This is a genomic window from Rhizobacter terrae (assembly GCF_003852895.1).
Lineage (GTDB): Bacteria > Pseudomonadota > Gammaproteobacteria > Burkholderiales > Burkholderiaceae_C > Albitalea > Albitalea terrae.
This window is the reverse complement of sequence record NZ_QUSW01000005.1, coordinates 169840-573719: the sequence shown is the minus strand read 5'-3', so window position 1 is coordinate 573719 and position 403880 is coordinate 169840. Positions and strand designations below refer to the sequence as shown.

360 protein-coding genes, 5 tRNA genes and 3 pseudogenes (1 of these 368 running past the window's edge) are annotated in these 403880 nt (G+C 66.1%); 188 read left to right on the top strand and 180 right to left on the bottom strand.

Features of this window, described 5'->3' with window-relative positions:
• Positions 1–1174: 1174 nt before the first annotated feature.
• From DZC73_RS20200 to DZC73_RS20180, 5 genes and pseudogenes are all read left to right on the top strand, one after another.
• A complete protein-coding gene (locus DZC73_RS20200; protein WP_124542157.1) occupies positions 1175–2245 on the top strand; it encodes an integron integrase in 1071 nt (356 codons plus the stop codon).
• 170 nt (positions 2246–2415) lie between these two features.
• Positions 2416–2991 (top strand): hypothetical protein, encoded by a 576-nt coding sequence (locus DZC73_RS20195; protein ID WP_124542156.1) that lies wholly within the window; start codon positions 2416–2418, stop codon positions 2989–2991.
• Positions 2992–3155: 164 nt separating this feature from the next.
• A pseudogene (locus tag DZC73_RS20190) lies at positions 3156–3365 on the top strand (1-aminocyclopropane-1-carboxylate deaminase); the annotation flags it as partial.
• 167 nt (positions 3366–3532) lie between these two features.
• Positions 3533–4174, top strand: a complete 642-nt coding sequence (locus DZC73_RS20185) for a prolipoprotein diacylglyceryl transferase family protein (protein WP_161974660.1) — start codon at positions 3533–3535, stop codon at positions 4172–4174.
• The gene (locus tag DZC73_RS20180; RefSeq protein WP_124542154.1) at positions 4171–5712 is read left to right on the top strand and encodes a hypothetical protein; all 1542 of its coding nucleotides are present in this window, start codon (positions 4171–4173) and stop codon (positions 5710–5712) included. Before DZC73_RS20185 ends, DZC73_RS20180 begins: the two co-directional genes overlap by 4 nt.
• Before the next feature lie 6 nt (positions 5713–5718).
• Here the strand turns inward: DZC73_RS20180 and DZC73_RS20175 are convergent, their stop codons facing one another.
• On the bottom strand, positions 5719–6513 hold the full coding sequence (locus tag DZC73_RS20175) for a FadR/GntR family transcriptional regulator (protein WP_235835209.1): 795 nt from the start codon (positions 6511–6513) through the stop codon (positions 5719–5721).
• Positions 6514–6751: 238 nt separating this feature from the next.
• On the opposite strand from DZC73_RS20175, the gene DZC73_RS20170 reads away from it, so the two are divergent.
• From DZC73_RS20170 to DZC73_RS20150, 5 genes are read left to right on the top strand one after another with little or no spacing between them, the layout of a single operon-like run.
• Positions 6752–7495, top strand: coding sequence for an amino acid ABC transporter permease (locus DZC73_RS20170; RefSeq protein WP_124542153.1), 744 nt, complete (start codon positions 6752–6754; stop codon positions 7493–7495).
• On the top strand, positions 7492–8145 hold the full coding sequence (locus tag DZC73_RS20165) for an amino acid ABC transporter permease (protein ID WP_124542152.1): 654 nt from the start codon (positions 7492–7494) through the stop codon (positions 8143–8145). Before DZC73_RS20170 ends, DZC73_RS20165 begins: the two co-directional genes overlap by 4 nt.
• The gene (locus DZC73_RS20160; protein WP_124542151.1) at positions 8129–8947 is read left to right on the top strand and encodes an amino acid ABC transporter ATP-binding protein; all 819 of its coding nucleotides are present in this window, start codon (positions 8129–8131) and stop codon (positions 8945–8947) included. Before DZC73_RS20165 ends, DZC73_RS20160 begins: the two co-directional genes overlap by 17 nt.
• Positions 8948–8994: 47 nt before the next feature.
• The gene (locus DZC73_RS20155; RefSeq protein ID WP_124542150.1) at positions 8995–9786 is read left to right on the top strand and encodes a transporter substrate-binding domain-containing protein; all 792 of its coding nucleotides are present in this window, start codon (positions 8995–8997) and stop codon (positions 9784–9786) included.
• A 58-nt stretch (positions 9787–9844) separates the two neighbouring features.
• The gene (locus DZC73_RS20150) at positions 9845–10279 is read left to right on the top strand and encodes a nuclear transport factor 2 family protein (protein ID WP_124542185.1); all 435 of its coding nucleotides are present in this window, start codon (positions 9845–9847) and stop codon (positions 10277–10279) included.
• A 9-nt stretch (positions 10280–10288) separates the two neighbouring features.
• Here DZC73_RS20150 and DZC73_RS20145 read toward each other — a convergent pair whose 3' ends face one another.
• Together DZC73_RS20145 and DZC73_RS20140 are read right to left on the bottom strand one after the other, a co-directional pair.
• Positions 10289–13015: a CoA-binding protein gene (locus DZC73_RS20145; protein ID WP_124542149.1), complete on the bottom strand. Its 2727-nt coding sequence runs from the start codon at positions 13013–13015 to the stop codon at positions 10289–10291.
• A 9-nt stretch (positions 13016–13024) separates the two neighbouring features.
• Positions 13025–14314 carry an ATP citrate lyase citrate-binding domain-containing protein gene (locus DZC73_RS20140; RefSeq protein ID WP_124542148.1) on the bottom strand — a complete coding sequence of 430 codons (1290 nt, stop codon included), beginning with the start codon at positions 14312–14314 and terminating at the stop codon, positions 13025–13027.
• A gap of 363 nt (positions 14315–14677) precedes the next feature.
• On the opposite strand from DZC73_RS20140, the gene DZC73_RS20135 reads away from it, so the two are divergent.
• From DZC73_RS20135 to DZC73_RS20100, 9 genes and pseudogenes are all read left to right on the top strand, one after another.
• Complete coding sequence (locus tag DZC73_RS20135; protein ID WP_161974659.1) at positions 14678–15295, top strand: winged helix-turn-helix domain-containing protein; 618 nt, start codon at positions 14678–14680, stop codon at positions 15293–15295.
• A 212-nt stretch (positions 15296–15507) separates the two neighbouring features.
• The gene (locus DZC73_RS20130; RefSeq protein ID WP_235835208.1) at positions 15508–18411 is read left to right on the top strand and encodes a di-heme oxidoredictase family protein; all 2904 of its coding nucleotides are present in this window, start codon (positions 15508–15510) and stop codon (positions 18409–18411) included.
• A 380-nt stretch (positions 18412–18791) separates the two neighbouring features.
• Positions 18792–19451: a family 16 glycoside hydrolase gene (locus DZC73_RS20125; protein ID WP_124542145.1), complete on the top strand. Its 660-nt coding sequence runs from the start codon at positions 18792–18794 to the stop codon at positions 19449–19451.
• A 24-nt stretch (positions 19452–19475) separates the two neighbouring features.
• Positions 19476–20348 (top strand): hypothetical protein, encoded by an 873-nt coding sequence (locus DZC73_RS20120; RefSeq protein WP_124542144.1) that lies wholly within the window; start codon positions 19476–19478, stop codon positions 20346–20348.
• A gap of 148 nt (positions 20349–20496) precedes the next feature.
• Positions 20497–20658: pseudogene (locus DZC73_RS30485) on the top strand (PA14 domain-containing protein); the annotation flags it as partial.
• Positions 20644–21129 carry an AbfB domain-containing protein gene (locus DZC73_RS20115; protein WP_268879052.1) on the top strand — a complete coding sequence of 162 codons (486 nt, stop codon included), beginning with the start codon at positions 20644–20646 and terminating at the stop codon, positions 21127–21129. The pseudogene DZC73_RS30485 and the gene DZC73_RS20115, both read left to right, overlap by 15 nt.
• 303 nt (positions 21130–21432) lie before the next feature.
• Complete coding sequence (locus DZC73_RS20110) at positions 21433–23823, top strand: RICIN domain-containing protein (RefSeq protein WP_161974658.1); 2391 nt, start codon at positions 21433–21435, stop codon at positions 23821–23823.
• Positions 23824–23992: 169 nt separating this feature from the next.
• Positions 23993–24904 (top strand): LysR family transcriptional regulator, encoded by a 912-nt coding sequence (locus tag DZC73_RS20105; RefSeq protein WP_124542141.1) that lies wholly within the window; start codon positions 23993–23995, stop codon positions 24902–24904.
• A gap of 13 nt (positions 24905–24917) precedes the next feature.
• Complete coding sequence (locus tag DZC73_RS20100) at positions 24918–26567, top strand: xylosidase/arabinosidase (RefSeq protein ID WP_124542140.1); 1650 nt, start codon at positions 24918–24920, stop codon at positions 26565–26567.
• A 16-nt stretch (positions 26568–26583) separates the two neighbouring features.
• Here the strand turns inward: DZC73_RS20100 and DZC73_RS20095 are convergent, their stop codons facing one another.
• The 7 genes from DZC73_RS20095 to DZC73_RS20065 form a co-directional block, all read right to left on the bottom strand.
• Entirely contained in the window at positions 26584–27132 is a 549-nt protein-coding gene (locus tag DZC73_RS20095; RefSeq protein WP_124542139.1) for a hypothetical protein, read from the bottom strand.
• A 122-nt stretch (positions 27133–27254) separates the two neighbouring features.
• Positions 27255–28364, bottom strand: coding sequence for an MBL fold metallo-hydrolase (locus DZC73_RS20090; protein ID WP_124542138.1), 1110 nt, complete (start codon positions 28362–28364; stop codon positions 27255–27257).
• Positions 28365–28396: 32 nt separating this feature from the next.
• Entirely contained in the window at positions 28397–29542 is a 1146-nt protein-coding gene (locus DZC73_RS20085; protein WP_124542137.1) for a Gfo/Idh/MocA family protein, read from the bottom strand.
• Complete coding sequence (locus tag DZC73_RS20080) at positions 29539–30597, bottom strand: sugar phosphate isomerase/epimerase family protein (protein ID WP_124542136.1); 1059 nt, start codon at positions 30595–30597, stop codon at positions 29539–29541. The genes DZC73_RS20085 and DZC73_RS20080 overlap by 4 nt, the downstream gene beginning before the upstream one ends.
• Before the next feature lie 34 nt (positions 30598–30631).
• Positions 30632–31552 (bottom strand): substrate-binding domain-containing protein, encoded by a 921-nt coding sequence (locus DZC73_RS20075; RefSeq protein WP_235835216.1) that lies wholly within the window; start codon positions 31550–31552, stop codon positions 30632–30634.
• Between the two features lie 102 nt (positions 31553–31654).
• On the bottom strand, positions 31655–32638 hold the full coding sequence (locus DZC73_RS20070; RefSeq protein WP_124542134.1) for an ABC transporter permease: 984 nt from the start codon (positions 32636–32638) through the stop codon (positions 31655–31657).
• The gene (locus tag DZC73_RS20065; protein WP_124542133.1) at positions 32616–34112 is read right to left on the bottom strand and encodes a sugar ABC transporter ATP-binding protein; all 1497 of its coding nucleotides are present in this window, start codon (positions 34110–34112) and stop codon (positions 32616–32618) included. Before DZC73_RS20065 ends, DZC73_RS20070 begins: the two co-directional genes overlap by 23 nt.
• Positions 34113–34227: 115 nt before the next feature.
• Here DZC73_RS20065 and DZC73_RS20060 point away from each other — a divergent pair, with 115 nt between their 5' ends.
• A complete protein-coding gene (locus DZC73_RS20060) occupies positions 34228–35211 on the top strand; it encodes a LacI family DNA-binding transcriptional regulator (protein WP_124542132.1) in 984 nt (327 codons plus the stop codon).
• Positions 35212–35236: 25 nt separating this feature from the next.
• Here the strand turns inward: DZC73_RS20060 and DZC73_RS20055 are convergent, their stop codons facing one another.
• Complete coding sequence (locus DZC73_RS20055; RefSeq protein WP_198414900.1) at positions 35237–35554, bottom strand: hypothetical protein; 318 nt, start codon at positions 35552–35554, stop codon at positions 35237–35239.
• Positions 35551–35949 (bottom strand): hypothetical protein, encoded by a 399-nt coding sequence (locus DZC73_RS20050; protein ID WP_124542131.1) that lies wholly within the window; start codon positions 35947–35949, stop codon positions 35551–35553. Before DZC73_RS20050 ends, DZC73_RS20055 begins: the two co-directional genes overlap by 4 nt.
• 209 nt (positions 35950–36158) lie before the next feature.
• Here DZC73_RS20050 and DZC73_RS20045 point away from each other — a divergent pair, with 209 nt between their 5' ends.
• Positions 36159–37199 (top strand): PAS domain-containing sensor histidine kinase, encoded by a 1041-nt coding sequence (locus DZC73_RS20045; protein WP_124542130.1) that lies wholly within the window; start codon positions 36159–36161, stop codon positions 37197–37199.
• 10 nt (positions 37200–37209) lie between these two features.
• Positions 37210–37842, top strand: coding sequence for a response regulator (locus DZC73_RS20040; RefSeq protein WP_124542129.1), 633 nt, complete (start codon positions 37210–37212; stop codon positions 37840–37842).
• A 58-nt stretch (positions 37843–37900) separates the two neighbouring features.
• Here the strand turns inward: DZC73_RS20040 and DZC73_RS30615 are convergent, their stop codons facing one another.
• Genes DZC73_RS30615 through DZC73_RS20015 form a run of 5 tightly spaced genes read right to left on the bottom strand, consistent with a single transcriptional unit; the run spans position 37901 to position 55104 of the window.
• Positions 37901–49288 (bottom strand): putative Ig domain-containing protein, encoded by an 11388-nt coding sequence (locus DZC73_RS30615; RefSeq protein ID WP_161974657.1) that lies wholly within the window; start codon positions 49286–49288, stop codon positions 37901–37903.
• A gap of 2 nt (positions 49289–49290) precedes the next feature.
• Entirely contained in the window at positions 49291–50238 is a 948-nt protein-coding gene (locus tag DZC73_RS20030; RefSeq protein ID WP_124542127.1) for a hypothetical protein, read from the bottom strand.
• Positions 50235–51500, bottom strand: coding sequence for a glycosyltransferase family 4 protein (locus DZC73_RS20025; protein ID WP_124542126.1), 1266 nt, complete (start codon positions 51498–51500; stop codon positions 50235–50237). The genes DZC73_RS20030 and DZC73_RS20025 overlap by 4 nt, the downstream gene beginning before the upstream one ends.
• Complete coding sequence (locus tag DZC73_RS20020; protein WP_124542125.1) at positions 51500–52903, bottom strand: HlyD family type I secretion periplasmic adaptor subunit; 1404 nt, start codon at positions 52901–52903, stop codon at positions 51500–51502. The genes DZC73_RS20025 and DZC73_RS20020 overlap by 1 nt, the downstream gene beginning before the upstream one ends.
• Positions 52900–55104 (bottom strand): type I secretion system permease/ATPase, encoded by a 2205-nt coding sequence (locus DZC73_RS20015; protein ID WP_407924117.1) that lies wholly within the window; start codon positions 55102–55104, stop codon positions 52900–52902. Before DZC73_RS20015 ends, DZC73_RS20020 begins: the two co-directional genes overlap by 4 nt.
• A 294-nt stretch (positions 55105–55398) precedes the next feature.
• Here DZC73_RS20015 and DZC73_RS20010 point away from each other — a divergent pair, with 294 nt between their 5' ends.
• The 9 genes from DZC73_RS20010 (at position 55399) to DZC73_RS19970 (ending at position 65806) form a co-directional block, all read left to right on the top strand.
• Positions 55399–57087 (top strand): carboxylesterase/lipase family protein, encoded by a 1689-nt coding sequence (locus tag DZC73_RS20010; RefSeq protein WP_124542123.1) that lies wholly within the window; start codon positions 55399–55401, stop codon positions 57085–57087.
• Between the two features lie 25 nt (positions 57088–57112).
• A complete protein-coding gene (locus DZC73_RS20005) occupies positions 57113–57895 on the top strand; it encodes a Crp/Fnr family transcriptional regulator (RefSeq protein WP_161974655.1) in 783 nt (260 codons plus the stop codon).
• 175 nt (positions 57896–58070) lie between these two features.
• Complete coding sequence (locus DZC73_RS20000) at positions 58071–58469, top strand: hypothetical protein (protein WP_124542121.1); 399 nt, start codon at positions 58071–58073, stop codon at positions 58467–58469.
• A 152-nt stretch (positions 58470–58621) separates the two neighbouring features.
• Positions 58622–60289 (top strand): carbohydrate-binding protein, encoded by a 1668-nt coding sequence (locus DZC73_RS30045; protein WP_198414899.1) that lies wholly within the window; start codon positions 58622–58624, stop codon positions 60287–60289.
• A 212-nt stretch (positions 60290–60501) separates the two neighbouring features.
• The gene (locus tag DZC73_RS19990; protein WP_124542120.1) at positions 60502–61230 is read left to right on the top strand and encodes an SDR family oxidoreductase; all 729 of its coding nucleotides are present in this window, start codon (positions 60502–60504) and stop codon (positions 61228–61230) included.
• A 10-nt stretch (positions 61231–61240) separates the two neighbouring features.
• The gene (locus tag DZC73_RS19985; RefSeq protein WP_124542119.1) at positions 61241–62179 is read left to right on the top strand and encodes an AraC family transcriptional regulator; all 939 of its coding nucleotides are present in this window, start codon (positions 61241–61243) and stop codon (positions 62177–62179) included.
• Between the two features lie 84 nt (positions 62180–62263).
• A complete protein-coding gene (locus DZC73_RS19980) occupies positions 62264–63181 on the top strand; it encodes a MurR/RpiR family transcriptional regulator (protein WP_124542118.1) in 918 nt (305 codons plus the stop codon).
• A 207-nt stretch (positions 63182–63388) separates the two neighbouring features.
• Positions 63389–64525: a porin gene (locus DZC73_RS19975; protein WP_124542117.1), complete on the top strand. Its 1137-nt coding sequence runs from the start codon at positions 63389–63391 to the stop codon at positions 64523–64525.
• 42 nt (positions 64526–64567) lie between these two features.
• The gene (locus DZC73_RS19970; RefSeq protein WP_124542116.1) at positions 64568–65806 is read left to right on the top strand and encodes a lactonase family protein; all 1239 of its coding nucleotides are present in this window, start codon (positions 64568–64570) and stop codon (positions 65804–65806) included.
• 47 nt (positions 65807–65853) lie between these two features.
• Here DZC73_RS19970 and DZC73_RS19965 read toward each other — a convergent pair whose 3' ends face one another.
• The 11 genes from DZC73_RS19965 to DZC73_RS19915 all read right to left on the bottom strand — a co-directional run bounded on the left by DZC73_RS19965 (position 65854) and on the right by DZC73_RS19915 (position 78050).
• The gene (locus DZC73_RS19965) at positions 65854–67095 is read right to left on the bottom strand and encodes a DUF5666 domain-containing protein (protein WP_124542115.1); all 1242 of its coding nucleotides are present in this window, start codon (positions 67093–67095) and stop codon (positions 65854–65856) included.
• A gap of 10 nt (positions 67096–67105) precedes the next feature.
• On the bottom strand, positions 67106–67963 hold the full coding sequence (locus DZC73_RS19960) for a DUF6502 family protein (RefSeq protein ID WP_124542114.1): 858 nt from the start codon (positions 67961–67963) through the stop codon (positions 67106–67108).
• Positions 67964–68119: 156 nt separating this feature from the next.
• Positions 68120–69052, bottom strand: a complete 933-nt coding sequence (locus tag DZC73_RS19955) for a sugar kinase (protein ID WP_124542113.1) — start codon at positions 69050–69052, stop codon at positions 68120–68122.
• Complete coding sequence (locus DZC73_RS19950) at positions 69049–70521, bottom strand: N-acyl-D-amino-acid deacylase family protein (RefSeq protein WP_124542112.1); 1473 nt, start codon at positions 70519–70521, stop codon at positions 69049–69051. Before DZC73_RS19950 ends, DZC73_RS19955 begins: the two co-directional genes overlap by 4 nt.
• Positions 70518–71426 carry a MurR/RpiR family transcriptional regulator gene (locus DZC73_RS19945; RefSeq protein ID WP_124542111.1) on the bottom strand — a complete coding sequence of 303 codons (909 nt, stop codon included), beginning with the start codon at positions 71424–71426 and terminating at the stop codon, positions 70518–70520. The genes DZC73_RS19950 and DZC73_RS19945 overlap by 4 nt, the downstream gene beginning before the upstream one ends.
• A 12-nt stretch (positions 71427–71438) precedes the next feature.
• The gene (locus DZC73_RS19940) at positions 71439–72722 is read right to left on the bottom strand and encodes an amino acid deaminase (protein ID WP_124542110.1); all 1284 of its coding nucleotides are present in this window, start codon (positions 72720–72722) and stop codon (positions 71439–71441) included.
• Positions 72719–73720: an ABC transporter ATP-binding protein gene (locus DZC73_RS19935; protein ID WP_124542109.1), complete on the bottom strand. Its 1002-nt coding sequence runs from the start codon at positions 73718–73720 to the stop codon at positions 72719–72721. The genes DZC73_RS19940 and DZC73_RS19935 overlap by 4 nt, the downstream gene beginning before the upstream one ends.
• On the bottom strand, positions 73717–74763 hold the full coding sequence (locus DZC73_RS19930; protein WP_235835207.1) for an ABC transporter ATP-binding protein: 1047 nt from the start codon (positions 74761–74763) through the stop codon (positions 73717–73719). Before DZC73_RS19930 ends, DZC73_RS19935 begins: the two co-directional genes overlap by 4 nt.
• Positions 74764–74766: 3 nt before the next feature.
• The gene (locus DZC73_RS19925; protein WP_124542108.1) at positions 74767–75606 is read right to left on the bottom strand and encodes an ABC transporter permease; all 840 of its coding nucleotides are present in this window, start codon (positions 75604–75606) and stop codon (positions 74767–74769) included.
• An 8-nt stretch (positions 75607–75614) separates the two neighbouring features.
• Complete coding sequence (locus DZC73_RS19920; protein WP_124542107.1) at positions 75615–76556, bottom strand: ABC transporter permease; 942 nt, start codon at positions 76554–76556, stop codon at positions 75615–75617.
• A gap of 3 nt (positions 76557–76559) precedes the next feature.
• Positions 76560–78050, bottom strand: a complete 1491-nt coding sequence (locus DZC73_RS19915) for an ABC transporter substrate-binding protein (protein ID WP_235835206.1) — start codon at positions 78048–78050, stop codon at positions 76560–76562.
• 210 nt (positions 78051–78260) lie between these two features.
• Here DZC73_RS19915 and DZC73_RS19910 point away from each other — a divergent pair, with 210 nt between their 5' ends.
• The 3 genes from DZC73_RS19910 to DZC73_RS19900 are packed head-to-tail and all read left to right on the top strand — an operon-like array spanning position 78261 to position 80294.
• Entirely contained in the window at positions 78261–78662 is a 402-nt protein-coding gene (locus tag DZC73_RS19910) for a RidA family protein (protein ID WP_124542105.1), read from the top strand.
• 38 nt (positions 78663–78700) lie between these two features.
• The gene (locus tag DZC73_RS19905) at positions 78701–79051 is read left to right on the top strand and encodes a helix-turn-helix domain-containing protein (RefSeq protein WP_124542104.1); all 351 of its coding nucleotides are present in this window, start codon (positions 78701–78703) and stop codon (positions 79049–79051) included.
• Entirely contained in the window at positions 79041–80294 is a 1254-nt protein-coding gene (locus DZC73_RS19900; protein WP_124542103.1) for a type II toxin-antitoxin system HipA family toxin, read from the top strand. Before DZC73_RS19905 ends, DZC73_RS19900 begins: the two co-directional genes overlap by 11 nt.
• Here DZC73_RS19900 and DZC73_RS19895 read toward each other — a convergent pair.
• Positions 80289–81119: an AraC family transcriptional regulator gene (locus DZC73_RS19895; protein ID WP_124542102.1), complete on the bottom strand. Its 831-nt coding sequence runs from the start codon at positions 81117–81119 to the stop codon at positions 80289–80291. The genes DZC73_RS19900 and DZC73_RS19895 overlap by 6 nt on opposite strands.
• 130 nt (positions 81120–81249) lie before the next feature.
• On the opposite strand from DZC73_RS19895, the gene DZC73_RS19890 reads away from it, so the two are divergent.
• Complete coding sequence (locus DZC73_RS19890; protein WP_124542101.1) at positions 81250–82194, top strand: alpha/beta fold hydrolase; 945 nt, start codon at positions 81250–81252, stop codon at positions 82192–82194.
• A 41-nt stretch (positions 82195–82235) separates the two neighbouring features.
• On the opposite strand, the gene DZC73_RS19885 is transcribed toward DZC73_RS19890, so the two are convergent.
• From DZC73_RS19885 to DZC73_RS19875, 3 genes are all read right to left on the bottom strand, one after another.
• Positions 82236–82697 (bottom strand): MarR family winged helix-turn-helix transcriptional regulator, encoded by a 462-nt coding sequence (locus DZC73_RS19885; RefSeq protein ID WP_124542100.1) that lies wholly within the window; start codon positions 82695–82697, stop codon positions 82236–82238.
• A gap of 45 nt (positions 82698–82742) precedes the next feature.
• Positions 82743–83978 (bottom strand): type II toxin-antitoxin system HipA family toxin, encoded by a 1236-nt coding sequence (locus DZC73_RS19880; protein ID WP_124542099.1) that lies wholly within the window; start codon positions 83976–83978, stop codon positions 82743–82745.
• Positions 83979–84363: 385 nt separating this feature from the next.
• Positions 84364–85302: a LysR substrate-binding domain-containing protein gene (locus DZC73_RS19875; protein WP_124542098.1), complete on the bottom strand. Its 939-nt coding sequence runs from the start codon at positions 85300–85302 to the stop codon at positions 84364–84366.
• A gap of 126 nt (positions 85303–85428) precedes the next feature.
• On the opposite strand from DZC73_RS19875, the gene DZC73_RS19870 reads away from it, so the two are divergent.
• The 6 genes from DZC73_RS19870 (at position 85429) to DZC73_RS19845 (ending at position 93194) form a co-directional block, all read left to right on the top strand.
• A complete protein-coding gene (locus tag DZC73_RS19870; RefSeq protein WP_124542097.1) occupies positions 85429–86517 on the top strand; it encodes a tartrate dehydrogenase in 1089 nt (362 codons plus the stop codon).
• A 156-nt stretch (positions 86518–86673) separates the two neighbouring features.
• Positions 86674–88026 carry a dicarboxylate/amino acid:cation symporter gene (locus tag DZC73_RS19865; RefSeq protein ID WP_124542096.1) on the top strand — a complete coding sequence of 451 codons (1353 nt, stop codon included), beginning with the start codon at positions 86674–86676 and terminating at the stop codon, positions 88024–88026.
• A 21-nt stretch (positions 88027–88047) separates the two neighbouring features.
• Positions 88048–89331 (top strand): glycerate kinase type-2 family protein, encoded by a 1284-nt coding sequence (locus DZC73_RS19860; RefSeq protein ID WP_124542095.1) that lies wholly within the window; start codon positions 88048–88050, stop codon positions 89329–89331.
• Entirely contained in the window at positions 89331–90749 is a 1419-nt protein-coding gene (gene pyk / locus DZC73_RS19855) for a pyruvate kinase (RefSeq protein WP_124542182.1), read from the top strand. The genes DZC73_RS19860 and pyk overlap by 1 nt, the downstream gene beginning before the upstream one ends.
• Positions 90750–90757: 8 nt before the next feature.
• Positions 90758–92041, top strand: coding sequence for a phosphopyruvate hydratase (eno, locus tag DZC73_RS19850; RefSeq protein WP_124542094.1), 1284 nt, complete (start codon positions 90758–90760; stop codon positions 92039–92041).
• A gap of 166 nt (positions 92042–92207) precedes the next feature.
• On the top strand, positions 92208–93194 hold the full coding sequence (locus tag DZC73_RS19845) for a Bug family tripartite tricarboxylate transporter substrate binding protein (protein ID WP_124542093.1): 987 nt from the start codon (positions 92208–92210) through the stop codon (positions 93192–93194).
• 290 nt (positions 93195–93484) lie between these two features.
• On the opposite strand, the gene DZC73_RS19840 is transcribed toward DZC73_RS19845, so the two are convergent.
• Both DZC73_RS19840 and DZC73_RS19835 read right to left on the bottom strand, forming a co-directional pair.
• The gene (locus tag DZC73_RS19840; RefSeq protein ID WP_124542092.1) at positions 93485–93712 is read right to left on the bottom strand and encodes a hypothetical protein; all 228 of its coding nucleotides are present in this window, start codon (positions 93710–93712) and stop codon (positions 93485–93487) included.
• 425 nt (positions 93713–94137) lie between these two features.
• On the bottom strand, positions 94138–94335 hold the full coding sequence (locus tag DZC73_RS19835) for a helix-turn-helix domain-containing protein (RefSeq protein ID WP_235835214.1): 198 nt from the start codon (positions 94333–94335) through the stop codon (positions 94138–94140).
• A 134-nt stretch (positions 94336–94469) separates the two neighbouring features.
• Between DZC73_RS19835 and DZC73_RS19830 the strand changes: the two genes are divergently transcribed.
• Positions 94470–94931, top strand: a complete 462-nt coding sequence (locus DZC73_RS19830) for a hypothetical protein (RefSeq protein ID WP_124542090.1) — start codon at positions 94470–94472, stop codon at positions 94929–94931.
• 54 nt (positions 94932–94985) lie between these two features.
• Positions 94986–95309 carry a helix-turn-helix transcriptional regulator gene (locus DZC73_RS19825; RefSeq protein ID WP_124542089.1) on the top strand — a complete coding sequence of 108 codons (324 nt, stop codon included), beginning with the start codon at positions 94986–94988 and terminating at the stop codon, positions 95307–95309.
• Here DZC73_RS19825 and DZC73_RS19820 read toward each other — a convergent pair.
• From DZC73_RS19820 to DZC73_RS19805, 4 genes are all read right to left on the bottom strand, one after another.
• Positions 95303–95632, bottom strand: a complete 330-nt coding sequence (locus DZC73_RS19820) for a hypothetical protein (RefSeq protein WP_124542088.1) — start codon at positions 95630–95632, stop codon at positions 95303–95305. The genes DZC73_RS19825 and DZC73_RS19820 overlap by 7 nt on opposite strands.
• A 410-nt stretch (positions 95633–96042) precedes the next feature.
• Complete coding sequence (locus tag DZC73_RS30700; protein WP_124542087.1) at positions 96043–96282, bottom strand: helix-turn-helix transcriptional regulator; 240 nt, start codon at positions 96280–96282, stop codon at positions 96043–96045.
• An 80-nt stretch (positions 96283–96362) separates the two neighbouring features.
• Entirely contained in the window at positions 96363–97076 is a 714-nt protein-coding gene (locus tag DZC73_RS19810; RefSeq protein ID WP_124542086.1) for a hypothetical protein, read from the bottom strand.
• A 113-nt stretch (positions 97077–97189) separates the two neighbouring features.
• Positions 97190–97266 (bottom strand) — tRNA-Ile (locus tag DZC73_RS19805).
• A 107-nt stretch (positions 97267–97373) separates the two neighbouring features.
• Here DZC73_RS19805 and DZC73_RS19800 point away from each other — a divergent pair.
• Positions 97374–98168: a hypothetical protein gene (locus DZC73_RS19800; protein WP_124542085.1), complete on the top strand. Its 795-nt coding sequence runs from the start codon at positions 97374–97376 to the stop codon at positions 98166–98168.
• 13 nt (positions 98169–98181) lie between these two features.
• On the opposite strand, the gene hrcA is transcribed toward DZC73_RS19800, so the two are convergent.
• Positions 98182–99180 (bottom strand): heat-inducible transcriptional repressor HrcA, encoded by a 999-nt coding sequence (gene hrcA, locus DZC73_RS19795; protein ID WP_124542181.1) that lies wholly within the window; start codon positions 99178–99180, stop codon positions 98182–98184.
• A gap of 69 nt (positions 99181–99249) precedes the next feature.
• Between hrcA and DZC73_RS19790 the strand changes: the two genes are divergently transcribed.
• From DZC73_RS19790 to DZC73_RS19765, 6 genes are all read left to right on the top strand, one after another.
• Positions 99250–100125: an NAD kinase gene (locus tag DZC73_RS19790; protein WP_124542084.1), complete on the top strand. Its 876-nt coding sequence runs from the start codon at positions 99250–99252 to the stop codon at positions 100123–100125.
• Complete coding sequence (gene recN, locus DZC73_RS19785) at positions 100125–101801, top strand: DNA repair protein RecN (protein WP_198414898.1); 1677 nt, start codon at positions 100125–100127, stop codon at positions 101799–101801. The genes DZC73_RS19790 and recN overlap by 1 nt, the downstream gene beginning before the upstream one ends.
• A complete protein-coding gene (rapZ, locus tag DZC73_RS19780; RefSeq protein WP_124542083.1) occupies positions 101798–102730 on the top strand; it encodes an RNase adapter RapZ in 933 nt (310 codons plus the stop codon). The genes recN and rapZ overlap by 4 nt, the downstream gene beginning before the upstream one ends.
• Before the next feature lie 47 nt (positions 102731–102777).
• Positions 102778–103398, top strand: a complete 621-nt coding sequence (locus DZC73_RS19775) for an LON peptidase substrate-binding domain-containing protein (RefSeq protein WP_124542082.1) — start codon at positions 102778–102780, stop codon at positions 103396–103398.
• 116 nt (positions 103399–103514) lie between these two features.
• A complete protein-coding gene (locus tag DZC73_RS19770) occupies positions 103515–104189 on the top strand; it encodes a PEP-CTERM sorting domain-containing protein (protein WP_161974653.1) in 675 nt (224 codons plus the stop codon).
• Positions 104190–104278: 89 nt separating this feature from the next.
• A complete protein-coding gene (locus DZC73_RS19765; protein WP_124542080.1) occupies positions 104279–104884 on the top strand; it encodes a phage tail protein in 606 nt (201 codons plus the stop codon).
• Positions 104885–104900: 16 nt separating this feature from the next.
• Here the strand turns inward: DZC73_RS19765 and mutY are convergent, their stop codons facing one another.
• From mutY to mutM, 3 genes are all read right to left on the bottom strand, one after another.
• Positions 104901–105944: an A/G-specific adenine glycosylase gene (mutY, locus tag DZC73_RS19760; RefSeq protein ID WP_124542079.1), complete on the bottom strand. Its 1044-nt coding sequence runs from the start codon at positions 105942–105944 to the stop codon at positions 104901–104903.
• On the bottom strand, positions 105941–107968 hold the full coding sequence (locus DZC73_RS19755) for a dynamin family protein (RefSeq protein ID WP_124542078.1): 2028 nt from the start codon (positions 107966–107968) through the stop codon (positions 105941–105943). The genes mutY and DZC73_RS19755 overlap by 4 nt, the downstream gene beginning before the upstream one ends.
• 146 nt (positions 107969–108114) lie before the next feature.
• Positions 108115–108945: a bifunctional DNA-formamidopyrimidine glycosylase/DNA-(apurinic or apyrimidinic site) lyase gene (gene mutM, locus DZC73_RS19750; protein ID WP_124542077.1), complete on the bottom strand. Its 831-nt coding sequence runs from the start codon at positions 108943–108945 to the stop codon at positions 108115–108117.
• Positions 108946–109045: 100 nt separating this feature from the next.
• Between mutM and DZC73_RS19745 the strand changes: the two genes are divergently transcribed.
• The 8 genes from DZC73_RS19745 (at position 109046) to DZC73_RS19710 (ending at position 115383) form a co-directional block, all read left to right on the top strand.
• A complete protein-coding gene (locus DZC73_RS19745; protein ID WP_124542076.1) occupies positions 109046–110869 on the top strand; it encodes a tetratricopeptide repeat protein in 1824 nt (607 codons plus the stop codon).
• A 26-nt stretch (positions 110870–110895) separates the two neighbouring features.
• Positions 110896–111405 carry an outer membrane lipoprotein LolB gene (locus DZC73_RS19740; protein ID WP_235835204.1) on the top strand — a complete coding sequence of 170 codons (510 nt, stop codon included), beginning with the start codon at positions 110896–110898 and terminating at the stop codon, positions 111403–111405.
• Between the two features lie 64 nt (positions 111406–111469).
• On the top strand, positions 111470–112369 hold the full coding sequence (ispE, locus tag DZC73_RS19735) for a 4-(cytidine 5'-diphospho)-2-C-methyl-D-erythritol kinase (protein ID WP_198414908.1): 900 nt from the start codon (positions 111470–111472) through the stop codon (positions 112367–112369).
• Positions 112370–112405: 36 nt separating this feature from the next.
• Positions 112406–112482: transfer RNA gene (locus tag DZC73_RS19730), tRNA-Gln, on the top strand.
• 99 nt (positions 112483–112581) lie between these two features.
• The gene (locus DZC73_RS19725; RefSeq protein ID WP_235835203.1) at positions 112582–113544 is read left to right on the top strand and encodes a ribose-phosphate pyrophosphokinase; all 963 of its coding nucleotides are present in this window, start codon (positions 112582–112584) and stop codon (positions 113542–113544) included.
• Positions 113545–113625: 81 nt separating this feature from the next.
• Positions 113626–114270 carry a 50S ribosomal protein L25/general stress protein Ctc gene (locus DZC73_RS19720; RefSeq protein WP_124542073.1) on the top strand — a complete coding sequence of 215 codons (645 nt, stop codon included), beginning with the start codon at positions 113626–113628 and terminating at the stop codon, positions 114268–114270.
• Positions 114271–114361: 91 nt separating this feature from the next.
• Positions 114362–114997, top strand: coding sequence for an aminoacyl-tRNA hydrolase (gene pth, locus DZC73_RS19715; RefSeq protein WP_124542072.1), 636 nt, complete (start codon positions 114362–114364; stop codon positions 114995–114997).
• Positions 114994–115383 (top strand): hypothetical protein, encoded by a 390-nt coding sequence (locus DZC73_RS19710; RefSeq protein WP_124542071.1) that lies wholly within the window; start codon positions 114994–114996, stop codon positions 115381–115383. The genes pth and DZC73_RS19710 overlap by 4 nt, the downstream gene beginning before the upstream one ends.
• A 44-nt stretch (positions 115384–115427) precedes the next feature.
• Here DZC73_RS19710 and DZC73_RS19705 read toward each other — a convergent pair whose 3' ends face one another.
• The 4 genes from DZC73_RS19705 to hisF are packed head-to-tail and all read right to left on the bottom strand — an operon-like array spanning position 115428 to position 117671.
• Positions 115428–115721, bottom strand: coding sequence for a YfhL family 4Fe-4S dicluster ferredoxin (locus DZC73_RS19705; RefSeq protein ID WP_124542070.1), 294 nt, complete (start codon positions 115719–115721; stop codon positions 115428–115430).
• A 32-nt stretch (positions 115722–115753) separates the two neighbouring features.
• Complete coding sequence (coaD, locus tag DZC73_RS19700; RefSeq protein ID WP_124542069.1) at positions 115754–116254, bottom strand: pantetheine-phosphate adenylyltransferase; 501 nt, start codon at positions 116252–116254, stop codon at positions 115754–115756.
• Positions 116255–116301: 47 nt separating this feature from the next.
• The gene (gene rsmD, locus DZC73_RS19695) at positions 116302–116895 is read right to left on the bottom strand and encodes a 16S rRNA (guanine(966)-N(2))-methyltransferase RsmD (RefSeq protein ID WP_124542068.1); all 594 of its coding nucleotides are present in this window, start codon (positions 116893–116895) and stop codon (positions 116302–116304) included.
• Positions 116892–117671, bottom strand: coding sequence for an imidazole glycerol phosphate synthase subunit HisF (gene hisF, locus DZC73_RS19690; protein ID WP_124542067.1), 780 nt, complete (start codon positions 117669–117671; stop codon positions 116892–116894). Before hisF ends, rsmD begins: the two co-directional genes overlap by 4 nt.
• A 186-nt stretch (positions 117672–117857) precedes the next feature.
• On the opposite strand from hisF, the gene DZC73_RS19685 reads away from it, so the two are divergent.
• Positions 117858–118448: a CHRD domain-containing protein gene (locus DZC73_RS19685; RefSeq protein WP_124542066.1), complete on the top strand. Its 591-nt coding sequence runs from the start codon at positions 117858–117860 to the stop codon at positions 118446–118448.
• 24 nt (positions 118449–118472) lie between these two features.
• On the opposite strand, the gene hisA is transcribed toward DZC73_RS19685, so the two are convergent.
• The 9 genes from hisA to DZC73_RS19640 form a co-directional block, all read right to left on the bottom strand.
• Positions 118473–119216, bottom strand: coding sequence for a 1-(5-phosphoribosyl)-5-[(5-phosphoribosylamino)methylideneamino]imidazole-4-carboxamide isomerase (gene hisA / locus DZC73_RS19680; RefSeq protein ID WP_124542065.1), 744 nt, complete (start codon positions 119214–119216; stop codon positions 118473–118475).
• A gap of 58 nt (positions 119217–119274) precedes the next feature.
• On the bottom strand, positions 119275–119922 hold the full coding sequence (hisH, locus tag DZC73_RS19675; protein ID WP_124542064.1) for an imidazole glycerol phosphate synthase subunit HisH: 648 nt from the start codon (positions 119920–119922) through the stop codon (positions 119275–119277).
• A 2-nt stretch (positions 119923–119924) separates the two neighbouring features.
• Positions 119925–120521 carry an imidazoleglycerol-phosphate dehydratase HisB gene (gene hisB / locus DZC73_RS19670; RefSeq protein ID WP_124542063.1) on the bottom strand — a complete coding sequence of 199 codons (597 nt, stop codon included), beginning with the start codon at positions 120519–120521 and terminating at the stop codon, positions 119925–119927.
• Entirely contained in the window at positions 120521–121600 is a 1080-nt protein-coding gene (gene hisC, locus DZC73_RS19665) for a histidinol-phosphate transaminase (protein WP_235835202.1), read from the bottom strand. Before hisC ends, hisB begins: the two co-directional genes overlap by 1 nt.
• A complete protein-coding gene (gene hisD, locus DZC73_RS19660) occupies positions 121597–122919 on the bottom strand; it encodes a histidinol dehydrogenase (protein ID WP_124542062.1) in 1323 nt (440 codons plus the stop codon). Before hisD ends, hisC begins: the two co-directional genes overlap by 4 nt.
• Complete coding sequence (gene hisG / locus DZC73_RS19655) at positions 122916–123554, bottom strand: ATP phosphoribosyltransferase (protein ID WP_124542061.1); 639 nt, start codon at positions 123552–123554, stop codon at positions 122916–122918. The genes hisD and hisG overlap by 4 nt, the downstream gene beginning before the upstream one ends.
• A 79-nt stretch (positions 123555–123633) precedes the next feature.
• Positions 123634–124905 (bottom strand): UDP-N-acetylglucosamine 1-carboxyvinyltransferase, encoded by a 1272-nt coding sequence (gene murA, locus DZC73_RS19650; RefSeq protein WP_124542060.1) that lies wholly within the window; start codon positions 124903–124905, stop codon positions 123634–123636.
• Positions 124906–124989: 84 nt separating this feature from the next.
• On the bottom strand, positions 124990–125253 hold the full coding sequence (locus DZC73_RS19645) for a BolA family protein (RefSeq protein ID WP_124542059.1): 264 nt from the start codon (positions 125251–125253) through the stop codon (positions 124990–124992).
• Between the two features lie 35 nt (positions 125254–125288).
• The gene (locus tag DZC73_RS19640) at positions 125289–129200 is read right to left on the bottom strand and encodes a DUF3683 domain-containing protein (protein ID WP_124542058.1); all 3912 of its coding nucleotides are present in this window, start codon (positions 129198–129200) and stop codon (positions 125289–125291) included.
• Positions 129201–129531: 331 nt separating this feature from the next.
• On the opposite strand from DZC73_RS19640, the gene ugpB reads away from it, so the two are divergent.
• From ugpB to DZC73_RS19610, 6 genes are all read left to right on the top strand, one after another.
• Positions 129532–130842 (top strand): sn-glycerol-3-phosphate ABC transporter substrate-binding protein UgpB, encoded by a 1311-nt coding sequence (gene ugpB / locus DZC73_RS19635; RefSeq protein ID WP_124542057.1) that lies wholly within the window; start codon positions 129532–129534, stop codon positions 130840–130842.
• On the top strand, positions 130842–131723 hold the full coding sequence (ugpA, locus tag DZC73_RS19630; protein ID WP_124542056.1) for a sn-glycerol-3-phosphate ABC transporter permease UgpA: 882 nt from the start codon (positions 130842–130844) through the stop codon (positions 131721–131723). Before ugpB ends, ugpA begins: the two co-directional genes overlap by 1 nt.
• Before the next feature lie 29 nt (positions 131724–131752).
• Positions 131753–132607, top strand: coding sequence for a sn-glycerol-3-phosphate ABC transporter permease UgpE (gene ugpE, locus DZC73_RS19625; RefSeq protein ID WP_124542177.1), 855 nt, complete (start codon positions 131753–131755; stop codon positions 132605–132607).
• 12 nt (positions 132608–132619) lie between these two features.
• Positions 132620–133687: a sn-glycerol-3-phosphate import ATP-binding protein UgpC gene (locus tag DZC73_RS19620; protein ID WP_124542055.1), complete on the top strand. Its 1068-nt coding sequence runs from the start codon at positions 132620–132622 to the stop codon at positions 133685–133687.
• Positions 133688–133697: 10 nt separating this feature from the next.
• On the top strand, positions 133698–134450 hold the full coding sequence (gene ugpQ, locus DZC73_RS19615) for a glycerophosphodiester phosphodiesterase (protein WP_124542054.1): 753 nt from the start codon (positions 133698–133700) through the stop codon (positions 134448–134450).
• A gap of 98 nt (positions 134451–134548) precedes the next feature.
• Positions 134549–135145 carry a PEP-CTERM sorting domain-containing protein gene (locus DZC73_RS19610; RefSeq protein WP_124542053.1) on the top strand — a complete coding sequence of 199 codons (597 nt, stop codon included), beginning with the start codon at positions 134549–134551 and terminating at the stop codon, positions 135143–135145.
• Positions 135146–135282: 137 nt separating this feature from the next.
• Here DZC73_RS19610 and DZC73_RS19605 read toward each other — a convergent pair whose 3' ends face one another.
• The 5 genes from DZC73_RS19605 to DZC73_RS19585 all read right to left on the bottom strand — a co-directional run bounded on the left by DZC73_RS19605 (position 135283) and on the right by DZC73_RS19585 (position 143024).
• Positions 135283–135870, bottom strand: a complete 588-nt coding sequence (locus tag DZC73_RS19605; protein WP_124542052.1) for a GNAT family N-acetyltransferase — start codon at positions 135868–135870, stop codon at positions 135283–135285.
• 34 nt (positions 135871–135904) lie between these two features.
• Complete coding sequence (locus DZC73_RS19600; protein ID WP_124542051.1) at positions 135905–137338, bottom strand: MFS transporter; 1434 nt, start codon at positions 137336–137338, stop codon at positions 135905–135907.
• 424 nt (positions 137339–137762) lie between these two features.
• Positions 137763–138992: a bifunctional glutamate N-acetyltransferase/amino-acid acetyltransferase ArgJ gene (gene argJ, locus DZC73_RS19595; RefSeq protein WP_124542050.1), complete on the bottom strand. Its 1230-nt coding sequence runs from the start codon at positions 138990–138992 to the stop codon at positions 137763–137765.
• A gap of 210 nt (positions 138993–139202) precedes the next feature.
• Entirely contained in the window at positions 139203–141938 is a 2736-nt protein-coding gene (gene secA, locus DZC73_RS19590) for a preprotein translocase subunit SecA (RefSeq protein WP_124542049.1), read from the bottom strand.
• Between the two features lie 132 nt (positions 141939–142070).
• The gene (locus DZC73_RS19585; protein WP_124542048.1) at positions 142071–143024 is read right to left on the bottom strand and encodes a M23 family metallopeptidase; all 954 of its coding nucleotides are present in this window, start codon (positions 143022–143024) and stop codon (positions 142071–142073) included.
• Between DZC73_RS19585 and DZC73_RS19580 the strand changes: the two genes are divergently transcribed.
• A complete protein-coding gene (locus tag DZC73_RS19580; RefSeq protein ID WP_124542047.1) occupies positions 143004–143375 on the top strand; it encodes a DciA family protein in 372 nt (123 codons plus the stop codon). The genes DZC73_RS19585 and DZC73_RS19580 overlap by 21 nt on opposite strands.
• Positions 143376–143537: 162 nt before the next feature.
• Here the strand turns inward: DZC73_RS19580 and DZC73_RS19575 are convergent.
• The 6 genes from DZC73_RS19575 to petA form a co-directional block, all read right to left on the bottom strand.
• A tRNA-Thr gene (locus DZC73_RS19575) sits at positions 143538–143613 on the bottom strand.
• 73 nt (positions 143614–143686) lie between these two features.
• The gene (locus DZC73_RS19570; RefSeq protein WP_124542046.1) at positions 143687–144223 is read right to left on the bottom strand and encodes a ClpXP protease specificity-enhancing factor; all 537 of its coding nucleotides are present in this window, start codon (positions 144221–144223) and stop codon (positions 143687–143689) included.
• Positions 144224–144237: 14 nt separating this feature from the next.
• Positions 144238–144849 (bottom strand): glutathione S-transferase N-terminal domain-containing protein, encoded by a 612-nt coding sequence (locus DZC73_RS19565; protein WP_124542045.1) that lies wholly within the window; start codon positions 144847–144849, stop codon positions 144238–144240.
• A 118-nt stretch (positions 144850–144967) separates the two neighbouring features.
• Positions 144968–145735, bottom strand: coding sequence for a cytochrome c1 (locus DZC73_RS19560; protein ID WP_124542044.1), 768 nt, complete (start codon positions 145733–145735; stop codon positions 144968–144970).
• Between the two features lie 22 nt (positions 145736–145757).
• Positions 145758–147158 (bottom strand): cytochrome b, encoded by a 1401-nt coding sequence (locus DZC73_RS19555; RefSeq protein ID WP_124542043.1) that lies wholly within the window; start codon positions 147156–147158, stop codon positions 145758–145760.
• Between the two features lie 36 nt (positions 147159–147194).
• Positions 147195–147794, bottom strand: coding sequence for a ubiquinol-cytochrome c reductase iron-sulfur subunit (gene petA, locus DZC73_RS19550; RefSeq protein ID WP_124542042.1), 600 nt, complete (start codon positions 147792–147794; stop codon positions 147195–147197).
• 269 nt (positions 147795–148063) lie between these two features.
• On the opposite strand from petA, the gene mscL reads away from it, so the two are divergent.
• Positions 148064–148477: a large conductance mechanosensitive channel protein MscL gene (gene mscL, locus DZC73_RS19545; protein WP_124542041.1), complete on the top strand. Its 414-nt coding sequence runs from the start codon at positions 148064–148066 to the stop codon at positions 148475–148477.
• 139 nt (positions 148478–148616) lie between these two features.
• Positions 148617–151280, top strand: coding sequence for a DUF1631 family protein (locus DZC73_RS19540; RefSeq protein WP_124542040.1), 2664 nt, complete (start codon positions 148617–148619; stop codon positions 151278–151280).
• 19 nt (positions 151281–151299) lie between these two features.
• Here DZC73_RS19540 and pdxA read toward each other — a convergent pair whose 3' ends face one another.
• On the bottom strand, positions 151300–152316 hold the full coding sequence (pdxA, locus tag DZC73_RS19535; RefSeq protein ID WP_124542039.1) for a 4-hydroxythreonine-4-phosphate dehydrogenase PdxA: 1017 nt from the start codon (positions 152314–152316) through the stop codon (positions 151300–151302).
• A gap of 166 nt (positions 152317–152482) precedes the next feature.
• Here pdxA and DZC73_RS19530 point away from each other — a divergent pair, with 166 nt between their 5' ends.
• Positions 152483–154288 (top strand): DUF885 domain-containing protein, encoded by a 1806-nt coding sequence (locus tag DZC73_RS19530; RefSeq protein WP_124542038.1) that lies wholly within the window; start codon positions 152483–152485, stop codon positions 154286–154288.
• A gap of 98 nt (positions 154289–154386) precedes the next feature.
• Here the strand turns inward: DZC73_RS19530 and DZC73_RS19525 are convergent, their stop codons facing one another.
• Positions 154387–155151 carry a Nif3-like dinuclear metal center hexameric protein gene (locus DZC73_RS19525; protein ID WP_124542037.1) on the bottom strand — a complete coding sequence of 255 codons (765 nt, stop codon included), beginning with the start codon at positions 155149–155151 and terminating at the stop codon, positions 154387–154389.
• On the opposite strand from DZC73_RS19525, the gene DZC73_RS19520 reads away from it, so the two are divergent.
• Complete coding sequence (locus DZC73_RS19520) at positions 155150–156319, top strand: S1C family serine protease (RefSeq protein ID WP_124542036.1); 1170 nt, start codon at positions 155150–155152, stop codon at positions 156317–156319. The genes DZC73_RS19525 and DZC73_RS19520 overlap by 2 nt on opposite strands.
• A gap of 13 nt (positions 156320–156332) precedes the next feature.
• Here DZC73_RS19520 and tatC read toward each other — a convergent pair whose 3' ends face one another.
• From tatC to argB, 13 genes are all read right to left on the bottom strand, one after another.
• On the bottom strand, positions 156333–157121 hold the full coding sequence (tatC, locus tag DZC73_RS19515; protein ID WP_124542035.1) for a twin-arginine translocase subunit TatC: 789 nt from the start codon (positions 157119–157121) through the stop codon (positions 156333–156335).
• Between the two features lie 3 nt (positions 157122–157124).
• Positions 157125–157607 (bottom strand): Sec-independent protein translocase protein TatB, encoded by a 483-nt coding sequence (gene tatB / locus DZC73_RS19510; protein WP_124542034.1) that lies wholly within the window; start codon positions 157605–157607, stop codon positions 157125–157127.
• 35 nt (positions 157608–157642) lie between these two features.
• Positions 157643–157885 (bottom strand): Sec-independent protein translocase subunit TatA, encoded by a 243-nt coding sequence (gene tatA, locus DZC73_RS19505; RefSeq protein WP_124542033.1) that lies wholly within the window; start codon positions 157883–157885, stop codon positions 157643–157645.
• 49 nt (positions 157886–157934) lie between these two features.
• Positions 157935–158279 carry a histidine triad nucleotide-binding protein gene (locus DZC73_RS19500; protein WP_124542032.1) on the bottom strand — a complete coding sequence of 115 codons (345 nt, stop codon included), beginning with the start codon at positions 158277–158279 and terminating at the stop codon, positions 157935–157937.
• A 7-nt stretch (positions 158280–158286) separates the two neighbouring features.
• Positions 158287–158649 (bottom strand): DUF4870 family protein, encoded by a 363-nt coding sequence (locus DZC73_RS19495; protein WP_124542031.1) that lies wholly within the window; start codon positions 158647–158649, stop codon positions 158287–158289.
• Positions 158646–158978: a phosphoribosyl-ATP diphosphatase gene (locus DZC73_RS19490; RefSeq protein ID WP_124542030.1), complete on the bottom strand. Its 333-nt coding sequence runs from the start codon at positions 158976–158978 to the stop codon at positions 158646–158648. Before DZC73_RS19490 ends, DZC73_RS19495 begins: the two co-directional genes overlap by 4 nt.
• On the bottom strand, positions 158975–159364 hold the full coding sequence (hisI, locus tag DZC73_RS19485) for a phosphoribosyl-AMP cyclohydrolase (RefSeq protein ID WP_124542029.1): 390 nt from the start codon (positions 159362–159364) through the stop codon (positions 158975–158977). Before hisI ends, DZC73_RS19490 begins: the two co-directional genes overlap by 4 nt.
• A 16-nt stretch (positions 159365–159380) precedes the next feature.
• A complete protein-coding gene (locus tag DZC73_RS19480; protein WP_124542028.1) occupies positions 159381–159812 on the bottom strand; it encodes an NUDIX domain-containing protein in 432 nt (143 codons plus the stop codon).
• The gene (locus DZC73_RS19475) at positions 159809–160675 is read right to left on the bottom strand and encodes an ATP-binding protein (RefSeq protein ID WP_124542027.1); all 867 of its coding nucleotides are present in this window, start codon (positions 160673–160675) and stop codon (positions 159809–159811) included. The genes DZC73_RS19480 and DZC73_RS19475 overlap by 4 nt, the downstream gene beginning before the upstream one ends.
• 23 nt (positions 160676–160698) lie before the next feature.
• Positions 160699–161343, bottom strand: coding sequence for a ligase-associated DNA damage response endonuclease PdeM (gene pdeM, locus DZC73_RS19470; RefSeq protein ID WP_124542026.1), 645 nt, complete (start codon positions 161341–161343; stop codon positions 160699–160701).
• A 35-nt stretch (positions 161344–161378) separates the two neighbouring features.
• Positions 161379–162059 (bottom strand): nucleoid occlusion factor SlmA, encoded by a 681-nt coding sequence (slmA, locus tag DZC73_RS19465; RefSeq protein ID WP_124542025.1) that lies wholly within the window; start codon positions 162057–162059, stop codon positions 161379–161381.
• Positions 162043–162759 (bottom strand): pyrimidine 5'-nucleotidase, encoded by a 717-nt coding sequence (locus DZC73_RS19460; RefSeq protein ID WP_124542024.1) that lies wholly within the window; start codon positions 162757–162759, stop codon positions 162043–162045. Before DZC73_RS19460 ends, slmA begins: the two co-directional genes overlap by 17 nt.
• Before the next feature lie 121 nt (positions 162760–162880).
• On the bottom strand, positions 162881–163810 hold the full coding sequence (gene argB / locus DZC73_RS19455) for an acetylglutamate kinase (protein WP_124542023.1): 930 nt from the start codon (positions 163808–163810) through the stop codon (positions 162881–162883).
• Positions 163811–163991: 181 nt separating this feature from the next.
• Here argB and DZC73_RS19450 point away from each other — a divergent pair, with 181 nt between their 5' ends.
• Together DZC73_RS19450 and DZC73_RS19445 are read left to right on the top strand one after the other, a co-directional pair.
• The gene (locus DZC73_RS19450) at positions 163992–164624 is read left to right on the top strand and encodes a PEP-CTERM sorting domain-containing protein (protein WP_161974652.1); all 633 of its coding nucleotides are present in this window, start codon (positions 163992–163994) and stop codon (positions 164622–164624) included.
• A gap of 92 nt (positions 164625–164716) precedes the next feature.
• Positions 164717–165340, top strand: a complete 624-nt coding sequence (locus DZC73_RS19445) for a PEP-CTERM sorting domain-containing protein (RefSeq protein WP_124542021.1) — start codon at positions 164717–164719, stop codon at positions 165338–165340.
• A gap of 6 nt (positions 165341–165346) precedes the next feature.
• Here DZC73_RS19445 and ruvC read toward each other — a convergent pair whose 3' ends face one another.
• From ruvC to dusB, 6 genes are all read right to left on the bottom strand, one after another.
• Positions 165347–165895 carry a crossover junction endodeoxyribonuclease RuvC gene (gene ruvC, locus DZC73_RS19440; protein WP_124542020.1) on the bottom strand — a complete coding sequence of 183 codons (549 nt, stop codon included), beginning with the start codon at positions 165893–165895 and terminating at the stop codon, positions 165347–165349.
• A 39-nt stretch (positions 165896–165934) separates the two neighbouring features.
• Positions 165935–166903, bottom strand: a complete 969-nt coding sequence (locus DZC73_RS19435; protein ID WP_198414897.1) for a phosphatidate cytidylyltransferase — start codon at positions 166901–166903, stop codon at positions 165935–165937.
• On the bottom strand, positions 166903–167520 hold the full coding sequence (locus tag DZC73_RS19430; RefSeq protein WP_124542018.1) for a lysophospholipid acyltransferase family protein: 618 nt from the start codon (positions 167518–167520) through the stop codon (positions 166903–166905). The genes DZC73_RS19435 and DZC73_RS19430 overlap by 1 nt, the downstream gene beginning before the upstream one ends.
• Before the next feature lie 127 nt (positions 167521–167647).
• Positions 167648–169225 carry a bifunctional phosphoribosylaminoimidazolecarboxamide formyltransferase/IMP cyclohydrolase gene (gene purH / locus DZC73_RS19425; protein WP_124542017.1) on the bottom strand — a complete coding sequence of 526 codons (1578 nt, stop codon included), beginning with the start codon at positions 169223–169225 and terminating at the stop codon, positions 167648–167650.
• 4 nt (positions 169226–169229) lie between these two features.
• Positions 169230–169466: a Fis family transcriptional regulator gene (locus DZC73_RS19420; RefSeq protein WP_124542016.1), complete on the bottom strand. Its 237-nt coding sequence runs from the start codon at positions 169464–169466 to the stop codon at positions 169230–169232.
• A complete protein-coding gene (dusB, locus tag DZC73_RS19415) occupies positions 169463–170503 on the bottom strand; it encodes a tRNA dihydrouridine synthase DusB (protein ID WP_124542015.1) in 1041 nt (346 codons plus the stop codon). The genes DZC73_RS19420 and dusB overlap by 4 nt, the downstream gene beginning before the upstream one ends.
• A 97-nt stretch (positions 170504–170600) precedes the next feature.
• Here dusB and DZC73_RS19410 point away from each other — a divergent pair, with 97 nt between their 5' ends.
• Positions 170601–171095 carry a YqaA family protein gene (locus DZC73_RS19410; RefSeq protein ID WP_124542014.1) on the top strand — a complete coding sequence of 165 codons (495 nt, stop codon included), beginning with the start codon at positions 170601–170603 and terminating at the stop codon, positions 171093–171095.
• Positions 171096–171207: 112 nt separating this feature from the next.
• A complete protein-coding gene (locus tag DZC73_RS19405; protein ID WP_124542013.1) occupies positions 171208–171633 on the top strand; it encodes a hypothetical protein in 426 nt (141 codons plus the stop codon).
• Between the two features lie 194 nt (positions 171634–171827).
• On the opposite strand, the gene DZC73_RS19400 is transcribed toward DZC73_RS19405, so the two are convergent.
• From DZC73_RS19400 to DZC73_RS19385, 4 genes are all read right to left on the bottom strand, one after another.
• The gene (locus DZC73_RS19400) at positions 171828–173915 is read right to left on the bottom strand and encodes an NAD(P)-binding protein (RefSeq protein ID WP_124542012.1); all 2088 of its coding nucleotides are present in this window, start codon (positions 173913–173915) and stop codon (positions 171828–171830) included.
• A 64-nt stretch (positions 173916–173979) separates the two neighbouring features.
• Positions 173980–175500 (bottom strand): winged helix-turn-helix domain-containing tetratricopeptide repeat protein, encoded by a 1521-nt coding sequence (locus tag DZC73_RS19395; protein ID WP_235835200.1) that lies wholly within the window; start codon positions 175498–175500, stop codon positions 173980–173982.
• 86 nt (positions 175501–175586) lie between these two features.
• The gene (locus tag DZC73_RS19390; protein ID WP_124542010.1) at positions 175587–176798 is read right to left on the bottom strand and encodes a patatin-like phospholipase family protein; all 1212 of its coding nucleotides are present in this window, start codon (positions 176796–176798) and stop codon (positions 175587–175589) included.
• A gap of 156 nt (positions 176799–176954) precedes the next feature.
• A complete protein-coding gene (locus tag DZC73_RS19385; RefSeq protein ID WP_124542009.1) occupies positions 176955–177497 on the bottom strand; it encodes a phasin family protein in 543 nt (180 codons plus the stop codon).
• 317 nt (positions 177498–177814) lie between these two features.
• Between DZC73_RS19385 and DZC73_RS19380 the strand changes: the two genes are divergently transcribed.
• The gene (locus DZC73_RS19380) at positions 177815–179812 is read left to right on the top strand and encodes an SDR family oxidoreductase (protein ID WP_124542008.1); all 1998 of its coding nucleotides are present in this window, start codon (positions 177815–177817) and stop codon (positions 179810–179812) included.
• Between the two features lie 40 nt (positions 179813–179852).
• Here the strand turns inward: DZC73_RS19380 and cysC are convergent, their stop codons facing one another.
• The gene (gene cysC, locus DZC73_RS19375) at positions 179853–180380 is read right to left on the bottom strand and encodes an adenylyl-sulfate kinase (RefSeq protein ID WP_198414896.1); all 528 of its coding nucleotides are present in this window, start codon (positions 180378–180380) and stop codon (positions 179853–179855) included.
• Between the two features lie 163 nt (positions 180381–180543).
• Between cysC and DZC73_RS19370 the strand changes: the two genes are divergently transcribed.
• The 12 genes from DZC73_RS19370 (at position 180544) to DZC73_RS19315 (ending at position 191631) form a co-directional block, all read left to right on the top strand.
• On the top strand, positions 180544–182586 hold the full coding sequence (locus DZC73_RS19370) for an RNB domain-containing ribonuclease (RefSeq protein WP_124542006.1): 2043 nt from the start codon (positions 180544–180546) through the stop codon (positions 182584–182586).
• A gap of 21 nt (positions 182587–182607) precedes the next feature.
• Positions 182608–183459 (top strand): energy transducer TonB, encoded by an 852-nt coding sequence (locus DZC73_RS19365; RefSeq protein ID WP_124542005.1) that lies wholly within the window; start codon positions 182608–182610, stop codon positions 183457–183459.
• 7 nt (positions 183460–183466) lie between these two features.
• Positions 183467–184303: a shikimate dehydrogenase gene (gene aroE, locus DZC73_RS19360; protein WP_124542004.1), complete on the top strand. Its 837-nt coding sequence runs from the start codon at positions 183467–183469 to the stop codon at positions 184301–184303.
• Between the two features lie 19 nt (positions 184304–184322).
• Positions 184323–185174 carry a transglycosylase domain-containing protein gene (locus DZC73_RS19355; protein ID WP_124542003.1) on the top strand — a complete coding sequence of 284 codons (852 nt, stop codon included), beginning with the start codon at positions 184323–184325 and terminating at the stop codon, positions 185172–185174.
• Positions 185175–185208: 34 nt separating this feature from the next.
• Complete coding sequence (locus DZC73_RS19350; RefSeq protein WP_124542002.1) at positions 185209–185805, top strand: hypothetical protein; 597 nt, start codon at positions 185209–185211, stop codon at positions 185803–185805.
• A complete protein-coding gene (locus DZC73_RS19345; RefSeq protein ID WP_124542001.1) occupies positions 185802–186305 on the top strand; it encodes a TlpA family protein disulfide reductase in 504 nt (167 codons plus the stop codon). The genes DZC73_RS19350 and DZC73_RS19345 overlap by 4 nt, the downstream gene beginning before the upstream one ends.
• A gap of 158 nt (positions 186306–186463) precedes the next feature.
• Positions 186464–186901, top strand: coding sequence for a type II 3-dehydroquinate dehydratase (gene aroQ, locus DZC73_RS19340; protein ID WP_124542000.1), 438 nt, complete (start codon positions 186464–186466; stop codon positions 186899–186901).
• A gap of 75 nt (positions 186902–186976) precedes the next feature.
• Entirely contained in the window at positions 186977–187456 is a 480-nt protein-coding gene (gene accB, locus DZC73_RS19335; protein ID WP_124541999.1) for an acetyl-CoA carboxylase biotin carboxyl carrier protein, read from the top strand.
• 10 nt (positions 187457–187466) lie between these two features.
• Positions 187467–188816, top strand: coding sequence for an acetyl-CoA carboxylase biotin carboxylase subunit (accC, locus tag DZC73_RS19330; RefSeq protein ID WP_124541998.1), 1350 nt, complete (start codon positions 187467–187469; stop codon positions 188814–188816).
• A gap of 11 nt (positions 188817–188827) precedes the next feature.
• Positions 188828–189736: a 50S ribosomal protein L11 methyltransferase gene (prmA, locus tag DZC73_RS19325; RefSeq protein ID WP_124541997.1), complete on the top strand. Its 909-nt coding sequence runs from the start codon at positions 188828–188830 to the stop codon at positions 189734–189736.
• Positions 189733–190695, top strand: coding sequence for a zinc-ribbon and DUF3426 domain-containing protein (locus DZC73_RS30310; protein WP_235835199.1), 963 nt, complete (start codon positions 189733–189735; stop codon positions 190693–190695). The genes prmA and DZC73_RS30310 overlap by 4 nt, the downstream gene beginning before the upstream one ends.
• Positions 190696–190722: 27 nt before the next feature.
• On the top strand, positions 190723–191631 hold the full coding sequence (locus DZC73_RS19315) for a carbohydrate kinase family protein (RefSeq protein ID WP_124541996.1): 909 nt from the start codon (positions 190723–190725) through the stop codon (positions 191629–191631).
• On the opposite strand, the gene DZC73_RS19310 is transcribed toward DZC73_RS19315, so the two are convergent.
• From DZC73_RS19310 to DZC73_RS19270, 9 genes are all read right to left on the bottom strand, one after another.
• Positions 191628–191942, bottom strand: coding sequence for a DUF167 domain-containing protein (locus DZC73_RS19310; protein WP_124541995.1), 315 nt, complete (start codon positions 191940–191942; stop codon positions 191628–191630). The genes DZC73_RS19315 and DZC73_RS19310 overlap by 4 nt on opposite strands.
• A gap of 205 nt (positions 191943–192147) precedes the next feature.
• Positions 192148–192597 carry a histone H1-like DNA-binding protein gene (locus tag DZC73_RS19305; protein ID WP_124542176.1) on the bottom strand — a complete coding sequence of 150 codons (450 nt, stop codon included), beginning with the start codon at positions 192595–192597 and terminating at the stop codon, positions 192148–192150.
• A 228-nt stretch (positions 192598–192825) separates the two neighbouring features.
• A complete protein-coding gene (locus DZC73_RS19300; RefSeq protein ID WP_124541994.1) occupies positions 192826–194022 on the bottom strand; it encodes a ribonucleotide-diphosphate reductase subunit beta in 1197 nt (398 codons plus the stop codon).
• Between the two features lie 199 nt (positions 194023–194221).
• Positions 194222–197155 (bottom strand): ribonucleoside-diphosphate reductase subunit alpha, encoded by a 2934-nt coding sequence (locus DZC73_RS19295; protein ID WP_124541993.1) that lies wholly within the window; start codon positions 197153–197155, stop codon positions 194222–194224.
• A gap of 336 nt (positions 197156–197491) precedes the next feature.
• Positions 197492–198064, bottom strand: coding sequence for a 1,6-anhydro-N-acetylmuramyl-L-alanine amidase AmpD (ampD, locus tag DZC73_RS19290; RefSeq protein WP_124541992.1), 573 nt, complete (start codon positions 198062–198064; stop codon positions 197492–197494).
• A complete protein-coding gene (locus DZC73_RS19285; protein ID WP_124541991.1) occupies positions 198045–199640 on the bottom strand; it encodes a sigma-54-dependent transcriptional regulator in 1596 nt (531 codons plus the stop codon). The genes ampD and DZC73_RS19285 overlap by 20 nt, the downstream gene beginning before the upstream one ends.
• Positions 199641–199669: 29 nt before the next feature.
• Positions 199670–201577, bottom strand: coding sequence for an ATP-binding protein (locus tag DZC73_RS19280; protein ID WP_124541990.1), 1908 nt, complete (start codon positions 201575–201577; stop codon positions 199670–199672).
• The gene (locus tag DZC73_RS19275) at positions 201574–201816 is read right to left on the bottom strand and encodes a PP0621 family protein (protein ID WP_124541989.1); all 243 of its coding nucleotides are present in this window, start codon (positions 201814–201816) and stop codon (positions 201574–201576) included. The genes DZC73_RS19280 and DZC73_RS19275 overlap by 4 nt, the downstream gene beginning before the upstream one ends.
• A gap of 15 nt (positions 201817–201831) precedes the next feature.
• Entirely contained in the window at positions 201832–202659 is an 828-nt protein-coding gene (locus DZC73_RS19270; RefSeq protein ID WP_124541988.1) for a cytochrome C assembly family protein, read from the bottom strand.
• A gap of 72 nt (positions 202660–202731) precedes the next feature.
• On the opposite strand from DZC73_RS19270, the gene ffh reads away from it, so the two are divergent.
• Both ffh and DZC73_RS19260 read left to right on the top strand, forming a co-directional pair.
• A complete protein-coding gene (ffh, locus tag DZC73_RS19265) occupies positions 202732–204093 on the top strand; it encodes a signal recognition particle protein (protein ID WP_124541987.1) in 1362 nt (453 codons plus the stop codon).
• 82 nt (positions 204094–204175) lie between these two features.
• On the top strand, positions 204176–204910 hold the full coding sequence (locus DZC73_RS19260; protein ID WP_124541986.1) for a DUF2726 domain-containing protein: 735 nt from the start codon (positions 204176–204178) through the stop codon (positions 204908–204910).
• Positions 204911–204950: 40 nt separating this feature from the next.
• On the opposite strand, the gene ftsY is transcribed toward DZC73_RS19260, so the two are convergent.
• Complete coding sequence (ftsY, locus tag DZC73_RS19255) at positions 204951–206105, bottom strand: signal recognition particle-docking protein FtsY (protein ID WP_124541985.1); 1155 nt, start codon at positions 206103–206105, stop codon at positions 204951–204953.
• 40 nt (positions 206106–206145) lie between these two features.
• Here ftsY and DZC73_RS19250 point away from each other — a divergent pair.
• From DZC73_RS19250 to miaB, 3 genes are all read left to right on the top strand, one after another.
• Positions 206146–206222: transfer RNA gene (locus DZC73_RS19250), tRNA-Met, on the top strand.
• Positions 206223–206289: 67 nt separating this feature from the next.
• Positions 206290–206670 carry a hypothetical protein gene (locus tag DZC73_RS19245; protein ID WP_124541984.1) on the top strand — a complete coding sequence of 127 codons (381 nt, stop codon included), beginning with the start codon at positions 206290–206292 and terminating at the stop codon, positions 206668–206670.
• Positions 206667–208007, top strand: a complete 1341-nt coding sequence (gene miaB, locus DZC73_RS19240) for a tRNA (N6-isopentenyl adenosine(37)-C2)-methylthiotransferase MiaB (RefSeq protein ID WP_124541983.1) — start codon at positions 206667–206669, stop codon at positions 208005–208007. The genes DZC73_RS19245 and miaB overlap by 4 nt, the downstream gene beginning before the upstream one ends.
• Positions 208008–208028: 21 nt before the next feature.
• Here the strand turns inward: miaB and DZC73_RS19235 are convergent, their stop codons facing one another.
• Positions 208029–209249, bottom strand: coding sequence for a diguanylate cyclase domain-containing protein (locus DZC73_RS19235; protein ID WP_161974650.1), 1221 nt, complete (start codon positions 209247–209249; stop codon positions 208029–208031).
• A 104-nt stretch (positions 209250–209353) separates the two neighbouring features.
• A complete protein-coding gene (locus DZC73_RS30305; RefSeq protein WP_235835198.1) occupies positions 209354–209527 on the bottom strand; it encodes a hypothetical protein in 174 nt (57 codons plus the stop codon).
• A gap of 243 nt (positions 209528–209770) precedes the next feature.
• Here DZC73_RS30305 and hemA point away from each other — a divergent pair, with 243 nt between their 5' ends.
• The 6 genes from hemA (at position 209771) to DZC73_RS19200 (ending at position 214819) form a co-directional block, all read left to right on the top strand.
• Positions 209771–211066 (top strand): glutamyl-tRNA reductase, encoded by a 1296-nt coding sequence (gene hemA, locus DZC73_RS19225; RefSeq protein ID WP_124541980.1) that lies wholly within the window; start codon positions 209771–209773, stop codon positions 211064–211066.
• A gap of 90 nt (positions 211067–211156) precedes the next feature.
• Positions 211157–212242, top strand: a complete 1086-nt coding sequence (prfA, locus tag DZC73_RS19220) for a peptide chain release factor 1 (RefSeq protein WP_124541979.1) — start codon at positions 211157–211159, stop codon at positions 212240–212242.
• A 2-nt stretch (positions 212243–212244) separates the two neighbouring features.
• Positions 212245–213063, top strand: coding sequence for a peptide chain release factor N(5)-glutamine methyltransferase (gene prmC, locus DZC73_RS19215; protein ID WP_124542175.1), 819 nt, complete (start codon positions 212245–212247; stop codon positions 213061–213063).
• A 158-nt stretch (positions 213064–213221) separates the two neighbouring features.
• Entirely contained in the window at positions 213222–213833 is a 612-nt protein-coding gene (locus tag DZC73_RS19210) for a hypothetical protein (RefSeq protein ID WP_124541978.1), read from the top strand.
• Positions 213834–213926: 93 nt separating this feature from the next.
• Positions 213927–214244: a Grx4 family monothiol glutaredoxin gene (gene grxD, locus DZC73_RS19205; RefSeq protein ID WP_124541977.1), complete on the top strand. Its 318-nt coding sequence runs from the start codon at positions 213927–213929 to the stop codon at positions 214242–214244.
• Entirely contained in the window at positions 214244–214819 is a 576-nt protein-coding gene (locus DZC73_RS19200; RefSeq protein WP_124541976.1) for a UbiX family flavin prenyltransferase, read from the top strand. The genes grxD and DZC73_RS19200 overlap by 1 nt, the downstream gene beginning before the upstream one ends.
• Positions 214820–214825: 6 nt before the next feature.
• On the opposite strand, the gene DZC73_RS19195 is transcribed toward DZC73_RS19200, so the two are convergent.
• A complete protein-coding gene (locus tag DZC73_RS19195) occupies positions 214826–215500 on the bottom strand; it encodes a lytic transglycosylase domain-containing protein (RefSeq protein ID WP_124541975.1) in 675 nt (224 codons plus the stop codon).
• A gap of 71 nt (positions 215501–215571) precedes the next feature.
• A complete protein-coding gene (locus DZC73_RS19190) occupies positions 215572–217314 on the bottom strand; it encodes a proline--tRNA ligase (protein ID WP_124541974.1) in 1743 nt (580 codons plus the stop codon).
• 109 nt (positions 217315–217423) lie between these two features.
• Here DZC73_RS19190 and DZC73_RS19185 point away from each other — a divergent pair, with 109 nt between their 5' ends.
• The gene (locus DZC73_RS19185; RefSeq protein WP_235835212.1) at positions 217424–218050 is read left to right on the top strand and encodes an RNA pyrophosphohydrolase; all 627 of its coding nucleotides are present in this window, start codon (positions 217424–217426) and stop codon (positions 218048–218050) included.
• Positions 218051–218073: 23 nt separating this feature from the next.
• Here the strand turns inward: DZC73_RS19185 and proB are convergent, their stop codons facing one another.
• The 5 genes from proB to rplU form a co-directional block, all read right to left on the bottom strand.
• Positions 218074–219192: a glutamate 5-kinase gene (gene proB, locus DZC73_RS19180; protein ID WP_124541973.1), complete on the bottom strand. Its 1119-nt coding sequence runs from the start codon at positions 219190–219192 to the stop codon at positions 218074–218076.
• Positions 219189–220265, bottom strand: coding sequence for an Obg family GTPase CgtA (cgtA, locus tag DZC73_RS19175; RefSeq protein WP_124541972.1), 1077 nt, complete (start codon positions 220263–220265; stop codon positions 219189–219191). Before cgtA ends, proB begins: the two co-directional genes overlap by 4 nt.
• Complete coding sequence (locus DZC73_RS29910) at positions 220262–220450, bottom strand: LiaI-LiaF-like domain-containing protein (RefSeq protein WP_124541971.1); 189 nt, start codon at positions 220448–220450, stop codon at positions 220262–220264. The genes cgtA and DZC73_RS29910 overlap by 4 nt, the downstream gene beginning before the upstream one ends.
• A 103-nt stretch (positions 220451–220553) precedes the next feature.
• Positions 220554–220811 (bottom strand): 50S ribosomal protein L27, encoded by a 258-nt coding sequence (rpmA, locus tag DZC73_RS19165; RefSeq protein WP_124541970.1) that lies wholly within the window; start codon positions 220809–220811, stop codon positions 220554–220556.
• A 25-nt stretch (positions 220812–220836) separates the two neighbouring features.
• Positions 220837–221148 carry a 50S ribosomal protein L21 gene (gene rplU, locus DZC73_RS19160; protein WP_124541969.1) on the bottom strand — a complete coding sequence of 104 codons (312 nt, stop codon included), beginning with the start codon at positions 221146–221148 and terminating at the stop codon, positions 220837–220839.
• Positions 221149–221408: 260 nt separating this feature from the next.
• Here rplU and ispB point away from each other — a divergent pair, with 260 nt between their 5' ends.
• The 8 genes from ispB to DZC73_RS19120 all read left to right on the top strand — a co-directional run bounded on the left by ispB (position 221409) and on the right by DZC73_RS19120 (position 228438).
• A complete protein-coding gene (ispB, locus tag DZC73_RS19155) occupies positions 221409–222350 on the top strand; it encodes an octaprenyl diphosphate synthase (RefSeq protein ID WP_124542174.1) in 942 nt (313 codons plus the stop codon).
• A 54-nt stretch (positions 222351–222404) separates the two neighbouring features.
• A tRNA-Pro gene (locus DZC73_RS19150) sits at positions 222405–222481 on the top strand.
• Positions 222482–222797: 316 nt separating this feature from the next.
• Complete coding sequence (gene pilB, locus DZC73_RS19145) at positions 222798–224522, top strand: type IV-A pilus assembly ATPase PilB (protein WP_124541968.1); 1725 nt, start codon at positions 222798–222800, stop codon at positions 224520–224522.
• Positions 224523–224583: 61 nt separating this feature from the next.
• Positions 224584–225810, top strand: a complete 1227-nt coding sequence (locus DZC73_RS19140; RefSeq protein WP_124541967.1) for a type II secretion system F family protein — start codon at positions 224584–224586, stop codon at positions 225808–225810.
• A gap of 35 nt (positions 225811–225845) precedes the next feature.
• Positions 225846–226736, top strand: a complete 891-nt coding sequence (locus tag DZC73_RS19135; RefSeq protein WP_268879051.1) for a prepilin peptidase — start codon at positions 225846–225848, stop codon at positions 226734–226736.
• Positions 226737–226755: 19 nt separating this feature from the next.
• A complete protein-coding gene (gene coaE / locus DZC73_RS19130) occupies positions 226756–227361 on the top strand; it encodes a dephospho-CoA kinase (protein WP_124541965.1) in 606 nt (201 codons plus the stop codon).
• 109 nt (positions 227362–227470) lie between these two features.
• Positions 227471–228226, top strand: a complete 756-nt coding sequence (zapD, locus tag DZC73_RS19125; RefSeq protein ID WP_124541964.1) for a cell division protein ZapD — start codon at positions 227471–227473, stop codon at positions 228224–228226.
• Positions 228227–228228: 2 nt separating this feature from the next.
• Positions 228229–228438 carry a DNA gyrase inhibitor YacG gene (locus tag DZC73_RS19120; protein ID WP_124541963.1) on the top strand — a complete coding sequence of 70 codons (210 nt, stop codon included), beginning with the start codon at positions 228229–228231 and terminating at the stop codon, positions 228436–228438.
• Between the two features lie 14 nt (positions 228439–228452).
• Here the strand turns inward: DZC73_RS19120 and DZC73_RS19115 are convergent, their stop codons facing one another.
• Positions 228453–229367, bottom strand: a complete 915-nt coding sequence (locus tag DZC73_RS19115; protein ID WP_124541962.1) for a caspase family protein — start codon at positions 229365–229367, stop codon at positions 228453–228455.
• 100 nt (positions 229368–229467) lie between these two features.
• Entirely contained in the window at positions 229468–230238 is a 771-nt protein-coding gene (locus DZC73_RS19110; protein ID WP_124541961.1) for an IclR family transcriptional regulator, read from the bottom strand.
• 118 nt (positions 230239–230356) lie between these two features.
• On the opposite strand from DZC73_RS19110, the gene DZC73_RS19105 reads away from it, so the two are divergent.
• From DZC73_RS19105 to DZC73_RS19045, 13 genes are all read left to right on the top strand, one after another.
• Positions 230357–231310: an MBL fold metallo-hydrolase gene (locus DZC73_RS19105; RefSeq protein WP_124541960.1), complete on the top strand. Its 954-nt coding sequence runs from the start codon at positions 230357–230359 to the stop codon at positions 231308–231310.
• 65 nt (positions 231311–231375) lie between these two features.
• The gene (locus DZC73_RS19100; protein ID WP_124541959.1) at positions 231376–233274 is read left to right on the top strand and encodes an FAD-dependent monooxygenase; all 1899 of its coding nucleotides are present in this window, start codon (positions 231376–231378) and stop codon (positions 233272–233274) included.
• Between the two features lie 22 nt (positions 233275–233296).
• A complete protein-coding gene (locus DZC73_RS19095; protein WP_124541958.1) occupies positions 233297–234265 on the top strand; it encodes a Bug family tripartite tricarboxylate transporter substrate binding protein in 969 nt (322 codons plus the stop codon).
• Positions 234266–234277: 12 nt separating this feature from the next.
• Positions 234278–235573, top strand: a complete 1296-nt coding sequence (gene hmgA / locus DZC73_RS19090) for a homogentisate 1,2-dioxygenase (protein WP_124541957.1) — start codon at positions 234278–234280, stop codon at positions 235571–235573.
• Positions 235570–236883 (top strand): fumarylacetoacetase, encoded by a 1314-nt coding sequence (gene fahA, locus DZC73_RS19085; protein WP_124541956.1) that lies wholly within the window; start codon positions 235570–235572, stop codon positions 236881–236883. Before hmgA ends, fahA begins: the two co-directional genes overlap by 4 nt.
• 153 nt (positions 236884–237036) lie before the next feature.
• Positions 237037–237774, top strand: a complete 738-nt coding sequence (locus DZC73_RS19080) for a GntR family transcriptional regulator (protein WP_124541955.1) — start codon at positions 237037–237039, stop codon at positions 237772–237774.
• A 32-nt stretch (positions 237775–237806) separates the two neighbouring features.
• The gene (locus DZC73_RS19075) at positions 237807–239543 is read left to right on the top strand and encodes a fumarate reductase/succinate dehydrogenase flavoprotein subunit (protein ID WP_124541954.1); all 1737 of its coding nucleotides are present in this window, start codon (positions 237807–237809) and stop codon (positions 239541–239543) included.
• An 11-nt stretch (positions 239544–239554) separates the two neighbouring features.
• Complete coding sequence (locus DZC73_RS19070) at positions 239555–239797, top strand: 4Fe-4S dicluster domain-containing protein (RefSeq protein WP_124541953.1); 243 nt, start codon at positions 239555–239557, stop codon at positions 239795–239797.
• A 20-nt stretch (positions 239798–239817) separates the two neighbouring features.
• Positions 239818–241221 carry an ABC transporter substrate-binding protein gene (locus tag DZC73_RS19065; protein ID WP_124541952.1) on the top strand — a complete coding sequence of 468 codons (1404 nt, stop codon included), beginning with the start codon at positions 239818–239820 and terminating at the stop codon, positions 241219–241221.
• A complete protein-coding gene (locus tag DZC73_RS19060) occupies positions 241221–241994 on the top strand; it encodes an ABC transporter permease (protein ID WP_124541951.1) in 774 nt (257 codons plus the stop codon). The genes DZC73_RS19065 and DZC73_RS19060 overlap by 1 nt, the downstream gene beginning before the upstream one ends.
• Positions 241991–242851, top strand: a complete 861-nt coding sequence (locus tag DZC73_RS19055; protein ID WP_124541950.1) for an ABC transporter ATP-binding protein — start codon at positions 241991–241993, stop codon at positions 242849–242851. Before DZC73_RS19060 ends, DZC73_RS19055 begins: the two co-directional genes overlap by 4 nt.
• Before the next feature lie 4 nt (positions 242852–242855).
• Positions 242856–243836: a HEAT repeat domain-containing protein gene (locus DZC73_RS19050; protein ID WP_124541949.1), complete on the top strand. Its 981-nt coding sequence runs from the start codon at positions 242856–242858 to the stop codon at positions 243834–243836.
• Positions 243833–244105 carry a DUF971 domain-containing protein gene (locus DZC73_RS19045; RefSeq protein ID WP_124541948.1) on the top strand — a complete coding sequence of 91 codons (273 nt, stop codon included), beginning with the start codon at positions 243833–243835 and terminating at the stop codon, positions 244103–244105. The genes DZC73_RS19050 and DZC73_RS19045 overlap by 4 nt, the downstream gene beginning before the upstream one ends.
• On the opposite strand, the gene DZC73_RS19040 is transcribed toward DZC73_RS19045, so the two are convergent.
• Positions 244086–244925 carry a LysR substrate-binding domain-containing protein gene (locus DZC73_RS19040; RefSeq protein WP_124541947.1) on the bottom strand — a complete coding sequence of 280 codons (840 nt, stop codon included), beginning with the start codon at positions 244923–244925 and terminating at the stop codon, positions 244086–244088. The two genes, DZC73_RS19045 and DZC73_RS19040, sit on opposite strands and share 20 nt — an antisense overlap.
• Before the next feature lie 99 nt (positions 244926–245024).
• Between DZC73_RS19040 and DZC73_RS19035 the strand changes: the two genes are divergently transcribed.
• Positions 245025–245420 (top strand): tautomerase family protein, encoded by a 396-nt coding sequence (locus tag DZC73_RS19035; RefSeq protein ID WP_124541946.1) that lies wholly within the window; start codon positions 245025–245027, stop codon positions 245418–245420.
• 31 nt (positions 245421–245451) lie between these two features.
• Here DZC73_RS19035 and DZC73_RS19030 read toward each other — a convergent pair whose 3' ends face one another.
• From DZC73_RS19030 to DZC73_RS19010, 5 genes are all read right to left on the bottom strand, one after another.
• The gene (locus tag DZC73_RS19030; RefSeq protein WP_124541945.1) at positions 245452–246042 is read right to left on the bottom strand and encodes an ATP-dependent Clp protease proteolytic subunit; all 591 of its coding nucleotides are present in this window, start codon (positions 246040–246042) and stop codon (positions 245452–245454) included.
• Positions 246043–246111: 69 nt separating this feature from the next.
• On the bottom strand, positions 246112–247983 hold the full coding sequence (locus tag DZC73_RS19025) for a diguanylate cyclase domain-containing protein (RefSeq protein ID WP_161974649.1): 1872 nt from the start codon (positions 247981–247983) through the stop codon (positions 246112–246114).
• Positions 247984–248121: 138 nt separating this feature from the next.
• The gene (locus tag DZC73_RS19020; protein ID WP_124541943.1) at positions 248122–249417 is read right to left on the bottom strand and encodes a hypothetical protein; all 1296 of its coding nucleotides are present in this window, start codon (positions 249415–249417) and stop codon (positions 248122–248124) included.
• An 18-nt stretch (positions 249418–249435) separates the two neighbouring features.
• A complete protein-coding gene (locus tag DZC73_RS19015) occupies positions 249436–250728 on the bottom strand; it encodes an AGE family epimerase/isomerase (protein ID WP_124541942.1) in 1293 nt (430 codons plus the stop codon).
• Between the two features lie 87 nt (positions 250729–250815).
• Complete coding sequence (locus DZC73_RS19010; protein WP_124541941.1) at positions 250816–251301, bottom strand: Lrp/AsnC family transcriptional regulator; 486 nt, start codon at positions 251299–251301, stop codon at positions 250816–250818.
• A 205-nt stretch (positions 251302–251506) separates the two neighbouring features.
• On the opposite strand from DZC73_RS19010, the gene amaB reads away from it, so the two are divergent.
• The gene (amaB, locus tag DZC73_RS19005) at positions 251507–253021 is read left to right on the top strand and encodes an L-piperidine-6-carboxylate dehydrogenase (protein WP_124541940.1); all 1515 of its coding nucleotides are present in this window, start codon (positions 251507–251509) and stop codon (positions 253019–253021) included.
• Positions 253022–253058: 37 nt separating this feature from the next.
• Here the strand turns inward: amaB and DZC73_RS19000 are convergent, their stop codons facing one another.
• From DZC73_RS19000 to DZC73_RS18960, 9 genes are all read right to left on the bottom strand, one after another.
• Entirely contained in the window at positions 253059–255185 is a 2127-nt protein-coding gene (locus DZC73_RS19000) for an HlyD family efflux transporter periplasmic adaptor subunit (protein WP_235835197.1), read from the bottom strand.
• Complete coding sequence (locus DZC73_RS18995) at positions 255170–256504, bottom strand: efflux RND transporter periplasmic adaptor subunit (RefSeq protein ID WP_124541939.1); 1335 nt, start codon at positions 256502–256504, stop codon at positions 255170–255172. Before DZC73_RS18995 ends, DZC73_RS19000 begins: the two co-directional genes overlap by 16 nt.
• A gap of 33 nt (positions 256505–256537) precedes the next feature.
• Positions 256538–257302: an efflux RND transporter periplasmic adaptor subunit gene (locus DZC73_RS18990; protein WP_124541938.1), complete on the bottom strand. Its 765-nt coding sequence runs from the start codon at positions 257300–257302 to the stop codon at positions 256538–256540.
• Entirely contained in the window at positions 257299–258810 is a 1512-nt protein-coding gene (locus DZC73_RS18985; RefSeq protein WP_124541937.1) for a TolC family protein, read from the bottom strand. The genes DZC73_RS18990 and DZC73_RS18985 overlap by 4 nt, the downstream gene beginning before the upstream one ends.
• 36 nt (positions 258811–258846) lie before the next feature.
• Positions 258847–270141: a DUF4347 domain-containing protein gene (locus DZC73_RS18980; protein ID WP_124541936.1), complete on the bottom strand. Its 11295-nt coding sequence runs from the start codon at positions 270139–270141 to the stop codon at positions 258847–258849.
• Between the two features lie 13 nt (positions 270142–270154).
• A complete protein-coding gene (locus DZC73_RS18975) occupies positions 270155–270991 on the bottom strand; it encodes a sulfotransferase family protein (RefSeq protein ID WP_124541935.1) in 837 nt (278 codons plus the stop codon).
• 61 nt (positions 270992–271052) lie between these two features.
• A complete protein-coding gene (locus DZC73_RS18970; protein ID WP_124541934.1) occupies positions 271053–271598 on the bottom strand; it encodes a phage tail protein in 546 nt (181 codons plus the stop codon).
• Positions 271599–271653: 55 nt separating this feature from the next.
• A complete protein-coding gene (locus DZC73_RS18965; protein WP_124541933.1) occupies positions 271654–271971 on the bottom strand; it encodes a hypothetical protein in 318 nt (105 codons plus the stop codon).
• Positions 271968–272531, bottom strand: coding sequence for a GNAT family N-acetyltransferase (locus DZC73_RS18960; protein WP_235835196.1), 564 nt, complete (start codon positions 272529–272531; stop codon positions 271968–271970). Before DZC73_RS18960 ends, DZC73_RS18965 begins: the two co-directional genes overlap by 4 nt.
• 260 nt (positions 272532–272791) lie before the next feature.
• Between DZC73_RS18960 and DZC73_RS18955 the strand changes: the two genes are divergently transcribed.
• A complete protein-coding gene (locus DZC73_RS18955) occupies positions 272792–274855 on the top strand; it encodes a neutral/alkaline ceramidase (RefSeq protein ID WP_124541932.1) in 2064 nt (687 codons plus the stop codon).
• Positions 274856–274882: 27 nt separating this feature from the next.
• Positions 274883–276775: a cellulase family glycosylhydrolase gene (locus DZC73_RS18950; RefSeq protein ID WP_124541931.1), complete on the top strand. Its 1893-nt coding sequence runs from the start codon at positions 274883–274885 to the stop codon at positions 276773–276775.
• An 81-nt stretch (positions 276776–276856) separates the two neighbouring features.
• On the opposite strand, the gene DZC73_RS18945 is transcribed toward DZC73_RS18950, so the two are convergent.
• Positions 276857–280099 carry a di-heme oxidoredictase family protein gene (locus DZC73_RS18945; RefSeq protein ID WP_124541930.1) on the bottom strand — a complete coding sequence of 1081 codons (3243 nt, stop codon included), beginning with the start codon at positions 280097–280099 and terminating at the stop codon, positions 276857–276859.
• Positions 280100–280432: 333 nt separating this feature from the next.
• On the opposite strand from DZC73_RS18945, the gene DZC73_RS18940 reads away from it, so the two are divergent.
• Positions 280433–280735: a DUF962 domain-containing protein gene (locus tag DZC73_RS18940; protein ID WP_216629189.1), complete on the top strand. Its 303-nt coding sequence runs from the start codon at positions 280433–280435 to the stop codon at positions 280733–280735.
• 3 nt (positions 280736–280738) lie between these two features.
• Positions 280739–281491 carry a sterol desaturase family protein gene (locus DZC73_RS18935; protein ID WP_124541928.1) on the top strand — a complete coding sequence of 251 codons (753 nt, stop codon included), beginning with the start codon at positions 280739–280741 and terminating at the stop codon, positions 281489–281491.
• Between the two features lie 37 nt (positions 281492–281528).
• Here DZC73_RS18935 and DZC73_RS18930 read toward each other — a convergent pair whose 3' ends face one another.
• Positions 281529–282944, bottom strand: coding sequence for a CoA transferase (locus tag DZC73_RS18930; protein ID WP_235835195.1), 1416 nt, complete (start codon positions 282942–282944; stop codon positions 281529–281531).
• Between the two features lie 116 nt (positions 282945–283060).
• On the opposite strand from DZC73_RS18930, the gene DZC73_RS18925 reads away from it, so the two are divergent.
• Positions 283061–284296 (top strand): citrate synthase family protein, encoded by a 1236-nt coding sequence (locus tag DZC73_RS18925; RefSeq protein WP_124541926.1) that lies wholly within the window; start codon positions 283061–283063, stop codon positions 284294–284296.
• A gap of 10 nt (positions 284297–284306) precedes the next feature.
• Here DZC73_RS18925 and DZC73_RS18920 read toward each other — a convergent pair whose 3' ends face one another.
• Complete coding sequence (locus DZC73_RS18920) at positions 284307–285071, bottom strand: alpha/beta fold hydrolase (RefSeq protein WP_124541925.1); 765 nt, start codon at positions 285069–285071, stop codon at positions 284307–284309.
• A 61-nt stretch (positions 285072–285132) separates the two neighbouring features.
• On the opposite strand from DZC73_RS18920, the gene DZC73_RS18915 reads away from it, so the two are divergent.
• The 3 genes from DZC73_RS18915 to DZC73_RS18905 all read left to right on the top strand — a co-directional run bounded on the left by DZC73_RS18915 (position 285133) and on the right by DZC73_RS18905 (position 288248).
• Entirely contained in the window at positions 285133–285597 is a 465-nt protein-coding gene (locus DZC73_RS18915) for a MarR family winged helix-turn-helix transcriptional regulator (protein WP_124541924.1), read from the top strand.
• A 108-nt stretch (positions 285598–285705) separates the two neighbouring features.
• Positions 285706–286437: a hypothetical protein gene (locus tag DZC73_RS18910; RefSeq protein ID WP_124541923.1), complete on the top strand. Its 732-nt coding sequence runs from the start codon at positions 285706–285708 to the stop codon at positions 286435–286437.
• A 215-nt stretch (positions 286438–286652) separates the two neighbouring features.
• Positions 286653–288248 carry a hypothetical protein gene (locus tag DZC73_RS18905; protein ID WP_124541922.1) on the top strand — a complete coding sequence of 532 codons (1596 nt, stop codon included), beginning with the start codon at positions 286653–286655 and terminating at the stop codon, positions 288246–288248.
• A gap of 46 nt (positions 288249–288294) precedes the next feature.
• Here the strand turns inward: DZC73_RS18905 and DZC73_RS18900 are convergent, their stop codons facing one another.
• Positions 288295–289017, bottom strand: coding sequence for an SDR family oxidoreductase (locus DZC73_RS18900; RefSeq protein ID WP_124541921.1), 723 nt, complete (start codon positions 289015–289017; stop codon positions 288295–288297).
• Positions 289018–289105: 88 nt separating this feature from the next.
• Between DZC73_RS18900 and DZC73_RS18895 the strand changes: the two genes are divergently transcribed.
• Positions 289106–290041, top strand: a complete 936-nt coding sequence (locus tag DZC73_RS18895; RefSeq protein WP_124541920.1) for a LysR family transcriptional regulator — start codon at positions 289106–289108, stop codon at positions 290039–290041.
• Between the two features lie 80 nt (positions 290042–290121).
• On the opposite strand, the gene mdeB is transcribed toward DZC73_RS18895, so the two are convergent.
• The gene (mdeB, locus tag DZC73_RS18890; protein ID WP_124541919.1) at positions 290122–292821 is read right to left on the bottom strand and encodes an alpha-ketoglutarate dehydrogenase; all 2700 of its coding nucleotides are present in this window, start codon (positions 292819–292821) and stop codon (positions 290122–290124) included.
• Between the two features lie 120 nt (positions 292822–292941).
• Between mdeB and DZC73_RS18885 the strand changes: the two genes are divergently transcribed.
• Positions 292942–293409 carry an Lrp/AsnC family transcriptional regulator gene (locus tag DZC73_RS18885; protein ID WP_124541918.1) on the top strand — a complete coding sequence of 156 codons (468 nt, stop codon included), beginning with the start codon at positions 292942–292944 and terminating at the stop codon, positions 293407–293409.
• 35 nt (positions 293410–293444) lie between these two features.
• Here the strand turns inward: DZC73_RS18885 and DZC73_RS18880 are convergent, their stop codons facing one another.
• Positions 293445–293861 carry a VOC family protein gene (locus DZC73_RS18880; protein WP_124541917.1) on the bottom strand — a complete coding sequence of 139 codons (417 nt, stop codon included), beginning with the start codon at positions 293859–293861 and terminating at the stop codon, positions 293445–293447.
• Positions 293862–294025: 164 nt separating this feature from the next.
• On the opposite strand from DZC73_RS18880, the gene DZC73_RS18875 reads away from it, so the two are divergent.
• On the top strand, positions 294026–294961 hold the full coding sequence (locus tag DZC73_RS18875; RefSeq protein WP_124541916.1) for a hypothetical protein: 936 nt from the start codon (positions 294026–294028) through the stop codon (positions 294959–294961).
• Positions 294962–295171: 210 nt separating this feature from the next.
• Positions 295172–295273: pseudogene (locus tag DZC73_RS30695) on the top strand (ATP-binding protein); the annotation flags it as partial.
• 102 nt (positions 295274–295375) lie between these two features.
• Here the strand turns inward: DZC73_RS30695 and DZC73_RS18865 are convergent.
• Positions 295376–297010 (bottom strand): hypothetical protein, encoded by a 1635-nt coding sequence (locus tag DZC73_RS18865; protein ID WP_161974648.1) that lies wholly within the window; start codon positions 297008–297010, stop codon positions 295376–295378.
• A gap of 401 nt (positions 297011–297411) precedes the next feature.
• Between DZC73_RS18865 and DZC73_RS18860 the strand changes: the two genes are divergently transcribed.
• The 4 genes from DZC73_RS18860 to DZC73_RS18845 all read left to right on the top strand — a co-directional run bounded on the left by DZC73_RS18860 (position 297412) and on the right by DZC73_RS18845 (position 304673).
• On the top strand, positions 297412–299964 hold the full coding sequence (locus DZC73_RS18860; RefSeq protein ID WP_124541914.1) for an ATP-binding protein: 2553 nt from the start codon (positions 297412–297414) through the stop codon (positions 299962–299964).
• Between the two features lie 474 nt (positions 299965–300438).
• Positions 300439–300729, top strand: coding sequence for a co-chaperone GroES (gene groES, locus DZC73_RS18855; protein WP_009856121.1), 291 nt, complete (start codon positions 300439–300441; stop codon positions 300727–300729).
• 37 nt (positions 300730–300766) lie between these two features.
• The gene (gene groL / locus DZC73_RS18850; RefSeq protein WP_124541913.1) at positions 300767–302413 is read left to right on the top strand and encodes a chaperonin GroEL; all 1647 of its coding nucleotides are present in this window, start codon (positions 300767–300769) and stop codon (positions 302411–302413) included.
• A 142-nt stretch (positions 302414–302555) separates the two neighbouring features.
• Entirely contained in the window at positions 302556–304673 is a 2118-nt protein-coding gene (locus tag DZC73_RS18845; RefSeq protein WP_124541912.1) for a DUF1631 family protein, read from the top strand.
• A gap of 12 nt (positions 304674–304685) precedes the next feature.
• Here DZC73_RS18845 and DZC73_RS18840 read toward each other — a convergent pair whose 3' ends face one another.
• Together DZC73_RS18840 and yihA are read right to left on the bottom strand one after the other, a co-directional pair.
• Positions 304686–305603, bottom strand: coding sequence for an alpha/beta fold hydrolase (locus tag DZC73_RS18840; RefSeq protein WP_124541911.1), 918 nt, complete (start codon positions 305601–305603; stop codon positions 304686–304688).
• A 79-nt stretch (positions 305604–305682) separates the two neighbouring features.
• Entirely contained in the window at positions 305683–306378 is a 696-nt protein-coding gene (gene yihA, locus DZC73_RS18835; protein WP_124541910.1) for a ribosome biogenesis GTP-binding protein YihA/YsxC, read from the bottom strand.
• 78 nt (positions 306379–306456) lie between these two features.
• Here yihA and DZC73_RS18830 point away from each other — a divergent pair, with 78 nt between their 5' ends.
• The 5 genes from DZC73_RS18830 to DZC73_RS18810 all read left to right on the top strand — a co-directional run bounded on the left by DZC73_RS18830 (position 306457) and on the right by DZC73_RS18810 (position 311153).
• Positions 306457–307086, top strand: coding sequence for a c-type cytochrome (locus DZC73_RS18830; protein WP_124541909.1), 630 nt, complete (start codon positions 306457–306459; stop codon positions 307084–307086).
• A gap of 114 nt (positions 307087–307200) precedes the next feature.
• A complete protein-coding gene (locus tag DZC73_RS18825) occupies positions 307201–307539 on the top strand; it encodes a hypothetical protein (protein WP_124541908.1) in 339 nt (112 codons plus the stop codon).
• 142 nt (positions 307540–307681) lie between these two features.
• Positions 307682–308671 (top strand): protein-methionine-sulfoxide reductase catalytic subunit MsrP, encoded by a 990-nt coding sequence (msrP, locus tag DZC73_RS18820; protein WP_124541907.1) that lies wholly within the window; start codon positions 307682–307684, stop codon positions 308669–308671.
• Between the two features lie 2 nt (positions 308672–308673).
• Positions 308674–309318, top strand: a complete 645-nt coding sequence (locus DZC73_RS18815) for a protein-methionine-sulfoxide reductase heme-binding subunit MsrQ (protein WP_124541906.1) — start codon at positions 308674–308676, stop codon at positions 309316–309318.
• A gap of 131 nt (positions 309319–309449) precedes the next feature.
• Entirely contained in the window at positions 309450–311153 is a 1704-nt protein-coding gene (locus tag DZC73_RS18810; RefSeq protein WP_124541905.1) for a GGDEF domain-containing protein, read from the top strand.
• A 12-nt stretch (positions 311154–311165) separates the two neighbouring features.
• Here DZC73_RS18810 and DZC73_RS18805 read toward each other — a convergent pair whose 3' ends face one another.
• The gene (locus tag DZC73_RS18805) at positions 311166–313106 is read right to left on the bottom strand and encodes a S53 family peptidase (protein WP_161974647.1); all 1941 of its coding nucleotides are present in this window, start codon (positions 313104–313106) and stop codon (positions 311166–311168) included.
• A gap of 219 nt (positions 313107–313325) precedes the next feature.
• Positions 313326–314492, bottom strand: coding sequence for an energy transducer TonB family protein (locus DZC73_RS18800; protein WP_124541903.1), 1167 nt, complete (start codon positions 314490–314492; stop codon positions 313326–313328).
• Positions 314493–314708: 216 nt separating this feature from the next.
• On the opposite strand from DZC73_RS18800, the gene DZC73_RS18795 reads away from it, so the two are divergent.
• The 7 genes from DZC73_RS18795 to DZC73_RS18765 all read left to right on the top strand — a co-directional run bounded on the left by DZC73_RS18795 (position 314709) and on the right by DZC73_RS18765 (position 319563).
• Positions 314709–315176 (top strand): SRPBCC family protein, encoded by a 468-nt coding sequence (locus tag DZC73_RS18795; protein ID WP_161974646.1) that lies wholly within the window; start codon positions 314709–314711, stop codon positions 315174–315176.
• A gap of 31 nt (positions 315177–315207) precedes the next feature.
• Positions 315208–315690, top strand: coding sequence for an SRPBCC family protein (locus DZC73_RS18790; RefSeq protein ID WP_235835194.1), 483 nt, complete (start codon positions 315208–315210; stop codon positions 315688–315690).
• Entirely contained in the window at positions 315677–316030 is a 354-nt protein-coding gene (locus DZC73_RS18785; protein ID WP_124541901.1) for an ArsR/SmtB family transcription factor, read from the top strand. The genes DZC73_RS18790 and DZC73_RS18785 overlap by 14 nt, the downstream gene beginning before the upstream one ends.
• A 138-nt stretch (positions 316031–316168) precedes the next feature.
• Entirely contained in the window at positions 316169–317737 is a 1569-nt protein-coding gene (locus DZC73_RS18780) for an AbfB domain-containing protein (RefSeq protein WP_124541900.1), read from the top strand.
• A gap of 97 nt (positions 317738–317834) precedes the next feature.
• Positions 317835–318413, top strand: coding sequence for a GNAT family N-acetyltransferase (locus tag DZC73_RS18775; protein ID WP_124541899.1), 579 nt, complete (start codon positions 317835–317837; stop codon positions 318411–318413).
• 101 nt (positions 318414–318514) lie between these two features.
• Positions 318515–319138 (top strand): histidine phosphatase family protein, encoded by a 624-nt coding sequence (locus DZC73_RS18770; RefSeq protein WP_124541898.1) that lies wholly within the window; start codon positions 318515–318517, stop codon positions 319136–319138.
• Positions 319135–319563 (top strand): hypothetical protein, encoded by a 429-nt coding sequence (locus DZC73_RS18765; RefSeq protein WP_124541897.1) that lies wholly within the window; start codon positions 319135–319137, stop codon positions 319561–319563. Before DZC73_RS18770 ends, DZC73_RS18765 begins: the two co-directional genes overlap by 4 nt.
• 52 nt (positions 319564–319615) lie before the next feature.
• On the opposite strand, the gene uvrA is transcribed toward DZC73_RS18765, so the two are convergent.
• A complete protein-coding gene (gene uvrA / locus DZC73_RS18760) occupies positions 319616–325405 on the bottom strand; it encodes an excinuclease ABC subunit UvrA (protein WP_124541896.1) in 5790 nt (1929 codons plus the stop codon).
• A 228-nt stretch (positions 325406–325633) separates the two neighbouring features.
• Between uvrA and DZC73_RS18755 the strand changes: the two genes are divergently transcribed.
• The 4 genes from DZC73_RS18755 to DZC73_RS18740 all read left to right on the top strand — a co-directional run bounded on the left by DZC73_RS18755 (position 325634) and on the right by DZC73_RS18740 (position 329536).
• Positions 325634–326746 (top strand): ABC transporter substrate-binding protein, encoded by a 1113-nt coding sequence (locus tag DZC73_RS18755; RefSeq protein WP_124541895.1) that lies wholly within the window; start codon positions 325634–325636, stop codon positions 326744–326746.
• A gap of 87 nt (positions 326747–326833) precedes the next feature.
• Positions 326834–328915: a PAS domain-containing hybrid sensor histidine kinase/response regulator gene (locus tag DZC73_RS18750; protein ID WP_161974645.1), complete on the top strand. Its 2082-nt coding sequence runs from the start codon at positions 326834–326836 to the stop codon at positions 328913–328915.
• Between the two features lie 91 nt (positions 328916–329006).
• Positions 329007–329264, top strand: a complete 258-nt coding sequence (locus DZC73_RS18745; protein WP_124541893.1) for a GlsB/YeaQ/YmgE family stress response membrane protein — start codon at positions 329007–329009, stop codon at positions 329262–329264.
• 14 nt (positions 329265–329278) lie between these two features.
• Positions 329279–329536, top strand: a complete 258-nt coding sequence (locus tag DZC73_RS18740) for a hypothetical protein (protein WP_124541892.1) — start codon at positions 329279–329281, stop codon at positions 329534–329536.
• Here DZC73_RS18740 and DZC73_RS18735 read toward each other — a convergent pair.
• Positions 329533–330591: an ABC transporter permease subunit gene (locus tag DZC73_RS18735; RefSeq protein WP_124541891.1), complete on the bottom strand. Its 1059-nt coding sequence runs from the start codon at positions 330589–330591 to the stop codon at positions 329533–329535. The genes DZC73_RS18740 and DZC73_RS18735 overlap by 4 nt on opposite strands.
• Before the next feature lie 17 nt (positions 330592–330608).
• Complete coding sequence (locus DZC73_RS18730) at positions 330609–331133, bottom strand: GNAT family N-acetyltransferase (protein ID WP_161974644.1); 525 nt, start codon at positions 331131–331133, stop codon at positions 330609–330611.
• Between the two features lie 109 nt (positions 331134–331242).
• Between DZC73_RS18730 and DZC73_RS18725 the strand changes: the two genes are divergently transcribed.
• The 5 genes from DZC73_RS18725 (at position 331243) to DZC73_RS18705 (ending at position 342736) form a co-directional block, all read left to right on the top strand.
• Positions 331243–332127: a LysR substrate-binding domain-containing protein gene (locus DZC73_RS18725; RefSeq protein WP_124541889.1), complete on the top strand. Its 885-nt coding sequence runs from the start codon at positions 331243–331245 to the stop codon at positions 332125–332127.
• Between the two features lie 64 nt (positions 332128–332191).
• Positions 332192–332638: a DUF2231 domain-containing protein gene (locus tag DZC73_RS18720; RefSeq protein WP_124541888.1), complete on the top strand. Its 447-nt coding sequence runs from the start codon at positions 332192–332194 to the stop codon at positions 332636–332638.
• Between the two features lie 153 nt (positions 332639–332791).
• Positions 332792–334312, top strand: coding sequence for an alkaline phosphatase family protein (locus DZC73_RS18715; RefSeq protein ID WP_161974643.1), 1521 nt, complete (start codon positions 332792–332794; stop codon positions 334310–334312).
• Between the two features lie 43 nt (positions 334313–334355).
• Positions 334356–334829: an MFS transporter gene (locus tag DZC73_RS18710; protein ID WP_124541886.1), complete on the top strand. Its 474-nt coding sequence runs from the start codon at positions 334356–334358 to the stop codon at positions 334827–334829.
• A gap of 242 nt (positions 334830–335071) precedes the next feature.
• Complete coding sequence (locus DZC73_RS18705; protein WP_161974642.1) at positions 335072–342736, top strand: CHC2 zinc finger domain-containing protein; 7665 nt, start codon at positions 335072–335074, stop codon at positions 342734–342736.
• A gap of 179 nt (positions 342737–342915) precedes the next feature.
• On the opposite strand, the gene DZC73_RS18700 is transcribed toward DZC73_RS18705, so the two are convergent.
• From DZC73_RS18700 to DZC73_RS18625, 16 genes are all read right to left on the bottom strand, one after another.
• Entirely contained in the window at positions 342916–343755 is an 840-nt protein-coding gene (locus tag DZC73_RS18700; RefSeq protein WP_124541884.1) for an alpha/beta fold hydrolase, read from the bottom strand.
• Positions 343756–343848: 93 nt separating this feature from the next.
• A complete protein-coding gene (locus DZC73_RS18695) occupies positions 343849–344931 on the bottom strand; it encodes a branched-chain amino acid ABC transporter permease (protein WP_124541883.1) in 1083 nt (360 codons plus the stop codon).
• 13 nt (positions 344932–344944) lie between these two features.
• The gene (locus tag DZC73_RS18690; protein ID WP_124542170.1) at positions 344945–345961 is read right to left on the bottom strand and encodes a branched-chain amino acid ABC transporter permease; all 1017 of its coding nucleotides are present in this window, start codon (positions 345959–345961) and stop codon (positions 344945–344947) included.
• 17 nt (positions 345962–345978) lie between these two features.
• Positions 345979–346731, bottom strand: coding sequence for an ABC transporter ATP-binding protein (locus tag DZC73_RS18685; protein WP_124541882.1), 753 nt, complete (start codon positions 346729–346731; stop codon positions 345979–345981).
• Positions 346728–347483, bottom strand: coding sequence for an ABC transporter ATP-binding protein (locus DZC73_RS18680; RefSeq protein ID WP_124541881.1), 756 nt, complete (start codon positions 347481–347483; stop codon positions 346728–346730). The genes DZC73_RS18685 and DZC73_RS18680 overlap by 4 nt, the downstream gene beginning before the upstream one ends.
• 21 nt (positions 347484–347504) lie before the next feature.
• Positions 347505–348995: an extracellular catalytic domain type 2 short-chain-length polyhydroxyalkanoate depolymerase gene (locus DZC73_RS18675; protein WP_124541880.1), complete on the bottom strand. Its 1491-nt coding sequence runs from the start codon at positions 348993–348995 to the stop codon at positions 347505–347507.
• A gap of 127 nt (positions 348996–349122) precedes the next feature.
• Entirely contained in the window at positions 349123–350325 is a 1203-nt protein-coding gene (locus DZC73_RS18670) for a substrate-binding domain-containing protein (protein ID WP_124541879.1), read from the bottom strand.
• A 223-nt stretch (positions 350326–350548) separates the two neighbouring features.
• Positions 350549–351151: a TetR/AcrR family transcriptional regulator gene (locus DZC73_RS18665; protein ID WP_124541878.1), complete on the bottom strand. Its 603-nt coding sequence runs from the start codon at positions 351149–351151 to the stop codon at positions 350549–350551.
• A 7-nt stretch (positions 351152–351158) separates the two neighbouring features.
• Complete coding sequence (locus tag DZC73_RS18660) at positions 351159–351668, bottom strand: PaaI family thioesterase (RefSeq protein WP_198414895.1); 510 nt, start codon at positions 351666–351668, stop codon at positions 351159–351161.
• Between the two features lie 92 nt (positions 351669–351760).
• Complete coding sequence (locus tag DZC73_RS18655; RefSeq protein WP_124541877.1) at positions 351761–352195, bottom strand: RidA family protein; 435 nt, start codon at positions 352193–352195, stop codon at positions 351761–351763.
• Between the two features lie 66 nt (positions 352196–352261).
• Positions 352262–352525 carry an MAPEG family protein gene (locus tag DZC73_RS18650; RefSeq protein ID WP_124541876.1) on the bottom strand — a complete coding sequence of 88 codons (264 nt, stop codon included), beginning with the start codon at positions 352523–352525 and terminating at the stop codon, positions 352262–352264.
• Positions 352526–352552: 27 nt separating this feature from the next.
• Positions 352553–353176, bottom strand: a complete 624-nt coding sequence (locus DZC73_RS18645) for a hypothetical protein (RefSeq protein WP_124541875.1) — start codon at positions 353174–353176, stop codon at positions 352553–352555.
• 36 nt (positions 353177–353212) lie between these two features.
• The gene (locus DZC73_RS18640; protein ID WP_198414894.1) at positions 353213–353590 is read right to left on the bottom strand and encodes a GFA family protein; all 378 of its coding nucleotides are present in this window, start codon (positions 353588–353590) and stop codon (positions 353213–353215) included.
• Positions 353580–353960, bottom strand: a complete 381-nt coding sequence (locus DZC73_RS18635; protein ID WP_124541874.1) for a VOC family protein — start codon at positions 353958–353960, stop codon at positions 353580–353582. The genes DZC73_RS18640 and DZC73_RS18635 overlap by 11 nt, the downstream gene beginning before the upstream one ends.
• A 33-nt stretch (positions 353961–353993) precedes the next feature.
• Complete coding sequence (locus DZC73_RS18630) at positions 353994–354353, bottom strand: DUF6463 family protein (RefSeq protein WP_124541873.1); 360 nt, start codon at positions 354351–354353, stop codon at positions 353994–353996.
• 70 nt (positions 354354–354423) lie between these two features.
• Complete coding sequence (locus DZC73_RS18625; RefSeq protein ID WP_124541872.1) at positions 354424–354822, bottom strand: YidB family protein; 399 nt, start codon at positions 354820–354822, stop codon at positions 354424–354426.
• 192 nt (positions 354823–355014) lie between these two features.
• Here DZC73_RS18625 and DZC73_RS18620 point away from each other — a divergent pair, with 192 nt between their 5' ends.
• Entirely contained in the window at positions 355015–355599 is a 585-nt protein-coding gene (locus DZC73_RS18620; protein ID WP_124541871.1) for a hypothetical protein, read from the top strand.
• Positions 355600–355610: 11 nt separating this feature from the next.
• The gene (pdxR, locus tag DZC73_RS18615) at positions 355611–357122 is read left to right on the top strand and encodes a MocR-like pyridoxine biosynthesis transcription factor PdxR (RefSeq protein ID WP_124541870.1); all 1512 of its coding nucleotides are present in this window, start codon (positions 355611–355613) and stop codon (positions 357120–357122) included.
• Between the two features lie 31 nt (positions 357123–357153).
• On the opposite strand, the gene DZC73_RS18610 is transcribed toward pdxR, so the two are convergent.
• A complete protein-coding gene (locus DZC73_RS18610; protein WP_124541869.1) occupies positions 357154–357474 on the bottom strand; it encodes a winged helix-turn-helix transcriptional regulator in 321 nt (106 codons plus the stop codon).
• 107 nt (positions 357475–357581) lie between these two features.
• Between DZC73_RS18610 and DZC73_RS18605 the strand changes: the two genes are divergently transcribed.
• Together DZC73_RS18605 and DZC73_RS18600 are read left to right on the top strand one after the other, a co-directional pair.
• The gene (locus DZC73_RS18605; RefSeq protein ID WP_124541868.1) at positions 357582–359498 is read left to right on the top strand and encodes an MBL fold metallo-hydrolase; all 1917 of its coding nucleotides are present in this window, start codon (positions 357582–357584) and stop codon (positions 359496–359498) included.
• A 165-nt stretch (positions 359499–359663) separates the two neighbouring features.
• Entirely contained in the window at positions 359664–360428 is a 765-nt protein-coding gene (locus DZC73_RS18600) for a hypothetical protein (protein ID WP_124541867.1), read from the top strand.
• Positions 360429–360443: 15 nt separating this feature from the next.
• Here the strand turns inward: DZC73_RS18600 and DZC73_RS18595 are convergent, their stop codons facing one another.
• The 3 genes from DZC73_RS18595 to DZC73_RS18585 form a co-directional block, all read right to left on the bottom strand.
• On the bottom strand, positions 360444–361316 hold the full coding sequence (locus DZC73_RS18595) for a prohibitin family protein (RefSeq protein WP_198414893.1): 873 nt from the start codon (positions 361314–361316) through the stop codon (positions 360444–360446).
• Positions 361317–361372: 56 nt separating this feature from the next.
• Positions 361373–361627 carry a GlsB/YeaQ/YmgE family stress response membrane protein gene (locus DZC73_RS18590; protein WP_124541865.1) on the bottom strand — a complete coding sequence of 85 codons (255 nt, stop codon included), beginning with the start codon at positions 361625–361627 and terminating at the stop codon, positions 361373–361375.
• 120 nt (positions 361628–361747) lie between these two features.
• Complete coding sequence (locus DZC73_RS18585) at positions 361748–363262, bottom strand: sigma-54 interaction domain-containing protein (RefSeq protein ID WP_124541864.1); 1515 nt, start codon at positions 363260–363262, stop codon at positions 361748–361750.
• Positions 363263–363414: 152 nt separating this feature from the next.
• Here DZC73_RS18585 and DZC73_RS18580 point away from each other — a divergent pair, with 152 nt between their 5' ends.
• The 5 genes from DZC73_RS18580 to DZC73_RS18560 are packed head-to-tail and all read left to right on the top strand — an operon-like array spanning position 363415 to position 367306.
• Complete coding sequence (locus DZC73_RS18580) at positions 363415–363756, top strand: malonyl-CoA decarboxylase domain-containing protein (RefSeq protein ID WP_407924116.1); 342 nt, start codon at positions 363415–363417, stop codon at positions 363754–363756.
• 20 nt (positions 363757–363776) lie between these two features.
• Complete coding sequence (locus tag DZC73_RS18575) at positions 363777–364766, top strand: Bug family tripartite tricarboxylate transporter substrate binding protein (protein WP_124541862.1); 990 nt, start codon at positions 363777–363779, stop codon at positions 364764–364766.
• Positions 364766–365548, top strand: a complete 783-nt coding sequence (locus DZC73_RS18570; RefSeq protein ID WP_124541861.1) for an enoyl-CoA hydratase/isomerase family protein — start codon at positions 364766–364768, stop codon at positions 365546–365548. Before DZC73_RS18575 ends, DZC73_RS18570 begins: the two co-directional genes overlap by 1 nt.
• A gap of 13 nt (positions 365549–365561) precedes the next feature.
• The gene (locus DZC73_RS18565; RefSeq protein ID WP_124541860.1) at positions 365562–367097 is read left to right on the top strand and encodes a malonate--CoA ligase; all 1536 of its coding nucleotides are present in this window, start codon (positions 365562–365564) and stop codon (positions 367095–367097) included.
• Positions 367094–367306: a cysteine-rich CWC family protein gene (locus tag DZC73_RS18560; protein ID WP_124541859.1), complete on the top strand. Its 213-nt coding sequence runs from the start codon at positions 367094–367096 to the stop codon at positions 367304–367306. The genes DZC73_RS18565 and DZC73_RS18560 overlap by 4 nt, the downstream gene beginning before the upstream one ends.
• A gap of 8 nt (positions 367307–367314) precedes the next feature.
• On the opposite strand, the gene DZC73_RS18555 is transcribed toward DZC73_RS18560, so the two are convergent.
• The 8 genes from DZC73_RS18555 to DZC73_RS18525 all read right to left on the bottom strand — a co-directional run bounded on the left by DZC73_RS18555 (position 367315) and on the right by DZC73_RS18525 (position 373215).
• Positions 367315–367608 (bottom strand): hypothetical protein, encoded by a 294-nt coding sequence (locus DZC73_RS18555; protein ID WP_124541858.1) that lies wholly within the window; start codon positions 367606–367608, stop codon positions 367315–367317.
• A gap of 474 nt (positions 367609–368082) precedes the next feature.
• Positions 368083–368244 carry a hypothetical protein gene (locus DZC73_RS30040; RefSeq protein ID WP_198414892.1) on the bottom strand — a complete coding sequence of 54 codons (162 nt, stop codon included), beginning with the start codon at positions 368242–368244 and terminating at the stop codon, positions 368083–368085.
• Positions 368245–368271: 27 nt separating this feature from the next.
• A complete protein-coding gene (locus DZC73_RS18550; protein ID WP_124541857.1) occupies positions 368272–369966 on the bottom strand; it encodes an MFS transporter in 1695 nt (564 codons plus the stop codon).
• A 164-nt stretch (positions 369967–370130) separates the two neighbouring features.
• Positions 370131–370787: a 2-hydroxychromene-2-carboxylate isomerase gene (locus DZC73_RS18545; RefSeq protein WP_124541856.1), complete on the bottom strand. Its 657-nt coding sequence runs from the start codon at positions 370785–370787 to the stop codon at positions 370131–370133.
• Entirely contained in the window at positions 370784–370993 is a 210-nt protein-coding gene (locus DZC73_RS18540; protein WP_235835193.1) for a DUF1289 domain-containing protein, read from the bottom strand. The genes DZC73_RS18545 and DZC73_RS18540 overlap by 4 nt, the downstream gene beginning before the upstream one ends.
• 49 nt (positions 370994–371042) lie before the next feature.
• Positions 371043–371567, bottom strand: coding sequence for a peroxiredoxin family protein (locus DZC73_RS18535; protein ID WP_124541854.1), 525 nt, complete (start codon positions 371565–371567; stop codon positions 371043–371045).
• Between the two features lie 81 nt (positions 371568–371648).
• Entirely contained in the window at positions 371649–372137 is a 489-nt protein-coding gene (locus tag DZC73_RS18530) for a YbaK/EbsC family protein (RefSeq protein WP_124541853.1), read from the bottom strand.
• A gap of 46 nt (positions 372138–372183) precedes the next feature.
• Positions 372184–373215, bottom strand: coding sequence for a LacI family DNA-binding transcriptional regulator (locus tag DZC73_RS18525; RefSeq protein WP_124541852.1), 1032 nt, complete (start codon positions 373213–373215; stop codon positions 372184–372186).
• Between the two features lie 196 nt (positions 373216–373411).
• Between DZC73_RS18525 and DZC73_RS18520 the strand changes: the two genes are divergently transcribed.
• From DZC73_RS18520 to DZC73_RS18470, 12 genes are all read left to right on the top strand, one after another.
• Positions 373412–374146 (top strand): putative glycoside hydrolase, encoded by a 735-nt coding sequence (locus DZC73_RS18520; RefSeq protein ID WP_124541851.1) that lies wholly within the window; start codon positions 373412–373414, stop codon positions 374144–374146.
• Between the two features lie 195 nt (positions 374147–374341).
• A complete protein-coding gene (locus DZC73_RS18515; protein ID WP_161974641.1) occupies positions 374342–376612 on the top strand; it encodes a glycosyl hydrolase in 2271 nt (756 codons plus the stop codon).
• Positions 376609–377460 (top strand): glycoside hydrolase family 16 protein, encoded by an 852-nt coding sequence (locus DZC73_RS18510; RefSeq protein WP_235835192.1) that lies wholly within the window; start codon positions 376609–376611, stop codon positions 377458–377460. Before DZC73_RS18515 ends, DZC73_RS18510 begins: the two co-directional genes overlap by 4 nt.
• 52 nt (positions 377461–377512) lie before the next feature.
• Positions 377513–378211 carry a TonB family protein gene (locus DZC73_RS18505; RefSeq protein ID WP_124541849.1) on the top strand — a complete coding sequence of 233 codons (699 nt, stop codon included), beginning with the start codon at positions 377513–377515 and terminating at the stop codon, positions 378209–378211.
• 75 nt (positions 378212–378286) lie between these two features.
• Complete coding sequence (locus tag DZC73_RS29760; RefSeq protein ID WP_161974640.1) at positions 378287–378451, top strand: hypothetical protein; 165 nt, start codon at positions 378287–378289, stop codon at positions 378449–378451.
• A 497-nt stretch (positions 378452–378948) separates the two neighbouring features.
• Positions 378949–380193, top strand: coding sequence for a porin (locus DZC73_RS18500; protein ID WP_124541848.1), 1245 nt, complete (start codon positions 378949–378951; stop codon positions 380191–380193).
• 125 nt (positions 380194–380318) lie between these two features.
• Positions 380319–381563, top strand: coding sequence for an ABC transporter substrate-binding protein (locus DZC73_RS18495; RefSeq protein ID WP_124541847.1), 1245 nt, complete (start codon positions 380319–380321; stop codon positions 381561–381563).
• A 33-nt stretch (positions 381564–381596) separates the two neighbouring features.
• Positions 381597–382601 (top strand): carbohydrate ABC transporter permease, encoded by a 1005-nt coding sequence (locus DZC73_RS18490; RefSeq protein WP_124541846.1) that lies wholly within the window; start codon positions 381597–381599, stop codon positions 382599–382601.
• 13 nt (positions 382602–382614) lie between these two features.
• The gene (locus tag DZC73_RS18485; RefSeq protein WP_124541845.1) at positions 382615–383457 is read left to right on the top strand and encodes a carbohydrate ABC transporter permease; all 843 of its coding nucleotides are present in this window, start codon (positions 382615–382617) and stop codon (positions 383455–383457) included.
• Between the two features lie 49 nt (positions 383458–383506).
• On the top strand, positions 383507–384832 hold the full coding sequence (locus DZC73_RS18480) for a GH1 family beta-glucosidase (protein WP_235835191.1): 1326 nt from the start codon (positions 383507–383509) through the stop codon (positions 384830–384832).
• Positions 384833–384862: 30 nt separating this feature from the next.
• Entirely contained in the window at positions 384863–385945 is a 1083-nt protein-coding gene (locus DZC73_RS18475) for an ABC transporter ATP-binding protein (protein ID WP_124541843.1), read from the top strand.
• Positions 385946–385969: 24 nt separating this feature from the next.
• The gene (locus DZC73_RS18470; protein WP_124541842.1) at positions 385970–387028 is read left to right on the top strand and encodes a glucokinase; all 1059 of its coding nucleotides are present in this window, start codon (positions 385970–385972) and stop codon (positions 387026–387028) included.
• Here the strand turns inward: DZC73_RS18470 and DZC73_RS18465 are convergent.
• Both DZC73_RS18465 and DZC73_RS18460 read right to left on the bottom strand, forming a co-directional pair.
• Positions 386993–388258: a DUF4253 domain-containing protein gene (locus tag DZC73_RS18465; RefSeq protein WP_124541841.1), complete on the bottom strand. Its 1266-nt coding sequence runs from the start codon at positions 388256–388258 to the stop codon at positions 386993–386995. The genes DZC73_RS18470 and DZC73_RS18465 overlap by 36 nt on opposite strands.
• A gap of 103 nt (positions 388259–388361) precedes the next feature.
• Positions 388362–389285: a hydroxymethylglutaryl-CoA lyase gene (locus tag DZC73_RS18460; protein ID WP_124541840.1), complete on the bottom strand. Its 924-nt coding sequence runs from the start codon at positions 389283–389285 to the stop codon at positions 388362–388364.
• Between the two features lie 193 nt (positions 389286–389478).
• Between DZC73_RS18460 and DZC73_RS18455 the strand changes: the two genes are divergently transcribed.
• Positions 389479–389775 carry a hypothetical protein gene (locus tag DZC73_RS18455; RefSeq protein WP_124541839.1) on the top strand — a complete coding sequence of 99 codons (297 nt, stop codon included), beginning with the start codon at positions 389479–389481 and terminating at the stop codon, positions 389773–389775.
• A gap of 21 nt (positions 389776–389796) precedes the next feature.
• On the opposite strand, the gene DZC73_RS18450 is transcribed toward DZC73_RS18455, so the two are convergent.
• The 5 genes from DZC73_RS18450 to DZC73_RS18430 are packed head-to-tail and all read right to left on the bottom strand — an operon-like array spanning position 389797 to position 395359.
• Positions 389797–391791 carry an acetyl/propionyl/methylcrotonyl-CoA carboxylase subunit alpha gene (locus tag DZC73_RS18450; protein WP_124541838.1) on the bottom strand — a complete coding sequence of 665 codons (1995 nt, stop codon included), beginning with the start codon at positions 391789–391791 and terminating at the stop codon, positions 389797–389799.
• Positions 391792–391822: 31 nt separating this feature from the next.
• The gene (locus DZC73_RS18445; protein WP_124541837.1) at positions 391823–392443 is read right to left on the bottom strand and encodes a DUF4126 domain-containing protein; all 621 of its coding nucleotides are present in this window, start codon (positions 392441–392443) and stop codon (positions 391823–391825) included.
• Between the two features lie 3 nt (positions 392444–392446).
• On the bottom strand, positions 392447–393244 hold the full coding sequence (locus tag DZC73_RS18440) for an enoyl-CoA hydratase/isomerase family protein (protein ID WP_124541836.1): 798 nt from the start codon (positions 393242–393244) through the stop codon (positions 392447–392449).
• Positions 393241–393744 (bottom strand): DinB family protein, encoded by a 504-nt coding sequence (locus DZC73_RS18435; RefSeq protein ID WP_124541835.1) that lies wholly within the window; start codon positions 393742–393744, stop codon positions 393241–393243. Before DZC73_RS18435 ends, DZC73_RS18440 begins: the two co-directional genes overlap by 4 nt.
• Before the next feature lie 7 nt (positions 393745–393751).
• Positions 393752–395359, bottom strand: coding sequence for a carboxyl transferase domain-containing protein (locus tag DZC73_RS18430; RefSeq protein ID WP_124541834.1), 1608 nt, complete (start codon positions 395357–395359; stop codon positions 393752–393754).
• A gap of 136 nt (positions 395360–395495) precedes the next feature.
• Here DZC73_RS18430 and DZC73_RS18425 point away from each other — a divergent pair, with 136 nt between their 5' ends.
• On the top strand, positions 395496–396524 hold the full coding sequence (locus DZC73_RS18425) for an AraC family transcriptional regulator (protein WP_235835190.1): 1029 nt from the start codon (positions 395496–395498) through the stop codon (positions 396522–396524).
• On the opposite strand, the gene DZC73_RS18420 is transcribed toward DZC73_RS18425, so the two are convergent.
• Entirely contained in the window at positions 396500–397045 is a 546-nt protein-coding gene (locus DZC73_RS18420) for a GNAT family N-acetyltransferase (RefSeq protein ID WP_124541833.1), read from the bottom strand. The genes DZC73_RS18425 and DZC73_RS18420 overlap by 25 nt on opposite strands.
• Positions 397046–397086: 41 nt before the next feature.
• Here DZC73_RS18420 and DZC73_RS18415 point away from each other — a divergent pair, with 41 nt between their 5' ends.
• From DZC73_RS18415 to DZC73_RS18400, 4 genes are all read left to right on the top strand, one after another.
• Positions 397087–397653, top strand: coding sequence for a DUF1003 domain-containing protein (locus tag DZC73_RS18415; protein WP_124541832.1), 567 nt, complete (start codon positions 397087–397089; stop codon positions 397651–397653).
• 46 nt (positions 397654–397699) lie between these two features.
• The gene (locus DZC73_RS18410; protein ID WP_124541831.1) at positions 397700–398380 is read left to right on the top strand and encodes a class I SAM-dependent methyltransferase; all 681 of its coding nucleotides are present in this window, start codon (positions 397700–397702) and stop codon (positions 398378–398380) included.
• Positions 398381–398498: 118 nt separating this feature from the next.
• On the top strand, positions 398499–398855 hold the full coding sequence (locus DZC73_RS18405; RefSeq protein ID WP_124541830.1) for a YciI family protein: 357 nt from the start codon (positions 398499–398501) through the stop codon (positions 398853–398855).
• Positions 398856–398864: 9 nt separating this feature from the next.
• On the top strand, positions 398865–400100 hold the full coding sequence (locus DZC73_RS18400; RefSeq protein WP_124541829.1) for an RNA polymerase sigma factor: 1236 nt from the start codon (positions 398865–398867) through the stop codon (positions 400098–400100).
• Between the two features lie 10 nt (positions 400101–400110).
• On the opposite strand, the gene DZC73_RS18395 is transcribed toward DZC73_RS18400, so the two are convergent.
• A complete protein-coding gene (locus DZC73_RS18395) occupies positions 400111–401067 on the bottom strand; it encodes a polysaccharide deacetylase family protein (RefSeq protein WP_124541828.1) in 957 nt (318 codons plus the stop codon).
• Positions 401068–401197: 130 nt separating this feature from the next.
• Between DZC73_RS18395 and DZC73_RS18390 the strand changes: the two genes are divergently transcribed.
• Positions 401198–401776, top strand: coding sequence for a hypothetical protein (locus DZC73_RS18390; protein WP_124541827.1), 579 nt, complete (start codon positions 401198–401200; stop codon positions 401774–401776).
• A gap of 3 nt (positions 401777–401779) precedes the next feature.
• On the opposite strand, the gene DZC73_RS18385 is transcribed toward DZC73_RS18390, so the two are convergent.
• A complete protein-coding gene (locus tag DZC73_RS18385) occupies positions 401780–402301 on the bottom strand; it encodes a YgjV family protein (protein ID WP_124541826.1) in 522 nt (173 codons plus the stop codon).
• Positions 402302–402525: 224 nt separating this feature from the next.
• On the opposite strand from DZC73_RS18385, the gene DZC73_RS18380 reads away from it, so the two are divergent.
• Positions 402526–403880, top strand: partial view of a TonB-dependent receptor plug domain-containing protein gene (locus DZC73_RS18380; RefSeq protein WP_124541825.1) — the 5' portion only. 637 nt of this gene lie beyond the right edge of the window; the window shows 1355 of its 1992 coding nt (coding positions 1–1355); its start codon is at positions 402526–402528; its stop codon lies beyond the right edge, outside the window.

The following is a 403880-nucleotide window of genomic DNA, read 5'->3' as shown; positions in this document are numbered from 1 at the left end:
CCGCCAGCGGACGGACAGCCCGACGCAACCTCCGCGACCGCGCACTTCGCGATTGGCGACCTGGCTGAAGCGTGACGATGCGACATGTGCCTCCGAGCCGGCCTAACGTTTGACATGAGCGGCCAGGCCCGGCTTGCCGGGATTGGTCCTCTCGATGGAAGGGTTAGACGTCTGTGTCGAGCAGGAACTCACCTTGGTAGCCATCACTTCCATATTTGCCACCAGAGTCGCTTTGATTTTGATTCGGTAGCCTGTGGCGAAGCGAGCGATGGCAGAGACACGCGGCGAGGCGGCGACCAGGGCGGGCACGAGTCGTCCGGTTTGTCTGGCGATGGGAAATAGAAAGCACATTTGAATCGTGCCGCGAGCGCAGCCCCGACTTGGTTTGCGTGCTGCGCCTCTGGCCACGGCGGGACCGCTTGGTTGAACAGGCGGGCATCGGTACCGAACTTGACGACGCCGAGATGATGCTCTTCCAGGGCCTCACCGCGAGCCACTATTGCTGACAGGCAAAGGAACCACCCAGATGTGTCTCCATCCCACAGCGCCTGAACACATTGGATTGGGCCGGGCAGGGACGAGATTTTCTCTGCGAGGGTTTCGTAACTGACGGCTTCGATAGCTGCTTGACGCTCTGCCGCTTGCTCGGCCTCGAGCACTGGTCGAATTCGTTCGCTTTCGGACTCGCAGTATTCCGCTGTCCACGGGATCGAAGCTCCTACGTGGCGTAGGAACGCGACAACTTGAATGTTGAACTCCGTGTCGTGAGCATCTGTCGTCGGTGAGTGCTTCCAGCGCAGGACGAAATACCAAAGCGCTCGTTCGTCGAACGCGTCGGCTAGGACACTGGCGAGTTCAGATTTCGATCGGGCGGAGTTTGGCTCTAGCATTGAGCGAAGAACGCAGCTGGGAAGTTCGCCAGCAACGATTCTTGTCTTTGCTTCGCGACAGAGGTGCTCGTAGTCCATAGACGTCTAACGTGTTGTAGAGCGACAGGTGCTGCGCCCTAACATCGGAGTGTGCCGCATAACATCGGCCCGCCCGCCGGGCGTAAGTGACTGCTGCATTTGCGGTTTCCTCCTCTTGACTGTATATCTATACAGTACTAAATTGCCGCCAAAACCGGCAGCTTGTTACATCTCCTTCTGCGCCTTGCCGGAGCTCAGGAGTTCGCATGCTGCCACGACCGCCCGGCTCTTCGCCACCGCGTCAGACCCTGCGCCCGCCTGCGTCGACGGCCTTGCCGCCGCTGCAGGCCACTCGGCTGCTGGACCAGCTGCGTGAGCGCGTGCGCTACTTGCACTACAGCCCTCGCACCGAACAGGCTTACGTCTTCTGGTGCCGTGCTTTCGTGCGCTGGCATGGGCTGCGCCATCCCGCGCAAATGGGCCAGCCCGAGGTCGAGGCATTCCTGTCTTACCTGGCTGCGGATCGGTGCTTGGCACCCTCCAGCCATCGGCAAGCGCTGTCGGCCTTGCTCTTCCTCTATGGCAAGGTGCTGGGGATGCATCTACCCTGGATGACAGACATCGGTCGGCCGCAGGTTCCCCGACGCTTGCCCGTCGTGCTCTCAGCCCCAGAAGTCGTAGCGATCTTTGTGCATATGCAGGCCGAGCATCTCCTGCTCGCACGCTTGCTCTACGGCACGGGCCTGCGCATCAGCGAGGCGCTGCAGCTCAGGACCAAGGACCTGGACTTTGCCCACCAGGCGCTGATCGTGCGGTCGGGCAAGGGTGGCAAGGACCGAGTGGTCATGCTGCCCACGTCGCTGCTTGCGGACTTGCGTACCCAGCTGCACCATGCTCGGCAGGTGTGGGCAGCCGACGTCCAGGCGGGACAAGCGGGCGTTGAAATGCCATACGCACTGGAGCGCAAGTATCCGCGGGCGGGCTCGTCATGGGCTTGGTTCTGGGTGTTCCCCCAGGAGCACTTGTCCACCGATCCACGCAGCGGTGTGATCCGGCGCCACCATCTGTACGACCAGACGTTCCAGCGCGCTTTCAAACGAGCCGTGGTGCGCGCTGGCATCGACAAGCCCGCCACACCGCACACGCTGCGACATTGCTTTGCCACTCACTTGCTCCAGAGTGGCAGCGACATCCGCACCGTCCAGGAACTGCTGGGGCATGCGGACGTCGCCACGACCATGATCTACACGCACGTTTTGAAGCTCGGCGGCTTGGCCGTGCGCAGTCCGCTGGATACGCTGCTCTCGCCAATCACACCTAAAACCGGACACTGGTGACGGTCCGCTTATGGCCGGGAGTGTGAGTTTGCGGACAAGCCCGGCAGCGGTCTTTCGGCGTGCTCACAGGTTTGCTCTATGACGGCATGCGCCGAGTTCCGCGAACAGGTTCTTCCGGCCAGGAGCGGTCGGTTGCGACAGCCTGGTCTCAGATATATGCACAATGGGCCATGTCAGGAAGATCCACCACCTTCACCTTCGTTTGCAATATCGAGCGGCGCGACCGCATGCTCACGGGTCTGCCGGAAGACGACCTGTCCGCGATCGACGACCTCAAGGAACCGGAAATCCTGTTCGGAGGGTCGCGCAACAACGCGATGGAGTGGTGGCTCAATCGCCTGATTCGCGAGTGCTGCCTGTCCGATCTGACGCACTTGCAGAAGGGATTCGACCCGGTGACCGGTTCGACGCTCGACGGAGGCTGGTGGCAGAGTTGGATAGCGCCTGAAGAGGTGACGCCGGCCATCAACGCGCTGGACGCCCTGCTTGAGCTGGCGCGGACGCATCCGGATCACATCCGAGCCTTGCTGGGTGACGAGGTTTATTGCTGCGAGCCCGAAGAATTGCGCGCCCTCGCGGCGCCATCGTCGCTGGCTGGGGCCGCGGCTGAATACAAAGAGGCGCAAATGGGGAATGATGGCGCAGACGTGTATTCCATCTTGACCTTTGTCAAAGCGCATCGAGCCGTTCTCGAGCTCGCGCGCTCCCGTGACGACGGTGCCATGTACCTGGCGTGCCTCTACTAGCGCGCGGAGCCGACCAAGTACCAAGCCGTCGGGTTCCAGCCGCGTTAGCGTAATTCAGCGACTGCTTGCCGGTTCGGCATAAGAGGCCCGGAATGTCGCAGACGGGTCGAAATCCGTCGACTACGTTGCCGAACTGGTCGTTCACATGGACCGATATCAGCAGCTTGCCCAACGAAGGCACGCTGGAGGCCATCCGCCTGTGCGCACGGCAGGAGGCGATGTTGACCGATCCGGTGTACGAAGGGAAGTCTGCCCACGGAATGATCGACATGGTCCGCAAGGGCGAAATCCCGCCCGGCTCGCGGGTGCTGTACGCCCACCTCGGCGGCATGCCGGCGCTCAATGCCTACAGCTTCATCTTCAGGAATGGGTGATCTTCGGGATCTCGGATGCGACGGCATCCGTCAGGTCTTGACCAGTTCCACTCCTTCGGCGATCTCGGGATAGTCTCCCAGTGCGCGTCAGGCAAGGTGGCGCGGCCGTTGCACTTACTCATCAATTCATGGGATGCGGTGCAGCTCGCGCCAATGTCCACTGCGCCATGGCCGCTCTGATTCCGCATTTCCATGAACCCGTGGTGCACCTGGGCTCGCTCGTGCTGCCGACCCATGGCGTCGCATTGGCCGGAGGTGCCGCGATCACCTATCTGGCTGCGTGGTGGCAGTGCCGGAGGCTTCACCTTCCAATCGGAATCGTAGTCGACACGGCACCTTGGATTTCACTCGCCGCAGTCCTCGGCGGACATGTGCCGGCCTGGGTTGCAAGCAGCCCGTCAGCGGTCATTTCGATCTGGGACGGGCAGAGCCTGACCAGTGCGATTGCGTTTGGCGGATGCTCGGCCTTGATCTCCCTGCGAATTGCACTCGCAAGGACAGCCGGATCAGGCCAAGTCCTGTGGCAATACCTCAATGTTTGGAGTCTGGCTGCCATCGCAGGCGGTGCATGCGCGCGCATTGGTTGCCTTCTCACCCACGAACGGATCGGACCGTCGACCACCAGCTGGCTCGGCATTCAAGGTATTGGCTTGCATGGCGCAGCGGCGCATGACATGGCCCTGTACGACGTTCTTGCATCAGCGTGCTTGTTTTCGCTGCTCGCGATCTGGACGTCGACGCGATCACGAAACGCCCTCGTGCTGCCGTTCGCGCTGAGCTTGCACGCAGGATTGCAACTGATGCATTGAAGGCTCCTAAAAGCCATGGGCTGATCGATGTGGAGACGGAAATGACCGGGAGAATACTGTTCAGACTCATCGGATGGGTGGCACTCGTCGTGACGCTGGCAGGAGGCGCCACGGCATTCATGGGATGCGCCCCATTCCCGACCTCTCCGCCGCAGATGCCCTCCATCCAATGGGCGATTTTCAATGCAAGTGATCTTGTCAGTGTCAGTCAGCCAGTCAAGATCGTGTATTTCTCGCGTGTTGACTGGCAAGAGGTGTCCCCTCGCAGCACCGCCTTTGCCGCAGGTCGGTACCCTGATCTTCTGGTCGGCAATCCGTATGCGTTTCAGATCAAGGTCAACCTGGACCTGAATGCCTTTTCCATCCTGGACAGCAACAGCGTCGACATTGTCGACAGGACTTCTTTGGCGCGCGTCAATGTAGCGCGGGCAGACGGGTCCTATCCTAATCCTGGGGATCCGTCCTGGAAGGCACGTCCTGCCACGCCGGCAGACCGAGCCGTGGCTGGCGTCGAACTGTCCTATTTCTGCAATGGCAGCCCCAGCTATGAGTCGGGGCCTTGCTCCGTGCCTCGCGACCTGGCCTTGCTGGTCACGATCTCCCCCCCACGCAGCGGGATGGTTCACGGGGCGGGCTTCGAATTCACACTCGTCTACAAGAGCAGTTCGGCCGAGCAGCGAACCAGGTTCCGTGCCATCTACGTCGAAAAGGGCAAGTGCAAAGTCCTGTCGATGAACTCTGGCCCTGAGACCATGCTCGCCTTTGAAAGCCGTGCCATCAACTGGTTCATCAACGACTGCTATGCATACAGCGTCGACTTCCTCGTCGGTGGCAAGTCGCAGGGCGAACTGGCCTTGAGACAAGCGGAACCACCCGAGGTCGCCTCGCAACACGATCTCAATGGCTCGACAACACTTGTGGTTCCCGCTGTGTACTCTTTGGACGTGGTGTTGAAGGCCACCGATGCGATGGGGCGCGCTGCGATGCTTCCAGTTGGAAACGGTCAAAGCTACGTGCAGCATCACGAGATTGCACCCTGTTCCATCAACAAGACTGATCCACGCTGCGAGTCCCGTTGCTCCGTTACCAATCCCCCTGCTGACTGCCCTCGCCCGATACCCTCCGAATGTCCAGACACCGCCGACCACCACAAGATCATGTGGAAGTTCGACGTTGTCTGCGGCGGCGGCGGCACACTGTCGACCTACCATGACACAGAGCCGGCCTGCTCGGTAGAGGACGCACAGGCGTCGGTGCAGAAGCGGTTGTTGCTGAACTGTCGAATCGTCAGGATCGTGGGGCCTCTTGCGCCGAATCCGGCCGACCCCACCGGAACCATGTCACCCATGTGCGCCGCGGACGCACCTTTGATGACCAAGGATTTTTGCCTGCGGTGCTCACCTCCAGGTCCTGAAAAGGTCACCGAGTCAGGGACTGGCTGCGGGTTGGGAGACGCAGAACTCAATGCACGTTCCAAGCGGCCGATCGAGCAGCAGTGCTTTGTGCTCAATGAAGGCGAGTGCATGAAGGAAAAGTAGAAGGGGTCATTCGGAGGTCGGGGACCGCCATCCCGAAGCGAACCGCACTTCCGCGTTCTTCATGTGCCTGCGCATCGCTTCACGCGCAGCGTCGGCATCCCTGGAAGCGATGGCATCCATGAGCGCTGAGTGTTCCTCGGACGCCTTCGCCCAGATGTCCTCGCCGGTGAAATGCGATTCGAGCTGCATGTACAGGTCGCCGGTCCGCATGTCCCACAGCTGCTTGATGACGAGCAGCAGCGCCACGTTGTTGCTCGCCTGCGCGATGGCGAAGTGAAACCGCTGGTCCGCGGCCGTGGCCTTCGGGCTGTGGGTGCGCTCGCTGCGCATGTCCATCAAGGCCAGCTTCATCTGCTGCAGGTGCTGCGGCGTCGCGTTGGTCGCGGCCAGGGCAGCGGCCTCGGATTCGATGATCCACCGGGCCCTGATCACATCGAACGGTCCTGGGGACACGTCCTGCCCTGCACGCGGCTTGCCGTTCTGGCCGAGCACCACCACGCCGGAGCCGCCCCGCACTTCCACACGCCCTTCGACCTCAAGGGCAATCAGCGCTTCGCGCACAGACGGCCGGCTGACTCCCAGCGCCTCGGCGAGGTCCCGCTCTGCAGGTAACCGCGTGCCGGGAGGCAACCGCTTGAGCGCAATGAACTGCGCCAGCTGGTCTGCGATCTGGCGGTACAGCCGGCGGGGGTCCGCGGGGTCCACCGTCAAGGTCGTCAGAAGCTCCTCGGGTCGCGTGAGGACATCGCGAACACGTGGGTCGCTGTCGTCTTCGCTGGTGATGGAAGCGGAGTCTTTCATGGGATCCATGGGTCAAGTATGACGGCCTGCCCTGGCGTCGAACGCCTGCAATCTGTCTTGTCATCATACAACAACGAGCATTTTGGTAAGGCCAATTGCGAGGAATCTTGTTGCCTAGGATGAGCCAAACTCTCCTATGGACATTGCGTGATTGGAAGTTGCCAGCATAGGGATTACACCAAATCTGGCCTTACCACTTTTGGAGAACAATCTTGTACGACAACTGATGTCTTGGCGAATGACCTACTCACTCGACTTCTCGGCCCTGGTGCCGTACTGGCCCGTCTTCCTCAGGGGGGCCTGGCTCACCCTCAAGATGACGGCCGTCGCCGTGGTCATCGGAACGCTGCTCGGCATCGCAGTCGCGTTCATCAAGCGCGCCCGCGTGCCGCTGTTCTCGTCGCTGTGCGCGGCCTACATCGAGGTCATCCGCAACACGCCTTTCCTCGTGCAGATCTTCGTCCTGTACTTCGGCCTGGCCAGCCTGGAGATCAGGATGCCGACCTTCGCCGCGGCCGTGCTGGCGATGGTCGTGAACATCGGTGCCTACAGCGCAGAGATCATCCGCGCGGGCCTGGACTCCATTCCCAAGGGCCAGATCGAAGCGGCCCAGTGCCTGGGCCTCTCCAAATGGCGCATCGGGTGGCATGTGATGCTGCAACCGGCGCTGGAGAACGTCTACCCGGCCTTGACGAGCCAGTACCTGCTGATGATGCAGGCCTCGGCCATGGCATCGCAGATCTCGGCCGAGGAGTTGACGGCCATCGCGAACACGGTCCAGTCGGACACCTTCCGTTCGCTGGAGACCTACCTCGTCATCGCCGCGCTGTACGTCACGCTGTCCGTGGCGATCAAGTGGGTGTCCGCGCTGGTGGGCCGTGTGATCGTCAAGCGCACCCGGGTGCTGCGTGCGGCCAGGGCATCGAGTGTGGAGCGCCGTGCCATGCAGGTGGACGTGGCCGTCCATGGCGGTGCCGCATGACTGGCAGTTTCAGCCTCGCGCACCTGGCCTACCTGGGCCAGTCCATCGGCTGGACGATCGCGCTGTCGCTGCTCGCGTTTGGCCTCGGTGGGTTGGGCGGCTTCGCTCTCATGCTCGCGCGCATCTCCGACCGGCGATGGCTTCGCCTGCTGGCCACCCTCTACATCGAACTCGTCCAGGGCATCCCGCTGCTGATCCTCTTGTTCATCATCTATTTCGGCCTGTCGGTCTATGGCCTGTCGCTGCCGGCGATCGTCGCGGCGGGCATCGGGATGCTGTTCTACGTCAGCGCCTATCTCGCCGACATCTGGCGCGGATGCGTGCAGGCCATGCCTCGCCAGCAATGGGAGGCGGCCGAGTGCCTGGCCCTGTCTCGCTGGCAAACGTTGCGCCTGGTCGTCATTCCGCAGGCGGCCAGGCTGTCGCTTCCTCCCACAGTCGGGTTTCTCGTCCAGATCATCAAGATGACCTCGCTGGCCTCGGTGATCGGATTCGTGGAGCTCACACGGGCAGGACAGATCGTCAACAACTCGATCTTCCAACCCTTCCTGGTCTTCGGACTGGTGGGGCTCTTCTACTTCGTTCTCTGCTATCCGCTCTCTCGATGGAGCGCGTCCATGGAAGACAGGCTCAATGTCGCAAGTCGCTAGTTTCATCGGCGCTCACCCTGCCCCGGCCAGCATCCCATCGGACGAGGCGCGCCACCTGCCGTCGACCGCTGCGTTCCAGCCCATCGTGAGGCTGAACAACGTCCACAAGAGTTTTGGAAGCAACCATGTCTTGAAGGGCGTGTCCTTCGAGGTGACCAAGGGCGAGATGATCGCGATCATCGGTGCGAGTGGATCCGGCAAGAGCACGGCCTTGCGGTGCATCAACCACCTGGAAGTGATCGACGACGGAGCGATCGAGGTCTGCGGGATGCAGGTCGGCGACCCGGCCATCGACATCCGGCGCCTGCGGCGTGATGTCGGCATCGTCTTCCAGAGCTACAACCTGTTCCCGCACCTGAGCGTCGAAGAAAACATCACGCTGGCACTTCGGCACGTCAAGCAGCTGGGCAAGCAAGAGGCACGGACGATCGCAAGCGAGGTTCTGGCCAAGGTGGGGCTGTCGGAGAAGGGCCAGGCCTATCCGGAGCAACTCTCGGGCGGACAGCAGCAGCGCGTGGCCATTGCGCGGTCCCTGGCCATGTCGCCGAAGGTCATGCTGTTCGACGAGGTGACCTCGGCGCTCGACCCTCAGCTGACCGGTGAGGTGCTTCGTGTGATGGAGGACCTGGCCGCCGGCGGCATGACGATGCTCCTCGTCACGCACGAGATGGCGTTCGCCAAGCGCGTGGCCGATCGCATCATCTTCATGCACCAGGGCAAGGTGTGGGAGATCGGTGACGGGACCATGCTGGACCACCCGCAAACGCAGGAGCTGCGAGCCTTCCTGGACAACGGACTCTGAGGTGTCGATTCGAGTCCTTTTCAATCACAAGACCTAGGAGAACCCAGATGATGAGTTTCAACGCCACCTTGCGCCTGGCCGCGTGCCTGTCAGGCGCACTGTTCGTGAACGCAGCCTGCGCGGACCAGCTGGACGACATCAAGAAGGCGGGCAAGATTCGAATCGCCGTCGCGATGGGAACTCCGCTGTTCAGCTACCTGGACGAGAAGCTTCAACCAATCGGCTCGGACGTCGAGACGGCCGCGCTGCTCGCCAAGGATCTCGGGGTCCAGTTCGAGATGGTCTCGGTCACCAATGCCGCGCGCATTCCCACCCTCCAGGCCAACAAGGCCGACATCGTCGTGGCGGATCTCTCGATCACGCCTGAACGGGAAAAGGTCATCGACTTTTCGCGTCCCTACGCAGCGCTGACCATCATCGTGGCGGCCCCCAAGGGCACCGTGGTCAAGGACTACGCCGACCTCAACGGCAAGAAGGTGGGCCTCACCCGCGCGACCGTCAACGACACGATGACCACGCAGCTCGCCAAGGGCGCGGAGATCCAGCGCTACGAGGACGATGCCACGCTGATCACCTCGGTGGTGACGGGCCAGGTGGATGCCTTCTCCAGCACGCCCTCGAACCTCGGCGAGGTGATGAAGCGTGCGCCGCAGAAGAACTGGGAGCGCAAGTTCGACCAGAAGGACTTCTTGCTGGGCATCGCGCTGAACAAGGAACAGCCGCGCCTGAAGGCCTGGATCAACACCTGGGTGGAAGCCAAGCTGAAAGACGGCACGCTCGGTGCGATCTACAAGAAGTACCACGGTCGCGATTTGCCGGCGAATGTCGTGCAGCTTTGACAGGCTTTGATAGCCGCCTCTACGGAGCATTGAATTGAAACACCTGATCGCCGCCATCATGACCGTCCTCATCGCCGCATGCGCATCGCCCCAGGGTCCATCAGGGGCCGCCGCGACGGCGCAGGACGAAGCTGCCGTCGCCACTCAGGTCGAACGCATGCGCGTGGCGATGATCGACCCGACCTCCGACGCGCTGGGCGCCGTGGTCGCGGACTCGCTCAGCTACGGACACTCGGGCGGCAAGGTCGACACCAAGGCCAGCTTCATCGCAGACCTGATGAGCGGCGCCTCGGACTTCGTCTCCATCACGCTGACCGACCAGACCATCCGGATGGTGGACCCCAGCCTGGCCATCGTGAGGCACACGCTGACGGCGGACACCAACGATTCCGGAAAACCGGGCAAGGTGGCGCTGAAGGTGCTCGGGGTCTGGCAAAAGCAGGCCGGCCAGTGGCGCCTGGTGGCTCGGCAGGCGATCAGGCTGCCTTCTTGAGGCGCTCTGTCACGCAACAAACCGACACTGTGACGCAGGTGTGCGCGTGTCCATGTTGAACCCTCTGTTGAGGTGGTCGTCGACCTCGGCGGCGCATCCCAGCATCCGCGGATACAAAAAGATGGTGAACGCGGCCGCTTCAAGGTCCCGCTCGTCCATCGCGCCCGCCTGCAAGGGCTTCCACAGCATCTTCAGCAGCAGCGCCGCAATCACTGCATCGACGTTCACGCAATAGACATTGCGCGACACCCCTGCGTCGAAGAGTTGCTGCACCAGCGCCCGGTAGAAGGCGTGGAACACATTGGTCTCGCCACGCTCCGCGGAGAGCTTCGCGATGAACACTTCGCGCGGGTCGTGGTTGATCGGCTTGTCCTTGAATACTGGATGGTTCACACCCGGCAGCTTGGCGATGTCCTGGCTGCCCAGTGCCTTGCGAGCTTTCTTGTACTCGGCATATCGCTCGACGGCGCGGGCGGCGAGGGATTGCACGTCGATGCCATGGTCCTTCGCGCCCGGGTCCTTCAGCCCCGTGTCCCGGAACTGCTCGCACAGGTAGGCGATGCCTTCGTAGCCATTGCCGCCGTGTGCGTAGCCGGTGTGCGAAAGAAATCCGATCAATGCCTTGTTGAGCTGTACGCGCTCGGGCTGCTCTGGCCCATCGGACGACACCGCCCCCTTGGCACCTTGCGATGAGATCGCGCCCGGCCCGTTCGTCAGCAGCAGTCCCACCAGCGTCTGGAAGGCGAAGAGGTCATCAGGCTGCGGCGTACGGCCCAGCAGCGCAGCGAAAGCTATCTCGCCCAGGCTCGCGCTGCACAGCAGATCAGGCTGTGCAATGCCGCAGAAGCTCCCGGGCTCGTGCCGCGAAGCATCGGCCGACGCACCGATCAGCGTGCCGAACAGCTGCAGCCACCAGGGAAAGCTCTCGGCCGTGGTGCGCGAAATGCGCTTGCGCGACAGGGGCCCCCAGGCCAGCGTTGCCGATACGGCGGCGAGCACGGCCGCTTCCGTCGGATGACCAGGCAGGCTCTTGAGCCAGCGCAGGAACACCGAGCGGCCACCGCGCTCCTCCACGCCTGACATGAGCGAGCGCGCGCGTGGATCGGGAACATCGCTGGTGAGGCCTGGCTCTTCACCCGCGTCGACCCGTGAAATGTCGAAGCTGTCGCTCAGGGACGCACCGAACTCCATGCCCAGGCCCGCCGAATGGAACCGCTCGATCATGAACTTCAACGCGGTGCGGGCCGACTCCTGCCGGCGCGGGCCGATGATCGCCGCGGCTGCGGCAAGCACGGCGTTGGGTGCGTTGCCGGCGTCGCGGCAAGCCTGTGCTGCGTCCAGCTCTGGGCGGCCATGCAGGTTCACATGGGCCGCCACCGCGGGTGCGATCAATTTGTGGTCGTTCTCGCCGCCGACGTCGTGCACCAGGGCCAGCGCCACGTGGGCCTCGAAAGGCAGCGTCGCGGCCTGCAGCATGCTGGTGCCATGCAAGCTGCTCACCTGCGTCTTCGCGTCCATCTGCGACGCGCCCGATGCGTCTTTCATTCCCTGGCGCGGCACCACGCCGCCGATCTGGGCGTTGAGCGCCGCAACCTGCTCGTTGTAGGGGGCCACCGCCTCCACCACGGGAATGCGCATCTCCTCGGGCAGATCCAGCCCTTCGTCGGAACCGAACCAGGGCTTGAGCGCCAGGCTTCCCTCGGGCGCGAAGTCCGGGAGCGTGGCATTCGCGCGCATCACCGCGGTCAGCGCCGCGGGAATGTGGGCGATGTTGGTCACCAGCGCACCCTTGGCCGAGCAGACGGGCTTGTCGGGCGTGAACGCCGCATCCACCCCGAACTTCTCCATGAACCAGCGCTCCTTGGCCTGCGCGTCGTCGTCGCCGCCTGCCATCGCGCCCGCATGGCCGACTGCGCGGGTGAGCTTGCTTTTCCAGCGGCCCACCACGCAGGCAACGACCGGCTTGGTGAACTGCGCGTCGAGCTCGTAGTAGCCGCCCGGCTCGCAATACAACACGGCCGCCTTGCTGCGCGCGTCGTTGGCCAGGGCGAACGCGAACTCGGGCGCGGCGTAGTGGATGTAGACGTCCTTGCCGCTGGAGATGACCGTCGTGGTGCCCCACCCCGCCATGCGCAGGTACTGCGCGATGGTGGTCGAGAAGCCACCCGAGTTCGAGAAGATGGCGATCGACCCGCGCCGCAACGAATCGCCCGGTTTGTCGCCACCCAGCGCCCCGCCGATGCGCACCTGGTTCCACGCGTCGGCCACACCCAGTCCGTTCGCACCGAAGATGTCGATGCCGTGTTGCTGGCCCATCGCGCGGATCTCGCGGGCGTCATGGACCGAGATCTTCTCGGTGATGATGAAGATCTTCCGCAGCTCCGGGTTCACGCGAATGAGCTCGGCCACGCCGTCGCGTGCGGCCGAGGGCGGCAGATAGACAACACCGCAATTGAAGCGGTGGCCGGCGGCCAGGCCGTCGCGCACGTTGTCGTAGACGGGCACGGTTCCGATGGCTGTCTCCAGCACCGCACCGGCCTTGCCAGGCGCCGTGCCGAAGACGACGTTGCCGCCCGAGTAGGCGTGGCTCACCGGCGTGACCTCGCTCGATTCGCCGCCCAGGATGTTGAGAACACAGACGCGATCCTCGCGCGTGGCGATTTGCCTCAGCGAGCTCACGCCCACGTGATACTTGAAATCGCCCACGCCGGTCTTGTGCCAGTGGTTGCCTTGCATGTCTGCCTTTCAGGTGGCGGGGTTCGCCGATGTGATGCCCAGTCGCTTCGCCACCTGGTCGCGTCCACCGCCTTTCATCCAGGCATCCGCGCACTTGGCGAACCGGATGACCTCGCTGATGTCGGAATCGAAGCCGAAGAGCCGGTACGGCAAACCCAGGGCATCGCAGGTGTCGCGCAACGCGCCCATGCCCCGAACCAGGTTCGGCCCTCCCCTGCCGAGCACCACGTACAAGGGGGTCGGGCCGTGCTGACTGAAATGCTCGCGCAACGCGTCGGCCATCGCGCGCAGCGTTTCGAAGATGTCGGTGTTGTTGCTTTTGCCGCCGATGATGAACAGCACGTTGGACTGCTTCAGCCAATGCTTGAAGCAGATGCGTGCCACTTCCTTCATCTTCTCGTAGGGCGGGTTGCCGCCGAAGTCGGAGCTGATGATCGCATCGTCGCCCAGCATCTCCGTGACCAGCGAGTTGGCACCACCGCCGAAGGTCGGCGCCAGCACCGTTCCCTGCTCGTTGATCACGTACACGTCGCTCTGGCCCTGGTGCGTGCGCAGCGTGTTGATCTCCTGCTCGAAGGGCGAGTAGTCGGCGGCGAACAGCTGTGCCGGCAGGTTCAGGCGCAGCCAGCGGCTGTCGTCGCGATCGAAGCCGCACTTGAAGTCGCAGGCCACCGGCGTGAGGCGGCCCGCCTTGCCGGGCCGCATGCGGATCGGGTTGAGCTCGAGCGTGGTCATGCCGAAGTTGTGGAACAGCTCCCACAGCTTGGGCAGTTGCTGGACCAGCGGCGAGATGATCTCCCTGGGCGCCCCGATCTCGGCCAGCGCATTGGCCACGACGAAGGCCTTCAGTCCGGTCAGCGGATCGAAGGGCACCATCGCGACCTGGCTCTTGTCGAGCTCCTCGATGTCCATGCCGCCGCGATGCGTGAGCGTCATGGTCGGCGCGCGAAAGTGCGTCGAGTCGGTGATCGAGAAGTACACCTCGTGCTCGGCCGGCACGGCCGCCTCGAAGGTCACGCCATTGGCCTTGGCCTTGACATGGCCCACCTGGTGCTGCGCGAAGTAGAGCCGCTCCTTCTCGGCCAGCGCGGCCTGCAGGTCGCGCGCACGCCCGAGCAGGCCTGCCTTGCCCTTCTTGCCGATGCCGCCCTTGAACACCGGCTTGATGAAGATCTGTCCGTGCCGCTCGATCAGCGACTTGATCGCCTCCTCGCTGGCATCGGGGCCCAGCACCTCGGTGGCCGGGAAGCCCGCGAACTCGAGCAGGCGCGCGCCGTGCAGCATTCCGGTGATTTGCATGAACGCGGGCTCCTGTCCCTGTCTGGGTCTGCGGTGGCTGCAATGATCCGCATCGGTGCTGTCGATCTGCTTTCATCGCAGCAGGCCGCAGGGTTATTGTTTTGACGAGGCTCATGAGCCTGCAATCAGGCCAGGCGGTGGTGCGCCATGTGGGTCCATGACGCAAAGCGTCAGGCACTCTGATTGCGTGGGAGGATGACTCGACCCCAAAAAAATCAGAGGCGGCACCAGAATGAGTCGGATTGTCCATGGCAGGCCGGAGCGCGTCCGGATCCCGAACCCATACGCTGTTGCACAGGCGAGATGAGGTTCGCGACGCTCATACGAGAAAGGACCCTTCGCCGTCGCGTTCGTGATGCCTTGATGTCCACGGGGATCGAGGTGTTGGATTTCGCGACCGTCGACGCGTTGGTCACCGATCTCCAGGTCCAGGAATTCGCCGCGATCCTCGTCGAGGACGACGCGAATCGCGTCGAGTCCTGGCTCGCTGCGCTGCAAGCCGAGACCGACCGGCCCGTGGCGCTCATCGCCATCGGAGCCGGCGGGGCCAGCGGCATGTCGCGCGCGCTGCTGCACGGCGCCGACGACTACTTCGTTGTCGGCGATGCGGCCGAGCAGTTGGTGCATCGGTCGATTGCACGCGTCAGCGCCAAGATCCAGCGTCCTCGCAAGCAGGTCTGGCGACTGGGGCCCTACAAGCTAGACATCTCCAGGAGCTGCCTGATTTCTCCGACGGCTGAAGTCCGCCTGTCGCCCAGGGAGCTGGCGCTCGCGCACCTATTGATCGAGAACGACGGCAAGGTCGTGCCGCTCGACCAGCTGTGTGAACGCCTGTGCGCCAGCACGGGCGATGCGGCCAGGCGAGCCGTGAAGCAGCATGCGCACACATTGCGAAAGAAGTGCCAGCTCGTGGCCGGACCTGCCCTCGAGCAGCTGCGCGTGGAACCGGTTTACGGCAAGGGCTATCGGCTCACGCTTTGATATTTGGGAAACGGTTCCATCGTGTCAATGATGTAACGCCGGTAACACGCCAGCGACGGATTTGGGAACAAGTTCTCCCTCTGGCCCGCCGTATCGACGGCGTTGGCCGCCTGGCACGCACCCTGCGCATCTCCTGGTGCACACGGCGAGCGATGACAGTTGATGACCTTCTGCCTCGCCGCGCACGAAGACACAACAGGAGCGAGAGATCCATGATGGAAGAAATCATTGCGGACGAGTCGGGCCGCAGGAAATCGGTGACGCTGGCGGCCTTGTTCATCGCAGCCGCGGTGGTGACGGCCTGCGGCGGCGGCAAGGGTACGGCCGACACCGACACGGGCGCCCACGCCGCCACGCCGACGCCCGCTCCGGCACCGGCACCGGCTCCAACCGCAGCACCGGCGCCTGATCCGGAGCTTGAATCCACGCCGGCGCCCACGCCGCCGCCGCTGCCCAGCACAACAGCCTCAGCAGTTCCCCTTCCACCGTCTTCGATGCAGTTGCCCGCGGGCACCGACATCAGCAACCCAGGTACGCCGGTGAAGGTTGCCAACGCCACATCATCGGCCACGGAAGGCGCGAACACGGCGCCCAAGGCGGTCGATGCCAGCCTGGACACGCGGTGGTCCAGCGCCCAGGACGACGCGGCATGGATCCAGTTCGATTTCGGTGCCAAGACCAAGCTTGGCTACATGAAGCTGGTCTGGGAGAACGCCTACGGCAAGGAGTACGCGCTGCAGGTCTCCGACGACGGCCAGACCTGGTACCAGCTTCGCTACGTCGTCGGCGGCAAGGGCGGCACCGAAGAGTTCTTCAATCTCAATGCCAACGTCCGCTTCGTACGCCTTCAAGGGGTCGCACGCGCCACGCAGTACGGCTATTCGCTCTTCGAAGTGGAGTTCAAATCTCCGGGCAGCGACAACTCGCTGTCGGTCATGTCGACTTCGGCCGTACCGTTCCCGGCCAGCGGTGCAGGTCTCGCAGCCGCGCCGGCCGCACAAGAGCCGCTCGAGACGCTTCAGTTCTCACTGCCCGACGGCACCCTGGTCACGCGCTTCGGCGTGGTGGGCCGTTCGCGCCATGGGCGCGAACGCGGCGAGGACTGGAACGAGATCGGCTACGGTCCGAACGAGACGGTGGACGCCGCAGGCAATCCGGTGGACAAGGGGCCGGGCAACTTCCTGAACTTCGTCAAGAACTACTTCAAGAACCGCACCTGGGGTTTCGAGATCATCGACAACAGCCGGGTCGCCGGCGTCAAGGACCCGACGCTCAAGGTGAACCAGTACTTCAAGCAATTGCAATTGCCCGGTGGCGTGGCGTGGTTCCGCGCCTTCGACCGGCCGGGTGTGACGGGATACGGCTGGATGGCGCCGGGCCAGCTGGCCGATCAGAGCATCAAGATCTGCCCGCCGGTGCCCTACCCGCCTGCGGCCAAGCTCGCCAGTGACAACCAGCTCAACAACGGCTGCAGCCTGACGGTCAAGGGCTATCCGGGACATGCAGGCATCGGCGCAGACGGCTTCCCCGATGGCAGCAACGTGCCCGGGCGTCCGCTGGTCGTGGGCGACGTCATCGAGGTGTCGCCCTCCTTCTTCTCCACGCCCGAAGGCATGGCGGCCATCGGCGACAGCGGCGGCCTTCGCTACTACGCCGGCGAATGGACCTACGTGGTGGGCGTCGGACTGCGTCCCTCCTATGGCGTGCAGCCTCGGCTGATGAACGCCGTGTTACCCGAGGAGACCCTCTCGGGGGGATTGGGCTCGGTGTCGTACGACTACGCGGACAACTCGCTCTTCATCTTCCAGCAGCCGCACACCAACACCGGCATGCAGAACATGCAGCGCTTCATGGAAGGCCGCCGCTGGATCCACACCAACATGTGGACCGGTGACCACAACGAAGATGGCAACGACCGCAACGAAAAGGCCGTCCACTTGCAGGGGCCGCGCTTCAACCAGTCCTCGTGCTTTGCGTGCCACATCAACAACGGGCGCGGACTGGCTCCGGCGGTGGTCAACCAGCGGCTGGACACCATGGCCGTGCGCACAGCGACGACGGATGCCAATGGCAAGCAGGTGCCTCATCCGACCTACGGCCTGTCGGTGCAGATGAACGCGCGATCACTGACCACCGGCACGCTGCAGGACTGGGGCACCAGCGTGCGCGTGGCCGGCTTCGACGTGAAGACCGTCGCGCTGGCCGACGGCACGACGGTCGAGTTGCGCAAGCCGAAGGTCTCCTTCGATGGCCCGACACCGCCGGTCTACTCCCTGCGCAGTGCGCAGCCAATGATCGGCATGGGCCTGCTCGAAGCAGTCTCCGACGATGAAATCCTGTTGCGCGTTCGTGCCACGCCGGATGCGGATGGCGTGAAGGGCACGGCCAACTATGCCTACGACCCGGAGACCGGTGCCGTGCGGCTGGGGCGCTATGGCTGGAAGGCGGCCAAGGTCAGCCTGCGCCACCAGGCGGCTGCCGCAGCGCTATTGGACATGTCGGTCACGACGCCCGTGTATCCCAACCGTGATTGCCTGGCAGGACCTGCCAACTGCAATTCGGGCAAGGTCGAACCGGGCCTGGCCGAAGATGATCTGAAGCTGATCACGCGCTATCTCAGCCTGCTGGGCGTGCCTGCCCAGCGCAGCCTGGTCAGTGGCTTTCCGAAAGGCGTGGCGCCCCTGCCCTACCTGGATGTGAATCCGGCCAAGGTGGCTGCCGGCGCGAAGCTGTTCGAGAGCAACCGCTGCACGGCATGTCATGCGAGTTCAATGAAGACCGGCGGAAATTCCGAACTGGCCGAAGTGCGCAACCAGGTGATCAAGCCGTACACCGACATGCTGCTGCATGACATGGGGCCTGACCTGGCTGACAACCTCGTCGAGGGCCAGGCCACCGGCAGCATGTGGCGGACGTCGGCGCTGTGGGGCATCGGGTACACCGAACGCGTCGCCGGCGGTGCAGGCAAGGTGGGCTACCTGCACGACAGCCGAGCGCGCACGCTACAAGAAGCCATCCTGTGGCATGGCGGTGAAGCCACGGCCAGCCGGCAACGGTTCGAGGCGCTGTCCAAGGCTGATCGCGAGGCGTTGCTGGCCTTCCTCGGTTCTTTGTGAGTCCGACAGGGTCAGCGGGCCCGGCGCTCTGCTGCTCCTGAATGGAATCAGTTCCATCCAAAGACCGGAAAGTCCCTGCTCGGTGCAGACCTCGCACCGAGCAGGCCGGGCCGGCCATGCATACCGAAATGCGTATGCGACGTGGCCGAATCGTCATTGGTGACACATGACCGCCTACCCCTAGACTGCGGCCGCCCAAACAGCGTTGCGTGGTCACCGGTTCGAGAAGTTGGCGTGGCCCGCGGCATGGCGTCCCAAGGAGACGGCAACCAGCGCCCCCAAGAACTGGCTGAACGGCGAGCGCCCGCGACAAGAACCGGCGCCGCACCAGGAGACAACAAGGCACGACGCGGTGCCGCCCATCAAACCCGGAGGACGAGATGTCTCCACCCAAGCAACTGCTGCGGCACCTGTTTGCCGCAGTGATCGGCTTCGCCTTGCTGCATGCAGCGGTCCCGGCTTTCGCCCAGACCTGGACCGACTACGGCGGAGCCTGGACACACAACGGCGCCAACCACAGCGTCAACAGCGGGCTCGGCTTCAAGTCGGTGATCGCAGGGTCGAACTACCAAAGCTCGACCATGGAGGCCGACATCGCCGTCGGCACCGGCGGCGACGCCGGCTTCATCTTCCGCGCCAGCAACCTCGGCACCGGCACCGACGCCTACTCGGGCTACTACGTCGGCCTGTCCACGCTGAACAACGCGGTGGTCGTCGGGCGTGCCAACAACAACTGGACGCAGCTCATCTCCTACCCCTACACGGTAACGCCGAACACCTTCTACCACCTGAAGCTCGTGTCCTCGGGCAAGAGCATCGAAGTGTGGGTGAACAACGTGCGCGTGGTCAGCGCCGGCGACGATGTCTACCTCTCGGGCGCGGCGGGCCTGCGCGTGATGGGCACGAACGCCACCTTCAACAACGTGGCAATCACCAACAACGGCACCGTGGCCATCCGCAGCTTCGACTTCTCCAGCGTGAAGGGCGCGGTCTACACGCCCACCGATCGCGTGAACTACGTCGACTGGTGGCAGAGCTAGGACCCGGTCATCGTCGAGCGCGAGTTGTCATATGCCCAGGTCTACGGCTTCAACACCGTGGCGGTCTACCCGCACTACCTGCTCTGGGAAAACGATGCCACCGACCTGCTGTCGAAGTTCGAGAACTTCCTGCAGATTGCCGCACGCCATGGCATGAAGGTCTCGCCGATCTTCTTCGACGACTGCTGGGACGCGAACCCGCACCTGGGCGACCAGGGCGCACCGATTCCCGGCCGCCACAACAGCCGCTGGGTGCAGTCGCCGGGCGACAACGTCAAGAACAACTACTTCAACGGCTACAAGCCGCGTGTGCGCCAGTACGTCCAGCAGATCGTCACTGCACTCAAAACCGATGGCCGCATCCTGTTCTGGGAACAGGCCAACGAGCCGGGCTGCAATGCCCTCGGCGCCCAGCGCGAACGCACCATCCACCTGATGAACGATGCCCGCATCGCGATCCAGGACACCGGCACCACCATCCCGATCGGCGCGCCATCAGTGCAGATCTGGGAAGGCTGGTACTTCTCGGACTTCTTCTCCTTCCATCCCTACGGCGGCGACTACCCCGGCCCCTATGGACCGAACGTGCTGAACTCCGAGAGCATGAACCGCGGCAGCCAGAGCGTGCCCGGCATCGTCTCGAACTACGGGGGCCGTTCAACGGGCTACATCATGTGGGAGTTCGGCATCGGCCGAACCAACACGCGCTTCCCCTGGGGCAACCCAGACGGTGCGCCGGAGCCCGCGACGCCTTTCCATGGCGTGGTCTATCCGGACGGCCACCCCTGGGCGGTCAATGACGTGGTCGCGCTCAACGGCAACACGGCCAACCTGCCGCTGTTCAACGTCGAGTACTACAACGACAACTTCGGCGCGCTGAAGAAGACCTCGGTCTAGCCGATGATCGACTTCGACCTGAACACCGAGCGCGGCACGGCCTCGCCCGACGCTTCGGCCGGCGTGAACGAGACGAACTACTCGATCCGCTGGAACGGCACCATCCGTCCGACCGCGACCTGCAGCTTCCTTCTACGCCGATGCAGACAACGTCGCGCGGGTCTGGGTGAACAACGTGCAGGTGGTGAACAGGACCGGTGGCGGCCGCGGCACGCTGCAAGGCGGGATCAACCTCAGCGCAAACACCAACTACCCGGTCCGCGTGGAGTACGTGCACGGCACGGGTCCGTCGTCGATGCACGTCACCTGGTCGGGGCCAAACCTGGCCCGCACGCCGCTGGCCGTGATCGCCCCCGCGTTCACGCCGGCCAACGTGCGCTTCGCGGCGTCCGCCTTCTCGGGCAGCTACATCCGCCACATGGACAGCCGCGGCCGCATCGACCCGAACGTGTCGCCGCTGGCGGATTCGCAATGGCGCATGGTGCCGGGCCTGGCCGATCCGCTGGGGGTGTCCTTCGAGTCAGTGAACTTTCCCGGCCAGTACGTTCGCCATCGCAATGGCGAGGTGTGGAAGGACGCCAATGACGGCACCGACCTCTTCAAGGCAGATGCCACCTGGCGCGTGCGCGTGGGCTTTGCCAACGCGAACCAGATGTCCTTCGAGTCCATCAATTTTCCGGGCAACTTCATGCGGCACGGCAACTCGCTGCTGTACAGCGAACCGATCCGGCCGACCTCATCGACGACGGACAAGGCGGATGCCACGTTCTTCCTGAACTGACCGGCAGCCATTATCTCCTGAAGCGTCCGCGGGACAGACCGCGGCCGCCCGGGCACCCTCCTCGCCCGAATGGCAACAAGCACCCCGCCCTGCAACAAGGCGTGAGCAAAGGCTTGGTGCTTTCCCTCGAACGTTCCTCTGGACGTAAGCAACGCCGATGCGGCGTTAATTGATCGCGATGCCCGCTGCCACTACGGTACGCGCCGGTCTCACATCAAAAACATCGCCGGGCGCATGTCTTCCGGCGCAGAGGGAACAACCATGCCCACTCTCACTCACCTCCCCCGCGGGGCGTACCTCCCCATGCTCGCCATGGCCCTGTGCAGCCTGTGGGCCTGCGGCGGCGGCAAAAGCGCTGACGGCGCGATGGATGCCAGCCATCCGGCGACGCTCGATTCATCGGTCGCGACACGCTCCAAGGCGGCAGCGCCGGTGCTCACGCCGTCGCGGCGGTACATCCTCGTCAATGTCCTGAGCGGCAAATGCGTCGACGTGGCGGGAGCGAGCAAGGCGGACGGCGGCAACATCCAGCAGACCGGCTGCAACAACAACCTCGCGCAGGCGTTCGACCTCACCGAGACCTCCACCCATGTCTTTCGGCTCGTCAACGCCAACAGCGGCAAGGCGATGGACGTGGCATCCGCCTCGACGGCGGACGGCGCCAATGTGCAGCAGTGGGCCGACAACGGCTCCAACGCGCAGCGGTTCGAGCTTCACCGCACGCAGGGCAATCGCTTCAGGCTCGTCAACAGCGGTAGCGGCAAGTGCGTGGACGTGGCGTCGGCCTCGCTGTCGGACGGCGCCAACATCCAGCAGTGGACCTGCAATGGATCTGGTGCGCAGCAGTTCTACCTCGTTCCGTTCGGATCGGCCGGCCGCGGCGCCCTGCCCATCGGCCAGTACACGCTGAGCGTGGAGAACTCCGGCCTGTGCCTGGACATTCCCGGCGCGAGCATGGCCGACGGCACCAAGGCCCAGCAGGCTGCCTGCACCAGCGCGATGTCGCAGCGTTTCGAGGTGACCGCCGATGGCAGCGGTGCCTATGGCCTCGTCGACGTCCTCAGCGGCAAGGCCTTGGACGTCGCCAGCATGTCCACGTCCAACGGTGCGCTGTTTCAGCAATGGGCACCGTCGGCCAACGGCAACCAGCGCTTCGCCCTCCTCTCCGATGGCGACGGCTTCAGGGTCAGGGCCATGCACAGCGGCAAGTGCATGGACGTGGCCAACCGCAGCACCGCGGCTGGAGCAGCCGTCCAGCAATGGGATTGCGACGGCACCAGCAACCAGCGCTGGCGTTTCGCTGCGGCCACCGAGGTCGCATCCGGCCGCTACACGCTCAAGGCAGCCCACAGCGGCAAGTGCCTGGACGTCGCCGGCGCCTCCATCGCCGACGGCGGCAACGTGCAGCAGTGGAGCTGCAACGGTTCGGGCGCACAGGCCTTCGACGTCAGCCGCGACAGCGACGGGTTCTATCGCATTGCCAACGCCAACAGCAAGAAGCTGGTGGAAGTGTGGGGCTCCGACACCAGCGACGGGGCCAACGTGCAGCAGTGGTCGGATGCCGGCGCAGCGAACCAGCGCTTCTCGCTCATGCCCTCTTCCGAAGGCCGCGTCACCCTCGTGGCAAGGCACTCCGGCAAATGCGTCGACGTGGCCGGGCAGTTCACCACGGACGGCGCCAATGTGCAGCAGTGGAGCTGCAACGGGCAGACCAACCAGCAATGGACCCTGGAGGCCAGCACGTGGACACCCGGCGGTGGCGGCACGACGAGCCCCACGGCCGCCACACGCCAGCGCATGCTGGACTGGATCGCCGGCATCTCCGGTAAGAAGGCGATGGTCGGCATCGAGAACAAGAGCGCGAGCACCAATCCCACCGGCGACACCGACAAGATCACCGCCATCACCGGGCGCGTCTCGTCCTTCTGGGGAGCGGACTTCGGCTTCGGTAGCACCGATGTCAACAACCGCGGCACCGTCATCACCGAAGCGAAGCGGCAGTTCGGCAAGGGCGCGATGGTGGCGCTGATGTACCACGCCTGCTCACCGACACGCGACGAATACTGCTCGTGGGACGACATCGGCGGCGCGCACCCGGCCAAGCTGAGCGATGCACAGTTCAAGGAGCTGACCACCAGCGGGACATCATTGAACAACGCCTGGCTGCAGCGCCTTGACAAGCTCGCCGTGCACTTCCAGGACCTGAAGAACTCGGGCGTGGTGGTGATGTTCCGCCCCTTCCACGAGATGAACCAGTGCGCCTTCTGGTGGGCCTGCCACAAGGGTGCGAACGGCACCGCCCGGCTGTACCAGATCACCCACGACTACCTCGCCAAGACCAAGGGCCTGGACAACATCATCTGGGTCTGGAACGTGCAGGACTTCAGCAACCTGAGCACGGAGATCGACGCGTACAACCCGGGCAGCGCCTACTTCGACCTCGCCACGCTGGACATCTACAACACCGGCTGGACGCAGGCGAACTACAACACCATGCAGCGGGTGTCGGGCGGCAAGCCGATCGCTGTGTCGGAGTGCCAGTTCATGCCCACCGCCGCGATGCTGGCGGCACAGAACAAGTGGACCTTCGTGATGCTGTGGCCCGACTTCATCAACGACAACAAGTCCTCGCTGCCGGCGCTGTACCGGGCCGACAACGTGCTCACGCTCGACGAGATGCCGGGCTGGAAGTGACGAGGTACCAATGGGTACCACTGACCGTCTTGCAGCGGCGTCGCTGACGCGACACCTGCGTAGTTTTCCCACCCTGCGTTCAAGGGAGTGGAGTTGCTTCGATGCACCGGGACACACCAGCGTCCCGGCGCCCACCGCTAGCATGTGCCGACCGTTCGAAAGAGGCCGCATGCGCATCGCCATCACGGAAGAGATCACCTTCCGCAAGCTCGAGATCCTCCTGGCCTTCATGGAAACGGGCAACCTCTCGCGCGCGGCGGAGATGCTCGACCTCAGCACGGTGAGCGTGCATCGCGCGCTGCATTCGCTGGAAGAAGCCCTGCGTTGCCCGCTCTTCCGCCACGAGGGCCGCAAGCTGCTTCCGACTGAAGCCGCCCGCGTGCTCGCCGATTCGGCGCGCGCCGCTCTGGAAGTCATGAACGACGGCATCCAGGCCACGCGCGAAATGGGCGGCTATTCGGCCGGCAGCATCCGCATCGGATCGCTGTACTCGCTGAGCGTGAAGACCGTGCCCACCTTGGTCACGCGGATGAAGCAACGCCGCCCCGACCTGCAGACCGAACTGGTCATGGGCTCCAACGCCGAACTGCTGCGCAAGCTGCGCTCAGGCGCCGCCGACGTGGCGCTGATGGCCAACCCCGACGGCGAACCCGACATCGAGTCGGTGACGCTCTTCGACGACCACATCGACTTCGCCGCCCCGGTGGGCTCGAAGTACGCGCACATGGCCGAAGTCGACCTCGCGCAATGCGCGGATGAGCGTTTCGTGGCCCTGTCGGACGGGTTCGCCACGCGCGAAGGATTTGCGCAGGCCTTTCGCATCGCCGGCTTCACACCTCGGATCGTGATCCAGGTGGACGACATCTTCACGCTCATCAACCTGGTCAGCGGCGGCGTGGGCTGCACGCTGCTGCCGGGCCGGGTGCGCGACGTGCTCGCCGGCAAGGTGCAACTCATCCCCTTGCAACCACGCTTCCAGCTGCGCCAGCAGATCGGCCTGAACTTCTTGCGCTCGCGCGAACGCGACCCGAACCTGCTGGCGCTGGCCTCCGAATGCCGCTTGCTGAAGCGAGGCGGCTGACTCCGCACAAGCCATGAACAAGCACTTTCGCCAAACCATCCGCGCCGTCCTCGTCGGTGCCGTGGCCTCTTTCATGGCCGCGTCCGCGTCGGCGCAAGCCACATCCGTCGATGCATCGACACTCGCCGGCAAGGTGGTCGTGGGCTACCAGGGCTGGTTCCGCTGTCCTGGAGACGGCGCGCCCGCCAACTCGTGGTCGCACTGGTCACGGGGTGGTGCGCCGTCGGCCGCCACCCTCACCATCGACGCCTACCCGGACACCAGCGGGCTTGCCGCGGCCTCGCGTTGCATCGTTCCCGGCATGACGGCGCAGGGCCAACCCGCCCAGCTGTTCTCGTCATTCCCCAAGGAGACCGCCCAGACGCATTTCCGGTGGATGCGCAACTACGGCATCGACGGCGCGCTCCTGCAGCGCTTCATCGCCGACCTGCCGTGGCTGCGAAGCGAGAACGACGTGGTCGTGCAGAACCTTCGCCACGCCGCGCAGGACAACGGCCGCAGCTTCGCCATCGAGTACGACTTCTCGATGAGCTACGCCGGCGTCAGCGACGACCAGCTGCTGGCTCGCGTCCAGGCCGACTGGCGCCATCTTGTCGACGAGCTGCAGCTGACCGCCAGTGCTTCCTACCAGCGGCACGGCGGAAAACCCCTCGTGTCGCTGTGGGGCCTGGGCTGGGGCGACGACCACCACATCTCGAACCCGGCACTCGCCCAGCGCCTCATCAACTGGTTCAAGAGCCAGGGCCTGACCGTGATGGGCGGTGTTCCCGCAGGATGGCGCGCCGGGGGCATGTCGAGCTCGGCCGCGCCTGGATGGCCGGCGGTGTATGCGAGCCTGGACATCGTGCAACCGTGGACCGTGGGCTCGTACGTGGACGCAGCCGGCGCCGACCGATGGAAGTCGACGATGCTGGTGGCCGATCTGGCGCAGACGAACGCCAACCACCAGATGTACCTGCCGGTCATCTTCCCCGGCTTCTCCTGGCACAACCTGAACCGCAACTCGCCGCAGAACCAGATCCCCCGGGACGCAGGCCGGTTTCTGTGGCGTCAATCCTTCAACGCAAAGGCCGCCGGAGCGCAGGCCGTCAAGATCGCCATGTTCGACGAGGTCAACGAGTCGACGTCGATCTTCAAGGTGGCCTCCAGCCGGCAGCAAGCGCCCGAGCAGGGCTACTGGCTCACCCTCGACGCCGACGGCGCTTCGCTGCCCAGCGATTGGTACCTGCGCCTGGCCTACGAGATCGGCCGGGTGTACGCCGGGCATGCAGGCAATACCGCAGCGATCCCCGCCAACCCCGGACCCTCGCCCGCACCGGCGGCATGCGGTGTGGTTGGGGCCAACCGTTCATTCACGATCGGCATCCCGGTGAACTCGTGCGACGGCCGTTTCCAGCTGGTCATGCAGGCAGACGGCAACCTGGTGCTGTACCAAGGAGTCAAGGCACTGTGGGCCAGCCGAACTGAGGGACATCCGCTGGCCCGCGGCGCGATGCAAGGGGACGGCAACCTCGTGGTGTATGACAAGAACGGCATTGCGCTGTGGTCCAGCCGCACTGCGGGCAACCCTGGAGCCCGGCTGGCCGTCCAGAACGACGGCAACCTGGTGATCTACTCCGCCGCCAACAGGATGCTCTGGGCGTCAGGCAGTTGCTGCCGGTGATTCGCCACCGCACCGCTCAGAGTTCACCCTTCGCGTACTTCCGCTCGAAGTCGCGCTTGGCCCGGATGTAGTCGTTGGTGCAGGCCATTGTCATGGCGTCATTGCAGGAGGCAGGCTTGCGGTAGAACTTCGCCCACGCCTGCTCCTTGCGCTCGGCTTCGGCCACCTCGGCCCGCCGTGCTGCTTCTTCCTGTTGCTCACGCTCGCGTGCGGCCTGCCGCTTGGCCGCTTCTTGCTGGTCCAGTGCGGCCTGCCTGGCCTGCTGCCGCGCAATCTCTTCGCGCTGCTGCTGCTCGGCCTGAAGCTGCATCTGGTGCGCAGTCTGCGCATTCACCCGCGCCATCTCTTCACGGGCCAGGCGAGCCTTGCGCTCGGTGCAGCCTCGCACGCCCAGCGTCAGCACCGCGACGATGGACAGCGCCACCAGCGTCAGCACCAGGGGATGCCGCCAGCTCAGCGGCTGTGGCTGCGCAGCGGGACGATGGACCTCATGCGTGGGCGCCACACCGGGCTGCCCACTTTGCTGCGTGTCCTGCCAGTCCGATTCGTGATCTTGAACCGCCATGCGCTATTGTTGCGCCGCCTTGGTGGCAGTGGTCAAGCCAGGTGTGACCAATTCCACGTCTCGCCATGGACATGGGCCACCAAACGGTGTCCATGCGCAACCGGGCGCTGACAGTCGCGGCCTCAGCGCGCCGGCTTCAAGTACCAGGCCTGGTTGACGAACGGTGTGCCCAGCTCCAGCTTCTCGCCCGGCCGCGGTGTCACGATCTGCACGCCTTTCACCTGGGCCTCTTTCACCGCGCGCACCACCGGCTCTTCCCATGCGTGATAGGCCAGGTTGAACGTCCCCCAGTGCACCGGCAGCAGGATGTCTGCGCCCAGGTCGCGATGCGCCTGGATGGCCGACTCCGGATTCATGTGGATGTCGAGCCAGGTGTCACCGTAGGCGCCGATCTTGATCATGGCCAGCTGCGGCGCACCGAGACGCTCGCGCACCTCCTTGAAGTGACCCGCGTAGCCCGTGTCGCCACTGAAGTAGGCGGAATGGTCAGGCCCCTTCACCAGCCAGGATGCCCACAGCGTGGAGTTGTCCATGCGCTTGCGGCCGGAGTAGTGGCGTGCAGGGGTGCAATGGATGGCCACGCCACGCAGCTGCGCCGAGTCCCACCAGTCCATCTCATGGATCTGCGCCGCAGGCACCTCCCAGCGCTCCAGGTGCGCGCCGATTCCGAGGCCCACGTAGAAATGCGTGCCGCCACGGGCCAGCGCCTGGATCGTGTCCATGTCGAGATGGTCGAAGTGGTCGTGCGAGATCACGACGGCGTCGACATTCTTCAGGTCGCCGATGGCAAGCGGCGCTGGATGCAGCCGGGCCGGCCCCACGAACTGGAACGGCGAGGCACGCTTGGACAGCACGGGGTCGGTGAGGATGCGCACCCCGTCGATCTCGAGCAGCACGCTCGCATGCCCGAGCCACCATGCCCGCATTCCCGGCGCGACAGGACGGCCCAGTTGCTCGGCCGGCAGCCGGACCACCGGCACCTCGAACTGCGGCTCGCGCACCTCGTCGCCCATGTACGCCTTCATCTCGCGCATGAATGAGAGAAGGCTGACGTAGGGCGGCGTGTTCTCGAAGCGCGTGCCGTGGAACTGCCTGGACTGGCGCAATCTCTCCAGCCGCGCGCCTTCGGACACGCCGCCAAACGATGGCAGTTGGTAAACGAGCCAGACCACGACCACCAGAACAGCAGTCAGCGACAGCAGCCACACGGCCACCTTCTTCAGGATCTTCATGGGAAGCTTCGGGCCAACAGGCTGGGATGGCGCTAATTCTGCAACGCCACCCACGCGCTCGCCAACCGATGGCTGCGCAGCGCAGCGTCGATGAAGGCCAGGCTGCGAACGCCGTCGGCCAGGCCCGGCACGCTCAGCCGGTCGACGTTCTCGCCACGCTGATGGCGGCGGACATCGGCAGCGAAATCGCGATACAGCTGCGCGAAGGCCTCAATGAATCCCTCCGGGTGGCCCGCGGGAATGCGCGTCGCCGCCGCGGCAGCGCCCGGCAGCCACGGCATGCCGCGGGTCAGGCGGCGCGCGGCCTGGCCCAGCTCGCTGAACCACAGCTCGTTGGGCTGCTCCTGCTGCCAGCGCAGTGCGCCACGGCTGCCGTACAGGCGCAGGCGCAGGCCGTTCTCTTCGCCGCAGGCCACCTGGCTGGCCCACAGCATTCCGCGTGCGCCGCTGGCGTAGCGCAACTGCACCTGCACATGGTCGTCGAGGCGGCGGCCCGGCACGAAGGTCGTCAACTCGGCGCTGATCTGGCTGGGTGTCTGCCCGCTGACGAACTCGGCCAGGTGTGCGGCATGGGATCCGATGTCGCCCAGGCAGCCGGCCGGCCCCGCGAGCGCCGGATCGGTTCGCCACGCTGCCTGCCGGTTGTCGCCGTGTTCCAGCGGTTGGGCCAGCCAGTCCTGCGCATACTCGACCTGCACGATCCGCAGGTCGCCGATCGCGCCGGACGCGACCAGCTCGCGTGCCGCGCGCACCAGCGGATAGCCGCTGTAGTTGTGCGTGAGGGCGAAGAGGCAGCGCTTGGCGCTGGCCAGCGCGAGCAGCTTCTCGCCATCGGCCAAATTGGTGGTCAGCGGCTTGTCGCAGATCACGTGGATGCCGGCTTCGAGGAAGGCGCAGGCGACGTCACAGTGCAGGTGATTCGGCACGACGATCGCGACCACCTCGATGCCATCGCCGCGCGCCGCCTCCGCGCGTGCCATCTCCCGGTAGTCGGTATAGACGCGTTCGGGCGCGAGGCGCAGCTCATCGCCGCTGGCCTTCGCCCGCTCGGCGTTCGACGACGGTGCCGCCGCGACCAGCTCGTACTCGTCGTCCATGCGAGCGGCCAGGCGATGCACGGCGCCGATGAACGCGCCCTGCCCGCCGCCCACCATGCCCAGGCGCAGGCGCGGTGTCATTTGTCGGTCCCCAGCATCTGCCGGATCGCGGTCGCATCCACACCGCTCGCGGCGAAGTCATCGAACGCCCGGTCCGCCACGCGGATCAGGTGGTCGCGGATGAACGGCGCCCCTTCCGCGGCGCCCTGCTCCGGATGCTTCAGGCAGCACTCCCATTCGAGCACCGCCCAGCCGCGGTAGCCGTGCTGCGTCAGCTTGCTGAAGATCGCGCCGAAGTCGACCTGCCCGTCGCCGAGCGATCGAAAGCGACCGGCGCGCTCGATCCAGGGGGCGAAGCCGCCATAGACGCCTTGCTTCCCGGTCGGGCGGAACTCGGCATCCTTCACGTGGAAGGCCTTGATGCGCGAGTGGTAGAGATCGATGTACGCCAGGTAATCGAGCTGCTGCAGCACGAAGTGGCTGGGGTCGTACAGCAGGCAGGCCCGCGGATGCTGCTTCACCACGTCCAGGAATCGCTCGTAGCTCGCGCCGTCGCACAGGTCCTCGCCCGGATGGACCTCGTAGCAGACGTCGACGCCGGCCTCGTCGAACGCGTCGAGGATCGGTGTCCAGCGTCGGCCGAGTTCTTCGAACGCAGCCTCGATGAGCCCTGGAGGCCGTTGCGGCCACGGGTAGAGGTATGGCCACGCCAGCGCACCGGAGAAGGTGGCATGCGCAGTCAACCCGAGCCGCTGCGAGGCCTTCGCCGCAAGCTTCAACTGCCCGATCGCCCATTCAGTGCGCGCGGCCGGCCGGCCACGCAACTCAGCCGGCGCGAAGCCGTCCATCGGCAGGTCATACGCCGGATGCACGGCAACAAGCTGGCCCTGCAGGTGCGTCGACAGCTCCGTCACCTGCAGGCCAAACTGCGCGAGCATGCCCTTGACCTCATCGCAGTAGGCATCGCTCGCGGCTGCGCGTTCAAGGTCGAACAGCTGCGGCGCGGTGGTCGGCATCTGCACGCCCACGTAGCCGTGCGACGCGGCCCAGCGCGCAATCCCTTCGAGCGAGTTGAAGGGTGCTTCATCGCCGGCGAACTGCGCGAGGAAGATCGCCGGCCCCTGGATGCTGTTCATGTCGTGGCTCCCTGTGCGTACTGCCCGTGGGCCATCAGAACGGCGAGTCCGGGAAGTAGAAGCTCTGGGCGTTTTCCTTCGTGATCAGCACCGAGGGCACGATCGTCGTGGGCGGCAGCTTGTCGCCCTTCAGCCGCGCCTCGGCGGTCAGCTTGATCGCGTCGTAGATGAACTTCGGCGAGTACGACACGTCGGCCTGGATGCGCGGGTCCTTGCCGTCGATCAGCGTCTTGACCATGCCCTTGGCGCCGGCGCCGCCGAACACGATGCGGATGTCGCTGCGCTTGGCCTGGTCGATGGCCTTCATCACGCCGAAGGCCATGTCGTCGTCGGCCGCCCACACCGCGTCGATCTGCTTGAAGCGCGTCAGGTAGTCCTGCATCACCTTGTACGCATCGTCGCGGTTCCAGTTGCCGTACTTCGCGTCGAGCAGCTTGATGTCCGGGTGGTTCTTCATCACCGCGTTGAAGGCATCCATGCGCTCGTTGTCCAGCGTCGTCGCGATGCCTCGCAGCGCCACGATGTTGCCCTTGCCGCCCAGCGCCTTCGCGAGGTATTCGGCCGGAATCTTCCCGAACGCGGTGTTGTCGCCGGCGACGTAGGCGTCCTGCGCGCTGGTGTCTGTCAGGCCGCGGTCGACAACAGTGACGTACACGCCCTTGCTTTTCACCTGCGCGACCGGCTTGGTCAGCGCGGCGGACTCGAACGGAAAGACGACGAGCGCATTGATCTTGGTCGCGCTCATCAGGTCCTGCAGCTGGTTGGCCTGCTCGCCGGCGTTGGCGGCCGTCTTGATCGTGATCTTCAGGTCCGGGTGGGCCTTCTCGAGCTCCTTCTTCGCCTCGTTCGCCCACCAGACGATGCCGGCCGTGAAGCTGTGCGTCGCGGCGGGAATCGCCACGCCGAGGTTGACCTTGTTCTGCGCCCACACGGCGCTGGGGGCTGCTGCTGCCATCACCGCCGCGGCGATGAGGAGTCGACGGGTTGAACGCAAAGTCATGACGGGTCTCCAGGTGTTGTTGCAGCCGCGCTGCGGGTGTGAACGTGTCGGGTGGGGTCAGCGCCGCCTGCGCTGCAAGAAGGCGACGACGATGATCACGAAGCCCTGCACCGCCGCGTTGAGGTACACGCTGATGATGCTGGTGAGGTTGAGGATGTTGCTGATGACCGAGAGCAGCACCGCGCCGACCACCGTGCCGGTGATGCTGCCGGCGCCGCCCTTGAGCGCGGTGCCGCCGACGATGACCGCGGCGATCGCCTCCAGCTCCCAGAGGATGCCGGTCGTGGGCGATGCCGAGCCGAGGCGCGGCACGTACAGCAGCGTCGCCGTGCCCACGCACACGCCCAGCAGCATGTAGGTCAGCACCTTGATGCGGTCGACATCGACGGCGGCGTAGCGCGCCACCTGCTCGTTCGAGCCGATGGCCTGCACGTAGCGGCCGTAGGCCGTGCGGTTGAGGATCAGCCCGCCGACCAGCGCCACCAGCGCGAACACCCACACCGGCACCGGAATGCCGAGCAGGCTGCCGTAGAACACCGGGCTGTAGGCATCGGCCAGGCTGTTGTCCAGCGTGATCGCGCCGCCGTTGGAGAAGTAGGTGAGGTAGGCGCGGAAGATGCCCAGCGTGCCCAGCGTGACGATGAACGGCTCGATGCGGCCGCGCGTGATGAGCAGCCCATGCGCCAGGCCGAACAGCGCGCCCAGCAGCAGGGCGAAGCCCATGCCTGCGGCGACCACCACGGTGCTGCCCCACCCGGCCTGGCCGAGCGCGTTCATCGCCAGGATCACCGCGCCGGCGATGAGTGCGGCCATCGAGCCCACCGACAGGTCGATGCCGCCCGAGATGATCACGAAGCACATGCCCACGGCGATGATCCCGATGAACGCCGTGCGGGTCAGCACGTTCAACGCGTTGTCCAGCGTGGCGAACTCCGGGTTGAGCAGCGTGCCGGCGATGCACAGCAGCACCAGCCCGGCGATGGGCCCCAGGGCATGCAGCCTGGCCCAGGAGAAGCGGTCAGTGGCGGGTTCCGGTCGCATGGGCAATCAGGTTCTCTTCGGTCAGTTGCGAGGCATCGAGGACGGCCTGGATGCGTCCGGCGCGCATCACGACGACGCGGTGGCACAGGCCGATGAGCTCGACCAGCTCGGAGGAAACGACCAGCACGCCCCGCCCTTCTCGCGCGAGCTGCTGGACCAGCAGGTAGATGTCGCTCTTGGCGCCCACATCGACGCCGCGCGTCGGCTCGTCGAGCACGACCACCTTCGGCTCGGGATGCAACACCTTGGCCAGCGCGAGCTTCTGCTGGTTGCCGCCGGACAGGGACGCGGCACGGATCTCGGTGTTGCCCGTGCGGATGCCGAAGCGCTGCACTGCATCGCGCAGCGCCGCACGTTCGGCGGCCGGTGCGAGCCACGGCCGCGCATAGCGCTGCAAGGCCATCAGCGTCAGGTTCTGACGCATCCCCAGGTCGACGTGCAGGCCCTTGCCCTTGCGGTCCTCGCTGAGGTAGGTGATGCCCTGGTCTGCCGCGTCACGTGGCGAACGGACCTGCGTCGTGCGCCCCTGCAGTGCCAGGCGGCGAACGCGATGCGGCCGCAGGCCGAGCAGGCCCTCGAACAGTTCGGTGCGGCCGGCGCCGACCAGGCCGGCGAAACCAAGGATCTCGCCGGGACGCACCTCGAACGAAATGTCTTCAGCCCAGCCGGGCACGGTCAGCCCTTCGACTTCCAGAAGCGGCACGGCCTCGCTGCCCGGTGGAGAATCCTTCGCCGGGTACAGGTCGGCGATCTCGCGTCCCACCATCAGCTTGGCCATGTCGTGCCGGGTCAGCTGCGCCGTCGGCTTGTGGGCGACGAAGCGGCCATCGCGCATCACGACCACCTCGTCGGTCGTGCGCTCGACCTCGTCGAGCTTGTGCGAGATGTAGATGATGGTGACGCCCTCGGAGCGCAGCTGCGTCATCAGCGCGAACAAGGCTTCGGTCTCGCCGGGCGTCAGCGTCGCGGTCGGCTCGTCCATGATCAGCAGGCGGGCGTGCCGGGCGAGCGCCTTCGCGATCTCGACGAGCTGCTTCTCGGCGACGATGAGTTCGCGCACCAGTGTGTCAGGGCCCCGCTTGAGGCCGACCTGCGCCAGCACCTGCGCCGCGCCTGCGCGCATCGTCGCGTCATCGAGCAGGCCCAGGCGCGTCTTCCTTTCATGGCCGAGGAAGATGTTCTGCGCGATCGTCAGGTCTTCGGCGAGGTTGAACTCCTGGTGGATCAGCACGATGCCCGCCTCTTCTGCCTCACGCGAACCCGCAAACTGCCGGGGCCGGCCGTCGACCTCGACGACACCGCCCGTGGGCTGCTCGTAGCCCGCGAGGATCTTCATCAGCGTCGACTTGCCGGCCCCGTTCTCCCCGAGCAGGCCCACCACGCGACCGGGCGACAAGGCGAAGCTGACGCCGTTCAGCACCGTGACCGGGCCGAATGCCTTCACCACACCGTTGAAACGTATCGCCAGGCTCATGTTGCGTTTCAATGTAATCCATTTCATTTTGAGTCATACTCGTGCAAACCCGCGATGGACATGCCTGGCGAAGCGGCGTGCGATACCATTACATTCCTCGTTACAGGATCGTTTCATGGTTGCAGTTGTCGATGTCGCACGCGTGGCCGGGGTGTCCACCGCGACGGTTTCGCGCGTGCTGAACGGCCACCCGTCGGTTCGTGAAGAGACCCGCCAGCGTGTCGAAGCGGCCATGCAGTCGCTGAACTACCGTGTGACGGTGGCGGCCCGCTCGTTGCGGACTTCGCGCACGCGCATGGTGCTGGCGCTCGTGCCCGACTTCGCCAACCCTTACTACGCCGAGATCGTGCGAGGGCTTGGTGCCTCCGCACGCGAGCACGACTACGAACTGCTGCTGTGCGACACCGGGCTCAGCGAGGCGCGCGAGCGCACGGTGGCGCAGATGCTCAACCGCCACTTCTACGATGGCGTGGTCTGCATGGACCCGTACACCACGCAGCAGATGGTCAGCGAAGAGGTCCGCTCGCTGCCCTGGGTGGCGTGCTCGGAATTCGTGCCCGATGAGCAGATCCCGCACGTCAGCATCGACCACCGGCTGGCCGCGAAGGACGCGGTCCTGTACCTGCTGGCGAAAGGCCACCGCCGCATCGCGCTGATCAACAGCGACGAGCGCTACCTCTACGCGCAGCAGCGCCGCGATGGTTATCGCGATGCATTGCGCGAAGCCGGCCTGCAGGAACGGGCCGACTACATCCAGATCGTGGGCGGCATCGACCACCCGTTGGGCGAGCTGGCCGCGCGTCGGCTGCTCGCGCTCGACCAGCCGCCGACGGCAGTGTTCGCCGTGGCCGACACGCTGGCCATTGGTGCGATCAAGGCGACGATGGCCTCAGGACGGCAGGTGCCCGATGACCTCGCCGTGGTCGGCTTTGACGACGTGCCCCTGGCGAGCATCTTCGAGCCGGCACTGACGACGATTGCGCAGCCGCGGCGCGAACTCGGCGAGCATGCGATGCAGCTGCTGCTGCGGCGCATCGCGGGCGAGATGCCGTCGTCGGTGACGCTGGCCCACACGCTGGTGGTGCGGCGCTCGGCGTAACGTGCGCATGGGCGGCATGCGCCGGTCACGGTTCAACCAGCTGGTGCGAGGCCGTTGCATCCAGATCAAGGTCGTAGACGCGCTTCAGCGTCTGGATGCGTTGCAGGCTTTGCGGACCAAAGGCGCACTTCCCTTCGAAGGCATGCAGCACGATCCCTTCGAGCAAGTCCCCCAGGCTGAGGTCGTGGTATTCGGCCACCGCCTTCAGGACCTTCAGGATCCGCTTCTCGATGCGAAGCCCGGTCTGCACACGCTCGACCGTCAGATCGGGTGGCGTTGGTGCAGGGGCCTCCGCCTTTTTGCGACTGGGTTTGCTCGCCGCGGCGCCGGATGCACGCTTCATGCTTCGACCTCCTTCCGGCAGGCATCACCCATCAAGAAGCTGACCCGTGACAAGGGCGACGCGAGCGTCTCGGATCGGTAGTAGCGCGAGAGCAGGTCCCGTTCGCACAAATCGGAATGCCGTGCAATGAAGGTCTCCCAATCCGCCTGCGGATGACGCTGCATGCGTTCCGACATGAGGCTCATGAAGGCAACCGTGATCGTCTCGTGATACAGGCCCGCCTTGCCGATGCGCGCCGCGAAGCGCTGCAATCCGTCCCTCATCGCCACGCAGGCTTCGAGAAACGGATGGCGCGAGAGATAGCAAAACGCGGCGCGCAGGTGCGCCCGGTGATCGAACTGCTCAGGCGGCAGCCGACCCTCCTCGAAGGACAGGATGAATTCGGCATCGGACACAACTGGCTCCTTGTTACCAAGGTACCAGTGTACTCATTTATTGAACATCAAGCCGCCTCGGAAACTGACGCAGGCATGCGGCTGCACGGCCGACAGATCGAACACCACGGTGGCAGCCCCATCGACGGGAACCATCAGACGATTCCGAGCCTCCGCTAGGGAAACCACGGCTTGGTCGTGGCGCGGGGCCGCTCCCTAGAATCCATGCGATGAGCACGCTGGGCGACGAAGCGCCGGACATCCCCTTCCAGGCGATCATCGAGCAGTCGCTGGCCGGCATCTACATCATGCAGGACGAGCGATTCGTCTACTCCAACGCCACGTGGGCCGCGATGGTGGGCTACACGCCGCAGGAGCTGGAGAACAAGACACTGCGCGACCTGGTGGCGCCCGACATGTACGAGACGGTGCTGCACCGCTACTACCAGCGGCTCAACGGCGAAGTCCCGAGCCTGCGCTTCGTCACCCGCGGGCTGCATCGCGATGGCCACGTCGTGCACATCGAGATCCACGGCAGCCGGATGATGTTCCGGGGTCGCCCAGCGGTCGGCGGCGTGGGCATCGACGTCTCCGAGCGCATGGTGCGCGATGCCGAACTGCAGCGTTCGCGCGAGCAGCTGCAGCAGCTCACCGCCTACACCAACCAGAAGCTGGAGGAGCAGCGGCTGACCTTCGCCCGCGACGTGCACGACATGCTGGGCGGCATGCTCACCGCGCTCAAGATGGACGTGACGCGCATCGCACGCCGGGTGGATACCGGCGAGCTGCGCGAGCTCACCGACGGCGCCCTGGGGCTCACGCAGAACATCATCGAGACCGTGAAGGCGATCTCGGAGTCGCTGCGCCCCAGCGCCCTCGACCATGCCGGACTCGTGGTGGCCATCGCCCGCGACCTGGAGGAATTCACCGCCCGATCCGGCGTGCAGCATGCGTTGACGGGCGAGGAAGCGCCGCTGCGGCTGTCGCCCCGCCGGGCGATCGCGGTCTACCGCATCTTCCACGAAGGGCTCACGAACGTCGCGCGGCATGCGCAGGCGCAGCGGGTCGAGGTGACGCTCTCCGAGCACGACGACTGGTTCGTGATGTCCTTGCGCGACGATGGCCGCGGCTTCCTGCCGTCCACACTGGCGCCGGGTTGCCTGGGGCTGCTGAGCATGGCAGAGCGGGCCCGGGCGACGGGCGGCGAACTCACCATCGACTCCGCGGCAGGACAGGGAACACAGCTGGTGCTGAAGGTGCCGCTGCTGTGAGCAGGCTGCCATGATCCGCGTCCTCGTCGTCGACGACCACACGATCTTCCGGTCGGGCGTGGGCCGGCTCCTGCAGGACGAGCCGGACATGCGCATCGCCGCGGAGGCGCAGAACGGTGCGGAAGCGCTGGAGCAGGTGCGCGGCCATGCCTTCGACGTCGTCCTGCTGGACATCAACATGGAAGGCCGCAGTGGCCTGGAGGTGCTGGCCTCCATGCGCGCGCTTGCGCGCTGCCCGCCGGTGCTGGTCCTGTCCATGTACCCCGAGGAGCAGTACGCCCTGGTGGCGGTGCAAGCCGGCGCCAGTGGCTACCTGGCCAAGGACTCGGAGCCTGCGGAACTCGTGCGGGCCATCCGCACCATCGCCGGCGGCGGGCAGTACTTGAGCGCGCGCATGAGCGGCCGCGTGCAGGACCAGCTGCGCGGCCTGGACGACAGGCCGCCGCACCAGCGCCTGTCGGTGCGCGAGCACCAAATCATGCTGATGACGATCCGCGGCATGTCGGTGACCGACATCGCCGAGGAAATGATGATCAGCGTGAAGACGGTCAGCACGCACCGCGCCAACCTGCTGGCGAAGCTGGGGCTGGGCAGCACCGCCGAGCTGGTGCTGTACGCGGTGCGGCAGGGGCTGGTGCACTAAGGCCAGGCATTGCGCGGCTGCAATGGCGGTCTCATCGTCCGCCATTGCCCCTGCGCTACTACTTCCAGGCCGACGCGACCAGATGAGTTTCTGGTCGATCGTGCGCTCTGCGAGTCAGGTCCGGTGAGACCAGCGCCGTTGCCGTTCCTGCATTGAACTGGGCCATGGCTGCCGCCAGTCCTTGCACGGCAGAGTCCAGCACCACGGTGCCGTCGGTGAACCGGAACTCTTCCACGTGATTGGCGCTGGCCAAGTAGAAGTCCTTGACGATCAGCTTGTCGCCGGTGCCGTTCAGGAGTACTTCCAGGTTGTTGCTCACGTGGCTGAAGGTCACATCGGCTTGCTTGATCGTGCCCAGGAACTGCACCGCATCCTTGACGCCCGCCGTGCTGTCGTTCTCGACGATGGTGTCGACGCCGTAGCCCACGCCGAAGCGGTAGATGTCGGCGCCGGTTCCTCCGACCAGGCTGTCAACGCCGGAGCCACCATCCAACGTGTCATTGCCGGCATTGCCCGTGAGCGTGTTGGCTGCAGCGTTGCCGGTGAGGACGTTGTTGGAGGCAGTGCCCGTGCCGTTGATCGCACCCGTGCCGGTCAGCGTCAAGTCCTCGAAGTTGGTCCCCAACGTCCAAGTCACGGCTGACTTGACCAGATCCGTCCCCTCATTGGCGTTCTCGGTGAGCACATCGCCGGTGACATCGACCACGTAGGTGTCGTTGCCCGTGCCGCCGATCAGGGAGTCATTGCCGGCACCACCGTCCAGCGTGTCGTTGCCAGCCGCACCGGTGAGCGTGTTCGCGGCCGAATTGCCGACCAGCACGTTGTCGACGGCGTTGCCCGTGCCGTTGATGGCGCTGGTGCCGGTGAGCGTCAGGTTCTCCAGGTTCGTACCCAAGGTCCAGGTGATGCTGGACTGGACGGTATCGATGCCCTCGTTGGCGTTCTCGGTGACGGTGTCTCCTGTACCAACCACGTAGGTATCGTTGCCTGCCAGGCCCTTGAGCACGTTGGCCGCGCTGTTGCCCACCAGCACGTTGTCGAGCGTGTTACCCGTGCCATTGATGGCTGTGCTGCCGGTCAGCGTCAGGTTCTCCGTGTTCGCGCCCAAAGTCCAGGCGATGCTCGACTGGACGGTGTCGATGCCCTCGTTGGCGTTCTCGGTGACGGTGTCGCCAGTACCAACGACGTAGGTGTCGTTGCCCGCCAGGCCCTTGAGCACGTTGGCGCCGCTGTTGCCGGTGAGCACGTTGTCCAGCGCATTGCCCGTGCCGTTGATGGCACCGCTGCCGGTCAGGGTGAGGTTCTCCACGTTGTTGCCCAAGGTCCATGTGACCGAACTCTGCACGAGGTCGGTGCCCTCGTTTGCGTTCTCAGTGACCAAGTCGGCGGTGTTGTCGACGACGTAGACATCGTTGCCAGCGCCGCCTGCCATCGTGTCAGCCCCGGTGCTGCCATCCAGCGTGTTGTTGCCGGCATTGCCGGTGAGCATGTTGTTAGCCGTATTGCCGGTGCCGTTGATGGCGCTCGAGCCGGTGAGGATCAGGTTCTCAAGATTCGCGCCCAGAGTCCAGGTGATGTCGGCCTTCACAGTGTCCGTACCTTCACTGGCGTTCTCGGTCACCGTGTCGCCGGTGCTGACCACGTATGTGTCGTTGCCCGCCAGGCCCTTGAGCGTGTTCGCACCGCTGTTGCCGGTGAGCACGTTGTCCAGCGTGTTGCCCGTGCCGCTGATGGCACCGGTGCCGGTCAAGGTCAGGTTTTCGACGTTCGCGGCCAGCGTCAGCGTCACGGTGGATTCCACCGTATCAATGCCCTCGCTGGCGTTCTCGGTGACAACGTCGCTGGTGCTGTCCACCACGTAGACATCGTCGCCAGTGCCGCCCTTCATCGTGTCGTTGCCGGCACCGCCATCGAGGCGATCGTTGCCCGCATTACCGGTCAGGGTGTCGTTTCCTGCCAGGCCGGACAGCGTGTCGTTGCCCGCACCACCAACGAGGTTGTCAACGCCCGTCGTTCCCGTGAGCGTCTGGTTCTGGATGGTGACGGCGATGTCGAAAGTGTCCGAGGCGCTCAGGTTGCCGCTGTCCTTGGCGATCACCTTCACCGAGATCGTGCCAGTGGTGCTCGGCGTGCCCGAGAACGTGCGAGTGCTGGGGTTGAAAGCCAGCCACGCAGGCAGTGCGGTGCCGTCGGCCAGCGTTGCGCTATAGGTCAGCGTGTCTCCGGTGTCCGGGTCGGTGAACGCGGTGGCTGCGACGGTGTAGCTGAACGCCGCACCTGCATTTGCGGCTTGGTCCGGGATGGCATTGGCCAGCACCGGCGCATCGTTGACGTTGGCCACGTTCATGGTGAATGTGGACGAGGCGCTAGCACCTGCAACGTCGGTGGCCGTGACCTTCAGGCTCAGGCCTCCCACGTCGGCATTGGCCGGCGTGCCGGTCAGGGCGCGCGTGGCGGAATTGAACGCCAGCCAGGCGGGCAATGCCGTGCCGTCCGAACGCTTGAGGCTGTAGGTCAGCGTGTCGCCGACGTCCACGTCATTGAACGTGGTGGCCGGGACGACGTAGCTGAACGACTGGCCCTGGGTGGCTGACTGCGTGGGTACGGCAGTCACCAGCGTGGGCGCGTCGTTCGTGTTGGTCACCGTGATGTTGAAGTCGTCGGTGACCGTCAGGTTGCCTGAGTCTTTGGCCGTCACGCGCACGCTGATGGTGCCCACGTTGCTGTTCGTCGGCGTGCCGCTGAAGGTGCGGGTGCTGGCGTTGAAAGTCAGCCAGGCGGGAAGCACCGCCCCGTTGCTGAGCTTGGCCGTGTACGCGAGCGTGTCGCCGGTGTCGACGTCCTTGAAGGTCGTAGAGGGGAAGGCATAGCTGAACAGCGCGTCCTCAGCGGTGGCCTTGTCCGGGATCGGCGTAAACACCGTGGGTGCGTGGTTGTTCGACAGGTTCGAGTAGGTCGCCAGATCCCAGACCGTGCCGTCGGCAAACTTGAACTGCTGAACAGGATTCGCGGGATTGGACGGACTGCTGTCGGTGTAGACACCTTCAATGGTGATCGAGTCGCTGGTGCCCGCGATGCTCACCTGCAGATCTGTGCCATTGACCTTGGTGCGGACGATGTCCGTGGGGGCAACGCCGGACAAGAATTCCAGCGTGTTGGTCTTGCCTGAGGTGGCATCATAGTTCGCCCGGACCATGTCTGCGCCATCGCCTCGCCCGAAGCGGTAGGTGTTGTTGCCGAAACCGCCTGCGAGCACATCGTTGCCGGCACCGCCCCACAGCGTGTCATTGCCGTCTTCGCCTGACAGGAAATCGGCTCCGTCACCGCCGTTCAACTTGTCGTCTCCGCCGCCGCCCAGGAGGCCGTCGTCCCCGGCCGCGCCGTCAAGCTGGTTGGCACCGCTGTTGCCGGTCAAGATGTTCGCGTCGGAGCTGCCCTGGCCATTGATGTTTGCAGTTCCCAGCAGCACCAGGTTTTCCACATTGCTGCTGAGCGTGACGGACACGGCCGCTTGGACGGTATCCGTGCCTTCACCGGCCAGTTCCACGACCACGTCGCTCGCATCAACTAGGTAGGTGTCGTCGCCAAGGCCGCCGGCCAACTGGTTCGAGGCGGTGTTCTGGGAACCGTCGATTACGTTGCCCACCGAATTGCCTGTGCCGCTGATTGCTGCCGACCCGCTGAGGACAAGGTTCTCCAGACCTGATTGCAGGCTGTAGGAAATGGTGGAGACCACCGTGTCCGTGTAGCCGCTGCTGTCGATGATGACATCGCCTGCGTTGTCAACGACGAAGGTGTCTCCACCCACGCCGCCCATCATCGTGTCGGCCCCCATGCCGCCATCCAGAGTAACGCCGTACTGCGAACTTTGTCCGGACAGCCGGTTGTTGAGCGCGTTGCCGAGAAGTGATCCGGTGCCGTAGATGTTGGCATTCGTGATGCCGGCTTCCAGCGCGTAGGTACCACCGGCGACGTCCATACTTCCGTCACTGGCAAGCCGCCTTTCACCCACGACGGGAATCGCCGAATACCAGTTGTCGCCTGCAGCGTGATCAGTGCCGTCACTGAAGACAAAGTGGTTGGGAGCACCGCTCGCTGAGAAGCTGTCGCCACCGGCGTCATACACGTATGTGAGCGAGTTCGGAGCGGCCAGCGTGACCAGCCTGTAGACGGAATCAGGCGTGATCCCCGAGCCGAACACGACCCGGTCGGGTCCGACAGATGCGCCGCCCATCCCGTTGCTGTCGACCAGGTTGTGGACGCTGTTGAAAGTCACGTCATGGCCATCACCGACGTTGAAGTAGTAGATGTCCCAACCATCGCCACCGTAGATGGTGTCATTTCCTTTGCCGCCGAAGAACATGTCGCGGTTGGCCGAGACTCCTCCACTGGCGCCCGAATTGCGGCTGGCCGTGCCGGCCAAGACGTCGTCGCCGTCCGTTCCGACCACCGGAGGAATACCGGATGGTCCCAGCAGTTCAGAGACGGCATGACGCTCACCATTGGCCAGCTGCAACGTGGGCAAAGAAGTCCACACCGGCAGCAGCATGGCCGCCTCGTTGTAGTCGGCGTCATAGCGAGAGCTTCGGACCGACGTCCACCAACTGTTGACCGGGGCTCCCTGGATCACAACCGAATCGGTCGGGCTATAGGAGACGCGGATGCCCCCTCGGTTGTCTGACGTGGAAAGGGCCGAGATGCTGAAGCTGGAGAAGTTGATGCCGGCACCAAATTTGAGCGTGGCGGTGGATGGCGCATCGACCGTGTCGCGCCCATCACCCAGCGAGAACTCAGCGACCGAGCTGTCGCGCATCGCCAGGGAATCGTCGCCAGTCCCCCCGACCATCGTGTCGTTGCCGCCGATACTGCGCAGCGTGTCATTGCCGGCGCCCCCCATGACGAGGTCATCGCCCGTACCGCCATCGATGTAGTCGTTCCCAGCACCACCGTCGACGGTGTCATTGCCGCCAAGCGCGTTCAGGCTGTCGTCTCCGAACGAGCCCACGACGGAGTCAGCCAACTCGGTGAGCGTGAGCATGTGCGCTTCCAGCTCGGAAGCGGTCCACGTCGCACCGCCGTCAAAAACGACGCTGCCAATCTTCGCGGCGGCGAAGCCGGAAAAGTAGTTGCTCAGAATGACCTGTCCCGGCTGGTTCCGGAAACCGATCACCATGTTGTTGTCGACCCGGGTCGCAACGATGTCCCCGGGGGCGATGCCGGACCCGAAGCGCAGGGTGTCGATGCCGAAATTGGTGCCGTAGTCGTCGGTGATGACGGTGGTACCGGCTCCGGGATTGAAGAGGTAGGTGTCCGAGCCAGCGCCGCCGCGGAGCTCGTCCGATCCAGCCGACGCAATCAGGAGGTCGTTGCCATTGCCGCCGAGCAGCGTGTCATCGCCTGCATCGCCTTGCAGCGTGTCATTGCCCGAGCCAGCGTCGAGCCAGTCGTTCCCGGTGCCGCCGAACAACTGGTCGTCGTCGCTGCCGCCGTCCAGCAGGTCGGAACCATCGTCCCCGTAGAGAACGTCAGCACCCCAGCTCCCTCGCACGGTGTCGGAACCCGCGCCGCCGAACAGGGTGTCGTTGTCAGCGTCGCCGCCCAGGGTGTCATTGCCGTCACCGCCTCGCAGCAGATCGTTGCCCGCGTCGCCAGAGATCGAGTCGTTCCCACCAAGGGCATCGAAAGTGTCGCCGTCGGCCGTCAGGACCAGGTTGTCATTGCCTTCGGTCGCGAGCGCCTGGATCGATCCGAAGCCGGTGCTGTTGCGATCGAAGATCGGGCCTCCTTCGAATTCGACGGTTTCGTTGCCAGAGTTCACGAAGAACCCCTGGACGGTCACCGTGTCTGTCGATCCGGTGAAGTCGATGTGCAGATCAGACGCCCATTTGGTCAGACGGGCCTTGGAGAAGTCCAGACCGGCACCCAGGAGGATCCGATCCGTTTCGCCCGCGACCGCCGAGTGGTTGTCGATGACATCCTGACCCGTCCCAGCCTTCAGGACGTAGGTGTCATTGCCTTCACCACCCACCATCGTCTCGTTGCCGGTGCCAGCTTCGAACCGGTCATCTCCGTAGCCACCATCGAGGATGTGCGCAGCGGCGTTGCCTCGGATGATGTCGTTGCTCCAGGTGCCGATGACACCGAGATAAGACGTGGTGGCCGCATCGATCAGCACACCCTGGTCGATGAGCTGCTGCCAGCCTGCATTCGTCCCGTCGGCAAACACCAACTGGTCGAACGGGCGCGACTCTTCGGCGATTTGTTCGTCGCTGGCGGCGAAGTTGATGCCGTCTGCGGCGTCCGTTCCGACGTTCAGCACGTATTGGCCGCCTGATGTCCTTGCGACCCGCAGATCGGACAGCGACACCTCGGCGCCGAGCTGCAGGACGTTCGAGCCGGACCTGGACGTTCCCAATTCCCAGTCGGTGCGGAAGCGGTCGGTCCCGTCACCCTTCGAGTAGAGGACGGTGACGCCAGAGATCGCGTTCGAGGTGAGGATGTCGGTGCCCTTGCCGCCCGACAAGGTGGCACCGCTGACATCGCGGCCGACCGAGAGTTCGTCGTTGACCTTGCCGCCGTAGAGGCGTCCATTGGTTACAGTCACGGTCCGGTTGACGGATTGGTCGTAGGTCTCGCCGATCAAGCGATCCATCGTCACCGTCTTGTCGGTGAACTCGACAGACTCCGTGCTGCCTTCGATTCCACCCTTGACGATGACCACGTGCGTGGCATCGACGACCAGTGCCACGTCGGAGCCCGACCCCGTCGACTGCGCCGTGACCTGGCTGCTCGATGCATCGACCAGCTTGATGGTGTTCTTGCCCTCGTCGTCGGAGATGCTCTCGCCGTTGACGCCGTCGGTGGTGATGTCTGCAATGGTCAGGACGTAGGTGTCGTCACCCTTGCCGCCTTGCATCACGTCGATGCCTGCACCGCCGGTCAGCGTGTCGTTTCCATCGCCGCCCAGCAGCGAATCGTTTCCTGCACCGCCATCGAGAATGTCGTTGCCGGTTCCACCGTTCAGGTAGTCCGAGCCGTCGCCACCGAGCAAGGTGTCTGCTCCAACGCCGCCCAGGAGCGAGTCGTTCCCTGCATCACCGGAAAGGTAGTCGTCGCCTGTCAGCGTGGTGACGTCGTCAGAGCTTGCCTGGTCTTCACCTGCCAGCCAATCGTTGCCGGCGCCGCCGAAGATGGTGTCGTTTCCACCGCAACCGAGAAGAATGTCGTTGCCTTCTTCGCCGTCGATGTAGTCGGCGCCGTGCAGCGCTGCGGCCACTTGATCGACAAGGGCATCGCCCATGATCTGGTCGTCGCCGGTACCACCGTACAACTCGTCCGCACCACCTTCCCCCCAGATCGAATCGTTGCCGGCGCCGCCATCGATGGTGTCATTGCCGGCTGCGGTGACATTGGCAGCGGCAGGCTTGATATCCGCGAAGTGGTTGTCTCCAAACAGCGCATCGTTGCCGTCATCGCCGGAGATGTCATCGTCCTTGGCGCCGCCTTGCACGAGGTCGTCGCCTGCGCCGGCCTCGATGTAGTCATTGCCGCCAAAGGCATCGACGATGAACTTGCCGTCTGGCGAAGACGGGTCGTCGCCGTAGATGCTGTCCTTGCCATCTCCGCCGAAGAGTACGTCATCGCCACCGTCGCCGGCGATCCAGTCGTCGCCCGTGCCACCGTCGATGTAGTCGTTGCCGTGCTCCTGGCCGGCCTGGCTCGGGTCCAACTGCCAGGTCCGGGTGGTCACCCCGAGATCTTGATCCGCGGGCAATACAGCCTGTGAGGAGTAGTCGCCCCACAACCGATCGTTGCCCGAGCCGCCCTCGATCTGGTCGTCGCCCTGGTATCCGGCCACCGCATCGTTGCCGTCTCCCGCATCCACGTAGTCGTCGCCACCGCCGGCATTGACCATGTCGTCGCCCGAGCCGGCGTAGATCACATCGCTGCCGCTGTGGCGGTTGCTGTTGAACATGACGGCGAGATCGGGCTCCTCCGACATGTCGGGAGTGCCTTCGCCGTAGAACCTGCCCCCAGGGAAGGCCGCGAAGCGCGGATCGCCATCCACCAACACGTTGCGAAGACTGGCCAGACCGGTGAAATCGGTGCTGCCCAATGCATCGATCAAGTATTGGAAGTAGTAATTGCTCGACTCGCTGGACTGCGTGCCCGTGTAGATCGTCCCGAGCTTGACAGGCGCGTTGAAATAAAGGGTGTTGTAGTAGACCGGGTCGTTGGTGCCGGCTACGAACCGAATGTCCTCGTCCCGCTTGATAGTGCGCCCGCTGTCGCCATCGCTGAAGATGACATCCCGGCCCGCGCCGCCGACAAGCGTGTCGTTGCCGTCGCCACCAAAAATCGCGTCATCGCCTGCGCTGCCTTGAATCTCATCATTGCCAGAGCCGCCATCGACCATGAGATTCGACTGCCCATTGGCGGGCGTCGTATCAGCCAGAGCAACATCCAACGAACGAAGGCTGCCAGCGAACACATGGTCGTTGCCGCTACCAGCCGAGATGATGATCGGATTCGACGGATTGGACAGTCCGCCTTGGATCGTGTCGTTACCACCCCGCGCGAACAGTTCTCCCACGACGCGAGCTGGGAAGCCCGGCGCGCCGCTGGATGAACCCAATTGGTTCGCGTTGATGAAGTACTCGGGCGTGGTGATGTCCCCACTACCGGCTACTGTGCCTTTCAAACCGGCCACATCGATGGTGGGCGTGCCTCCGGGAGGTGGAGCCGGAGCAGGTGCAGGGACAGGGATGTGCAAGCCGAGATCGCCATCTTGAAAGTCCTTGATGACTACGGTGCTGCCGGAGGCGGTGACCGTCAGTTCACCAGTGCTGGCATTGAACTGATACGAGACCAAGTCTGCGGGAACGCTCTTGTCCAGCCACAAATATTGTCCTGAGACTGCGCCGAACTGAAGTTCACCCCCGCCTGTCAAAGTTCGCGTGCCGATTTGCAGGCTATCGCCCGCATCGCTGGTGAGGATGGTGTCAAGCCCGGACTTCTCACCGATGCTGTAGCTGTCATCGCCCGCGCCGCCGGACAACGTGTCATCTCCGACGCCACCATCCAGCACATCATTGCCCGCACCACCCAACAGGGTATCCCGCCCCTTCCCGCCCAGAATCACGTCATTGCCCGCGTTGCCTTCCAGGTAGTCGTTGCCGTCCTTTCCATCGATGACATCATTCCCGCCACCACCGTAGAGGTGATCGCCAAGGGAAGCGCCAGTCAGCGTGTCAACGTCGCTGGAACCGAACGAGATCTTGCGACGATCACCAAACAACAGCAGCGTGTTGTCAACGTTGAATTCCTTTAGTTTCTCGGTCGCACTCGCATCGGCATTGTTGGAATACGTCGTGCTGAACGGTTGACCGAAATCAATGTTGGCCCTCCCGTCGTTGGTATTTGCTGCGTTTCGGATATTGATCCAGCGAAGCATTGCTTGCCGATCCGCAAGGTACTGATCGGTGTACGTCTCGGCCGCTTTGCCGCTGGCCACCAACGCTCTGTCTGCGGACCAATTGGCCCAGACGGTGGCCCAGCCTGCCTTCAACTTGGTCTCGACGAAGTTGGGGTCGACCCCTTCTTTGGCACGAATGACAAACGGCGAGAGTTCCAGAAGGGCAAGAAATGACGCGAAATCCGTTCGGGATGCATCGAGCGTTTTTGCGCTTGCCGTAACGAGCACATTTCCCTTAAGGGCGAGAAAAGTGGGGTTTGCCAGCAAGTCCTGGAGGTTCTTGTGAAACACTCCGCGGGCAGCCGGATCGGCCCAAGTTCCACCTCGCATGTTGGCCGGTGTGACTGCAGCGCTCGGCCCAACGACCATGCGATTCAGCGCGTTCAGGACGTTTTCCAGCGTATCGCCCTCAGCCCGCCCTTGACTCTTTGGATCGTCCTCCGTCGATACCAGAGTGACCTGCTGCTTGGCGGACGAGGCTTCGCTAAGAATCAGATCGAGCGTGTCTTGATTGATCGTCGGGTCGAGCTTGGTCAACGCCTTCTGAATATTCAGCGAGTCGACGATCAGCGGCAGACTGTGTGTGTCGCCGAAGTCATTGTCGTTGTAGTGATCGACAAGAAGGCGCACATCCTTCGCGGCCCAACTCTCGACTTCAACCGAGCCCACATAGGTGCCGCGAGATAGCGGCTGGTCCTCGATGTAGATGCCCGTCTCGTGGCCATAGTGAACCTGCGAGTTAGAGACGGCGGATGGCTTTGGAGCTCCATAGACGTCGAAGAAGTTTTCGATCAACTGCTGCGCATGAATGCGTCCAATTACAGCAGTAATCGCCCCAGTCACTTTGTCGACGGCCTTCGTCTGCTTACTGACCCGTAACATGGCGACTTGATAGTCCAGACGAAGTCCCGCAATGTTGTTAACACCGCGGATGTCAGCGGGATGGGCAGGAGTCTCGCCAGGCTTCGAATCTCCGGCCGCGAGCAAGTTGACGGTCTCAGACACCGCTGCGATGGAAGCGATATTTTCTAAAGCCTCCTGCAGAACCCCCAGCTCGTTGTTTCTGGTCGTGGGAAAGTAGATAAACGTCCCGGGAACCGGTCCCGGTACGCCGGGCCGCATGTTCTTGATTTCTGTTGCGTCCTGCGTGGCCATGTCTTTGGTGACGACGCTTCCTGGACCATATTTCAGCCTGAGGGCAGCGTACTTCGCCGCAACTTCGCTATCTGTAAAAAGTGAGGCGCTTCCGTTGTCTTTCCATTCCTTGAAATTTGCCATCAGCGCGGTCAATGCTGGACCTGTGGCCGCGACGGTGGTGTCAAATGCGCTAAAGGAATCTGTGACACCGGTCCCCGTGAGAATGACACCAACACCAGCACCATTGAACGTGTACGTTCTTCGAATCTCACTCGGGTAGAGCAGATTGAAGCTTGTGGCAAGGCTTCCACCCAGGCTGTACCCAGTGACGTCGACCTTGTTTTGTGAGGCAGAAAACTCTGTGGGGTAACGTTCCTTCAGTTCTCCGTACCACTTCTGCATGTCCGCGATCTGACCAAACGCCCACCCCTTGCTTGACAGTTCCAGCGTGTTGGTCGCTTGATTGTCTCGAACGGAGTCTTCGATGAACTCGGTCGAGCGGATGCTTAGGACCAACTGTCCTGGCGTCAGATTCAGATTGGGATCCGGCTCGCCAACATACTTGTACAGCGAACCGCTAAACCCTGTGTCGGTATTCGCCTTGTGTTCAACCAATCGCCAGTTTCCCCAGAATTGATCAAACTGCGATTCTGTGAATCTGCTGGTGTGATCGTTTCCTTGAAGCAACATGTCCTTGGCGTCATTTTCTGAAATCGCGCTCCCGTTGACGACTTCACCAGGAACCAACGCCTTATGCTTTACGCCGAACATGGATTCGGCTGCAATCTGAAGGTTTGCGTATTCCAGCAGCGTGGCCGATTGATTGTTGTCCATTGCTAGTCCCCCTTCTTTGGTTTCAGAACTTGATCTACGAAATAGCGGCTGGTGGTGTCGGCCATACCTTTGGAATTCGGGCAAATCAGGGCACTGCTTCCTGCGTGTTGCCATGGAGCACGAGCACCACCGCTGCTGCCCATTCCACCGTCTCTGACGTATCGAGTCATTTCGCCAAGAATGGCACCGGTGCGAATGTCCAGAACTCTTACCTTGGTGCCTGCAATCCACATCTTTCTGTCGCTCGGCTCGACGATGTCCTCATAGTCCACGCCATAGTCGGCGGTCAAGCCTGCGACGGGCTCTCGAACCAGTCTTGAGCGTTCCCAATCTCCAGCGGGAACGGCAGAATTGATAGTTCGCGCGGCCGAAAACTTGTAGATCTTTCCGTCAATAGGATCTGGCGCTATCACAGATCGATAGCGAGGTAGTTTGCTATCAGGCTCAATTCCAATTTGACCGCGTACCGACGCTCTGAGCGCCTGAGCTGCTTCAGGGCTCATTCCCGGCGGAATGTCAAACATGGGCGCGCGCTCTCCTCCCAGAAAGCTTGCGATGTAGGAATAGCCGGATCCCTCGGTCGCCATTGCTGCCCCGGGCAACATGGGATCGAAGTAGTCTTTCCAGTCAAGTTTCGGACGGACCTTGAGCAAGGAGATCGTCTCCACGTTCTCAACCACTTTGAAGATCTTGATATTTTCCGCGCCACAAAGCTCATTGAAGCGTTGCTGGGCAGCGTTTACTTGCACGCGTTCTTGGCCGACGGCCGCCTTCCTTTCGCCGTACTCTCGAAGTACCAAGATGATCGGTATCGACATGACGCCTGCAGCGGCGACTCCGGCCAGTGCTCGCCCTTTCCGTGAGCGGGGCAACCACACGGCTACTCCGATGACAATGGCCGTGAACGACAAGTAGCCGTAGATCAATAGCTGTGAAAATCCGTGGGTCACGAGATGCTCTCCATTGTTGAGCTCACGAGTTGATCATGAAATGAGATTCGGGCCTGTTCATACCCAGCCTTTGGCAGAAGTAGCTGGTCGTAGCTTTGAAGGCCGCGAAAGCGCGTGAAGCCTTGAGCCTTGCGCCTGGAAGTCACACATAGATCGTTGGATGGAGCTTGTGCATCCCACCGCTCGCCAAGCGCTGCGGTGATCGCCTCGACATCGTGAAACCCGGCCAGTCGCCCATCGACTCCGTCACGCAGAACCTCTTCGACCGGCGCAGTCTTAGACCCAATCACCACACACCCACTGGCCATCGCCTCAAGCATCGACCACGACAGCACAAAGGGGTAGGTCAAGTACACATGCGCCGCCGACACCTGCAGCACCTTCCGATACTGGTCATACGGCAGCTTGCCCACGAAGTGCGTGCGTGAGGGATCTACCTTGACCTCGCGCAGCATCTTCTCGCGCCAGTTCTTCGCATCCTTGGGTCTTCGCCCGTAGCTCACATCATCCCCACCCACGATGATGGTGTGGCAGCCCTTGTGCTCCTTCTGGATCTTCTCCAGCGCCCGCATGAAGACGTGGAACCCGCGGTACGGCTCCAGGTTGCGCGCCACGTAGGTGATGATGGGCTCACCCGCCTTGAACTGCCGCCCGTTCAACACGATCTGCGCGTTCGGATCCGGCCCCAGCAGCTCGGTATCTATGCCCTCATGGGCCACCACGATCTTGTCCTGGTACGCCTGGGGATGCCGGCTCTTTTGCCACTGCGTGGGCGACACGCCCACGTCGCAGTTCTCCAGGTTCAGCAAGTGCAGCGCATTCCAGGTGCGGATGCGCGCGTGATCATCGAAGGTGGTTGGGAACTCCGGATCGAAGCCCACGTCCGCGCCTTGCGCGCTGTAAAACCACTCGCAGAAGTGGATGAGCCGAGCGTCGGGGAACACATCCTTGGCGTATAGCGTCTCCCCCCAACCGGGATGGGCCAGGATGGCGTCGGGCGTGAAGCCTTGCTTCTTGAGATCGAGCAGCAGACGCGCGACGGCCTGTCCGTGCAAGACCGCCGATTCCATGCGGCTCAGATAGTGGTGCTGCTGTTGCCGCACGTCGCGGTGCGGCTTGTAGGTGATGCAGCGCATACCATGCAGCCCCGGGCAGCCCTCGCGCCCAATGCCCACGACTTCCCAACCCGGGCGCTCGCTCCAGGCTTTGGCGATGTGCCGGAACTGCCCAGGGAAGTTCTGGTGAATGACCAGGATGCGCATCAGCGTTCCTTCAGGCTCTCGGAAGTGGCCCGTTCGATGGGGCTGAGCAGGTAGTCGATCACCCGCCGCTTGCCCGTCTTGACCTCCGCCGTGACATTCATCCCCGGGCTGATGCGGATGCGCTTGCCGTCCACATCGATGTCGCCCTTGGCCAGCCTGAGCGTGGCCGGGAAGATCGCGCCACGCTTCTCATCGTTCACCGCATCGGCCGTCACGCTATCCACCTTCGCCTCGATGGTCCCGTAGCGCGTGTACGGGAAGGTCTCCAGCTTGACCTGCACGCTCTGGCCGGCGTTGACAAAGCCGATGTCCCTGTTGTCCACGATCACCTCGGCGGTGACCTGCGCGTCCTTGGGCACCACCACCATCAGCACCTGTGCCGGCGTGACCACGCCGCCTTCGGTATGGATGGCCAACTGCTGCACCGTGCCAGTCACCGGCGCAGTGAGCTGCGTGAGCCGGCTGCGCTGCTCGGTCTTGCTGCGCTCCTGGGCGAGCTGCTCGCGTTTGGAGCGCGCCTGCGCCTGACGCTCGTTGAGCTGACGCTGCGTCTCAGCCAGGTAGGACGCCTTGGCGTTCTCGGTCTCCTTGGCCGCTGCCTGCGCTTCGAGCAGCCGGGCCCGTTGGGTGGCAAGGTCGCGCTCCTGCTCGATGCGTTCGCGCGTGCGGTCCTGTCCAGCGTGGCTGGACATGAAGCCCTGCTCCGTCAGCCGCTTGAAGTCCGCCTCGCGTTGCTGGGCAATTGGCAGCGTCGCCTCCAGCTTGGCGATGGTCTCGCGCACGGTGGCAGTCTCCGCGCTCCTGCGGGCCTGTTCCGCCCCGAGCTTCGCCAGCTTGGCGGTGATGTCTTGATATTCGGAACTGAGCTGTGCCTGTGTTGGCGCGTCGGTGCCGGAGAGTCCCGGCGGTCGACCTGTCCTCAGTGACTCCATCAGCGCCGTGGTGCGCCGCTCTTCAGACACTGCGGCCGCCCACTGCTCCTGCACGCTGGCCTTGTCGGCGCTGGCGTTGGTCGCATCCAGCTCGATGAGCACCTGTCCGGCCTGCACCAGGTCGCCATCCTTCACCAGCACGCGCTTGACCACCCCGCTCTCAAGCGGCTGCACCGTCTTGCTGCTGTCGCTGACCACGATGCGCCCGGGCGCCACCGCCACGATGTCGATCTGCCCGAAGATGGCCCAGGTCAGTGCGATCACGAACAGCGCGCAGATGACCCAGGTGGCCCGCCGCGGCGCCGGGTGGCTGGGCGTCTCCTGCAGGCTCAGCGCCGCGGGCAGGAAGGCCACCTCGTCGGCCATGCGCTTTGGGCCGGTCAGTTCATGGCGCATCGCCCAGGCGGCCTTGAACACAGCCTTGTAGCGGCCCATCAGTTCGAGGGCCGGATGTCGCATCGTCTCGCTCATGCTTGCCTTCCGGACTGGATGGCCCACAGGTGGGCGTACACCCCGCCTTGCTTGACCAATTGGTCATGTGGCCCGGACTCCACCACCCGGCCGCGGTCCATCGCGATGATCCGATCGGCCATGCGCACCGCGCTCAGCCGGTGGGCGATGATGATCACCGTGCGCCCCTTGCAGATCGCGCCCATGTTGCGTTGCAGGATCGCCTCGCTCTCGTAGTCCAGCGCGCTGGTGGCTTCGTCCAGGATCAGGATGCGCGGGTTCGTGAACAGCGCCCGCGCTATGGCGATGCGCTGTCGCTGTCCGCCCGACAAGCCCGTGCCCTGCTCGCCCACGATGGTGTCGTAGCCTTCGGGCAGCTCGCTGACGAACTCGTGCGCTCCGGCCAGCCCCGCCGCGTGCATCACCGCCTCGATGGGCGCTGCCGGATCGGTGACGGCGATGTTCTCGCGCACGCTGCGGTTGAACAGCAGGTTCTCCTGCAGCACCACGCCAATCTGCCGGCGCAGCTGCGCCGCATCGATCAGGCTGATGTCCACCCCGTCGACGAGCACGCGCCCCTGCTCGGGCGTGTACAGCCGCTGCACCAGCTTGGTCAGCGTGCTCTTGCCCGAGCCGCTGCGGCCCACGATGCCGATCACCTCGCCGGCCTTCACGTCGATGCTCAGGTCATGCAGCACCGGTGGCGCCTCGGGCCGGTAGCGGAAGTTCACGTGCTCGAACTGAATCTGGCCCTTGAGCGGAGGCAGCTGGGCCGCGTTGCTGGGGGGCACTTCGGTGCGCGTGTTCAGGATGTCACCCAGCCGCGCCATGGAGATGCCCGTCTGCTGGAAGTCCGTCCACAGCTGCGCCATGCGCATGATGGGCTGCGCCACGCGCTGCGCGAACATGTTGAAGGCCACGAACTGGCCCACGCTCAGTTCCTGGTCCATCACCAGCCGTGCGCCATACCACAGGGTGAGCGCACCGACGAGCTTGCCGATGAGGTTGATGCCCTCGTGGCCGTAGTTGGCCAGGGTTTGTGTTTTGAAGCTGGCGCTGACGTAGGCTGCGAGCTGATCGTCCCAGCGCTTGGCAATCGCCGGCTCCAGCGCGCTGGCCTTGACGGTCTGGATGCCCGTGACCGTCTCCACCAGCAGCGCCTGGTTCTCCGCACCGCGGGCGAACTTCTCGTTCAGCCGAGCCCTGAGCACCGGCACCAGCAGCACGCTGATGCCCACGTACAGCGGCAGGCTCACCAGAACGATGAGCGTCAGCGGCACGCTGTAGGCGAACATCATCGCGATGAAGATGATGGAGAACGCCACGTCCAATACCAGCGTGATCGCGTTGCCGGTCAGGAAGCTTCGAATGTTCTCCAGCTCGCGCACCCGCGCCACGGAGTCACCCACGCGACGCGCTTGGAAGTACGCCAGCGGCAAGTTCACCAGGTGGCGGAACAGCCGCGCCCCGAGTTCCACGTCGATGCGACTGGTCGTGTGGCTGAACACGTAGCTGCGCAGCACCGTCAGCACGCTCTCGAACACGACCACCACGATCAGCCCGATCACCAGCACGTCCAGCGTCGTCGTGCCCCGGTGCACCAGCACCTTGTCCATCACCACCTGGAAGAACAGCGGGCTGACCAGCGCGAACAGTTGCAGGAACAGCGACACAACCAGTACTTCGCCGAGGAGCTTGCGGTACTTCACAAGGCTCGGGATGAACCAGCTGAAGTCGAACTTGGCCAATGCCCCGGCCAGCGCGGCGCGACTGGTGATGAGGATGAGTTCGCCGCTCCAGTTCTGCGCGAACAGCTCCACCGATTCGATGACCGGGCGTCCGCCCTGAATGGCGCCGGAGGGGTCCTGGATCAACACGCGCTGGCCATCGCATTGCGCGAGGATCACCACGCGAGGAGCGCCATCATCGCTGCGCATCAAGGCCAGCGCTGGCAGATTGGCCAGATTCAGTCGATCAGCAGTCGTTCGCGTGCGCTTGGCTTTGAGGCTCAAGTGCTTGGCTGCCAGCAGCAGGTCTTCGATGCCCGGTGCGTAACTGGCCGACCAGCCCAGCTGATGCGCCACATGCACCGGATCGGCCGCCACATGATGCAGCCTGGCAATCATGCACAAGGCCAAAAGTGATGCTTTTGGCCTTGGCTCCTCGCCGACGGAATTCGTGGGCGAGCCCACAGCGGCGGCCATCACGGCTGCGCTTGTCATCGATAGCAAGATAACCCCCCGCAATTCCAGCTTTGTCCAACCTTGCTGGATGTCGCAATGTACGTTTTACCGTCTAGAAATTGTCCCCCCTTGATGGGGGGCTCGAACTCACTCTAAGCCCGTGGTTTCCAATGGTTGTGAGCACCATTCACGAAGCATCGCGACTGGCGGTTTGAGTTGACTAGGCTAGGAACCAGGCCGGGGAAACACCGAGGGAGGGTCGGATTTGTCTGATGGCTGCGCCGCGCCGGCGTTCCTAAAGTCGGCGCGCACCAGACACCAGGAGACAAGACCATGACCTCGACCCTTCGCGCCGGCGCTGCGCTCGCCGCTGCCTCGCTGTTGTCGCTGGCCGCCTGCGGCGGCAGCGACGACGCACCGCCGCCCACCCGGCGAGCCACCAGCTTCGGCACCGTCGAAGGCATCGACCACAGCACGACGACCGGCACCTATGCGTGGCTGGGCGTGCCCTACGCCAAGCCGCCGGTGGGCTCGCTGCGCTGGATGCCGCCGGTTGATCCGGCACCATGGTCCGGCGTAAGGGCGACGCAGTCCTTCGGCCACGGTTGCGCGCAGGGCGGCCGCTACTTCAGCCCCGCACCGAACGATGCACCCTACGGCCTGGCCGTGCGCGAAGGTTTCGGCAAACCGGTGGGCGACGAGGACTGTCTCACGCTGAACATCTGGCGTCCGTCGAACGCGCAAGGACCGTTGCCGGTGATCTTCTTCATCCACGGCGGCAGCAACATCTCCGGCTACTCGGCCGACCCGGTGTACGACGGGCAGGCGCTGGCGAAGAAGGCCAACGCGGTGGTCGTCACCATCAACTACCGCGTGGGCATCCTCGGCTGGCTGGACCTGCCGCAGCTCAAGACCGGCGACGCGCTGGCCGACTCCGGCGACTTCGCGCTGCTCGACCAGTTGCAGGCGTTGAAGTTCGTCAAGAACAACATCGCCGCGTTCGGCGGCACGCCTGACAACGTGACCGTGATGGGCCAGTCCGCGGGCGCAGTCAACGTGTGGAACCTGCTGGTGTCGCCGTTGTCGGCCGGCCTCTTCCACAAGGCCATGTCGCTGAGCGGCGGCATCGCGAACTCGTCGCGCACGACGGCGCAGACCTATTCGAAGGCGCTGCTCAACGCGATCGTCATCGCTGACGGCAAGGCCACTGACGCCACCTCGGCACAGGCTTGGCTCGCCACGCAGACCGACGCGCAGGTCGCCGCGTACCTGCGCGGCCTCACCACCAGCCAACTGCTCACGGTGATGCTCGCCAACCCGCAGCTGGGCAATGCACCCGCGCCCATCGAGGACGGCAACGTGGTGCCGGTGAATGCCGCCGCGGCACTTGCGGCCGGCAAGTACCAGAAGGTGCCCGTGCTCGCCGGCAATACGAAGGACGAGGGCACGCTCTTCGCCAACCTGTTCGGCACCGTCACGGGCACCGGCATCAAAGGCTTCAAGCTGACCGACTACGACCGCTTCGGGCTGCAATTCAACTTCGATCCGAACGCGCCCGCCGCACTCACCGAAGGCGACCTGATCGACCCGGCCTACTTGCCGGTCACGGCCACGCCCTACGGATGGAACGCGTTGTCGGCCTATGCATCGAACGCGATCTTCCTCGGCCCCGTGACACCGCAGCTCACGTCGCTGGCCGCGCAGCAGCCCGACAAGGTCTGGTACTACCGCTTCGACTGGCATGAGGAGCCAGTGCCGTTCAACACCGTCTACGGCGCAACGCACGCGCTGGATCTGCCTTTCGTCTTCAGCAACTTCGGCACCAACGTGTTCTCGTTCGCCTACACCAACGCCAACAAGCCGGGGCGCGAGGCGCTGTCGGACGCGATGATCGCGAGCCTCTCGGCATTCGTGAAGACCGGCAACCCGAACACGCCGGCCCTGGGCGTCACCTGGGCCAACTTTCCGGCCAAAGTGGTGATGGATGCATCGCCCACGCAGCTACAGATCAGCGCGCAGTGACGCCGACAACGAGAGGATGAATCCGATGCTGGCCACCCAAGGCACACCCTTCTTTCGTGCAGGAAACTTCCTGCTGGAACGCTCCAACCTGGGCGCCTTGATGGCGGGCGCGTTCGGCCGCCTGCCGCAGTCGCTCAGGTCGCAGGTGCTGGAGGCGGCCACCATGCAGTACGTGCCCGCTCGCTCGCCGGTGTTCGGACGCGATGAGCCGGCGCCGGTGTGCGTGGGTGTCGTGTCGGGTGCGGTGCGCCTGGGGTCGGCGCTGGTCGACGGCCGCAACATGACGCTGGACGTGCTGGGTCCGGGCGACTTCTTTGCAGACCTGGCCTGCGCGCGCGCCACGCATGACCTGGAGACGATCGCGGACTCCAGGCTCGTGGTCCTCAAGGCCGAGGCACTGCGGCGACTCATGCAGCGCGAGCCGGACTTCACGCTGTTCGTGGCGCAGACCTTGTCGTCGCATCTGCAGGTGGCATACCAAGCGGCGGCTCATCTGCTGGAAGCATCGCTGGAGGAAAGGACGCTGATCAAGCTGCTGGACCTGAGCGCGAAGTTCGGCGTCCGCCGCGACGACGAAGTCTGCATCGACCTGCCGATCGTCCAGCAGGACATCGCCGACATGGTGGGCTGCTCCCGCCAACGGCTCAACGTGGCTGTCCGCGAACTGGTCCTGAGCGGCACCGTGCGGCTGAGCCAGCGGCCTCGCCGCATCTTCCTGCGCGGCAGCAACGTGCCGGCACGCGTGCTGCCAGAGCAGGGCCGCTTCGCATCCGATGCCACCGCTTCGTCCGTGCGGCATTGCAGATGACGTTCGCCATCTAAGTTGGAGGAACACACAAGGACGCGCGGAGCCTAACGGCGGGTTCCGGCGTCTCACCCCCACTCCTACCAACCCACGAGGGCGCACGCACCGCGCTACTCGCAAGCGCCGGCGTCCCCCTCATGCATGCCCGTCGGCCCACAGGAAAACCAGGTGGACCACGATGGCCGATCACTACGACTTCCAACCCGGGTACGGACACGACGGCGCCGTGCTGGACGCGGCGCCCGTTCCCGCGGCCGCCCTCAAGGCCCTCACGGCAGCGCTGAACTCGCAGGATGCGCTGCCGGCGCAGCGGCTGCGCTCAGTGGCTTTGCGCTGCTCCGCGGGTGACGTGCCCACGGCCGACGCGATGCTGCTGCGCCTGCAGGCCCTGGCCTTTCTCTGCCATGAGCGTCGCCTCAGTCCCTGGGTCACCTACGACGGGGAGGGTCAATGGGACATCTCCTGGCCGGCCTTCCTGGCGGCGGCCCGCTGCCCCCTGAGGATCGTCGACGGGCGAACGAGCCTGAATCCCGTGGAGTTCGAGACCGCGTGCATTGAACATTTCGCGCTCGGGTGAGTGCTTTTCCTCGACAGCGCAACAGCCTGTTGCAATCGATTCAGCGCGGCAGGGGCTGAATCAGGGAAAGCCATGAAACCGGTTCCAGAAATCGATTTCAGAATTGGCCGTTTTTCGCACAACTGGACATAACCACCTTGAGGGAACACGCCATGAGACTGCCCGTCACGCTCCCGCGCACCGCGCTGCTTGCCACCCTGGCCCTGTGCTTCGCCGGGAGTGCCCTGGCCCAGACCAAGGTCATCGGCTACATCCCCTCGTACAAGGGCCTTCAGGCCGTGGCCGACCGGACCGATCTGAGCAAGCTCACGCACCTGAACATCGCCTTCGCCAACCCGAACTCGGGCGGCAGTTTCCTGAGCGGCGGCAACCCCGCCTGCATGGAAGCCGCGACCGGCGCGGACATCACCTACGTCGTGCAGAAGGCGCATGCGGCCGGCGTGAAGGTGCTGGTCTCGCTGGCCGGCGGCGTGATTCCTTCGTGCTCGGGCAACTGGCAGAGCCTGCTGCAGCCGGGCAGCCGCGCCACGGTGGTGAACAACCTCGCGCAGTTCGTGAACACCTTCGGGCTGGACGGCGTGGACATCGACATCGAGGGCGCATTGCTCACGTCCATCGACAACGCGGGCAACTACACGCCCTTCATCCAGGGTCTGCGCGGCGCCCTCCCCGGCAAGCTGGTCACGGCAGCCACCGCCACCTATGAAGGCGGGATGATTCCCACCTCCTCACTCGCGTCGTTCGACTTCGTCAACATCATGGCCTACGACGCAGTGGGCCCGGGCTGGGGCACGGTGGGCACCGAGCATTCGCCGTACTCCCTTGCGCAAAGCAACATCGCCACCTGGCAGTCGCGCGGCCTCTCGAAGGACAAGCTCGTGCTGGGCGTGCCCTTCTACGGCTACGGCTTCAACGGCTATGCGGCGTCGTACGGCTTCGCCGACATCGTCAACCAGTTCGGCGCCGCCGCCGCGCAAAGCGACTTGATCGGCACGCTGTGCGCGAGCTGCGGGTACATCACCTACAACGGCATCCCGACCATCAAGGCCAAGACCCGCCTGGCGATGCAGCAGGGCTCGGGCGTGATGATCTGGGAGCTTTCGCAGGACGCCACTGGCGCCAACAGCCTGCTGGCGGCCATCCGGTCCGAGATCGGCACCACCCAGCCCACGGGCGTGGCGAGCGTCTACCAGCATTGCAGCTACGGAGGCTACTCGGCCAACCTCAACGAGGGCAGCTACACCCTGGCCCAGCTGCAGGCGCTGGGCGTGCGCAATGACGACCTGTCGTCGCTGAAGGTGAACGCCGGCTACAAGGTCACGCTGTACGAGGGCGACAACTTCACGGGCCGCAGCGTCACCAAGACCGGCAACACCGACTGCCTGGTGAACGATTCGTTCAACGACATCACCTCCTCCATCGTCGTCTCCAAGAGCTCGTCGGCCTGGACGCTGCAGGTCGAGGCGGAGAACTTCACCAACCAGAGCGGCGTGCAGACCGAAGCCTGCACCGAAGGTGGCCTGAACGTCGGCTGGATCGACGCCGGCGACTGGATGGTCTACGGCAACATCAACTTCCCGAGCACCGGCACCTACCGCGTCGAATACCGCGTGGCCAGCCCGAACGGCTCCACGCTGTCGCTGGACCTGAACGGCGGCAGCATCCAGCTCGGGCAAGTGAGCATTCCGGCCACCGGCGGCTGGCAGAACTGGACCACGGTCTCGCACACCGTGACCATCAATGCCGGCACGTACAACGTCGGGGTCTATGCACCGGCGAGTGGGTGGAACCTGAACTGGATCCGGTTCACCAAGCTGTGAGCGGACGAACACCTGGCACGGCCGGCCGCGCCAGGTGTCTGCTGAAACGAGTGTGGGCGTTCAACCGCCCACCCGGTATGGAATTGCGCACCCGCTAGGGATATCGAGCAGCTCCCGCTGCAATCCAGTACTTGTGTCCGGCCGCAGCGTATCCCCTTCGTCGGCGGTGAAGCCTATCGTTGCATCCCGTTGACGCTTGGACAGGGGAACGCATGTCGATGGAGTTGCAAGGCAAGGTGGCTGTCGTCACCGGAGCGGCTTCGGGGATCGGACTGGCCAGCGCCGAGGCGATGCTGGCCGCGGGCGCCCGCGTCGTGCTGGTCGATCGCGATGCTGCCGCCCTCGCCGCGGTGTGCGGCAGGTATGGCGCCGCGGCGATCCCGCTGGTGATTGACCTGCTAGATGCGACAGCCTGCGCGTCGCTGATACCGCAAGCGCTGGAGGCCGCGGGGCAGATCGACATCCTGCACGCCAATGCCGGCATCTACGTCGGCGGCGACCTGGTCGACGCCGACACTTCGATGATCGACCGCATGCTGAACCTGAACGTCAACGTCGTGATGAAGAACGTGCACGACGTGCTGCCGCACATGATCGGGCGCAAGACCGGCGACATCATCGTGACCAGCTCGCTGGCGGCGCATTTCCCGACACCGTGGGAGCCGGTCTATGCCTCGTCGAAGTGGGCCATCCACTGCTTCGTCCAGACGGTGAGGCGACAGGTCTTCAAGCACGGCATCCGCGTGGGGTCCATCTCGCCCGGCCCGGTCAGCAGTGCCTTGATTGCCGATTGGCCACCACAGAAGCTGCAAGAGGCCAAGGCCTCCAACAGCCTGCTGGAGCCTGGGGAAGTCGCCGAGACGATGATGTTCATGCTGACGCGGCGGCGCGGCATGACGATCCGCGACGTGGTCATGATGCCCACGAACTTCGACCTCTGATGGCCATGACATGCAGCCTCGCGACGCCCACTGGCCGCGCCGGCGCCTGCCGGACCTGGAGCGCGACTTCACCCGCTCGCCGACGCTCGGCTTCGAGCCGCCGGACACCGGCACCGTGCGCTGCCTGGCGCACGGCTTTCCGACGCCCCTGGCGCGGTGGCACGTCCACGACGACTACGAACTGCACCTGATCACCGCGACCTCGGGCAAGGCCTTCGTCGGCGACTGGATCGGACCTTTCCAGCCTGGACACCTGGTGCTCGTCGGCCCACGCCTGCCGCACAACTGGATCTCGGACGACGTGCCGCCGCAAGGCGTCGCCGAGCGCGACCTGGTGATCCACTTCCCGCACGAGCCCATCGTGCAGGCGGCGCAGTACCTGCCCGAGCTGGCGGAGCTGCAGCCGCTGCTCGACCGCGCGCGCTACGGCATCGAGTTCTTCGAGTGCTCGCAACGCGCCCAAGCGCATTGGCATGCCATCAAGCGTGGCAGCGGCGTCGAGCGCTTCGCGGCGTTCTGCGCTTTCCTGGCCGAGCTGTCGCGCTGGTCGGACTACCGGCTGCTGTCCAGCGTGCAGATGGAAGGCGGGTGCGACGACAGTGCAAGCGGCCAGATCAACGCGCTGGTCAACCGCATCATGCGCGACTATGCACAGCCGCTGTCCGCCACCGAACTCGCGGCCGAGCTGGGCATGACCGAGAGTCGCTTCTCGCGCTTCTTCAAGCGCGCCACCGGCAACACCTTCCGCGACTTCGTCAACCGCATCCGCGTGAGTCGCGCCGGCCACCTGCTGATGGAGTCGGACCACCAGATCACCCACATCTGCTACGAGGTCGGGTTCAACAACGTGGCCAACTTCAATCGGCGCTTCCTGGAGGTCAAGGGCGTGACGCCCAGCGAGTTCCGGCGGCAGGCGGTTCAGCGCTTTGGCTCAGGCCGTGTGATGTAAGAAAATTACTCCAAAAAGTCCATATCAGCCCCGTTGACGGCCCATTTGGCCGGCTATAGGATGGTCGAAGTGTAAGGAATATACATGTCGACCTACCCTCGCCTCATGGATCACCTGGCCGCCCAGCTGGAAGAACTGCCCGGCGCGCAGCAAAGCGTGGTGCAGGCCATCCTCGACGATCCGCAAGCCGCTGTCGTCGCCACCGTCGAAGAACTCGCGCACAAGGCGGGCGTCTCCATGCCCACCATCGTGCGCACCTGCCGCGTGTTCGGCTACCCGAGCGTGCGTGAGTTCATGGTCGCGCTGGCGCAGGACGTGGCGCTGGGCGGCTCCTACCTGCACCGCAGCGTCACGCAGGACGACGAGCCGGCTCAGGTGGCCAGCAAGATCCTGTCGGGCGCGACCACCTCGCTGGCGCTGCTGCAACACCAGCTCGACATCAATGCCCTGGTAAGAGCCGCCGATCTCATCGTCGGCGCCGAACGCGTGGACTGCTATTCCGCCGGCGCCACCTCGTCCTTCATCAGCAGCGACCTGCAGAACCGCCTGTTCCGCCTGGGCCTGCAGTCGAATTCGTTTTCCGATGCGCACCTGCAGCTCATCTCCGCGAGCACGCTGGGGCCCAAGGGCGTGGCCTTCGCGGTGTCGCATGTGGGCCGCATGCCCTACCTGCTCGAAGCCGCGCGCTTCGCACGCTCGCAGGGCGCGAAGGTCATTGCATTGACGGAACCGCGCACACCGCTGGCCGAAGAGGCCGATGTGCTGCTGGGCGTCTCGGTCCCGCAGGACGCCGTCATGCGCGTGGGCACCGAGGCCTACGTCGCTCACTTGATGACGATCGAAATCGTCACCGTGCTGGTCGCGCAGCGCCTGGGTCCCCGGGCCGCGACGCGATTGCAGCAGTTCAAGCACGTGCTGGAGGAGCACGGCATCGACAGCGCCTCGCACTCGGCCGTGTCATGGTCGTGGTCCAAGGCCGAGCGCGACGGAGAGGGGGCCTGATGCAGCACCACCCGCGACGAAGACCATAGCCCGCAAGGGCGGTTCCCCATGAGCTGATGCAACGCCCCTCGCACGAGGGGCGCGGGGGACTGCTTTTCCAGAAAAACACCGCACCCTGGACGCGATGGACGGCCGTGCAGGGCGTGGACAGGTGCGCCCATTCGGCACCGCACCGAACCAACCACTGCCGTCCAAGGAGAGTCGGAAATGAAGCGTCTGGCCTTGACGGCCTTCGGTTGCCTGTGGGCATCCATCGGCAATGCGCAATCGAGCGTGGTCGTGTATGGCGTGTTTGACACCGCCATGCGCTACACCACCAACGCCGCGGCGAACGGTGCGAGGAAGATCTCCGTGGACGGAGGATTGATCCAGGGTTCGCGCCTGGGTTTTCGCGGAACGGAAGACATCGGCGGCGGACTCAAGGCCGCGTTCATGCTCGAGTCCGGCTTCAGTCCCGATGCCGGCACCCTCGGCCAGCAAGGCCAGATGTGGGGCCGACAGGCCTGGGTCTCGCTGCAGGACAACTGGGGCAGCATCACTGCGGGTCGGCAGTTCGGCATCGGCTTCGACACGCTGGGTTCCTTCGACCCCTATGGCGTGGGCAACCACTCGGCCATCAGCTGGCATGCGGACCTGGTGGGCGTGCGCTTCGACAACACCGTGAAGTACCGCAACAGCTTCGGGCCGGTGAGTGTGTCGGCGGCCTACAGCTTCGGCGAGCAGTCGGGCAACGCGAGCAAGGGCCGCACGGCCGGCATGGCCGCCGGGTTCGCGGGCAGCAACTACACCCTGGTTGCCATGGCGCAGCAAAGCGTGGACATCAACGAACACAAGGCCGTGGCCTGGGCGGCCGGCGGCACCGCGCAACTGGGTGCGACCAAGCTGTTCGGCGGCTACGTGCACAACCATCGCGACCAGGGCTTCGCGGTCTGCGGCAGCAACAACGCGGCATCGATCGGCAGCACGCCCGCGGCCTGCCAGTTGCCGAGCGCGGCCGCCAATCCCAACGGGATCAACGGGCCGCTGTCCAACACGGGCTTGCGCGCAGGCCCGGCCGGGGCGGATGCGAAGACGGGTCTCGTCGTGCTGGGCGCCACCTGGCAATCCGCCGGGCCGCTCACGCTCACGGCCGGCTTCATGGGCGAGAACAACCAGGTGCAAACGCCCGCCGCGCCCGCAGGCCACCGCCGCACCTTCTATGGCGTGGCCGACTACTACTTCTCCAAGCGCACCGACGCGTACGCGTCCCTGGACCATGACCGCCGCAGCGGCGCTTATGCCGGCGCCTACAGCGGGCAGGACACGCAGACCGGCCTGATGCTGGGCCTGCGGCATCGCTTCTAGGCAGTCCGAGTTCAACCCGTTGAAATCCGAAAGGAGTTCGTGATGAGCGATCGTGAATCGAGTGCGTCCGCCGGCAGGCTGTCTCGCCGTGCGCTGCTGAAGGTGGCGGGCATCGGCGCGGGCGGTGCCGCGGCCATCAGCCTGGGCCTGGCGAGGGCGGGCGGTGGCAGCACCATCGCCTTCATCGGCACCTATGGGCCGCATGGGCAGGGCATCTACCGCTGCAGGCTGGATGCTGCGTCGGGCCGGCTCGGCCAGGCCGAGCTGGCGGCCAAGGCGTCCAACCCTTCGTGGCTCACGCTGGACCGCACGCGGCGCGTGCTCTACGCCTGCAACGAAACCTCGGATTTCAACGGCACCAAGACCGGATCGGTGAGCGCCTATGCCGTGCAGGCGGGTGGCAACCTGCAGTTGCTCAACACCGTCAGCTCCGGCGGCGGTGGCCCTGTTCACCTGAGCCTGCACCCGAGCGGGCACTTCGCCTTCGTCGCCAACTACGACGGCGGCAACGTGGCCGTGTTTCCCCTGGCGCCCGACGGCAGCCTGCTCGCAGCGAGCGACGTGCAGGACGACGTTCACGCCTGCAAGCCCGCGGACTGCACGGTCGGGCCGGAGAAGGCCGAGAACGGGCCACCGGGCAGCTTTGCCATCAGCGGGCACGATGCGCCGCATGCACACATGGTGCAAAGCGACCCGAGCGGCCGCTTCGTCATCGCCAATGACCTCGGGCTGGACCGCACCATCGTCTGGTCCTTCGATGCAACGCGAGGCCTGCTCTCGCGGCCACGCACCACGCCCTCGTCGGCCGGCGCCGGGCCGCGCCACTTCGCCTTCCATCCCGGCGGGCGCTGGCTCTACTCGCTCAACGAAGAATCCTCGACCCTGTGCGTGATGAGCTACGACCCGGCCATCGGCAGCCTGAGCGTGGAGCAGGAGGTATCGGCGCTGCCGTCGCGCTTCGCCGGCACGAGCTTCGCATCGGAGGTCATCGTCTCGCCGACGGGCCGGCACCTGTACTGCCTGAACCGGCTGCACGATTCGATCTCCATCTTCGCCATCGATGGGCAGTCTGGCCAGGTTCGTTTCGTGGACGAGGAATGGACCCGCGGCTCCTACCCGCGCAGTTGCAGCTTCGATCCGTCGGGCCAGTTCCTGTATGTGTGCAACCAGCGCAGCGACCACGTCAGCGCATTCCGTGCCGGCGGGGATGGGCGGCTGAACTTCACGGGGCACTACGCTGCAGTCGGAACGCCAGCCGCAATTGCGTTTGCGGCCGGCTAGCGCCTTGAAGCATGAATGGCGAACGGGTCCGGTCTCGTGCCTTGTCGCTATCGCTCGAACTTGATGCGAGTGGCCACCACCCCGGCACCATCGGCAGCCAGACTGCCTCGCACTTCCACGCTGGCTCCAACCACCAGGCCCGCGGCAGTTCCGCCATCGATGCGGGTGGTGTCGTCGAACGACACGGTCTGGCCACGAAGCGTGAAGGTGTGGGCCAAGGCATCGGCACTGTTGATCGTGCCGTGAAGTTCGATCTCGAGGTCATCGCCATCATGCAGCTTGAACTCGATCCGAGTGGCGGTCAGCACACCATTGGCCGTGGTTCCGTGCACCTCCAGCCGCACACCGTTGGCGATGGCCGCAGCGTTGCCGTTGTCAAAGCTCACACCGGCACTGCTGGCGTCGACGCTGATGCCACCGACGTTGAAATTCGACAAGCTCACGAAATCAGTGACGATGCCCTCGACTTCGCTTCGCGCAGAGTCCGGTACCGCGCGCTTTCCGGAGCGCACGCTAGTGGCAATCCAAATGCCTGACTGCTGCGAAGTCTGGAGTTGGACCCGCACCACCACACCATCGGCCAGCGCAGGCAGGTTGACCGCCGCAATCGCACCGTAACCGATGGTGGCGCTGCCAATCTTGAAGGTCTTTGCCGTTGTGTCCAGGGCAGTGATCGTGCCGCGCAGCTTGAACTGTGCAAGACCGGACTTCGCCTCCAGGCGTGTCGCCTTCAGCACCTGAGTGCTCCCATCGACGAGTGCGAAGACTTCCACCTGGGCGCCAACACTCAAGCCGGTCAGCCCGCCAGTGATGCCGTCGAACACGGTGGCGGCATCCACCACCACCGATTGCCCAAGGACCGTGAGCGTTCCCGCCGCGGCGTCGACCGCCTCCACTGGACCCTTCACCTCGCTATGGAACTGAATCGCGCTGGCAGACGCACTGGATGCCCCACTCGTGGAATCAGTGCTCACCGTCCCGCCTTGCACATCAACCGTCATGCCCAGCTTGAGTTCGGTGCGGTCATGTGTGGCGTCATCGTCGTCGCTGACACGGGCCGTGCTGTCATCAAAGCGCACCCCATTGACGATCACCGAACCGAACCCCGATATCCGTCCAGAAGAAAACGACAGTGGTGCGCCGGTGCCTCCGGTGCCCACCGACTCGCCGCCACCACCACAGCCGGCCAGGATCGCCGCCACGCAGGTGACGGCGGCGGCGACCTGCCGCCAATGACGAAGGGACGAAGTCTCGCCGCCGCGCGTGAGTGAAGAATGAGAGGAATGCATGAGGTCTCCTTCAGGGGTTCGCGGCGGACTCAACAGCCGCTGTGGTCGATTCAGAATAGGCGTACAGGCCAATGCGGATGCGGCCGTTCTGCGGGCGGCCCGCCTTGCGGTCCGCCTCGATGAGTTCATTCAGCACCGGCACCAACGCCCGCACCAGGGATTGCCATTGCTGGTCCACCAGAGGCCGCACCGCCCGCAGCGAGTGGGCAGAGAGTTCGTCCGCGAACAACGCCTGCTCCAGATGCTCGCCAGGGCGTCGCAACACGTTTTCCGCTGCCGCACGCAAGTGGTCCCCGACGTTGTCTCCCAGGAATCCGAACATCTGGCGCTCATCGGTCGAGGGGACAAAGGTGTCGCGCAGCAACTCCACCACATCACTGGCCTCGTCAAGGCGCGCGAGACCGAGCCGACAAAGCTCGTCGAGATGCGTGCGTGGCTTGACGTCCTTGCTCACCGACTCGGCGAGCGATTGAAAGCTGGGGTGTTGCCCGGTTCGGGCCAGACGCCGCCGCGGACCGGACTTGTCGCCAAAGCGGGGGTCGGTCAGCCACCGCACGAAGATCTCACTCGCATGAGACTTTCGGGTGGGTGCCGCCTGCACCAAGGACATGAGCCGGCTCACCTCCCGGCGACTAAGACCCGTGGCGGCACTGACATGGCTGACGGACGGCGGCTCGCCCGCCGATTGGCGCTTCACATCGACGGCAGCGTCCGTGAAGGCCGCCTTCACGAGCTCTTCGACTTCGCCGTAGGACACGCCGCGTGCCACTGCCAACATCGCCAGCGGCGAGATCACTTGCCGAAGAGCGTCGAGGACGGCCACGGAATCGACGACGGGTTCGGCGAGGGAAGGCGGAATCGCGGCCATGCACGTTCTCCTGGTGATTCCCAGGCTTACGCACCAGCCCGTGTGCAAATTGCACACGCCCCGTCAAAATTGTGTCAACCAGTAACCTATCTGGCGGCAAACCTCGCCACTCAAAGTTCAACCCCTTGTTCCCGCCGGGCTGGTCGCGGCCCATATTCAGTCGGCAACCGGGGCTTCCAACAGTGGCTCGATCTCCGGCCAGCGAGGCAATGGCGCGATCGCGCCGTAGCCCTGTGTACTCAACGCCGCGGCGATATTGGCGACGCGGACTGCCTGCCGCAGATCGTCGCCAGCACACAGCCGCGCGAGGCAGGCACCTGCAAAGCAGTCCCCTGCACCTGTCGCATCCACCGGCTGCACGCGATGGGGCGGAACCTTCATCACCGAACCACCTTCCGAGACAACGCTCCCCTGGGCTCCGAGCTTGAGCACCACGGTCCTGGCGCCGTGCACGTGCGACCAGTCCACGATGTCGCGGACCTGGGTCAGTCCCGTCAGCAGCGCAACCTCGTCCACGCTCGGAAAGAAGATGTCGCACAGCGGCAGCGTTTCCAGCAGCGCCTGCAGGGCGCGCTCGGCCGTCCACAGGCGCGGACGGAAGTTGAGATCGAAGCTGACGCGCGTGCCGGCGGAGCGCGCCATGCGCATGGCTTCGGACACGGTGGCGCGCGCCGATTCGCTGATGGCTTGCGAAATGCCGGAGCAATGCAGGAACTTCGCCGCCGCGACGCCGCGAAGATCGATCTCGCCGGGGCTCATGCGGCTGGCGGCGCTGCCGCTGCGCCGGTAGGTGAACTGATGGCCTTCGGCGCCATGGGTGACGAAGTACAGGCCGGTATCCGCGCCCTGCACCACCCTCACGCCACTCACATCCACGCCCTCGCGCTGCCACATCTGCATCAGCTGCATGCCAAAGCTGTCGTCGCCGACCTGCGTCATGTAGGCCGTGCGGGCGCCAAGCCGGGCAGCGGCGACGGCGCAGTTGGAGGTGTCGCCGCCGAAGCCGGCACGGTAGGCGGTCGGGTCCGCGCGGTCCTGGTTGAATTCGACCAGGGGCTCACCGAGCGCAACGATGTCGAGCGTCTTCATGTTGTCGATGAGCCTCTTCGCCGGAGCATGTGGCCGGCGCGCTGTTCGATGCGCGCATGGCCTTCCTGGTAGGTGAGCACGCCGTTCACGAACACCTTCTCGATGCCGCGCGCCGGACTCACCGGCTTGTCATAGGTCGCGGTGTCCTGCACGCGCTGCGGGTCGAAGACAACCACGTCGGCGTGGAAGCCTGCTTTCAGCAGCCCTCGCTGCGCCAGCCTGAACTGCCCGGCAGACAGGCCGGTCATCTTGTGCACCGCGGTCTCCAGGCTGAAGTTGCCGCGCTCACGCCAATGGTGGGCCAGCACCCGCGGGAACGCACCCCACAGCCGTGGGTGCGGATGGCTGTCATGCGGCAGGCCATCCGAGCCGACCATGGTCAGCCGATGCGACAGGATGCGTTCGACATCGTCCTCCTGCATCTGGAAATAGCAGGCGCCGCCCGGCTGCAGGCGGCGGCAGGCTTCCTGCAGGTCCACCCGCCATTCCTCGGCGATGTCCGCCAGCATGCGGCCCGACATCTGAGGATGCGGCGTCGACCAGGTGACCAGCACGTCGATGATTCCGTCCACCAGGTCCTCGCGCAGCACGGTGGAGCCCGCGAGGTAGGGGTAGGCATCCAGCGCGATCGGCTGGCGCTGCGACAAGGCATCCACGAAAGCCAGTGTCTGCAGCGAGCGGCCCCAGTTCGCGGGTCCGGCGCACTTGTGATGGGAGATCACCAGCGGCACGCCGGCCTCGAGCGCGGTGTCGGACGCCTCCACCATCGCCTCGAGGATGGCCGCCATCTCGTCGCGCAGGTGGCTGGTGTAGACGCCGCCATGCCGTGCGACGACGCGCGCCAGCGCCAGCACCTCTTCGCTGGGCGCCGCGTTGGCCGGCTCGTAGAACAGGCCCGACGACAGGCCGAAAGCGCCGAAGGACAGCGCCTCGTCCAGCAGCCCTGCCATGCGCTCGACTTCATCGACCGTCGCCGCGCGATCGAGCTGCGGCATGGCCGCGAAGCGCAAGGTCGTGTGGCCCACCAGTGCCGCCACATTGACCGCAGGGCGGATCTGTTCGACGGCGCGGCCGTAGGCTTCGAACGACGGATAGCGGAAGGTGTCCTGTTGCCCCAGAAGGTTGAGCGGCGGTTCGGGCTCGTCGACAACCAGCGGCGCGAGCGAGATGCCGCAGTTGCCGACGACCACCGTCGTCACGCCCTGCGACACCTTGGGCAGGCACTGCGGCTCGCGCAGCACGAAGGCGTCGTCATGGGTGTGCACGTCGATGAAGCCCGGGGCGATCACCTTGTCCGTGCAGTCCAGCCGCTTCACGTCACCCAGCGACACGCCCGCCGGCAGACGCTGAGCCAGGTTCTCGCCGATCAACGCGATGCGGCCATCCAGCAGCAGCACGTCGCCCACCCACGACGGCCCGCCGGAGCCGTCGACGATCAGGCCCGACTCGAGCAGATGCGCCATGCTCATTCGCCCTCGGTGCCTGCTGCGTCCGCATCGCCCCAGCGCAAGGCGGGGTGATGCGGCGTGTCCAGGCCATGGCGGCCGAGCACTTCGCGCACTTCATGCAAGCGGGCGATGGCGCTGTCGCCCAGGCGCTGGGCCACGAGCACGGTCAGGATCTCGATGACGGTGAAATGCGCCAGGTACGCATCGGTACCAACGTGCATCACCGGATCGTCCGGCACGCGCACGCCCAGCAGCACGTCGCATCGCCTGGCCAGCGGCGTGCCGGGCTGCGTGATGGCCACCACCTTGGCGCCCTGCGCACGGGCCACGTCCACCGCTTCCAGCAGCGAGGGCATGCCGCCCACGTGCGAGATGGCGATGCACACGCCACCGTGGCCGAGCGTCGCGGCCGAGACCAGTTGCAGGTGGTAGTCGGCATAGGCGTTGGAGACGCGGCCCATGCGAAACAGCCGCGCCTGCAAATCAGCGGCGACGAAGCCGGAGGTGGCACCCACCGCGTAGCAGTCCACGCGCGTGGCCGCGGCGATGGCGTCTGCCGCTGCATCCAGGCTCGACGCTTGGAGCTGCCCTTGCACGCCGGCCACGACCAGCGCCGCGCTGCGGGAGATCTTCGACACCACCTGATCCGTCGTGTCATGGAGCTGCACGTGGCGATGCAGGGGCGACCCTGCCACCGCCAGCTCCTGCGCCAGCGCCAGCTTGAAATCGCGCAGCCCGCTGAAGCCCAGGTCGCGGCAGGTGCGCATCACCGTGGGCACCGAACTCGCCGAGCGTTCGGCCAGCGATTCGAAGCTCTCCTCCAGCACGCGCTCGGGGTCCTCGATCATCAGGTCGAGGATCAATCGGCGCGAAGGCGTGGCCTGTGCGCGCAGGTCGGCAATGCGTTGAAGCACTCCACCGGTCATCGTCTGCTGCTCCTAGAAATGCGTCACGATGGCATCGCACACGCGGTACTGCGCGTCGACGATGGGCATCCAGCGCCATTTGTCAAAGGTGGTGCACGGGTGCGAAATGCCCAGGCCCACGCGGTCGCCCACCTGGGGACCGTCGGTTGATTCAGGGTCCCAGCGCAGGTAGGCGTGCTGGTCGTTCAGGCCGCTCACGCGCCAGGCCGCGGGGGCCGGTTGCGGCACGGCCTCGCCACGACGGGCAAACCACACCGGCACGGGGAGATCGAGGTCGAAGGACAGGTCACGCTTGCCCGCGGCCAGGATGGCCAGGCCCGGCTCCGGACACGACTGCACCAGCGCCCACACCTCCAGCGCGCTGCGCAGTCCGTCGGTGCAGCCCAGCCGTGCGTTCACGCTGCTCACGTTGCGCTGGTAGAAGCCGTGGTCATGCGCGATGTAGCAGCCCGAGCGCAGCAGGCCGCGCACCGGCCGCAGCAGCGAGGGCTTCAGGCGCCCGGCGACGAGGTCGAAGACGGCCGAACCGCCGGCCGACACGATCACCTCCGCCGTCTCGAAATACTTCATGGCGTCGCAGCGCAACGCCACTTCCTCCACGCGGTTCATGAGCGATGCCGTCCTGGGCGCGTCGTCCTCCGTCCGGCCGGTGACGCCCAGGCCTTCGTAGCACTCGACGCCCACCAGCCTCAGTGCCGGGCTGGCGTTCACCGCCGCAGCCACCTGCATCGCTTCGTCCACCTCGCGGCAGCCCGTGCGCACCCCACGCACGCCGATTTCCAGCAGCACCTCGAAGGGCGCCACCGATGAACGGCTCTTGTGCCAGCGGTCGATGAGCACGACCTGCTCCAGCGTGTCCACAAGGAACATCACCCGCAGGTCGGCATGGCGCTCGCGCAAGGCGGCCAGCGCCGAGAGGTCCGCCGCATCGACGATCTGGTTCGCGATCAGGCAGCGGCGCGCGCCGGCGGCCACGCCCATCACCACCTGTGCCACGGTGGCGAAGGTCAGTCCCCAGGCACCGGCATCGAGCTGGCGATGGAAGAGCTGGGGCGACATCGTCGTCTTCCCGTGTGGAGCGAGATCCACTCCCTGCCCTTGCGCGAAGGACTGCATCCACCGCAGGTTGTGCTCGAGCTCGTCGCGCCGCAGCACGGCCAGCGGCAGCGGCAGGTCGCCCGCCAGCACGTTCCAGCCGCGGTCGGCGATCTCGCTGGCACGCATGCGCTCCAGCGTCTGCGGGAAGCCCTTGTCGCCAGGGCCGATCCAGGGGTCGATCAAATCGTCGTGGTTCATGATGCCAGTGCCCTCGGCTCGGCCAGTTCCTGATTCCGGATGCAGGCGGAAAACTGCCCGGGTCCCACGCTCTCCAGCACGGGAACGTGCTGCGCGCAGGCGTCGATGGCATGCGGGCAGCGGGTGCGGAACACGCAGCCCGAGGGCGGCGCCACCGGACTCGGGATGTCGCCCTTGAGCGGCACGCGCACGATCTTCGCGGTGGGATCCGGCTTGGGCGATGCGGCCAGCAGGGCCCGCGTGTACGGGTGGCGCGGGGTCGCGAACAGCGTCTTCGTATCCGCCACTTCCATCACCCGCCCGAGGTAAAGCACGATCACGCGGTCGCAAAGATACTCGACGACGTCCAGGTCGTGAGAGATGAACAGCATCGTGAGCAGCAGCCGTTCGCGCAGGTCGCACAGCAGGTTCACCACCTGCGCCTGGATGGACACGTCCAGCGCCGACAAGGGCTCGTCGGCCACGATGAACTCGGGCTGCACGGCCAATGCCCGCGCAATGCCGATGCGCTGCCGCTGGCCGCCGGAGAACTCGTGCGGGAAGCGCTCGGCATGCTCGGGCCGCAGGCCCACCAGGTCCAGCAGCTCGGCAATGCGTCGGTCACGCTCGACGCGCGTGGGTGCGAGGCCATGGGTGTGCAAGGCCTCGCCCAGCGCATCGCGGATGCGCATCTTCGGGTTCAGGCTGGCATACGGGTCCTGGAAGATGATCTGCAGCTTGCTGCGCAGCTTGCGCATCTCGCCGGAGGACAGCGCGAACAGGTCCTGCCCGCGGTACAGCACCTGCCCCGAGGTGCGCTCCACCAGACGAAGCATGGTGCGGCCGATGGTGCTCTTGCCCGAACCCGATTCGCCGACCAGCCCCACCGTCTCGCCGGCGCGGATGGTGAAGGACACGTCGTCCACGGCCCGCACCGGCCGCGCGCCGCTGCCGAACCAGGTCTTCAGGTGGCGCACTTCCAGCAAGGGTGCGATGGGTGATGGAGAGACTGGCTTCATGGTGTGGCAATCGACTGGGGCACGCGCAGGCAGCGCGCCTGGCGCGAGACACCGACGGTCAGCAGCGGCGGCATGCGCTGCTCGCAAGCGCCCATGACCACGTCGCAACGCGGCGCGAAGGCGCAACCCGGTGGCGGTGACGAAGGGCTGGACACCTGGCCGCGGATGGCGAAGAGGCGCCGCGTGGGCCGGCCATCGGCCTCGCGCGAATTGCCCGGCAGGCAGCGCAGCAGGCCTCGCGTGTACGGATGCTGAGGCGTCGCGAACAGCGGCTCCACCGGCGCGGCTTCGACGATGCGCCCCGCATACATCACCGCCACGTCGTGAGCGAAGTGGGCCACGGCGCCGAGGTTGTGCGTGATGAACAGGATGCTCATGCCGGTCTCGCGCTGCAGGCGCTGCATGAGGTCCAGGATCTGCGCCTGGATGGTCACGTCCAGCGCGGTCGTGGGCTCGTCGGCGATGAGGACGGTCGGGTCGCAGGCCATGGCCAGCGCGATCATCACGCGTTGCCGCATGCCGCCCGACAGCTCGTGCGGATAGGCGACCAGCCGTTGCGCCGCGGCAGGAATCTCCACCAGCTCGAGCATGCGGCGTGCGTGCTCCAGCGCGGCGCGGTGGTCCAGGCCCTTGTGCAGCCGAACACTCTCCGCGATCTGCTCGCCCACGGTGAACACCGGGTTCAGGCTGGTCATCGGCTCCTGGAAGATCATGGCCAGTTCGTTGCCGCGCAAGGCACGCAAGCGCTTGGGTGGCAGCGTCAACAGGTCGAGCTGCTGCCCGGTTCGATCGCTGAACAGCGCCTGTCCACCGACCTCGGCCTGCGAGGTGCGCGGCAGCAGGCCCATCAACGTGAGGCTGGTCACCGACTTGCCGGAGCCGGACTCGCCCACCAGGGCCAAGGTGCGGCCAGGATGCAGGTCGAAGTTCACCTCGGCGACGGCCGTCACGCGACCGTCTTCGCTGGCGAAGGTGGTGGACAACTGCCGCACGCTCAATCGCGGCGCGGATTCGGGAAGCTTCGTGGACTCCATGACCGTCATGGCTCAGAGCGCCTTCTTCAGGCGGGGGTCGAGAAGGTCGCGCACGCCATCGCCCACCAGTTGCAGCGACAGCGCGGTGACGATGATGGCCAGCCCCGGGAACAGCACGATCCAGAAGGCCTGGTGTGCGTACTGCTGGCTGCCGGCCACCATCGTGCCCCAGGTGGGAACATCCGGAGGCACGCCGACGCCGAGGAACGAGAGTCCGGCCTCGGCCAGGATGGCATAGGCGAAGATGAACGAGAGCTGCACGAGGATGGGCGACATCAGGTTGGGCAGGATGTGGCGCCACAGGATGCGGAAGGTGTGCACGCCCAGGGCCCGCACCGCCTCGACGAACAGCAGCTCGCGGATCACCAGCGTCGAGGCGCGCACCACCCGGGCCACGCGCGGCGTGTAGACCAGCACCAGCGCGAGCACCACGTTCAGCAGCGTGCCGCCGAAGATGGCGACCAGCGCGATCGCCAGCAGGATGTCGGGCAGCGCCATCATCGCGTCGACCACGCGCATCAGTGGCGCGTCGAGCCGGCGAAAGAAACCGGCGGTCAGGCCGATGAGCGAGCCGAAGACGACCGCACCCAGCGAGGTGAGCGCGGCGATGGCCAGCGAGTAGCGCGCGCCGTGGACGATGCGTGCGTACATGTCGCGGCCCAGCTCGTCGGTGCCCATCAGGTGCGCCACGCCAGGTGCCTGCAGGCGCGAGAGCACGGCCGTGTCATTGGGGTCGTAGCTGCTCACCCAGGGTGCAGCCAGGGCCAGCACCGCCACCACGGCCAACAGGGCACCGGCCACCAGCACGACAGGCCGGCGCATCAGGCGTCGCAGGGTCAAGGGAAGTTTCATGCCTCGGCTCAGAGCTTCACGCGCGGGTCGACCAACAGGTACAGCAGGTCCACCAGCAGGTTGATGAGAACGTAGATGGCCGCCACGACCAGCAGCGCGCCCTGGATGACGGGGTAGTCGCGCCGCAGCACCGCATTCACGACCAGGCTGCCCACACCGGGCAGGCCGAACACCGTTTCAGTGACGACGGCGCCGCCGATCATCAGCGCGACCGTCAGGCCGATCACCGTGACGATGGGGACCAGCGCATTGCGCAGCGCATGCTTGAGCACCACGCTTCGCTCCGGCAGGCCTTTGGAGCGTGCGGTGCGCACGTAGTCTTCTTCCAGCACTTCGAGCATCGCCGCGCGGGTGAAGCGGATCACCAGTGCCGAGTTGAGCAAGCCCAGCACGCAGGCCGGCAGCACCAGTGCATGCAGGCGCTCGGCGAGGCCGGCATCGGGCGCGCCATAGCCCGACACCGGGAACCATCCCAGGCCCACCGCGAACACCTGCATGAGCACCAGGCCCATCCAGAAGCTCGGGATGCTCGCGCCCAGCATGGCGATGCCAGTGAAGACATGGTCGGCGAGGCGGCCTCGATACACCGCGGACACCACGCCGCAGGGCACGCCGATCGCCGTGGCGATCAGCACCGCCATCAGCGCGAGCAAGGCGGTGGGCTCGGCACGTTCCATCAGCGCCTGCGTGACCGGCCGCTGCAGGAAGATCGACTGGCCCAGGTTGCCCTGCAGCACCTCGCGCAGCCAGTAGACGAACTGTACCGGCAGCGGCTTGTCCAGCCCGTACTGCACCCGGACGCGGGCGATGTCCTCGGCCGTGGCCTGGTCGCCCAGCAGCACGGCCACCGGGTCGCCCGGCGCAGCGCGCGTGAGCACGAACACGAAGACCGCGACGATGCTCATCACGGCCAGCAGGCCGAGCAGGCGCGAGAGGAAGTGACGGCGCATGCCTCAGGCCTTGACGCGAACGTTCCAGAAGAAGGGCCACACGGTGGGCGAATACCCTTCCACCGCCGGGCTGCGCGCCGACAGGCTGCTGAAGCGGCCGACCACGATGTAGGGCACTTCTTCATACACGAGCTGCTGCACCTTGCCCCACAGCGCGCCGCGCCTGGCGGGGTCGACCTCGTGGTTGAACTCGGCCAGCAGCTTTTCCTTGGCCGGCGTAGCCCACCACCCCGGCGCGCCGTTGCCCAGCTGCGGCGGCGAGAGCATGGGCTCGGGGAACTGCCCCGAGTGCGTGACGTACATGTCCCACAGCTTCGCGTCGTTGCGGCGCTGGACCAGCGTGGCCCAGTCCACCACGTCCAGCTGCGGCTTGAAGCCCGCGCGCTTGAGCTGCTCGGCCATCACCAGGGCCATGTTGTAGTGGAAGTCGTACTGCCGGCTGGTGAGCACGCGGATGGGCTCGCCCTTGTAGCCGGCTTTCTCCGCCAGCTCCTTCGCCTTCGCGGCGTTGCGCAGGTTGTAGCGGTCCCCGCCTGCCATGGAATAGAACGGCGTGCCTTCCGGGAAGTGGTTGGGCAGCACCTGGAAGAAGCGCGTGTCGCCGAAGCCGGCCGCCATCATCTCGCCTTCGCCGATGGCCGTGCTCAGCGCCTGCCGAACGCCCACGTTGGCCATCACGCCCTCCTTCGTGTTGAAAACGAGGTAGGGGAATCCGAAGGACGCGGTACGAATTGGTACCACTTTGCCGCCCGCCTGCTCCAGCCGCGGCAGCGACTCGATGGGCAGCAGGTCGGCGAAGTGATATTGGCCGGCCAGCATGCCTTCGACCCGCGTGTTGGCATTGGGCACGGGCACGAAGCGAAGCTCATCGATGGTCGCTTCGCGGCGGCCGGCGTAGCCGCTGGGTGATTCGCTGCGGGCGCTGTAGCGCTCGAACTTCGACAGCAGGATGTACTGGTCGGGCTTGCGCTCCTTGAAACGGTAAGGCCCGGTTCCGACGTAGTCCTTGAGCGGCGTGGCGATGGATTCCTTCGCCATGATGGCCGCCATGCCCGTGGGCAGCGCCAACTGCGCGAGCAGCGGGGCGTACGGGTTCTTCAGCGCGATGACGACCTTCAGCGGGCCATCGGCCGTGATGCCTTCGACCTCGTTGGCCACGGCCTTGCCGCGCGGCGCCGTTTCCATCCAGCGGCGCAGGCTGGCGATCACGTCATCGGCCGCCAGTTCACGGCCGGAATGGAGCTGGACACCCTTGCGCAGCGGGATCGTGTACTTGCGGCCATCCGCAGCCACGGTGGGCATGGCTTCAGCCAGCATCGGTGCGATGCGCCACTTGCCGTCGAAGGTGTAGAGCGGCTCGTACACGTGCTGCATGATGGTCCCGACCAGGTCGGCCGTCGAGGCCATCGGGTCCAGCGTCTGCGGCTCACCGACCATGGCGAGCGTGAGGTGGCTCTTCGCGCCCTGGGCTTGGGCCACAGGGGCCAGGCCCATCCATCCGACACATGAAGCCGTCGCAAGAAGAAGCTGTCGGCGATCCCAACTGGATGAGGTCATGCTCCACTCCGTTTGAAAAATGATTTCAATATCCGGTGCAAATGGTCGGGTCTTTGCTGGGTGAAATCAAGAAAATACTCCACTAACTTGCAAGGTTAAGTGAAATTGTCTTTCAATTCGATCACTTCAACCATGACGAGAACCCTCATGTCCCTCACCTACTTCGGCGTCCCGCCCGTCACCTCCGATCGCCAGCCCCGCCCTTTCTCGCCCGCCGTCCGCGCCGGAGATTTCGTCTACGTCTCGGGCCAGGTGCCCGCCAACAGCGAGGGAGAGATCGTCTCGGGCGGCATCGAGGTCCAGACCCGGCAGGTGATGGAGAACCTGAAGGCCGTGCTGGCGCTGGCGGGCTGCAGCTTCGAGGATGTGTGCAAGACCACGGTGTGGCTGCAGGATGCACGCGACTTCGGCGCCTTCAACCGGATCTACATGAGCTACCTCGGCCCGCAGGCACCGGCCCGCTCCACCGTGGAGGCTCGGCTGATGGTGGATGCGAAGGTGGAGATCGACATGGTGGCTTACCGCCCGCTGTCGTCCGTGCGACCCTGAATCAAGATTGCTTTATATAAGCATCATAAACGTCCATAATGCGTGTTATGGCACGCACCAATGCCCCAGTTTCCATCGATTCCCCCGCCGTGGCCCAGGCAGCGGCCCTGGGGGCGAGGCTGCGCGTGGCCCGGCAGCGGCGCAGGCTTCGGCTGGAGGACATGGCAGACAAGACCGGCCTGTCGCGCTCGACCATCGAAGCGGTCGAGCGCGGCGCTCTCAGCACATCATTCGGTGCCTACCTGGCTGTGTTGACGGTACTGGGCTTGTCGCGCGAGTTGGACCTTCTCGCCGACCCGGGTCTGGATCGAGATGGGCTGGCCCTGTCGCTGTCGGTCGGCGACAAGCGAGTGCGTGTGAGCCGCAAGGCCGTCGGCAATGACTTCTGAGGCGGCCGTGTATGTCTGGATCTGGCTGCCCGGCTGTCCAGATCCCGTCGTGTGCGGCCGCTTCACCAGGCACAGCCTCGGCAGCGGCGCGCACACCGGCACCTTCGTCTACGGCCAGTCCTACCTCACCCGGCCCCAGGCGCTGGCCATCGATCCCATCGTGCTGCCGCTCAACGAGCAGCCCGTCACGACCACGCATCTGAACGGATGGTTCTCCGTGCTGCAGGACAGCGGGCCCGACGACTGGGGCCGACGCTTGATCGACAGGCTTCACGGACCGCAGGACGACCTGGGCTACCTGCTGCTGTCGCGCGGACAGTCGGTGGGCGCGCTGGGCTTCAGCACCGACCCCGACACACCACCTGCGGGCCATGGCCAGGTTCCGGGCACGTCGAGCCTGAAGCGGCTGATCGACATCCACCGCATCATCGAAGCTGGCGGCGATGTCGACGATGATGATCGCGAGTTGCTGGTGCAAGGCACGTCGGCCGGCGGTGCTCGGCCCAAGACCACCATCGAAGCCGCTGGCAGCTTGTGGCTGGCCAAGTTCCCGAGTGCACGCGACAACGCCGACCTCCCGCCGGTGCCCATCATGGAAGCCACCTTGCTGAGCTTGGCGCAGGAATGCGGAATCCGCGTGCCGGCCCATCGCCTCGTGCGCGTGGGCAAGGCACCCGTTCTGCTCGTAGAGCGCTTCGACCGCGACCAACTGCCCGGGGGTGGCCATGGGCGACGACGCTACGCGAGCGCCAAGACACTGCTGTGGTCACAGCCCGAAGTGCAGATGTATTCGTTCATGGGCTCGTACACCAACCTTGCCAACCGCATGCGCGTCTGGGAACGCACGCCCTCGGCGCACATCCGCGAGCTGTACCAACGCATCGCCTTCAACTGCCTGGTCGGCAACACCGACGACCACGACCGCAACACCGGCTTCGTGGCGAATGAGGACGGGTTCTTCGAGCTGTCACCCGCCTTCGACCTCACGGCGCGACCCGCCACGCGGCGAATGATGCTGGCCATGGCCTTCGGCGCCGAGGGTGCAGCGGTGACCTTGGACAACCTGTTGTCCGAGTCGAACCGGTTCGGTGTCACCGCCGACGAGGCGCAGCACCTGGTTCACGCGCAATGGCAAACCATCAAGGCGTCACTGGTGGACCTGCTCCGCGCCAACGGCTGTGCCGCCAGGACCGCCAAGAGCGCACTGGCCTCGATGCCAGGCCAGGTCTTCTTCAGCTCATAGCGCCTGCGCTTCCTTGCGCCACTCGCGAGGCGACGATCCAGTCTGCGCCCGGAAGGCGCGCGACAGTGCGGCTTCGGTGCCGTACCCCACCTGCGCAGCGATCGTCTTCAACGAATGCCCCTGGCGCAGGAACTTCTGCGCCAGGCCGATGCGCCAGCGCTGCAGGTAGGCGCCGGGCGTCTGCCCCACCGTGTCGCGGAAGGTCGTCGCGAACGACGTGCGAGACATGCCGGCCTGCTCGGCGAGAAGCTCCAGGGACCAGTCCTGTTCCGGCGCCTGGTGCATGGCCACGATGGCACGGCGCAGCTGTTGATGCGCGAGCCCGGCCAGCATGCCGACCCGCACCTGCTGCTGCTCCATCAGCTCGCGCAGCACGTGGATGATGACGACCTCGAACAGGCGGTCCAGCATGGCCTGCCTTCCGCAGTTGGCTGAACCGGCCTCATCGAAGAGTGCCTGCAGCACGGCCTCGCAGGCGGGCACCTGGGCCAGCGGCATGCACACCACGGCAGGCAGTGCAGCCGCGATGGGGTTGGCCGGGCCGCCTTCGAACATCACGTCGGCACAGAGGAAATTCGCGCCCCGCTGCTTGTCCGTGATGAAGCGGTGCGCCATCGGCCGTGGATAGAGCAGCAGGCTCGGCTCGGTGATGCGCCACGCCTTGCGCGAGCCATGCCGCACCTCGACCTTGCCACCGCGGATCAGGTGCAGCTGCCCATACGGTTCGCGCACGCCAAGCGCGTTGCTGCCGCACAAGGTCCCGGTGTGGAAGGTGTGGGCGCTGACCGAGAAGTGGCTCAGCAAGGTGGCCAGGCGATCGACCATGCGATGAACTCCTGATCAATAAACAGGTACGAATTGAGTCTTATCGTACAGGATTCAACGAGACACTCTCTCTGCCGGAAACGGTGAACCCCTTCCCTCCCACGCCCAGACCTGAACAAGGAGAGACCCCATGAACACCATCGCCAAGCTGTTCGTCCTGTCGGCCATGACCGCCGCTGCACTGACCGCCTCCGCCGAGCCGGCCAAAGCCCAGGCCGGCACACGCAGCACCGCCGCGGCCGCGTCCACCTTCATCGCCGCCAAGGACGGCACGCCGCTGTACTACAAGGACTGGGGCCCGAAGAACGGACCCGTCGTGGTGTTCAGCCACGGCTGGCCGCTCGACTCCGACAGCTGGGAGTCGCAGATGCTCTTCTTGGCCGAGCGCGGCTACCGCGTGGTCGCTCACGACCGCCGCGGGCATGGCCGCTCGGGCCAGTCCTGGGAAGGCAACCACATGGACCAGTACGCCGATGACCTGTCGACGGTGATCGAGACGCTGAACCTGAAGAACGCCACGCTCGTGGGCTTCTCCACCGGCGGCGGCGAGGTGGCGCGCTACATCGGCCGCCACGGGACGCAACGGGTCGCCAAGGTCGTGCTGGCGGGCGCGGTGACGCCGATAATGGTCAAGACCGCCGACAACCCCAACGGCGTGCCAATGGAAGTGTTCGACGGGCTGCGCAAGGGGTCTCTGGCGAACCGGTCGCAGCTGTACAAGGACATCGCCAGCGGGCCCTTCTTCGGATTCAACCGGCCCGGCCAGACGGCCTCGCAGGGCCTGATCGATTCGTTCTGGCACCAGGGCATGCTCGCCGGCCACAAGGCGACCTACGATTCCATCAAGGCCTTCTCCGAGACCAACTTCGTCGAGGACCTCAAGCGCATCGACCGGCCCACGCTGGTCATCCACGGGACGGACGACCAGATCGTGCCGATCGAGACGACGGCACGCGCGACCGTCAAGCTGGTCAAGGCTGCCCGCCTCATCGAGTACGCCGGCGGCCCGCACGGCATCACCGATACGCACAAGGATCGACTGAACAACGATCTGCTGGAGTTCATCCGCCGCTGACGAAAACGCCGGCTTTCGGGCCGGCGTTTTTTATGCAGGCATCACTGCGAGTCTTGCGTCGACGAAATCAAGGCATCGCGCAACTGGCTGACCGCCTTCTGCAGGTTTTTGAAGTCCTGCTGCCCGAGCCCGGTGGCCGCCACCAGGTTCCTGCCCCGGGCCTGATCGCGCAGCTGCCGACCCTGCTCGGTCAGGCTGACGACTACCTGCCGCTCGTCATTCGTGCTGCGCTGGCGGCGCAGGTAGCCCATCGCCTCCAGCTTCTTCAGGATGGGCGTGAGCGTGTTGGATTCCAGGAAGAGCTTTGCGCCGAGTTCGCTCACGATCTGGTGGTCCTGCTCCGACAGGCAGATCAGCGTGATGTACTGGGTGTAGGTCAGCCCCAGTTCGTCGAGGATGGGGCGGTAGGCCTTGCCGTAGGCGAGGTTGGCCGAGTAGACGGCGAAGCAGAGGAAGTCGGCCAGCTTCGAGTCAGTGGTTTTGGATGATGCTTTGGTAGCCATTTGCAGACCGGTCCATTCCAAGGATCTGATTATATCGAGCGCGATTCAAGCGTAGGCGTCACGCTGATCCTTGAGGAACGGACGGTCGATCTGCGCGGTCAGCGAGTCGATGTCCCGCTTTGTAACTCCACAGGCAGCGAAATGTTTCTGCCAGTTTGTGACGACATTGGTCACCGTGGCGATTTCGCGGAATGCAGCATCTCGGTCGAGCCCAAACACTTGGTGCATCGACATCGCGTTGTCCAACGTCGAGTCCGTATCGTCCTCGCCTACGCGGATCTGTTGGTACCCGAGGGCCTGGCCTGAGGGCAAAACGTCAAAGGCCGGCGACAAGCTAAACCGGTTCGAGTTACTCGCAATCAGCGCGTGGTTCTTTTCGTGATCGTCGGTGTTATCTATGAGGATATTGAAGACCATGCGGCGGAACAGTTCATGCATCTGGGTCACGGCCACTCCTCCTTCGACGACGCCGCGGCGCAGCAGGAGTTGTGCGAGTTGCGGGTAGCCAATCCCACCGCCAGTTGCCTTCAGAGCCACTTTGGCGCTCTGTACATGGACGCGGTGTGGACCCTGCCTGTCAAATCGCCTCACCGCAACAGCGTGCCCGTCACGCAAACGAACAACGCGCGTGGGCGCAACAACAATGTCAGCTTGCGCCGCCAGAGTCATGGTCGCATGCTCAACCAGAGGAGTATCGACGATATCGCCATCAGAAAATTTCACCAACCACTGCTCACCATCAATATCCACAAGTGCCTTCGGTCGGGCCCCTCCCATCGCAGCGCCCGTTGCAATCAGCCACCTCTGTGACTTGTCGATAGGATCGTCTGAAAGCACCTTTTCAATGAGCATGTAGATCTTTGCGATGTCACCGAGCCTTGGGATGGGGCTCGGTTGGCGCGGCAGATAGGTGGCTGGCGATGTTGATACCCCAAGCGCGCCGAACCGTTCGTCGCCCGCAAAATAGAGGTACTCGAGCAGCGATAGTCGAGACGGCCCATAGACAAGGCGAATGATGCGTTCGCCCCAGTGGTCGGGCCTGGCGTCATCCACTGCACCCGGCGCCGCGTCGCGCTCGTCAGGCAAAAATTCGCTATCGATAAGAGGCAGGTCCTCACTCAATGCGAAGCCATGCAATAGCCAGTGGTGGGTGTAGCGAAGCGACACGCCGCGTTTGGCCCGCTCAGTGTTAAGTTCACCGATGCAAACCGGCGACGATGACTGCCCGAGCCACCACAAATACAACCGGTCAATCAGTGGATAGGATAAAAGCCGGTTCATGGCGTCGCCTCTCCCATAGGCGTTACTTCGTCACGATACTGTGTGCTTCGCCCCCGCGCCATAGGCGCCACCATACCCTCCGCTCAACTAGCGACGTCAGACCATTCGTGGGGGTGGGACGGTCCTACCCCCACCTGCGCTGACTGCCTTCGTCCGAATTGAAGGACTGTGGATCGAACTCACGGTGCCAAGCCCCCTTCTCCCTGGCAAGCCCTATTCGTCGTGCTTTGTATTGGGTGAGACTTCGGGCATATCATGTCCATGACCTGGCGACCTCGCAGTCTCTCAGATCGATGTGAAGAGGCAATCAATAACTTAACTGGCGGCTATCGGCCACGAGCTGACAGCCGATCGAATGCCGCAAAGCAGACCTCCAAGCGACCTGCTACGCCGCTTGCCCTCCGCGCTGATGAAGCGACAAGGCCACGAAGTCCACGAAGGCGCGTACACGTGCCGCCAACTGATGCCGCTGCGGATAGACGGCATGAATGTCGGCGTCCGGCGTGTGGAATTGAGGCAGCAAGTGCACCAGCCTGCCATTCTTCAGATGGCGCTCGATGTCCCACTCCGCGCGCATCAGGATGCCGTGGCCGTCCAGCGCCCAGTTGACTGCGATCTCGCCGTCATTCGTCGTTAGGTTGCCTCGCGTCTTGACTGCTTCAGTTGCTGCGTTCTTGCCCCTGCCGCTTGTCAGTCGCCACACGCCATAGGCTTCTTCGCCCTGCCGGATGCCGATGCAGTTGTGCTTGGTCAAGTCGTTGGGAACCTTTGGTGTACCGTGCTTGGCAAGATAGGCCGGTGACGCACACAGCAGTCGCCTATTCGGTGCAATGTACTTCGCGATGACGCGGGCGTCCGGTGGCATGCCAAAACGGATGCAGACGTCGAAGGAGTCATCAGTCAGCGGTGGTGGATTCACGGATAGCTGCAACTGCACTTCCACCTGCGGGTACTTGCGCACGAAGCGCGAGATCAGTGGCGCCACGTGGCTGCGCCCGAAACCAAGTGTGGCATTCACGCGGAGCAGGCCTTTCGGCGTCGCCTTGGACACGCCCAGCAACTGCTCCAAGTCGTCGATCTCGCCGAGGATGCGACGCGCATGCTCCAGGTAGAGCTCCCCTTCGGGCGTCAGGCTCATGCGTCGCGTCGTCCTGTTCACCAGCAACAGGCCCACCCGTGACTCCATCAAAGCCAGGTGCTTGCTGACGGCGGGCGTGGTGATCCCGAGTTCCCGCGCAGCGGCCCCAAGGCTGCCAGCGCTGGCCAGCACCGAGAAGAACCCCAGGTCCGCGGGCTGAATGCCGCTGTTGGTGCCGCTGGTCATGGAGCTTCCTCTGGTGCAGATTGTTAATTTCAGGTGAACAATGGATTCACTTTAGCCGTGAGCGCAGGGGTCGTCCACTTCTTACAGTCACGTCACCCCCAAAACCCATTCCCACGGAGACAAGTCATGAAGACCTATTCGATCGCCACCATTCCCGGTGACGGCATCGGCAAGGAAGTCGTCCCTGCCGGCCAGCAGGTGCTGGAAGCACTTGCGAAGACCAGCAGCACCTTCCGCTTCGAATTCGAGAACTTCGATTGGGGTGGCGACTACTACCGTCAACACGGTGTGATGATGCCGGCCGACGGCCTGGATGCCATTCGCAACAAGGACGCGATCCTGTTCGGCTCGGCCGGCGACCCACACATTCCGGATCACATCACGCTGTGGGGCCTGCGCCTGAAGATCTGCCAGGGCTTCGACCAGTACGCCAACGTGCGCCCCACGCGCATCCTGTCCGGCATCGACGCGCCACTGAAGCGCTGCAAGCCCGAGGATCTGAACTGGGTCATCGTGCGCGAGAACTCCGAAGGCGAGTATTCCGGCGTCGGCGGCCGCGTGCACCAGGGCCACCCGATCGAGGCGGCCACCGACGTGTCGATGATGACCCGCGCCGGTGTCGAGCGCATCATGCGCTTCGCCTTCAAGCTGGCCCAGTCGCGTCCCCGCAAGCTGCTGACCGTGATCACCAAGAGCAACGCCCAGCGCCACGCGATGGTGATGTGGGACGAGATCGCGCTGCAGATCAGCAAGGAGTTCCCGGACGTCACCTGGGACAAGGAATTGGTCGACGCCTCGACCGCCCGCATGATCAACAAGCCGCAGACGCTGGATACCATCGTCGCGACCAACCTCCATGCCGACATCCTGTCCGACCTGGCCGCCGCGCTCGCCGGCAGCCTGGGCATCGCGCCCACCGGCAACATCGATCCCGAGCACCGCTATCCGTCGATGTTCGAGCCCATCCACGGTTCTGCCTTCGACATCATGGGCAAGGGCTTGGCTAACCCGGTGGGCACCTTTTGGTCAGTGGTGATGCTGCTGGAACACTTGGGCGAGTTCGATGCGGCCAAGCAAGTTATGAGCGCGATCGAGCAGGTCACCGCGAACCCGAAGCTGCACACCGGCGACCTCGGCGGCAAGGCCACCACCGTGCAAGTCACGCAAGCCGTTTGTGAGCTGCTGACGGCAGGCGCGCAGCGCAAGGCCGCCTGACCCTCACCTAGAGGACCTGCGCCCGGCCGGCCAAGGGGGCCCGTCTGGCTCATCGTCCAAGTCCCGTTCCGGCGCGCCACGCGCCAACCCGAAAGCAGCCACCAAGCGCTGCCGGGTGGGCACGCCTACGCACTCACAACTCCCAGGAGACAAGACATGCGTCGCTTCTTCGGCAAGCTCTACGTTCAGGTGCTCATCGGCGTATTCGCCGGTGTGGCGCTGGGCTTCTTCTACCCCAGCCTCGGCGTGGACGTGAAGCCGCTCGGCGACGTGTTCATCAAGCTGATCAAGATGGTGTTTGCACCGATCATCTTCGCGATGGTCGTGCTCGGCATCGCGAAGATGGAGAGCATGAAGGAGCTCGGCCGCGTCGGCGCCCGGGCTTTGATCTATTTCGAGGTGCTCTCCACGTTCGCGCTCGGACTCGGCCTGCTGGCCGTGAACCTCGTCGGTCCCGGCGTCGGCATGAACGTCGATCCGGCGACGCTGGACACCAAAGCAATCGCGACGTACACGGCGGCCTCGGCCAAGCCGGTGGGTTTCGTCGACTTTCTAATCAACATGGTGCCGACCAGCATTGTCGATGCGCTGGCCAAGAACGACATCCTGCAGATCCTCGTCTTCGCCATCCTGTTCGGCGTGGCGCTGTCGCATATCGGGCCAAGGGCCAAGCCGGTCATCGCGGTGCTCGACTCGTTCATCGACGGCATCTTCGCCGTCGTCGGCATGATCATGCGGCTGGCCCCGGTCGCCGCTTTCGGCGCGATGTCGTTCACCGTCGGCAAGTACGGCCTCGGTTCCATCGTGTCACTCGGCAAGCTGATGGGCACGATGTACGTCACCTGCTTCCTGTTCGTAGCGGTGGTGCTGGGCTTCATTTCGTGGCTGTCGGGCTTCAGCCTTTGGAAGTTCCTGAAGTACATCAAGGACGAGATCTTCACCGTGCTCGGCACCAGCTCCTCGGAGTCGGTCGTGCCGCAGTTGATGAAGAAGCTGGAGTTCGCGGGTGTGTCCAAGCCGGTCGTCGGGCTGGTGGTGCCCTCGGGCGTAACCTTCAATCCCGACGGCCAGTGCATCTACTACACGATGGCCGCTATCTTCATCGCGCAGGCCACCAACACGCCACTGAGCTTCATGGACCAGCTGGTGATCCTGGGCGTGCTGACCATCACGTCCAAGGGTTCGGCTGGCGTCACCGGATCGGGCTTCATCACGCTTGCCGCCACGCTAGCTTCGATGGGCAAGATTCCGGTGGCAGGTATGGTGCTGCTGCTGGGCGTGGACCGCTTCATGTCTGAGGCCCGCGCCATCACCAACACGATCGGCAATGCGGTAGGCACCGTGGCCATTGCGCGCTGGGTTGGTTCCGTCGACCGGGTGCGCCTGGCCCAAGTGCTCGACGGCAAGGTGGACCCCGAAGACCTGCACACGCTGTACGAAGTGCCTGCCAACGATACGGTGAACCCGAGCAAGGTGCAGCCGATCACTGCCGCTCGCGTTGCGGTCTGACGCCTCGAGAGGACCATCGTCATGCCACACGATCACCGCCAGTTGCTTCGCGACATGTTCGATGCGGCGGTGGCCGCCGCGCAGCCCAAGCTGTGCGTGCCCCGCCACCTGCCCGGCGCTCCAAAGGGCCGACTGGTGGTGATCGGCGCCGGCAAGGCCTCGGCAGCGATGGCCCGCGCTGTCGAGGACCACTGGCAGGGACCCTTGTCGGGTCTGGTCGTCACTCGGTACGGCTACTCGGTGCCTTGCAAGCGCATCGAGATCGTCGAGGCGGCGCACCCCGTTCCTGATGCAGCCGGCGAAGCCGCTGCCCGGCACCTGCTCCAGTTCGTCAAGGGCCTCTCGGCCGATGACCTGGTGCTGTGCCTGATCTCGGGGGGCGGTTCGTCGCTGCTGCCACTGGCACTGCCTGGGCTCACCTTGGCCGACAAGCAGGCGTTGAACCGCGCTCTACTTGCCAGCGGAGCCAGCATCAGCGAGATGAATTGTGTGCGCCGCCACCTGTCTGCCATCAAGGGCGGTCGACTGGCTGCGGCGTGCGCGCCTGCCCGAGTCGTGAACCTGCTGCTGTCCGACGTGCCAGGCGACGATCCCATCGACATCGCCTCCGGCCCGACGGTCCCCGATCCGACGACCTGCGCCGATGCAATGAACATCCTGCGTCGCTACGAGATCGACGTGCCGCCGCGTGCGCGGGAGCTTCTGGAGAGCGGCGAAGGCGAGACCCTGAAGCCCGGTGACCCACGTCTGCCGTTAGTCGAGACCCGCTTCATCGCCACGCCGCAGATGGCGCTCGAAGCCTCGGCCCAAGTAGTACGGGCAGCCGGCCTGACGCCCTACATCCTGGGCGACGCGATCGAAGGCGAAGCGCGTGACGTCGCGAAGACGATGGCCGGCATCGCGCTGCAGGTGGCGCGGCGAGGCCAGCCCATGGCAGCGCCTTGCGTGCTGCTGAGTGGCGGCGAGACCACGGTCACGGTGCGCGGCCGGGGACGCGGTGGCCGCAACGTCGAGTTCCTGCTGTCGCTGGGTATCTCCCTCAATGGCGAGCCCGGCATCCACGCATTGGCCGGCGACACCGACGGAGTGGATGGCCAGGAGGAAATCGCGGGCGCCGTGTTGACGCCGGACACGCTCTCACGCGCCTGGGCGCTCGGCATCAAGCCTCGCGAGCGCCTCGACGACAACGATGGGCACGGCTTCTTCGAGGCGCTGGGCGACTCGATCGTCACCGGTCCGACGCTGACCAACGTGAACGACTTCAGGGCCATCGTGATCGATGCCCGCCACACCGGAGACCAATGATGCAACGCCCCTGTAACGCCAAGATCGTCGCCACGCTCGGCCCTGCGAGCGCCGACCGCGCCACCATCGAGTCGCTGGTTCGCGCCGGCGCGGACGTGTTCCGCCTGAACTTCAGCCACGGCACCCATACCGACCATCAGCAGCGCCTCGACCTGATCCGCTCGATCGAAGCTGACATCGGCCGGCCGATCGGCGTGCTGCTTGACCTGCAGGGGCCGAAGCTGCGGGTCGGCACGTTTGCGGGCGGCCCCGTGAAGCTGATCGAAGGTTCGGCGTTCCGACTCGACCTGGACCGTGAGAAGCCAGGTGATGCGGCCCGGGCGTCCCTGCCTCACCCGGAGATTTTTGCCGCCCTCAAACCGGGCGCAGAACTGCTGCTTGACGACGGCCGGCTGCGGTTGAAGGTATCGGAATGCGGCGAGGACTTTGCGGAGACCACCGTCGTCAATGGCGGCGTGCTGTCCGACCGCAAGGGCGTGAACGTTCCAGGCGTCGTGTTGCCCCTCTCAGCCATGACGGCGAAGGACCGAGCCGACCTGGACTTCGGCCTCACGCTGGGGATCGACTGGATCGCGCTGTCGTTCGTGCAACGTGCCGCCGACATCGTCGAGGCCCAGGCGATCATCCAGGGGCGCGCCGGCATCATCGCCAAGCTGGAAAAGCCGGCCGCCATCGAGTGCCTGGACGAGATTCTGGCCGTGACCGACGCGGTGATGGTCGCGCGCGGCGATCTTGGCGTCGAGATGCCCGCCGAACAGGTACCCGCGATCCAGAAGCGAATCGTTCGCGCCTGCCGCAAGCTTGGCAAGCCGGTCATCGTGGCCACGCAGATGCTGGAATCGATGGTGAGTGCGCCTGTGCCCACCCGCGCCGAAGCGTCTGACGTGGCCACGGCGATCTATGACGGCGCCGATGCGGTGATGCTGTCGGCCGAGTCGGCCTCGGGCAAGTTCCCGATCGAGGCAGTGGCGATGATGGATCGCATCATCGCCCAGACCGAGGCCGATCCGCACTACCGCGACGCCATCGACGCGTCTCACACCCAGCCCTCGGCCAACACGCCGGACGCCATCGGCTGGGCGGCGCGCTCTGTAGCCGGCTTGCTCGACGTGGCCGCGATGGTGGCCTACACCAGCTCGGGTTCATCGGCACTGCGAATGGCGCGCGAGCGACCCAGGGCGCCCATCATCGGCATGACACCCCGGCGCGAGACCGCGCGTCGGCTTGCGCTGGTCTGGGGCGTCAACCCGGTTGTCTGCAACGACGTCACGGGCGTCGACGACATGACCACGCGCGCTGTCGCGACGTCCAGGCAGCTGAATTTCGCGCAGCCGGGGCAGACCATCGTCATCGCCGCCGGCGTGCCTTTCGGAACCCCCGGTTCCACCAATCTCCTGCACATCGCGCAAATCGACTGAGAACCACCATGGCAACGATCCAACAGGTGCGCGGCTTCGAGATCCTCGATTCGCGCGGTAACCCCACCGTCGCGGCGGAAGTGGTGCTGTCCGATGGCGCCAGCGGCTTTGCTGCCTCGCCGTCCGGTGCATCCACCGGCTCGCGCGAAGCCCTCGAACTGCGCGACGGCGACCCCCGCCGCTACCTCGGTAAAGGCGTCAGCAAGGCCGTCGGCCATGTCAACGGTGAACTGGCCCAGCTACTCATCGGCGGATCGGCCCACGACCAAGCCGCGCTCGACGGGTTGATGATCGGCCTGGATGGGACGCAGACCAAGGCGCGCCTGGGTGCCAACGCCATCCTGGCGGTGTCGCTGGCACTGGCCAAGGCGGCCGCCGCGTCGTCGAGACAGCCCTTGTATCGCCACTTGGCCCTGGGTGCGGAGCCTCGGCTGCCGCTGCCGATGATGAACATCATCAACGGAGGCGCCCACGCCGACAACAACGTCGACATGCAGGAGTTCATGATCCTGCCGGTGGGTGCATCGCGCTTCTCCGAAGCGATGCGCTGGGGTGTGGAGGTGTTCCACGCCTTGAAGGCTTTGCTGAAGAGCCGTCACCTATCAACGGCGGTGGGTGACGAAGGAGGGTTCGCGCCCGACCTGCCGTCCAACGAAGCGGCCATCGAGGTCATCCTCGCTGCCATCGAGAAGGCCGGATTCAAGCCAGGCAGCGACATCGCTCTGGGCCTGGATGTCGCCAGCTCGGAGTTCCACAAGAACGGGCACTACGAACTCGCCTCGGAAGGCAAGCGCTTCGATTCGGCCCAGTTCGTCGATTACCTGAGCCGATGGGTGGAGGCCTACCCGATCGTGACGATCGAGGACGGCATGGCCGAGGGCGACTGGGCTGGCTGGGAACTGCTCACTGCCCGGCTAGGCAGCCGCGTGCAGTTGGTCGGCGACGATCTGTTCGTCACCAATACCGAGATTCTCCAGCACGGCATCTCGCGCCGGGCAGCGAACGGCATCCTGATCAAACCGAACCAGATCGGCACGCTGACCGAGACCCTGGCCGCCATCACGATGGCGGAAGCCGCCGGGTTCGCGTCTGTGGTCTCACATCGGTCCGGCGAGACCGAAGACACGACCATCGCCGACCTCAGCGTCTGCACGGCCGCCACGCAGATCAAGACCGGTTCGCTCTGCCGTTCCGACCGCATGGCCAAGTACAACCGCCTGCTACTGATTGAAGCGGAACTGGGCTCTGCGGCCCGGTTCGCCGGAAGGTCTGCCCTCAGGGCGTTGAGGTAGTTCCATAGCCCGTTCCACCAAAGCATGCAACGGGCCCCGCCTCTCGGAATATTGAATTTCAGTTAATGCCGGATTCACTTTCGCGGTGAATCGAAACCCCTCTCGACTTCTAGAGTTCCTGCACTCGGGCTCACCAAAGCGCACGTAGACCCGACAGGAGACAAGCATGCACATCACCTTCCACCTCACACGGCGTGGCGCGATCCAGGTCCTGGCACTGGCTGCTGGAGTAGCCAACGGCACGGCCATGGCGCAGGCCTGGCCGGCCAAGCCGATCAGCCTGATCGTGCCATTCCCGGCGGGCGGCACTACCGACGTGTTGGCCCGCGCGCTCGCCGAGAAGCTGACCTTGAGCCTCGGCCAGACCGTGATCGTCGAAAGCAAGCCGGGCGCCGGTGCGACTCTCGGCGCGGACTACGTGGCCAAGTCGAAGCCGGACGGCTACACCCTGCTAGTCGGTGCGGTGCACCACACCATCGCCTCCAGCGTCTACAAGAAGCTGGCCTACGACTTCCAGAAGGAACTGGCGCCGATCACAGAGATCGCCCTGGTGCCCAACGTGCTGGTCATCAACGCCAGCAATCCGGCAAAGACCGTGGCGGAACTGGTCACGCAACTCAAGGCCAAGCCCGGTGCCTACACCTTCGGCTCAAATGGCAACGGCACCGCCCAGCATCTGATCGGAACCCAATTCGAGAACCTTACCGGCACCGATTTGGTCCACGTTCCGTACAAAGGTAGTGGCCCGTTGGCGACCGACCTGTTGGGTGGGCAGATCACGATGTCGTTCGATACCGTGACGCCGGTGCTGCAGCACATCAAGGCGGGCAAGCTGCGCGCATTGGCGGTGACCACCGCCAAGCGCTCGTCGGCATTGCCCGACGTGCCAACGCTGGACGAGGCCGGGCTCAAGGGCTTCAACATCGGAACCTGGTTCGGCGTGCTGGCGCCTGCCGCCACGCCCAAGGACATCCTCACCCGCCTAAACACCGAGATAGTAAAAGTCATCCAGTCGGCTGACTTCCGAAAGCGCATGGGCGAGATTGGTGCCGAGCCTATCGGTAACAGCGCCGACCAGATGGCTGCGCAAATTAGGAGCGAGACCGATAAGTTTGCCAAGCTGGTCAAGGACGCCAAGGTCGTCATCGACTGACGCCGAGCAACCGGCCGCTCCCTGGCGCTGTGCACGAAGGATGCATACAAATCATCGAAGACTGGAGTGCTCCTCCCTGTTGCAGCCTGGCGGGCCAATGCTCCGATCAGCGTCAGCTTCCGCACTGAAGCAAAGTCAGCAGTGGGTCGATCGCGCAAGTTCGGGCGAACGACAAGCGGTCATACGAAGAGGGCTTAGGGCGGCGTGCCGGGCCATCCGACCGCAGTGCTTCGCAACGCCGACGTTCGTGCCAATTGCGGGCGGCCCGACCAGTGACTGCTTGATGTCAGTCAGCGTGAGTTCGGCCTTCGCGCCCAACCGACCGAGAACACTGCAGAGCTGTCGCCGAGGGCGAACGGCGGAAAGACCGCAGCGAATCGATATCCGCAGGTCTCGTTGCTGAGCTGACCGTTCACATCGACCGATATCAGCAGCGTTGGCAGGCCGCTCCTGACCGGTGGCCGTCCGTCCATCGCCATGGCCTCAGCGTTCACGACGCCAAAGCGGATCATGGGCATCCGAAGGATTCGGGCCTAGCGAGACGCTACGGCGGGAACCCCGCGGGTCACGCGTGCAAGCGACCTCCTTCTCATCTGCACGACGGCAAAGGGGTGGTAGCAGCGGACATCGCGGCAACCACGATTTAGGACGAATTAGCCAAATCGACTAATTATTCGATCTGACTAAATTCCCCTAAACGCAGCCGACTGCCGGCGCGCCGACTTTGAGCTGCCTGACGCCAGCTGCGTTCCTGAGGGAGATTCAGTCGACCGCCGGCATGGCAAGGACGGGACAATCTCAACCCATTTCCTACGGCAGTGGAGTGAAGTTCAGGAAGTGCTGCCTCCAGTAGAAATCGCTGCAGAGCAATCAATCGCTGCATCGTTCCAACGATCACAGTAGGTTCGTAGCAGCCGCCCATGTCGCAGATCCTGCGACGGCTTCACGAACCTCGCCCGACCATCGGCTGTGGCATCAGCAGTTCGTGAACCTGAACGTCTAATGCAACGGCCAACTTCTCCAGGTTGTCTAGCGCAATGTTTCGCGCCTGGCGCTCAACATGAGCGACGAAGGTTCTGTGGAGTCCCGCCTCAAGCGCCAAGAAATCCTGCGACCAGCCCCTTGCTCGCCGCAAGACCACGACATTCGTCGCCAGAAGCGCTCGCGCGCTGTCTTTTGGCTTATGTCGGGCGGTATTCACCCACCAGAGTGTCAAATGGTGCCGCTTTTAAGTCAGCCGTGTTTGAGTCACAATTTTTCTTTGCAGGAAAACCGATGTTCGTGACACACACACCCTTCAAGCACCGCATGCAGTTGGACGATCGCAGCACCCTGTGGACGTCGATGGAAGTCGCTCTGCACTGGTCCTGGTACCTCGCCACTGTGCAAGATCCGCACGAACCCGTGCAACGGACGTTCGCGCTCGGCACCAATGATGACCTGCTTCTCTTTGCAGAGCAGGAGCCGCTCGGCCCACTGATTGCACTGCAGCTGATGGTCGCCTCACGACCTGGGTCCAATTGGCAATTGATTCCAATAGCAACTGTGGCGCGTCTGACCGAAGCAGACAACTCCCGCCCGCTCGCGGTGGTGACGTCGGACGACGGAACGCACTATGGCGGCGTGCCGGTTGGACGAATCTACCCTAGGACCGAGGAGTTGACACCGTTGATCCGCCTCAATGTGCCCGCACCGTGCGGCGTTCGCTCTCGCGCTTCGCGGCGGGCCGGCCGGTAGACCACATCCAAAGACCACCTCCACGATTCATGGTCACCTGGCAGCGCAGTCCCTATGAACGATGTCGACAGTGCTGCTTTGCGCCGGTTCGATGAACTTCCCGCGTCCGCAAACGTGCGGCTGCCGGTGGTGGCGACACTCTTCTCCATTTCTCGGGCAACAGTTTGGCGCTGGTGTCGGAAAGGGCACTTGCCTCAGCCCACCCACATCCAAGGCGTGACGTTCTGGAACGTCGGCGCGCTGCGCTTGTGTTTGCTGAGCCAAACCAAGGTGACCCTGCCCGTCGCCGGCATGGCCCAGCCGGCACCTCCCGCTGACGATTCATCGCAGGAAGCTTCAGAAGTTCGCAACGGAATCCATGGAACGCAAGGTCAATGACCTGAAGGATGACGGGACACCGCGCCCCACCACCCCGGCCGCTCTTCCCCCTTTGCAATGCGCTGGCAGGTGCCCCTGACACACGCGGCGGCATCCGCTCGCGATAGCGCCTCCCGAGCGCACCGGACCCACAATGTCAGGACGGCACTTGTGGCCGAATCGCAGCCCTCGGCAGCTGCAGCTGCTTGCAACTCATCCAGAAAAGACTCGGCGGCCAGCACCTTGCCGTGCAGCTCCGCCAGATTGAACACTGTCGATAAAACTGGCGCAACCGGAGACTGGCTGGGCGACTTCGGCGGTTGCTCGATGTGGCTGTTGCTCATCTGACCAAACAAGCTCTCGTCCGTCAGTCCGCCATGCTCGGCGCAGGGCGGTTCTGACACTGGTACAGAGGCATCACTGACCGCTGATCTGCCTTTGCGTTCTTCAGGCGCTACACGTACGGGCAGCCGACGCAAGTTGACATGATTCCGAGTAGCTGCCTCTATGGCCGCTTCAACTCTAGCCTCATCGACCTCCCAGTCAAACTCATCGTCCCGGTCCGGCTCAGGTAGCGGGGTACGTGGCCCAGCTTGTCCTGTTTCGACACACCGCCAGTAGCCACGCGGCGGAGTCGGAACCTTCTGTTGGTCGCAAAGCCGATGCAGGCTCGCCGGCGACGTGCCCATGGCTCGCGCGACCTGGCAGATCGGCACCTGCCAGATCCAGGAATACAGTTGGTGGCGCGTGGGCTTCATCGCATGCCTCCTCGACCGTCTGCTGGGTCACGTTGATCGATCCACGCGTAGACATCGGCAGCACGCCATACCGCAATGCGGCCGCACAGCCTGAAGCCAGATGGAAATCGTCCATCACGAAGCCACCGGCGAAAGGTTGCGCGCGAGACGGGGATCAGTTGAAGGACTTGACGCTCGCGCAGCAAAGCGTTTGAGGGCCACTTTGCCTCTTCGTCATGAGTCTTGCTGATGCGCATGGAGACTGCATAGTGATCTTTTTAAGCCGAATCGAATAGATCCGATATTGTCTTGTCAAGCGAAGAATAGCGACTCCGTTTCACTTCGCACGCGGCTTTGGTGGACGGCCCTTCGGAAGGTTCTCAGGCCAAAGGATGGTCACCATTGCCGCAATGAGCTTCTCCGACATGCGGCCTGTTGAGCGGAGGAAGCCAGCAACGTCGGGTGCAGTCGTACGGTCCCCCGGCACGTAGCTTCCCCCTTCTGCGACCGTCGCATACAACGCGCTTGCGGCAACCAAATCCTGCATGTGCGAGGTACGGTGTCTTACCGGCCAGGCCGAAGGGGTGGATGTTTGTCCCACTTGCTGCCCTGCTGGCCTTGGCTGCACCCGGGAGCCTCCTACATAGCGCGCAAACTCCGTCACCGTCGTGACGCTCGAGACGAGATCACGGTCATCAATCTCGACACACCGCAGACGCCCACAACGTATGTGGTCGGCAAGGAAGACAAACTGAACGGTGAAAGTCGCCAAGGGACCATCGGATCCCAAGTCGCCGAATTGTTCCAAGAACCGCGCACGCACCTTGGGATCCAGTCGATTGAGATTCAATGCATCGGGATCAAGATGATGGTGCAACGCCAGTGCCTCATAGGCTCGAAGTTCAGTCACACCCTGCCAGCGGCACCATGTCGATTCATCGGCGTAGAGTCGATTCAATACAACCGACCAATCCACTGAGCGGCTGTCCCAGCGACCGCGCAGCATCTCGATACCGCTGCGAATGGGAGAAACAGAAGAAGGTTGCGACATGACGGCCTCGTCGAGCCGTCATCGGCGGCAGCAACGGCAACGTAGTGGCAACGAGATAAGGCCCATCGCCAAAGTGTGTGCGCAGTTGCTTGCGCCCTAGGCGGCATGTTCATTGGTAGGCCGTGCTGGACTTGAACCAGCGACCAAAGGATTATGAGTCCTCTGCTCTAACCAACTGAGCTAACGGCCCGCGCCGGGCATTGTATGAGCGAGGCCTGGACCAGCCAGGCAGGCCCCAACCCAGGGAGGCGCACCGCTTGGGCAAAATCGCGTCCACATCCGTCACGACCGCGACCCATGGGCACCAACATCGCACAAGGCCTGCTGTGGCTTGCCTTCATCGTTGGCTTTGTATGGCCGGCCACCATCGTGGCCGCTTTCCTCGCCACGAAGAAGGCACCCACCCGCGTCAAGTTCGGCGTGCGCCTGGCCTCGGCCTTCGCTGTTCCCGCGGCTCTTGCAGCAATCTTCCTTGCGGCCTCCTATCACCCGTGGAAGCACGGCGAGCCGGCGACTTTCCTCGCAAATTCTGAAATCGAGGAATACGGGCAAACGTGTGAGCCGCGGCGAATACAGGATCCGCCGCCTGCAGCCTCAGCGAACGACAAAGACGTGGTCGTGGCCGTCACATTCAAGCCCGGATGGCCAGGGCCGACAAAGAACCGGGCCTACTGGGTCACGGATTTCCTTGGCCACTGCATCCTGGAAACCAGCAAGATGGGAGTGTGCCCAGTGCAGAGGATCAGCGCCCTCGAGTACCAGCCCGCCGACACCGCGCCAGGCGTCGCCCACCCGACACCCTGGGCTCGGCTCTCCAAAGACCAACGCAGTGACTATGTGGCGACGACCGAAGCGGCCTACGAAGTGCAGCTATCCGGCCTGACGCCCGCGATGATGAAGGCGCACCCCCGGCTGCCGTACTACCTGGAATGGGGCCTCATCCGCGTCGTTCGCCGCAGCGATCAAACGGTTGTCGCAGAGCGCGAGATCGAGTTCCTCAAGGGCCGGACGGGCGACAGCAGCTGCCCGCAGGATTCCCATGACATCTCTGCGATCTTCGCAAAAATTCTAGGGACCGCAGCGACCCAGTGACCGGGGTTTGCCGCTACTTCTGCGACAGCGCGTTCGACACCAGCCGCGAGGTAATGTCCACGATCTGGATCATGCGGTCGTACGCCATGCGGGTCGGCCCGATCACGCCCAGCGTGCCCACGACCTGTCCGTCCACCTCGTAAGGCGCGGACACGACCGACAGCTCCTCGAAGGGAACGACCATGCTCTCGCCGCCGATGTAGATGCGCACGCCCTCGGCCTGGCTGCTCACGTCCAGCAGGCGCATGAGCTGGGTCTTGTGCTCGAAGAGGTCAAAGAGCTTGCGCAGAGAGCCCATGTCGCTGGAGAAGTCCTGCACCGTCAGCAGGTTGCGCTCGCCGGCGATGACCACCTGCTCCTGGTCGGCGATGGCCTCGGTGCCGGCCTCCACCGCCGCCTGCATCAGCGCGGCGATCTCGCCGCGAAGCTGCTCCACCTCGCTCTTGAGCCGCTCGCGCACTTCCTCCATCGTGAGGCCGGCATAGTGCTGCGTGAGGAAGTTGCTGGCCTCGATGAGCTGCGCCTGGGTGACGTCTTGGGCGGTGAAGATGACGCGGTTCTGCACGTCGCCGTCCGGCGCGACGAGGATGACCAGCACGCGCCGCTCGCCCAGCCGCAGGAATTCGATGTGCCTGAACAGGCTGGGCTTGCGCGGCGTGGTCACCACGCCCACGAAATTGGACAGGCTGGACAGCACCTGCGCCGCGTTGGCGATGACCCGCTGCGGCTGGTCGGCCTGGATCTGCGGCCCGTCCCACTGCCGAGGCTGGGCGGTGAGCATGGTGTCCACGAAGAGGCGATAGCCGCGCGCCGTCGGGATGCGCCCGGCGCTGGTGTGCGGGCTGGCGATGAGGCCCAGCTCTTCCAGGTCGGCCATCACGTTGCGGATGGTGGCGGGCGACAGGTCCAGGCCCGAGGCCTTGGACAAGGTGCGCGAGCCCACGGGCTGGCCGTCCGCGATGTAGCGTTCGACCAGGGTCTTCAGCAGGGTTTTGGCACGCTCGTCCAGCATGGTTTTCATTGTAGGTGAGGCCCATTTTCACGGGCGTTTTTGACGAGGCCCTGTGGTGTAATCCCGCGCATGAGCCGTCGCTTTCGTCACGCCGCACTCGTAGGCAAGTACCACGCACAAGGTATTCGAGGGGTTCTCGACGAGATCGCCCGCTTCCTGATCGCCCAGGGGCTGGAGGTCTCGCTGGAGCGCGAGACCGCGCTGAACACCGGCCTCGCCGATTACGGTTCGATGACACCGGCCGAACTCGGCCAGAACTGCGACATCGCCATCGTGGTGGGCGGCGACGGCACCATGCTGGGCATCGCCCGCCAGCTCGCCCGCTTCAACATCCCGCTGGTCGGTATCAACCAGGGCCGGCTGGGTTTCATCACCGACGTGCCCATCGGCCAGTTCGCCGAAGCGCTGGCGCCCATGATCGCCGGCGACTTCGAGGAAGAACGCCGCAGCATGCTCGAAGGCGGCGTCTGGCGCGACGGCGACATGATCTTCGAGGGCCTGGCAATGAACGACGTGGTGGTCAGCCGCGGCGCCACCGCCAGCATGGTGGAGCTGAAGGTGGACATCGGCGACGAGTTCGTCGCCAACATCCGCGCCGACGGCCTCATCGTGGGCTCGCCCACCGGCTCGACCGCCTACGCACTGTCCGCGGGCGGGCCCATCCTCCATCCGGGCATCGGCGGCTGGGTGCTCGTGCCCATCGCGCCGCACGACCTGTCCAACCGAACCATCGTCCTGCCCGACTCGCGCGAGATCACCATCGAGATCGTGGCGGGCCGCGACGCCAGCGTGAACTTCGACATGCAAGCCTTGGCCAGCCTTCTCCACGGCGACCGCATCACGGTGCGCCGCTCTGCACACCAGGTGCGCTTCCTCCATCCGCTGGGCTGGAGCTACTACGCCACCTTGCGGCGCAAGCTGCACTGGAACGCGGGGGTGGCCTGATGCTTCGCCGACTCGCGCTGCGTGACTTCGTCATCGTGACCTCGATGGAGGTCGAACTCGACGGTGGCTTCTCGGTGCTCACCGGCGAGACCGGCGCGGGCAAGTCCATCCTCATCGACGCGGTGCAGCTCGCGCTGGGCAGCCGAGGCGATGCGGGCGTGGTGCGCGAAGGCGCGGCACGGGCCGAGATCACCGCGGAATTCGACTCACCGGCCACGCTGGCCTCCTGGCTGGAAGAAGCCGGCTTCGAGTCCGCCGACACCCTGCTGCTTCGCCGCACCATCGACGCGCAGGGCAAGTCGCGCGCCTGGGTGAACGGCAGTGCGGCCACCATCGCCCAGCTTCGCGAAGCGGCGGACCACCTCGTGGACATCCACGGCCAGCACGCCTGGCAAAGCCTCACGCGGGGCGTGTCGGTGCGCGGGCTGCTCGATGCCTACGCCGGCATCGACACCGCGCCGCTGGCGGCGTCTTTCTCTGCGTGGAAGGCTGCTTCCGACGCGCTGGACAAGGCCCGCACCCAGCAGGCCGACCTGTCGCGCGAACGCGAGCGCCTGGCCTGGCAGATCGGCGAAGTCGACAAGCTCGCGCCCGGCGATGACGAATGGGACGAGCTCAATGCCGAGCACCAGAAGCTGGCCAACGCCCAGGCGCTGATCGATGCCGCGCGCCATTCGCTGGATGCGGTGAACGATGCCGACGAGAACGCCGAATCGCTGACCGGCCGAGCCATCGATTCGCTGCAGGAGGTGTCGTCCTTCGACCCGCAGCTGGCCGCCGTCGTCGAGGTGTTGCAAGGCGCGCAGGCACAGCTGCAGGACGCGGCGCACACGCTGTCGAGCTACCTGAACCACACCGACGTCGAGCCCGAGCGCCTGCAGGAGGTGGACGAGCGCATGTCCGCGTGGATGAGCCTGGCGCGCCGCTATCGCCGTCCGCCCTCCGACCTGGCCGCGCTGCTGGCCGAATGGAAGCGCGAGCTGTCGGCACTGGATGCCGCGGCCGATCTCGACGCGCTCGAAGCCGCGGTGCGCAACACCCAGGCGGCATTCGATGCACAGGCGAAGAAGGTGTCCGCCGCCCGCAGGCAGGCCGCGCCCAGGCTCGCCGCTTCCGTCACGCAAGCCATGCAGCAGCTGGGCATGGCCGGCGGCCGCTTCGAGGTGGCCTTGCAGGCCCAGGAAGCGCCGCAGTCCTTCGGCCTGGAGTCCGCGGACTTCCTCGTGGCCGGCCACGAAGGCAGCACGCCGCGTCCGCTGGCCAAGGTGGCCTCGGGCGGTGAACTCTCGCGCATCGCGCTGGCCATTGCCGTCACCACCAGCCAGCTCGGCGAGGCCGGCACGCTGATCTTCGACGAGATCGACGCCGGCGTCGGCGGCGCGGTGGCCGAGACCGTGGGCCGCCTGATGAAGCAACTGGGCCGCGACCGCCAGGTCATGGCCGTCACCCACCTGCCGCAAGTGGCCGCCTGCGCGGACCATCATTTTGTGGTCTCCAAGGCCGCCCGAGAAGGCAGCACCCGCAGCGACATCAGCGGCGTGAGCGGCGAAGCCCGCGTGGCCGAGATCGCCCGCATGCTGGGCGGCGAGCGCCTGTCGGGCACCAGCCTGGCCCACGCGCAGGAGATGCTCGCGGTGGGTGCGGAGTCTGCAGGTCGCGGGCGGAAGCGGTCATGAGCCTCTCCGGAGACGACGACGGCCCCATCACCCAACCCGGCGCGGATGGGCTGACCACGCCCTACGAGGTCGTGCTCGTCACCGGCATCTCCGGCTCGGGCAAATCCGTGGCGCTGCATGCGCTGGAAGACGCCGGCTTCTTCTGCGTGGACAACCTGCCACCCGAACTGCTGCGCGAGTTCCTGCGCATCGAAGGCCAGCGTTCCGAGCGCCGCGTGGCCATCGCCGTCGATTCGCGCAGCGCCAGTTCGCTGCCGCAACTGCTGCCGCTGCTGGAGCAGCTTCAAGGCGAAGGCGTGCTCATCCGCTCGGTGTTCCTCGATTCGAGCAGCGACACGCTGGTGCGCCGCTTCTCCGAGACGCGCCGCCTGCATCCGCTGTCGCACGATGGCGGCACCAGCAGCGACCGCCATCGCGCGCTGGTCGATGCCATCGAGCTGGAGCGCGAGCTGCTGGCCGAGCTGCGCGAGGTGTCCACCATCATCGACACCAGCCAGCTGCGTCCCGCGCAGCTGCGCCACTGGATCCACAACCTCGTGAATGCACCGGGCAACCGCTTCACGCTGGTGTTCGAATCCTTCGCCTTCAAGCACGGCGTGCCGCTGGACGCCGACTACGTGTTCGACGTGCGCGTGCTGCCCAATCCGTACTACATCCGGGAGCTGCGCCCGCTGACCGGGCGCGACGGCCCGGTGGCCAGCTACCTGCAGGCCCAGCCCGAAGTGGGCGAGATGCTCACGCAGATCGAGGCCTTCATCTCGCGCTGGCTGCCGGCCTTCGAGGCCGACCAGCGCAGCTACCTCACCGTGGCCATCGGCTGCACCGGCGGGCAGCACCGCTCGGTGTATTTCGTGGAAATGCTGTCGCGCTGGTTCGAGTCGCGCGCAGTCACCCTGGTGCGGCATCGCGAGCTCGATGCCCGAGGCTGACCACGTCGGCCACACAACAACTACGTTGGCGATACCGTCCTCCTGCGATGCCTTCTTCCGACACTTTCGACCTGCCCCTCTTCCCGCTGCAGACCGTGCTGTTCCCGGGCGGCCTGCTGTCGCTGAAGGTCTTCGAGGCGCGCTACCTGGACCTCGTGGGCACCTGCCTGCGCGAGAGCCGGCCCTTCGGCGTGGTGTCCATCAAGCAAGGCAGCGAGGTGCGCCGCAAGGCCGACGACCCCACCGTGTTCGAGACCATCGGCGTGATGGCCGAGCTCATCGACGTGGACAGCAAGCAGCCCAACATCCTGATGGTGCGCTGCAAGGGCACGCAGCGTTTCGAGGCCAAACGCTGTTCGCAGCAAGGCGACGGACTGTGGGTGGCGCAAGCCGAAATTCTCGAGGACGACGACGTGGTGGCGCCGGCAGAGGCCATGCACGAGACGGTGCGCGGCCTGGCCAATGCCATTGCCACGATGAAGAGCAAAGGCTCGGAGCCCTTCTTGCAACCCTACGCCTTCGACAACGCCGGCTGGGTCGCCAACCGCTGGTGCGAGATCCTGCCCATCTCCATCGCCGCGAAGCAAAAGCTGATGGAGCTGGACGATCCGCACATCCGCCTGCAGCTGGTGAACGACTTCCTGCGCAGTAAGGGCGTGGTCAGTTGAGTGACCGATCGGTGAAAACCTCGCCCCCGATTCCGGGGTGTCCCCATCCCTAGAACCGAACTAGACGCAACCGGTAACGACTCCTAACCTGCGCTTCTCACATGGAGGCCAGCGACATGAGGGGTATCCAGGCAATCACCGCCGTGGCAGCGCTTTGCACTGCGTTCAGTGCACAGGCCGCACTCACCGGCTACAACACCAAGGGCGCGTTCGATGTGGCCATCTCCGGCCTCACCGGCGTGCAGACCGTGGACTTCGACAGCGTGGCGTCGGGCACGTCCTTCGCCAGCGGCACAGGCACCGGCGGCCTCACCTTCACCTACGCCATCCCGGGCTACACCGCGCAGGTGTCCAGCACCTTCGGTACCACTTCGGGCACCAACTACCTCGGGCTGGACAACCCCGACACCGCCTTCTACCTGGGCGACAGCATCACCATCGACTTCGGTCGCGTGGTGAATGCCGCGGGGCTGTATCTCGTCACCGGCAACGATGCGCAGGCGGGTGACCTCAAGCTCTCGGTGGCCGGCGGCTCGGTGTTCAACAGCGCCACGCCGGACATCACGCTCAGCGACGGCAAGGCCTTCTACCTGGGCCTGGTCGAGAGCGATCCCGGCCTGGGCTTTTCCAGCGCAACGATCTATGGCGTGCCCTCGGGCGGCGCCTTCCTCGCCTTCAGCGCGGACGACATCACCAGCGCCGCCGTGAGCGCCGTGCCCGAGCCCGAGACTTATGCGCTCATGCTGGCGGGCCTCGGTGCGCTGGCATGGCGGCGCTCGCGCAAGCGCTGAGCATCGCGCATCCACGCCGCGTCTTCGTCTTCATCGAACAGCAGCGCAGGCCGGGTGGCCCGGGCGTTGCGCCAACCAGGAGGAGTTCCATGTCTCACGCCTTGATTCGCACCGCCTGCGCGACACTGGCCGCGCTCTCGCTCACCAGCCTGCCCACCACTGCATCGGCCCAGGCCGAGCCGCTGCTCGGGCAGATCATGTGCGGCGCCTTCAACTTCGCGCCGCGCGGCTGGGCCCGGCTCGATGGACAACTGATGTCCATCGCCACCAACACCGCGCTGTTCTCGCTGCTGGGCACGAACTACGGCGGCGACGGCCGCACGACCTTCGCGCTGCCCGACATGCGCGGCCGCGTGCTGATGCACGATGGCGCCGGCCCTGGCCTGACGCCGCGCACCATCGGTGAAATGGGCGGCACGGAAACCGTGACGCTCAACAACGGCCAGTTGCCGGCCCACACGCACACCGTGACACCGCAAGGCAGCCCGTCGGATGCAACGCTGGTGTCGCCCGCCGGCGGCGTGCCGGCCACCAAGGCCCGCACCACGCTCTACGCGCCGGGTCCGGGCACGGTGCCGATGTCGCCGGTGCTGACCTCGCCGGCCGGCTCGAACGCGCCGGTGCCGATCATGCAGCCGACGCTGACCATCAACTGCTTCATCGCGGTGGAAGGCATCTTCCCCTCGCGGAGCTGAGGGCCGTGCTGCTGGCCTAAGACGTCGCCAGCAGCTTGCGCAAGGGCGCCGGCACACCGGCGGCCAGCGCTTCGTCCAGGGTGAACCAGCGTCCTGCAGGCAGGGCCTGGGTCACCTGTTCGGCCTTGGCCTTCACGGGCAAGGTCCAGCGGATGGGATGCAGCCGCCAGTCGAGGTGGGTGAGCACGTGGGTGAAGCTTTCCAGCGCTTCACCTGCACCCGGCCATTGCCCGGCCAGCGCGTCGAAGGACTCTCCGCTGTCGAACTCCGGCAGGCTCCACAAGCCCGCCCACACGCCGGTGTCGGGCCGCTGCGTAAGCCAGAGCTGGTCGCGCCATTGCAGCCACAACCACACATGCTCGCGCCGGCCGCGCTTGAGCTTGCGGGTCTTGACGGGATAGGCCTCGGGCCGATCCTGCTGGCGCGCCCGGCAATCGGCCTGCACGGGGCACAACAGGCAATGCGGTGAGCGCGTGACGCACACGGTGGCCCCCAGGTCCATCAGGCCTTGCGTGTACGACTCGATGCCCTCGTCCGGCAGCAGCCGCGTGGCGTGGTCCCACAGCTTGCGTTCGCTGGCGCTGGAGGCCAGGTCGTCATCGAACGCGAGGAAGCGCGACAGCACACGCTTGACGTTGCCGTCGAGGATCGCGACTCGTTCGCCGAAGCAGAAGGCCGCCACCGCCGCGGCCGTCGATCGTCCGATCCCCGGCAGCTCCGCCAGTTGGGCTGCACTTCGCGGAAACTGCCCGCCGTGCTCGCCCACCACGGCCTGCGCGCAGCGGTGCAGGTTGCGTGCACGGCTGTAGTAGCCCAGGCCGCTCCACATCGCGAACACGTCGTCGATGCTCGCGGCAGCCAGCGCGGACACGTCGGGGAATCGCTCGAGGAAGCGCTCGTAGTAGCCGAGCACGGTGGAGACCTGCGTCTGCTGCAACATGATCTCCGACAGCCACACGCGGTACGGGTCGCGCGTGCGCTGCCACGGCAGGGTGTGCCGGCCATGGCTGCGCTGCCACTCGACGACGCGCGTCGAGAATGAAGGGTCCGCGGCGCTCACCCTTGGGCGTGGCGAAGCAGCATGGGCGCCGGCTCGTCGCTCGGCGGCAGGTTCAGTCGCAGCAGGCCATCGGCGGTTTCGGTGGGGCCATCGAGCACCACGTCCACCTCGGGCGTGTCGGGGTTGCGAAGCGCGTTGGCCAGCTCGCCCACGCGCTGCAGGAACTGCTGCAGGCGCTGGTCCTGCGTCTCGATCTCGCTGATGCGCTGTTCCAGCTCGCCAGCCGCGTTCTGGATGCGCTCCAGCGCCTCGCGCCTGCGGCGGAAACCACGGCGGCGCTCGCGCAGCTGCGAATCGACCTGCGCCGACGCGCCCTTGCTCCACAGCTCCAGCTCGCCGCTGGCGTTCTCGTACACGACGCGCAGCTTGGACACCAGCATGCGGCGGAACTGCTCCATGAACTTGGGCTGCGACAGGCGCAGCGCCTGCGTGAGGCCCAGGTACTGCACGTAGTTGCGCTCGATGAGCCCCAGCTCGCGCACGTAGCGCTCCAGGTCAGGCCCCTTGGGCAGCGCCAGGCTGAAACCGAACTCGGCATTGAGCTTGGTGAACGAGGCCGACAGCATGTCGCGGATCTCGTTGCCGCGCTTTTGCCCGGCTTCCAGCAGTTCGCGCAACCGGTTGCACAGGCCCATGAAGGCCTTCTTCGCGCCCAGGTTGAGGATGGACGCGGCCATCTGCTCCTGCATCTGCGCGACTTCCTCGCGCAGGCGGTCGCTGGACAGGCCGATGAGCGCATCCTTGAGCATGCGCGTGTGCACCACGCGCAAGGCCTGCAGGCGCGAGGTGCACAGCTCGAATTCCGCGGTTTCCTCTTCCACGCGCTTGAGCATCATGCGCACCTTGGCGCCGCTCTTGCCGCGGATGCCGCGCAGCTCGAGCATCTGCTCGGCGAGCTGGCGGCGTGAATCGCCCAGGCGGCGCGACACATGGGTCTCGACGTCTTCGACCGCGTCGACCAGCGCCTGCTGGATCACTTCGCGGCGCTTGGGCAGCAATTGCGAGGACAACGCCTCTTCAAGCGTGGTGAGCCGGCTGGCTTCCAGGCCCTTGGCATCTCCGGCCAGGCGGGCCGCCAGGGCCTGCCGCGCGGACAGCGGGAAGACGCGCTCCGGCGCGATCTCCAGGGTACGGGCGGTGGACTGGCGCTGCGATTCGATCTGCGCGGAGATCTGCTCGGCCGTGGCCAGCGGATCGATCATCGCGTCGATCTTGTTGAGCACCACGAAGCGTGCGAGGTTGTGCGTGTCCAGGTGGTCGCGCCAGATGGACATGTCGGACTTGGTCACGCCGGTGTCGGCACCCAGGATGAACACCGTGGCATGTGCACTGGGCAGCAGGCTCAGCGTCAGTTCGGGCTCGGCGCCGATGGCGTTCAGGCCCGGCGTGTCCAGCACCACCAGGCCCTGCTTGAGCAGGGGATGCGGGTAGTTGATGAGCGCGTGGCGCCACTCGGGCACTTCCACGCGGCCTTCGTCGTCCAGCGGCGGGTTCTCGGACGGACGGGCGTCGTCCCAGAAGCCCAGCGTGACGGCCTCTTCCTTCGAGACCCAGCGCGTGCGCATCACTTCCTTCAAGGCGCTGGACAGCTCCTCGGAGGACTTCACGTTCAGCTCGATGTGCGTCCAGGCGCGCGGCTGCAGGCGCAGCTCGCCCAGCGACAGGCCTTCGAGCCGGGTGGTGATGGGCAGCAGCGACAGCAGCGGTGGCTCTTCCGGGTCGTAGGCCAGCTCCACCGGGCACATGGTGGTGCGGCCCGGGGTGGCGGGCAGCACGCGGCGGCCGGCATCGGCGAAGAAGATGGCGTTGATCAGCTCGGACTTGCCGCGCGAGAACTCGGCGACGAAAGCCACGACGAGCTTCTCGCCGGCCAGGCGGGATGCCAGCGCGGCCAGCGATTCGGTGGTGGGGCCATCGGCCAGGTCATGCTCGCCGAGGTAGCGCTGCAGATCGCCCAGACGCCGACCAAGCGAGGTGCGCCAACTGGTGAGCGCATCGAAATTGGTGGCGAAAGTGGGCGTCATCGTGGCTGGGAACGCTGGCAAAAAAAGTACCGCTCAGGAGCGGCAGACATGTCCGGGGCATGGTAGCGCAAGGGGTGCCGGCCACGCCCGATGAAACATCTGCATACCAAATCCTTCCAGACTTGGCGTGACGAGTTCAACGCCTTTCAGCGCTTTTGGCAAGTGGGGCAGAAGAAGGTCGAGCGCTGCCCCTGCACCAGCCGCCTGATTGGTGCACCGCACACCCGGCAAGGTTCCTTCTCGCGGCCATAGACGCCGGCCTGCGCCTGGAACTGGCCTTCCATGCCGTGCGCATCGCGAAAGTCGCGCAGCGTGGAGCCCCCCAGCGCCAGCGCCCGGGCCAGGGTGTCGCGCACCGCATGGGCCAGCCTGTCGGCCCGCGGACGGCTGATGCGGTCGCTGCGGGTGCGCGGGTCGATGCCCGCCTGGTACAGCGCCTCGCAGGCGTAGATGTTGCCCGCGCCCACCACGATGTCGCCGGCCAGCAACGCCAGCTTGACGGCCACGCGGCGTTTCTTGAGCTGCTGATGCAGGTGCTCGCCGGTGAAGGCCGGGTCGAAGGGCTCCAGCCCCAGGCCGGCCAGCAGCTTGGCGGCCATGCCTTCGTCGCGGCTGTCGGACCACACCACGGCCCCGAAACGGCGCGGGTCAGTCAGCCGCAAGGTTCCGTTCGTGGTGACGAGGTCGAAGTGGTCGTGGGTGCCCGGCTCGCCCGGCGCCAGCGTGAAGGCCAGCGAGCCGGACATGCCCAGGTGCATCAGCACGCCGCCGAGGTCGTTGCCGTTGTGCGCCAATGGCAACCAGAGGTATTTGCCGCGCCGCGAGGCCTCGCCCACCGTGCGGCCCACGAGTGTGTCGGGCTCTATGCCCAGCGGCCAGCGCAGCGGCTTGCCCAGGCGCACGGCCGTCACCCGCGCGCCCTGGATGCGCTGCGCAAAACTCTGTCGCGTCGTCTCGACTTCGGGCAATTCGGGCATGGAGGGAATTATCACGACCCGGCACGGTCAATGCAGTCACGCGGCTGTTTTCCGGGCTGCGCCGACCACTAGAATCGTTTGAGCTACAGGAGTTGTCTGAATGCCAGCCCGTTTCCCTACTCGCCTTCGTGCGCTGGCCCTGGCCGCGTGCGCCACGCTGGCGAGCCACGCCGCCTTTGCGCAAGACGATCTGCTCGTCCGTTCGCGGCTGGACCGCCAGCTTTTCCTTCAGGTGCTCATCGGCGAGATCGAGCTGCGCGAAGGCGAGGTGGGCACCGCCTACGAGGTGATGCTCGAAGCCGCCAAGCGCTCCAAGGAAGAGCAGATCTTCAAGCGTACCGTGGACATCGCCTTGCAGGCCGGCGCCGGCGAACAGGCTCTTGCCGCCGCCAAGACCTGGCGCGAGGAGATGCCGCAATCGCTGGATGCGCACCGCTACGTCATCCAGATCCTCGTCGCGCTGAATCGGCCGGCGGACACGGCCGACACGCTGTCCTCGCTCATCAAGATCACGCCCGAGGCGGAGCGGCCGTCGATCATCATGAACATGCCGCGCTTCTTCTCGCGCGTGGCCGACCGCAAGGCCACCGTGGCGCTGATGGAGAAGGTGACGCAGCCTTATGCCGAGCAGGCCAGCACGAAGGCCGCGGTGAACGTGGCCATCGGACATGCGTGGTTCATGGCCGAAGACACGGGCAAGGCGCTGGAGTACGCCCGCCGCGCCCATGAGCAGGATCCGGCCTCCGAAGGCGCGGCACTCTTCGCGCTGGAAATGCTGCCGGGCGTCGCACCGGCTGAAGAGCTGGTCGTCGACCACCTGAAGGTCAAGCCCACGAGCGACGGCATCCGGCAGGTGTATGCGCGGATCCTGAGCGCCTCGCAGCGCTTTGCCGACGCGGCCGTGCAGCTGGAACAGGTGACGCAGCATCAGCCGCAGGTCGCCGGGCCGTATCTCACGCTGGGTGCGCTGTACCTGGAGTTGAAGCAGTCCAAGCAGGCCACGGACGCGCTGGTGAAATACCTGGAAGTCGCGCAGGCCGCACCCGTGAAGGCACCGGCCAAGGCCGAAACCAAGCCCGCCACGCCAACCAAGCCGCAGGGCGATGACGACGACGATGACGACGACGCCTCACCGGCTTCGGCCGCAGCCGACCAGGGCGTGACCCAGGCCTGGCTGATGCTGGCCCAGGCGGCGGAACAGCAAGGCGACTTCAAGTCCGCCGAGATCTGGCTCGCCAAGGTCGACAACCCGCAGCGCGCGCTGGAGGTCGTCGCAAGGCGCGCCTCGCTGCTGGCACGCCAGGGCAAGATCAAGGAAGCGCGTGACCTCATCCACCGCTCGCCCGAGCGCAGCCAGGACGATGCCCGCGCCAAGCTGCTGGCCGAGGCGCAGGTGCTGCGCGACGTGAAGCGCTGGTCCGACGCCAACAGCGTGCTGGCCAGCGCCAACAAGAAGTTCCCGAACGACGTGGACCTGCTGTACGAGCAGTCCATGATGGCCGAGAAGCTCAACAAGCTCGACGAGATGGAAAAGCTGTTGCGCAAGGTCATCGAGATCAAGCCCGACCACCACCACGCCTACAACGCGCTGGGCTATTCGCTGGCCGAGCGCAATACCCGCCTGCCCGAGGCGAAGGCGCTGATCCAGAAGGCGCTGGAGATCGCACCGGGCGAGCCCTTCATCACCGACAGCATGGGCTGGGTAGAGTACCGCAGCGGCAACCGGGCGGAGGCGATCCGCCTGCTGCGCGGCGCCTATCGCTCGCGGCCTGATCCCGAGATCGGCGCCCACCTGGGCGAGGTGCTGTGGATCAACGGCGAGCGCGACGAGGCCAAGCGCGTGTGGCGCGAGGCTCGGGCCAAGGATTCCGCCAACGACGTGCTGCGCGAGACGCTGGCGCGCCTGCGGGTCGGCGACCTGTGATCCGGCGTGCGTGGCTGGCGGCGCTCGTGGCCGCCATCGTCCTCGCAGGCTGCGCGACACAGCAGGCCACGGGCCCAAGGCAGTACAGCACGCCGGATTCGCTTGCGGGCCGCATGACGGTGAAGGTCGATGCGACGCCCACCTCGCAGGCCCGCAACGTGACCGCCGTGTTCGACCTGCAAGGCACGCCCGAGCAAGGCAAGCTGGACTTGTCCACGCCGCTGGGCACGGTGCTCGCGCAGGCGCGCTGGGCGCCGGGCAAGGTGGCGCTGGTCACGTCGCAAGGCGAGACGGCCTTCGCGACGCTCGATGAGCTCACCCGCGAGGTGCTGGGCGAAAGCCTGCCGGTGGCTGCCCTCTTCGACTGGTTGCGCGGCCGCCCGTGGCCGGGTGCGCCGAGCACGTCTGATGGCGACAAGGCCTTCAAGCAACTGGGCTGGACGGTCAGCCTGGCGCAGTTCGGCGACGGCCTCATCGCCGCCAGCCGCGCCGAGGCGCCGGCCGTGAGCGTGCGCGCCAAGCTGGACGCGCAATGAGCCGCGCACGGCCGCCCGAAGTGGCTCGCACCGCAGTGCGCAGCACGGAGGTTTTCCAATGAGCCTGCGCAGCCTCTGGGACGTCCCGGCACCCGCCAAGCTCAACCTGTTCCTGCACGTGGTGGGGCGCCGCCCCGACGGCTACCACCTGCTGCAGTCGGTCTTCGTGATGATCGACTGGGCCGATACGCTGCATTTCGAGCGCCGCAGCGACGGCCGGCTGTCGCGTCACGATCTCAGCGCGGCGCTGCCTGCGGACGACCTCTGCCTGCGTGCCGCCCGGCTGCTGCAGGCCGAGAGCGGCGTGTCGCTGGGCGCCGACATTTCCATCGACAAGCAGGTGCCCTGGGGCGCCGGCATGGGTGGCGGCAGTTCGGACGCCGCGTCGACGCTGCTGGCGCTGAACCGCCTGTGGCATCTGGACTGGCCCCTGTCGCGCCTGATGCCCCTGGGGCTCAAGCTCGGGGCGGACGTGCCGTTTTTCCTCGGTGGCCACAATGCGTGGGTCGAAGGCATCGGCGAGCAGCTGACGCCCATGGACATCCCCGCGCAATGGCTGGCTGTCGTGAAACCCGCCGCGAACATCGCCACGCAGGCAATTTTCACAAGCCCATTGCTGGTACGCGACACCAAAGCTGCTATACTCGCAGGCTTTCTTGCAGACGCTGGAATTGAGAAGCTTCTCGCAGGGTATGGCCGCAACGATTTGCAGCCCCCGGCGCAGGCTCACAGTCCCGAGGTGGCCCAGGCCGCCAAGCTGCTTGAAGAACGCTTTGGCAACAGCCGCATGACGGGCTCCGGCAGCGCGGTGTTTGCAAGAGCGGGCAAGGTTGAAGGCAAAGAATTCAGAGGCACAGAGCGCCCGCCCATGGCGACAATACCGGCGGATCTTCCACCGGGTTGGGCAGGCAGAATGTGCCGAAGCCTGGAGCTTCATCCCCTCGCGGGCTGGGCTTCAAGCTGACGGTTGAGGTTGGCCGCGCAAGCGGCGGACCGGTGTAGGGGAGTCGCCAAGTTGGTTAAGGCATCGGATTTTGATTCCGACATGCGAGGGTTCGAGTCCTTCCTCCCCTGCCAAATCTCTTCACTGTGATTCCCGGTACGGCGCAATGCGGTACGCAGGGGCTGAACCTGATGGGTTGAATGAAGAACCCTGCAAGCCTCGACGGAGGGAATGTGCTTTTCAACACCGTGCTCTTCACCGGTAACGCCAACCCCGCGCTGGCGCAGGAAATCGCATCCCATCTCGGCATCGAACTCGGCAAGGCCAAGGTCGGCCGCTTCTCCGACGGCGAGGTCGACTGCGAAATCCAGCAGAACGTGCGTGCCCGCGACATCTTCGTGGTCCAGCCCACCTGCGCGCCGACCAACGAAAACCTGATGGAGCTGTGCATCATGGTCGACGCGCTCAAGCGCGCGTCCGCCCGCCGTGTCACCGCTGTCATCCCCTACTTCGGCTACGCCCGGCAAGACCGCCGGCCGCGCTCCACCCGGGTGCCCATCAGCGCCAAGGTGGTGGCCAACATGCTGGAAGCCGTGGGCGTCGAGCGCCTGCTGACCATGGACCTGCACGCCGACCAGATCCAGGGCTTCTTCAACATCCCCGTCGACAACATCTACGCCTCTCCGGTCCTGCTGGCCGACGTGAAGACCAAGAACTACGAGAACCTCGTGGTGGTCTCGCCCGACGTGGGCGGCGTGGTGCGCGCCCGGGCGCTGGCCAAGCAGCTGGGCTGCGACCTGGCCATCATCGACAAGCGCCGCCCCAAAGCAAACGTGTCCGAAGTCATGCACGTCATCGGCGACATTGACGGCCGCAACTGCGTGATCATGGACGACATGATCGACACTGCCGGCACGCTGGTGAAGGCAGCCGAAGTCCTGAAGGACCGCGGCGCCAAGAGCGTGTACGCCTACTGCACCCACGCCGTGTTCTCCGGCCCGGCGATCGGCCGCATCAAGGGCTCGGCGCTGGACGAAGTCGTCATCACGAACACCATTCCCTTGTCCGAGGAAGGCAAGGCCTGCTCGAAGGTTCGGCAGCTGTCCGTCGCCTTCCTCTTCGCCGAGACCATCCGCCGCATTTCCGACGGTGAATCGGTGACCTCCCTCTTCGCGGAACAGAACAACAACTTCTGAGCCGCGTTTTCGCGGGGCCCGCAAGGGCCTCATCCCATGAGGCAGCCTGGTCGCGGGTGCCTCGAACATTTGGAGTTACTCATGAAATTCGTCGCTTTCGAGCGCACGCTGCAGGGGACCGGAGCGAGCCGCCGCCTGCGCAATGCGCAAAAGGTGCCTGGCATCGTCTACGGTGCAGGCGAGCCGGCCAAGATCGAGCTGGACCACAACGCCCTCTTCTTCGCGCTGAAGAAGGAAGCCTTCCACTCCACCGTGCTGGAGATGGAACTGGCCGGCAAGACCGAGCAGGTCATCCTGCGCGACTACCAGATGCACGCCTTCCGCCCGATCGTGCTGCACGTGGACTTCCAGCGCGTGGACGCCACCACCAAGATCACGAAGAAGGTGCCCCTGCACTTCGCGAACGAGGAAAACTCGCCGGCCGTCAAGACCGACAAGTGCCTGGTGAACCACGTGGTCACCGAGCTGATGATCCAGTGCCTGGCCGCCCAGCTGCCTGAGTTCATCGAGGTCGACCTCGGCAACCTCGCCAAGGGTGGTTCGCTGCACGTGAACGACATCAAGCTGCCCGCCGGCAGCAAGGTCGTGCTGCACGGCAAGAAGAACCCGGTGATCGTGTCGGTCTCCGAGCAAGTGGCTGAAGAAGAAGCCGCGCCCGTCGTTACCGCTCCTGTCGCTGCCGAAAAGGGCAAGGGCAAGAAGGACGAAAAGCAGAACAAGCGCTGATGCGCACCCGGTTGCGGCCTGCGGGCTGCAGCGTCAAGCCCCGCCTCGGCGGGGCTTTTTCATTTCCGCGGCGCCTCGATAATCCAGCCCCATGATCAAGTTGCTTGTCGGCCTGGGCAACCCCGGCCCTGAATACGAAGCCACCCGGCACAATGCCGGCTTCTGGTGGATCGACGAAGTCGCGCGCAAGCTGGGTGCGAACCTGGTGCCCGAGCGAGCCTACTTCGGGCTCGTGGCGCGGGTGAACCGGCCCGATGGGCCGATCTGGCTGCTGGAGCCGATGACCTTCATGAACCTCTCGGGCAAGTCGGTGGCGGCCCTGGCGCGCTTCTTCAAGATCTTGCCGAACGAGGTCCTCGTGGTGCATGACGAGCTCGATCTCGTCCCCGGCCAGATGAAGCTCAAGCTGGGCGGCAGCCATGCCGGCCACAACGGCTTGCGCGACATCCATGCGCAGCTGGGCACAGCCGACTATTGGCGGCTGCGGCTGGGCATCGGACACCCGGGCGTGAAGGCCGAAGTCGTCAACTACGTGCTCAAGAAACCGTCGCCGGAGCACCGCGAAGCGATCGAGAAGGCCATCGACCAGTCGCTCACGGCGCTGGACCTCATCCTGGCAGGCGACATGGAAAAGGCGATGATGAAGGTGCACGCCAAGCCACCGCGCCCCAAGCCGCCCAAGCCCGAACCCAAGCCTGACGCCCCCGCCCCGGAGACCTCGACATGACACGCTTGCTGATGCTCCTCATCCTGGCCGCGGCAGCCGGCGCCGCACAGGCCGGCCAGGCCATCTATCGGTGCGGCCAGACCTACTCGCAAACGCCCTGCCCGGACGGAAAGATCGTCGAATCCACCGACCCTCGCACGGCAGCGCAGCGCGCCGAGGCCAAGCGGGTGGCGGCCAAGGAAAAACAGCTGGCCGCAAAGATGGAGCGCGAGCGCAAGGAGCGTGAGGCCGCCTCTGCGCCGCAAGGTGCCGCCAGCCTGAGTGCACCGGCGCCGGCGGAGCCTGCATCGTCACCAGCGCCAAAGGCCAAGGTTCACAAGAGCAAGCCGAAGAAGAAGACTGCCGCCAACAAGGATTTCACCGCCGTCGTGCCTGGCGGCAAGTAGATCTCCGGAACACAACGCGGGCGCCGATGTGCGCCCGCAGCGGATCAAACGTCCGCCGGAATCAGCTTGATGTTCACCTCAGGCACACCCGCCGCGCGCTGCAGGCCCTGGTATTTCTGCCACAGCGTCAGCTTGGTCTCCACGCGGTTCGGATCGACCGGGATGCAACTCACCGGGCAGACCTGCACGCACTGCGGCTCGTCGAAATGGCCGACGCACTCGGTGCACTTGTCCGGCGCGATCTCATAGAACTCGGCGCCCATGGAGATGGCCTGGTTCGGGCACTCCGGCTCGCACACATCGCAGTTGATGCATTCGTCGGTGATGAGCAGAGCCATGGCCGGGTACTTCCAGGGGATCCAAAAAAGAATCAGTTGCTGGCTTTGACGCGATTCTTGAGCCGGTCGTTCACGGACGCCGACACGAACTTCGACACATCGCCGCCCAGCGTGGCGATTTCACGCACGAAGGTGCCGGAGACGAATTGGTACTGGTCGCTGGGCGTGAGGAACAGGGTTTCGACGTCGGGCATGAGCTGGCGGTTCATGCCGGCCATCTGGAATTCGTACTCGAAGTCGCTCACCGCCCGCAGGCCGCGGACCACCACCTTGCCGCCGTTGGCCACCACGAAGTCTCGCAGCAGGCCGCGGAAGGCGATGACTTCGACATTGGGGTACTTGCTGGCCAGCTCCTGGGCGATCTCCAGGCGCTCATCGATGGTGAACATCGTGCGCTTGTGGTGGCCGGCCGCCACGGCCAGGATCAGCCGCTCGAACAGCCGGCTGGCGCGGCGCATCAGGTCTTCGTGGCCCAGGGTCATCGGGTCGAAGGTGCCCGGATAGACGGCGGTGAGTTTGGTCACGGAGGTCAAGTGGCGCTCCTGCGCGATGGGTTGCGGCCGCAGTGTAGCCCGGTGTTTCAAACGGTGCGCGGCGCCGTGTTGCGTTGCAGCAGATGAAAGTGCACGGCACCGGCACGAGCGTGGCGATGAACCTTCAGGCCGGCACCAGAAACGGTCGCGTCATCGAACGGTCGATCGGCCTCCAGGTACAGGAATCCGCCCTCCACCAGCAAAGGCGATGCCGCCTGGATGGCTGCTTCGAACACGTTGGCATCGAACGGCGGATCGATGAACACCAGCTCAAAGCTGCCCTGGGACGCTCGGCGCATCCAGGCCAGCCCGTCAGCGGCCTCGATCCGGACCATCTCCGCCTTGAGCTTGGCCTTGATGGCATTGAGCCCTTGCGCGAGCGAGCGCTCGCGTTCGAGCATCACCACCTGCGCCGCACCGCGGGATGCCGCCTCGAATCCGAGCGCGCCGCTGCCGGCGAAGGCGTCCAGGCAGCGCCAGCCGTCCAGGTCCTGCCCCAGCCAGTTGAACAAGGTCTCGCGGACGCGGTCGGGCGTGGGTCGCAACCCTGGCAGATCGGCCACCGGCAGCTTGGTGCGCTTCCACTGCCCGCCGATGATCCGCACCTCACGCGGCGGGCCGCGCCTTGCTGCAGCCGTCATTGGCGCACCGGGATGCCGCGGCTGGCCATCAGCGCCTTGGCCTCGCCCACGGTGTGCTGGCCGTAGTGGAAGATGCTCGCCGCCAGCACTGCATCGGCCCCACCCTTCTGGATGCCATCGGCCAAGTGTTCCAGGTTGCCCACGCCACCGGAGGCAATGACCGGCACGCTCACCGCATCGCTCACCGCCCGGGTCAGCTCCAGGTCGAAGCCGATCTTGGTGCCGTCGCGGTCCATGCTGGTCAGCAGGATCTCGCCCGCGCCATGCTCGGCCATCTGGCGTGCCCAGGCCACGGCATCCAGGCCGGTGTTCTTGCGGCCACCGTGGGTGTAGACGTCCCAGCCGTCACCGCGTGCCGCCAGGTCATCGCCCTGCCGCTGCTTGGCGTCGATCGCCACCACGATGCACTGCGCGCCGTACTTGGCTGACGCATCGCGGATGACCTGCGGGTTGGCCACCGCCGCCGAGTTGAAGCTCACCTTGTCGGCGCCGGCATTCAGCAGCCGCCGCACGTCCTCCACCACCCGCACGCCGCCGCCCACGGTGAGCGGAATGAACACCTGCGAGGCCACCGCCTCGATGATGTGCAGGATCAGGTCGCGCCCGTCACTGGTGGCAGTGATGTCCAGGAAGGTCAGTTCGTCCGCACCCTGGTCGTTGTAGCGGGCCGCGATCTCCACCGGGTCGCCGGCATCGCGCAATTCAACGAAGTTGACGCCCTTGACCACACGGCCTCCGGTGACGTCCAGGCAGGGAATGATTCGTTTGGCAAGCATGGGGGCCTCGGCTGGAGAGATTCACTATACCCACGCGGGCGGCGCGGGCCGCCGCGCGGGTGTCACGTCCGCTTGCGAACCTGGGCGCGCGGCGCGGATGAAACCGCCGCCGCTCGTCGTACACCAAGGCTCGCCAGCGGAATGAGCCGCGCGGGCGCAGCCATTCAAGGACAGGAGGACGAACTCATGAGATCGAGTGCATTGATCGCCGCCGCCCTGGGCGCCGCCACGGCAATGCCGGCCGCCGCGGTCACGACCATCTACGTCGCCACGCTCAACGGCGCCAGCGAAGTCATTCCGAATGCGTCGCCCGGCACGGGCACGGCACGCGTCACCGTGGATTCGGTGCTGCACACCATGCGGGTGGAAAGCAGCTTCGCCGGGCTGGCGGGCGGCAACACCGCCGCCCACATCCACTGCTGCACCGCCACGCCAGACACCGGTGCCGCCGGCGTGGCAACCACCACGCCCACCTTCACCGGCTTCCCTTCGGGCACCACGTCGGGCACCTACGACCACACCTTCGACATGGACCTGGCGTCGAGCTGGAACGGCTCGTTCATCACCGCCCACGGCGGCACGACAGCCGGTGCGTTCGCCTTTTTTGCATCCGGGCTGGATGCAGGAACGACCTACTTCAACATCCACACGACCGCCTTTCCGGGCGGGGAGATTCGCGGCTTCTTGCATGCGGTGCCGGAGCCCGAGACCTACGCGCTGATGCTCGTGGGCCTGGGCCTGGTGGGGTGGACGGCGTCTCGCCGCCGCAGGGTCTGAGTTTTCTCGGGGAGGACGACCGGGTCAGGCGCCATTGAGCTCGTCGGCGCGCTTTTGCGCGCCGGCGAAATCGAGGTCGCCGGTGTAGATGGCCCGGCCGCAGATCACGCCTTCGATGCCTTCGTGGGCCACCGCGCACAGCTTCTCGATGTCCGCGATGCCACCCAGCCCGCCCGAGGCGATGACCGGGATGGACAGCGACTGCGCCAGCTTCACCGTCGCGTCGATGTTGATGCCGCTCAACATCCCGTCGCGCCCGATGTCGGTGTAGATCACGCCCTCGACGCCGTAATCCTCGAACTTCTGGGCCAAATCGACCACCTCGTGGCCGGTCAGCTTGCTCCAGCCGTCCGTCGCCACCTTGCCGTCCTTGGCGTCCAGCCCCACGATGATGTGGCCGCCGAAGGCGCTGCAGGCGTCCTTCAGGAAGCCCGGGCTCTTCACCGCGGCGGTGCCGATGATGACGAAACTCAGGCCATCGTCCAGGTAGCGCTCGATGGTGTCCAGGTCGCGGATGCCGCCACCCAGCTGCACGGGGATCTCGTCACCCACTTCGGCCAGGATGGCCTTGATCGCCGGCTCGTTCACCGGCTTGCCGGCGAAGGCGCCATTCAGGTCGACCAGGTGCAACCGGCGTGCGCCGGCATTGACCCATCGTCGTGCGATGGCCGCAGGATCGTCACCGAAGGTGGTGGAGTCGTTCATGTCGCCTTGTTTCAGGCGGACGCACTTGCCGTCTTTCAGGTCGATCGCGGGAATCAGCAGCATGGCCGAGGGGCTGGTGGGTAAGGGAGTGAGTGCCCGAGAAGGCTCAGATGGGTGCTGGTCACGGAGTCCAGTGAAGGAAGTTTCGGTACAAGGCTAGGCCGTGTTCCGCGCTTTTCTCGGGGTGAAACTGGGTGGCGAAAATATTATCCCGGGCCAGCGCGCAGGTAAAGCGCTCGCCGTACTCGGTTTCGCCAGCGCTGTGGCGTGCGTCGGACGGGCGGGCGTAGAAGCTGTGCACGAAATAGAACATGGCGCCATCTGGCACGCCCGCCCAGATCTTGTGCGGCTGCGCCTGGATCACGGCGTTCCAGCCCATCTGCGGCACCTTGTAGCGGCTGCCGTCAGGCTGCAGCCGGCCTTCGAGCCGGAAGCGCTTCACCTCGCCGGGAATGAGGGCCAGCCCGTCGGTGGGCCCTTCCTCGCTGTGCGACAGCAGCATCTGCATGCCCACGCACACACCCATGAGTGGCTTGTTGGCAGCGGCGTGGAGCACGGCGTCCAGCAGGCCGGAATCGCGCAGTTCGCGCATGCAGTCGGGCATGGCTCCCTGCCCGGGCAGCACGATGCGTTCGGCAGCGTAGACCTCCTCGGGCTTGGAGGTGACGATGACGTCCACGTCCGAGCCCTTGGCCACGTGCATCACGGCCTGCGAGACCGAGCGCAGGTTGCCCATGCCGTAGTCGACGACGGCGACGGTCCTGGACATGGCTACAGGCTTCCCTTCGTGGACGGGATGACCCCGGAAGCCCGCGGATCGATTTCCAGCGCCATGCGCAGCGCCCGCGCGAAGGCCTTGAAGATGGTCTCGCACTGGTGGTGCGCGTTCTCGCCGTGCAGGTTGTCGATGTGCAGCGTCACGCCGGCATGGTTCGAGAAGCCCTGGAAGAACTCATAGACGAGCTGGGTGTCGAGCTGGCCGATCATGCCGCTCTTGAAGTTCACCCGCATGTGCAGGCCGGGGCGGCCGGAGAAGTCGATGACCACCCGCGACAGCGCCTCGTCCAGCGGCACGTAGGCATGGCCGTAGCGGCGCAGGCCCTTCTTGTCGCCCACGGCCTTGGCCATCGCCTGGCCGAAGGTGATGCCCACGTCTTCCACCGTGTGGTGGCCGTCGATGTGCAGGTCGCCCTTGCAGTCGATGTCCAGGTCGATGAGCCCGTGGCGCGCGATCTGGTCGAGCATGTGGTCGAAAAAGCCGATGCCCGTCACGAACTTCGCGGCACCCGTGCCGTCCAGGTTCAGGGCAACGCGGATCTGCGTCTCGGCGGTGTTGCGGACGACTTCAGCTTTGCGTTCGGTACTCATCACAGGCTCGCCTTCAGGGCGTCGATCATCTTCAGGTTTTCATCCGGTGTTCCCACCGTGATGCGCAGGCAATTCTTCAGCAAAGGGTGCACGAACGCCACGTTCTTCACAAGCACGCCCCGTGCCTTCATGCCCTCGAAGGTGGCCTTCGAGTCGGGCACGCGGGCGAGGATCATGTTGGCATCGCTAGTGAAAGGCGTGACGTCGGGCAGCTCGCGCAGCCAGCCCTGGATCTTCTCGCGTTCGGCACGGATCGTGGCGGCCTGCTTCGCGTACTCGTCCACGTGCTCCAGCGCGAACAGCGCCGCCTCGCAGTTCAGCACGCTGATGTTGAAGGGCGGACGCAGCTTGTCGACTTCCTTGATGATCGGCTTGCGGCCGATGAGGTAGCCGATGCGCACGCCCGCCAGGCCGAACTTGCTCATGGTGCGCATGAGCAGCACGTGCTCGTGGCGCTTGAGGCGCTCCAGCGAATCACGTGCGGCGAAGGGCTGGTAGGCCTCGTCCATCACCACGAGGCCCGGTGCGGCTTCGATGATGGCGTCCACCGCCGCGTCGTTCCAGAGGTTGGCGGTCGGGTTGTTCGGGTAGGCCAGGTAGACCAGCGAGGGCTGGTGCTCCTTCACCGCGGCGAGCATGGCCGGCAGGTCCAGCTCGAAACGGTCGGTCAGCGGCACGCCCACGAACTTCAGGCCCTGCAGCTCGGCGGACATCTGGTACATGACGAAGCCCGGCAGCGGCGCGATCACCGTCGCGCCCGGCACGTCGCAAGCGAGCGTGAGCAGCGAGATCAGCTCGTCCGAGCCGTTGCCCAGCATGATGTCGCAGCCTTCGGGCATCAGCGCGTGCTTCGCCAACTCGGCGCGCAGCACGTCGCTGCGCTCGGCCGGGTAGCGGTTGAGCGCCAGCTCCGCCAGCCGCTCGCCCAGTTGCTTGCGCAGGTGGGCCGGCAGCAGGAACGGGTTTTCCATGGTGTCGATCTTCACCATGCCCGCCGAGGGCTGCACCGCATAGCCGTGCATGGACTGGATGTCCTGGCGAATGACCTTCTTCATCCGTTGTTCCAGTGCGGCGCTCATTGCGCGGTTCCTTTCAAGCGAAGTTCAGCAGCACGGGCGTGGGCTTGCAAGCCTTCGCCATAGGCCAATTCAGCAGCGATCGGCCCCAGCACCTGGGCACCCGCCTCGCTCACCTCGATCAGGCTCGATCGCTTCTGGAAGTCATACACGCCAAGCGGCGAGGAGAAGCGGCAGGTACCAGAAGTCGGCAGCACGTGGTTGGGCCCGGCACAGTAGTCACCCAGGCTTTCACTGGTGTAGGCGCCCAGGAAGATGGCGCCGGCATGGCGCAGCAGCGGCTCGTAGCGGTGCGGCTCGCGGGCGCTCACCTCCAGGTGCTCGGGCGCGATGCGGTTGCTGATCTCGCAGGCTTCTTCCATGCTGCGGGTGTGGATGAGTGCACCACGCCCTTCCAGCGAGGCGCGGATCACGTCCTTGCGCGGCATGTCGGGCAGGAGGCGGTCGATGGCTTCCTTCACGCGATCGATGTAGCCGCGATCCGGACACAGCAGGATGCTTTGCGCGAGTTCGTCATGCTCGGCCTGGCTGAAGAGGTCCATCGCAACCCAGTCGGGCGGCGTGGAGCCGTCGGCCAGCACGAGGATCTCGCTGGGCCCGGCGATCATGTCGATGCCCACCTTGCCGAACACGCGGCGCTTGGCGCTGGCCACGTAGGCGTTGCCGGGGCCGGTGATCTTGTCGACCGACGGAATGGTCTTCGTGCCGTAGGCGAGCGCAGCAACCGCCTGCGCACCGCCCACCGTGAAGGCGCGATCCACGCCGGCGACCGCCGCGGCAGCCAGCACCAGCGCATTGCGCTCGCCTCGCGGCGTGGGCACGACCATGATGATCTCGCCTACGCCGGCCACCTTGGCCGGCAGGGCATTCATCAGCACGCTGGACGGATAGGCCGCCTTGCCGCCGGGCACGTAGATGCCCACTCGGTCCAGCGGCGTGACTTTCTGGCCCAGCAGCGTGCCGTCCTCGTCGCGGTAGCTCCACGAGCGGCCGCAGGCTTCGAGCTGGCGCTCGTGGTAGCTGCGCACCCGGCGGGCGGCGGCTTCAAGCGCGGCGCGCTGCTTCGCGGGAATGGATGCCAGCGCGGCTTGCAGCTCGGCCTGGCTGATCTCCAGTGCAGACACGCTGGGCGCATCGACGCCATCGAAGCGCTGGGTGTACTCGAGCACGGCTTCGTCGCCGCGTGCCTGCACGTCGGCGAGGATGCTGCCCACGCGCTCCTCGATCGCATGATCCTGCTCCGCACTCCAATGCAGCACATGCTGGAACGACGTGTCGAAGTCGGCAGCAGTGGTGGCGAGGATGCGGAGATTGGTGCTCATGATGCGATGGCTTTGGCGAATGAATCGATGATGTTGCGGATGGGTTCGCGCTTCAACTTCAGCGCGGCCTGGTTCACGACGAGGCGCGAGGAAATCTCCATGATCTTCTCGACCTCGACGAGGTGGTTGGCCTTCAAGGTGGAGCCGGTGGAGACGAGGTCGACGATGGCGTCGGCCAGTCCGGTCAGCGGCGCGAGCTCCATGGACCCGTACAGCTTGATCAGGTCGACGTGGACGCCCTTGTTGGCGAAATGTTCGCTGGCGATGGTGGTGAACTTCGTGGCCACGCGGATGCGCGAGCCTTGCTTCACCGCGGCTTCGTAGTCGAAGTCCGCCCGCACGGCCACGCTCATGCGGCAGCGCGCGATCTTCAGGTCCAGTGGCTGGTACATGCCGGCGCCGCCGTGCTCGTACAGCGTGTCCTTGCCGGTGATGCCGAGGTCGGCGCCGCCGTACTGCACGTAGGTCGGCACGTCGGTGGCGCGCACGAGCACGAGGCGCACTTCGGGGTTGCTGGTGCCGATGATGAGCTTGCGGGACTTCTCGGGGTCTTCGCTGACCTCGATGCCGGCCGCCTTCAGCAGCGGCAGGGTCTCGTCGAAGATGCGTCCTTTGGACAGGGCAAGAGTAATCATCGCGCCTCCTGCCGAGCCGCCTCAAAGGAGGCGCGCGCGCCCTCGGGGGGCAGCGAACGGATGTGAGCTTGGGGGTTGTTCATTTCGTTCGCTCGATGTCCGCGCCGATGCCGCGCAGCTTGGCTTCCATCTGGTCGTAGCCGCGGTCCAGGTGGTAGATGCGGTCCACGATCGTCTCGCCCTCGGCCACGAGGCCGGCGATGACGAGGCTGGCTGAGGCGCGCAGGTCCGTGGCCATCACCGTGGCGCCCGACAGGCCCGGCACGCCGGTGACATAGGCCGTGTGCCCATCCACCTCGATCTTCGCGCCCAGGCGCACGAGCTCGTTCACGTGCATGAAGCGGTTCTCGAAGATGGTCTCGGTGACCTTGGCCGTGCCGTCGGCGATGCAGTTCAGCGCCATGAACTGCGCCTGCATGTCGGTCGGGAAGGCGGGGTACTCGCTGGTCTTGAAGCCCACGGCACGCGGACGCTGGCTGGCCTTCACGCGGATCCAGCCGTCACCCGCTTCGATGGTGGCACCGGCCTCGCGAAGCTTGTCGACCACCGCGCCCAGGTGGCCGGCGTTGGCGCGCTTGAGCAGCACGTCGCCACCGGCGGCCGCCACGGCGCACAGGAAGGTGCCGGTCTCGATGCGGTCAGGAATGATCTCGTGCGCTGCGGCCGGCGCCAGGCCCGTCAGCTTCTCCACGCCCTGGATGCGGATGCGCGCCGTGCCGTGCCCCTCGATCTTCGCGCCCATCTTGATGAGCATCTCGGCCAGGTCGGGAATCTCCGGCTCCTGCGCCGCGTTCTCCAGGATGGTCTCGCCCTCGGCCAGCGCCGCGGCCATCAGGAAATTCTCGGTGCCCGTCACCGTCACCATGTCGGTGGTGATGCGCGCACCCTTGAGCCGCGTGGCCTTGGCGATGATGTAGCCGTGCTCCACCTTCACGTCCGCACCCATGGCCTGCATGCCCTTGATGTGCTGGTCCACCGGCCGCGAGCCGATGGCGCAGCCGCCGGGCAGCGACACCGTCGCCTGGCCGAAGCGCGCCAGCAGCGGCCCCAGCACGAGGATGGAGGCGCGCATCGTCTTCACGAGGTCATACGGCGCCTCGGGCTTGGTGACCTTGCCGGCGTCCAGGGTGACCTGGTCGGGCTGCGATTCGCTGCGCTCGGCCGTCACGCCCATGTTGCGCAGCAGCTTCAGCGTGGTGCTCACGTCCTGCAGGCGCGGGACGTTGTTCAAGGTGACCGGTTCAGCCGACAGCAGTGCGGCGCACAGCTCCGGCAGCGCGGCGTTCTTGGCACCGGAGATCGTGACTTCGCCCTGGAGCTGGCGGCCACCGCGGATGAGAAGTTTGTCCATGAGCGTCTTCTTTGCCCATGCCCATCGCGGCCACCAAACCTGCTGGCGCAGGCTCGCCAGCCGCAGTGAACACTGCGGCGGTTGTCAGTGGTGGTGGGTGGCGGCCGCGGCGGTTGCCCACTCGGCCGGGGTCAGCGTCTTCATCGACAAGGCGTGGATTTGCTCACGCATTCTATCGCCCAGGGCCCGGTAGACCTTCTGGTGGCGCGCCACGCGGCTCGCGCCCTCGAATTCGGACGACACGATGGTCGCGAAGAAGTGGCGACCATCGCCCTCGACTTCGAGGTGCTCGCAGGGCAGCCCTTGCGCGATGTAGCGCTGGACTTCGGCGGGGGTGGGGTCGGCCATGGTGGGTCCGATTGTAATGGTCGATCCCACCGTGATCAGACGAGGACTCGCTCGATGCCGCCCGCGTTGGCGCGCTCGACGTATTCCGGCATCCAGTCCTCCCCGAGGATCTGGTTGGCCATCTCCACGACGATGTAGTCTGCCTCCAGCAGCCCGTTGTTCAGGTCGCCGGTGTAGCGCGACAGGCCCTGCAGGCAGCTCGGGCAGGAGGTCAGGATCTTCACCGGCCCCTTCTCGGGCACGCCGCCGGTGGCGCGCAGGGCGGCTTCATCCTTGCGCAACTCTTCTTCCTTGCGGAAGCGCACCTGCGTGGAGATGTCCGGCCGCGTCACGCCCAGGGTGCCGCTCTCGCCGCAGCAGCGCTCGCTCTTGCGCACGTTGTCGCCCACCAGCGCCTTGACCGTCTTCATCGGCTCCTGCTGCTTCATCGGCGTGTGGCAGGGGTCGTGGTACAGGTAGCCGCCCGCGCCCTGGCCGGGCTGCAGGGTGATGCCCTTTTCCAGCAGGTACTCGTGGATGTCCACGATGCGGCAGCCCGGGAAGATCTTGTCGAACTGGTAGCCCTGGAGCTGGTCGTAGCAGGTGCCGCAGCTCACCACCACGGTCTTGATGTCCAGGTAGTTGAGCGTGTTGGCCACGCGGTGGAACAGCACCCGGTTGTCGGTGATGATCTTCTCGGCCTTGTCGAACTGGCCCGAGCCCTTCTGCGGGTAGCCGCAGCACAGGTAGCCCGGCGGCAGCACGGTCTGCACACCGGCGTGCCAGAGCATCGCCTGCGTGGCCAGGCCCACCTGCGAGAAGAGGCGCTCCGAGCCGCATCCCGGGAAGTAGAAGACGGCTTCGGTGTCGGAGGTCGTCTTCTTCGGGTCGCGGATGATGGGGACGTAGTTCTTGTCCTCGATGTCCAGGAGCGCGCGCGCCGTCTTCTTGGGCAGGCCGCCCGGCAGTTTCTTGTTGATGAAGTGGATCACCTGCTCCTTGATCGGAGCCGTGCCCACCGACGACGGGGGCGCCGCCGTCTGCTTGTTCGCCAAGCCGCGCAGCAGCGTGTTGGCCGCGCGCTGGGCCCGGAAGCCCACGTCCACCATCGCCGTGCGCAGCAGCTTGATGGTCTCGGGGTTGGTGGCGTTGAGCATCATCATCGCCATCTTGTTGCCGGGGCGGAAGCTCTTCTTGCCCATCTTGCGCAAGAGGTTGCGCATGTTCATGGACACATCGCCGAAGTCGATCTTCACCGGGCAGGGCGACAGGCACTTGTGGCACACCGTGCAGTGGTCGGCCACGTCCTCGAACTCTTCCCAGTGCTTGATGGACACGCCGCGGCGCGTCTGCTCTTCGTAGAGGAAGGCTTCCACCAGCAGCGAGGTGGCCAGGATCTTGTTGCGCGGGCTGTACAGCAGGTTGGCGCGCGGCACGTGGGTGGCACACACCGGCTTGCACTTGCCGCAGCGCAGGCAGTCCTTCACCGAGTTGGCGATCTCGCCGATGTCGCTTTGCTGCATGATCAGCGACTCGTGCCCCATCAGCCCGAAGCTGGGCGTGTAGGCGTTGGTGAGGTCGGCCTTGAACAGCGCGCCGTCGAAGGTCGCATCACGCAGCAGCTTGCCCTTGTTGAAGCGGCCCTCGGGGTCCACGCGCTGCTTGTAGGCGGTGAAGTTGGCCAGCTCCTCATCGGTGAGGAATTCGAGCTTGGTGATGCCGATGCCGTGCTCGCCGCTGATCACACCGTCCAGCGAACGCGCCAGCTTCATGATGCGCGCCACGGCCTCGTGCGCCGTCTGCAGCATCTCGTAGTTGTCGCTGTTGACCGGGATGTTGGTGTGCACGTTGCCGTCGCCGGCGTGCATGTGCAGCGCCACCCACACACGGCCGCGCAGCACTTCCTTGTGGATCTTCTGGGCCTCGTCGACGATGGCCGACAGCGCAGCACCCGAGAAGATCTGTTGCAGCACAGCGCGGATCTGCGTCTTCCACGACGCGCGCAGGGTGTGGTCCTGCAGGTCGGTGAAGAACGTGCGGCCGGTGTCGGCCTGCACCACGTCCAGCTGCGTCATCCACTGCTGCCACAGGCCGCGCACTTCGCGCACCACGGCCAGCGCCTGCTGCACGCGGTCTTCCAGCAGTTCGGCCGCGGGAATCTCGCTCGCGTCGTCGCCCTTGCCCAGCGGCAGGTTGCCGCCGAGGAAGAACTCCTCCAGCCGGTCGGCCAGCGCGATCTTGTTGCGCAGGCTCAGCTCGATGTTGATGCGCTCGATGCCCTCGGTGTACTCGCCCATGCGCGGCAGCGGGATCACCACGTCCTCGTTCACCTTGAACGCGTTCGTGTGCTTGCTGATGGCGGCCGTGCGCTTGCGGTCCAGCCAGAACTTCTTGCGCGCCTCGGCGCTCACCGCGACGAAGCCTTCGCCCGAGCGGCTGTTGGCGATGCGGATGACCTCGCTGGTGGCACGCGCCACCACGTCGGCGTCGTTGCCGGCGATGTCGCCCACCAGCACCATCTTGGGCAGCGTGCCGCGCTTGCTCTTGGTGGCATAGCCCACCGCACGCAGGTAGCGGTCGTCCAGGTGCTCCAGGCCCGCGAGGATGGCGCCGCCCGCCTTCGCCTCGGCGAACATGAAGTCCTTGATCTCGACGATCGAGGGCACCGCATCCTTCGCGTTGCCGAAGAACTCCAGGCACACCGTGCGGGTGTGGGCGGGCATCTTGTGCACCACCCAGCGGCAGCTGGTGATCAGTCCGTCGCAGCCTTCCTTCTGGATGCCGGGCAGGCCGGCGAGGAACTTGTCGGTGACGTCCTTGCCCAGGCCTTCCTTGCGGAACACGCGGCCGGGCACTTCCAGCGTCTCGGTGCGCTCCAGGGTCTTGCCGCTGGCGTCGTAGTAGCGCAGCTCGAAGGTCGCCACCTCCACGTCATGGATCTTGCCCATGTTGTGGTTGATGCGGATCACCTCCAGCCACTTGGCCTCGGGCGTCACCATGCGCCAGGAGGCGAGGTTGTCCAGCGCCGTGCCCCAGAGCACGGCCTTCTTGCCACCCGCGTTCATGGCGACGTTGCCGCCCACGCAGGAGGCCTCGGCCGAGGTCGGGTCCACGGCGAAGACGAAGCCGGCACGCTCGGCGGTGTCAGCCACGCGCTGGGTGACGACTCCGGCCTCGGTCCAGATGGTGGCGACCTCGCGGTCCAGGCCAGGCAAGGTCTTCATCTCGACGGCCGTCATGGCCTCGAGCTTCTCGGTGTTGATGACCGCGCTCTTCCAGGTCAGCGGCACCGCGCCGCCGGTGTAGCCCGTGCCGCCCCCACGCGGGATGATGGTCAGGCCCAGCTCGATGCAGGCGGCCACGAGGCCCGCCATCTCGGCCTCGGTGTCGGGCGTGAGCACGACGAAGGGATATTCGACGCGCCAGTCGGTGGCGTCGGTGACGTGCGAGACGCGGCTCAGGCCATCGAACTTGATGTTGTCCTTGGCCGTGTGCTTGCCCAGCACCTTGGTGGCCCGCTTGCGCAGGTCGTAGGTGTCGCGGAACTGCGCGGCGAAGGACTCGACCGCGCCGGAGGCCGCCTTGAGCAGTTCACCGACGTTTCGGTCGCGCTCGGCATCGGCCTGTGGCGTGCGGCGCTTCTCGATCTCGTGCAGCCGGTGGTGCAGCGCCTCGATGAGCAGCGCACGACGACGCGGGTTGTCCAGCATGTCGTCTTGCAGGTACGGGTTGCGCTGGACCACCCAGATGTCGCCCAGCACCTCATAGAGCATGCGGGCCGACCGGCCGGTCTGGCGCTCCTCGCGCAGCTTGTTCAGGACCTCCCAGGAACGGGAGCCCAGCAGCCTGATCACGATCTCGCGATCGGAAAACGAGGTGTAGTTGTACGGAATCTCGCGCAGACGGGGCGCGCCGTGGGCCAGCGCGGCGGCGCCGGCAATCTCGTTCAGGGTGGCGGGTGCGTTCATCGGATGTTCGCGAGAGGGTTCAGGTCGTCCGCCGAACCGCCCGTGGTGCGGGCAGCGCCCCTCGGGGCAGGAGCGAAGCGGCTGGTGGGCTCTCGACTCTCAGCACTTGAGGGTGAATGGTACCCCACACCGTGTTTTCCCTCGGTTGGGTAAGGCCCTCCAAAGCCGGACCTCTGCCAATGCGGCAGGCTGCAGTTTGGTGCGAGGGCAATATTCCCAGCGGGGTATACCCGGTTGCCGCACGTGAAGGCCCCTTGATAAACACGCCTGTCACACGATCGACGCAAAGTCGCGGGCCGGCCACGAACCGTCCCACACACATGGAGTCCTCATGAAGAACAAGTCTCTCGCTCTTGCAGCTCTTGCCCTGGCCGCAGCGTTCAGTTCACCTGCACAGGCCCAGGTCGAAATCCAGTGGTGGCATGCCATGGGCGGCGCCCTGGGCGAATGGGTCAATGACCTTGCCAAGGATTTCAACGCCAGCCAGAAGGAATACAAGATCGTGCCCACCTTCAAGGGCACCTACGACGAATCCATGACCGCGGCCATCGCCGCGTTCCGTGCGGGCAACGCACCGCACATCCTGCAGGTGTTCGAAGTGGGCACCGCCACCATGATGGCCAGCAAGGGCGCCATCGTGCCGGTGGCCCAGGTGATGAAGGACGGCGGCGAGAAGTTCGACCCCAGCGTCTACGTTCCCGCCGTGGCCGGCTACTACACCGCGCCCAACGGCCAGATGCTGAGCTTCCCCTTCAACAGCTCGACGACGGTCTTCTACTACAACAAGGACGCCTTCAAGGCGGCCGGCCTGGAAGACAAGGCGCCCACCACCTGGCCCGAAGTGGCCCTGGCCGCCGCCAAGCTCAAGGCCTCGGGTCACAAGTGCCCCTTCTCCACGAGCTGGATGAGCTGGACGCAGCTGGAGAGCTTCTCCACCTGGCACAACACCCTGTTCGCCACGCAGAACAACGGCTTCAGCGGGACCAATGCCCGACTGGCGATCAACTCGCCGCTGCATCTGCGCCACATCGAGAACCTGGCCAACATGGCCAAGCAGGGCCTGTTCATCTACAAGGGCCGCGCCAATGCACCGGATGCGAACTTCGTGTCGGGTGAATGCGCGATGTACACCGGCTCCTCCGGCCTGTACGGCAACCTCAAGCGCAACGCCAAGTTCAGCTACGGCATCTCTTCGCTGCCCTACTACCCCGACGTGCCCGGCGCACCGCAGAACACCGTGATCGGCGGCGCGAGCCTGTGGGTCATGGCGGGCAAGAAGCCGGCCGAGTACAAGGGCGTGGCGCAGTTCTTCAGCTACCTGTCGCGTCCTGAAGTGGCCGCTGCCAGCCACCAGCGCACCGGCTACCTGCCGGTCACCAAGGCCTCGTACGAGCTGACCGAGAAGGCGGGCTTCTACAAGCAGAACCCGGGCACCGACGTGGCGGTGACGCAGATGATCCGCAAGACGACCGAGAAGTCACGCGGCGTGCGCCTCGGAAACTTCGTGCAGATCCGCACCATCATCGACGAGGAGCTCGAGAACGTCTGGAGCGGCAAGAAGTCGCCCAAGGAAGGCCTGGATACGGCCGTGCAGCGCGGCAATGAGCAACTGGAGCGATTCGAGAAGAGCGCGAAGCTTTGATGGAAAAGCGAGTCCGCTTCAAGTCGGCCTGGCTGCCCTGGGTGCTCATCGCACCCCAGATGGCCATCGTGCTCGTGTTCTTCTTCTGGCCGGCAGGCCAGACGCTGTACCAGAGCCTGATCCAGCAAGATGCCTTCGGCACCTCGACCGAGTTCGTCGGGCTGGAGAATTTTCGCCGGTTGCTGGCTGACCCGAGCTACCTCGCTTCGTTCCAGACCACTGCCTTCTTCGCCTTGATGGTGGCAGTGCTGGGCATCGGCCTGGCACTGCTGCTGGCGGTGTTCGCCGACCGGGTGACGCGCGGCGCACTGCTCTACCGCACCCTGCTGATCTGGCCCTATGCCGTGGCACCGGCCGTGGCGGGCGTGCTGTGGATCTTCATGTTCTCGCCGCCCATGGGCGTGGTGTCGCACGCGCTGCAAAGCCTGGGCTTCACCTGGGACCATCTTCTCAACGCAGACCACGCGATGGCGCTGATCGTCATGGCGGCCATCTGGAAGCAGATCTCCTACAACTTCCTGTTCTTCCTGGCCGGCTTGCAGTCGATCCCACGCTCGCTGATCGAGGCGGCCGCCATCGACGGCGCGCGGCCGTGGCGGCGCTTCTGGACCATCCAGTTCCCGCTGCTGTCGCCCACGGCCTTCTTCCTGCTCGTGATCAACATGGTCTACGCGTTCTTCGACACCTTCGCGGTGGTGGACGCGACCACGCACGGCGGGCCGGGCAAGTCGACAGCCACGCTGGTCTACAAGGTCTACTACGACGGCTTCAAGGCGCTGGACATGGGCGGCTCGGCCGCGCAGTCGGCGGTGCTGATGCTGGTGGTCATCGCCCTGACGGTCGTGCAGTTCCGCTACGTCGAGAAGAAAGTGAACTACTGATCATGGCCTTCGGACAAGACCCCCAAGGCATGGTCGAGCGCCGTCCGACCCTGGGCATCCTCGCCCATGTGGTGTCGATCCTGGGCGTGCTCATCGTCGCCTTTCCGATCTACCTGGCCTTCGTCGCTTCCACGCACACCGCGGCGGAAGTGGCCTCCAGCCGGCCGCTGTCGCTCGTTCCGGGCACGCACCTGGTGGAGACGTATCGCCTCGCCCTGTTCGGCGGTGACTCCAGCTACGGCAGCCGCATCCCGCCCAGCGCGCCGATGATGTGGATCAGCCTGGTGAGCGCGCTGATCATCGCCATCGGCAAGATCGCCATCTCGCTGCTGTCGGCGTTCGCCCTCGTCTACTTCCGTTTTCCCTTCCGCAACCTGGTGTTCTGGACCATCTTCATCACGCTGATGCTGCCGGTGGAAGTGCGCATCGGGCCCACCTACGCCGTGGTGTCGGACCTGCACATGCTCAACAGCTATGCGGGCCTGACCATCCCGCTCATCGCCTCGGCCACGGCCACCTTCCTCTTCCGGCAGTTCTTCCTCACCGTGCCCGACGAACTCGCCGAGGCCGCGCGCATCGACGGCGCCGGGCCGCTGCGCTTCCTGAAGGACGTGCTGCTCCCCTTGAGCAAGACCTCCATCGCGGCGCTGTTCGTCATCCAGTTCATCTACGGCTGGAACCAGTACCTGTGGCCGCTCCTGGTCAGCACCGACGAGTCCATGTACCCGGTGGTGATGGGCATCAAGCGGCTCATCTCCGGCGAGGCCTACACCGAGTGGAACGTGGTGATGGCCACCACCATCCTGGCGATGCTGCCGCCGGCCGTCGTGGTGATGCTGATGCAGAAGTGGTTCGTCAAGGGCCTGGTCGACACCGAGAAATAGAAAGACAACACCATGGGTGCCATTTCGATCCGCAACGTCGTCAAGCGCTATGGCAAGGGCGCGTCGGCCAACCAGGTGATCCACGGCGTGAACGCCGAGATCACCGACGGCGAGTTCATCGTCATCGTCGGGCCCTCGGGCTGCGGCAAGTCCACGCTCTTGCGCATGGTCGCCGGGCTGGAAGAGATTTCAGGCGGCGAGATTTCCATCGCCGGCCGCGTGGTGAACGACGTCGAGCCGTCAGAGCGCGACATCGCCATGGTGTTCCAGAACTACGCGCTCTACCCTCACATGACGGTCTTCGAGAACATGGCCTACGGCCTGAAGATCGCCAAGGTGCCGCCGGCCGAGATCAAGACCCGGGTGGAAAAGGCCGCGAAGATCCTGGAGCTGGGTGCGCTGCTGCTGCGCAAGCCGCGCGAGCTCTCGGGCGGCCAGCGCCAGCGGGTCGCCATGGGCCGCGCCATCGTGAGGCAACCGCAGGTGTTCCTCTTCGACGAGCCGCTGTCCAACCTCGACGCGAAGCTGCGGGCGCAGACGCGGCTGGAAATTCAGAAGCTGCATCGCGAACTGGGCGTGACCTCGCTGTTCGTCACGCACGACCAGGTGGAGGCGATGACGCTGGCCCAGCGCATGATCGTGATGAACGCCGGCCGCATGGAGCAGATCGGCTCGCCGGAAGAGGTGTACCTGCACCCCGCCACCACCTTTGTCGCCGGCTTCATCGGCTCGCCGCCGATGAACCTGCTGCACGGGCAGGCAGCGGGCGGCACCTTCACCAGCGGCGGGCAGATGCTCTCGCTGCCGGGGCGTGCGCCACGCGATGGCGATCTCATCCTCGGCCTGCGGCCCGAGCATGCCGAGGTGCGTCCTGCCGGCGGCGAGGGCTGGCCCTTCAAGGTGGAAATGATCGAAATGCTCGGCGCCGAGCGGCTGATCTACGGGCGCATCGGCGATTCGCTGTTCACCGCGCGCGTCGACGGCACACTGGCCCCGCCTCGGGTGGGCGACATGCTCACGCTGCACTCGGATGCCGGCCACCTGCACTGGTTTGACGCGACCTCGCTGCAACGCGTGTGAGGCTGACGCCATGACCCACTGGCCCTACCCCTTCTGGATCGCCCACCGCGGCGCCGGCAAGCTGGCGCCGGAGAACACCCTGGCCGCCTTCCGCGTCGGTGCCTCGCACGGCTACCGCGCCTTCGAATGCGACGTGAAGCTGAGCGCCGACGGCGTGCCCTTCCTGCTGCACGACGCCACGCTGCAGCGGACCACACCGCAGCGCGGGGTCGCGTCCGACCGGAACTGGGCCGAGCTGTCGCGCATCGACGCCGGCGCCTGGCACGGCCGGCACTGGGCCGGCGAGATGCTGCCCAGCCTGGATGCCATCGCTGCGTACTGCCTGCGCAACGGCTTCGCACTGAACATCGAGATCAAGCCCACACCAGGCGACGAACCCCGCACCGGGCAGGTCACGGCACAGGAAGCCGCGCGCCTGTGGCAAGGCGCCGCGGTGAAGCCGCTGCTGAGTTCGTTCCAGCCCACCGCCCTGGCAGCGGCGCGCGATGCCGAGCCCTCGCTGCCGCGCGCCCTGCTGCTGGACTCGCTGCGCACCGGCTGGCTGGAAGAAGCCCATGGCCTGGGCTGCGTGGCCATCGTGGCCAATTACGGCGTGCTGGACGCCCAGGTCATCGGCCGCATCCACGAGGCCGGCCTGAAGGCGCTTTGCTACACGGTGAACGACCCGGCCACCGCCCGGTGGCTCAAGGACTGTGGCATCGACGGCATCATCACCGACGCCGTCGACCGGTTTTCTGCGCAGGATTTCTCGGTTTTCGACTGAAACATCGCCCAGCCCCCTGAGCAGGGGGAAGGCATGGTGGCGAGGATCGGCGACAGTCGCGCCCGGATACAAAAACTCGCAATTACGGGACCCCCACCATGCGCAAGCTCCTCACCGCCGCCCTGCTCGCCGCCCCTGTGCTCGCCTCGGCGTCCAACCTGGTGACCAACGGCAGCTTCGAAGCCAACGCCCAGGGCGCTGGCAGCTGGAACATCTACCCGAGCCTCACCGGCTGGACGGGCACGCCCAACATCGAGTTGCGCAACAACGTGGCCGGTGCCGCCTTCGATGGCTCGAACTTCGTCGAACTTGACACCTATTCCAACAGCGGCATGTACCAGGACGTGGCCACCACCGCCGGCGCCCACTACACCCTGAGCTTCGCCTACTCCGCCCGCCCCTACACCGGCAACACCAACGACATCAACGTCTACTGGAACGGCTCGCTGGTGGAAGCCGTGGCTGGCTCCAACAGCACCGGCGTCCACAACTGGGCGGTCTACAGCGTGGACGTGGTCGGCGGCGCCGGCAGCACCTCGCGCCTGACCTTCAACGCCGCCGGCGTGAGCGACTCCTACGGTGGCTCGCTGGATGCGGTGTCGGTGACCACGGCCGTGCCGGAGCCCCAGACCTATGCCTTGATGCTGGCCGGTCTTGGTGCCGTCTTCTTCCTGGCCCGCCGTCGTAGGGTCTGAGCCCCCCAGTCGCTGCGCTCCTGCCCCTGGGCCACGAAGTGGCCCCTTTGTGGCCCTTGGGCGCCACCCAGCGGACCGGCGAAGCCGGCTCCGCGGGCGTTGCTTGATCCCTTGCTCCGCTCGACAACTCTGCGGCATCACGCCGGCTCTTCGATCCCTCGCACCCGCGAGTACACCCGCGTGTGCCGCACATCACCTGAGGTCGTGAGCGAGTCGCATCGAAGCAAGCCTTCGAACGTGAACCCCGCGCGCTCGGCCACCCGCCGGCTGGACCGGTTGTTCTCATCCATGCGCACCTCCACCCTTCGCGCCTGCAAGGCCGTGAAGGCCATGCCCGCCAGGCCGCGGATGGACTCGGTGATCACCCCTCGCCCGCCCCGGCCGGTGCGCCGCCAGTAGCCGATCTCGAAGCTGCGCACCTCCCAGTTGATCCGGTGCAGGCCGGTTGCCCCCAGCACCTCGCCTTCCTCGCCGGTGTTCATGCGCTCGAAGATGAACATGGGCAGGTCCTGGCGCAAGGCCCAGGACGAGACCATGCGGCGGCAGTAGGACTCAGACTCGTCCAGTGTCGGCGCCTTCTGCGCCCAGGGCATCCAGACCTTGAGCTCCTCGATGCTGTCGCAAATCGCAGTGTTCAGCTTGGGGCCGTCGCCCTTGCGCGGGCTGCGCAGGATGAAGCGTTCGGTGTGGATTTCCTCCGGCACCTCGATCAACAGCGGGTCCATGGATCACAGTCCTCCTTCGTTCTTCGATCTTCGGTCAGGCCACGCGCGCCGGCGCCTCGGGAATCACCTCGACGGCAGGCACCGCAGGACGAACGGGCACCTCCGGCGGCTCGTCGGCATCCATCGTTGTCATCGGGCGCACCTCGGCCTCGGCACCGATCCATTCATCGGCACTCTCGGGCTTGGGCAGCACTTTCACGCCGCGGATCACCGGGTGATGCCAGGCCACGATGGCCAGCAGCGCCGCCGTGCCGCCAGCAAACCCCAGCGCCGCGCGCAGCCCGATGTGCTCCCCCAGCCAGCCACCCAGCAAGGCACCCGGCCCGGCGGGGATGAGGATGAGCCAGCGCATGGTGCTGGTCATCCGCCCCAGCAGCGGCTCGGGCGTGACCGCCTGGCGCAGCGCCAGGAAGTTGATGAAGATGAGCACCGCACCGGCGCTGAAGCACAGCAGCATCGCTGCGAAGGCCGCCACGCCGTAGGCATTGGCCGGCGCCACGGCCAGCAGCAGCCAGCCTGCGGCGCACACCGCGAAGCCGATCACCAGGCAGGGCCCGGGCCCCAGCTTGCGGCTGATGCGGTTGCCCAGCACGCTCGCCACGATCGTGCCCAGCCCCATGCCCATGTAGCTCAGGCCCACGGCCTGTTCCGACAGTCCGAGCGTGCGCGTGGCGAAGAGGATCTGCACCACGATCGCGGCGTGGTGGCACATCTGCCAGATGCCCACGACCGACGCCAGCGACACCAGCAGGCGCTGCCGCCGCACGAAGTTCACGCCGGCGCGCAGATCGCGCCAGAAATGCGCCTGGGCGGCCACCTTTCGCTCCTCGTGGATCGCGATGCCACGCAGGATGGTGGCCGAGATGATCAGCAACCCTGCATCCACCAGCAGGGCCAGCGGCGCCCCCACGACCTTGATGAGCGCACCCGCCAGGCCCGGTCCGGCCACTTCCGCCCCCGAGGTGGCCAGCGCGTTTTTCGCATGGGCCTCCACCAGCCGTTCGCGCGCCACCACCTGTGTGAGCACGATCTGCGCCGCCGTGCCGGCGGTGGTGTAGACCGTGCCGATGATGAAGCCCACGACGTACATCCAGGGCATGGACAGCCAGCCCATCCACCAGGCGAAGGGCACGCTGGCCACGATGAAGGCCAGCGAGGTCTCGCCCAGCACGTAGACCGGCAGCTTGCGCACGCGGTCCAGCCAGACGCCCGAGGGGAGCGAGAACAGCACGAAGGGAACGATTTCCATCGCCGTGAGCAGGCCCATCTGGGTAGGCGAGGCGTGCAGCAGCACGGCGGCGGTGAGCGGCAGGGCCAGCATGGTGACCTGGCCGCCGAAGGAACTGATGAGGATGGATGTCCACAAGCGCCGGTAGGTGGCGTCGCGCAGCAGGTCATCGGGCGCGAGCCGCAGGCCCCTCGTCGACCGTGTCCAGGCTCTTCGACAGCTTTCGAGCCAGTTGCTCATTCTCGTGCTCCTCTTCGACTTCTCGTTGCGAACGCCGGTGGGCGTCCTTGGCGGGTCGGTGGACCCTCTGGCAGCGGGAGGAAGGACGAATGGACCGACTCTTCCGCTGGACTCTCAGCGGAACTTCGGTAGGAAGCGAAACGCTGGGAGGACTAGATGCGTGCTGCGAACGCTACGTTCGCTGCGGCGCCGACACATGCTCGACGCGGATTGCCTGCACGACCCGAGGATCGGGGGCAAATCGACCACGCCATGCCACGCACGGCGCCGCAGGCAGCGATGGCCTGAGTGCAGCAGTGATGGGCGGTGGAGTTCATCGGGTGGTCGCAGTGGGGAAGAGCAGCCATGCTAGCAGCAGGCCGCGGGCGACGGCAAGGGAAAGGCGACTGCCGTGCCCGCAATTCGTAGGATGGACAGCCGGGGATCAGCTTCTGTAGTCGGCGTTGATCTTGACGTAGTCGTAACTGAGGTCGCAGGTCCAGACCGTCGCGGTCTCCTCGCCGCGGTGCAGGTCCACCCGCACGGTGATCTCGCTTTGCTTCATCACCCGGGCGCCGTCTTCCTCGCGGTAGGTCGGATTGCGGCCGCCGTTCTTCGCCACGTGCACGTCGTCGAGGAAGAGGTCGATCTCGGTCTGGTCCAGGTCCTCGATGCCCGCGTAGCCCACCGCTGCCAGGATGCGGCCGAGGTTGGGGTCGCTGGCGAAGAACGCTGTCTTCACCAGCGGCGAGTGCGCAATGGCATAGGCCACTTGCTTGCACTCGTGCTCGGACTTGCCGCCTTCGATCCGCACGGCGATGAACTTGGTCGCGCCTTCGCCGTCGCGCACGATGGCCTGGGCGAGTTGCTGCGACACCTCGATGAGCGCATCGCGCAGTGCGGCGCCGTCGGCGGAGTCCAGGCGCGTGATCGGGTCGTGACCGGCCTTGCCCGTGGCAATCAGCAAGAAGGAGTCGTTGGTCGAGGTGTCGCCATCGATGGTGATGCGGTTGAAGGACTGGTCGGCCGCCTCATGCACCAGCGGGTTCATCAGCGCCGGCGCGATGACCGCATCGGTGGCGACGAAACCCAGCATCGTCGCCATGTTCGGGCGGATCATGCCCGCGCCCTTGCTGATGCCGGTGATGGTCACCGTCTTGCCGCCGATCTTCACCTGCCGCGACACCGCCTTGGGCAAGGTGTCGGTGGTCATGATCGCCTCGGCCGCGGTCGCCCAGTTGTCTTCCTTCAGGTCGGCCAGCGCCGCCGGCAGGCCGGCCTCGATGCGGTCGTTGGGCAGCTGCTCCATGATCACGCCGGTGGAAAACGGCAGCACCTGCTGCGGCGAGATCTCCAGCTTGCGCGCCAGCGCGATGCAGGTGGACAGCGCGCGCGACAGGCCGTCATCGCCCGTGCCGGCGTTCGCATTGCCGGTGTTGATGAGGATCGCCCGTGAATGCGAGTCCGCCGCCAGATGCTGCCGGCACAGTTGCACCGGCGCTGCGCAGAAGCGGTTGCGCGTGAACACGCCGGCCACTTGCGATCCCTCGTCCATGGTCACCACCGTCAGGTCACGGCGGTTGGCCTTGCGAACCCCCGCCATGGCGATGCCCAGCTTCACGCCGGGAACGGGATGCAGGTCCTTGGGGTCAGGGGCTTTGAGGTTGACGGGCATGGCGAGCTCGATCGGTGAGGAAGGCCGCCATTGTAGGAACCACTGAGTGACTCATGCATGTCTCATGCAGAGCCCTCGACACGAGCAAGCCTCCTCATCAAGCCACGCCCGCGGATCCGGCTTCGCCGGTCCGCAGGGTGGCGCCCAAGGGCCACGAAGGGGCCCCTGCGTGGCCCCTGGGGCAGGAGCGTCAGCGACTGGGGGGCTCCATCAAACCAGCCTGCCGTGGCAGGCCTTGTACTTCTTGCCACTGCCGCAGGGGCAAGGGTCATTGCGGCCGACCTTCGGCACCTGATCCGCCAGCGATGCCTCCTCCGACACGCTGCCATCCTCGTTCGGATGCGTGTAGGTGACATTGCTGATCTCGACCGCCTTCTGCTCCATCGCCTCGGCGGCCTGGGCCACCTCTTCCTGCGACTGGATGCGCACCGTCAGCAGGATGCGCGTGACGTCCATCTTGATGACGTCCAGCAGTTGGCTGAACAGCTCGAAGGCCTCGCGCTTGTATTCCTGCTTGGGGTTCTTCTGCGCATAGCCGCGCAGGTGGATGCCCTGGCGCAGGTAGTCCAGCGCGGCCAGGTGCTCACGCCAGTGCGAGTCGATGGACTGCAGCAGGATCATGCGCATGAAGGGCGTGAACTGCTCCAGGCCCACGCGCTCGATCTTGGAGTCGAACAGCGCGTGCGCGGCCTTCACCACGAGTTCGACGATCTCCTCGTCGGTGATGGACTGGGCCTTCTTCACCGCGCCCTTGAGGTCGACCTCGACGTGCCATTCGTCGCGCAGCGTCTTCTCCAAGCCGTCGAGGTCCCACTGCTCTTCCATGCTGTCGGAAGGCACGTAGGTGCGCACCACATCTTCCATGGTGCTCTCGCGCAGGCTGGCGATCTGCGCCTGCAGGCTGTCGGCCTCCAGGATGTCGTTGCGCTGCTGGTAGATGACCTTGCGCTGGTCGTTCGACACGTCGTCGTATTCGAGCAGCTGCTTGCGGATGTCGAAGTTGCGCGCCTCGACCTTGCGCTGCGCGCTTTCGATGCTGCGCGTGACGATGCCCGCCTCGATGGCCTCGCCGTCGGGCATCTTCAGGCGTTCCATGATGGACCGCACGCGGTCGCCCGCGAAGATGCGCATGAGCGGGTCGTCCAGCGACAGGTAGAAGCGCGAGGAGCCCGGGTCGCCCTGGCGGCCCGAACGGCCGCGCAGCTGGTTGTCGATGCGGCGGGACTCGTGCCGCTCGGTGGCGATGATGCGCAGGCCGCCCTGTGCCTTCACCAGGTCGTGCAGGCCTTGCCATTCCTCGCGCAGTTGCTTGGCGCGGGCCACCTTCTCCGGGTCGCTCAGCGACTCGTCGGCATCGATGATCTGAATCTGCTTCTCGACGTTGCCACCCAGCACGATGTCGGTGCCGCGGCCGGCCATGTTGGTCGCGATGGTGATCACGCCCGGACGGCCGGCCTGCGCCACGATCTCGGCCTCACGCGCGTGCTGCTTGGCATTGAGCACCTGGTGCGGCAACTTGGCCTTGGTCAGCAGGGTGGAGATGATCTCGGAGTTCTCGATCGAGGTCGTGCCCACCAGTACCGGCTGGCCGCGCTCATGGCAGTTGCGGATGTCGGCCGTGACCGCGTCGTACTTCTCGCGAGCCGACTTGTAGACGAGGTCGAGCTCGTCGCGGCGGATGGTCGGCCTGTTCGGCGGGATGACCACGGTCTCCAGACCGTAGATCTCCTGGAATTCATAGGCTTCCGTGTCGGCCGTGCCGGTCATGCCCGACAGCTTGCCGTACATGCGGAAGTAGTTCTGGAAGGTGATGGACGCGAGCGTCTGGTTCTCGCTCTGGATCTGCACGCCTTCCTTGGCTTCCACCGCCTGGTGCAGGCCATCGGACCAGCGGCGGCCGGTCATGAGGCGGCCGGTGAACTCGTCGACGATCACGACCTCGCCGTCCTGCACCACGTAGTGCTGGTCGCGGTGGTACAGGTGGTTGGCGCGCAGCGCGGCGTACACATGGTGCACCAGCGTGATGTTGGAGGCGTCGTACAGGCTCGCCCCCACCGGCAGCAGGCCTGCCTGGGTCAGGATGCGTTCGGCGTTCTCGTGGCCGGCTTCGGTCAGGTGCACCTGGTGCGACTTCTCATCGACCGTGAAATCGCCTGGATCGATCACGCCTTCGCCGGTGCGCAGGTCCAGCTCGCCGATCTGCTTCTTGAGCTGCGGCACCACCGCGTTGATGCGCACGTACAGTTCGGTGTGGTCCTCGGCCTGGCCGCTGATGATCAGCGGCGTGCGGGCTTCGTCGATCAGGATGGAGTCCACCTCGTCGACGATGGCGTAGGCCAGGCCCCGTGCGACACGGTCGGCCGTGTCCTGGACCATGTTGTCGCGCAGGTAGTCGAAGCCGAACTCGTTGTTGGTGCCGTAGGTCACGTCGGCGGCGTAGGCGGCCTGCTTCTCCTCGCGCGGCATCTGCGGCATGTTCACGCCCACCGTCAGTCCAAGGAAGTTGTACAGGCGCCCCATCCACTCCGCGTCGCGCTTGGCGAGGTAGTCGTTCACCGTCACCACGTGCACGCCCTTGCCGGTCAGGGCATTGAGGTACACCGGAAGTGTCGCCATCAGCGTCTTGCCTTCGCCGGTGCGCATTTCGGCGATCTTGCCGTCGTTCAGCGCCATGCCGCCGATGAGCTGCACGTCGAAGTGGCGCATCTTCAGCACGCGCTTGCCACCTTCGCGCACGGTGGCGAAAGCCTCGGGCAGCAGGTCGTGCACCGTCTCGCCCTTGGCGATGCGCTGCTTGAATTCCTCGGTCTTGTCCTTCAGGGCCGCATCGCTGAGCTTCTCGAACTCGGGTTCGAGCGCGTTGACCTGCTGGACGACACGCCGGTATTGCTTGAGCAGACGTTCGTTGCGGCTACCGAAGATTTGAGTAAGTAGACGAGGCAGCATGCGCGTGGGTGGTGTGGTGTTCGGTCGGATATGCGGCCCATATGGTGATGAAGCCGGACGGCACAAGTCCGCCCGGCACGAAGCCGCAAAACCTTTGATTTTACCCGCGCGCCATGGCGCGGCCGGAAGGGCTTATCGGGCCGCCTTCCTGGTCGTGGGGACGGTCTCTCCGTCGGCGAGCGCCAGGAACTTCGCCGGATTCTGGGGAGCGCCGTCCAGCAGCACCTCGAAGTGCAGGTGCGGGCCAGTGGAGCGGCCGGAGGTGCCCACCAGTGCAATGGTCTGGCCGCGCTTCACGATGTCGCCGGCGTGGACCAGGATCTTGGAGCTGTGCGCATAGCGAGTCACCAGGCCGTGGCCGTGATCGATCTCGACAACGTTGCCGTACTGCGGGTGGTATTCGTTGAACAGCACCACGCCACCGGCGGCGGCATGGATGGGCGTGCCGCTGTCCGCCGGGAAATCCAGGCCGGTGTGCAGCGCGGCGCGGCCGGAGAAGGGGTCGGCGCGGAAACCGAAACCCGAGCCGATCGGGCCTTCCACCGGGCGGCTGTTGGGGATCATCAGCGACACCAGCTTCTTCTCCAGCAGCCGGGCCTCCACCATGGTCAGCAGGTCGGAGTTCTGGTCGGCCTGCTCGTCCAGCGAGGCAACCCAGCCATTGAGCTGGTCCATCGACGGACGCGCCACCGGCACGAAGGGGCCGCCCTTGCCGCCCGCAGCGCCCGGCTTGATCTGCTGCATCTCCTCGGGCTTCACGCCCGCCATGCCCGACACGCGCTCGCCCATGGCTTCCAGCTTGATGAGCTTGGCCTGCATCTCGCCGACCTTGGTGGCCATGGCGTCCAGGTTCTCGCGCATGAAGCGGTCGCGCTGGGCGAATTCATCGCGCACCACCAGCTTCACCACCTGGCTCACGACCGGCCAGCCTTCGCGGGCGGCCTTCAGGAAGATGACGTGGTAGACCGTGCCCGACAGCAAGGTCAGCACCGTGATCAGCCCGAACAACGCGCCGGCCAGTTGCCAGCGGTTGAAGTGCAGCACGCGCGTGCGCGCCAGGCTGCCATGGGTGATGAGAATCTGCATCGCTACACTCCTCGGGTGAACGCAAAGCCACCCGGCCAGAAGCCCCAACCGCTTGTTCCCGACGCTCTTGCGCTGGGCGATGCGCTCAAACGCAGCACGCCGCTTGCCCAGTTGCGCCAGCGGCTGTCGGATTCAAACGCCCGATTCGCCGCCATCCAACCTGCCCTGCCTTCCACATTGGCCGCCCACGTGAAGCCGGGGCCGGTCGACGAGGAAGGCTGGACATTGCTTTGCGCCAACGCTCCGGTGGCTGCCAAGCTCCGCCAACTGCAGCCTCGCCTCGAAGAGCTTTTGCGTCAGCGGGGGTGGCAGGTTAGCCCAATCCGCATCAAGGTTCAATCGAGGAACTAGCCGGTTTCGAGTGCCGTTGCGGCGCTTACAGGCCGGTGGCAAGTGTGGCGATATTCGGCAGCCTGGATAGCAGCGCGGGTCGCCCATTCCGGGTTTTCCCACCCCGCGCAGAATCTTCTTGATACGTGCTCGACCCTGGGGCCAACAGCGGTGCAAGGGTCGTGGTGCCGGCTTTCGGAATCGAACCGAAGACCTTCCGCTTACAAGGCGGGTGCTCTACCAACTGAGCTAAGCCGGCACTGCGGCGGCGGAGAAGCCGCGCAGATTCTGGGAGGCGGGCAGTATAAGTCGCGGGCCTTGGCGGCCCGCGTTCACTTGATGCGCTTGAGCGTGGGCCGGCCGCCGGCGGGTGGCTCGGGCGGCGGTTCTGTGGGCTCGGCGTGCGCATCACCACCTTCGGGCTCGATGCCTTCGGAGTCTTCCGACTTGGCCGAATCCGCCAGGGCGAGCTTGGGGCCCTTGGCGCCGGTGGGCTCCGGCGTCGGCGCTGGCGTCATGCCCGCCGGTGCCTCGGTGGGCACCGGGAAGGCCATGCCCTGCCCGTTCTCGCGCGCGTAGATCGCGATGACGTGGTCCACCGGTACCAGGATCTCGCGCGAGGTGCCGCCAAAGCGCGCCTTGAACTCGATCAGCTCGTTGCCCAGCTTCAAGGCCGTGGTGGCCTCGAAGCCGATGTTGAGCACGATCTCGTTGTTCTTCACGTACTCGGTGGGCACCTGCACGCTCGCATCCACGAACACCGCGATGTAGGGCGTGAAGCCGTTGTCGGTGCACCAGTCATGCAGCGCCCGGATGAGGTACGGGCGCGTCGAGCTGCCGGCGTTGGCGGGAGCGGTGGGCAGGGTCATGAGGCTCGCAGCGCTTACTTGCGCATCACCTTCTCGGACGGCGTGAGCGCCTCGATGTAGGCCGGGCGCGAGAAGATGCGCTCGGCGTACTTCAGGAGCGGCACGGCGTTCTTGGACATGTCGATGCCGTAGTAGTCCAGGCGCCACAGCAAAGGAGCGATGGCCACGTCGAGCATCGAGAAGTCGTCGCCCAGCATGTACTTGTTCTTCAGGAAGATGGGCGCGAGCTGCGTGAGTCGGTCACGGATCTGTGCGCGGGCCTTCTCCAGCTGCTTGTCGGTGGGCTTGATGCCACGCGACTCGAGCACGTTCACGTGGGCGAACAGCTCCTTCTCGAAGTTGAGCAGGAACAGGCGCACGCGTGCACGGGCGACCGGGTCGCCGGGCATGAGCTGCGGATGCGGGAAGCGCTCGTCGATGTACTCGTTGATGATGTGCGACTCGTACAGGATGAGGTCGCGCTCGACGAGGATGGGCACCTCGTTGTACGGGTTCATCAGCGCGATGTCTTCGGGCTTGGCGAAGAGGTCGACGTCGCGGATCTCGAAGTCCATGCCCTTTTCGAACAGCACGAAGCGGCAACGGTGCGAGTAGGGGCAAGTGGTTCCGGAATAAAGCACCATCATGGGCGTGGGCTCCTCAAGGTCAGGAGGTCAGAAAAGCAATCACGCAGTGGACGCCCGGTGAGGCGCTCCACTGCGCGGAGGGTCCGAGGCCCGGTCAGGCCGCGGACGGGGTGACGTGTCACTTCACGTCTTTCCAGTAAGCGGCGTTCAGGCGCCAGGCGAACAGGGTGAAGACGGCGAGGAAGATCAGCACCCACACGCCCAGGCGGACGCGCAGGGCCTGGGAGGGCTCGGCCATCCAGTTCAGGTAGGCGACGAGGTCGGCCACGGACTCGTCGTACTGGGTCTGGGTCAGCGTCCCCGGGGTGATCTGCTCGAAGCCGTCGAAGCGGTGCGTGGTCTTGCTCGGGTCGTGCGGGTCCTTCACCTCGATGAACTTGGCGGCGCGCTGGCCTTGCAGCTCCCACAGGGCGTGGGGCATGCCCACGTTGGGGAAGGCGAGGTTGTTCCAGCCCGTGGGCTTGGTCTCGTCGCGGTAGTAGGTGCGCAGGTAGGTGTAGAGGTAGTCTGCACCGGTGCCGTTGGAGCCCGCGCGGGAACGCGCGATCACCGACAGGTCAGGCGGCACGGCGCCGAACCATTCCTTGGCCTGCTTGGGGTCCAGCGAGGTCTTCATGACGTCGCCGACCTTCTCGCTGGCGAACAGCATGTTCTTCTTGATCTGGTCCTCGGTGAGGTCCAGGTCGCGCAGGCGGTTGTAGCGCATGAAGGCTGCGCTGTGGCAGTTCAGGCAGTAGTTGACGAACAGCTTGGCGCCATGCTGCAGCGCGGCCACGTCGGACATCTTCTCCTGCGGGAACTTGTCCCAGGCCATGCCGCCTTCGTTGGCCGAAACGCCGGCCACGAAGCCCAGCGCGAGCAGCAGGGATGCGATGAGTTTCTTCATTGTGTCTGCTCCGGACGGCTCGTCAGTGAGGAACGTAGGTGACGCGTTCGGGCACGGGCTTGAACTCGCCCAGCTGGCTCCACCAGGGCATCAGCAGGAAGAAGCCGAAGTACACCAGCGTGCCCAGCTGCGAGACGTAGTTGCCGGCTTCCGACGGCGGCTGCGCGCCGAGGTAGCCCAGTGCCAGGAAGAACAGCACGAACACGGCGTACACGTACTTGTGCCAGCTCGGGCGGTAGCGGATCGACTTCACCTTGCTGTGATCCAGCCAGGGCAGGAAGAAGAGGATGATCACCGCGCCGCCCATCACGACCACGCCCCAGAACTTCGCGTCGAAGGTCTTGAGCAGGACGATGGCGACGGCTGCGATGACGACCAGCGCCGCCTTGGCTGCGCCGCCGAAGCGACCCTTGACCACTCCGCCCAGCGCCCCCAGTCCGACGATCACGCACAGCACGTTGACCATCAGGTCGGTGGTGGCGCGCAGCATCGAGTAGAACGGCGTGAAGTACCACACCGGGGCGATGTGCGCCGGCGTCTTCAGCGGGTCGGCCGGGATGAAGTTGTTGTACTCCAGGAAGTAGCCGCCGAACTCGGGCAGGAAGAACACCACGGCGCTGAAGGCCATCAGGAACACGCTCGTGCCGAAGATGTCGTGCGTCGTGTAGTACGGATGGAAGGGAATGCCGTCCAGCGGGCGGCCCAGCGCGTCCTTCTTGGACTTGATCTCGACGCCGTCGGGGTTGTTGGAGCCCACTTCGTGCAGCGCGATGATGTGCGCCACCACCAGGCCCAGCAGCACCAGAGGCACCGCGATGACGTGGAAGCTGAAGAAGCGGTTCAGCGTTGCGTCGCTCACCACGTAGTCGCCGCGGATCAAGAGCGCGAGGTCAGGGCCGACCAGGGGCACGGCGGCGAACAGGTTCACGATCACCTGGGCGCCCCAGTAGCTCATCTGGCCCCAGGGCAGCAGGTAGCCCATGAAGGCCTCGGCCATCAGGCACAGGAAGATGGCGCAGCCGAAGATCCAGACCAGCTCGCGCGGCTTGCGGTACGACCCGTACAGCAGCCCGCGGAACATGTGCAGGTACACCACGATGAAGAACGCCGAGGCGCCCGTGGAGTGCATGTAGCGGATCAGCCAGCCCCAGGGCACGTCGCGCATGATGTACTCGACCGATGCGAAGGCCAGGCCTGCATCGGGCTTGTAGTGCATCACGAGGAAGATGCCGGTGACGATCTGGATCACCAGCACCAGCAGCGACAGCGAGCCGAAGATGTACCAGAAGTTGAAGTTCTTCGGCGCGTAGTACTGGCCCACGTGCTCGTTCCAGAGCTTGGTCGCCGGGAACCGGTTGTCAACCCAGTTGAGCAGCTTCTGGCCAGCGGACGCGTTGGCGGGTGCTTCTTTGAATTCAGCCATGTGGTTCTCTTTGAAGATTCAGTGGCTCAGGCCTGGTCAGGCCTTCTTGTCTTCGCCGATCAGCAGACGCGTCTCGGAGAGGTACATGTGCGGCGGCACTTCGAGGTTGTCCGGCGCGGGCTTGTTCTTGTAGACGCGGCCGGCCATGTCGAAGGTGGAGCCGTGGCAGGGGCACAGGAAGCCGCCCACCCAGTCGTCGGGCAGCGAGGGCTGCGGGCCGGGGTTGAACTTGTCGCCGGGCGAGCAGCCCAGGTGCGAGCAGATGCCCACGACGACGAGGATTTCCGGCTTGATCGAGCGGGACTCGTTGCGGGCGTAGGCGGGCGTGAGTTCGTCCTGCTTGCGTTGGGACTTGGGGTCGGCCAGTTGGGCATCGACCTTGGGCAGCGCATCGAGCTGCTCCTTGGTGCGCCTGACGATCCACACGGGCTTGCCGCGCCATTCGACCGTGAGCTTCTCACCGGGCTTCAAGCCGCTGATGTCGGCCTCGACGGGAGCACCCGCGGCGCGGGCGCGCTCGGACGGCTGGAAGGAGGAAACGAAGGGCACGGCGGCCGCAACGCCTCCGGCCACACCCGCACAGCTCGACGCGATGAGCCACGTGCGTTTGCCGGTATCGACTGGCTTGTCACTCATGAGAATCCTCGAAAGAGACGAAATGAACTTTTCGTATTCAGGGGCAACCTGGAATTCTAACGGACGCGTCAAGGGGGTCCCTTCACCGACCCAGGCTTGCCGCCGACTGACCCGCGCGCGCCGGCGTGCCGCTCGGCCCGCCAGGGCGCCCGCCGGGGATTGCTGCGGCGCAGCGCCAATTGACTTGGCCCGCGTCTCGGGAATACTGGCGGCGACCGCCGGCCGGCCCGGGCGACGGCCCCCAACAATGGCAACAAGAGGAGCACGCGATGAGTTTCGGATCCGAGTTCAAGCAGTTCGCGATGAAAGGGAACGTGGTCGATCTCGCCGTCGGCGTGATCATCGGTGCGGCATTCGGAAAGATCGTCGATTCAGTGGTGGCCGACCTCATCATGCCCATCGTCAGCCGCATCTTCGGCGGGCTGGACTTCTCCAGCTACTACATCCCGCTGGCGGGGCAGGCCTCGGGCATGGCGCTGGCCGAGGCCAAGAAGGCCGGCGCGGTGTTCGCGTACGGGAACTTCCTGACGGTGGCCGTCAACTTCGTCATCCTGGCCTTCATCATCTTCATGATGGTGCGCGCCATCAACAAGCTCAAGACCCAGGAACCCCCGCCAGCGCCTGCAGCCACGCCGGAGGACATCCAGTTGCTGCGCGAGATCCGCGATTCGCTGAAGAAGTGAGGGATGATGCCGCTTACCGTGAAATTGGCCCGGGCTTTTTCGGTCCATACTTCAAAGCCCGGTAGAGGAGTCTGCCGGGACCGGACCTTGCGAGTGGACCCTGCGAGGACCTGTGCGAGTAAGCGGCCTTGATTCCCCAATGAACCCCAGCGAGACCCGATTGCCCGCCGCCGTGGAGGCGGCCGCAGCCCACGTGAAGGCCACCACCCAGGCGGTGGCCGAGCGCGTGGCTTCGAGCCTGGGCAATCAGGCGCAGGCGGCCACCCGCATCTTCGAGCGCGACCTGCTGCTGGCCACGCAGATCGACCTGCGCAAGAAGATGAACACCTTCCACCTGTCCTTCGGCAAGCAGCTGATGGACAAGATCCAGGAAGAGATTTCCCCCCGCGCGGTCGACCCGCGGCGCAAGTTCTCCGCCAGCTGGGAGTCGCTCACCCTGGTGGAAGACCACGAGGTCGAGGAGCGCATGTTCGCCGAGCGCATCGGCCAACAGATTTCCCATTCCTGCGAATGGGAGCTGCGCGAGATGGCGGCCTACATGGGCTCGGTGCTGAACCTGGGCCGCGCCGACGAGGAACGCAACCCGCTGCGCGCGGACGTGCTGGGCATGGCGATCTACCGTGCCATCGAGGCCATCACCAACGACCCGGACGGCCGCCGGCTGCTGGCCAAGGAGTTCGCGCAGACCATGTCGCAGGCGATGCCGACGTGCTTCGCCAACATCCTGCGCGATCTGCAGAACCGCAACATCCAGCCGGTCGGCCTCACGGTGAAGACGGTGGCCGGCCCCGGCCAGGGCGCCAACTCCGGCTACACGAGCATCCACGACGAATTCAATTCCACCCGCACGCGCCCGGCCGACATGCGCGGCGGGCCGGGCACCGACTTTTCCTCGACGCAGGGTGCGCCGACCATGCGTGGCGGGGCCCCGACGCGGCAGGTGCCCTACGGCGCCACCACGGGCTACTCGACCGGTCCGAGCACCGGCGGCAGCTTCAGCGGCGGCGGCATGGGAGGTGGCTCAGGCGGTTCCGGCGGCCCGGGAGGCCCCGGCAGCCCGAACACCGGCTCGGCGCGCCGCTCGGCGGCGGGCGTTTCCGCAGAGGCTGACGCTCAGCTGATGACGCTGCTGCGCCGGCTCACCTTCCTGGCCAGCCGGCCGGGCAACGTGGACATTTCCCTGGCCACCGAGCCGGGCGGCTTCGCCCCGCAGACCGGGATCGGACGCATGGGCGGTGGCAGCGGCACCCTGCACGGCGCCATCGGCGCGCTGGCCGCCGACCCGGGCTCCGTGGCCAACGTCGGCTACTCCGACGGCCTGACCGGCCTGATGGCGGTCAACCTCATCAAGGCCCACCGCGAAGAGCTGATGCAGGCATCCAGCGGCAAGCTCGATCACATGGTGATCGACGTCGTGGGCAGCCTGTTCGACCAGATCCTCTCCGACGCCAAGGTACCGCCGCAGATGGCGCGCCAGATCGCCCGGCTGCAGCTGCCGGTGCTGCGCGTGGCGCTGGTGGATTCCGGCTTCTTCTCCTCGCGCCGCCACCCGGTGCGCCGCTTCGTCAACCGCCTGGCCTCGCTGGCTTGCGCGTTCGACGACTTCGACGAAGGCCCCGGCAAGGAGTTCCTGGACCGCGTGAAGAGCCTGGTGCACGAGATCGTCGAGGGCGACTTCGACCAGATCGAGCTGTACTCGCAAAAGCTCACCGACCTGGAGAGCTTCATCTCCGGCCAGGCCGAGGACACCGCCAAGCGCAGCGGCACCGCCACGGTGCTGGAGAGCAAGGAATCCGAGCTGCGCATCCAGCAGCGCTACATGGCGCAGCTGAACTCGGCGCTGGGCGGCATCACCATGCCCGACTACCTGCGCGACTTCGCCTCGCAGGTGTGGAGCCAGGCGCTGGTGTTCGTCAGCCGCAGGAACGGCGTCGATTCCGACATCGCCAAGCGCTTCCGTGCCGCCGGCCGCGACCTGGTGATGAGCGTGCAGCCCAAGGGCTCCCCGGTGATGCGCAAGCGTTTCCTGATGCAGCTGCCCACGCTGATGAAGGACCTCAACGAGGGCTTGAAGCTGATCGGCTGGTCGGAGCTGGCGCAAAAGGAATTCTTCGGCAAGCTGCTGCCCTCGCATGCGGAGTCGCTCAAGGCGCCGCCGATGACGGAGCTGGAGCACAACCTGCTGGCCAAGCAGCTCGAGGGCATCTTCAACAGCCCCATCCCCGGCGCGCACGAGTTCTCGCAGGCCGAGCCGGTCACGCTGGAATCGTCCGAGATCGAACAGCGCTTCACGCCCGATGAAGCTCAGGCCGTGGGCCTGGTGGAAGAAAGCGCGGTGGACTGGTCCGGCGAGGTGGACATCGACCTCGATGCGGTGGTGGCGGCCGAAGCCGGAGACACCGTGCCCGGCGGCGTGGACACCACCGATTCAGCGCCGCTGGACCTGGGCATCGACATCCCGCTGGACCTCGCCGCGCCCGACCCGTCGGTGCCCACGCATGGTGCGAGCCTGATCGACCACATCCGCGTGGGCTTCGCCTACCAGATGCTGCTGAAGGACCAGTGGCAGAAGGTGCGGCTGAACTACGTCAGCCCGGGGCGCAACTTCTTCGTGTTCACCCGCGGGCGCAAGCACCAGGAAACCATCTCGCTCACCGCTCGCATGCTTTCGCGCATGTGCGAGAGCAACCGCCTGCGGGCGGTCGAGCATGCCTACCTGATGGAGCGTGCCACTGCACGTGCCAGGCGGCAGCTGGCGGCGCTGAAGTCATCGTCGAAGGCGGCGCCGACCACCCGGCACTGACCGCCCCGCCGTGTGGTGTCTAGCCGCGCGACAAGTGCCTCGCCATCCGAACTGCCGCCGCCAGGCTCGATTCATCCGCCCTGCCCGTCCCGGCGATGTCGAAGGCCGTGCCGTGGTCCGGGCTGGTGCGCACGAAGGGCAGGCCCAGCGTGACGTTCACGCCATGCTCCACGCCGAGGTACTTCACGGGGATGAGGCCATGATCGTGCGTCATCGCGACCACGATGTCGAACTCGCCCGGGTGGCCCGGCGCGTTGCGGGCGCGCATGAAGACCGTGTCGGGGGCGTAGGGACCGCTGGCATCGATGCCCAGCGCCCGCGCAGCCGCGATGGCCGGCGCGATGATGTCTGCCTCCTCCGAGCCGAACAGCCCGCCCTCCCCAGCATGCGGGTTGAGGCCGGCCACCGCGATGCGCGGCGACGCCATGCCCCAGCGGCGGGCGGCATCGTGCGAGATGCGGATGGTGTCGAGCACGGCGTCGAAGCTCACCGCATCGATGGCGCGTCGCAGCGACATGTGGATGGTGACGAGCACCGTGCGCAGCTCGTCGTTGGCCAGCATCATGCGCACCGGCGGGACGCGGCCATCGACCGCGGCCAGCGATTGCAGCATCTCGGTGTGCCCCGGGAACTTGACCCCGGCGGCCGACAGCGCTTCCTTGTGGATGGGCGCGGTGACCATGCCGGCGATCTCGCCGCGCATGGCCATGGCGGTGGCGTCGGTGATGCATCGGGCTGCCGCGGCACCGGCTCGCGCGTCGACGCGGCCCATCGGCACATCGGCCAGGCCAGGGTCCACGGACGATTCCCACACGGGAATGCATCGCGCAGGAGCAAGTACCACATCGGCGGGTGACTCGATGACGGCCACCGCCAATCCGCCGCCGGACTGCTTCACCGCACGCCGAATCACCGACGCGTCGCCCACGACGAAGCAGCCGGACGAGTCATGGCAACCGAAGAACTTGGCAACGATCTCCGGGCCGATGCCGCAGGGATCGCCTTGGGTGATGGCCAGGGGAAGCGATGGAGTCATGGCAGGGATTGTGGCGTGCGAAAGCGATGCCCCTGAAACCTGGGCTCTCCTCATCGCCGGACTCGCACTCTTGCCCCTGCCACGCCGCCACCGTTAAGCTTCGCCCACCTCAACGCACAGCGCCGGTCGTCGCCTCAAGAGGGTGGCGTCCGGCGAAGCTTTTTTGATGAAGCCCATTCTTCTCGCCGTGGCCGCCGCCATCGCAGCAGGTTCGTTCGCGGAGTCTGCCGTGGCGTCTGGTCCGAAGACCGCGCAGGCCACCAAGGTCAAGACCACCGCATCCGCCCGGCTCAACGCCCTTTTCAACGAGGACTGGGAATGGTCGATGCGCAACAACCCCGAGTTCGCCACCTACTACGGCGACCATCGCTTCGACGACAGGCTGAGCGACGCCTCCCCGCAAGCCGTGGCGCGTGCCGAGGCCCATGAGCGCGAGATGCTGGCGAAGGCGAAAGCCATCCCGCGCGAGAAGTTGCAAGGCGAGGAGCGCGTCTCCTACGACATCTTCGTGCACCGCCTGGCCGACCTGGTCGAGGCCCAGAAATTCCCGGTGCTGCGCACACGCGTCATCAGCGCGATCGATGGCCAGCACCTCGAGCTGGAGCAACTGGTGCAGGCCATGCCCATGCGCACCGAGAACGACGCTCGCAATCTCATTGCCCGCTACAACGCCTTCCCGCTGCGGGTGAAGCAGGACATCCACTGGATGCGCGAGGGCAAGCGGCTGAAGTGGGTCACCCACAAGGCCTCGCTGCAGGAGGTGCCCGGGCAGATCGACCAGCAGCTCGTGGACGACGTGACCAAGAGCCCGCTGTACGAGCCCTTCACCAAGCTGGGCGCCGATGTGCCGTCCGACAAGCGCGCTGCCATCGCCGCTGATGCGCAGCGTGCCCTGCGCGAGCAGGTGATGCCCGCGCTGCGCGAGCTGCGCCGCGTGGTCGCCGACGAACTGCTGCCCGCCAGCCCTGACTCCGGCGCAATGAGCGACTACCCCGGCGGCCGCGAGGTCTACCAGTTCCAGGTGGCCCGCCAGACCACGGTGAAGATGGACATCCAGACCATCCACGACCTGGGCCAGCGCGAGGTGGCGCGGCTGCGGTCCGACATGGAAGCGCTGATCGCCAAGACCGGCTTCCAGGGCGGCTTCGCGAAGTTCGTCGAATACCTCAACACCGACCCGAAGTTCTTCTACACCCGCGGCGAGGACCTGCTCTCGGGCTACCGTGACATCGCCAAGCGCGTGGATCCGGAGCTGCCCAAGCTCTTCGCGGAGATTCCGCGCACGCCCTACGGCATCCGGCCCATTCCCCCTTACCAGGGCGAGAACAAGGCGGAGTTCTACAGCTCCGGCAGCGCCGACGGTTCACGGCCAGGCTGGTTCAACGCCAATGTGGTCGGGCTGAAGATCCGTCCGAAGTGGGAGATGGAGGCGCTGTTCCTGCACGAAGCCGTGCCGGGCCACCACCTGCAGAGCTCGCGCGCGCTGGAGCTGGGCCAGTTGCCCAACTTCCGCCGCAGCTACTGGGTGGTGTCCTACGGCGAAGGCTGGGCGCTGTATGCCGAAGGCCTGGGCGACCAGCTCGGGCTGTACACCGCGCCCGAATCACGCTTCGGGCAGCTGCGCATGGAGATCTGGCGCGCCGCGCGGCTGGTGGTGGACACGGGCATCCATTCGCTGGGCTGGACCCGCCAGCAGGCCATCGACTGGATGACCGAGCGCACCGGCGTCTCGCGCGAGGACGTGACCGGCGAAGTCGACCGCTACTTCGTCTGGCCCGGCCAGGCCCTGGGCTACAAGATCGGGCAGCTCAAGATCATCGAGCTGCGCGACAAGGCGAAGAAGGCGCTGGGCGAGAAGTTCGACATCCGCCGCTTCCACATGGTCGTGCTGGACCATGGCGCCGTGCCGCTGCCGGTGCTGGAAGCCTTGGTTGACGAGTGGATCACGAAGGAGAAAAGCCTTCGCAGATAGCGAAGCGCCCCTCGAGCCACACCCGCGGATCTGGCTCCGCCAGTCCGCAGGGTGGCGCCCCTCGGGGGCAGGAGCGCCAGCGACTGGGGGGCCTCATTTCACGCCGGGTTGTCGATGTCGATGAATCGGTGCGACAGGCCGAAGCGCTGCGCCACGTGCGCGGCCACGGCCGGCGCGCCGTAGCGTTCGCTGGCATGGTGTCCGCAGGCGATGAAGGCGACGCCGGTCTCCCGGGCGTAGTGCGCCTGGGGCTCCGAGATTTCACCGGTGATGAAAGCATCGGCGCCGGCGGCGATGGCGCCCTCGAAGTAGCCCTGGGCGCCGCCGGTGCACCAGGCGATGCGGCGCAGCGGCCGGCCATCGCCCGGCACGGCCACCACGGAGCGACCGAGCGCCGTGCGCACGCGATCGGCAAGCTCATCAAAGCTCACGGATGAATCCGCAGCCCCGATGAATCCCAGGTCCTGCTCGCCGAAGCGCGCATCGGCGCTCAGCGACAGCACCTTGCCCAACTGCGCGTTGTTGCCCAGCTCCGCATGCGCATCCAGCGGCAGGTGGTAGGCGAAGAGGTTGATCTGGTGCGCCAGCAGCCGCTCGATGCGCTGCTTCAGCCAGCCGGTGATGCGGCCGTCCTGCCCGCGCCAGAAGAGGCCGTGGTGCACGAGGATGGCGTCGGCGCCGTCCTCGATGGCGGCATCGATCAGCGCGCGGCTGGCGGTGACGCCGCAGACGAGGCGCCTCACCTCGGGTTTGCCCTCCACCTGCAGACCGTTCGGCCCATAATCCCGGAACCGCCCGACGTCCAGCAGCGTATGAAGGTACGACTCGATTTCGGATCGTGAGGACACTCGAACTCCATTCATGCGCAAGACCTGGCTGATTTTCTCCCAAGCCGTCACCGTGGCGGTGGCGGTGCTGTTCGTCGTGGCCACGCTCAAGCCGGAATGGCTGCAAAAGCGCGGCGCGGCGGGCATCCCCACCGGCGTGTCGATCAATGCCGTGCAGCCGGTGTCTCTGGGGGGCGCGAGCACCAGCCCGAACAGCTACGCCGCCGCGGCCAAACGCGCCACGCCGGCGGTGGTGAGCATCACCGCCAGCAAGGCGCCGCCGCGCAGCCCGCACGCCACCGACCCGTGGTTCCAGTTCTTCTTCGGCGACCGCGCGCGCCAGCAGCAGCAGGAGCCGCAGATCGGCCTCGGCTCGGGCGTGATCGTCAGCACTGACGGCTACCTGCTCACCAACAACCACGTCATCGAAGGCGCCGACGAGATCGAGGTGCAGTTGGCCGATGGCCGCCGCGCCAAGGCCAAGGTGGTGGGTGCGGACCCCGAGAGCGACGTGGCGGTGCTCAAGATCGCGCTGGACAAGCTGCCCGTCATCACCTTCGGCAATGCCGATGCCGTCCAGGTGGGCGACGTGGTGCTGGCCATCGGCAACCCCTTCGGCGTGGGCCAGACGGTCACCAGCGGCATCGTGAGCGCGCTGGGTCGCAACCAGCTGGGCATCAACACCTTCGAGAACTTCATTCAGACGGACGCGGCCATCAACCCGGGCAACTCGGGCGGCGCGCTGGTGGATGCCAGCGGCAACCTGCTGGGCATCAACACGGCCATCTTCTCGCGCACCGGCGGCAGCCTGGGCATAGGCTTCGCGATTCCGGTGAGCACGGCGAGGCAGGTGATGGAGGGCCTGATCCGCGACGGCCAGGTCACCCGCGGCTGGATCGGCGTCGAGCCGCGTGACCTCACGCCCGAGATCGCCGAGACCTTCAACCTGCCGATCAAGGAAGGCGTGCTCATCACCGGCGTGCTGCAAGAGGGGCCCGCGAGCGTGGGCGGCATCCGCCCCGGCGACGTGGTGACCAAGGTGGCCGACACGCCCATCAGCAACACCTCGCAGCTGCTCACCGCGGTGGCAGCGCTCAAGCCGCAGACGCCGGCGGTGATTTCGGTGCAGCGCGGCGACAAGGCGCTGGAGCTGAAGGTGACGGTGGCTCAGCGGCCGAAGAATCCGGTGCGGCGCGAGCGCTGAACCGGGCTGAATCTCAGGAGGAAGAGGACGCTTCCTCTTCCGGCTTCTTCGTGTTCTTCAGGAAGAACTGCGCCGCCAGGATGCCCGCTTCGTAGAGCAGGCACATCGGAATCGCCAGCGCCAGTTGCGACACCACGTCCGGCGGCGTGATGACCGCGGCGACGATGAACGCCACCACGATGAAGTAGCTGCGGAAGCTCTTGAGCTGCTCCAGCGTCACCAGCCCCACGCGCACCAGCAGGATCACCACGATGGGCACCTGGAACGCGAGGCCGAAGGCGATGTACAGCCCGAGGATGGTCTCCACGTAGGAGGCGATGTCGGGCATGGCCGCCACCGTCTCGGGCGTGAACTTCTGGATGAAGGCGAACATGCGCTCCAGCACGAAGAACTGCACGAAGGCGATGCCCGCGTAGGCCAGCAGGCTGCCAAAGATGATCAGCGGCAGCCCGAAGCGCTTCTCATGGCTGTACAGGCCCGGCGCGATGAACGCCCAGGCCTGGTAGATGAGCCAGGGCAGCGCCAGCAGCACCGCTGCCATCAGCAGCACCTTCAACGGAATGAAGAAGGGCGAGAACACGCCCGTGGCGATGAGCTGCTTGGTGCCCGGCGGCATGTGCTGGCGGATGGGAATCGCCAGCCAGTCGATGAGCCGGCTGGGCCCGGGCCAGAAGGCCAGCACCGCCAGCGCCAGGCCCAGGCCATAGATGGACTTGAGCATGCGGTCGCGCAGCTCGATGAGGTGCGTGACGAACGGCTGCTCGGTGCCCTCGAGCTCGTCGGGGCCGGGGTTGGAACTCATGCGTCAGGAACCGGTGCGGGGTGGACGAAAGCGGGCAACGCGCGCAGCGCCCGACTGGGCCTTGCCGCGGATGCCGTGGCGCTGCTTGTACCACTGCGGCATGGCACCGCGCTTCAGGCGCCAGTTCTTCTTCGGATGCTTGTAGACCGGCACCGGCGTCCAGCCCGCGTTGGCGTTCTCGTAGGACGGCGACAGCGGGTCGGCATCGGCCCAGCTCTTTTCCAGCTCGGCCGTGGTCTGGTGGATTTCCTTGGAGACCTGCTGCTCCACGTCGCGGGCCGCGGTCTCGAACTGGCCCTTCATCTTCTTGAGCTCTTCCAGCTCGATGGAGCGGTTGACCTCGGCCTTCACGTCGGCCACGTAGCGCTGCGCCTTGCCCAGCAGATGGCCCACGGTGCGCGCCACGCGCGGCAGCCGCTCAGGGCCGAGCACGATGAGAGCGACCGCGCCGATGAGCGCGATCTTGTCGAAGCCGAAGTCGATCATTGACGGGGCGCGCGGCGCTGCGGGCTATGTGCCGCTCAGGACTTGTTCTTGGCTTCCACGTCCACCGTGTTGGCGTCGGTGGCCTTGGTCGTGCTCGAGTTGTTGGTGACCTGCGCTGGCGGCGCATCAGCCGACGCGGAGCCGTCCTTCATGCCGTCCTTGAAGCCCTTGACTGCACCGCCCAGGTCTTGCCCGATGTTCTTCAGCTTCTTGGTGCCGAAGACCAGCACCACGATCAGCAGCACGATCAGCCAGTGCCAAATGCTCAATCCACCCATGATGTCTCTCCAAACGACGTAACCGTTGATTCTAGGTCAGCCGCCCCGTTCAACCCTTGGCCCACGGACGCGGCCCGCCGAACACGTGCATGTGCAGGTGATACACCTCCTGCCCGCCGTCCGGCCCGGTGTTGATGACGGTGCGGAAACCATTGGTCACACCCAGTTCCTTCATCAGCTTCGGGGCCAGCAAGAGCATCTTGCCCAGCCACTTCTCATGCGTCTCGTCCACTTCGGACAGCATGGCCACGTGCACCTTCGGGATGATGAGCACGTGGACCGGTGCCCAGGGATGGATGTCGTGGAAGGCGAGAAGTTCGCTGTCCTCGTAGACCTTCTTGCAGGGAATCTGGCCGGCGACGATCTTGCAGAAGATGCAGTTGGGGTCTGACATGGTCATCTCAAGTCGGAGGAACGGGCATGGCGCGGCCGTCGGCGAATGCCAGCCAGCCGCGGACGAATCGGTACAGGTACCACAGGCCGATCACGGCATAGGCGAAGGCGCCGGGGATGAAGATGATCCACAGCGGTGCCGCCAGCACGAACCACAGCAGCGTGAACCAGAAGCTGCGCGCCTGCCAGCGGAAGTGGCTGCGGAAGAAGTCGTCGGGCAGGTCGCCGCGCTTCACGTAGTTGATGATGATCGCGATCACCGAGAAGATGCCGGCCGAGAACCATGTCGCCACGTGCAGGGCGTACATCACGTGCGTGATGGTGGTCAGGCTCTGGCGGTCGTGCTGCGGTGCCGGGATCATCGCGTTCATGGCTTGTCCTTGCGTGCGGCGAATTCGGCCAGGCCCGACAGGCCCTCGCGGCGCTCCAGCTCGGCCAGCACGTCCGCCGGCGACAGGTCGAAGGCGCTGAGCGCGATGATGCAGTGGAACCAGAGGTCGGCCACCTCGTAGACGATCTTCTGGCGGTCGCCGTCCTTGGCGGCCATGACCGTCTCGGTGGCTTCCTCGCCGATCTTCTTCAGGATGGCGTCCGTGCCCTTGTGGAAGAGCTTGGCCACGTAGCTCTTGTCCGGGTCGGCCGCCTTGCGCTGCTCGATGACCTGCGCCAGGCGCGCCAGCGTGTCGTTGGATGAGGTCATTTGTAGATGCGCTCCGGGTCCTTGAGGACGGGTTCCACCGTGTGCCAGGCACCGTCCTTGTACAGCTGGAAGAAGCACGAATGGCGCCCGGTGTGGCAGGCGATGCCGGGGGTGTGGCCCAGTTGCTCCACCTTCATCAGCACCACGTCGTTGTCGCAGTCCAGGCGCAGCTCGTGCACCTTCTGGATGTGCCCGGACTCCTCGCCCTTGTGCCAAAGGCGGTTGCGCGAGCGGCTGAAGTACACCGCCTCGCCCAGCTCGGCGGTCTTTGCCAAGGCCTCGCGGTTCATGAAGGCGAACATCAGCACGTCGTTGGTGCCGACCTCCTGCGCGATCACGGGGATGAGGCCTTTCTCATCCCATTTCACTTCGTCCAACCAGTCCATGAAATCAGTGTAGCAATCAGCCTTGGTGGGTCGCGCCCTGGAAACCACGCTCGGAGGCGAACCATTGGAGCACCGGCACGGTACCGGGCAGCACGGGCGTCACCTGCACCGGCAGGGTCTGCCAGGCCATGGTCTGCTGCTCGCGCATCTGGAACTCGCCCTCCCACTCGTAGACCTTGCAGAAATGCAGGCGCACCAGCGCATGGGGGTAGTCCATCATCTCGATCTTCCAGGGGTGGGCATGGCCGATGGTGATGCCCAGCTCCTCGATCAGTTCGCGGCGCAAGGCCTGTTCCACCGTCTCGCCGGCTTCGAGCTTGCCGCCCGGGAACTCCCAGTAGCCGGCATACACCTTGCCCTCAGGGCGGGAGGTGAGCAGGAAGCGGTCGTTGACGTCGATGAGCACGCCGACGGCCACATCGACAGGGGTGCGTTCGGTGCTGCTCATGCGTGATGCCGTCCGGAATAGTCGCGTGCAAACTGGTAGGCCACCCGCCCCGAGCGCGAGCCGCGCTCCAGGGCCCAGACCAGGCTTTCCTGGCGCGCGGCGGCGATGGCTTCCTCGCTCACGCCGAAGCCGCGCAGCCACTCGGCCACGATGCTCAGGTACTCGGCCTGGCTGAAGGGATAGAAGCTGACCCACAGCCCGAAGCGTTCGGACAGCGAGATCTTTTCCTCCACCACCTCGCCGGGATGCACTTCGCCATCCTCGGTGTGCTGGTAGGTGAGGTTCTCCTTCATGTACTCGGGCAGGAGGTGGCGGCGGTTGCTGGTGGCGTAGATCAGCACGTTCTCCGAGGACTGGGACACCGAGCCATCGAGGATGGACTTCAGCGCCTTGTAGCCGGGCTCGCCCTCGTCGAAGCTCAGGTCGTCGCAGAAGACGATGAAGCGCTCGGGGCGGGCGGCGACGAGGTCGACGATGTCGGGCAGGTCCACCAGGTCGGCCTTGTCCACCTCGATGAGCCGAAGCCCCTGCGGCGCGAATTCATTGAGGCAGGCCTTGATGAGCGAGCTCTTGCCCGTACCGCGTGCGCCCGTCAGCAGCACGTTGTTGGCCCCGTGGCCGGCGACGAACTGCTGGGTATTGCGCAGCAGGCGCTCCTTCTGCGGCTCGACTTCGCGCAGGTTGGCCAGGCGGATGGTGGCGACATGGCGCACCGGCTCCAGCCAGCCGGAGCCACCGCGCTTGTGATAGCGAAAGGCGATGGACGCCGACCAGTCGGGCGACGCCAGCGGATGCGGCAGCACCGCTTCCAGGCGCGCCATCAGGGCCTCGGCGCGCGAGATGAGGGAATCGAGATCGGGCATCCCGCGAGTTTATGGGGAGCGGGTCAGACTTCCTGGATGGCATCGTCGGCGATGGCGAAGACGCGGTCGCCCTCGCCCGGGTGGATGCGGTGCATGCCGGTGAAGCTGCCGAAGGCTGGCAGCACGCCGTGGCTGGGTGTGAAGTGGAAGCACGGCAGACGCAGGCTGTCGAAGGCGCGTCCGCCCAGGCGGATGCAGGGGTGGATGTGGCCGGCCAGGGCGTACCGGCCAGGCACGTCCTGCGGGTGATGGCAAAGCGCGAGCCCGCCGAGAGTGAATGGTTCGTCCACCACGCTGAACCGAAGCGACGCGGGCGGGTCGCCGGCACGGTCGTCATGGTTGCCGCGGATCAGGGTGAGGTCGAGATCCGCATGCGCCTGCCGCCAGCGCGCCACGGCGTCCATGGTGGCCGGGGCATAGGAACGTTTCGAGTGCAGGAAGTCGCCGAGGAAGACCACCCTCGCCGCCTGCGTGCGCTCGATCAGCCGGGTGAGTGTCGCGAGGTTGTCGCTGGTGGTGCCGCGCGGGACCGGAATGCCGAACGAGCGGAACGACACCGCCTTGCCGATGTGCGCATCGGCCACCAGCAGGGTGCGGAAGTCGTCGAGGAAGGCCGCCTTCTCGGGCAGCAGCGTCAGCGCATGTCCGCCGACGGTGAGCGTCGCCATGCAGGGATGTTAGGGGCTATGGCGCCCCGGCAAGATCAGCCCAGCATCAGCTGCAAGGCGGCATCCAGGTGTTCGGTGGGGGTGCGCTTGAAGCCGGAGCGGGCGTAGCGCTGCAGGCGGCCGACCGCAAAGGCGGTGAGCACCGAGGCCTGCGCATTCGCATCCACCGTGGGCGTGTTGGAGCCGGCCTCTTCCGCCGCGGCACGCAGGCTCTGGCGAAGCTGCGATTCGATGCGGTCGAAGAACTGGTTCATCCGCGCCAGCAGCCGATCGTTCTCGAACACCAGCGCATCGCCCACCATCACGCGGGTCATGCCGGGGTTCTTCTCGCCGAATTGCAGCAGCACGGTGAGGATCTTCTGCGCCTGCACGGTGCCGGCGGTTTCACGTTCGTTGATCTGGTTGGCCAGGGTGAACACGCTTTGCTCGATGAACTCGATGAGCCCTTCGAACATCTGCGCCTTGCTGGCGAAGTGGCGGTACAGCGCGGCTTCGGAGACGTCCAGCCGGCTGGCCAGGGCCGCGGTGGTGATTCGTTCGGCGCCCGGCTGCTCCAGCATGGACGCCAGCGTCTGCAAGATCTGCACGCGACGTTCGCCCGGCTTGGGACGCTTGCGCACGCCGGGAATGCCGGCCGTGGCGGCTGCTTCACCGTCAGCGCTTGCAGCGCCCCCAACGACGGTGCCTTCCGGTGTGTGCTCAGTGTGAGTTGTCATCGCGAATGCACCAAATCGAGCGCAAAGCTTGTATCTGCTTGATTCTGGCACACACGTATGCGGGCTTGGGGCAGGGGTGAACACTGACTTTCACGCAGCCGCCGGGCGCGTGAATTGCGGCACGAAGGTAGCGTTGCATCCAGGCCGTCCGCATGCCCACTTTCCGTGCGGAACGCTGGTGGGCCAGGGTGTCCTCCACCAGCACGCAGCGGCTGGGCCGCGTCTTCAGCCGCGCGGCCATCGCGCGGAACATCCGGGCGTCCGGCTTAGGGCGGTGGTGGCCGAACATGGTCATGTCCTCGATGCTGAGGATGCCGTCGAACAGCCCCGTGAGGCGCAAGGCGCCCAGCACGCGCAGGGCGTAGGCCCGGGGCGCGTTGGTCAGGATGAACTTGCGTCCTGGCAGGCGGGCCAAGGCCGCCCGGTCGGCCGGGTGCATGCGCACGCGGCTTTCCAGGCCCGGCAACCGGTGGGTCTCTTCCAGGAAGTGAGAAGCCTTCACGCCGTGGTGCTTGATGAGCCCGAGCAGCGTGGCGCCGTAGCGGTTCCAGTAGTGCTGGCGCAGCTGCGTGGCCTGCTGGTCGGTCATCGCGAGGTGATCGACCATGTAGGCCGTCATCGCTGCGCTCGTCTGGCCGAGCGCAGCGTGCGACGCGTCATGCAGCGTGTCGTCGAGGTCAAACAGCCAGGTCGTTCTCAAGGCACCAACCCAAGATGCGCCAGCGAAGCAAGCGCCACGTCAAGCAACGCCCGCGGCACTGGCTCCGCCAGCCCGCAGGGTGGCGCCCCTCGGGGGCAGGAGCGCCAGCGACTGGGGGGCCTCAATGCGATCGAATCATCGTGCCGTAGGCCTGCTCGGTGAGGATCTCCAGCAGCATCGCATGAGGGACGCGGCCATCGATGATGTGCACGGTATTCACACCATTCTTCGCCGCATCCAGCGCCGAGGCGATCTTGGGCATCATGCCGCCGGAAATCGTGCCGTCGGCGAACAGATCGTCGATCTCGCGCGCAGACAGGTTGGTCAGCAGGTTGCCCTGCTTGTCCAGCACGCCGGAGATGTTGGTGAGCATCATCAGCTTCTCGGCCTTGAGCACTTCGGCCAGCTTGCCCGCCACCACGTCGGCATTGATGTTGTAGTTCTCGTTGTTGCCGCCGAAGCCCAGCGGAGAGATGACCGGGATGAACTGGTCGTCCTGCAGCGCCTTGACCACCGACGGGTCGATGGATTCGATCTCGCCGACCTGGCCCACGTCGTGTTCCTTGGTCGGGTCGTTCTTGTCCAGCATCTTGAGCTTGCGTGCGCGGATGAGTCCGCCGTCACGCCCGGTCAGGCCCACGGCCTTGCCACCGGCGGCGTTGATCAGGCCCACGATGTCTTGCTGCACCTGACCGGCCAGCACCCACTCCACCACTTCCATGGTCTCGTCGTCGGTGACGCGCATGCCCTGGATGAAGGTGCCCTTCTTGCCGACCTTGGCCAGCGCCTCGTCGATCTGCGGGCCGCCGCCGTGCACGACCACAGGATTCATGCCCACCAGCTTGAGCAGCACCACGTCTTCGGCGAAGTCCTGCTGCAGCGCCGGGTCGGTCATGGCGTTGCCGCCGTACTTGATGACGATGGTCTTGCCGTGGAAGCGCCGGATGTAGGGCAAGGCCTCCGCCAATATCTCCGCCTTGTCGCGTGGTGCGATGTGGCTCAGGTCCGGTGAATTCGGATGCGGAGGAAAGGCAGGGGGCTCAGCGCTCATGAAAAGAAATCCTTTGAAACAAGCCGGCGAAAGCGGCCATTGGCCGAAATTGTAGAGGCCACGACGACAGTGGTTTGTGAACGCCTGTCAAGGGCGCCACTTCCAGCGAAGGGTAAAGCCGGCCGTCATGGTTTGGTCTATAGACTGGCGGCCCATTCAAAAAACATTCAGGAGGAAATCAATGCGCGCCCTCATCGCAGCCTTGCTGCTGACCTGCTCGGTCGCCCAGGCCGGAACGTACAGCATCAGCGTGACCGATCCCAGCCTGGTCCTGCGAGACCTCGATCCCAGTGACGGCATCACGCCCGCGCTCACGCTCTTTTATGGCACATCCGTCGCGGACTGGAACAAGCCGCTCGTCTGCAGCGGCGAGTTCTGGTCGGACTACACCGACATGAAGTCGTGCCCCGCAGTGTCGCTCTACGGCACCTTGAGCGCACACAGCGCCATCGACTGGAACGGCACCGTGACGATCGACGTGCATCTGCTCCCGGTGACAGCGACCCAGTCTGAAAACGTGGCTCTCTATGGCGGTGGCAGCGGCTACACCAATGCAGCCACCCATTCAGAGTTCGAAATCAACCCATACGTTCGCAGCACCGACTCCCACGAGTCCTTCGCCGCTTCCCTCTTCCTCGCCAACGACACCGACGGCCCGGCAAACTTCGAGATGCACCTCGGATTCGAGGCGTTCCAGCAGTCCTCGGATTACCCGCGGCCCGTGCCTGAACCCTCGACTTACCTGCTGATGCTCGGCGGACTAGCCGCGTTACCGCTGCTGCGCCGCAAGCGGGCACAGGGCCGGGTCCGGTAAGTCCGGTCATCCCCCCCACAAAGAGCGAGAGTCATGCGCACCATCTTGTCCACATACTCCCGCCTCCAACAACACTCAGGAGGATTGTCTCGATGCGCACTCTCGCTGCAGCACTGCTGCTTGCCTGTTCGGCCGCACATGCCGGCTCATTCACCGTGACCATGGCCGACCCGAAGCTGTCCCTGGTCGATCTCGATGCCAGCGACGCTACGTCACCGACGCTCACGCTATCGCCTGGTGAAAGCCTGGCGCCATGGAACACCTCGTTCAGCTTCGGAGGCGAGTTCTGGACGGACTACGACCACATCACGCCGTCCCCGCTCCTTCACCTGAGCGGAACGCTCGACGCACACAGCGGCATCGACTGGAGCGGCGCCATGGTGTACGACACCCAGCTGCTCCTGACCGCCACGGACGACGAACGCCTGCTCATCATGGGCGGCGGCGGTGGAATCACCGGCCATGGCTTCAGTTCCTACTTCGAACTGCCTCCGTACTTCCACGGCGGCACCACCCACGTTGTCGACCCTGTCGGGTTCTTTCTGCGCAACGACAGTGACGAGGCCACCACCTTCAGCCTCGACATGGGCTTCTCGACCCAAACCATCACCGACCTGGCCCGGCCCGTTCCGGAACCCTCCAGCTATCTCATGATGCTCGGCGGACTCGCCCTGCTTCCGCTGGCTCGTCGCAAGCTGAAGGCAGGCAGCCGCTAGTAGCCGCTAGTAGGTCCGGCCGCGTTTGTATTGCGCATGGGCACGGCGTGAAAGCGTCGTGCCCTTTTGCATGGCGGCGAACGACGCCCCCGCATGCGCATGGCAGATCGCCAGGCCCAGCGCATCGGCTGCGTCTTTGCCAGGCAGGCCCGGCAGCTTGAGCAGGCGCATCACCATCTCCTGCACCTGTTCCTTGCGCGCCTGGCCGTGGCCGACGATGGCCTTCTTCATCTGCAAGGCGGTGTACTCCGACACCTCCAGGTCGGTGGAAACCAGCGCGGTCAGTGCCGCTCCACGCGCCTGGCCCAGCAGCAACGTGGACTGCGGGTTGACGTTGACGAACACGATCTCCATCGCCGCGCACGTCGGCTGGTAGCGCGAGGTGACCTCGCGCACGCCGTCGAAGATGATCTTCAGCCGCGCCGGCAGCTGGCCGATGTCCACGGCATCCGTCTTGATGGTGCCGCTGGCCACGTAGTGCAGCTTGGCACCCTCGGTCTCGATCACGCCGAAGCCGGTGGTGCGCAGGCCGGGGTCGATGCCGAGGATGCGCATGGGCGGATTGTCGTGCGGCTCAGCGCGGTGGGTGCGACATCAGATGCCGAAGTACCAGCGCACCGCGTGAAAGAAGACCGGCGCCGAGAAGCACAGCGGCGCCACACGGTCGAGCAGCCCCACGGCGCCCGTCACCGACGCCTTGCCGCCCCAGCTGCGAACGCCTGCATCGCGCTTGAGCGCCTTCATCACGAACTCACCCAGGGTACCGGTGCCGCCGGCGATGAAGCCCATCACCAGCGCGGGAATGGGCTTGAACGGCGTCGCCCAGTACAGCAGCGCCCCCACGAAGGCCGCCACGCCCGCGCCGATCGCCCAGGCCCGCCATGAGAACGATCGGCTGATCGCCCGGGCCACCGGCCGGCGGCGCAGCCAGCGCGAAGCCACTTCCTGCGCGATCTGCGCGGTGGCGACCACCACCACGAGGTAGAACACCATGAACGCGCCGCGGTCGGCGAACTTGGGCAGGTTCAGCAGCAGCAGCGCTGGTGCATGGCTCATGCCGTACATGCAGACCATGATGCCCCACTGGATCTTGGAGGTGCGCTCCAGGAATCGCTGCGGGTCGTTGCCGAAGGCGCTGATGACCGGGATGGCGAAGAAGACGTACACGGGGATGAACACCGTGAACAGGTCCAGCCGCTGGCTGCCCGCGAGCACGAATTGGAAAGGCAGCACGAAGAAGAAGGCGAGCAGCAGGCTGCGGTGGTCCGCCCGGCGCGTCTGCGTGAGCGTGATGAACTCGCGGAAGGCCACGAAGGAGACGAAGCCGAACAGCAGCGTGGCGACGAAGGCGCCCAGCACCCAGGAGATCCAGAACAGCACCGCGCCCCACCACACGGCGCGCAGGTCGCGCTTGAACTGCTCGTGCAGTTCCTGCCGCTCGGGCGTGAGGTCCTTGATCGTGCGCGTCACCTCGACGACGGTGACGAGCGCGAGCACGCCGAACAGCGCGAGGAACAGCAGGCCGATCTGCTGGCTGATGCTCAGGTCACGAAGCGCGCCCATCAGCGGATGCTCCTCAAGGCCACGACGGCTTCACGCGCGCGGGTGAGGAAGGCACGCTTGTCCTCGCCCTCCTGCAGCTGGATGGGTGCGCCGAAGGTCACCGAGCACAGGATGGGCACGGGCACCACTTCGCCCTTGGGCATCACGCGCTGCACGTTGTCGATCCACGCGGGGATGAGCTGCACGTGCGGGAACTGCTCGGCCAGGTGATAGATGCCCGACTTGAAGGCCATCGGGTCGCCCTTGTTGCCGCGCGTGCCTTCGGGAAAGATGACCAGCGAGTCGCCGTTCTTCAGCGCCTCGGCCAAAGGCTCCAGCGGGTCCTGGTCGTCGGTGCGCTGGCGGTTCACATACACCGCGTTGAATATCTCGCGGGTGATCCAGTGCTTGAGCTTGCTGGAGGTCCAGTAGTCCTTGGCGGCGATGGGGCGGGTGACGCTGCGCAGGTCACTGGGCAGCGCGGCCCAGATGAGCACCCAATCGAAGTGGCTCTGATGGTTGGCGAAGTAGATGCGCTGTTCCGCCTTGGGCGGGCATCCATACCAATGGCCTTGTGCGCCGGTGATGAGTCGGGCCAGGAAGGCGAGGAAGAGCCCCGCTGCCTCGGGAAGTTTCATGGGGGCGGATACTAGCTCAGCGGGCCTGCGAAACGGGACCGTGTCACCCGTTTGGGTGGCTAGGGTTCACACGGGCAATACCGCCCGTTCAGGCTTGGCCTGAACGGGGTGGATGACGGGAATGACGTCAGTGCCTGAAGTGCCGCACGCCCGTCAGCACCATCGCGATGCCGCGCTCGTCGGCCGCCGCGATCACTTCGTCATCGCGCACGCTGCCGCCCGGCTGGATCACGCAGGTCGCGCCGGCTTCGCACACCACGTCCAGGCCATCGCGGAACGGGAAGAAGGCATCGCTGGCCACGGCCGAGCCCTTGAGCGACAGGCTCGCGTTCTCCGCCTTGATGCTGGCGATGCGCGCCGAGTCGATGCGGCTCATCTGGCCCGCACCCACGCCCAGCGTCATGCCGCCGCCGCAGAAGACGATGGCATTGCTCTTGACGTACTTCGCGACCTTCCAGGCGAACAGCAGGTCGTTCAGTTGCGACTCGGTGGGCTGCACCTTGGTCACGACCTTCAGCTCGCCGCGCTGCACCTCGCGGTTGTCGGCGGTCTGGATGAGCAGGCCCGAGCCGACGCGCTTGATGTCCTGCGCGTTGCGGCCATGGTCCCACGGTGTCGCGCCGCCCGGCGGCAGCGCGATCTGCAGCAGGCGGGTGTTGGCCTTGGCAGCGAACACCAACAGCGCTTCAGGCGTGAAGCTCGGGGCAATCAGCACTTCGACGAACTGCTTGGCCACGGCCTGCGCCGCGGTCGCATCCAGCTCGCGGTTGAAGGCGATGATGCCGCCGAAGGCCGAGGTCGGGTCGGTCTTGAACGCCTTGGCGTAGGCCTCGGCCGGGCTCGCGCCCATCGCCACCCCGCAAGGGTTGGCGTGCTTGATGATCACGCAGGCCGGCGTGTCGAAGCTCTTCACGCATTCCCAGGCGGCGTCGGCATCAGCGATGTTGTTGTAAGAGAGCTCCTTGCCCTGCAACTGCCTGGCCGTGACGAGCGAACCCGGCGCGGGATGCATGTCGCGGTAGAAGGCCGCCGTCTGGTGCGGGTTCTCGCCGTAGCGCAGGTCCTGCAGCTTGACGAATTGCGAGTTCGATTGCGCGGGGTACTCGTTGCGCGTGCCGTCTTCCTTCAGCGACGACAGATAGTCGCTGATCGCGCCGTCGTAGTTGGAGATGCGGTTGAACGCCGCCACCGACAGCGCGAACTTCGTCTTCTGGCTGATGCCGCCGCCCTTCAGCTCGGCCAGCACGCCGGCGTACTGGGACGCGTCGGTGAGCACCGCCACGTCCTTCCAGTTCTTGGCGGCCGAGCGGACCATGGCCGGACCGCCGATGTCGATGTTCTCGATCGCGTCTTCCAGCGTGCAGCCGGGCTTGGCCACGGTGGCCTCGAACGGATAGAGGTTGACCACCAGCAAGTCGATGGTCGAGATGCCATGTTCCTTGATCGCCGCCACGTGGGCCGGCACGTCGCGGCGCGCCAGCAGGCCGCCGTGGATCTTCGGATGCAGCGTCTTCACGCGGCCGTCGAGCATCTCGGGGAAGCCGGTGTGGTCGGCCACCTCGGTCACCGGCAGGCCGGCATCGGCCAACAGCTTGGCCGTGCCGCCGGTGGACAGCAGCTTCACGCCCAGGCCATGCAGCTCGCGGGCGAATTCGAGCACGCCGGTCTTGTCGGAAACGGAGAGGAGAGCGGTCAGTTGGGTCATGGCATCACTTGATGAGTTTGTGTTCGACGAGCTTGCGGCGCAGCGTGTTGCGGTTGATGCCCAGCCATTCGGCCGCGCGGCTCTGGTTGCCTTCGGCGTGCTTCATCACCACGTCGAGCAAAGGCTTTTCGACGACGTTGAGGATCATGTCGTACATGGCGGTGGGCTCCACGCCGCGCAGGTCCTTGAAGTAGCTCTCCAGGCTGTCCCGGATGCACTCCTCGATGTGTTTTTTGCTCATGCTTGTTGTTCGAGATATGAATCGTTCGCTGCGTCGCTCGTGACGGGCAGCAACTTGTGCGTGACGGCCAAGGCATCGAACCATTCGGACACCGCGCGCACTTGCGAATCGCAGGTCTCCAGCAGGTTCATCTCGGCACGAAACGCTTCTCCTCCAGGCAGCGCCCGCACCGCCCAACCAATGTGCTTGCGCGCGGTGCGCACGCCCGCGTACTCGCCGTACAGCCCGTAGTGGTCTTCCAGATGTTCCAGCAGCCAGCGCTTGGCCTGCAGCACCTCGGGGGCACTCAGGTGTTCGCCGGTTTCAAGGAAGTGCGCGATCTCGCGGAAGATCCACGGCCGCCCCTGTGCGGCACGGCCGACCATCACCGCATCGGCGCCGGTGACGCGCAGCACCTCGCGCGCCTTCTCGGGCGAATCGATGTCGCCGTTGGCCACCACCGGAATGCGCAGCGCGGCCTTGACGGCAGCGATGGTGTCGTACTCCGCGAAGCCCTTGTAGCCTTGCTCGCGGGTGCGGCCATGCACCGTGACCATGGCGACGCCGGCGCTCTCGGCAGCCCGCGCAATGCGCACCGCGTTGCGCTCGGCATCGCACCAGCCGGTGCGCATCTTGAGCGTGACGGGCACGTTGCGCGGCGCACAGGCAGCCACCACCGCCTCCACGATCTCCAGTGCCAGCGGTTCGTCCTGCATCAGTGCCGAACCGGCCCACTTGTTGCAGACCTTCTTGGCGGGGCAGCCCATGTTGATGTCGATGATCTGCGCGCCGCGGTCGATGTTGTAGGCGGCAGCCTCGGCCATCATCGCCGCGTCGGTGCCGGCGATCTGGACCGAGATCGGCTCCACTTCACCGTCATGGTTGGCGCGGCGGCTGGTCTTCAGACTGTTCCACAGGTCGCGACGCGACGTGACCATCTCGCTGACCGCATAGCCCGCGCCCAGCCGCTTGCACAGCTGGCGGAACGGACGATCAGTCACCCCCGCCATCGGCGCGACAAAGAGGCTGTTCGGCAGCTCGATGTGGCCGATCTTCATGGGGGCGTGGGGGTGGGAGTGCTGAAAAAGGAGGCAGAAGTATAGCGGCTAGCCCTCCCCGTTCCTGCCGTGTCGAAGGCTCCGCATAATCCCGCGGATGGAGGATTGGTTTCAGCATCTGCTCACCCAGCTCGCGCTGCCGCAATACGGCTTGAGCACGGTCTTCATCGTCGCGCTCGTGTCGGCCACGCTGCTGCCGCTGGGTTCGGAGCCGGCGGTGTTCGGGCTGGTCAAGCTGAACCCCGAACTCTTCTGGCCGGCCATCCTCGTGGCCACCATCGGCAACACCATCGGCGGCGCGATCACCTGGTGGATGGGCTACGGCGCCGAGCGGGCCTATGAGCGCGTCACGCACGATCCTGGTGCGGCGCACCCGCGAGCCCTGCGATGGCTTGAACGCTTCGGAGCCCGCGCCTGCCTGCTGTCGTGGCTGCCGCTGGTGGGCGACCCACTGTGCGCGGTGGCAGGATGGCTTCGCCTGCCCTTGTGGCCCTGCGTGCTGTACATGGCCATCGGCAAGTTCATCCGCTATCTCATCATGACGGCGGGGTTGCTCTGGTTCTTCCCCGGCAACTGGCAGAACCTCTCCTGACGACCTGAAAGACACGCTTCAGGACGTTTCAGAGCCGCGTCAGGACTTCATAGGCGCGAAGAACGACATTGGATTCATCCAATCAACAAACGTCGTTCGAGGAGTCGCCACCATGATTGCCGCCACGTTCATGAACATGTCCAACACGCCCGCGGCGCACAGGGCGCGCCCTGTGTCGCTGCAGGTGGCGATGCTCGCGCAGCAGGCCGTGCGCGACGAACCCACCGCGACGGACGTGATGGTCTATCGCCAGCCCTTGTCCGACGTGCCGGTGCCCTCGTCCTGGCGTCCGTCCAAGCCCGTGCCGCTGGATTCGGTGGATGTGCCCTGCGAAGGCCCCGAGTCCCTGCGCTACGACGACGAGATGGTCGGCTGGGATTCCGCCGGCGTGAGCCTGGCCCGGCTGCATCACCTGGAGCGCGAGACCGGCCCGCGCCGCATCGCCGACCGCCAGCGCGCCGAGCGCTTCAACACGTCGCTGATCTTCATCTTCGCGGCCGTGACCTGCTCGGTCATCGGCTGGGTCGTGCTGCTGTGAGGTGACGACATGATCCTGCTCTGATCCACCCCCAACAATGAGTCGGCGCGGTAGCCCTGTACAGGGCGCCGCGCCGATTTTTTTGGAGCCGAGCGGAGCGACGCGTTCGATCAAGCAACGCCCGCGGAACCGGCTTCGCCGGTCCGCAGGGTGGTGCCCCTTGGGGGCAGGAGCGAAGCGACTGGGGGGCTCCCTCAGTGCGTCGGGTAGCCGATGATCTGCGTGAGCGCCGGCGCTCCGCTGATCGCGAACGACGCCAGCCGCCCGCCCATCACTGTGCCTTCCACGCTGCCCACGTTCAGCCCGGTGTAGATCCAGTCGCCGGCCAGCACCAGGTTGTCGAAGCCCGAGCCCCAGGCCTTCAGCCGGTACTTGGTGCTGCCCGGGGGCGAGAGCACGTAGCGCTCGGTCGGGTCGATGTTGGCGCGCCAGAACTGCTGGTCGAAACGGCTGATGCCCAGGCCCATCTTCGACTCGTCATACCCCTGCAACAGGCTGAAGTCCAGGCCAATGGGATCCCCCGGCGGGCTCACCTTGTTGCTCGTGGCCAGCGGCAGCAGCGGCCCCATGCTGGCCTGCAGGTACTGGATGCACTGGTACTTCACGCGGTCGTGCTGGCGGCGCGGGTAGTCGGTGTCGGTGAAGGGCGGCGGCGGGTCGTAGTCGGGCATCAGGCCCGAGAAGTACCACAGCGACTTGGGGCTGTTGGACTGCGGCCACGACTCCCACTTCAGCAGGTGGGTGAAGTCCACCTGGCCATCCAGCGGGTCGACGTAGGTGGCGCCGATGCAGGTGTCGTACTCGTTCTTGAACTGGTAGTCCCAGCCCATGTCCTTGGTGGTCCGGTTGAACCACAGCTGCATGGTCTGCGTCATGGCGGTGGTGACGTTGGCCGTCATGTCGCGCCAGGCCTGGCTGCTGTCCAGCAATTCCTTGCACAGGTAAGGCACGGCGCCGATGGAGATGGCGAACACCAGCTTGTCGTAGTGGGTGCCGGCCACCAGGGTGCGCTGTTCCACCGGCTGCCAGCCCGACCAGTACGACTCCAGGTCGATCTGTTGGGCCTTGAGCGCCTCGCCTTCCACCAGTTGGTCGTAGTGCGGGTCGGCCGGCCAGGCGGGCAGGCCCTTCACATCGATGAGCGGCTGGTAGCCGGCAGCCGGGTCCTTCAGCGTGGCCTGCACACCGATGTTCACCGACGCGATGCTCTTGCGGTCGGGGCTCAGGCGCAGGTTCTCGACCTTCTGGAAGAACTCGAACTTCACGCCGCGCTTCTTCAGCACCTCGTACATCGGCGCGATGATGGTCTCGCCGGTGCCCGCCTCGAACGTCCAGGCGAAGGCGCCCATGTACGCGAAGCTGCGCAGCGTCCAGTGCAGGTAGGCACCCGCGGCCATGGTGGCCGTGCGTGTGGTGTCGCCGTTGGGGTACTGGTAGGACAGGTTGGTGGTGTTCAGCGCAAGCGCCGACGACACCGTCATGTTCGACGCACCGTGCTTCTTCAGCCAGTCGGCGAAGTTCATGTCGTCGATGGAGTCGAAGCCCTTGTTGGCGATGTCGTCCTTGATCGTGCCCTTGACGATCGCGAGCAGGAAGTTGCTCACGATGTAGATGCGACGCAGGTCGTCGTTGTCGGTGAAGCGGTCGCCCAGGTGCTCGGACAGCCATTCCCAGGTCTTGTCCAGCAGCTCGATCACGCCGGCACCCAGCTCCAGCGCGCCCTTGATGGCCTGGTCCAGCAGGTACATGGCCACACGGCCGGCCTCCTCGGCCAGCTTGTTGCCCTCGGTGATCTTGTGGATGTTGTCGTCGAAGATCTGGTGCACGAAACGCACCAGCGCCTGCACCCAGTCGGTCACCTTTTGCAGCGACGACGGATCGCCCGGCGACAGGTTGTTGGTCGGCGCAGTGAACGGCCACTGCTTCCAGCATTCGTCGATGAACTCCCACATCAGCACGAAGCTCTCGGGCTTGAAGGCCTCGTCGAAGGTGGCCAGCGGCTGCTCGCCCTTCTTGCGGCCCAGCGCCTCGTAGACCTCGCGCATCATCGGCAGCGCGTTGTAGTAGCAGCCCAGGAAGCCGTGGATGCCGTGCTCCTGGATGCGGTCGTTCGGCCCGCGCCCGGTGGCGCATTTGCCGCCCAGTCGCCAGCCGAGCTGGTACATGGTGATGTCGAACTTGTCCTGCCATCCCGGCTGGCTCGTGAGTTCGAAGGCCGTGCTCAATGCGGCAATGCCGCCTCCAAGAATTGCAACTTTCTGAGGTGTTGCGGGTTGTCCCATTTCTATGCCCCCTTGAAGGTTTGATAACGCCGGAAGAACGCTCCGGCAAGCGTGTGGAACGTGGTCAGCCCTCCCAGCCGGCGATGCGAAGCGCGTTCACGAACTTGTCGAGATGCGCCGGGTCTGCGAACGGGTGGCCGATCTTGAGAGTCAGCATGTTGTAGACCGGCATGGTGCGCCGGCCTTCTTCCATGGCTTCACGGGCCCGTTCGAGGTGGCCTGCCGCGGCCTGGCAGGCGGCGAGCAGGTAATAGTTGAAGAACCAGTCGGGCCGTTTGGCCACGGCCTCCATCGCGTGATTCACCGCCTGCTCGTACTCGCCGCAGACGAAGCAGGCCAAGGCCTGCGAACGCATCCACAGGCTCAGGTGCGGATCGCTCGGGCTGCACTGGATGGCGCGCTGCAGCTCCACCATGGCCTCGTCCGCACGCGCGGAGAAGGCCAGCAGCCGGCCCAGTTCGCCGGCGGCAGCGGCGAAGTTGGGGTACAGGTCGAGTGCGCGCCGCTGCTCGGCCATGGCGGCTTCCAGCTTGTTGATGCACGACAGCGCTGTGCCTAGCGTGAAGTGGGCATAGCTGTCGTGGTCGTCGTTGCGCACCGCCTCCATGGCGTAGTAGTTGGCGTGGCGGATGAGCTTCTCGGGGTCGTCCGAGCGCCCTCGCCAGGCATCGGCCATGTAGGTGAACGACAGCAGCGCCAGGCTGGCCGAATCATTCGGCTTGATCTTCAGCGCCTGCTCCAGCAAGCGGCGCGCTTCCAGGTTGTTGGGCGCGGTGGACCGCCAGAAATTCCAGCGCGCACGCATCAGCAGGTCCCAGTGCTGGATGTCGCGGGCCTCATGGTTGACGGCGCGCGTTTCCTCGCGGCGCAGGAACACCGGCTCGATGGTGCCGGCGATGGTGGAGGAAATCTCGTCCTGCACCGAGAAGAGGTCGGTCAGCGACCGGTCGAAGCGGTCGGCCCAGGCGGTCTCGCCGCGGGCACCGTCCACCAGTTCGGCCGACACGCGGAGTTTGTCGCCCGCACGACGGACGCTGCCGGCCACCAGGTAGCGCACGCCCAGCTCGCGGCAGATGGCGCCGAAGGACAGGTTGCTCTGGCGGTAGGTGAACGACGAGTTGCGCGCGATAACGAACAGCCAGCTCGAACGCGCCAGGCTCGCAATGATGTCCTCGGCCAGGCCGTCGGCGAAGTACTCCTGCTCGCTGTCCCCGCTCAGGTTGGCGAATGGCAGCACCGCGATGGACGGACGTGCGCCGGCGGTGGCTTCGACCGTGGGCGGCGCCTCTTCCTGGATGCGTACCGTGAAGCGGTACCCGCGCCCCGGGATGGTGGCAATGGCCTCGGGGCCGAGCAGCTTGCGCAGTGTGGAAATCTGGACCTGGAGGTTGTTTTCCTCGACGACCACGTCGGGCCAGACGATGTCCATCAGCTCGTTCTTGGCCACCAGTTCGCCGGCACGCTGGGCCAGGGCCAGCAGCACATCGAAGGCCCGGGCGCCGAGCACGGCGGGTTCGCCATGGATCAGCAGACGCCGTTCATGCGGCTGCAATTCACAGTGGCCAAATCGGATCGATGCGGACACGCCGTTTCCCATCACACAACGTTGGCGGCAAATGTATCGCGTGATGCATCTTCCGGGCCATCAATCCCGCGACACTTGCCAATAATTCAACGAGGCAGGGCGTGCTCCAGGTCGTTCAGGACGCCTTCGAGTCGCTGCAAAGCCCAGGCGCTGCGCGTGCGAGGAGCGCGCCGGCTCACGAGGGTGCGTTGACGATCGTCAAGGACATCGTCATTGATGCTCACGCCATGGGGCGCGAGCTGCGCCGACAGCACGCTGCGCCGCGATCGCAGCATCTGCCGAGTCTGCTGGTAGGCATGCTCGGCCAGGGCCCGGCGCTGCGAGTAGCTGAAGGTGTTGGCCAGGAACATTTCCGGGTCGCGCTGGTCGGGCTCGAACAGCACGATGGTGGTGTCCGGGTGGTTGCGCTCGTAGGCCTTCATGCCCAACTCCAGCCGCGAATGGATCATGGTGCGGAAGGTCTGCGACAGCACCACCGGAAGGCCGCCGTCCACCAGCTTGGGGATGCGCTCTTCGCCGCTGGAGAGTACGCGGTGCTGCGGCGCCTGCGTGGAGTTGAAGGGGACCAGCGGGTTCAGGCACAGCAGCAGGTCGACGTCCTCTTCCAGCAGCACGGAGGCGTGCAGCGTCTTCTTCAGCGCGCCGTCGACGTAGTAGCGGCCATCGATCTCCACCGGCGGGAACAGGCCCGGCAGCGCGGCGCTGGCCTGCACCGCCTTGGAGATGGGCACGTGGTCGTAGCCCGGCTGGCCGAAGGGCGCGGGGTCGCCGCTGTCCAGGTCGGTCGCGACCAGCACCAGCTTGCGCTTGAGGTGACGAAAGTCATTGGTGCGGCCAGGCGCGGAGAACTGCCGGCGCAGCTGCGCGTCGATGGCGGCGTTCGAGAAGAAGCCCGCCGGCAGCGCGCGACCCAGGCGCTCGAAGGCCGAGGACAGCGAGCGGCGCGAAAAAAAGTATCGATACGACGCCTGTCCTGCGAGCATCGGCAGCGCGGCCAGGCGCTTGGCGATCTCGCCCCAGGCCGGGCGGATCAGCACCGAGGGCTTGAAGATGTCGTGCGGGGCGCCGACGTTCTCGATGAAAGAGGCGCAGATGTCGCGCGGGCTCAGGCCGTTGGCCAGGCCCGCGGCGATGAAGCCGCCGGCGGAGACGCCGACGTAGGCATCGAGGTCGTTGAGGCTGAGTCCATCCAGGGACTCGTCCAGGGCGCACAGCGCGCCGATTTCATAGATCGCACCCAGGGGGCCGCCGCCGGCCAGGGCCAGGGCGATGCGAGGTTTCTTCGAGGAACGGGGCATGCGGCACAGTCTAGGTGTGCGATGCCGCGAGGCCCTTGGAGCCGCCCTCTAAAACAGGCTGAGGAAAACCCTTTCGCCCCATGGCGGGATATCGCGGTTTCGAATGAACAAAGGGGCGCCGAAGCGCCCCTTTGTTGCATGCATCGCGATGCCGGATCAGGCCGACTTGCGCGCCGCGGCGCGCTTGGCGACGGGCTTGGCCGCGCCGTTGGCCGCCGGCTTGGCGGCAGCCGTCTTGGCAGCACGAGGCGCCTTGGCGGCCGGCGAACCCTTGGACAGCTTGGCCACTTGTGCGCTCAGCTCGTCGATGCGGGCGATCAGCGCCTCCACGTCCTTGGACGAGGGCACGCCCAGCTTGTTCAGCGCCTTGGAGGTGCGCTCCTCGAAGATGGATTCGAGCTTGTCCCACTGCTGGCCGGCCTTGGCGGAGACGTCGCCGGCCATGTTGCTCATGCGGCTGGTGACTTCGCCGATCTTCTCTTCGGCCACCGCCTGCGTCTTGCGCTGCAGCGAGGTGCCTTCCTTCACGAGCGCCTCGAAGACCTTGCCGCCTTCTTCCTGCGCCTTGGAGAAAGCGCCCAGGCCCGCCAGCCAGATCTGCTGGGCCGAGTCCTTGATGGTGCCGGCCAGCGCGCTGTCGAACAGGCTGGCGGGAGACGCGGCCTTCTTGTCCGCCATTTGCTTGAGCTTCTTGACCATGTTGGTTCCTCTGTGAAAGTCGCTGCGGTTGGGTCTGTGTCTGTGGCGCGCCTTGGTTGTTCGTCCCAGGAGTCGGGACCGGCGCGGTGGGGCGACTATAGGCCCGGCCACCCGCCAGGGGCTGCGGTATCTCTAGTGAGCCGTCTCTATGGGGTGCAGCATGCGAGCCACGGCAGTGCCCTTTGGAACCGGTCCTGCGCTAACCTCGCGACCCACGCGCTGCTTGGGGTAAACGACGAAGTCGAAGGCCCGAGGCTTCGCGCAAGAATCGCCAGCATCCCGCACCCCGGCCCGCACGCCACCAAGGAGGAGAACGCATGCAGTATTTCGTCACCGGAGCCACCGGTTTCATCGGCAAACGACTCGTCAAGACCTTGCTGGAGCGCCGCGGCTCGACGGTGTACTTCCTGCTGCGCCCCGAGAGCGAGGGCAAGGTGGCCGACCTGCTGGCCTTCTGGGGTGTGTCCAAGCAGCGCGCCTGCCCGGTGTTCGGCGACCTCACCACCAAGAAGCTGGGCGTGGCGGCGGACGACATCAAGCAGCTCAAGGGACAGATCGACCATGTCTACCACTTGGCCGCGGTGTATGACCTTGCGGCCGACGAAGAGTCGCAGGTGCAGGTGAACATCGAGGGTACGCGCAACGTGGTCGAGTTCGCCAAGGCCATCGACGCCGGCCACCTTCACCACGTCAGCAGCATTGCCGCCGCGGGCCTGTACGAAGGCGTGTTCCGCGAAGACATGTTCGAGGAGGCCGAGGGCCTGGACCACCCGTACTTCATGACCAAGCACGAGAGCGAGAAGATCGTGCGCAAGGAGTCCAAGGTGCCCTGGACGGTATACCGCCCCGCCATGGTCTGCGGCGACTCCAAGACCGGCGAGATGGACAAGATCGACGGTCCGTACTACTTCTTCAAGCTCATCCAGCGCATGCGGCAGATCCTGCCGCCGTGGATGCCCAGCGTGGGCCTGGAAGGCGGGCGCGTGAACATCGTGCCGGTGGATTTCGTGGTGGCGGCGCTGGACCACATCAGCCACCTCAAGACCGACCTGAACAAGAAGTGCTACCACCTGGTGGACCCGCAGGGCTACCGCGTGGGCGACGTGCTGGACATCTTCAGCAAGGCCGCGCATGCGCCGAAGATGAACCTGTTCATCAACGCGGCGCTGCTGGGCTTCGTGCCCAAGAGCGTGAAGAAGGGCCTGATGGCGATCGCGCCGGTGCGCCGCGTGCGCAGCGCCGTGATGAAGGACCTGGGCCTGCCCGAGGACATCTTCACCTTCGTCAATTACCCCACCCGCTTCGACTGCCGCGACACCGAGGCCGCGCTCAAGGGTTCGGGCATCACCTGCCCCAACCTGAAGGACTACGCCTGGGTGATCTGGGACTACTGGGAGCGCCACCTGGACCCGGCGCTCTTCATCGACCGCACCCTGCGCGGCGCGGTGCAGGGCAAGGTGGTGCTGGTGACGGGCGGCTCCTCGGGCATCGGCCTGGCGGCAGCCATCAAGTTCGCTGAAGCCGGCGCCATCACCATCATCTGCGCCCGCGACGAGGCCAAGCTGGAAGAGGCAAAGAAGGAAATCGTCGAGAAGGCGGGCAAGGCGGCCACGGTCGTCACCTACTCGTCCGACATCGCCGATGAGGCCAGTTGCAAGGGCCTGGTGGACTGGCTGACCGAGAACTACGGCGGCGTGGACTTCCTCATCAACAACGCCGGCCGTTCCATCCGCCGCGCCATCGAGTCCAGCTACGACCGCTTCCACGACTACGAACGCACCATGCAGCTGAACTACTTCGGCTGCCTGCGAGTGACCATGGGCCTGCTGCCTGGCATGGTGGAAAAGCGCAAGGGGCACATCGTCAACATCAGCTCCATCGGCGTGCTGACCAACGCGCCGCGCTTCTCGGCCTACGTCGCCTCCAAGGCGGCGCTGGACGCCTGGACGCGCTGCGCCTCCAGCGAGTACGCCGACCAGGGCATCACCTTCACCACCATCAACATGCCGCTGGTGCGCACGCCGATGATCGCGCCCACCAAGATCTACAACAACGTGCCCACGCTGTCGCCGGAGGAAGCGGCCGACATGATCGCCACCGCCTGCGTGGAAAAGCCGGTGCGCATCGCCACCCGCCTGGGCATCTCGGGCGAGCTGCTGCACGCCCTGCTGCCGCGCGTGGCGCAGATCGTGATGAACACCAGCTTCCGCATGTTCCCAGACAGCGCCGCGGCCAAGGGCGACAAGAACGCGAAGCCCACGCTGTCGCCGGAGGCCATCGCCCTGCAGCAGATGATGCGCGGCATCCACTTCTGACGGCATGTCACTCCCCTGTGCGGGGAGTGAAGGAACGCCTTCAGCCCAGCCAGGGTTGAAGGCGTTCGCGCATCTGCATTGCGCATTCCTGCGCGCTGAGCACCGATGTATCGACGCGCAGGTCCGGGCTGGCCGGAACCTCGTAGGCCGACGACACGCCGGTGAAGGCAGTCACCTTGCCCGCATGCGCGCCAGCGTACAGGCCCTTGGGGTCGCGCCGCGCACAGATCTCGATGGGCGTGCTCACGTGGACCTCGATGAAGCGCTGCGTGCCCACGATGCGGCGTGCCAGCCGGCGGCCCTCTTCGAGCGGCGAGATCAGCGCAACGATGGCGATCACGCCCGAGTCGTTCGCCAGGCGCGCCACCTCGGCCACGCGGCGCATGTTTTCCAGCCGGTCCGCATCGGAGAAGCCAAGGCCCCGGCTGAGCCCTTCGCGCACCGCGTCGCCGTCCAGCACGATGCACGGACGGCCTTCGCGCCTCAGCATGCGCGCCAGCACATCGGCGAGCGTGGATTTGCCGGCGCCGCTGAGCCCCGTCATCCAGACGGTGTCTGCTGTCGGCACCCCGGGTTCGTGGTTCTTCTGTCCTGATTGGTGATTGCCTGGCATGCCTTCGACGACCGCTCCTGCGAGGAGCGTCAGGTTGCCCGGGACATGCCGGCAGGTCAAGATCCAGCGATCACCGCCGGTCACAGGGCTGGCGCCGGCATGCGCGACAATCCGCCAGATGTACGCATTGTTTGAAGACGGCGGGAAGTTTCTCGCCGGCCGCGTGATGTCCGAGGCCGAGAGTTCGGTGCAAGTCGAACTCGACTCGGGCAAGCGCGTGAAGGTCAAGTCCGCCAACGTGCTGCTGCGCTTCGAAAAGCCGCAGCCGGCAGAGCTCGTCGCCTCGGCGCAGGCGGTGTCGCAGGAGATCGACCTGGACCTCGCCTGGGAATTCGCGCCCGAGCAGGAATTCGGCTTCGCCGACCTGGCGCGCGACTATTTCGACGCCAACGCGAGCAACATCCAGCAAGCCGCAGCCCTCTTCCGCCTGTTCGAGGCGCCGCACTACTTCCGCCGCCTGGGCAAGGGCAACTTCAAGAAGGCGCCGGAGGAGATCGTCAAGGCCGCGCTGCTGGGCATCGAGCGCAAGAAGCAGATCGCCGCGCAGATCGACGCCTGGGCTGGCGAGCTGGTCAACGGTCAGTGCCCGCAGCCGGTGCGCGAGCAGCTCTACAAGATCCTCTTCAAGCCTGACAAGAACGCGCCGGAATACAAATCGGTGGTGGAGGCATCGAAGCGGTCGCAGAAGGCGCCGCTGGACCTGCTGACGCAAGCAGGCGCCATCGACTCGCCCTACCAGTTCCACTGGAAGCGTTTCCTGTTCGAGAACTTCCCCAAGGGCACGAACTTCCCGGCCCTGTCGGCGCCGCCCATCAAGGAAGCGCTTCCGCTGTCGGCCGCGCAGGCCTTCTCCATCGACGATTCGCAAACCACCGAGATCGACGACGCGCTGTCGGTGCAAGGCCTGGGCTCGGGCACAGTGGTGTTCGGCGTCCACATCGCGGCGCCAGGGCTGGCCATCGCGCCCGAGGGCAGCGTGGACAAGGTGGCGCGCGACCGCCTGTCCACCGTCTACATGCCGGGCTACAAGCTCACCATGCTGCCCGACGACGTGGTGCAGGCCTACACGCTGACCGAAGGGCGCGACTGCCCGGCCGTCTCGCTGTACGTCACGTACGACGAGGGCACGCTGGAGGTGAAGTCCAGCGAGACGAAGCTGGAGCGCGTGAGCATCGTGTCCAACCTGCGGCACGACCAGCTCGACGAGGTCATCACCGAGGAATCGCTGACGGGCAAGGCGTCGGCCAACTACCGGTTCGCACCTGAGCTTGCCTTTGCCTTCCGCCTGGCCAACCACCTGAAGGCGCAACGTGAAGTCGCCCGCGGCAAGCCCGAGACCTTCAACCGGCCCGACTACAACTTCCGGCTCGTCGGCAACGATGGCCACGAGCCCAAGGGCGACGAGACGGTGGTGATCAGCACGCGCCGCCGAGGCGCACCACTGGACCTGATCGTGGCCGAGGCGATGATCCTCGCCAACAGCACTTGGGGCGGCTGGATCGCCGAGTGCGGCGTGCCCGGCATCTACCGCAGCCAGGCCAGCCTGGCCCCGGGGGTGAAGGTGCGCATGGGCGTGAAGCCCGCACCGCATGCCGGCATGGGCGTGGCGCAGTACACCTGGGCGACTTCGCCGCTGCGGCGCTACACCGACCTCGTGAACCAGTGGCAGATCATCGCCTGCGCCCGCCACGGCCGCACCGCCGCGCTGGCTGCGCCCTTCAAGCCCAAGGATGCGGCGCTGTTCTCCATCATCTCCGGCTTCGACGCCGCGTACACCGCCTACAACAGCTACCAGTCGTGCATCGAGCGCTACTGGACGCTGAAGTACCTGGCGCAAAACGGCATCGCCGAACTGGACGCCTCGGTGATGAAGGATGGACTCGTGCGCGCCGACGAGCTGCCGCTGGTGTTCCGCGCGCTGGGCGCCGACGGCATGCCGCGCGGCACCCGTGTGCGCGTGCGTGTCACGGGCACCGACCTCCTCACGCTGGATGTCCACGCCAACGTCGTCGCCCGCCTGGATGACGCGTCCCTCGTCCAGGAAAGCACCGACGAATCGGACGCCGAGGAGGCCGCCGAGAGCGCCGGTCCGCTCACCCTGGCCATCGACGTGAAGGACGGCGACGAAGAGCCGGCGGCGGCTGCCGCCACCGCCGCCTGACCGGAGCACACTCACACCACCATGCTGCGCAAACTCTCGACCCTGCAAATCGCACTGCTCGTGTCGTTGGTGTTCCATGGCTCGCTGCTGATCATCCAGCGCAGCAACCCACAGGCCTTTGAGCGCATCTTCCAGGACTCGCCGCTCGAGGTGATCCTCGTCAATGCACGCTCCAAGGAGACGCCGACGCAGGCCCAGGCCATCGCGCAGGCGAGCCTGGCCGGCGGCGGCAACGTGGACGTGGGCCGTGCGACCTCGCCGCTGCCGCCCTCGCCCACGCTGGAGGTGGGCGACAGCATCGAGATGTCGAACAAGCAGATCGAGGAGCTGCAGGAAGAGCAGCGGCAGTTGCTCGCCCGCCTGCGCCAGCAGCTGGAGGCCCTGCCCGCGCCCGATCCCAAGAAGGAAGCCAAGACCGCCGAGGGCCGCGAGCAGGCCGAGCAGCGCCGGCAGTTGCTGATGCAGACGGCCGAGATCGAGAAGAAGATCAACGAGGAGAACTCGCGGCCCAAGAAGCGCTACATCAGCCCGGCCACGAAGGAAGCGGCCTATGCGATGTACTACGACCGGCTGCGTCGCAAGATCGAGGAGCGTGGCACGCGAAACTTCCCCGAGTCGCAGGGCAAGAAGCTGTATGGCGAGCTCACGCTGGTGCTCACCGTCGACTCGCTGGGCCGCGTTGTGGATGCTGAGGTGGTGGTGCCGTCCAAGTCCAAGCTGCTGGACAAGCGGGCGCTGGCCATCGTCAAGGCGGCCGCACCCTTCGGCGCTTTCACCGGCTCGATGAAACGCGAGGCCGACCAGCTCGAGATCACCTCGCGCTTCACCTTTGCCGGCGAAGGTGGCCTGACCACCACCCTGCTGGGACGCTGATCTTTCGATGGACCGCTACGTCGTGGCCGGCAATCCGGTCGAACATTCGCAATCGCCTTTCATCCATGCCCTGTTCGCCAAGGCGACGGGCGAGCCGGTGGAATACGGCCGGCTGCTCGCGCCGCTGGACGGCTTCGAGGCCACGATCCGCCGCTTCGCCGGGGAAGGCGGACGCGGCTGCAACGTGACCGTGCCCTTCAAGTTCGACGCGTTCAAACTGGCGCCGCACCACACCGACCGCGCCGCCCTCGCACAGGCGGCGAACGTGTTGCGCTTCGATGCGCAGGGCTGGATGGCCGACAACACCGATGGCGCTGGCCTGGTGAGCGACATCGAGCGCAACGCCGGCGTGGCCTTGCGTGGCAAGAAGGTGCTGCTGATCGGCGCAGGCGGCGCGTCCGCCGGCGTGCTGGGGCCGTTGATCCGGGCGGGCTCCGTCGAGGTCGTGGTGGCCAACCGCAGCGTCGACAAGGCGCAGGCGCTGGTCGAGCGGCATCGCGCCGCGGCCACGCTGCAAGGCACCGCGCTGCGTGCAGCATCCCTCGATCAGGCGGGTTCGTCCTACGACGTCGTGGTCAACGGCACCGCCGCCAGCCTGTCGGGGGCAGGCATTCCGGTGGGCGCGCAGGTTCTGCGCGAAGGCACCCTGGCCCTGGACATGATGTACGGCCCGCCCGCCCGCGGCTTCCTCGACTGGGCGGCATCGCATGGTGCCATCGGCCGCGACGGCCTGGGCATGCTGGTGGAACAGGCAGCCGAGGCTTTCCTCTTCTGGCGCGGTGTGCGTCCGGCCACCGCCGCGGTGCTCGCTGCCTTGCGCGAGCGCCTGGCCGCCAAGGCCTGACGGGCGCTGGAGTCGCGGCATGCTCAAGCAGCTCTGGCGCATCGCGGTCCTGGTGGTGTTGTCATTCGTCGCCCTGCAGCTGTACTTCCTGGCCCGCGTGGCGCTGATGATCGTGGTCGATCCGCAGTCCACCACCTTCCAGCGCTCGGAAGTCGTGCGCCTGATGACGGAAAAGCACCAGATCCTGTGGAGCCAGCACTGGGTCGACAACGCGCAGATTTCCGGCAATCTCAAGCGCGCGGTCATTGCCTCCGAAGATGCCAACTTCTTCGACCACAGCGGCGTGGAATGGGATGCGCTGGAAAAGGCCTGGGAGAAGAACCAGGCCGCCGAAGCGCGCGTGGCCAAGATCAATGCCGAGAACGAGAAGCGCGCCGCACAGCTGGCCGCGCGCGAGGCGGCCCGGGAAGCGGCACGGGCCGGAAAGAAGAAAGCCGCAAGCGTGCCTGCTACGCCGCCACCGTCGCCCAAGCCGCCGAAACCCGTGCCGCACGTGCAGGCCAAGATCGTCGGCGGCTCGACCATCACGCAGCAGCTCGCCAAGAACCTGTTCCTCGGCAGCGAGCGCAACATCGCCCGAAAGGGTCAGGAGTTCCTCATCACATTCATGCTGGAAGCACTGCTGGACAAGCAACGAATCCTGGAGATCTACCTGAACAACGTGGAATGGGGCGAGGGCGTGTTCGGCGCCGACGCCGCCTCGCGGCACTACTTCCACGTGGCTGCGGCGCAGCTGGGCCCCTCCCAGGCCGCACGGCTGGCGGTGATGCTGCCTGCCCCCAAGCGCTTCGAGAAGAAGCCCGATTCCGCCTACGTGGTGGGCCGCGCCGGCACGGTCATGGCGCGCATGGGGGCGGTGGAGTTGCCCTGAGCGCGTCCGGAGCCCGGCTCCTAGAATCCAGCGAATGACCTCCACCCTCTGCGCCGAAATCGCCGCCATGGCCGCCAAGCTCGTGGTGGACGAAGGCATGGAATACGGCCCGGCCAAGAAGCGCGCGGCCAAGCTGCTGGGCAAGCACAGCACGCGCGGCGTCGAACTGCCCAGCAATGAGGAAGTGGAGGATGAGGTCCGCACCTACATCGACCTCTTCTGCGCCGACACCCAGCCGGCCGAACTCCAGGCCCTGCGCGAGGCGGCAGTGATGTGGATGCAGCGGCTGGCGGAGTTCCGCCCCCACCTGACGGGCGCCGTGTGGCGCGGCACGGCCACTCGGCTGTCAGCGGTGCACATCCAGCTGTATTGCGACGACTCCAAGTCCGCCGAACTCGCATTGATCGACAAGGGCGCCGACTACGACGTCGGCAGTGCGCCCGGGCCGCGCGGCGAGCTGGTGGACGTGCTGACCGTCGCCTCCCCCAGCCAGGCACTGGGCGAACTGGTCACCGTCCACCTCACCGTGCTGGACCACGACGACCTGCGCGGCGCGCTCAAGCCCGACGCCCGCGGCCGGCCGCTGCGGGGCGACCTGGCCGCCCTTCGCCAGCTGATGCAACAGCCATGAACCGCAGACACCTCCTGGGAGCCGGCATGGGCGTGGCGGCCGTCGCGGCCGGCGCGGGCGTGGCCCTGTACCGCTCGGCACCCGACGCCCCCGGTTTCTGGGACCTCAGCTTCGAACAGCCCGGCGGCGGCAGCCTGGCCATGGCCAGCCTCAGGGGAAAGCCGCTCCTGGTCAACTTCTGGGCGACCTGGTGCCCGCCCTGCATCAAGGAAATGCCGCTGCTCGACCAGTTCCAGGCCGCCCGCAAGGCAGCAGGCTGGCAGGTGCTCGGCCTGGCCGTGGACGGGCCGAGCCCGGTGCGGGAATTCCTGGCCCAGCGGCCGATGGGCTTTCCGATCGGCCTGGCTGGCATGGAAGGCGCCGAACTCAGCCGGACGCTGGGCAACGTCAACGGCGCCTTGCCCTTCACGGTCGTGTTCAACGGATCGGGCAAGATCGTGGCCCGGAAACTGGGATCCATCAGCGACCGCGACCTGGCCGACTTCGCCGCCAAGGCCTGATCCGGGGCATCTGGCCCCGTCCGCGCTTGAACAGCTGGTTGCAGGATGTCAAGCCATTTAATTTCCGGTAAATCGCTGGCAACTGGGCCCAAAGCGCGTAAAGTTCGCCCGGTTTCAGAATCCGCCGGCTCGGAAACCAGCCGGCGCCCACGCGCTTCATGCAGATTCTCGTCATCCACGGTCCCAACCTGAACCTGCTCGGCACTCGCGAGCCGGGTGTCTATGGGTCGGTGACTTTGGACCAGATCAACGCAGAACTGAGTGCGTTGGCCAAAAAAGCCGGCGCCAAGCTGGACAGCTTCCAGAGCAACCACGAAGGCGCCCTGATCGACCGCGTCCAGGCGGCGCAAGGCGATGGCACCACCTTCATCATCATCAACCCGGCCGCCTACACGCACACGAGCGTCGGCCTGCGTGACGCGCTGGCGGGCGTCGCGATCCCGTTCGTCGAGGTGCACCTGTCCAATGTGCACAAGCGCGAACCCTTCCGTCATCACTCGTATTTCTCAGATCTCGCCATCGGCGTGATCTGCGGACTGGGCGCGGCCGGCTACCGGCTGGCGCTCGACTACGCGCTCTCCCGGCCCAGCCCATAAGGCCCGGCCAAGGCGCTGACCCCTTGCGGCCGGCACAGACCGCTGCCGCTCAAGACTTATAAAGTTGGAGCCCCCATGGACCTTCGCAAGCTGAAGACGCTGATCGACCTCGTGTCAGAGTCGAACATCTCCGAACTCGAAATCACCGAAGCCGACGGCAAGGTGCGCATCGTCAAGTCCGATCCTGCCGCCGTGGCAGCGCAGCCGATGCACATCCCGGCGATGACCATGGCTGCCCAGCCCACTCCCGTCCAGACGGCGGCCCAGGCTGCGCAAGCGGCCGCAGCCGCACCTGCCCCCGCTGCAGAGGCTGCACCTGCCGGCCATGCGGTCAAGTCGCCGATGGTGGGCACCTTCTACCGCTCGTCCAGCCCCGGTGCCAAGTCGTTCGTTGAAGTGGGCAGCGAGATCAAGGAAGGCGAGCCGATCTGCATCATCGAAGCGATGAAGATCATGAACGAGATCGAGGCCGACAAGACGGGCAAGGTCACGCGCATCCTGGTCGAGAACGGACAGGCTGTCGAATTCGGACAGCCGCTGTTCATCATCGAGTGAGAGCCGCTCGATGTTCAAGAAGATTCTGATCGCCAATCGAGGCGAAATCGCACTTCGCATCCAGCGCGCCTGCCGCGAGCTGGGCGTGAAGTCGGTGGTGGTGTATTCCGAAGCCGACCGCGACGCCAAGTACGTGAAGCTGGCCGACGAGGCGGTGTGCATCGGCCCGGCACCGTCCGCTCAGAGCTACCTCAACATGCCGGCGATCATCGCCACGGCCGAGGTGACCGACGCGGAAGCCATCCACCCCGGCTACGGCTTCCTGTCGGAGAACGCCGACTTCGCCGAGCGTGTGGAGCGTTCGGGCTTCACCTTCATCGGCCCGACGCCCGATGCCATCCGCACCATGGGCGACAAGGTCGCGGCCAAGCAGGCCATGATCAAGTCCGGCGTGCCCTGCGTGCCGGGCTCCGAAGGCGCGCTGCCGGAAGACCCGAAGGAAATCATCAAGACCGCCCGCGCGGTCGGCTACCCGGTGATCATCAAGGCAGCGGGCGGCGGCGGCGGGCGCGGCATGCGCGTGGTGCACACCGAGGCTGCCCTGATCCACGCGGTTCAGACCACGCGGGCCGAAGCGGGCGCCGCCTTCGGCAACCCGGCCGTGTACATGGAGAAGTTCCTGGAGAACCCCAGGCACATTGAGATCCAGGTGCTGGCCGACACGCACAAGAACGCGGTGTGGTTGGGCGAGCGCGACTGCTCCATGCAGCGGCGCCACCAGAAGATCATCGAGGAAGCGCCGGCGCCGGGCATCTCGCGCCGCATCATCGAGAAGATCGGCGAGCGCTGCTCGGCTGCGTGCAAGCGCATCGGCTACCGGGGCGCGGGCACCTTCGAGTTCCTGTACGAGAACGGCGAGTTCTACTTCATCGAGATGAACACCCGCGTGCAGGTGGAGCATCCGGTGACGGAGCTGGTCACGGGCATCGACATCGTGCAGATGCAGATCCGCGTGGCCGCCGGCGAGAAGCTGCCCTTCGCGCAGCGGCAGATCCAGATGCGCGGCCACGCCATCGAGTGCCGCGTGAACGCCGAAGACCCGTACAAGTTCACGCCCTCGCCCGGCCGCATCACCATGTGGCACCCGCCCGGCGGTCCCGGCGTGCGGGTGGATTCGCATGCCTACACCAACTACTTCGTGCCGCCCAACTACGACTCGATGATCGGCAAGATCATTGTCCATGGCGACACGCGGGAGCAGGCGCTGGCGCGCATGCGCATCGCGCTGTCGGAGACGGTGGTGGAAGGCATCCTCACCAACATCCCGCTGCACCGCGAGCTGATGGTGGACCCGAAATTCGCCGAGGGCGGCACCAGCATTCACTATCTCGAAGGCTGGATGGGCAAGCACAAGCGCTAAGCTTCGGTCCCATGATCGAGTTGCTGCTGCTGGCGCCCGAGGACATCGTGGAAACGGTGTCCGACGCCCTGAGTTTCGAGCTGGATGCGCTGTCGGTGTCGGTGGAAGACGCCGATGCAGACACGTCGTCCGAACGCGCCCTGTTCGGCGAGCCGGGCATGCCCGCGCCTCGGCCGGGCTGGCAGCGTTCGGTGCTGCGCGCGCTGTTCCAGAACGAGGAGGAAGCCACCGAGGCGGCCACCTTGCTGCTGGCGCAGGACTGGGCGAGCGACGTGCACGTGCAGTCCATGAGCCGCGTGGAGGACCAGGACTGGGTACGCCTGACCCAGTCGCAGTTCACGCCGGTGGACATCACATCCACTTTCTGGATCGTGCCGAGCTGGCACGAGACGCCCGCCGAGGCGCAGACGGTGATCCGCCTGGATCCTGGCCTGGCCTTCGGCACGGGCACGCATCCCACGACGCGCATGTGCCTGCGCTGGATCGCTCGCCAAGCCGATGCACTGTCGGCGCAGTGGAGCCGCGTGCTGGACTATGGCTGCGGCTCGGGCATCCTGGCCATCGGCGCGGCGCTGCATGGCGGGAAGAACATCGATGCGGTGGACATCGATCCAGCCGCGGTCGAGTCGTCCATCGCGAATGCAAAAGCCAATGGCGTCGAGCTGCGAGCGGGCCTGCCCGAGGCGGCTTCCGGGGAGTACCCGCTGGTCCTGGCCAACATCCTCGCCACGCCCTTGAAGCTGCTCGCGCCGCTGCTGTGCGGGCATCTGGAAGGCGGCGGACACCTGGTGCTCGCCGGCATCCTCGAGCGCCAGGCTGACGAGCTGAAAGAAGCCTACGCCCCCTGGGTCCAGCTTGAAGTCAGCGACAGCGAGGACGGCTGGATCCTCATGACCGCACGCAAGGCCACCGCGACATGAAGAACATGGCGACCCGCTGCGTCGCGTGCGGCACGATCTTTCGTGTCGTGCAAGACCAGCTCAAGGTCTCCGAAGGCTGGGTGCGCTGCGGGCGCTGCGACGAGGTGTTCAACGCACTGCACGGTCTGTTCGACCTCGACCGCGAACAGCCGCCACCGTGGAAGCCGGGCGATGGCGACAAGGCGCCCAAGCGCGAGAGCGCCTTCGCCAAGACCGCCGCCGACCTCGACGAAGAAGACCGCATTGCCTCGCGCTTCTTCCGCCCGCAGCAGGAAGACGTCAACAAGACGCCGGCAGAGTCGGTGGACGAGCGCTTCCGCACCGACTTCGCAGACGCTGAATTCAACATGGCGCTGCTCAGCGAGGACGAGGGCGGCCACCGGCGGCCCGTCGTTCCGGACGAGCCCAAGCCTGCCAGCCGGACGGCCAAGAAGAAAAAGGTCTCGCCCGGATTCGTCCGCCATGCGGAGCGCGAAGCCCGCTGGCGCACGCCGCTCGCGCGCATCATGCTCAGCTTCTTCGGCATCGCCTTCTCCATCGCGCTGGTGCTGCAGGTGTCCAACCACTTCCACGACACGATGGCGGCGCAGTGGCCGTCGCTGCGTCCCGCACTGGCAACCTGGTGCACCTTTGCGCGCTGCCGCATCGAGGCACCACGCCGCATCGAGGATGTGACGGTGGAGAGCAGCAGCTTCGCGCTCGCCGCGCCGAACACCGACTCCTTCAAGCTCGCCATCGTGCTGCGCAACCGCGGCAACCTGCCGGTGGTCATGCCCTCGATCGACCTCACGCTCACCGACGCGGCCGGCCAGCTCGTGGCGCGCCGCGCGCTGGACCCGGCCGACTTCAACATCGCCAATCCGGTGATGGCACCGGGCAGCGAAGCGCCGCTGCAGATGCTGCTGAGCGCGGGCACCCGGCGCGTCTCCGGCTACACGGTCGAAGCCTTCTACCCCTGATTCAACCCACTTTCATCGGAGTGCCCCATGGCGGCATTGATCTGCGGATCCCTCGCGTTCGACACCATCACCACCTTCCCCGGAAAGTTCTCGCAGCAGATCCTGCCCGAGCAGGTGCACATCCTGAACGTGTCCTTCCTCGTGCCCACGCTGCGGCGCGAGTTCGGCGGCTGCGCGGGCAACATCGCCTACACGCTGCGCCAGCTCGGCGGCGACCCGGTGGTGCTGGCCGCCGTCGGCTCCGATGGGCATGAGTACGTCGAGCGCCTGAAGGCCTGGGGCGCAAGCACCGACCACGTGCTGGTGAAGAACGACACCTACACCGCGCAGGCCATCATCATCACCGACACCGACAACAACCAGATCACCGCCTTCCACCCGGGCGCGATGCAGTCGGCCCACCTCAAGCCCGTGCCGCTGGATGCCGGTGTGAAGATCGGCATCATCGCGCCCGACGGCCGCGACGCGATGATCCAGCACGCGCAGCAATTGGCCGACGCGAAGATCCCCTTCATCTTCGACCCGGGCCAGGGCCTGCCCATGTTCGACGGTGACGACCTCAAGCGCTTCGTCTCGCAGGCCACGTGGGTGGCGGTGAACGACTACGAAGCCAAGATGCTGTGCGACCGCACCGGCCAGTCGCTCGAGTCGCTCTCGCGCTCACACCTCAAGGGCGTGATCGTGACGCTGGGCGCCGAAGGCTGCGAGCTGTGGCAGCAAGGTGTACGCACGCATGTGCCCGGCGTGAAGGCTGCGGCAGTGATCGACCCCACCGGCTGCGGCGACGCCTTCCGGGGCGCCCTGCTCTACGGCCTGGAGCGCGGCTGGCCGCTGGAGCGTTGCGTGGCCATGGGCAACAAGATCGGCGCGCAGAAGATCGCGTGCGCCGGGCCGCAGAACCACAAGCTGGATGCGGCCACACTGATCGCGGGCTAAGTCGCTGCAGGCATCCGACGCGCGAGCCAAGCTTGCGCGTCGGTCAGCGACACATCGACGCGCACCTGCTTTCGGCGCGATGCCATGCCGCGGATCAGCTCGACATCGCGGCGCTGAACACCGAGCTCATCAGCGATCCACGCGATGAGCGCTTCATTGGCCTTGCCATCGACCGGCGGCGCAGCCAGACGGACGCGCAACGCGCCGTCATGCAGACCAATCAGCTCCGTGCGCTTCGCGCCGGGCACGACGCTGATGTCCAGGACGACAGCGCCATCACTGCCTCGCAAACATGGCCAGTCTTGAGTCATGTGCACTGCCCCAGCGAGCCCCCGCATAGGCGAGAAAAAACAGATAGCGAGCACAGCGAAGCACCCATCAAGCAACGCCCGCGGATCCGGCTGCGCCGGTCCGCTGGGTGGCGCCCCTTGGGGGCAGGAGCGAAGCGACTGGGGGGCTCACATCCACCAATAAAAAACCCGGCCGAAGCCGGGTTTCGATTCACGACCGTTCCGATCAGGGCTTGTTGCCCGTCGGGAAAGGCCATGCAGCTTGAGGGCTGAGAGCCGTCTTTGCTGCCGGGGCTGCCGCGGGCTTTGCAGCAGGGGCAGGGGCAGCAGGTGCAGCCGGAGCCTTCTTCGCAGCGGCCTTCTTGCCAGCAGCCTTCTTGGGAGCGGCCTTCTTGGCAGCAGCCTTTTTCGGTGCAGCCTTCTTGGCAGCAGCCTTCTTGGCCGGCGCCTTCTTGGCAGCAACCTTCTTCGGCGCAGCCTTCTTGGCAGCGGCCTTCTTGGCCGGCGCCTTCTTGGCAGCAACCTTCTTCGGCGCAGCCTTCTTGGCAGCGGCCTTCTTCGGCGCAGCCTTCTTGGCCGGAGCCTTCTTCACTGCTGCCTTCTTGGCCGGAGCCTTCTTTGCAGCGGTCTTCTTCGCGGCGGGTTTCTTAGCCGCAGCTTTCTTCGCAGTTGCCATTACATTCTCCTTGATCAAGTTGCAAAAGCACCGGCAGGTTCGGGTCACGCCCTCTTCCACCGGCTATTCACCGTCTGATGATCTGGCCACAGCCGATATGGCTGCAGTCGCCCCAGTACGATGAATCAGGTTGCGGTCCGCGTGCGCTGCTTCTTTGTCAGCACATCACGGCCCGCGAATCTTGATCTCTCACTATCGGTCTTCGAAGCCCGCGGCTTGAGAAGACCATCAATCCCAAGACAGCGCGCCACCCGACTGGTATTCGATGACGCGGGTCTCGAAGAAATTACGCTCCTTCTTCAGGTCGATCATTTCGCTCATCCACGGGAACGGGTTTTCCTCGTTCGGGAAGAGCTCTTCCAAACCAATCTGCGTCGCACGCCGGTTGGCGATGTAGCGCAGGTAGCCCTTGAACATCGAGGCATTCATGCCGAGCACGCCGCGAGGCATGGTGTCCTCGGCGTAGCGGTACTCGAGCTCGACGGCCTTCAGGAACAGCGCCTTGATTTCGGCCTTGAAGTCGGCCGTCCACAGGTGCGGGTTCTCAAGCTTGATCTGGTTGATGAGGTCGATGCCGAAATTGCAGTGCATCGACTCGTCGCGAAGAATGTATTGGTACTGCTCGGCAGCGCCGGTCATCTTGTTCTGGCGGCCCAGCGCCAGAATCTGCGTGAAGCCGACGTAGAAGAACAGGCCTTCCATCAGGCAGGCGAAGACGATCAGGCTCTTCAGGAGCGTGCGATCGTTCTCGGGCGTGCCGGTCTGGAAGTTGGGGTCCATGATCGCGTCGATGAACGGGATCAGGAACTCGTCCTTGTTGCGGATGGCCGAAACCTCGTGGTACGCATTGAAGATCTCGCTCTCGTCGAGACCCAGCGACTCCACGATGTACTGGTAGGCGTGCGTGTGGATCGCCTCTTCGAAGGCCTGGCGCAGCAGGAACTGGCGGCACTCGGGCGCCGTGATGTGGCGGTACGTGCCCAGCACGATGTTGTTGGCTGCCAGCGAATCAGCGGTGACGAAGAAGCCGAGGTTGCGCTTGACGATGCGGCGCTCGTCTTCGGTCAGGCCGTTCGGGTCCTTCCAGGTCGCGATGTCGCGCGACATGTTGATCTCTTGCGGCATCCAGTGGTTGGAGCACGTGGCGAGATACTTTTCCCAGGCCCACTTGTACTTGAAGGGCACCAACTGGTTGACGTCGGTCTGGCCGTTGATGATGCGCTTGTCGGCGGCATTCACGCGGCGGGCACTCGTGGCCTCGACCTTCGCGGATTGCGGTGCGGTCTGAATGGGGAGGGTGGTCTCAGCAGCCATCACAGGAGCGAGCTGCGGGGACGGATGAACCGCACGCGCCGTAGACGGTGTCTGCGCGGGGCTCGAATGATTCGATGTCGAGGGACTGACTTCTTCTTCCCAAACCAACATGGTGGATTTCCTGTGCGTTCGAATTATGAGAGTGTTGCGTCCAAACACCAAGCACTTCTTGACATCGGACGCACTTCGCGGTTGCTCGTTGTTGCTCTATTGCATCGAAGCATCGTGATGAAGAGAGGGTTCACGCGATGCATTCGTGTGTGCAAACAGCGTGCGCGATTGCTCATCACGCACGCTGTTCATCACCTCATCACTGACACGCCTCGCAGGTCGGATCGTCGATCGCGCAGAACTTGATGTCCGTCGCGGGCTCGCTCATCGCCGACGCACTGGCCGATGCGCTGGCCGAGGTTGCTGCGGCAATCTGTGCACGTGCAGCAGCGGCTGCTGCTTCCATCGCGCCGCTGCCCGAACCACTGGACACCGCGTTGAGGTTGCCGGCCTTCACCGTCGACTTCTCGGCGTGCGTGGCGCCGACCGTGCGCAGGTAATAGGTCGTCTTCAGGCCGCGCGTCCACGCGAGCTTGTAGGTCTCGTCCAGCTTCTTGCCCGAGGCGCCGGCCATGTAGATGTTCAACGACTGGGCTTGGTCGATCCACTTCTGGCGGCGCGCCGCGGCTTCCACCAGCCACTCGGTTTCCACCTCGAAGGCGGTCGCGTACAGCTGCTTGAGTTCCTCGGGCACGCGGTCGATGCGGCGCAGCGAACCGTCGAAGTGCTTGAGGTCCATGACCATCACGTCGTCCCAGAGGTTGAGCTTCTTCAGGTCGCGCACGAGGTACTCGTTGATGACCGTGAACTCGCCCGACAGGTTGGACTTGACCGACAGGTTGCCGAAGCTCGGCTCGATGGACGCCGACACGCCGATGATGTTGGAGATGGTCGCCGTCGGCGCGATGGCCACGCAGTTGGAGTTGCGCATGCCGTGCTCCTTGATGCGAGCGCGCAAGGCATCCCAGTCCATGCTGATGCTGCGGTCCACGTCCACGTAGCCGCCGCGGGCTTCGGCCAGCAGGTTCAGCGAGTCGATGGGCAGGATGCCACGATCCCACAGCGAACCGCGGTAGCTGCTGTAGCGACCGCGTTCCTGCGACAGCTCGGTCGACGCCCAGTACGCGTGGTAGCACACGGCTTCCATCGAACGGTCGGCGAACTCCACCGCCTCTTGCGACGCGTAGGGCACGCGCAACTCATGCAACGCATCCTGGAAGCCCATGATGCCCAGGCCGACCGGACGGTGGCGCAGGTTGGAATCGCGTGCCTTCTTGACCGCGTAGTAGTTGATGTCGATGACGTTGTCGAGCATCCGCATCGCGGTGGCGACCGTCTTCTTCAGCTTGGCCTGGTCGATCTGCCCATCCTTGATGTGGTGGACGAGGTTGACCGAGCCCAGATTGCACACCGCGATCTCGCTCTCGTTGGTGTTGAGCGTGATCTCGGTGCACAGGTTGGACGAGTGCACCACGCCCACGTGCTGCTGCGGGCTGCGGATGTTGCAGGCGTCCTTGAAGGTGATCCAGGGGTGGCCGGTCTCGAACAGCATCGAGAGCATCTTGCGCCACAGGTCCTTGGCGGGCATGCGCTTGTACAGCTTGATCTCGCCGCGGTCGACCTTGGCTTCGTACGCCGTGTAGGCCTCCTCGAAGGCACGGCCGAACTTGTCGTGCAGGTCCGGGCAGGTGGACGGCGAGAACAGTGTCCAGTCGCCGCCTTCCATCACGCGCTTCATGAACAGGTCGGGAATCCAGTTCGCCGTGTTCATGTCGTGGGTGCGGCGGCGGTCGTCGCCGGTGTTCTTGCGCAGCTCCAGGAACTCTTCGATGTCCAGGTGCCAGCTTTCCAGGTAGGCGCAGACAGCGCCCTTGCGCTTGCCGCCCTGGTTCACCGCCACGGCCGTGTCGTTCACCACCTTGAGGAACGGCACCACGCCCTGGCTCTTGCCGTTCGTGCCCTTGATGTGCGAGCCCAGCGCGCGCACGTTGGTCCAGTCGTTGCCCAGGCCGCCGGCGAATTTCGACAGCAGCGCGTTTTCCTTCAGCGCCTCATAGATGCCGTCCAGGTCATCGGCCACGGTCGTGAGGTAGCAGCTGGACAGCTGCGAGCGATGCGTGCCGGAGTTGAACAGCGTGGGCGTGCTGGACATGAAGTCGAAGGTCGACAGCACTTCGTAGAACTCGATGGCGCGGGCTTCGCGATCGATCTCGCCCAGCGCCAGGCCCATCGCGACGCGCATGTAGAAGGCCTGCGGCATCTCGATGCGCACGTCGTTCACGTGCAGGAAGTAGCGGTCGTACAGCGTCTGCAGGCCGAGGTAGTCGAACTGCAGGTCGCGGTCGGCCTTGAGCGCGGCACCCAGCTTGGCGAGGTCGTACTGCAGCAGCTTCTCGTCGAGCAGCTCGGCGGCCACGCCTTTCTTGATGAAGGTCGGGAAGTACTCGGCGTAGCGGGTCTGCATGTCCGAGTGCAGCAGCTCCTCGCCGACGATCTCCTTGCGGATGGTGTGCAGCAGCAGGCGTGCGGTGGCGCGGGTGTAGCCGGGGTCCTTCTCGATCAGGGTGCGTGCGGCCAGGATGGCGGCCTTGTGCACTTCGTCGATGGGCACGCCGTCGTACAGGTTGCGCTTGGTCTCGGCCATGATCGGGTCGGGCTTGACGTCGGCGCCCAGGCCTTCGCAAGCGGACTCGATGAGCGTCTGCAGGCGCTTCAGGTCCAGCGGCACGCGCTGGCCGCGGTCGATCACCGAGATGCTGGACTCGGCCGGCGCGACCGGAGCGGCACCCTGGCGCAGGCGCTCCTGCGACCGGCGCTCGCGGTACAGCACGTAGGCGCGGGCCACTTCATGGTGGCCGCCGCGCATCAGGCCCAGCTCGACCTGGTCCTGCACGTCCTCGATGTGGAAGGTGCCGCCGCCCGGGCGCGAGCGCAGCAGCGCGCGCACGACCATCTCGGTGAGACCGTCCACGGTCTCACGCACGCTCGCCGACGCTGCCCCTTGTGTGCCGTGAACCGCCAGGAAGGCCTTCATCAGGGCCACGGCGATTTTGTTCGGCTCGAAAGAGACGACAGCACCGTTGCGGCGGATGATCTGGTAACCCTGGTAGGCCGAGGACGCCGCGGAAGCGGACGTGGCGACAGCCGACACGGGTGCGGTGGGCGACGACGAACGGGCAGTGACAGTTTGCATGGGACTCCTTCTCTTATTGAATGCACTCGGGCGCCTCAGTGGGCACCCAAGCCGGAAACACGGTCGGTGTCGTGGTTGCTGCCCCGGTTCCACCCATCCAGCGACTTCAGCGCAACGCAAAAACGCCGGCCCGTCGCCCCTTTGCGGCGAGCCAGCGGCTGTTGATAAGTCTGTGGATTTGAGGTGGAGTGCACGTGGATGACCAGGTTCGCTCGGACACTACATCTGGGGCACCGGGGCGCATTTCAACACTACCTATAGCGTACCGCATTCGGAGAACCCCCGATGGCGGTTGGTGCGAAGGCTGACTGTGTTAGGGGGTCGAACCGTGCAAAGTCAGGCCGGAAAGCTCACATCAGCGAGGCTTGGCGCGGTGCGCAGCGCCTGCCAGTCGAAGCCCGGACCCGGATCGATCTTGCGGCCTGGCGCCACATGTTCGTGGCCCACGATGTCGCTGATCGGATACTGCCGCCGCAAGGCCACGAGCAGCGTCTTCAGTGCGTCGTACTGCGGCGCGTCGAAGGTCTCGCCCTCCAGCCCTTCCAGCTCGATGCCGACGGAATAGTCGTTGCAGTTCGCACGGCCCTTCCATTCCGACTGGCCGGCATGCCAGGCGCGCTCATCGGCCGACACGAACTGCATCACCTCGCCACTGCGGCGGATGACGAAGTGCGAGGACACAGTGAGCCCGCGAATCTTCTGGAAGTACGGATGCGCGTCCCAGTCGAGGCTGTTGGTGAACAGCCGCTCGATTTCATCGCCGCCGTAGATGCCCGGCGGCAGGCTGATGGAATGGATCAGCGCGAGGGAAACCTCGGTGACCTCGGGACGCGGGCCGAAGTTGGGAGAGTCAACACGCCGCGCGTGGCGCCACCAGCCCGAACTCCACTCAGTTGCCCCGATCGCCATCGAAGCTGTCTCCGCCCACGCTCACGCCCAGCCGCGCCATGCGGTAGCGCATCTGGCGCAGCGACAGGCCCAGGCTCGCACCAGCCGCCGTGCGGTTGAAGCGGTGGCGCTCGAGGGCGCGCAGGAGAATGTCCTTCTCCACCTCGTCGAGGTAGGCCGCCAGGTCGTCCGGCAGCGGCGCGACGGCCGGCGGCGCGGGCGGCGGCTCGGGCGCCAGCACCGACGGATCGATGCGCGTGTTCTCGGTGATGAGGTCCAGCTCCTGCGCGGCGCTGTCGGTGAACACCGTCTCGGGCAGGCCAAGGTCGAAGACGTCGATGTGCTCGTCGCTGGACAGGGCCACCGCGCGGTGCAGCAGGTTCTCCAGCTCGCGAACGTTGCCCGGGAAGGGGTAGCGCGCCAGGTGCACCAGCGCGTCGCGCGTGAGCCTCGGCGCGGGCTGGACGTGGGCATCGCGGGCGATGCGCTCCAGCACCTGCTCGCTGATCACGGCCAGGTCCTCGATGCGTTCGCGCAGCGGCGGCACGCGGATCTGGATGACGTTCAGCCGGTAGTACAAGTCCTGCCGGAAGCGGCCGGCCAGCACCTCGGCGCCCAGGTCCTTGTGCGTCGCGCTCAAGAGGCGCACGTTGACCGACTGCTCGCTCACCGCGCCCACCGGCCGCACCGAGCGTTCCTGGATCGCGCGCAGCAGCTTGGACTGCATGGACAGCGGCAGGTCGCCGATCTCGTCGAGGAACAGCGTGCCGCCGTTGGCGGCCTGGAAGAAGCCTTCGCGGTCTTCGTTCGCGCCGGTGAAGGCGCCCTTGCGGTAGCCGAAGAACTCGGCTTCCAGCAGTTGTTCGGGAATCGCGCTGCAGTTCACCGCGATGAACGGCATGTTGCTGCGCGGACTCACTTCATGAATGGCACGGGCCACCAGTTCCTTGCCGGTGCCCGACTCGCCATTGACCAGTACGGGCGCCATGCTGCGAGCCACCTTCTCCACCAGCGCCCGCACTTCCTGCATGGCGGGCGAGGTGCCGGCCATGCGGGCCAGCGCCGCGCTCACCGGCCCGGTGGGTGCAGGCGCGACAGGACGCGGACGCGCCGGTGCTGGAGCGGCTGACGACGCGCCCGATGCGGACGGCGCAGAGGCACCCGCGGCACGCTCGCTTTCGGACGGCAGGCTGGACGGCACCATCGTCGGCACGGTCAATGGCGCGCGGCCCAGGGCCGAAGCCACCACTGCGCGGAACTGCTTCAAGTCCACCGGCTTGGTGAGGTAGTCGTAGGCACCGGCCTTCAGCGCCTCCACCGCGTTCTCGGCGGAGCCGTAGGCGGTGATGACGATGGCCTTCTCGCGCCGGCCGGTTTCTTCCAGACGTCGCAGCAGGTCCAGGCCTGTGCCGTCGGGCAGCCGCATGTCGGTGATGACCGCGCTGTAGGTGCGGTCCTTCAGGTGCAGCAGCGCTTCTTCCACCGAACCGGCGGTCTCGATGTCGTAGCCCTCGCGCAGCAGTGTCAGTTCGTACAGCGTGCGCAGGTCCGGTTCGTCGTCGACGACCAGCAGGCTGAAGTGGGAAGGCGAGGACATCGTGCGTCTTGTCTCGGTTGTTGGGCCCGTCAACTGGCGGCCGCCGCGGTTTCTTGGGCCGTGGCCGGCTGGCGGCGCATCACCACGTTGAACTCGTTGCGCGTCGCGTCGCCGGGGGTGCGCAAGCGGTAGTCGATGCTCGCGCCATAGCGCTCGCACAGCTCCCGGCAAATATACAGGCCCAGGCCCGTTCCGCGGCTGCGCGTGGAGAAGAAGGGTTCGAACAGGTAGCGTTCCACGTCCGGCGGGATGGGTGGCCCGTCGCTGGCCACGCTCAGGCGGACGGTGCTTTCATCAGGCGCCGCCAGGCGCACCTGCACCGACGCCGAAGCCTTGCTGGAATGCCGGTGGCCGTTGTCCAGCAAATTGATGAGCACGCGCCGCAGGTGGTCGGGGTCGAACACCGCCGCCAGGCCATCCTGCGCGATGTCGATGGACACCGCGCTGCCCGCGCCCAGCGAGACGCCGGCGCCTTGCGCCCAGCCCTGGCAGGCCTCGCGCACCGTCGCCGAGGCATCGATCAGCCGGGCATCGACCACCGACCCCGGGGCCACTTCCATCACGTCGTCCACGATGCGCTTGAGCCGCTCGACGTTGTCGTTGACCATCTGCGTGAGCTGGCGCTGGCTGGGCGTGGTGGCATCTTCAGAGAGCAGCGCATTGGCCTGGGCGATGGCGGCCAGCGGATTGCGGATCTCGTGCGCGATGCCCGCCGACACCCGCCCCATGGCGGCCAGTTTTTCCTGGCGCGTGCGCGCCTGCATGTTGCGCACGTCTTCCATCAGCAGCACGCAGAACTCCTCGCCGGCCTGCGAATCGGTGCGGCGGGTGAAGCGGATGCGCACGCGCAGGGTGCGCAGTTCGCCTGGGGAGAACTCCAGCACGACGTCGCGTCCGGCTTCGGGCCACACCGCTTCGTTGAAGGCCCGCTCCACCGTCTTGACCAGCTCATTCCACGCTTCGACTCCGCGCAGCTGGAAAGGTGCCGGCCGGCACATACCGGTGGGCGCCAGCAACCGGCGTGCCGCCGGATTGGCAGCGCGCACGCGTCCGCGGCGGTCCACCACCAGCACGCCGTCCTGCATTTCCTCGATCACGAGGCGATTGAGCTGGGCCTGCTGACGCGCCAGTTCCAGGCTGCCCTTGGCGGTCAGCTCCTCGCGCGCGAGGCGGCCGGCCAACTCGCCCGCCAGCACGGTGATGACGAACAGGCCGCTGCCCGCGAGGCCCGCCTGCGTCATCAGCGCGGTGGCATCGCCTCCCGACAGCACCGATGCCCAGGCGCTGCCCAGCAACGCGAGGGCCACGAAGGCGGCCGTGGCCAGGGCCTGCAGGCGCGGCGTGAGCACGCCGGCCATGAGCACCGGCAGCACCAGCAAGGCCACGTAGTTGAAGGTGGATCCGCCCGGCGACAGCAGGTGCAGCGAGGTGAAGCACACGATGTCCGCGCCGATGGTGGCCAGCCACTGCGGGCCGCGCAGCCGCGCCAGCTCGTGCGGATGCACCGCGCGGTTGAAGCGCGGCAGCAGCCACATGCTCAGGGCGAGCACGGCGTAGCCCACGCTGACGAGGATCACCGGCAAGGTCGGCCGCGCCCCGAAGAAGAAGGCCACGACCACGGTGAGGATCAAGGCCACGCCGAGTGCAGCACGTGCCCCGAGGAACACGCGGTAGATGCGGTCGAAGGCCGTCTGGCCCGAGCTGATGATGCGCCGCGCCTGGCGCGTCAGGAAGCGCGAGTCTGCGGCGGCGTTGGCACTCGATGCCAGGCCGGCCTCATAGCGCGACTCCGCATCGTCCATGCCGCCGCTGTCGCCCAGCTGGGTGTCGGTCACGCCGATCGCGCCAAACCACGACTCCTCCGGCGGCTCCGGCCGGCGCTTGGCACGCCGCTCGCCGCGCCTTCGCTCGCTCGCCGGCGCCTGCGTAGCACTCATGTTCTGGGATGCGCGCGCTCGTACTCCGCGCGATGCGCCTCACTGCAGAACACGCCGCCGCGGCCGGGCAGCGCATCGCCTTGCGGAAGATGCAGCCCGCATTGCGCGCAGGCCAACATCTGCTGCTGAGGTGGATCAGCCGGGCGCGGCGGCGCGGCTGGGGGAACCACCGGACGCTTGCCGCGCATCACCCACAGCACGGCCAGTACGACAGCGACGAGAACGATGAGCTTGAACATGTCGTGAACAGATGATCAGAGAGTGGGCGTGCGATGCAGCACGACCTCGAAGACGAAACGGGAACCGACGTAGGCCAGCAGCAGCAGCCCCGCCCCGGCATACAGCCAGCGCGTCGCATGCGGCCCGCGCCAGCCGAACACGCGCCGTCCCAGCAGCAGGCCGGCGAACACCAGCCAGCTCAGCACCGACAAGGTGGCCTTGTGGTCCCAATGCCAGGTGGTGGTGAACCACCAGCCGAAGACGATGGCCGCACTCAGCACCACGAAGCCCGCGCCGACGAAGCGAAATGTCAGCCGTTCCAGCCGCAGCAGCGGCAGGCCCAGGGGCGCAGGCCGCGCCGCCGCCAGTTGCGGCAGGTGGCGCATCTGCTTGTCGGCCCGGCTGAGCATGGCCGCATGCAGCACGGCCGCACCGAACAGGCCATACGAGGCGATGCCCATCACCCAGTGCAAAGGCGCCCAGCGCGACACGAGGTGAGGCCGCAGTTCTCCGGGAAACACCAGCGACAGCACCACGGCGATGGCACCCAGTGCCGACAGCGAACGGCGCACGCCCGTCAGCGGCAGCCAGCGGCTTTCAATGAGATAGACCGCAATCACCAGCCACAGCGTGACCGACAGGGCGGGCGCGAACCCGAAGCGCGCACCGATCACGTCGGTGCCCAGGCCCGACGTCTCGATGCCGATGGCCACGGCATGCGCGAGCCACGCCGCGACGAGGCTCGCACGCACGGCGGACTCCTGGCGCTGCGGCAAGACGGCGGCCGTCACGTAGGCCGCGAGCGCCACGAGGCCGGGCCACACGATCCAGGCCTGGCCGGCGGACCCGAAAGATAGAATCATCCGCAGAGTGTACTTTCGCGCCCCTCGGCAAGCGCCCCCTGCTTCATCACCCCGACGGGCTGCACGACAACCATGGCATCCACCCTCACTGACCGGCTGAGCCGACTCGTCAAGACGATGCGCGGCCAGGCCCGCATCACCGAAGACAACGTGCAAGAGATGATGCGCGAGGTGCGCATGGCCTTGCTCGAAGCCGACGTGGCGCTGCCCGTCGTGCGCGACTTCATCGCCCGGGTGAAGGAGAAAGCCCTGGGCGCGGAGGTGGTGGGGTCTTTGTCTCCCGGCCAGGCGCTGGTGGGCATCGTCAACAAAGAGCTTGCCGCCACCATGGGCGAAGGCGTGTCGGACATCAACCTCGCGGCACAGCCGCCGGCGGTGATCCTCATGGCCGGCCTGCAAGGCGCGGGCAAGACCACGACCACCGCCAAGCTCGCCAAGCACCTGATCGAAAAGCGCAAGAAGAAGGTGCTCACCGTCTCGGCGGACGTGTACCGGCCCGCTGCCATCGAGCAGTTGAAGACCGTGACCAGGCAGGCAGGCGCGGAGTGGTTCCCTTCCACCGCCAGCGACAAGCCGGTGGACATCGCCAACGCCGCGCTCGATCACGCCCGGAGGCACTACTTCGACGTGCTGCTGGTCGACACCGCCGGGCGCCTGGCCATCGACGAAGCGCTGATGAAGGAGATCGCCGACCTGCACGCCGCCATCAAGCCGGTGGAGACGCTGTTCGTCGTCGATGCGATGCAGGGCCAGGACGCGATCAACACGGCCCGTGCCTTCAAGGAGGCGCTGCCGCTGACCGGCATCGTGCTCACCAAGATGGACGGCGACTCGCGCGGCGGCGCGGCGCTGTCGGTGCGGCAGGTCACCGGTGCGCCCATCAAGTTCGCGGGCGTGAGCGAGAAGATCGACGGCCTCGAAGTGTTCGATGCCGAGCGCCACGCGGGCCGCATCCTGGGCATGGGCGACATCGTCGCGCTGGTCGAGGAAGTGACCAAGGGCGTGGACATGGCCGCGGCGCAGAAGCTCGCCGAGAAGGTCAAGTCCGGCGACGCCTTTGACCTGAATGACTTCCTGTCACAGATTTCACAAATGAAGAAGATGGGCGGTTTGTCCGGCCTCATGGACAAGCTGCCTACGCAGATGACCGCGAAAGCCGGCCAGGTCGACATGGACAAGGCCGAACGCGACGTGCGTCGCATGGAAGGCATCATCTGCTCGATGACGCCGCTGGAGCGGCGCAAGCCCGACCTCATCAAGGCCACCCGCAAGCGCCGCATCGCCGCGGGTGCGGGCGTGCATGTGCAGGAGGTCAACCGCCTGCTCAATCAGTTCGAGCAGATGCGCGACATGATGAAGAAGATGAAGGGCGGCGGCATGATGAAGATGATGAAGCGCCTGGGGGGAATGAAGGGTTTCCCCGGGCCACGCTAGCGCATCAGCGGCGCCCGGGCGCATTGACCGGCTTTTCAGGGCCGGATATGTTCACCTATTCGAACATTCGAGCAGTACGGCCTTGAATCCCTTAGTCATCGCTCTCATCCTCATCTTGGCAATGCTGCTGGTGTGGTGGGGCGTGCGCAACCGCGCCGCCCATTCGCACGAAGGCCATGGCGCCGAAGGCATGGACACCGTGGCCGCCTGGCCGCCGCAAGCGACCCGCGTGCTGACCACGCAGGAGCGCCAGACCTACGACCTGCTGCGCAATGCACTGCCGGCGCACATGATCCTGGCTCAGGTGCCGCTGCAGCGCTTCATCAAGGTGCCTACTCGCAATTCGTACGCCGAATGGCTGCGCCGCGTGGGCCATCTGAGTGCGGATTTCGTGATCTGCGACCGCCATGCCCAGGTGATGGCCGTGGTGGAACTGCGCAATGACGACACCCTGAGCGGCCGCGCCCGCCGCCGGCAGGACCGCCTGCTCAAGGTGCTGGCCGCAGCCCAGATTCCGGTTCACCAATGGCAGGCCTCGGCGCTGCCCAGTGTGGAGGCCGCACGCGAGGCCATCGCGCCAGCTGCTGAAGTGTCCGAGCAGCCTGGCGGCGTGGGGCGCTCCGCACCCGGACGCCCCTCGGCGACGCGTCCCCGCACGCAAGTGCAAGACACCGTGCCCGAAACCGCCAACGAGGCCTCTGGCGTCCGCGAGCCGCCACCGTCCACCTGGTTCGATGACCTCGACACCGGGCCTGCGCCGCTGGATACCGACCTGCCGCCCAAGGTCGGCGGCCGAAGCGATCGCGCCAGCCGGTGATCGGTATTGAGCGCGGTACCGAACGCGGTACTGAGCGGTATCAGCCCAGCAAGGCGTTCGCGAACTCGCGGGCGTCGAAGGTTTCCAGGTCTTCCAGTTTCTCGCCGACGCCGATGAAGTAGACCGGCACCGGCCGCTCGCGCGCGATGGCCGCGAGCACGCCGCCCTTGGCCGTGCCGTCCAGCTTGGTCACCACAAGGCCGGTGAGCGACAGCGCATCATCGAAGGCCTTCACCTGGGTCAGCGCGTTCTGGCCGGTGTTGCCGTCGACCACCAGCAGCACCTCGTGCGGCGCGCCATCCTGCGCCTTGCCGATGGTGCGCTTGATCTTGCGCAGCTCTTCCATAAGGTGCAGCTGGGTGGGCAGGCGCCCTGCGGTGTCGGCGATGACCACGTCGCAGCGGCGGGCCTTGCCGGCCACCACGGCGTCAAAGGTCACGGCGGACGGGTCGCCACCTTCCTGGCTCACGATCTCCACGTTCGTGCGTCCGGCCCACACGGCCAGCTGTTCGCGGGCAGCAGCGCGGAAGGTGTCGGCTGCGGCGAGCAGCACCTTCTCGCCAGCCTCGGCCAGGTGGCGCGTGAGCTTGCCAATGCTCGTCGTCTTGCCAGCACCGTTCACGCCCACCACCATCATCACCGTGGGCGACGCCTCGCCAATGGTGAGTTGCTTCTCCAGCGGCTTGAGCAGCTCGGTCACCGCGTCGGCGAGCAGGGCCTTCACCGCGGCGGGCTCGGTCGCCTTGGCCTCCTTCACGCGGCGCTTGAGGTCGTTGAGCAGGAACTCGGTGGCCTTCACACCGGCATCGGCCATGAGCAGCGCGGCCTCGAGTTCTTCATAGAGCGCGTCGTCGATCTGCGTGCCGGTGAACACCTGCGCGATGCTGGAGCCGGTCTTGCGCAGGCCATTGCGCAGCTTGGTGAACCAGCTGCTGCGCTCTTCGGACGTGGGCTCCGGCGCACCGCTGGACGCCGCGGCCACCGGCACAGCCTCAGGGGCCGGGACAGGGGGGACCACCATCGCTGGTGGCTGCACTGCAGGCGTGGGAACAGGTGCAGCCGCAGGCGCTCCGAAGCCCAGCTTCTCACGCCAGGTCTTCTCCGCAGCAGGTACCGCTGCAGGCGATGAAGTGGGCGGATCAACCGGTGAGGGATCAGGCTGCGCCGGAGTTTTTTTCTTGAAAAAGCTGAACATGCTGGGGGATGGTTTGCGCCACGCTATAATGTGAGGCTTAGGCGCTTTAGCTCAGTCGGTTAGAGCGACGGAATCATAATCCGCAGGTCCGGGGTTCGAGTCCCTGAAGCGCCACCAAACTACCAAAAGCCTTGTAGATTCGCGTCTGCAAGGCTTTTTTCTCAACAGCCACTGGATCTACACCATGTACCGCTGTGCCATTGCTGCCCTCAGTGCAGCCTGCCTCGTCGCACCCGCCGCTGCGCAATTCCAGCGCAATTTTCCGCAGACCGCACTGCGCGGCGCGCTGCTCATCACCTCCCCGGCCGACGCCACGCTCAACGGCCAGGCCGCACGCCTCGCGCCGGGAGTTCGCATCCGCGGACAGAACAACATGCTCGAACTTTCGGGCGCGCTGATCGGCCAGAAGCTGCTGGTGCATTACACCCTCGACATCGACGGCCTGATCAAGGATGTGTGGATTCTCACGCCTGACGAAGCGGCGAAACGGCCTTGGCCCACCACTGTCGCAGAGTCTCAAGCCTGGTCGTTCGACCCCGCCGCGCAAGTGTGGGTGAAGCCATGAGCAAGAAAGTCTTCATCAAGACCTTCGGCTGCCAGATGAACGAGTACGACTCGGACAAGATGGCCGATGTGCTCAACGCTGCCCAAGGCTACGAGCCCACCACTGACGTCGAACAGGCCGACCTCATCCTCTTCAACACCTGCTCGGTGCGCGAGAAGGCGCAGGAGAAGGTGTTCAGCGACCTCGGCCGCGTGAAGCACCTGAAGGCCAAGGGCGTGATGATCGGCGTCGGCGGCTGCGTGGCAAGCCAGGAAGGCGCGGCCATCATCGAACGCGCGCCCTACGTGGACGTGGTGTTCGGGCCGCAGACCCTGCACCGCCTGCCTGACATGCTGGCCAGGCGCGCCGAGCTGAAGCGCCCGCAGGTGGACATCAGCTTCCCCGAGATCGAGAAGTTCGACCACCTGCCGCCGGCCCGGGTGGAAGGTGCCAGCGCCTTCGTGTCCATCATGGAGGGCTGCTCCAAATACTGCAGCTACTGCGTGGTGCCCTACACCCGAGGCGAAGAGGTGTCGCGCCCCTTCGACGACGTGCTGGTGGAAGTCGCCGGCCTCGCCGACCAGGGCGTGAAGGAAGTGACGCTGCTGGGCCAGAACGTGAATGCCTATCGCGGCGCCATGGGCGACTCCGGCGAGATCGCCGACTTCGCGCTGCTCATCGAGTACGTGGCGGAGATCCCCGGCATCGAGCGCATCCGCTACACCACCAGCCACCCGAACGAGTTCACGCAGCGTCTGATCGACGTGTACGCCAAGGTCCCGAAGCTGGTGAACCACCTGCACCTGCCGGTGCAGCACGGCAGCGACCGCATCCTCATGGCGATGAAGCGCGGCTACACCGCGATGGAATACAAGAGCACCATCCGCAAGCTGCGCGCGGTGCGGCCTGACATCAGCCTGTCGAGCGACTTCATCGTCGGCTTCCCGGGCGAGACGGAAGACGACTTCGCCAAGATGATGAAGCTCATCCACGACGTGGGCTTCGACAGCAGCTTCAGCTTCGTCTTCAGCCCGCGCCCCGGCACGCCAGCCGCGGCGCTGCATGACGACACGCCGCAGGAACTCAAGCTCAAGCGGCTGCAGCACCTGCAAGGCGTGATCGAGGCGAACGCCCAGCGCATCAGCGCGTCACGGGTGGGCAGCGTCCAGCGCATCCTGGTCGAAGGCCCTTCGCGCAAGGACCCGAACGAGCTGATGGGCCGCACCGAGTGCAACCGCATCGTCAATTTCAAGGGCCAGCCACGCCTGGTCGGCCAGATGGTGGATGTGACCATCTCGCAGGCCTTCCCGCATTCGCTGCGCGGCGAGGTGCTGGTGAAGGAAGAAGCGGCTGCCTGAACGCTGCCAGCGCTGCGTCGCTCAGGAGACGATGCAGCGCACCTGGTTGCGGCCGGCGCCCTTGGCCTCGTAGAGCGCACGGTCGGCGCGCTTCATCAGTGTCTCCAGCGTGTCGCCGGGCAGCAACACGGCCACACCGAAGCTCGCCGTCAAGCGGCCAGCTCCACTGAAGGGCGTGGCTTCGAACTGGCGGCGCAGCACCTCGGCGAAGGCCGCGGCGGCATCGATATCCGAATGCGGCAGCAGCATCGCGAATTCCTCACCGCCCGTGCGGTACAGGCCATCGCGACGCTTGGATGCCTGCAGGATGCGCTGCACGAACTCGCACAGCACGGCATCGCCCACGTCGTGGCCGAAGGTGTCGTTCACGCGCTTGAAATGGTCGATGTCCAAGGCCAGGAGCGTAAGATCGGCCCCGCTCTCGCGACAGGCGGCGATCAGCGCCCGGCCTTCCTCGTCGAAGCTGCGGCGGTTGCGTGCACCGGTCACCGCGTCCCGGGTCGCCAGTTCGCGCCACGTGCTGCTGCGGGTCTCGATGGGCGCGATCACCGCCCGGCTGAGCACGCGGTTGAGCACGAGGAACAGCGCTGCAAACACCACCAGCGAGGCGCCCACATGGCGCCACCAGGCCTCACGCGCCGCGTTCAGCGCGTTGGTGGTGGGCACCGACACGATCTGCGCCCCCACCGTCTCGCCGATCTTCCAGCCAAAGCCGCCGGTACGACCGTAGCGCTGGAGCAAGCCGGCCGGCGCCGCCGCTGCCGCTCCGTGGCAAGCGAGGCAATCCGCCGTGGGCCGCACCGGACGCGCCACGTGCAGCATCGCGCCCGACGGGCCTTCGCTCAGGTGCGTCGCCTCGATCTTGTCGGGCTCGTTGCGGAAGGCATTGATGAGATCCACCTGCCAGCCCGCCGCCCGGTTGGACGGATTGGTTGGGTTGATCGCCACCTCGGCATAGCGGTACTGCGGGCGCACCTCCTCCAGCAAGGACATGGTGCGGTTGGCCGCGAAGGCCGGGATGGATTGCGGGTGCAGCACCTCGCCCGGTGGCAGCAGCGGACGCACGTCCTCCATGGTGTAGCGCCGGATGGCCATGGCCATTTCCATCTGCAGCGCGGAGTCGCGCCGCACCTGCTGCATGGCGCCGTCGATGAGCGAGCGGTAGAGCACGGCCGAGCTGATGCAAAAGACGATCACGAACGTGATCGCCAGGTACAGGTTCAGTCGGGCGCGGGTGCTCATCAAGGGGCGTTTCGGCGGGAAAGCCATTTCCACGCCCGTCACTGTGAGGCAATGCCTCTGGCGGCGATCCCTGTTGAAACCGCCGGATTGCCGGCCAGTTCGGCTCAATGCCTGCGGCCGAACCCCGCCCACCACAGGCCGACCGCGCAGCCCAGCACCATCGCGCTGTAGCCCAGGATTTTCCCGTCACGACCGAGCACGATCACCGCCGCCAGCGCTGCCGCCAATGCCAGGCCCGACGACCAGGCCCACAGCCTCAGCACGGACACGCCTGCCATGTCGCGTCGCCACAGCAACCGCGCTGCCAAGGATGCGACAAGGCCGATGAATGCTGGCGGAGCCAGAAAATTGAGCAAGTGCCAGAGGGCGCCGAGAAAGTCCAAGATCGTTCGCCCCAGAAATGAGGGTGAACCGTGCGCAATTTGTCGGAACAACCCGCGCATGATTCGTGCTAAATCCCGCACAAGGACTTTGAGCAGGCCCCAAGTCCTTGAATTGCAACGAATTTTATAATCGCTTCCATGACCGTCCTGGCCCTCGGCTTGAACCACGCCACCGCACCGCTCGATTTGCGCGGTCGATTCGCGTTCTCGCCCGAGCAACTGGCCCCCGCGCTGCGCGGCCTGCGCGAGCGCCTTAGCCGTTCGCCGGAGGTCGCCATCGTCTCCACCTGCAACCGCACCGAGCTGTACGTGGCCGATGCCACGCATGGCCAGAGCGCGCTGGCCAGCCCGGCGGTGGATTGGCTGGCGCAGATGGGCGGCGTGCAAAGCCAGACCCTGCGCGAGCACGCCTATGTGCTCGAAGACAGCGCCGCCGCGCGCCATGCCTTCCGCGTGGCCAGCGGGCTCGATTCCATGGTGCTGGGCGAGCCGCAGATCCTGGGGCAAATGAAGCAGGCGGTGCGCGAAGCCGACACCGCCGGCACGCTGGGCACCACGCTGCACCAAATGTTCCAGCGTTCCTTCGCCGTGGCCAAGGAAGTCCGCACCTCCACCGAGATCGGCGCGCATTCCATCAGCATGGCCGCCGCCTCGGTGCGCCTGGCCTCACAGCTGTTCGAAGAACTGCGTGAACTCAAGGTATTGTTCGTGGGCGCTGGCGAGATGATCGAACTGGTCGCCACGCATTTCGCCGCGCGCAACCCGCGCCTGCTGGCCGTGGCCAACCGTACGCTGGAGCGCGGCGAGAAGCTGGCGGGCCGCTTCGGCGCCGAGGCGATGCGCCTGGCCGACCTGCCGCAACGCCTGGCCGAGTTCGACGTGGTCGTCTCCTGCACGGCGAGTTCTCTGCCCATCATCGGCCTGGGCGCCGTCGAGCGGGCGCTGAAGGTGCGCAGGCACCGGCCGATGTTCATGGTCGACCTGGCGGTGCCGCGCGACATCGAACCCGAAGTGTCGCGGCTCTCGGACGTGTACCTCTACACCGTCGACGACCTGTCGGCCCTCGTGCAGGTGGCCGGCGAGAAGCGCCAGGCCGCGGTGCAGCAGGCCGAAGCCATCATCGAGACCGGCGTGCAGGGCTTCGTGCACTGGCTGGACCAGCGCGGCACGGTGCCTCTCATCCAGGCCCTGAATGCGCAGGCTGACGACTGGCGCGCCACCGAGATCGCACGGGCTCGCAAGGCGCTGGCCAAGGGTGCCGACGTGGAGGCCGTGCTCGAAGCGCTCTCGCGCGGCCTCACACAGAAGATGCTGCACGGCACGCTGGCAGAGCTGCACGCGGCCGATCCAGAGCAGCGCCGCGAACTCGCCGGCACGGTGTCGCGCCTGTTCCTGCGCAACGCTGCGCGCCACCCCGCTGACGATCAACATTAGCGCCGACCGCCAAAGCGGGCGGTGAGCTGTCGCGGCCTCGTGCCGCACGCATGTTCAGAGCCCTCCTCGTCACGGCTCGAAGAACACGCCATGAAAGACTCTCTCCGACAACAGTTCCAGCGTCTGGCCATGCGGCTGGCCGAACTCGACGCCACGCTGGCCGACGGCAGCATCGCCTCCGACATGAAGCGCTTTCGCGAGCTCACGCGCGAGCACGCCGAGGTCTCGGACGTGGTCGGCCGCTTCAACCGTTTCGAGCAGCGCGAGAGCGACCTGAAGGCCGCGCGCGAGATGCTCGACGACCCCGAGATGGCCGAGATGGCGCGTGACGAGATCGCGCAGGCACAAGGCGACGTGGAGCGACTGCACCTGGAACTGCAGACCGCCTTGCTGCCCAAGGACCCGGACGACCACCGCAACGCCTTCCTCGAAATCCGCGCCGGCACGGGTGGCGACGAATCCGCCCTCTTCGCCGCCGACCTCGCCCGCATGTACCTGCGCTACGCCGAGCGCCGCGGCTGGCGCACCGAGCTCATGAGCGAAAGCGTGTCGGACCTGGGCGGCTTCAAGGAAGTGGTGTTCCGCATCGAGGGCGAGAACGTCTATTCGCGGCTGAAGTTCGAGTCGGGCGGCCACCGCGTGCAGCGCGTGCCGGCGACGGAGACGCAGGGCCGCATCCACACCAGCGCCTGCACGGTGGCCGTGCTGCCCGAACCGGACGAGGCGGAAGAGGTCCAGCTCAATCCGGCCGAACTGCGCATCGACACTTTCCGCGCCAGCGGCGCGGGCGGCCAGCACGTGAACAAGACCGACAGCGCGATCCGCATCACCCACCTGCCCACCGGCATCGTGGCCGAATGCCAGGACGACCGCTCGCAGCACCGCAACAAGGCCAAGGCAATGGCGGTGCTGGCGGCGCGGCTGAAGGAAAAGGACCGCGCCGAGCGGGCGGCGAAGGAGGCCGCGACGCGCAAGGGCCTCATCGGCACCGGCGACCGCAGCGACCGCATCCGCACCTACAACTTCCCGCAGGGGCGGCTCACGGACCACCGCATCAACCTCACGCTGTACAAGCTGCAGTTCATCATCGACGGCGACCTCGACGAGGTGATGGATGCACTCGAAGCTGCGCGCGCCGCCGAGCAGCTCGCGGCGCTGGAGAGCGGCGAGTCGTGAGTCTGCACACCATCGCCGACGCCTTCGCGAAGGCCCGCGCCGACGGCGTGGACCGGCTCGATGCGCAGCTCATGCTGAGCGCCTGCATGCAGCAGTCACGCACCTGGCTCATCGCCAATGCGGACGGGCCGTTGCCTGTGGCCGCAAGCAACACCTTCCTGTCTTGGCTGCGCCGCCGGGCGGCGGGCGAGCCCCTGGCCTACATCCTTGGCGAGAAGGAATTCCACGGCCTGCTGCTGAAGGTCGACCAGAACGTGCTCGTGCCGCGGCCGGACACGGAGACGCTGGTGGACTGGGCGCTGGAGGCGATGCAGGGGGTCACCACGCCGCAGGTCGTGGACCTGGGCACCGGCAGCGGCGCAATCGCCCTGGCGGTGAAGCACATGCATCCTGCGGCGCAGGTCACGGCGACGGATGCAAGCGACGGCGCGCTGCGGGTTGCCAGCGGCAACGGCCAGCGGCTCGGGCTTGCCGTCTCATGGCTGCTCGGCGATTGGTGGGCTCCGTTGGCGGGCCGGCGTTTCGACTTTGCCTTGAGCAATCCGCCCTACATCAACGAAGGCGACCACCACCTGGCCGCCCTGCAGCATGAGCCTCGCAGCGCCCTGACCGCCGGCGCGGACGGCCTGCAGGACATCCGGCTCATTGTCTCGGGCGCCCGCGAACACCTCGTGCCCGGCGGATGGCTGATGCTCGAACATGGGCATGACCAAGCCCGTGCCGTCACGTGCCTGCTGGCCGATGCGGGCTTCGTGGACATCGCCTCGCGCCGCGACCTGGCCGGCATCGAGCGCTGCACCGGCGCCCGCGCGCCACATTGATGCGGCGCGGCAAGGTCCGGGCTGTGCCAAAAACGTCACGCTCCTGATCGAACGGCAGGCCGCCGCCTACAAACGGCACACAAAGCGAGGCAGCCGGCGTAGCATGAACGCGAACGAGAAAGCGCAAGCGGGTCCGAGTCCTTGCAAAGGAGCGTGTCATGCGATCAGCGCGTTGGGTGGCCGCCGCGGCTCTGGGATTGAGCGCAGCCGGCGGAGCGTGGGGCGTTGGGGATGGGCTGCAGCCGTCGGCGGACAGCCTGTGGCCGAAATGGCAGGGCCGATTGGCGCTGGGCACCTTGTCGCCCGGCTCGCATCCGGACTGGTTGAATGCCGACGCCGCGGGCCTGAAGGTGGGCGGCGCCAGTCTGCTGGGCGACTACTACTTCAGCCGCGACCTGCGCGGCGTGGGCAGCGCCAGCGGCTTTCGCGCCACCAGCGGTGTCCTCATGGGCTCGCGCTCGTCCAGCCTGCTGCTGGGCAACCCATCCGCCAACCTGGGCGGACGCGCCTTCAACATCGACCGCCGCAGCGTCGGCGTGTGGGGCCTGCAGACAATGACACCCGGCGACAACGCCAGCGACCCCCTGCCCTACGTGGGGGTGGGCTACACCGGCCTGGCCGGGCGTGGGGGATGGGGCTTCAGCGCCGATCTGGGCGTGATGGCCCTGAACCCAAGCTCCGTCAAGCTGGGCCGCCAGGCCCTGGACGATTCCCTGCGCGACCTGCACCTGTCGCCGATGTTCCAGTTGGGCGTGACCTACTCGTTCTGAAGCTGGGAGCCCAACCAAGACCGCACCGCGCAAGGCGGTGCGCGTTTGCCGTATAACCACGGCTGTTTCAGTTTTGCCCCAAGGCTTCAGACCATGAGCGACGTTCAACAGCGCATCGACGACCTCGTCAAGAACCACCGTGTCGTGCTTTTCATGAAGGGAACGGCCCAGTTCCCGATGTGCGGCTTCTCCGGCCGCGCGGTGCAGATCCTCAAGGCCTGCGGCGTGAACGACCTGACCACCTTCAACGTGCTGGAAGACGAAGGTGTGCGCCAGGGCATCAAGGAATACGCCAACTGGCCCACGATTCCGCAGCTGTACATCAATGGCGAGTTCGTCGGCGGCTCGGACATCATGATGGAGATGTACCAGGCCGGCGAACTGCAGCAGGCGCTGGCCCCCAGCGCCTGATGGCAACGGCCAGCGCCGGGCGCATCATCGTCGGCGTGACCGGCGCGACCGGTGCCGTGTATGCAGTCCGGCTGCTGGAGCGGCTGCGTGCGGCCGGGCGCGAGGTGCACCTGGTGGTGACGCCGGCGGGGGTGCTCAACGTGCACCACGAGCTCGGGCTGGACCGCTCGGCGCTGGAGGCATTGGCGGATGTGTCCTACAGCCCGTCCGAGGTGGGCGCGGCGATCGCCAGCGGGTCCTTCGCCACTGACGCGATGGTGGTGGCACCGTGCTCCATGAAGAGTCTCGCGTCCATCGCCCACGGCCTGTCGGACAACCTGCTCACCCGCGCCGCCGACGTGGCGCTCAAGGAGCGGCGCCGGCTGGTGCTGATGGTGCGCGAGACGCCCTTCAACCTCGCACACCTTCGCAACATGACGGCAGTGACGGAGATGGGCGGCATCGTCTTCCCCCCCTTGCCAGCGTTCTATCACCGTCCGCAGACGATCGATGAGCTTGTGAACGACACGGTCGAACGTGTCTTGTCGCTGATCGGCGTCGAGTCGGCCTCGCCCAAGGCGTGGACGGGGCTGTAGCCGCCTTCAAGCCGCTGGCGGCTGGTATTCCCAGTTCTTGCGCGCCCCGAACACCAGGCTCGGATACTCCGGCCGGCCACGGCTGCCGTTGTAGCGGCCCAGCGCCATGAAGAGGTCGCCGCGCTCGATGTCCAGGTAGTGGCGAAGGATCACGCAGCCGAAGCGAAGGTTGGTCTGCATGTGAAACAAGGCCAGCGTGTCGCCGCCGCCGATCAGGCGTGCCCAGAACGGCATCACCTGCATGTAGCCACGTGCGCCCACGCTGCTGATTGCGTATTTGCGAAAGCCGCTTTCCACCTGGATCAATCCGAGCACCAGGCTGGGCTCCAGGCCAGCACGCTTGCTCTCGTACCAGACAGTCTCCAGGAATTCGACCCGCGTGGTGTGGTCGGCCGTGCGCTTCTTCAGCCGCTGGCTCATCTCGCCCAGCCAGCGCAGGTAGGCCAGGCGGGTCTCGGTGGTATCGAAGACCGGCTTGGGTGGAGCGCTGTTGGCGATGGACGCGGCCAGCGCGGTCCGGACGGCGTCCGCGAGGGGTTCTTCCTTCTGGGCGCCGGCCAGGGCAGCGGCAGGCAGCAGGCTCGCGCACAGCGCGGCCGCACCTCCGAGCAGCAGCGCCCTGCGCCCAACTGCCGCACGGGCGTCGACCGTGACGAAGGATTCCGTCCTCTCAGGCTTCAAGCCGCTGCCTCATCAGTTCCAGACAAGCGTCAGTCTCGATCAGGGCGTGGTGGTTCCACGCCGCCGCGCCATCAGGCCAGCTTGGATGTGAGGAATGCCCCGATTTCACCCACACCCACGCTCGTGGCCTGCGCATCGCGCCGCCCCTGGTACTCGACCTTGCCTTCCTTCAGGCCGCGGTCGGAGATGACCACGCGGTGGGGCACGCCGATGAGCTCCCAGTCCGCGAACATCGCGCCCGGCCGCTCGCCGCGGTTGTCGAGCATGACATCCACACCCTGGGCCTGGAGCTGGTCGTGCAATTGGTCAGCCGCGGTTTGCACCTCCGCAGACCGGTCGTAACCGATGGGGCAGATGACCACGCGGAACGGTGCCAGCGCATCCGGCCAGATGATGCCGCGCTCGTCGTGGCCTTGCTCGATGGCCGCGCCCACGATGCGCGTCACGCCGATGCCGTAGCAGCCCATCTGCATGAGCTGCGGCTTGCCGGTCTCATCCAGGTAGGTGGCGTTCATCGCCTTGGAATACTTGGTGCCGAGGAAGAACACATGGCCCACCTCGATGCCGCGCTGGATGGCGAGCGTGCCCTTGCCGTCAGGCGAGGGATCACCCTCCACCACGTTGCGGATGTCGGCCACCACGTCGGGCTCGGGCAGGTCGCGGCCCCAGTTCACGCCGGTGATGTGGAAGTCAATCTCGTTCGCACCGCAGATGAAGTCGCTCATGTTGGCCACCGTGCGGTCGGCCACGATCTTCACCGGCTTCTTCAGGCCAATGGGGCCAAGGTAGCCGGGCTTGCAGCCGAAGTGGTCCTCGATCTCGGCGACGGTCGCGAAGCGGTAGCCGTCCTTGAGGCCCGGCACCTTGCCGGCCTTGACTTCGTTGAGCTGGTGGTCGCCACGCACGAGCAGCAGCCACACCGTGCTCTTGAGCACGTCGCCGGCTTCGTTCTTCTCGTCGGTAGCCAGCACCAGCGACTTCACCGTCGTCTGCAGCGGCACGCCCAGCAAAGCGGCGACGTCCTCGCAGGTGCTCTTGCCCGGCGTGGGCGTCTTGGTCAGGGGCTTGGTGGCTGCACCGCGGGTGGTGATCAAGGGCAGCGCCTCGGCCAGCTCGATGTTGGCCGCGTAGTCGGAGTTCGGGCAGTAGATCAGCGCGTCCTCGCCGGTGTCGGCGATCACCTGGAACTCATGCGAGCGGTCGCCGCCGATGGCCCCGGTGTCGGCGGCCACGGCTCGGTAGGTCAGGCCCAGGCGCTCGAAGATGCGCTGGTAGGCGGCGTACATCTGCTCATAGCTCTTGCCGGCGGACGCCTCGTCGCGGTCGAAGGAGTAGGCATCCTTCATCGTGAACTCGCGGCCGCGCATCAGCCCGAAGCGGGGCCGGCGCTCGTCGCGGAACTTGGTCTGGATGTGATAGAAATTCTTCGGCAGCGACCGGTAGCTGCGCAGCTCCTGGCGAGCGATGTCGGTGATGACTTCCTCGCTGGTGGGCTGGATGATGAAGTCGCGTTCATGCCGGTCCTTCACGCGCAGCAGCTCGGGCCCCATCTTTTCGAAGCGTCCGGTTTCCTGCCAGAGCTCGGCAGGTTGCACCACCGGCATCAGCAACTCGACTGCCCCCGCGCGGTTCATTTCCTCGCGAATGATGTTCTCCACCTTGCGGATCACCCGCAGGCCCATGGGCATGTAGTTGTAGATGCCCGCGCCCAGCCGCTTGATGAGACCGGCTCTCATCATCAACTTGTGGCTCACGACCTCGGCATCGGCGGGCGCTTCCTTGAGGGTGGAAATGAAGAACTGGGAGGCTTTCATGCAGGGCCAAAAAGGTGGGAATTCACGCGGCGGAGTGAGGGAAACCCAAGGGGTTGCTTACCGTCATGCCGGTGCAATAATGATTTCAACGAGAATTTTGGGGTTGATTATGCTCGACCGTGAAGGGTTCAGACCCAACGTCGGCATCATCCTGCTCAACCAGAAAAACCAGGTGTTCTGGGGCAAACGCATCCGCACTCATTCCTGGCAGTTCCCGCAAGGGGGCATCAAATACGGCGAGACGCCAGAGCAGGCGATGTACCGGGAGCTTCACGAGGAAGTGGGGCTGACGCCGGAGCATGTGCGGATCATCGCGCGCACGCGCGACTGGCTGCGCTATGAGGTGCCCGACCACTTCATCCGCCGCGATGCGCGCGGGCACTACAAGGGGCAAAAGCAGATCTGGTTCCTGTTGCAGCTCACGGGCCGCGACACGGACATGAACCTGCGCGCCACTGACCATCCGGAATTCGATGCCTGGCGCTGGAACGAGTACTGGGTGCCGCTGGAGGTGGTGATCGAGTTCAAGCGCGACGTCTACCAGATGGCGCTGACGGAGCTCGCCCGCTTCCTGCCGCGGGGCAGCCACCACAACCGCTACCTGCGCTCAGGCATGCGGCCACACCATCGCGACGAGGACCACGACCGGCAGCACCATCCGCGAGATGACCATCCGTCGGATCAGCCTGCCGCACCGTCGCCAGACGCCACGACGATTCCGCCGCGCCAGGCCTGAGCCTTCGCGGAGTCCTCGTCTTCTCAGGCGAGGACGAGGTTGTCGCGGTGGATCATCTCCGGCTCGCCGGTGAAGCCCAGCAACCGTTCGAACTCGCTGGACGGCTTGCGGGCGATGAGGCGAGCCTCACTGCTCGAATAGTTGGCCAGGCCACGGGCGATCTCCACGCCGGCCAGGCTGCGCACGGCGATCACATCGCCGCGGTGGAATTCGCCGGTGACTTCGACCACCCCGATGGGCAACAGGCTCTTGCCACCATCGCGCAGCTTGGCGGTGGCGCCATCGTCCACCACCACGGCACCGCGCATCTGCAGGTGATCGGCCATCCACTGCTTGCGGGCCGCCATCTTCTGGGTCGGCGCGATCAAGGCCGTGCCAATGGCTTCGCCCGAGGCCAGCCGCACGAGCACGTCGGGTTCGCGGCCCCAGGCGATGACGGTGCTGGCACCACTCTTGGCCGCCCGTTTGGCGGCGAGGATCTTCGTGATCATCCCGCCCTTGCCGATGCTCGACCCTGCACCGCCGGCCATCTGCTCAAGCTCAGGCGCACCAGCCTGGGCGACATCGATGAAGCGGGCGTTGGGGTCCTTGCGCGGGTCTGCCGAATACAGGCCCTTCTGATCCGTGAGGATGACCAGGGCATCGGCTTCCACCAGGTTGGCGACCAAGGCACCCAGGGTGTCGTTGTCGCCAACCTTGATCTCGTCGTTGACGACCGTGTCGTTCTCGTTGATGACCGGGATGACGCGATGCGAGAGCAGGGTCAACAGTGTCGAGCGGGCATTGAGGTAGCGCTCGCGATCCGCCAGGTCGGCATGCGTGAGCAGCACCTGCGCGCTGCCCATGCCGTGCTCGCTCAGCTTGGATTCGTAGATCTGGGCCAGGCCCATCTGTCCCACGGCAGCTGCAGCCTGCAGCTCATGGATTTCCTTGGGCCGAACCGACCAGCCCAGTCGCTTCATGCCCTCGGCGATGGCACCGCTGGACACCATCACCACCTCGCGGCCCTGCCCCGCCAGTGCCGCCATCTGCCGACACCAATTGCCCACGGCCTCGGCGTCCACGCCGCGTCCTTCGTTGGTCACCAGGCTGGAACCGACCTTGACGACGATCCGCCTGGCGTTCTTCAGGGCGTCGGTCATGGCTGGGCGGCGTCGGCGTTGTCGGAGGTGAAGCGGGGATCCGGATCCTCCGGCACCACGTTGCGCAGCTTGGACACGTGCTGATAGATGGCCTGGATGAGGGGCTCGCAGCCTTCGCGCGTCAGGGCGGAGATCTGGAACACCGGGCCCTTCCACTTGAAGCGCTTGATGAAGTCCTTGACGCGCTTTTCGCGCTCGTCGTCGGGCACCATGTCCAGCTTGTTGAGCACCAGCCAGCGCGGCTTGTCGTACAGCGTTTCGTCGTACTTCTTCAACTCAGCCACGATGGCCTTGGCCTGCGCGACCGGATCGACGGATTCGTCGAAGGGCGCGAAGTCCACGATGTGCAGCAGCAGGTGCGTGCGCTGCAGGTGGCGCAGGAAGAGGTGGCCGAGGCCGGCGCCTTCGGCGGCACCTTCGATCAGCCCGGGAATGTCGGCAACCACGAAGCTCTGCTCCGCGGCTACGCGCACCACGCCGAGGTTCGGGTGCAAGGTGGTGAAAGGGTAGTCCGCGATCTTGGGCCGTGCATTGGAGATGGCGGCGATCAGCGTGGACTTGCCAGCGTTGGGCATGCCCAGCAGGCCAACATCGGCCAGCACGCGCAACTCCAGCTTGAGCTTGCGCGCTTCACCGGGCCAGCCCGGCGTCTTCTGCCGCGGTGCACGGTTGGTGCTGCTCTTGAAATGCAGGTTGCCGAAGCCACCATCACCGCCCTTGGCCAACATCACCTTCTCGTCGGGCACCAGCAACTCGGCGATGACCTGGCCGGTGTCCACGTCGGTGATGATCGTGCCCATGGGCATGCGCAGCACGATGTCCTCGGCCGCCGCACCGTATTGGTCGGAGCCGCGGCCATGCTCGCCGTTGCGGGCCTCGTGGCGCCGCGAATAGCGGAAGTCCACCAGCGTGTTGAGGTTGCGGTCGCCTACTGCGAAGACGCTGCCGCCGCGGCCGCCGTCTCCACCGTTGGGTCCGCCGAAGGGGATGAACTTCTCTCGACGGAAGCTCATGCAGCCGTTGCCGCCATTGCCGGCGACAACGTCGATCGTGGCTTCGTCGACGAATTTCATGCCTGAGGTTTGTCTGTGCCCGACGACGACTTGTCGCCCGGCTTGTGATTGACGATGGAATACACGCCCACGCCGATGAGGATCAGCGGCCACCATTGGCGCAGCCAATCGAACTGCAGCAGTCCGAAGTTGTTCGCGAGGAACACGCAGCCAATGATGATGAGAACGATGCCGCTCTTGTTCATGGATGGGCCCTTCCGGAGGAGTTGCAGTGCGTGGGATGGTAATCCAGCACCGCAAAAAACAAGCCCCGTCGAGGCGGGGCTTGTTTCGATGAGGCCGGGACGGTCAGACCGCCTTGACGCTCACCGTCTGGACATTGCGCGGGCCCTTGTGGCCGTAGCTCACTTCGCCATCGACGAGGGCGAAGAGGGTGTGGTCCTTGCCGATGCCCACGTTCGTACCGGCGTGGAACTTGGTACCGCGCTGGCGAACGAGGATGGAGCCAGCCGAGATGACTTGGCCGCCGTACACCTTGACGCCAAGCATCTTCGGTTGGGAGTCACGGCCGTTCCGGGTGGAACCGCCGCCTTTTTTCTGTGCCATGGTTCAGATCTCCTTGAATGTTGGCTCAGGCGTTGACCGCACTGATTTCGATTTCAGTGAAGTTCTGGCGATGCCCCTGGCGCTTCTGGTAGTGCTTGCGACGGCGCATCTTGAAGATGCGGACCTTGTCGTGCCGGCCATGGGCCACCACCTTTGCCAAGACGCTTGCACCGCTCACCAAGGGAGTCCCAACCTTCAGGTCAGCGCCGGCCCCAATGGCCAGCACCTGGTCGATCGTGATCTCTTGGCCAACGTCCGCAGCAATCTGTTCTACCTTGATCTTCTCGCCTGCAGCAACCTTGTATTGTTTGCCGCCGGTTTTTATGACCGCGTACATATCAGCCCTTTCGTTTCATGATCACGACTGCCCAACTATCCAGGCAGCCATGCCCCTGCGATAAACGCAGAGCCTTTGATTGTACTACGGGAAAGCCCCAAAGGCCAAATCCGGGCTTCCCCGTGCGGCTGGGGGCCAACGCGCACCGGATCGGAGATGCCGGGAGCCTTCCTATAATCCGGGCCGTGTCTTCCGAGCCCAGCGTCCAGACGGCGCCTTCCACCGATTCCTCCGCGCCGGTTTCCGGGGCGGCATCGCTCATGGCTGCCGACATGCGGGAAGTCGACGCCGTCATCCAGCGCCGCCTGGCTTCCGACGTCGCCCTGATCAACCAGATCGGCCATTACATCATCAGCGCCGGCGGAAAACGCATCCGCCCGATGCTGGTGCTGCTGTTCGCAAGAGCACTCGGCTTCAATGGGCCGGAGCGCTTCGATCTGGCGGCCACGGTGGAGTTCATCCACACCGCGACGCTGCTGCACGATGACGTGGTCGACGAATCCGACCTGCGGCGCGGCCGGCAGACGGCCAACGCAATGTTCGGCAATGCCGCCAGCGTGCTGGTGGGCGATTTTGTGTATTCGCGCGCCTTCCAGATGATGGTGTCGGTCAACCGCATGCGCGTATTGGAAGTGCTCGCTGATGCAACCAACGTCATCGCCGAAGGCGAGGTGTTGCAGCTGATGAACATGCACGACCCCGACATCGCCGTCGAGGACTACCTGCGCGTCATCCGCTACAAGACCGCCAAGCTGTTCGAAGCCAGCGCCCGGTTGGGTGCGGTGCTGGCCGATGCACCGCACGATGTCGAGGAGTCCTGCGCGGACTACGGCCGCTCGCTGGGCACGGCCTTCCAGCTCGTGGACGACCTGCTCGATTACGAAGGCTCGACTGCACAACTGGGCAAGAACGTTGGCGACGACCTGCGCGAAGGCAAACCCACGCTGCCCCTGCTCGTGGCGATGGAGCGCGGCACGGCCCAGGAGCGCGAACTCATCCGCCACGCCATCGAGCATGGCGAGGTGGCCAAGCTCGCAGAGATCGTTGAAATCGTGCGCCACACCGGGGCCATCGAGGCCACGCGCGACGCTGCGCGCGAGCAGGCGAACAAGGCCCGCGACTCACTTTTGTTGATCCCCGAGTCGATGTACCGAGAAGCTCTGCTAGAATTCTGCGTTCGGTCGGTGGATCGCTCATTTTGAGTCGTCCGCCGCGCTGAAATCGACAGGCGCTGCGTTCGCGGCGCCCTCAAAAATCGGGGTGTAGCTTAGCCTGGTAGAGCGCTACGTTCGGGACGTAGAGGCCGGAGGTTCGAATCCTCTCACCCCGACCAGTCTTCTTTCTTCCTCTCCTTTTTCCGCACGCCTTGCACTTTGTTTCCTCTCTGCAGGAAGCCTTGTGTGTCAAGCTTTCAGGCGATGTGTGCGTGAAAAGTTGGCAAGGTGCGCGTATTCACGAGATTTACAGTACCTGAACATTCGGCGATCATGCGGCGGTTGTAACCGTGGAGTGAACACTCAGTGTCCCGAATTTGCGCTGCTGGCACGCACCGCGCCCAGCCTGCCGTGGCGTTTTCTCTCGCCATGGCCTACCCTGTTGTCTTCACGGCCGCGCCTGACCGCGCGGCTTGAGCACATCCAGGCAGCACCGTGGACACCCTCACTACCGACACACCTCACTCCTCGCTGACCGGCGTGGCCCGCGTGCTCGTCAACGCGGGCAAGCTCAACGCCAAGGCGGCAGAAGAGTTGGTCAAGACCGTTGCCAAGGACAAGAAGGGCAACTTCGTCAGCGCAGTGATCGGCTCGGGGGCCATCAATGCATCCGACCTCGCGCACACCCTGGCTGGCGCCCTGGCGCTTCCGCTGCTGGACCTGAATGCGGTCGATTCGCAGAAGCTGCCGAAGAACATCATCGAGAACAAGCTGGCCGCGCAGTACCACGTGGTGGTGCTGGGCAAGCGCGGCAACCGGCTGTTCATCGGTGCGTCCGATCCTACCGACCAGGAAGCGGTCGAGCGCATCAAGTTCGCCACGCAACTTTCGCCCGAGTGGGTGATCGTCGAACACGACAAGCTGTCGAAGATCCTCGAGAACGCCGGCACGACGGCCACCGAGACGCTGGAGTCGATGGCGTCGGGCGACTTCGAGTTCGACGTCACCGATGACGTCACCACGACGGAGCAGCCCGAGGCCCAGTCGGCCGACGTCGAGGACGCACCGGTCGTTCGCTTCCTGCAGAAGATGCTGATCGACGCGATCAACGCGCGCGCATCCGACCTGCACTTCGAACCCTACGAATACCACTACCGCGTGCGCTTTCGCATCGACGGTGAATTGCGAGAGATCACCCAGCCACCGATTGCCATCAAGGACAAGCTGGCTTCGCGCATCAAGGTCATCTCGCGGCTGGACATCGCCGAAAAACGCGTGCCGCAGGACGGCCGCATGAAGCTGAAGTTCGGCAGCAAGGCCATCGACTTCCGCGTCAGCACGCTGCCCACGCTGTTCGGCGAGAAGATCGTGATCCGTATCCTGGACCCGTCCAGCGCCAAGCTGGGCATCGACGCGCTGGGCTACGAGAAGCAGGAGAAGGATCGTCTGCTGAGCGCCATCCAGCGGCCCTACGGCATGATCCTCGTGACCGGCCCCACGGGTTCGGGCAAGACGGTGTCGCTGTACACCTGCCTGAACATCCTGAACCAGCCGGGCGTCAACATCTCGACCGTGGAGGACCCGGCCGAAATCAACCTGCCGGGCATCAACCAGGTCAACGTGAACGACAAGGCGGGCCTGAGCTTCTCGGCCGCGCTCAAGTCATTCCTGCGCCAGGATCCGGACGTGATCATGGTCGGCGAAATTCGCGACCTGGAAACCGCCGACATCGCCATCAAGGCGGCCCAGACGGGCCACATGGTGATGTCCACGCTGCACACCAACGACGGGCCCACCACACTCACGCGCTTGCTGAACATGGGCGTGGCGCCATTCAACATCGCCTCCAGCGTGCTGCTCATCACCGCCCAGCGCCTGGCGCGCAAGCTGTGCGAACTGTGCAAGCAGCAGGCCGACTACCCTCGCGAGGCGCTCCTGCGCGCGGGCTACCAGGAAACCGACCTCGACGGCAGCTGGCGCCCGTACCGCGCCGTCGGCTGCTCGGCCTGCAGCAACGGCTACAAGGGCCGGGTCGGCATTTACCAAGTGATGCCCATCAGCGAGGAAATTCAGCGCATCATCCTGTCCGAGGGAACAGCCATGGACATCGCAGCCCAGGCGCAGCGCGAAAACGTGCGGGATCTGCGGCAGTCGGGTCTGGTCAAGGTCAAGCTGGGCGTGACCACCCTCGAGGAAGTGATCTCGGTCACCAACGAATGACCGCGACGACATTCAACCATTCGACAGCTTTGGGGCGGGGAACGGGTTCCTCGGAGGCACTATGGCGACTGCGATAGCCGCGAAACAACAGAACGTCAAGGAAATTGTCTTCGAGTGGGAAGGCAAGGACAAGAACGGCAAGGTCGTACGCGGAGAGATGCGTGCCGGCGGCGAGGCCATGGTCAGCGCGAGCCTGCGTCGCCAGGGCATCCTCATCACCAAGGTGAAGAAGCGCCGAGTGAGCGGCGGCAGTTCCATCAAGCAGAAGGACATTGCCATCTTCACCCGCCAGCTGGCGACCATGATGAAAGCTGGCGTGCCGCTGATCCAGGCCTTCGACATCGTGGCGCGCGGCAGCACCAACCCGCGCGTGACCAAGCTGCTGACCGACATCCGCAGCGACGTGGAGACGGGTACCAGCCTTTCGTCGTCCTTCCGAAAGCACCCGTTGTACTTTGACGCGCTGTACTGCAACCTCGTCGAAGCGGGCGAGGCAGGCGGCATTCTTGAACAGCTGCTGGATCGTCTGGCCATCTACCAGGAAAAGACGATGGCCATCAAGAACAAGATCAAGTCCGCCTTGATCTATCCAGTCGCGGTCCTGGTGGTGGCTTTTGTAGTGCTCGCGGTCATCATGATCTTCGTGATTCCGGCATTCAAGGACGTGTTCACCTCCTTTGGCGCCGACCTCCCCGCGCCCACTCTGTTCGTGATCGGCATGTCGGAGTTTTTCGTCAAATTCTGGTACCTGATCTTTGGCGTCCTGATCGGTGGCACCTATTTCTTCATGCAGTCTTGGCGACGCTCCGAGAAGATGCAGAAGGCCATGGATCGCCTGCTGCTGAAAATTCCGGTGTTTGGTGACTTGGTGTACAAGTCCACCGTGGCACGTTGGACCCGTACCCTGTCGACGATGTTCGCCGCTGGCGTGCCTTTGGTGGAAGCCCTGGATTCCGTGGGCGGAGCTTCGGGCAATGCCGTGTTTGCCGAAGCGACTGAGCAGATCCAGAAGGACGTCTCCACCGGCTCCGCGCTCACCACCTCCATGCAGACCACCGGCGTGTTCCCCACCATGGTGCTGCAGATGTGTGCCATCGGCGAAGAATCCGGTTCGCTGGACGCGATGCTGGGCAAGGCAGCCGAGTTCTATGAAGACGAGGTGGACGAGGCTGTGAAGGGGCTTTCCAGCCTGATGGAGCCCTTCATCATCGTGGTCCTGGGCGTGCTCATCGGCGGTATCGTCGTGTCGATGTACCTTCCGATCTTCAAGCTCGGGGCCGTGGTTTGACCCCGGAACTCCAGCAAATACTCCTCTCCCCCTGGGTGCTCGGCCTCCTGGGGCTGTGCATCGGCAGCTTCCTGAATGTGGTGATCCACCGCATGCCGATCATGATGGAGCGCGACTGGTGGGCGGACTTCGTGTCCATGAGCCTGTCCGACGACGACGCGTGGCGCCGGGTGTTCCGCCGCAAGGACGACCCACCCGCCGCGCAGCGCGAGACGGCCAAGGCGCTCACCAAGGAGCTGGAGGCGCTGCCCAAGCTCAACCTGGTGACGCCAGCCTCGCGTTGCCCGTCCTGCGGGCACCAGCTGCGCTGGCATGAGAACGTGCCCGTCGCGGGCTACCTGCGGCTGGGCGGCAAGTGCGCCGCCTGCAAGACGCCCATCTCGAAGCGCTATCCGATCATCGAGGCCGCCACCGGTCTCCTGTTCGCGGCCACCGCCTGGCACGTCGGCACGCAGCCCGTGGCGCTGGCGTGGTGCGGCTTCGTGGCCGCGCTCATCGCGATGACCTTCATCGATATCGACATCCAGATCCTGCCGGACCAGCTCACCTTGCCGCTGATGTGGGCCGGTCTTCTGCTGGCGATGTTCGGGCTGACGATCCCGCTGAAGGAAGCCCTGTGGGGCGCCATCGGCGGCTACATGTCGCTGTGGTCGGTCTACTGGCTCTTCAAGCTCACGCGCGGCAAGGAAGGCATGGGCTACGGCGACTTCAAGCTGCTGGCCGCCCTCGGCGCCTGGCTGGGCTGGAAGATGCTGCTGCCGGTGGTGCTGGCAGCCTCGATCGTCGGCGCAGTGGTCGGCATCATCATGAGGGTGCGTTCCGACCAGCACATTCCCTTCGGCCCCTACCTGGCCGGGGGCGGGCTGGTGATGATGTTCATCGGCGAGGCCACCGTCCTCGACTGGCTGGGCTGGTCCGGCTACTGACGCCGCTTCGGCCGTGTCCATGACGCGTCCCCTTCGGATCGGCCTCACCGGCGGCATCGGCAGCGGCAAGAGCACCGTGGCCGGCCTGATGGCCTCGCACGGCGCGGCCATCATCGACTCCGACGCGATCGCCCGGCGGCTCACGCTGCCCGGCGGCGGCGCCATCGCGAGCATCCGCGAGCAGTTCGGCAACGAGTTCATCGATGCCACCGGCGCGATGGATCGCGAGCGCATGCGCGCCCTCGCCTTCAGCGAGCCCACGGCCCGCAAGCGGCTCGAAGGCATCCTGCACCCGCTCATCGGCATCGAGACGAAGCGCGAAGCCGAGACCAGTGCGTCACCCGTGAAGGTGTTCGACGTGCCGCTGCTGGTCGAGTCCGGCCGCTGGCGCGCCATCGTCGACCGCGTGCTCGTCGTCGACTGCAGCGTCGAGACCCAGGTGCGGCGGGTGATGCAGCGCTCCGGCTGGACGGAGTCCGCCGTGCGCCAGGCCATTGCCAACCAGGCCACGCGCGAGCAGCGCCTGGCCGCCGCCGACGGCGTGATCCTCAACGATGGCCTCACGCTCGAGCAACTGGCCGCGGAGGTCGCGGCCCTGTGGAGGCACTGGTGCATCCCTGAGTGAATCAGGGCAACCGGCCCGGCCTGGGCCCGCACCCTGTGGAACAATCGGGCCCCATTCCCACTCGCACTGCCTTGCGCGCCGCGAGCGGCTCCATTCCGAGGGTGTCCGATTGGTCCTGTACGAGTATCCCTTCAACGAAAGCATCCGCACCATGCTGCGGCTCGAGCACCTGTTCGACCGCCTGGGCCAGCTGATTCCACGCGAGACCGCGGTCGACCACCACTTCGCGCTGGCCACCATCTTCGAGATCATCGACGTGGCCTCGCGTGCCGACCTCAAGGCCGACCTGCTCAAGGACCTGGAGTCCAAGAAGAGCGCCTACATCGGCTACCGCGGCAATCCGGCCATCGCCGAAGACGCGCTCGAAGCCACCATCGCCAAGATCGACCACGCCTTCACCCGCCTCAACCAGTTGCCCGGCAAGGCCGGCCACGACCTCGCGACCAACGAGTGGCTGATGAGCATCCGCAGCCGCATCAGCATCCCGGGCGGCACCTGCGAGTTCGACCTGCCGGCCTACCACGCCTGGCAGAAGCTCGATGCGGCCCGTCGGCGCGCCGATCTCATGCAGTGGATCGGCAGCCTCATGCCGCTGGCCGAGGCGCTGAACGTGCTGCTGGGCCTGCTGCGCGATACCGGCGTGCCGCACAAGGTGGTGGCCGCAGGCGGGCAGTACCAGCAAAGCCTGCCCACGGGCCGCACCTACCTGCTGATGCGCGTGCGCATCACCGGCAACGAAGGGCTCATCCCGGAGATCAGCGGCCACCGGCTGATGGCCTCGGTGCGGCTGATGCGGCCCGACAGCGAGGGCAAGCTCAAGGCCAGTACCGCCGACACCACCTTCGAGCTCACCCTGTGCGCGTGACCATGGGCATCACTGCGAAAAAACGCATCGTCACCTGCCCGACCTGCGGCGGTGAAAGCCTCTACAGCCCCGAGAACGAGTTCCGTCCGTTCTGCAGCGAGCGCTGCAAGAACGTGGACTTCGGCGCCTGGGCCAGCGAGAGCTACCGCGTCGAATCCAAGCCGACCACGGCAGACCTCGACGCCGACGAATCGCCGCCGAAGTCCCATTGAACGCCCAGGCGCCCTCAGACGCCGAACGGCGTCTGCGTCAGGAACGTGCCGGCCGTGCCCAGCGTGAACAGGTTGGGTGATTGCGTGGGCGGCATGCGCGAGCGGATGGCCGCATGGAAGGTGCCGTAGTTGCCCTTGAAGCCCCCGTTGTTCCACACGTTGAGCACCTGCTCGGTGAACGCGCCGTTGTGGTCGCCGTCCATGGAGGTCTGGTTGTCCTGGCAGCCTGAAATCAGGATGGCCGAGGCTGCGAAGCCCTTGACGATGGTGGTCGTGAGCGGGCCGCTGGCCACCACGTGCGCCAGCGCGGCGTCGGGATCGACAACCGTCTTGCCCGCCGCCTTGGCAACGTCGGCCTGCAGCTTGTCGTAGAAGGCCTGGTTGTCGCGGTAGGTGCGCAGGCACACGCTGCGCGGCATGGCCTTGGGCCGCTGCGGTGGTGTGGCGGTGGGCACGATGGCCACGGTGGGCGGCGCGTCGCGGATCACCGAGCCGCTGTGGCAGCTGTCAGAGAGCACCAGGATGCGCACGCCCGCGGCGAACTTGCTCAGCTCGAAGTACAGCTCGTCGTCGATGAGCTGGCCGTCGTACAGGCACCAGGTTTCATCCTGCTTGTCGGGCTCGTCGCCGTTGGTGTCGGGCACCTGGCCGCCATGGCCGGAATAGGTGAGGAAGAAGAAGTCGCCGCCCTTGAGCGACTTGGACGCCGCCCGGATGGCCGCGAGGAAACCGGCACGCGTGGCCTTCTTGGTGAGCATGACGGTGGACTTCATGCCCTTGGACTTGGCGATGGCCGCCATGTCGTTGGCGTCGAACTCGCAGGCCGCGAGCTCGCCCGACCAGCCGCCGTAGTGCGCGGCACTCACCGCGTTCAACCCCATGTGGACCGACACGCCTTTGCCCGCCGCCGCTGCCTTCTTCGTGGCCATGATGTCTCCCGGTCGATGCGTTCGTATTGAACGCGCCCGATGCTACGGGCCGCGGGCGCGTCGGCAAACGCCTAAGGTGTGGGATGCCGGCCTTGTCTCATCACATCGATGGAGGCCGCGCGCCCAGCCGGCGTGACAGCGACTGCGCGCATTCGACCAGCAGCCGCCCGGCCTCGCCGTCGGCGGATTCGTCCAGCATCGCCGTCGGCCCGATCGCCGTGAGGGCCAGCACCATCTCGCCGAAGCCGTTGAACACCGGCGCCGAGATGGCCGTGATGCCCGCCACCGTGCCGTTGGTGATGCTGGCATAGCGCAGCTCGCGGATGGCCGTGAGCTGCTCCTCGAAGGCCGGCTCGATCTTCACCGTCTTGTGGCCGGCCTCGGCCCGCAAGGCCTCCATCACCTGGTCGCGTGGCGCGAAGGCGGCGAAGAGCCGGCCTGACGCCGTTCCCCGCACCGACACCACCGTGCCGTGGCGCATGTTCACGTGCACGGCGGTGGGGCCTTCCTCCAGCCGGACGAAGGTCGGCCCGCGGTTGCCCCAGATGGCGATGCCCACGGTCTGCCCGATGGCCCGCGCCAGCGCCGGCAGCTCGGCCGAGGCGAGCTTGATGGGGTCCACCTGCTGCAGGCTGATGAGCCCGACCTGCAGGGCCAGCGGCCCCAGGCCGTAGTGGCCGGTCGCGGCGTCCTGCTCGATCAGCCCCAGCTTGCCGAAGCTCACGAGGTACGGATGCGCCTTGGCTGGCGTCATGTCCGCCTCGCGCGCCAGGTCCTTCAGCGGTGCCGGCCGGCCCAGGTGGACCAGCGCCAACAGCAAGCGCCCACCCACCTCGATGCTCTGGATGCCGCGCGATTCCTTCTCTTCCATCACTGCCTTCCCTGCCGCTCGTCACGGCTTACGCATTTGTACTTACCAAAATGCATTCGACATTATCAAACGCACTGACTAAGATCAAACAACTTTCACATTGCCAAATTCATTCGCCATGAACAAAGCCTTCGCCTCCCAAGCCGACCTGGAAGAAAAGAAGGTCAGCTTCACGCGGCTGTCGGAGAACGCCTATGCCTACACGGCCGAGGGCGACCCGAACACCGGCATCATCATCGGCGACGACTCGGTCCTGGTGCTGGACACGCAGGCTACCCCGGTGATGGCTCAGGACGTGATCCGGCGGATCCGCGAGGTGACGGACAAGCCCATCGACTACGTGCTGCTGACCCACTACCACGCGGTGCGGGTGCTGGGAGCCAGCGCATATGGCGCCAGGCACATCATCGCCAGCCAGGACACGCGCGACCTGATCGTCGAGCGCGGCGAGGCCGACAAGGCCAGCGAGATCGGCCGCTTCCCGCGCCTGTTCCGCAATGTCCAGAGCGTGCCGCCGGGACTGACCTGGCCCACCATGACCTTCACCGGCAAGATGACCCTGTGGCTGGGCCGGCTGGAGGTGCAACTGCTGCAGCTCGGCCGCGGCCACACCAAGGGCGACACCGTCGCGTGGCTGCCGCAGCAGCGCATCCTCTTCTGCGGCGACCTGGTCGAGTTCGACGCCACGCCGTATGCCGGCGACGCCTACTTCCGCGACTGGCCGCAGACGCTGGACAACATCGCCGCGCTCAAGCCCGCGGCACTCGTGCCCGGCCGCGGCGCTGCGCTCACCACGCCCGAGCAGGTGGCGCAGGGACTGGCCGGCACGCGCAACTTCATCGCCGACCTGCATGCCTCGGTGCAGGCCGGCGTGAAAGCAGGCAAGGACCTCCACACCGTCTACAAGGACACCCATGCCGCGCTGAAGCCGAAGTATGGCCACTGGGTCATCTTCGACCACTGCCTGCCCTTCGACGTGACGCGCTGCTACGACGAGGTGACTCAATACCCCGACCCGCGCATCTGGACCGCCGACCGCGACCGCCAGATGTGGCAGGCGCTGGAAGGTTGAACCATGAGCGCCGCCCGGCCGCCCGAAGGCGCTCGCACCGCAGTGCGGAGCACGGAGGTTGCCCAATGACCTCCGAGGTGGACTACCAGTCGCTGCGCTTCGACTACAGGCGCAGCACCGACCAGGACGCGACCGATCCGGCACGGCACCCGGTCGTCATCGTGGGCGCGGGCCCCGTGGGCATGAGCCTGGCCATCGACCTCGCGCAGCGCGGCATCCGCGTGGTGCTGCTGGACAACGACTGCGCACTGTCCACCGGCTCGCGCGCCATCTGCTTCGCCAAGCGCACGCTGGAGATCTTCGACCGGCTCGGCTGCGGCGACCGCATGGTCGACAAGGGCGTGTCGTGGAACCTCGGGCGCGTGTTCCTCGGCAGCGAGCAGGTCTACAGCTTCGACCTGCTGCCCGAGGCGGGCCATGAGCGGCCGGCCTTCATCAACCTGCAGCAGTACTACGTCGAGGGCTACCTCGCCGAACGCATCGCGCAGTTGCCGCACATCGAGCTGCGCTGGAAGAACAGCGTGGGCGGCATCGAGGCGCACGACGACCACGTGCTCGTCGACATCGACACACCCGATGGCCCCTATCGCCTGCGTGCCGACCACCTCATCGCCTGCGACGGTTCGCGCTCGGCCGTGCGCCGCCTCATTGGGCAAGAGAGCAAGGGCCGGGTCTTCAAGGACCGCTTCCTCATCGCCGACGTGAAGATGGCGCTGGACCACCCCGCCGAGCGCTGGTTCTGGTTCGATCCGCCCTTCCATCCCAACCAGAGCGTGCTGCTGCACAAGCAGCCTGACGGCGTGTGGCGGGTGGACTTCCAGCTCGGCTGGGATGCGGACCCGGAGGAAGAGAAGAAGCCCGAGAAGATCATTCCGCGCATCCAGGCCCTGCTCGCGCACTCGGCCATGAAGGACGCCGACTTCGAGCTGCAGTGGGCCAGCGTCTACACCTTTTCCTGCCTGCGCATGGACGCGTTCCGCCATGGCCGCGTGCTCTTCGCCGGCGACTCGGCGCATGGCGTGTCGCCCTTCGGCGCGCGCGGCGCCAACTCCGGCGTGCAGGACGCGGACAACCTGGGCTGGAAGCTGGCCGCGGTACTGCAAGGCCGGGCCCCCGATGCGCTGCTCGACACCTATGCCAGCGAGCGCGAGTTCGCGGCGGACGAGAACATCCTCAACTCGACACGCTCGACCGACTTCATCACGCCCAAGAGCGAGACGAGCCGGCTCTTTCGCGATGCGGTGCTGGCCCTGGCACGCGAACACGGCTTCGCACGGCGCATGGTGAACAGCGGGCGGCTGTCGATGCCGTCGTCCCTGACGACCTCGCCGTTGAACACGCCCGATGCCAATGCCTTCGCGGGCCCGATGGTGCCCGGAGCGCCAGCCGTCGATGCCCCCTTGCGATCGACCGACGGCCAGCCGACGTGGCTGCTGCGGCAGCTCGGCGATGGCTTCACGGCCTTGCTGTTCGACGGCGACGATGCGCAGGCCGACCAGTTGGCCACCGCGGCGCATGGCCTCGCACCCTTCAAGCTGCTGCGCATCACGACGGGCATGGACCGCGAAGGGCTGCTCGCCAAACGCTACGACCTGCGCCCGGGCAGCGTCGTGCTGTTCCGTCCCGACCAGCACGTCTGCGCACGCTGGCGCCGCGCTGATGGCGAGGCGTTACGCACTGCGATGCAGCGATCGCTGGGCCACTCCCTGCAGGACGCGGCATGCACGCAGCAGGCGCACCAGGTGCACCACGCCAAACCGATGGCCACGCTGTCATTCACACCGACCCTGAACACCGACCCCCGCCTGCCCTCCCCCGACGACTTCTACCAACGCCTGCTCGACGCGCACCGCGACCTCTCGCCCGAGCAGAGCCACGCGCTCAACGCACGCCTGGTGCTGCTGCTGGCCAACCACATCGGCTCACCCTCGGTGCTCGACGACGCCTTGCGCGCCGCCGCCTGAACACATCACAACGGAGACCACCATGCCCTTGCCCCGATCCTTCTTGCGCCGCATCGCCACTGCGCTGCTCGCCCTGGCGCCGCTGGCGGCGCTCGCCGACGACAAGCACATCGAGTGGGTCGTGGGCTATGCGGCCGGCGGCGGCTCCGATGTCGTGGCGCGCACCGTCGCCGAAGCCATGTCCAGGACGCTCGGCCAGACCATCATCGTGAACAACAAGCCGGGCGCGGCCACCAACATCGCCGCCGACTACGTGGCCAAGTCCAAGGACTACGGCCACGTCATGCTCACGGCCGATTTCGCCACGCTGGCTGCCAACCCGTCGTTGTTCAGCAAGCTGACCTACAACCCGGAGAAGGACTTCGTCCCCATCGGCCTGCTCGCCCGCTTCCCGATGATCCTCGTCGTCGCGCCCAACGTGCCGGTGAAGAACTTCAAGGAATTCCAGGCCTGGGCCAAAGCCAACGAAGGCGGCACCATGTATGCCTCCGCCGGCGCGGGCAGCCCGCATCACCTGGCCACCGAACTCTTTCGCGAGCGCACCGGCCTCAAGCTCAACCACGTGCCCTACAAAGGCGCCGCCCCGGCCGTGCAGGACCTGCTCGGCGGGCAGATTCCCTTCGGCTTCATGGACAGCGCGAGCGTGCAGCAGCACATTGGCGCCGGCAGGCTCAAGGCCATTGGCGTGGCCAGCCTCGCGCGCCTGAAGACCATGCCCGAGATTCCCACGCTGGCCGAACAAGGACTCACCGGCTTCGAGGCCTACGCCTGGCAAGGCCTGGTCGTGCCCACCGGCACGCCGCCCGACGTCATCGCCCGGCTGGGCAAGGCCTTGCAAGCTGCGCTCGATTCGACGCCGGTGAAAGCCCGCTTCCAGACCCTGGCTCTCGAGGCGCTGCCCGGAACGCCGCAGCAGATGGCAAGCTACGCGAAGTCGGAACGCGAACGCTGGGGCAAGCTGATCCACGACAACAACATCAAGCTCGACTGAAGGACTCTGCCAATGACTGAATCCACGCTGCGCTACCAGAGCGGCTTCGGCAACGAACACGCCACCGAGGCCGTGCCCGGCGCGCTGCCCCACGGGCGCAACAGCCCGCAGCGCGCGCCCTTCGAGCTGTATGCCGAGCTCATCTCGGGCACGGCCTTCACGGCGCCTCGCGCCGAGAACCGCCGCACCTGGATGTACCGGCGGCAGCCGTCGGTGGTGACAGGTGCCTACCAGCCCTATGACCAGAAGGCGTGGCTCACCGGTGCGCCGCGCGATGCGGTGATGCCGCCCGAGCCGCTGCGCTGGGCGCCGTTCGACATCGCAGCCGGCGCAGGTGACTTCATCGACGGCATGCACACCGTCGCGGCCAATGGCGACGCCGAGGCGCAAAGCGGCATCGCAGCACACGTGTACCTGTGCCGGCAGTCGATGCAGCAACGTGCCTTCGTCAACGCCGACGGCGAGATGCTCATCGTGCCGCAGCAAGGCCGCCTCGCCCTCACCACCGAGATGGGCCGGCTCGACGTGAAGCCCGGCGAGATCGTCCTCATCCCGCGCGGCGTGCTGTTCAAGGTCGCGCTGCCCGACGGCGCCTCGCGCGGCTACGTCTGCGAGAACTACGGTGCGCAGTTCCGGCTGCCCGAGCTGGGGCCGATCGGCTCCAACGGCCTGGCCAATCCGCGCGACTTCCTCGCCCCGGTGGCCGCGTTCGAGGACACGCCCGGCGAGGTCGAGATCGTCAAGAAGTTCGGCGGCCGCTTCTGGCGCAGCACGATGAAGCACTCGCCCTTCAACGTCGTGGCCTGGCACGGCAACCTCACGCCGCTGAAGTACGACACGGCCAACTTCATGACCATCGGGTCCATCAGCTTCGACCATCCGGACCCGTCCATCTTCACCGTGCTCACCTCGCCGTCGGACACCCCGGGCACGGCCAACTGCGACTTCGTGATTTTCCCGCCGCGCTGGATGGTGGCCGAGGACACCTTCCGCCCGCCCTGGTACCACCGCAACCTGATGAGCGAGTTCATGGGCCTGGTCTACGGCGAGTACGACGCCAAGCCGCAGGGTTTCCGGCCCGGCGGCGCGTCGCTGCACAACTGCATGGTGCCGCACGGGCCGGATGAAGAAGCCTTCGAGAAGGCCAGCACCACCCAGCTCACACCGCACAAGCTCGACAACACGCTGGCCTTCATGTTCGAAAGCCGCCTGCGTTTCATTCCCACCCGCTTCGCGATGGAAGGCGGCGCGCTGGATGCCGCCTACGCCACCTGCTGGGCCGGCCTCAAGGACAAGTTCAAGCCATGAGCCAACAAGACCACACCCTGGACCCGTCCCTGGCGAGCTGGGTCGCATCCGCCAACGATGCGTCGACGGACTTCCCGATCCAGAACCTGCCCTACGGACGCATCCGCCGCAAGGGCAGCGGCGAGCCCTGGCGCATCGGCGTGGCCATTGGCGACCAGGTGCTGGACCTGCGGCTGGCGCTGGATGCGATGCCCTGGAGCGACACCCTGCGGCCCGCGGCCCGCGAACTGGCCAGCGGCGACCTGAACGCCTTCATGGCAAGGCCCATGGCCGACCGCGTGGCAATGCGCGCCGCCCTGTCGCATGCCCTGCGTGCCGGCAGCGGGCACCAGCGCGCGCTGGCCGGCTGCATGGTGCTGCAGTCGGACATCGAACACGACGTGCCCTGCCGCATCGGCGACTACACCGACTTCTACACCGGCATCCACCACGCCACGACGGTGGGCAAGCTGTTCAGGCCGGACAGCCCGCTGATGCCCAACTACAAATGGGTGCCCATCGGCTACCACGGGCGTGCATCGTCCATCGGCGTGAGCGGGCAACAGTTCCGGCGCCCGAAGGGGCAAACCAAGGCGGCGGATGCGGCCGAGCCGAGCTTCGGTCCATCGAAGCGGCTGGACTACGAGCTTGAACTCGCGGTGTTCGTCGGCCGGCCCAACGAACTGGGCGAACCGGTGGACATGGCCCGCGCCGAAGACCACGTGTTCGGCCTGGCCCTTTTCAACGACTGGAGCGCACGCGACATCCAGGCCTGGGAATATCAGCCGCTGGGCCCGTTCCTGGCCAAGAACTTCGCGAGCACGGTGTCGCCGTGGATCGTCACGATGGAAGCGCTCGCGCCCTTCCGCCGTCCGTTCGAGCGCCCTGCAGGTGATCCACAGCCGCTGCCCTACCTCGACTCGCCGGCCAACCGCAGCACGGGCGCCATCGACGTCACGCTGGAAGTGCTGCTGCACACGCAGGCCATGCGCGATGCCGGCCTGCCGCCGCACCGACTGAGCCAATCCAGCTTCCTCGATGCGTACTGGACCGTGGCGCAGCTCATCGCGCACCACACCGTCAACGGGTGCAACCTGCAGGCTGGCGACCTGCTGGGCACGGGCACGCTCTCCGGCCCCACGGCTGCGGGCGCCGGCTCGCTGCTGGAGCTGACCCAAGGCGGCAAGGTGCCCATCACCTTGCCGAACGGGCAGACGCGCACCTTCCTGGAAGACGGCGACACCATCATCCTGCGCGGCTGGTGCGAGCGCGCGGGCGCACGGCGCATTGGCTTCGGAGAATGCGCGGGGACGGTGCTGGCACCTCGATAGCCAGGCCATATGCGGGCCGCCTGCAGCGCGGCCCGCATATGCGATGCACGCTCTTGCATCGCCGGATTTCTTCGTTCGCCCTCGCGCTGACGACTCCTACAGTCGCGACCCATCGGCACCTGACATGACAGGTGCGTTCCGGTCCCGACTGACATGCACGACACCGCGCACGCCGCCCCACCGCTGACCCTGCACAGCCGCATCCGCGAGGAACTGCGCGAGCGCATCCTGCGCGGTGCCCTGCAGCCCAACGACCGCATGCCGTCGGAGAGCGAGCTGATGGCGCACTACGGCGTCAGCCGCATCACCGTGCGCCAGGCCCTGGGCGACCTGCAGAGCGCCCGCATGATCTTCAAGGTGCCCGGCAAGGGGTCGTTCGTCGCGGCGCCCAAGCCTTTCCAGGACCTGAGCCGACTGCAGGGCTTCGCCGAGGCGATGAACGCCAGCGGGCACGAAACCTTCAACCGCCTGCTGTCGCTGCAGACCGTGCCGGCGGATGCCTCCGTCGCCGAGCGGCTGCAGATCGCCGAGGGCACGGGCGTCACCGCCATCCAGCGCGTGCGCCATCTTGACCGGCAGCCGGTCTCGGTGGATTTCACCTGGCTGCCCCTGCACCTGGGTGAACGTCTGAAGCGCGATGAACTCGCCACGCGCGACATCTTCCTGATGCTGGAAGAAGACCTCGCCACGCCGCTCGGCCACGCGGACATCGCCATCGACGCCGTCCCGGCGCCGGCGCAGATCGCCGGCCACCTCCATGTCGCGCCGGGCACGCCGGTGCTTCACATCGAGCGGCTCACCCACGACCGCGACGGCAAGCCCGTGGACCACGAGCACCTGTACTGCCGCACGGACACCTTCCAGTACCGCCTGCGCCTGCAACGGCGCTGACGCAACTCGACGCAACTCGACGCAACAAGACGATGAACACGATCGAACATGAAGTGGACGTGCTGGTGATCGGCGGCGGCACCGCCGGACCGATGGCCGCCGTCAAGGCCAAGCAGGCCAACCCGGCCCTGCGCGTGCTGCTGCTGGAGAAGGCCAACGTCAAGCGCAGCGGTGCCATCTCCATGGGCATGGACGGGTTGAACAACGCCGTCATCCCCGGCCACGCCACGCCCGAGCAGTACGTGCGCGAGATCACCATCGCCAACGACGGCATCGTCAACCAGAAGACGGTGATGGCCTATGCGCGCAACAGCTTCGCCATGATCGAGGAGCTGGACCGCTGGGGCGTGAAGTTCGAGCGCGACGAGACCGGCGACTACGCGGTGAAGAAGGTGCATCACATGGGCAGCTACGTGCTGCCCATGCCGGAAGGGCACGACATCAAGAAGGTGCTGTACCGCCAGCTCAAGCGCACGCGGGTGGAGATCACCAACCGGCTGGTGGCCACGCGCCTGCTGACCGCAGACGATGGCCGCATTGCGGGTGCGATGGCCTTCGACTGCCGCACGGCGGACTTCCACGTGATCCGCGCGAAGTCCGTCGTGCTGAGCTGCGGCGCGGCGGGCCGGCTCGGCCTGCCGGCTTCGGGCTACCTCTTCGGCACCTACGAGAACCCCACCAACGCAGGCGACGGCTACTCGATGGCCTACCACGCCGGCGCCGAACTCTCGGGCATCGAGTGCTTCCAGATCAACCCGCTCATCAAGGACTACAACGGCCCCGCCTGCGCCTACGTCACCGGCCCCTTCGGCGGCTTCACTACCAACGCCGAGGGCCAGCGCTTCATCGAGTGCGACTACTGGAGCGGCCAGATGATGTGGGAGTTCTTCCAGGAGCTGCAAGGCGGCAAGGGACCGGTGTTCCTCAAGCTCGACCACCTCGCGGAAGAAACCATCTCGACCATCGAGACCATCCTGCACACCAACGAACGGCCCAGCCGGGGCCGCTTCCACGCCGGCCGCGGCACCGACTACCGCCAGCGCATGGTGGAGATGCACATCTCCGAGATCGGACTGTGCAGCGGGCACTCCGCCTCCGGCGTGTGGGTGGACGAACACGCCCGCACCACGGTGCCGGGCTTGCACTCGGCGGGCGACATGGCCTGCGTGCCGCACAACTACATGCTGGGCGCCTTCGTGTACGGCAGGCTCGCCGGCGAGAGCAGCGCGCAGTTCTGCGCCGAGCATGGCTTCGCCGCAGTCGATGCCAGGCAGGTCGAGGACGAACGCCGCCGCGTGTGGGCGCCACTGCAGCGCGAGCACGGCCTGCCGCCCAACCAGGTCGAATACAAGCTGCGCCGCATGGTCAACGACTACCTGCAGCCGCCCAAGGTCACGCGCAAGATGCAGATCGGCCTGGAGCGCTTCGAGCAGATCCGCGAGGACCTCGATCAACTCAAGGCCCGCGAGCCGCACGAGCTGATGCGCGCGCTGGAGGTTCACGCCATCCGCGACTGCGCCGAGATGGCGGCACGCGCTTCGCTGTACCGCACCGAAAGCCGCTGGGGCCTGTACCACGCCCGCGTGGACCACCCCGAGCGCGACGACGCGAACTGGCTGTGCCACGCGCAGCTGAAGAAGGACGAGCAAGGGCGCATGACGAGCTTCAAGCGCGCCATCGAACCCTACATCGTGCCCATCGCCGCCAAGGAACAGGACGCCTACCGGCAGCTGCGCATCGCGGTGCCGGCCGAGGCCGTCCCCGCCTGAAAGGAACCGACATGCAGACCGCGCCCATCGCGCTCCACCCCGCGACCGTGCCCGTCACGGTCGATGCCGAGAAATGCATCGCCCACAAGGGCTGCACCGTCTGCGTGGACGTGTGCCCGCTGGACGTGCTGGCCATCGACCTCAGCCGCGGCACCGCCTACATGAAGTTCGACGAATGCTGGTACTGCATGCCCTGCGAGAAGGACTGCCCCACCGGCGCCGTGCACGTCGACATCCCTTATCTGCTTCGCTGAGACACGTCCGAGGAGAACCCATGAACATCATCAAGCCGCTGGGCGCCGTTGCGCTGGCGTTCACCCTGGCCGGCGCCCATGGCGCCGAGACCATCCGCGTGGCCATCGGCACGCAGGACACGACCATCAACTGCGCCACCGGCGGCCTGCTCATCCGCGAGCTGAAGCTGCTGGAGAAATACCTGCCCCACGACGGCCGGTACAAGGACGTGACCTACGACATCCAGTGGAAGAACTTCACCTCGGGCGCACCGCTGACCAACGAGATGGTGGCCGACAAGCTGGACATCGGTTCCATGGCCGACTTCCCCGGCTCCAACAACGGCGCGGCCTTCCTCAAGGCGGGCAAGCGCAGCCTGTTCATCACCGTGCTGTCGGGCAGCACGCTGGGCAGCGGCAACGGCATCGTGGTGCCGCGCGAGTCCAAGGTGACGGCGCTGTCGGAACTCAAGGGCCACACCATCTCCGTGCCCTTCGCCTCCACCGCGCACGGCATGCTGCTGCGCGCCGTCGCCGCACAGGGCTGGGACCCGCAGAAGGACGTGAACATCATCACCCAGGCGCCCGAGGTGGCCGGACCCGCGCTGCAGGCCAACAAGGTCGAGGCGCATGCGGACTTCGTGCCTTTCGTGGAGCTGTTCGAGCACCGCGGCGTCGCGCGCAAGATCTTCGACGGCGCCCAGGCCGGCGCGCCCACCTACCACGGCTCACTGGTGAGCGCGGAGTACGCGAAGAAGTATCCGGAAGTGGTGGTGGCCTTCCTGCGCGCGGCCATCGAGGCCGACCGCCTCATCGCCGCCGAGCCCGAGAAGTACAGCGAGCTGATCGAGAAGGTCACCGGCATCGAGGCCGCGGTGGACTACCTCTACCACGGGCCGCTGGGGCTGCAGACGCGCGACCTCACCTGGAAGCCGGAGTACCGCCAGGCGCTGAAGACCTCCATCGAGACGCTCAAGCTGATGGGACGCGAGTCGCCGCTGAACGCCGACACCTTCATCGACGACCAGTACATCCGCACGGCCTTCAAGCAGTCGGGCCTGAACTACGAGGCACGCCTGGCCAACCGCGACAAGCTGCCGCTGAAGGCCAATGACGCCGTCACCGGCAAGCCCATCACCGACTTCCAGCGCGTGGCCGGCATCTGGGTGCAGGGCGAGCCCAAGGTGCGCCACTACGCCAGCATCGAGAACGCGCTGGCGGACCTGCAGAAGATCGAGTCGTCGGGCAAGAAGCCGCGGGCCATCTACGTGCACGACCTGATCCACCGCATCAAGCTGCTGGCGCCGACGAGCTGGTATGCCGTGGACGCGAAGGGACAGCTCAGCGCTTTCCTGCAGAAGGATGCCGCCACGGCCTATGCCGCGGCCAACAAGGGCCGCGTGCTGGACTTCGCCGGTGCGCTCGCGGCGGCCAAGGCGCCGTGATGCAGCGCTGGGCCATGCAGGCCGCATCCATCGTCGTCTGCCTGCTGCTGTGGCAGCTCGCGTCCAGCCGCCACCTGCACCTGGGCTTCATCACCTTCGCCAACGTGCCCTCGCCAGCCGAGGCGCTGGATGCGGGCTGGCAGCTGCTGCATTCGCCCAAGCTGTGGCCGCACCTGTCCAGCAGCCTGCTGCGCGTGGGCCTGGGCTTCGGTGCAGCGGTGCTGCTGGGCGTGGGGCTGGGCCTCCTGATCGGCCGGCTGCGCTGGGCGCGCGACACGCTGCTGCCGCCGCTGGAAGTGCTGCGGCCGATTCCGGCGGTGGCGTGGATCCCGCTGGCCATCCTGATGTTTCCTTCGTCGGAAGGCAGCATGGTGTTCATCACCTTCGTGGGCGCGTTGTTCCCCATCCTGCTCAACACCATCCATGGCGTGGAGGCCGTGGATGCGCGCCTCATCGCTTCCGCACGCAGCCTGGGCACGCGGCGCTGGCGGCTCTTCACCGAGGTGATCGCACCCGGCGCGGCGCCCAGCATCGTGACGGGCCTGTCCATCGGCATGGGCACCTGCTGGTTCTGCCTCGTCACCGCGGAGATGATCGCCGGCCAATACGGCATCGGCTACTACACCTGGGAGTCCTACACCGTGCAGAACTATCCGAACATTGTCGTGGGCATGCTGGTGATCGGCGTGCTGGGCATGGGCAGCAGCGTGCTCATCCAGCGCATCGGTCAGCGGCTCATGCCCTGGTACCGGCCGCAGGGAGGCTCGCGATGAGTTCCACATCTTTCGTGCATGGCGGGCGCGTCGAGGCCAGCCACGTCAGCATCGAGCTGGGCGAAGGCGCCCAGCGCTTCGAAGTGCTGCACGACGTGTCGCTGCATGCACGTCCGGGCGAGTTCATCTGCCTGCTGGGGCCCTCGGGCTGCGGCAAGTCGACCTTGCTCGGTGCGCTGGCAGGCCACCTGCGGCCAGCGCGCGGCGTGCTGGGGCTGGACGGCGAGCCCATTGACGGACCCGATCCGCAGCGCGGCCTGGTGTTCCAGCACCACACGCTGTTTCCGTGGAAGACCGTGCTCGACAACGTCGCCTACGGCCTGAAGATGAAAGGCGTGGACCGCGCCAAGCGCGAGCAGCAGGCGCGCAAGCTGCTGGCCCTGGTGGGGCTGGCCGGGTTCGAGCAGAGCTACCCGCGCGAACTCTCCGGCGGCATGCAGCAGCGCGTGGAAATCGCCCGCGTGCTCATCAACCATCCGCGCGTGCTGCTGATGGACGAGCCCTTCGGCGCGCTGGACGCACTCACCCGCGCCCACATGCAGGAGATGCTGCTGGATCTGTGGACGCGCCTGCGCACCACCATCATCTTCGTCACGCACGACATCGACGAGGCGCTGTTCCTCGCGGACCGCGTGCTCATCCTCAGCCCGCGTCCGGGGCGCATTGTGGAAGAACTTCGCGTGGACTTCGAGCGGCCGCGCCACGCAGGCCAGCTCACCGACCCGGACTTCGTGGCGCTCAAGCGCCGCTGCCTGGCGCTGCTGCGCCACGACGCGCAGCGCGACCAGCCCGCGCTGGAACGCCTGACCCCGCTGGGCCCGGCCCAGCCTGCACCCCAATGGCGCTTCGCCCTGTGACCCCATGAGCTTCGACACCGAGATTGATGGATTGAAGGAACGGCTGTGCAGCCCCGATGCCGGGGTGCGCCGCGTGGCGCTGCTGGCCTTTGCCGACCATGAGGAGGAAGACTTGCTGCCGGCCATCGCGGCCGTGCTGCGTGCAGACCCTGAACCGGCGCTTCGCGCCGATGCCGCCAGGGCCCTGGCGGGCTGGGACGACGAAGCCGTCGTCCAGGCGCTGGCGCACGCGCTGCTGGATGAGCCGCTGGTGCGCGAGGCCGCCGCGCTGGCCCTCACCGAACTCAAGGATCCGCTCGTCGCCTGCGCGCTGGTACCGCTGGCGTCGCACGACGATGCCTTCGTGCGCTGCGCAGCCCTGCGCGCCTTGCGCGAGCTGCGCGTGCCGGCAGCCGCCGAGCCGGCCCTGGCGTCGCTGCGGCATCCGCAGGCGTCCGTGCGGCGCGAAGCCGTGGGCGTGCTCGGATGGCTCAAGCATGCCGGCGCACTGGCCCCGCTGGCTGGCGTCGCGACGCAGGACGCCGACGCCGAAGTGCGCCGCGCCGCGACGGGCGCCCTCGGTGCAGCCTCGGTGGCCGATGCCGCATCGGTGATTCCGGCCCTCTGCACCGCCCTGGCCGACCCTCAATGGCCGGTGCGCGAGGAAGCCGCGACCACGCTGGGCAAACTCCAATCCGCCGACCCGGCCCTGCGTGCTGCATTGCGCGACGCCATGGCCGACGAGTTCTGGCAGGTGCGGCTGCGTGCTGCACGTTCGCTCGGGCGGCATCGTGATGCGCTCGCCTTGCCGGAGCTCATCGCCGCGCTCGTGCACCCGGCCGGCAACCTGCGGAAAGAGGCCGCCATCGCGCTGGGCGACATCGGCGACCCCGGCGCCCGGCCAGCGCTGGAAGCCGCCCGCGCCGACCCCGACCCGGAAGTCCGCAAGGCCGTCGGCCTGGCACTGCAGCGGCTGCAGCCGGCCGGCAGCGAGGCGCGGGCATGAGCGCACCGCTGGCCATCGAGGCATCGCCCGACCGCCTCGACATCCGGTGGCCGGATGGGACGACGGCGCTGAGCGCCACGGCCTTGCGGTCCGCGTGCCGTTGCGGCCGATGCCGTGGCGCCGACGCCCTCACGATGGCGGACGATCTGTCGCTCGTGGACGTGGCACCTGCCGGAACCTACGGCCTGCAGCTCATCTTCAGCGACGGCCACGACCGCGGCATCTACCCGTGGCCGATGCTGCGCGAGCTCAGCGCATCCAGGCCTTGAGCCGGCCCGGCAGCGCGGCAAGCTCCCCCTTGGCCAGCGCGTAGAACGCCAGCCGCCCCGGCGACTTCCAGCGGCGCGGGTCGGCTTCGCTGAGGATCTCCAGGTCCGGCGGAATGGCCGACAGGTTGAGGCAGCCCACGCCCCAGCCCGCCCGGATGGCAGTGATGACCGCTTGGCTGCCGCTGCAGGCCATGCGGATGCTGTGCGCCACGCCGCGGTGCCTGAGCGATGCCAGCGCCATGTCGCGCACCGGGCAGGAATCGGCCAGCAGCACCAGCGGCAAGGGCTGGCCGCTCGGGAAGTGCGCATGCGGCGCAGCGATCCACGCCAGCGGCTCTCGCCGCACGAGCTGTGCATTCTTCGGCGGCTCGTTGGCGGTGATGACCGCCATGTCCAGCTGCCCGGCCGACCACTGCCGCTGCAGCTCGCCCGAGCGGGCCCAGGTGACCTCCAGCCGGGCACCCTGCGAGCATTCCTCCAGCAGGCTCAGCAACGACTTCAACCTCGCCGGCACGAAGTATTCGCTCAAACCGATGCGCCACACCTGCTGCTCGCGCGCCGGCCGCAGGGCTTCCAGCGCCTCGCGCTGCAGCTCCAGCAACTTGCGCGCATACGGCAGGAAGCGTTCACCCTCGGCAGTGAGCTGCAGCCGCCGCGTGGTGCGCTCCACCAGCCGCGCCGACACGGTGGACTCCAGCTGCCGCAACTGCACGCTCAGCGCCGACGGCGTGCGGTTCACCTGCTCGGCCGCGCGGGCCAGCGCGCCGCTCTCGGCAATGGACACGAAGCTCTGCAGCCAGGACGGATCGATGTGATTCATGCAATCTCTTCACGAATCAGCGAACAAAGATTCGCTTCTCTCACGATTGTCGCAGGCCTAGCATGACCCCGTCATCCACTTCTTTCACAGGAACCCGTCATGCCTTACATCCACATCCAGATCTCCGGCACCGCTGACGACACGCTGGCGCAACACGTGGCCAGGACGGCCTCGGACATCACCGCCCGCGTGCTGAAGAAGGACCCGGCGCTGACCGCCGTGGTCATCGATTTCGTGCCGGCCTCGCAGTGGTTCGTTGCCAGGCAGCGCCTGGCCGACGGCGGCAAGCGCTCCTACCACTGGACGGTGAGCATCACCGACGAAACCAACACCAAGGGAGAAAAGGCGGCCTACCTCGCCGCCGTGCACCAGGCCATGGACGAACTGCTGCACGGCGTGGTGGAGCATTCCTACATCTACGTGGTGGACGCCCGCGCCGCGGCCTACGGCTTCGGCGGGCGTTCGCAGGAATGGCGCTACCAGCAGGAGGCCTGAGGCGCGTTGCACGCCCCTGCCGCCGCGGGCTTCACTTCTTGTGCAGGTCCGACTGGCGCTCGATCACGCGGCCCACGAGGCCGTACTCGATCGCCTCTTCCGCCGACATCCAGCGGTCGCGCTCGATGTCGGACTGCACTTCATCCAGCGGCTTGCCCGTCTCGCGCGCGATCACGCGGGCAATGCGCTCGCGCGCCTTGACGATCTCGCGCGCCTGGATGGCGATGTCGGTGGCCTGGCCGCCGGCGCCGCCGCTGGGCTGGTGGATGAGGAAGCGGGTGTGCGGCAGGCACACGCGGCGCTCGCGCGGCACGGCCAGGTAGATGTGCGTGGCCGCGCTACCCACCCAGCCAGTGCCGATGATGTTCACCGGCGCCTCGATGAAGCGGATCACGTCATGGATCGCATCACCGGATTCCAGGTGGCCGCCGGGCGATGACAGCAGCAGGTCGATCGGCTCCTTGGAGTCCGCCGACAGCGCGATGAGCTGGCGCACGGTGTCCTGCGCGGTGGTGTCGGTGATGGTCCCGAACACGAGCACGGTGCGGGACTTGAAGGTCTTCTCTTCGAGGAAGTTCGGGCGGGGCGCCTGGGCGGGCGCGTTTTCGGGGGTGGCGTGCATGGCATGCGCATCTGGAGTGATCGAGGTGCGAATGATGCCTGCTCCGCGGTGGCCGCGGTCAAGGTGCGGTCATCGGGGTGACACGGCGGCCGGCTGCGGCCTGGGTGCAACTGCTGCCGGCACGCAGGCGGGCCCCGTGCCGAAGCTGCATCCGCAACCCTCGGCCCAGCGGCGGTCATCGTCCGAAGCCAGTCCGGTCACGGCCACCGAGAAGCCACACTGCGCACCCAGCGCCGCGAGCGCGCGCACGTAGCCCGTGCCCAGCGCCTCGTTGCGTCGCACCGAGGCTTCGATGCGCAGCATGTCGATGGGAGCGGCGACGAAGCGCTGCAGGCTGACGTCCGCCTCGGACACGCCCGTGTAGCCCACCCGCACGCCGTGCGAACGCAAGCGCAGCAGGGTCTCGGCACCGACCTGCCCGTCCGCCAGCAGGCGGGCCGGGAACCACAGCAGCAGGCGCTGCGGAGGCAGGCCATGCTCGGCCAGCGTTTCGCGCACCTGCGCCGCCATCTCCGACGTCGCCCCGGACAGTTCGACCGCCACGCATCCGCCCTCCACCTGGCGGGCCGCGTGGCGGCAGGCGCTGGACAGCAGCCAGCGATCGAGCGCCGTCGCCAGCGCCGGATCGTCGCAGGCCCCCACCACCGCCTGCGCGTTCTGCGGCAGGCCGTCATGCACCCACACCGCGGAGGCCTGGTCGCCCCAGCGGCGTCCGCCCGGCAGTTCCACGAGCGGCTGGGCGGTGAGGCTCAGCCGGTCCTGGTCCAGCGAGGCACGCAGGCCTTCCTCCAGCGCCAGTTGGCGTTCGAGCTGGGTCTGCCGTGCGGCATCGACGAAGCGGCAGCCATTCTTGCCGCCCCGCTTGATGTCGTACATCGCGTCGTCGGCGGCCTTCAGCAGGCTCGCCGCATCGGCGCCGTCGCCGGGAAAGAGCGCGATGCCCACGCTCGCGCCGATCTGATGCGACTGCTCGCCCACCGGGATGGGCTCGGCCGCGGCGCGCACGAGCTTGCGGCCCACCTTGAAGACCTGGGCGGCGGAGTCGAAGGATTCGATGACCGCGACGAACTCGTCGCCGCCGACGCGGGCCACCACGTCGCTGCCGCGCAAGGCGGCGCGCAGGCGGCGTGCGACGGTGCGCAGGACTTCATCGCCAGCGTCATGGCCGGCGGTGTCGTTGACCTGCTTGAAGCCGTCCAGGTCCACGAACACCACAGCCACCTGGCCACCATCGCGGGAGGCGCGGGCAATCGCCTGGGCCAGGCCCTGGTGCAGTGCGCCGCGCGTGGGCAGGCCGGTGAGTTCGTCGGCCGAGCCGGCCTTCATTCGTTCGCCCTGGGCACGCAACTCCTCCTGCGTCTGCAGCAAGAGCTTCATGTTTGCGGCCAGTTCCTCGCGAGCGCCGGCCACGCGGCGGCGCGCGACGCGCCAGACGAATGCCAGCACCACCAGACCGACCGCGCCAGCGCCGCCCACCCACCACCACACCTGGTGGCGGCGCTGCTCGGCCTGCACGCCCAGCGTGAAGGCATGGCCGATCTCGGGCGGCGTGGTGAAGATGGTGTCCGAGTCGTCGAGCATCCAGATCTCGGAGCCGTGCCGCGTGAGGTCCACCGCCATGTCACGCAGTGTGCTCTTGTAGTCGCCGCGGTGCAGGATGAAGTTGAAGTCCTTCACGTGCGGCTCCACGCCCACGTCGAAGTAGATGCCAAAGGCGTCGACACCTGCCGGCTCCAGCGGCCGATCCCAGCTCACGCTGTGCGGCAGGACCAACCCGGCGCCCCACACGTGCAGGCCCCAGCCGGCGTAGTCGTTGTTCTCGCGGTGGAAGTGAATGCGGATGGTCGAGCCGTCGGCGGCGTGCGCTGGCGTGAAGGCCAGGAGCCAGGCGAGGCACAACAGCACAGTGGCGAGGAACCGGCGGTGAGGAAAACTTGGCACAGCGGGGGTCATCCGGCGGATATCGGCTGCCGGGGTGTGGGGCTGAAGGCGCGGGAACCCGCTGCGGCGAGCGGTATTGCACACAGGCCGTGCGCTCAAACCCTCATGTCCAGCGCAGAGGGAAATCCTGCATTCGAGTCATTCACGAAGCCCAGGCAGCGGGATCATCAATATCGAACGTTCTGTGTACCAGTTCAGGGCCTGCGACCGGTCGTACTTCCACTTCGGCCCGCGATACACCGCAGCGGTCATCACGCCACCGTTCAGGGCGAACTCTTGAAGATGGTCTCCATCCTCCAGGTTCCCCGAAGGCAGGGCGTTTGCATGCCAGCTTCTGGCGAGCCGCAAGTCACTGAGACGATGTTCGACCCGGATGCTTGTCAGGGCTTTTCCGTCGTTGTTGATCCTGTAGATCAGAAGCCATGAATCACGCAGTTGGAACGCACCCACGATTCCATAGAGGGATACTTCGAAAGGGCCGTCGGGAGGGGTGCCACACAGGGCAAGCCTGGGCAAATCCTTGATCGTGCAGCCTTTGCTGGTCAGAAGTTTCGTTGTCTCCTCCACCAACGCGTTGTGGACTGTCGCGGACTCGAGATATCGACCGCCGACAGGTTCTGAGTACTCCGCCAGCACATACGCATCTGGAAGGACTCTCGCCGGTATCGTGCGTGGAACGCCGCCACTGTGCAGAACTTCCGGACGATTGAGCGCACGTTCCAGAAACGCCTCGAGATCACCCAAGCAGAAACCGCTTCGCGTTTGCATGTCGGTCGTGCGCGCAAGGATCTTTCCATCAGCGAGTGAACGCGCAACAAGGTCATAGCGGGTGCGATACCACTCGAAGCCTTCAAAAGACCCGGGGACCCGATCTCGGCCGTACCGAATATCGACAAGGATGGCGCCAGACACATCCTGAGGCAGTTCAGTCACGACCTCCACCCCTTTTGCTCCACCAGTCTTTGATGGCAGCAGTTCGTATTGCTGTCGCTCCGAGACTAACTCTGCGCCCGTCAATCGAATCAAGACTCGCTCGTTGCCCACGGCCACTTGTTCGATGGACCGAGACGTTCTCATGCAGCCTTCCGCGAAGGCTCGATCAATCCTTTTGGAGGCGGCAGCACGCTCTGTTGCACGTTCTGTCGCAGCGAAGCGCGTCTTGGCAAAAAAGATGCCGATGCTGACAAGGATGACGCCGAGGGAGACCAGCGCTGCCTTGATGCCAAGGAGAACTCGAATCCCCAACACCACAAGAGCGATGACTACGGCAAACGCGACCAGTACCAGCTGAACAAGTCCGCTGGCGATACCGCCGTAAGAGCCTTGACCTTGCGCATGAGCAGTGCATGCCCAGCAAGTGAGAAGAAGCACCAGGTAGGTCCGAACGCCGAAGCAGTTCATCGCGGTGCAAATCACCCCAGGTTCAACGCTCATCCTGTGGTGCATCGACACCTACCGCACCGGCATCCTGAACGCCTGCGTCACCCGCCGCCCCTCGGCCGCAATCGCCGACCACACCTCATAGCAAGCGCCCATGGTGTGATAGTCCAGTTCCTCGGCCACGCCCTTGCGGTCGCCCACTCGCTGGTTCTGTTCGTCCAACACGCGGTGCCAAGCGCCATGCGCATGGTCCACAAAGTGGTCCCAGCTGTAGGACCACAGTCGGTCATACCAGCCCCAGAAGCTGCCCTCGCCCGTACGCAGTGCCAGCAAAGCAGCGGCTGCGATGGCCTCGGCCTGGGCCCAGAAGTACTTCACCGAGCTGGCCACCTTCAGCCGTCCCGGCACGGTCTCGTCGGCCACGAGCACGTGAGCCAAGCCGCCATTGACCGTGTCCCACGCGGACTCGGTCCCGGCCGTGAACAACTCGCGCGCGCGCTCCAGCAGCCACGGCTCGGGGCGCAGGCGCTCCAGCATCATCAACAGCTTGGCCCACTCGCAGTGGTGCCCGGGCTCGTAGCCGCCCGGCTGGTGCGGGCTGGCGGGATCACCGCGGTTGAAGTTCCAGTCCGGCGTCCACAGGCCGGTGGCCGGGTCGACCTGGTAGTGCTCCCAGATCAATCCGTTGGCGAATTTCGCCAGGCCGCGGGTGACCGAATCAGCCACCGTCACCGCCCGGTCCAGGTAGCGCGCCTCGCCTGTCGTCTCGTACGCGGCAATCAGCGCCTCGCACACGTGCAGGTTGGCTTCCTGCGACCGGTAGGGCGAGAGCTTGCCGGTCGCGTCGTCGAACACGTCCGCATAGAGCTGCTGCGCGGGCTCCCAGAAATCGCGCTCCAGCTTGTCGAAGACCACCGCAATCTCCGGCCCCGCCTCGCGGATGCCCGAGCGCGCCGAGTGCGACAGCGCCAGCAGCACGAAGCCCAGGCCATAGGAGCGGTGGGACCGGTCCACCACCTTCTTCACGCCCTGGTCCCAGTCGATCTCCCAGGCGTAGCGGCCGGTGACCGGGTCACGGTGCACGTCCAGCAGGAAGCGCAGGCCGTGACGCGCGATGTCCAGCCACTGCGCGTCGCCGTACAGGCGTGCGGCCATCGCATAGTTGACGACCAGGCGGGCGCTGCCCACCAGGTGGCGGTTGGTCTTGTTGAAGACCGTGCCGTCGTCCAGGAAGTTCTGGAAGTAGCCGCCGGTCGGATCCAGGCAGCGGCCGTCGTAGAACTTCAGGACGTCGAGGATGTGCAGGCGCAGGAAACTGCGCGAGCGAAAGTCTGGCGGGGTGGTCGGCGAGCGGCGGCGGCCCATGGTGGTTCAGGCGATGCGATCAGCCCCCATTAGACCGCAGCGCGGGACCGGGCATGAAAACGGTTCCGGAAAGTATCCCCCACGGCCTCACGCACTGCGGTCCACGCGCAAAGCCAGCACCACCGACGTGGTCGTGCGCAGCACCCCTTCCAGTTCGCCGATCTCATCGAGCAGCGCGTCCAGCCGCATGGTGGTGGGCGCGCGCAGCAAGGCCATGTAGTCGAACTCGCCGCTGACGGAGGCGAGCTGCCGCAGCTCGGGCAGCCGGGTCAGCCGCTTGATGACCTCGCGCTGCAACTTGGGGTTGATGGAGATGCCCACGTAGGCCTGCACGCCCTGGTCGCTGGCCTCGGTGCCCAGGCGCACGGTGTAGCCCACGATGACGCTGCTGGCTTCCAGCCGCGCCAGGCGCGCCAGCACCGTGGTGCGCGCCACGCCCAGCTTGCGGCCCAGGTTGGCCACGCTCTCGCGGGCATTGGCCTGCAGCAAGGCGATGAGCTCGCGGTCCAGCGAGTCCTTGGGTGCGGCTTGCGGAAGTTCCTCGCGCGGACGCAGGGGTTTGCGTGTGGCCATGGCCATCCTCCAACCCGGGAATTCTACGTTTCGTCGAATGGATCCGACAAATCGTCGAAAACATGGCTGATCTCGACGAACTTGCGCTACCGATCGTCAGCGACTTCTTCCTAGAATGGCCCGATCTTTTCCCGAGGCACGCCGGGCCGCCGACACGATCGGCCGCACGAGGCCGCTGCCGACACCTTGCGCAATGGAGCACCCCATGACACACGCGTCCCAACTCTTGTCGGCCCTGAACGTGCCGGCCTCGCAAACCACCGGCGGTTCACTCCAGGTCCGCTCGCCGATCGATGGCGCCCAGATCGGCGCGGTGCACGAAGCCACGAAGCAGGAGGTCGACGCGGCCATCGCGCGGGCGCATGAAGCCTTCCTGGCCTGGCGCAACGTGCCGGCACCCAAGCGCGGCGAACTGGTGCGCCTGTTCGGCATGCACCTGCGCCAGAACAAGGCGGAGCTGGCGCGCCTGGTCTCCATCGAGGCCGGCAAGATCACCAGCGAGGGCGAAGGCGAGGTGCAGGAGATGATCGACATCTGCGACTTCGCGGTGGGCCTGTCGCGCCAGCTCTACGGCCTCACCATCGCCAGCGAGCGCCCCGGCCACCGCATGATGGAGCAGTGGCACCCGATCGGGGTGGTGGGCATCATTTCCGCTTTCAACTTCCCGGTCGCGGTGTGGGCGTGGAATGCGGCGCTGGCGCTGGTGTGCGGCAACTCGGTGGTGTGGAAGCCCTCGGAGAAGACGCCGCTGACCGCGCTGGCCACGCAGGCGCTGTTCGAGCGCGCGCTGGCCGAGTTCTCGCAGCAGCAAGGCATGGCAGCCCCGGCGCTGTCGCATGTGGTGAACGGCAAGGCGCCGGTGGGCGAGGCGCTGGTGGACCATCCGTCCGTGGCGCTCGTGTCCGCCACCGGCTCGACCCGCATGGGCCGCGCGGTGGGCCCGCGCGTGGCACAGCGCTTCGGGCGCTGCCTGCTGGAGCTGGGCGGCAACAACGCCATCATCGTCGCGCCGACGGCCGACCTGGACCTGGCCACCCGCGGCATTCTCTTCGGCGCCTACGGCACGGCCGGCCAGCGCTGCACCACCACGCGCCGCGTCATCGCGCATGCGAGCATCCATGACGAGCTGGTCAGCCGCCTGGAGCGGGCACGCAAGCAACTGCGCATCGGCAACCCGCTGGAGAACGGCACGCTGGTCGGACCGTTGATCGACAAGGGCGCGTTCGATGCGATGCAGAAGGCCCTGCGCGGCGCACGCGAGCAAGGCGGCAAGGTGACCGGCGGCGACCGCGCGCTGGAAGCGCAGATGCCGCAGGCCTGGTACGCCGAGCCGGCGCTGGCACAGATGCCGGCGCAGTCCGGCGTGGTCCTGGAAGAGACCTTCGCGCCCATCCTCTACGTGCTGAAGTACGAAAAGCTGGACGACGCGATCGCGCTGCAGAACGCCGTGCCGCAAGGCCTGTCGTCGGCCATCTTCACGAACGACGTGCGCGAAGCGGAGGCGTTCATGGCTGCGTCGGGGTCGGATTGCGGCATTGCCAACGTGAACATCGGCACGTCTGGGGCGGAGATCGGTGGGGCGTTCGGCGGTGAGAAAGAGACTGGCGGCGGCCGTGAGTCTGGGTCGGATGCGTGGAAGGCCTACATGCGTCGCACGACGAACACGGTGAACTATTCGAGCGCGCTCCCGCTTGCTCAAGGCGTCAAGTTCGACGTCTGATTCGTTGGGTGGGTCAAGCGAAGCGGACCCACCCAGCCTATAGGCCGGCCTCGCGATGCCACGTGGCCGCTGCTCGCTGCCAGGCCCGGCCCAGCAGCGAGCGCCTCTCCCCTTCCAGGTGCGCCGTGCCCGGCCATTCGGTCCTCAGCGCCACCGCCTGCCCGCACTGGTCCAGCCGCACGTGGAAGGTCGGCTGCAGCGGCAGCAGGCGCCCATCGTTCGCACGGCGAGCCGGGATCTCGCCGCCGAACGGACCCGCCAGCGCCGGCATGTCCAGGCTAACCAGCTGGACGGCATCGACACGCGCGACCTTGCACTGAACCGCCGCCTGCTCCGGTGCCGCGGGAACGAAGCGCGCCATCTGCCCTTCGGCGATCGACGGCAGCGATGCTTCGTCCACGAACACGTCGACCTTGCTGCCCTGTGAGCCGATCACCTGCAGCAGGCGCTCGCCCGCCGGAATCCATGCACCGACCGGCGCATCTTCGGTGACGTCGGCCACCTTGCCGTCAAACGGCGCCACGATCGTCAGGCGCTTCATCTCCTCACCCAGCCCGCTCACCTCGGCGGCCGCAGCCTCCCAGCGCTTGCGCAATGCCGTGCCGGCCTCCATCAGGCGTTCATCGAAGGGCTGCTGGTTGAGCTGCCATTGCAGTTGCTGCTCGCGCGCCTGCGCCTGCGCCAGGCGCGCCGCCAGCTCGGGCGAACGCAACGCCAGCAGCGGCTGGCCCGCACGCACCGCGTCGCCGGCGCGAGGCAATGCACCGGCAACCTGCGCGGCATAAGGCGCATACACGGCCTGGGTCTGCAGCGGCCCCAGCATGCCTGGTGCGCGCACGCTGGTCTGCCAGGGCCACACCAGCACGACCAGCAGTCCGCCTGCCAGCAAGACCGTGCGCCCAGACGCGCGATTCCAGCGCAGGTCCGCACGGCGTTGCCACCAGGCCTTGAACTCGCGCCACACGGGCCGCGCGATGAACCAGCCCAGCTCCACCGCCATCAGCACGAGGCCCAGCGCCTTGAAGAAGGCGTGGTAGACCAGCAAGGCAATGCCCAGGAACAGCACCAGCCGATAGACCCACGTGGCCGCCGCGAACGCGATGAGCCAGCGGCGGCGCGCGGGCTGCACCGGCTCCGGCGGCTCATCGCCCCAGCCGAACAGGCATTCGCGCAGCCACCAGCGCGCCATCGCGAAGGCACGCTCATGCAGGTTGGGCATGTTGACCGCATCCGACAGCAGGAAGTACCCGTCGAAGCGCATGAAGGGGCTGGCGTTGATCGCGAGCGTGAGCACCCAGGTGGTGGTGGCCAGCAGGAAGGCGCCGGAGCGCACCGGCCCCCAGCCCGGCGTGTCGGGCAGCAGGCTCCAGGCCACCAGTGCGATGGCCGCGAGCGCGAGTTCGCTGAGCATGCCGGCCGCGCCGATGGCCAGGCGCTGGCGGCGCGAGCGCAGCTTCCAGGCTTCGTTGGTGTCGGTGTAGAGCACGGGCCACATCACCAGGAAGGCCACGCCCATGGCGGGCACCCGGCAGCCGAAGCGCGTGGCGGTGAAGGCATGGCCCAGCTCGTGCAGCACCTTGGCGAAGCTCAGCGCGATGCCGATGGCCAGCAGGCCGTCCCAGCTCGCGTAGGAGGTGAAGGTGTGGGTGAACTCGTCCCACTGTCGCGCGGCGAGCACCAGGCCCAGCAGCGACAGCCCCACCACGCCGGCCCAGAACGCCGGCTGGTAGGCCCAGCGCACCCACGGGCTCATGCGTTGCAGCCAGTGCATGGGCCGCACCAGCGGCAGGCGGAAGAAGAGGTAGTTCTTCAGCAGCCACTGGCCGGCCGAGAGTTTCAGCGCCTGCGCATGCGCGGCCAGCCGCTGCGTGTCCTGCGGACCACGGGGCACGATGAGGTGGTTGCCGGCCAGCATCCGCGCGAGGCCGTCGACATCGGCCTCGCCGACGTGCAGCGTGGTGTCGCGGTTGACGGCATCGACCAGCGCTTCCACCGTGCCCAGCGCCCAGCGCGACAGCAGCTCGAAGGCCGGCCAGCTCAGCGAGAAGAAGCGGTTGCTCGCCGGGTCGTGCAGCATCCAGGTGGGTGAGCCATCGGGCGCATCGGGGCCCGGGTGCAGGGCGAGGTCCTGCCGCAGCTCGGGCAGCATCACCAGCCCAGCCATTGGCGCATCACCGCCAGCGGACGACGCAAGGCCACGTAGGCCAGCGGTGCCCACGCGCCATGCAGGCGCGCCGTGCCCTGCTGGCCGATGCGCGGCACGGGCTGGCCTGCGGTGAAGCTGGCTTTCACCCGGTACGCGACGAAGCCGTCGCGCGTGACTTCGGCGCGGTAGGCCACGCTGAGCACAGTGGCGTCGAAGGACTGCAGCGGCGAGCCTTGCGGGTACAGCGTGAGCGTGTCGCCGGGCGCGACCGGCAGCAAATCCGCCGCGGGCAGCCAGGCCACCAGCTCGACCTTCATCGGGTCGGCCACCTGCAGCACCCGTTCGCCCAGCGTCACTGCCTTGCCCACCCAGTCGCCACTGTCGGCGAACACGGCAATGCCCGCGCGGTCGGCCTTGACCTGCACGCGGTCGAGTTGCTCGGCGGTGTAGTCCATCTCCACCGCCTTCTCCTGCAGCTTGCCGCGGCGCAACGCAATCTCCGCGCGGCTCTTGTCGCTGGTCACGGCCGACTGCGCGGACTGGCGGTATTCCTCCTGCGCCGTGTCCACCGCCTTGCGCGCCAACTCCATGCGCGCCCGCAAGGCGGTGGTGTCCAGGCTGAACAGCGGCGTGCCGGGCTTCACCGGCTGGTTGGGACGCACGTCGAAGCGATCGATGACACCGTCCAGCGGCGAGCGCACGATGAACGGGTCCTGCGGCACCACCTCGGCCTGCGCCAGCACGGACAGGCGCACCGGACACACGCAGGCCAGCAGCGCCACGATGAGCAGGCGCCGGCGCGTCTTGCCGGCGCGCAAGGCACCAAGCAGCCGCTCGCGCCAGGTGCGCTGCGGCTGCAAGGCATGCAGCGCATGGCCGTAGGCATGCGACAGCTCCCTGAGCAGCGCGAGGTCGTGCGGCGCCCAGGCCTCGTCGCGGGCCAGCAGCAACGCGCCATCGGGCGCGTGAGCGTCGCGCCGCAGCGGCAACCACAGCGCATGCGCGGGCAGCCATTCGGCCCAGTCGGCACGCACGCCGTCCGGCAGCGCGGCCCCATCGACCTCGCCTGCTTCAGGCTGCGCGCCCGTCAAGTGGCGGCACAGGCTCGCCATCCACTGCACATACGGCGCATTCGGATCCGGCTGCGGCAGCCCCGAAACCGCGGCCACGCGCCCCAGCCCTGCCGTGCTCCACCACACGGCCTGCCGGTAGCGCGCGAGCTGCAGCGTCTCGTTGACCATCACGAAGCCCAGCGCCTCGGGCGTCGCGGCCTCGCGCGCGCGGCGCTGCAGCTGCAGCAGGCCCAGCAGCGGCGACGGCGCTTCGGGGTTGTTCATGGTGATGACCTGCGCGCCTTCACGCCTCTGCCTCTACTTGCGCTGGGCAAACACCGCCCACCCGCTCATGCCCGGCAGCAGGCCGGGCTGGCTGCCGTCCATCACGCCGTAGACCGGCACCGTCTGGCTCACCGGGTCGATCTGCGCGCCCAGCCGCTGCACCTTGGCCGGGTAGCTCTTGCCCAGCTCCTCCACGTCCACCGTGAAGACGCTGCCCGGCTTCAGCCAGGCCAGCCACTTGGACGGCACGATCATCTGCAATTCGAGCTGGCCCGTCTCGACGATGTCCAGCAGCGGATTGCCCGGCGCCACGTACTGGTGGGCCGCCGCATGCCGCTTGGCGACGCGGCCGGAGAACGGCGCGGCGATGCTGCAGCGGCTCACCAGCAGCTTCGAGCCGGCCGCTTCAGCCTGCGCCTCCTTCAGGCGTGCCTGTGCCTGCTCGACCTCGAACTTGCCGATGGAGTTGAGCTCGGCCATGCGCTGGTTCGACTGCACCACCGCCTGCGCCGCCTCGACGGTGGCCTCGGCCTTGCGCTGCTGGCTCTGCAGCAGCGCGCAATCGAAGCCCACCAGCTGCTGGCCGGCGCGGAAGGCATCGCCCTCGCGCAGCGGCATGCTCGCCACGCGCGCGGCGATCTCGGCCGACACGGTCACGGCATTGCGCGCACTGAGCTGCGTGCGGATGCGGCCATCCTTGTCGGCGGCCAGCGGGCTGGTCTGCGCGAAGGCGCTGTTCAGGGTGAGAAGCAGGGGGACGGAAAAGAAGAAGCAAGCGGGCCCGACGAATCGGGTCATGCACCACCTCCGGGGTTGACGGTCTTCGTCCAATTCTGCTCCGATGCGCGCACCGCATCGCCCAGGGTCTTCAGGTCATGGCCGGGCACCGACTCGGGCAAGGGGTCCAGGCCCAGGGTGGCGATGAGCTGGCCATAGGCGCCTTGCAGCGCACCATAGTTCTGGTACAGGCGCAGCTCGGACATCATCGCCGAGGCGGCCGCGCGGATCTCCTCGAGCTTGCCTTGCGCATTGGCGCTGGCGGCGTTGCGCGTCTGCGTGAGGATGCGCTGCTCCACCGTGTTGAGCTGCTCGGTCAGCTCGTACTGCCTGAGCCGCCCGAGGTATTCCTGGTTGGCCACGTGCACCTGCGTGAGCACGGCCATGCTCAGCGCCAGGCGCTGCTGCTGTGCCACTTCCAGCTGGGCCTGAGCAAGGCCGCGGATGGTGCCCGCGTTGAACACGTTGAACAGGTTCCAGCTCACGCGCAGGCCCGCATCGCTCCATTGGCTGTGGGCGAGGTAGCTGTTGCTGTCGTAGTGGCCGCCCAGGCTGAGCTCCACGCCGGGCAGCAGCCGCGCCAGCGCCTTGCGGGTCTCCAGCACGCCGATGCGTTCGTTGTACTGCGCCTCGACCAGCTCGGGCCGGCGCAGCAGCGCGGCCTCTTCCATGCGCTCGACCGGCAGGTTCACGGCGGGCGTGGGCAGCGAGCCCGCCGTCGCCACCGTGAAGGGCTGGCCGGGCTCCAGGTTCATGATGGACGCCAGCCGCGGCTTGGCCTGGGCCAGTTCATAGCGCACCGCTTCGAGCTGGCGCACGATGTCCAGCAACTGCCGCTGGTAGTTCAGCGCGTCCAGCGGCGAGCGCAGCTTCTCCACCTCGACCTTGCGCGAGTCGTCCAGCGCCTTGCGTGCCTGCTGCAGCACCGGCTCGATCTTGTTCTCCAGCTGCTGCGCGCCGGCGGCCTGCCAGTAGGCCTGGCGGGTCTGCTGCATCAACAGGTGCATCACCTTGCGGCGGCGTTCCTCGGCCACCAGCACGCGGTCGGCCTGCTGGCGGGCGTTGTAGTAGCTCACGCCGAAGTCCAGCACGTTCCAGCTCAGCGTGAGGTCGCCCGTGGTGCGCTCGCGGTCGGTGGAGGTGGAAGGCTCCAGCGACTGCAACCCGCTCAGGATGCTTCGCGACGACGAGGCCAGCTCGTTGTCGCGCCACGTGTACCCGGCGGCGGCAGTCAGGCGCGGCAGCAGGTCGGTGCGCGACAGATCCAGCTGGCGCTGCGCGATGGCCTCTTCCATCAGCTTGAGGCGATGGTCGAGGTTGTACTTGATGGCGCGGGCCATGGCCTGGTCCAGCGTGACGGGGCCTTGCACCGGCTCCTGCTGCTGCGTCATCGCGCTGCGGTCGGCCTGCACCGTGGCCTGTCGCTCCTCGGACGTCAGGCGTTGCGGCTGGATCGCGCAACCTGCGAGGCCGGCGACGATCAGCGCGGCGAGCAGCGTGCGGGGCGGGTGTGCAAGGGTCTGGGGCATGTTCTGGCTCTCCTGGCGTTGTTGGTTGTGTGGGGGTCAGCCTTGCCGCGATGCAGCGTTCAGGTGCTGCACCAGGGCCGCGAGTTCGGCCTGCCGGGCAGCGCTGCCATGGCGTTCGAATTGCGCTGAGAGCGCGGGCCGGCCGGCTGGCGCGGCAGGACGCTCGGCCAGCAGGCGCTGCAGTTCGGCGAGGTCCGTGCCTTGGGCGGGCGGCAGCAGCGAGGTCTGCCCCTTGCCGGCCGCCTTGACCTCGATGGAGATGTGCGAGCTGGCGCGGTTGCCCTTGCTGTCGCGGGCGATCACCTCGATGTCCAGCTTCTGGTTCAGGCCCGCGGGCGGCTGGCCGCTGAGCGTGCCGGTCACCGGGTCGAACTTCAGCCACGCCGGCAGCGGCCGGCCGTTGGCCAGGCGGACCTCGACCGTCACCTCCTCGCCGCGCTCGCTGTGCGTGAAGGTGGACACCGGCAAGGCGATGTTGACGGGCTGGCCCGCGCGCACCGGGAAGGCACCGATCTCGGGAATCGCCTGAAGGCCCTGCCCGGTGCCAGCCCCGGTCTCGATGAAGCCCGTGCGGGCCTCGGCACGCGGGGTGATGGTCACGGCGTTCAACGCGAGCGCATCCGGCACCAGCGGCACGATGACGCTCGCCGGCCCGGTCGCCATCTGGCCGGCCGACACGCTGGTGGTGGGCCGGATGGTGGGCACGTCGATCTGGTTGACCGGCTCGGTCGGGTTGAAGGTGATCGGCGGTGTCCACGGAGCCGGTGACGGCGCGATGGGCGGCGTGGGTTCGGGCAGCGGGAACGGCCCGATCGGCGGCTGCGTGCCCACCGGGATCACCAGGTAGGCCGGGCTGTCAGCACCTGCAGCCAGCGCGTTGCCGGCCGTGTCGGCAATGCCGCTGCCAGCGGCATTGAGCCGCAGGTTGATGCGGCCCATGCCGGACAGGTGGCCCACCTCCACGCGGTAGGTCTTGGCGTCGATCTGCGTCACCACGTCCACGGAACCGTCGGCGCTGCCGGTCTTGAGCAGGGTGAAGTCGGCCACGTCGAGACCGGACACGGCTTCGGAGAAGTGCACCGTGTAGCTCACCGAACGGGCGGAGGTGGATGACGGGTCGTTGCGGTCGATGCTCGCGATCGTCGGGGCGATGGCATCGACCAGCACGGCCGTCGTCGATGCGACGCCGTTGAGCGTGGCCACCGCGTTGTTGCCGACCGCGTCACGCACCGTGCCGCCGTTGGTGTCGAGGCTGGCGCCCACGGTGATGCCCGTGGTGTCGAGTTCACCGGTGGCCACCGTGAGTCGGAAGACGAGCGCCGTGCTGCCCGAGCCTGAAACGTAGCTGGCGTAGGCCGTCCCACCCGTGTCCAGCGTCACCGCGATGCGTGGCGTGCCGCCGGTGCTGTCCACCGTCACCGCCTCGCTGAAGTTCACCGTGAAGTCCAGGTTCTGCCCCGCCACGTAGGTGCCGTTGGCCGGCACGCTCACGCTGCTGACGGTGGGCGCATCGCGGTCAACGCTGTAGACCGCGCCGTCCAGGCCACCGGTGATCGCATTGCCTGCCGTATCGACGATGCCGGTGCCGCTGGCGTTCAGATCCAGCCGCAGCGTGCCGGTGCCGCTCACGCTGTTGAGCGTCACGGTGTAGGTGTGCGCGTCAACCTGGGTGACCGAGGCGATGCTGCCCGCAGCGCCACCAGTGGCGACCAGCGTGAAGTCGCTCGCATCGACACCGCTGACGTCTTCGGAGAAAGTCACCGTGTAGCCCACCGACGCAGCATTCGTCGGTGTCGTGGCCGTGCGCACGATGGCCGATGGTGTCGGTGCGGTCGTGTCCACCAGCACACCAGCCGTGCTGCCCACGCCGCTGAGCGTGAGCGCCATCGTGTTGCCCGCGGTGTCGCGCAATGTGCCACCGTTGGTCTGCAAGCTGCCGATCGCGATGCCGTTCGTGTCGGTGTCACCCGCCAGCACCGTGTACTGGAAGACCAGCGCCGTACTGCCCGAGCCCGACACGTAGTTTGCGTAGGCCGTCGCACCGCCGATGTCCAGCGCCAGCCGCGGCGTGCCGCCGGTCGTGTTGACGACCACCGCCTCGCTCGCATTCACCGTGAAGGTCAGCAGGTCCCCTGCGTTGTAGTTGCCGCTGGACGGCACCGACACGCTGGCCACCGTCGGATCGATTGCATCCACCAGCACGCCGGTGGTCGATCCCACACCATTGAGCGTGGCCACCGCGTTGTTGCCCACCGCGTCACGCACGGTGCCGCCGTTGGTGTCGAGGCTTGCGCCCACTGCAATGCCTGTGCTGTCCAACTCGCCCGTGGCAACGGTCAGGCGGAACACCAGTGCAGATGTTCCAGAGCCCGACACGTAGCTGGCGTAGACCGTCCCGCCCGTGTCCAGCGTCACCGCGATGCGTGGCGTGCCACCGGTGCTGTCCACGGTGACTGCTTCGCTGAAGTTCACCGTGAAGTCCAGGTTCTGCCCGGCCACGTAGGTGCCGTTGGTCGGCACGCTCACGCTGCTGACGGTAGGCGCGTTGCGGTCGACGTTGTAGACCGCACCAGCCAGGCCGCCGGTGATCGCGTTGCCTGCCGTATCGACGATGCCCGTGCCGCTGGCGTTCAGGTCCAGCCGCAGCGTGCCTGTGCCGGTGATGCCGTTGACGGCGACGGTGTAGGTGTGTGCGTCGACCTGCGTGACCGATGCGATGCTGCCGGCAGCACCGCCCGTGGTGACCAGGCTGAAGTCGGTTGCATCGACGCCACTCACATCCTCGCTGAAGGTGACGGTGTAGCCCACCGATGCTGCGTTCGTCGGTGTCGTGGCGGTGCGCACGATCGCCGACGGTGTCGGCGCAGTCGTGTCCACCAGCACACCAGCCGTGCTGCCCACGCCGCTGAGCGTGAGCGCCATCGTGTTGCCTGCGGTGTCGCGCAAGGTTCCACCGTTGGTCTGCAAGCTGCTGATCGCGATGCCGTTCGTGTCCGTGTCGCCGGCCAGCACCGTGTACTGGAACACCAGCGCACTGCTGCCCGAGCCCGACACGTAATTCGCATAGGCCGTCGCACCGCCGATGTCCAGCACCAGCCGCGGCGTGCCGCCGGTCGTGTTGACGACCACCGCCTCGCTCGCGTTCACCGTGAAGGTCAGCACATCGCCCGCGTTGTAGTTGCCGCTGGACGGCACCGACACGCTCGCCACCGTCGGGTCGATCGCATCGACCAGCACGCTCGTGGTCGATCCCACACCATTGAGCGTGGCCACGGTGTTGTTGCCCACCGCGTCACGCACCGTGCCACCGTTGGTGTCAATGCCACTGCCCAACGTGATGCCCGTGGTGTCCAGTTCACCGGTCGCGACCGTGAGCCGGAAGACAAGCGCCGTGCTGCCGGAACCTGACAGGTAGTTCGCGTAGACCGTCCCGCCGGTGTCCAGCGTCACCGCGATGCGCGGCGTGCCGCCGGTGCTGTCCACTGTCACCGCTTCGCTGAAGTTCACCGTGAAGTCCAGGTTCTGCCCGGCCACGTAGGTGCCGTTGGTCGGCACGCTGACGCTGCCCACCGTGGGCACCACCCCATCGACCACGATGGCGCGCTGCCCGGCGATGGAGTTCACCCCGCCCGTCGCGGGCAGCGTGAGGATCGCATCGTTGCTGGTGACGTTGCGGATGGTCGCGCCGTTGAGCGCCAGCGCACCCGTGGACTGGTAGTCCAGGTCCGCACTCAGGTCGCCGGCCTGCACCGTGTAGCTGAAGCTCAGCGTGTTCGTGCCCGAGCCCGACACGTAGGTCGCGTTGCGGTCCACGCTGCCGGTCTCCAGCAGCAGCGTGGGCGTGCCGCCGGTGGTGTCCACCGTCACCGCCTGGTCGAAGGTGATGGTCGCGGTGATGGTGTCGCCCAGCTTGTAGCCGCCATCCGCGTTGGTCACGTTCACCGTGGTGACCACGGGGTTGATCGGATCCACCGTGATCGCGATCGTGTCGGTGTCGGTCTTCGCCCCGCCGGCACCGGTCAGCCCGAGGTCGTTGCTGGTGATCTGCAGATTGGCCGAGCCGTTGTAGCCGGCCGTCGGCGAGAAGCTCATGCCGTTCAGCGCCGTGTTGATGTTGCTGATCGTGCCGTCGAAGGTCATGGTGGCATCGCCCGTGCCGCTGCCCACCGAGAAGACCAGGCCCGTGGTACCCGACAAGGTCATCAGGCCGTTGGTGACCGTGAGGGTCACCCGCACCGTGCCGCCGCCGGCGTCCACGTCGCTGATGGACACCAGGTTGCCGTTGCCGGCATTGAAGAGCAGCGTCGCATCCTGGTTCACGTGCTGCGCGGCGGGCACGCTGTCGACCGGTGCATCGTTGGCGTTGGCCACGCTGACCGCCTGGGTCGATGCGCTGCTGGAGGCGATGCCGTCGTCGGCCGTGAAGCTGACCGTGCGCGTCGCGGTGTTGGGCGTGTCGGAGCTGTTGGTGTAGGTCACCGCCCGCAGCGCGGCCTGCCATTGCGCCAGAGTGGCCGAGGCGCCCGATGAGGTCAGTGTCAGCACCCCGGTGCCACTGGCGTAGCTGGCACTGATGTTCCCGTAGGTGGCGGCGCTCGTGTTGGTGAACGCCAGCACGTCCTGCCCGCTCTGGAAGTTGCCGGTGATGCTCACCGTCGCGCTGGACAGCGTGGTGTTGTCCGCATCGGTGACCGTGAGGCCGCCATCGATCGCCACCGGTGTGCTGGTGACGTTGGCACCTTCGACGAAGGCCGTCGTGCCGCCGGAAGCCGTGACCACCGGCGCATCGTTCACCGCCGCCACGGCGACGGTGGCCGACACCGAGAGGGAGGCGGTGTCCACGCCGCCGTTGGCGGTGCCGCCGCTGTCCTGGATGCTCGTGAGCGTGACGACGCGGCTGGCCGTGGACGGGTTGTCACTGGTGTCGCGATAGGTCAGGCCGTTGACCAGCGTCTGCGCCGTGGCCGTGCTGATGCCCGCGATCTTGGTGATGGTCACCGTGGCCGTCCCGGAGGACACGCTGACGGTGACCGACATGCCGTTGGTCACCGTGGTCGCCGAGTTGCCGTTGGTCAATGCCACGGAGCTGCCGTCGACGCCGAGGATCTCGGCGCTGCCGTCGGCGACGTTGGTCACCGTCAAGGTCATGGACGTGATGGTCTGGCCGGACTCGACCGTGCCGATGCTGGTGCCGCTGAACAGCGTCACGGCGCTGCCGTTCTCCGTAAAGGTGGGCGTGCCGCCGGTGGCGCTGAGCGTGGGCGCGTCGTTGATGGTGGTGACGGCCACCGAGACATCGGCATTGCTGCTGGTGCCGCCGGCGCCGTCGTTGACGGTGAAGCGAACGGTGCGCGTGGCCCCGCTCGGGTCGGTGGTGTTGCTGTTGCTGTAGGTGATGTCGCGCACCAGCGCCTGCACCGCCGCCGGCGTGGCGCTGCTGTTGAGCGTGACGACGAGGTCGTTGGTGCCGCTGCCGCCGGTGAAGCTGCCGATGGTCGTGCCGCCGTAGCTGACGTTGCTGCCCGACACGCCGATCTGCCCCGCGCCCGTGCCCTGGTTGACGATGCCCAGCACGTCCTCGCCCGCCACCCGGTTGGTGACGATCGCCACCGTCAGGTTGCCGCTGTTGAAGTTGAGGTTGTCGGTGTCGGCCACCGTGGCGTTGCCGCCGGCGTCCAGCGGCACCGCGCTGCCCCGTTCGGTGAAGGAGACGCTGTCGCCGTTGAGGTTGCCCACGGTCGGCGCGGCATTGAGCGCGCTCACCGTGATGCCGTTGCCGGTGAGGTCGGCCACCACGACGGCGGCATCGGCGCCGGCGGCCCAGTCTTCGGCCGCGGCCACGTTGTAGGTGGTGCCGCCCGTCGAACTCGTGCCGGGCTTGTTCAGCAGGAGATTGACCGCCGCCTTGTCGGTCGCGCTCAGGGTCAGCGTGAAGCTGGTGCCCGAGGCGACTTCCACATTGGCCGTGTCGGTCAGCGTGTAGGTGGCGCCGCCCTCGCCGGTCAGGGTGAACTTGTTGGCGACGACGTCGTTGGTGGCGCCGTTGAGCTTGAGCAGGCCCGTGCCGGTGACGACCAGCGTGCCGGTGCTGCCGTCGTAGGTGGCGCTGGTCACGGTGGGCACGGCGACGTTGCTCACGGTGATGCCGTTGCCGGTGAGGTCGGCCACCACGACGGCGGCATCTGCCCCCGCAGCCCAGTCTTCCGCGGCGGCCAGGTTGTAGGTCGTGCCGCTGGTGGAGCTCGTGCCGTTCTTGTTGGCGAGCAAGTTGATCGCCGCCTTGTCGGTGGCGCTCAGCGTGAGCGTGAAGCTCGTGCCCGAGGTGATCTCCACGTTGGCCGTGTCGGTCAGCGTGTAGGTGGCGCCACCTTCTGCCGTGAGGGTGAACTTGTTGGCGACGATGTCGTTGGTTGCACCGCCGAGCGACAGGAAGCCTGTGCCCGTCACCACCAGCGCGCCAGTGCTGGCGTTGTAGGTGGCACTGGTCACGGTAGGCACGGCGACGTTGCTCACGGTGATGCCGTTGCCGGTGGTGTCGGCCACCACGACCGCGGCATCCGCACCGGCGGACCAGTCTTCGGCGGCGGCCAGGTTGTAGGTCGTGCCACTGGTGGAACTCGTGCCGTTCTTGTTGGCGATCAGGTTGAATGCAGCCTTGTCCGTCGCGCTCAGCGTCAACGTGAAGCTGGTGGCCGAGGTGATCTCCACGTTGGCCGTGTCCGTCAGCGTGTACGTGGACCCGCCGTCACCGGTCAGCGTGAACTTGTTGGCCACGATGTCGTTGGTCGCGCCGCTGAGCTTGAGCAGCCCGGTGCCCGTCACCACCAGCGCACCGGTGCTCGCGTCGTAGGTGGCGCTGGTCACGGTGGGCACGGCCACGTTGCTCACCGTGATGCCATTGCCCGTGAGGTCGGCCACCACCACCGCCGCATCCGCGCCAGCCGCCCAGTCTTCGGCGGCCGCCAGGTTGTAGGTCGTGCCGCCGGTCGAACTCGTGCCGTTCTTGTTGGCGATCAGGTTGATCGCTGCCTTGTCCGTGGCGCTCAGCGTGAGCGTGAAGCTGGTGCCCGAGGTGACCTCCACATTCGCCGTGTCGGTCAGGGTGTAGGTCGACCCGCCTTCTGCCGTGAGGGTGAACTTGTTGGCGACGATGTCGTTCGTCGCGCCGTTCAAAGAGAGGAAGCCTGTGCCGGTGACCACCAGTGCACCGGTGCTCGCATCGTAGGTGGCACTGGTGATGGCAGGAACGGCGACGTTGCTCACCGTGATGCCGTTGCCGGTGAGGTCGGCCACCACGACGGCGGCATCCGCGCCGGCCGCCCAGTCTTCGGCCGCGGCCAGGTTGTAGGTCGTGCCGCTGGTGGAACTTGTGCCGTTCTTGTTGGCGAGCAAGTTGATCGCCGCCTTGTCGGTGGCGCTCAGCGTGAGCGTGAAACTCGTGCCCGAGGTGATCTCCACGTTGGCCGTGTCGGTCAGCGTGTACGTGGCGCCACCTTCCGCCGTGAGGGTGAACTTGTTGGCGACGATGTCGTTGGTCGCACCACTGCGCGACAGGAAGCCCGTGCCCGTCACCACCAGCGCGCCGGTGCCGGCGTTGTAGGTGGCGCTGGTCACCGTGGGCACTGCGACGTTGCTCACCGTGATGCCGTTGCCGGTGGTGTCGGCCACCACGACGGCCGCATCCGCACCGGCTGCCCAGTCTTCAGCCGCCGCCAGGTTGTAGGTCGTGCCGCCCGTCGAACTCGTGCCGTTCTTGTTGGCGATCAGGTTGATCGCCGCCTTGTCGGTCGCGCTCAGAGTCAGCGTGAAGCTGGTGGCCGAGGTGATCTCCACGTTGGCCGTGTCCGTCAACGTGTACGTGGACCCGCCGTCACCGGTCAGGGTGAACTTGTTGGCCACGATGTCGTTGGTCGCGCCACTGCGCGACAAGAAGCCCGTGCCCGTCACCACCAACGCGCCGGTGCTCGCGTCGTAGGTCGCGCTGGTCACCGTGGGCACCGCCACGTTGCTCACCGTGATGCCGTTGCCCGTGAGGTCGGCCACCACCACCGCGGCATCCGCACCCGCGGCCCAGTCTTCGGCCGCCGCCAGGTTGTACGTCGTGCCGCCCGTGGAAGAGGTGCCGTTCTTGTTGGCGATCAAGTTCAACGCCGCCTTGTCCGTCGCGCTCAGCGTGAGCGTGAAGCTCGTGCCCGAGGTGATGTCCACGTTGGACGTGTCGGTCAGCGTGTAGGTGGATCCGCCTTCCGCCGTGAGGGTGAACTTGTTGGCGACGATGTCGTTGGCCGACCCGGTCAGGAGGTGGAAGCCCGTGCCGGTGACCACCAGCGCGCCGCTGCTGGCATCGTAGGTGGCGCTGGTGATCGTGGGCACCGCCACGTTGCTGGCCGTGATGATGTTCAGGCCGTTGTCGGCCACGACCACCGCCGGATCTGCCCCCGCGGCCCAGTCTTCCGCGGCCGCCAGCACGTAGGTGCTGATGTCGGTGGAAAGCGTGCCGTTCTTGTTGATGATCAGGTCCACCGCCGCCTTGTCCGTGGCGCTCAGCGTCAGCGTGAAGCTCGTGCCTGAGGTGATCTCCACGTTGGCCGTGTCCGTCAGCGTGTACGTGCTCCCGCCGTCGCCGCTCAGCGTGAACTTGTTGGCCACGATGTCGTTGGTCGCGCCACTGCGCGACAGGAAGCCCGTGCCCGTCACCGCCAGCGCACCGGTGCTGGCGTTGTAGGTGGCGCTGGTGATGGCAGGAACGGGCACGTTCGACACCGTCACGCCGTTGGTGGTGTCGGCAGTGTTCGTGTTGCCGATGACGCTGTCCCAGTCATCGGCCGCCGACAGGTTGTAGGTGGTGCCGCTGGTCGACGAGGTGCCGTTCTTGTTGAGGATGGTCTCCACCGCTGCGCGATCGGTGGCATTGAGCGTCACCGAGAACGAGGTGGCGCTGGTGACCTCGACGTCGGAGCTGGTCAGCGTGTAGGTGCTGCCGCCTTCGCCGGTAAACGTGAGCTTGGAGACGCTGATGTCGTTGGTCGCGCCGACCGTGGCCACGAGGTTGGTGCCGGTGACGGTGAGCACGTGCGTGCTCTCGTTGTAGGTGGCCGAGGTGATGGTGGGTGACGAGACGCTGCTGACGGTGATGCCGTTGCCGGTGAGGTCGGCGCCGGCGCTGGCCGTGGAGTCCCAGTTGGCGGCCGCCGCGAGGTTGTAGGTCGTGCCTCCCACCGCCGAAGTACCGTTCAGGTTGAGCAGGCCGTTGATGGCCAGTTTGTCGGCCGCGCTGAGCGTGAGGGAGAACGCCGTGGCGCTGCTGGCGGTGGTGCTGCCCGAGGTCAGCGTGTAGGTGCTGCCGCCTTGTCCGGTGAAGGTCAGCTTGGTGCCGTCGATCGTGTCGCCGGTGGTCAAGCCCGAGCCGGTGACCGACAGCACGCCGGTGCTCGCGTCATACGTCGCACTGGTGATCGCTGCGGGGCTGTAGTTGGTAATGGTGCTGCCGCCTCCGGTGGTGGAGATGGTCGAGGTTGCAGTTCCCGAGGTTCCGTCGACTCCACCGGTCACTGCCTTTCCTGCAATGCCCGCTCCGGCGGCGTTGCCGGTAGACAGGCTGGTATTGGTGGTGCTGTCGATACGCACCGTGCCGCCTGCGTTCCAGATGGCGCCGACACCTGCTCCACCATCGCCGCCATTGCCGGTGCGGCCGTAGCCTGCCTGGTAGCTCGACACGCCGCCACCGCCGCCGCCGCCCGCACCCAGGTTGTTGGTGATGCTGGAGCCGGTGATGGTGAGCGTGCCCGTGTTGTAGATGCCACCGGCCGCCGAACCGCCTTTTCCGCCGGCAGCCGAGGAGCCAGACCCGCCGCCGCCGCCGCCGATGCTGGTGCTGCCATTGTTGGCGGTACCGCCGGCGCCGCCGGCGGTGTAGCCGGTGGTGTTGGCGCCGCTGCCGGTGTAGCTGCCGGCAGCTCCGCCACCGGTGCTGCCGCCGCGTCCGCCCATGAAGGAACTGCCGCCGGCGCCGCTGCCGCCGGTGATGCCGGAAGGTGCGGTGGCACCGAACGCGGCCCCCGGACTGGTGCCGGCTGTGCCGCCCAGGTGGGAGCCGAAGCCGCCGCCGCCGCCGCCGCCGCCGGCGTAGTTGCCACCGAAGTCGCCGCCGCCGCCACCACCACCGGAAGCCTTGTTGCCGGTGATGGTGCTGTTCGTGATGGTGAGCACGCCGGTGTTGGAGATGCCGGCCCCCAGGCTGTCGGATGCGCTGGAATTTTCGTTGGCGCCGTTGCCGACGATCAGGCCGTTGCTGATCGTCAGGTTGTCGATCGACACCGCAGACCCGGCGCCCGATGTAGCAACGCTGATCACGCGTGCCTGGTTGTTGCCACTCAGCGTGAATCCACCCCCGACGATGTTCATCGTGTGGCCGTCGGTCACGTTGATGGAGATGGTGTCGGCGGCCGACGCGAACGTGATGTTGCCGGTCACCGTGATGACGTCGTCGACGTTGTCGCTGTTGCCCGTCGCAATGGCGGACTTGAGGCCTGCCACTGTGTTGACGCTGATGGTGACCAGCAGATGGTCGTAGCCGGCCAGGCTCGCGGTGTCGAGCACGGGCGCGTAGTCGACCTGGCCAGTGGCGATCTCGAGATCCCAGTTGCCGCCGCGCGCTGCGGTGCCGGTGGCGTCGGCGGAGGCCTGCACCACGGCGCCGGTGGCGGAGGACAGTGCCTGCAAAAAGGCCTGCCCGGTGCTTCCGGCGCCCACGTCGCAGCCATAGAGCGAGATGTCGGCATCGGCCGCCAGCGCCTTGCCGATTTCCTGCAACTCGGTGGCGTAGCGGCCGATGTTGCCGGTGAAGAGCGGTGCATCGCCCAGCAGCAGCAGACCCTCGTCGCCATGCGACACGATGCTGAGCGAGGTGATGCCGTGCATCCCCGCCAATGCATCGGCCAATTGCCGCACGCCATCGCGTTGCGGGTCGAGCACGATGACCCGGGCGCCCGGATGCGCCGCGGCAACCACCTGCTGCAGGTCGGGCACGCGGCCGTCGACCACCAGCACTTCGGTGGGCGGATGGCTGCCGCTTGCCGGAACCGCCATGGACACCGATGCCACGGCCTCGGTGGACGCGGCCGGTGGATGCCACGCCGCCGGTGTGTCCGCATGAACGTCGGCAGCCTTGGGGGCGCTCAGGTGAACCGCGTCGACCACGGTCGCGAGGGCGGCTCCGTCGAACATCAGGCGCGGCTCCAGCGCCATGATGAGCGGCCTGGGCGGGCGTACATCGGCAGCAGACCTGGCCACCGTCGGCTTGCTGCGCTTGAACCAGGGCTGCTTCTTCATGTTGGACTCTTTCTCATCCGGGCTTGGCACGGATCACATGGGCTGCGCTTGCCTTGCCGTCTTGCCAGAACGACAGCGCGGCATATTGCTCGAACAGGTCGGGGGGCAGCACCGATCGGCGGGCTTGCGGCGCCACCTTGGGCCGCACCTTGTGCAGGCCGGCCACCCCGAGCGCCTCGTCGAACTCGGGTGCGTCGTACTGCACGTTGTCGAAGTCGTGCCCTTCGTACCACCGTTCGCCGACGAACTCGTAGATCAGGCGGAGCACGCGCTCGGGCGCTTGAGCCAGCAGGTCGTAGTCGACCAACAGCATCGAGGCGGCGTGCTCGCCGTAGTAGGCCTCCTTCAACGCCGACCATGCGAATCCGACCAGCCGGTTCCGCTGGGCCAGCGTGTCGACGCGGCTGTACACCGTGTTGCGCTCGATGTCGTCAGAGAACAGCTTGGTGTTCTCGAAGGGGTTGGCGCGGTACAGCCGCTCGATGCTGTCCATCACCCACGCGACGTTGCGCACGCAGGCGATCACCTTGGCCTCGGGAAACAGGTCGCGCAGCGCAGGCATGCGCGAGCACCAACCCCTGTTGGTGTCGAAGACCACCGGTTTGTCGCCGAACTCCGCGTAGTAGCTGTCGAACAAGCCGCGCAACAGTCTGCGCCGCTGCTCAGTGGTGATGACGGCACCGAATTCGCTACCGGCGCTGCATTGCGCGAGAACGGCGTTGCACAGCGCGCCGACCGGGCTGCTCATGCCGGCATGGAAACGGGGGTTTTGCCGCAGCAAGGCGGCCAGCAGGGTCGAGCCCGCACGAGGCAGGCCTGCGATGAAATGGAAGGTTTGATGCGCGGGCAAGGTTGTCGCTCACTGTAGTGCGGGCTTGCCATGCGCAGCCCGCACCATCTTTGCCGAATTGTCAGGGGCGGGAAGGGAAGATTCCCTCGGTCGCGATGATGAAGTTGGTGCCGATGTACGGATTGCGAATCGGCAGGGGCTGGCTGCCGCCAGCCACTCCGACCTGCGTGGGGGCCAGCTGCACGGGGCTGTTCAGCGCGGTGGACCAGATGCTCGCGGCGCCTGCGCTGCCCGTCACGGATGCCCCCAGCACGTTGTTGGTGGCCGATGGCGTGACCGCCGGCTCGGTGGGCGTGCCCGCTACTGTCACGAGATGCGTGTGCATCGGCATCTGCGTGCTCAGGATGGTCGTGTTCTCGGTGCCTGACACCTCGCCCTGGACGATGGGCGTGAGGCCGGGCCCCGAGCCCATGCCCACCGGCGAGCGGCCGCGCAGGTCGGGCAGCCCGAAGGTGGAGACGCCGTTGCCGCCGTACATCGTGCCCAGCAGCGAGAACAGCGCCGTGCTGGAAGCAATGGACAGGATGCTGCCGTCGCAGAACGCGTAGCCGCGTGGCGCGAAGTTGAATCCGACCATCTTCATTTCACCGAGGAAAGGATCACTCATGTCGTCTATCTCCCTGGGTTGGTACTGCCGTGGAACGAGCGCCTGAGGCGCGGATTCAGGCCGTGGCCTGAGGATTCAGCATGTGGATGACCGTGTGCATGCGCTGCCGCGTGTCGTCGGGGTGGGGCGCGCCCGGCGTCAGCAGCAGCATCGGCCACAGCTCGTCGCCGGCACGCACGTCGCAGCTCACTTGCGGCAGGCTCACGCCCGCCGGCAGCGCGAATTCGGCGTGGTAGCAGCAGTAGCGGTGGTTCATGGCCACCCCGGCGTCGGCCGCCGTCAGCTCCACCGGCAGTTCGCCCTGCCATGGACCCCGCAACTGGTAGGTCTGGCCGATGTCCGCCTGCAGCCGGGCGAGGCTTGGAATGCTCATGCAATGCACCCTTCCGATGAGACGACCGTGAACGCCTCGGGCTCGCGGCGCATGCGGGCGTAGACGCCGTTGTCCTTCGCCACGTCGAAGCCGAAGCGGCGGTACAGGCGCAGCGCCGGGTTGTCCGGCTCGACGTGCAGCTCGATGGCCAGCCCGCGTTCATCGGCGCGCTGCACGAGCAGGTGCATCAGCGCCGAGCCGATGCCCCGGCCGCGTTCGGCAGGCAGCAGCGAGACGTCGATCAGCGAAGCGGTGTCGTCTCGCTCGCGCCAGTACAGGCGGCCGATCGGCTGAGCACCGCGCGACAGCAGCAGGAAATCGGCACCGGCGTGATGCGCCTGGTAGTAGTGATGCTGGAGCTCGAACTGGCCGTCCAGGAATTGCCGGCATTGCGCTTCGGTCCAGCCGGTGGCGGCCATCTCGGCCGCGCGCGTCGAGGCATACAGGCCCTGCAGGAACTCAAGGTCCCCCGGGACCATGGGTCGCGCCATGACGCCTTTGAGGGCATCGTGGGCGAACGACGCCATCGCCATGCCCCACCAGTTTCCTGGCCGTGCCATCGACGCTCCCTGTTCCTGCTTCGCAGTGTTGAGCGCGATGGTAAAGAGAAGTACAGGGTCTGCGCGTCCGGTCGATCCCTCAGTCGGGTCTTTGGTTGACTTGTGTTCATGGGCATTGCTTCGGTCTCCGGATCAGGGAAAGTTCCAGTACAAGAGTAGTCATCACTATCCAATAGTCATGACTATCGTTGCACCCGCAACAGCGCCTGCTGCCGGCGCATGACCTGGCGGCCATTCCCTCACCTCACCGGAGATGCCCCATGGTCCGCCGCCTGTTGCGCCGCTGTTCCCTGCTTGCCGCCCTGTCCATCGCCGCCGCGAATGCCCATGCGGGCGAGTACCTCATCGGCTCAGGCGTCTATGACATCACTGGCCCAGTGGCCGAGACCGGCATGTTCGGCTACGCCGCGCAGCAGACCGCCGACGGGCTACACATGCGGCTGCGCGCGCGGGCCTTCATCGTGCAGGACCCGTCATCGGGCCGGCGCATCGTCTACGTGAACACCGACCTGGGCGCGATGTTCCAGTCGGTCAAGCTGGAAGTCGTGAAGCGCCTGCAGGCCAGGTACGGCGCCGTCTACGGCCACGAGAACGTGATGCTGGCCGCCACGCACACGCACTCGGGCAACGCGGGGCTGTCGCATTACGCGCTGTACCAACTGGCCTCGGCCGACAACTCGCTGTTCGGCTACAGCTCGCAGGCCTTCAACGCAGTGGTGAACGGCATCGTCGCGTCCATCGACCGGGCCCACCAGAACCTCGCGCCGGGCTCCATCGACCTGAGCTCGGGCGAGCTCGCGACAGCCACGCGCAACCGCTCGCTGCCGGGCTACCTGGCCAATGTTGACGCCGGCCACTATGCGCAGGACACCGACAAGACCATGCTGCAGCTGCGGTTCCGAAAGGACAACGGGCGCGAGGTCGGCTTGCTGAACTGGTACGCCATCCACCCCACGGCGCTGAGCATGAAGCAGACCAAGATCAGCTCCGACAGCAAGGGCTATGCGGAGCTGTTCTTCGAGCGCGCCAAGGGCGCGGACTACAGTGCGTCCGAGACCTTCGTGGCCGCCTTCTCCAACAGCAACGAGGGCGACGTGGTGTCGTCGCATGGCAATGCGTATTCGGCCCCCGGCTACCAGGGCAGCGCGGACGAGTACGCCAACGTGGAGGTGGACGGCAGCCGGCAACTGCAGATGGCGCAAACGCTCTACCAGCAAGCGGGCCAGCGCCTGTCCGGCCGCCTGGACTACCGGCACCAATGGACCGGCATGAGCGGCTTCGTCGTGCGGCCGGAGTTCAGCAAGAACGCTGCCGCGGTGACGCTGTGTACGCCATCGCGCGGCTATGCCTTCGCGGCAGGCGGCGAGAACGGGCCGAGCAACATCCCCGGCATCAGCGAGGGCATGACGCACGACAACACCAACATCGGCACGGCCTTCCAGGCCTTCCTCAACGGCTCGCCCACGGCCGGTGCGGTGCTGTTCGCCTTCGGCGTGCTCGCCCTGCCCTTCGACGACCCGTGCCAATGGCCCAAGCCCAACCTGCTGGCCACCGGTGCACTCGACTGGGTGCCCAAGGTGCTGCCGCACCAGGTCTTCGTGATCGGGCCGCTGGCCATCGTCGGGCTGCCGTACGAAGCCACGACCATGAGCGGCCGGCGCATCCGCGCGCAGGTGATGAAGCAGCTTGCCGGCAGCGGCGTCACCACGGTCGTCATCGCCGGGCTGGCCAACAGCTACTCCGGCTACCTCACCACGCCGGAGGAGTTCGCGACGCAGCAGTACGAAGGCGCGTCCACCGAGTTCGGCCCCTTCGCCGAGCCGGCGGTGGAGCAGGTCGTGAGCGATCTCTCATCGGCACTCGCGCAGGGCCGCGGCGTCGCCGACACCGGCACGCCGCCGGACAAGTCAAAGCAGCCGTTCCTCGAGCGGCCGGGTGTGGTGTTCGACGACAAGCCGCTGTTCCAGCAGTTCGGGCAGGTGCTGGTGCAGCCTGCGGCTTCCTATGCACGCGGCGGCAAGGTGGTCGCGACCTTCCGCGGCGCCCATCCGAAGAACAACCTGCGCACGCAGGACACCTTCCTCAAGGTCGAGCGATGGAACGGTTCGTCATGGCAGGCGGTGGCCAACGACTGGGACTTCGAGACCACCTACACCTGGCGGCGGGAGAGCGTCGCGTACTCGCAGGTGGACGTGGAATGGCGCATCCCCGCCGATGCAGCCACGGGCACCTACCGGCTGCGGCAGTTCGGTGACTGGAAGAGCGGCTGGACGGGCGCGGTCTCGCCGTACAGCGGCACCACACGGTCCTTCGAAGTCCGCTGACGCGCTGCACCGCGCAAGGAGATCGCCATGACGACGCTCTGCGCCCGCGCGGCGCTGCTGGCCGGGCTCGCGCTCGCCTCTTCATCGCTGTGGGCGCAGTGCACGGCGGCCCCCGCCGTGCCGGGCCTGGCGGCACCGCTGCACGTCGAGGGCCCGTACTTCCGGGACGCGCAGAACCGCGTCGTGCTCTTGCGCGGCATGAACGTCGCGGGCACCGGCAAGGTCCCGCCCTTCACGCTGCTCACGGATGCCTCGCAGGTCGCGCAGCTCAAGCGCTGGGGCGTGAACCTCATGCGCCTCACCTTCAACTGGGAGGCCTATGAAGCGACGCGCTGCCAGTACGACAGTGGCTACCTCAGCAAGGTCGAGACCATCGTCGACTGGGCGCAGGCGGCAGGCATTCACGTGCTGGTGGACTTTCATCAGGACACCTACTCGCGCTTTGCCAACCACGGCTGCGGCGAAGGTTTCCCGCAGTGGGCCGTGGCCTCCAGCGTCACCCGCTACGCGCCGGACAACAGCGCCAGCTGCCAGTTCCTGATCCCCGGCTGGTGGGGCGTGAGCGCGGCGCTGGACCCGGTCTTCCACGCGACGTGGCATGCCTTCTACGCGGATGAAGAGGGCATCAAGTCGCGCTACGTCGACATGGTGGCCTCGGTGGCACAGGCGATGTCGCGCCATGCCAACGTGATCGGCTACGACCTGATGAACGAGCCCTGGGGTTATGAGAACGAGATCGTCGACGTGTACGACCGGGCCTCCGCGGCGATTCGCGCCAGGCATCCCGGCGCCATCCTGTTCTACGAACCCACCGCCGACGCGTCGGTGGTGCGCGCGCCGCAATGGGTGGATGCTGGTGGCCAGGCCCATCGCCACGACAACACGGTGTGGGCGCCGCACTACTACGAGTTCTCCGCGAACGTGCTGAAGAACTGGTCGGGCGCCTCGGCCGACGGCACGCTGGCGGACCAGGTCTCGCAGGCCGCGAAAAACGGCTCGGCCCACTTCCTCGGCGAGATGGGCGAGTGGGCAGACACGGCCCACGTGAACGGCTACATGGAGTCGCTCTACGACACCATGGATGCGCGCTTCATCTCCGGCGCGCAATGGGGCTACACGCCGCTGTGGACGTCCGCGAAGCGCGACGGCTGGAACGCCGAGGACTTCAGCGTGGTGGCCAGCGGCCAGCTGCGCTCGCAGCTTTACCACCCGCGCTTCTTTCCGAGAGCCACCGCGGGTACGCCCGTGGCCTTCCGCACCTCGGGCACCTGGTTCTCCTACCGCTGGACGCACGACCCACGCAGCGGCAGCACCGAGGTCTTCATCCCGGCAGGCTACGCCTTGGCGCAGACGGTGGTCAGCGTGTCGCCGGCGTCGATGTCATGTCGCATCGAGAGCAGCGCCGACCAGCAGATCCTTCGCTGCAGCGGACCGGACGCAGGCCCGAGCGCCGTCGACTTCTCGCTGAAGCAGCCGCTGGTCGATGGCGTCACCTACCGCCTCACCAACCTGCACACCGGCCTGGTGGCCGACGTGGCGAACTGGTCGATCAAGGATGGCGACCCGGTGCATCAATGGGAGTACGTCGGCGGCAGCAACCAGCAATGGCGCGCGGTCGACAAGGGGCAAGGGCGATGGAGCTTCGTGTCCGTCAACAGCGGCCTGTGCCTGGGCGTGAAGGGCGATCCGGCCGGAAGAGGCCAGGGCATCGTGCAGATGGCCTGCAGCGATTCACATCCGAGCGAGCGCATGCGGCTGGTTCATCTGGGCGGCAATGGCTTCAACCTCGTCTTCGACCCAAGCGGCGCCTGCCTGGACGACAACAACTGGAGCAAGGGCAATGGCTCGTGGCTGGAGAAATGGACCTGCGGGAGCCCGGCACAGGCGAACCAGACCTGGGTGATCCAGGTGGTGCAGTGAAAGACAAGGAGCCGCCGATGGACTCGCATCCATCGGCGGCTCCTGGTCGGATGGAGTGAGGGCCCTGCCCTCACCCACCGGTCACAACGACTGCAGGAACGCCAGCAGTGCCTGACGGTCCGCCGTCGCGAGGTTGGAGAAGCGCTGGCGCGCCTTGTCCGCCTCGCCGCCGTGCCACATGATGGCCTCGGTCAGCGTGCGCGCGCGGCCGTCATGCAGGAAGCCCGCCTTGCCCGCCGTGCCGATCACGCGGTCGGTGTAGCCGATGCCCCACAGCGGCGCGGTGCGCCACTGGCTGCCGGCGGCGAGGCCTTCGGCGAAGTTGTCGGCAAGGCCCGCGCCCATGTCGTGCAGCAGCAGATCGGTGTACGGCTTGATGGTCTGGTTGCGCACTTCGGCCAGCGCATGGCCGGCGCCGGTCTTCATCTCCGCGGTGTGGCAGGCCACGCAGCGGATGTTCTGGAAGACCTTCGCACCTGCGGCCACCTGCGCCGGATCGACCGCCAGCTCGGGCAGCGGCGACACGCCCTTGGGGAAGCCGCTGGGCAGGCTGCGCTGCGCCGGCACCGCGAGCAGGCCGAGGTAGCGCGTGATCGACTGCAGGTCGGCGTCGGAGATGCCCGGCTCGGCCTTGCCGGCCGCGCAGTTGGCGGAGCCCGCCAGGCAGTCACGGCTCGGGTACACCGGCGAGGTGACCGACATGTCCTGCAGCAGCGCCGCTGCGGCTTGATGGCGCAGGCTGGCCTTGCCGGCCTTCCAGCCGAAGCGGCCGAGACGGGTCAGCCCCGTCTCCGGATCGAACACGAAGTTCGCCTGGCCCTTCACGCCGTCCTCGTCCGCCGCGGCACGCACGCGCGCCAGGATGTCGGCCTCGGGCACCGCTTCGAGCAGGCCCACGCCGATCATCGGCTGCGCCGAGCGCAGCGACACCAGCTCAGGCACCGGGCCATCGAAGCCCAGCTTGGGCTTGCGAAGCTCCACCGCCGTGCCGTCGGCCAGCTTGACGGACTGCGTCTCGAAGCCCGCGACGCGCACCGAGTTGCCCCAGTCCGCCGGCGTTCCGCTGGGCGAGCGCGCATTCATCTGCACCGCCATGCCGTAGCGCGGATGCGGCACCACCTGCCCGCTCGCGTCATGCACCGCCGTGCGCACCGACATCGTGTCCAGGCGCTGGTTCACCGCCACCGGCGCCGGGCTGCGCCCGTTGTTCACGTGGCAGCCGATGCAGGCGGACTGGTTGTAGCGCGTGCCCTGCAGGCCCACTTCCGCCACGTTGCGATCGTTGCCCGGCTCGTTGTGGTCACCGGTCGTGAAGTTGGTGTGGATCAGGCGACGGCCTTCGACGAAGCGCTGCACGTTCTGCATGCCCACGTGGTTGTGCGGCTGCTGGAAGATGAAGAGCGCGTTGTCGGTGTAGTTGTACGACACCGAGCCCTGCCCGCCAGACAGCGTGTCCTCAGGCAGCGGCACCGAGTTCAGGCGCGGCTGCACCCCGTACCAGGGCTTGAGTCCTGCGCCCACCACGTAGATCCACTCCTGCGAGTAGTAGCGGATGCCGCCGTTGTCGCCCTTGGCGGCCATCGCCTCCTTGGTGGAGAAGAAGGACGGCGAGACCTCGATCACGTCGCCCACCACCAGCGGACGCGCCGGCACGTCCTTGCCGTTCGGGAAGCCATCCGCGCCGATGTCGCCATGGCCCGGGTAGTCCTTGATCAGCAGCGTGCAGCCGTTGTTGATGCCGTTGGCGCTGGCCAGTTTGCCGTTGGCGGGATAGGCCACCGGCTTGCAGATGGTGAGGCTGCGGTCCACCAGTTCGCCGGGGTTCATCCAGCCGTAGCCCGTCACACCGACGCGGTCGAAGGCGCGGAAGAAGGCAACGCCGCCCGGCAGGAAGTCCACCTGGTTGTACTGGTTCACCGTGAGCGTCGGCTTGGTCACGCCGGGCACGCGGCTGTTGTCGATGATCTCGAAGCCCCAGGTGCGGTTCTTGAAGTACTGCGGCACGAAGGTGAGGTAGTTGCCCGGGCCCTTGTCCACCGGCAGGCCGGTGACCGGGTCCACCGTTTCATTGGGGCCGTAGCCGATCTCGTTCCAGTCTTCGCCGCGCTCGCGGCCGTGGCGCGCGAGACCACGCGCACCGAAGCGCGTGACGAGCGTGCCGTCGGCCAGCGTGAACTGCAGCGTCTCCAGCGGTTCGGCCTGCGTGGGCAGCGGCGCGAGGCCGTTGCCGCTGGCAGGGAACTTCACCGGCGATGTGGCCAGCACCGGCATGGTGTTGTCGCTGCCCGGGGTCTTGAACTCGACCTCGAAGAGCGAGTAGCCGTACTGCGTGGCACGCGCCACACCCTGCAGGCGGATGAAGCGGGCGTTGGCATTGAGGTTGAAGAATTCCTCGGTGCCGCCCTTGCCGCTGGTCACGTAGCGCAGCTGCGACCACGCCTTGCCATCGTCGGAGACCTGCAGCGCGTACTCCTTGCCGTAGGCGTTCTCCCAGGTCAGCTTCATGTAGCCGACCTGCGTCCTGGTGCCGAAGTCGAACTGGATCCATGCGCCGTCTTCGAAGCTGCTGGCCCAGCGGGTGGCCGCGTTGCCGTCGATGGCCATCGCGGCGGTGGCGCCCTGGTTCTCAAGCGCCGAGGACGTGGCCGCGACGGGCTTGATGCTCACGCCCGGCTTGCTCGTGTCCACCGGCGGCGTGGGGGTGGGCGTCGGCGTTGGAGCAGGTGTCGGCGTGGGCGTCGGATCAGGCGTGGGCGCCGGCGGAACCGGCGTGCCGGAGAAGGCCTGGATCTCGAAGATCGAGTAGCCGTACTGGCTTGACCGCTTCACGCCCTGCATGCGCAGGTAGCGGCCCTGGCCGTTCAGGCCGGTCCAGTCTTCCAGGTCGCCCAGGCTGTTGTCCACGGTCTTGATCGTGGTCCAGTTCGAGCCGTCGTCGGACACCTGCAGCAGGTACTTGGTAGCGTGCGCGCGTTCCCAATCGATGCGCACGCGGCTGATGTTCACCGTCTTGCCGTAGTCCAGCGTGATGGACTGGTCGTCGCTGAAGGCGCTGCTCCAGCGGGTGTTGTTGTCATGGTCGATGGCGGCGGAGGCCGACAGGTCGGCACGTTCCGATCCGGTGGCGGTGACGGTCACCGGCGTGAGCGCGGTCTCGCTGCCAGCCGCAGCGGCCATCGCATGCGCGCTGGGCTGCTCGGACGCAGCGGCCGCCGTGTCGGGCGACGCCTTCTCACCGCCGCCGCAGGCGGCCAGCAGCACCGACAAGGCCAGAGGCAAGGCAGCGCGTGCGTGCCACCCGACCTGGGGAGGTCTGAACTTCATGGTGAAAACTCCTCTGTTGTTTCTGGATCCGAGAGCGGCGCGTGACAGGTCCATGACAGCCGGCCTGCGTGACATGTTTCACGCTCGGAACGCAAGATTGATACCGGTTCCAAAATCGCAGCGCATGCACCGTCGCACGGTGCGCAGTGCAAGCATCTGCTGCTGCGCAGCATCAATCCGAAGCGGATGGATACAAGCCTGACGCTCGTCGGCCCGGCCGCCGACTGTTTTTTGTCAGGCTTCTTGACGAATCAGGGCCAATCGTCGCCGGATGGTCAGGACGCACGGGGCTGGCAGACTCCGCGCCGCGCTTGCCCCTACACTGCCTGCCGCATGGGTCCGTTCAAGAGCTTCGACGAGTTTTATGCGCTGTACATGCAGCACCACCGCAACGTGTGGAACCGCCGGGTGCATCTGCTCGGGTGGCTGCTCGGTGTGGGTGTCGGGCTGCTCGCGCTGGTGACCGGCCGCTACCTGCTCATCCTGCTCGCACCGCTGCCGGCCCTTGGCGCCATCTGGCTCGGGCATTGGGTGCTGGAACCGACGAACGCCATCGAGTTCAAGCACCCTCTGCTCACCGCGCTGGCGAACCTGCGCATGTTCGGGCAGATGCTCACCGGCAAGCTGCCTTTCTGAGCCATGGTCTCGCTGCTGCTCCACCCGATCGACACCTTCACCTTCCTGCTCGCCGCATGGATGCAGGCGCCCTGGCCGCTGGCGCTGCTCGCCGCGGTGGGCGTGCACCTGTCGATGTACCTGGTGGGCGGCAGCATCGCCTGGACCTTCAACCAGCACTTCTGGCCCAGCCTTGGCGTGGGCCGCAACCTCGACCCGAACCCGCCGCGGCCGGGCCAGGTGCGCATGGAGATCCGCCACGGCATGGTGGCCTGCCTCATCCTCGCGGTGATGACACTGAGCTACCGCAGCCTGTCGGACGGCATCTGGCCGCGCAGCGTGTGGACCGCCGCCTGGCAGCTCGCGGCCTTCGTGTTCTACAACGCGGTGTACTCCTACGGCACGCACCGCCTGCTGCACACGCGCTGGCTCATCCGCGCGCACGGCGTGCACCACCGCTCGGTGCGCGTCACGCCATTCACGAGCTACAGCGTGCATCCGCTGGAGGGACTCGTCATCGCCTGCACCATCCCGAGCTTCATGCTCATCGTGCCGCTGGGCGTGGGCTCGGCCTTCCTGCTGCACGGCTTCGGGCTGGCCTACACCGCCTACATCCACAGCAACTACGACCTGCTGCCCCAGCTGCCCGAGGGGCATTGGTTCAAGCGGCTGATCGATCATCCGATCCACCATCGTTTCCACCATACCCTGGGCAACGTGAACTTCGGGTTCACCGGACGGTGGCTGGACCGGCTCTTCGGAACGCACAAGCTGTGATGCGTGTGATCTTGCGTCGTCACGCGTGCTGCATCGATCAGGCCGAAGGCCATCGCGGCGGATGGGTCCCCGGCGGCATGGCCGGACGATCCCAGCCGGCCGGCGTGCGCGAGAACTGCGCGGCATGGCGCAGCGCCACCAGGCGGCCGAATCCGCTGTCGGTGGCTTCGAGGTACGGCTCATAGGACGGGCGCCTGGTGTCCCAGCCTCCGGGCAAGCGCCCGAGGCTGCGCAGCCAGCGGCCCACGCCGGCCAGCGACACCTGCACATGCCAGCTGCCGCCCTCCTGCCGCTGTCGCAACAGGGCGGCCTGGGCACCGAACGCCAGCAGGTAGCCTGCGGCGTAATCAAGGATCTGCAGGGGCATCGCCTTCGGCTCCTTCGCACCCGCCGCCTCGGCCTCGGCCACATTGAAGCCGGTGGCCGTCTGCACCAGCGAATCGAAACCACGGCGGCCTGCCCAGGGGCCTTGCGCACCATAGGCCGACAAGGACACGACGACCAGGCCCGGCCGCAGGTCCGCCACCGCTTGCGGACCCAAGCCCAGGGCCTGCAACGCGCCGGGGCGGTAGGCCTGCAGGAACACATCCGCATCGCTCAGCAGCGCACGCAGGGCATCCCGGCCGGCATCGGTCTTCAGGTCCGCATGCGCCGACAGCTTGCCGCGGCTGGTGTCGGCGATGGCAGCGATGTTGGGCAGGCCGGGAGAGTTCACGAGCATCACCTCGGCGCCATGCGCGGCCAGCGTGCGGCCCGCGACCGGGCCGGCCAGGATGCGCGTGAGGTCGAGCACCCGCAGGCCGGCGAGCGGCCGGGGCCTCGTGCCCATCGCAGGCCACGGCCGGGGCGGTGCGTCGCCGATGCGCTCGATGCTCACCGTGGGCACACCGGCCAGCGCCAGGGCCTGGGGATGCGCATCCCATTGCGCGAAAGTCCGTGCTGCCGCGACCACCAGGCCAGCCTGTGCCGCGGCGGTCTCGAATTCGTCGGCACGCCAGTGGCGCAACGCGTCCGCCACCGCTGCCCGGCCGGTGGCCGGGCCCGGCGCGCAGCCCAGCAGGCGCAAGGCGCCATCGCGGTGATGCGCGAAGTTGGCATGGATGCGCACCCAGCCCGGGACGCCGGCTGCGTCGCCGCAAGGGTAGAGGCCCGACAGCTTGTCCCAGACCTCCGGGGCGATGCCGTCCACTGTGAAGTGCCCGCAACTTTCCAGCACCGCATGCTCGGCATCGACGCTGATGCGCTGGCGTTCGCTGGTGCGCATGGCCCAGATCTCGGCCGCGGCCAGCGCCGCTGCCGCCAGCGATGCCTGCGCGGCGGTGGTGACGTTGAAGGATGAAGGCAGCACCGCGGCACGGCCCGGCAGGTCGGCGAAGGCCAGTGCCGAGGCAGGCAGGCGGGCTTCGTTCCACAAGGCCGCCAGTGCCGCCATTGCGTGATGTGAGGCAAGCATCGGTTCGTTCATGCCCGCATTGGAGGGCGCCCTGCGGCGAAGCGTCAATCTTGATTGGCCCGATCAACCCAGGGTGCAGGGTGCGATATGGTCTGGATTCAAGCGCGAGGACCACGATGTCGACCTGGATGGACGCGAACGAAGCCGCCGAGTGCCTGGCCGTGAGCCGGCAGACGCTTTACGCCTACGTCAGCCGCGGGTTGCTGCGTCCGGAGCGCGTGAAGGGCTCTCGCGCCAGCCGGTACCGTGCGGCGGATGTGCAGCGGCTGGCGCTGCAGCACAGCGGGGCACGCAGCCCGAGGCAGGCGGCGCAGTCCACGCTGGACTGGGGGTTTCCGGTGCTGCCGTCCGCACTTACCTTGATCCGCGATGGCCGGCTGTACTACCGGGGCGAGGATGTGATCGAGCTGGCCGCGCACGCGCGCCTGGAGGACGTGGCCGCGTTGCTGTGGCAGGTGGAGGCCGAACGCATCCTCGCCGCACCGGCAATCGAAGCCGGTCCCACCCGGCCTCGGCCAGGTGCAGGTCCGCAGCGCAGCCTGGCGGCATTCCACGGTTTGCTGTCGCAGGCCGGCATCGGGCGGCAGTCCGAAAGCGTGGCCGAGGAGGGTGCGCAGTTGCTTCGATGGATGCGTGCCGCCACCACCGGACGCACCCTGCCCTGCGTGGCTGAGCGCGAGCCGATGCACCGGCAACTGAAGGCCTTGTGGCGCCTGCCTGAACGCCATGAAGAGATCGTGCGCGCCGCCCTGGTGCTGTGCGCCGACCACGAACTCAACGCCTCCAGTTTCGCGGCGCGCTGCGTGGCGTCCACCGGCGCAGTGCTGCCGGTGTGCGTGGCTGCGGGCCTGTCCGCACTCAGCGGGCCGCGGCACGGCGGCATCACGGCCGCCGTGGAGGACTTGTGGGATCGCTGCACGTCTGCATCCCGTGCGGCCCTGCGCCGCATGGTGCGCGATTGCATCGCGGCACCGGATGCCTCGCCGCAGGGCCAGGGCTTCGGCCACCCGCTGTATCCGGGCGGCGATCCTCGTGCGGCATACCTGCTGGAGCGGCTGCCTCGCGATGCCAGGCGCGAGGCCTGGATCGCCGAGGTGCATGAACAGACGGGGCTGCGTCCCTCGATCGATTTCGCGCTGGTGGCACTGCGCCGCACGCTCGGCCTGCCGTCGGGCGCGGCGTTCGCGCTGTTCGCGATCGGCCGCACCGTGGGATGGATCGGGCACGCGCTGGAGCAGCAGTCCACCGCCAGCCTGATCCGACCCCGGGCGGTCTACACCGGGCCGCAGCCCTCGCCCCGGCCGCCCGCGCCGATGGATCGTCCAGTGCCGGCTTTCTGGCCTGCGCGATGACGCAACAGGCTCAGCGTCGCAGCGCTTCCTCGAAGGACTCGATCGCCGCCATCAGCGCCTGCGGCTGCTCGATCTGCGGCAGGTGGCCGCAGCGCTCGATCAGCTCGAAGCGCGAGCCCGGCCACGCCTGGGCGAAGCGCCGGCCGTAGGCGGGCGTCGTGACGCCGTCGTTCGCGCCCCAGACCAGCAAGGCGGGCGTGGTCGCCTTTGCGAGCCTTGGCGCCAGCGTCGGGTCGGCCATGTTCAGCGCGCGGCCGTAGACCGCCAGGGCGCGGAAGTTGGCTGCCATCGCCGCGAGGCGTTCCGGCGGGAAGGTGGCGGGATCGACGAAGAAGCGGTCGGCATCGGCATAGCTCAGCGTCGACAGTTCGCGCGGCGACATGGAGAACACATCGGCCACCGGCTCGCCCGCCACTTCGATGCCGGCGGCATCCACCAGCACCACGCCGCGCAGCCGCTCGGCCGCGCGCAATGCCAGTTCGGCGGCGATCCAGCCGCCAATGGAAAAGCCGATCACGAGCACGTCGCGCCAGCCACGGTCCTCGATCAGCCGGGCGTAGGCATCGGCCAGCTTGCCGATGCTGTCCAGCGCCTCGGGCCGCTCGGTGCCGGCAAAGCCCGGGTGCGTGGGCGCCACCACGTGCGCGCGGGCGGACATCGTCTCGACGAAGGCAGCCACCGACAGCGGCCCTGCCCCGCCGTGCAGCACCAGCACGTGCGGGCCGTCGCCGCGTTCGAGAAGGGCCAGGGGAATGGAAGAGGCCGGGGTGTTCATGGGTTGGTTCCCGTCGTGTATATAAACATCATTATATCAGCATGCGTATATACTTCGCACCATGCGCCTGACCGTCCAACTCCTGGGCCGCACCGTGAAGCGGCTGCAGTACAAGCACCATCGCCTGCTCGAGACCCGGCTCGCCGGCATCGGCACCACGCTCGCCCAGTGGGATGCGTTGCGTGCCATCGAGAACCATCCCGACTCGATCTCGCACGACCTGGCCCTGCTCACCTTCCAGAGCGACCAGTCCTTCGGCACGCTGGCCAACCGCATGGTCGACCGCGGGCTGATCGAGCGCGTGCCCGGCCACGGCCGCGCGCTGCTGCACCGGCTCACCGCCACCGGCCAGGCCGTGCTGGAACAGGGCCATGCGCTGGTGGACGAGGCATTGGCCGAGTCGTTCTCGCCGCTCACCGGTGCCGAGCGGCAAACGCTGGCTGGCCTGCTGGAGAAGCTGCTGGAGGACGAAGCGGCCATCAGCGGCGACGACCCCACACCACGCGCCGGCAGGAAGGCACGTTGACCGACTGAAGGCCGCCGGTTCGGCTGTCCGGCGCCGACTTCGCATCGGCACGCAACCACGCCGCCGTCACAGGCGGACCATGGGCACCAGATAGACAGGAGGTGCGCCATGTTCGGTCACGTCTTCAAGTTCACGCGCAGCCCGCGGCCCGCCCGTCCGGAGCCAGCCGCCGCGCAGGCCGGGCCGTACCGCAGCGCGGCCGTCAACGACAGCTACCACGCGCTGTTCTGCGACGACGCCCGGCTCTTCTCGCCACGGCCGGGCGAGCGCTTCATGCCCTGGCATGCGCTGCTGGGCAGTCGCACGGCATCACCCGCTGCGGTCCGCGGACTCGCGCTGGATCCGCGCACCAGCCCCACGGTGCGCGCGCTGGCCTGGCACTGGCTGCGCCAACACAGCCATGGCGTGCCGCGCGCACAACTGAATGGCCTCGTGGTGGAGACGGGCCACGCGCAAGGACTGGATACGCTGGCGGTCTATGCCGATGGTTCGGTGCGGCACATCGAGCCCAACGGCACGCCTGCCGGGCTGAACACGCACGACATCCACCTCCAGTTCGCCGCAGTGCGCGCGGTGGCGCTGGCGCAGTCCATGCTGCGCACCCTGCCCAGCCCTTCGCGGCGGCATGCGGATGCGCCCTCACCGGGCAGCGTGCGCCTGAGCTTCGTCGCCTCCGACGGCCTCTACGTCGACGAAGGTCCGCTCTCGCTGATGGTGCACGAGCCGATGGCCGGGCGTGTCATCCGGCAGGTCGATGACCTGCGGCAATTGGCGCTCGCCGCCTGGGGCCAGCGCCAGCCGCCCAAGCTGGTCGACATGGTCATGCCACAAGCGGCTTGACGATCGGGGCTCGCTGGCAAGCGACGTACCCATCGAGTCCCAAGGGGAAACACTTCAGCAATGTGTGGGCGCTCCACTGCGCCGCGCAGCATTCGCATCGTCGTGCCCGGCCCCTCCTGGAGATCGAGCCACGGCCTGTCAACGGCTGTGACTACGACATCACTTCAGGAGGACTCCATGACATCGAGAAACATCTCGCGGCTCGCGGCTGCGCTTTGCATATTCGCCGCCACAGCCTGGGGCTTTCAGGCTGCGGCGGCGGAACGGCCACCGACGAACGCAGCGCTGACAACACCAGCCGCAGCCTGCAAGCACAGGCCCAGGCCGAAGCCCCGCCACCGGTGCTGTTCGGGAACAGCTTCGTGATCACGAACCGGACCGCGCTCGACCGGGTGGCGCCGGACTTCAAGGTGGGCGCGCTGCTGTATGCCGTCAATCGGCACCTGAGCAAGATCGCGAAGGACTACGGCAAGAAACCGCATGACGACAAGGTCTTCACCTTGAGGCCCTTCCAGGTGGCGGCCGATGACGTGGACGGGCACAACGCCGTCCAGGACACCGACAAGGTGGCCAAGGTCGGCACGGTGCCCGTCATCTACAACACCTTCCGCAACCTGATCCTCAAGGACGGCGCCTTCGACCCCGACACAGGTACTGAGCCGTTCCGCCTGATCGCCGTGGTGAACCGGCTGGACCTGGCCGGCGACTTCGACATGCGCGGCGGCGGCATCCTGGCCGGCGCCGATCGCCGGTGGTTCGGCGAGGCGCGGCTGGTGTTCGCGGTCAAGGGCAAGCTGCCCGACGGTTCGCCGCTGCCCATGACGGTCAGTGCGGAGTACCGGCTGCCCGCGCTGAAGACGGATGCGCAGACTGGCGCAATCGTGATCGACCCGGACTTCAAGTTCGACGTGGGACCGGCGAGCGAGGACGACTGGCGCATCCGCCGGCAGTTGTGGGCGCAGGTGTGGCAGGGCCTGTCGGCGTCGCCGGTGGACTCCGCCGAATACGCCACGAAGCTGCGCGGCATCCTGAGCTGGGTGGCCTACGGCATCGCGTATGACAAGGACCTGATCAAGACGACCGAGACCGCCGAGCACAACCTGGCTTTCCGCACCGGAGAGCGCGTGCGCGAAGGCGTTGGCGTCGACCAGCAAGGTCCGCTGACACCGGAGTTCGAGTACCGCGAGTTCTACCTGAACGACGCGTGGATGCTGTCCACCCGCAAGCTGCGGCGCGAGCCCTTTGCCTGCGCAAATGCATCGCAGACGCTGGCCGATCGCATCATGCAGGAGTGGTGGAGCAGCACCGCGTCGATGTCATGGCGCTACACGCTGGGCGAGCGCAACCTGGACGCCGGCGAGATCACCGACCTGAAGGCCACCTGCCCGAGCGGCAAGCTGCCGTATGGACAGGTGGACGACAACAAGGACACGCAGCTGCGGGCGAAGTTCACACGCTTCACCGCGGACACGCGCTGGAAGCCGGGCACGGCCAAGACGCCACTGAACGAGAAGCAGATGCACAGCTTCGCGATCGGCACCTGCTCGGGCTGCCATGGCAAGGAGACAGGGACGGGCGGTTTCCATATTGCGCCCGCGGCAGGGAATGCGCCGGCGATCTTGTCGCCCTTCCTCACGGCACCAACCTCGTCCACGCCGCGTGAGCAATTGCAGAAGTACGACGAACCCACGCGGCGCACGGCGCTGGTCGCGCGGTTTGCCAATGGCGATGCCGTGAGCAGCACGGACGATCCGCTGCTCTACGACATCGGCTGCAGGAACGTCGATCAGGTGTGCCTGCCCAAGCCCTGAGTGCGCGCCTTCCCGCGGCGGCTGGTCCGCCGGCGGGCTCACCGGTTCACAAGAGGTGCAGGCCGCCGTCGCATTCGATGACGCTGCCGGTGACGAAGCCGTTGTCCATCAGGAAACGCACCGACTGCGCCACGTCCTCCGGGCGTCCCACGCGGCCGGCCGGCAGGCTGGCCTGCTGCTCATCGAAGACGGCGCGGCGCGCCTCCTCAGGCACGCGGCTCCACCACGCGGTGTCGATGACACCCGGCGACACCGCGTTCACCCGCGTGGGCGCGAGCTCTCGTGCCAGCGAGCCCACCATCGCCTCCAGCGCGCCGTTGATGGCGGCCAGCCCCGCCGTGCCCGGTCGCGCAATGCGCGCCGAGACCGCCGTGACAAAGGTGATGCTCCCGCCCGCGCGCAGCACCGGAAGGCTCGCCTGCGCCGCCTGCAGCTGAGGCCAGAACTTCGCCTCGAAGCCGCGGCGCAATGCGTCCAGGTCCAGCTGCGCGAAGGGCCCTGCGCCTTCGCCGCCGCTGAGCGTGAGGACGAGGTGATCGACGCGGCCGGTCCGGGCGAAGAAGGCATCGAGCGCCGTGCGGTCGTTCGCATCGAGCACTTCGCCGGAGACCTCGCCGGTGATGCCGGCCAGCGCCTCGTCCAGCCGACGCGCATCGCGCCCCGCGGCGATCACCTGCGCGCCATCGGCCGCGGCCTGCTTCACCACGGCCAGGCCCACGCCCGACGAACCACCCAGCACCACCACCTTCTGGTCTTTCAACACTGCCATGCCGCACTCCTTGGGTTCGGACGGCAATGCGCCATCCACGGCCTCAAAGTTACGCAGTACAGTGACATCAATCCAATCGTTTGAAGTCATGCAGACCATCGATGAACGTGATTTCAGGAAGCTCGACCTGAACCTGCTGGTCGTGTTCATCGCGCTGCTGCGCGAACGCAACGTGACGCGCGCCGCGCAACGGCTGTTCGTCGGGCAGCCCGCCCTGTCGGCCTCGCTCAAGCGGCTGCGCGAAGCCTTCGGCGACCCGCTGTTCGTGCGCACGTCCCACGGCATGACGCCCACGCCCCGTGCGCTCGCGCTGGGCGCGGCCATCACGCCGTTTCTCGCCGGCGTCCGCGACGCGCTCAAGCACTCGGCCACCTTCGATGCCGCCGGATCCGACCGGGTGTTCCACGTGGGGCTGAGCGACTCGCTGGAGATCGCCCTCATGCCCGCGCTGATGCAGCGGCTGGGTAAAGCCGCGCCAGGCGTGCGGCTGGTGGCGCATGCCAGCGACCGCCGCACGTCGGGTGCCCAGCTGGACGCGGGCGAGATCGAACTGGCGATCGGCGTGATCCACGACGTCGCGCCCTGGCAGCGGCTGCAGCCGCTCTTCGACTGGTCCTTCGTGTGCCTGTTCGACGCACGGGCGCTGGGCGTGCGTGCGCGGCGCATCACGCTGGGCCAGTACCTGAAGCATCCGCACGTCATCACCTCGTTCAGCGCGGGGCTGTCTGGCATCGTCGACGAGGAACTGCAGCGCCTCGGGCACGAGCGCCACGTCGTGTACTCCAGCCCACATTTCGCGACCAGCCCTTACCTCGTGCGCACGCTACCGGCCATCACCACCGTGCCCGAGTACATCGCCGCCTCGTGGCGTGACACGCACGGGCTCACGCTGAGCCCGCTGCCTTTCGAGCTGCCGTCCTACTCGGTGAGCCTGGCCTGGGCCTCGGCGCACGACGCGGACCCCGGCTTGCAATGGCTGCGAGGCCAGATCGAAGCCTTGTTCGCGGCCCGGCGCTGGACCTGAACGCCAGTCATCACTGGGTCGAGCCAGTGATGATGCCGAACTGCTGGCAGGCCAAGACCGCAGGAAGCAGCCTCTGAGGCTCAGGAAAGCCAGGGCGCCGAAGCGTCAGGCTCCAGTCCATAGCGCGCGATGGCCAGTTCGCACGACGCCGCATCCACCCGCCCTTGCGCGTGCAAGGCCGTCAGCGCGGCCAGCACGACGTGGTGGCGATCCACCTCGAAGAAGCGGCGAAGCGCGGCGCGCGTGTCGCTGCGGCCGAAGCCGTCGGTGCCCAGGGCGGTGAAAGGCGCATCCACGTACGAGGCGATGAGCTGAGGCCAGGCGCGCACGTAGTCGGTGGCGGCGATCACCGGGGCATCGCCGCCCAGGCACGTCCGCACATGGCTCGTGACCGGCGGCATGGACGGATGCAGGCGGTTGAAGCGTTCGGCCTCACGCGCGTCGCGTGCGAGTTCGCTGAAGCTGGTCGCGCTCCAGACCTCGGCCGCGATGCCCCAGTCCTGCGCCAGCAGCTGGGCCGCGGCGATCACCTCGCGCAAGATGGTGCCCGAGCCCACCAGCCGCACGATGCCCTTCGGCTGCGCGGGCGCGTGCGTGGCATGGCGGTACATGCCCTTGATGATGTCGTCCTCCACGCCCGCCGGCAGCGAGGGCTGCGCGTAGTTCTCGTTCATCAGGGTGACGTAGTAAAAGACGTCTTCCTGCTGCTCCATCATCCGGCGCATGCCGTGGTCGAGGATCACCGCGAACTCGCCCGCGAAGCAGGGGTCGTAGGCGCGGCAGTTGGGCACTGCGGCGGCCTGCATCAGGCTGGAGCCGTCCTGGTGCTGCAGGCCTTCGCCGCCCAGCGTCGTGCGGCCTGCGGTGGCGCCCAGCAGGAAGCCGCGCGAACGCTGGTCCGCCGCGGCCCAGATCAGGTCGCCGATGCGCTGGAAGCCGAACATCGAGTAGTAGATGTAGAACGGCAGCATCGCCTGGCCATGCACCGAGTAGCTGGTGGCCGCGGACGTCCAGCTGCTGATCGCGCCGGCCTCGCTGATGCCCTCTTCCAGGATCTGCCCGTCGGTGGCCTCGCGGTAGCTGAGCACCGAGCCGATGTCCTCGGGTTCGTAGGCCTGGCCGCTGAACGAGTAGATGCCGACCTGCTTGAAGAGGTTGGCCATGCCGAAGGTGCGCGCCTCGTCGGCGACGATGGGCACGACACGCGGCCCGAGCTGCGCGTCCTTGAGCAGGCCGGTGAGCATGCGCACGAAGGCCATCGTCGTGCTCATCTCCTTGCCGTCGGCCTGCAGCGCGAATTCGCCGTAGCGCGCCAGAGGCGGCACGGCCACCGGCGTCGCCGTGGTGCGCCGCACTGGCGCGAAGCCGCCCAGCGCCGCACGGCGCGCATGCAGGTAGCGCATCTCAGGGCTGTCGTCGGCGGGCTTGTGGAAGGCGAGCGTCGCGGCCTGCTCGTCGGTGAGCGGCAGGTTGAACCGGTCGCGAAAGGCGATGAGGTCCTCGCGCTCGAGCTTCTTCTGCTGGTGCGTGGTCATGCGGCCCTGGCCGGCCTCGCCCATGCCGTAGCCCTTCTTCGTCTGCGCGAGGATCACCGTCGGACGGCCCGTGGTCTCCATTGCCGCGTGGTACGCAGCATGGATCTTCACGAGATCGTGGCCGCCACGCTTGAGGCGGTCGATCTGCTCGTCGGTCAGCCCTTGTGCGAGCGCCGAGAGTGCCGGGTTCTGTCCGAAAAAGTGTTCGCGGTTGTAGCGGCCATCCTTGGCGGCGAAGGTCTGGAACTGGCCGTCGACGGTGCGCGAGAACGCGCTCGCCAGCGCACCGCCGGCATCGCGGGCGAAGAGGCCGTCCCAGTCGGAACCCCAGACCAGCTTGATGACGCGCCAGCCGGCACCGGAGAACAAGGCTTCCAGCTCGTCGATGATGCGGCCGTTGCCACGCACCGGGCCGTCCAGGCGCTGCAGGTTGCAGTTGACGACCCAGATGAGGTTGTCGAGCTTCTCGCGCGCGGCCAGCGTCAGCGCGCTCATGCTTTCAGGCTCGTCCATCTCGCCGTCGCCGAACACGCCCCACACCCGGCGCGCGGCCGTCTCGTGCAGGCCGCGATGCTGCAGGTAGCGCATGAAGCGCGCCTGGTAGATGGAGCTGATGGGACCGATGCCCATGGAGCCGGTGGGAAACTGCCAGAAGTCCGGCATCAGCCAGGGATGCGGGTAGCTCGACAGGCCTTTGGCGCCGTCTTGCCGCGCGGTGATCTCCTGGCGATAGTGGGCGAGGTCATCCTCTGAGAGACGACCTTCGAGGAAGGCACGGGCGTAGACACCGGGCGCCGAATGCGGCTGGTAGAAGACCAGGTCACCCTGCTCGCCGCCGCGGAAGAAGTGGTTGAAGCCCACCTCGAACAGATCGGCCGCGCTGGCATAGCTGGCGATGTGGCCGCCGAGTTCGCCATAGGCCTTGTTGGCCCGCACCACCATGGCCAGCGCGTTCCAGCGCATCAGCGAAGCCAGGCGCTCTTCGATGGCCAGGTCGCCAGGGAAGGCCGGCTGGTGAGAGGCCGGGATGGTGTTGACGTAAGGCGTGCCCATCGCCGGCAGCCAGCCGACTTCCGGCGAACGCGCAATGGCGGCCAGCATGTCCATGATCTCGCGCACGCGCTGCGGCCCCGAGGCCTGCAGCAGCGAGGCCAGCGCATCGCGCCACTCGGCGGTTTCGACAGGGTCGCCGTCAGTGAAATGGGCGGCCTGGGCGAGCTGCGACTGGATGGATGGATCGCTCATGTCTGTGGTCTCCTGGTGCTCGGCACTGTAGGTGGGACCCCGCCGCATGGATGATCGAAATCGTTGCCCTTCCTTCCTGAATCAGCACAAAATTCTGTTTTTCATGGGAACGCAAGCACAATGAACCTCGACGCCATCGACCTGCGCATCCTGCGCGAACTGCAGGCCGATGCGAGCCTGTCGAACGTGGCGCTGGCGCAGCGCGTGGGCCTGTCGCCATCGCCTTGCCTGGCACGCGTGAAGGCACTGGAGAAGGACGGCGTGATCCGCAAGGTGGTGGCGCTGGTCGATGCCAAGCAACTGGGCTTGAACCTCAATGTCTTCATCTCCATCAGCCTGAAGCAGCAGACGCGCGCCGCGCTGGAAGCCTTCGAAGCGAAGGTCAGCGCGCGCGACGAGGTGATGGAGTGCTACCTGATGAGCGGCGACGCGGACTACCTGATCCGCGTCGTGATGCCCGACATGGCGGCGCTGGAGCGCTTCATCATCGAGCAGCTGTCGCCGATGAAGGAGGTCGAGAAGATCCGCTCCAGCTTCACGCTCAAGCAGGTCCGCTACAAGACGGCGCTGCCGCTGAGTTCCTTGTAGGGACGCGGCCGGAGCGCCATGTCACGGGCACGGGCTCAGTCTTGGTTGGCGGGCGTCATCGCGGCCGGATCCATCCAGCACATGCCCCACATGTGGCCATCGGGATCGGCCAGGTCGCGGGTGTACATGAAGCCCATGTCCTCGGGCAGGTTCACATCGGCCTGCCCGCCATGGGCTGCGGCGGCACGGTTCATCGCATCGACGGCGTCGCGGCTGTCCATCGCCAGCGTGAGCATCATCTTGGCCGTGCCGGCCGGCGGGAACGGCCGCTGCGTCAGGGTGCGCCACTTGGCGTGCGTGATCAGCATGACGTAGATGGACTCGCTCCACACCATGCATGCACCGGTCTCGTCGCTGAACTGCGGGTTCTGCCCGAACCCCAGCGCCTTGTAGAAGGCCATCGAGGCGTTGAGGTCGGCGACGGGCAGGCTGATGTAGATCAGTTTGGTCATGGGGTTCTCCTGAGAGTTGTCCAAGGGGTTTGAGGGGATCGCATCAGTACGACGATCGACAGCGGGTTGAATCGACACCTGGCACGCCGTCTCCTCAACTCTGGACGTTTCAAGAGCGCTCACCACATAGACTCCCGAGAGAACAAGCCAAGGAGGCCACAGCGATGTTCCGTTTCGAGCATGATCCACCCGCCGTCTACTTATTCGATGCGCCTGTGGTCCTACACGATCATACTCATGACGTGGAATATCCCCTACAACTCCTTGGGCGGATGCGTTCTGACCATTATCCAGAATATCTCCACTCGAACGTTATCATTCCTGATTCACTCCGCTTGAATGGTGCGATTAACTACTCACTCTTTCGTGGCGACTCAAAGAATCTTCTTTTTTCTGCTTCATTTGGAAGCGCTGATGGGCTTTGGCAAAGCGAAATTGCGATCGGCGCTTTTTATCAGGCGCTGGTGGATTCTCAGAGCATTAATCCACCGAACAACTCGACTTCCATTGAGTTCGATAACTATTTTGTAGACATGAGCATCGACTTGGAAGCTGATCATGCTCAAGAGATTGTCCCGGCCGTCATAGCCACGCTGCAGCTTTGGAGGCGAGCGGTCGAGCAGGCAGCATGTTCGTTGCGACGGTTTCAGTGGAAAAGTGAATACGAAACGAATGAACAACTATTCACCAAGAACGTTGTGATTCCCTTGCTTCAGAAGGCTGGATACGACCATGTTCGCTACAACCATGGGATATCCGAGCGCGGAAAGGACGTTCTGTTCTCAGAGATAGACAAGTTCGGCCGGATTCGCCACTGTGCCGCCCAAGTAAAAGCCGGCGATTTGTCGCAATCTAACGCAACCCTCCTAAATGCGCTACTGAATCAGATTGACGACGCATTCTCCTTACCCGTACGTGGGCCAGGCCAAAATGAGCAATATTACATCGCTGATCTGTATATAGTCGTCAGCGGGAAGATTACTTCAGAGGCGATTGAACGCCTGAACGGGAAGCTGGATCGCCGTCTTATTGGCAGCGTTCATTTTTTCGATCGGAGCCACATCGAGTCACTGGCGGGCAGCCTCTGGCAGCGCAGGTAGTAGACGCAAAGCCGCATAGATTTTTCTGACCGGGCGTCTGTCCCAATGCACCTGGATGCTCACATTCCCAACGTACCCCTCCGGTGCGGAATCGCCGCATTCGATGTTTCGCGTCGAATCTCACCACGGGGAAGACTGTATTTGTCCTTATCGGTGTCGTCTCAACGGGACGGCTTGCCCGATTCACCCGGATGAACCACGAGAAAGCCGAGCCTGATCACCACCATCCTCGATCGCCTCATGCACCCTGCCGCGATGCTCGAGTTGGAGGGCGAGAGCTACAGCCTCAAGGAGGCCGCTTCGCGTATCGCTCAGCACTGCCGCCGAATTGAAATCCGCCCGTCCCACCTGGGGGAGTTTGAGTGGCCACAGGTGGGGGGAAAAAATTTCGGCGGTTCGGGATCACAACACCCGTTAGGCTGAATGGCCGCGCACCACTGCGATCGGGTCACCCTTGAGAACGCCACCGATATGCTGTTCACCAGACCAGTTGCCGTCGGCTCTGCGCCAGCGTGACCATACGCTGTTGTCGACGCCCCGGTAGAACAACTGCAGGATATTCGTTCCAGGGACCACAGCGGCGATCGGATCACCGTTGAGCACGCCGCCGATCTTCTGTTCATCAGACCAGTGACCATCGGGATTGCGCCAGCGTGACCATACGCTGTTGTCGGCGCTCCGATAGAACAGTTGCAGGATATTCGTTCCAGGGACCACAGCGGCGATCGGATCACCATTGACACGGCCGCCGATCTGCTGTTCATCAGACCAGTGACCATTGGGATTGCGCCAGCGTGACCAAATGCTGTTGTCGACGCCCCGGTAGAACAGTTGCAGGATATTCGTTCCAGGGACCACAGCGGCGATCGGATCACCGTTGAGACGGCCGCCGATCTGCTGTTCATCAGACCAATGACCATCGGGAGTGCGCCAGCGTGACCAAATGCTGTTGTCGGCGCCCCGATAGAACAGTTGCAGGATATTCGTTCCTGGGACCACAGCCGCGATCGGATCACCGTTGAGACGGCCACCGATATGCTGTTCATCAGACCAATGACCATCGGGGTTGTACCAGCGTGACCATATGCTGTTGTCGGCACCACGATAGAACAGTTGCAGGATATTCGTTCCAGGAACTACTGCAGCGATCGGATCACCGTTGAGCACGCCGCCGATACGCTGTTCACCAGTACCGTTGGATCTGCGCCAGATCGACCATACGCTGTTGTCGGCGCCCCGATAGAACAGTTTCAGGAGATTCGTCCCAGGGACCACAGCGGCGATCGGATCACCGCTGAGCATCCCGCCGATTTGCTTTTCATCAGACCAGTGACCATCGGGATTGCGCCAGCGTGACCATACGCTGTTGTCGGTGCCCCGATAGTAGAGTTCCGGGCCGGGTAACACCATAACCACTGAGAACGAGACCGTAGATTCCGGATCCCTGCCGCAACGCTTGTTTGTTTGAGGGGTGGTGTAGTGTCTTGACGCCTGCCTATTCACTGCTTGTTGTAGCTCATTGGGTTGGTAGGTCAATGTGTCATGGAGCACTTCGCCATTGCAGTTTGCCGGCCCAATGTGAATGCCGAGGAAGTCGAAAACATCGCTTAGTGTGCTGACTACCGTGTCAAGTCCTTTGGCTATCGCTTGGCCAAATTTTAATCCTTCACCGGGAGAGCCCACGAAAAGGCCGACGGCGGCCCCAACAATCGGGGCTAATACTCCGACAACGTGGTCCGTCACTTTGACCGCTTGCGCGAACTGGTCTTCAAACTTTGAAGAACCAAGATTTGTTACCAAGTAACTGATGACGACGACATCGGAATCCGCTGCTGTTATCGGGTCAGTCGTAAAGGGACCAATTAGCTTGTCTCCAGTGTGTATAGTGCGCCCGATATTAAACGGCCCTGAAGAAAATGTCCGCGCATTCTTGGTGACCGGATCCCCTACTGTCACAACAAATGACAACCAATCGTCGTCACTATGTTCACTGTCGGCCTTTTGGAAGTTGATGTCGACTTGATCAATTCTGAATATGTAGGTTGCCATTTGCGTTTTCCTCTTTCTCAGTTGTAGAAACTGTTCACGCATGTCCCGGCGCACGTCGTGGGATTTCTTGGGTAAGGGAGGTCAAGTGAGGGGATGGACGCATGCAGCACGTCGATCCGTTGCCTTCTTTGCGCCTCCTGCAGCCGTGCAGTTCGCTCAGGCGCCAATGTGCCGCCGTGCTGGGGCGACGTCCTCAAGCAATCTCAAACGTTGTCAAACACGAGAAACTTGGATGGATTGCCGGATGTCCGGAGAATGGATCGTGCTGACGCCCACGCCCTGCCCGCTCCGACCAACTGCTCAGCAGGTTGGGGGTATCCGGATGACACGTTGATAAAGTGCCGCGCCCACGCGACCGGCGACTGCCCACCGCTGCGTGATGGGACGATGCTGGAGGTCTCTTGGGAGCCGTTTACCGCTTTGGCGATTTCGAGGTGCACGCGCTGCGGCGCAGGCTGCTCAACCACGGCAAGCCCGTGATCATCGGCGCGCGTGCCTTCGATGTCCTGCTTGTCTTGATCGAACGCCGTGGCGATCTGGTGAGCAAGAACGAGCTTATCGATCTGGTCTGGCCGGGCCTGGTGGTAGAAGAGCACAACCTGACGGTGCAAGTGAGTGCGCTGCGCAAGCTGCTTGGAGCACAGGCCATCGCGACCGTTCCAGGCCGGGGCTACCAGTTCACGGCGGGGCTCGAAGGCGGTGTGGCCTCGATGACGGCCGCAGACTTGAGCATTTCGACAAGCACCGCATCAGCCATACCGAGCAACCTGGGGCCGCGTCCGCCGGTACTCTATGGACGCGAGCGCGACATTGAAAATGTCTTGCTGCTTACCCTCACGTACCGCCTCGTCACGCTGGTAGGGGCCGGCGGCATCGGCAAGACGAGGCTTGCCCAGGCGGTCGCGCACAAACTGCGCGATCAGTACCCCGACGGTACCTGGGTGGTCGAACTTGCGGCTCTGTCTGATCCGGCACTTGTGCCGGCCACGGTGGCCCGTGTGCTGGGCATCAAGCTGCCGGGGCAGCGCCCAGCGCTCGACGAACTGGTCGGGGGGCTCGGCCGCCAGACGCTGCAGATTGTGCTGGACAACTGCGAACATCTGCTCGACGCGGTGAGTGCGCTCGCGCAGGCGATCACCGCCGGCACTCCGAACGTTCGCCTGCTGACCACGAGCCAGGAGGCGTTGAAGGTCGCAGACGAGCAGCAATGCCGGATCGCACCCCTCGCGGTTCCATCGACACCGGACGACGCCGACGCGCGCTCGTGCGGCGCGGTCGCGCTGTTCGAAGCGCGGGTACGTGCTGTTGATCCGCAATTCACGCTCAAACACACGGATTTCCCGGCTGTGGTCGACATCTGCCGCCGCCTCGACGGCCTGCCGCTGGCGATCGAACTTGCCGCAGTGCGTGTACCGGTGCTCGGTGTGCGGGGTGTGCGCGATCGCCTCGACGAACGATTTCAGCTTCTGACCGGCGGGTCCCGTGTCGCGTTGCGACGCCACCAGACGTTGCGCGCCGCGATTGAGTGGAGCTATCACCTGCTCAGTTCAGACCAGCGGTGGTGGTTCCGGCGCCTGGGGGTGTTTGCCGGCGGTTTCACGATCGAACTCGTGCGCTGTGTTGCCGGCACCGACGATGCAGCCGACGAATGGGCTGTCATCGACAGTATTGCCGCATTGGTGGACAAGTCGCTTGTCGTCGCTGATGTCGAACGTCCCGGCGATGAGCCGCGCTTCCACCTGCTGGAGACTCCGCGGACCTATGCGCTGGAGCAATTGGCCGCCACTGGCGAACTGGCGGACTGCCAACGCCACCACGCGAGAGCAGTTTGCGCGTTGTTCATGCGCGTCGATGATGCTTTCGTGGAGGGCCGCATGACATCGGAGCAATGCGCTGCTGCACTGGCACCCGAAACCGACAATCTGCGCGTCGCCTATCGGTGGGCCACCGGGGCTGCGGGCGAGTTGTCGATCGCCGTTCGACTCGCGGCTTCGGCCGCCGGGCACGGCGAATTTGCTGCCGAGTGCGCGCAGTGGCTGCAAGTGCTCGCGCCGTGCATGGACGAGGCGACGGCGCCCGAAGATGTTGCGGCCCTCTGGCTGGGGATTGCGCGTCCTTGGGTGTTCATTCGCCTGCCGCACGCATTGGCGGCCGACGCCGCACGGCAAGCGGCCACACTCTATCGGTCGCTGGGAAGGCCGATGCACCAGTTTCTCGCGTTGCTGCTGGCCGAGCGTCCGTGCTGCGAAAGCGGCGACGCGGCGGCCGCCCACCTTTGCCTGGACGAGGCACGCGCGCTCATGCGACCACATTGGCCTTCGGGGTTGCGCGGGCGGTTGTTGAACGCGACGGGTCACGTCTTGAACGACCAGGGGCGCTGCGAAGAGGCTGCCCAAATGTTTGCTCGAGCCATCAAGATCTGGGCCGAGGTGGGTGACTGGCGAAATGAGTCCCAGGCCAACAGCTCCCTCGCGGACAGTCTTTGGCGGCTCGGTCGCCTCCACGAAGCAGCGCACCGACTCGAAGGCTTGGTCCAGCGCATGCGCAAACGCTCGTCGAGTTCGACAGCCACGGTGTTCGCTCTCGCCAATCTGACCGCCGTACTGTCAGAGTCGGGCCGAGTCGATGAGGCTGCCGAGGTCGCGCGCGAGGCACTGCCCGTCTTGCGCCGCTCAGGGCTGCTGGGGTACTTCCTCGACGACCTGGTCTACCTGTTGGCATTGAGAGGCGGGGTCGAGGCTGCAGCGCTGTTGCTTGGAGCGTCGCAGGCGTACTTTGTCCGGACTGCAGCTTCACGTCAGGTGAACGAGCAGCGCCTGTTCGGTCTCGCTCTCCACCTGGTCGAGGCGGCGCTGCCAGCGGCTGAACTCGAATGCCTGCTTGGCAAAGGAGCCGCACTTGACGACGCGGCACTCGCAGTCATCGTGGAAGCTGCGCTGGCCGAACAGCCCTGAATGCGCGGTGCGAGGGGTATGCCATGCAGCACGAATCGTAGTCACCTGCGCACAGACATTGCACTTGTGCTGACGACACGTTGCGATGGCCGCCGCCAACGACATGAAGCCGGTTACGCCAAGAAAGTCCAAGCCCCGTGCTTGCAGGCCGCCAGCTTTCTCTCAACCCATCCGTCTGGGTCTCGAAGATTCTTGGACCGCGATAGCAAGCTCACTCGCTCGGTCATCGGCCACTCACCTACGCCAGAGTCCCTCTTCGGGTCCAGGCCTGGTCCAATTCAGCCTTGGCTGAACAGAAGCTCCGGGTCAGTCGACACCCGACATCGACACCTGGAAGACCCGACTCTTGAAACGTCACGCCCGACCCCTATAATTCCGCTGCTAGCACTCATCCACACTGAGTGCTAATGAATAGTGAATGAGCGCCCACTTGGCGTTCAACCCCCGCAGAGCCTGTACTTACAAGGAGATCCCATGAAACTTCGTCCGTTGCACGATCGCGTGATCGTCAAGCGCCTCGAGAACGAAACCAAGACCGCTTCGGGCATCGTGATCCCCGACAACGCCGCCGAGAAGCCCGACCAGGGCGAGGTGCTGGCCGTTGGCCCCGGCAAGCGCAATGACAAGGGTGACTTCGTCGCCCTGAACATCAAGGTGGGCGACCGCGTCCTGTTCGGCAAGTACAGCGGCCAGACCGTCAAGGTCGACGGCGACGAACTGCTGGTGATGCGCGAGGAAGACCTCTTCGCAGTCGTCGAGAAGTAATCCCCCATCACCGATTCAGTTTTAGGAGAACACAGACATGGCAGCAAAAGACGTCATCTTCGGCGGCGAGGCCCGTGCCCGCATGGTCGAAGGCGTGAACATCCTGGCCAACGCGGTCAAGGTCACCCTGGGTCCCAAGGGCCGCAACGTGGTGCTCGAGCGCTCCTTCGGCGCCCCCACCGTGACCAAGGACGGTGTGTCCGTGGCCAAGGAAATCGAGCTCAAGGACAAGCTCCAGAACATGGGCGCCCAGATGGTCAAGGAAGTCGCTTCCAAGACCAGCGACAACGCCGGTGACGGCACCACCACCGCCACCGTGCTGGCCCAGGCCATCGTGCGCGAAGGCATGAAGTACGTGGCCGCCGGCATGAACCCGATGGACCTCAAGCGCGGCATCGACAAGGCGGTCCTCGCCCTGGTCGAGCAGCTCAAGAAGCAGTCCAAGCCCACCACCACCTCCAAGGAAATCGCTCAAGTCGGCACGATCTCGGCCAACAGCGACGACACCATCGGCAAGATCATCGCTGACGCGATGGACAAGGTCGGCAAGGAAGGCGTGATCACCGTCGAAGACGGCAAGTCGCTGGACAGCGAACTCGACGTCGTCGAGGGCATGCAGTTCGACCGCGGCTACCTGTCGCCCTACTTCATCAACAACCCCGAGAAGCAGTCGGCTGTCCTGGACAACCCGTTCGTGCTGCTGTTCGACAAGAAGATCAGCAACATCCGCGACCTGCTGCCCACGCTGGAGCAAGTTGCCAAGGCCGGCCGTCCGCTGCTGATCATCGCTGAAGAAGTCGAAGGCGAAGCCCTGGCCACCCTCGTGGTCAACACCATCCGCGGCATCCTGAAGGTTGTCGCCGTGAAGGCGCCTGGCTTCGGCGACCGCCGCAAGGCCATGCTGGAAGACATCGCCATCCTGACGGGCGGCAAGGTCATCGCCGAAGAAGTCGGCCTGACGCTCGAGAAGGTCACGCTGGCTGACCTCGGCCAGGCCAAGCGTGTGGAAGTGGGCAAGGAAAACACCACGATCATCGACGGCGCCGGCGCCGCTGGCGACATTGAAGCCCGCGTCAAGCAAATCCGCGTGCAGATCGAGGAAGCCACCAGCGACTACGACCGCGAGAAGCTGCAAGAGCGCGTGGCCAAGCTGGCCGGCGGCGTGGCCGTCATCAAGGTCGGTGCCGCCACCGAAGTCGAGATGAAGGAAAAGAAGGCCCGCGTCGAAGACGCGCTGCACGCCACGCGTGCAGCCGTTGAAGAAGGCATCGTGGCCGGTGGTGGCGTGGCTCTGCTGCGCGCCCGCCAGGCTGCCGGCGACATCAAGGGCGACAACGCTGACCAGGACGCCGGCATCAAGCTGGTGCTCAAGGCCATCGAGTCGCCGCTGCGCGAGATCGTCTACAACGCCGGCGGCGAGCCGAGCGTGGTCGTGAACGCCGTGCTGGCCGGCAAGGGCAACTACGGCTTCAATGCCGCCAACGACACCTATGGCGACATGATCGAAATGGGCATCCTGGACCCGACCAAGGTGACGCGCACTGCCCTGCAGAACGCCGCCTCCGTCGCTTCGCTGATGCTCACGACCGAAGCCATGGTCGCCGAAGCCCCGAAGGATGACGCCCCCGCGGGCGGCATGCCCGGCGGCATGGGCGGGATGGGCGGCATGGGCATGGACATGTAAGTCCAGGCCTCAAGCCAACCTCGAAAGGGCTGCTTCGGCAGCCCTTTTTCGTTGCGGGCGTGAACAATTCACGAGTTCGAACCCATGGCCTTGATGCGGCTCGAACCTCATAATCGCTGCACTCAGGGTTCATCGCGTCCAGATGACAGTCACCGCACAACTTTTGCGTTTTGTCGAAGACGAACTCCAACGGGCCGCGCCCCTGGCCGACGAGACGGTCGAGCTGACCATCGCCCAGTTGCGACAGCCCCGCGACGCCATGCTGAATCCGGCCGATCGCGAGCACTACCACGAGCTCGTGTATTCGCTGCCCAAGAACAAGCCCGCCTTCATCCGCGCCTTCGCCGAGTCGCTGCGGCAGAACGTGCTGGCAGACCTGTACGGCACCGACACCGCCTCGCCTGTGGCCGCGCCGACCTCGGTGCGCGGGCTGGAGCTGATGGACGAGACACGGGTCGAGTCCGACATCGAGATTTCCGGGGCGGCGCAGCTCATCTCCGGCTCGGCCGAGTGGGAGATGCGCGAGCTGCAGACCTTCACCGCCACGCTGGCGGGCCAGACGCACGTCACCACCGACACCAACCCGCTGCGGCCGCTGGCCTATGCGAGGGCCTTGTGGGACGGCGCCTGCGCAGCCACCGCCGTCGCGGCGCAGCGGGCGCTGCTGCTGCGCATCTCGGCCGGGGTGATGTCGGGCCAGCTCAAGAAGGCCTGGGCCGCCGCCTGCACGCGGCTGGAGGCCGCCGGCGTGGAGCCGGGGCTGTACCGCACGGTGGTGCTGTCCTCGGGCCCCTCGCTCAGCCGGTCCGCGCCCACCCATGACCTGACGCAGCCCGGCGCGCTGGAAGACATCCTCTCCAGCATGCCCACGCCCGGTGCCACGCCGAAACCCAAGACCGGGCCGATCGCCCGCGTCGTGAACGCACAAAGCCCCGCCTTCGAGCAGGCGCTGAGCAAGATCGAAAGCATGCTCTCGCGCGTGGGCCCCGCGCCATCGGCGCCGGTGCTGCGCGAGCACCGGGCCGACCTGCTGGCCAACACCGGCGAGACGGTGGACCGGCAGATCGTGGAGCTGCTGTCGCGCATGTTCGATGCCGTGCTGTCGGACCAGCGGCTGCCGCCCGCCTTCCGCACGGTGATGGCCCGGCTGCAGGTGTCGGCCCTGCGCGTCGCGCTGGTCGACCCGGCCATGGTGCAGGACCATGAGCACGCCGTGTGGCGGCTGATGAACCGCATCGGCAGCGCCGCCGAGACCTACACCCGCACCACCGACCCGCGCTGGGCCGCGCTGCTGGCCTACTGCGAGACGCTGGTCGACGAGATGCAGCGCGCGCCGATGCAGGACGCCCAGCTCTACCGCCTGAGCCTCTCGCGGCTGGACGCCTTCCTCGGCGAGCAGTTGCGCGAGCAGCAGACGCGTGCGCAGCCCACCATCGACGCGCTGCTGCGAATCGAACAGCGCGAGGACATGGAGCGACAGATCTCGCAGCGCCTGACTGAGCAGATGGTGCCCATCCGCACCACGGCGGGCGTGCGTCGCTTCATCACCGGCGGCTGGGCCACGGTGCTGGCCGAATCCATGCAGCGCAACGGCGAGAAGTCCGAAGCCACGCTGCAGTACCTCAAGGCCACCGACGACCTGTTGTGGAGCCTGCGCCTGCCCGACCATCCGCAAAGCCGCAAGCGCCTGCTGGCGATGCTGCCCGGGCTGCTGCAGACGCTGCGTTCGGGCATGTCCATGCTGGGCGTGCCTGAGCAAGACCAGCAGCAGGTGCTGGACGAACTCATGTCCGTGCACACCGAGGCGCTGCGTCCGGGCAAGACCACCACGCCGGACCAGGAACTCACGCCGCAGGAGATCGTGCAGCGCATGCGCGAGGAGACACACTGGGACACCCCCAGCCGTCCGCCCTTCAGCGACTCACTGATCGACCTCTCGTCGATGGACACGGTGCCCGCAGACATCCTGCCCGGCGCCCAGCGCAGCCAGGACGAGGCACTGAACATGATCGAGGCGATGGCCGTGGGCAGCCGCTACCACTTCTTCCTGCACGGCCGTTGGACGCGCGTGCAGCTGCTGTGGCGCAGCGGGCGCGGCAACTACTTCCTCTTTGCCGGCACCAACCCATTGCACAACCACTCCATCACCCGGCGCGCGCTGGAGCGGCTGAGCGAAGAAAAGCTGCTCAAGCCGCTGGACGACGTCTCACTGGTGCAGCGCGCCGTCGACGGCCTGATGCAGAAGCTCGCATCGCCCTGAGGCCGCAAAGGCTCACACGGTGGGCGACACGTCCACCGCCAGCGCGGCCTCGATCTCCTGCGCAATGCGCGTGGGCTGCTCGTGGATCACCCAGTGCGAGGCCTGCGGCACGCGCACCAGCGTGAGATCGGGGATGTACTCGTCCAGTCCGTCGATGAGGCCCGGCAGCAGCGCCGAATCGCCCTCGGCCCACACGACGCGGGTGGGCACCTTCACGGTGACGTGCTCAGGCGGCAGGTTCACCTGCAGGATGGCCTTGTCGGTCTCGGTGGGTGGCCGCAGCGGCGAGGCGCGGTAGTAGTTCACCGCCCCGCGCAGGCCCATGGACCACACCTCGCGGTAGCGCTCCTTCATCGGCTCGGTGAGCCAGTTGGCGCCGGGGCGCGTGGCGTCGGTGTCGCCCGGGCCCTGCAGGAAGTGCCAGGCCAGCTCGAAGTCGTTGGCTTCCAGCAGTTGTTCCGCATCGGGCCGGCACAGGAAGTTCATGTAGGTGCTGGCCGCCTGCTGCGCCGGGTTGTCCTTCAGCTCGCGCAAGAAGGTGGCCGGGTGCGGCGAATTGATGATGACCAGCCGCTTGAGCTTCTTCGGGTGCTGGACCGCGAAGTTCCAGGCGACCGCGCCGCCCCAGTCGTGCGCGACCAGCGCCTCGAGCTTGCCGTCGAACTGTTCCGCCAGCGCGGCGATGTCGGCCACCAGGTGCTTGGCGCGGTAGGCCTCCACGTCCTCGGGCTGGGACGAACGCTCATAGCCGCGCAGGTTGGGCGCGATGCAGCGGTAGTGCCGGGAGAAATGCTCCAGCATCTCGTCCCACACGAAGGCGGCTTCGGGAAAGCCGTGGAGGAACAACAGCACCGGGGCGTATTCCGGGCCGGCCGCGCGGCACGAGAGCGACACCTTGTTCGGCAGCTCGATGGCAAATTTTTCGATCATCGACAGGGGATGCAGTGGTGGCTGCAATGTAGCGGCTGGATGTTGCGCCCGGCGTGTGACACGTTTGATGCGCCGGAGTTCATGCGGCGTTTCGCACCCAGTCGTAGAGCACGCAGGCCGCATCGCCCACGCCCTTCTTGTTCAAGGCTGAGAAGAGGCTGACCGCCACGTCGGCTTCTTCGGTGGTCATCTCGCCCAGCACCTCCTGCGCCGTGGCCACGGCCTTGTCGGCCTCGCGACGGTTGAGCTTGTCGGACTTGGTCAGCAGCACCAGCAGCTTGACCGAGCCGTTGCCCACGCGCGGCGAGACGAATTCGAGCAACTGGCGGTCCAGGTCGGTGAAGCCCAGGCGGGGATCGACCATCAGCACCACGCCGGCCAGGGAACGGCGGATCTCCAGGTAGTCGGCCATCACCTTCTGCCAGCGCACCTTGGCATCGCGCGCCACTGCCGCATAGCCATAGCCCGGCAGGTCGGCGAAGAGCGCGTCGGGTGCGAGCTTGGGGCCCAGCTCGAAGAGGTTGATGTGCTGGGTGCGGCCCGGGGTCTTGGAGGCGAAGGCCAGGCGCTTTTGCTGGGTGAGCGTGTTGATGGCGGTGGACTTGCCCGCGTTGGAGCGGCCCACGAAGGCGATCTCCGGCAGCTCGGTGGGGGGCAGCTGATCGAGCTGGCTGGCCGTGGTCAGGAAGCGCGCGGTGTGCGTCCAGGCCAGGGCGAGCTTGTCGTCGGCCGGCGGGGTGTTGCCGGGATTCTCGGCCTGGTTGGTGTCAGTCATGAGGGACGCTCAAAGCCGTCATTGTAAAATCCGCGGGTTTTGCACCCAACAACGCACTCAACAGCGCTATCCACCGTCATGAAGTCAGCTGCCTTCCTGCTGTCCGGTTTCCTGCTCTCCCTGGCCGCTACCACGGCTTTCGCGAACGAAGCCGCGCCGGCATCGGCCAAGCCTGACATCGCCAAGGGGCAGGCCAAGTCCACCGAGGTGTGCGGTGCCTGCCACACCAATGATGGCTCGCGCGGCAGCCCGGCCAACCCCATCCTGCAGGGGCAGCATGCCGACTACATCGTCAAGCAGCTCAGCGAGTTCAAGGCCGACAAGCGCTCGAACCCTGTGATGAAGGGCTTCGCGTCCGGCCTCACAGAGCAGGACATGAAGAACGTGGCCGCGTTCTACGCCAGCAAGCAGGCCAAGCCCGGCTTCGCCAAGAGCAAGGACTCGGTCGCCCTGGGCGAGAAGATCTACCGCGGCGGCCTGGCTGACCGCAGCATCGCCGCCTGTGCCGGCTGCCACGGCCCGAACGGCGCCGGCATCCCCGCCCAGTACCCGCGCCTGGCCGGCCAGCACAGCGACTACACCTACGCCCAGCTCGTGGCCTTCCAGGCGGGCACGCGCAAGAACAGCCCGCAGATGGCCGGCGTCGCCGCCAAGATGACCGACAAGGAAATCAAGGCCGTGGCCGACTACATCGCCGGCCTGCGCTGATCCCCCCTCATCCACGCCGAAAGGGCCGGTCTCGCACCGGCCCTTTTTCTTTGGCGTCACGGGCATTTCAGGCGCGTATAGTCTAAAAAGCTCGACTTCCGCGACTGCACGCACATGCCCTACGTACGCCGCAATGCCGAAGGAACCATCACCAGCCTGCACCGCGAGCGCTCGCTCGAAGCGGTCGAATACCTGGACGACCGGCACCCCGACGTGCAGGCCTTCGTGGGCAACACCTCCAAGCAGCCGGAGGAGTTCAGCCGGCTCGACGCCGACTTCGTGCGGGTGATCGAGGACGTGATCGACACGCTGATCGTCAAGAACATCATCAACATCACCGACCTGCCCGGTGAGGCGCAGGCCAAGCTGTTCGCACGCAAGACCTTCCGGGAGCGGGTGTCCAAGAACTCGCTGCGGCTGTTCGAACCGACGGATTTCGGCGACGTCATCTGAGCGCGCACCGGCTGCGTATGTCCTGGTGCCGGTTGGCGCACAGGTACCGACCGTGACAAATGCCGCGGCTGCGGGCGTAAGAAGCGCCGTCCGCCGTCCGACCTACCGGGAACCAGCCCTTCCACTCGCCATCGAACACGCCATGCACTTCCTCAAAGACCGGGGCTTCACGCTGCCCTCCGCCGAGATCACGCCGCGTACCGTGTACGAGGAGCGCCGCCGCCTGCTCAAGCTGATGGCCGTGGGCGCCGCCGGTGCTGGCCTGGCCACCTGGGCCGGGCGCGAGGCGATGGCGCAGGTGACGCGCCCCAACAAGCTGGCGGCCCTGCCCGGCGCACGCACCAGCGTGTCGGGCGCCATGACCATGGAAAAGCTCACCTCCTACCAGGACGCCACGAGCTACAACAACTTCTACGAATTCGGCACCGACAAGTCCGACCCCGCCCACAACGCCCACACGCTCAAGACGCGGCCCTGGACGGTGGCCATCGAAGGCGAGGTGAAGAAGCCGCGCACCTTCGACATCGACGAGCTGCTCAAGCTCGCACCGATGGAAGAACGCATCTACCGCCTGCGCTGCGTGGAAGGCTGGTCCATGGTCGTGCCCTGGGTGGGCTACTCGCTGTCGGAACTCATCAAGCGCGTGGAGCCCACGGGCAACGCGAAGTACGTGGAGTTCGTGACGCTGGCCGATGCCAAGACCATGCCCTACGTCGGCTCGCGCGTGCTGGAGTGGCCCTACGTCGAGGGCCTGCGCATGGATGAAGCCATGAACCCGCTCGCCCTGCTCACCTTCGGCCTGTACGGGGAGGTGCTTCCCAACCAGAACGGCGCACCGGTGCGCGCCATCGTGCCCTGGAAGTACGGCTTCAAGAGCGGCAAGTCCATCGTGAAGATCCGCTTCGTGGAGAAGGAACCTCGCACCAGCTGGGCCAAGGCCAACCCCGGTGAATACGGCTTCTACTCCAACGTGAACCCGAAGGTAGACCACCCGCGCTGGAGCCAGGCCACCGAGCGCCGCATCGGCGAGGACGGCCTGTTCCAGAAGAAGCGTCCCACCCTCATGTTCAACGGCTACGAGCCCCAGGTGGGCCAGCTGTACGCCGGCATGGACCTCGCGAAGTACTTCTGACCATGTCCGCCGTGCTCAAACCTGCCGCCGCGTCGCCCACCGTCCGCAGGAAGCCCCTGCTGCTGCACCCGGCCGCCAAGCCCCTGCTGTTCGTGCTGTGCGCCCTGCCATTCGCATGGCTGTTCTACGGCGCATTCGCCGACACGCTGGGCCCCAACCCGGCCGAGGCGCTCATCCGCGCCACGGGCGACTGGACGCTGCGCTTCCTGTGCATCACCCTGGCCGTCACGCCGCTGCGCACCTGGACGAACCAGCCCGCGCTGGCGCGCTTTCGCCGCATGCTGGGCCTGTTCGCCTTCTTCTATGTGGTGCTGCACTTCCTGGCCTACTCGTGGCTGGACATGTCCTTCGACCTGGACACCATCGCGCACGACATCCCCAAGCGGCCGTTCGCGCTGGTGGGCTTCGCTGCCTTCGTGCTGATGATTCCGCTGGCGGCCACCTCGTTCAACCGCGCCATCAAGGCATTGGGAGCGAAGCGCTGGCAGGCGCTGCACAAACTGGTCTATGCCACTGTGCTGCTGGGCCTGCTGCACTTCTTCTGGATGAAGGCGGCCAAGAACAATTTCGCCGAGGTGTCGGTGTATGCCGTCGTCATCGCCGTCCTGCTGGGATGGCGGGTGAAGCAGGCGCTGCAGCGGGCCTGAAACCCGCGCCTCAGGGGCGATCCGCGCGCGCTCCGTGATGCCCATCACGGATGACCCCGGCGGCTTGTCGCCAAGGCGCGCCCGTGACGGGAGACGAGGCGGGACAATTCCCCTTCGTGCAGTCCCCGACCATGCCTGAATCCGCCGTCGCTCCTCACGCTACAACGGGCTCGCCCGTGGCCGAGCTGCTGGTGCGTTGCCAGGCCGCGCACGACAGCGGCGAGCACCTGCGTGGCGTGGAGCTGGCCGAGCAGGCGCTGTCCCTGGCCCACGACGCCACAGACTCCACCGAAGTGCCGCAGGCCTACTCGCTGCTGGCCGCCCACCGCTGGCGGCTCGGGCAATTCGAGCTGGCCGTGATGGCCGCGCGCGAAGCCGTCAAGCGTTGGGCACCGCTGGGCGGACGGCAGGAGTGCGACACGCTGTGCCTGCTGGCGATCTCGTATTCGGAGCTTGGCCTGCATGAAGAGGCGCTCAAGTGCGCCACCGCCGCGTTCGACAAGTCGCGCGAGCAGAAATTCGACGCCCAGATGGTGCAGGCCCTCAACCGCATCGGCGTGTGCTTCGACCGGCTGGGCGATCCGGCGCAGAGCGAGAAATTCCTGCTGCAGTCGCTCGGGCAGGCACGCGAGCTGAACGACCACAATCAGGTGCTGGGCGCCTTGAACAACCTCATGGCCACGGCCATCAGCGCCTTCTACCACTTCCGCCAGCGCGGCGAGAAGGACCTGTCCGCCGCCGCCTTGCAGCGGGCGCGACAGTACGGCCGGCAGTCGGTGTCGCTCGCACGCCGGCATGCCGATGCCTATCGGCTGTCGGTGACGCAAGGCAACCTCGGCGAGGTGCTCGGCCTGGCCGGCGAGTACGCGGAGTCGCATCGCGTGCTGGAAGAGACCGTGCAGCAGGCGCGCGAGCACGGCTACCGCGCAGTGGAGCTGCGCAGCCGGCACAACATCGGCGAGGTGCTGATCCAGGAAGGCCGCTACGAGGAGGCAGTGTCGGTGCTCGACGCCACCCTCGCCGAACTGGAAAGCGCCGACCAGGAGACCACCCGCATGCGCGTGCACTCGGCCCTGTACCGCGCCCACAAGGCAGCACGCCGGTTCGAGCCGGCGCTGCACCACTGCGAGGCCTACCACGCGCTGGAGCTGCATCGGGCCGCCCTGCAAAGCCATGCGCAGGCGCGGCTGATGGTCAACCGCATCGACGTCGAGAAGGCCTTGATGGACGGCGAGCGTGCGCGCCTGGAGGCCGAACTGCAGCGCTTGCGCAGCAAGGAACTGGAAGACGAGAAGCGCCAGCTCGAAGCGCGCACCGCGGAGCTGCAGCGCGACACGCTGGAGGATCAGCTCACGCGGCTGGCCAACCGGCGCCGCGTGGATGAAGACCTGCCGCGCATCGTGGCGCGGGCGCTGGAATCGAACGCGCCACTGTGCATCGCCGTGGCAGACCTCGACCACTTCAAGCACGTGAACGACCGGTTCGGCCACGCGGTGGGCGATGCAGTGCTGCGCTCGGCAGCGCAGATCTTCCGCGTGAAGACCCGCACCCGCGACCTCGTGGCGCGCATCGGCGGCGAGGAGTTCCTCTTCGTGTTCGTGGACACATCGCCGCAGATCGCTCGCGACGTGTGCGAGCGGCTGCGCTGCGCGGTGGAGGCGCATCCGTGGGAGCAGGCCACGGCCGGGCTGCGCGTGACCATGAGCATCGGCCTGGCCGACGTGCGCGTGGGCGACACGCCGGCCGAACTCATCGCGCGGGCCGATGCCGCGCTCTACGAAGCCAAGCGCGCCGGCCGCAACCAGTTGCGCGAGGCTTCGACAGGCTCAGCCTGAACGGACGGTGGCTCAATACCCGAGCAGCAGCAGCGCCTGCGCGAGGTTGTCCACGTCCAGCGTGCCCACGCCGCTGCCCTGGTCGTAGCCCGGACGGCCCTTGTAGAACCAGTTGTTGCCGCTCTTGATGTCGCGCAGCGGCGCATAGGGATTGCCGTAGGCGAAGGGCGTGGCCGCGATCGCATACAGCGGCACGTTCAGCAGGCCGATGCGCCCCTTCACCCGTTGCGCGAGCAGCGCGGTGATGCCGTTGAGCTGCGGCGCGACGAAGCTGGTGCCGCCGAAGTAGTTGCTGATGCCGAAGCCCGTCGCGTCAGAGGTATAGGCCACGATGTAGCCGGTGTTCGGGTCGGCATTGAGCGAGACGTCCGGCACGTTGCGGCCGCGGAAGCCGCCCGGCAGCGCGACCACGGCAGACGGCGGTGTCGTGGTGTTGTCGGTGAGTGTCTGGCCGGGCTCGGTGCGGCGCGTGCCCGACACCCACTCCTGGTAGAACGGCATCGGCACATAGGCGCTCACGCCGCCGCCGCCGCCCGCGGGGAAGATTCCGCAGGCCACCGGGTCGTAGCCCAGCGAGGCGCACAGGTCGGTGAGGTAGTCCCAGCCCCACACACGTTCGTGCGGGATGCTGATGGTGACGGTGCCGCCGCTGTAGAGCTGGTCGCCCGGCAGCGTGGTGCCGCCGGCCGCGGTGATCCACGGCGACGACGCGGGCGAGTCCACGCTCAGCGTCTTGCTGAAGTCGGGCACCGGTGCGATGCCGGCGTTGTTCACATCGTAGGCGCCGTCGTCGCCTGAAGCGGCGAAGAGCGACTGGCCCTGCACCGCCGCCTGCAGGAAGAGGTTGTTGTAGGCATGCAGCGCATCCACCGTGTTCTTCTTGCCCGGCACCTTCACCTGCGACTGCGTGTCGAACCACTCCCAGATGCCCCAGCTCACCGACAGGCTGTCGGCGGTGTTGTCGTTGATGGCCTTGACGAAGGCATCGATGAAGCCCTGGTCGGTGTTGGGTGCCTGGTAGATGATGACCTTGGCCGCCGGCGCGATGCCGCCGGATTGCTCGACGTCCAGCGTGGTTTCGTCCGAGCCCGAATCGTCGCTGGGCGCACCGGGGCCGCCGTCCACGTCGACGATCTTCAGCCGCTTCGGATTCGTCGCGAGGCCCAGGCTGTTCCAGTAGGAAAACGCGTCGCTCGGCGTCATCGACGCGAAGGTGATGATGCCGATGGTGCGGCCTTCGCCATGCACTCCCTTGTCGTACAGCGGCTGCACGTTGTAGTAGCGGGCCAGGTCGGTCACCGTCCAGTTGCCGGGGTCGTTGCCGGCGCCCGCCGACGGCGCGCGCAAGGCACGCGCCATCGCATTGGAGGCCTGCGCAATCACGGGCTTGCGCAGGTGCGGACGGAAGCGCGGCCGATCGTCCAGGCCGATGATGGCCTCGACCTTGCTCGCCACCGCCGCCGACGACACGCTGGGTTCACCCACCGGCGCGCGGAAGCGGTAGCCGCCGCTCTTGCCATGCGCAGCCACGTCAAAGGCATGCAGCTGCACGTTGAAGGCCTTCTCCATCGCGGTGGTGCTGCCCGTCACTCGCAGCAGGCTGCCGGCTTCCAGCGTGGCGCTCAGGCCGGCCTGGTGGAAGTGCGCGATGGCCTGGTCCACCGTGTCGCGCGAGGGCGCGAAGCGCTCCTGGAACTGCGCCGGCGTGAGGAAGCGATGAAAGCTCGCGTGACCCGGCGTGTGCAGGTCGCGCACCAGGCGCTCGAGCTCGTCGGTCTGCCGCAGCTTGAGCGCGACAGTCACCGTCATCGTGCCGTTGCCGCGCGCGAGCGACAAGGCGCCCGCGTCCTGCGGCTGCGGCGTGCCCGCGTGGGGGAAAGGCATGCCGGCGCTCGCGGCGGCGGTCAAGGATGCAAGCACGGCTGCGGCAATGGCAGCCTGTCCCGTCTTCATGGGTCTCTCCTGGCGATGCGCTGCCTGGCGCCCATGGTGTGGGCGCGGCGACGTCTGGTGGATGGGATCGGGCCGCGTGCAGGTCATGCCAACACAACCCGATGGGCATTTTGGGGAGCAGGAAAGACCCTGAATGAGCGTGGAAACCCCGGGCTGGAACATCCGCTTGCAAATGGCGTGCTGACGGCCGGCTGACTCACCATGCAGACCTGAAGCCAGCTACTTCGCCGATGACATCCGATCCAGCGCGGCGACCGCGGCGGTGTATTCGATGAATGTCTTTGGGCAGTCTCGCCGCGCGGCTTCGAGCAGGGGCTGGGCCGCTTGCTCGTGCTGGCCGATCAGTTCCTTCTGCGCCATGTAGAAGTTGGCCTCGCAGACACGTTCCGCCCGCTGGGCATCGTCAGCGCCTCTTGCCGCGGCGAGCAACGCATCAGCGGACAGCCTGCCTTGAAGATGGCTGATGACCGGATAAGGCCAGGCCTTGGCGTCTAACCGCCCGATATCGGCGTTCAGTTCATCTGCGGCGCGACCAGCATCATCTGCGCGCATGGAAGCAACGTAAGACCAGATCACTGGGTAGGCGTTGTCAGGCCGGTCACGGACCGCCCTGCGCAGGGACGCCGCGGCATGCTTGAAGTCGTGAGCATTGAAGAGAAGCCGTCCGACCGTCCAGTTCTCGTTGACGCGGGGCATCAAGGTCATGGCCAGCTTGCGATCCGCCTCGGCGCCATCGGCGTCACCCATCTTCAGCCGAAGGCCAGCCCGCTGCCGCAAGGCCCAGGCGTACTGGGGGTCCAACCTGATGGCTTCGTCGAGATCTGCCAGTGCCTCGGCGAGCTGCCCATTGCGCTCGCGCAGGTCGGCCCGGTACGAATAGGTCAAGGCATATTGCGGATTCGCGCGAATGGCATCGGCGTAAGCTGCGTCGGCCTCCGCGGGCATGTGCAGGCCATCGAAATAACGTCCCAGGCCGGCGAACAAGCGTGCTGACTCCGCGGTCACCGGAATTCCGCCGGCGAAGTCGAGGTTGAAGACAAAGGTTTGAAGCGCCGAGAACATCTGGGGTTTCGCGGCCGGTGATTGGCACCGGATCTTTCTCATGGCGACCAGCACCGCCTCATCAAGCTCGGTAAACCCGGAGCTGTGCTCGATGACCACGGCAGCCGGCGGTGAGTTGGCGACGATGTCGACACGCCCAGTCACCGTGGCGCTTCTGAAGCCCGTCATGGCCTGGATGCTGCGGGGCACTTCGGGTGCCCCGTATTCACAGGTTCCGCCACCGGGTGCCGCGACACGTTGGATGGGAGGAACGTCGCTGGCATCGGCGGCCGCAGCGAACAAAAGGAACGAGAAGCAGGTCAGCGTCCGAGAGCAGGAAGTCATGGGATCGGGTATCGACTGGGGTGGGCAGACCGGTCGATTGTTTCGCACTTCCTTCCCACACCACCGAGGAAGACGGGATCACCAGCCGTCGCTGACACAGCGGCTGTCCGAAAGACCCTGGGGTGCTGCAGGATAATGCAACCATATAGTTGCCTATTCGATCGGTCTCGCACACAATCCAAACACGCAACCATTAAGTTGCCCATGGAGGTCCCGATGAACCACTACCAGCGAATCCTCATCCTCGAGGCGCGCCCTGCCGCCGTCTACGCGGCGCTCACCACACCGGCCGGACTGCGCGGCTGGTGGACGCAGGATTGCGAGGTCGACACCGAGGTCGGCGGCAAGATCCGCCTGCGCTTCGGCGCGACCCACAAGCACCTGCGCATCGAGCGGCTGGTGCCGCTGCGTGAGGTGCGCTGGCGCTGCACGGGCGCGCACATCGCCGTCGGCCAGTTCAAGCGCCGCGATGAATGGGTGGGCACCGAACTCGTGTTCCGCCTCGCGCCCGACGGCCCGCACCGCACGCGGCTCGACTTCGAGCACATCGGCCTCGACCCTTCGCTGGAGTGCTACCGGCTGTGCAACGACGCCTGGAACCACTTCCTCGGCAGCCTGCAGCAGTTCGTGGAGACCGGCCACGGCACGCCGCATGAGGCCGAACCCGCCACCGCAGAAATCTGACCCGGACCCATTAACCTAGGAGCCACCCCACATGAGTACCGTCCTGATGGAAAAGCCCGCCGCCACCGACCGCATCGAACGCCACATCGTCATCCAGGCCCCGCGCGACCGCGTGTGGCGCGCGTTGTCGAATGCCGAAGAATTCGGCCAGTGGTTCGGCACCGACCTCAAGGGCCAGACCTTCGCGCCCGGCCAGCGCGTGCGCGGGCTGGTCTCGGGCTGCGGCCACGACAACGTCTGGTTCGACGCGGTCGTGGATCGCATCGAGCCGCAGAACCTGTTCTCCTACCGCTGGCACCCCGCCCCGATCGATCCCGCGGTGGACTACGACCAGGAAGAGCCCACGCTCGTCACCTTCACCCTGAAGGACGCGCCCGGCCAGGGCACGCTGCTCACGGTGGTGGAATCGGGCTTCGACAAGGTGCCGCCGCAGCGCCGGCTGGAAGCCTTCCGCATGAACGACGGGGGCTGGGCGGCGCAACTGAAGAACATCGCCCGCCATGCCAGCCAATAAGACCCTCTCAGGCCTCGTGCAATCCAGCGAGGCGCTGGCCGGCGTGTTCGCGGCCCTGGGCGACCCCACGCGCCTCAAGCTGGTGGCGGTGCTCTGCGCGGGCGGCGCCTTTTCCATCGCGCAGCTCACCGCGGGCACCGACATCAGCCGGCAGGGCGTGACCAAGCACCTGCAGGTGCTGGCTGATGCCGGCGTCGTCCACGACGTGAAGTCGGGCCGCGAGCGGTTGTGGCAGCTGGAGCCATCCCAGCTGGACGAGGCGCGCCAGGCGCTGGAGCTCATCGGCCGGCAGTGGGAGCAGGCGCTGGGCCGGCTCAAGGCCTTCGTCGAGCGCGGCTGACTTGCTGCGGGGCAGCAGCGTTGCACCCGGTCACAACCGGGTGCAACGCGAACGGGTTTTCTCCGATGAAAGCGGTTCCAAAACGTTGGAACATGGAAATGGAAAGCGCTTTCAAATTCTTACAGGAGGGAACCCATCGTGTATTTGCTGCGTCCTTTCTTGCGCTGGCTCGCCCTGCTCTGGGCGTTCATGCTGGCGCCCTCTGCGTTCGCCGATTGGCAACTCGTCTGGCAAGACGAGTTCCACGGCAGCATCAGCCCTGACTGGGTGTTCGAGATCGGCAATGGCTCGGGCGGCTGGGGCAACAACGAGCTGGAGTACTACCGCCGCGAGAACGCGACGGTGGAGAACGATGCGCTGGTGATCACCGCCAAGCGCGAAGACTTCGGGGGCTTTCGCTACACCTCGGCGCGCATGAAGACGCAGGGGCACAAGAGCTTCAAGTTCGGCCGCATCGAAGCGCGCATCGCGCTGCCGGCCAAGCAGGGCACCTGGCCCGCGTTCTGGGCGCTGGGCAGCAACATCGGCACCGTCGGCTGGCCCGCCTCGGGCGAGATCGACATCATGGAACAGATCAACACCGGCGCCGACGTGTACGGCACGGTGCACTGGCAGGCCAACGACGGCACGCATGCGTCCTACGGCGGCCACATGGCCACCAGCGTCCAGAACTACCACGTGTACGCGGTGGAGTGGGACCCGACCACCATCCGCTGGTTTGTCGATGGCACGCAGTATCACGTCATCGACATCACCAACGGCGCTGGCGGTACCGATGAGTTCCAGCGCGATTTCTTCCTGCTGCTGAACATGGCTGTCGGCGGCAACTGGCCCGGCTTCAACATCGACGACGGTGCCCTGCCCGCGAAGATGTACGTGGACTATGTGCGCGTCTATCAGGCGGGCGCCGCGAGCACCGTGGGCTCGTGGACCAGCCAGAACATCGCGGGCAACGTGATCCGCCACCAGAACAGCCGCGGCCGCATCGACCCGGCCGGCAGCGTGTCGCCGCCGGCCGATGGCAACTGGACGATGGTGCCCGGCCTCGCGGGAGGCGGCGTGTCCTTCCAGTCGCGCAACTTCCCCGGCAGCTACCTGCGCCACCGCAACGGCGAAGTGTGGCTGGATGCGGCCGATGGTTCCACCCTGTTCAAGCAGGACGCGACCTTCAACCAGCGCGCAGGCCTGGCCAACTCGGGGGCCACGTCCTTCGAGTCGTGGAACTTCCCGGGCCGCTACCTGCGGCACCGCAACTCGCTGCTGTACGTGGAGAACATCTACACCGATCTTGACCGCAACGACGCGACCTTCTCGCGCGGGCCGGAACTGACGGGGCCCAGCATCCACATCGAGGCCGAGGCCTGGGCGACGATGTCCGGCGTCCAGACCGAGGCCTGCACCGAAGGCGGCCAGAACGTCGGCTGGATCGATGCGAACGACTGGATCGTGTGGAACGTGAACGTACCATCCAGCGGCACCTACACCGTCTCGTACCGAGTGGCGAGTTTGCCGGGCGGCGGCGTGATCCAGCTGGAGAAGGCCGGCGGCTCGCCGGTGTACGGCACGGTCGACGTGCCGGCCACAGGCGGCTGGCAGAACTGGACCACCGTGTCGCACCAGGTGAACCTGAGTGCGGGGCAGCAGCAGATCGCCGTGAAGGCGCTGGCGGGCGGATTCAACCTGAACTGGCTGGAGATCAAGCGCTGACGCCGATGGCTTGATTCGTCCGCATGAACGCCCCGTTTCGACGGGGCGTTTTCCTTTGCGCGCCACAATGCGGGCCACACTCACCAATGACGCTCGCATGAAGCTGGTCGTTCATCCCCTCACGCCCGAACGCTGGCCCGATCTGGAGGCCATCTTCAACGCCCGAGGCTGTTCGGTGGCCAGAGGCTGCTGGTGCATGTTCTATCGGCACAGTGGAGCGCCGGATCCGTTGCCTGCGGGCATGACGCGAGCGCAGGTGCGGCGGGAGGAGTTGAAGGCCCTCGTGGACCATGCAAGGCCGCCGGGTTTGATCGGGTACCGCGGCAAGGTCCCCGTGGGGTGGGTGTCGCTGGGACCGCGCGAGGAGTTCGCCAAGCTGGTGAGATCGTCCGTCATGAAGGCCGTGGACGATCAGCCCGTGTGGTCGATCGTCTGCTTCGTCGTGCCGTCTGAGTACCGTGGTCAGGGCGTAGCGCAAGCCTTGCTGGCTGGCGCGGTCAAGTACGCAAAAAGCCGCGGAGCCACCTTGCTGGAGGCGTATCCGGTGGACAAGCCAGATCGTTCTGGCGATGACTCGATGTGGTTTGGTTCGAAGTCCATGTATGACCGCGAAGGGTTCAATGAAGTCGCGCGTCGGAAACCGACGCGGCCGGTGGTTCGATTGAAGGTGGCGTAAGCGCCCGAGAAACTCCAATGAAGCAACTGCTCGCCATGCAGCAGTGGCAACGCCGCCAGCACGAGCAAACGCCCAAGCGCTAGAAAAGAGTCACTGCAACCATGCACCGACAGGTCTACTTCATCACCCACCCAAACGTCGTGATCAGCCGCGACGTACCCGTGCCGCGCTGGCCTCTTTCGGAGCTTGGGCGCCGCCGCATGCATGAAGGGCTGTCGCAGCCGTGGATACCCGACCTCTCCGCCGTGTATTGCAGCGACGAGCAGAAGGCAGTCGACGGCGCGCAGATCCTGGCCGTGCACCTGTCGCTGCCCATCACCACCATCGCCGAACTCGGCGAGAACGACCGCTCCGCCACCGGCTTCCTGCCACCGGACGAGTTCGAGCGCGTGGCCACGGAGTTCTTCACTCACTCGACCACATCGGTGCGTGGATGGGAGCGAGCCGTGGATGCTCAGGCTCGTGTGGTAGCCGCAGTGGAACAAGCCATCCGTGACGACCAGACATCAGGCGCCATCGCCTTCGTCTCCCACGGCGCCGTCGGGACCTTGCTGTACTGCCACCTCGCCGGCCACCCGATCGACCGCCGCTGGGATCAGCCTCCCAACGGTGGTGGAAACTATCTGCAGTTCAACACAGGCGCGGCGCGGGACTGCACGTGGTGGCGCCCATTCGACGGACTGCCCCCGCACGACGGCGGTCCACCTCACGGAGGGGGACCATGACTCACCCATGCATCAAGACCCTGATCCTTCTGGCAATGACCTGGGCAGGCTACGCGGTCGCGCAAGACAAGGCTCCTCTGCCGCCATTGAAGGATGGCTGGTCTCGGTTGCAACTGGAGACCTACACGTCGGGCTGCACCTTGACCATCATGCTGCCCGCACGACGCGACTATGCGGCCGCGGCGGAACGCTCGGGCAACCCTTCACCCAAGCCGTTTCCGGAAGAACAACTCCGAGCTTCCGTCGAACCGATGTGCGCTTGCCTTGGACTGCGTGCCGCTCAGACGTGGACACTTGCGGAATACATGGTCGACAGCACAGCCAAGTCGAAGCCCTTCATTGAAGAGGCCATTGCAGGCGGCCAATGCAAACCAGAAGGCATTCTGGGAGAAGCACTGGCTGCCAAGCGCCCCAAGAAGGCTTGAGCAGGCCGTCGTCCCCGGATCGAGCCGCGAAGCCCGATCCTGAGACAACACCTCAAGCCACCCGCGCCAGCACCGGCCGCAACGCCGCCCCGGTGTGGCTCGCCTTGCACTTCACCACGGCCTCCGGCGGCGCCTCGATCACCACGGTGCCGCCGCGCACGCCCCCTTCTGGCCCAAGGTCGATGATCCAGTCGGCCTCGGCCACCACGTCGAGGTCGTGCTCGATCACCACCACGCTGTGCCCGCCGTTCACCAGCCGATGCAGCACGCGGATCAGCTTCTCCACATCGGCCATGTGCAGGCCCACGGTCGGTTCGTCCAGCACGTACAGCGTGTGCGGCGCCTTGTTGCCGCGCCGGGTCACGTCGTCGCGCACCTTGGTCAGCTCGGTGACGAGCTTGATGCGCTGCGCCTCGCCGCCTGAGAGTGTGGGCGAGGGCTGTCCCAGCGTGAGGTAGCCCAGCCCTACGTCCTTCAGCAACTGCAAGGGGTAGGAGATGTTGGGCATCGACGCGAAGAACTCCACCGCTTCGTCCACCTCCATGCGCAAAACGTCGCCGATGCTCTTGCCGCGCCAGCTCACCGCCAGCGTCTCGGGGTTGAAGCGCTGGCCATGGCACACGTCGCACGGCACCTTCACGTCCGGCAGGAAGCTCATCTCGATGGTGCGCATGCCCTGCCCTTCGCAGGCCGGGCAGCGGCCGTCGCCAGTGTTGAAGCTGAAGCGCGCCGGCAGGTAGCCGCGGGCGCGCGACTCCAGCGTGTCGGCGAAGAGCTTGCGGATGGTGTCCCAGAAGCCGATGTAGGTGGCCGGGCACGAACGCGGCGTCTTGCCGATGGGCGTCTGGTCCACCTCGAGCACGCGGTCGATCTGCTGCCAGCCGTCGATGCGCTCGCAGCCTTGCCACTTGGGCTTGGCGCCGCGCACGTTGACGAACTGCAGGTTGGACAGCAGCACGTCTCGCGCCAGCGTGGACTTGCCGGAGCCGCTCACGCCGGTCACAGCCACCAGGCGCTTCAGCGGAACATCGACGGTGATGTTCTGCAGGTTGTGCAGCGAAGCGCCGACGATGGTGAGCACCTCGCGCCCCGGCGCCGCGGCCACGGGCTCGTCGATCACCTGCAGCTTCGCGGACTTGCGCTTGCCCTTGGCCGGCGGGTCCTTCGGCGGCATCAGCGGCGCGATGGTGCCGGCAGACGCCACGGCACGCCGCTGCGAAATCGGGTGCACCAGCGGATGCGCCAGGAAGCGCCCCGTCACCGACGTGCCATGCGACGCCAGCTCCGTCACCGTGCCCTGGGCCACCAGCGTCCCGCCTCGCTTGCCCGCCCCGGGACCAATGTCGATGATGTGGTCCGCGCGGCGGATGGTGTCCTCGTCGTGCTCCACCACCACCAGCGTGTTGCCCTTGTCGCCCAGCTTGTGCAGCGCATCGAGCAGGATCTGGTTGTCGCGCGGATGCAGCCCGATGGTGGGCTCGTCCAGCACGTAGCACACGCCCTGCAGGTTGCTGCCCAGCTGCGCCGCCAGCCGGATGCGCTGGGCCTCGCCGCCGCTGAGCGTGGGCGCCGCGCGGTCGAGCGTGAGGTAGCCCAGGCCCACCTCCTCCAGGAATTCGAGCCGGCTGTGGATTTCTGTGATCACGTCGCGCGCGATCTCGGCATCGCGGCCCAGGAGCTGCAGGCTCTCCACCCACTTGCGCGCATCGGTCACCGACCACTGCGCGATCCATGCGATGGAGTGCGACTCGAAGGTCACGCCGCGCGACACCGGGTTCAGGCGCGTGCCGCTGCAATCCGGGCAGGGCTCGTCGACCACGCCCTCGACCTCGGCCTCCTCCGACGGGAAGCTCTGCTCGCGGCCCTTGTTGTCGTCGTCGCGGATGGAGTCGTCGTAGGCCTTGCGCTGCTCACGCGTCAGCGCCAGGCCCGTGCCCACGCAGGTGGTGCACCAGCCGTGCTTGCTGTTGTAGCTGAACATGCGCGGATCCAGCTCGGGGTAGCTGGTGCCGCACAGCGGGCAGGCACGCTTGGTGGAGAACACCTTCACCTCGCCCAGCTTGCGCGTGGGCGTGCCGGCCAGCATGGCCCCGCGCAGGCCTTCCAGCGGACTCAGGAGGTGCATCACGCCCTTGCCCAGGTCCAGCGCCTTCGCGAGCATCTCGCGCAGCGCGGCCTCGTTGTCAGCCGACACCACCAGGTCGCCCACCGGCAGCTCGATGGTGTGCTCCTTGAAGCGGTCGATGCGCGGCCACGGGTCCACCTTCAGGAACTCGCCGTCCACCCGCAGGTGCGTGTGGCCGCGGGCCTTGGCCCACTTGGCGAGGTCGGTGTACACGCCCTTGCGGTTGACCACCAGCGGCGCCATCAGCCCCACGTGTTCGCCCTTGTGGTCGCGCAGGATCTGCGCAGCGATGCTCTCCGCACTCTGCGGCTTCACCGGCGAGCCGTCGTTCACGCAATGCTGGATGCCCAGCTTCACGTACAAGAGGCGCAGGAAGTGCCACACCTCGGTCGTGGTGGCCACCGTGCTCTTGCGGCCGCCACGGCTCAGGCGCTGCTCGATGGCCACGGTGGGCGGGATGCCGTAGACCGCATCCACCTCCGGCCGACCCGCGGGCTGCACGATGCTGCGGGCATAGGCGTTCAGCGATTCGAGGTAGCGCCGCTGCCCTTCGTTGAACAGGATGTCGAAGGCCAGCGTGCTCTTGCCCGAGCCCGACACACCGGTGATGACGCTGAACTTGCCGCGCGGGATGCTCACGTCCAGCGACTTGAGGTTGTGCTCGCGCGCGTTCACGATGCGGATCACCTCCTCGCTTGCGCGGCGCTCGTCGCGGGCGGTCTTGAGGATGCTCTGCAGCGGCCGGCCCTCTTCCACCGCAACACCCTGGTGGCCCAGCGACAGGTCGTATTCGGACAAGGCCTTCGCGGTGTGGGACGTGCGATGCCGGCGCACCTCCTCGGGCGTGCCCGTGACCACCACCTGTCCGCCCTCGTCGCCGCCTTCGGGGCCGAGGTCGATGAGCCAGTCCGACGCGCGGATCACGTCCAGGTTGTGCTCGATGACGATGATGGAATGCCCCGCGTCCAGCAGCTTGCGGAAAGCGCGCATCAGCTTGGCGATGTCGTCGAAATGCAGCCCGGTGGTGGGCTCGTCGAACATGAAGAGCGTGCCCTTCTTGGCCACCGCCTGCTTGCTCGCGGTGTTGTTCTGCGCGGCTTCGGCCAGGAAGCCGGCGAGCTTGAGCCGCTGCGCCTCGCCGCCGCTGAGCGTGGGCACGGGCTGGCCGAGCTTCACGTATTCCAGGCCCACGTCCACGATGGGCTGCAGCACGCGCACCACCTCGCGGTCGTTGGCGAAGAGCTGCACCGCCTCGCTCACGGTGAGCTCCAGCACGTCGGCCACGCTGAGGTCGCGGATGACGTCGCCGGGCAGGCGGCGGTCGATCTTCACGTCCAGGATTTCCGCGCGGTAGCGGCGGCCGTCGCAGTCAGGGCAGCGCAGGTACACGTCGGAGAGGAACTGCATCTCCACGTGCTCGAAGCCCGAGCCGCCGCAGGTGGGGCAGCGGCCGTCGCCCGCGTTGAAGCTGAACATGCCCGCGCCGTAGCCGCGCTGCACGGCCAGGGGCGCCTCGGCGAAGAGCTTGCGGATCTCGTCGAAGGCACCCACGTAGCTCGCGGGGTTCGATCGCGCCGTCTTGCCGATGGGCGACTGGTCCACGAACACCGCGTCGGCCAGCCAGTCGGCGCCCAGCAGGCGCTCGTGCTCGCCGGGCGTCTCGGTGGGCTTGCCGAAGTGGCGCGACAAGGCCGGGAACAGCACGTCCTGCATCAGCGTGCTCTTGCCGGAGCCCGACACGCCCGTCACGCACACCATGTGCTGCAGCGGGAACTCGACGCTCACGTTCTTCAGGTTGTGCTCGCGCGCGCCTTCGAGGATGAGCCTGGGCGTGGATTCGCTGACCATGCGCTTGATGCCCATGCCCACGTGCTTGCGCGCGCCCAGGTAGGCGCCGGTCAGCGTGTCGGCGCGCTTGATCTCTTCGGGCGTGCCGTCGAACACCACCGTGCCACCGCGTTCGCCGGGGCCGGGGCCCATGTCGATGAGGCGGTCGGCCGCGAGCATCACCGCCGGGTCGTGCTCCACCACCACCAGCGTGTTGCCGGCGTCGCGCAGGCGGTGCATGGCCTCGACGATGCGGTTCATGTCGCGCGGATGCAGGCCGATGCTGGGCTCGTCCAGCACGAACATGGTGTTCACGAGCGAGGTGCCGAGCGCCGTGGTCAGGTTGATGCGCTGCACCTCGCCGCCCGAGAGCGTGCGGCTCTGGCGGTCCAGCGTGAGGTAGCCCAGGCCCACGTCGCACAGGTACTTCAGCCGCGTGCGGATCTCGTCAAGCAGCAGCTTGAGCGCGTCGTCCAGCATGCTGCTGGGCAGCGTGAGGCCGTCGAAGAAGCTGCGGATACGCACGATGGGCATGAGCATGAGGTCGTGCACCACCAGGCCGGGCAGCGCTTCGAGCTGCGCGCGCGTCCAGGCCACGCCGACCGGCATGAAGCGCTTCTCGGGCTTGAGCACGGCATCGGCGTCCTGCTTGCTGCCCAGGCGCCACAGCAGCGCCTCGGTCTTCAGCCGCGCGCCGCCGCAGGCCTCGCAGGGCGTGTAGCTGCGGTACTTGGACAGGAGCACGCGGATGTGCATCTTGTACGCCTTCGATTCCAGGTACTCGAAGAAGCGCTTGACGCCATACCACTGCTTGTTCCAGTTGCCGTTCCAGTTCGGCGAGCCGTTGATGACCCAGTCGCGCTGCGACTCCGTGAGCTGCGCCCAGGCGGTGTCGCGCGGGATGCCCGCCTCGCCGCCGTACTTGATGAGGTCGTCCTGGCACTCCTTCCAGGCCGGCGTCTGCATGGGCTTGATGGCGCCGCTGCGCAGCGTCTTGCGATGGTCGGGAATGACCAGGCCGTAGTCGACGCCGATGACGCGGCCGAAACCGCGGCAGGTCTCGCAGGCGCCCATGGCGGAGTTGAAGGAGAACAGCGCCGGCTGCGGGTCGGCGTAGCGGATGTCGCTGTCGGGGCAGTGCAGGCCGGTGGAGAAGCGCCAGAGTTCGCCCTCGCCTTCATCGGCGGCGAGCGCGTAGACATTGACCCGGCCACTGCCTCGCTTCAGCGCGGTTTCGATCGCCTCCACGACGCGGACCTTCTCCGCCCCCTGCACCCGGAAGCGGTCGGCCACCACGTCGAGCACCTTGCGTGCGCCCGTGGGCGAGGCCACCTCGCGTTCCGCCTGCACCTTGGTGAAGCCGCTGGCCGCGAGCCACTGCTCCACCTCCTCGGCCGTCGTGCTCGCGGGCAGTTCCACCGGGAAGGTCACCACCACCCGCGGGTCGGCCGCCTTCGTGCGCGCCACCAGCTCCGCGTAGATCGTCTCGGGCGTGTCGTGCCGCACCCGCTGCGCCGTCTGCCGGTCGAACAGCTCGGCAGCCCGCGCCCACAGCAGCTTGAGGTGGTCGTTCAGCTCGGTCATCGTGCCCACCGTGGAGCGCGAGGTGCGCACCGGGTTGGTCTGGTCGATGGCGATGGCCGGGGGCACGCCGTCCACACGGTCCACCGCGGGGCGGTCCATGCGGTCCAGGAACTGGCGGGCGTAGGCGCTGAAGGTCTCGACGTAGCGGCGCTGCCCTTCGGCATACAGCGTGTCGAAGACCAGGCTGGACTTCCCCGAGCCGCTGGGCCCGGTCACCACCGTGATTTCACCGGTGCGGATGTCGAGGTCCAGGTTCTTGAGGTTGTGCTGGCGGGCGCCGCGAATTCGAATGAGGCCGGAGGTCATGGGGGAAGGGGTCTCCGAGAGGGGAGCGGAACATTCTAGGGACGTGCGGGATTCCTGTCCGGTGAGGTCTTTTGCACGTTTTGCCGGTCCGTGTGTCGGTTTTCCACAATCCGCACAGAAGGCTTCGGATCAACACTTCGCCCCAGGGAGGGACAGCCAGACCCGGCGCCAGGAAGCCCGGGCGGTCCGCCTCATCGATCGCACGAGATCGCACGATAGGAGACAAGCATGAAGCCCACGGCACGCGCCCTCGTCCTCGCCTGCTCGATCCTGGCCTCGGCCACCGCCCACGCCGACATCGTCATCGGCCAGACCTCCGGGTTCACCGGCCCCGCCGCGGCGGGCGTCAAGGAAAACACCGATGGGGCGAAGCTCTACATCGACTGGATCAACGAACAGGGCGGCGTGAACGGCCAGCGCGTGCAGCTCGTCTCGCTGGACGACAAGTTCGAGCCCAAGCTGGCAGCGGAAAACGCGGAGAAGCTCATCACCGAGAAGAACGCCATCGCGCTGTTCATGAACCGCGGCACGCCGCACACCGAAGCCATCAAGCCGCTGCTGGAGAAGTACAAGGTGCCGCTGGTGGCGCCATCCACCGGCGCGATGATCCTGCACAAGCCGGTGAACCCCTGGATCTTCAATGTGCGCGCCACCTACCAGCGCGAGGCGGAGAAGGCCATCACGCACCTGACCAGCATCGGCGTCACGCACATCGCGCTGGTGCACGTGGACGACACCTTCGGCGCCGACTGCGCCACCGGCGCGCAGAAGGGCTTCGACAAGGCGAAGATCAAGCCGGTGTTCGTCGAGAAGTTCGACCGCACGAAGCCCGACTTTGCCAGCCTCGTGCAAAAGGTCACGACACAGCAGACGCAAGCCGTGTTCATCATCGGCTCGGCGGGCGCGGTATCGGATGCCACCCGGCTGCTTCGCACCGCCGGATCGAAGGCGCAGATCGTCACCGTCTCCAACAACGCGTCCGGCGGCTTCATCAAGCAGATGGGCGAGTACGCGCGCGGCACCATCGTGTCGCAGATCTTCCCCTATGAACGCTCGCTGGCCGCGCCCATCGTGAAGGAGGCCAGCGACCTGGCGGCGAAGAAAGGCATCGCCGACGTGTCGCCGGCCATGCTCGAAGGCTATGCCGGTGCCAAGGTGCTGGTGGAAGGCCTCAAGCGCGCCGGCGCCAACCCCACCCGCGACAAGCTGCGGCTGGCCATGGAGGGCATGAAGAAAGTGGACATCGGCGGACTGGAAGTGACCTACGGCCCCAACGACCACACCGGGCTGGAATACGCGGACCTGTCCATCATCGGACCCGACGGGAAGTTCCGCCGCTAAGGTCCCGCGGCCGGTTTGGTACTAGGCGTTTCCAGGAGAAGCACGCACCAGGACGGCGCGTAAAGTGGTGCGATGAATGACAGGCCCTTGGCCGATCTTCGCCACAAGTTGGGCCTCGGCGAGGCAGGCATCGACGACGCGGAGCGGGTGCGCCGGATGGAGCGCGCACTCATCGGCTCGCGCGATGGATTCTGGGAGCGCAACCTGCGCACCAACGTCAGCTGGTACTCGCGCAGCTTCCGCGAGCTGCTGGGCTTTGCCGATGGCGAGCTGCCCGACGACCGCGACGTGGTCAACGCGCGGCTGCATCCGCAGGACCGCGAGGCCTTCCTGTCGCAGTACGACGAGGCGATCCGCCAGCGCGGCAGCTTCTCCTACGAGGGGCGCTTCCTCGACCGCTACGGCAAGTGGCGCTGGCTGCGCGGGCGCGGCCGCGTGTGGCTGGGCGAGGACGGCGAACCGGAGCTCATCACCGGCGCGGTGAGCGACGTCACCCTCGAGAAAGACGCCCTGCTGCTGCTCGAACAGCAGCGCCGGCAGCTGGAGGACGAGGTGCGCGAGCGCACCGCCAGCCTCACCGCCGCGCTGGAGGAAGCCCAGCGCCAGCGCCGCGAGGCGGACGCGGCCAACCAGGCGAAGTCGCGCTTCCTGGCGCACATGAGCCATGAGATCCGCACGCCGCTCAACGGCATCCTCGGGCTCAACGAGCTGGCCCTGCGGGTCACGCAATCGACCTCGGAGCGGCGCTACCTGGAGGTCGCCATGCAGTCGGGCCAGGCCCTGCTGCAGGTCATCAACAACGTGCTGGACGTCTCGCGCATCGAGGCCGAGCGGCTGCCCATCAACACCGAGCCCTTCGACCTCTCCGACGCGATGGCCGAGGCCATGCGCTCGGTCGTGCCGCTGGTGCGCGAGAAGGGCCTGTCCATGCAGTACGACTACCAGGGCGACATCACCTGGGTGCACGGCGATGCGGCGCGCACGCGGCAGGTGATGACCAACCTGATCGGCAACGCCGCGAAGTTCACCGAACACGGGTACGTGAAGATCGCCGCCGAGGTGCGCGCCACCGAAGGCGACGACTGCATCGCCTTGCTGAGCGTGGAAGACAGCGGGCCGGGCATCGCCCCCGGCGAGCTGGCGCGGCTGTTCGACGCCTTCGAGCAAGGCGACACCAGCGCCGCGCGCCGCCACGGCGGCACGGGACTGGGCCTCACGATCGCCCGTGGCCTGGCGCAGGCCATGGGCGGAGACATCAGCGCCCGCAGCTCGCAGGGCACAGGCACGGTGTTCACCGTCGAGCTGCCGCTGAAGGTGGCACGCGACCCGCATCCGCTGGCCGACCCGCCGCCGGGGCACGCCTGGCTGCTCTACAAGCGCGAACGGCCTGCGCTGCTGATGGCCGAGCGCCTGAAGCGCCTGGGCTGGACCTCCACCCACCTGCAAGGCGTGCCCGAGGCGATCGTGCATGCGCGCTCCACGCCGGCGGAGCGCCAGCCGCGGCTGGTGATGATTCCCGAACACGTGCTGGATGCCGACGCAGACCTGCACTCGCTGCGCGCCGCGCTGCCGCATGCCCGCATCGCGCTGCTGGTTCGCGCGGACTGGCTGAACACGCGCTTCGAGCGCATGGCCCGCAACCTGCAGATTCCGCTGGTGCTGCTGCCGCTCACGCCGCGCGACCTGCGCCTGCTCACCGGCGAGCGGACCGCGAAGTCCGAACCCAGGATCGAGCTCAAGGCCACGGCGCTGGCCACCCTGGCACCGGTGCTGATGGTGGAAGACAACGAAGTGAACCGCCTCATCGGCGAGGAGTTCCTGCGCGCGCTGGGCCTGCCCTCGCGCATGGCCGAGAACGGCGAGGACGCGCTCGCCTGCGTGGGGGAATCAACGCCGTCGCTCGTGCTGATGGACCTGCAGATGCCCGGCATGGATGGCCTGGAAGCCGCGCGGCGCATGCGCGCGATGCAGCGCGACGGCGTGCTGCCGCACTTTCCCATCATCGCCTTGACGGCCCACGCGCTGGAGAGCGATGCGCAGATGGCTCGCGCCGCGGGCATGGACGGCTTTCTCAGCAAGCCCATCATGCTGGAGCAGCTGCGGCGCGAGCTGGAGAAGTGGCTGCCCGCACTGCGCGCCGCGCGCGACACCGAGAACCCGGGCGAGTAGGACGAGGCCGACGCGACCTTGCGGCCTTGACCGGCTGCATTCCGAAGCACGGACCACTAGCCTTCAGGCAAACAACTGAAGGAGTGGTTCCATGAACATCATCATCTGGCTCGTGGTGGGCGGACTCATCGGCTGGGTTGCCAGCATGCTCATGCGCACGCCTGAGGGCGTCCTCATGAACGTCGTGGTCGGCATCGTGGGTGCCTTCATCGGCGGCTGGCTGCTGTCGCCTTACCTGGGTGGCGGCACCATCAACGCGCATGACTTCAGCCTGCCCAGCCTGATCGTGTCGCTGCTGGGCGCCATCATCCTGCTCGCGGTGGTGAACCTGCTGCGCCGACTGCGATGACGCCGGAGGCCAGGATGCAGATCGGGGAAACCAGGCACGAGCACGCCGCGACCTCGCAGGTCTACACCTACCACGCCGACTACGACGTGGACACCCATGCCATCACCTGGAGCGCGACGGTGAGGAACGGCGCCGATGGCGAGTGGCGGCTGGACGGGTCCATCCCGCTGTCGTCGCCCGGCATCGCGTCCGTCGCGGAGGAAGTGGTGCGTGATGCGGTGGTGGCGCAAATCGATGCGCTGGAAGTTGACGGTGCAGGCCCGTCACCCTAGGCCCTCGATGGCGCCGGCCACAGGCCCTGCGTGCGCCACAGCATGGTGAGGATCATCGCCATCGCGATCAGCAAGGGCCGCAGCATGCCGGCGTCGATCCTTCCATCGGTGGCCGCCTGCAGCGGCACCACCACATAGCGCAGCAGTTCCGGCAGGGCCGTGAGCAGCACGGCCCCCAGCACCACGCCGGGGATGTGACCGATGCCGCCGAACACCACCATCGCAAGGATCAGCACCGATTCCTGCAGGCTGAAGGCCTCGGGCGAGATGAAGCCCTGGAAGCTGCCGAACATCGCGCCCGTGATGCCGCCGAAGCTGGCACCGACGGCGAACGCCAGCAGCTTCATGTCGCGCAGTGGAATGCCCATGGCTTCGGCCGCCAGTTCGTCGTCGCGCATGGCCATCCACGCACGGCCGATGCGTGAATGCTGCAGCCGGTGGCACACGAGCACCGTGAGGCCCACCAGCGAGAGAAACAGGTAGTAGTGCAGCGTGACCGGCGCCAACTGCCAGGGCCCGAGGTGCAGCGGCCGGCTGAGGTCCAGCCCGAAGACGCGGATCGGGTCGAGTTGCCCGAGGCCCTTGGACCCATCGGTGATGTTGACCGGATGCCCCATGTTGACGATGAGGATGCGCACGATCTCGCCGAAGCCCAGCGTCACCATCGCGAGGTAGTCGCCGCGCAGCTTGAGGGTGGGCGCCCCCAGCAGTACACCCAGGCCCGCGGCCAGCAACGCTCCCAGCGGGATGACCATCCACCACGGCGCATGCAATCCGGCAGGGAACATCGCGGCGATCCAGCTGAAGTGCTCGGTGAGGTGCGGCGAGGCCAGCAACGCGAACAGGTAGGCACCCAGTGCATAGAAGGCGACGTAGCCCAGGTCCAGCAGGCCCGCGCAGCCCACCACCACGTTCAGCCCCAGCGCCAGCATGACGTAGAGCAGGCAGGTGTCGGCTGTGCGGACCCAGTGGTCACCCAGGAGCTGAAGCAGCAAGGGCAGGACCAGCAGCGAGCCGGCGAGTCCGTACTGCAGACGCAATGCCTGTGAGTTCATGGAAGACGCCGCGCCGGTCAGACCGAACGCTGCATGAAATGCCAGCGGTGGTGGAATGCGCGCGGCACCTCGACATCGCCGTGCGGCAGGCAATCGACGAAACCATGGGCCAGGTACAGCCGTCGGGCGGCATGCATGAACTCGGCGGTGTCCAGGCACACGGTGCGGCAGCCCAAGGCCCGAGCGTCCGACAGCAGCCGCTGCAGCACGACCCGGCCCAGGCCCATGCCGCGAAAGGCCTGGCGGATGTACACACGCTTGAACTCCGCCACGTCGCCGTGCAACCGGCGCAAGGCACACATGCCCACGGGCTGGTCCTGCAATTCGAGGAGGTAGAACACGCCCTCCGGCGCATCCGCCCGGCACAGTTTCTCAAGGGTGGCCGATGCATCCTCCTGCACCGAGGTGTGAAACGACGTGAGCGCGTGCGAGCCGAACATGCGGACGATGCCCTCGCGGACCCAGTCCAGGTACTCGACATTCAGCCGCAGGATCGTCTCGCGGTGTTCGACGGGATGGGCGATGACGAAGGCCAGGGGCATTGAAATCCGAACGGCGGTTGAGGACCCGAAGGCTAAACTAGCCCGCGCCTGCAAGACAGGCCCTCGTGTTCCGTTCATTGCGGAACGAAACGCTGCAATCGACGCATTCATGGACAAGCTCACGGGCATGCTGGCCTTCGTGAAGACGGCCGACCTCGGCAGCTTCGCGGCAGCGGGCCGTGCATTGGAGATCTCCGCATCGGCCGTGGGCAAGAGCGTGACGCGGCTGGAAGACGAACTCGGCGTGCGGCTGCTCCAGCGCAGCACGCGCAGCATCCGCCTCACGGCCGAAGGGCAGCAGTTCCACGAGCGCTGCCGGCGCATCCTCGACGAACTGGAAGACGCGCATGCCCTGCTCTCGCAGGCCTCGGATGCACCCCGCGGCAGGCTGCGCGTCAGCGCGCCCATCGTGGGCCACCATTTCCTGCTTCCGATGATCCCGGACTTCATGGCCCGCTACCCGGACGTCGAACTGGACGTGCATTTCACCGACCGCAGCGTGGACCTCATCGAAGAAGGCATCGACGTGGCCATCCGCAGCGGCGAACTGCCGGATTCGCGGCTGGTGTCGCGGCCGCTGCAGGCCTTCAGGCTGCAGCTGTGCGCCTCACCCGACTACCTCTCGCGGCACGGCGAGCCGGCCGGCATGGCGGACTTGCCGGCGCATTCGGCCATCCGGTTCCGGCATCCGAACACCGGCAAGCTGCTGGACTGGCCGATGCTGGCCGACGGACAGGTTCATCCGAAGACCGTGCTGGCCTTCAACAACATGGAAGCCGTGCTCGGCGCCTGCCTGCGCGGCTTGGGGCTGGCCTGCATGCCGGACTTCCTCGCCCGCGATGCACTGGCCGACGGCCGGCTGCGCATCGTGCTCGGCCGCGAGGCATTCGTGGACGGGCAGTACCGCGCCATCTGGAATTCGAGCCGGCACCTGGCGCCGAAGACGCGGGTGTTCATCGATCACCTCAGTGAGCAGTTGACGGCAACCGGCTGACACGTGCCGTGCAGGGAACACGGATTGCTGCTTCCAGCGCATCCACGACTTGCGGAGACTGCATTTGGAAACGCCGGCCAACATCGAGACGCATCCGATTCACCCGATGCTGGCCGCCATGCCCTTCGGGCTGTGGCTGATGTCCTTGATGTGCGACGTGGCGCACGCCACTGGCAGCCCAAATTCCCATTGGCCGGTGCTGGCGCTGTACACCATGGCCGCCGGCCTCGCGATGGCACTGGTCGTGGCCGGCCCCGGCCTCGTCGACATGCTGTTGCTCAAGGGCGGCCTCCATTGCACGGCGTTGATCCACGCGGGCATCAACCTCATGGTGGTGGCCTTGTACTTCGTCAACCTCTGGCTGCGCACCGGCGATGGTGATCCAGGCCTCACCCTGCTGCTGTCCGTGCTCGGGATTGCATTGCTGCTGGTGTCCGGATGGCTGGACGGCAAGATGGCCGACGTGCCTGAACCAGCGCCGGTGGACAAGGAACGCCACCTGCGCGCGTAGCCGCTTCGCCACCCGGCCGGCATTGCAAATCGCCGCGTGCGGCGCTATCGTCCGCCCGACGGTCCACCGGCCGTCAAAGGGAGGACGCCAGGCACAGCGGGACACAGACTCCCGGCATGGCTTCCTATGCACAGCTTTCGGGCGGAGGAAGCCATGTCACTGCTCTTCGAGCACGTCGTCGTGCTGATGCTGGAGAACCGGTCGTTCGACCATCTGTTCGGCTACCTGGGCATCGGCGAAGGCCTGCCCGCCAAGGGCGCCGTCAACTACCTCACCCCGGGCGACAAGACCTCCAAGGCCTTCAGGTCGAGGCGCGGCGGTGACTTCACCTCGGTGGGCGAAGGCCCATCGCACTCGCTCAAGCAAGTCAACGAACAGCTCTTCGGCAAGGCCAGCCAGCCGGCCAGCGTGGCGGCGTCGAAAGCCGACCTCAGCGGCTTCGCCGCCTCGTTCAAGACCTCGCTGCAGTACGACCTGAAGCGCGATCCGGTCGACAGCGAGATCCAGCAGGTCATGAACGTCTTCGACCCGGTGCAGTTGCCGGTGCTGTCCACCCTGGCCAAGAATTTCGTGCTGTGCGACCACTGGTTCGCCGATGTGCCGGGCCCGACCATGCCCAACCGGGCCTTCGTGCACGCAGCCACTTCGCAGGGCTACACCTACAACGCGGACTGGAAACCCAAGTTCACCTGCAAGACGCTGTACGACCGCATCAACGCCACGGCCGGCAAGAGCTGGCGCGTCTACTACCACGACAACAACGACGTGCTGGAGCTGTATCCCAACCTCAAGAAGACGGTCGCGAACAACGTCCGCTTCGAGACGAACTTCCTCAACGACGTGGCCGCCGACCAGCTGGCCACCTACTCGTTCATCACACCGGCGTTCCTCTCGACGCCCACACAAGCGGTCAACAGCATGCACGCGCCGCAGGACGTGCGCCCGGCCGAGAAGCTCGTGGCCGACGTCTACAGCGCACTGCGTTCGCATCAGGACGTTTGGAAGAAGACCTTGTTCATCGTGGTTTGGGATGAGCACGGCGGCTACTACGACCACGTGCAGCCGCCGGCCACGGTGTCACCCGATGGCATTGCGGGCCGCATGGACCAGCCCTTCCTGGTGCCGTTCGATTTCAAGCGGCTGGGGCTGCGCGTGCCCTGCATCCTGGTGTCGCCGTGGTTCAAGCCGCAGGTGGATTCCACCGTCTACAGCCATTCCAGCATTCCAGGGTCGGTGATCGAGGCGTTTGGACTTGGCGACTTCCTGACCCAGCGCGATGCGCAAGCCGCCAAGCTGACGAAGAAGTACCTCACGCAGACCGCCGGGCTCGTCTGGCGGACCAACACGCCCGACCTCACGGTGCCGGTGCAGCCGTCGAGCATTGACTCGATGCAGCGGGAGATGTTGGATGGGTCGGTGCATCTTGATCCGCATCCGGAGAACAGGAACACCTTGCGAACGCGGGACATTCGCGACCCGGCACATGCGGCGGAGTTTGTACGGACGCAGGTGGCGAAGAACCTGGAGCATTACTTTGCTTCGGGCGGCAAGAGCGCGGTTGGCAAGGGGCTGTCGGCGGACAATCAGGCGGCGTCGGCGAATGTGAGTTCCTCACGCATCGATGAGCTGAAAGCATCGCGCGGCAAGAAGGCGGCGCCAGTCCATCGGCCCTGAAAGCGAACGACGAGCAAGCCTCACCGAACCCCTCTATCGATCCATGCAGAACAACCCCTACATCCCGCCAGCCGCCGAATTGAAGGACGTCCCTCGCCCGCCGGGTTCTCCCATCAAGGCCATCGGACTGGGCTTCCTCGTGGACATGGTGGCCACGGTGGTGGGGGGAGCGATTCTTGGCTTCAGCTATGCGTTCGTCCTGGGCAAACAAGGCCTCAGCCACGAACAGATCACCTCGGCCTTGCGCGACCAGCACTCGATGACAACGACCATCGGCCTCGTGGGCGTGGTGATCGGAACGGCGGCCTCGTTCCTGGGCGGGTGGGTCTGCGCACGCATCGCCCGGAGGAATGAGCTCCGACTCGGCGCCGCCCTTGCCGCCGTGCTGACCCTGTTCGGTCTGATATTCGCCGGCGATGGACGGCTGCCTTTGCCTGAACTGCTGGTGGCGAGTGTGTTGACGGTGGGGGCCGTCATGGCCGGTTCGGTACTTGGTCGGTCGAGGAACGCCACCTGAGTTGAAGTTCGGCACATCGGATGCCCATGCTGACCATGGGCTCCGTGTCCCGCAAAGCAGGCACCACACGTTTTGCATTCCTGGTTTCGTCCTTTCGCGAGCGGCGGCGAAATGGAAATCGAAAATCGCTAGTTGACTAGGCACCTCGACCTACCGGGCGCATGGATCGATGAAGCTTGCTCCACGGGGCTTGGCGGAGGCAAACTAGCAGGTATCAAGCCAGTCTAGGCGCCTTGGCCCCCGTGGCCTCCGAGACGCTCGAAGCGCTTCGCGCCTCGATTCAAACAGAGCGCGTTCAACACGCCAAACAGGGAAGGAAGAACGTGCCAAGAATCGACTACGACAAGCTCCTTGCTAGCGTCTCGATCGACGAAGTTGCGAAGCGCCTTGGTATGGAGCTTAGTGCTGAGACCGGCACGAAGGCCAAGGCCTTGTGCCCATTCCATGATGACAAGACGCCGTCGTTGCTCATCGACTCAAACCGAGACCGAAGCCGACAACACTTTCACTGCTTCGCATGTGGTGCGCATGGCGATGCAATCGATCTGATCAAGGCCCGTCTCAACGTCGGCTTCAAAGAGGCCGTGGAGTGGCTGTCACGCGGCTTTGCAATTGCTTCATCGAGCGAACCTACGAACGCCCCCCGCCCTCCGGCTGATATTGGATCAGACGACGGCTCGGGCCTTGAGTTGGCACTACGCATGTACCTTCGCGGCTCCAGTGCAGAACGCCTTAACGAGTGGATAGTGGAGCGGAACCTTGACCCAACCATCATCCGCCGAGCCAGCTTCGCCCATGCAACCAGCAATTTCTTGTCAGGGCGCCTTGATGCGGAGAAGGACAGATCGCGAAAGCGTGAGCGAGCCGGATTGCTGGAGGATGCCCATCTGGTCAGGCGGCTGTTTCCTGGCGTTGCCACGGCATTGCATCTGCCTCTGAACGCAGGGGACGGCTCATCTACCAGCTATGGTGACTTCTTCATTGGCGAGCGCATCGTCTTTCCCCTATACGACGACAAGAAGCTGTTGGTCGGCCTCGGAGCCCGGTCACTAGGCGACTCCGTCGGGTCAACCAGTCCGAAGTACCAATTCACTCGCGGCTTCCCAAAGACACGGGTACTCTATCGCGCAGAGCAAGCCTTTGGACGGCTACGAGAAGGCGCCAAGCAAGGCAAGAAAGAACAGACGCTCTTCCTGTGCGAAGGCTTCCTTGACGCCCTCAGATTTGAGGGTGCTGGGCTCGATGCCGTAGCCGTCATGGGAAGCGCCCTGAGCGAGCAGCAAACGCAATTGATTAAGGTCTTGTGCGACAGCTTGCCCGGTCAAGGAACTACAGTAACGGTGAATGTTTGCTTCGACCGAGACGAAGCAGGCCTTAGGGGCGCCGCCGACGCTTGCCTCAGGCTGCTGGCCGCAGGTCTTGACTGCAAGTTCTGTTGGCCTACCGACGCCACACTGAGCGATGTCGGTGTATATGGCGAGCATGCCAAGGATCCCAACGACTACCTAGCAGGACTGTCGCCCGAATCGGTCAACGAACTATTGGAGCGGTCTAGCTATGACGCGCCACTAGCGATCCTGGCATTTGCGTTTGGAACTACCGCAGACGACACGCTGAATGACTCAATCTGGTCCGCCGCGCCTCGCTCACGAAGAATGCGTGCCTTCACACGGGCATCTGCGCAGCTGAGGCGAGTGGCGGGTAGAAATGCTGCATCGTTGGTTTCGATCGGCGAGCAGATCGAGGAAACTCGAACCAGCGTTCAAGCCTTGAGAGACTGGGCGGCTCACCTGGCCGAAGCCAAAGCGGAAGCGCATGGGTCGTTGTCTGGAGAGTTTCTGAACGATGCTCAAGCTCGACTCAATCACGCCCGGCTACTTGCCTACATGGGATCGAAGCGAGGTGAACTTCCTTGCGATGAGCCACGTTGGGAGCGTCTCGACGTCGCCGCAACGGCATTCAATGCCCTTCTTGTTGAGCGCTTGTTAAGTCAGGAAGCCGATCCGTTGGGGGCCTATGACGCGGTTTGGGTTCCTAGAAGCTTTGGAGGGTCACAGCCAAGGCTCAAGATGATGCCGAGGCCAGAGGATCTCACGATCCAGCAATACCTGCTCAACGAGATCCTTACCGAACGCTGGGATCACAGCGCATATTCCGATTCGACGTTCAGTAGAAGCATCCCAGCGATCCGCTACTACAGGGAGGAGAGGCGGACAGTCACCACCGGCTTTGACTCTGATGGGAAGGGCAACTGGGGTGAACTGAGCACTCGAACCCTGAGCTTCGCGTATCAGATTGACATGGATGTTGTAGAGGGCAGGCAGCCTGCTTCGTCCCAGGGGATGTACCGGCCCTTTCATGAGTGTTGGCTTGACTTCATGAAGTCGGTCTCGCGGCAAGTTTCTGAGATCGGGTATGTATACGCCGTCCGGCTTGACGTGAAGCGCTACTACGACCGCCTACGCCGGTATGTTGTGCGTGACAGCTTGCAGGCCCACCTGAAGCACGCTATCGAGTCCGTGACTGGTGACACTCCCGGGTTTGCAGAGTTGCTGGGAATGCAGGTAGCCACGCCTAGTGCGGCTGAGAAGGCGACGGCCGTTCTCGAAAGATTGGACGAGCAACTCTTCGGCGTCGCCTACAGGCGGCCGGACACGGGTGTCGTAGAGGGGTCAGATCCGACGCGCGGGATACCGCAAGGGCCTGTTCTTTCCGCATGGATCGGCTCGATCGCCTTGTTTCCGCTAGACCAAGAAGCTAACAGAATCATTGAACGACTTAACACGGAAAAGACCCGTGTTGGGTACGCCCGGTATGTCGATGACATCGTCCTACTGGCAGACAGTCCAGCAGCTCTAAACGAGATGCGCGAGTCGATTGATCGGCATGCACGGGCGCTTGAATTGACGCTCCTGGCCAAAGCCGACGAGATCCCCGCGATGAGTGCAGAGGAATTCTCGGTCTACATAAACCACGGCCGTGCCTTGGCTGCGTCAGGTCCTGCGTGGGAGCCCCCGCTCATCGGCGATGGCGAGTCCGGATGGGACTTTTGGTCCGTTGCCCCGACCACTGACCGGCAGTCCGCGCTGCAGTTGCTGCACAACGTGGAGCTATACAAGGCGCCCGTCGCGACCATCCTTCAGACAGTCAAAACCGCATTTCAAGCTCCAGACCTTAGACCGTCAGAATTGCCCAAAGCCGCACGACTTTTGTGGTACGCGATCGCCAGCGAACACGAAAATGATGTAGACCGAGTCGACGCTGCTGCAGCGTGGACTCGATACCTGACGCTGTGGAGTGAGTGTGTGCAGGGAACGTCGTGGCGTCTCCTCCCAGAGAAGCACTCGTGGGAATCACCGCTGTTGTTTGGACTCGAAGGGCTTGAGCAATTGCTCGACACAAAGACCCGCGACGTTCACGAACTGAATGCTGAAGAGAACGTCACTCGACGCAACAGGATCGCATTGCTGGCCAGTCTGGTCCTTGAGCCGAGGTTTAGTACCCCCTTCGGTGACAATTTGTCCGGGCCAGAGCACCAGCGCGAAACAAGATTCCAACTCTTGGCCTGGAAGGCCCGACGTGCCACCGGTCAGAGCAACGCACCTGCCACTCGGTCCGAAGCTGAGCGTGCTCGGTTGGTCCATGTCTGGCAACCTTTCGAGTGGATGCACGAGGCAGTAGCGCTTCTGGCTTCCTCGACGGCTTCTGATGAAGATCCTCTCAAACCGTTTGTCCAGCCGTTCAAGAATCTTGTTGCTCGCAACCTCAACTACAGCGTTGCAGCTCGCCTGTTTCAGGACTTACTTCCCGACCAACCAGATCGACAACTTCCGTCGGGCGAGCCGAGTGGGGTCTCTGATCAAGCAACAACAGCCACGGCCGCTATTGCATTGCAGACACTGGCTAGCGTTGTGCCTCGGACCGAGGTCCTCGCCTGCTTCAGCAAGCGTCACCACTTGTTAGCGCTGACTGCTTCAGTTCACTCGACAGCACGGCTCTTTCTCCCCCCACTTCCAGGCATCCGTGTAAAGCGTCTTTTTTCCTGTCTCAGCGATGAGTCAACGAACGGCAACGTACTTGCGCGCGGTCTGGAGGCAATCGAACTGAATGACGCTGGCCAGGACCTCCCTGTGTTCGTGGGCGCCGACTCCCAGGCAATTCCGCGCCCCTTGGCGTTGAGTTGGACACGGCACGACATGGAGTCAACTGGAGGGCTGTTGCGTCGACTTGAAGGAACGCTCTCGCCCGAGGATTTCCTTCGTTTGCGCGCATCGACGGAATCAACGGGTCAGTCTTTGGTCGTAGGGACTCTCCGGTCTGCCGCCAGCCTGTATCGAGCGATCGTTGCGGCTGTTCGGTCCTTCGCGCGTGAGCACAGCGAACTAGAACTTGTTCCGGCGTGGCCCCACCTCGCACAGAGTTCCAACGGGCAAAATTACTATGTAATTGGTGAAGGTGTATCGCGCGCGGAGCTAGGCAATCGTGCCTTCGTTCGAGATGGTGGACGTGCACTTCGGACGATTGAAGTTCCCATCTACGAAGCAGATCTCTGGCGCGTCGGCGCGGCCGTCAGTGACTTCATTGGATTACATGACGACGTTGCCAAGTTCAGCGACGCGGAGACCGAAGTAACTCTCGATGCGGCGGCACTGAGTAATCCTGCACGATATGTGCTTCGCGCACAGATGCGAAAGCTTCGTGGCGCATTTGCTGACTCCAGGATCAGCAAGAGGCAAGCCTCAGCCACCGAGTTGCCATCGAGCATAGAACGTTCACTTAGGCTATTGGAAGATTTTCCGGATGACTCCGCGTCCGCCATCTTGCAGGTTGCTCACGTGCTGGCGATCGAAGCCGAGTCAGCGGCAATGTTCCTGTCGTTTCGAGAGCGATGGGGCTGCACGGATACTGCAGTGTTTCTGAAGGAATTGGCTAGTAGACTTGTCGCACGTTTGCCACTCTCGATCTCGAAGGACCTGGCGGTTGACGCTGGTGACTTACTTGGGGTTCGGCGTGATCTCTGGGGGGTGCTCTGCTTTTCGAGGCAAGTACACGCGCTGAGCGGCACCGCAGCACTATCTCAGGAGCCTGCTTGGCGGGCCCTTCGTGCCGGAACCGTTTGTGCCGGGGTATCTGCTGCACTTGAGGGTGTGGTCGCGTCCATGCGCAGCCACGGCAGCTTTGAGGCCAATTTCACTTTTGACTTTCCCGCAGAGTGGAATGTTGCTGCACTTGGTCGTGGCGACTCAGACTCTGCCCCAGACGCTGCCGATACTGCTGAAGACGCCAGACTCCAGCGAAACCGAGTGGGATTGTTGGAGCAACTGCGATCAGTCGTTCGGCATCTTGGGCATCGACTTCGTCGAGAGGTCAACTCGCTAAGCCGTCTCTCGGACGATGTGTACAGTTTGCTCGAGACCATCGTTAAGAGAATTGCTCAAGCGGAGTATTCGTATGAACGATCTGGCGAAGTGCTAGATTGGCCCTTTGAATGCGTCAGCAATGAATCACTGAATCTGCTTGACCTCGACCTGCTTGAGTTGACGACTGCGCTCGTTCGTCAACTCGACGCCGAATTGGGCTTCGAGGTGGTCTTGGCTAAGGAGTCGTCATACGGCTATAACGCGCAGACTCGGCGGTTTGTGGATTCCCGCAACGGCCACTGGGAAGTCACCCCGTGGATGATCTCGCAGTTCCCACGAAACGCGAAGCACGTAGAGGAAGTGGTCCTTGATGGGCGTGTGCTGAGGATCTGGTCAGAGGTCTATGACCGAAGTTCTGGTCGATTGCTGTCAGTGTCCGCGCTTGGCGAGCCATTCGCCTCGATCGCGATTGGGAAAATTGCAACTGAGAGCAAAGTATCTGGCGAAGCCATCAGCGATGACAAGGTCCAGGAGCCGACAAGGTCCGATGACACCCCCGCGCAAGGAGCGCCCAACGTCGATAGCGGCGAGGCTTCAAACACACGAATTCAGGGAAAAACTGACCGCCCGGCCGCCACGGCAAACCTAGGGGACACAGATGAGGGCGCCCACACGCCTGACCACCTTGCACCGATCGGGGCACCGCAAACACTGCCTCCCGATACAGGAGCGAACGATCGTGTCGCTGGGGATTGGCCCATAGATTTGCCTCGGCCGCCGTCGGCGATTGATATCCGCTCATTCAGAAACCACCAACGCGAAAGTTGGCAAACTCGTTCGAAAGAGAGCAAGCGGGAGGCACACGTTCGTGTCGCCCTATTGCAGATGTCACTGGACATCACTTACCTTCACCCCATGATGGAAGTCTGTCCATCTAGATGGCCAGTCAGCAAGGAAGCAAAGAATGCCCTGACTGAGAAGCTGGAGCCGAAAGCACTCTACGAAATGCTTGCGAGTGCAACGGTACGATCCGGTTCTGAACACAACTGGAAGGGTGAGAACTCCGAGTCGCCACAGATGCCGAGCTGGGCGGAGCACCGGCGCCGTCGGATCCTTGAGCGAGTTGTTGATTGTTGCGAGGCCTTCAATGTTGACCTTCTAGTCTTGCCTGAGTATTCAGTCCGTAGAGAAACGGTTGAATGGTTGAAGGCCTTCTTGGCGAACAAGAATGTTTCTGTTCTCGCCGGTACATACATGGAGTTCCGAAAGGATCCTCCGTCTCATAATTTGGCCGCCCAACTAACCCTCTTGTGGCCAGTGCCAAAGGAGGTCACGCAACTTCTGGCTTTGCCGAGCAACCAACAGGTCCGGGATCGAAGGGATAGCCAGGACGCATTCCTGCGGGGTTTGGTTCTTGAACTCACTCGGCAAAAGAAGTACAGGTCCATAGCGCTGAACGAGCTGATTCAGCCGTTGACTGGGCCACTCAGCCCACTATTCAAGCCAGAAGATCTTGCGAAGCAGCTTCAGGATGAAACAGGCTTGATGCCAACGGTGAGCTCCATCATCGCTCTTCTCTCAAACACTCGTCTTCCGCTAAAGCACGTTCTTGAACTTATTTGCTCAGAAGTCTTTTTGGTGTCTAGCCCAGCAAACTATCTACACATGGCCGAGGACTATGTAGATATGCACAAGCGTTTTAGCGGAAGCGCTTCTGCCGACGAAGTTGAGAGAGACCTCAAGGTGTTGGCAAAGCATCTCTCTATTACTGGTGACGGAAAGCAAGTTCGTCGATCGATTCTGGCCATACCAGCGGCCACATCTCGAAGTGCCGACTACTGGATCGCCGGTCAGGCATGTCAGTTGGCCGCCGGCACAACTTCTGTGTTTTGCAATGGCATCGGGAAGGATCTTGCCGGCGGAAGCTGCTTCGTAGGTAGAGGTAGTTGGAAGACTGCGCGCTTGGAACCGGGATGCGTCGCTTCAATCACGCCGTATCACGGTTGGTCAAAGGGCATTTACTACAACGACGGCAAGGATGCTTTGAGCGGACATGACCAAGCGGTAGTGATAGCGGACATAGACCCATACAACATGCTGGAAGGAAAACCTAGGCCTCAGACTATGCCGGTACCCCTGCAACTCGTTGCCTACCTACCGCTGATTGAGTCTGTTGATTGGCAGAAGACGGAATCAACTCTCCTTGCCTCATATGGTTTACCTCCGATCACCGAAATTCGAAGTAGTGGATATCAGAAGCCTCCTTGCGATGAAGACACGTTCCGGTCAGCAATCCAGAAGGCCATCGCCGCTCCGGCCGAGGCGAACTTTAGTAGCCTCTGGAAATTCTTCCCTGACGTCGACGCAATCACCGACCGTGCGGCGGCCTTTTGGCACGATGGAGCCATCCAACCGTCGGCTGGATCTCATGCACAGGGCGCCTTTGGTTCGCCTGCGCTCTACGACTGGATCGATGTCAGCCTATCTCTGTCTGGCAGTGACACACTGCGAAATGTCGAGGTTCCGTTTTGGCAGAAGACGAAATAGTAGTTGCACATCCATGCGTCCCGGTAGCGGAAAGTGGACGCTGCAAATCGAATAGCGGGTATCGGGTTTCGGCAGAACGTTGCAGGAAGGTATGCCAAAAGATGGATAAGCTCGGGCACGCGGACGCTGTACTCAAGGTGCAGGCTTGGGCAATCACGACTTGCTGTTCGGTCCCAAAGTCACTCACCCCTGAAAAACCTCTCCACCAATTCAAACTGCCCCTGCGTGTTCAACGCCGGCGCATGCCCGCAACCCGCGATCTCCACCACCACCGCCCTCGGCCCGCGCTGACGCATCGCCTCCGTGGTCTCGCGCAGCAGCAAGTCTGAGTGCTCACCACGCAAGCACAACACCGGCAGCGCCAGACTGTCCCATTCGCTCCAGCGCAGGTAGTCGTTGTCGTGGTGGGTGAACTGCATCACCATCGCCGGGTCGTAGTGCGGCGTCACTCGGCCGTCGGGCAGGCGGCGGGTGGATGTCTCCGTGAGGCGCCGCCACTGCTCGTCGCTCAGCCATCCGTACGGTTGGTAGATGGTGCGGAAGTAGGCCTCCAACTCGCTCACGCGCTCGAAGGCGGCCGGGCTGCCGGCATAGCTGCGGATGCGCTGCAGCGCGGCTTCGGCCAGCTCCGGTCCGTTGTCGTTGAGCACGAGCCGACGGATGCGGCCACGCAAGTGGGTCGCCGCCGCCACGGTGCCGATCGCACCGCCCATCGAGGTGCCCAGCCAGTGAAAGTGCTCGATATCCAGCTGATCCACCAGCGACACCGCGAGCTTCACGTAGAAGTCCAGGCAGTACTCGCGCAGCGGGTTCGGGCTCCACTGGCTCAGGCCGCGGCCGATGGTGTCCGGGCAGATCACGCGGTAGCGCTGCGACAGGTGCTCGGCGATGTCGTCCATGTCGCGGCCCGTGCGCGCCAGGCCGTGCCAGGCGATCACCGTCTCGGCGTGCTGCGCGCCCCACTGCGTGTAGTGGATCTCGCGGCCCTCGCAGGTGATGTAGTGCGATGTGTGCGGCATGAAGCGTCCCTGTGCGGCGTGCTGTTCGATGTGTTTCGTGGGCGTCGAGGCGTGCGCCGGCCGGCGGCTCCGGCCGCCAGCGACGCACGAGGTTCAGTGTTTCGGCGGAGACTGCGCGTGCCGCATCGCTCTCAAGCGCCCGACCACGCCGCTCGGGAAGTGGTAGACCGAGAGGATGAAGAGCACGCCCAGCCACAGCAGCCAGCGGTCGGGCGAGACGAACTGCGACAGCACGGGCACGCCCTCCACCGCCGATGCGCCCAGCTTCATCAGGTCCTGCAGGTAGCTTTGCGCCAGCAGGAACAGTGTGCCGCCCACCACCGCGCCGTAGATGGTGCCCATGCCGCCGATGACGACGATGAGCAGGATGTCCAGCATGATCTCGAAGGACAGCGAGGTGTCCGGCCCGTTGTAGCGCAGCCAGAGCGCCAGCAGCGCACCAGCCAGCGTGGCGAACAAGGCCGACAGCACGTTGCTCAGCGTGCGGAACACCACCGTGCGGTAGCCGATGGCCTCGGCGCGGAAGTCGTTCTCGCGGATGGCCTGCAGCACGCGGCCGAAGGGCGAGTTGACGATGCGCAGCATGATGAGCACCAGCGCCACCGCCACGAAGAACAGCAGGTAGTACGTGAGGAAGCGCCCGTCGATGCTCGCCCCAAGGAACGGGTCTTCGAGGTACTGCGTGCCGGGCTGCAAGGCTTCGGGCACCTTGAAGTTGAGCCCGTCCTCGCCGCCGGTGAAGTCCGACAGCTGCGAGGCCAGCGTGAGGAAGGCCGAGGCCACCGCGAGCGTGATCATCGCGAAGAAGATGGCCTTCACCCGCAGGCTGAACAGGCCGATGAGCAGCGACAGCGCAAGCGACACCACCAGCGCCGCCGCCACGCCGCCCACCACCGCGCCCCAGCCGGGCCCGAAGCGTGTGCTCGCGATGGCCACGCCATACGCGCCGATGCCGAAGAACATGGTGTGCGCGAAGCTCACGATGCCGGTGTAGCCCAGCAGCAGGTCGAAGCTGGCCACCAGCACGATGAAGACGAGGATCTTCGCCGACACGTTGAGCGCCTTGGTGCCGGGGAAGAGGAATGGCGTGAGCGCCAGGCCCAGCACGATGGCGATGAGCATCACGCTCAGCCAGCGGTTGCGCGGCAGGTCGTGGGAGAGCAGTCGGTTCAGCATGTCGTGCGCCTCCTCACCGGTTCGCCACGGGGTACAGGCCCTGCGGCCGCCACAGCAGCACCAGCACCATCAGGCCGATGTTGGAGAACATCGCCACCTTGGGCGCCAGGAAGCCCACGTAGTTGGCGAGCAGGCCGATGAGCAGCGCGCCGACGAAGCAACCGAGCGTGGAGCCCAGACCGCCAATGATGATGACGATGAAGATGAGCACGTTCACGCTCGCGCCCATCTGCGGGCTGACGCCTTGCTGGTACATCGCCCACAGGCTGCCGCCCAGCCCGGCGAGCGCGGAGCCCGCCACGAACACGCCGATGAACAGGCGGCGGATGCGGTAGCCCAGCGACTCCACCATCTCGCGGTCCTGCACGCCGGCTCGGATGAGCAGGCCGATCTTGGTGCGGTTGAGGGTGAAGAGCATGGCGGCCAGCACGAGCGCGCCGATCACCACCGCGAGCAGGCGGAATTTCTCGACCGCCGCGTCGCCGAACACCAGCGCGCCCTTGAGCGCCTCGGGCAGCGGCAGCGCCTGCGGGCCAGGGCCCCAGATGACCTTGATGATCTCCTCGCCGACGATCATGCCGCCCATGGTGATGAGGATCTGCTTGAGATGCTGGCCGTACACCGGCCGTACCAGCAGCCGCTCGAAGGCCAGACCCACCACGCCGGCGACGAGCATGGCCGCGAGCATGGCCGGCACGATGGCCCCCAGGTTCATCCACAGGCTGGAGGAGGCCGTCCAGTTCGGCATGAAGCCCAGCACGCTCATGGCGACGAAGGCGCCCATGGCGATGAACACGCCATGGCCGAAGTTCAGCACGTCCATCAGGCCGAACACCAGGGTGAGGCCGGAGGCGATGATGAAGACGATCATGCCCATCGCCAGGCCCGCGACGGTGAGCGTGAGCCAGGTGGAGGGCGAGCCGATGAGCGGCAGGCCGGCGAGCGCGAGCACGGCCACCAGGGCCATGGGCAGCCAGTCGAAGCTGGCCTTGGGGATGGCGGAGGCGGTTGGGGTGGCAGTGCTCGGCATGGGCGTCGCGACAGTGTTCATTGATGCGCTCCCAATGACAAGCCCAGGAGCCGCTGTTGCAGGGATTCGTCCTGCGCCAGCTCGGCCATCTCGCCCTTGTGCACGATGCGGCCGTCGTCCATCACGGCGACTCGGTCGCCCAGCGCCTTGGCCATGGAGAAGTTCTGCTCCACAAGGAGCACCGTGGTCTGCGTGGCCTTGAGCTCGCGCAAGGCGGCGATGAGGTTCTGCACGATGGCCGGCGCCAGGCCCTTGCTGGGCTCGTCGATGAGCAGCAGCCGGCGCGGCTCGATCATGGCGCGGCAGATGGCGAGCATCTGCTTTTGCCCGCCGGAGAGCTTGCCGGCGGGGTACAGCCAGAACTTGCGGATGGCGGGGAAGAGGCCGAACAGCCACTCCAGCCGTTGCGTGTCGATGTCGTCCACGCTGCGCGCCTTGCGGGCCGCGAGCAGGATGTTCTCGCGCACCGAGAGGTCGCTGAAGATGCCCATGTTCTCAGGCACGTAGGCGATGCCGAGGGTGGAGATGTCAGGCGTTGTGAGCCGCCCCTTCTCGCCGCCGATGGCGCGGCCGTCGAAGAAGACGTGGCCCCGCGAGGCTTGCCACAGGCCCATGATGGTGCGCAGCGTGGTGGTCTTGCCGGCGCCGTTGCGGCCCAGCAGCATCGTCACCTGGCCGGTCGGCACCTCGAAGTCCACGCCATGGAGGATGTGATACGCCCCGATGTGCGTGTGCACGCCTTCGAGCTTGAGGATGGCTTGCTCGCTCATGCGGCCTCCGCCACGGCCAGGCCCAGGTAGGCGTTCTGCACCACCGGCGAGGCGATGACCTCCGCCGGGTCGCCGTCGGCCACCAGCTGTCCGTTGTGCAGCACGATGATGCGGTCGGCCAGCTCGCGCACCACGTCCATCTTGTGTTCGACGAGCAGGATGGTCTTGTCGCGCTCGGCCTTGAGTGCGCGGATGAGGTCCAGGATCACTGGAACGTCATCCACGCTCATGCCGGCGGTGGGTTCGTCGAACATGTACACCTTGGGCTCGAGTGCCATCAGCATGGCCACCTCGAGCTTGCGTTGGTCGCCGTGCGGCAGGCTGCTGGCCGGGGCATCGGCACGGTCGCCAAGCTTCACGCGGTCCACCAGCTCGCGGGCGCGGGCCAGGGTCTCGCGGTGGTCCAGCCACACCGACCACAGGTTCAGGCCTTCCTTGCGGCGGGCCTGCACCGCGAGCCGCACGTTTTCCAACACGGAGAGATTGGGAAACAACTGCGTGAGCTGGAACGCGCGGCCCAGGCCCCGGTGCGTGCGCGACGACGGCGGCTCCGTGGTGATGTCCACGCCGTCGAGCAGCACCTGCCCTTCGCTCGCACGCAACTGGCCCGAGACCAGGTTGAAGTAGGTGGTCTTGCCCGCGCCGTTGGGGCCGACGATGGCCGTCAGCGTCCCCGGCGCGAAGCTGCAACTCACGTGGTCCACCGCCACGTGCCCGCCGAAGCGGATGGTGAGGTTCCTGGTTTCGAGCATGTCGCGTTGTTCACGTCCCGGTCAGGGACAGGTTCCGATCACGTAGTAGTTGGGGCCCGTCTGCTTGAGCGTGGTCGTGTAGAAGATGTTCCACAAGCCCATGTATTGGTTCGAGCCGTTCGCGTAGGTGTAGCCCATCACCGCGTAGGCACGGCCGGCCATGGTGTGCGCGTAGTTCGATGCGGTGTAGCAGGTGGCTGCGCTGCCGGTGGTGGTGCCGGTGGCCGCGCTCGATGCCGCGCCTTCCACGCCGTTGGCGTCCACGGCGCGCACCGTCCAGCTGTAGGTGGTGCCGGGCGACAGGCCGATGTCGGTGTAGCTGGTGCCCGTCACGAGCGAGGGGTTCACCTGGTTGGGGCCGCGGTAGACGTTGTAGCCGCTCGCGCCGCTCACGGATGCCCAGGAGATGACCATGGTGGAGCTGGTCGCGCCCGAGGTGGCCACGCCCGTCGGCGCGGGCAGCGTGCCGCCGCCTCCGCCGCCCGTGCCTGAGGACACCTGGTCCACCATGGCCTTGAGCGCTGCGGCCTGCGCGCCGGCCTTCTGCGCGAAGTTGCTGCCGTACCAGCCCACCCAGTCCCAGCAGGCGTTCGGGTTGGGCAGCATGCTGCTGGCGGGTGTGCTGTGCGCCGTGTTGTCGGCCCGTGCCTGCGGGAACAGCACGATGATGCTGTTGGTGTCGGCCCAGCGGGTGTAGCCGGTGTTCTTCACGAACTTGTCGCCCACGCTGCCGTATTCCTGCTTGCAGCCGTGCAGCGCGAGGTGCAGCCTGCACTGCGCACCGGCGGCGCAGTTGGCCGGCACGTAGATCCAGCCGGTGGGCGCGACGCCGGGGTTGTTGATGAAGGCCGTCTGGTCGAACTCGATGTAGTTGCCCGCGGCCGGCGAATCGTTGCGTGCATTCAGCGTGCCGTAGAACTTGCTGAGCACCGCCTTGGCCCCGTCGTAGCCGCAGTTGCTGATGTAGGGCGACGAGGTGCTGTTGCAGGCGTTGTTGCCGGTGCTGTCGAAGTCGGTCGGGAAGACGTGGGCGGCGCCGTCGCGGCGGATGTAGTCGAGGTTGCCCGCGGGAACGCCGTTGTTGGCGTACTGCGTCTGCAGCCCGTTCATGGGGTTGGGGCCGACGGTGGTGTCGCTGTTGCCCACGAACATGAAGATCTTCTGGCCGGCGATGTTGGCCTTGTTGTCGATGGCGCTGCCGCTCCAGTTGTTGATGTCGGCCTGCATGGTGCTCAGCATGCTCGCGCTGATGGTCGCGTTGTACATGCACGCGGTGTAGTTGCTGTGCCCCGCGCACATGTACGGGCCGCCGGCGAACACGCCCACGCCCTTGAAGGTGCCGGAGTAGGCGATGCCCAGCTGGTTGGCCATGAAGCCACCGGCGGAAAGGCCTGACACCGTGATGTTGGTCTTGTCGACATTCAGCTTGGGCAACTGCGCTGCGGCCTGCGCCGCGACGGCGGTGACCGCCATGAGGGCGGCCAGCCACCTGTTCCATCGAACCAGTCTCATGTCTCTTGTCTCCTGTGGCCCTCCCTGTTGTTCGGAAGGATCGTTGTCGCAGGCTTCTCTTCGCGGAAGCTGCTGGACTCCCTGGGCGGGAGCCGGCCTCCCTCGTTGGGAGGGAGGCCTCGCGCGGTCAGCGCTTGTTCTTGATGGGCACGTTCATCTCTTCGGGCTTGATCTCACGCACGAGCTCGGGCACGCCCCACGGGAAGGCCGGGTCCACCTTGATCTTGAAGTGGTACATACTCTGCATGGCCTGGTGGTCTTCCTTGCGGAAGGTCATCTTGCCCTTGGGCGTGTCGAAGCTCATGCCTTCCATGGTCTTGATGAGCTTCTCGGTATTGGTGTCGCCGCCCGTCTTCTTGAGCGCCTCCACCAGCGCGATGCCGGCGGACATGCCGCCCGCGGTGAAGAAGTCCGGCGGGTTCTGGAACTTCTTGTAGTGGTTGGCCACCAGCCATTCATTGGCCGGGTTCTTCGGAATGCCGAAGTAGTAGTAGGTGGCGCCTTCCATGCCGGGGAAGTTCTTGTAGGCGGCCATCGCCGGCAGGATGTTGCCGCCGGTGGAGATCTCGATGCCGTAGCGCTTCAAGTCCAGGTCGGCGATCTTGAACGGGTTGCCGGCGCCGGCCCAGACGATCCAGATCACCTTGCGGCCGGGCAGGTCCTTCAACTTGTCGATGATGCGCTGCGCGCCGGCCGTGAAGTCGGTGGTGTTGGCCGGCAGGTATTCCTCATGGACGATCTTGGCGTTCTTGATCGAGTCCTTGAAGGCCTTCACGCCGTCGCGGCCGAAGGCATAGTCCTGCGCCAGCGTGACGATGTTGGTGCCGGCCTTGTCCAGCGTCACCGCGTTGGAGATCGCGTCCTGCGAGCTGTTGCGGCCGGTGCGGAAGATGTACTTGTTCCACTTGTCGCCGGTGATGGAGTCGGCCACGGCGGGCTCCACCAGCAGGATCTTCTTGTATTCCTCGGCCACCGGCAGCAGCGCCAGCGCCACGCCGGAAGACGACGGGCCCACTGCGATGTCGGCCTTGTCGTCACCATAGGCCGTGGCCAGCAGGCTCTTGCCCACGTCGGGCTTGCCCTGGTCGTCCTTCTCGATGACCACCAGCTTCTTGCCGTTGACAGTCATCGTGCCTTGCGTGGCGTACTCCAGGCCCATCATCAGGCCGGTCTGCGTCTGCTTGCCATAGGCTTCGAGCGGACCGGTCTTGCTGTAGACGTGGGCGATGCGGATCTCCTTCGCATCGGCCGCCTGGGCCAGCAGCGGTGCGGCCAGGGCGGTGGCGACGAGCGACGCCAGCAGCAAGCGACGGGGGGTGACTCGGGTCATGGGTCTTGTCTCCTGAGAATTGTTCGGTCCCAGTTCGCAAAGCCCATGCCACGCGCGCCAACTCAGTGCAAACCCTCAAGAAACATCAGGCGCAGCAGCCTGGGACACCCTGTGCGGGACCGAAAGCCTCGATGCAGCGTCCGACCATCGGACGCTTTGCGGAAAGTCATTGTCCGGCAATCAGGCGGCGACCGATTGGCGGACAGGGCTTTTCATCGCGGGGTCATGATGACTCGCCCGCGGCAAGCAGCGATGCATCGACGATGTAGCGTTCGGTGGCGCGGCGGTCACCTGCGCGCAATGCGCCCCGACGCATCAACAGTGCCAGCCCGTGGGCCGCGGCCCAGGCGCGCACGACCCTGTCGCGGGTGATGGTGGGGGTGTCGCCTTCCCTGGCAAAGACGCGTGCGGCCAGGCGGATGAGCTTGCGGACTTCCTGGCCGACCTCGGTCTCCTGGTCCACGTCATCGCGCAGCGGCAGGGAGAACACCATCTCGTAGAGGTGCGGCTGCTCCAGCGCGTAGCCGACGTAGACCTCCATCATCACGCGAGGGCCGTTGGCGGCATGGGCGCAAGCCAGGGCCACGTCCATGGCCCGCACCAGCGTGTCCAGCTCCTGAGCGGCCAACTGGAGGATGAGCGCGCGCTTGTCCGGAAAGTGCCGGTACAGCGCGCGGTGGTTCACGCCGGCCGTGGACGCCACCTCGCGCAGCACGAGTTCGTCGACGCCAGAGCGGGCCACCAGTTCGCGCGCCGCGGCCAGCGCCTGCGCGTGCAGGTCGCCATGGTGGAAGCGGGTGCGTGGCGCGGCGGCGGGTTCGGGCATGAAGGCGTCAGGACTTGAGTCGGGCGTGCCACTCTACTGTCATTTCGGCCACCACCACCTTGCTCTCGTCCACCAGCTGCACCTGCACGTCGAAGCGCGTCTTGCCTTGCTGCTTCAGCTCGTCCACCAGCGCATCGGGCTCGCCCTTGACCTGTGCGCTGGCGGTGATGGTGCCCTTGGCAGGCTTGAGGTACTGGATGCGACCGTCGGCCGCGACCGGACGCACCGCGAGGATCATCGGCGCCAGCGCACCTGCCATGGCAATGCCCGACGCCGCCTCGCCCAGCGCGAACAGCGCCGCGGCGTGCACCGTGCCCACGTGGTTGGACACCTCCGTGCGCTGCGCGAGCCGCGCCTGGCCCGTGCCGCGACCGGCCTCGGTGGCGACGACGCCGGTGAATTTGGCGAAGGGAACCGTCTCGATCGCCTGCTTCTTGATCTGCTCGTAAATCATCGGGGACCTCACGAAGAAAAGGGTTCTGGACACGGTGGCCGACACGGCCGTCTTCATTCCCATGGAAACTCCTTGATGTCTCCAATGGAGACATGTGGATGCTACAGCACCCACTCCGGCCCTGCATGGCTGGCTGGCGTTCTAGAGTCGGCTGCTCATTTCCCCGGCGGGAAGACCGCCGTCACCTCGACTTCGACGACCAGCGACGGGTCGTACAGGCGTTGCACCTGAACCCAGGTCGCCGCGGGGAAGTCATTGTCCACGTAGTACTTGCGCCGAAGGTCCTGGTTCCTGATGACCTCGTCCAGGCGCGTGGTGTAGAGGTTTTCCTTCACCACGTTGCGAAAGCTCAGGCCGTGGGCTTGCAGCGTCTGCCGGATCTCGTCATAGGCGTGTGCCATGGCCACCTTCATCTCCCCTGCCCCCACGCTGCCCGAGATGTGCAGCGTGTCGCCGATGCGCACGGCCTGGCAGTAGCCGATGGCCTTCTCGCCGGCGGCATCGAGGTGGAAGCACTTCTTGCCGGGCAGCGGGTCGGCGGCGAAGGCGGGGGTGGAAAGAACGAGGACTGCAAGAAGGATGGTGCGCATGCGGGTCGCCAATGTCGAAGCTGGAGAAGCGTCCGGCAGCGACTCTACGCCCGCGGTCGCTCTCGTCTAAAGGAACGCCAAAGGCAGGCGCTGAATCAGCAGGCGGCTGGCGCAAGCGAGCAGCGGCACGAAGGTCAGCGTCATTCCGACGACGCGGAAAGCAAACCTCTCCTTCAGCTGGCTGACGCCGTAGGCGTGCACGACGCGGCCGACCAGGAGTGAAGCACCCATCGCGTGGAGGAACACGGGTCCCGCGCCACCGGTTTCCATGAAGGCCAGCAGCAGCAAGGCCAGCGGCACATACTCGGCGAAGTTGGAATGCGCCCGCATGGCGCGCAGTGTCCGCCTGACGTGTGGTCAGTCAACCGTGCTGCCCTTGAGGCACGACAGATTGTTCTCTGCCCACTGGGCATACTTTTTCTCGAGGGCTCGGTGAGGAACAAAGTACCAGTCATAGACTTGCCGCGCCGTGGCGGGAAAGCGTGCGTAGTCCCAGGCTGAGTCATCCGAGAAGACGATGCCATCGGTCAGTTCAGCCAGCGCCGCCGCGATGATTCCATAGGCGAAGTTAATGATCGGAGGTTGCCCGGCCGACCGCCTGAACATCCAGAAGAGGCCCACCTCCAGGCAGGCGCGGACTTTGTCCGCCAGTAGCCGTGCTGGCTCATGATCGGCCAGAACATCATTCCAGAACTCCACCTCGTCATCGCCCACGGCGAAAGACGTCACGTCGGTGCCGCCGCCATGTTGGGGCACGAAGATCCACGCATAGCGGCCATCCGGCCATTGGAAAGATGCAGCGGAAGGAACAGGCACCACATCATGTGTACGTCCCTCCCGCAATTCACAGCGAAGTTCGAATTCCTTCTGAACGCCTCGCAACCACAACTGCTCGTTCAGCCGTCGTTGCGCCAATGCCAGAAGCTCCTCGAACGTCGGGACTGGCTGTCGCCCCGGGTAGACCTCAAATGTCGTGGACATGTTGGCGTGGATTCGTCAGACAGGACACCGCAGGCGCTATGTCATCCGGGAACCGGTGGCCTGCCGAACCGGAATACCGTCCGACTCAAACCCCTCAAGACAGTGCACATTGATCCCCAGGTTGTCCGGCGTCACCCGCTTGCGGTGGAACGGATAGATGCCACACACCTTGCAGAAGAAGTGCCGCGCCGTCTTCGTATGGAACTGGTATTCGGTGAGCGATTCCTCGCCGGCGAGCAACTCGAACCGGCTCTCATGCACCTTCACCATCAGTGCGTTCTTGCGCTTGCAGATCGAACAATCGCACATGGTGAGTTCGGGAAAGTCGGTCTCGATCTGGAAGCGCACGGCGCCGCAGTGGCAACTGCCGAGGTATTTCTGCATCGCGCGATGGGTCATGGCGTCAGCGCTCATAGGTTCTGATCTCGATCAGGTGCTGGTTCGGATCGTTGAAGTAGAGCGTCGGCGCCAGGCCTCGTGCGCCCGACTCTTCTCCGGGCCCGGTGTTCACGCCGACGGAATCAAATGTCGGCCCGTGCGCGATGCCGGCCTGCCGGATGCGCGCGAACACGGCATCGAACTGTGCTTTGGAGACCGCAAAGGCATAGTGCTCGAACCCCGGCGTGCCCCAGGGCGCCAACTGCAGTTGGCAATCCGGTCCGGCCTTGATGACGGTGAACGGACCATCGGTTCCCTCCAGGCTGAAGCCCAGCACCTCGGTGTAGAACCGGACGCTGGCCGCCAGGTCGTTGACTTTCAGGATGATGTGGTCAAGCAATGCCATGAGGACTCATGGTGATGGCACCAGCACTGAAGGCTAGAGGACCCCATAGCCCGCCACCAGCAGCAGCGGTGCAACGAGCAAGGCAGCCCAGAACGGGGACTTCGGGAATGCGACCACGCCAACGAGCGACGTCGCCGTGGCGTAGAAGCCGATGAGTCTGAGCAAGGCCAGGTCGCCCACCGAGACGGCGTGGACCGCCGCATGGCCGGCGAACATGAGCAAGGGCCCCAGCAGGACGAACCAGAAGGCGGTGCGCCGGATCTCCGGCACCTGGAACTGACCGATGAAGCCCGCGGAGACCGCCTCCAGCAAGGGCGTGCGGTACTTGATGACACCGAAGGCGATGTGCGCCACACCGAGGGCAAAGAGACACCAGGCCACGACGATTGCCACTTCAATCCTCCCAAGGGAAATTCGGCGCGGCGCCAGTGCTTCGGCGAAGCCCGGCACCGTCGAACGAAGTCTACTTGCGCAGCATTCCGAGCAGGCCGCCCAGCGCCCCGCTGTCCGGAACGGCACCGCCGGGCGTGAGCTGGTCGATGACCTGTGGCAGCAATTCGGCGAGGTGGCCCGACGCCACGTCGGCAGGAATGCCCAGCTGGTTCGCAATGGCCTGCACCTGCTCGCTGCCCAGCACGGCCTGCAGCTGCTGCGCCGAGATCGGCAGGTTGCTGCCGGTGCCGACCCAGGAGGCCACCACGCCGCCCAGCCCCTTTTGTTCAAACACGGTGATGAGTCCCGACAGGCCGTCGGGATGCTGCTGGATCAAGCTGCCGATGGCGTCGACCACGCCGGCATGCGGGCTCGAGGAACCGCCGGAAGCGCCCATCACTTGACCAACGAGGGAGTCGAGCAGGCCCATGAATTTCTCCTTCAGCCAGGGAGGCGACAGTGTGCACCTGATTGGCTGACGGGAGGGCCTTGGGTTGCGATTTTCGGCGGGGCCACTCGAGGTCCGGACCGCGTGGCCCAGGAGAGAACGGGCCAAGTGGCTCTGGAGCAAGCCGGCTCGCAGGTCGAAGATGCGCGTCACCCCAACAGCACGCGTGATCCCATGAACTTCAAGACATCGATCCGGGCACTGATCGCCGCTTGTGCCGCGATCGGCTTCGCCGCCCTTTGCCACGCAGCCGATGTGCCGGCGGCCTCTGCTGGCGCCCCTCGCGACGGGCAACACGACTTCGACTTCAACCTCGGGGTGTGGAAGACCCACATCAAGCGCAACATGACACCGCTCACGGGCCGCACGGAACTCGTCGAGATGCACGGGACAGTCCGCGTGCGACCGGTGTGGAACGGCAAGGGCATGCTCGAAGAGATCGAGGCGGACGGGCCCCGCGGTCACTGGCAGGCGATGACGCTGTTCCTGTACAACCCGCAAAGCCGGCAGTGGAGCATGTCGTTCGCCAACAGCGCGAACGGGAAGCTGGACGTCCCGATGATCGGGACCTACGCAGGCGGGCGGATCGAGTTGTACCAGCAGGACAATGTCGGCGGCCGCTCGATCTTCGTGCGCGGCACCTGGTCGGACATCACGCCGACGTCCCACAGCTACCAGGAAGACTATTCCGACGATGGCGGCAAGACATGGGAGCCGTCGTTCACGGCGCGCCTCACGTTGGAGCGCGCAGCCCTATGATGGCGCCCGCCATGGGTGCAGCAGAGACAGTCGTCTTCGAACTCCAGATCGAGCGTCCCGCGCCCGGCGCGCGCGACGCCGCGAAGAGCCTGCATCAGCAGCTCAGGCAGGCCATCATCGACGGCCGCCTGGCCGCGGGTGCCCGCTTGCCTCCGACGCGCCTGTCGCTGCAATGCTTCGGTGTCTCGCGCAACACGCTGGCCGAAGTCTACGAGCGCCTCCTCGACGAAGAGATGATCACCACTCGCCGCGGGGCGGGAACCTACGTCGCCGCGCGCCGAGGACGCTCGCCCACTCGACACGATGGGCGCGAGACCCCGCCGCCGGCAAGCCGGCAGCTGAATCCCTTCTGGCTGAGTGAGGATGTTCGTTCCGCCATGGGCTTCTGGGACGATTTGACGGACATCGCGGCCCGGCGCACGGTCGTCGATTTCCGGCCGGCACAGGTCGACTCGCGCGAGTTTCCGCACGCCACGTTTCGCCGCCTCATGGCACAGCAGCTGCGGGCCTTGGACCGTCGGCCGCCGAGTGCCCGCGGCCCCAGCGGCAACCAGGGCAATCGCGGCTTGCGCGCGGCGATCGCGCATCACATCGCGTTGACGAGGGCCGTGGCCTGCGCTTCCGACGAGATCGTGGTCACCGCCGGCGCGCAACAAGCGTTCGATCTGCTCGCGCGCGTGCTCGTGATCCCCGGAAGCACCGTGGTTGCGGTCGAAGACCCCGGCTATCCACCGATGCGCGTGGCGTTTGCCGCGGCGGGCGCGAGCGTCGTGCCGGTGCCGATCGACGAAGAGGGACTTCGGGTCGACGCGATCCCCCGCGACGCGCGCGTCGTGTGCCTGTGTCCGTCGCACCAATTCCCGATTGGCGTGACGATGTCTGCGCGGCGGCGTGCCGAGTTGCTCGCCTTCGCTCGCAGCACCGGCGCCGTGGTGGTCGAGGACGACTACGACGGTGAATTCCGCCTCGAAGGCAGCCCGTTGCCAGCCCTGCGCACACTGGATGCGGCCGACGTCGTCTGCTATGTCGGGACGTTCTCGAAATGCATGCTGCCGTCGTTGCGGCTGGGGTTCGTCATTCCGCCGGCATGGATGCTTGACGCCGCCACGGCGGCAAAGAACTGCGCGGACTGGCATTGCCCGACGGCGACGCAGCTCGGCGTGGCGGCCTTCATGCAGGAAGGCCATCTGGCGCGGCACATCCGACGCATGCGCGGCATCTACGCAGCACGAAAGCAGCACCTGTGGCGCAGCCTCGAGGCCGACTTTGCGGGTCTGCTCACTCCGGTCCCATCGAGCTACGGGATGCACGTTTGCGCGTTGACGACGAACGGACTCGATGTCGAGCCACTGTGCGCCCACCTGCGCGCCGACGGCGTGGAGTTGCACAGCCTCAGTCGCTACCACCTTGGCACGCCCACGCGCGCTGGGCTGGTCTTCGGGCTGGGCACGTCGGACGAAGCTGCGATCAATCGGGGCCTGCGGTTGTTGCGCAAGGCCGCCAACGGATTGTTCAGTCGCTGATCGCTGGCGGCTCAAGCCGTCTGCGCGACATTCATCCGAGGTGCTTGTTGCCCCAGTCGCGCATCGCCTTCACGATGGGACCGAGGCTCTTTCCCTTGTCGGTGAGCACATATTCCAGCCGCGGCGGGCGCTCGCTGTAGAGGGAGCGCCGCACCAGGCCGTCATCTTCCATCGTCTTCAGGCGAGCCGACAGGATGTTGGGGGCCACGCCGGGCAGCGCCGCCTGGAAATCCTGAAATCGCCGAGGACCATGCAGCAGCAGTTCGCGCAGCAGCAGGATGGTCCATCGTTCGCCGATCAGGTCCAGTGTCTTGGCGACCGGGCAATCGTCGATCTGGTAACTCTTCGCCATGAGGGCAGCTTAGCAAGTTGACTTCTCTTTCGCAAGAGACTAGTCTTTCAATAGTCACTTGCCAATTGCAAGTGACTTGTACGAATCCTTCTTTGTGGGAGCTGCGCATGAACGTCCTCCGTCGATGGCTCTTCATCCTGGTCTGCGGCGCCGGTGTGCTGCTGATGGCCAACCCGAGCACTGGCGCTGCCGACGCCTTCGCAGGCAACCGCCCGGAGTTGGCCTACCTCGAGCAGGTCAACCGGTGGCGGCCGCCGTCGGACCCCCAGCTTGTCTTTCTGCTGATGGGCCAGTTCGCCAACGCGGGCCGGCATGCCGAGGGCATCGCCTTCTTCGAAGACCTGCGCCACCGCTTCGGCCCCCAGCTGACTGACGGGCAGCGCGCGATCTACCTGACGGCCATCGCCGTGCTGCGCGCAGGGCACGCCCACGACGTCAGCCTGTTCAAGCGCTACGGCTGGGTGCGAGACACCGTGCGCATGCTCGACGATGCCAAGCAGCTCACCCATGGCGAGGCCTTCGTTATGCGCTGGATGTCGGGCGTCGTGCGCGCCCGGCTGCCTGGCTTCTTCGGCGAGCGCGACGCGGCGCTGGCCGACCTCAGCTGGTGTGTGGCGCACGCCGACAAGGCCCCGCATGCGAACTGGCTGCGCGAAGTGCACTTTCACCTGGCATCGGTGCACCGCGAGCGCGGCAACCTCGCCGAGGCGCAGCGCGAGCAGGCGCTGAGCGGCTACGCCGAGACCTCCAAGCCGGTGCTCTTCACCACCTCGTTTTCGGGCGATGCCGTCTCGGGCCACCGGTTCTCGCCACGTGCGATCCGAGAGGTGGTGCCGGGCACGGTGTACGCACTGTCGGGCTTCGAGTTCACCGAGTACTACTTCATCGTGTCGGCGAACCGGCGCGAGCTGATCGCCATCGACGCCGGCTCGCGGCCCGACGCCGCACGCGAAGCGCACGAGGCGCTGCGTGCGCGCGTGCCCGCGCTGCCGCCGCTGACCACGGTGTTCGTCACCCACTCGCATTGGGATCACGTGGGCGGGCAGCGCCACTTCCGCAGCCTGAACCCGGCGCCGCGCTTTGTCGCCCGAGAAAACTACGCCGATGAACTGGCGCTCGATGCCGGGGCTGATCCGGCCACGCTGAAGCGATTCTTCGGTCGCGGCTTCCGCCTGGAAGACGTCCTGGCCTTCAGGCCCGACGTGACGATCGGCCAGCGGACCGAGATGACGATCGGTGGCACCCACTTTTCGCTGCAGCCGGTGCGCGGCGGCGAGACGGACGACGCGCTGCTGATCCACATGCCGGACCACGGCGTGCTGTTCACCGGCGACATCCTGATGCCGTATCTGGGGGCACCTTTTGCCAACGAAGGCAGCCTGGACGGCATGCTGGCTGGCATCGACCAGGTCAACGCGTTGAAGCCGCATGTACTGCTGCATGGCCACGAGCCCTTGACCCGCCTGTTCGATTCGACCGCGATGCTGTCCGACCTGCGTGCGCAGCTCGTGTGGCTGCGCGACCAGGTGGCCACCGAAATGGCCAGGGGCACGACCCGCGCCGCGATCCAGCAGGCCAACCTGGTGCCACCGACGCTGGAGCAGAGCCCGGCGTCGGTGCACCTGGCCTATCTGGTGCTGCGCGAGAACACGATCAATCGCCTGTTCCAGCAGCACAGCGGCTACTGGCAGAACGGCCTGCAGGGTCTCGACATGCTGAGCGATGCTGAGCACGGCGCCGCGCTGATCGACTATCTGGGCCTGAGTGAATCACAGGTCTTGGCAGCTGTTGACCAGATGCTGGCCGACGGCCGACACGAACTCGCGGCGTCGACCTTGCGCGCGCTGCAGGCGCGGCTGCCGGCCAGCGAGCGATCGGGCGCGTCGCGTCGCCTCGTGTACCTCAAGCTGATGGAAAAGGTCCAGGAATTCGACCCATTCAAGTTCATCCTCTACGCCGACCAGATCGATCAGGCCACGGCGCAGATGAACGCCCCCATCGGGTCCGCATCGGATGGGCACTGAGCCAGGGGGCCAAGCCTTCCGGCCGGTGACATGTGTTGCAAGGGCGGCGCCCCGCCCTGCTGCTATCCTCGTCCGCCCAATGGATTCATCCGTGCACCCGCCATGCGTACTCGCCGCCTTGTCACATGTCGTCCGTCGGCCTCAGTGGTCGCCGGCATTCTGGCCATGGCAGGCACGGCATGCGCCGCACCGGTCGACCTGACCATCACGGCCGAGGCCAAGCGCGCGGTCATGTCCTTCCTGGTCGGCACCTACGGCAGCGAATGCGCCAGGGGCCGCGGGCAGGCCATGCCGGTGCCGCGCTCCGGCTCGCCCATCGGCTTCGCCGCTGATGGCACCATCACCTGGGCCGGCAATTCCTTCAACGTCACCCGCTTGTACATCAACGAGATGGGCGTGACGCGCTTCGGCGGCTCCTTCGCATCGAAGATCGACATCGAGGAATTCGGCAAGGGCCAGCGCATCGCCGTGGCGGGTGTCACCCAGACAGCCGGGCAGCCCGCCGGCGCCACGATCACCGTCGGCGACGACTCGACCACGGCGCCGTTCGGACTGTGCCAGGGCGGTCCGCCGCCCGGCACGTCAACGTCGCTGTGGCCGACGGCGGTGCGCTTGCTGGGCACCCCGTCGAGGACCGCGTCGTGCATGGACATGAAGAGCAGCGTGCAGTCGCGCGCGCCGGTCGCGTTCGATGGCCGTCAACTGGTCATCGGCCCGCACAGGTACGCGCCAGGAGCGGCAGCCAACGAAGAGTCGCTGAGCGTCAACGACGGCAACGGAGACATCGGCTACTCGTTCGGTGCGGGTGGCTCTGGAGGGGCGGGAGGCGAATTGGTGATCGTCTCCCGGCACGCCGGGGACAAGGGACTGCACTTCCAGGTCACGCCCGTCAACGAGCCGATGGCGATCTTCGCCTGCGATATCGAGTAAACAGCGGCGGCCGGCCTACTTGGTGACGTTCAAGAAGGGGATGGGTGCTCCGGCATAGACGGCGGTCGGCAGCGCCCCGTTCCACTTCTCCGCTTTCGTTCGCTCCACTTCGATTCGTCGAAGCTCCAGAACATCCTTGTTTTGCGCCAGAGCGGCATTTTGAAGCCGCAAGGCCTCTGCCTGTGCCTTGGCGATGGTGAGGTTCGCGTAAGCCTCGCCGTCGGCCTGCGCTTTTCTGGCGTTGGCCTCGGCTTCCGCGATGGCCACCTTCTGCTTCTGTTCTGCCTCGACCGTCTTCAGCTTGTTCTCGGCCGCAAGGCGCAGTTGCTCTTGCGTGACCTTGTCGTTGATGGCATGCATGTACGACTCGGAGAACGCAAAGTTCCGCATGTCAATGTTGATGACCTGAGCTCCGTAGAGCGCCAGCTTCTCCCGCAGTGCCGCGTTGATGTCAGACGAGACCTTGGCGCGCTGTGCAATGAGGTCGGGCGCGGTGTACTTGGCAGTCACCGCCTTGAAGATCTCTTGCGTGGCCGTTTGCACGTAGGACGACAGATTGCCGTCGTGCGAGTACTTTTCGAAGACTTCCGCGACGCGGTCCGTGGCAATGCTGTATCGAACCGTCATGCTCACCTTCACGGGCTGGGTATCGCTCGTGCTGCCTTCTGCATTCTCGATGTCGGCCTTCTCGGCGCGGATGCTGAAGTTGGACAGCTTCTGCCAGGGAGGCAGGACCGCCAGGCCTTCTCCCTCGATCCCGACGATCTTTCCGAACTGGGTCACGACACCACGACTGCCTGTTGGAACCGAGTAGAACGGCCACACGACAACGGCAACGATCATCACGATGATGGCGGCGACGATCTTGGCAAGAGTCGATGCTGACATGGGCATTGGCGGTAGTGGCATGGTGGCGGGATGGTCGCGGCCTCGAAAACTGCGGCCTAGCGCCCCAGATGATTCCACGCGTACAGCAAGATCAACGCACCCACGACGGACAGGATGAGCCCCGCCGGATGCACCAGCGCGCCATCAGCGGGCTTGCTGAAGAGCCGCGCAATGAAGCCGCCGACAAAGGACCCCGCGATCCCGAGCACGCCGGTCATGAGGATCCCGAGGTGCTCGGTGCCCGGCATGATGAACCTGGCGATGGCGCCGACGACGATGCCGACGATGAACATCCAGAGCAAGTGCAGCATGGCAGAGCCTTTCATGGGTGACGATGGAAGACACAACGCCCCCGACTGCGGGCCGGGCCATGTTACCGAGCTGTGTCTGACTCGGACCTGAGGTCTCGCTGGCGTGATGCTGAGCCAGCTTCATGAAGCAGCCGCGTCGGCCTTTGCCAGCATCGGCAGCTTCTCGTACAGCGTTGCCCTGGAAATGCCCAGCAGCCGCGACGCCTGCAGCTTGTTCCCGCCGGTTGCCGCCAGCGCGTTGCGGATGGATTGAATCTCCAGCTCGGCGATGGCTTGCGGCAGCGGCTTGATGTCCGCCTGCGATGGCACGCCGGGCTTCGGCGCCTCCAGCGCCGCAGGGGCGTTCGGCTCCGCGGCCGGCACGGCACGCCGTGCGCCTCCCGCCTGCAATCCAAGCCCGGTGAAATGCGTCGACGTGAGCTGCAGGTCATCGGTCATCAGCGTTGCCTGTTCCAGCACGTTGCGCAGCTCGCGGATGTTGCCCGGCCACGCCTGCACCGCCAGCAAGTCCAGCGCGTCGGCACTCAGGCTCTTGGGCGGCGTGCCGCTGCGGCGGGCGATGTCGTCCGAGAGCGCCTCCACCAGCGCCTCGATGTCACCCAGCCGTTCGCGCAGCGCGGGCAGCCGGATGGGCAGCACATTGAGCCGGTAGTACAGGTCAGCGCGGAAGCCACCGGCCGCCACCATGGCGGGCAGGTCGCGGCTGGTGGCGGCGATGATGCGCACGTCCACCCGCTGCACCTGATTGCTGCCCAGCGGCTCCACCTCCTGCTCCTGCAGCACGCGCAGCAGCTTGGCCTGCAGGGCCAGCGGCATGTCGCCGATCTCGTCGAGGAACAGGGTGCCACCATCGGCGAGCTTGAACTTGCCGTCGCGTCCCTTGCGGTCGGCGCCGGTGTAGGCCCCCGCGGCCACGCCGAAGAACTCGGCTTCGAGCAGGGTGTCGGGGATGGCCGCGATGTTCACGCCCACGAAGGGCCGGGCCGCGCGCGAACTCGCCGCGTGGATGGCATGCGCCAGCAGCTCCTTGCCGGTGCCCGTCTCGCCCAGCAGCAGCACGGTGCTGTCGGTCTGCGCCACGCGTCGCGCCTGGCGCTTCACCTCCATGGCCGCGGGCCCGGCGCCGATGAAGCTGGCCACGGTGTACTTGGGGCGGCGTTGTGCCGCGAGCTGCTGCCGCGCATCGTCGAGCTCGCGCTGCAGGCGGCTGAACTTGGCGATCAGCGGCTGCATGGTCGTCTCGGGGTGGTCCAGCAGCACCATGCCCAACGCGCCGAGGATCTCGCCCTGCTCGTTGCGCAGCGGCAGCCGGCTCACCAGGAAGGTGCCGGCCTGGTTGGTCAGCAGGTCCACCAGGATGGGTTGGCCGCTGTCGATGACCTGCGCCATCAGCGTGTTGGGCACCACCTCTTCCACGCGGCGGCCGACGAAGTCCGATTCCTCATGGCCCAGCGCCGGCAGGAAGCGCTTGTAGCCGTCGCTGATCCACACGATGCGGTGGTCGCGGTCCACGACCATCATGCCCATCGCGGTGTGGGCGAACTGGTCGAACATCGATTGCGCCGCGAGCTTCAGGACGCTGTCGGCATCGGCCGGCAGGTGCTCGCCGCGCGGCTCGGGATGGCTCACTGCCATGAAATGCGGTTCCCCTGTCTGGACAGCAGACACTTTAACCCCCGCAAGGCTAGCGGCGCAGAGGGTGGAACCCTGAGCTAGAGTCCCGATGGCGCGGCGCAGAGCCCGGCAGGCCTGGCGCGCCCATGAGAAGTCCGAAGGGAAGTGCCACCATGCTTGACGGTTTGAAGGATGCCGCATGCAAGGCCGGCGGCGAACGCGCACTGCACGAATCAAGCACGGCCACGCAGGAGGCGCTCAGGCAGCTCGGCGCGTTCTACCTGGGCATCCAGTCCACCAGTGCGCAGGGCGATCCGGTCGCGTGCTTCCACCTCGACAACGGTGCGAGACTCGAACGCCTCAACACGCTGGCCGACCTGTCGGCCAAAGGGGTGAAGCAATCCTTGGGGCTCATGGTCAATTACCTTTATGACCTCGGCAAGGTTGAATCTCACCACGAGAAATTCGTTCATGGCGAGGTCGCGCAGTCGCGGGCCATCGCATCGCTGATCTGACAACGAGGAGAAGACGCACCATGGCCTTCCAACGCATACATCCCACGCGGCGCGAACTGCTCATCGCGGGCGCTGCCGCACCCTTCGTGAACACCGCCCGCGCGGCGGACGCCTGGCCCGCCAGGCCGGTGACCTTCATCGTTCCCTTCCCGAGCGGCGGCGGCACGGACGCCTTCGCCCGGCCGCTGAGCGCGGTGCTCACCAAGAACCTGGGCAAGCAGCTCATCGTGGACAACCGTGGCGGCGCCGGCGGCACGGTGGGCGCCAGCGTCGCGGCCAAGGCGGCGCCAGACGGCTACACCTTCTTCATGGGCGCGGTGCACCACGCCATCGCGCCGGCCATGTACCCCAAGCTCGACTACAACCTCGAGAACGACTTCGTGCCCGTGGGCCTCATCTCCAGCGTGCCGCAGGTCATCGTGGTGAACCCGCAGCGCATGCCGGTGAACGACCTCAAGGGCTTCCTCGAACTCGTGCGCAAGAACCCCGGCAAGTACAACTACGGCTCGGCCGGCAACGGCACCTCGCACCACCTCGCCGGCGAGCTGTTCAAGCTGCAGACCAAGACCTTCATCACGCACATCCCCTACCGCGGCGCAGGCCCCGCGCTGCAGGATCTCATTGCCGGCCAGGTGGACATGATGTTCGACGGCCTGGGTTCGTCGGCCAACCACATCAAGGGCGGGCGCATCAAGGCATTGGCGGTGGCGTCCCAGCAGCGGGCGCCGGGCTTCCCCGACCTGCCGACCACGGCCGAGGCCGGCGTGCCCACCTACCAGGTCGCCACGTGGTACGGCCTGTGGGCGCCCAAGGGCACGCCCAAGGAGCTCGTCGACCGCATGCAGGCCGAGCTGGCCAAGGCCTTCGCGACGCCGGAGCTGACGTCGATCTGGCAAGGCCTGGGCACCGAGACGCCCAAGCTCTACGGCCCCGCCTTCGGCAAGTTCGTGAGCGCGGAGGTCAAGCGCTGGAGCGAGGTGGTGAAGAGTTCCGGCGCCAAGCTCGACTGATGGGACAGATCCAACTGGAATCGATGGGCGACTGGGCGCGGGTGACGCTCGCCAACCCGGGCAAGCTCAACGCCATCGACATCGCGATGTGGCGCGAGCTGCGCGCGATGTTCGAGCGCCTGCAGGCCCTGCCGCATGCCGACGCGCCGCATGCGGTGGTGGTGTGCGGCGCCGACGGGCAGTTCGCCTCGGGCGGCGACATCGTGGAATTCGCCGGCTTCCGCTTCGACCAGCAGGCGCTGCACGACTTCCACGAGAACGTGGTGGCGCCCGCGCTGCACGCCATCCTGGCCTGCGACATCCCCGTCTTCGCGCAGATCGAAGGCGCCTGTGTCGGAGGCGGGCTGGAGATCGCGGCCTGCTGCGACATCCGCATCTGTGGGGAGTCGAGCCGCTTTGGCGCACCGATCGCGAAGCTGGGTTTTCCGATGGCGCCGGCCGAAGTCGAGGTGGTGAGCCGCGTGGTGAGCACCACCGTGCTGCGCGAGATGCTGCTGGAGGCGCGGCTGTTCGATGCCCAGCAGGCGCTGGCCGCGGGCATCGTGAACCAGGTGGTGCCCGATGCCGACGTGGCGTCCACCGTGCAACGCCGCACGGAGAAGCTGGCTGCGCTGTCGCCGCAGGCCGCGCGGCTGAACAAGCGCACGCTGCGCCTGCTGGCCCACGGCCCGCTCGACGCAATGCAGCGCCGCACCCTCTTCGACTACGCCGACAGCGCCCAGCACCGCGAAGGCGTCACTGCTTTCATCGAGAAGCGACCGCCGCGTTTCCAGCGCGGCTGACTACCGTTCGACCATGACCGCCAACCAGAATCTCTTCGCCGCCTTGCGCGACGCCTTCCCATCGGACCTGGACAGCACCGCCATCGAGACCGCCGACGGCGAGCGCCTTTTCTACACCTGGCGCGACATCGACCACGCCACCGCGCGCATCGCCAACCTGCTGCAGTGGCTGGACCTGCCCGAAGGCGCACGCGTGGCGGTGCAGACCGAGAAGTCGGTGGAAGCGCTGCTCCTGTACCTGGCCGTGCTGCGCGCAGGCTACGTGTACCTGCCGCTGAACACCGCCTACCAGAGCAGCGAGATCGAGTACTTCATCGGCAACGCCGAGCCGAGCGTGGTGGTGTGCAGTGGCAAGAATTTCGGCTGGGTCAGCAAGATCGCCTTCAAGGCCGGCTGCAAGCACGTCTTCACGCTCAACGAGGACCGCAGCGGCAGCCTGCTGGAGCGCGCGTCGCACCACGGCGACAAGCACGAGCCGATGCAACGCAGCGCGGACGACCTCGCCGCCATCCTGTACACCAGCGGCACCACCGGACGGAGCAAGGGCGCGATGCTCAGCCACGGCAACCTGCTGTCCAACGCCCGCACGCTCAAGGACTATTGGGGCTGGCGCGAGGGCGACGTGCTGGTCCACGCCCTGCCCATCTTCCACGTGCATGGCCTGTTCGTGGCCTCGCATGGTGCGCTGCTCAACGGCAGCAAGATGCTGTGGTTCGGCAAGTTCGCGCCGCGCGCGGTGGTGGAGCGTCTGCCCGAGGCCACCGTGTTCATGGGCGTGCCCACGCTGTACGTGCGGCTGCTGGGCGAGGCCTCGTTCACGCGCGAGGCCTGCCGCAACATGCGGCTGTTCATCAGTGGCTCGGCGCCGCTGCTCATCGAGACCTTCAACGAGTTCAAGTCGCGCACCGGCCACACCATCCTCGAACGCTATGGCATGAGCGAGACGGTGATGCTGACCTCCAACCCCTGCGATCCGAAGGACGGCGAGCGCAAGGGCGGCACGGTGGGTTTCCCGCTGCCGGGCGTGGGTGTGCGCGTTCATGACGACCAGGGCCGGCCGGTGGCTCGCGGCGAGATCGGCGGCATCGAGGTGAAGGGCCCCAACGTGTTCTCCGGCTACTGGCGCATGCCCGAGAAGACCAAGGAGGAGTTCACCGCCGACGGCTGGTTCAAGACGGGCGACGTGGGCAAGTTCGACGAGCAGGGCTACGTGGTGATCGTCGGACGCAGCAAGGACCTCATCATCACCGGCGGCTACAACGTCTACCCCGCGGAGATCGAGGGCGTGCTCAACGAACTGCCTGGCGTGGCCGAGAGCGCGGTGATCGGCGTGCCGCATCCGGACTTCGGGGAGGGCGTGGTGGCAGTGGTCGTTAAAAAGCCTGGCGCTTCGCTGGAGGCGGTGGCACTCATCGGTGAACTCAAGTCGCGCATCGCCAACTTCAAGGTGCCCAAGCACCTTTTCGTTGTCGACGAACTGCCGCGCAATGCGATGGGCAAGGTGCAGAAGAACCTGCTGCGCGAGCAGCACAAGGGCCTGTTCGCGTGAGCGGGCTTCATGACTCGGCCTGCCCGCGCTGCGGCGGCGCCTTCCATTGCGGCGTCAAGGACGACGTGCCCTGCTGGTGCACGCAAGTGCGCCTGAGCGCGCAGACGCTGGCGGAGCTGGAGAAGCAGTACGCCAGCTGCCTGTGCAATGCATGCCTGGCGGCCTTGTCGATGCCCACGCCTTCACCGGCACAGGCACCGACCGGCTGAGCACCGGCTCAGCCGCCCCCCGCGGGGCAGGCACGCCCCAGGGTGTCCAGCGGCGCGTGCTCCATCCGCTGTGGGTTGTCCCGGAAGGTCACCCAGGCCCAGGGGCGCGAATCGACGCCCGTGTCCAGGAGCATCACGGTGACACACCACTCATGTCCGCCTTCGTCGCGATAGACGACGTGGTCGCCTTTGGATGGCGGCTTGGCGGCGGTCTCGGCTGCCTGCGCTGAGGCAAGCAAGGGGACGGTGGCTGCCAGCGAATGCAGCAGCCATCGGGCGGCCTTGTTGGCCATGGGCTTCATGCTCCCTCCAGTTCATCATTGCGTTGTTGTCGGAGCCCTCGACACGAACGGTAACCATCGTCCCGTGCGGGAGCAAGCTGTAAGCACTGACAGCTCGTTGTGGGATGGGCAAAGGCGTGGGTTTTCTCGTCGAGCCAGCCCAACCTCCCTTGAGCGGCAGGCGGCATGGGCCAGGGGCTGCGTCTGTGGCGGCGAGCAGCGCAGCACCGAGGGGTGGCGTGCGCAGCACGCTTCGTCTTCTGACTCACGGGGACTGTTTGACCACAGCGCACCGCAGGGGCGCGGCGGGAGTTTCCCCGTGCACCCCTCGGTGCGAGCAGCACAGCGCAGTCGGCGCTACGCGCCGACCGCCACAGCCGCAGCCCCTGGCCTATGCCGCCTGCCGCGGCCCCACCCGATCAACGCGAAAAAGCAAGCCCAAAAGAAAAACGGCCGGTCTCCCGACCGGCCGTTTCAATCATGAATGGCCTGGCCCTACTGCGACGCCGCTGAAGCCGGCACCGATGCCGCGGGGGCGGCATGGGCGTCACCAACGACGTGCTTTTCACCGCTCATGTCCACATCGCCGCCGGTTTTCTTCAGCATGAACAGCGCCAGGGCCGCGAAGAGGACAAAGCCGAGTACCAGTTTCCACATGTCAGGTCATTCCTTCATTCAAGACGCTCAATCGTTGGCGTAGATGTTGACGTCCTTGGTCTCGCGCACGAACAGCATGCCGACCACGAAGGTGATGCCCGCGAAGATGATGGGATACCACAGGCCGTTGTACATGTTGCCCGTCTGCGCCACGATGGCCAGGCCGGTCGCCGGCAGCAGGCCGCCGAACCAGCCGTTGCCGATGTGGTACGGCAGGCTCATCGAGGTGTAGCGGATGCGCGTCGGGAACAGCTCGACGAGCATCGCGGCGATGGGGCCGTACACCATGGTCACGTAGATCACCATCACGGTCAGGATGGCCACGAGGGTCCACCACTGGCCGCCCATGAACGGAATCGGCTTGGCCTTGTCGGGGTAGCCGGCTTCCTTCAGCGCGGCACCGATGGCGGCCTTGAATTCCGCATCCTTCTTCTTGAACTCGTCAGCCGGCAGGCCCTTGGACTCGAAGCCCGGGATGATCTTCTCGCCGATCTTGATCTGCGCCACGGAACCGGTGGCAGCCGCTTCGTTGTCGTAGCTCACCGAACGACCGGCCAACACCTGCTTGGCGATGTCACATGAGCTCGTGAACTTGGCCACGCCAGTCGGGTTGAACTGGAACGAGCAGCGCTCGGGATCGGCCGTGACCACCACCTTGTTCTTCGCTTGCGCCGCGGCCAGCTCGGGGTTGGCGTTCTCGGTGAGTGCCTTGAACAGCGGGAAGTAGGTCAGCGCAGCCAGCAGGCAGCCGGCCATGATGATGGGCTTGCGGCCGATCTTGTCCGACAGTGCACCGAACACGATGAAGAACGGCGTACCGATGAGCAGCGACACCGCGATCAGGATGTTGGCGGTGGGTGCATCGACCTTCAGCGCGCCGGTCAGGAAGAACAGCGCATAGAACTGGCCCGTGTACCAGACGACGGCCTGGCCCATGGTGAGGCCGACCAGCGCCAGGATCACGATCTTCAGGTTCTTCCACTGGCCGAAGGATTCAGTCAGCGGTGCCTTGGAGGTCTTGCCCTCTTCCTTCATCTTCTTGAAGGCAGGCGACTCGTTCATGGACAGGCGGATCCACACGCTGATGGCCAGCAGGAAGATCGAAACCAGGAATGGAATGCGCCAGCCCCAGTCGGCGAACACTGGCTCGGTCAGCCAGGTGCGCGCACCGAGAATCACGAGCAGGGACAGGAACAGGCCCAGCGTGGCCGTGGTCTGGATCCACGAGGTGTACGCGCCTCGCTTGCCGTGCGGCGCGTGCTCGGCCACATAGGTGGCCGCACCGCCGTACTCGCCGCCGAGCGCCAGGCCTTGCAGCAGGCGCAGGCCGATCAGGATGACCGGCGCAGCAACGCCGATCGCGGCATAACCCGGTAGCAAGCCGACGATGAAAGTCGACAGGCCCATGATCAGGATGGTGACCAGGAATGTGTACTTGCGGCCGATCATGTCGCCCAGGCGGCCGAACACCAGCGCGCCGAAGGGACGCACGATGAAGCCCGCGGCGAAGGCCAGCAGCGAGAAGATCACCTGCGATGTCGGGTCGAGGTTCGAGAAGAACTGCTTGCCGATGATCGGGGCCAGGGTCCCGTAGAGGTAGAAGTCATACCACTCGAACACCGTGCCGAGGCTGGAAGCGAAGATGACCTTCTTTTCCTCTGCCGTCATCGGCGCTGTGGACTTGGCGAGCGGCTTGGCTCCACCCCCAACTGTCGTTGCCATACATGTCTCCTGTGAGAGCGCACCACCGCCCCCGGCGATGCATGGCCGGCATCTTCAGAGGAAGCTCTGACCGTCTCCTGACACCACGCTGAACGTTTGCTGACAAACTCAGGACGAACCCGAACGTCGCGTTTCTCGATGTGGGATTCGAGGGAAAGTCCCTGTCAGGGATTGCCCTTGGGTGGGCGCACGACCCCCGGTGGCGCGACAGCAGCCCTGCTCCAGTCAGGGCCATCGAACCAGGGGTCGCCGCGCAAGCTGGCGCTCACCATGTCCAGCGCATCCACGCCCCAGAAGAGCCGGCCGTCGAGTTCCACGGTGGGTACGCCGAAGACGCCGCGGGCGATGGCCTGGTCGGTCGATGCCTTGAGGGCCTGCTTCACTGCGTCACTGTTCGGATCGCGACCAGGTGCGAGGGCCTGCGTGAGCGCCTGCAGGCGCGCGGGGTCGTTCGCGTCGCCGCCGCCCTCCCACACGTGGCGGAAGATCTTCTCGCACGCATGGCGGCCCGGCGTCATGCCCTCGGGGGCGCAGGCCATCGCCAGGCGCAGCAGGGCCAAGGGGTTGAAGGGATGCTGCGCAGGCGTCTGCAAGGGAACACCATCGCGGTGCGCCTGCCAGTAGACGTGGCGGAAGGTCCACGCGCGCTTGGGTTCGATCTCCGCCGGGCCCTTCTGGCCCCAGTGCGACAGCAGGCCGGCGAAGAGCACCGGCTGGTAGTCGACGGTGACCGAATGGCCTTCGATCACCTTCGGCAACTTCGCGAAGGCCAGCCAGGCGAAGGGCGAGATGACGTCGAAGTAGAAGCGCAGGTGCTTCATGCCTGTCCTTCCCTGGCGGCCTGCACACCCAGCCGCGCACGGCGCTCGTCGATGAGCGCCCACACGGCGCGCTTCTCGGGATCTTCCATGCGTGACCAGGCGGCGATCTCGTCGATGGTGCGATGGCAGCCTTCGCACAGCCCCGTGGCCGCGCTCATGCGGCAGATGCTGATGCAGGGGCTGGGGACGGGGGATGGTGGCTGCATGGACGGCATTGTCCGATGCGGCTGGCCGCGGCGCACAGCCCGCGCCCGATCAACCCAGCACCAGCTCCGCGATGTCGTCCCACAAGGCCGGCTCGATGCGGCCATGGATTTCCTTCACCACCTGCCCCTGGCGGTTGACGAGGAAGGACGTGGGCACGTGCGGGACCACGCCGAAGTTGTCCGCATGGCGCGCATCGCCACGCCACACCATCGGGAACTGCTGGCGCTCGGGAACGGCGCGGTGGATGAGGTCCACGTAGCGCTGCAGGTCCTCCGGCTTCGCATCCGTGTTCACCGCGATGAGCTGGAAGCCCTTGTCGCGCCAGGCCTCGTAGTTCACGCGGAACTCCGGCAGCTTGTCGCGGCACACCGCGCACGTCGTGCTCCAGAAGAACACCAGCACCACCTTGCCGCGTTCGCGCTGGAGGTCGAAGGGCTGGAGGTCGTGGACCATCACGCCCTTCATCTGCGCGTTGAGTGCCGCCGCGGGCTTGTCCGCCGCGAATGCCAGCGGTGCGCAGGGCGCGCCAAACAACGTGGCCAGGCCGCCGTGAATGAAGTGCCGTCGATGCATGGAAAGTCCTCACCCCGAAAAATCGCGATGAGGCTTGGTCGACGGCTCCCCAGGTGGCTTACAGCGCGGGCGAGAACCTGTTCACAATTGCACGATGTCGACCACCGGTGCGGCCGTCAGCGCCTCGAGTTCCTTCGGGCTCAGCTTGAACACGCCGTTGGGGTGGCCAGCGGCGGCCCACACCTCGTCGAAGCGGAACAGATCACGGTCGATCAGCGTGACGGGGTGGCTCGCATGCGCGATGGGCGCGACGCCGCCGATGGAAAAGCCGGTCTTGGTCTTCACGAAGTCGGCGTCCGCACGGCCGATGGCGCCGACGATGGCGGCCACCTTCTTTTCGTCCACGCGCCGGTCGCCGGAGGTCACCACCAGCACGGCCACGTCGTCGCTCTTGCGGCGGAAGATCACGCTCTTGGCGATCTGGCCGAGCTGGATGTTCAGCGCATCGGCGGCTTCCTGCGAGGTGCGCGCCGCGACCTCGAGGAAGATCGGTGCATGTGGATGGCCGCGCGTGAGCAGGGCCTTGGAGACGGTCTGGAAGCCTTCGGGTTTGTCAGCAAGATGTTCCATGGGCGCAAGCGTACCTGAGCACATGCGTCCCCGGCACGGCCCCGACCTACCCGCGCAGCCGCTTCGTCGACTCCCGCGCCACCAGCTCCGGCTCCGGCAGCGTCGCCCGTGTCTTCGAGCCTTCGATCAGCTTGAGCAGCACCTTCGCCGCCGACTGCCCGAGCTCGTACACCGGCTGGTGGATGGTCGACAGCGGCGGGATCATGTAGCGCGAGCCCGGCAGGTCGTCGAAGCCGATCAACGACACGTCTTCGGGCACGCGGATGTTGCGCTGGTGGAAGGCCAGGCGCGCGCCGTAGGCGGTCTGGTCGTTGGAGGCGAAGACGGCAGTGAACGACTGCCGCGCCTCGATGAGCTGGTTGATCGCCAGCACGCCGCTGGGTTCGTGGAAGTCGGCGTACACGACCAGCTTGGGGTCGAAGCTGACGCCCGCTTCCTCCAGCGCCTTGCGGTAGCCCTTCAGGCGTTCGACGGAATCGAGGTGGTCTTGCGGGCCGGCGATGTGCGCAATGCGGCGATGGCCGAGCTCCAGCAGGTGCTTGGTCGCCTTGTAGGCGCCGCTGAAGTCGTCCACCCGCATGGACGCGATGTTCTGGCCCTTCACGCTGCGGCCGGTCACCACGATGGGCACGCGCCGGGCGTACTCGCGGATCTGCTCATCGGTGAGGCGGCCGGTGAGCACGATGATGCCGTCCACGCGGCGGCCCAGCAGGTGGGTCATGCGCTCGACTTCGTCCTGCACGATCCAGTGGCCGCTCACGAACAGCGGCACGATGCCGGTGCCCTCGAGCGCATCCTCGATGCCGCGCAATGCTTCACCGTAGAAAGGGCTCTTGATGTCCTGCGTGAGCACGCCAATGCTCAGCGTGCGGCCTTGAGCCAGGCCTCGCGCCAGCACATTGGGCTGGTAGTTGAGCTTCGCGATGGCGGACTCCACCGCGGCGCGCTTGTCGTCACTGACCTTCGCGTGCCCGGTGAGGATGCGCGACACGGTGCTGGGTGAGACTCCCGCTGTCTCGGCCACCATCGCAAGCGTGACGACCTGTTGGTATGCGTTCGGTTCTTGGTTGCGTGCCATGAGGTGGGGATTTACGAAACCGCATTCGGTCTTCCGAAGCTTAAGCGGAAAAAGCTCACGAAAGCCCATTCATATGCCCCCGCGTTCTCCCCAATGGTATCTTGAAAGCGGTTTCAATATTCTTGGTCTCCATACGCGGCGCCCAAGCACTGAGTCGATGAAGGCAGCGCCGGTAGTCCATAGACCAGGAGATACCATGACCCGTCCGTCCACGTCGTCGCGCCTCGCGGCCCTTGCTTCCATGGCGATCGCCGCCGCACTTGCCGGCTGCGCCTCGTCGCCTTCGAGCACCTCGTCGGCCCCTGCGCCCGCTCCCGCCGCGGCGCCCGCACCGGCTGCCAAGGCTGCCGCCGCACCCGCCGCCGATTCCAAGCTTCCCGTGCTGTCGGTGTACGGCGACAAGGGCAGCGTCGCGCCCTACACCCTCTTCCTGGGCACGCCGGCGAACTTCTCCACCACCGTGCCGCAGAACGGCACGGCCCCGCTGGACGCAGGGGCCATCAAGGTCGAGCCCACCAAGGTCGGCGACGCCCCCGGCGCCAAGTTCACCTGGACGGGCGGCCTGGGCCAGTTCCACCTGCAGAGCAAGACCTCCAACGACCTGCTGGACTACCTCGAAGCCAACGGCGCGCTGGTGTTCGACGCCATCGTGAACAAGGCCCCCGAAGACCAGGTGACCATGCGCGTGGACTGCCGCTACCCCTGCCTGGGCGTGGTGGACATGACCAACTTCTACAAGACCGCGCCGCTGAACAAGCCCATCAGCGTCAAGATGCCGCTGAGCTGCTTCGAAGCCACGGGCACCAAGTTCACCGCCGTGAACACGCCGCTGGTGATCATGACCACCAAGCCCTTCGGCCTGTCGGTGGCCAACGTGCGCTACGTGCCCGGTGCCGGCAAGGACGCCGACGCACTGAAGTGCACGCCCTGACCCCCGCCGTCACCCGGAGTTGAAGTACCCCGCCATGCAGCCCATGGCGCGGGCCACGCGCCCAGCGCGGACCTGCCCGCCGCACCTGCCCCGTGCAGGTCGCGGCGTGGCTTTCGAAGATGGGTGCGCCACGCGCGCTCCCCGCACGCCGTGTTGCACACGTCCCACTCATTCCGGCGATGGATGGTCGCCCTCATGCTGAGCACCAGCGCAATCGCCGCCATGCCGACAGCCCACGCCAACGAGGTGAAGGTCGGCCTCGGCCATTACCTGACCCACCTGCGCGCCGGCGGCGAACGCGAGCCGCCGGCGGTCCTGCCCACGGCCGACGGCAAGCCGCGGCCGGTGCCCACCAACCAGTGGTACTCGTCGCTCTTCTTCGCGCGCTGGCCGCAGCCGTTGTATGCGCAGCCCGGCTCCTACCGCGTCACCGACGAAGGCTTCCACATCGACCGCCCGCTGAAGGAGGCGGCGCTGTCGCCCCAGCGTGAAGAGAACGACATCATCGCGATGCACCGTTCCACGCTGACACTGGTCGCCGACTTCGAGATGAAGGGTGCCAAGGCCGGCCGCAGCTCCGACTGGGCGGTTGACGTGGTGGCCGGCGACGACAAAGACGCGATGACCGTCACCATCGCGCACGGCAGCCCCTACAGCTTCCACCGCCTCACGCGTGGCGACGTCACCTTCCGCGCGATGCAGCCGCTGGTGGTGTTCGACCAGTCCGCCGATGGCCGCGCCCTGGGCATCGTGGCCGACAACAAGGCCTTCGGCATCTACGCGCCCACCGGCGGCAAGTTCGAGGTGCAGGCCGATGGCCGCGTGCGCCTGACCCTGCCCGACCACAAGCGCTTCTTCAGCGTGGCCGTGCTGCCCTCCAAGGACGCTGGCGTGCTGGCCGAGTTCCACAAGCGCGCCTACGGCTTCATCACCGACACGCGCGCCGACTACGTCTACGACGAGAAGCACGGCGAGGTCACCACCACCTTCACGGTGAAGACCGAGGTGATGGAAGGCAGCGACTCGGGCACGCTGTTCGGCCTGTACCCGCACCAGTGGTACCGCAACCCGCTGGTGAACATCACGCTGCCCTACGAGTACGACACCATCCGCGGCCCCTTGAAGCTGCTGGCGGGCTCCAAGTTCCAGACGCGCCTGAAGTTCAACGGCATCATGCCCTTCTGGCCCGGCCTGGGCGATGCCGAGCAGATCGGCAAGCTCAAGGAATACCTCGCCACCGACACGCAGTTCGGCCCCGACAACCTGCTGGGCAACCGCGGCACCTACTGGGAAGGCAAGGGCTTCAACCGCGCGCTGCAGGTGATGAACATCGCCGAACAGCAAGGCGATGTCGCCAGGCGCAACCTCATCCTCGACGCGATGAAGAAGCGCCTGGAGCTGTGGTTCAAGCCCGAGGACAACGCCGAGCGCTACTTCCACTACAACAAGTCGGTGGGCACCGTCATCGGCTACCCCGACGAGTACGGCTCCGCGCAGGAGGTGAATGACCATCACTTCCACTACGGCTACTGGATCCAGGGTGCGGCGCAGGTCGCGCTGCGCGATCCGGCCTGGGCCGCGAAGGACAAGTGGGGCGGCATGGTGGACCTGCTCGTGGCTGACATCGCCACGCCCGACCGCGGCAACCCGATGTTCCCGCGCCTGCGCAACTTCGATCCGTACGAAGGCCACGCCTGGGCAGCAGGCCTGGCGCAGTTCTACGACGGCAACAACCAGGAGTCGTCGTCGGAGGCCATCAACGCCTGGGCCGCGCTCATCCTGTGGGGCGAGGCCACCGGCAACAAGGCCGTGCGCGACACCGGGATCTACCTCTACACGCACGAAGTGCAGTCGGCCGAGTTCTACTGGTTCGACCTGCACAAGCTGGTGTTTCCCAAGGACTACCTGAACACCGCCGCCGGCATCGTGTGGAGCAACAAGTTCGTGCACAACACCTGGTGGACGGAGGACCCGCGCGAGATCCACGGCATCAACTTCCTGCCCATCACCACCGCTTCGGTGTACCTGGGCCGCGACCCGGCCTACATCAAGCGCAACCTGGCCACGATGGACCGGGAGTTCAAGAAGTTCATCAGCCGCGACGGCAAGGCGCCCAAGGACATCTGGCAAGACGTCATCCTCGCCACGCTGGCCCTGGCCGACCCGGCCGAAGCGCTGAAGCAGTGGAACCCCGAAGGCTCGGTGGAGGACGGCGAAACGCGCACCCACACCTACCACTGGCTGCAGACGCTGGCGCGCTTCGGCAAGCCGCGGCTGGACCTGTCTGCCGACACGCCGCTGTTCGCGGTGTTCGGCAACGACGGCGGCGCCACCACCTACATGGCCTACAACAGCTCGGCCACGCCTAAGAAGGTGATGTTCAGCGACGGCACCGAGCTGCGGCTCGCGCCGCGTGCCATGGGCATGAAGACCATTGCGGCAGGGGCCGCCAAAGGAAAGAAGTGAAGCAGTACAGACAACTGGCCAGCCTGTTCATGGCCGCGGCGATGGCCGGCTGCGGCGGCGGCGGGTCCTCCGCTGCGCCGGCACCCGGGCCAACCCCAAGCGCCCAAGGTGGCGTGCCCACCGGATGGAAGCTGGTGTGGGCCGACGAGTTCGACACCGACGGTCTGCCCGACGCCACCAAGTGGGGCTACGACACCGACCGCAACAGCGCAGGTTGGTACAACAGCGAGCTGCAGTACTACTCGGCCGCACGGCTGGAAAACTCGCGCGTGCAAGGCGGTTCTCTGTTCATCACTGCCCGCAAGGAGCAGATGACCAGCGCCGCCGACTATGGCGGCCAGAACTACACCTCGGCGCGCCTGCTCACGCGCGGCAAGGCCTCGTGGACCTACGGCTTCTTCGAGGTGCGCGCAAAGCTGCCCTGCGGCATGGGCATGTGGCCGGCGATCTGGATGCTGGGCACCAAGGGCGCGTGGCCGGCCGATGGCGAGATCGACATCATGGAACAGACCGGCTGGGACGCCGGCAAGATCCTCGGCACCGCGCACATGCAGGCCTTCAACGGCGGCAACGGCAAGGGCGGCTCCACGCGCATCACCGACACCTGCAACACCTTCCACAAGTACCAGGTGAAGTGGACCAGCGACGCCATGCAGTGGGGCGTGGACGACACCGTCTACTACACCTACAACCGGCCGGCAGGCAGCACCAACGCCAACTGGCCGTTCGACAACCCGCAGTACCTGCTGCTCAACGTGGCCGTGGGCGGCACGCTGGGTGGCACACCGAACGACGCGCTGTTTCCCATCGCGATGGAAGTGGACTACGTGCGGGTCTATCAACCATGAACTGATCAGCAACAACACAGTGACAAGGCACTGAAAACCAAAGGAGTCGGGGATGAGGGGATTTCAGCGCATACAGGAAGAGGCCGATGAGACGAACCGCATCGGTGACGTGAGGCTCGCGGCCTTGGCTGCGGCCTTGCTGGCCACAGTGGGCATCGCGTCCGCGCAGCCTGCCAGCGCGCCGGCCACGCCGGCGGCCATGTCCGAGCGCGTGATGCGCGACGCGGACTCGCCGTTCCGGTGGATCAAGATCCAGGCCGAGACCGTGCGCAAGGCCGCGGCGCCCGTGCCGGCCCCTGCACCTGCACCCACCGTCGTGGCGGCTCCTCCACCTCCCGCACCGAAGACCGCCAGCGCCAAGCCCTCCGCCGCGGCGTCCCGGCCGGTGCGACTGGCGGCCGCGAACATCCCGTCCGAGCAGGTCGCCAGCTCGCCACCCACCGCGTCGCCGCTGCCGGCCGCCGTGACCGCGCCGAAGCTCGAGCAGATCGAGCAACTGGTCAACATCGACCGCGCCGACCCCGAATGGGACGAAGACCTGATGCGCACCCTGCGCAAGGGCCGCGTGGTCGTGCGATTCAACGTCGCCGAGGACGGCTACCTCTCGCGCATCCAGATCGTTGAGAGCACCAACTCGCGCCTCACCGGCCCCGTGATGGGCGCGGTGATGCAGTGGCGTTTCCAGCCGATCTCGGAGCCACAGGTCGCCACCGTCGAGTTCGGTTTCGACCTCGACTCGGGACGCCGCTGAGGATTCATCGCAGGGGGATCCAAGAAGGACTCATCCGCAGATGAAGTCCTCGTCTTCATGCCCAAGGAGCAACGCATGACGACCTTCACCTTCTCGTTCAAGGATGGCTATCGCGTCACCTTGACTGCGCCCGACGAGGGCAAGTGTCCTGCCACGGAAGTGCTGGACCGCGTGGTCGACCTGGTCAACTGCTTGAGGTCGGAACAAAAGCCGCCACCGCAAGAAGCGACCACTCAGTAAAAGCAAGGGCGAGGTCGAAGACGAGCCGCGCCACCCCTTTGTCGCAAAGAAGAGTTGGCAGGTGAGGGGGCCTGGCTGGTGGGCGTGTGCGGCGCCGAGGAGCGCAGCACTCGTGGGCGGCGCGCGCAGCGCGCTTCGTCCTCTGACTTGCCGCGACTGTCTGAACGCAGCGCCCTGCAAGGGCGCGCAGTGAGTTTCGCGGCACGCCCACGAGTGCGAGCACCGCAGGGAAGTCGGCGCAAAGCGCCGACCGCCGCAGTCGCCCACCAGCCAGGCCCCCTCACCTGCCAACTCTTCAACACCCTACCGTTGTGTCCAACAAACACACCCACCCAGCCTAGGGTTTCACCGAGTCTGAAAAGGCTTTCAAGAGCCTATTATCCTCGTCATGAAATCGCTTTCAGAAACGCGATTTCAGGAACAGAGCACGAAGACGAGCCCGGTCCGCGCCGTCATGAGTGTCGACACACACCTCACGGGACACAGGAGATAACCCAATGTTCAAGAAGCACGTCTTGTCCGCCGCAGCCGCGATGGTCGTCGGGGCCGCACTCAGTGCACCGGCTGCAGCTCAAGTCTCGATCAACGGTGGCGTGCAAGCACGCCTGGGCTCGATTTCTCGCAGCGGCGACACGGCGCCCAAGTACGACAACACGGTGACCGGCGTCGACGGCCTGTGGTTCCTGTTCTTCAATGCCACGAAGGACCTGAAGGGCGGCTACAACGCCGGCTTCAGCTGCAACACCGTGGCCACCACGGTGGACGGTGCCAACGGCGGCTTCACCGCCGAAGCCCTGCCCGTGCGCCACGACTGGGACGGCTTCTTCGCAGGCAAGGACAACTACTCGCAGTCGCAAGGCGGCTTCTCGTCCTACGGCAACTCGCTGGGCGACAGCACCGGCCCGATGTGCAACGACGAGGTCAGCGGCTACCTCCAGACCCCGTTCGGCAAGTTCGCTGCCGGCCACATCATGAACCCGATGCGCCTGCTGTACGACGGCTTCACCGTCAACCCGGTGTGGGGCAACCAGCGCGGCTACTACATGGTGGCTGACGTGCGCGGCAACGCCCTGCGCTACAGCAACTCCTTCGGCCCGGTGAACATCGAGCTGCAGCTGAACACGGCTTCCGACGCGAAGGCGAATTCCGACGCCAGCAACCACGACAAGGCCTACACCGCCGTGGTGACCTACGAGCCCATCAGCGGCACCGTGTTCGGCCTGGGCGCCATGGACCTCAAGGGCGACACGAACGCCAAGTACGTGACCGCCGCCACGCCCAACAAGCACAGCGCCTGGGGCGCCTCGGCCAAGACCCGCGTGGGCCCCATCAACATCGGCTACACCTTCACCACCGGCAAGAACGAGCCGGAAGAGAACTTCGCCGCCAAGTTCGGCCAGGACTTCATCAAGGACACCGACCACACCTTCAAGGTCTCCTACGACATGGGCCAGTGGAACTTCCAGGGCTTCTTCAGCCAGGAGAAGTTCGTGGCCAGCACCGGCCAGTACGGCGGCTTCTTCCACGACACCCGCGCCGGCAGCACCATCCCCGCCTTCGGCCAGCTCAACATCAAGCGCCAGAACGTGGACCTGTGGGCCCTGTACGACATGGGCAAGGACGTGAAGACCTACCTGCGCTTCAACACCATCAACAAGAAGTTCACGTCGCCTGACCAGGCGCTGTACTCCGCCTCGATGCGTTCCACCAAGTTCGAAGGCGGCTGGTTCATCAACTTCTAAACGGGCCGTCGTTGGGTAGCCCCGGTTGAGCAAAGGGCTGTCGCGGTGCAAGCTGCGACAGCCCTTCATGTCCCCGAGGCTGCCTTCATGCCGCAGACCCGGTTCCCCTACAGGAGAGACCTCACATGAAACCCGTCGTACTCGCCGCTGCCGTCTTCGCCGCCGCACTGTCCTTCGCGGCCCGCGCTGAGCAGGTCACCCTCACCGTCGCCGCCTTCCCCGCGGTGGACAAGATCGTGAAGTCGGCCATCCCCGCCTTCAAGAAGCTGCACCCGAATGTCGAGATCAAGGTCGTCGGCCGCGAGTACGCCGACCACCACAACGCCATGGTGACCTCGCTGGCCACCGGCACCGGCCTGCCCGACGTGATGGCCGTGGAGCTGGGCTTCCTCGGCCGCTTCGCCGAAGGCAAGACGCTGGAAGACCTGTCCAAGCCGCCCTACAACGGTGGCCAGTACACGAAGAAGTTCGTGCCCTTCACCATTCCGCTGGCCACCAACAGCGCCGGCGAACTCTCCGCGATCCCGACCGACATCGGCCCGGGCACGCTGTTCTACCGTGACGACATCCTGAAGAAGGCCGGCGTGACGGAGAAAGACCTCACCACCTCGTGGGAGAGCTACATCGAGGCCGGCAAGAAGATCAAGGCCTCCACCGGCGCCTACCTGCTGGCCGGTGCCAACGACATCCAGCGCATCGTCATCCGCACGGGCTTGAAGGATGGCGAAGGCGTGTTCTTCGACAAGAACAACAAGACGCTGGTGGACAGCCCGCGCTTCGTGCGCTCCTTCGAGCTGGCCAAGCAGGTGCGCGACGCCAAGCTCGACGCCAAGATCGGCGCGTGGAGCAACGAATGGTCCGAAGCCTTCAAGCGCGGCACCGTGGCCACGCAGATGATGGGCGCCTGGCTGGGCGGCCACCTGCAGAACTGGCTGGCCCCGAACACCAAGGGCATGTGGCGCGCCGCCGACCTGCCCGGCGGCGCCTATGGCTCCTGGGGCGGCACCTTCTACGCGATTCCCAAGAAGGGCGCGAACAAGGAGATCGCCTGGGAGTTCATCAAGTTCATGACGCTGAACAAGGACCAGCAGCTCGCCGGCTTCAAGCAGGAAGACGCCTTCCCGGCCCTGCTCGACGCGCAGAACGATCCCTTCTACGAGCAGCCGGTGGAGTTCTTCGGCGGCCAGAAGGTGCGCGTGCTGTGGCGCAACGCGGTGCCCAAGATTCCCGCCATCGACGTCGCCAAGCATGACCCGGTGGCCGAGGAAGTCATCGCCACCGAGCTGGACAAGGTGCTGGAGCAAGGCAAGGACATCAAGGCCGCCCTGGCCGATGCCAAGGCCCTCATCGAGCGTCGTTCGCGCCGCTGAACCCTTGCCTGACCCTGCTGTAAGAGCCGCCCCATGAGCATGCTTCAGTCGCCTGGCGACATCGAATCCGTCCCCTTGAAGGCTTCCATCGTGTCGACAACCGCCACCCGAAAAGGAAGCCGCCTGAAGCCCTGGCATTGGGCGCCTTACGTCTTCATCAGCCCGTTCTTCATCCTCTTCGCGGTGTTCGGGCTGTTCCCGCTGCTGTTCTCCCTGGTCACGGCATTCACCGCCTTCGACCCCTACGCGGGGTTGGCGTCGATGAAGTTCGTGGGCATGGAGAACTTCAGCTTCGCCTGGGGCGACGAGTGGTTCTGGAAGTCGCTGTGGAACACGCTGTGGCTGGGCTTCGTGTCCGGCGCGCCGCAGCACTTCGTCGCGATTCCGCTGGCCTACTTCATCCACCTCGGGTTCAAGCGCTGGCGCAATGCCATGCTGGGCGCGTACTTCCTGCCCTACATCACCTCCACGGTGGCGATCGCGCTGATCTTCACCACCTTGTTCTCCACCGACTTCGGCGTCATCAACGTCGCCATCGGCTGGCTGCACCAGCTGCCGCTGATCGGCGGATTGTTCCCTGCCGAGAACGTGAACTGGCTGGGCAAGCGCGAATACGTGAAGCCGGCCGTGGCGATGGTCGTGTTCTGGCGCTACGTCGGCTTCAACACCGTGCTGTACCTCGCAGCGCTGCAGACGATCCCCAAGGACCTGTACGAAGCCGCCACCATGGACGGCGCCACGCGCTGGCAGCAGTTCCGCTACATCACGCTGCCGCTGCTCAAGCCCATGATGTTCTTCGGCGTGACGCTGTCGGTGATCGGTGGTCTGCAGCTCTTCGAAGAGCCCTTTGTGCTGGCCGGCATCCGCGGCGGCACCGACCAGGCCGCGATGACCACGGCCATGTACATGTACCGCACCGCCTTCGAGTTCAACGAATGGGGCACGGCCAGCGCCATCTCCTGGATGCTGTTCATCTGCATCGCGGTGCTGACCTGGATCACCAACAAGGCCTTCGCCCGCGGCGGCATGGACCACTGAGGCAGTACCCATCATGACCACCGCAAAAGTCTCCTACAGCGGCCAGCGCCTCATTGCCTACGGCTTCGTCGGCGTCGGCGCGCTGCTGATGCTCGCGCCCTTCTACTTCATGTTCGTCTTCGCCACGCACACGCGCAGCGAGATCTTCAGCCTGCCGCCGCCGTCGTGGTTCGGCGATGCGGTGATGCTCAACCTGCGGCTGCTGCAGGAGAACGTCCCCCTGTTCTGGCGCAACTTCGCCAACAGCGTGTACGTGGCGCTGATGGGCACCGCCTTGTCGCTGTTCTTCTGCTCGCTGGCGGGCTACGCCTTCGCGATGTACGACTTCAAGTTCAAGAAGGCGGCCTTCGCGATCGTGATGGCAACCATGCTGCTGCCGCCCTTCCTCGGGATCATCCCGACCTTCATGGTGATGGACTTCCTGGGCTGGCTGAACCAGCCGCGCGCGCTGTACCTGCCGGGTGCCGCCGGCGCCTTCGGCATCTTCCTGATGCGCCAGTACATCAGCTCAGCCATCCCGAAGGAACTCGTGGAAGCCGCGCGCATGGATGGCTGCGGCGAGTTCCGCATCTACTGGAACATCGTGCTGCCGCTGACCACGCCGGCACTGGGCACGCTGGGACTGATTTCGTTCATCGCCTCGTGGAACAACTTCCTCGGACCGCTCATCGTCATGAGGGAGATGGAGGCCTACACGCTGCCCCTGGCACTGCGCAGCATGCAAAGCCCGGTCAACACCGAGTGGGGTGCGGTGATGGCGGGCTCGGCGGTGGCGGTCCTTCCGCTGCTGGTGCTGTTCGTTCTTTCGTCCCGCCGTCTCATCGACGGACTCACCGCCGGCGCCGTCAAGAGTTGATGCCGGCCACACACGACACCCGTTTCCTCACCCAATGCTGACCAAGAACATGAACTTTCCTGCGCACTTCGTCTGGGGGGCCGCGACAAGCGCGTTCCAGATCGAGGGTGCCGCGTTCGACGACGGGCGCGCCCCTTCGATCTGGGACACGTTCTGCCGCACGGAGGGCGCCATCCAGGACGCCAGCAACGGCGACGTGGCCTGCGACCACTACCACCGACTCGAGGAAGACCTGGACCTGATGAAGTCGCTGGGCCTGCAGGCCTACCGCTTCTCCATGTCCTGGTCGCGCGTGCGGCCCGATGGCCACACAGCGTGGAACGAGAAGGGACTGGACTTCTACGACCGGCTGATCGACGGCCTGCTCTCGCGCGGCATTGCGCCGTACATGACGCTGTACCACTGGGACCTGCCGCAGGCGCTGCAGGACAAGGGCGGCTGGGCCAGCCGCGACACCGTGCAGCACTTCGTGGAGTACGCCGTCGCCATGGCCGAGCGCTATGCCGACCGCGTGGCCTCCATCGCCACCTTCAACGAGCCCTGGATCGTCGCGACCCTGGGCCATGAGCTGGGCATCTTCGCGCCCGGCGTGAAGGACCGCCGCGTGGCCGCGCAGGTGTCGCACCACCTGCTGCTGGCCCATGGCCAGGCCGTGCGCGCCATGCGTGCCGCGGGTGCCACGCTGCCGCTGGGCATCGTGCTGAACCAGGGCCCGGTGTTTCCGGCGTCCGACTCCGACGGCGACCGCGCCAAGGCGCTGCACGACGACGGCCACCTCATCCGCTGGTACATGGACCCGCTGTTCCGCGGCAGCTACCCGGCGGACATCATCGCCCACCTCGGTGCCGACGCGCCCCAGGTGCAGCCCGGCGACATGGAGGTCATCGCCACGCCCATCGACTTCCTGGGCCTGAACTACTACACCCGCAGCATCGTGGGCGTGGAGCCGCGCGAGCACGGCCCCGAGGTGGAAGTGACCGACATGGGCTGGGAGGTGTATCCCACCGGCCTGACCGAACTGCTGGTGCGCCTGCAGGCCGACTACTCGCCGCCGCCCATCTACATCACCGAGAACGGCGCGGCCTATCCCGATGGCCCGGATGCCGATGGCCACGTGCACGATACCCGGCGCAGCGAGTACCTGCGCCGCCACATCGGCGCGGTGCTCGACGCGATCGACGCCGGCGTGGACGTGCGCGGCTATTTCGTGTGGAGCCTGTTCGACAACTTCGAGTGGGCCTTCGGCTACAGCAAGCGCTTCGGCATCGTCTGGGTCGACTACGACACGCAGCAGCGCATCCCGAAAGACAGCGCCTTCTGGTACCGCGATTTCGTGGCCGGCCAGATGGCCCGCCAGGCCGCCAACACGCCCTGACATCACTGAACAAGCAGCACGAGACACATCATGGGAACCGTCAGCCTGCAAGGCATCGAGAAGTTCTACGGCAACACCAAGGTCGTCCACGGCGTGGACCTGCACGTCAACGACGGCGAGTTCCTCGTCTTCGTGGGGCCGTCGGGCTGCGGCAAGTCCACCATCCTGCGCATGATCGCGGGGCTGGAGGACATCAGCGGCGGCACGCTGGCCATCGACGGCCTGCCGGTCAACGACGTGCCGCCTGCCAAGCGCGGCACCGCGATGGTGTTCCAGAACTATGCGCTCTACCCCCACATGACCGTGGCCGAGAACATGGGCTTCGCGCTCAAGCTCGCCGGCACGCCCAAGGATTCGCTCAAGACCAGCGTGGGCCGTGCGGCGGAGATCCTGCGCATCTCGCACCTGCTGGAGCGCAAGCCCAAGGCGCTCTCCGGCGGTGAACGCCAGCGCGTGGCCATCGGCCGCGCCATCGTGCGCAAGCCCGCGGTGTTCCTGTTCGACGAGCCGCTGTCCAACCTGGACGCCGCGCTGCGCGTGCAGATGCGGCTGGAGCTGTCCAGCCTGCACCGCGAGCTGGGCACGACCATGATCTACGTGACGCACGACCAGGTCGAGGCGATGACCATGGGCGACCGCATCGCGGTGTTCAACTCGGGGCGCATCGAGCAGGTCGGTGCACCGCTGCACCTGTACGAGCGCCCCGCCAACAAGTTCGTGGCGGGCTTCCTCGGCTCGCCGCGCATGAACTTCCTGCCTTGCGAGCTCGTGAGCGCCGAGCCCAGCCGCGTGACGGTGAGCGTCATCAAGCGCCTGCCGCTGTCGCTGAACATGCCCAAACCCTCGTCCAAGCCGACCGCGCTGGGCGTGCGGCCCGAGCACGTCGAGGTCGTGGGCATGGAAGAAGGCGTGCCCGCCAGCGTCGAGCTGCTGGAGCACCTGGGCGACGTGACCATCGGCCACTTCCGCGTGCCCGAGACCGAGCTTCTGCTGGCGGTGAAGCTGCCGGTGCGCCGCGCTGCTGCGCTGGAAGTGGGCATGCGCGTGGGCCTCAAGCCCGACGTGGCACATTGCGTGCTTTTCGATGCGGACGGCCGCGCCTGCCACGGCTGAGACCCCTCTTCAAGGAGCTCTGCCATGCGCATCGAGGAACACACCGCCCTGGTCGCCGACGTCGGCGGCACGCACGCACGATTCGCCATCGTGGACGAGTCCGGCACTGCGGCACCCCGCGTGATCGCCAAGGTGGCGTGCGCGAACTACGTGGACCTCTACAGCGCCATCGCCGAGCAGCTCGATGCCATGCCCGAGCAGTCACGCCCGCGGCGTGCGGCGATCGCGGTGGCGGCGGTGGTGAGCAGCGACCGCGTGAAGCTCACCAACCTGAAGTGGGAGTTCTCGGTGCAGGCACTCAAGCACCAGCTCGACCTGGACGAGCTGCTGCTGCTCAACGACTTCGAGGCACTCGCCTGGTCGCTGCCGCACCTGCGCGCCGAAGACCTGCGTCAGGTGGGCGGCGGTGCGTCGCGCATCCGCGGGCCGCGCGCGGTCATCGGGCCGGGCACCGGCCTGGGCGTGTCGGGCCTCATTCCATCGCGTGGCGGCTGGGCCGCGATCCGCGGCGAAGGCGGGCACGTGAGCTTCAGCCCGGTGGATGAACGCGAGAACGCCATCCTGGCGAGTGTGTGGAATCGCTTCCCGCATGTGTCGGCCGAGCGGCTGGTGTCAGGCATCGGCCTGCCGGTGCTGCATCAAGCCGTGTGCGAGGTGGACGGTCACCGCTTTCGCGACTTCTCCACCGCCGAGATCGTTCAACGCGCACTCGACGGCACCGACCCGGGCTGCGCGTCCACCGTGGACACCTTCTGCGCCATGCTGGGCACCATCGCGGGCAACCTTGCACTGACCCTGGGCGCGACCGGCGGCGTGTTCATCGGCGGCGGCATCGTGCCGCGGCTGGGCGATGCGTTCGAGCGCTCTGCGTTTCGCGAGCGCTTCGAGGCCAAGGGACGCTTCACGGCGCACAACGCGGCGATCCCGACGCATGTGATCGTCGCGGACACGCCGGCGTTGGTCGGCGCTGCGGCGGCGCTGGCCGACCTGGTGCCGGAGGACGGAGAACAGGGCGCCCAGGAACGTCCCGTGCTCCGCCCGATGCGCTCAAGGCTGGCTGCGAAGGAACCAACGACGGAGTGACAGCAGCGCGCGGGCGTGTTCGCGCGTGCTGAGGCCCGGCAGGCAGACCGTGTCGTAGCCGTTGGCTGCCTGCTCCTTCGCCAGGTCGAGCGCGGTGTCTGCATCCGTGGGCGGGTTGGGCACGACGAACTGCAGCATCGTCCCGTAGTTGCAGATCAGCTCGGCGCCGTGGCGTTCGTTCCACCGCTTGAAGAAGCTCATGGCCCGTGCCGGGCCTTCGCCTTGCGCGCCCCACCATGACTGGTAGGCGATGGTCTCCCACGAATTCGGCGTGGGCAGCAGCACCAGCACGGCGCCCCATCGGGACGGACCGAACCAATCCAGGTGGGCGCTGCTGGAGCTGCGGCATTCCTCTGTGGACTCGCGCTCCTCGAAACGGGCCCGTGCCTCCTCCAGCTCTTGCGCCAGGTCGACATCGACCATCGCACGCACGTGATCGACATAGGGACTGTCCGAGATGTCCGTGTCGATTCCATGCTCGCCGGCCGCATCTTCGTGGCCCGAATGGGCCTGCTCGAAACTTTCTTCCCCCTGGAAGTCCACGCTCATCTGGGCCGCCGTGGTGAGGATGGGAAAACGTCCGGTCTGGGCCACCAGCGTCCGCGCCACGCTCCATGCCACCAGGGGCTCGACGTTGTTCAACCTGATGCGCAAGGCGAACTGGCGCGGGTCTTCGGGCAGGGGCAGCCTCGTCAGGGTGGCGCCCGCCAGGACCGTGCCTTGCAGCAGCGCTGCGAGCTGGTCGGGATCGGTGATCGGCGGCGTCGGCCCGTCCGGCCCCTGGACCGCAGCTGCGCAAGCCCGGAAGATCTGCGTCTCATGGTGAGCGAAACGCTCCGATGGTGTTCTCGCATCGGCGACGGCCTCGGGCTGGATGGCCTGCATATGTTCCGGCGTGGCTTCTCGCAGGAGCTTTCGGACCAGCTCCGCCTTTTGAGCCTCGCCGTATTCGGCGGCGTCCCAGGTCAGCCGCAGCGGCTTCTTCACCTGGAACCTCGGCGGGCCGAGCGTGATCGTCTCGTGATACGGGCTCCAGGGCTCGTCGCCGCCCGGCTGCGCCAGGGCCGAGAAAGTGAGTGTGAGCGTGGTGTCGGTCAACAGCGCATCTGGTGGCACCACCAGCGACACGTCGCCCGCTTCGATGACACCCCCTTCGGACGCGACGATGTGCTGCGTGGCCGTCCACGTCGGCTTCCACGATGACGACGCATCGTCCAGGACCTCGCTCATTCTCCCCCCTGCTGGATGTTTGAAAAGCAGGCGAGTCTACGAGCGCTGGAGGCCTGGCCCCTTCCGACCCTTGGGGGATTGCGCGAGCCGGCCAGCCGTGGCGTCAACCGGTCGCCTGCCGCTTGATCAGCAAGGCCTTGGCCGCCCTCGACACCGGTGGCCGCTCCAGCACGCCCGAGATGTACGCGCCCGCATCCAGCAGCCGGTCCATGTCGATGCCGGTGTCGATGCCCATGCCTCGCAGCATGTAAGCCACGTCCTCTGTCGCCACGTTGCCCGTCGCGCCCTTCGCATACGGGCAGCCGCCCAGCCCGGCGATGCTCGAATCGAAGGTGGCGATGCCCATCTCCAGGCAGGCGTAGATGTTCGCCAGCGCCTGGCCGTAGGTGTCGTGGAAATGCCCGCTCACCTCGGCGATCGGGTAGTGCCTGAGCGCCCGCTCCATCGCCGCCTGCACGCGCCGCGGCGTGCCCACGCCGATGGTGTCGGCCACGCCGCAGTGGTCGACGCCGATGCCCTTCATCAGCACCACCACGCGCTCCACCTCGTCGGGCGTGACCTCGCCCTGGTAGGGGCAGCCCAGCGCGCAGGAGATCGCCGAGCGCACCTTGATGCCCTGCTCGTGCGCCGCCTGCACCACCGGACGGAAGCGCTCGATGCTCTCTTCCACGCTGCAATTGATGTTGCGCTGGCTGAACGCCTCGCTGGCTGCGCCGAACACCACCACCTCGTCGGGCCACTGCTCGCGCGGAGCCGACAGCGCCGCTTCCAGCCCCTTCATGTTCGGTGTGAGCACCGAATAGCGCACACCCGGCTGGCGGCGGATGCCGGCCATCACCTGTGCGTTGTCCGCCATCTGGGGCACCCACTTGGGGCTCACGAAGCTGGTCACCTCCACCTCGCGCAGGCCCGCGGCTTGCAGCAGATGGACCAGCTCGATCTTGTGCGCCGCATCAACCATCTGCTTTTCGTTCTGCAGACCGTCGCGCGGACCCACATCCACCAGCTTCACACGATCAGGAACCATGACATAAGTCTCACTTTCTTCATCCGGTGCGACCCGCCCCCCGTAACTAGGGATGGCCGCACACCGGACCGGGGAACAACATTAGCCCAACTCTCAAGGACTCGCTGTGGACCACAACACCAGACTGCGCATTGCAACGCGCATCCACTTTGCACTTCTGCGCCATCTTGGGGAAGGTGTGGACGTGGCGGTCATGCTCAAGCAGGAAAACCAGGCCCGCGAGGTGCTGTGGGTGTGCGAGGCCTCCGGCGACCCGGAACTGGTGGCCCTGGGCAGGCAATACCAGCGTGCGGCCACCCTGGAAGACGAGGTGGTCGCCGCCGGCGGCCACGCCATGCAGGACACCCCATGGGCGAAGGACACCTCCGGTTTCGGCGTGTCCCAGCCGCCGGAGCACGTGCCCACACTCACCGCCGCCGTGATCCCGCGGTCCGTGGACAAGCCCGCCGGCTGGCTGAACCCGGCCAGCTGGCTGCGCCGCAAGCACTGAGCGCGGCGCGCCCTCATCGCATCAGGCTTCCAGGCGAAGCAGCTCGCCGCCTTCGCCCACCTGGTCGCCCACCGCATACAGCAATTCCGCCACCTTGCCGTCGCGCGGCGCGGTGATGGTGTGCTCCATCTTCATCGCCTCCATCACCGCCAGCGGCTGGCCCTGCTTCACCGCATCGCCCGCCTTCGCGAGGAAGGCGATCACCTTGCCCGGCATGGGTGCGGTCAGGCGTCCGCCCTCGCTCGCGCCGTCTGCCGCATGGGCGATCGGGTCGAACTCATCGACCACCGCGGAGCCATCGGGTGAGAAGATGCTGATGCGCTCGCCCACCGCGTAGACGGTGAGCACGTGGCGCGCCCCACCCAGCGTCACGTCGTGCACCGCACCGCCGCGCGAGCCGATGGCCAGCGGCCATTGCCGGTCGCCCAGGTGCAGCACCAGCGCGCCATGGTGCGAGCGTTCCAGCTTCGCCACGTGGTGTTCGCCGCGCATGTCCAGGTCGAAACGCCGCACCGCGGCACCGTGCATGCGCCAGCCATCGCGGCGTGACCAGGGGTCGCTGTCTTCGAGTGCGGCTTCCTTGACCAGCGCATGTGCGATGACACCGGCCGCCGCCACTTCGGCGGCCAGCGGCGGCGCGTTGAACAGCGCCGGACGCTCGCGTTCGATGAGCGCCGTGTCCAGGTCCGCCTGCGAAAACGCTTTGCTCTTCACCACGCGCCGCAGGAAGGCCACGTTGGTGTGCAGGCCCACGATGTGCGTCTGCGCCAGCGCCGCATCCAGCCGCGCCAGCGCCTGCTCGCGGTCCGCGCCCCACACGACGAGCTTGGCGATCATCGAGTCGTAGAACGGCGAGATGGCATCGCCCTCGCGCACGCCGGCATCCAGCCGGACGTCGCCTCGCTCGAAGCTTGCCGAGGCCGGTGTGCGGTACACATCAAGCCGGCCCGTGGCGGGCAGGAAGTTGGCATCCGGGTTCTCGGCACAGATGCGCGCCTCGATGGCGTGGCCGTGGATGCGCAGGTCCGCCTGCTTCAGCGGCAGCGGCTCGCCGGATGCGACGCGCAGTTGCCACTCCACCAGGTCCAGCCCGGTGATGGCCTCGGTGACCGGATGCTCCACCTGCAGCCGGGTGTTCATCTCCATGAAGTAGAAGCGCAGGTCGCCGTTGGCCGTGGGCTCGGCGATGAACTCCACCGTGCCCGCACCGACGTAGCCCACCGCCTTGGCCGCCGCCACCGCGGCCTCGCCCATCTCGCGCCGGCGCGCTTCGCTCATGCCGGGCGCCGGTGCTTCCTCCAGCACCTTCTGGTGGCGGCGCTGCACGGAGCAGTCGCGCTCGAAGAGGTACAGCACCGTGCCCTGCGAATCACCGAACACCTGGATCTCGATGTGCCGCGGCCGCGTGACGTAGCGCTCGATGAGCACTGCGTCGTCGCCGAAGCTGTTGATGGCCTCGCGCTTGCACGAGGCCAGCGCCGCATCGAACTCGGTCGCGGCGTTCACCACGCGCATGCCCTTGCCGCCACCGCCCGCGCTCGCCTTGATGAGCACCGGGTAGCCGATGCGGTCGGCCTCGCGCTTGAGCAGTTCGGGGTTCTGGTCCGACCCGTGGTAGCCGGGCACCAGGGGCACACCCGCCTTCTCCATGAGCTGCTTGGATTCGGCCTTCAGCCCCATCGCCTTGATGGCCGAGGGCGGCGGGCCGATGAACACCAGGCCCGCATCGGCACAGGCCTGCGCGAAGTCCTCGTTCTCGCTCAGGAAGCCGTAGCCCGGGTGGATGGCCTGCGCGCCCGTGGCCTTCGCCGCGGCGATGATGCGTTCGCTGCGCAGGTAGCTTTCCTTGGGCGCGCTCGGGCCGATGTGCACCGCCTCGTCGCAGGCCATGACGTGCTTGGCGTTGGCGTCCGCATCGGAATACACCGCCACGGTGCGGATGCCAAGCTTGCGTGCCGTCGCCGCCACCCGGCAGGCGATCTCACCACGATTGGCGATCAGGATCTTGTTGAACATGAATCAGTCCCTTGATGGATCAGTTCCAGCGCTAGGCTGAGTTGGCTTGACGGCTGGCAAAGAAGCTTCGGATTCTGCGGAACACCGCACGCAGGAACTTCGCGAGCATCCAGGTGACGGTGACCATCGCGACGAGCGCGATCGCCAGCGCCACGAAGAAGGCGACCGGATGCGTCCACGACAGCCACAGCGCGGCCGGCACGGCGGCATCACCCAGCAGCGACAGGCCGATGTTGGAGAAGGGCTCCGGCGACGTGTTCACCGCCGCGCGCGTGGTGGCCTTGGCCACGTGGCTGGTGGCCGCGAGCGTGCCGCCCAGCAGGGCGGCCACGGTGGACCAGGTGGCTTGATCGGCGCCGAACACGCCAGCGGCCAGCGCCGCTCCGGCGGGAATGCGGATCACGGTGTGGATCACGTCCCACAGCGAATCCACGCCCGGGATCTTGTCGGCGAAGAACTCGATGCACAACATCAGCCCGCTCGCGCCCAGCACCAGCGGGTTCTGCAGCACCTTCAGGCCCGGCGGAAGATCGACCCAGCCCATCGCACCCGCAGCCCCGGTGAACAGCACCACCGCGTACAGCCGCAAGCCGCTGGCCCAGCCCAGGGCTGCGGCAATCGCGAAGAGCTGCGTGGTGGTCAGTGTCGACATATCTCAGCCGCCCTGCACCCAAGAGGGCTTGCGCTTTTGCAGGAACGCCTGCACGCCCTCGCGCCCTTGCTCGCTCGCACGGATGTCGGCGATGCGCCGCGCCGTCATGTCGCGCAAGGCCGGGTCGATGGGTCGGTGGGCCACGTCCTGCACCAGTTCCTTGCATGCCCGCACTGCCGCCGGGCTGTTGGCGACGATGGACGTCACGATCTCGCCCACTTTCGCATCGAGTTCATCAACGGCGCACACCGCATGCACGAAGCCCAGCGACTGCGCCTGCACCGCGCCGAAGCGCTCGGCCGTGACGAAGAATCGACGCGAGGCCTGCTCGCCCAGCGCGCGCACGACGTAGGGGCTGATGGTGGCGGGCAGCAAACCGACCCGCGCCTCGCTCAGGCAGAAGCCCGCCACGTCGGCCGCGACGAGGATGTCGCACACCGCCGCCAGGCCCACGCCACCGCCGAAGCAGTCGCCGTGGATGCGGCCGATCACCGGCAACGGGCAGGCGTAGATGGCCCACAGCATGTCGGCCAGCCCTTGCGCATCGGCACGGTTCTCTTCCCAGGTGTAGTCGGCCATGGCGCGCATCCACGTGAGGTCGGCGCCGGCGCAGAAGGTCTTGCCATAGCCGCCCAGTACCACCGCGCGCAGCGTGGTGTCCGATGCGAAGCCGGTGAACGCGTCGCGCAGCTCGGCGATCAGCGTCTCGTTGAAGGCGTTGCGCACGTCGGGCCGGTTGAGGAACACCTGCACCACGTGCGGCGTGGGCCGCGTGACTTCCAGCATGGTGAACGAACTCATGGCTTGGCCTCCTCTCGCAACATCAACAGCAGGTCCAGCTCGGGGCACGCATGGCCCATGGCGGTGATGGCCGCGGTGATCTGTCCGCGGTGGTGCGTGCCGTGGTTGAACACATGGGTGAGCGTGGGCACGAAGGGCAGCGTGGTCGCCACGCCCTTGGTGCTGTTGAAGCTCAGCGATCCGATCAACCGCGCATCGTCCAGCGACTCGATGAACGGCTGCCAGCGCGCGGCGCCGTCCAGCAGCGACTGCTTCAACCGTGCGCGGTCGGTCTCGACCTCTTCGTCCAGCGAACGGCGCGGCGAGATGCCGTCCGAGAAGCGCACGTACCAGATCAGGTGTTCACCCACCAGCAGGTGGTTCAAGGTGCCGTGCACGCTCTTGAAGAAGAGGCCCGCATCGCGGCGGTAGTCTTCTTCGCTGAGCGCATCGACGTGCTCGTAGAGCCGGCGAATCGCCCAGGCGTTGTAGCGCGCGAGCATGAGGAGATGGCGCTTCATCGACGCCTCACATGCGGAAGACGCCGAACTTCGCCTCGGGAATCGGCGCGTTCAGGCTGGCGCTGATGGCCAGGGCGAGCACGCGGCGGGTGTCGGCGGGGTCGATGACGCCGTCATCCCACAGCCGTGCGCTGGAGTAGTACGGATGCGCCTGCTTCTCGAACTGGTCGAGGATGGGTTTCTTGAACGCCGCCTCTTCATCGGCCGACCACGATCCGCCCTTGGCCTCGATGCCATCGCGCCGCACCGTGGCCAGCACGCTCGCGGCCTGTTCGCCGCCCATGACGCTGATGCGCGCGTTCGGCCACATCCACAGGAAGCGCGGCGAGTAGGCCCGGCCGCACATGCCGTAGTTGCCCGCGCCGAAACTGCCGCCGATGATCACGGTGAACTTGGGCACGTTGGCGGTGGACACGGCCGTCACCATCTTCGCGCCGTGCTTGGCGATGCCTTCGCTTTCGTACTTCTTGCCCACCATGAAGCCGGTGATGTTCTGCAGGAACACGAGCGGAATCTTGCGCTGGCAGCACAGCTCGATGAAGTGCGCGCCCTTTTGCGCCGACTCGGAGAACAGCACGCCGTTGTTGGCGATGATGCCCACGGGCATGCCCTCGATGTGCGCGAAGCCGGTCACGAGCGTGGTGCCGTAGCGCGCCTTGAACTCCTCGAACTCCGAGCCATCGACGATGCGGGCGATGATCTCGCGCACATCGAAGGGCTTGCGCGTGTCGGTGGGAATGACGCCGTGCAGCTCCTGCGCATCGAACAGCGGCGCGCGCGGTTCGATGCAGCGCAGCGGCATGTCCTTGCGCCAGTTCAGGTGCGCCACGGCCTGGCGGGCGATGGCCAGCGCATGCGTGTCGTTCTGCGCCAGGTGGTCGGCCACGCCCGACAGCCGCGTGTGCACGTCGCCGCCGCCCAGGTCTTCGGCGCTCACCACTTCGCCGATCGCGGCCTTCACCAGCGGCGGGCCGGCCAGGAAGATGGTGCCCTGCTCCTTCACGATGATGGACTCGTCGCTCATCGCCGGCACATAGGCGCCGCCCGCGGTGCACGAGCCCATCACCACCGCGATCTGCGGGATGCCCTGGGCGCTCATCTGCGCCTGGTTGAAGAAGATGCGCCCGAAGTGGTCGCGATCGGGGAAGACCTCGTCCTGGTTGGGCAGGTTCGCACCGCCGGAATCCACGAGGTAGATGCACGGCAGCCGGTTCTGCTGCGCGATCTCCTGCGCGCGCAGGTGCTTCTTCACCGTCATCGGGTAGTAGGTGCCGCCCTTCACCGTGGCGTCGTTGCACACGATCATGCAGTCCACGCCAGAGACGCGGCCGACGCCGGCAATCATGCCGCCGCCGGGCGCGTCGTTGTTGTACATGTCCAGCGCGGCCAGCGGTGCGACTTCGAGGAAGGGCGTGTCCGGGTCCAGCAGCATCTCCACCCGGTCGCGCGGCAGCAGCTTGCCGCGGGCGAGGTGCTTGGCGCGCGGGCCGTCGCCGCCGCCCTGGGCGATCTTCGCGAGCTTCGCGTTCAGGTCGTCCACCAGGGCCCGCATGGCCGCGGCATGGGTCTTGAAGTCTTCGGAGCGTGCGTTGAGCTTGGACGCGAGCGCGGGCATCGAGAGGTCTCCTGGTTCTGGGACTCGGCGCAGCATAGTCTCGGCCCCGAAGTCCCCGTGCAGCTTAGGAGAAGCCCGGGGTCATGTGCTGCCAGGGAGGTTGCAAATCCTGCCAGGCCCGGCGAGACTTGCGGCCATGAGCACTTCCCCCCTGCGTGCCGAGCGGACGGCCGCCACGCCCATGGCTTTCGTGCGGGCCATCGTGCTGGCCTACGAGAAGTACGGCGTGGACCCGTCCAACGCCTTGCGGCAGGCACAAATCACGCCAGCGCAGCTGCGCCGCAATGAAGCCCGCATCACCGCCGCGCAGATGGAAACGGTGTCCGGCGCCGCCATGCAGGAACTGGACGACGAGGCGCTGGGCTGGTTCAGCCGCAAGCTGCCCTGGGGCAGCTACGGCATGCTGTGCCGCGCGTCCATCACCTCGCCCGACCTGGGCGTGGCCATCCGGCGCTGGTGCCGCCACCACCGGCTGCTGACGGACGACATCGGGCTCGAACTCAGCGTGTCGGGCGATGTCGCGCACTACCGCATCGAGGAACACCGCAAGCTCGGCGCCTTCCGCGAGTTCTGCCTGGTGACCAGCCTGCGCTTCCTGCACGGCTTCGCCTGCTGGGCGATCGATTCGCGCATCCCGTTGCGCGAGGCGAGCTTTCCGTTCGCGGCACCCGCGCATGCAGAGGTCTACCCGTTGCTGTTCCCCGGGCAGGTCTACTTCAACGCGACGCAGGCCGGATTCAGTTTCGATGCGCAGTACCTGGCCATGCCGCTGCGGCGCGACGAAGCCGCCTTGCGCGCCATGCTGCAGCGGGCCCTGCCGCTGACGGTGCTGCAGTACCGGCGCGACCGGCTGCTGGTGCAGCGGGTGCGCGAGCTGCTGCTGCATCGTGGAGCGGAGCTCTCGACGGCAGATGCCCTGGCGCGAGAGCTGAACATCTCGACGCGGACGCTGCACCGCCAGTTGCTGGACGAAGGCGCATCGCTGCAGGACCTCAAGGACCACACGCGCCGGGACCTCGCCATCGATCTGCTCACGCGCGGCAGCAAGTCGGTCAAGCAGATCGCCCATGCGGCGGGCTTCGGCAACGAGAAGAGCTTCGCCCGCGCCTTCAAGGCCTGGACCGGGCAATCGCCCAGCGACTACCGGGGCCGGTCGATGCGATAGACCCAGTGCAACGGGTCATCGATCGGGTTGTCCGGTGTCAGCTCCCCTTGCGCGACCCGATGGAACCCGGCACTCACCAGCACACGCCACGACGCCGGATTCGAAGCATTCACCGGCACGATCACCGAGCCGACCGAAGGATGGTCGCGCCAGATCGACTCGACGCAGGCCCGGATCAGCGCCGCGCCCAGCCCCTGCTGCAGCTGCCGCGGCTCACCGATGAAGTAGTCGACGCTGAACGCCCCCTCGGGCACTTCCACCACCGGCGCCAGTTCTTCGAGGTACTCCGGATACGACGCGATCGCATACCGCTGGATGAGTCCCACCGGTTCATCGCCCCGCATGCCGACATACAGGTCCGTCGGCTCCAGGCCATCGATGCAGCCCCCGAAGTCGGCCTCCACCGCCTCGTCGGTGAACTCATGGTCCCACCAGCGCTTCACGTGCGGCTGGGCCAGCCAGTGCTGCAGCAAGGGAAAGTCCGCTCGCGTGAGCGGCCGCAGGGTGAGGGTCGAGGCCATGCCCGCATCCTAAGCCGGCACGCGCATTGCTCCTGCAGGGCATGGGAACGTCGCCTCAACGCCAGCAACGCACTTATCGCCACGCCACGTCGGTGGACGAACTGACGCGCCAGAACGTCCAGGCGATCGTCGACCTCGAACATGCGGCCAGGCTGCAGCGCAGCCTCTCGCAGCGCATGGCCAATGCCGTGGCCAGCTTCTGCGGCACGATGACCTTTGTCTGGCTGCACGTCGGCTGGTTCGGGCTGTGGATCGGGGTCAACACCTGGCCGGGCATCCATCACGTGGATGGCTTCCCCTTCACGTTTCTCACGCTGATGGTGTCGCTCGAAGCCATCTTCCTGTCAGCCTTCATTCTCATCGCGCAGAACGAGGAAACCCGCCTGGCCGAACGCCGCAACGCGCTGGACCTGCAGATCAACCTGCTGACCGAACAGGAGAACACCAAGATGCTGCAAATGCTTGCGGCCATCGGCAAGAAGCTGGACGTCTGCTTCGACGACGACCCCTCGCTCAGCGTGCTGGAGCAGGCCACGCGGCCTGACAAGCTGGCCGAGCAGATCGAGCGGGCCAGCGGCCAGGACGCCGATTCGCAAGGCGGCCATTGACACCTTCATCTGCCGCGTCAGCCCGCTCCTGTAAGCTGCGCCACACATGCCAGGCTTTCTCACCAAGCACGAACGCGTGGCCATCGGCCATGTGGACGACCTCCACATCCGATCCCTTCTCGATCGCCAACAGTTCTCCGACGCGCGCGGCGAAGCGGCCGCCATCGGCATCTGCGACGCCGCCTGGCCCCTCTTTGGATTGCTGTGGCCATCGGGCCGGCAACTGGCTGCGCAGATGGCCGTGCGGCCGGTGCGCGTGGACGAGCGCATCATCGAGATCGGCTGCGGCCTGGGCCTGGCCAGCCTGGTGAGCCACCGCCGCGGCGCGGACATCACCGCCAGCGATTGCCACCCGAGTACCGCCGGCTTCCTGGCCGAGAACCTGCGGCTCAACGGGCTGCTGCCCCTGCCCTACCAGCACAGCCACTGGGCGGTCGACGTGGGGCCGCTGCGCCGCTTCGATCTCATCATCGGCAGCGATGTGCTCTACGAGCGCGACGACGACGGCGTGCTCGCCGGCTTCATCGAGCGCAACGCCACCACGTGCGCCGAGGTGATGCTGGTCGACCCCGACCGCGGCAACCGTTCGGCCTTCTCCAGGCGCATGCGCGGACTGGGCTTCGAGCTCACCGAGTCGCGCCTGGATGATCCATTGGCCGAGGGCGGGCCGTACAAGGGCCGGCTGCTGGTGTACCGGCGAAGCGCGGCCTCGCCGACCGCGCGCTGAGTCTGCCCGGCGCTGGACGGTCGCAATTCTTTTGTGCGCCAATGTCGAAATCGGGCCTGCCCGAGCGTCATTGTCCAGGCGAGGCATGGTGCGTCGCCGTCACACCGAGGAATTCGACATGGAATACATGCTGCTCGTCCACACCGACCCCAAGACCTTCGCCGGCTTCACGCCTGAACAGCAGGCCGAAGGACTCGCCGCCTACGGCGCCTATGCCGATGCCATGCAAAAGGCCGGCGTGATGCGCGGCGGCAACCGCCTGCGTCCGGCCGACATGAGCACCACCGTGCGCATCCGCGACGGCAAGGCGCAGGTGCTCAACGGCCCCTACGCCGACACGCGCGAGCAGCTGGGCGGCTACTTCATCATCGACGTGCCCAACCTGGACACCGCCCTGTCCTGGGCGTCGCGCTGCCCCGGCGCCAGCCACGGCACGATGGAAGTGCGGCCGATCTGGGGCATGGGCGAAGCCTGAGGTCCGGGCTTGTCCGATCCGCACGAAGCCGCCCGCGCTGCCGAGGATGCAGCGCGGCGCAGCTACGGCAAGCTCATCGCCTTCCTCGCCGCTCGCTCGCACGACGTGGCGGGCGCCGAGGACGCCTTGTCGGAAGCCTTCGCGACCGCCCTGGCCGACTGGCCGGTGAACGGCGTCCCGCGCTCGCCCGAGGCCTGGCTGCTGACGGTGGCGCGGCGCAAGGTCATCGACGCCCTGCGCCAGCGCCGGCATGACGAAGCCGCGTCCGAACAGATGCTCTGGCTGGCCGAGCTCGCGCTGGACGACGAGGATGACAGCGTGATCCCCGACCGCCGGCTGGGCCTGCTCTTCGCCTGCGCGCATCCGGGCATCGACGCGGGTGTGCGTGCGCCGCTGATGCTGCAGGTGGTGCTGGGTTTCGATGCGGCCACCATCGCCTCGGCCTTTCTGGTGGCGCCCGCTGCGATGGGGCAGCGGTTGTCGCGCGCCAAGGCCAAGATCCGGCAGGCGGGCATCGGCTTCGAGGTGCCGCAGGGCGAGGCCTTGAGCGAGCGGCTGGTGTTCGTGCTCGATGCCGTCTACGCCGCGTATTCGGAAGGCTGGTCGGACCCGCAGGGTGCCGATGCGCGCCGCCGCAACCTGGCCGACGAGGCGATCTGGCTGGGCCGGCTCACCGCCTCGCTGCTGCCCGATGAGGGCGAGGCGCTGGGGCTGCTGTCGCTGATGCTGCATGCCCACGCGCGGCGCCATGCGCGGCGGGATGCGCAAGGGCAGTACGTGCCGCTGCAAGAGCAAGACCCGAAGACCTGGGACGCCGCGATGATCGACGAGGCCGAAGCCCTGCTGTCGCGTGCCAACCGCTGCGAAGGCAGCGGGCGCTACCAGCTCGAAGCCGCGGTGCAGTCGGCGCACGCCGTGCGCCGGCTGACCGGGCGCGCCGACTGGCCCGCCATCGCGCAGTTGTACGAGGCCTTGCACACGCTCACCGACTCACCGGTGGCGGCACTGAACCGCGCCGTCGCGCTGGCCGAAGTCCAAGGGCCGCAGGCCGGGCTCGCGGCGCTCGATGTGGTCGCCGCCGATGTCCGCATGGCCGACTACCAACCCTACTGGGCCGCGCGCGCCGACCTGCTCGCACGCAGCGGCGCCGTCGACGGTGCGAAGCAGGCCTACCGCCGCGCCATCGGCCTGGAAAGCGACCCGGCCGTCCGGCACTTCCTGCAGCAGCGCGCCGCGTCGCTGTGAGGCGATGTCGTCACTGGTCCTTGCACAGCAATTCGTGCTGCTGCACGACCCAGCCCTGCGGATCAGGCTGCCCGTACACCGACAGCTTCTGGTGGCGCTCACGTGCCCAGCGCGCCAGCCACGACGGACCGATCCGTCCGCTGGCGAGATCGCGTGACCGGTAGGCCGGATCCTTCAAGGCCTCTTCCAGCGTGACGAAGGTGTAGCCGCGCTCCGTCAGCCGCGCGAGCGTGCGGTCCAGCGAATCGGCATTCAGCCGGTTGTCGTGGATGAGCAGGACCTGCGCAATCTGCCGGCCGAAGAGCTCCTGGCTCATGGTCTCGTACGTGTCCAGCGCCACGTCGAGGTGGTGCAGGTAGTCGTCGGCCACGTGCCGGCGCTCCTGCGCCTGCGTCGGCCCGGCCAGCCTGTCGTAGACGCAGGAGAAGAAGAAATCGTCATGCTCCACCGTCATCGGCGCGACCTGATAGCCGTGTGCGGCCAGGAAGCCCTCGAAGCGCTGCTTGTCGTCCTCGTTGTGGCCGGTCTGCGTGTACGGGTGGCGGTAGTAGCGCAGCGGCAGGCCACGGGCGGCAGTGAGCCAGCGCGTGACCACCTCGCCCTTGAGCACCGAGTCCTGCACCTGCGCGAGCGGCGTGTCCCACAAGCCCACGTGGTCGAAGCTGTGGTTGCCCAGCTCCATGCCTGCATCCAGCCAGTCGTCAAGGAGGGTCACGCCAGCATCGAGCTCACCTCGTCGATACAGGCCCTGCTCGTTCACGAAGCCCACGGCGCGGGCTTGGTGCTTCTTCAAGGCGGCAAGGATGCGCGCGTTGACCTCCCGGCGCTCGGTGGACGAGGTGGCGACGGTACTGGCCAAGGGCAGGTCGTCGATGGTGATCGCGATGGTCCGCGGGCCGGCGGCGGCACTCATCCACACCGCGGCTCCGAGTGCCATGCCGGCGAAGGCCCGGCGAATGCGCATCATGGGTTCAGCCTTTCATTCATGAATAACTGGGTTGCATCCACATGGATTCTCAAATGGCTTGCCGCTTTCCAGAATCCATCCCATCGCAACCACGCAGCCGGCCATGATGCCCGCGAACAGGACCACCGCCATGAACCGCCACATCCAGCGTTGGGCAGCCAGCCCCTCCGCCGCCTGGCTGGCCATTGCCACCCTCGCCGCCTTCGCCTTCAACCAGGCCGCCACGGTGTGGCTCAACGCCAGCTACGCGGCGTCGAAGTACCCCGTGCCCTACTACGTCGCGCAGTTGTCGTTCAGCGCCGAGAAGATCAAAGGCTGGTATGCCGCGATGCTGCAGACCGGCACGCTGGACGTGTACGTGCGCACGCAGAACATCGACTTCGTGTTCATCCTCTCGACGCTGCTCTTGCATTTCTTCGCGCTGGTGCTGGTGTCGCGGGCATTCCGCGAAGGCTCACGTGGCCGGACCTGGATGGTGGCCTGCGCCTTCATCAGCGCCATCGCGCCGCTGGCGGATGCATCGGAGAACCTCGTCTCCTACGTGATGCTCGCGAACCCGACCACCTTCGCGGACTGGCTGGCCGTCCTGTACTCCAGTTGCTCGGCCATCAAGTTCGCGTTCTTCTGCTTTGCGTACCTGTGCGTGCCGGTGGGCCTGGCTGCTGCGCTCGGACAGCGCATGACGGGCCGCCGTGCGGTCCTGGCCTGAAACTCACGCGGCGTGGCGGGGCGAGCGCGTCACCTGCCACGCACCGTAGGCCGCCGCCGCGGCAGTCAGCACGTTGGCCGCCATCTGCTCCAGCGAATCCACATGCCAGGCGTGCACCATCCACATGGCCGACACCAGCAGCATGACCACGCGCAGCGCCGCGCCGCGCATGTAGAACATCGCGTAGGTGGACATCAGCGACGCGGCGAGCGTGACGGCACTCACCCAGCCGTGCCAGGTCAGCCCCGCGGCCACGAGCGTGAGCCCTGCGAAGAAGACGAATGTGTTGCGCCGCGCGACGCGGCTGCGTTCCAGGGTGATGGCCGATGACGCCGTGCGGCTCACGCTCACGGCGCTCAGGGCAGCGCCGCCAACTGCACCCAGCAGCGCATTGTTCACGGTCCACAGGCAGCCGGCGATGATGCTGTGCCGGCGCATCGCCGCATCGCAGCGGCCGACGAGCGCCCAGACGTTGAGGGCGAGGGCCACGAGGCCGGTGGCGTGGGTGAAGACTTCGTACGACATGGCTGACAGCTGACGAAGTCTAGAAAGACACGGCAGCCCGCGATCGCCGGAGAAGCGGGCGCGCAGGCTTGCAAATACACCCTGTCACACGGGAAAAGTTGGCAAACACTGCCGTTGCGAAGCCACAGTACGTCTAATCGCTCAAGTGGGGGACCCCGCGGGTCGATACCCTGGATGCCTCTCCACGAGACAGCTTCGCGCGTGCCCGCCTCACGCTGCCGTCCATGAATCTCCCGATCACTTCCGGTTGCCTCCGGTCTTCCCGGCGCGGTCTCCTGCACGCATGGCTGCATGCCTGCCTGCTGCCGCTGCTGCTGGGCCTGTCCATGGCCTCGCAGGCGGCCTCGGACACCGACCTCGCTTCCACGCCACTGAACGCCCTGCTCGACATGGAAGTCTCGGGTGCGTCGAAGTTCACGCTGCACATGAGCGATGCGCCGGCCTCGGTCTCGGTCATGACCGCCGCGCAGATCCGAGCCCTCGGCCTGCGCACCCTGGCCGAGGTGCTGCAGACCGTGCGCGGCCTGGCCACCACGAGCGACCGCACCTACACCTACCTCAGCGTGCGCGGCCTGTGGGTGCCGGGCGACTACAACACCCGCGTGCTGGTGCTCATCGACGGCAACCGCATCAATGACACCGTGTACGAGCAGGCGCTGGCGGGCAGCGAGTTCCCGCTGGACATCGACCTCGTCGAGCGGGTGGAATTCATCCCCGGCCAGGGCTCGGCCGTGCACGGCGCCAACGCGCTGTACGGCGTGGTGAACGTGGTCACGCGGCATCCGGCACAGGGGGCACCGCGCGAGATCGCCGTGGCGCTGGCGCCCGGCAACACCCGCCAGGCACGTGCGAGCGGCAGCATCGAAGCCGGCGACGGCACGCTGCTGCTGTCGGTCACCGGCCTGCGCATGGCGGGCACTGACGCCGTGTACGACGACGGCCGCGTCAGCCGTGACACAGACCACGAGCGCAGCACCAAGCTCTTCGCCAAGTACAGCGGGCCCGAGTTCAATGCCACCCTGATCCACGGGGACCGGACCAAGGGCCTGACCAACATCCAAAGCACCGTCTTCGGCGACCCCCGAAGCAACAGCCGCGATGCGGAGACGCTGGTGGACCTCGCATGGTCGCGGCAGATCGACGACACCAGCCGATGGAAGCTGCGCGGCTATGCGGGCGCCTACGACTTCCGCGGCGACTACCTCATGGACGACGGGCTGGGCACCGTGAACCGCGACGGCATCGTGTCGCGCTGGTGGGGCATGGAAGCCAACGTCTTCACTGAACGCTTCGCCGGCCACAAGCTGGTGCTGGGCGCCGACTGGCAGGCCTCCACCCACCGCGATCAGACCAACGTGGACCTGGATCCGGGCGCGGTGTACCTGGACGACCACCGCTCGGGCCATCGCCTGGCTTTGTTCGTGGAGGACCAGTGGCTGTTGCACCCGGAGCTCAGCATCACCCTGGGCGTGCGCCACGACCGCATGGAGTCCGGCGACTCGAAGCTCAGCCCCCGGGTGGCCACGGTGTGGCGCGCCAGCGAACGGTGGATCTTCAAATTCGGCCACGGCCGGGCGTT

Bases quoted from the DNA above. Each gene is read 5' to 3' on its own strand.
- DZC73_RS20200 (WP_124542157.1), top strand. From the start codon at position 1,175: ATGCTGCCACGACCGCCCGGCTCTTCGCCACCGCGTCAGACCCTGCGC.
- DZC73_RS20195 (WP_124542156.1), top strand. From the start codon at position 2,416: ATGTCAGGAAGATCCACCACCTTCACCTTCGTTTGCAATATCGAGCGG.
- DZC73_RS20185 (WP_161974660.1), top strand. From the start codon at position 3,533: ATGGCCGCTCTGATTCCGCATTTCCATGAACCCGTGGTGCACCTGGGC.
- DZC73_RS20175 (WP_235835209.1), bottom strand. From the start codon at position 6,513: ATGAAAGACTCCGCTTCCATCACCAGCGAAGACGACAGCGACCCACGT.
- DZC73_RS20170 (WP_124542153.1), top strand. From the start codon at position 6,752: ATGACCTACTCACTCGACTTCTCGGCCCTGGTGCCGTACTGGCCCGTC.
- DZC73_RS20165 (WP_124542152.1), top strand. From the start codon at position 7,492: ATGACTGGCAGTTTCAGCCTCGCGCACCTGGCCTACCTGGGCCAGTCC.
- DZC73_RS20160 (WP_124542151.1), top strand. From the start codon at position 8,129: ATGTCGCAAGTCGCTAGTTTCATCGGCGCTCACCCTGCCCCGGCCAGC.
- DZC73_RS20155 (WP_124542150.1), top strand. From the start codon at position 8,995: ATGATGAGTTTCAACGCCACCTTGCGCCTGGCCGCGTGCCTGTCAGGC.
- DZC73_RS20150 (WP_124542185.1), top strand. From the start codon at position 9,845: ATGACCGTCCTCATCGCCGCATGCGCATCGCCCCAGGGTCCATCAGGG.
- DZC73_RS20145 (WP_124542149.1), bottom strand. From the start codon at position 13,015: ATGCAAGGCAACCACTGGCACAAGACCGGCGTGGGCGATTTCAAGTAT.
- DZC73_RS20140 (WP_124542148.1), bottom strand. From the start codon at position 14,314: ATGCAAATCACCGGAATGCTGCACGGCGCGCGCCTGCTCGAGTTCGCG.
- DZC73_RS20135 (WP_161974659.1), top strand. From the start codon at position 14,678: ATGTCCACGGGGATCGAGGTGTTGGATTTCGCGACCGTCGACGCGTTG.
- DZC73_RS20130 (WP_235835208.1), top strand. From the start codon at position 15,508: ATGATGGAAGAAATCATTGCGGACGAGTCGGGCCGCAGGAAATCGGTG.
- DZC73_RS20125 (WP_124542145.1), top strand. From the start codon at position 18,792: ATGTCTCCACCCAAGCAACTGCTGCGGCACCTGTTTGCCGCAGTGATC.
- DZC73_RS20115 (WP_268879052.1), top strand. From the start codon at position 20,644: ATGCACGTCACCTGGTCGGGGCCAAACCTGGCCCGCACGCCGCTGGCC.
- DZC73_RS20110 (WP_161974658.1), top strand. From the start codon at position 21,433: ATGCTCGCCATGGCCCTGTGCAGCCTGTGGGCCTGCGGCGGCGGCAAA.
- DZC73_RS20105 (WP_124542141.1), top strand. From the start codon at position 23,993: ATGCGCATCGCCATCACGGAAGAGATCACCTTCCGCAAGCTCGAGATC.
- DZC73_RS20100 (WP_124542140.1), top strand. From the start codon at position 24,918: ATGAACAAGCACTTTCGCCAAACCATCCGCGCCGTCCTCGTCGGTGCC.
- DZC73_RS20095 (WP_124542139.1), bottom strand. From the start codon at position 27,132: ATGGCGGTTCAAGATCACGAATCGGACTGGCAGGACACGCAGCAAAGT.
- DZC73_RS20090 (WP_124542138.1), bottom strand. From the start codon at position 28,364: ATGAAGATCCTGAAGAAGGTGGCCGTGTGGCTGCTGTCGCTGACTGCT.
- DZC73_RS20085 (WP_124542137.1), bottom strand. From the start codon at position 29,542: ATGACACCGCGCCTGCGCCTGGGCATGGTGGGCGGCGGGCAGGGCGCG.
- DZC73_RS20080 (WP_124542136.1), bottom strand. From the start codon at position 30,597: ATGAACAGCATCCAGGGGCCGGCGATCTTCCTCGCGCAGTTCGCCGGC.
- DZC73_RS20075 (WP_235835216.1), bottom strand. From the start codon at position 31,552: ATGGCAGCAGCAGCCCCCAGCGCCGTGTGGGCGCAGAACAAGGTCAAC.
- DZC73_RS20070 (WP_124542134.1), bottom strand. From the start codon at position 32,638: ATGCGACCGGAACCCGCCACTGACCGCTTCTCCTGGGCCAGGCTGCAT.
- DZC73_RS20065 (WP_124542133.1), bottom strand. From the start codon at position 34,112: ATGAGCCTGGCGATACGTTTCAACGGTGTGGTGAAGGCATTCGGCCCG.
- DZC73_RS20060 (WP_124542132.1), top strand. From the start codon at position 34,228: ATGGTTGCAGTTGTCGATGTCGCACGCGTGGCCGGGGTGTCCACCGCG.
- DZC73_RS20055 (WP_198414900.1), bottom strand. From the start codon at position 35,554: ATGAAGCGTGCATCCGGCGCCGCGGCGAGCAAACCCAGTCGCAAAAAG.
- DZC73_RS20045 (WP_124542130.1), top strand. From the start codon at position 36,159: ATGAGCACGCTGGGCGACGAAGCGCCGGACATCCCCTTCCAGGCGATC.
- DZC73_RS20040 (WP_124542129.1), top strand. From the start codon at position 37,210: ATGATCCGCGTCCTCGTCGTCGACGACCACACGATCTTCCGGTCGGGC.
- DZC73_RS30615 (WP_161974657.1), bottom strand. From the start codon at position 49,288: ATGGACAACAATCAATCGGCCACGCTGCTGGAATACGCAAACCTTCAG.
- DZC73_RS20025 (WP_124542126.1), bottom strand. From the start codon at position 51,500: ATGCGCATCCTGGTCATTCACCAGAACTTCCCTGGGCAGTTCCGGCAC.
- DZC73_RS20020 (WP_124542125.1), bottom strand. From the start codon at position 52,903: ATGAGCGAGACGATGCGACATCCGGCCCTCGAACTGATGGGCCGCTAC.
- DZC73_RS20015 (WP_407924117.1), bottom strand. From the start codon at position 55,104: ATGACAAGCGCAGCCGTGATGGCCGCCGCTGTGGGCTCGCCCACGAAT.
- DZC73_RS20010 (WP_124542123.1), top strand. From the start codon at position 55,399: ATGACCTCGACCCTTCGCGCCGGCGCTGCGCTCGCCGCTGCCTCGCTG.
- DZC73_RS20005 (WP_161974655.1), top strand. From the start codon at position 57,113: ATGCTGGCCACCCAAGGCACACCCTTCTTTCGTGCAGGAAACTTCCTG.
- DZC73_RS20000 (WP_124542121.1), top strand. From the start codon at position 58,071: ATGGCCGATCACTACGACTTCCAACCCGGGTACGGACACGACGGCGCC.
- DZC73_RS30045 (WP_198414899.1), top strand. From the start codon at position 58,622: ATGAGACTGCCCGTCACGCTCCCGCGCACCGCGCTGCTTGCCACCCTG.
- DZC73_RS19990 (WP_124542120.1), top strand. From the start codon at position 60,502: ATGTCGATGGAGTTGCAAGGCAAGGTGGCTGTCGTCACCGGAGCGGCT.
- DZC73_RS19985 (WP_124542119.1), top strand. From the start codon at position 61,241: ATGCAGCCTCGCGACGCCCACTGGCCGCGCCGGCGCCTGCCGGACCTG.
- DZC73_RS19980 (WP_124542118.1), top strand. From the start codon at position 62,264: ATGTCGACCTACCCTCGCCTCATGGATCACCTGGCCGCCCAGCTGGAA.
- DZC73_RS19975 (WP_124542117.1), top strand. From the start codon at position 63,389: ATGAAGCGTCTGGCCTTGACGGCCTTCGGTTGCCTGTGGGCATCCATC.
- DZC73_RS19970 (WP_124542116.1), top strand. From the start codon at position 64,568: ATGAGCGATCGTGAATCGAGTGCGTCCGCCGGCAGGCTGTCTCGCCGT.
- DZC73_RS19965 (WP_124542115.1), bottom strand. From the start codon at position 67,095: ATGCATTCCTCTCATTCTTCACTCACGCGCGGCGGCGAGACTTCGTCC.
- DZC73_RS19960 (WP_124542114.1), bottom strand. From the start codon at position 67,963: ATGGCCGCGATTCCGCCTTCCCTCGCCGAACCCGTCGTCGATTCCGTG.
- DZC73_RS19955 (WP_124542113.1), bottom strand. From the start codon at position 69,052: ATGAAGACGCTCGACATCGTTGCGCTCGGTGAGCCCCTGGTCGAATTC.
- DZC73_RS19950 (WP_124542112.1), bottom strand. From the start codon at position 70,521: ATGAGCATGGCGCATCTGCTCGAGTCGGGCCTGATCGTCGACGGCTCC.
- DZC73_RS19945 (WP_124542111.1), bottom strand. From the start codon at position 71,426: ATGACCGGTGGAGTGCTTCAACGCATTGCCGACCTGCGCGCACAGGCC.
- DZC73_RS19940 (WP_124542110.1), bottom strand. From the start codon at position 72,722: ATGAACCACGACGATTTGATCGACCCCTGGATCGGCCCTGGCGACAAG.
- DZC73_RS19935 (WP_124542109.1), bottom strand. From the start codon at position 73,720: ATGAAGCCAGTCTCTCCATCACCCATCGCACCCTTGCTGGAAGTGCGC.
- DZC73_RS19930 (WP_235835207.1), bottom strand. From the start codon at position 74,763: ATGACGGTCATGGAGTCCACGAAGCTTCCCGAATCCGCGCCGCGATTG.
- DZC73_RS19925 (WP_124542108.1), bottom strand. From the start codon at position 75,606: ATGAAACTTCCCTTGACCCTGCGACGCCTGATGCGCCGGCCTGTCGTG.
- DZC73_RS19920 (WP_124542107.1), bottom strand. From the start codon at position 76,556: ATGCGCCGTCACTTCCTCTCGCGCCTGCTCGGCCTGCTGGCCGTGATG.
- DZC73_RS19915 (WP_235835206.1), bottom strand. From the start codon at position 78,050: ATGGGCCTGGCCCCTGTGGCCCAAGCCCAGGGCGCGAAGAGCCACCTC.
- DZC73_RS19910 (WP_124542105.1), top strand. From the start codon at position 78,261: ATGTCCCTCACCTACTTCGGCGTCCCGCCCGTCACCTCCGATCGCCAG.
- DZC73_RS19905 (WP_124542104.1), top strand. From the start codon at position 78,701: ATGCGTGTTATGGCACGCACCAATGCCCCAGTTTCCATCGATTCCCCC.
- DZC73_RS19900 (WP_124542103.1), top strand. From the start codon at position 79,041: ATGACTTCTGAGGCGGCCGTGTATGTCTGGATCTGGCTGCCCGGCTGT.
- DZC73_RS19895 (WP_124542102.1), bottom strand. From the start codon at position 81,119: ATGGTCGATCGCCTGGCCACCTTGCTGAGCCACTTCTCGGTCAGCGCC.
- DZC73_RS19890 (WP_124542101.1), top strand. From the start codon at position 81,250: ATGAACACCATCGCCAAGCTGTTCGTCCTGTCGGCCATGACCGCCGCT.
- DZC73_RS19885 (WP_124542100.1), bottom strand. From the start codon at position 82,697: ATGGCTACCAAAGCATCATCCAAAACCACTGACTCGAAGCTGGCCGAC.
- DZC73_RS19880 (WP_124542099.1), bottom strand. From the start codon at position 83,978: ATGAACCGGCTTTTATCCTATCCACTGATTGACCGGTTGTATTTGTGG.
- DZC73_RS19875 (WP_124542098.1), bottom strand. From the start codon at position 85,302: ATGACCAGCGGCACCAACAGCGGCATTCAGCCCGCGGACCTGGGGTTC.
- DZC73_RS19870 (WP_124542097.1), top strand. From the start codon at position 85,429: ATGAAGACCTATTCGATCGCCACCATTCCCGGTGACGGCATCGGCAAG.
- DZC73_RS19865 (WP_124542096.1), top strand. From the start codon at position 86,674: ATGCGTCGCTTCTTCGGCAAGCTCTACGTTCAGGTGCTCATCGGCGTA.
- DZC73_RS19860 (WP_124542095.1), top strand. From the start codon at position 88,048: ATGCCACACGATCACCGCCAGTTGCTTCGCGACATGTTCGATGCGGCG.
- pyk (WP_124542182.1), top strand. From the start codon at position 89,331: ATGCAACGCCCCTGTAACGCCAAGATCGTCGCCACGCTCGGCCCTGCG.
- eno (WP_124542094.1), top strand. From the start codon at position 90,758: ATGGCAACGATCCAACAGGTGCGCGGCTTCGAGATCCTCGATTCGCGC.
- DZC73_RS19845 (WP_124542093.1), top strand. From the start codon at position 92,208: ATGCACATCACCTTCCACCTCACACGGCGTGGCGCGATCCAGGTCCTG.
- DZC73_RS19840 (WP_124542092.1), bottom strand. From the start codon at position 93,712: ATGCCCATGATCCGCTTTGGCGTCGTGAACGCTGAGGCCATGGCGATG.
- DZC73_RS19830 (WP_124542090.1), top strand. From the start codon at position 94,470: ATGTTCGTGACACACACACCCTTCAAGCACCGCATGCAGTTGGACGAT.
- DZC73_RS19825 (WP_124542089.1), top strand. From the start codon at position 94,986: ATGAACGATGTCGACAGTGCTGCTTTGCGCCGGTTCGATGAACTTCCC.
- DZC73_RS19820 (WP_124542088.1), bottom strand. From the start codon at position 95,632: ATGAGCAACAGCCACATCGAGCAACCGCCGAAGTCGCCCAGCCAGTCT.
- DZC73_RS30700 (WP_124542087.1), bottom strand. From the start codon at position 96,282: ATGCGCATCAGCAAGACTCATGACGAAGAGGCAAAGTGGCCCTCAAAC.
- DZC73_RS19810 (WP_124542086.1), bottom strand. From the start codon at position 97,076: ATGTCGCAACCTTCTTCTGTTTCTCCCATTCGCAGCGGTATCGAGATG.
- DZC73_RS19800 (WP_124542085.1), top strand. From the start codon at position 97,374: ATGGGCACCAACATCGCACAAGGCCTGCTGTGGCTTGCCTTCATCGTT.
- hrcA (WP_124542181.1), bottom strand. From the start codon at position 99,180: ATGCTGGACGAGCGTGCCAAAACCCTGCTGAAGACCCTGGTCGAACGC.
- DZC73_RS19790 (WP_124542084.1), top strand. From the start codon at position 99,250: ATGAGCCGTCGCTTTCGTCACGCCGCACTCGTAGGCAAGTACCACGCA.
- recN (WP_198414898.1), top strand. From the start codon at position 100,125: ATGCTTCGCCGACTCGCGCTGCGTGACTTCGTCATCGTGACCTCGATG.
- rapZ (WP_124542083.1), top strand. From the start codon at position 101,798: ATGAGCCTCTCCGGAGACGACGACGGCCCCATCACCCAACCCGGCGCG.
- DZC73_RS19775 (WP_124542082.1), top strand. From the start codon at position 102,778: ATGCCTTCTTCCGACACTTTCGACCTGCCCCTCTTCCCGCTGCAGACC.
- DZC73_RS19770 (WP_161974653.1), top strand. From the start codon at position 103,515: ATGAGGGGTATCCAGGCAATCACCGCCGTGGCAGCGCTTTGCACTGCG.
- DZC73_RS19765 (WP_124542080.1), top strand. From the start codon at position 104,279: ATGTCTCACGCCTTGATTCGCACCGCCTGCGCGACACTGGCCGCGCTC.
- DZC73_RS19755 (WP_124542078.1), bottom strand. From the start codon at position 107,968: ATGACGCCCACTTTCGCCACCAATTTCGATGCGCTCACCAGTTGGCGC.
- mutM (WP_124542077.1), bottom strand. From the start codon at position 108,945: ATGCCCGAATTGCCCGAAGTCGAGACGACGCGACAGAGTTTTGCGCAG.
- DZC73_RS19745 (WP_124542076.1), top strand. From the start codon at position 109,046: ATGCCAGCCCGTTTCCCTACTCGCCTTCGTGCGCTGGCCCTGGCCGCG.
- DZC73_RS19720 (WP_124542073.1), top strand. From the start codon at position 113,626: ATGAAATTCGTCGCTTTCGAGCGCACGCTGCAGGGGACCGGAGCGAGC.
- pth (WP_124542072.1), top strand. From the start codon at position 114,362: ATGATCAAGTTGCTTGTCGGCCTGGGCAACCCCGGCCCTGAATACGAA.
- DZC73_RS19710 (WP_124542071.1), top strand. From the start codon at position 114,994: ATGACACGCTTGCTGATGCTCCTCATCCTGGCCGCGGCAGCCGGCGCC.
- DZC73_RS19705 (WP_124542070.1), bottom strand. From the start codon at position 115,721: ATGGCTCTGCTCATCACCGACGAATGCATCAACTGCGATGTGTGCGAG.
- rsmD (WP_124542068.1), bottom strand. From the start codon at position 116,895: ATGACGGCTGCAGCAAGGCGCGGCCCGCCGCGTGAGGTGCGGATCATC.
- hisF (WP_124542067.1), bottom strand. From the start codon at position 117,671: ATGCTTGCCAAACGAATCATTCCCTGCCTGGACGTCACCGGAGGCCGT.
- DZC73_RS19685 (WP_124542066.1), top strand. From the start codon at position 117,858: ATGAGATCGAGTGCATTGATCGCCGCCGCCCTGGGCGCCGCCACGGCA.
- hisA (WP_124542065.1), bottom strand. From the start codon at position 119,216: ATGCTGCTGATTCCCGCGATCGACCTGAAAGACGGCAAGTGCGTCCGC.
- hisH (WP_124542064.1), bottom strand. From the start codon at position 119,922: ATGTCCAGGACCGTCGCCGTCGTCGACTACGGCATGGGCAACCTGCGC.
- hisB (WP_124542063.1), bottom strand. From the start codon at position 120,521: ATGAGTACCGAACGCAAAGCTGAAGTCGTCCGCAACACCGCCGAGACG.
- hisC (WP_235835202.1), bottom strand. From the start codon at position 121,600: ATGAGCGCCGCACTGGAACAACGGATGAAGAAGGTCATTCGCCAGGAC.
- hisD (WP_124542062.1), bottom strand. From the start codon at position 122,919: ATGAGCACCAATCTCCGCATCCTCGCCACCACTGCTGCCGACTTCGAC.
- hisG (WP_124542061.1), bottom strand. From the start codon at position 123,554: ATGATTACTCTTGCCCTGTCCAAAGGACGCATCTTCGACGAGACCCTG.
- murA (WP_124542060.1), bottom strand. From the start codon at position 124,905: ATGGACAAACTTCTCATCCGCGGTGGCCGCCAGCTCCAGGGCGAAGTC.
- DZC73_RS19645 (WP_124542059.1), bottom strand. From the start codon at position 125,253: ATGGCCGACCCCACCCCCGCCGAAGTCCAGCGCTACATCGCGCAAGGG.
- DZC73_RS19640 (WP_124542058.1), bottom strand. From the start codon at position 129,200: ATGAACGCACCCGCCACCCTGAACGAGATTGCCGGCGCCGCCGCGCTG.
- ugpB (WP_124542057.1), top strand. From the start codon at position 129,532: ATGAAGAACAAGTCTCTCGCTCTTGCAGCTCTTGCCCTGGCCGCAGCG.
- ugpA (WP_124542056.1), top strand. From the start codon at position 130,842: ATGGAAAAGCGAGTCCGCTTCAAGTCGGCCTGGCTGCCCTGGGTGCTC.
- ugpE (WP_124542177.1), top strand. From the start codon at position 131,753: ATGGTCGAGCGCCGTCCGACCCTGGGCATCCTCGCCCATGTGGTGTCG.
- DZC73_RS19620 (WP_124542055.1), top strand. From the start codon at position 132,620: ATGGGTGCCATTTCGATCCGCAACGTCGTCAAGCGCTATGGCAAGGGC.
- ugpQ (WP_124542054.1), top strand. From the start codon at position 133,698: ATGACCCACTGGCCCTACCCCTTCTGGATCGCCCACCGCGGCGCCGGC.
- DZC73_RS19610 (WP_124542053.1), top strand. From the start codon at position 134,549: ATGCGCAAGCTCCTCACCGCCGCCCTGCTCGCCGCCCCTGTGCTCGCC.
- DZC73_RS19605 (WP_124542052.1), bottom strand. From the start codon at position 135,870: ATGGACCCGCTGTTGATCGAGGTGCCGGAGGAAATCCACACCGAACGC.
- DZC73_RS19600 (WP_124542051.1), bottom strand. From the start codon at position 137,338: ATGAGCAACTGGCTCGAAAGCTGTCGAAGAGCCTGGACACGGTCGACG.
- argJ (WP_124542050.1), bottom strand. From the start codon at position 138,992: ATGCCCGTCAACCTCAAAGCCCCTGACCCCAAGGACCTGCATCCCGTT.
- secA (WP_124542049.1), bottom strand. From the start codon at position 141,938: ATGCTGCCTCGTCTACTTACTCAAATCTTCGGTAGCCGCAACGAACGT.
- DZC73_RS19580 (WP_124542047.1), top strand. From the start codon at position 143,004: ATGGGTGATGAGAATCTGCATCGCTACACTCCTCGGGTGAACGCAAAG.
- DZC73_RS19585 (WP_124542048.1), bottom strand. From the start codon at position 143,024: ATGCAGATTCTCATCACCCATGGCAGCCTGGCGCGCACGCGCGTGCTG.
- DZC73_RS19570 (WP_124542046.1), bottom strand. From the start codon at position 144,223: ATGACCCTGCCCACCGCTCCCGCCAACGCCGGCAGCTCGACGCGCCCG.
- DZC73_RS19565 (WP_124542045.1), bottom strand. From the start codon at position 144,849: ATGATGGTGCTTTATTCCGGAACCACTTGCCCCTACTCGCACCGTTGC.
- DZC73_RS19560 (WP_124542044.1), bottom strand. From the start codon at position 145,735: ATGAAGAAACTCATCGCATCCCTGCTGCTCGCGCTGGGCTTCGTGGCC.
- DZC73_RS19555 (WP_124542043.1), bottom strand. From the start codon at position 147,158: ATGGCTGAATTCAAAGAAGCACCCGCCAACGCGTCCGCTGGCCAGAAG.
- petA (WP_124542042.1), bottom strand. From the start codon at position 147,794: ATGAGTGACAAGCCAGTCGATACCGGCAAACGCACGTGGCTCATCGCG.
- mscL (WP_124542041.1), top strand. From the start codon at position 148,064: ATGAGTTTCGGATCCGAGTTCAAGCAGTTCGCGATGAAAGGGAACGTG.
- DZC73_RS19540 (WP_124542040.1), top strand. From the start codon at position 148,617: ATGAACCCCAGCGAGACCCGATTGCCCGCCGCCGTGGAGGCGGCCGCA.
- pdxA (WP_124542039.1), bottom strand. From the start codon at position 152,316: ATGACTCCATCGCTTCCCCTGGCCATCACCCAAGGCGATCCCTGCGGC.
- DZC73_RS19530 (WP_124542038.1), top strand. From the start codon at position 152,483: ATGAAGCCCATTCTTCTCGCCGTGGCCGCCGCCATCGCAGCAGGTTCG.
- DZC73_RS19520 (WP_124542036.1), top strand. From the start codon at position 155,150: ATGCGCAAGACCTGGCTGATTTTCTCCCAAGCCGTCACCGTGGCGGTG.
- DZC73_RS19525 (WP_124542037.1), bottom strand. From the start codon at position 155,151: ATGAATGGAGTTCGAGTGTCCTCACGATCCGAAATCGAGTCGTACCTT.
- tatC (WP_124542035.1), bottom strand. From the start codon at position 157,121: ATGAGTTCCAACCCCGGCCCCGACGAGCTCGAGGGCACCGAGCAGCCG.
- tatB (WP_124542034.1), bottom strand. From the start codon at position 157,607: ATGATCGACTTCGGCTTCGACAAGATCGCGCTCATCGGCGCGGTCGCT.
- tatA (WP_124542033.1), bottom strand. From the start codon at position 157,885: ATGGGTGGATTGAGCATTTGGCACTGGCTGATCGTGCTGCTGATCGTG.
- DZC73_RS19500 (WP_124542032.1), bottom strand. From the start codon at position 158,279: ATGTCAGACCCCAACTGCATCTTCTGCAAGATCGTCGCCGGCCAGATT.
- DZC73_RS19495 (WP_124542031.1), bottom strand. From the start codon at position 158,649: ATGAACGCGATGATCCCGGCACCGCAGCACGACCGCCAGAGCCTGACC.
- DZC73_RS19490 (WP_124542030.1), bottom strand. From the start codon at position 158,978: ATGACCTCATCCAACGACACGCTGGCGCGCCTGGCGCAGGTCATCGAG.
- hisI (WP_124542029.1), bottom strand. From the start codon at position 159,364: ATGGACTGGTTGGACGAAGTGAAATGGGATGAGAAAGGCCTCATCCCC.
- DZC73_RS19480 (WP_124542028.1), bottom strand. From the start codon at position 159,812: ATGAGCAGCACCGAACGCACCCCTGTCGATGTGGCCGTCGGCGTGCTC.
- DZC73_RS19475 (WP_124542027.1), bottom strand. From the start codon at position 160,675: ATGCCCGATCTCGATTCCCTCATCTCGCGCGCCGAGGCCCTGATGGCG.
- pdeM (WP_124542026.1), bottom strand. From the start codon at position 161,343: ATGGCGACGCTCACCGTCGGCGGACATGCGCTGACGCTGCTGCCCGAG.
- slmA (WP_124542025.1), bottom strand. From the start codon at position 162,059: ATGACAACTCACACTGAGCACACACCGGAAGGCACCGTCGTTGGGGGC.
- argB (WP_124542023.1), bottom strand. From the start codon at position 163,810: ATGAGCGCTGAGCCCCCTGCCTTTCCTCCGCATCCGAATTCACCGGAC.
- DZC73_RS19450 (WP_161974652.1), top strand. From the start codon at position 163,992: ATGCGCGCCCTCATCGCAGCCTTGCTGCTGACCTGCTCGGTCGCCCAG.
- DZC73_RS19445 (WP_124542021.1), top strand. From the start codon at position 164,717: ATGCGCACTCTCGCTGCAGCACTGCTGCTTGCCTGTTCGGCCGCACAT.
- ruvC (WP_124542020.1), bottom strand. From the start codon at position 165,895: ATGCGCATCCTCGGCATCGACCCCGGCCTGCGCACCACCGGCTTCGGC.
- DZC73_RS19435 (WP_198414897.1), bottom strand. From the start codon at position 166,903: ATGGGCGCGCTTCGTGACCTGAGCATCAGCCAGCAGATCGGCCTGCTG.
- DZC73_RS19430 (WP_124542018.1), bottom strand. From the start codon at position 167,520: ATGAAACTTCCCGAGGCAGCGGGGCTCTTCCTCGCCTTCCTGGCCCGA.
- purH (WP_124542017.1), bottom strand. From the start codon at position 169,225: ATGACCCAACTGACCGCTCTCCTCTCCGTTTCCGACAAGACCGGCGTG.
- DZC73_RS19420 (WP_124542016.1), bottom strand. From the start codon at position 169,466: ATGAGCAAAAAACACATCGAGGAGTGCATCCGGGACAGCCTGGAGAGC.
- dusB (WP_124542015.1), bottom strand. From the start codon at position 170,503: ATGAAGATCGGCCACATCGAGCTGCCGAACAGCCTCTTTGTCGCGCCG.
- DZC73_RS19410 (WP_124542014.1), top strand. From the start codon at position 170,601: ATGGAGGATTGGTTTCAGCATCTGCTCACCCAGCTCGCGCTGCCGCAA.
- DZC73_RS19405 (WP_124542013.1), top strand. From the start codon at position 171,208: ATGATTGCCGCCACGTTCATGAACATGTCCAACACGCCCGCGGCGCAC.
- DZC73_RS19400 (WP_124542012.1), bottom strand. From the start codon at position 173,915: ATGGGACAACCCGCAACACCTCAGAAAGTTGCAATTCTTGGAGGCGGC.
- DZC73_RS19390 (WP_124542010.1), bottom strand. From the start codon at position 176,798: ATGCCCCGTTCCTCGAAGAAACCTCGCATCGCCCTGGCCCTGGCCGGC.
- DZC73_RS19385 (WP_124542009.1), bottom strand. From the start codon at position 177,497: ATGGTCAAGAAGCTCAAGCAAATGGCGGACAAGAAGGCCGCGTCTCCC.
- DZC73_RS19380 (WP_124542008.1), top strand. From the start codon at position 177,815: ATGCAGTATTTCGTCACCGGAGCCACCGGTTTCATCGGCAAACGACTC.
- DZC73_RS19370 (WP_124542006.1), top strand. From the start codon at position 180,544: ATGTACGCATTGTTTGAAGACGGCGGGAAGTTTCTCGCCGGCCGCGTG.
- DZC73_RS19365 (WP_124542005.1), top strand. From the start codon at position 182,608: ATGCTGCGCAAACTCTCGACCCTGCAAATCGCACTGCTCGTGTCGTTG.
- aroE (WP_124542004.1), top strand. From the start codon at position 183,467: ATGGACCGCTACGTCGTGGCCGGCAATCCGGTCGAACATTCGCAATCG.
- DZC73_RS19355 (WP_124542003.1), top strand. From the start codon at position 184,323: ATGCTCAAGCAGCTCTGGCGCATCGCGGTCCTGGTGGTGTTGTCATTC.
- DZC73_RS19350 (WP_124542002.1), top strand. From the start codon at position 185,209: ATGACCTCCACCCTCTGCGCCGAAATCGCCGCCATGGCCGCCAAGCTC.
- DZC73_RS19345 (WP_124542001.1), top strand. From the start codon at position 185,802: ATGAACCGCAGACACCTCCTGGGAGCCGGCATGGGCGTGGCGGCCGTC.
- aroQ (WP_124542000.1), top strand. From the start codon at position 186,464: ATGCAGATTCTCGTCATCCACGGTCCCAACCTGAACCTGCTCGGCACT.
- accB (WP_124541999.1), top strand. From the start codon at position 186,977: ATGGACCTTCGCAAGCTGAAGACGCTGATCGACCTCGTGTCAGAGTCG.
- accC (WP_124541998.1), top strand. From the start codon at position 187,467: ATGTTCAAGAAGATTCTGATCGCCAATCGAGGCGAAATCGCACTTCGC.
- prmA (WP_124541997.1), top strand. From the start codon at position 188,828: ATGATCGAGTTGCTGCTGCTGGCGCCCGAGGACATCGTGGAAACGGTG.
- DZC73_RS30310 (WP_235835199.1), top strand. From the start codon at position 189,733: ATGAAGAACATGGCGACCCGCTGCGTCGCGTGCGGCACGATCTTTCGT.
- DZC73_RS19315 (WP_124541996.1), top strand. From the start codon at position 190,723: ATGGCGGCATTGATCTGCGGATCCCTCGCGTTCGACACCATCACCACC.
- DZC73_RS19310 (WP_124541995.1), bottom strand. From the start codon at position 191,942: ATGACTCAAGACTGGCCATGTTTGCGAGGCAGTGATGGCGCTGTCGTC.
- DZC73_RS19305 (WP_124542176.1), bottom strand. From the start codon at position 192,597: ATGGCAACTGCGAAGAAAGCTGCGGCTAAGAAACCCGCCGCGAAGAAG.
- DZC73_RS19300 (WP_124541994.1), bottom strand. From the start codon at position 194,022: ATGTTGGTTTGGGAAGAAGAAGTCAGTCCCTCGACATCGAATCATTCG.
- DZC73_RS19295 (WP_124541993.1), bottom strand. From the start codon at position 197,155: ATGCAAACTGTCACTGCCCGTTCGTCGTCGCCCACCGCACCCGTGTCG.
- ampD (WP_124541992.1), bottom strand. From the start codon at position 198,064: ATGGCGATCGGGGCAACTGAGTGGAGTTCGGGCTGGTGGCGCCACGCG.
- DZC73_RS19285 (WP_124541991.1), bottom strand. From the start codon at position 199,640: ATGTCCTCGCCTTCCCACTTCAGCCTGCTGGTCGTCGACGACGAACCG.
- DZC73_RS19280 (WP_124541990.1), bottom strand. From the start codon at position 201,577: ATGAGTGCTACGCAGGCGCCGGCGAGCGAGCGAAGGCGCGGCGAGCGG.
- DZC73_RS19275 (WP_124541989.1), bottom strand. From the start codon at position 201,816: ATGTTCAAGCTCATCGTTCTCGTCGCTGTCGTACTGGCCGTGCTGTGG.
- DZC73_RS19270 (WP_124541988.1), bottom strand. From the start codon at position 202,659: ATGATTCTATCTTTCGGGTCCGCCGGCCAGGCCTGGATCGTGTGGCCC.
- ffh (WP_124541987.1), top strand. From the start codon at position 202,732: ATGGCATCCACCCTCACTGACCGGCTGAGCCGACTCGTCAAGACGATG.
- ftsY (WP_124541985.1), bottom strand. From the start codon at position 206,105: ATGTTCAGCTTTTTCAAGAAAAAAACTCCGGCGCAGCCTGATCCCTCA.
- DZC73_RS19245 (WP_124541984.1), top strand. From the start codon at position 206,290: ATGTACCGCTGTGCCATTGCTGCCCTCAGTGCAGCCTGCCTCGTCGCA.
- miaB (WP_124541983.1), top strand. From the start codon at position 206,667: ATGAGCAAGAAAGTCTTCATCAAGACCTTCGGCTGCCAGATGAACGAG.
- DZC73_RS19235 (WP_161974650.1), bottom strand. From the start codon at position 209,249: ATGAGCACCCGCGCCCGACTGAACCTGTACCTGGCGATCACGTTCGTG.
- DZC73_RS30305 (WP_235835198.1), bottom strand. From the start codon at position 209,527: ATGGCAGGCGTGTCCGTGCTGAGGCTGTGGGCCTGGTCGTCGGGCCTG.
- hemA (WP_124541980.1), top strand. From the start codon at position 209,771: ATGACCGTCCTGGCCCTCGGCTTGAACCACGCCACCGCACCGCTCGAT.
- prfA (WP_124541979.1), top strand. From the start codon at position 211,157: ATGAAAGACTCTCTCCGACAACAGTTCCAGCGTCTGGCCATGCGGCTG.
- DZC73_RS19210 (WP_124541978.1), top strand. From the start codon at position 213,222: ATGCGATCAGCGCGTTGGGTGGCCGCCGCGGCTCTGGGATTGAGCGCA.
- grxD (WP_124541977.1), top strand. From the start codon at position 213,927: ATGAGCGACGTTCAACAGCGCATCGACGACCTCGTCAAGAACCACCGT.
- DZC73_RS19200 (WP_124541976.1), top strand. From the start codon at position 214,244: ATGGCAACGGCCAGCGCCGGGCGCATCATCGTCGGCGTGACCGGCGCG.
- DZC73_RS19190 (WP_124541974.1), bottom strand. From the start codon at position 217,314: ATGAAAGCCTCCCAGTTCTTCATTTCCACCCTCAAGGAAGCGCCCGCC.
- DZC73_RS19185 (WP_235835212.1), top strand. From the start codon at position 217,424: ATGCTCGACCGTGAAGGGTTCAGACCCAACGTCGGCATCATCCTGCTC.
- proB (WP_124541973.1), bottom strand. From the start codon at position 219,192: ATGACCGACGCCCTGAAGAACGCCAGGCGGATCGTCGTCAAGGTCGGT.
- cgtA (WP_124541972.1), bottom strand. From the start codon at position 220,265: ATGAAATTCGTCGACGAAGCCACGATCGACGTTGTCGCCGGCAATGGC.
- DZC73_RS29910 (WP_124541971.1), bottom strand. From the start codon at position 220,450: ATGAACAAGAGCGGCATCGTTCTCATCATCATTGGCTGCGTGTTCCTC.
- rpmA (WP_124541970.1), bottom strand. From the start codon at position 220,811: ATGGCACAGAAAAAAGGCGGCGGTTCCACCCGGAACGGCCGTGACTCC.
- rplU (WP_124541969.1), bottom strand. From the start codon at position 221,148: ATGTACGCGGTCATAAAAACCGGCGGCAAACAATACAAGGTTGCTGCA.
- ispB (WP_124542174.1), top strand. From the start codon at position 221,409: ATGGCTGCCGACATGCGGGAAGTCGACGCCGTCATCCAGCGCCGCCTG.
- DZC73_RS19140 (WP_124541967.1), top strand. From the start codon at position 224,584: ATGGCGACTGCGATAGCCGCGAAACAACAGAACGTCAAGGAAATTGTC.
- coaE (WP_124541965.1), top strand. From the start codon at position 226,756: ATGACGCGTCCCCTTCGGATCGGCCTCACCGGCGGCATCGGCAGCGGC.
- DZC73_RS19120 (WP_124541963.1), top strand. From the start codon at position 228,229: ATGGGCATCACTGCGAAAAAACGCATCGTCACCTGCCCGACCTGCGGC.
- DZC73_RS19115 (WP_124541962.1), bottom strand. From the start codon at position 229,367: ATGGCCACGAAGAAGGCAGCGGCGGCGGGCAAAGGCGTGTCGGTCCAC.
- DZC73_RS19110 (WP_124541961.1), bottom strand. From the start codon at position 230,238: ATGGAAGAGAAGGAATCGCGCGGCATCCAGAGCATCGAGGTGGGTGGG.
- DZC73_RS19105 (WP_124541960.1), top strand. From the start codon at position 230,357: ATGAACAAAGCCTTCGCCTCCCAAGCCGACCTGGAAGAAAAGAAGGTC.
- DZC73_RS19100 (WP_124541959.1), top strand. From the start codon at position 231,376: ATGACCTCCGAGGTGGACTACCAGTCGCTGCGCTTCGACTACAGGCGC.
- DZC73_RS19095 (WP_124541958.1), top strand. From the start codon at position 233,297: ATGCCCTTGCCCCGATCCTTCTTGCGCCGCATCGCCACTGCGCTGCTC.
- hmgA (WP_124541957.1), top strand. From the start codon at position 234,278: ATGACTGAATCCACGCTGCGCTACCAGAGCGGCTTCGGCAACGAACAC.
- fahA (WP_124541956.1), top strand. From the start codon at position 235,570: ATGAGCCAACAAGACCACACCCTGGACCCGTCCCTGGCGAGCTGGGTC.
- DZC73_RS19080 (WP_124541955.1), top strand. From the start codon at position 237,037: ATGCACGACACCGCGCACGCCGCCCCACCGCTGACCCTGCACAGCCGC.
- DZC73_RS19075 (WP_124541954.1), top strand. From the start codon at position 237,807: ATGAACACGATCGAACATGAAGTGGACGTGCTGGTGATCGGCGGCGGC.
- DZC73_RS19070 (WP_124541953.1), top strand. From the start codon at position 239,555: ATGCAGACCGCGCCCATCGCGCTCCACCCCGCGACCGTGCCCGTCACG.
- DZC73_RS19065 (WP_124541952.1), top strand. From the start codon at position 239,818: ATGAACATCATCAAGCCGCTGGGCGCCGTTGCGCTGGCGTTCACCCTG.
- DZC73_RS19060 (WP_124541951.1), top strand. From the start codon at position 241,221: ATGCAGCGCTGGGCCATGCAGGCCGCATCCATCGTCGTCTGCCTGCTG.
- DZC73_RS19055 (WP_124541950.1), top strand. From the start codon at position 241,991: ATGAGTTCCACATCTTTCGTGCATGGCGGGCGCGTCGAGGCCAGCCAC.
- DZC73_RS19050 (WP_124541949.1), top strand. From the start codon at position 242,856: ATGAGCTTCGACACCGAGATTGATGGATTGAAGGAACGGCTGTGCAGC.
- DZC73_RS19045 (WP_124541948.1), top strand. From the start codon at position 243,833: ATGAGCGCACCGCTGGCCATCGAGGCATCGCCCGACCGCCTCGACATC.
- DZC73_RS19040 (WP_124541947.1), bottom strand. From the start codon at position 244,925: ATGAATCACATCGATCCGTCCTGGCTGCAGAGCTTCGTGTCCATTGCC.
- DZC73_RS19035 (WP_124541946.1), top strand. From the start codon at position 245,025: ATGCCTTACATCCACATCCAGATCTCCGGCACCGCTGACGACACGCTG.
- DZC73_RS19030 (WP_124541945.1), bottom strand. From the start codon at position 246,042: ATGCACGCCACCCCCGAAAACGCGCCCGCCCAGGCGCCCCGCCCGAAC.
- DZC73_RS19020 (WP_124541943.1), bottom strand. From the start codon at position 249,417: ATGAGCGTTGAACCTGGGGTGATTTGCACCGCGATGAACTGCTTCGGC.
- DZC73_RS19015 (WP_124541942.1), bottom strand. From the start codon at position 250,728: ATGGGCCGCCGCCGCTCGCCGACCACCCCGCCAGACTTTCGCTCGCGC.
- DZC73_RS19010 (WP_124541941.1), bottom strand. From the start codon at position 251,301: ATGGCCACACGCAAACCCCTGCGTCCGCGCGAGGAACTTCCGCAAGCC.
- amaB (WP_124541940.1), top strand. From the start codon at position 251,507: ATGACACACGCGTCCCAACTCTTGTCGGCCCTGAACGTGCCGGCCTCG.
- DZC73_RS19000 (WP_235835197.1), bottom strand. From the start codon at position 255,185: ATGGCTGGGCTGGTGATGCTGCCCGAGCTGCGGCAGGACCTCGCCCTG.
- DZC73_RS18995 (WP_124541939.1), bottom strand. From the start codon at position 256,504: ATGAACAACCCCGAAGCGCCGTCGCCGCTGCTGGGCCTGCTGCAGCTG.
- DZC73_RS18990 (WP_124541938.1), bottom strand. From the start codon at position 257,302: ATGACCCGATTCGTCGGGCCCGCTTGCTTCTTCTTTTCCGTCCCCCTG.
- DZC73_RS18985 (WP_124541937.1), bottom strand. From the start codon at position 258,810: ATGCCCCAGACCCTTGCACACCCGCCCCGCACGCTGCTCGCCGCGCTG.
- DZC73_RS18980 (WP_124541936.1), bottom strand. From the start codon at position 270,141: ATGAAGAAGCAGCCCTGGTTCAAGCGCAGCAAGCCGACGGTGGCCAGG.
- DZC73_RS18970 (WP_124541934.1), bottom strand. From the start codon at position 271,598: ATGAGTGATCCTTTCCTCGGTGAAATGAAGATGGTCGGATTCAACTTC.
- DZC73_RS18965 (WP_124541933.1), bottom strand. From the start codon at position 271,971: ATGAGCATTCCAAGCCTCGCCCGGCTGCAGGCGGACATCGGCCAGACC.
- DZC73_RS18960 (WP_235835196.1), bottom strand. From the start codon at position 272,531: ATGGCACGGCCAGGAAACTGGTGGGGCATGGCGATGGCGTCGTTCGCC.
- DZC73_RS18955 (WP_124541932.1), top strand. From the start codon at position 272,792: ATGGTCCGCCGCCTGTTGCGCCGCTGTTCCCTGCTTGCCGCCCTGTCC.
- DZC73_RS18950 (WP_124541931.1), top strand. From the start codon at position 274,883: ATGACGACGCTCTGCGCCCGCGCGGCGCTGCTGGCCGGGCTCGCGCTC.
- DZC73_RS18945 (WP_124541930.1), bottom strand. From the start codon at position 280,099: ATGAAGTTCAGACCTCCCCAGGTCGGGTGGCACGCACGCGCTGCCTTG.
- DZC73_RS18940 (WP_216629189.1), top strand. From the start codon at position 280,433: ATGGGTCCGTTCAAGAGCTTCGACGAGTTTTATGCGCTGTACATGCAG.
- DZC73_RS18935 (WP_124541928.1), top strand. From the start codon at position 280,739: ATGGTCTCGCTGCTGCTCCACCCGATCGACACCTTCACCTTCCTGCTC.
- DZC73_RS18930 (WP_235835195.1), bottom strand. From the start codon at position 282,944: ATGCTTGCCTCACATCACGCAATGGCGGCACTGGCGGCCTTGTGGAAC.
- DZC73_RS18925 (WP_124541926.1), top strand. From the start codon at position 283,061: ATGTCGACCTGGATGGACGCGAACGAAGCCGCCGAGTGCCTGGCCGTG.
- DZC73_RS18920 (WP_124541925.1), bottom strand. From the start codon at position 285,071: ATGAACACCCCGGCCTCTTCCATTCCCCTGGCCCTTCTCGAACGCGGC.
- DZC73_RS18915 (WP_124541924.1), top strand. From the start codon at position 285,133: ATGCGCCTGACCGTCCAACTCCTGGGCCGCACCGTGAAGCGGCTGCAG.
- DZC73_RS18910 (WP_124541923.1), top strand. From the start codon at position 285,706: ATGTTCGGTCACGTCTTCAAGTTCACGCGCAGCCCGCGGCCCGCCCGT.
- DZC73_RS18900 (WP_124541921.1), bottom strand. From the start codon at position 289,017: ATGGCAGTGTTGAAAGACCAGAAGGTGGTGGTGCTGGGTGGTTCGTCG.
- DZC73_RS18895 (WP_124541920.1), top strand. From the start codon at position 289,106: ATGCAGACCATCGATGAACGTGATTTCAGGAAGCTCGACCTGAACCTG.
- mdeB (WP_124541919.1), bottom strand. From the start codon at position 292,821: ATGAGCGATCCATCCATCCAGTCGCAGCTCGCCCAGGCCGCCCATTTC.
- DZC73_RS18885 (WP_124541918.1), top strand. From the start codon at position 292,942: ATGAACCTCGACGCCATCGACCTGCGCATCCTGCGCGAACTGCAGGCC.
- DZC73_RS18880 (WP_124541917.1), bottom strand. From the start codon at position 293,861: ATGACCAAACTGATCTACATCAGCCTGCCCGTCGCCGACCTCAACGCC.
- DZC73_RS18875 (WP_124541916.1), top strand. From the start codon at position 294,026: ATGTTCCGTTTCGAGCATGATCCACCCGCCGTCTACTTATTCGATGCG.
- DZC73_RS18865 (WP_161974648.1), bottom strand. From the start codon at position 297,010: ATGGCAACCTACATATTCAGAATTGATCAAGTCGACATCAACTTCCAA.
- groES (WP_009856121.1), top strand. From the start codon at position 300,439: ATGAAACTTCGTCCGTTGCACGATCGCGTGATCGTCAAGCGCCTCGAG.
- groL (WP_124541913.1), top strand. From the start codon at position 300,767: ATGGCAGCAAAAGACGTCATCTTCGGCGGCGAGGCCCGTGCCCGCATG.
- DZC73_RS18845 (WP_124541912.1), top strand. From the start codon at position 302,556: ATGACAGTCACCGCACAACTTTTGCGTTTTGTCGAAGACGAACTCCAA.
- DZC73_RS18840 (WP_124541911.1), bottom strand. From the start codon at position 305,603: ATGATCGAAAAATTTGCCATCGAGCTGCCGAACAAGGTGTCGCTCTCG.
- yihA (WP_124541910.1), bottom strand. From the start codon at position 306,378: ATGACTGACACCAACCAGGCCGAGAATCCCGGCAACACCCCGCCGGCC.
- DZC73_RS18830 (WP_124541909.1), top strand. From the start codon at position 306,457: ATGAAGTCAGCTGCCTTCCTGCTGTCCGGTTTCCTGCTCTCCCTGGCC.
- DZC73_RS18825 (WP_124541908.1), top strand. From the start codon at position 307,201: ATGCCCTACGTACGCCGCAATGCCGAAGGAACCATCACCAGCCTGCAC.
- msrP (WP_124541907.1), top strand. From the start codon at position 307,682: ATGCACTTCCTCAAAGACCGGGGCTTCACGCTGCCCTCCGCCGAGATC.
- DZC73_RS18815 (WP_124541906.1), top strand. From the start codon at position 308,674: ATGTCCGCCGTGCTCAAACCTGCCGCCGCGTCGCCCACCGTCCGCAGG.
- DZC73_RS18810 (WP_124541905.1), top strand. From the start codon at position 309,450: ATGCCTGAATCCGCCGTCGCTCCTCACGCTACAACGGGCTCGCCCGTG.
- DZC73_RS18805 (WP_161974647.1), bottom strand. From the start codon at position 313,106: ATGAAGACGGGACAGGCTGCCATTGCCGCAGCCGTGCTTGCATCCTTG.
- DZC73_RS18800 (WP_124541903.1), bottom strand. From the start codon at position 314,492: ATGACTTCCTGCTCTCGGACGCTGACCTGCTTCTCGTTCCTTTTGTTC.
- DZC73_RS18795 (WP_161974646.1), top strand. From the start codon at position 314,709: ATGAACCACTACCAGCGAATCCTCATCCTCGAGGCGCGCCCTGCCGCC.
- DZC73_RS18790 (WP_235835194.1), top strand. From the start codon at position 315,208: ATGAGTACCGTCCTGATGGAAAAGCCCGCCGCCACCGACCGCATCGAA.
- DZC73_RS18785 (WP_124541901.1), top strand. From the start codon at position 315,677: ATGCCAGCCAATAAGACCCTCTCAGGCCTCGTGCAATCCAGCGAGGCG.
- DZC73_RS18775 (WP_124541899.1), top strand. From the start codon at position 317,835: ATGAAGCTGGTCGTTCATCCCCTCACGCCCGAACGCTGGCCCGATCTG.
- DZC73_RS18770 (WP_124541898.1), top strand. From the start codon at position 318,515: ATGCACCGACAGGTCTACTTCATCACCCACCCAAACGTCGTGATCAGC.
- DZC73_RS18765 (WP_124541897.1), top strand. From the start codon at position 319,135: ATGACTCACCCATGCATCAAGACCCTGATCCTTCTGGCAATGACCTGG.
- uvrA (WP_124541896.1), bottom strand. From the start codon at position 325,405: ATGACCTCCGGCCTCATTCGAATTCGCGGCGCCCGCCAGCACAACCTC.
- DZC73_RS18755 (WP_124541895.1), top strand. From the start codon at position 325,634: ATGAAGCCCACGGCACGCGCCCTCGTCCTCGCCTGCTCGATCCTGGCC.
- DZC73_RS18745 (WP_124541893.1), top strand. From the start codon at position 329,007: ATGAACATCATCATCTGGCTCGTGGTGGGCGGACTCATCGGCTGGGTT.
- DZC73_RS18740 (WP_124541892.1), top strand. From the start codon at position 329,279: ATGCAGATCGGGGAAACCAGGCACGAGCACGCCGCGACCTCGCAGGTC.
- DZC73_RS18735 (WP_124541891.1), bottom strand. From the start codon at position 330,591: ATGAACTCACAGGCATTGCGTCTGCAGTACGGACTCGCCGGCTCGCTG.
- DZC73_RS18730 (WP_161974644.1), bottom strand. From the start codon at position 331,133: ATGCCCCTGGCCTTCGTCATCGCCCATCCCGTCGAACACCGCGAGACG.
- DZC73_RS18725 (WP_124541889.1), top strand. From the start codon at position 331,243: ATGGACAAGCTCACGGGCATGCTGGCCTTCGTGAAGACGGCCGACCTC.
- DZC73_RS18715 (WP_161974643.1), top strand. From the start codon at position 332,792: ATGTCACTGCTCTTCGAGCACGTCGTCGTGCTGATGCTGGAGAACCGG.
- DZC73_RS18710 (WP_124541886.1), top strand. From the start codon at position 334,356: ATGCAGAACAACCCCTACATCCCGCCAGCCGCCGAATTGAAGGACGTC.
- DZC73_RS18700 (WP_124541884.1), bottom strand. From the start codon at position 343,755: ATGCCGCACACATCGCACTACATCACCTGCGAGGGCCGCGAGATCCAC.
- DZC73_RS18695 (WP_124541883.1), bottom strand. From the start codon at position 344,931: ATGCTGAACCGACTGCTCTCCCACGACCTGCCGCGCAACCGCTGGCTG.
- DZC73_RS18690 (WP_124542170.1), bottom strand. From the start codon at position 345,961: ATGCCGAGCACTGCCACCCCAACCGCCTCCGCCATCCCCAAGGCCAGC.
- DZC73_RS18685 (WP_124541882.1), bottom strand. From the start codon at position 346,731: ATGAGCGAGCAAGCCATCCTCAAGCTCGAAGGCGTGCACACGCACATC.
- DZC73_RS18680 (WP_124541881.1), bottom strand. From the start codon at position 347,483: ATGCTCGAAACCAGGAACCTCACCATCCGCTTCGGCGGGCACGTGGCG.
- DZC73_RS18675 (WP_124541880.1), bottom strand. From the start codon at position 348,995: ATGAGACTGGTTCGATGGAACAGGTGGCTGGCCGCCCTCATGGCGGTC.
- DZC73_RS18670 (WP_124541879.1), bottom strand. From the start codon at position 350,325: ATGACCCGAGTCACCCCCCGTCGCTTGCTGCTGGCGTCGCTCGTCGCC.
- DZC73_RS18665 (WP_124541878.1), bottom strand. From the start codon at position 351,151: ATGCCCGAACCCGCCGCCGCGCCACGCACCCGCTTCCACCATGGCGAC.
- DZC73_RS18660 (WP_198414895.1), bottom strand. From the start codon at position 351,668: ATGGGAATGAAGACGGCCGTGTCGGCCACCGTGTCCAGAACCCTTTTC.
- DZC73_RS18655 (WP_124541877.1), bottom strand. From the start codon at position 352,195: ATGCGCACCATCCTTCTTGCAGTCCTCGTTCTTTCCACCCCCGCCTTC.
- DZC73_RS18650 (WP_124541876.1), bottom strand. From the start codon at position 352,525: ATGCGGGCGCATTCCAACTTCGCCGAGTATGTGCCGCTGGCCTTGCTG.
- DZC73_RS18645 (WP_124541875.1), bottom strand. From the start codon at position 353,176: ATGTCCACGACATTTGAGGTCTACCCGGGGCGACAGCCAGTCCCGACG.
- DZC73_RS18640 (WP_198414894.1), bottom strand. From the start codon at position 353,590: ATGAGCGCTGACGCCATGACCCATCGCGCGATGCAGAAATACCTCGGC.
- DZC73_RS18635 (WP_124541874.1), bottom strand. From the start codon at position 353,960: ATGGCATTGCTTGACCACATCATCCTGAAAGTCAACGACCTGGCGGCC.
- DZC73_RS18625 (WP_124541872.1), bottom strand. From the start codon at position 354,822: ATGGGCCTGCTCGACTCCCTCGTTGGTCAAGTGATGGGCGCTTCCGGC.
- DZC73_RS18620 (WP_124541871.1), top strand. From the start codon at position 355,015: ATGAACTTCAAGACATCGATCCGGGCACTGATCGCCGCTTGTGCCGCG.
- pdxR (WP_124541870.1), top strand. From the start codon at position 355,611: ATGGGTGCAGCAGAGACAGTCGTCTTCGAACTCCAGATCGAGCGTCCC.
- DZC73_RS18610 (WP_124541869.1), bottom strand. From the start codon at position 357,474: ATGGCGAAGAGTTACCAGATCGACGATTGCCCGGTCGCCAAGACACTG.
- DZC73_RS18605 (WP_124541868.1), top strand. From the start codon at position 357,582: ATGAACGTCCTCCGTCGATGGCTCTTCATCCTGGTCTGCGGCGCCGGT.
- DZC73_RS18600 (WP_124541867.1), top strand. From the start codon at position 359,664: ATGGCAGGCACGGCATGCGCCGCACCGGTCGACCTGACCATCACGGCC.
- DZC73_RS18595 (WP_198414893.1), bottom strand. From the start codon at position 361,316: ATGTCAGCATCGACTCTTGCCAAGATCGTCGCCGCCATCATCGTGATG.
- DZC73_RS18590 (WP_124541865.1), bottom strand. From the start codon at position 361,627: ATGCTGCACTTGCTCTGGATGTTCATCGTCGGCATCGTCGTCGGCGCC.
- DZC73_RS18585 (WP_124541864.1), bottom strand. From the start codon at position 363,262: ATGGCAGTGAGCCATCCCGAGCCGCGCGGCGAGCACCTGCCGGCCGAT.
- DZC73_RS18580 (WP_407924116.1), top strand. From the start codon at position 363,415: ATGCTTGACGGTTTGAAGGATGCCGCATGCAAGGCCGGCGGCGAACGC.
- DZC73_RS18575 (WP_124541862.1), top strand. From the start codon at position 363,777: ATGGCCTTCCAACGCATACATCCCACGCGGCGCGAACTGCTCATCGCG.
- DZC73_RS18570 (WP_124541861.1), top strand. From the start codon at position 364,766: ATGGGACAGATCCAACTGGAATCGATGGGCGACTGGGCGCGGGTGACG.
- DZC73_RS18565 (WP_124541860.1), top strand. From the start codon at position 365,562: ATGACCGCCAACCAGAATCTCTTCGCCGCCTTGCGCGACGCCTTCCCA.
- DZC73_RS18555 (WP_124541858.1), bottom strand. From the start codon at position 367,608: ATGAAGCCCATGGCCAACAAGGCCGCCCGATGGCTGCTGCATTCGCTG.
- DZC73_RS30040 (WP_198414892.1), bottom strand. From the start codon at position 368,244: ATGTGGAAACTGGTACTCGGCTTTGTCCTCTTCGCGGCCCTGGCGCTG.
- DZC73_RS18550 (WP_124541857.1), bottom strand. From the start codon at position 369,966: ATGGCAACGACAGTTGGGGGTGGAGCCAAGCCGCTCGCCAAGTCCACA.
- DZC73_RS18545 (WP_124541856.1), bottom strand. From the start codon at position 370,787: ATGAAGCACCTGCGCTTCTACTTCGACGTCATCTCGCCCTTCGCCTGG.
- DZC73_RS18540 (WP_235835193.1), bottom strand. From the start codon at position 370,993: ATGCAGCCACCATCCCCCGTCCCCAGCCCCTGCATCAGCATCTGCCGC.
- DZC73_RS18535 (WP_124541854.1), bottom strand. From the start codon at position 371,567: ATGCATCGACGGCACTTCATTCACGGCGGCCTGGCCACGTTGTTTGGC.
- DZC73_RS18530 (WP_124541853.1), bottom strand. From the start codon at position 372,137: ATGGAACATCTTGCTGACAAACCCGAAGGCTTCCAGACCGTCTCCAAG.
- DZC73_RS18525 (WP_124541852.1), bottom strand. From the start codon at position 373,215: ATGGCACGCAACCAAGAACCGAACGCATACCAACAGGTCGTCACGCTT.
- DZC73_RS18520 (WP_124541851.1), top strand. From the start codon at position 373,412: ATGACCCGTCCGTCCACGTCGTCGCGCCTCGCGGCCCTTGCTTCCATG.
- DZC73_RS18515 (WP_161974641.1), top strand. From the start codon at position 374,342: ATGCTGAGCACCAGCGCAATCGCCGCCATGCCGACAGCCCACGCCAAC.
- DZC73_RS18505 (WP_124541849.1), top strand. From the start codon at position 377,513: ATGAGGGGATTTCAGCGCATACAGGAAGAGGCCGATGAGACGAACCGC.
- DZC73_RS29760 (WP_161974640.1), top strand. From the start codon at position 378,287: ATGACGACCTTCACCTTCTCGTTCAAGGATGGCTATCGCGTCACCTTG.
- DZC73_RS18500 (WP_124541848.1), top strand. From the start codon at position 378,949: ATGTTCAAGAAGCACGTCTTGTCCGCCGCAGCCGCGATGGTCGTCGGG.
- DZC73_RS18495 (WP_124541847.1), top strand. From the start codon at position 380,319: ATGAAACCCGTCGTACTCGCCGCTGCCGTCTTCGCCGCCGCACTGTCC.
- DZC73_RS18490 (WP_124541846.1), top strand. From the start codon at position 381,597: ATGAGCATGCTTCAGTCGCCTGGCGACATCGAATCCGTCCCCTTGAAG.
- DZC73_RS18485 (WP_124541845.1), top strand. From the start codon at position 382,615: ATGACCACCGCAAAAGTCTCCTACAGCGGCCAGCGCCTCATTGCCTAC.
- DZC73_RS18480 (WP_235835191.1), top strand. From the start codon at position 383,507: ATGAACTTTCCTGCGCACTTCGTCTGGGGGGCCGCGACAAGCGCGTTC.
- DZC73_RS18475 (WP_124541843.1), top strand. From the start codon at position 384,863: ATGGGAACCGTCAGCCTGCAAGGCATCGAGAAGTTCTACGGCAACACC.
- DZC73_RS18470 (WP_124541842.1), top strand. From the start codon at position 385,970: ATGCGCATCGAGGAACACACCGCCCTGGTCGCCGACGTCGGCGGCACG.
- DZC73_RS18465 (WP_124541841.1), bottom strand. From the start codon at position 388,258: ATGAGCGAGGTCCTGGACGATGCGTCGTCATCGTGGAAGCCGACGTGG.
- DZC73_RS18460 (WP_124541840.1), bottom strand. From the start codon at position 389,285: ATGGTTCCTGATCGTGTGAAGCTGGTGGATGTGGGTCCGCGCGACGGT.
- DZC73_RS18455 (WP_124541839.1), top strand. From the start codon at position 389,479: ATGCTCAAGCAGGAAAACCAGGCCCGCGAGGTGCTGTGGGTGTGCGAG.
- DZC73_RS18450 (WP_124541838.1), bottom strand. From the start codon at position 391,791: ATGTTCAACAAGATCCTGATCGCCAATCGTGGTGAGATCGCCTGCCGG.
- DZC73_RS18445 (WP_124541837.1), bottom strand. From the start codon at position 392,443: ATGTCGACACTGACCACCACGCAGCTCTTCGCGATTGCCGCAGCCCTG.
- DZC73_RS18440 (WP_124541836.1), bottom strand. From the start codon at position 393,244: ATGAGTTCGTTCACCATGCTGGAAGTCACGCGGCCCACGCCGCACGTG.
- DZC73_RS18435 (WP_124541835.1), bottom strand. From the start codon at position 393,744: ATGAAGCGCCATCTCCTCATGCTCGCGCGCTACAACGCCTGGGCGATT.
- DZC73_RS18430 (WP_124541834.1), bottom strand. From the start codon at position 395,359: ATGCCCGCGCTCGCGTCCAAGCTCAACGCACGCTCCGAAGACTTCAAG.
- DZC73_RS18425 (WP_235835190.1), top strand. From the start codon at position 395,496: ATGAGCACTTCCCCCCTGCGTGCCGAGCGGACGGCCGCCACGCCCATG.
- DZC73_RS18420 (WP_124541833.1), bottom strand. From the start codon at position 397,045: ATGGCCTCGACCCTCACCCTGCGGCCGCTCACGCGAGCGGACTTTCCC.
- DZC73_RS18415 (WP_124541832.1), top strand. From the start codon at position 397,087: ATGGGAACGTCGCCTCAACGCCAGCAACGCACTTATCGCCACGCCACG.
- DZC73_RS18410 (WP_124541831.1), top strand. From the start codon at position 397,700: ATGCCAGGCTTTCTCACCAAGCACGAACGCGTGGCCATCGGCCATGTG.
- DZC73_RS18405 (WP_124541830.1), top strand. From the start codon at position 398,499: ATGGAATACATGCTGCTCGTCCACACCGACCCCAAGACCTTCGCCGGC.
- DZC73_RS18395 (WP_124541828.1), bottom strand. From the start codon at position 401,067: ATGATGCGCATTCGCCGGGCCTTCGCCGGCATGGCACTCGGAGCCGCG.
- DZC73_RS18390 (WP_124541827.1), top strand. From the start codon at position 401,198: ATGAACCGCCACATCCAGCGTTGGGCAGCCAGCCCCTCCGCCGCCTGG.
- DZC73_RS18385 (WP_124541826.1), bottom strand. From the start codon at position 402,301: ATGTCGTACGAAGTCTTCACCCACGCCACCGGCCTCGTGGCCCTCGCC.